The 461,373-nt window shown below is 45.1% G+C and carries 437 protein-coding genes, 10 tRNA genes and 2 riboswitches; of the genes, 170 read left to right on the forward strand and 277 right to left on the reverse strand.

Going from position 1 to position 461,373, the window contains the following annotated elements; translation table 11 throughout:
- Positions 1–149: 149 nt before the first annotated feature.
- The 4 genes from BKB51_RS06050 to BKB51_RS06065 form a co-directional block, all read right to left on the reverse strand.
- Positions 150–2,801, reverse strand: coding sequence for a valine--tRNA ligase (locus BKB51_RS06050; RefSeq protein WP_085900249.1), 2,652 nt, complete (start codon positions 2,799–2,801; stop codon positions 150–152).
- 87 nt (positions 2,802–2,888) lie between these two features.
- The gene (locus BKB51_RS06055) at positions 2,889–3,629 is read right to left on the reverse strand and encodes a DUF2497 domain-containing protein (RefSeq protein WP_085900250.1); all 741 of its coding nucleotides are present in this window, start codon (positions 3,627–3,629) and stop codon (positions 2,889–2,891) included.
- A gap of 105 nt (positions 3,630–3,734) precedes the next feature.
- Positions 3,735–5,180, reverse strand: coding sequence for a TolC family outer membrane protein (locus tag BKB51_RS06060; protein WP_085900251.1), 1,446 nt, complete (start codon positions 5,178–5,180; stop codon positions 3,735–3,737).
- 240 nt (positions 5,181–5,420) lie between these two features.
- A complete protein-coding gene (locus BKB51_RS06065; RefSeq protein ID WP_085900252.1) occupies positions 5,421–6,092 on the reverse strand; it encodes a protein-L-isoaspartate O-methyltransferase family protein in 672 nt (223 codons plus the stop codon).
- 313 nt (positions 6,093–6,405) lie between these two features.
- Here BKB51_RS06065 and BKB51_RS06070 point away from each other — a divergent pair.
- Both BKB51_RS06070 and BKB51_RS06075 read left to right on the forward strand, forming a co-directional pair.
- Positions 6,406–6,479: transfer RNA gene (locus tag BKB51_RS06070), tRNA-Cys, on the forward strand.
- A 451-nt stretch (positions 6,480–6,930) separates the two neighbouring features.
- Positions 6,931–7,006, forward strand: a tRNA-Asn gene (locus tag BKB51_RS06075).
- A 132-nt stretch (positions 7,007–7,138) separates the two neighbouring features.
- Here the strand turns inward: BKB51_RS06075 and BKB51_RS21290 are convergent.
- Positions 7,139–7,225 carry a DUF4113 domain-containing protein gene (locus BKB51_RS21290; RefSeq protein ID WP_085900253.1) on the reverse strand — a complete coding sequence of 29 codons (87 nt, stop codon included), beginning with the start codon at positions 7,223–7,225 and terminating at the stop codon, positions 7,139–7,141.
- Positions 7,226–7,644: 419 nt separating this feature from the next.
- Positions 7,645–8,265, reverse strand: coding sequence for a hypothetical protein (locus BKB51_RS06090; protein ID WP_085900255.1), 621 nt, complete (start codon positions 8,263–8,265; stop codon positions 7,645–7,647).
- A gap of 270 nt (positions 8,266–8,535) precedes the next feature.
- Between BKB51_RS06090 and BKB51_RS06095 the strand changes: the two genes are divergently transcribed.
- Positions 8,536–9,507 (forward strand): tetratricopeptide repeat protein, encoded by a 972-nt coding sequence (locus BKB51_RS06095; protein WP_085900256.1) that lies wholly within the window; start codon positions 8,536–8,538, stop codon positions 9,505–9,507.
- A 34-nt stretch (positions 9,508–9,541) separates the two neighbouring features.
- Here BKB51_RS06095 and BKB51_RS06100 read toward each other — a convergent pair whose 3' ends face one another.
- Positions 9,542–10,141 carry a hypothetical protein gene (locus BKB51_RS06100; RefSeq protein WP_125911801.1) on the reverse strand — a complete coding sequence of 200 codons (600 nt, stop codon included), beginning with the start codon at positions 10,139–10,141 and terminating at the stop codon, positions 9,542–9,544.
- A 208-nt stretch (positions 10,142–10,349) separates the two neighbouring features.
- Between BKB51_RS06100 and BKB51_RS06105 the strand changes: the two genes are divergently transcribed.
- The 7 genes from BKB51_RS06105 (at position 10,350) to BKB51_RS06135 (ending at position 17,479) form a co-directional block, all read left to right on the forward strand.
- Positions 10,350–11,684: a pentapeptide repeat-containing protein gene (locus tag BKB51_RS06105; protein WP_085900258.1), complete on the forward strand. Its 1,335-nt coding sequence runs from the start codon at positions 10,350–10,352 to the stop codon at positions 11,682–11,684.
- A gap of 77 nt (positions 11,685–11,761) precedes the next feature.
- A complete protein-coding gene (locus BKB51_RS06110; RefSeq protein WP_085900259.1) occupies positions 11,762–12,412 on the forward strand; it encodes an NUDIX domain-containing protein in 651 nt (216 codons plus the stop codon).
- Positions 12,413–12,469: 57 nt separating this feature from the next.
- Entirely contained in the window at positions 12,470–13,471 is a 1,002-nt protein-coding gene (locus BKB51_RS06115; protein WP_047763540.1) for a cysteine synthase A, read from the forward strand.
- A gap of 168 nt (positions 13,472–13,639) precedes the next feature.
- The gene (locus BKB51_RS06120) at positions 13,640–14,350 is read left to right on the forward strand and encodes an alanyl-tRNA editing protein (RefSeq protein ID WP_085900260.1); all 711 of its coding nucleotides are present in this window, start codon (positions 13,640–13,642) and stop codon (positions 14,348–14,350) included.
- Between the two features lie 34 nt (positions 14,351–14,384).
- Positions 14,385–15,233, forward strand: coding sequence for a 3-mercaptopyruvate sulfurtransferase (gene sseA, locus BKB51_RS06125; RefSeq protein ID WP_085900261.1), 849 nt, complete (start codon positions 14,385–14,387; stop codon positions 15,231–15,233).
- A 117-nt stretch (positions 15,234–15,350) separates the two neighbouring features.
- Positions 15,351–16,853 carry an MATE family efflux transporter gene (locus BKB51_RS06130; RefSeq protein WP_085900262.1) on the forward strand — a complete coding sequence of 501 codons (1,503 nt, stop codon included), beginning with the start codon at positions 15,351–15,353 and terminating at the stop codon, positions 16,851–16,853.
- A gap of 86 nt (positions 16,854–16,939) precedes the next feature.
- Positions 16,940–17,479: a GNAT family N-acetyltransferase gene (locus BKB51_RS06135; protein ID WP_085900263.1), complete on the forward strand. Its 540-nt coding sequence runs from the start codon at positions 16,940–16,942 to the stop codon at positions 17,477–17,479.
- Between the two features lie 21 nt (positions 17,480–17,500).
- Here the strand turns inward: BKB51_RS06135 and BKB51_RS06140 are convergent, their stop codons facing one another.
- From BKB51_RS06140 to BKB51_RS06375, 48 genes are all read right to left on the reverse strand, one after another.
- A complete protein-coding gene (locus BKB51_RS06140) occupies positions 17,501–18,508 on the reverse strand; it encodes a type 2 periplasmic-binding domain-containing protein (RefSeq protein WP_085900264.1) in 1,008 nt (335 codons plus the stop codon).
- Between the two features lie 58 nt (positions 18,509–18,566).
- Positions 18,567–18,971, reverse strand: a complete 405-nt coding sequence (gene gloA, locus BKB51_RS06145) for a lactoylglutathione lyase (protein ID WP_085900265.1) — start codon at positions 18,969–18,971, stop codon at positions 18,567–18,569.
- 38 nt (positions 18,972–19,009) lie between these two features.
- Positions 19,010–20,188, reverse strand: a complete 1,179-nt coding sequence (gene lpxB / locus BKB51_RS06150; protein ID WP_085900266.1) for a lipid-A-disaccharide synthase — start codon at positions 20,186–20,188, stop codon at positions 19,010–19,012.
- Positions 20,181–21,008 carry an LpxI family protein gene (locus BKB51_RS06155; protein WP_085900267.1) on the reverse strand — a complete coding sequence of 276 codons (828 nt, stop codon included), beginning with the start codon at positions 21,006–21,008 and terminating at the stop codon, positions 20,181–20,183. Before BKB51_RS06155 ends, lpxB begins: the two co-directional genes overlap by 8 nt.
- The gene (gene lpxA, locus BKB51_RS06160; protein WP_198946686.1) at positions 21,009–21,797 is read right to left on the reverse strand and encodes an acyl-ACP--UDP-N-acetylglucosamine O-acyltransferase; all 789 of its coding nucleotides are present in this window, start codon (positions 21,795–21,797) and stop codon (positions 21,009–21,011) included.
- Complete coding sequence (gene fabZ, locus BKB51_RS06165) at positions 21,794–22,264, reverse strand: 3-hydroxyacyl-ACP dehydratase FabZ (protein ID WP_085900269.1); 471 nt, start codon at positions 22,262–22,264, stop codon at positions 21,794–21,796. Before fabZ ends, lpxA begins: the two co-directional genes overlap by 4 nt.
- Complete coding sequence (lpxD, locus tag BKB51_RS06170; RefSeq protein WP_085900270.1) at positions 22,265–23,293, reverse strand: UDP-3-O-(3-hydroxymyristoyl)glucosamine N-acyltransferase; 1,029 nt, start codon at positions 23,291–23,293, stop codon at positions 22,265–22,267. It lies immediately after the preceding gene.
- A 19-nt stretch (positions 23,294–23,312) separates the two neighbouring features.
- Positions 23,313–23,858, reverse strand: coding sequence for an OmpH/Skp family outer membrane protein (locus tag BKB51_RS06175; protein ID WP_158090163.1), 546 nt, complete (start codon positions 23,856–23,858; stop codon positions 23,313–23,315).
- A 12-nt stretch (positions 23,859–23,870) separates the two neighbouring features.
- Positions 23,871–26,159 carry an outer membrane protein assembly factor BamA gene (bamA, locus tag BKB51_RS06180; RefSeq protein WP_085900272.1) on the reverse strand — a complete coding sequence of 763 codons (2,289 nt, stop codon included), beginning with the start codon at positions 26,157–26,159 and terminating at the stop codon, positions 23,871–23,873.
- 55 nt (positions 26,160–26,214) lie between these two features.
- A complete protein-coding gene (gene rseP, locus BKB51_RS06185; RefSeq protein WP_085900837.1) occupies positions 26,215–27,303 on the reverse strand; it encodes an RIP metalloprotease RseP in 1,089 nt (362 codons plus the stop codon).
- Between the two features lie 114 nt (positions 27,304–27,417).
- Positions 27,418–28,539, reverse strand: a complete 1,122-nt coding sequence (locus tag BKB51_RS06190) for a 1-deoxy-D-xylulose-5-phosphate reductoisomerase (protein ID WP_085900838.1) — start codon at positions 28,537–28,539, stop codon at positions 27,418–27,420.
- 80 nt (positions 28,540–28,619) lie between these two features.
- Positions 28,620–29,444 (reverse strand): phosphatidate cytidylyltransferase, encoded by an 825-nt coding sequence (locus tag BKB51_RS06195; RefSeq protein WP_198946663.1) that lies wholly within the window; start codon positions 29,442–29,444, stop codon positions 28,620–28,622.
- Complete coding sequence (locus BKB51_RS06200) at positions 29,407–30,123, reverse strand: isoprenyl transferase (protein ID WP_085900274.1); 717 nt, start codon at positions 30,121–30,123, stop codon at positions 29,407–29,409. Before BKB51_RS06200 ends, BKB51_RS06195 begins: the two co-directional genes overlap by 38 nt.
- 26 nt (positions 30,124–30,149) lie before the next feature.
- Positions 30,150–30,671, reverse strand: a complete 522-nt coding sequence (frr, locus tag BKB51_RS06205) for a ribosome recycling factor (RefSeq protein ID WP_218043992.1) — start codon at positions 30,669–30,671, stop codon at positions 30,150–30,152.
- A gap of 53 nt (positions 30,672–30,724) precedes the next feature.
- Positions 30,725–31,441 (reverse strand): UMP kinase, encoded by a 717-nt coding sequence (gene pyrH / locus BKB51_RS06210; protein WP_198946664.1) that lies wholly within the window; start codon positions 31,439–31,441, stop codon positions 30,725–30,727.
- Between the two features lie 177 nt (positions 31,442–31,618).
- Entirely contained in the window at positions 31,619–32,545 is a 927-nt protein-coding gene (gene tsf, locus BKB51_RS06215; protein ID WP_085900275.1) for a translation elongation factor Ts, read from the reverse strand.
- Between the two features lie 96 nt (positions 32,546–32,641).
- A complete protein-coding gene (gene rpsB / locus BKB51_RS06220; RefSeq protein WP_085900841.1) occupies positions 32,642–33,475 on the reverse strand; it encodes a 30S ribosomal protein S2 in 834 nt (277 codons plus the stop codon).
- A gap of 218 nt (positions 33,476–33,693) precedes the next feature.
- Entirely contained in the window at positions 33,694–37,179 is a 3,486-nt protein-coding gene (dnaE, locus tag BKB51_RS06225) for a DNA polymerase III subunit alpha (RefSeq protein ID WP_085900276.1), read from the reverse strand.
- A gap of 190 nt (positions 37,180–37,369) precedes the next feature.
- Positions 37,370–38,050 (reverse strand): ABC transporter ATP-binding protein, encoded by a 681-nt coding sequence (locus BKB51_RS06230; RefSeq protein WP_085900277.1) that lies wholly within the window; start codon positions 38,048–38,050, stop codon positions 37,370–37,372.
- Positions 38,043–39,287: a lipoprotein-releasing ABC transporter permease subunit gene (locus BKB51_RS06235; RefSeq protein ID WP_085900278.1), complete on the reverse strand. Its 1,245-nt coding sequence runs from the start codon at positions 39,285–39,287 to the stop codon at positions 38,043–38,045. The genes BKB51_RS06230 and BKB51_RS06235 overlap by 8 nt, the downstream gene beginning before the upstream one ends.
- 25 nt (positions 39,288–39,312) lie before the next feature.
- Positions 39,313–40,632 (reverse strand): proline--tRNA ligase, encoded by a 1,320-nt coding sequence (gene proS, locus BKB51_RS06240; protein ID WP_085900279.1) that lies wholly within the window; start codon positions 40,630–40,632, stop codon positions 39,313–39,315.
- A 173-nt stretch (positions 40,633–40,805) separates the two neighbouring features.
- Positions 40,806–41,216 (reverse strand): hypothetical protein, encoded by a 411-nt coding sequence (locus BKB51_RS06245; RefSeq protein ID WP_125911803.1) that lies wholly within the window; start codon positions 41,214–41,216, stop codon positions 40,806–40,808.
- 260 nt (positions 41,217–41,476) lie between these two features.
- Positions 41,477–41,719: a DUF1467 family protein gene (locus tag BKB51_RS06250; protein WP_085900281.1), complete on the reverse strand. Its 243-nt coding sequence runs from the start codon at positions 41,717–41,719 to the stop codon at positions 41,477–41,479.
- Between the two features lie 18 nt (positions 41,720–41,737).
- Positions 41,738–42,142 (reverse strand): methylmalonyl-CoA epimerase, encoded by a 405-nt coding sequence (gene mce, locus BKB51_RS06255; RefSeq protein WP_085900282.1) that lies wholly within the window; start codon positions 42,140–42,142, stop codon positions 41,738–41,740.
- A gap of 13 nt (positions 42,143–42,155) precedes the next feature.
- Positions 42,156–43,841 (reverse strand): ribonuclease J, encoded by a 1,686-nt coding sequence (locus BKB51_RS06260; RefSeq protein WP_085900283.1) that lies wholly within the window; start codon positions 43,839–43,841, stop codon positions 42,156–42,158.
- 12 nt (positions 43,842–43,853) lie between these two features.
- Entirely contained in the window at positions 43,854–44,630 is a 777-nt protein-coding gene (locus BKB51_RS06265) for a type III pantothenate kinase (protein ID WP_085900284.1), read from the reverse strand.
- Between the two features lie 14 nt (positions 44,631–44,644).
- The gene (locus BKB51_RS06270; RefSeq protein ID WP_085900285.1) at positions 44,645–45,412 is read right to left on the reverse strand and encodes a biotin--[acetyl-CoA-carboxylase] ligase; all 768 of its coding nucleotides are present in this window, start codon (positions 45,410–45,412) and stop codon (positions 44,645–44,647) included.
- Between the two features lie 4 nt (positions 45,413–45,416).
- Positions 45,417–46,871 (reverse strand): NADH-quinone oxidoreductase subunit NuoN, encoded by a 1,455-nt coding sequence (gene nuoN, locus BKB51_RS06275; protein WP_085900286.1) that lies wholly within the window; start codon positions 46,869–46,871, stop codon positions 45,417–45,419.
- A 13-nt stretch (positions 46,872–46,884) separates the two neighbouring features.
- The gene (locus BKB51_RS06280; RefSeq protein WP_085900287.1) at positions 46,885–48,411 is read right to left on the reverse strand and encodes an NADH-quinone oxidoreductase subunit M; all 1,527 of its coding nucleotides are present in this window, start codon (positions 48,409–48,411) and stop codon (positions 46,885–46,887) included.
- Between the two features lie 5 nt (positions 48,412–48,416).
- Positions 48,417–50,348, reverse strand: coding sequence for an NADH-quinone oxidoreductase subunit L (gene nuoL, locus BKB51_RS06285; protein WP_085900288.1), 1,932 nt, complete (start codon positions 50,346–50,348; stop codon positions 48,417–48,419).
- A 7-nt stretch (positions 50,349–50,355) separates the two neighbouring features.
- A complete protein-coding gene (gene nuoK, locus BKB51_RS06290) occupies positions 50,356–50,667 on the reverse strand; it encodes an NADH-quinone oxidoreductase subunit NuoK (protein ID WP_046505092.1) in 312 nt (103 codons plus the stop codon).
- A 2-nt stretch (positions 50,668–50,669) separates the two neighbouring features.
- A complete protein-coding gene (locus BKB51_RS06295) occupies positions 50,670–51,284 on the reverse strand; it encodes an NADH-quinone oxidoreductase subunit J (protein WP_085900289.1) in 615 nt (204 codons plus the stop codon).
- Positions 51,285–51,357: 73 nt separating this feature from the next.
- Positions 51,358–51,846 carry an NADH-quinone oxidoreductase subunit NuoI gene (gene nuoI / locus BKB51_RS06300; protein WP_046505088.1) on the reverse strand — a complete coding sequence of 163 codons (489 nt, stop codon included), beginning with the start codon at positions 51,844–51,846 and terminating at the stop codon, positions 51,358–51,360.
- A 56-nt stretch (positions 51,847–51,902) separates the two neighbouring features.
- Entirely contained in the window at positions 51,903–52,934 is a 1,032-nt protein-coding gene (nuoH, locus tag BKB51_RS06305; protein WP_085900290.1) for an NADH-quinone oxidoreductase subunit NuoH, read from the reverse strand.
- Positions 52,927–54,993 carry an NADH-quinone oxidoreductase subunit NuoG gene (gene nuoG, locus BKB51_RS06310; RefSeq protein ID WP_085900291.1) on the reverse strand — a complete coding sequence of 689 codons (2,067 nt, stop codon included), beginning with the start codon at positions 54,991–54,993 and terminating at the stop codon, positions 52,927–52,929. Before nuoG ends, nuoH begins: the two co-directional genes overlap by 8 nt.
- Before the next feature lie 9 nt (positions 54,994–55,002).
- Entirely contained in the window at positions 55,003–56,295 is a 1,293-nt protein-coding gene (nuoF, locus tag BKB51_RS06315; RefSeq protein WP_085900292.1) for an NADH-quinone oxidoreductase subunit NuoF, read from the reverse strand.
- Positions 56,295–56,900, reverse strand: coding sequence for an NADH-quinone oxidoreductase subunit NuoE (gene nuoE, locus BKB51_RS06320; RefSeq protein ID WP_047763578.1), 606 nt, complete (start codon positions 56,898–56,900; stop codon positions 56,295–56,297). The genes nuoF and nuoE overlap by 1 nt, the downstream gene beginning before the upstream one ends.
- On the reverse strand, positions 56,897–58,075 hold the full coding sequence (locus tag BKB51_RS06325; RefSeq protein WP_085900293.1) for an NADH-quinone oxidoreductase subunit D: 1,179 nt from the start codon (positions 58,073–58,075) through the stop codon (positions 56,897–56,899). The genes nuoE and BKB51_RS06325 overlap by 4 nt, the downstream gene beginning before the upstream one ends.
- Positions 58,075–58,695 (reverse strand): NADH-quinone oxidoreductase subunit C, encoded by a 621-nt coding sequence (locus tag BKB51_RS06330; protein WP_085900294.1) that lies wholly within the window; start codon positions 58,693–58,695, stop codon positions 58,075–58,077. Before BKB51_RS06330 ends, BKB51_RS06325 begins: the two co-directional genes overlap by 1 nt.
- 35 nt (positions 58,696–58,730) lie before the next feature.
- Positions 58,731–59,285: a NuoB/complex I 20 kDa subunit family protein gene (locus tag BKB51_RS06335; RefSeq protein WP_046505071.1), complete on the reverse strand. Its 555-nt coding sequence runs from the start codon at positions 59,283–59,285 to the stop codon at positions 58,731–58,733.
- Positions 59,276–59,647, reverse strand: coding sequence for an NADH-quinone oxidoreductase subunit A (locus tag BKB51_RS06340; protein ID WP_047763619.1), 372 nt, complete (start codon positions 59,645–59,647; stop codon positions 59,276–59,278). Before BKB51_RS06340 ends, BKB51_RS06335 begins: the two co-directional genes overlap by 10 nt.
- A gap of 290 nt (positions 59,648–59,937) precedes the next feature.
- Positions 59,938–60,014, reverse strand: a tRNA-Asp gene (locus BKB51_RS06345).
- 431 nt (positions 60,015–60,445) lie between these two features.
- Positions 60,446–61,669, reverse strand: a complete 1,224-nt coding sequence (nqrF, locus tag BKB51_RS06350) for an NADH:ubiquinone reductase (Na(+)-transporting) subunit F (RefSeq protein ID WP_085900295.1) — start codon at positions 61,667–61,669, stop codon at positions 60,446–60,448.
- A gap of 13 nt (positions 61,670–61,682) precedes the next feature.
- Positions 61,683–62,291: an NADH:ubiquinone reductase (Na(+)-transporting) subunit E gene (nqrE, locus tag BKB51_RS06355; protein ID WP_046505065.1), complete on the reverse strand. Its 609-nt coding sequence runs from the start codon at positions 62,289–62,291 to the stop codon at positions 61,683–61,685.
- Positions 62,291–62,944, reverse strand: a complete 654-nt coding sequence (locus BKB51_RS06360; RefSeq protein ID WP_085900296.1) for an NADH:ubiquinone reductase (Na(+)-transporting) subunit D — start codon at positions 62,942–62,944, stop codon at positions 62,291–62,293. Before BKB51_RS06360 ends, nqrE begins: the two co-directional genes overlap by 1 nt.
- Positions 62,944–63,750 carry a Na(+)-translocating NADH-quinone reductase subunit C gene (locus BKB51_RS06365; RefSeq protein WP_085900297.1) on the reverse strand — a complete coding sequence of 269 codons (807 nt, stop codon included), beginning with the start codon at positions 63,748–63,750 and terminating at the stop codon, positions 62,944–62,946. The genes BKB51_RS06360 and BKB51_RS06365 overlap by 1 nt, the downstream gene beginning before the upstream one ends.
- Positions 63,743–64,942 (reverse strand): NADH:ubiquinone reductase (Na(+)-transporting) subunit B, encoded by a 1,200-nt coding sequence (locus BKB51_RS06370; RefSeq protein WP_085900298.1) that lies wholly within the window; start codon positions 64,940–64,942, stop codon positions 63,743–63,745. Before BKB51_RS06370 ends, BKB51_RS06365 begins: the two co-directional genes overlap by 8 nt.
- Before the next feature lie 4 nt (positions 64,943–64,946).
- The gene (locus BKB51_RS06375; RefSeq protein ID WP_198946666.1) at positions 64,947–66,296 is read right to left on the reverse strand and encodes a Na(+)-translocating NADH-quinone reductase subunit A; all 1,350 of its coding nucleotides are present in this window, start codon (positions 66,294–66,296) and stop codon (positions 64,947–64,949) included.
- A 252-nt stretch (positions 66,297–66,548) separates the two neighbouring features.
- On the opposite strand from BKB51_RS06375, the gene BKB51_RS06380 reads away from it, so the two are divergent.
- Together BKB51_RS06380 and nqrM are read left to right on the forward strand one after the other, a co-directional pair.
- Positions 66,549–67,499 (forward strand): FAD:protein FMN transferase, encoded by a 951-nt coding sequence (locus tag BKB51_RS06380; RefSeq protein ID WP_198946667.1) that lies wholly within the window; start codon positions 66,549–66,551, stop codon positions 67,497–67,499.
- Between the two features lie 87 nt (positions 67,500–67,586).
- Positions 67,587–67,736 carry a (Na+)-NQR maturation NqrM gene (nqrM, locus tag BKB51_RS21295; protein ID WP_198946668.1) on the forward strand — a complete coding sequence of 50 codons (150 nt, stop codon included), beginning with the start codon at positions 67,587–67,589 and terminating at the stop codon, positions 67,734–67,736.
- Between the two features lie 150 nt (positions 67,737–67,886).
- Here nqrM and BKB51_RS20960 read toward each other — a convergent pair whose 3' ends face one another.
- The gene (locus BKB51_RS20960; protein ID WP_085900301.1) at positions 67,887–68,072 is read right to left on the reverse strand and encodes a hypothetical protein; all 186 of its coding nucleotides are present in this window, start codon (positions 68,070–68,072) and stop codon (positions 67,887–67,889) included.
- 83 nt (positions 68,073–68,155) lie between these two features.
- On the opposite strand from BKB51_RS20960, the gene BKB51_RS06395 reads away from it, so the two are divergent.
- Positions 68,156–68,677, forward strand: coding sequence for a CBS domain-containing protein (locus BKB51_RS06395; protein ID WP_085900302.1), 522 nt, complete (start codon positions 68,156–68,158; stop codon positions 68,675–68,677).
- Between the two features lie 299 nt (positions 68,678–68,976).
- On the opposite strand, the gene BKB51_RS06400 is transcribed toward BKB51_RS06395, so the two are convergent.
- From BKB51_RS06400 to BKB51_RS06460, 13 genes are all read right to left on the reverse strand, one after another.
- Positions 68,977–69,052: transfer RNA gene (locus BKB51_RS06400), tRNA-Val, on the reverse strand.
- 144 nt (positions 69,053–69,196) lie between these two features.
- Positions 69,197–69,472, reverse strand: a complete 276-nt coding sequence (locus BKB51_RS06405; RefSeq protein WP_046505047.1) for an HU family DNA-binding protein — start codon at positions 69,470–69,472, stop codon at positions 69,197–69,199.
- Positions 69,473–69,640: 168 nt separating this feature from the next.
- Complete coding sequence (lon, locus tag BKB51_RS06410) at positions 69,641–72,040, reverse strand: endopeptidase La (protein ID WP_085900303.1); 2,400 nt, start codon at positions 72,038–72,040, stop codon at positions 69,641–69,643.
- A gap of 134 nt (positions 72,041–72,174) precedes the next feature.
- Complete coding sequence (gene clpX / locus BKB51_RS06415; RefSeq protein ID WP_085900304.1) at positions 72,175–73,440, reverse strand: ATP-dependent Clp protease ATP-binding subunit ClpX; 1,266 nt, start codon at positions 73,438–73,440, stop codon at positions 72,175–72,177.
- 187 nt (positions 73,441–73,627) lie between these two features.
- A complete protein-coding gene (clpP, locus tag BKB51_RS06420; RefSeq protein WP_085900305.1) occupies positions 73,628–74,272 on the reverse strand; it encodes an ATP-dependent Clp endopeptidase proteolytic subunit ClpP in 645 nt (214 codons plus the stop codon).
- A 145-nt stretch (positions 74,273–74,417) separates the two neighbouring features.
- Entirely contained in the window at positions 74,418–75,845 is a 1,428-nt protein-coding gene (gene tig / locus BKB51_RS06425) for a trigger factor (protein WP_085900306.1), read from the reverse strand.
- 105 nt (positions 75,846–75,950) lie between these two features.
- Positions 75,951–76,035: transfer RNA gene (locus tag BKB51_RS06430), tRNA-Leu, on the reverse strand.
- Positions 76,036–76,184: 149 nt separating this feature from the next.
- Positions 76,185–76,928, reverse strand: coding sequence for a DUF4197 domain-containing protein (locus BKB51_RS06435; protein ID WP_085900307.1), 744 nt, complete (start codon positions 76,926–76,928; stop codon positions 76,185–76,187).
- Between the two features lie 300 nt (positions 76,929–77,228).
- On the reverse strand, positions 77,229–77,480 hold the full coding sequence (locus tag BKB51_RS06440; protein ID WP_085900308.1) for a hypothetical protein: 252 nt from the start codon (positions 77,478–77,480) through the stop codon (positions 77,229–77,231).
- A gap of 127 nt (positions 77,481–77,607) precedes the next feature.
- The gene (locus tag BKB51_RS06445; RefSeq protein ID WP_085900309.1) at positions 77,608–79,089 is read right to left on the reverse strand and encodes an NAD(P)H-hydrate dehydratase; all 1,482 of its coding nucleotides are present in this window, start codon (positions 79,087–79,089) and stop codon (positions 77,608–77,610) included.
- A 135-nt stretch (positions 79,090–79,224) separates the two neighbouring features.
- A complete protein-coding gene (locus tag BKB51_RS06450; RefSeq protein ID WP_085900310.1) occupies positions 79,225–80,211 on the reverse strand; it encodes a tetratricopeptide repeat protein in 987 nt (328 codons plus the stop codon).
- Positions 80,212–80,319: 108 nt separating this feature from the next.
- The gene (locus BKB51_RS06455) at positions 80,320–80,673 is read right to left on the reverse strand and encodes a PilZ domain-containing protein (protein WP_158090164.1); all 354 of its coding nucleotides are present in this window, start codon (positions 80,671–80,673) and stop codon (positions 80,320–80,322) included.
- A 172-nt stretch (positions 80,674–80,845) separates the two neighbouring features.
- Positions 80,846–80,922, reverse strand: a tRNA-His gene (locus BKB51_RS06460).
- 537 nt (positions 80,923–81,459) lie between these two features.
- Here BKB51_RS06460 and BKB51_RS06465 point away from each other — a divergent pair.
- Positions 81,460–81,798, forward strand: coding sequence for a P-II family nitrogen regulator (locus BKB51_RS06465; protein WP_085900312.1), 339 nt, complete (start codon positions 81,460–81,462; stop codon positions 81,796–81,798).
- A gap of 53 nt (positions 81,799–81,851) precedes the next feature.
- Positions 81,852–83,261 carry a type I glutamate--ammonia ligase gene (gene glnA / locus BKB51_RS06470; RefSeq protein WP_085900313.1) on the forward strand — a complete coding sequence of 470 codons (1,410 nt, stop codon included), beginning with the start codon at positions 81,852–81,854 and terminating at the stop codon, positions 83,259–83,261.
- 330 nt (positions 83,262–83,591) lie between these two features.
- On the opposite strand, the gene BKB51_RS06475 is transcribed toward glnA, so the two are convergent.
- Positions 83,592–84,218 (reverse strand): response regulator transcription factor, encoded by a 627-nt coding sequence (locus tag BKB51_RS06475; RefSeq protein ID WP_158090165.1) that lies wholly within the window; start codon positions 84,216–84,218, stop codon positions 83,592–83,594.
- A gap of 216 nt (positions 84,219–84,434) precedes the next feature.
- On the opposite strand from BKB51_RS06475, the gene BKB51_RS06480 reads away from it, so the two are divergent.
- Complete coding sequence (locus BKB51_RS06480) at positions 84,435–86,495, forward strand: CHASE2 domain-containing protein (RefSeq protein ID WP_085900315.1); 2,061 nt, start codon at positions 84,435–84,437, stop codon at positions 86,493–86,495.
- 18 nt (positions 86,496–86,513) lie between these two features.
- On the opposite strand, the gene BKB51_RS06485 is transcribed toward BKB51_RS06480, so the two are convergent.
- Positions 86,514–87,119 (reverse strand): OmpA family protein, encoded by a 606-nt coding sequence (locus BKB51_RS06485; protein ID WP_085900316.1) that lies wholly within the window; start codon positions 87,117–87,119, stop codon positions 86,514–86,516.
- A gap of 26 nt (positions 87,120–87,145) precedes the next feature.
- Positions 87,146–87,619 (reverse strand): FecR family protein, encoded by a 474-nt coding sequence (locus tag BKB51_RS06490; RefSeq protein ID WP_085900317.1) that lies wholly within the window; start codon positions 87,617–87,619, stop codon positions 87,146–87,148.
- Between the two features lie 507 nt (positions 87,620–88,126).
- On the opposite strand from BKB51_RS06490, the gene BKB51_RS06495 reads away from it, so the two are divergent.
- Complete coding sequence (locus BKB51_RS06495) at positions 88,127–89,404, forward strand: PAS domain-containing protein (protein ID WP_085900318.1); 1,278 nt, start codon at positions 88,127–88,129, stop codon at positions 89,402–89,404.
- A gap of 182 nt (positions 89,405–89,586) precedes the next feature.
- A complete protein-coding gene (locus BKB51_RS06500) occupies positions 89,587–89,793 on the forward strand; it encodes a hypothetical protein (protein WP_085900319.1) in 207 nt (68 codons plus the stop codon).
- Between the two features lie 168 nt (positions 89,794–89,961).
- On the opposite strand, the gene BKB51_RS20730 is transcribed toward BKB51_RS06500, so the two are convergent.
- Positions 89,962–90,126, reverse strand: a complete 165-nt coding sequence (locus BKB51_RS20730; protein WP_020593633.1) for a hypothetical protein — start codon at positions 90,124–90,126, stop codon at positions 89,962–89,964.
- 411 nt (positions 90,127–90,537) lie between these two features.
- Positions 90,538–90,921, reverse strand: coding sequence for a hypothetical protein (locus BKB51_RS06505; RefSeq protein WP_198946669.1), 384 nt, complete (start codon positions 90,919–90,921; stop codon positions 90,538–90,540).
- Between the two features lie 313 nt (positions 90,922–91,234).
- Here BKB51_RS06505 and parE point away from each other — a divergent pair, with 313 nt between their 5' ends.
- The 3 genes from parE to BKB51_RS06520 all read left to right on the forward strand — a co-directional run bounded on the left by parE (position 91,235) and on the right by BKB51_RS06520 (position 96,347).
- The gene (parE, locus tag BKB51_RS06510; RefSeq protein ID WP_085900320.1) at positions 91,235–93,226 is read left to right on the forward strand and encodes a DNA topoisomerase IV subunit B; all 1,992 of its coding nucleotides are present in this window, start codon (positions 91,235–91,237) and stop codon (positions 93,224–93,226) included.
- A 203-nt stretch (positions 93,227–93,429) separates the two neighbouring features.
- Entirely contained in the window at positions 93,430–95,700 is a 2,271-nt protein-coding gene (locus tag BKB51_RS06515; RefSeq protein WP_085900321.1) for a marine proteobacterial sortase target protein, read from the forward strand.
- Positions 95,701–95,702: 2 nt separating this feature from the next.
- Complete coding sequence (locus BKB51_RS06520) at positions 95,703–96,347, forward strand: class GN sortase (RefSeq protein ID WP_085900322.1); 645 nt, start codon at positions 95,703–95,705, stop codon at positions 96,345–96,347.
- 25 nt (positions 96,348–96,372) lie between these two features.
- On the opposite strand, the gene BKB51_RS06525 is transcribed toward BKB51_RS06520, so the two are convergent.
- Entirely contained in the window at positions 96,373–97,092 is a 720-nt protein-coding gene (locus BKB51_RS06525) for an alpha/beta fold hydrolase (RefSeq protein WP_085900323.1), read from the reverse strand.
- 4 nt (positions 97,093–97,096) lie between these two features.
- Positions 97,097–97,642 carry a hydrolase gene (locus BKB51_RS06530; protein WP_158090166.1) on the reverse strand — a complete coding sequence of 182 codons (546 nt, stop codon included), beginning with the start codon at positions 97,640–97,642 and terminating at the stop codon, positions 97,097–97,099.
- A gap of 245 nt (positions 97,643–97,887) precedes the next feature.
- On the opposite strand from BKB51_RS06530, the gene BKB51_RS06535 reads away from it, so the two are divergent.
- The 3 genes from BKB51_RS06535 to BKB51_RS06545 all read left to right on the forward strand — a co-directional run bounded on the left by BKB51_RS06535 (position 97,888) and on the right by BKB51_RS06545 (position 101,638).
- Positions 97,888–99,366, forward strand: a complete 1,479-nt coding sequence (locus BKB51_RS06535) for a DEAD/DEAH box helicase (protein WP_085900325.1) — start codon at positions 97,888–97,890, stop codon at positions 99,364–99,366.
- Between the two features lie 191 nt (positions 99,367–99,557).
- Complete coding sequence (locus BKB51_RS06540) at positions 99,558–100,751, forward strand: MFS transporter (protein ID WP_085900326.1); 1,194 nt, start codon at positions 99,558–99,560, stop codon at positions 100,749–100,751.
- A 236-nt stretch (positions 100,752–100,987) separates the two neighbouring features.
- Complete coding sequence (locus tag BKB51_RS06545) at positions 100,988–101,638, forward strand: substrate-binding periplasmic protein (RefSeq protein ID WP_158090167.1); 651 nt, start codon at positions 100,988–100,990, stop codon at positions 101,636–101,638.
- Between the two features lie 50 nt (positions 101,639–101,688).
- Here the strand turns inward: BKB51_RS06545 and upp are convergent, their stop codons facing one another.
- On the reverse strand, positions 101,689–102,321 hold the full coding sequence (gene upp / locus BKB51_RS06550) for a uracil phosphoribosyltransferase (RefSeq protein ID WP_085900328.1): 633 nt from the start codon (positions 102,319–102,321) through the stop codon (positions 101,689–101,691).
- Positions 102,322–102,683: 362 nt separating this feature from the next.
- Here upp and BKB51_RS06560 point away from each other — a divergent pair, with 362 nt between their 5' ends.
- The 8 genes from BKB51_RS06560 (at position 102,684) to BKB51_RS06595 (ending at position 109,689) form a co-directional block, all read left to right on the forward strand.
- A complete protein-coding gene (locus tag BKB51_RS06560; RefSeq protein WP_085900330.1) occupies positions 102,684–103,145 on the forward strand; it encodes an SUF system Fe-S cluster assembly regulator in 462 nt (153 codons plus the stop codon).
- 35 nt (positions 103,146–103,180) lie between these two features.
- Positions 103,181–104,638, forward strand: a complete 1,458-nt coding sequence (gene sufB / locus BKB51_RS06565) for a Fe-S cluster assembly protein SufB (protein WP_085900331.1) — start codon at positions 103,181–103,183, stop codon at positions 104,636–104,638.
- Between the two features lie 52 nt (positions 104,639–104,690).
- Positions 104,691–105,440 carry a Fe-S cluster assembly ATPase SufC gene (gene sufC, locus BKB51_RS06570; RefSeq protein WP_085900332.1) on the forward strand — a complete coding sequence of 250 codons (750 nt, stop codon included), beginning with the start codon at positions 104,691–104,693 and terminating at the stop codon, positions 105,438–105,440.
- Entirely contained in the window at positions 105,440–106,765 is a 1,326-nt protein-coding gene (gene sufD / locus BKB51_RS06575; RefSeq protein ID WP_085900333.1) for a Fe-S cluster assembly protein SufD, read from the forward strand. The genes sufC and sufD overlap by 1 nt, the downstream gene beginning before the upstream one ends.
- Before the next feature lie 28 nt (positions 106,766–106,793).
- The gene (locus BKB51_RS06580) at positions 106,794–108,077 is read left to right on the forward strand and encodes an aminotransferase class V-fold PLP-dependent enzyme (RefSeq protein ID WP_420843492.1); all 1,284 of its coding nucleotides are present in this window, start codon (positions 106,794–106,796) and stop codon (positions 108,075–108,077) included.
- A complete protein-coding gene (locus BKB51_RS06585; RefSeq protein WP_085900334.1) occupies positions 108,077–108,478 on the forward strand; it encodes a DUF59 domain-containing protein in 402 nt (133 codons plus the stop codon). Before BKB51_RS06580 ends, BKB51_RS06585 begins: the two co-directional genes overlap by 1 nt.
- Before the next feature lie 90 nt (positions 108,479–108,568).
- Positions 108,569–108,940: a HesB/IscA family protein gene (locus tag BKB51_RS06590; protein ID WP_085900335.1), complete on the forward strand. Its 372-nt coding sequence runs from the start codon at positions 108,569–108,571 to the stop codon at positions 108,938–108,940.
- Between the two features lie 62 nt (positions 108,941–109,002).
- Positions 109,003–109,689, forward strand: coding sequence for a fumarylacetoacetate hydrolase family protein (locus BKB51_RS06595; protein WP_085900336.1), 687 nt, complete (start codon positions 109,003–109,005; stop codon positions 109,687–109,689).
- 27 nt (positions 109,690–109,716) lie between these two features.
- Here BKB51_RS06595 and BKB51_RS06600 read toward each other — a convergent pair whose 3' ends face one another.
- A complete protein-coding gene (locus BKB51_RS06600) occupies positions 109,717–111,207 on the reverse strand; it encodes a cobyric acid synthase (RefSeq protein WP_218043978.1) in 1,491 nt (496 codons plus the stop codon).
- 297 nt (positions 111,208–111,504) lie between these two features.
- Between BKB51_RS06600 and BKB51_RS06605 the strand changes: the two genes are divergently transcribed.
- The 8 genes from BKB51_RS06605 to BKB51_RS06640 all read left to right on the forward strand — a co-directional run bounded on the left by BKB51_RS06605 (position 111,505) and on the right by BKB51_RS06640 (position 119,708).
- Complete coding sequence (locus BKB51_RS06605) at positions 111,505–111,696, forward strand: Flp family type IVb pilin (protein WP_085900337.1); 192 nt, start codon at positions 111,505–111,507, stop codon at positions 111,694–111,696.
- A gap of 159 nt (positions 111,697–111,855) precedes the next feature.
- On the forward strand, positions 111,856–112,743 hold the full coding sequence (cpaB, locus tag BKB51_RS06610; RefSeq protein WP_085900338.1) for a Flp pilus assembly protein CpaB: 888 nt from the start codon (positions 111,856–111,858) through the stop codon (positions 112,741–112,743).
- Positions 112,743–114,116 carry a type II and III secretion system protein family protein gene (locus BKB51_RS06615; protein WP_085900339.1) on the forward strand — a complete coding sequence of 458 codons (1,374 nt, stop codon included), beginning with the start codon at positions 112,743–112,745 and terminating at the stop codon, positions 114,114–114,116. Before cpaB ends, BKB51_RS06615 begins: the two co-directional genes overlap by 1 nt.
- 3 nt (positions 114,117–114,119) lie before the next feature.
- Positions 114,120–114,848 (forward strand): CpaD family pilus assembly lipoprotein, encoded by a 729-nt coding sequence (locus tag BKB51_RS06620; protein ID WP_085900340.1) that lies wholly within the window; start codon positions 114,120–114,122, stop codon positions 114,846–114,848.
- A gap of 5 nt (positions 114,849–114,853) precedes the next feature.
- Positions 114,854–116,098: a CpaE/TadZ family protein gene (locus BKB51_RS06625; RefSeq protein ID WP_085900341.1), complete on the forward strand. Its 1,245-nt coding sequence runs from the start codon at positions 114,854–114,856 to the stop codon at positions 116,096–116,098.
- Positions 116,099–117,721 (forward strand): TadA family conjugal transfer-associated ATPase, encoded by a 1,623-nt coding sequence (locus tag BKB51_RS06630; RefSeq protein ID WP_085900342.1) that lies wholly within the window; start codon positions 116,099–116,101, stop codon positions 117,719–117,721. It begins immediately after the preceding gene.
- Positions 117,718–118,734, forward strand: a complete 1,017-nt coding sequence (locus tag BKB51_RS06635) for a type II secretion system F family protein (protein ID WP_085900343.1) — start codon at positions 117,718–117,720, stop codon at positions 118,732–118,734. The genes BKB51_RS06630 and BKB51_RS06635 overlap by 4 nt, the downstream gene beginning before the upstream one ends.
- Positions 118,731–119,708, forward strand: a complete 978-nt coding sequence (locus BKB51_RS06640; protein WP_198946670.1) for a type II secretion system F family protein — start codon at positions 118,731–118,733, stop codon at positions 119,706–119,708. Before BKB51_RS06635 ends, BKB51_RS06640 begins: the two co-directional genes overlap by 4 nt.
- Positions 119,709–119,737: 29 nt before the next feature.
- Here BKB51_RS06640 and BKB51_RS06645 read toward each other — a convergent pair whose 3' ends face one another.
- The 3 genes from BKB51_RS06645 to BKB51_RS06655 all read right to left on the reverse strand — a co-directional run bounded on the left by BKB51_RS06645 (position 119,738) and on the right by BKB51_RS06655 (position 122,344).
- A complete protein-coding gene (locus BKB51_RS06645; protein WP_085900344.1) occupies positions 119,738–120,649 on the reverse strand; it encodes a tetratricopeptide repeat protein in 912 nt (303 codons plus the stop codon).
- A gap of 119 nt (positions 120,650–120,768) precedes the next feature.
- Positions 120,769–121,590, reverse strand: coding sequence for a hypothetical protein (locus BKB51_RS06650; RefSeq protein WP_085900345.1), 822 nt, complete (start codon positions 121,588–121,590; stop codon positions 120,769–120,771).
- 25 nt (positions 121,591–121,615) lie between these two features.
- On the reverse strand, positions 121,616–122,344 hold the full coding sequence (locus BKB51_RS06655) for a hypothetical protein (protein ID WP_085900346.1): 729 nt from the start codon (positions 122,342–122,344) through the stop codon (positions 121,616–121,618).
- 281 nt (positions 122,345–122,625) lie between these two features.
- On the opposite strand from BKB51_RS06655, the gene BKB51_RS06660 reads away from it, so the two are divergent.
- Together BKB51_RS06660 and BKB51_RS06665 are read left to right on the forward strand one after the other, a co-directional pair.
- Entirely contained in the window at positions 122,626–122,865 is a 240-nt protein-coding gene (locus BKB51_RS06660) for a hypothetical protein (protein ID WP_085900347.1), read from the forward strand.
- 107 nt (positions 122,866–122,972) lie between these two features.
- A complete protein-coding gene (locus BKB51_RS06665) occupies positions 122,973–124,199 on the forward strand; it encodes a TIGR03862 family flavoprotein (protein WP_198946671.1) in 1,227 nt (408 codons plus the stop codon).
- Between the two features lie 99 nt (positions 124,200–124,298).
- Here the strand turns inward: BKB51_RS06665 and BKB51_RS06670 are convergent, their stop codons facing one another.
- From BKB51_RS06670 to BKB51_RS06750, 17 genes are all read right to left on the reverse strand, one after another.
- Positions 124,299–125,477 (reverse strand): iron-containing alcohol dehydrogenase, encoded by a 1,179-nt coding sequence (locus BKB51_RS06670; protein WP_198946672.1) that lies wholly within the window; start codon positions 125,475–125,477, stop codon positions 124,299–124,301.
- Positions 125,478–125,679: 202 nt separating this feature from the next.
- Entirely contained in the window at positions 125,680–128,136 is a 2,457-nt protein-coding gene (locus tag BKB51_RS06675; protein WP_085900348.1) for a GcvT family protein, read from the reverse strand.
- Positions 128,133–129,020 carry a phosphotransferase gene (locus tag BKB51_RS06680; RefSeq protein ID WP_085900349.1) on the reverse strand — a complete coding sequence of 296 codons (888 nt, stop codon included), beginning with the start codon at positions 129,018–129,020 and terminating at the stop codon, positions 128,133–128,135. The genes BKB51_RS06675 and BKB51_RS06680 overlap by 4 nt, the downstream gene beginning before the upstream one ends.
- A 20-nt stretch (positions 129,021–129,040) precedes the next feature.
- Positions 129,041–131,038: an ABC transporter permease gene (locus BKB51_RS06685; RefSeq protein ID WP_085900849.1), complete on the reverse strand. Its 1,998-nt coding sequence runs from the start codon at positions 131,036–131,038 to the stop codon at positions 129,041–129,043.
- Between the two features lie 8 nt (positions 131,039–131,046).
- Positions 131,047–132,078 carry a quaternary amine ABC transporter ATP-binding protein gene (locus BKB51_RS06690; RefSeq protein WP_085900350.1) on the reverse strand — a complete coding sequence of 344 codons (1,032 nt, stop codon included), beginning with the start codon at positions 132,076–132,078 and terminating at the stop codon, positions 131,047–131,049.
- Positions 132,079–132,213: 135 nt separating this feature from the next.
- A complete protein-coding gene (locus BKB51_RS06695; RefSeq protein ID WP_085900351.1) occupies positions 132,214–133,170 on the reverse strand; it encodes an ABC transporter substrate-binding protein in 957 nt (318 codons plus the stop codon).
- Positions 133,171–133,452: 282 nt separating this feature from the next.
- Positions 133,453–134,214 (reverse strand): DeoR/GlpR family DNA-binding transcription regulator, encoded by a 762-nt coding sequence (locus BKB51_RS06700; RefSeq protein ID WP_085900352.1) that lies wholly within the window; start codon positions 134,212–134,214, stop codon positions 133,453–133,455.
- A 117-nt stretch (positions 134,215–134,331) separates the two neighbouring features.
- Entirely contained in the window at positions 134,332–136,848 is a 2,517-nt protein-coding gene (hrpB, locus tag BKB51_RS06705) for an ATP-dependent helicase HrpB (RefSeq protein ID WP_085900353.1), read from the reverse strand.
- 71 nt (positions 136,849–136,919) lie between these two features.
- A complete protein-coding gene (locus tag BKB51_RS06710; protein ID WP_085900354.1) occupies positions 136,920–137,231 on the reverse strand; it encodes a hypothetical protein in 312 nt (103 codons plus the stop codon).
- Positions 137,232–137,412: 181 nt separating this feature from the next.
- Positions 137,413–137,769: a ferredoxin FdxA gene (fdxA, locus tag BKB51_RS06715; RefSeq protein WP_085900355.1), complete on the reverse strand. Its 357-nt coding sequence runs from the start codon at positions 137,767–137,769 to the stop codon at positions 137,413–137,415.
- 48 nt (positions 137,770–137,817) lie between these two features.
- A complete protein-coding gene (locus tag BKB51_RS06720) occupies positions 137,818–138,351 on the reverse strand; it encodes a DUF934 domain-containing protein (RefSeq protein ID WP_085900356.1) in 534 nt (177 codons plus the stop codon).
- A 112-nt stretch (positions 138,352–138,463) separates the two neighbouring features.
- A complete protein-coding gene (locus BKB51_RS06725; RefSeq protein ID WP_085900357.1) occupies positions 138,464–139,234 on the reverse strand; it encodes a phosphoadenylyl-sulfate reductase in 771 nt (256 codons plus the stop codon).
- Positions 139,227–140,879 carry a nitrite/sulfite reductase gene (locus BKB51_RS06730; protein ID WP_085900358.1) on the reverse strand — a complete coding sequence of 551 codons (1,653 nt, stop codon included), beginning with the start codon at positions 140,877–140,879 and terminating at the stop codon, positions 139,227–139,229. Before BKB51_RS06730 ends, BKB51_RS06725 begins: the two co-directional genes overlap by 8 nt.
- A 4-nt stretch (positions 140,880–140,883) precedes the next feature.
- A complete protein-coding gene (locus tag BKB51_RS06735) occupies positions 140,884–141,213 on the reverse strand; it encodes a DUF2849 domain-containing protein (RefSeq protein WP_158090168.1) in 330 nt (109 codons plus the stop codon).
- A 28-nt stretch (positions 141,214–141,241) separates the two neighbouring features.
- Positions 141,242–142,693, reverse strand: a complete 1,452-nt coding sequence (cysG, locus tag BKB51_RS06740) for a siroheme synthase CysG (protein WP_085900360.1) — start codon at positions 142,691–142,693, stop codon at positions 141,242–141,244.
- A gap of 337 nt (positions 142,694–143,030) precedes the next feature.
- The gene (gene pdxY, locus BKB51_RS06745) at positions 143,031–143,894 is read right to left on the reverse strand and encodes a pyridoxal kinase (RefSeq protein WP_158090169.1); all 864 of its coding nucleotides are present in this window, start codon (positions 143,892–143,894) and stop codon (positions 143,031–143,033) included.
- 82 nt (positions 143,895–143,976) lie between these two features.
- On the reverse strand, positions 143,977–145,065 hold the full coding sequence (locus BKB51_RS06750; RefSeq protein ID WP_158090170.1) for an aminoglycoside phosphotransferase family protein: 1,089 nt from the start codon (positions 145,063–145,065) through the stop codon (positions 143,977–143,979).
- A 160-nt stretch (positions 145,066–145,225) separates the two neighbouring features.
- On the opposite strand from BKB51_RS06750, the gene hutU reads away from it, so the two are divergent.
- The 3 genes from hutU to hutC all read left to right on the forward strand — a co-directional run bounded on the left by hutU (position 145,226) and on the right by hutC (position 149,333).
- Positions 145,226–146,890, forward strand: coding sequence for a urocanate hydratase (gene hutU / locus BKB51_RS06755; RefSeq protein ID WP_085900363.1), 1,665 nt, complete (start codon positions 145,226–145,228; stop codon positions 146,888–146,890).
- Entirely contained in the window at positions 146,887–148,431 is a 1,545-nt protein-coding gene (gene hutH / locus BKB51_RS06760; protein WP_085900364.1) for a histidine ammonia-lyase, read from the forward strand. The genes hutU and hutH overlap by 4 nt, the downstream gene beginning before the upstream one ends.
- 179 nt (positions 148,432–148,610) lie before the next feature.
- Positions 148,611–149,333 carry a histidine utilization repressor gene (gene hutC / locus BKB51_RS06765; protein ID WP_085900365.1) on the forward strand — a complete coding sequence of 241 codons (723 nt, stop codon included), beginning with the start codon at positions 148,611–148,613 and terminating at the stop codon, positions 149,331–149,333.
- Between the two features lie 38 nt (positions 149,334–149,371).
- On the opposite strand, the gene mnmC is transcribed toward hutC, so the two are convergent.
- The 3 genes from mnmC to BKB51_RS06780 form a co-directional block, all read right to left on the reverse strand.
- Positions 149,372–151,381 (reverse strand): bifunctional tRNA (5-methylaminomethyl-2-thiouridine)(34)-methyltransferase MnmC2/FAD-dependent 5-carboxymethylaminomethyl-2-thiouridine(34) oxidoreductase MnmC1, encoded by a 2,010-nt coding sequence (mnmC, locus tag BKB51_RS06770; RefSeq protein ID WP_158090171.1) that lies wholly within the window; start codon positions 151,379–151,381, stop codon positions 149,372–149,374.
- A 125-nt stretch (positions 151,382–151,506) separates the two neighbouring features.
- A complete protein-coding gene (locus BKB51_RS06775; protein WP_158090172.1) occupies positions 151,507–153,549 on the reverse strand; it encodes an AsmA family protein in 2,043 nt (680 codons plus the stop codon).
- Between the two features lie 142 nt (positions 153,550–153,691).
- Positions 153,692–154,549: an OmpA family protein gene (locus BKB51_RS06780; protein ID WP_085900368.1), complete on the reverse strand. Its 858-nt coding sequence runs from the start codon at positions 154,547–154,549 to the stop codon at positions 153,692–153,694.
- A 609-nt stretch (positions 154,550–155,158) separates the two neighbouring features.
- Here BKB51_RS06780 and BKB51_RS06785 point away from each other — a divergent pair.
- Positions 155,159–155,401, forward strand: coding sequence for a CDGSH iron-sulfur domain-containing protein (locus BKB51_RS06785; RefSeq protein WP_085900369.1), 243 nt, complete (start codon positions 155,159–155,161; stop codon positions 155,399–155,401).
- A 36-nt stretch (positions 155,402–155,437) separates the two neighbouring features.
- On the opposite strand, the gene BKB51_RS06790 is transcribed toward BKB51_RS06785, so the two are convergent.
- The 7 genes from BKB51_RS06790 to BKB51_RS06820 are packed head-to-tail and all read right to left on the reverse strand — an operon-like array spanning position 155,438 to position 162,650.
- Complete coding sequence (locus BKB51_RS06790; RefSeq protein ID WP_085900370.1) at positions 155,438–156,547, reverse strand: carbohydrate kinase family protein; 1,110 nt, start codon at positions 156,545–156,547, stop codon at positions 155,438–155,440.
- A 13-nt stretch (positions 156,548–156,560) separates the two neighbouring features.
- Complete coding sequence (fbaA, locus tag BKB51_RS06795) at positions 156,561–157,634, reverse strand: class II fructose-bisphosphate aldolase (RefSeq protein ID WP_085900371.1); 1,074 nt, start codon at positions 157,632–157,634, stop codon at positions 156,561–156,563.
- Between the two features lie 39 nt (positions 157,635–157,673).
- Positions 157,674–158,765: a Gfo/Idh/MocA family protein gene (locus tag BKB51_RS06800; RefSeq protein ID WP_085900372.1), complete on the reverse strand. Its 1,092-nt coding sequence runs from the start codon at positions 158,763–158,765 to the stop codon at positions 157,674–157,676.
- Between the two features lie 24 nt (positions 158,766–158,789).
- Positions 158,790–159,950, reverse strand: a complete 1,161-nt coding sequence (gene nagA / locus BKB51_RS06805; protein WP_085900373.1) for an N-acetylglucosamine-6-phosphate deacetylase — start codon at positions 159,948–159,950, stop codon at positions 158,790–158,792.
- Complete coding sequence (locus BKB51_RS06810) at positions 159,950–160,981, reverse strand: SIS domain-containing protein (RefSeq protein ID WP_085900374.1); 1,032 nt, start codon at positions 160,979–160,981, stop codon at positions 159,950–159,952. The genes nagA and BKB51_RS06810 overlap by 1 nt, the downstream gene beginning before the upstream one ends.
- Before the next feature lie 17 nt (positions 160,982–160,998).
- A complete protein-coding gene (locus BKB51_RS06815; protein WP_085900375.1) occupies positions 160,999–161,760 on the reverse strand; it encodes a GntR family transcriptional regulator in 762 nt (253 codons plus the stop codon).
- Positions 161,757–162,650, reverse strand: a complete 894-nt coding sequence (locus tag BKB51_RS06820; RefSeq protein ID WP_218043980.1) for a glucosamine kinase nucleotide-binding domain-containing protein — start codon at positions 162,648–162,650, stop codon at positions 161,757–161,759. The genes BKB51_RS06815 and BKB51_RS06820 overlap by 4 nt, the downstream gene beginning before the upstream one ends.
- A gap of 280 nt (positions 162,651–162,930) precedes the next feature.
- Here BKB51_RS06820 and BKB51_RS06825 point away from each other — a divergent pair, with 280 nt between their 5' ends.
- The 9 genes from BKB51_RS06825 to BKB51_RS06865 all read left to right on the forward strand — a co-directional run bounded on the left by BKB51_RS06825 (position 162,931) and on the right by BKB51_RS06865 (position 172,417).
- Positions 162,931–163,827, forward strand: a complete 897-nt coding sequence (locus BKB51_RS06825) for an N-acetylmuramic acid 6-phosphate etherase (RefSeq protein ID WP_125911805.1) — start codon at positions 162,931–162,933, stop codon at positions 163,825–163,827.
- A 63-nt stretch (positions 163,828–163,890) separates the two neighbouring features.
- Positions 163,891–165,162: an ABC transporter substrate-binding protein gene (locus BKB51_RS06830; RefSeq protein WP_085900377.1), complete on the forward strand. Its 1,272-nt coding sequence runs from the start codon at positions 163,891–163,893 to the stop codon at positions 165,160–165,162.
- An 87-nt stretch (positions 165,163–165,249) separates the two neighbouring features.
- A complete protein-coding gene (locus BKB51_RS06835; protein ID WP_085900378.1) occupies positions 165,250–166,182 on the forward strand; it encodes a carbohydrate ABC transporter permease in 933 nt (310 codons plus the stop codon).
- A gap of 12 nt (positions 166,183–166,194) precedes the next feature.
- Entirely contained in the window at positions 166,195–167,028 is an 834-nt protein-coding gene (locus BKB51_RS06840) for a carbohydrate ABC transporter permease (RefSeq protein WP_085900379.1), read from the forward strand.
- A gap of 78 nt (positions 167,029–167,106) precedes the next feature.
- On the forward strand, positions 167,107–168,270 hold the full coding sequence (locus BKB51_RS06845; RefSeq protein ID WP_085900380.1) for an ABC transporter ATP-binding protein: 1,164 nt from the start codon (positions 167,107–167,109) through the stop codon (positions 168,268–168,270).
- 185 nt (positions 168,271–168,455) lie between these two features.
- Positions 168,456–168,794, forward strand: a complete 339-nt coding sequence (locus BKB51_RS06850) for a chaperone NapD (RefSeq protein WP_085900381.1) — start codon at positions 168,456–168,458, stop codon at positions 168,792–168,794.
- A 44-nt stretch (positions 168,795–168,838) separates the two neighbouring features.
- Positions 168,839–171,343: a nitrate reductase catalytic subunit NapA gene (gene napA / locus BKB51_RS06855; RefSeq protein ID WP_085900382.1), complete on the forward strand. Its 2,505-nt coding sequence runs from the start codon at positions 168,839–168,841 to the stop codon at positions 171,341–171,343.
- Position 171,344: 1 nt separating this feature from the next.
- On the forward strand, positions 171,345–171,797 hold the full coding sequence (locus BKB51_RS06860; protein WP_085900383.1) for a nitrate reductase cytochrome c-type subunit: 453 nt from the start codon (positions 171,345–171,347) through the stop codon (positions 171,795–171,797).
- 8 nt (positions 171,798–171,805) lie between these two features.
- Entirely contained in the window at positions 171,806–172,417 is a 612-nt protein-coding gene (locus BKB51_RS06865; RefSeq protein WP_085900384.1) for a NapC/NirT family cytochrome c, read from the forward strand.
- 131 nt (positions 172,418–172,548) lie between these two features.
- On the opposite strand, the gene BKB51_RS06870 is transcribed toward BKB51_RS06865, so the two are convergent.
- Entirely contained in the window at positions 172,549–172,719 is a 171-nt protein-coding gene (locus BKB51_RS06870) for a periplasmic nitrate reductase, NapE protein (protein WP_085900385.1), read from the reverse strand.
- Positions 172,720–172,985: 266 nt separating this feature from the next.
- A riboswitch (TPP riboswitch) is annotated at positions 172,986–173,097 on the forward strand.
- A gap of 93 nt (positions 173,098–173,190) precedes the next feature.
- On the opposite strand from BKB51_RS06870, the gene thiC reads away from it, so the two are divergent.
- From thiC to BKB51_RS06895, 5 genes are read left to right on the forward strand one after another with little or no spacing between them, the layout of a single operon-like run.
- Positions 173,191–175,044, forward strand: coding sequence for a phosphomethylpyrimidine synthase ThiC (gene thiC / locus BKB51_RS06875; RefSeq protein WP_085900386.1), 1,854 nt, complete (start codon positions 173,191–173,193; stop codon positions 175,042–175,044).
- On the forward strand, positions 175,044–176,066 hold the full coding sequence (locus BKB51_RS06880; RefSeq protein WP_085900387.1) for an FAD-dependent oxidoreductase: 1,023 nt from the start codon (positions 175,044–175,046) through the stop codon (positions 176,064–176,066). The genes thiC and BKB51_RS06880 overlap by 1 nt, the downstream gene beginning before the upstream one ends.
- The gene (gene thiS, locus BKB51_RS06885) at positions 176,066–176,263 is read left to right on the forward strand and encodes a sulfur carrier protein ThiS (protein WP_085900388.1); all 198 of its coding nucleotides are present in this window, start codon (positions 176,066–176,068) and stop codon (positions 176,261–176,263) included. Before BKB51_RS06880 ends, thiS begins: the two co-directional genes overlap by 1 nt.
- Before the next feature lie 2 nt (positions 176,264–176,265).
- A complete protein-coding gene (locus BKB51_RS06890) occupies positions 176,266–177,054 on the forward strand; it encodes a thiazole synthase (protein WP_085900389.1) in 789 nt (262 codons plus the stop codon).
- Positions 177,047–177,658, forward strand: coding sequence for a thiamine phosphate synthase (locus BKB51_RS06895; RefSeq protein ID WP_198946673.1), 612 nt, complete (start codon positions 177,047–177,049; stop codon positions 177,656–177,658). Before BKB51_RS06890 ends, BKB51_RS06895 begins: the two co-directional genes overlap by 8 nt.
- A 45-nt stretch (positions 177,659–177,703) precedes the next feature.
- Here BKB51_RS06895 and pyc read toward each other — a convergent pair whose 3' ends face one another.
- The 3 genes from pyc to BKB51_RS06910 all read right to left on the reverse strand — a co-directional run bounded on the left by pyc (position 177,704) and on the right by BKB51_RS06910 (position 182,695).
- A complete protein-coding gene (gene pyc / locus BKB51_RS06900; protein ID WP_198946674.1) occupies positions 177,704–181,162 on the reverse strand; it encodes a pyruvate carboxylase in 3,459 nt (1,152 codons plus the stop codon).
- A 366-nt stretch (positions 181,163–181,528) separates the two neighbouring features.
- Complete coding sequence (locus BKB51_RS06905) at positions 181,529–182,044, reverse strand: PAS domain-containing protein (protein ID WP_085900391.1); 516 nt, start codon at positions 182,042–182,044, stop codon at positions 181,529–181,531.
- A gap of 147 nt (positions 182,045–182,191) precedes the next feature.
- Positions 182,192–182,695 (reverse strand): A24 family peptidase, encoded by a 504-nt coding sequence (locus BKB51_RS06910; RefSeq protein WP_085900392.1) that lies wholly within the window; start codon positions 182,693–182,695, stop codon positions 182,192–182,194.
- Positions 182,696–182,903: 208 nt separating this feature from the next.
- Here BKB51_RS06910 and betI (BKB51_RS06915) point away from each other — a divergent pair, with 208 nt between their 5' ends.
- Together betI (BKB51_RS06915) and betA are read left to right on the forward strand one after the other, a co-directional pair.
- Entirely contained in the window at positions 182,904–183,491 is a 588-nt protein-coding gene (gene betI, locus BKB51_RS06915; protein ID WP_085900393.1) for a transcriptional regulator BetI, read from the forward strand.
- Between the two features lie 87 nt (positions 183,492–183,578).
- On the forward strand, positions 183,579–185,243 hold the full coding sequence (gene betA, locus BKB51_RS06920; RefSeq protein WP_085900394.1) for a choline dehydrogenase: 1,665 nt from the start codon (positions 183,579–183,581) through the stop codon (positions 185,241–185,243).
- A gap of 91 nt (positions 185,244–185,334) precedes the next feature.
- On the opposite strand, the gene bioB is transcribed toward betA, so the two are convergent.
- The 8 genes from bioB to BKB51_RS06960 form a co-directional block, all read right to left on the reverse strand.
- Entirely contained in the window at positions 185,335–186,549 is a 1,215-nt protein-coding gene (gene bioB / locus BKB51_RS06925; RefSeq protein WP_420843494.1) for a biotin synthase BioB, read from the reverse strand.
- Between the two features lie 98 nt (positions 186,550–186,647).
- Positions 186,648–187,967, reverse strand: coding sequence for an adenosylmethionine--8-amino-7-oxononanoate transaminase (gene bioA / locus BKB51_RS06930; protein ID WP_085900395.1), 1,320 nt, complete (start codon positions 187,965–187,967; stop codon positions 186,648–186,650).
- Between the two features lie 51 nt (positions 187,968–188,018).
- The gene (gene bioD / locus BKB51_RS06935; RefSeq protein ID WP_085900396.1) at positions 188,019–188,687 is read right to left on the reverse strand and encodes a dethiobiotin synthase; all 669 of its coding nucleotides are present in this window, start codon (positions 188,685–188,687) and stop codon (positions 188,019–188,021) included.
- Positions 188,688–188,729: 42 nt separating this feature from the next.
- The gene (locus tag BKB51_RS06940; RefSeq protein ID WP_085900397.1) at positions 188,730–189,584 is read right to left on the reverse strand and encodes a methyltransferase; all 855 of its coding nucleotides are present in this window, start codon (positions 189,582–189,584) and stop codon (positions 188,730–188,732) included.
- A complete protein-coding gene (locus BKB51_RS06945; protein ID WP_085900398.1) occupies positions 189,581–190,213 on the reverse strand; it encodes an alpha/beta hydrolase in 633 nt (210 codons plus the stop codon). Before BKB51_RS06945 ends, BKB51_RS06940 begins: the two co-directional genes overlap by 4 nt.
- Complete coding sequence (locus tag BKB51_RS06950) at positions 190,213–191,424, reverse strand: aminotransferase class I/II-fold pyridoxal phosphate-dependent enzyme (protein WP_218043982.1); 1,212 nt, start codon at positions 191,422–191,424, stop codon at positions 190,213–190,215. The genes BKB51_RS06945 and BKB51_RS06950 overlap by 1 nt, the downstream gene beginning before the upstream one ends.
- 227 nt (positions 191,425–191,651) lie before the next feature.
- The gene (gene xsc, locus BKB51_RS06955; RefSeq protein ID WP_085900399.1) at positions 191,652–193,427 is read right to left on the reverse strand and encodes a sulfoacetaldehyde acetyltransferase; all 1,776 of its coding nucleotides are present in this window, start codon (positions 193,425–193,427) and stop codon (positions 191,652–191,654) included.
- A gap of 451 nt (positions 193,428–193,878) precedes the next feature.
- The gene (locus BKB51_RS06960; RefSeq protein ID WP_085900400.1) at positions 193,879–195,261 is read right to left on the reverse strand and encodes an aminotransferase family protein; all 1,383 of its coding nucleotides are present in this window, start codon (positions 195,259–195,261) and stop codon (positions 193,879–193,881) included.
- Between the two features lie 348 nt (positions 195,262–195,609).
- Between BKB51_RS06960 and BKB51_RS06965 the strand changes: the two genes are divergently transcribed.
- Entirely contained in the window at positions 195,610–195,987 is a 378-nt protein-coding gene (locus BKB51_RS06965) for a hypothetical protein (protein WP_047763717.1), read from the forward strand.
- 109 nt (positions 195,988–196,096) lie between these two features.
- Here BKB51_RS06965 and BKB51_RS06970 read toward each other — a convergent pair whose 3' ends face one another.
- The 5 genes from BKB51_RS06970 to BKB51_RS06990 all read right to left on the reverse strand — a co-directional run bounded on the left by BKB51_RS06970 (position 196,097) and on the right by BKB51_RS06990 (position 203,460).
- Positions 196,097–196,984, reverse strand: coding sequence for an ABC transporter permease (locus tag BKB51_RS06970; RefSeq protein WP_085900401.1), 888 nt, complete (start codon positions 196,982–196,984; stop codon positions 196,097–196,099).
- Positions 196,981–197,979, reverse strand: coding sequence for an ABC transporter permease (locus tag BKB51_RS06975; RefSeq protein ID WP_179187926.1), 999 nt, complete (start codon positions 197,977–197,979; stop codon positions 196,981–196,983). The genes BKB51_RS06970 and BKB51_RS06975 overlap by 4 nt, the downstream gene beginning before the upstream one ends.
- Entirely contained in the window at positions 197,972–199,069 is a 1,098-nt protein-coding gene (locus tag BKB51_RS06980) for an ABC transporter ATP-binding protein (RefSeq protein WP_085900402.1), read from the reverse strand. Before BKB51_RS06980 ends, BKB51_RS06975 begins: the two co-directional genes overlap by 8 nt.
- Positions 199,070–199,180: 111 nt before the next feature.
- Positions 199,181–200,320, reverse strand: coding sequence for an extracellular solute-binding protein (locus BKB51_RS06985; RefSeq protein ID WP_179187924.1), 1,140 nt, complete (start codon positions 200,318–200,320; stop codon positions 199,181–199,183).
- Positions 200,321–201,243: 923 nt separating this feature from the next.
- The gene (locus BKB51_RS06990) at positions 201,244–203,460 is read right to left on the reverse strand and encodes a methyl-accepting chemotaxis protein (protein ID WP_085900403.1); all 2,217 of its coding nucleotides are present in this window, start codon (positions 203,458–203,460) and stop codon (positions 201,244–201,246) included.
- A 196-nt stretch (positions 203,461–203,656) separates the two neighbouring features.
- On the opposite strand from BKB51_RS06990, the gene pdxR (BKB51_RS06995) reads away from it, so the two are divergent.
- From pdxR (BKB51_RS06995) to BKB51_RS07015, 5 genes are all read left to right on the forward strand, one after another.
- The gene (pdxR, locus tag BKB51_RS06995) at positions 203,657–205,180 is read left to right on the forward strand and encodes a MocR-like pyridoxine biosynthesis transcription factor PdxR (RefSeq protein ID WP_085900404.1); all 1,524 of its coding nucleotides are present in this window, start codon (positions 203,657–203,659) and stop codon (positions 205,178–205,180) included.
- 197 nt (positions 205,181–205,377) lie between these two features.
- Positions 205,378–206,295: a bifunctional enoyl-CoA hydratase/phosphate acetyltransferase gene (locus BKB51_RS07000; RefSeq protein ID WP_085900405.1), complete on the forward strand. Its 918-nt coding sequence runs from the start codon at positions 205,378–205,380 to the stop codon at positions 206,293–206,295.
- Positions 206,296–206,396: 101 nt separating this feature from the next.
- Complete coding sequence (locus tag BKB51_RS07005) at positions 206,397–209,345, forward strand: molybdopterin oxidoreductase family protein (protein ID WP_085900406.1); 2,949 nt, start codon at positions 206,397–206,399, stop codon at positions 209,343–209,345.
- A complete protein-coding gene (locus tag BKB51_RS07010) occupies positions 209,342–210,091 on the forward strand; it encodes a 4Fe-4S dicluster domain-containing protein (RefSeq protein ID WP_085900407.1) in 750 nt (249 codons plus the stop codon). The genes BKB51_RS07005 and BKB51_RS07010 overlap by 4 nt, the downstream gene beginning before the upstream one ends.
- Positions 210,092–210,109: 18 nt before the next feature.
- On the forward strand, positions 210,110–211,063 hold the full coding sequence (locus BKB51_RS07015) for a dimethyl sulfoxide reductase anchor subunit family protein (protein WP_085900408.1): 954 nt from the start codon (positions 210,110–210,112) through the stop codon (positions 211,061–211,063).
- Positions 211,064–211,129: 66 nt separating this feature from the next.
- On the opposite strand, the gene BKB51_RS07020 is transcribed toward BKB51_RS07015, so the two are convergent.
- Complete coding sequence (locus BKB51_RS07020; protein WP_245813248.1) at positions 211,130–212,254, reverse strand: Glu/Leu/Phe/Val family dehydrogenase; 1,125 nt, start codon at positions 212,252–212,254, stop codon at positions 211,130–211,132.
- Between the two features lie 452 nt (positions 212,255–212,706).
- On the opposite strand from BKB51_RS07020, the gene BKB51_RS07025 reads away from it, so the two are divergent.
- Together BKB51_RS07025 and BKB51_RS07030 are read left to right on the forward strand one after the other, a co-directional pair.
- On the forward strand, positions 212,707–213,195 hold the full coding sequence (locus tag BKB51_RS07025) for an Lrp/AsnC family transcriptional regulator (RefSeq protein ID WP_085900409.1): 489 nt from the start codon (positions 212,707–212,709) through the stop codon (positions 213,193–213,195).
- A gap of 193 nt (positions 213,196–213,388) precedes the next feature.
- Complete coding sequence (locus BKB51_RS07030; protein ID WP_085900410.1) at positions 213,389–213,946, forward strand: hypothetical protein; 558 nt, start codon at positions 213,389–213,391, stop codon at positions 213,944–213,946.
- 89 nt (positions 213,947–214,035) lie between these two features.
- On the opposite strand, the gene BKB51_RS07035 is transcribed toward BKB51_RS07030, so the two are convergent.
- The 6 genes from BKB51_RS07035 to BKB51_RS07060 form a co-directional block, all read right to left on the reverse strand.
- Complete coding sequence (locus tag BKB51_RS07035) at positions 214,036–214,359, reverse strand: hypothetical protein (protein WP_085900411.1); 324 nt, start codon at positions 214,357–214,359, stop codon at positions 214,036–214,038.
- Positions 214,360–214,464: 105 nt separating this feature from the next.
- Positions 214,465–216,081, reverse strand: coding sequence for an acyl-CoA synthetase (locus BKB51_RS07040; RefSeq protein WP_085900412.1), 1,617 nt, complete (start codon positions 216,079–216,081; stop codon positions 214,465–214,467).
- A gap of 52 nt (positions 216,082–216,133) precedes the next feature.
- Positions 216,134–217,015: a 3-hydroxyisobutyrate dehydrogenase gene (gene mmsB, locus BKB51_RS07045; protein ID WP_085900413.1), complete on the reverse strand. Its 882-nt coding sequence runs from the start codon at positions 217,013–217,015 to the stop codon at positions 216,134–216,136.
- 19 nt (positions 217,016–217,034) lie between these two features.
- Positions 217,035–218,108, reverse strand: coding sequence for an enoyl-CoA hydratase/isomerase family protein (locus tag BKB51_RS07050; protein WP_085900414.1), 1,074 nt, complete (start codon positions 218,106–218,108; stop codon positions 217,035–217,037).
- A complete protein-coding gene (locus BKB51_RS07055; protein ID WP_085900415.1) occupies positions 218,105–219,256 on the reverse strand; it encodes an isobutyryl-CoA dehydrogenase in 1,152 nt (383 codons plus the stop codon). Before BKB51_RS07055 ends, BKB51_RS07050 begins: the two co-directional genes overlap by 4 nt.
- A gap of 102 nt (positions 219,257–219,358) precedes the next feature.
- Positions 219,359–220,858 (reverse strand): CoA-acylating methylmalonate-semialdehyde dehydrogenase, encoded by a 1,500-nt coding sequence (locus tag BKB51_RS07060; protein ID WP_085900416.1) that lies wholly within the window; start codon positions 220,856–220,858, stop codon positions 219,359–219,361.
- A 225-nt stretch (positions 220,859–221,083) separates the two neighbouring features.
- Here BKB51_RS07060 and BKB51_RS07065 point away from each other — a divergent pair, with 225 nt between their 5' ends.
- From BKB51_RS07065 to BKB51_RS07075, 3 genes are all read left to right on the forward strand, one after another.
- Complete coding sequence (locus BKB51_RS07065) at positions 221,084–221,989, forward strand: LysR family transcriptional regulator (RefSeq protein ID WP_085900417.1); 906 nt, start codon at positions 221,084–221,086, stop codon at positions 221,987–221,989.
- Between the two features lie 258 nt (positions 221,990–222,247).
- The gene (locus BKB51_RS07070; RefSeq protein WP_085900418.1) at positions 222,248–222,577 is read left to right on the forward strand and encodes a hypothetical protein; all 330 of its coding nucleotides are present in this window, start codon (positions 222,248–222,250) and stop codon (positions 222,575–222,577) included.
- A gap of 47 nt (positions 222,578–222,624) precedes the next feature.
- Positions 222,625–224,091 carry a methyl-accepting chemotaxis protein gene (locus BKB51_RS07075; protein ID WP_085900419.1) on the forward strand — a complete coding sequence of 489 codons (1,467 nt, stop codon included), beginning with the start codon at positions 222,625–222,627 and terminating at the stop codon, positions 224,089–224,091.
- 62 nt (positions 224,092–224,153) lie between these two features.
- Here the strand turns inward: BKB51_RS07075 and BKB51_RS07080 are convergent, their stop codons facing one another.
- A complete protein-coding gene (locus tag BKB51_RS07080) occupies positions 224,154–226,382 on the reverse strand; it encodes an esterase-like activity of phytase family protein (RefSeq protein WP_085900420.1) in 2,229 nt (742 codons plus the stop codon).
- Positions 226,383–226,514: 132 nt separating this feature from the next.
- The gene (locus tag BKB51_RS07085; RefSeq protein ID WP_085900421.1) at positions 226,515–227,150 is read right to left on the reverse strand and encodes a GNAT family N-acetyltransferase; all 636 of its coding nucleotides are present in this window, start codon (positions 227,148–227,150) and stop codon (positions 226,515–226,517) included.
- Between the two features lie 177 nt (positions 227,151–227,327).
- On the opposite strand from BKB51_RS07085, the gene BKB51_RS07090 reads away from it, so the two are divergent.
- The 10 genes from BKB51_RS07090 to BKB51_RS07135 all read left to right on the forward strand — a co-directional run bounded on the left by BKB51_RS07090 (position 227,328) and on the right by BKB51_RS07135 (position 239,357).
- On the forward strand, positions 227,328–227,711 hold the full coding sequence (locus tag BKB51_RS07090; protein ID WP_085900422.1) for a MerR family transcriptional regulator: 384 nt from the start codon (positions 227,328–227,330) through the stop codon (positions 227,709–227,711).
- A gap of 25 nt (positions 227,712–227,736) precedes the next feature.
- Complete coding sequence (locus BKB51_RS07095) at positions 227,737–228,237, forward strand: PaaI family thioesterase (protein ID WP_085900423.1); 501 nt, start codon at positions 227,737–227,739, stop codon at positions 228,235–228,237.
- A gap of 24 nt (positions 228,238–228,261) precedes the next feature.
- Positions 228,262–229,437 (forward strand): isovaleryl-CoA dehydrogenase, encoded by a 1,176-nt coding sequence (locus BKB51_RS07100; protein ID WP_085900424.1) that lies wholly within the window; start codon positions 228,262–228,264, stop codon positions 229,435–229,437.
- On the forward strand, positions 229,437–231,044 hold the full coding sequence (locus BKB51_RS07105; protein WP_085900425.1) for a carboxyl transferase domain-containing protein: 1,608 nt from the start codon (positions 229,437–229,439) through the stop codon (positions 231,042–231,044). Before BKB51_RS07100 ends, BKB51_RS07105 begins: the two co-directional genes overlap by 1 nt.
- A gap of 4 nt (positions 231,045–231,048) precedes the next feature.
- Complete coding sequence (locus BKB51_RS07110) at positions 231,049–231,834, forward strand: enoyl-CoA hydratase/isomerase family protein (protein ID WP_085900426.1); 786 nt, start codon at positions 231,049–231,051, stop codon at positions 231,832–231,834.
- A gap of 26 nt (positions 231,835–231,860) precedes the next feature.
- A complete protein-coding gene (locus BKB51_RS07115) occupies positions 231,861–233,843 on the forward strand; it encodes an acetyl/propionyl/methylcrotonyl-CoA carboxylase subunit alpha (protein WP_085900427.1) in 1,983 nt (660 codons plus the stop codon).
- A gap of 1 nt (position 233,844) precedes the next feature.
- Positions 233,845–234,750, forward strand: a complete 906-nt coding sequence (locus BKB51_RS07120) for a hydroxymethylglutaryl-CoA lyase (RefSeq protein ID WP_085900428.1) — start codon at positions 233,845–233,847, stop codon at positions 234,748–234,750.
- Positions 234,751–234,819: 69 nt separating this feature from the next.
- Positions 234,820–235,587 (forward strand): SDR family NAD(P)-dependent oxidoreductase, encoded by a 768-nt coding sequence (locus tag BKB51_RS07125; RefSeq protein ID WP_085900429.1) that lies wholly within the window; start codon positions 234,820–234,822, stop codon positions 235,585–235,587.
- A 61-nt stretch (positions 235,588–235,648) separates the two neighbouring features.
- Complete coding sequence (locus BKB51_RS07130; protein ID WP_085900430.1) at positions 235,649–236,833, forward strand: acetyl-CoA C-acyltransferase; 1,185 nt, start codon at positions 235,649–235,651, stop codon at positions 236,831–236,833.
- 319 nt (positions 236,834–237,152) lie between these two features.
- Complete coding sequence (locus tag BKB51_RS07135) at positions 237,153–239,357, forward strand: ATP-binding protein (RefSeq protein ID WP_158090173.1); 2,205 nt, start codon at positions 237,153–237,155, stop codon at positions 239,355–239,357.
- A 6-nt stretch (positions 239,358–239,363) separates the two neighbouring features.
- On the opposite strand, the gene BKB51_RS07140 is transcribed toward BKB51_RS07135, so the two are convergent.
- The 10 genes from BKB51_RS07140 to BKB51_RS21075 all read right to left on the reverse strand — a co-directional run bounded on the left by BKB51_RS07140 (position 239,364) and on the right by BKB51_RS21075 (position 250,522).
- Complete coding sequence (locus tag BKB51_RS07140) at positions 239,364–240,611, reverse strand: phenylacetate--CoA ligase family protein (protein WP_085900432.1); 1,248 nt, start codon at positions 240,609–240,611, stop codon at positions 239,364–239,366.
- Positions 240,612–240,668: 57 nt separating this feature from the next.
- Entirely contained in the window at positions 240,669–241,496 is an 828-nt protein-coding gene (locus BKB51_RS07145) for an ABC transporter ATP-binding protein (protein WP_085900433.1), read from the reverse strand.
- 92 nt (positions 241,497–241,588) lie between these two features.
- Complete coding sequence (locus BKB51_RS07150) at positions 241,589–242,815, reverse strand: ABC transporter substrate-binding protein (RefSeq protein WP_085900434.1); 1,227 nt, start codon at positions 242,813–242,815, stop codon at positions 241,589–241,591.
- A 70-nt stretch (positions 242,816–242,885) separates the two neighbouring features.
- Positions 242,886–243,950, reverse strand: coding sequence for a branched-chain amino acid ABC transporter permease (locus BKB51_RS07155; RefSeq protein WP_085900435.1), 1,065 nt, complete (start codon positions 243,948–243,950; stop codon positions 242,886–242,888).
- A 19-nt stretch (positions 243,951–243,969) separates the two neighbouring features.
- Positions 243,970–244,863 (reverse strand): branched-chain amino acid ABC transporter permease, encoded by an 894-nt coding sequence (locus tag BKB51_RS07160; RefSeq protein ID WP_085900436.1) that lies wholly within the window; start codon positions 244,861–244,863, stop codon positions 243,970–243,972.
- 1 nt (position 244,864) lies between these two features.
- Positions 244,865–246,898: a long-chain fatty acid--CoA ligase gene (locus BKB51_RS07165; protein ID WP_085900437.1), complete on the reverse strand. Its 2,034-nt coding sequence runs from the start codon at positions 246,896–246,898 to the stop codon at positions 244,865–244,867.
- On the reverse strand, positions 246,895–247,698 hold the full coding sequence (locus tag BKB51_RS07170; RefSeq protein ID WP_085900438.1) for an ABC transporter ATP-binding protein: 804 nt from the start codon (positions 247,696–247,698) through the stop codon (positions 246,895–246,897). Before BKB51_RS07170 ends, BKB51_RS07165 begins: the two co-directional genes overlap by 4 nt.
- A 133-nt stretch (positions 247,699–247,831) precedes the next feature.
- Entirely contained in the window at positions 247,832–248,242 is a 411-nt protein-coding gene (locus tag BKB51_RS07175) for a MerR family transcriptional regulator (RefSeq protein WP_085900439.1), read from the reverse strand.
- A 467-nt stretch (positions 248,243–248,709) separates the two neighbouring features.
- The gene (locus tag BKB51_RS20735; RefSeq protein WP_158090174.1) at positions 248,710–248,874 is read right to left on the reverse strand and encodes a hypothetical protein; all 165 of its coding nucleotides are present in this window, start codon (positions 248,872–248,874) and stop codon (positions 248,710–248,712) included.
- A gap of 613 nt (positions 248,875–249,487) precedes the next feature.
- The gene (locus tag BKB51_RS21075) at positions 249,488–250,522 is read right to left on the reverse strand and encodes a helix-turn-helix domain-containing protein (RefSeq protein ID WP_085900440.1); all 1,035 of its coding nucleotides are present in this window, start codon (positions 250,520–250,522) and stop codon (positions 249,488–249,490) included.
- A 192-nt stretch (positions 250,523–250,714) separates the two neighbouring features.
- Here BKB51_RS21075 and BKB51_RS07185 point away from each other — a divergent pair, with 192 nt between their 5' ends.
- From BKB51_RS07185 to BKB51_RS07200, 4 genes are all read left to right on the forward strand, one after another.
- Positions 250,715–251,719, forward strand: coding sequence for an alpha/beta hydrolase family protein (locus BKB51_RS07185; protein WP_085900441.1), 1,005 nt, complete (start codon positions 250,715–250,717; stop codon positions 251,717–251,719).
- A gap of 83 nt (positions 251,720–251,802) precedes the next feature.
- The gene (locus BKB51_RS07190; protein ID WP_085900442.1) at positions 251,803–252,696 is read left to right on the forward strand and encodes an alpha/beta fold hydrolase; all 894 of its coding nucleotides are present in this window, start codon (positions 251,803–251,805) and stop codon (positions 252,694–252,696) included.
- Between the two features lie 159 nt (positions 252,697–252,855).
- On the forward strand, positions 252,856–253,623 hold the full coding sequence (locus BKB51_RS07195) for an SDR family NAD(P)-dependent oxidoreductase (protein ID WP_085900443.1): 768 nt from the start codon (positions 252,856–252,858) through the stop codon (positions 253,621–253,623).
- A 139-nt stretch (positions 253,624–253,762) separates the two neighbouring features.
- Positions 253,763–254,827 (forward strand): flavin monoamine oxidase family protein, encoded by a 1,065-nt coding sequence (locus BKB51_RS07200; RefSeq protein ID WP_085900444.1) that lies wholly within the window; start codon positions 253,763–253,765, stop codon positions 254,825–254,827.
- Between the two features lie 89 nt (positions 254,828–254,916).
- Here BKB51_RS07200 and trhO read toward each other — a convergent pair whose 3' ends face one another.
- The 4 genes from trhO to BKB51_RS07220 all read right to left on the reverse strand — a co-directional run bounded on the left by trhO (position 254,917) and on the right by BKB51_RS07220 (position 257,539).
- On the reverse strand, positions 254,917–255,909 hold the full coding sequence (gene trhO, locus BKB51_RS07205) for an oxygen-dependent tRNA uridine(34) hydroxylase TrhO (RefSeq protein ID WP_085900445.1): 993 nt from the start codon (positions 255,907–255,909) through the stop codon (positions 254,917–254,919).
- Positions 255,910–256,069: 160 nt separating this feature from the next.
- Positions 256,070–256,480 (reverse strand): GNAT family N-acetyltransferase, encoded by a 411-nt coding sequence (locus BKB51_RS07210; protein ID WP_085900857.1) that lies wholly within the window; start codon positions 256,478–256,480, stop codon positions 256,070–256,072.
- Between the two features lie 221 nt (positions 256,481–256,701).
- Positions 256,702–257,085: a hypothetical protein gene (locus BKB51_RS07215; protein ID WP_085900446.1), complete on the reverse strand. Its 384-nt coding sequence runs from the start codon at positions 257,083–257,085 to the stop codon at positions 256,702–256,704.
- A 100-nt stretch (positions 257,086–257,185) separates the two neighbouring features.
- The gene (locus BKB51_RS07220) at positions 257,186–257,539 is read right to left on the reverse strand and encodes a hypothetical protein (RefSeq protein ID WP_085900447.1); all 354 of its coding nucleotides are present in this window, start codon (positions 257,537–257,539) and stop codon (positions 257,186–257,188) included.
- A gap of 167 nt (positions 257,540–257,706) precedes the next feature.
- Here BKB51_RS07220 and BKB51_RS07225 point away from each other — a divergent pair, with 167 nt between their 5' ends.
- Positions 257,707–258,138: a GNAT family N-acetyltransferase gene (locus BKB51_RS07225; RefSeq protein ID WP_085900448.1), complete on the forward strand. Its 432-nt coding sequence runs from the start codon at positions 257,707–257,709 to the stop codon at positions 258,136–258,138.
- A 12-nt stretch (positions 258,139–258,150) separates the two neighbouring features.
- On the opposite strand, the gene BKB51_RS07230 is transcribed toward BKB51_RS07225, so the two are convergent.
- Positions 258,151–258,975, reverse strand: a complete 825-nt coding sequence (locus BKB51_RS07230) for a substrate-binding periplasmic protein (protein WP_085900449.1) — start codon at positions 258,973–258,975, stop codon at positions 258,151–258,153.
- Positions 258,976–259,156: 181 nt separating this feature from the next.
- Entirely contained in the window at positions 259,157–260,404 is a 1,248-nt protein-coding gene (locus BKB51_RS07235) for a threonine synthase (protein WP_085900450.1), read from the reverse strand.
- 346 nt (positions 260,405–260,750) lie between these two features.
- Here BKB51_RS07235 and tcyJ point away from each other — a divergent pair, with 346 nt between their 5' ends.
- The 3 genes from tcyJ to tcyN all read left to right on the forward strand — a co-directional run bounded on the left by tcyJ (position 260,751) and on the right by tcyN (position 263,079).
- Positions 260,751–261,557: a cystine ABC transporter substrate-binding protein gene (tcyJ, locus tag BKB51_RS07240; protein WP_085900451.1), complete on the forward strand. Its 807-nt coding sequence runs from the start codon at positions 260,751–260,753 to the stop codon at positions 261,555–261,557.
- A gap of 81 nt (positions 261,558–261,638) precedes the next feature.
- On the forward strand, positions 261,639–262,304 hold the full coding sequence (gene tcyL / locus BKB51_RS07245; RefSeq protein ID WP_085900452.1) for a cystine ABC transporter permease: 666 nt from the start codon (positions 261,639–261,641) through the stop codon (positions 262,302–262,304).
- A gap of 1 nt (position 262,305) precedes the next feature.
- On the forward strand, positions 262,306–263,079 hold the full coding sequence (gene tcyN / locus BKB51_RS07250; RefSeq protein ID WP_276327915.1) for an L-cystine ABC transporter ATP-binding protein TcyN: 774 nt from the start codon (positions 262,306–262,308) through the stop codon (positions 263,077–263,079).
- 9 nt (positions 263,080–263,088) lie between these two features.
- Here tcyN and BKB51_RS07255 read toward each other — a convergent pair whose 3' ends face one another.
- Both BKB51_RS07255 and BKB51_RS07260 read right to left on the reverse strand, forming a co-directional pair.
- Complete coding sequence (locus BKB51_RS07255; protein ID WP_085900453.1) at positions 263,089–263,646, reverse strand: GNAT family N-acetyltransferase; 558 nt, start codon at positions 263,644–263,646, stop codon at positions 263,089–263,091.
- Positions 263,647–263,727: 81 nt separating this feature from the next.
- Complete coding sequence (locus tag BKB51_RS07260) at positions 263,728–265,092, reverse strand: MFS transporter (protein WP_085900454.1); 1,365 nt, start codon at positions 265,090–265,092, stop codon at positions 263,728–263,730.
- Here BKB51_RS07260 and BKB51_RS07265 point away from each other — a divergent pair.
- Both BKB51_RS07265 and cysE read left to right on the forward strand, forming a co-directional pair.
- On the forward strand, positions 265,073–265,972 hold the full coding sequence (locus tag BKB51_RS07265; RefSeq protein ID WP_085900455.1) for a LysR family transcriptional regulator: 900 nt from the start codon (positions 265,073–265,075) through the stop codon (positions 265,970–265,972). The genes BKB51_RS07260 and BKB51_RS07265 overlap by 20 nt on opposite strands.
- Positions 265,973–266,183: 211 nt before the next feature.
- Positions 266,184–266,990 (forward strand): serine O-acetyltransferase, encoded by an 807-nt coding sequence (gene cysE, locus BKB51_RS07270; RefSeq protein ID WP_085900456.1) that lies wholly within the window; start codon positions 266,184–266,186, stop codon positions 266,988–266,990.
- Positions 266,991–267,034: 44 nt separating this feature from the next.
- Here the strand turns inward: cysE and BKB51_RS07275 are convergent, their stop codons facing one another.
- A complete protein-coding gene (locus BKB51_RS07275) occupies positions 267,035–267,910 on the reverse strand; it encodes a MurR/RpiR family transcriptional regulator (protein ID WP_085900457.1) in 876 nt (291 codons plus the stop codon).
- Between the two features lie 226 nt (positions 267,911–268,136).
- Here BKB51_RS07275 and BKB51_RS07280 point away from each other — a divergent pair, with 226 nt between their 5' ends.
- The 5 genes from BKB51_RS07280 (at position 268,137) to BKB51_RS07300 (ending at position 273,449) form a co-directional block, all read left to right on the forward strand.
- Positions 268,137–268,970 carry an N-formylglutamate amidohydrolase gene (locus BKB51_RS07280; protein ID WP_085900458.1) on the forward strand — a complete coding sequence of 278 codons (834 nt, stop codon included), beginning with the start codon at positions 268,137–268,139 and terminating at the stop codon, positions 268,968–268,970.
- Position 268,971: 1 nt separating this feature from the next.
- Positions 268,972–269,481, forward strand: coding sequence for a TRAP transporter small permease subunit (locus BKB51_RS07285; RefSeq protein WP_085900459.1), 510 nt, complete (start codon positions 268,972–268,974; stop codon positions 269,479–269,481).
- The gene (locus BKB51_RS07290) at positions 269,481–270,800 is read left to right on the forward strand and encodes a TRAP transporter large permease (RefSeq protein WP_085900460.1); all 1,320 of its coding nucleotides are present in this window, start codon (positions 269,481–269,483) and stop codon (positions 270,798–270,800) included. The genes BKB51_RS07285 and BKB51_RS07290 overlap by 1 nt, the downstream gene beginning before the upstream one ends.
- 148 nt (positions 270,801–270,948) lie before the next feature.
- On the forward strand, positions 270,949–272,001 hold the full coding sequence (locus tag BKB51_RS07295; protein WP_085900461.1) for a TRAP transporter substrate-binding protein: 1,053 nt from the start codon (positions 270,949–270,951) through the stop codon (positions 271,999–272,001).
- Positions 272,002–272,078: 77 nt separating this feature from the next.
- On the forward strand, positions 272,079–273,449 hold the full coding sequence (locus BKB51_RS07300) for a glutamine synthetase family protein (RefSeq protein ID WP_085900462.1): 1,371 nt from the start codon (positions 272,079–272,081) through the stop codon (positions 273,447–273,449).
- A gap of 190 nt (positions 273,450–273,639) precedes the next feature.
- Here BKB51_RS07300 and BKB51_RS07305 read toward each other — a convergent pair whose 3' ends face one another.
- From BKB51_RS07305 to BKB51_RS21235, 54 genes are all read right to left on the reverse strand, one after another.
- Positions 273,640–274,059, reverse strand: coding sequence for a hypothetical protein (locus BKB51_RS07305; RefSeq protein WP_085900463.1), 420 nt, complete (start codon positions 274,057–274,059; stop codon positions 273,640–273,642).
- Positions 274,060–274,207: 148 nt separating this feature from the next.
- Entirely contained in the window at positions 274,208–276,211 is a 2,004-nt protein-coding gene (locus BKB51_RS07310) for an acetyl-CoA carboxylase biotin carboxylase subunit (protein ID WP_179188005.1), read from the reverse strand.
- 79 nt (positions 276,212–276,290) lie between these two features.
- Positions 276,291–277,823, reverse strand: coding sequence for an acyl-CoA carboxylase subunit beta (locus BKB51_RS07315; protein WP_085900465.1), 1,533 nt, complete (start codon positions 277,821–277,823; stop codon positions 276,291–276,293).
- Positions 277,824–277,938: 115 nt separating this feature from the next.
- Entirely contained in the window at positions 277,939–278,652 is a 714-nt protein-coding gene (locus BKB51_RS07320; RefSeq protein WP_085900466.1) for an ATP12 family chaperone protein, read from the reverse strand.
- A 50-nt stretch (positions 278,653–278,702) separates the two neighbouring features.
- Entirely contained in the window at positions 278,703–279,380 is a 678-nt protein-coding gene (locus BKB51_RS07325; protein ID WP_085900467.1) for an HAD-IA family hydrolase, read from the reverse strand.
- Between the two features lie 53 nt (positions 279,381–279,433).
- Positions 279,434–280,492, reverse strand: coding sequence for an RluA family pseudouridine synthase (locus BKB51_RS07330; RefSeq protein WP_085900468.1), 1,059 nt, complete (start codon positions 280,490–280,492; stop codon positions 279,434–279,436).
- The gene (crcB, locus tag BKB51_RS07335; RefSeq protein ID WP_085900469.1) at positions 280,489–280,869 is read right to left on the reverse strand and encodes a fluoride efflux transporter CrcB; all 381 of its coding nucleotides are present in this window, start codon (positions 280,867–280,869) and stop codon (positions 280,489–280,491) included. Before crcB ends, BKB51_RS07330 begins: the two co-directional genes overlap by 4 nt.
- Positions 280,870–281,041: 172 nt before the next feature.
- Positions 281,042–281,719, reverse strand: a complete 678-nt coding sequence (locus BKB51_RS07340; RefSeq protein ID WP_085900470.1) for a cysteine hydrolase family protein — start codon at positions 281,717–281,719, stop codon at positions 281,042–281,044.
- Positions 281,720–281,872: 153 nt separating this feature from the next.
- On the reverse strand, positions 281,873–283,165 hold the full coding sequence (locus BKB51_RS07345) for a replication-associated recombination protein A (protein WP_085900471.1): 1,293 nt from the start codon (positions 283,163–283,165) through the stop codon (positions 281,873–281,875).
- Positions 283,166–283,215: 50 nt separating this feature from the next.
- Positions 283,216–284,652: a DegQ family serine endoprotease gene (locus tag BKB51_RS07350; protein WP_085900472.1), complete on the reverse strand. Its 1,437-nt coding sequence runs from the start codon at positions 284,650–284,652 to the stop codon at positions 283,216–283,218.
- A gap of 195 nt (positions 284,653–284,847) precedes the next feature.
- Entirely contained in the window at positions 284,848–285,267 is a 420-nt protein-coding gene (gene rplQ, locus BKB51_RS07355) for a 50S ribosomal protein L17 (RefSeq protein ID WP_047763780.1), read from the reverse strand.
- A 129-nt stretch (positions 285,268–285,396) separates the two neighbouring features.
- Positions 285,397–286,413, reverse strand: a complete 1,017-nt coding sequence (locus tag BKB51_RS07360; protein ID WP_047763781.1) for a DNA-directed RNA polymerase subunit alpha — start codon at positions 286,411–286,413, stop codon at positions 285,397–285,399.
- A gap of 160 nt (positions 286,414–286,573) precedes the next feature.
- Positions 286,574–286,966 (reverse strand): 30S ribosomal protein S11, encoded by a 393-nt coding sequence (gene rpsK, locus BKB51_RS07365; protein WP_047763782.1) that lies wholly within the window; start codon positions 286,964–286,966, stop codon positions 286,574–286,576.
- Between the two features lie 14 nt (positions 286,967–286,980).
- On the reverse strand, positions 286,981–287,349 hold the full coding sequence (gene rpsM, locus BKB51_RS07370; RefSeq protein WP_046510040.1) for a 30S ribosomal protein S13: 369 nt from the start codon (positions 287,347–287,349) through the stop codon (positions 286,981–286,983).
- A 263-nt stretch (positions 287,350–287,612) separates the two neighbouring features.
- Entirely contained in the window at positions 287,613–288,185 is a 573-nt protein-coding gene (locus BKB51_RS07375) for an adenylate kinase (protein WP_085900473.1), read from the reverse strand.
- Entirely contained in the window at positions 288,182–289,507 is a 1,326-nt protein-coding gene (gene secY / locus BKB51_RS07380; protein WP_046510038.1) for a preprotein translocase subunit SecY, read from the reverse strand. The genes BKB51_RS07375 and secY overlap by 4 nt, the downstream gene beginning before the upstream one ends.
- Positions 289,508–289,596: 89 nt before the next feature.
- Positions 289,597–290,061 (reverse strand): 50S ribosomal protein L15, encoded by a 465-nt coding sequence (gene rplO / locus BKB51_RS07385; protein WP_052742166.1) that lies wholly within the window; start codon positions 290,059–290,061, stop codon positions 289,597–289,599.
- Positions 290,062–290,106: 45 nt separating this feature from the next.
- A complete protein-coding gene (rpmD, locus tag BKB51_RS07390) occupies positions 290,107–290,295 on the reverse strand; it encodes a 50S ribosomal protein L30 (RefSeq protein WP_046510036.1) in 189 nt (62 codons plus the stop codon).
- Positions 290,296–290,300: 5 nt separating this feature from the next.
- Positions 290,301–290,867: a 30S ribosomal protein S5 gene (gene rpsE, locus BKB51_RS07395; RefSeq protein ID WP_047763786.1), complete on the reverse strand. Its 567-nt coding sequence runs from the start codon at positions 290,865–290,867 to the stop codon at positions 290,301–290,303.
- 13 nt (positions 290,868–290,880) lie between these two features.
- A complete protein-coding gene (gene rplR / locus BKB51_RS07400) occupies positions 290,881–291,243 on the reverse strand; it encodes a 50S ribosomal protein L18 (RefSeq protein ID WP_085900474.1) in 363 nt (120 codons plus the stop codon).
- 3 nt (positions 291,244–291,246) lie between these two features.
- On the reverse strand, positions 291,247–291,780 hold the full coding sequence (rplF, locus tag BKB51_RS07405; protein WP_085900475.1) for a 50S ribosomal protein L6: 534 nt from the start codon (positions 291,778–291,780) through the stop codon (positions 291,247–291,249).
- Between the two features lie 11 nt (positions 291,781–291,791).
- Positions 291,792–292,190 (reverse strand): 30S ribosomal protein S8, encoded by a 399-nt coding sequence (rpsH, locus tag BKB51_RS07410; protein WP_047763789.1) that lies wholly within the window; start codon positions 292,188–292,190, stop codon positions 291,792–291,794.
- 15 nt (positions 292,191–292,205) lie between these two features.
- Positions 292,206–292,511 carry a 30S ribosomal protein S14 gene (gene rpsN, locus BKB51_RS07415; protein WP_046510031.1) on the reverse strand — a complete coding sequence of 102 codons (306 nt, stop codon included), beginning with the start codon at positions 292,509–292,511 and terminating at the stop codon, positions 292,206–292,208.
- Positions 292,512–292,533: 22 nt separating this feature from the next.
- Positions 292,534–293,079 carry a 50S ribosomal protein L5 gene (gene rplE / locus BKB51_RS07420; protein WP_047763791.1) on the reverse strand — a complete coding sequence of 182 codons (546 nt, stop codon included), beginning with the start codon at positions 293,077–293,079 and terminating at the stop codon, positions 292,534–292,536.
- Between the two features lie 13 nt (positions 293,080–293,092).
- Positions 293,093–293,413, reverse strand: coding sequence for a 50S ribosomal protein L24 (gene rplX, locus BKB51_RS07425; RefSeq protein ID WP_046510030.1), 321 nt, complete (start codon positions 293,411–293,413; stop codon positions 293,093–293,095).
- Positions 293,413–293,781, reverse strand: coding sequence for a 50S ribosomal protein L14 (rplN, locus tag BKB51_RS07430; RefSeq protein WP_047763793.1), 369 nt, complete (start codon positions 293,779–293,781; stop codon positions 293,413–293,415). The genes rplX and rplN overlap by 1 nt, the downstream gene beginning before the upstream one ends.
- A gap of 16 nt (positions 293,782–293,797) precedes the next feature.
- A complete protein-coding gene (gene rpsQ / locus BKB51_RS07435) occupies positions 293,798–294,043 on the reverse strand; it encodes a 30S ribosomal protein S17 (protein ID WP_046510028.1) in 246 nt (81 codons plus the stop codon).
- A gap of 12 nt (positions 294,044–294,055) precedes the next feature.
- Positions 294,056–294,250 (reverse strand): 50S ribosomal protein L29, encoded by a 195-nt coding sequence (rpmC, locus tag BKB51_RS07440; protein WP_046510027.1) that lies wholly within the window; start codon positions 294,248–294,250, stop codon positions 294,056–294,058.
- The gene (rplP, locus tag BKB51_RS07445; protein ID WP_085900476.1) at positions 294,250–294,672 is read right to left on the reverse strand and encodes a 50S ribosomal protein L16; all 423 of its coding nucleotides are present in this window, start codon (positions 294,670–294,672) and stop codon (positions 294,250–294,252) included. The genes rpmC and rplP overlap by 1 nt, the downstream gene beginning before the upstream one ends.
- A gap of 26 nt (positions 294,673–294,698) precedes the next feature.
- The gene (gene rpsC / locus BKB51_RS07450; RefSeq protein ID WP_085900477.1) at positions 294,699–295,379 is read right to left on the reverse strand and encodes a 30S ribosomal protein S3; all 681 of its coding nucleotides are present in this window, start codon (positions 295,377–295,379) and stop codon (positions 294,699–294,701) included.
- Complete coding sequence (rplV, locus tag BKB51_RS07455) at positions 295,379–295,759, reverse strand: 50S ribosomal protein L22 (protein WP_046510024.1); 381 nt, start codon at positions 295,757–295,759, stop codon at positions 295,379–295,381. Before rplV ends, rpsC begins: the two co-directional genes overlap by 1 nt.
- Entirely contained in the window at positions 295,756–296,040 is a 285-nt protein-coding gene (gene rpsS / locus BKB51_RS07460) for a 30S ribosomal protein S19 (protein WP_046510023.1), read from the reverse strand. The genes rplV and rpsS overlap by 4 nt, the downstream gene beginning before the upstream one ends.
- Positions 296,041–296,056: 16 nt before the next feature.
- On the reverse strand, positions 296,057–296,887 hold the full coding sequence (rplB, locus tag BKB51_RS07465) for a 50S ribosomal protein L2 (protein WP_046510022.1): 831 nt from the start codon (positions 296,885–296,887) through the stop codon (positions 296,057–296,059).
- Between the two features lie 4 nt (positions 296,888–296,891).
- Positions 296,892–297,224: a 50S ribosomal protein L23 gene (locus tag BKB51_RS07470; protein WP_047763796.1), complete on the reverse strand. Its 333-nt coding sequence runs from the start codon at positions 297,222–297,224 to the stop codon at positions 296,892–296,894.
- Positions 297,221–297,838, reverse strand: coding sequence for a 50S ribosomal protein L4 (rplD, locus tag BKB51_RS07475; RefSeq protein WP_085900478.1), 618 nt, complete (start codon positions 297,836–297,838; stop codon positions 297,221–297,223). Before rplD ends, BKB51_RS07470 begins: the two co-directional genes overlap by 4 nt.
- Before the next feature lie 2 nt (positions 297,839–297,840).
- Complete coding sequence (gene rplC / locus BKB51_RS07480) at positions 297,841–298,554, reverse strand: 50S ribosomal protein L3 (RefSeq protein ID WP_085900479.1); 714 nt, start codon at positions 298,552–298,554, stop codon at positions 297,841–297,843.
- 3 nt (positions 298,555–298,557) lie between these two features.
- Positions 298,558–298,872, reverse strand: a complete 315-nt coding sequence (rpsJ, locus tag BKB51_RS07485; RefSeq protein ID WP_046510018.1) for a 30S ribosomal protein S10 — start codon at positions 298,870–298,872, stop codon at positions 298,558–298,560.
- Positions 298,873–299,029: 157 nt separating this feature from the next.
- Positions 299,030–300,220, reverse strand: coding sequence for an elongation factor Tu (gene tuf, locus BKB51_RS07490; RefSeq protein WP_085900480.1), 1,191 nt, complete (start codon positions 300,218–300,220; stop codon positions 299,030–299,032).
- A 36-nt stretch (positions 300,221–300,256) separates the two neighbouring features.
- Positions 300,257–302,332 (reverse strand): elongation factor G, encoded by a 2,076-nt coding sequence (fusA, locus tag BKB51_RS07495; protein WP_085900481.1) that lies wholly within the window; start codon positions 302,330–302,332, stop codon positions 300,257–300,259.
- An 18-nt stretch (positions 302,333–302,350) separates the two neighbouring features.
- Positions 302,351–302,824 carry a 30S ribosomal protein S7 gene (gene rpsG / locus BKB51_RS07500; protein WP_085900482.1) on the reverse strand — a complete coding sequence of 158 codons (474 nt, stop codon included), beginning with the start codon at positions 302,822–302,824 and terminating at the stop codon, positions 302,351–302,353.
- Between the two features lie 15 nt (positions 302,825–302,839).
- Positions 302,840–303,211 (reverse strand): 30S ribosomal protein S12, encoded by a 372-nt coding sequence (rpsL, locus tag BKB51_RS07505; protein ID WP_085900483.1) that lies wholly within the window; start codon positions 303,209–303,211, stop codon positions 302,840–302,842.
- A 291-nt stretch (positions 303,212–303,502) separates the two neighbouring features.
- Positions 303,503–307,681 carry a DNA-directed RNA polymerase subunit beta' gene (gene rpoC / locus BKB51_RS07510; RefSeq protein WP_085900484.1) on the reverse strand — a complete coding sequence of 1,393 codons (4,179 nt, stop codon included), beginning with the start codon at positions 307,679–307,681 and terminating at the stop codon, positions 303,503–303,505.
- A 71-nt stretch (positions 307,682–307,752) separates the two neighbouring features.
- Positions 307,753–311,922, reverse strand: coding sequence for a DNA-directed RNA polymerase subunit beta (rpoB, locus tag BKB51_RS07515; protein ID WP_085900485.1), 4,170 nt, complete (start codon positions 311,920–311,922; stop codon positions 307,753–307,755).
- 230 nt (positions 311,923–312,152) lie between these two features.
- The gene (gene rplL / locus BKB51_RS07520; RefSeq protein ID WP_047766117.1) at positions 312,153–312,527 is read right to left on the reverse strand and encodes a 50S ribosomal protein L7/L12; all 375 of its coding nucleotides are present in this window, start codon (positions 312,525–312,527) and stop codon (positions 312,153–312,155) included.
- A 50-nt stretch (positions 312,528–312,577) separates the two neighbouring features.
- Positions 312,578–313,096, reverse strand: a complete 519-nt coding sequence (gene rplJ, locus BKB51_RS07525; protein ID WP_085900486.1) for a 50S ribosomal protein L10 — start codon at positions 313,094–313,096, stop codon at positions 312,578–312,580.
- A 328-nt stretch (positions 313,097–313,424) separates the two neighbouring features.
- The gene (gene rplA, locus BKB51_RS07530) at positions 313,425–314,123 is read right to left on the reverse strand and encodes a 50S ribosomal protein L1 (protein WP_085900487.1); all 699 of its coding nucleotides are present in this window, start codon (positions 314,121–314,123) and stop codon (positions 313,425–313,427) included.
- Positions 314,124–314,127: 4 nt separating this feature from the next.
- The gene (gene rplK, locus BKB51_RS07535; protein ID WP_047766115.1) at positions 314,128–314,556 is read right to left on the reverse strand and encodes a 50S ribosomal protein L11; all 429 of its coding nucleotides are present in this window, start codon (positions 314,554–314,556) and stop codon (positions 314,128–314,130) included.
- A 104-nt stretch (positions 314,557–314,660) separates the two neighbouring features.
- The gene (gene nusG / locus BKB51_RS07540) at positions 314,661–315,191 is read right to left on the reverse strand and encodes a transcription termination/antitermination protein NusG (RefSeq protein ID WP_046510122.1); all 531 of its coding nucleotides are present in this window, start codon (positions 315,189–315,191) and stop codon (positions 314,661–314,663) included.
- Between the two features lie 4 nt (positions 315,192–315,195).
- The gene (gene secE, locus BKB51_RS07545) at positions 315,196–315,393 is read right to left on the reverse strand and encodes a preprotein translocase subunit SecE (protein ID WP_046510121.1); all 198 of its coding nucleotides are present in this window, start codon (positions 315,391–315,393) and stop codon (positions 315,196–315,198) included.
- Between the two features lie 132 nt (positions 315,394–315,525).
- A tRNA-Trp gene (locus BKB51_RS07550) sits at positions 315,526–315,601 on the reverse strand.
- A 95-nt stretch (positions 315,602–315,696) separates the two neighbouring features.
- Entirely contained in the window at positions 315,697–316,887 is a 1,191-nt protein-coding gene (tuf, locus tag BKB51_RS07555; protein WP_085900480.1) for an elongation factor Tu, read from the reverse strand.
- A gap of 98 nt (positions 316,888–316,985) precedes the next feature.
- Positions 316,986–317,059: transfer RNA gene (locus BKB51_RS07560), tRNA-Gly, on the reverse strand.
- A 39-nt stretch (positions 317,060–317,098) separates the two neighbouring features.
- A tRNA-Tyr gene (locus tag BKB51_RS07565) sits at positions 317,099–317,184 on the reverse strand.
- A 35-nt stretch (positions 317,185–317,219) separates the two neighbouring features.
- On the reverse strand, positions 317,220–317,348 hold the full coding sequence (locus tag BKB51_RS21235; RefSeq protein ID WP_255312373.1) for a hypothetical protein: 129 nt from the start codon (positions 317,346–317,348) through the stop codon (positions 317,220–317,222).
- Positions 317,349–317,378: 30 nt separating this feature from the next.
- On the opposite strand from BKB51_RS21235, the gene rlmB reads away from it, so the two are divergent.
- Positions 317,379–318,242 (forward strand): 23S rRNA (guanosine(2251)-2'-O)-methyltransferase RlmB, encoded by an 864-nt coding sequence (rlmB, locus tag BKB51_RS07570; protein WP_085900488.1) that lies wholly within the window; start codon positions 317,379–317,381, stop codon positions 318,240–318,242.
- A 285-nt stretch (positions 318,243–318,527) separates the two neighbouring features.
- Positions 318,528–319,160 (forward strand): TetR/AcrR family transcriptional regulator, encoded by a 633-nt coding sequence (locus BKB51_RS07575; RefSeq protein ID WP_085900489.1) that lies wholly within the window; start codon positions 318,528–318,530, stop codon positions 319,158–319,160.
- Between the two features lie 143 nt (positions 319,161–319,303).
- On the opposite strand, the gene BKB51_RS07580 is transcribed toward BKB51_RS07575, so the two are convergent.
- Complete coding sequence (locus BKB51_RS07580; RefSeq protein WP_085900490.1) at positions 319,304–319,699, reverse strand: nuclear transport factor 2 family protein; 396 nt, start codon at positions 319,697–319,699, stop codon at positions 319,304–319,306.
- A 271-nt stretch (positions 319,700–319,970) separates the two neighbouring features.
- Here BKB51_RS07580 and BKB51_RS07585 point away from each other — a divergent pair, with 271 nt between their 5' ends.
- Positions 319,971–320,846 carry a TIGR01459 family HAD-type hydrolase gene (locus BKB51_RS07585; protein WP_085900491.1) on the forward strand — a complete coding sequence of 292 codons (876 nt, stop codon included), beginning with the start codon at positions 319,971–319,973 and terminating at the stop codon, positions 320,844–320,846.
- 138 nt (positions 320,847–320,984) lie between these two features.
- Here the strand turns inward: BKB51_RS07585 and BKB51_RS07590 are convergent, their stop codons facing one another.
- Positions 320,985–321,542 carry a cupin domain-containing protein gene (locus tag BKB51_RS07590; RefSeq protein WP_179187912.1) on the reverse strand — a complete coding sequence of 186 codons (558 nt, stop codon included), beginning with the start codon at positions 321,540–321,542 and terminating at the stop codon, positions 320,985–320,987.
- 211 nt (positions 321,543–321,753) lie between these two features.
- On the opposite strand from BKB51_RS07590, the gene aptA reads away from it, so the two are divergent.
- Both aptA and ald read left to right on the forward strand, forming a co-directional pair.
- A complete protein-coding gene (aptA, locus tag BKB51_RS07595; RefSeq protein WP_085900493.1) occupies positions 321,754–323,106 on the forward strand; it encodes an omega-aminotransferase AptA in 1,353 nt (450 codons plus the stop codon).
- A gap of 146 nt (positions 323,107–323,252) precedes the next feature.
- Positions 323,253–324,371 (forward strand): alanine dehydrogenase, encoded by a 1,119-nt coding sequence (gene ald, locus BKB51_RS07600; protein ID WP_085900494.1) that lies wholly within the window; start codon positions 323,253–323,255, stop codon positions 324,369–324,371.
- A gap of 203 nt (positions 324,372–324,574) precedes the next feature.
- Here the strand turns inward: ald and BKB51_RS07605 are convergent, their stop codons facing one another.
- Positions 324,575–324,808, reverse strand: a complete 234-nt coding sequence (locus BKB51_RS07605) for a hypothetical protein (protein WP_085900495.1) — start codon at positions 324,806–324,808, stop codon at positions 324,575–324,577.
- A 511-nt stretch (positions 324,809–325,319) separates the two neighbouring features.
- Between BKB51_RS07605 and BKB51_RS07610 the strand changes: the two genes are divergently transcribed.
- Together BKB51_RS07610 and BKB51_RS07615 are read left to right on the forward strand one after the other, a co-directional pair.
- Positions 325,320–325,395, forward strand: a tRNA-Thr gene (locus BKB51_RS07610).
- 241 nt (positions 325,396–325,636) lie between these two features.
- A complete protein-coding gene (locus BKB51_RS07615; RefSeq protein ID WP_158090175.1) occupies positions 325,637–326,446 on the forward strand; it encodes a heparin lyase I family protein in 810 nt (269 codons plus the stop codon).
- Between the two features lie 42 nt (positions 326,447–326,488).
- On the opposite strand, the gene BKB51_RS07620 is transcribed toward BKB51_RS07615, so the two are convergent.
- From BKB51_RS07620 to BKB51_RS07635, 4 genes are all read right to left on the reverse strand, one after another.
- Positions 326,489–326,728, reverse strand: a complete 240-nt coding sequence (locus BKB51_RS07620; RefSeq protein ID WP_085900497.1) for a hypothetical protein — start codon at positions 326,726–326,728, stop codon at positions 326,489–326,491.
- Positions 326,729–326,873: 145 nt separating this feature from the next.
- On the reverse strand, positions 326,874–327,398 hold the full coding sequence (locus tag BKB51_RS07625) for a hypothetical protein (RefSeq protein WP_085900498.1): 525 nt from the start codon (positions 327,396–327,398) through the stop codon (positions 326,874–326,876).
- Positions 327,399–327,630: 232 nt separating this feature from the next.
- The gene (locus BKB51_RS07630; protein ID WP_085900499.1) at positions 327,631–328,956 is read right to left on the reverse strand and encodes a Y-family DNA polymerase; all 1,326 of its coding nucleotides are present in this window, start codon (positions 328,954–328,956) and stop codon (positions 327,631–327,633) included.
- A gap of 6 nt (positions 328,957–328,962) precedes the next feature.
- Complete coding sequence (locus BKB51_RS07635; RefSeq protein ID WP_085900859.1) at positions 328,963–329,355, reverse strand: LexA family protein; 393 nt, start codon at positions 329,353–329,355, stop codon at positions 328,963–328,965.
- Between the two features lie 271 nt (positions 329,356–329,626).
- Between BKB51_RS07635 and BKB51_RS07640 the strand changes: the two genes are divergently transcribed.
- Positions 329,627–329,989 (forward strand): DHCW motif cupin fold protein, encoded by a 363-nt coding sequence (locus tag BKB51_RS07640; protein ID WP_085900500.1) that lies wholly within the window; start codon positions 329,627–329,629, stop codon positions 329,987–329,989.
- Between the two features lie 78 nt (positions 329,990–330,067).
- Here the strand turns inward: BKB51_RS07640 and BKB51_RS07645 are convergent, their stop codons facing one another.
- The 6 genes from BKB51_RS07645 to BKB51_RS07670 all read right to left on the reverse strand — a co-directional run bounded on the left by BKB51_RS07645 (position 330,068) and on the right by BKB51_RS07670 (position 336,462).
- Complete coding sequence (locus BKB51_RS07645; protein ID WP_085900501.1) at positions 330,068–331,084, reverse strand: ABC transporter ATP-binding protein; 1,017 nt, start codon at positions 331,082–331,084, stop codon at positions 330,068–330,070.
- A complete protein-coding gene (locus BKB51_RS07650) occupies positions 331,072–332,496 on the reverse strand; it encodes a mannitol dehydrogenase family protein (protein ID WP_085900502.1) in 1,425 nt (474 codons plus the stop codon). The genes BKB51_RS07645 and BKB51_RS07650 overlap by 13 nt, the downstream gene beginning before the upstream one ends.
- A complete protein-coding gene (locus BKB51_RS07655) occupies positions 332,493–333,437 on the reverse strand; it encodes a helix-turn-helix domain-containing protein (protein WP_245813250.1) in 945 nt (314 codons plus the stop codon). Before BKB51_RS07655 ends, BKB51_RS07650 begins: the two co-directional genes overlap by 4 nt.
- On the reverse strand, positions 333,389–334,219 hold the full coding sequence (locus BKB51_RS07660; protein ID WP_085900504.1) for a carbohydrate ABC transporter permease: 831 nt from the start codon (positions 334,217–334,219) through the stop codon (positions 333,389–333,391). Before BKB51_RS07660 ends, BKB51_RS07655 begins: the two co-directional genes overlap by 49 nt.
- A 2-nt stretch (positions 334,220–334,221) precedes the next feature.
- Positions 334,222–335,082, reverse strand: a complete 861-nt coding sequence (locus BKB51_RS07665; RefSeq protein WP_085900505.1) for a carbohydrate ABC transporter permease — start codon at positions 335,080–335,082, stop codon at positions 334,222–334,224.
- Positions 335,083–335,154: 72 nt separating this feature from the next.
- A complete protein-coding gene (locus BKB51_RS07670) occupies positions 335,155–336,462 on the reverse strand; it encodes an ABC transporter substrate-binding protein (RefSeq protein WP_085900860.1) in 1,308 nt (435 codons plus the stop codon).
- A 383-nt stretch (positions 336,463–336,845) separates the two neighbouring features.
- Between BKB51_RS07670 and BKB51_RS07675 the strand changes: the two genes are divergently transcribed.
- Positions 336,846–337,451 (forward strand): GNAT family N-acetyltransferase, encoded by a 606-nt coding sequence (locus BKB51_RS07675; protein ID WP_085900506.1) that lies wholly within the window; start codon positions 336,846–336,848, stop codon positions 337,449–337,451.
- A gap of 18 nt (positions 337,452–337,469) precedes the next feature.
- Here the strand turns inward: BKB51_RS07675 and BKB51_RS07680 are convergent, their stop codons facing one another.
- Complete coding sequence (locus tag BKB51_RS07680; protein WP_085900861.1) at positions 337,470–338,048, reverse strand: carboxymuconolactone decarboxylase family protein; 579 nt, start codon at positions 338,046–338,048, stop codon at positions 337,470–337,472.
- A 123-nt stretch (positions 338,049–338,171) separates the two neighbouring features.
- On the opposite strand from BKB51_RS07680, the gene BKB51_RS07685 reads away from it, so the two are divergent.
- Positions 338,172–338,561, forward strand: a complete 390-nt coding sequence (locus BKB51_RS07685; protein ID WP_085900507.1) for a winged helix-turn-helix transcriptional regulator — start codon at positions 338,172–338,174, stop codon at positions 338,559–338,561.
- Positions 338,562–338,681: 120 nt separating this feature from the next.
- Positions 338,682–339,020: a hypothetical protein gene (locus tag BKB51_RS07690; protein ID WP_085900508.1), complete on the forward strand. Its 339-nt coding sequence runs from the start codon at positions 338,682–338,684 to the stop codon at positions 339,018–339,020.
- Positions 339,021–339,074: 54 nt separating this feature from the next.
- On the opposite strand, the gene BKB51_RS07695 is transcribed toward BKB51_RS07690, so the two are convergent.
- Both BKB51_RS07695 and BKB51_RS07700 read right to left on the reverse strand, forming a co-directional pair.
- On the reverse strand, positions 339,075–339,296 hold the full coding sequence (locus tag BKB51_RS07695; protein ID WP_085900509.1) for a hypothetical protein: 222 nt from the start codon (positions 339,294–339,296) through the stop codon (positions 339,075–339,077).
- Positions 339,297–339,433: 137 nt separating this feature from the next.
- Positions 339,434–339,763, reverse strand: coding sequence for a DOPA 4,5-dioxygenase family protein (locus BKB51_RS07700; RefSeq protein WP_085900510.1), 330 nt, complete (start codon positions 339,761–339,763; stop codon positions 339,434–339,436).
- Positions 339,764–340,028: 265 nt separating this feature from the next.
- Between BKB51_RS07700 and BKB51_RS07705 the strand changes: the two genes are divergently transcribed.
- Entirely contained in the window at positions 340,029–340,670 is a 642-nt protein-coding gene (locus BKB51_RS07705; RefSeq protein WP_218043983.1) for a MarC family protein, read from the forward strand.
- 51 nt (positions 340,671–340,721) lie between these two features.
- The gene (locus BKB51_RS07710) at positions 340,722–341,540 is read left to right on the forward strand and encodes a phosphodiesterase (RefSeq protein ID WP_085900511.1); all 819 of its coding nucleotides are present in this window, start codon (positions 340,722–340,724) and stop codon (positions 341,538–341,540) included.
- Here the strand turns inward: BKB51_RS07710 and BKB51_RS07715 are convergent.
- Entirely contained in the window at positions 341,537–342,241 is a 705-nt protein-coding gene (locus tag BKB51_RS07715; RefSeq protein WP_085900512.1) for a DUF4126 domain-containing protein, read from the reverse strand. The two genes, BKB51_RS07710 and BKB51_RS07715, sit on opposite strands and share 4 nt — an antisense overlap.
- 407 nt (positions 342,242–342,648) lie before the next feature.
- Between BKB51_RS07715 and BKB51_RS07720 the strand changes: the two genes are divergently transcribed.
- Positions 342,649–343,239, forward strand: coding sequence for a sigma-70 family RNA polymerase sigma factor (locus BKB51_RS07720; protein WP_085900513.1), 591 nt, complete (start codon positions 342,649–342,651; stop codon positions 343,237–343,239).
- Between the two features lie 57 nt (positions 343,240–343,296).
- On the opposite strand, the gene BKB51_RS07725 is transcribed toward BKB51_RS07720, so the two are convergent.
- Positions 343,297–343,977 carry a cupin domain-containing protein gene (locus BKB51_RS07725; protein ID WP_085900514.1) on the reverse strand — a complete coding sequence of 227 codons (681 nt, stop codon included), beginning with the start codon at positions 343,975–343,977 and terminating at the stop codon, positions 343,297–343,299.
- 253 nt (positions 343,978–344,230) lie between these two features.
- Here BKB51_RS07725 and BKB51_RS07730 point away from each other — a divergent pair, with 253 nt between their 5' ends.
- Complete coding sequence (locus BKB51_RS07730; protein WP_085900515.1) at positions 344,231–345,022, forward strand: amino acid ABC transporter permease; 792 nt, start codon at positions 344,231–344,233, stop codon at positions 345,020–345,022.
- A gap of 66 nt (positions 345,023–345,088) precedes the next feature.
- On the opposite strand, the gene BKB51_RS07735 is transcribed toward BKB51_RS07730, so the two are convergent.
- A complete protein-coding gene (locus BKB51_RS07735) occupies positions 345,089–345,394 on the reverse strand; it encodes a PilZ domain-containing protein (RefSeq protein ID WP_085900516.1) in 306 nt (101 codons plus the stop codon).
- 67 nt (positions 345,395–345,461) lie between these two features.
- Positions 345,462–345,887 (reverse strand): response regulator, encoded by a 426-nt coding sequence (locus BKB51_RS07740; RefSeq protein WP_085900517.1) that lies wholly within the window; start codon positions 345,885–345,887, stop codon positions 345,462–345,464.
- 398 nt (positions 345,888–346,285) lie between these two features.
- On the opposite strand from BKB51_RS07740, the gene BKB51_RS07745 reads away from it, so the two are divergent.
- Both BKB51_RS07745 and BKB51_RS07750 read left to right on the forward strand, forming a co-directional pair.
- Positions 346,286–346,879 (forward strand): pentapeptide repeat-containing protein, encoded by a 594-nt coding sequence (locus BKB51_RS07745; protein WP_085900518.1) that lies wholly within the window; start codon positions 346,286–346,288, stop codon positions 346,877–346,879.
- Between the two features lie 45 nt (positions 346,880–346,924).
- Positions 346,925–347,353, forward strand: a complete 429-nt coding sequence (locus tag BKB51_RS07750) for a DUF983 domain-containing protein (RefSeq protein WP_085900519.1) — start codon at positions 346,925–346,927, stop codon at positions 347,351–347,353.
- Between the two features lie 102 nt (positions 347,354–347,455).
- Here BKB51_RS07750 and BKB51_RS07755 read toward each other — a convergent pair whose 3' ends face one another.
- Together BKB51_RS07755 and BKB51_RS07760 are read right to left on the reverse strand one after the other, a co-directional pair.
- A complete protein-coding gene (locus BKB51_RS07755) occupies positions 347,456–349,480 on the reverse strand; it encodes an MBL fold metallo-hydrolase (protein ID WP_158090176.1) in 2,025 nt (674 codons plus the stop codon).
- Positions 349,481–349,525: 45 nt separating this feature from the next.
- Positions 349,526–349,957, reverse strand: a complete 432-nt coding sequence (locus BKB51_RS07760; protein ID WP_085900521.1) for a MarR family winged helix-turn-helix transcriptional regulator — start codon at positions 349,955–349,957, stop codon at positions 349,526–349,528.
- Between the two features lie 171 nt (positions 349,958–350,128).
- Here BKB51_RS07760 and hutI point away from each other — a divergent pair, with 171 nt between their 5' ends.
- Together hutI and BKB51_RS07770 are read left to right on the forward strand one after the other, a co-directional pair.
- Positions 350,129–351,346: an imidazolonepropionase gene (gene hutI, locus BKB51_RS07765; protein ID WP_085900522.1), complete on the forward strand. Its 1,218-nt coding sequence runs from the start codon at positions 350,129–350,131 to the stop codon at positions 351,344–351,346.
- 63 nt (positions 351,347–351,409) lie between these two features.
- Positions 351,410–352,273, forward strand: coding sequence for a dienelactone hydrolase family protein (locus BKB51_RS07770; RefSeq protein WP_085900523.1), 864 nt, complete (start codon positions 351,410–351,412; stop codon positions 352,271–352,273).
- On the opposite strand, the gene BKB51_RS07775 is transcribed toward BKB51_RS07770, so the two are convergent.
- Positions 352,270–352,656, reverse strand: a complete 387-nt coding sequence (locus BKB51_RS07775) for a fosfomycin resistance glutathione transferase (protein WP_085900524.1) — start codon at positions 352,654–352,656, stop codon at positions 352,270–352,272. The genes BKB51_RS07770 and BKB51_RS07775 overlap by 4 nt on opposite strands.
- A gap of 24 nt (positions 352,657–352,680) precedes the next feature.
- Positions 352,681–353,139, reverse strand: a complete 459-nt coding sequence (locus tag BKB51_RS07780; RefSeq protein WP_085900525.1) for a deoxycytidylate deaminase — start codon at positions 353,137–353,139, stop codon at positions 352,681–352,683.
- Positions 353,140–353,347: 208 nt separating this feature from the next.
- Here BKB51_RS07780 and BKB51_RS07785 point away from each other — a divergent pair, with 208 nt between their 5' ends.
- From BKB51_RS07785 to BKB51_RS07795, 3 genes are all read left to right on the forward strand, one after another.
- Positions 353,348–354,592 (forward strand): glycosyltransferase family 87 protein, encoded by a 1,245-nt coding sequence (locus tag BKB51_RS07785; RefSeq protein ID WP_125911807.1) that lies wholly within the window; start codon positions 353,348–353,350, stop codon positions 354,590–354,592.
- An 84-nt stretch (positions 354,593–354,676) separates the two neighbouring features.
- Positions 354,677–355,969 (forward strand): glycosyltransferase family 87 protein, encoded by a 1,293-nt coding sequence (locus BKB51_RS07790; RefSeq protein WP_085900527.1) that lies wholly within the window; start codon positions 354,677–354,679, stop codon positions 355,967–355,969.
- Between the two features lie 64 nt (positions 355,970–356,033).
- Entirely contained in the window at positions 356,034–357,809 is a 1,776-nt protein-coding gene (locus tag BKB51_RS07795; RefSeq protein ID WP_085900528.1) for an SLC13 family permease, read from the forward strand.
- Between the two features lie 4 nt (positions 357,810–357,813).
- Here BKB51_RS07795 and BKB51_RS07800 read toward each other — a convergent pair whose 3' ends face one another.
- The 4 genes from BKB51_RS07800 to BKB51_RS07815 all read right to left on the reverse strand — a co-directional run bounded on the left by BKB51_RS07800 (position 357,814) and on the right by BKB51_RS07815 (position 361,694).
- Entirely contained in the window at positions 357,814–358,407 is a 594-nt protein-coding gene (locus tag BKB51_RS07800) for a DUF1415 domain-containing protein (RefSeq protein WP_085900529.1), read from the reverse strand.
- A gap of 129 nt (positions 358,408–358,536) precedes the next feature.
- Complete coding sequence (locus tag BKB51_RS07805; RefSeq protein WP_085900530.1) at positions 358,537–360,207, reverse strand: formate--tetrahydrofolate ligase; 1,671 nt, start codon at positions 360,205–360,207, stop codon at positions 358,537–358,539.
- 268 nt (positions 360,208–360,475) lie between these two features.
- Positions 360,476–361,123, reverse strand: a complete 648-nt coding sequence (locus BKB51_RS07810) for a 4Fe-4S dicluster domain-containing protein (RefSeq protein ID WP_085900531.1) — start codon at positions 361,121–361,123, stop codon at positions 360,476–360,478.
- 73 nt (positions 361,124–361,196) lie between these two features.
- A complete protein-coding gene (locus BKB51_RS07815; protein WP_085900863.1) occupies positions 361,197–361,694 on the reverse strand; it encodes a YcgN family cysteine cluster protein in 498 nt (165 codons plus the stop codon).
- Between the two features lie 427 nt (positions 361,695–362,121).
- Here BKB51_RS07815 and BKB51_RS07820 point away from each other — a divergent pair, with 427 nt between their 5' ends.
- Complete coding sequence (locus BKB51_RS07820; protein ID WP_125911808.1) at positions 362,122–362,727, forward strand: hypothetical protein; 606 nt, start codon at positions 362,122–362,124, stop codon at positions 362,725–362,727.
- Between the two features lie 144 nt (positions 362,728–362,871).
- Positions 362,872–363,579: a DUF899 domain-containing protein gene (locus BKB51_RS07825; RefSeq protein WP_085900533.1), complete on the forward strand. Its 708-nt coding sequence runs from the start codon at positions 362,872–362,874 to the stop codon at positions 363,577–363,579.
- 26 nt (positions 363,580–363,605) lie between these two features.
- Here BKB51_RS07825 and BKB51_RS07830 read toward each other — a convergent pair whose 3' ends face one another.
- Entirely contained in the window at positions 363,606–364,511 is a 906-nt protein-coding gene (locus tag BKB51_RS07830) for a LysR substrate-binding domain-containing protein (protein ID WP_085900534.1), read from the reverse strand.
- Positions 364,512–364,672: 161 nt separating this feature from the next.
- On the opposite strand from BKB51_RS07830, the gene BKB51_RS07835 reads away from it, so the two are divergent.
- The 3 genes from BKB51_RS07835 to BKB51_RS07845 all read left to right on the forward strand — a co-directional run bounded on the left by BKB51_RS07835 (position 364,673) and on the right by BKB51_RS07845 (position 367,749).
- Complete coding sequence (locus tag BKB51_RS07835; protein ID WP_085900535.1) at positions 364,673–365,638, forward strand: glutathione S-transferase C-terminal domain-containing protein; 966 nt, start codon at positions 364,673–364,675, stop codon at positions 365,636–365,638.
- Positions 365,639–366,087: 449 nt separating this feature from the next.
- On the forward strand, positions 366,088–366,930 hold the full coding sequence (locus BKB51_RS07840; RefSeq protein WP_276327686.1) for a ferredoxin--NADP reductase: 843 nt from the start codon (positions 366,088–366,090) through the stop codon (positions 366,928–366,930).
- A gap of 138 nt (positions 366,931–367,068) precedes the next feature.
- Complete coding sequence (locus BKB51_RS07845) at positions 367,069–367,749, forward strand: DUF4328 domain-containing protein (RefSeq protein WP_085900536.1); 681 nt, start codon at positions 367,069–367,071, stop codon at positions 367,747–367,749.
- Positions 367,750–367,958: 209 nt separating this feature from the next.
- Here the strand turns inward: BKB51_RS07845 and BKB51_RS07850 are convergent, their stop codons facing one another.
- On the reverse strand, positions 367,959–368,525 hold the full coding sequence (locus BKB51_RS07850) for a LysR family transcriptional regulator (RefSeq protein ID WP_085900537.1): 567 nt from the start codon (positions 368,523–368,525) through the stop codon (positions 367,959–367,961).
- Positions 368,526–368,640: 115 nt separating this feature from the next.
- Here BKB51_RS07850 and BKB51_RS07855 point away from each other — a divergent pair, with 115 nt between their 5' ends.
- Positions 368,641–369,615, forward strand: a complete 975-nt coding sequence (locus BKB51_RS07855) for a DMT family transporter (RefSeq protein ID WP_085900538.1) — start codon at positions 368,641–368,643, stop codon at positions 369,613–369,615.
- 12 nt (positions 369,616–369,627) lie between these two features.
- Here the strand turns inward: BKB51_RS07855 and BKB51_RS07860 are convergent, their stop codons facing one another.
- Positions 369,628–372,441, reverse strand: a complete 2,814-nt coding sequence (locus BKB51_RS07860; protein WP_085900539.1) for an ATP-binding protein — start codon at positions 372,439–372,441, stop codon at positions 369,628–369,630.
- A gap of 379 nt (positions 372,442–372,820) precedes the next feature.
- On the opposite strand from BKB51_RS07860, the gene BKB51_RS07865 reads away from it, so the two are divergent.
- The 7 genes from BKB51_RS07865 (at position 372,821) to BKB51_RS07895 (ending at position 379,204) form a co-directional block, all read left to right on the forward strand.
- Positions 372,821–373,513, forward strand: a complete 693-nt coding sequence (locus tag BKB51_RS07865) for a corrinoid protein (protein WP_085900540.1) — start codon at positions 372,821–372,823, stop codon at positions 373,511–373,513.
- Positions 373,514–373,534: 21 nt separating this feature from the next.
- A complete protein-coding gene (locus BKB51_RS07870; RefSeq protein ID WP_085900541.1) occupies positions 373,535–374,152 on the forward strand; it encodes a DUF1638 domain-containing protein in 618 nt (205 codons plus the stop codon).
- A 10-nt stretch (positions 374,153–374,162) separates the two neighbouring features.
- Positions 374,163–374,468, forward strand: a complete 306-nt coding sequence (locus BKB51_RS07875) for a virulence factor (RefSeq protein ID WP_085900542.1) — start codon at positions 374,163–374,165, stop codon at positions 374,466–374,468.
- 45 nt (positions 374,469–374,513) lie between these two features.
- Entirely contained in the window at positions 374,514–375,440 is a 927-nt protein-coding gene (locus BKB51_RS07880) for a methylenetetrahydrofolate reductase (protein ID WP_085900543.1), read from the forward strand.
- Between the two features lie 151 nt (positions 375,441–375,591).
- On the forward strand, positions 375,592–376,494 hold the full coding sequence (locus tag BKB51_RS07885) for a dihydropteroate synthase (protein WP_085899188.1): 903 nt from the start codon (positions 375,592–375,594) through the stop codon (positions 376,492–376,494).
- 211 nt (positions 376,495–376,705) lie between these two features.
- Positions 376,706–378,721, forward strand: coding sequence for an ASKHA domain-containing protein (locus BKB51_RS07890; RefSeq protein WP_085900544.1), 2,016 nt, complete (start codon positions 376,706–376,708; stop codon positions 378,719–378,721).
- Positions 378,722–379,024: 303 nt separating this feature from the next.
- Positions 379,025–379,204 (forward strand): hypothetical protein, encoded by a 180-nt coding sequence (locus tag BKB51_RS07895; RefSeq protein WP_085900545.1) that lies wholly within the window; start codon positions 379,025–379,027, stop codon positions 379,202–379,204.
- A 49-nt stretch (positions 379,205–379,253) separates the two neighbouring features.
- On the opposite strand, the gene yaaA is transcribed toward BKB51_RS07895, so the two are convergent.
- Positions 379,254–380,033: a peroxide stress protein YaaA gene (gene yaaA / locus BKB51_RS07900; RefSeq protein WP_085900546.1), complete on the reverse strand. Its 780-nt coding sequence runs from the start codon at positions 380,031–380,033 to the stop codon at positions 379,254–379,256.
- Between the two features lie 228 nt (positions 380,034–380,261).
- Between yaaA and BKB51_RS07905 the strand changes: the two genes are divergently transcribed.
- From BKB51_RS07905 to map, 4 genes are all read left to right on the forward strand, one after another.
- Complete coding sequence (locus BKB51_RS07905; protein ID WP_085900547.1) at positions 380,262–381,491, forward strand: bifunctional alpha/beta hydrolase/OsmC family protein; 1,230 nt, start codon at positions 380,262–380,264, stop codon at positions 381,489–381,491.
- 35 nt (positions 381,492–381,526) lie between these two features.
- Positions 381,527–381,916 carry a RidA family protein gene (locus BKB51_RS07910; protein ID WP_085900548.1) on the forward strand — a complete coding sequence of 130 codons (390 nt, stop codon included), beginning with the start codon at positions 381,527–381,529 and terminating at the stop codon, positions 381,914–381,916.
- A 72-nt stretch (positions 381,917–381,988) separates the two neighbouring features.
- Entirely contained in the window at positions 381,989–382,246 is a 258-nt protein-coding gene (locus tag BKB51_RS07915) for a ParD-like family protein (protein ID WP_085900549.1), read from the forward strand.
- Positions 382,246–383,040: a type I methionyl aminopeptidase gene (gene map / locus BKB51_RS07920; RefSeq protein ID WP_085900550.1), complete on the forward strand. Its 795-nt coding sequence runs from the start codon at positions 382,246–382,248 to the stop codon at positions 383,038–383,040. Before BKB51_RS07915 ends, map begins: the two co-directional genes overlap by 1 nt.
- Positions 383,041–383,066: 26 nt before the next feature.
- Here map and BKB51_RS07925 read toward each other — a convergent pair whose 3' ends face one another.
- On the reverse strand, positions 383,067–383,486 hold the full coding sequence (locus tag BKB51_RS07925; RefSeq protein WP_218043984.1) for a GNAT family acetyltransferase: 420 nt from the start codon (positions 383,484–383,486) through the stop codon (positions 383,067–383,069).
- Positions 383,487–383,638: 152 nt separating this feature from the next.
- Positions 383,639–383,820: riboswitch (FMN riboswitch) on the forward strand.
- A 130-nt stretch (positions 383,821–383,950) separates the two neighbouring features.
- On the opposite strand from BKB51_RS07925, the gene ribB reads away from it, so the two are divergent.
- Entirely contained in the window at positions 383,951–384,640 is a 690-nt protein-coding gene (gene ribB, locus BKB51_RS07930) for a 3,4-dihydroxy-2-butanone-4-phosphate synthase (RefSeq protein ID WP_085900551.1), read from the forward strand.
- Positions 384,641–384,816: 176 nt separating this feature from the next.
- Entirely contained in the window at positions 384,817–385,302 is a 486-nt protein-coding gene (locus BKB51_RS07935; RefSeq protein WP_085900552.1) for a DUF1203 domain-containing protein, read from the forward strand.
- Positions 385,303–385,383: 81 nt separating this feature from the next.
- On the opposite strand, the gene BKB51_RS07940 is transcribed toward BKB51_RS07935, so the two are convergent.
- The 3 genes from BKB51_RS07940 to BKB51_RS07950 form a co-directional block, all read right to left on the reverse strand.
- Positions 385,384–385,959, reverse strand: a complete 576-nt coding sequence (locus BKB51_RS07940; RefSeq protein WP_085900553.1) for a FlgO family outer membrane protein — start codon at positions 385,957–385,959, stop codon at positions 385,384–385,386.
- A gap of 12 nt (positions 385,960–385,971) precedes the next feature.
- Positions 385,972–386,760 (reverse strand): hypothetical protein, encoded by a 789-nt coding sequence (locus tag BKB51_RS07945; protein WP_085900554.1) that lies wholly within the window; start codon positions 386,758–386,760, stop codon positions 385,972–385,974.
- A 169-nt stretch (positions 386,761–386,929) separates the two neighbouring features.
- Positions 386,930–387,562 carry a hypothetical protein gene (locus tag BKB51_RS07950; RefSeq protein WP_085900555.1) on the reverse strand — a complete coding sequence of 211 codons (633 nt, stop codon included), beginning with the start codon at positions 387,560–387,562 and terminating at the stop codon, positions 386,930–386,932.
- A gap of 247 nt (positions 387,563–387,809) precedes the next feature.
- Here BKB51_RS07950 and cysQ point away from each other — a divergent pair, with 247 nt between their 5' ends.
- The gene (gene cysQ, locus BKB51_RS07955; RefSeq protein WP_085900556.1) at positions 387,810–388,667 is read left to right on the forward strand and encodes a 3'(2'),5'-bisphosphate nucleotidase CysQ; all 858 of its coding nucleotides are present in this window, start codon (positions 387,810–387,812) and stop codon (positions 388,665–388,667) included.
- A gap of 14 nt (positions 388,668–388,681) precedes the next feature.
- Complete coding sequence (locus BKB51_RS07960) at positions 388,682–389,728, forward strand: L-threonylcarbamoyladenylate synthase (protein WP_085900557.1); 1,047 nt, start codon at positions 388,682–388,684, stop codon at positions 389,726–389,728.
- A gap of 15 nt (positions 389,729–389,743) precedes the next feature.
- Here the strand turns inward: BKB51_RS07960 and BKB51_RS07965 are convergent, their stop codons facing one another.
- Positions 389,744–390,352, reverse strand: coding sequence for an HAD family hydrolase (locus BKB51_RS07965; RefSeq protein ID WP_085900558.1), 609 nt, complete (start codon positions 390,350–390,352; stop codon positions 389,744–389,746).
- Positions 390,353–390,478: 126 nt separating this feature from the next.
- Between BKB51_RS07965 and BKB51_RS07970 the strand changes: the two genes are divergently transcribed.
- From BKB51_RS07970 to BKB51_RS07980, 3 genes are all read left to right on the forward strand, one after another.
- Positions 390,479–391,924 (forward strand): FAD-binding oxidoreductase, encoded by a 1,446-nt coding sequence (locus tag BKB51_RS07970; RefSeq protein WP_085900559.1) that lies wholly within the window; start codon positions 390,479–390,481, stop codon positions 391,922–391,924.
- A gap of 54 nt (positions 391,925–391,978) precedes the next feature.
- Positions 391,979–392,452 (forward strand): GNAT family N-acetyltransferase, encoded by a 474-nt coding sequence (locus tag BKB51_RS07975; protein ID WP_085900560.1) that lies wholly within the window; start codon positions 391,979–391,981, stop codon positions 392,450–392,452.
- A 158-nt stretch (positions 392,453–392,610) separates the two neighbouring features.
- Positions 392,611–394,671: a methyl-accepting chemotaxis protein gene (locus BKB51_RS07980; protein WP_085900561.1), complete on the forward strand. Its 2,061-nt coding sequence runs from the start codon at positions 392,611–392,613 to the stop codon at positions 394,669–394,671.
- Between the two features lie 76 nt (positions 394,672–394,747).
- Here the strand turns inward: BKB51_RS07980 and BKB51_RS07985 are convergent, their stop codons facing one another.
- Positions 394,748–396,247, reverse strand: coding sequence for a CoA-acylating methylmalonate-semialdehyde dehydrogenase (locus BKB51_RS07985; RefSeq protein WP_085900562.1), 1,500 nt, complete (start codon positions 396,245–396,247; stop codon positions 394,748–394,750).
- 387 nt (positions 396,248–396,634) lie between these two features.
- Here BKB51_RS07985 and pdxR (BKB51_RS07990) point away from each other — a divergent pair, with 387 nt between their 5' ends.
- Positions 396,635–398,095, forward strand: a complete 1,461-nt coding sequence (gene pdxR, locus BKB51_RS07990) for a MocR-like pyridoxine biosynthesis transcription factor PdxR (protein ID WP_085900563.1) — start codon at positions 396,635–396,637, stop codon at positions 398,093–398,095.
- A 2-nt stretch (positions 398,096–398,097) separates the two neighbouring features.
- On the opposite strand, the gene BKB51_RS07995 is transcribed toward pdxR (BKB51_RS07990), so the two are convergent.
- The gene (locus BKB51_RS07995; RefSeq protein WP_085900564.1) at positions 398,098–398,550 is read right to left on the reverse strand and encodes a hypothetical protein; all 453 of its coding nucleotides are present in this window, start codon (positions 398,548–398,550) and stop codon (positions 398,098–398,100) included.
- Positions 398,551–398,742: 192 nt separating this feature from the next.
- Here BKB51_RS07995 and BKB51_RS08000 point away from each other — a divergent pair, with 192 nt between their 5' ends.
- On the forward strand, positions 398,743–399,069 hold the full coding sequence (locus BKB51_RS08000) for a PilZ domain-containing protein (protein WP_085900565.1): 327 nt from the start codon (positions 398,743–398,745) through the stop codon (positions 399,067–399,069).
- Between the two features lie 84 nt (positions 399,070–399,153).
- Here the strand turns inward: BKB51_RS08000 and BKB51_RS08005 are convergent, their stop codons facing one another.
- Together BKB51_RS08005 and BKB51_RS08010 are read right to left on the reverse strand one after the other, a co-directional pair.
- On the reverse strand, positions 399,154–400,146 hold the full coding sequence (locus tag BKB51_RS08005) for a GlxA family transcriptional regulator (RefSeq protein WP_085900566.1): 993 nt from the start codon (positions 400,144–400,146) through the stop codon (positions 399,154–399,156).
- A 287-nt stretch (positions 400,147–400,433) separates the two neighbouring features.
- A complete protein-coding gene (locus BKB51_RS08010) occupies positions 400,434–402,002 on the reverse strand; it encodes a trimethylamine methyltransferase family protein (RefSeq protein ID WP_218043985.1) in 1,569 nt (522 codons plus the stop codon).
- 514 nt (positions 402,003–402,516) lie between these two features.
- Between BKB51_RS08010 and BKB51_RS08015 the strand changes: the two genes are divergently transcribed.
- Both BKB51_RS08015 and BKB51_RS08020 read left to right on the forward strand, forming a co-directional pair.
- Positions 402,517–405,036, forward strand: a complete 2,520-nt coding sequence (locus BKB51_RS08015) for a GcvT family protein (RefSeq protein ID WP_085900568.1) — start codon at positions 402,517–402,519, stop codon at positions 405,034–405,036.
- A 263-nt stretch (positions 405,037–405,299) separates the two neighbouring features.
- Positions 405,300–406,079 carry a substrate-binding periplasmic protein gene (locus tag BKB51_RS08020; RefSeq protein ID WP_158090177.1) on the forward strand — a complete coding sequence of 260 codons (780 nt, stop codon included), beginning with the start codon at positions 405,300–405,302 and terminating at the stop codon, positions 406,077–406,079.
- A 30-nt stretch (positions 406,080–406,109) separates the two neighbouring features.
- Here the strand turns inward: BKB51_RS08020 and BKB51_RS08025 are convergent, their stop codons facing one another.
- Positions 406,110–407,921, reverse strand: a complete 1,812-nt coding sequence (locus BKB51_RS08025; RefSeq protein WP_085900570.1) for a gamma-glutamyltransferase family protein — start codon at positions 407,919–407,921, stop codon at positions 406,110–406,112.
- A gap of 218 nt (positions 407,922–408,139) precedes the next feature.
- On the opposite strand from BKB51_RS08025, the gene BKB51_RS08030 reads away from it, so the two are divergent.
- The 5 genes from BKB51_RS08030 to BKB51_RS08050 all read left to right on the forward strand — a co-directional run bounded on the left by BKB51_RS08030 (position 408,140) and on the right by BKB51_RS08050 (position 413,102).
- Positions 408,140–409,126, forward strand: coding sequence for a Bug family tripartite tricarboxylate transporter substrate binding protein (locus BKB51_RS08030; RefSeq protein WP_198946677.1), 987 nt, complete (start codon positions 408,140–408,142; stop codon positions 409,124–409,126).
- A 115-nt stretch (positions 409,127–409,241) separates the two neighbouring features.
- Positions 409,242–409,742 (forward strand): tripartite tricarboxylate transporter TctB family protein, encoded by a 501-nt coding sequence (locus tag BKB51_RS08035; protein ID WP_198946678.1) that lies wholly within the window; start codon positions 409,242–409,244, stop codon positions 409,740–409,742.
- A gap of 3 nt (positions 409,743–409,745) precedes the next feature.
- Complete coding sequence (locus tag BKB51_RS08040) at positions 409,746–411,440, forward strand: tripartite tricarboxylate transporter permease (RefSeq protein ID WP_085900571.1); 1,695 nt, start codon at positions 409,746–409,748, stop codon at positions 411,438–411,440.
- Between the two features lie 59 nt (positions 411,441–411,499).
- A complete protein-coding gene (locus tag BKB51_RS08045) occupies positions 411,500–412,327 on the forward strand; it encodes a sulfite exporter TauE/SafE family protein (RefSeq protein ID WP_085900572.1) in 828 nt (275 codons plus the stop codon).
- A gap of 37 nt (positions 412,328–412,364) precedes the next feature.
- The gene (locus BKB51_RS08050) at positions 412,365–413,102 is read left to right on the forward strand and encodes a FadR/GntR family transcriptional regulator (RefSeq protein WP_085900573.1); all 738 of its coding nucleotides are present in this window, start codon (positions 412,365–412,367) and stop codon (positions 413,100–413,102) included.
- Positions 413,103–413,106: 4 nt separating this feature from the next.
- Here the strand turns inward: BKB51_RS08050 and BKB51_RS08055 are convergent, their stop codons facing one another.
- The 5 genes from BKB51_RS08055 to BKB51_RS08075 all read right to left on the reverse strand — a co-directional run bounded on the left by BKB51_RS08055 (position 413,107) and on the right by BKB51_RS08075 (position 419,800).
- The gene (locus tag BKB51_RS08055; RefSeq protein WP_085900574.1) at positions 413,107–414,612 is read right to left on the reverse strand and encodes an FMN-binding glutamate synthase family protein; all 1,506 of its coding nucleotides are present in this window, start codon (positions 414,610–414,612) and stop codon (positions 413,107–413,109) included.
- A gap of 226 nt (positions 414,613–414,838) precedes the next feature.
- Positions 414,839–416,233 (reverse strand): dihydrolipoyl dehydrogenase, encoded by a 1,395-nt coding sequence (gene lpdA, locus BKB51_RS08060; protein ID WP_085900575.1) that lies wholly within the window; start codon positions 416,231–416,233, stop codon positions 414,839–414,841.
- Positions 416,234–416,236: 3 nt separating this feature from the next.
- A complete protein-coding gene (locus tag BKB51_RS08065; protein WP_085900576.1) occupies positions 416,237–417,547 on the reverse strand; it encodes a dihydrolipoamide acetyltransferase family protein in 1,311 nt (436 codons plus the stop codon).
- A 3-nt stretch (positions 417,548–417,550) separates the two neighbouring features.
- Complete coding sequence (locus BKB51_RS08070; protein ID WP_085900577.1) at positions 417,551–418,564, reverse strand: alpha-ketoacid dehydrogenase subunit beta; 1,014 nt, start codon at positions 418,562–418,564, stop codon at positions 417,551–417,553.
- Positions 418,565–418,567: 3 nt separating this feature from the next.
- Positions 418,568–419,800 carry a 3-methyl-2-oxobutanoate dehydrogenase (2-methylpropanoyl-transferring) subunit alpha gene (locus BKB51_RS08075; RefSeq protein ID WP_085900578.1) on the reverse strand — a complete coding sequence of 411 codons (1,233 nt, stop codon included), beginning with the start codon at positions 419,798–419,800 and terminating at the stop codon, positions 418,568–418,570.
- 232 nt (positions 419,801–420,032) lie between these two features.
- Here BKB51_RS08075 and BKB51_RS08080 point away from each other — a divergent pair, with 232 nt between their 5' ends.
- Positions 420,033–420,506 carry an Lrp/AsnC family transcriptional regulator gene (locus BKB51_RS08080; RefSeq protein ID WP_085900579.1) on the forward strand — a complete coding sequence of 158 codons (474 nt, stop codon included), beginning with the start codon at positions 420,033–420,035 and terminating at the stop codon, positions 420,504–420,506.
- Positions 420,507–420,724: 218 nt separating this feature from the next.
- On the opposite strand, the gene BKB51_RS08085 is transcribed toward BKB51_RS08080, so the two are convergent.
- Positions 420,725–422,302 carry a hypothetical protein gene (locus tag BKB51_RS08085; RefSeq protein ID WP_085900580.1) on the reverse strand — a complete coding sequence of 526 codons (1,578 nt, stop codon included), beginning with the start codon at positions 422,300–422,302 and terminating at the stop codon, positions 420,725–420,727.
- A gap of 319 nt (positions 422,303–422,621) precedes the next feature.
- On the opposite strand from BKB51_RS08085, the gene bmt reads away from it, so the two are divergent.
- On the forward strand, positions 422,622–423,707 hold the full coding sequence (gene bmt, locus BKB51_RS08090; RefSeq protein WP_085900581.1) for a betaine--homocysteine S-methyltransferase: 1,086 nt from the start codon (positions 422,622–422,624) through the stop codon (positions 423,705–423,707).
- Between the two features lie 130 nt (positions 423,708–423,837).
- Here bmt and BKB51_RS08095 read toward each other — a convergent pair whose 3' ends face one another.
- The 4 genes from BKB51_RS08095 to BKB51_RS08110 all read right to left on the reverse strand — a co-directional run bounded on the left by BKB51_RS08095 (position 423,838) and on the right by BKB51_RS08110 (position 427,769).
- On the reverse strand, positions 423,838–424,533 hold the full coding sequence (locus BKB51_RS08095; RefSeq protein WP_085900582.1) for an HAD family hydrolase: 696 nt from the start codon (positions 424,531–424,533) through the stop codon (positions 423,838–423,840).
- Positions 424,534–424,547: 14 nt separating this feature from the next.
- Positions 424,548–425,747 (reverse strand): choline ABC transporter ATP-binding protein, encoded by a 1,200-nt coding sequence (choV, locus tag BKB51_RS08100; RefSeq protein ID WP_085900583.1) that lies wholly within the window; start codon positions 425,745–425,747, stop codon positions 424,548–424,550.
- 20 nt (positions 425,748–425,767) lie between these two features.
- Positions 425,768–426,628, reverse strand: coding sequence for a choline ABC transporter permease subunit (choW, locus tag BKB51_RS08105; RefSeq protein WP_085900584.1), 861 nt, complete (start codon positions 426,626–426,628; stop codon positions 425,768–425,770).
- 190 nt (positions 426,629–426,818) lie between these two features.
- Positions 426,819–427,769: a choline ABC transporter substrate-binding protein gene (locus BKB51_RS08110; RefSeq protein WP_085900585.1), complete on the reverse strand. Its 951-nt coding sequence runs from the start codon at positions 427,767–427,769 to the stop codon at positions 426,819–426,821.
- A gap of 359 nt (positions 427,770–428,128) precedes the next feature.
- Here BKB51_RS08110 and betI (BKB51_RS08115) point away from each other — a divergent pair, with 359 nt between their 5' ends.
- The 3 genes from betI (BKB51_RS08115) to BKB51_RS08125 all read left to right on the forward strand — a co-directional run bounded on the left by betI (BKB51_RS08115) (position 428,129) and on the right by BKB51_RS08125 (position 430,722).
- Positions 428,129–428,716 carry a transcriptional regulator BetI gene (gene betI / locus BKB51_RS08115; protein WP_158090178.1) on the forward strand — a complete coding sequence of 196 codons (588 nt, stop codon included), beginning with the start codon at positions 428,129–428,131 and terminating at the stop codon, positions 428,714–428,716.
- Between the two features lie 69 nt (positions 428,717–428,785).
- Positions 428,786–430,252, forward strand: a complete 1,467-nt coding sequence (gene betB / locus BKB51_RS08120; protein WP_085900587.1) for a betaine-aldehyde dehydrogenase — start codon at positions 428,786–428,788, stop codon at positions 430,250–430,252.
- 44 nt (positions 430,253–430,296) lie between these two features.
- Positions 430,297–430,722 carry an HIT domain-containing protein gene (locus BKB51_RS08125; RefSeq protein WP_085900588.1) on the forward strand — a complete coding sequence of 142 codons (426 nt, stop codon included), beginning with the start codon at positions 430,297–430,299 and terminating at the stop codon, positions 430,720–430,722.
- A gap of 166 nt (positions 430,723–430,888) precedes the next feature.
- On the opposite strand, the gene BKB51_RS08130 is transcribed toward BKB51_RS08125, so the two are convergent.
- Complete coding sequence (locus BKB51_RS08130) at positions 430,889–432,016, reverse strand: zinc ABC transporter substrate-binding protein (RefSeq protein ID WP_085900589.1); 1,128 nt, start codon at positions 432,014–432,016, stop codon at positions 430,889–430,891.
- 129 nt (positions 432,017–432,145) lie between these two features.
- Between BKB51_RS08130 and BKB51_RS08135 the strand changes: the two genes are divergently transcribed.
- From BKB51_RS08135 to BKB51_RS08145, 3 genes are all read left to right on the forward strand, one after another.
- Entirely contained in the window at positions 432,146–432,637 is a 492-nt protein-coding gene (locus tag BKB51_RS08135; protein WP_085900590.1) for a Fur family transcriptional regulator, read from the forward strand.
- 99 nt (positions 432,638–432,736) lie between these two features.
- Complete coding sequence (locus BKB51_RS08140; RefSeq protein WP_085900591.1) at positions 432,737–433,573, forward strand: ATP-binding cassette domain-containing protein; 837 nt, start codon at positions 432,737–432,739, stop codon at positions 433,571–433,573.
- Positions 433,570–434,391 (forward strand): iron chelate uptake ABC transporter family permease subunit, encoded by an 822-nt coding sequence (locus tag BKB51_RS08145; RefSeq protein ID WP_179187900.1) that lies wholly within the window; start codon positions 433,570–433,572, stop codon positions 434,389–434,391. Before BKB51_RS08140 ends, BKB51_RS08145 begins: the two co-directional genes overlap by 4 nt.
- Here the strand turns inward: BKB51_RS08145 and BKB51_RS08150 are convergent.
- Positions 434,378–435,328, reverse strand: a complete 951-nt coding sequence (locus BKB51_RS08150; RefSeq protein ID WP_085900592.1) for a LysR family transcriptional regulator — start codon at positions 435,326–435,328, stop codon at positions 434,378–434,380. The two genes, BKB51_RS08145 and BKB51_RS08150, sit on opposite strands and share 14 nt — an antisense overlap.
- A gap of 110 nt (positions 435,329–435,438) precedes the next feature.
- Here BKB51_RS08150 and BKB51_RS08155 point away from each other — a divergent pair, with 110 nt between their 5' ends.
- Positions 435,439–435,669, forward strand: coding sequence for a hypothetical protein (locus BKB51_RS08155; protein ID WP_085900593.1), 231 nt, complete (start codon positions 435,439–435,441; stop codon positions 435,667–435,669).
- 8 nt (positions 435,670–435,677) lie between these two features.
- On the opposite strand, the gene BKB51_RS08160 is transcribed toward BKB51_RS08155, so the two are convergent.
- On the reverse strand, positions 435,678–437,057 hold the full coding sequence (locus tag BKB51_RS08160) for an aminotransferase-like domain-containing protein (RefSeq protein WP_218043986.1): 1,380 nt from the start codon (positions 437,055–437,057) through the stop codon (positions 435,678–435,680).
- Positions 437,058–437,207: 150 nt separating this feature from the next.
- Between BKB51_RS08160 and BKB51_RS08165 the strand changes: the two genes are divergently transcribed.
- Positions 437,208–438,176 (forward strand): threonine dehydratase, encoded by a 969-nt coding sequence (locus BKB51_RS08165; protein WP_198946679.1) that lies wholly within the window; start codon positions 437,208–437,210, stop codon positions 438,174–438,176.
- 20 nt (positions 438,177–438,196) lie between these two features.
- Here the strand turns inward: BKB51_RS08165 and BKB51_RS08170 are convergent, their stop codons facing one another.
- The 5 genes from BKB51_RS08170 to BKB51_RS08190 all read right to left on the reverse strand — a co-directional run bounded on the left by BKB51_RS08170 (position 438,197) and on the right by BKB51_RS08190 (position 446,495).
- Positions 438,197–438,889 (reverse strand): hypothetical protein, encoded by a 693-nt coding sequence (locus BKB51_RS08170; protein ID WP_085900596.1) that lies wholly within the window; start codon positions 438,887–438,889, stop codon positions 438,197–438,199.
- A 432-nt stretch (positions 438,890–439,321) separates the two neighbouring features.
- Entirely contained in the window at positions 439,322–442,252 is a 2,931-nt protein-coding gene (locus BKB51_RS08175) for a CHASE domain-containing protein (protein ID WP_085900597.1), read from the reverse strand.
- 317 nt (positions 442,253–442,569) lie between these two features.
- The gene (gene phnY, locus BKB51_RS08180) at positions 442,570–444,003 is read right to left on the reverse strand and encodes a phosphonoacetaldehyde dehydrogenase (RefSeq protein ID WP_085900598.1); all 1,434 of its coding nucleotides are present in this window, start codon (positions 444,001–444,003) and stop codon (positions 442,570–442,572) included.
- A gap of 37 nt (positions 444,004–444,040) precedes the next feature.
- On the reverse strand, positions 444,041–445,291 hold the full coding sequence (gene phnA / locus BKB51_RS08185) for a phosphonoacetate hydrolase (protein ID WP_085900599.1): 1,251 nt from the start codon (positions 445,289–445,291) through the stop codon (positions 444,041–444,043).
- 49 nt (positions 445,292–445,340) lie between these two features.
- A complete protein-coding gene (locus BKB51_RS08190; protein ID WP_085900600.1) occupies positions 445,341–446,495 on the reverse strand; it encodes a 2-aminoethylphosphonate--pyruvate transaminase in 1,155 nt (384 codons plus the stop codon).
- Positions 446,496–446,685: 190 nt separating this feature from the next.
- Here BKB51_RS08190 and BKB51_RS08195 point away from each other — a divergent pair, with 190 nt between their 5' ends.
- The 4 genes from BKB51_RS08195 (at position 446,686) to BKB51_RS08210 (ending at position 449,875) form a co-directional block, all read left to right on the forward strand.
- Positions 446,686–447,564, forward strand: coding sequence for a LysR substrate-binding domain-containing protein (locus BKB51_RS08195; protein ID WP_085900601.1), 879 nt, complete (start codon positions 446,686–446,688; stop codon positions 447,562–447,564).
- Positions 447,565–447,661: 97 nt separating this feature from the next.
- Positions 447,662–448,450 carry a substrate-binding periplasmic protein gene (locus tag BKB51_RS08200; RefSeq protein ID WP_085900602.1) on the forward strand — a complete coding sequence of 263 codons (789 nt, stop codon included), beginning with the start codon at positions 447,662–447,664 and terminating at the stop codon, positions 448,448–448,450.
- Positions 448,451–448,652: 202 nt separating this feature from the next.
- Entirely contained in the window at positions 448,653–448,943 is a 291-nt protein-coding gene (locus BKB51_RS08205) for a chorismate mutase (RefSeq protein ID WP_046509581.1), read from the forward strand.
- 248 nt (positions 448,944–449,191) lie between these two features.
- Positions 449,192–449,875 (forward strand): cytochrome c oxidase subunit 3 family protein, encoded by a 684-nt coding sequence (locus BKB51_RS08210; protein ID WP_085900603.1) that lies wholly within the window; start codon positions 449,192–449,194, stop codon positions 449,873–449,875.
- A gap of 17 nt (positions 449,876–449,892) precedes the next feature.
- Here the strand turns inward: BKB51_RS08210 and BKB51_RS21080 are convergent, their stop codons facing one another.
- Positions 449,893–450,033 (reverse strand): hypothetical protein, encoded by a 141-nt coding sequence (locus BKB51_RS21080; protein ID WP_245813251.1) that lies wholly within the window; start codon positions 450,031–450,033, stop codon positions 449,893–449,895.
- Between BKB51_RS21080 and BKB51_RS21300 the strand changes: the two genes are divergently transcribed.
- Entirely contained in the window at positions 449,966–450,190 is a 225-nt protein-coding gene (locus BKB51_RS21300; RefSeq protein ID WP_368651263.1) for a cytochrome C oxidase subunit IV family protein, read from the forward strand. The two genes, BKB51_RS21080 and BKB51_RS21300, sit on opposite strands and share 68 nt — an antisense overlap.
- A 75-nt stretch (positions 450,191–450,265) precedes the next feature.
- Here BKB51_RS21300 and BKB51_RS08220 read toward each other — a convergent pair whose 3' ends face one another.
- The 9 genes from BKB51_RS08220 to BKB51_RS08260 all read right to left on the reverse strand — a co-directional run bounded on the left by BKB51_RS08220 (position 450,266) and on the right by BKB51_RS08260 (position 459,830).
- Complete coding sequence (locus BKB51_RS08220) at positions 450,266–450,664, reverse strand: YchJ family protein (protein ID WP_085900605.1); 399 nt, start codon at positions 450,662–450,664, stop codon at positions 450,266–450,268.
- A 22-nt stretch (positions 450,665–450,686) separates the two neighbouring features.
- Entirely contained in the window at positions 450,687–451,211 is a 525-nt protein-coding gene (locus BKB51_RS08225; protein ID WP_085900606.1) for a tellurite resistance TerB family protein, read from the reverse strand.
- Between the two features lie 149 nt (positions 451,212–451,360).
- Entirely contained in the window at positions 451,361–451,708 is a 348-nt protein-coding gene (locus BKB51_RS08230) for a nuclear transport factor 2 family protein (protein ID WP_085900607.1), read from the reverse strand.
- A gap of 102 nt (positions 451,709–451,810) precedes the next feature.
- On the reverse strand, positions 451,811–453,514 hold the full coding sequence (locus BKB51_RS08235) for a putative 2-aminoethylphosphonate ABC transporter permease subunit (RefSeq protein WP_085900608.1): 1,704 nt from the start codon (positions 453,512–453,514) through the stop codon (positions 451,811–451,813).
- 1 nt (position 453,515) lies between these two features.
- Positions 453,516–454,637, reverse strand: a complete 1,122-nt coding sequence (locus tag BKB51_RS08240) for a putative 2-aminoethylphosphonate ABC transporter ATP-binding protein (protein ID WP_085900609.1) — start codon at positions 454,635–454,637, stop codon at positions 453,516–453,518.
- Between the two features lie 319 nt (positions 454,638–454,956).
- Positions 454,957–455,994 carry a putative 2-aminoethylphosphonate ABC transporter substrate-binding protein gene (locus BKB51_RS08245; RefSeq protein ID WP_085900610.1) on the reverse strand — a complete coding sequence of 346 codons (1,038 nt, stop codon included), beginning with the start codon at positions 455,992–455,994 and terminating at the stop codon, positions 454,957–454,959.
- 237 nt (positions 455,995–456,231) lie between these two features.
- Positions 456,232–457,920, reverse strand: a complete 1,689-nt coding sequence (locus BKB51_RS08250) for a Na/Pi cotransporter family protein (RefSeq protein WP_085900611.1) — start codon at positions 457,918–457,920, stop codon at positions 456,232–456,234.
- A 500-nt stretch (positions 457,921–458,420) separates the two neighbouring features.
- Positions 458,421–459,236, reverse strand: coding sequence for an LOG family protein (locus BKB51_RS08255; RefSeq protein WP_085900612.1), 816 nt, complete (start codon positions 459,234–459,236; stop codon positions 458,421–458,423).
- A gap of 159 nt (positions 459,237–459,395) precedes the next feature.
- On the reverse strand, positions 459,396–459,830 hold the full coding sequence (locus BKB51_RS08260; protein WP_125911809.1) for a hypothetical protein: 435 nt from the start codon (positions 459,828–459,830) through the stop codon (positions 459,396–459,398).
- Between the two features lie 373 nt (positions 459,831–460,203).
- Between BKB51_RS08260 and BKB51_RS08265 the strand changes: the two genes are divergently transcribed.
- Together BKB51_RS08265 and BKB51_RS08270 are read left to right on the forward strand one after the other, a co-directional pair.
- Positions 460,204–460,563 (forward strand): hypothetical protein, encoded by a 360-nt coding sequence (locus BKB51_RS08265; RefSeq protein WP_085900614.1) that lies wholly within the window; start codon positions 460,204–460,206, stop codon positions 460,561–460,563.
- 108 nt (positions 460,564–460,671) lie between these two features.
- Positions 460,672–461,310, forward strand: coding sequence for a ribbon-helix-helix domain-containing protein (locus BKB51_RS08270; RefSeq protein ID WP_085900615.1), 639 nt, complete (start codon positions 460,672–460,674; stop codon positions 461,308–461,310).
- Positions 461,311–461,373: the final 63 nt, after the last annotated feature.

Below are 461,373 nucleotides of genomic sequence, written 5' to 3' on the forward strand. Positions count from 1 at the left end.
GACTACGCTTTACTCGCTCTTTCTTTGAAGGTCCCATCATAAGTCTCCAATATGTAAACTTATTTCAGGACGCGACAATTAGAATACAAAAAAAGCCGCTCGAATGAGCGGCTTTCTTATAAACCTATCAAACGCAATAAATGTTGCTTCTAGAGATTGGCAATCCGCGCCAGAGCTTCATCCAGTTTTGTTTTGACTGACATGAACTCTTCCCGGCGGGCTTTCTTTTCCTCAACAACATGTTCAGGTGCCCTGGAAACAAAATTTTCGTTTGAGAGTTGCTTGTCAATTTTAGCAATCTCTTCGAGCGTTTTTTCCATTTCTTTATTCAGGCGAGCTGTTTCCTGCTCAGCGTCAATAATACCTTCCAAGGGCAATGCAAAAGTCGCATCATCAAGAACAATTTGAATAGCCCCTTGCGGCAGATCTTCATCTGTAAAATCAACAGAGGAAAGACCAGCAAGCCACTTCACAACATCTTTGTATTGATCAACTTTGGCTTTAACTACATCAGAACCATCTTTGAGCAGAAGCGGCGCCTTTAGTTTTGGCGGTGTATTCAACTCAGCACGTGTCGCCCGGATATCAGAGATAAGCTTGATAACCCAATCCATCTCTTTATCAACGTTAGCATCCGTATGACGCTCGTCGAACTTTGGCCACGACGAAGAAATAAGCGGTGTTGCACCTTCGTTGCCAAGGTTTTCCCATAATTCCTCGGTAATATAAGGCATGATTGGATGTAAAAGATGAAGTGTCTGTGCCAAGACCCATGCAATTGTTGCTTTGGTCTCACTATTCGTTGCTTCATTCCCTGCTGCCAGTACGGGCTTTGTGAATTCTACATACCAGTCACAATATTCATTCCAAAAGAAACGATAAAGCGCATTAGCAGCATCGTTAAAACGGTAGTCATCCAGCGCTTTGTCAACGGCAGCCGTCGCTGCTGCAACACGTCCGACAATCCATTTATTAATCGGCTCGTTACAGCTCAGAGGGTCAAAACCTGGATCATACACAGCACCGTTCATCTGACTATAGATCGACGCATTCCAAAGCTTGGTTCCGAAGTTGCGATAGCCTTCAACACGAGAAGATGCCAACTTGATATCGCGCCCCGGTGCCGCCATCGCCGCCAGAGTGAAACGCAAAGCATCACAGCTGTATTCAGAGATAACTTCAAGCGGATCAATAACATTGCCCTTCGACTTGGACATTTTCTGACCATTTTCATCGCGGACAAGAGCATGGATATAGACGGTTTTGAACGGCACTTCTTTCATAAAGTGCATGCCCATCATCATCATTCTGGCAACCCAGAAGAAGATAATGTCAAAACCGGTAACCAACACATCGCCAGGATAATACCGTTCCAGCTCTTTCGTTGTTTCTGGCCATCCAATGGTAGAGAAAGGCCAAAGAGCAGATGAGAACCATGTATCCAGAACATCCGGGTCACGTATTAGCTCAACTTCTTTGCCGAAATGTGCAAGGGCAGCAGCTTTAGCTTCTTCTTCTGTCTCTTCAACAAAGATTTCGCCATCAGGACCATACCATGCCGGGATCTGATGTCCCCACCACAGCTGACGAGAAACACACCATGGCTGGATATTACGCATCCAATCGTAGTAAGTATTTTCCCACTGTTTCGGAACAATTTCAGTCTTGCCAGTTTCAACAGCTTCCAAAGCTGGTTTGGCAAGTGTCGCCGCGTCAACATACCATTGATCAGTCAACCAAGGTTCAACTGGAACATTCGATCTGTCGCCATAAGGAACAGAATTCAGGTGATCGTCGATCTTATCCAAAAGACCAAGTTCTTCAAACTTGGCAACAATCTTCTTACGGGCAACAAAACGATCCAGCCCTTGATAGTCATCCGGCGCATTTTCATTAATATGCGCGAACTTATCAAAAACATTAATCATTTCCAGATTACAGCGACGCCCGACTTCAAAGTCATTGAAATCGTGAGCCGGGGTAATCTTAACGGCACCAGAGCCCGTTTCAGGATCAGCATACTCATCAGCAACAATAGGGATAAGACGCCCGACGATTGGCAGTTTTACATTTTTGCCAATAAGATCTTTGTAGCGATCATCATCCGGATGTACTGCAACACCCGTATCACCCAGCATTGTCTCCGGACGCGTGGTGGCAACAACAATGTATTTACCGTCTTCACCATCAATCGGATAGCGGAAATGCCAGAGCTTGCCGTTACTTTCTTTTTGAACAACTTCAAGATCAGAAATCGCGGTCAGAAGCTTTGGATCCCAGTTTACAAGACGCTTGTCTTTATAGATCAAACCTTCTTTATGAAGCTGAACAAAAACCTTACGAACCGCTTCTGAAAGCCCTTCATCCATTGTAAAGCGTTCACGGGGCCAATCAGCAGACGCACCGAGATGACGAAGCTGTTTAACAATCGCCCCACCGGACTCTTCTTTCCATTCCCAAACAGAATTCAGGAACTTTTCACGACCAAGATCATGTCTGGAAATTCCCTTTTCAGCCAATTGACGCTCAACAACCATCTGGGTCGCAATACCCGCATGGTCGGTTCCCGGCTGCCAGAGGACATCATGCCCCTTCATGCGTTTATACCGAACAAGAACGTCTTGCAGAGTAAAGGTCAAAGCATGTCCCATGTGCAGATTCCCCGTGACATTCGGCGGGGGCATCATAATGGTATAAGGGTCAGACGGGGAATTAGGATCTGCGGAGAAAGCTCCGGATTTTTCCCAACGCTCGTAATGCTTTGCCTCAACTTTTTCAGGGCAATAGGTTTTGTCCAGCATTACTGGGTTCCTCTTAACTAAAATATTCTATGTGAAATAATGCTAGCATTTGCTAGCAGTTTCGGAAGAAAAAAGAAAGTCCGGGCCTTATAAATCTTCGGCCCGGCGCACCATCTTTTTAATTTCCTCGCGAACGATTCGTTCAACCATAGGGCCCAAGCGGACATCAAGCCATGCTTTAAGCTCAGGAACCAGTGCTTCACGAACGATATCTTCCAGTGTTTTCCCTGTACCAATGGCCAGGGAACGTTGGACAACAGCAGCACGTGCTATTTCAGACAGCGCCGAAGAAGTTGAATCCTGCGTCTCTTCTTGAAGAATGCTCTCTGCATCAGGCGCATCCAGGTCAATATCATCACCGACATTAATATCGTCATCAGGAATATCGTCTTCAGGCGTTTCAGCAACTGCAGCAATTTCTATTTCATCTTCATCAAATGAAATATCACCAATGTCATCTTCTTCAACGGCTTCTAAATCAGCCTCAGGTTCTTCGGCCGGTTCTTCTATTTCAATCTCGTCTTCTTCAGGCTCACCCATTGATGATCTGAAGTCATCTTCAATCGAATCCTCATCAGAATCCGCCTCAACAGGCTCCTCTTCCGCGTCAGGTTCTTCAGCGACAACCTCTTCCTCTTCGGCAACCTCTTCGGTTAGCTCGAGAACGTCATCATCGTCTGCTTCAGGTTCTTCCGCAGCAGGCTCCTCTGCCTGTGCCTCCGCCCCTTCTGGCGTCTCACCTTCTGGATCGTCTTCAGAAATAATCCGGCGAATTGACGCCAGAATTTCTTCCATTGATGGTTCACCCTGGGCTTCTTGATCACTCATTGAAATGCTGTCCCACCGCTTCCTTAACTGCGAACATTACCTGTTACCAATACAATTTCGGTAATATAAGTTAGATATTATTGAAAAAGAAGGGCTTTTGCACGTCTAATTTTCAATACCCAACCCAAACCACTTATCTCTCACATTATTATAGTCTTCTGCCGGATCAAAGACATTAACAGGTAACCCGATGTACTGCGCTGTCATCTGGCCCATTGTGCTCAGTACCTGATAAGTCGCAACAACTTCATCTCTTTGCGCTCGCACAAGGTTCACCTGTGCATCGAGTAATTCCTGTTCGGCATCAAGTACATCCAACACTGTTCTCTCACCAACTTCTTCTTCTTGACGTACGCCGTCTAGGGCTATTTCTGCGGCATTTACAGAAGAGGTAAAGGATTTGATCTGTGCCTGAGAGCTGACAAGGTTTTCCCAAGATGATGTTCCTTGCTGCTCAACAGCACGCATCTGTTCAACAATTTGGATTCTACGCTGGTTAGCAACCTGTTTTGCCTGGCGAACGCGGCTACTCACCAATCCCTGTTGATAGAGAGGCACAACAAGTTGCGCAATAATTTCACCGGATGTGCTGTCGATATCTTCACCTGATGTTTCATCAGAACGACTGACGCGCCCCACCAGCGACAAATCCGGGTATAGTTCACCTGTTATTTCTCTGACTTCGTTCTTGGAAGCCATTTCGTTGTACTTGGCAGCAAGAAGAGCCGGATTATTTTCCAGTGCAACGCCCAACAACTCATCTTCACTGCTTGGTAAAACCGCAAAGGGAGCAGGACGCGCCAATACTTCATCAGGATATTCACCAACGACTTCTTCAAACACGGCTTTTGATGAATTCAGCGTTCCTTCCGAAGCAATGCGCTGGGCTGTCGATGTTGAATATCTGGATTCTGCCTGTGCAACATCCGTTCTTGTTAACTCACCAACATCAAAACGATCACGCGTTGCTTCAAACTGTCTGGTCAAAACTTTTTCATTGTTGATGTTAAGATCCAGAATAGCCTGATCCCGCCAAACATCAGCATAGGCCGTTACGGCCCGCAACAGAACATCCTGCTCAACAGACGTCACGGATGCACGTTCTGCCAGGACCAGATTTTCAGCCTGCTCCGTCGCGGCCTCTGTCTGTCCCCCCTGATAAAGAGATTGCGTCACCTGCAACGTTGCATTCAAAGGCTGCGTTGTATCTGTTGAATCCCCCGTGGGCGTATCTGTATCGGTTCGGCGAACACCTGCCGAGGACGTAATACGAACATCCGGACGCCACTCAGACAGCGCCTGAGGAACACCTTCGTTAACTGATTTCAAGCCTGTTTGAGCACTGGATAGTGATGGATTGGTTTCATAGGCTTTAACCAAAGACTCATTCAGCGTCTGGGCCATTACACCACCAGAAAAACCAGTGTAAACTGCAACACTGACAATGGCACATCGACTTAAAAGCGCTTTTTTCGTGTTTCCGATAGATTTGATCATCACGTTGTCCAAAATTAATCCAATGCCAAACTTAATTTGATAACGGTCCCGCATTGCGCGGTTACCTATAGAATGAAATGAAACCGTAAATGTGGTTTATATCTGTGTCTTTTAAAGAGCATACAAAAAGTTCTTAAACAGGTCACAGGCTATTTACAACTTTTTGTATATAAAAAAGAACTGGCACAAACTGCGCCAGTCTTCATACAAACTTTGACGTTCTATCCTAGCCCGATCTGTCGCTAATATTTTAAGATCCAATATTAAATCGAAAGCACACTTAAAGATAGCGTATCAAAATGAAAATGTTTCTTTGGCTTCAAAGCCGGGTAGCAAAGGTGTATTAGCGTCAAAAACCACACGACCGGAACAGTTGCCTGCGTGCTTTTCAATCAATGTCGCATGCCCCAATGTCTGTTTATCCTTGGCATTTGCATCCTGAACAACGGCGATCAATCGGCCCTTCTCTGCCAACTGCTCTAAAAGCGCGTCAGGTACTTCAGAAACAGCACCGCCAAATACGATCAAATCATAAGGGGCCTGTTTTGGATACCCCTCAGTTAAGTCAGCCTTAACAGCGACCGCGTTTTCTGTACCATGAGATGTAAAGCGCTCGTTCATCGAGTCAACCAGATCATCTGTATCTTCGATTGCCACAACGACACTAACAAGCTTGGCCAATACAGACGCCGTATAACCGGTGCCTGCGCCAACAACCAACGCCGTATCATCTTCTTGTGGGTCGATGGTCTGAAGCATACGCGCAAGAACCATTGGCTCCATCAAATAGCGGCCATGGTCCAGCGCCAAATCTTCATCCACATAGGCAATAGCTTTTGAAGATTCCGGTACGTATTCTTCCCGTGCCACATTTTCAAACGCGGACAATACACCATCATGCGTCACCTTATTGGTACGCAACTGGCAATTAATCATGTTCATGCGGGCTTGTTCAAAGTTGTTCATCGTTAGAAACGCCGATTATCTGTAAAAATTTTGTGGGATAATAACCAAGTGACCCCAACCTTTCCAGACAAAGTATCCGTTTTTATTATTTTTATCTGGTTAATAAAGACTCTGGCAGGTCATCAATTTAACAACAAGATCCCCTTCCCCACCTTATTATACTTAAACTATTTGGTAAACTTTCCTGTAAATTATCCGACCAAAACAAGACCCGTCACATAAATGAAACTGGAATCGAGATTGATCTCTTGACCTAATCGATAACCACTACTATACACTGCGGCACTGCCAACGAATGAATGTTCGTCAGGATGGCCCGGTGGCAGAGTGGTGATGCAGAGGACTGCAAATCCTTGTACGTCGGTTCGATTCCGGCCCGGGCCTCCAAAATCCTCATTTCTATGATTTCCCCGATCCTCAAAAAGATCCGGATAGATAATCTAGTCTAGCCTATACTCGGTTTCTTCAATAAATATCAATAATATCCCGACAGCATTAAAGACTAACACCGAATCAATTATACAAGCTTTCAATCAAAACATTTTGTGTAAAAAGATTCTTACCGAATCAGAGTACTGTCTTGATTCGCCCTCAATTCTCTTTCTGATATAATTACAAATATCTCGCCAGCTTAACCTCGCGCTTTTTGTTAAAAGCAAGAAAACAGGATTGAGAATCTATTTTTCGCTCACCACAAAACCAAAGGAGTCATAAGCACCACAAGCCTTTGATTTAAAAGGAACAAAAAAAATTAAAAAAAATGCATAAAAGTTATTGCCAGCATGTAACACCACTGTTATAACCCAACCCGTCGCCAACGAGGCGGCACAAACATTGATCCGCGATAGCTCAGTTGGTAGAGCAGGTGACTGTTAATCACCCTGTCGCAGGTTCGAGTCCTGCTCGCGGAGCCATTACAAAAACCCTAGATCATTGAATATCAATGACCTAGGGTTTTTTGTTGAGAATTTACTGCGATTTTTCTTGAAATACGGGGCACAAAACGGGGCACAATTCCCGCTTTTAATCAAAACACATCCGGCATATCAGCCCAATCTGATCGTGTATTTTGGTGACACCATTCTCTGGCGCATCTTCCAATCGGCATCGACACCAAACTTGGCGAATCTCACAACATCGCGTCATGGTCTTTGTTGAATTTATCCATAACAGACATCAACTTTATCAAGCCTGTAATGTAGAAAAAAGGTATGATACTCTCATATGAGCAGTTTGTGATACTCTTGAATACAGAGCTAATGTGTCCACCCGACAACATCACAAACCAAGAAGTTCAAAACATTATTGTACAAGAATTCCAAAAAAACACACACACCCGATACAAGGCATCAATTGTGCTAATGATAACAATGCTCATAGATATACAGGATTGAGGCAAAGTATCCTTAGCTTTTTATCTTAAATAAGATCGCATTCCAGCCCTGACAAAAAAGAGACAGAAAAATAATAAAAAATCTTTCTGTCTCTCATTGAATAAGAACTCTGAGAATAAGACCCGGGAGAGCCTTCTATCACAAAAGGAAACTAGCCTCTATTTCTCAGCGGTTACATTATCATTTATCGCGTACAACACACACTTATTATCAGAAGATTTGGCCTTACAAATTTCTAGGACTGTTAACTTCAAATTGTTGTAAGGGGCCACTTCTTGCGATCTGGCTCTTGCCGTTGTTCCGTCTTTGCCAATTGCAAAGGCAAGATTAACATCATCATTCTTAATACTAACCAAGTCTAGATATCTTCCGAATGCAGTTTTTTGCCCAGAAGTAATTTCAAACTTTTTGGGATCATATAGATCTACCTTGATTTCTTTTTCTGGTTTGGTCTTTTTTTTCCAAACGATTTTTCCACCAACGTCATAAATCTTACAAGGCTTACCTTTTGAATAGTCCTCACAGATTTTAATTGCTTTCGGCATAGATTGGAGCTTAGATCCGCGACATTGAATATCACGGCAATAGTACCACCCCCAACTCGTGTTTCCGTCTTTTGTCACAGCAAAAGCTCGCGGGTTAGATCTAAGGTATTTTTCATACGATTTTTGCGCGCTTGCACTCAAAGTAATTGGTCCGGAACCAACGAGTTCAGATGTAGTAGCCCCCTTACACCCGACAGTAAACAGCACCAAACACAATACAATTAATCTTTTCACAGATTATTCCCCTTAAATTCACCGATAAATATCATACCAAAAGTCAATAAACCAAAGTAAGAAAACTTCTCGTTTTAGCTCCCCATTCCACTACACGTAAGCCACAGATCAAACAACCTAAAAGAGAATAATTGGTTTTTAAAATACCTTTGTTGATATAATAATTACCCGCCAAACGATATTTAACGCTGATTACAACAATTTCAATTTTGCAATCTTCCTATAGAGTTATATAAAGATAAAAATTTATTAACTATATTTTCAGGGGCTATGATCAGCGACAGACACATGATGCCTAAACTCTTCAAAAGTTCTGCCTTGGTATTATCCATTATTACTGCCCTCGCCCCTGTGGTGACGTTTGCTGACGGCATCCTCTTTGCCAGGGCTGCGCAGGAAGCACAGGATAATGGTAACCTTGAACTCGCAATAGAATATTATACAGACGCCCTGAACGAAGGCGATTTATCAAAAAAGCATCAGGCTTACGTACTCAACAATCGCGGTACGCTCTTTTTGGATTTGAATATCCCGCAAAAGGCCGAGCAAGACTTCATACAGTCTGTTGAACTGCTTCCGACCTATGGAGATGCTTATTTTAACCTGACTTCGCTCTATGTTGAACAGGACAGAAATGACACGGCGTTGTCGTGGTTGAACAAGGCACTAATTGAAATCCCTGAAGATGCCGAGCTTTTGCTTAAAAGAGGCGTTCTCTACCGAGAGCAAAACGAAATTGAGGCCGCCCTTCAGGATGTATCACAAGCTATTTTGATAAAGCCTGAACTGGGTAAAATCCTGATCAATGAAAGTAACCCCTACCTGGGCAATTACATCGAATATGCGACCATTGATCATTTTATCACTATCTTGTCCGAAGAGCCGCCGTCACTTGATGCCTATATAAAACGGGCAAAAGCCTATCTCAGCACAGGTTTTATCGACCAAGCTTTGGTTGATGCGGAATATGTAATCGAATTAGAGCCTAAATCTTTTGATGCTTACGAAGCCAAGGCGATCATTCTCTTTTCCCAAGGCGCCTACGACAAAGCCATTCGCGCCTTTGATCTCGCTTTGCATTACGCGCCTAATAACCCGGAAATTTTTTATAATCGGGGACAGCTATACAAAAGTCTTGGTGACAACAACAACGCCTCATTTGATTTTCAAATGGCGTACAGCATCAACAGGCAAGAGAAAAAGTATCGGAAAGAATTGAAAGAACTGGGCCTCGTCAGATAGTTCTCTTATTTGAAAACTGTTCGGCCAGATTCAGTTAGCGGCTATTGTTCTGATCGAAAAGTTTGGCAATACGTCTTTGTTGCGTCACGCTGAGTGACGGCCAAATTTTGTCCATATTTTCCTTGGCCTCTTTGGCCCCTGCCAAATAGGCACGTCCGTACCAGATATAAGCGGCTTCATTTGGATCAAGATCTTTATTGGTTTTTGGCATCATGCCCTGAACATACATCCAGGCCAGTAATTCCATGGCTTCTTTATCGCCCGTCTTGGCTTGTTTGCTGATAGTGATCAAATCTTGTTTATAGAGCTTCCCGCTTTGAACATTCCTTGCAGCACCTACCCTACTTTCAAGTATTTTAGCTGCCTTCAGCATTCTTTCAGCTTCGGCTTTTTTATTATTTGCTAGCGTATCTCGATAGTTGGTATAGGACTTATCCAGGTCAATTTCTTCCGGCAATTCGGAACACCATTCCGGTGGCGTATAGTCTGCACCGCATTGATCCCAGTTCTGTAACAGGGATGATTTTTCCCAGTTCTGAGAATTAGATGGTTCAGACGCACTGACACCCCCTGCAAACGCCGAGAAGACAAGCGCGAAGGACATCGAGCACAAAGTACTGGTAAGAAATTTCATCACATCTAACATAATTGTTAATACTATCAGAACCAAAGCTAAGATATTGTAAACGAGAAAACTGTTTATACCCAAGCGATAATGGAACAAAAAAAACAATAAGTCTTCATCCCGGTTCTATGATACTTCTTGATGATAGACAGCTTTTGATAAGATCCACTCTGATCTTCTGAGGTTTATTATAGTTTGTAAGGATGTGGAAGCTTGAATGAAAGAAGATAACAATCACAAGCTGGACCGTGTAAATCAGATTTGGGTTGATGAAGCTGCGGTTTCTCATCGCAATTATCTGGATGGACGTGTTGGTGGTGCACGATTGTTCCTTTCTTTCAAAGATGCCCGAAAACTCAAATTTTCTGACCTTGTGCTCGATGCTGCTGAAATGGTTGGGGCAGACCTTGTTGACAGTGATTTCAATAAATCCAAGCTAGAACGGGTCAACCTTTTTGGGGCCGATTTGTCCGGGGCAGATATGAAAGGTTGCTCCCTACGGAAAAGTGATCTGCGGGGTGTCTGCCTTGAAAATGCAGACTTGGAAAACGCAACACTATCCGGGGCAGATATTCGGAATGGCTTTATCCTTATCAGAAAACCGGATGGCACTTACGTTCCCGTAAAGCATGATGAAGAATCCAATTTTGATGGCATTAACCTGAAAGATGCAGACCTAAGCGATGCCAAGCTTGGGCGTGTCATTGGGCGCAGAACAAACCTGACCAATGTAAATTTCAAGAACGCAGATTTGTCCGGGGCCGTAATGGCCAATTCTGACGTCAGTGGATCTATCTTTACCGGCGCAGATTTAACCGATGCAGATTTTAGCGGTTGCGTATTCCACGGTGCAAATTTAAGCGGTGCCCTATTGAATAACACTAATATGGAAGGTGCAGACCTGACTGCTGCGCATTTCAGTAACAGTGATATGACCTATGCCAATACGAATCAGGCCAGTTTGCCAAGAAGCATAGAAGATCTGGATCGATCAATACGAGATATCCTCGAAGATCATCTCGCATGGATTAATTCACTCGGCAGAAAAGGAAAACAAGCCGTCTTGACTGAATACGATCTACAGGCCAACGATCTGGCAGGGATCAATCTTCAAGCCGCTGAGTTATCCTTAACAAACCTGTCTAACTGTACTTTCCTCGCCAGTCGTCTCAACATGGCAAATATGTCTGGTGTCATGGCCTTGAACTCTGATTTTAGTGATGCCGACCTGCGCGGAGTAAAGCTGGAGAAAGCAAACCTTACCGGAGCAAGCCTGCGGCACTGTCGCCTCTCTCCCATGATGATTTTAGGGACACAAGGCAGTTCCGTTTCTGCCAACCTTAAAAGCTGCTGTTTTGACCAAACTGACCTAGAGAGTGCCGACCTACGTCATGCAGATTTAACAGGTGCCCGGGTTCGCTTTGCCAATCTGGCCAATGCAGATCTTTCACATGCAACATGTGTCGATGTTGATTTTACCGGGGCGGATCTACGAAGTGCTAATTTGGATAATGCCGACTTACGTGGTTGCAAAGGCTTAATATTGGAATAAATACACTTAATTTTTGTATTATAAAATAAACCACATTTTCTATTGTAATTTATAAATAAGGCCCCTAATTTCTGATCATGAATAGAGCATTACAAAAAATCGGCGAATTAAACGAAACCGGTCATGTTGAAGTGATTGAAAAAACGACCGCATTTAAAGGTTATTTTCAAGTTGATTCCTACCGCTTTCGCCACACCCTGTTCGCAGGAGGACTCTCACAGGTAGTTCCGCGTGAAATTTTTGAACGTGGTCACGCCGCAGCTGTGCTTCCCTTTGATCATAAGACTGGTGAGATTATTCTGATCGAACAATTTCGCCCCGGGGCCTACGCTGCATCACAAGACCCGTGGCTTTTAGAAGTTGTTGCTGGCATTATTGAAGAAAATGAGAACCCGGAAGAACTAAGCCACCGGGAAGCCATGGAAGAAGCCGGCTGCACATTAGGACGATTGAAAAAAATCGGGACCTTCCTGATGACACCCGGGGGAAGTTCAGAAACAATTACTTTATTCTGCGGTGAAATTCTGGATCACAAGAAGCAGGATTCTTATGGGCTGGATCATGAAGGCGAAGATATTCGCACCCATACAATGAAAGCCGAGCAAGGCTTTAAGCTTATGTCTGAAGGAAAAATTACCAATGCCATCACAGCAATTGCACTTCAATGGTTGGAATTAAACCAGACAGCGCTTACATCAGTATGGTCTAATGAAACGAAAAATGACTAACCTCTGAAGTAAACAACAGAAATATACGAATTCAACCTATACCTACGGACGACACAAATGGATATTCGCGACGGATTTATTGACAGCATTGGAAACACGCCTCTCATTCGCCTGAAACGGGCATCAGAGGAAACAGGTTGTGAAATCCTTGGAAAGGCCGAGTTCCTGAACCCCGGCGGATCAATCAAGGACAGAGCCGCGTGGGCCATTGTTAAAGATGCCGAAGAAAAAGGCATCCTGAAACCCGGTGGTGTAATTGTTGAAGGCACAGCCGGGAATACGGGTATTGGCCTTGCCCTTGTTGCCCGTGCTCGCGGATATCGCTGTGCTATTGTCATTCCTGAAACCCAGTCACAAGAAAAGAAAGACATGCTCCGCCTCAGCGGTGCAGAGCTTTATGAAGTGCCTGCGGCACCTTACAAAGACCCGAACAACTACGTTCACTACTCGCAAAGACTTGCACAGGAACTCGCTGGACAGGAACCAAACGGTGTAATCTGGGCAAATCAGTTTGATAATGTGGCCAACCGTCAGGGACATATCGAAACCACTGCCCAGGAAATCTGGAAGCAAACCGATGGTAAAGTCGATGGTTATGTCAGCGCAGTTGGTACCGGCGGCACACTCGCTGGTGTTTCAATGGGACTAAAAGAGCACAATAAAAATATTCAAATCGCTTTGGCTGACCCTCATGGTGCAGCCCTCTATAGCTACTACAAACATGGCGAGCTGAAATCCGAAGGATCTTCCATTACAGAAGGTATCGGCCAAGGACGTATTACTGCCAACCTGAAAGGCGCCGTGATTGACGAAGCCTTCCGTATCAGTGATGAAACGGCTATTCCTTTAGTCTTCAACCTTTTTGAAGAAGAAGCTCTTTGCCTTGGCGGTTCCAGCGGCGTAAACATTGCCGGCGCAATAGAACTCGCCAAGAAAATGGGCCCGGGCCATACCATCGTCACCATGCTTTGTGATCTAGGAACACGTTATACCAGCAAACTCTATAATGCAGAATTTCTGAAAGAACGCGGTCTCCCAGTACCAAAGTGGGTTGCATAAAGTTTTCAAAGTTTCCACGATTAAAGGCCGCTCCTAGAAGCGGCCTTTAATGTATCGGGACAATATTTTCCTAAAAATAGCCGCTTAAAGCTACACCTTCGCGTAAGCGCATGATAACTTTGTACGAAATAAAGAAGACAACCTGCCAAATTCCTTCGAGGTACCCCAATGGACTTGCTCTTTTACAAAGATTCCTATCAGAAATCCTGCGATGCAACAGTAACCTATTCTGAAAATGGTCAAGTCCGTTTAGATCAAACATTGTTTTATCCAACGGGCGGTGGACAGCCTGGGGACAGTGGTTGGCTAGAGCTTTCTGACGGCACAAAAAGCAACGTGATCGAAGCCAGAAAAGGCGAAAATCACGAAGATGTCGTTCTGCATCTTGAAGAAGGTGCCGATGTTCCACAGATTGGCGATAAGGTAACCGCCTTTTTGGATTGGGATCGCCGTTATGCTCACATGAAAATACATTCCTGCCTGCATCTACTCTGTGCCTCTGTCATTGGTGACGTGACAGGCGGACAAATCAGTGATGTTAAAGGTCGCTTGGATTTTAATCTCCCGGACACGGCAATTGACAAAATCGCACTTGAAGAGAAAATCAATCAACTAATTGCGGAAAACCATCCCATAACGCAGGACTGGATTTCAGACGAAGAACTGGATAACAATCCTTCTATGGTTCGGACAATGTCCGTCAAACCACCGCGTGGATCAGGCAAAATACGCTTGGTGAAAATTGGTGAAGATGTTGACCTGCAGCCTTGTGGTGGAACACATGTTAAGTCAACAGGTGAAATTGGCCCAATAAAAATTGGCAAGGTAGAAAACAAAGGTAAACAAAACCGTCGTATCAACCTAACATTTGCATCATAATACAGAGGGAATACTACTTTGGGGAGATACCACCTTGTCTGAAAAATTTAATTCTGTCGTATCAACCGAATGGCTTGCTGATCATCTTGACGCCCCTGACGTAAGGATTGTTGATGGCACCTATTACCTGCCCAATGAAAATAAAGATGCGCGCGCTTTATACCAAGAAGCACACATTCGTAACGCAATTTTCTTTGATATTGATGATATTTCAGACACTGATAATCCCCTCCCCCATATGATTCCCAGCGATATTAAATTCGCGTCCAAAGTCAGGAAACTTGGCCTGGGTGATGGCAACCGAATAGTTGTATACGATCAACGAGGGTTGTTTTCAGCTGCCCGTGTCTGGTGGATGTTCCGACTGTTTGGGCACAAAGATGTCGCTGTATTGGATGGCGGCCTTCCGAAGTGGCTCTCAGAACATCGTCCGGTTGACGACAACACGGTTCATCCCGGGGAACGACACTTTACGCCGCGCTTCAACAGCTTTCTCATTCGCGATAAGGAACAACTCCTGCGTAATGTAGAAACTGGAAAAGAACAGATTCTTGATGCACGGGCAAGTGGGCGATTCAAGGGGGAAGTACCAGAGCCGCGCACAGGTATTCGCTCGGGTCATATCCCAGATTCGTACAATCTCCCCTTCACAGATCTCTTTAAAGAAGACGGCACCCTGAAAGAAACTCAAGATCTTAAAAACGCATTTGAGAAATCGGGAATTGATTACAACAAACCTGTCGTTACATCTTGTGGTTCCGGAGTTACCGCCGCTGTATTGAGCCTTGGCCTGGAACTAATAGGGCACAAAAAAACATCGCTTTACGATGGATCCTGGTCGGAATGGGGACAGGAAGGTGACACGCCTGTTGTAACCGGATAACTATTCTTATTTTTGAAACACTTATCACCTATATCTTATTCTTGGAATATAGGTGCCCTAACCATTGAGCATTACGAGTATTCGACAATAAAACCATAATCAGTACAAAACTATAAAATGAACTCAAGCACCCCAGAAAAACAAATCGATTCTGAAAAGCAGGAAACAATTAATGCCCGCTTTGTAACAGGAAGTATTCTTCGGCATGTCATAAATATGACAGCAACAACCTCTGTTGGTTTGATGTCGATCTTTTTTGTTGAACTGGTTGATATGTATTTCATCAGTCTTCTCGGTGAAGAGTCTCTGGCAGCTGCTATTGGGTTTTCCGGCGCGATAACATTTTTTATTTTTTCAATCAGTATTGGACTGTCGATTGGACTAGCCGCCGTTGTCGCCAGAGTAATCGGTGCAGGCCAAGGTGATCAGGCAAAAAGGGTTATCTTCAACGGCCTTCTCACCTCATTCGTTATGATGTCCTTTATTGCGATCCCGGTATATCTCTACACCGAACAGCTACTCTCGCTTGTTGGTGCCGAAGGAAAAACGCTAGAATTCGCAGTAAAGTATATGAAGATCACCGTGATCTCGTTGCCTGTTATATCCATTGGTATGTCGATGGGCGCCGTACTGCGTGCCGTCGGGGCTGCCAAAGCATCTATGATCTCAACTGTATTGGCTGGTATTGTTAACATTGTACTTGATCCCCTCTTCATTTTTACGCTGGATCTCCATATCGAAGGCGCGGCCTATGCAACCTTGGTTGCCCGTCTCACGATGGCAATCGTCGCCGCATGGGTATTGGCACGTCAGCTTGGTCTATCTGTGTTCAAGTTCCAGGGCGGATTAAGCGGCGATATCACCTCAATTTCAAAAATCGCCATCCCAGCAGCCCTGACAAGCTTGGCAACCCCTTTTGCCAACTCTTATGTCACAACATCTGTTGCTGGATTTGGTGCAGATGCGGTTGCTGGTTTGGCAATTATCGGACGTATCACTCCCTTTGCGTTTGCCGCCGTCTTTGCTCTATCAGCTGCGATTGGCCCCATAGTTGGCCAAAACATTGGCGCCGCACAAACAGCACGGGTTAAATCTGCACTTAACAGTTCACTTCTTGTCATTTTTGTCGTCGTTTGCGCTACGTCGCTCATCATGTCAATCTTTGCAGACACCATTGCAGCTATCTTTAATGCCTCTGGTCTAAGCGCAGAGTTGGTGGTCTTCTTTTGTATATTTACATCGTGGAGCTTTGTCTTTAGTGGCGCACAATTCATTGCAAATGCCGCTTTTAACAACATGAACAAAGCAACCTGGTCAACCTTTGCCAACTGGGCGAAAGCAACAGTTGGAACCATTCCATTCATCTGGATTGGTGGTGAGCTCGCAGGTGCAAAAGGTATAATTGCAGGACAGGCTACAGGCTCTGTTATTTTTGGTATCATCACCATTATCGTTGCCTATAAAATTGTAAACAGCCCAATCAAACCGACAGAAAAACGCGATGATAGAACACGTTATTTCGGAGCGTGGTTACCAGCAATTTTACCTCAGTTTGGTTGGCAAAGATTTATGGAAGAAAGATGGAACGCAGATCAGCGTGACGAGAAAAGGCGTGATTAATTTCCTGTGATCGCCTTATATATGGCCATCCCAACATAGACAAAAGCCCAGCTAGCAAAAAATAGTGTACGAGAAAGTTTAAAGAAATGACGACAGTTCCACAGATGGAGGTCACGATCTCTTATCTAGAAATGCTTGAGAGACCGAACAACTTACTTCTTCATTCTCCACAGGGTAAAAAAACGTCACTCATTCGTGCTTATAAACCAACCGTGTCATTCTATCGCTATCTCTATAATACAATTGGTGAACCCTGGTTATGGTGGGAAAGACGTACTTTATCTGATGATGAATTATCTCAAATAATTCAAGATGAGAATGTCGAAATTTACGTGCTCTATTATGACGGTGTACCCGCCGGTTATGCAGAGCTTGATCGCCGCAAACAGAGTGAGATCGATCTTGCCTACATGGGATTGATACCGGATTTTATCGGCCAAAAATTAGGGCCTTATCTTCTATCATCCATCATCGATATTGCGTGGTCATACGAACCCACACGTTTAACGGTTAACACCTGTAGTCTTGATCACCCAAAAGCACTAAGCGTATATCAAAAATGTGGATTTAATATATATGACAGAAACGTAAAAATGATCGACGATCCAAAACACAACGACCTATAGCGTAGAAAGTCTAAAGCGTAGCTAACGCAAATCATTAACGACCAAAGCTCCACCTTTTGCCGTCAATTGATTGGGGCCTCTTTCCAGCGTAATTTTACGATTGTTAAAATGACGGCTATAGATTTCCTGATAGTTGCCATGGTTCTGTAACACGCGATAAAACCAATTATGATCAAGTCCCAGATTTTGACCAAAAGAGCTTTTCACACCCAGTAATTTCTGAAGCTCAGGGTTTATTGTCGATGAAGCAACATAATCAACATTTTGAGAGGAAACCTCTCTACGCTCACTTTCCAGCAAGGCCCGACGATACAGCCCTACAATCGCTTTCCATTCTTCATCTTTCGATGAAACAAGCATCCCCAAACTATTTTTAAATGACGATGAACTCAAAATTAGTGGCGCAGGAAAAATGCCCGATACCTGTTTCAGAAAAATAGCCTGCTCAACTCTGGGCAAGGCCACTGCTCTGCATCCATGGCTTTTCACAGCGTTCAAGAGCTCTTCTTCGGTCCGATAACTCAAGACACCAAAGCTGATTTGGTGCTTTTGGCCAAATATCGCAAGAGCCGTTTTATCAACCCAATCCAGAGAGCAGATTTTCTTACCCCCCAGATCTCGAACTTTGTAGCCCTTGAACAAAATAGCAATATCGAGATTATTTACAAAAAGAGGGCCAGTGTTAGCGTGATTTGCCTGATGCGATAGCCGTTTTTGATTAGCCAAGGCAATGACATCCACGCGACCGTCTACCAGAGCCTGACCAGCCTCTTGCTCTGTCAAAGAAACGAGTTTAACAGCACTCGGGTCAGGGAATAGCGCTAGTGCTAGACCTCGACAGAGATCCTCGCTCATCTCCTTGATGGGTGACTTCTTAAGAAAAGCGGTTTGAAAAACACCGCACCGGAGATACCCTCGATCCTCAATATTATCCCGAACCTCACCTGCATTTGCATAGCTAATAAAGCCGAGAAATCCGCTAAATGCCAGTATAACAGTCCTGATATATTCAAAAAATTTCCGGGGCATGTTAGTTAACAACTCATCATGAGTTTGCTGGAAGGCGCGTTAGAAGTTATCGCCCAAACTATTTCTTCTCAATCAACTCAATTTTATATCCATCGGGATCTTCGATAAAGGCGATAACGGTTGAGCCGTGTGCCATTGGACCGGGCTTGCGAGGAATATTTACACCTTCTTTTTCAAGCAATCCACACGTTTTATAGATGTCAGGTACGCCAAGGGCTAAATGTCCAAACCCACTCCCAAGTTCATAAGCATCCGATTGGTCCCAATTATGGGTCAGTTCAATAACAGTATTATTGTCTTCATCGCCGTACCCCAAAAATGCGAGGGTAAACTTTCCAGATGGATAATCGTTTTTCCGGAGAAGTTTCATTCCGAGATGGCGGGTATAAAAATCAATAGACTTTTCAAGGTCCAAAACTCTGATCATCGTATGCAAGAAACGAAAAGACGTATTTTCTGACATTTTGCTTCCTCAAAAATAAAGGCAATAAACTTAAATAACTAATGATTAGCTTTCGCTATAATGGATAAAACAGTCTTTGCTGCTTTGGTACTCGGCATATCATCCCCTGCTTTTAACATAGTAACCGCCTCTAAGTAGCCATTAATTTGTTCTTCCCTTTTCCCCTTATCATGAAAGAGAGAAGACAGATGCGCCACCAGATTAGGGACATTACATTTTTCCTGTATCAATTCAGGTTGGACTTCTCGATCCAACAGAATATTAGCAAGACTGGCATATTTTATTTTCAAAAGAAACTTCGCCAGAAAAGCCGTAACCGGGGCAACTTTGTAAGCAACGACCGTAGGTACATGATCAACCGCCAGTTCCAAGGCGACTGTTCCTGAAGCAGCCAAAGCAACATCAGAACATTTAAATGCCTTGTGTTTACCTGCTACTCCTTCAATGACACGAACAGGTGTTGGCCAGCTTTCCGTCAATTCATCAATGACAGGGCGAACATTTTTAACCGTGGGGATAACACACTGTAAATTTGGGAGTGTCTTCACTAACTCAGTAACAGTGTCTTTAAAAACAGGTCCGAGCCTTGAGACCTCTCCCCGGCGACTACCAGGCAATACAGTCATAATCGGTGCAGATGCATCAAGGGAAAGCTCTGCACATATTTGATCTCTATGTACCTCGGCCAACTGCTGCCCTTCAAGAACAGGATGCCCAACAAAAGTTGTTTCTAGCCCATGTTTCTCAAAATACAGAGGTTCAAAAGGAAGCAGTGTCAGCAAATGATCCAGGTATTTGGAGATTTTCTCCGCCCTTTTCGGTTTCCAGGCCCATACTGATGGCGCGACATAGTGGACAAGAGGAATTGATTTCCCTTTAAGACCTTTGCTTACTTTCAAGCTAAAGCCCGGCGCATCAATTGTGACAAGTGCGGACGGCTTTGTTTTTAGAACATGGTCTTTTGTCTGCTTGATACGCTTAAGGATATTAGGAATATGTGGCAGCACTTCTGCCAAGCCCATCACAGATATCTCAGAAATAGGAAACAGACTTTCCAGCCCTTCAGCGGACATACGCTCCCCGCCAATGCCGGCAAACCTTATATTACCATCTGTTTCTGCTTTTAAGGCAGCCATAAGACGCGCCCCCAGTTGATCGCCCGAAGGTTCTCCGGCAATCAGGTAGATTAAAGGAACGTCTCTTTTAATCTCAGTCATAATCAGCTGGTTCAATACCAATAAGGAAGAGCCCGGATTCATCGGCGAGCTCAACAACAGCATCCCGGTCAACAACCAGTGCGCCGCCAGCTTCAATCGCAATACCTCTTAATCCCGCTTTGATGGCTCTCTTTACCGTTTCAACACCAATCGTTGGAAGGTCAGCGCGTCTTTCCTGTTGTGGCTTTTTTAATTTAACCAATACACCACCTGCCGCATCTCGTTTAAGATCAGCACAACGATCTATAAGAGCGTCTGTTCCCTCAATTGCTTCCACCCCAAGAACAAGCCCCTGTTGTACAACAACCGACTGTCCAACATCGGCCAAGCCCATCATACGACCAACTTCAACCCCACGCATTATATCTGCCTGAGCCTGATCATCAGGAGAAAACTTGCCATAGGTTTCTTTTGTAGCCAAAAGGTCATGCAAAATATCGTCCACTCCCAGAAGGTTAAAACCTTCAGTTTCAAGGGCAGATACAACGGACGTTAAGAGGCTATCATCCCCAAGACTTTTCGCGCCGATCTTTGCAAAGAATTGCAAGGCACGCCAGTCAGGGCGTAGTTCTGCCATCGATGGCCTTTTGACGGGACCAATCATGACAAGATCTGTAACCTGTTCTTCTTTTAACCTGGAAATGATTTCACCTGCAGCACCCAATCTGGACCAAAGGTGATCAACGCCTGCTATCGTTTTAGAATCTGTCTGCCCCTTAAAGGCAATGACATAAAAATCTCGTCCCGTATCTTGGCATAGTTTAATCAGACGCCGAGGAAGTTCTCCTCCCCCGGCTAGAATTCCAAGCTTCCCGGACATTTATTTTGGTTGGCAAATAGCACGCGAAGAGTCAGTACCAATAAAGTCTAGAACTTCTTTCGCTGTTGGATTGTCAGAATAGGTTTCTTTTGCCTTTTTAAGGCGTTCGGAAAGTGTTCCCTCATCAGAGAAAAGCATTTTGAAAACAGATTGTAAGCTGGAAATGTCATCCCGTGGTAATCCGTGGCGTTTCATACCAACCAGATTAAGACCGCTTAATCTCGCCCGCTCCCCCATTACCATGCCAAAGGGAATAACATCATTTTCTACGCCAGACATACCGCCAATCATAGCGTTACGTCCGATACGCACAAACTGATGCACAGCCGAAAGTCCACCGATGATGGCAAAGTCATCAACTTCAACATGCCCACCTAATGTCGCATTGTTTACCAAGATCACGTTGTCACCAATGATACAGTCATGTGCAACATGGGCAGACATCATAAGAAGACAGTTATCACCAATCTTCGTAACCAATCCACCACCAGTCGTGCCGGGGTTAATTGTTACGTGCTCACGAATGCGATTATTTTTTCCAATAACCAGTTCTGATTTTTCACCATCAAATTTAAGATCTTGAGGTTGATGCCCAATTGAAGCAAAAGGAAAAATAACGGTTCCCTCGCCAATAGAGGTATTCCCCGCAATAACAACATGGCTGTGCAAGACAACATTTGCATCAAGTTTTACATTTGAACCAACAATACAATATGGTCCGATTTCAGCTGTCTCATGAACTGTTGCACCATCTTCAATAATAGCGGTGGAATGAATAGTCACAATCAGTCGTCCATAATCATTGCTGCAAATTTGGCTTCGGCGACAAGTTTCCCATCAACCATCGCCTTACCTTCAAACTTCCAAACCGCGCCGCGGCTACGTGTTTTGGTTACATGGATTTTAAGTTGATCACCAGGCGTAACCGGCTTACGGAAGCGTGCTTCATCAACCGTCATAAAATAGACCAGTTTACCAGCAGCTTCTCCGTCAAGAGTTTCGACAACAAGTACTGCTGCGGTTTGGGCCATGGCTTCAACGATAAGAACACCAGGCATAATAGGTTGACGCGGAAAGTGCCCTTCGAAAAAAGGCTCATTAATGGTCACATTTTTTAAGCCTACAGCACCCTCGTCCTTGATAATATTATCAACACGATCAATGAGTAGGAAAGGGTAACGATGGGGAATCATTTCCTTGATTTCAAGGATGCCTACTGAGCGTCCCTCACCCGTTGTTACAGCTTCTTCACTCATTTAACTACCTTTCTTCGTATTCAACTGTTTTTTCCACATTGCAACCAAACGGAAAAATTCTTTAATTGGCATCGCGGGCGTACCAGCAACAGCCTGCCCGGCTTCAACATCTTTAATAACAGCAGCACGTCCAGCAATCTGAACACCTGTGCCCATCGTAATGTGCCCGCTAACACCCGATTGTGCGCCCATTACAACATAATCACCAAGAACACTACTGCCAGCAACACCCGATTGTGCAACGATTACACACTGTTTGCCAATTTGAACGTTATGACCAATTTGTACAAGATTATCAATTTTAGTACCATCGCCAATAACAGTATCTGGCCCAGCCCCTCTATCGATTGTCGAGTTCGCACCAATTTCGACATTGTCACCAATGATAACGCGCCCGAGCTGGGGAACGTTAACATAGCCATCCGGTTCCATAGCAAAACCAAATCCGCGATTACCTATGCGAACTCCAGAATGGATTTCACAGCTGTTCCCCATAAAGGAATATTCAACAGTCGCATTTGCCCCAATACTAGTATTCTCACCAATCTTACAACCATCATGAATTACAACGTTAGGAGCCAACTGGCACCCACTACCGATCTCAACATTCTCACCAACAACAACACCAGCGGAAATAACGCAATTGTCACCGACAGATGCTGTTTCAGCAATAACAGCTGTTGAATGGATAGAATTTGATGAAACAGAAAGCGATAGATAGAACCTTTGAGCAATCAAAGCATAAGCTTTATAAGGCTTGTTCGTCAGGATAAGCGAAACTCCTTCAGGAGCCTTGCCGGCAAACTTTTTATCTAAAATACAGGCTCCGGCTGATGTATCTGTCAAGGCAGGAACATATTTTTTATTATCTAAGAAGCTGATTTCATCACTTTTTGCATCTTCAAGAGACCCGACATCTTTGATAACCAGGTCTGGATTTGAACCATCAGAAAGCTCTGCCCCAACATGGTCGCAAAGTTCTCGCAAAGTAAAAGGACCCGCATTAAGAAAAAACCGAGAATCAGCCATAGTGCTATCTACTCAAATATTATTTCAAAGTTAATGCTGGTAGAGAAGCATTCAGCTTTTTGATTACTTCATCAGTGATATCCAATGTACTTTCCGTGTACACAAGAGAAGATTTTGCAAAAATCAAATTCAATCCTCGTGCATCTACAATTTGCTTAATGATAGCATCAAGGTGCTTTTTAATTTCATTCAATCCAGAATTTCTAAGCTGAGTAAGACTTTTATTACGCTCTTTGGCTTCACTACGAATCATTGCAGCTTGCTTATCCAAATCAGCCTTCTGTTGAGCGAAAACTTCAGGCGCAAGAATAGATTTTTGCCTAACCAATTCCTGATGCTTTGCTAATAGTCCCTGTTCTTTTTGGCGGAACTCTTGTTGGAACTGATTTTTACGCCCTACTATTGTTTGATTTACTTGTTGCATTGCCTGAGAAGCTTGAAAAACCCTCTTTGTATCAACGACGGCTATCTTGAGAGACAAATCTTGCGCGTTAGCAATAACTTGTCCTCCCGCACCACCAGTAATAACAAACAAGAAAGTAAGGAGAGTTACTATTTTTTTCATATAATTCATCACTTAAAAATTAGCACCAAAGCTAAAGCTGAAAATTTCAGTCTCATCATAATCTTCTTTTAATGCGGCGAAACCAAGATCCATAGCCAAAGGACCAAATGGGGAAGACCATGTCAAACCAGTACCAAAACTAACACGTGGATTGGAGGCATCATCAACACTAGAATCATTACCATCAATATCCCAAGTAGCACCAAAATCAGAGAAAACACGTCCCTTGACACCAAATTCTTCAGGCAAGCCAAGTGGGAAGGTTAATTCAACACTTCCGTTATAAAAATGTTTCCCGCCAAGTGCATCATCACTTGCCTGATCTCGAGGTCCAACACCGCCAGTCTTAAAGCCACGCAGTTTATCTCCGCCAAGGAAGAACCTATCAACAATGCGAGTATCTTCCCCAAGCCCGATAATATTACCGACTTCAGCACGAGACTTTAGAATCCAATCATCAGTGAAGGAATAATAATTCGTCCCGCCGAGCGTTACTTTAAGATGTTGAACATCACCACCCAACCCTGCAACCTCATTTTCAAGTGTCAACAGGTATCCATCCGACGGGCTAATACGAGAATCGAGTTTATCATATGTCAAAGTTGAAGAAATAGCCGACTTGATCGAAGTACCTTCTTGCTCTTTAACAAGAGCAGCAGCATCAGAATCAATATTCTCGATCTCAATATGTTCAAAGCGATATCGCAAAACCTGACGTAGCTCTTCAGAAAGATCGTACCCAATTCTTAGAGCGCCACCTGTTTTCTTTTCATCAAAAGCAAGACTGTCTTCTTCTCTGGTAATTCTGAAGATATCAAAACCTGCGGCTATTTCTTTATCTAAGAAATAAGGTTCAGTGAAACTAACATCAGCCTCAGAACCCGACCCAGCCAACGCGATATTAAATCGAAGATCCTGCCCTTTACCAAGAAGGTTACGTTCACGAATACCAATTGATCCCAAAGGACCTGAAGAAGAGGAAAATCCAGCGCCAAAAACCAATTCACCAGTCGATTGTTCTTCAACATCGACTTTAATAACGGTCCTGTCTGGCGTACTACCAGGTTCATTATCTACGTTGACGGATTGGAAAAATCCCAATTGCTGTATTCTGGATCTAGATCTACGTAGCTTAGAGCTATTAAACGCATCACCTTCAACCAACCTGAATTCACGCCGAATAACTTTATCAAGAGTTCTGCTATTACCCTGAATATCAATACGTTCGACATAAACTTTAGCACCTTCAGAAATACTAAAGACCAAGTCGATTATCTTATTTTCCGTATCTTTTTCCGGCAAAGGTCTAACATCAACAAAAGCGTATCCAAGATCACCAACAGCATCTGTTAGATTATCAACCGTTTTATCGATGAGATCGGCATTATACCAATCGCCTTCTTCTGGTAAAATTTTATCAACGACAGTTGTTGGATCGAAATCTTTTAATCCACTTTCTACATCGACAGTACCAAAAGTGTAACGTTCACCTTCGGAAATAGTAAATGTAACAACAAAAGATTCTCTATTAGATGTTAACTCTGCAACAACAGATTGAACTTCAAAATCAGCATAACCTTCTTTTAAATAAAACCGTCTCAATAACTCCCTATCGAACGTTAATCGGTCAGGATCGTAGGTGTCACTGTCGGTAAGGAAGTTCCAAAAAACTGTTTCAGAAGTTGAAACAATCCCTTTTAAAGATCCATCTGAAAATTCTCTATTACCAATGAAGTTGACAGTTGTCACATAACTGCGATCGCCTTCACTGATTTCAAAGGCTAAATCAACCCTGTTTTGAGGTAGTTGAATAACTTTAGGTTCAACAGTTGCTGCAAAACGACCAGATCTACGATAAAGCTCTAGTATTTTTTGCGCGTCAGCCTGCGCTTTTGTACGTGTAAACACCACTCTTTCGCGCAGAGACGTTTCAGATGAAAGTATGTCATCTTTGATACGTTGATTTCCCTCAAAAGCGATCCTGTTGATAATAGGATTCTCAACAACGACGACAATAAGATCCCCGCCTTGACGTTTCAAAGATACATCAGCAAAGAGTCCTGTCGCAAAGATACTTTTTAGGGATCTGTTTAAAAGGATTGGGTCGAAAGTATCGCCGGGGTTAACTTCCATATAAGAACGGACAGATTCAGGCTCGATACGCTGTGTTCCCTCGACAATAATGTTGTCGATAGTACCACCAGACATAAGCGCCTGAGCAAAAACTCTTTGGCTATTTCCAGCTTCTACGGCCAGAAATAGTCCCCCAATTAATAGCGAAAAAAGCGTCTTACGAAACACATTTACCCCCGGGTAACCCGCATGAACTTGATTTCACAAGCAGATTTAGAACGATTTATATAATCCATAAATCGTTCCAGGTCACAAATAACATTAAGCTCAATACCAGAGCCAGTCCAATTCGGAAACAATATTCTTGAGCACGTTCATTTAACGGCTTTCCAGAAACTGCTTCAATCATATAAAAAAGGAGATGCCCGCCATCCAACATCGGAACTGGTAGTAAGTTTAAGAGCCCCAAATTAATAGACAACATTGCCATCAAACCAATGTAGTACTCTATTCCCGCTTCAGCGGCCATACCTGACATTTTTGCGATTTGAATCGGCCCTCCAAGCTCTTCAACAGAGCGATGGCCACTGAACATTTGCCCGATAGCTTTAAACGTTCCAACAGAAACATCGTAGGTTTCAACTACGGCGGCACCAACTGCAGATATAAACCCATGGGTCTTCAACGAAGATCGATCACTTAAGATCCCAATCAACCAGCGCTTAGCTTCCCGACCATTGTGATCTGTATAGATATCAACCTTTGGCTGAACAGTCAGATGAACGAGTTCATTATGTCTCTCAACAACAACATTGATTGGATCCCCAGACCCTAATTGTACAAGTCGCTGTAGCTGTTCGAAACGATCTATCTCTGTGCCCGCAGCTTCTACAATCTTATCATTCGCCTGAAAACCAGCAGCTTCAGCAGCACTATTTTCCATAACCTTTGCAACAATTGCTGCGGAATAAGGTTGTCCGACAAAACTGTATAATCCTGTCAAAAGAACAATCGCCAGAATGAAATTAGCTATTGGCCCTGCAGCAACAATCGCAGCGCGCTGACCAACAGATTTAGCTTTGAAAGTTGTTGCAAGTTCTTCAGGCGATAAATCGGAATTTCCGGCAGATGTTGAGCTGCTAACATCCGCATCCCCATACATCTTCACGTATCCGCCCAAGGGAATAATGCTGAATTTCCAGCGTGTCTGGTTTTTATCATAAAACCCGAACAGTTCGGGGCCAAAACCAACAGAAAAAACGTCAACCTTTACACCGTTCTTTCGCGCGACCCAGTAATGCCCGAGCTCATGAAAGAAAACAAGGATGGTTAGAAGCACTAAAAATGCGAGAAGCGGTGTAATAAATCCCATTAGATAAATCTTGTAACCATTGTCATTATAATCATATTGCTCAAGAAGCACGGCATATTAGCCGTTTGTTCTCCTATTCAAAAGCTTTTTTGCAGAACAAATCACGCAAAAGAATTAATTTATCTGTGCCTTACTCCAATTACGAACTTCTTTGTCCAGCATTTTAACAGTTTCCAGCGTGATAGTGTTGATTGGATCAAAAGTATGAACAGCTTTTTCGACAAGCTCTGAGATACCCAAGAATGGTATTCTTGTCTGCAAGAAAGCTTCTACAGCAACTTCATTTGCAGCATTGAAAACAATTGTTTTATGTTCGCGCAATGCTTCTCTGGCAATTTCAAGGGCTGGAAATCTATCGTTATCTGGCGCTTCAAATGTAAGTTCGGATATCTCTGCCAGATCAAGTTGCTTAACCGGTGCCTCCATTCTTTCGGGCCAGGAAAGCGCATAAGCAATGGGAGTTCTCATATCTGGATCCCCCAACTGTGCAAGAACCGACCCATCAATATAGCTTACTGTAGAATGAATAATTGATTGAGGATGAATAAGAACTTTTATCTTATCCTCAGGCAAACCAAACAAATAAGCTGCTTCAATCAGCTCCAACCCCTTGTTCATCATCGTCGCTGAGTCAATTGAGATTTTCGATCCCATATCCCAGTTCGGATGAGCAAGAGCTTGCTGTGGTGTAACCCTTTCCATCTCCTGCTTTGAAAAGCATCGAAAAGGTCCACCAGAAGCCGTCAGGGTTATGTGATCAATACCAGATTTATTTTTAAAATCAAAAACTTGAAATATGGCGCTATGTTCTGAATCCACAGGTAAAAGTGTTGCGTTATTTTTGCGAACCTCCTCAACCATCAAGTCCCCGGCACAAACAAGTGCCTCCTTGTTTGCCAGTAAAACGGTCGCCCCGCGTTTAATTGCTTCTAAAGTCGGCGCCAGCCCGGCAAAGCCAACAATTGCAGCCATCACTTGATCAGCAGGGCGTGTTGCTGCTTCCAACAAAGCATCTTCACCGGCAGCAACTTCTATATTTTTACCAGATAAGGCAGACTTGAGATCCTTATATGCTTTCTCATCTGCAACTACAGCCATTTTGGCATTCAGTTCAATAGCTTGCTGCGCAAGTAAATCAACGTTTCTATTTGCTGTTAAAGCCTCAACAGCAAACCGTTCTGGTGATCGCTTTAATAAATCAATCGTACTAGTTCCAACCGACCCTGTAGAGCCCATAACAGTTATGGATTTTTTCACTGTAGCACCCTTACTTTACGACGGCTTGTGTTTGATGAACGTACATAATCACAGCTGCTTTAATACACAACGTGAATAAGAAAGACCAAAAGCGAGCATGCCAAAAGTCCATCTACCCGATCAAACAAACCACCATGCCCCGGTATAAGATTACTTGAATCTTTTGCGTCAAATCTACGCTTGATATGAGATTCGAAAAAATCACCCATTTGAGAAACAACAGCCAAACCAGCCCCGGAAACACCAAGAACAAGAGGATCATAAAGCTCTGTAAATTCTGCAAATATATAACTGATAACAGCCGCGGCAATCATCCCGCCAATTAAACCTGCCCATGTTTTTTTAGGGCTTATACTTGGCGCAATCTTGGGGCCACCAATCGACTTACCAGAAAAATAGGCCCCTATATCCGTAGACCAAACAACAAGTAAGATCCAAAGAACAATCTCAAAACCATTCTCATAGCTATTGCGAAGCCACAGCAAAGAATATGTTGTGATCGATAAATACCCTAACCCTAACGTTAGCCAAAGAGCCAAATCAGAGTTCTTATCAACATACCGGGTATACAAATAGAGAACAACTGCGCAAGACAAAAGCACTGGAACAAAAAAGCCCGTGTACCCAAAAGCACTGAACGTCAGCAACCCCGTAATAGCGACGACAAGAAACCATCCAGGTACTTTAATCTTGCGTCGATAGCACAGAGAAGCCCATTCCCACGCTAAAATAAGACCGGACAAAACAATAAGTTCATCGCTATAGGGAGAACCCAGATAAACCGCAGCAAGAACAGGCGGGCCAAGAACAATAGACGAAAGCGACCGTACAAGTAGGTCGCTTTTTTTAGGCCGTTTCTGCTGCGGATCCATAACGTCGTTCACGTTTCTGGTACTCCTCAATAGCCAGTATCAAATCTTCTTCAGAAAAGTCCGGCCAGTATTTTTCAATAAAAACCATCTCGCTATAAGCAAGCTGCCAAAGCAAGAAGTTACTTATACGCATTTCACCGCTGGTACGAATAAGAAGATCAGGGTCAGGAATGTCCGATGTATACAGCTCCTGACTGAAGCAGGTTTCTGTAATTTCGTCGCTATTTAAATCGCCATCTTTAACTTTACGAGCAATAGCCTTAGTCGCCTCAACAATCTCTTGACGCCCGCCATAACTCAAAGCCATGACGACAGTCATTTTTGTATTATCACGAGTTTGCATCTCAGCATCTTCAATCAGCCGGACGATATCGGCGGCGAGTTTAGAGCGATCTCCAATGACCTTTAGACGAATACCAGCTTTATGAAATGTTGCCAGCTCACTTTGCAGGTACCTGCGCAACAATCCCATAATATCATTGATTTCACTTTCAGGACGATTCCAGTTCTCTGACGAGAAGCTGTAAAAAGTCATGTAAGGAATACCAATCTTTATTGCCGACTTAAGTAACTCCCGCAAGGCTTCTGCGCCTTTACGGTGCCCGAATGCTCTGGGTAAATGTCTCGCATTAGCCCAGCGTCCATTCCCATCCATTATGACGGCAATATGCTTTGGTATTCCTTGTGTCATCGCGAAATCAGAACAATCATGCAGACTTAAACCTGCATGATTTCCTCTTCTTTTTGCGCAGTTGCTTCATCAATCTTCTTGATATGAGCATCTGTTACTTTCTGGATTTCATCGCCCCAGTTATGCATTTCGTCCTGAGAGATTTCACCATCTTTTTCCATCTTCTTCAGGGCTTCCATACCATCACGACGAACATTCCGTACAGCAACTTTACCCTGTTCGGAATACTTGCCTGCGATTTTCGTCAGCTCTTTACGACGCTCTTCAGAAAGTGGCGGGATTGGAACACGAACAAGCTGTCCATCAGGGGATGGGTTCAAGCCTAGACCAGATTCTCTAATCGCCTTTTCAACAGCACCAACCATTGATTTGTCCCATACCTGCACAGCAAGCATACGGGATTCAGGTACAGTTACAGTACCAACCTGATTAAGAGGCATAGAAGCGCCATAGGCATCAACCATAATCGGGTCAAGAAGTGCAATAGAGGCACGTCCAGTCCGCAATCCGGTGAATTCCTTGTTCAGTGCTTCTAAAGCACCATCCATACGACGTGATAAATCTTTAATGAGGGCATCTTGCGACACAGCCTATCCCCTTCTTATTTAATAATAGTAAAACAGCCTTCGCCGCCAACAGCTTTGGCGAAAGAACCGGTTTCATAAATAGAAAACACAATAATCGGTATATTATTTTCCCGCGTCAGTGCAATAGCAGAATGATCCATAACACCTAAATCATCTGTAAAGACACGTTTATAGGAAAGAGTTTCAAAGCGCTCGGCAGTTGGATCTTTCACTGGATCAGCAGAATAAACACCATCAACCTTTGTACCTTTGAGCAAAACCTCACACCCCATTTCCGAGGCGCGCAACGCGGCAGCCGTATCGGTCGTGAAATAGGGGTTACCTGTACCAGCACCAAAAATAACAACACGCCCCTTGTCCAAGTGGCGTTCAGCACGTCTGCGAATATAAGGTTCAGCAACGGTATCCATCGGAATGGCAGTTTGAACGCGGGTTTCAACCCCGATCTGTTCAAGAGCATTCTGCATCGCCAAGGAGTTCATGACAGTCGCTAGCATCCCCATATAGTCAGCCGTTGAGCGCTCCATACCAGCAGCAGCCCCGGAAAGGCCACGGAAGATATTTCCGCCGCCAACAACAACACAGACCTCAACGCCCATCTTCACGACTTCTTTAATATCGTGCGCGATCTGATTTACTGTTTCAGGATCCAGCCCAAACTGGCCATTCCCCATAAGTGCTTCACCAGAAAGCTTCAAAAGAACACGTTTATATTTGGGTGCGTCTGTCACAGAGATCTCCTTTGTCCACTGCGATACCAAATCATCCTGTTATCTGAGCATTCTTTTTATCGTAAAAATGTGCTCGAAAAAAGACAATCCTGGTGGAAGCAAGTGATTTTGAATACAAAAATGGCCCCGACCTCTCTCCCAATGGGCAGAAAGATCGCGGCCAAATTCGTGATTTACTTAGTTACCGAGTGTCGCAGCAACTTCAGCAGCAAAGTCTTCTTCTTTTTTCTCGATGCCTTCACCAAGCTGGAAACGTACGAAGCCAGTTAGTTTTACAGGTGCACCAAGTTCTTTAGCGAAAAGCTCAACAGCTTTACCGACAGAATTCTCACCATCGATAACATAGCCCTGCTCTAGCAAGCATACTTCTTCGTAGTACTTGCGAAGGCGACCAACGAGCATTTTCTCGATGATTTCTTCAGGCTTACCAGAAGCACGCGCCTGATCAGAAAGAACCTCTTTCTCACGCTCAAGAGCAGTAACATCAACAGAATCACGATCAAGTGCCTGTGGGTTAGCAGCAGCAACATGCATTGCAACTTGCTTACCAAATGCTTCAAGCTTTGCAACATCGCCAGATGATTCAAGCGCAACCAACACACCAATTTTACCAAGACCAGGAGCAGTCTGGTTGTGGATGTAAGAAGCAACAACACCTTCACTAACTTCCAAAGAAGCGGTGCGACGCAAGCTCATATTCTCACCGATAGTCGCGATGTTTTTCGTCAATACGTCAGCAACTGTACCTTCACCACCTGGATAAGCAGAGTTTGCAAGAGCATCGACATCACCGTTAGCAGTCAGAGCTTGCTGAGCAACAGCTTTAACAAAAGACTGGAACTGTTCGTTACGAGAAACAAAGTCTGTTTCAGCGTTAACTTCTACAACAGCGCCTTTGGCACCATCAGTAGAAACAGCAACAAGACCTTCTGAAGCTACGCGACCAGCTTTTTTAGCAGCAGCAGCAAGACCTTTTTTACGAAGCCAATCAACAGCTCCTTCTAAGTTACCATCAGTTTCGGCAAGGGCTTTTTTACAATCCATCATGCCGGCACCGGACTGATCCCGGAGTTCTTTAACCAGAGCAGCAGTAATCTGGGCCATTTTCTATCTCTTTTCAGAAATTAAATATCAACATAGACACAAGTACGAGAACGGCGGCATAGGAGCCGCCGTTCCAATCGTTCATTTGCGAACAGCTTAAGCTTCGGCAGCAGCAGCTTCAGCAGCAGGCTTCTCTTCAGAAGCAGCTTCAGCAACAGGCGCTTCTTCAGCAGCTTTTTCTTCAGGCAGCTGCTCAGCAGGAGCTTCTTCAGAAGCACCAACATCGACACCAGAAGCAGTCAGCTCTTGCTGCAGACCATCGATAACCGCATCGGCGAAGAGATCACAGTAAAGGCTGATCGCACGGATCGCATCGTCGTTACCAGGAATTGGGAACGTGATGTCAGCTGGATCAGAATTTGAATCAAGGATACCAACAACAGGAATTTTCAATTTCGCTGCTTCAGCAATTGCAAGATGTTCCTTGTTTGTGTCGATAACAACGATCACATCAGGAATGCCACCCATTTCCTTAATTCCGCCAAGAGCGCGCTCTAGCTTATCGCGCTGACGTGTAAGATTAAGAAGTTCTTTTTTAGTCAGGCCACCCTGATCGTTCTCAAGACGCTCATCAAGCTCTTTCAGACGACGGATAGAGTTAGAAACTGTTTTCCAGTTAGTGAGCATTCCGCCCAACCAACGGTGGTTAACATAGTACTGACCACAGCGTTTTGCTGCTTCAGCCATTTTCTCACTTGCCTGACGCTTTGTTCCAACGAACAGAACGCGACCGCCACCGGCAACAACTTCACGTGTAAAGGCAAGACCTTTGTGGAGCATTGGTACGCTCTGCTCAAGATCAAGAATGTGGATGCCGTTACGTGCACCAAAAATGTACTGAGACATTTTCGGATTCCAACGACGAGTTGTGTGACCGAAGTGAACACCAGCTTCTAGAAGCTGACGCATTGTAAATGTAGGAAGCGCCATAGAATAAACCTTTTCTCTTCCGGTTAAACTTCCGCAGGCCGTAATCTCCATCCAGAATGGAAACACCAGAAACGACGAACAAATTGCTCTCGTTAGACCTACGTGTTGTCTTAGTGATGTTGCGGGTGATACTCCCCTAGAGCACAGGATGCAAGTCTTTTCTCACCCATAAATGTATTCATCATACTTATATCATGAAAAGCAACTGATTTCAGGAATTAAACCTCTTCCAGATCGATGCCTTCAATTGCTTTGATTGCCTGACGAATTGAAGGGGATACCGTGTAGCCTTTTGGGAGTTCCAACTCCAGTTCTTGACCATCTTTTAGACCCAAAACAACCGAAATACGCCCACGTCCCTTTACGGCGTGATTATCCAGTATCGTTTTCAATGGTTCCAACGGTTTATCAGAATTAATATAAAGCTTAAGGCCTGTATCAGTTAACGAAGCAGCATCATCGAGAGGTGTAACCGCCTGAAGAAGAAAACGAGGCTCGTCATCATCGGGCTTAACTTCTCCTGTAAGGGTTGCCAAAATAGGAACGTTGCTCTCCAAGACTTCGCGACTGGCTAACAACACATTCGAAAAGACCATGGCCTCAATCGTACCATGCGCATCAGAAATCTGCACAAAGGCAAATTTAGAACCCTTTTTGGAAATGCGCTCCTGTTTTCCAACGACAATGGCACCAATCTTAAGGGGGCCACCCTGCCCTTTATACTTCTTGGTTTGCTCAATAGCGTCGGCAACATTGACGGCACGCAAGCGCTTTAAAATCTGAGTGTAGGTATCAATTGGATGCGCAGAGAGATAAAAGCCAATCGCGTCAAACTCATGCTTCAACTTTTCCAGTTCAGGCCAGTCCGGCACCTTTGGTAAAGCCAAGTCAATCATAGTTGTATTATCATCACCACCAAAGAGGTTAACCTGGTCGCTCTCTCGCTCCTGTGCCGCTGCAGAAATATTCCGAACAATGTTCTCCGCACCCAAAAAGACCTTCTGCCTGTTGGGTGACAGACTATCAAAAGCTCCTGCCTTGGAGAGATTCTCCACCAGGCGTTTGTTAATTGTTTTCGAATCAACCCGCCCGACAAAATCAGTCAAATCCTTGAAGGGGCCATTTTCATTGCGCTCGTTCGTGATGTTTTCAATAGCTTGCTCACCAACATTTTTAACAGCAGCCATTGCGTATCGAACCGCCTTGTTGCCGTCCTCCATGGTTTCAACCATGAACTCCGCATATGACTTGTTGATATCCGGCACGAGCAAAGGGATCTCAAGACGAGATAACTCTTGTCTGAAAATATTTAACTTATCAGTATTTGAAATATCATAAGTCATGGTCGCTGCCATGAACTCCACTGGATAATTCGCTTTCAGATAAGCGGTATGATAGGCAACCAATGCATAGGCTGCCGCGTGACTTTTGTTAAAGCCATAACCGGCGAACTTATTGACCTGATCAAAAATCTCATCCGCCTTCGCGGCTTTAACGTCGTTTTTAACAGCGCCCTCAACAAAGATCTTACGCTGCGCATCCATCTCGGCCTGAATTTTTTTACCCATAGCACGACGGAGCAGATCCGCACCTCCCAATGAGTAACCGGAAAGTTGCTGCGCGATCTGCATCACCTGTTCCTGATAGATCATAATCCCGTAGGTTTCTTTCAGGATATCTTCGATCAAAGGATGCATATAATCAGGTGTCTCTTCGCCTTTTTTACGAAGAATATAACTTGGAATATTCTCCATAGGTCCAGGTCGATAAAGCGCCACGACCGCGATAATATCTTCGAATCTATCGGGTTTCATACGCTTGAGAACATCGCGCATACCGGTAGATTCCAACTGGAAAACACCGACGGTATCTCCACGTCCGAGCAAATCAAACGAAGCTTTGTCATCCAGCGGAACTTCGCTCAGGTTAATCGATGTTCCCGCAGATCGAATAAATTCGCAAGCTCTCTCGAGAACAGTCAGTGTTTTCAAACCAAGAAAGTCGAACTTTACCAAACCAGCCTGCTCAACAAACTTCATGTTGAACTGGGTAACCGGCATATCTGAACGCGGATCACGGTAAAGCGGTACCAACTGATCAAGCGGCCGATCACCAATCACAACACCGGCAGCATGGGTTGACGCGTGACGGAACAACCCTTCGATCTTTTGCGCAATATTCAAAAGATTATCGACGGTTTCATCCGTTCTGGCCATTTCCCTCAGCTGAGGCTCCTGTGCAATGGCTTCCGGTAATGATGTTGGTTTGGCCGGGTTATTAGGCACAAGCTTGCATAAGCGATCTACTTGTGGGTAAGGCATCTGCAAAACACGCCCGACATCACGCAACGCTGCCCGTGCTTGTAACTTACCAAAGGTGATAATCTGCGCGACCTTATCCCGTCCGTATTTATCCTGTACGTAGGTAATCACCTTATCGCGCTTGTCCTGACAGAAATCCACATCAAAATCAGGCATGGAAACACGTTCCGGGTTCAAGAACCTCTCGAACAGCAAGCCCCAGCGCAAGGGATCAAGATCGGTAATAGTCAAAACCCAGGCGACCACAGACCCCGCACCAGATCCACGCCCAGGTCCAACCGGAATATTTTGCTCCTTTGCCCACATAATAAAATCGGCAACAATCAGGAAGTAACCGGGGAAACCCATCTGTTTGATGATCCCCAGTTCATAATCAAGGCGTTCGCGATAAGGCTTGGCAACCTCTTCACGCTCTGCTTCGTCCATATCCGCCGTAAAAACGTGCTTTTCCAGACGATCTTCCAACCCTACTTCGGATTGATGGCGCAATTCTTCGGTTTCAGATCGACCATCTCCGGTGTCAAATGGCGGCAAGATCGGCGCAATTGGCTCTACAAACCAAGAGCAACGTTGCGCGATGACCAAGGTATTCTGAATAGCTTCTGGTATATCAGCAAAAAGCCGCTTCATCTCATCGGCAGATTTGAAGCGATGCTCAGATGTTAAGCGACGACGCTCACTTTGAGAAACATATGCGCCTTCCGCAATACAAATCAGAGCATCGTGCGGGAGGTACATATCATCTGCAGCAAAAAAGGCTTCGTTTGTCGCGACCAGCGGCACGTTATGTTTATAGGCAAGATCAATCAAACGATCTTCAATTTCTTGCTCTTCGGCTAAACCGTGGCGCATCAACTCGGCATAAAACCGATCCTGAAAAATACCCGCCAGTTGTGTAAAAATAGCTTCGGCGTCAGCAGTTCTGTTTTCAAGTAATAAACGCCCAACAGCTCCCTTTGGTCCAGCACTCAGAGCGATCAAACCTTCATTGCTACGCTTGAGATCGGCAAGTGTTACCTGTGGCGTCAGTCCTGTTTCCGTCTCCATAAAGGCATGAGAAATCAGGTGCATCAAATTCATATAGCCCTTTTGATTTTGGGCTATGAGAACCAACTGATCTGGTTCAGGAACAATGGCGCCGGTTCGTTTATCAGCATCGGGACGCGCAATCATTAACTGCGTTCCCAAAATTGGCTGAACACCAGCCCCTTTGGCCGTCAGCGAAAATTCAAGAGCCCCGAACATGTTACTGCTGTCCGTAATTGCAGCAGCGGGCATATCATGTTTTTTGCACAGCTCGACAAGTTCTTTGGCCTTAATAGCCCCTTCAGACAAGGAATAAGCTGTATGAACTCGAAGGTGAACAAAATCGGCATACGCCATAAAGAAACTCTCAAACTAAATAAAACTGTAACGTAGAAATTCCAGAACCAGCTATACTCTAAATAGCTTGGAAAAGGCAAAATAAAAACCCGACACCATTAAGCATCGAGTTTCTACATTTTTTCTAAAACTACCGTTTTAAAACAGGATACTAAGCCGTAGACTTACAGTATAACATCAAAAAATTAACTTAACGAACCTTACCATTCTCAAAATGAAGAACCCGATCCATACGACCAGCCAATTCGTGATTGTGGGTTGCGATCAAAGCTGTAAGCCCTACAGAGCGAACAAGCTTTAGTAACAGTTCAAAAACTCTATTAGCTGTTTCCGGATCAAGATTACCCGTCGGTTCATCAGCCAAAAGGACAGATGGTGCATTTGCAAGCGCCCGCGCGATGGCAACACGCTGTTGCTCTCCACCAGATAATTCCGCAGGACGATGAGAAATACGTTCCGAAAGTCCGACGGTATCCAGAAGTTCACTCGCTCGTTTATGTGCCTTTTTACGAGATAGTCCTGTGATCATCTGCGGCAAGATAACATTTTCTACAGCCGAAAATTCAGGAAGGAGATGATGATACTGATAGACAAAGCCAATCGTATCGCGGCGCAACGCGGTTCTGTTTTTGTCATTCAAGGAAGCAGATGGCGTTCCATTAACCAGAATGTCACCACTATCAGGCTTTTCCAAAAGCCCTGCGCTGTGCAACAGAGTTGACTTCCCCGCCCCGGAAGGGCCGATCAGCGCAACCAGTTCGCCCGGCTTAATATCAAAGCTGACATCATTGAGAACATGAAGTTCTTTCGCGCCTTGCTTATAGGTCTTATTTACACCCGCAAGAGATAGGCCTTTCATTTCCTTATTCATAGCGAATTGCCTCCACAGGGTCTAACCGCGCGGCACGCCATGCCGGAAAAATCGGGGCGAGAAATGAAAAGAACAAAGCCATACCAACGACCTGCAGGACTTCCGACGTTTCAACAACTGCTGGCAACTTGGAAAGGAAATAGATCTCGGCATCAAAGAGATTGGTTCCGGACAAACCTTCCAGCCACTGCCGGATCGTTTCGATATTTTCAGCGAACGACAGACCAAGAACAAAGCCGGCCAGCGTCCCGATAACGCCAATGGATGCCCCGCTAAGGAAGAAGACCCTGAGGATCATTCCACGGGTTGCCCCCATCGTTCTCAGAATTGCGATATCGCGACCCTTGTCTTTAACCAGCATAATCTGGCCAGAAACAATATTGAAAACCGCAACCAGAATAATAAGCGACAGGATCAGGAACATAACATTACGTTCTACCTGAATGGCATTAAAGAAGCTGGCGTTACTTTGCTGCCAATCCCTCGTGACAATCCCTGTACCTATAGCGTTGTGAATATCCCGACGCACTACATTGGTCAGATCTGGATTATCCACAAAGACCTCAATCGTATTTACCATCTCAGGCAATTCAAAGAAGATTTGCGCGGCATCAAGTGTCATGTAGATAAAACTACTGTCGTATTCATACATGCCAATATCAAAAAGCGCAGCAATGGTGTAGGCTTTAAGACGGGGGATAGAACCGAATACAGTGACGGAGCTATTCGGCGACACCAGGGTAATTTTATCACCGACACCAAGACGCAAGCTTCTCGCCAGACGTTCGCCAATAACAACATTATCACCAGTGAAATCATCCAATGATCCGGCGACAATCTTTTCCGCGATCAACTTACGTGCTTTGAGGTCTTCAGGTGCCATGCCGCGAACCAAGCCGCCTGTGGCTGTACCACTGGCCGTCACCATGACCTGTCCCTGTACCTGTGGGGTCGCACTTGTCACACCGGATAGGGCGCTAACACGTTCGGCGATCGTTTTATAATCAACCAGATCACCCTGTACCCCGACAACGGCCAAATGACCATTAACCCCGAGTATCCGGCCAAGAAGCTCTTGGCGGAACCCGTTCATGACGGACATCACAATGATCAAGGTCGCAACGCCCAAGGCAATACCAACAAGGGAAAAGCCTGCAATGACAGAAATAAACCCTTCTTTACGACGGGAACGGAGGTAGCGTAAGGCCACCATGCGCTCAAAAGCACCAAAAACCATCAACTATCTCTCTTCCCGCTAAATCCTATAGGCCTAATTTAGAAAGCGCAGCTTCCAATGTTAGTTCTTCTTTCTCACCAGTCTTGCGATTTTTCAACTCAACTACGCCATTTTTAAGGCCGCGTGGTCCGATAACCATCTGCCATGGCAAACCGATCAGATCCATGTCTTTGAATTTAGCCCCAGCAGAAGTATCGCGATCATCATAAAGACAATCAACACCAGCAGCATTGAACTTCTGGTAGAGATCATCACAAGCCTTGGCACAGGCTTCATCTTTGGCTTTCAGATTAATCAATCCAACCTGATAAGGCGCCACTGCTTCTGGCCAGATAATACCGTTTTCATCATGACTGGCTTCGATGATTGCGCCCAAGAGACGAGAAACACCGATACCGTAAGACCCCATAAAGACAGGAACGTTTTCACCTTCGCTGTTAAGAACATAAGCGCCCATTGGCTCAGAGTATTTTGTACCGAAGTGGAAGATATGGCCGACTTCAATACCGCGGCACTGCATTCTCTTATCTTCAGGAACTGATCCTTCGAAGTCTTCTTTAACATACATTTCATCCGTTGCCGCATAGATGCTGGTCCAGTCATCAACAATCGGCTGAAGATCTCCGCTGTAATCAACATCAGCAGAAGGAGATGCTTTTTCCAAGAAGTCAGAGTGACAGAACACTTCGGACTCACCCGTATCAGCAAGAATAATAAACTCATGGCTGAGGTCACCACCAATCGGCCCTGTATCAGCAGCCATTGGGATCGCCCGTAGCCCCAAACGCTCAAAGGTGCGCAGGTAGGACACAAACATACGATTGTACGCGGCTTTGGATGCTTCGAAATCAATATCGAAAGAATAGGCATCTTTCATAAAGAATTCACGACCACGCATCACACCAAAACGCGGGCGAACTTCATCCCGGAATTTCCATTGGATGTGATACAGGTTTTTCGGAAGATCTTTATAGCTCTTTACCGCATTGGCAAAGATTTCTGTAACCATCTCTTCGTTGGTTGGCCCATAAAGCATATCCCGACCATGACGATCTTCGATGCGCAGCATTTCTTTGCCGTAATCATCATAACGACCAGACTTGCGCCACAAATCAGCAGGCTGAATAGTCGGCATCAGAATTTCCTGTGCCCCTGCCCGGTTTTGCTCTTCACGGATAATCTGCTCTACCTTACGAAGGACTTTCAAACCCATCGGCAGCCAAGAATAGATTCCAGATGTTGCCTGACGGATCATGCCCGCACGCAGCATATAACGGTGAGAGACAATCTGTGCCTCGGTTGGGTTTTCCTTCAGTGTTGGAAGGAAATAAGCAGAAAGGCGCATCTGGATATCCTGGAATGCTATGAGATCAATAATAAATAAGGAACAATTCAGTTATAGGACTGAAAAGTATGCGGTCATATATATGGGATGAAATGACACTTGTCCATGACAGAAAAACAAGCTTTTCCTAAGAAATTTTAGCCTGTTTAGGATATAAGGTCATAACCACGAAACTACTCGCGGTCTAATATTTTCTGACACTTCAGAGATAACTCTCTCTGTTCTTCACTTTGAAGCCGCTGGCCATTGAAAAAGGCGTCGCCATTTTTGTGTACTTCAACGACACCAATCTCGGCATTCGCTTCAAAATTGGCTTTATTCGCGGGAATATTATAGCGCTCAAACATATCGACAGTAATTGGAATCCGAATAATTTCCGGCAGAACGATTGGCTGTGCGTTCAAATCCGCTGGCACAACTTTTTTCCCTCTTTTGGTGACCCCCGGCGTATAAGCGACATCATCACTTGGATGATGTACCATCAAACGGCGGCAATCTTCTTCCTCAATCGTTACAATCCCATCTTCCGTTGACTTAACTTCCGCATGTACACCAGCAGCCATGCCCAAGGAAAACATTGACATTATTACGAATAAACAGAAAAATTTCCGCAGAGAAAAATAATGATAACAAAGCATTATCACACCATATTAAGAAAATAAGTCAAAAAAACGGCTTGCCAATAATAATATCAACAGGCCGTTTATAAATCTATAACGCTTATCACTTACTAGTAATATAGTTGTTTAACTTAATTTTTCTCAAGGCGTGAAGAGAGACGTGTAGATGTCTCTACATGAACGATGAAACAACGAAGAGAAAGAATTAAGATAAGCGACTATAACTAGTAGGCGAGTTCACCAATTGAGATTAATTTATTGGTAATGACGTAATAGGCGACGCCCCACAAAACACCCGCGATAGCGCTGGTGATCAGTGCCTTACGCAAAAGCATCGGATTTTTTGGAGCTGAAGGTTCGTGACCAACTTCAGGGTTCTCTTCGGCCCGGACACCAAAGGGAAGCGCCATGAAAAATATCAGCCACCAAATAATAACGTAAACAAGAATACCTGTAACCCAGTTCATCTTTACTACTCTCTCGACCTAAGCCTGTTCCAGCTCAACAAGGGTTCCACAAAAATCTTTTGGATGCAGGAAGAGCACTGGCTTGTTATGTGCGCCGATTTTCGGTTCACCATCCCCAAGCACTCTTGCGCCTTCTGCTTTAAGCTTATCCCGTGCAACAATAATGTCATCAACCTCATAACAGATATGATGAATGCCACCCGCAGGGTTCTTTTCCAGAAAATTACCAATCGGTGAGTTCTCACCCAAGGGATAAAGGAACTCAATTTTGGTGTTGGGAAGATTGACAAAGACCACTGTTACACCGTGATCGGGTTGATCAACGGCTTCTGTGACTTCCGCCCCCAATATATCACGGTATTGAGCAACCGCTGCATTCAAATCGGGTACCGCAATCGCAACATGATTTAAACGACCAATCATTATAAAATCCCTTTTAATTCAGATAGGAAGCTAGTCGGACAATATGTACATCCGTGACAGGCTTTTTGCTGTAGAGCTTGTTAAAATGACGTCGGACAGCGCGAATGGCAACTTCGCGTACGATCACATCATTCTTCATCTCAGATTTTTTGAGCGTACCTATGATATCTTTCAGATAGTCAATTGCGTCTTCAAAATCCTCAAACTCTTCATCAAGATCAAGAACGCCTTGAACGGTCAGCTGAGGCGTATCTGCCAGCTTGTTTGCTTCATCAATAACCAGCGAAACAACCGCAGATCCGTTATACATCATTTTCTGACGCGCTTTGATAATCGGGCTATCAATTGGAATAAGACGACGGTCTTCTATCGCCAAGAGGCCAGAGGTTATTTCAGCAATCTTCTCTGCCTTACCCGGTGCCAAACGAATGAGATCGCCATTCTTTGCCACGATCTGGGTTTTAACACCACACTCTGCCGCTAATTTAGCATGGGCACGCAAGTGTCGCGCTTCACCATGAACAGGCACAGAAACTTTGGGTTGCACCCATTCATAAAGCTTGCGGACCTCTTCTTTCCCGGGGTGACCGGATACATGGACATGTTCGTCCCGATCAGTAATCACCCGAACACCCAGTTCAGCCAGATTGTTTTGCAATCTGAAAATTGATGTCTCATTTCCCGGAATTATTCTGGACGAGAAGATAATCGTATCGTCCTCTTCCAGATATACATGTTTGAAGCCATCCTTTGATAAACGTGACAGCGCAGAGCGAGGTTCGCCCTGACTACCCGTACAAAGAACAAGAACCTCGCTCTTTGGCATATAGGAAAACTCGTCCTCTGAAAGCAAAGGAGCAACTGTTTTTAGATAGCCATTTTCACGGGCCGCAGCATATATCCGGTGCATGGAGCGCCCAAGCAAAACAACACGACGACCACAAATCTCTGCCGCCTTCATAACGGATTCAACCCTTGCAACGTTACTCGCAAAACACGTTACAGCAACCCGGCCTGTACATTTTGCAATAACATCGACAAGCCCGTTGCGAACAGACGCTTCAGATCCGGATTCACTGTTAGACATGACATTGGTCGAATCACTGATCATCGCCAGAATATCTTCGTCAGCCAACGCCTGAAGACGTTTCTTGTCATAGTGCGGCCCAACCAGAGGTTCAGGGTCAAACTTCCAGTCACCGGAATGGAAAACCGTACCACATGCCGTTCTGATCAACAGAGAAGCCGGTTCCGGAATAGAGTGGGTCATGGAAACCAATTCAATTTCAAATGGCCCCGCCGTAAACGTACCTGCAACTGGAATAACCGTAATCTCGGCTTCGTCTTCGATACCTGCTTCAACCAACTTGGAATAAACCATCGACTTGGTAAAAGGCGTACAATAGATCGGGCAGCGCAGTTCAGACCATAAATGTGGAACGGCGCCAATGTGATCTTCGTGCGCATGGGTTAGAACCAAACCGACGAGGTTTTCCCTCTGCTCCTCGATAAAAGTCGGATCCGGCATGATGACATCAATACCCGGGTAGCGAGCCCCATCGGCAAAGGAAATTCCTAAATCCACCATCAGCCATTTACCATTATGGCCATAGAGGTTCAGGTTCATTCCAATTTCACCTGTACCACCAAGGGGCAGGAAAAAGAGTTCGTCTTTTTTAGCGACAACCGCTTTACGCATTTCTTACCTAACTTAAGTCTTTTGACTATTTAATTCATAGATGGCGATCAAGCCACGTAGCGTTACATCTTTATCAATATGATCAATGACATCTGTCGCCGTATCAAACAACTGCGCCAAGCCACCGGTTGCAATAACCTTCATCGGGGAGCCATACTCGTCTCGGATGCGTTGTACCATGCCTTCGACCATAGATATATAGCCCCAGAAGATACCGGATTCCATGGCAGGGACTGTTGCTTTACCGATTACCTGCGAAGGGGCTTTGATATCTATTCGGGGTAATTTTGCAGATGCCATATAAAGCGCCTCAATAGATAGATTAACGCCGGGCGCAATAACGCCCCCTTCATAGGCACCATCGGCACCAACAATATCAAAGGTCGTGGCTGTCCCAAAGTCAATCAGGATCAGGTTGCCACCATAACGTTGGTACCCGGCCACAGCATTCACAAGGCGGTCGGCCCCCGCTTGTTCCGGTTGATCAATATTTACTTTCAACCCCAGGTCAATTTTACCTAACTCGACCATTAGGGGCGTACAGGAAAAATAACTCTGGCACAGTGTCTTGAGGTTGTAGTTTGACGCAGGAACGACATTAGCAAGGATCGCGCCCGTTATGTCTTTTGGCTCCAGGCCTTTCAACGCCATTAGCTGCGTTAACCAGACGGCGTATTCATCAGCCGTTTTTTTACTGTCGCTGGTCGCGCGCCAATAGCCCTTTTGATCATGCCCGTCATAAACGGCAAAAACCACATTTGTATTACCTGAATCAATAACAAGCAGCATTGTCTGTCTCGGTTTCAAGAAGCAAAGAAGACGTCCCCTGCAGTAACCAAACGCTGTTTGCCATTTTCCAGATCCAAATCCAGGGCACCATCTCTGTCGATGGTCACAAAGCGTCCGGAAAGTGTTTCGCCGGGAAGCCTGACGTAAATTTTTTCACCTAAACCATGTGCCTGATCCAGCCAAGCTGACCGCACACTATCGAAGCCTTCTTTTTTCCATAGTTTGTATCTGGCGTCAAAACTATTGATAAAGCTTTCCAATAATTTATCAGCTTTAACATCAGCTGAAAGCCCCTGCTCACGCAAACTGCTCGCAGGATAGCGGGCGTCATCCGGATAGTGCTCCAGATTAACCCCGACCCCCATGATCAGATAATCAAGTTTACCTGCACGATCCGCCTTACTCTCGAGCAGGACACCAGACACCTTTTTCCCGGAAAGCAAAACATCGTTTGGCCACTTTAACCCGGGGACAAGTTTTATATCTAATTTGCGAATGGCATCTGACAAAGCCAAAGAGGCGACAAAACTCAGATTGGCAGCTTCGGCAATAGATTTTTCGGGACGCAAAAGTGTCGAAAAATAGAGATTACCGACAGGACTAACCCATGTGCGCCCTTGTCGTCCCCGCCCTGCAGATTGACGAAGGGCCCAGACGATTGTTCCGTCTTGGGCCCCTTGTTCAGCAAGAAGGCGAACCTCATCATTTGTACTGCCAACCTCTTCTTTACAGATCACTGAAAAAGAAGACGGGATTACAAGGGATGAAGTTCCCTCTGTCATATCGTTACCCGGCAAAGAGAGCCGAAGCAGCAACTGCTGCACCATCCATAATTGGTGATGAGAACAGAATAAAGAACACGACAAAGGCAGTTGTCACTGTCAGTACCAGTGTCATTTCGGCACCAATGGGCTTGTCGAAAGATCCGCTTGGCTCATCAAAGTACATGACTTTAATAATACGGAGATAATAAAACGCCCCGATTACAGACGTCAGAATACCAATCACAGCCAAGGTTGTCAGTCCGGCATCCACAGCAGCAGCAAAGACCACATACTTGGCAAAGAAGCCAGCCAATGGCGGAATACCTGCCATAGAGAACATGAAGATGGTCAAGGCCAGTGCCATCGCCGGACTTGTTTTACTTAAGCCTTTGAGATCATCGATGCCTTCGACCATATTGCCTTTCTGGCGCATGCTCAGAATGCAGGCGAAAGTCCCCATATTCATAAAGATGTAAATGGTCATGTAGATAACAAGACCTTCAACACCCGCCTGCGTTCCAGCAGCCAACCCAACCAAGGCATACCCAATATTACCAATGGAACTATAGGCCATAAGACGTTTGATATTGGTCTGCTTGATTGCAGCAAGAGAACCCAAAATCATGGACGCAAGCGCCACAAACACAATAATCTGTTGCCATTCGGCAACCAACGATCCAAATGGATCGCTTAGCAATCTGGCAAACAGAGCGATGGCCGCAACTTTTGGGGCTGATGCGAAAAAGGCTGTCACAGGTGTTGGTGCACCTTCGTAAACATCCGGTGTCCACATGTGGAATGGTACTGCAGAAATCTTGAACGCGATAGCAGCACAAACAAAGACCAAGCCAACAACAAGACCAACCTGTGGAGATTGATCGCCAGCCACAAGACCGGAAATAACAGTTCCCAGCGTGTCAAAGTCTGTAGTACCGGTAAAGCCATAGATCATGGAACAACCGTAGAGCAACATACCGGAAGACAAGGCACCAAGTACAAAGTACTTCAAGCCTGCTTCTGAAGATCGCAAATTCTCACGACGAATGGCAGCAATGACATAAAGTGCCAAGCTCTGAAGTTCCAGACCAACATACAGTGACATCAAGTCATTTGATGAAATCATCATCATCATGCCAAGCGTCGCCAGTACCATCAGCACAGGAATTTCAAATCTGGCCATGCCTTCGCGTTCAACAAAACGCTGGGTCATCAAAATACCAAAGCCGGATGCAGTCAAAGCAACAAGCTTCATATAATTTGCATAGGCATCAACAACAAAGAGACCGCCAAATGCCAGCCCTTGCTTTTGATCTCCGAAGAAAATCAACCCAAAAGCGACGGCAATGACAGCAACTGACAAAGCGGAAACAAAACCAGCCGTTTTATTGCCAGCATAAGCACCGTACATCAGCAGCACCGTTGCAGAACATGCCAGGAAAATCTCGGGCAATGCCATTGATAGATCTGTTGTGATCATCTTGATAGCCCCTCTATTGACCAAAGACCTGCGCAAACATCGGCGCGGCATTCGAGGCTGCGATTGCAGTCTCATAGTTAGTGATAAGATTACTTACTGATGCAGACATGATATCCAGGAAGCTTGGTGGATAAATACCCATCCATAGTGTCAGAATAATCAAAGGTGCAAAGACTGCCTTCTCTCTCCAGTTCAGATCCAGAAGCGCTTTCACATCGTCCTTTTCCAGTTTCCCGAAAATAACCTTGCGATAGAGATACAACATGTAAGCAGCGCCCAACACCATCCCTGTCGCAGCCAGAGCAGCAACCCAGGTATTCGCCTTGAAAGCACCAACAAGAACAAGGAACTCACCGACAAAACCACCTGTTCCCGGCAAGCCGACTGACGCCAGCATAAAGACCATGAACATCAGGGCATAGACAGGCATCTTATCCACTACGCCACCATAGGCCGCGATCATACGTGTATGCATGCGGTCATAGACAACGCCAACACAAAGGAAGAGTGCAGCAGAGACAACACCGTGTGACAGCATCTGATAGATAGCGCCTTCGATACCTTGCTGGTTCGCCGCAAAAATACCAATGGTCACATAGCCCATATGTGCAACAGAAGAATAAGCGATCAGCTTTTTCATATCTTCCTGTGCCAAGGCGACAAGTGATGTATAGATCACCGCAATAATAGAAAGCGTATAGACCAACGGTGTAAAGTACACAGAGGCTTCAGGCATCATAGGAAGCGAGAAACGCAGGAAGCCATAAGCCCCCATTTTCAAGAGAACGCCCGCAAGGATCACTGAGCCAGCTGTTGGTGCTTCCACGTGTGCATCAGGCAACCACGTATGAACAGGCCACATCGGAACTTTCACCGCGAAGGATGCAAAGAAAGCAATCCATAACCACTTTTGCATTTCAGACGGAAAAGTCGTTGTCATCAACGTCGTGATATCGGTTGTACCTGCAAAGGAATACATTGCCAGAATGGCAACCAGCATAAGTACAGATCCAGCCAGCGTGTAGAGGAACAGTTTGAAAGCCGCATAAACACGACGCGCCCCGCCCCAGACACCAATGATCAGGAACATCGGGATCAACACACCTTCGAAGAAGATGTAGAAGACAACAATATCAAGCGCACAGAACATGCCGACCATCATGGTTTCAAGGATAAGGAAAGAAACCATGTATTCCTTCACACGCTTGTTCACAGCAGCCCATGAAGAGATAATGCAAATAGGCGTCAGAAGTGTTGAAAGCAGAACAAACAGAACAGAGATACCATCGACACCCATCCGATAGGACAGGCCAAGTGATGGCATCCATTCAACTTCTTCTACAAACTGGAATTCGGCAGTCCCGCGTTCAAAATTAGTCCAGAGAAGAAGAGAGACTGCAAAAGTCACCCCGGATACCCAGAGAGCAACCCAGCGTGAGTTTTTGGCAACAGCCTCTTCACTATCCCCCCGGATAAGAAGAATAATCAGCGCACCCAGCAAGGGAGCAAAGGTCACAATTGAGAGAATATGATCTTGCATAGCCCTTAACCTGCGTTGGAAACGATGTACCAGGTAACCAGGGCAACGACCCCGATCAACATGGCAAATGCGTAGTGATAGACATATCCGCTTTGCAGACGGCTCGCTTTACCCGCAAGTATGCGTGTAAGAGAACTCACCCCATCAGGTCCGTAAGCATCAATTACAGCACCATCCCCAGATTTCCAGAGGAAGCGACCAATCTTGATGGCGGGACGAACAAAGAGGAAGTCATAGAGTTCGTCAAACATCCATTTTCTGTAAACAAAAGTATGGATTGGTTTGATGATCGACACGAAAGTCGCCGGAAGGCTTGGCACAAACATATAGAACACATATGCCAGTACAATTCCACTGATCGCAGCGACAAGTGGTACGAGCTTAACCCATGTCGGAACATGATGTGCCGCTTCAACCGTATCATTACCGGCGAGAACAAAGATAGCATCGCCCCAGAACTCAGCTTTCACATCGCCGACGAAATAATTGTACCCCAACCATCCTGCAAAGAGAGCACCAACACCGAGAACAAGAAGCGGGATCATCATCACCATTGGTGATTCGTGAACGCCCTTCATGGTGTGTTCGTCAGCCCGTGGATTGCCATGGAAAGTCATGATCAGCAAACGCCAGGAATAGAACGCTGTCATAAAGGCAGCAGCTGTCCCCGCCCAGAAGGCAAACATGCCCTGCGGTGAATGATCAGCATAAGCAGCTTCAAGGATAAGATCTTTCGAGAAGTATCCTGAAAGCGGTGGAATACCCGCCAAGGCAATTGACCCGATCCACATCAGAAGATAGGTCGCCGGGATCATTTTCCAGATACCACCCATCTTGCGCATGTCCTGTTCGTGATGCATGGCGTGAATGACAGAGCCAGCACCTAAGAACAACAGCGCTTTAAAGAAAGCGTGTGTCATCAGGTGGAAAATCGCACCACCGTAAGCCGATACACCAATCGCAAAGAACATATAGCCAAGCTGAGAACAGGTTGAATAGGCAATTACCCGCTTGATATCAAATTGTGTCAGGCCAATTGTCGCCGCAAAGAAGGCTGTTCCCGCACCAACATAGGTCACAACTTCAAGCGCAGCAGGTGCATATTCAAACACAGGCGAGAAACGGCAAAGCATGAAGATGCCCGCTGTCACCATCGTCGCCGCATGAATAAGCGCAGAAACAGGTGTTGGACCTTCCATCGCATCTGGCAACCATGTGTGAAGACCAAGCTGAGCTGATTTCCCCATCGCGCCAACAAAGAGCAACAGACAAATAATCGTCAGGGCATGTCCTTCATAACCAAGGAATGTGAACTGAGCTGTTGATAGTCCCTCCGCCTGAGGAAAGATTTCAGCAAAATTGACAGAACCAAAGAGGACAAAAACACCCATAATGCCAAGGGCAAAGCCAATGTCAGCAACACGGTTAACCAAAAACGCTTTCATCGCTGCCGAACAAGCCGAAGCCTTTTCATACCAGAAACCGATCAACAGGTATGATGCCAGACCAACACCTTCCCAACCAAAGAACATCTGAACCAGATTATCAGAGGTAACCAGCATCAGCATGAAGAAGGTGAAAAGGGACAGGTACGAGAAGAAACGCGTAATTGACTTGTCTTCGGACATATAGCCGATTGAATAAAGATGCACCATTGACGAAACAACAGTAACAACAATCAACATTACGGCAGTAAGAGTGTCAACTTTCAACGCCCAGGATAGCTGGAAATCACCAGAATTAATCCATGTAAACAAAAGCGTTGTTCTCGCGTTTCCATCGATGGCGACATCAAAGAAAACAACGAATGATAAAACAGCTGATACAAGCAATAGACCAGTGGTTACCACTTGTGCTCCGCGATCGCCAATCCACTTACCAAAAAGGCCAGCAATAAACGAACCTAACAGAGGGAGAAAGACTATAAAGTTTTCCATCGTCGGATTAGCCCTTCATCATGTTGATATCTTCAACCGCGATTGACCCGCGATTACGGAAGTAGATAACCAGGATCGCCAGACCGATCGCCGCTTCAGCAGCAGCAACCGTCAAAATAAATACGGCGAAGACCTGACCAACCAGATCACCCATATGGGTAGAGAAAGCCACAAAATTGATGTTCACGGCCAAGAGCATAAGCTCAATGGACATCATAATAACAATGACGTTTTTTCTGTTCAGAAAGATACCAAAGATGCCCAGGGTAAACAGAACAGCCGCGACAACCAGGTAATGGGCTAGACCAATTTCTAACATGGTTAGATTCCACTCCCGCTGGATACTTTTTTGATTTCAACGGACTCTTCACGGCTACGATTGATTTGATCAGAAATAACCTGTTTACGAACACCGTCTCGCTGACGGAGTGTCAGAACAATAGCTCCGACCATCGCAACCAACAGGATCAAACCACACGCCTGGAAGAGATATGCGTATTTAGTATAAAGCACCTGCCCCAAAGCCCGCGTATTATGGACGCTGTCCATATCCGGAATTGGCACAGCCGCCGTAGCAACAACATCAGGTGCTGTGAATGATGAAGACAGGATCAGGACAAGTTCCAAAAAGAGAACCAGACCAATAGAACCGCCAATCAGCAGATATTGCTTAAAGCCCTGTCGTGCGCGTTCGATATTGATATCGAGCATCATAACAACAAACAGGAAGAGAACGGCTACAGCCCCGACATAGACAACCACCAGGATCATCGCGAGGAACTCAGCCCCCATCAGGACAAAAAGACCAGCCGCATTAAAGAAGCAGAGAATAAGGAACAGAACCGAATGAACCGGGTTCTTCGAAGAAATCACCATAACTGCCGAAGCAATGGCAACTGCTGCAAATAGATAGAAGACGAGAGCCTGAATAATCATTTGGCTACCCTTTCTTTATAGGCCTGGTGTTGGCATATGATTTTTTTCATAAACACTTTTTTATCCCAAGCTCTTAGCGGTAAGGAGTATCCAACGCGATGTTCTGCGCAATTTCGGTTTCCCAACGGTCGCCATTCTCGAGCAGCTTGTCTTTGTTATAGAAAAGCTCCTCACGTGTCTCAGTCGCAAACTCAAAGTTTGGTCCCTCGACAATAGCGTCCACCGGGCAAGCCTCTTGGCAAAATCCGCAATAGATACACTTCGTCATATCAATGTCATAGCGTGTTGTACGGCGGCTGCCGTCATCACGCGGCTCAGCTTCGATTGTAATCGCCTGTGCCGGGCAAATAGCTTCACACAGTTTACAAGCGATACAACGCTCTTCCCCATTCGGGTAGCGGCGCAAAGCATGCTCTCCACGAAAACGCGGGCTAATCGGCCCTTTTTCGTAGGGGTAGTTAAGGGTAACCTTTGGCTTAAAGAAGTACTTAAGCGTCAAGGCCATACCGGAAAGCAGTTCGGTCAAAAGAAGACTGCGGACTGGGTTTTTCATAAAAGCCATCGTCCTCTATCTCTCCATATTTCTTTTTATTATTTTCTTTTCCATCACCAGATCCCCTATTGAGCAACTGGTAAAAGATCAAAGCTAATCAGTACACCAGCCGTCAGGAATACCCATAACAGGGAGAACGGCAGGAAGACTTTCCACCCCAAACGCATCAGTTGGTCATAACGGAAGCGCGGGAATGTGGCTCGAACCCAAAGGAAACAGAAAAGAACCATTGCAATCTTTAATGAGAACCACACCGGACCAGGTATCCAGTTCAGCGGCGCAATATCCAACGGCGGCAACCAGCCTCCAAGGAATAGAATTGCAGCCATCGCACTCATCAGGATCATGTTTGCGTATTCCCCAAGGAAGAACAGCGCGAAGCTCATGGAAGAATACTCAACCATGAAACCAGCCACGATTTCAGACTCACCTTCCGGCAAATCGAATGGGGAACGGTTTGTTTCAGCCAGAATGGAAATGAAGAAGATCACAAACATCGGCAGCAACGGGAATGCATACCAATTCAGAAGACCGTAATCGCCCTTTTGCGCCATCACGATATCCGACAGATTCAATGATCCTACGCATAAAAGAACGGTAATGATCACCAAGCCCATGGAAACTTCGTATGACACCATCTGAGCTGCAGAACGAAGGGCACCAATAAAAGGGTACTTCGAGTTAGAAGCCCAGCCCGCCATGATCACACCGTAAACACCCAGTGATGAAATCGCGAAAAGGTAGAGTATACCGACGTTGATATCACTAACCACCAGACCTTCACCAAAAGGAATAACGGCCCAGGCAACAAGGCTAAGGATAAAGGTTAGCATTGGTGCCATGATGAAGATGATCTTGTTCGATCCCGAAGGAAGAATGGTTTCCTTCATCATCAATTTGACTGCATCCGCAAAAGGTTGCAATGCACCGAAAGGTCCGACAACGTTTGGCCCTTTACGGAGTTGCATCGCACCGATTACTTTACGTTCCGCCAGCGTAAGATAGGCAACGGCGATCAGCAAAGGACCGACGATTACCATAATTTGCGCAACGATCATGATCGTTGGCAGAGCGTATCCTTCCCAGAATTCAACCATTTGTTCCAGTAGCTCCCTGCTCTTTACCCAGTACAAATTGCTCTGTACAGGCAGACATCGTTTCAGATGAACGGCTGATCGGATCAGTCATATAGAAATTCTTGATGTTACTTGTGAAAGGATCGGAAGACAGCTTTTTCTTACTCTTCGCAACGTCACCCAAACCAGTTGTTGAGACCTGATCAATTGCCGCAAAGACAGGATTAACGTCAATCATTCTCTGACGAAGTTGCCCGAGGTTATCATAAGGCAAAGCCTCACCAACCTGTTCTGACAATGCACGAAGAATTGTCCAGTCTTCCCTTGCTTCACCCGGCGGGAAAGTCGCTAAGCGCCCCAATTGAACACGGCCTTCGGTATTTACATAGGTACCGTTCTTCTCGGTATAGGCCGCACCCGGTAGAATCACATCCGCAGCAGATGCACCGGCATCGCCATGGTGCCCCTGATAAATCACGAAAGCATTCTTTAGTCTGGAAGTATCAATCTCGTCTGCACCCAAGAGGTAAACAGCTTTGATCGATCCTTTTTCAGCACCATCCAGAATACCTGCAACATCCACACCCTTCTTACCCGGTACTAAGCCAAGGTCCAGGCCAGCAACTCGAGAAGCCGCTGCGTGCAGAATGTTGAAACCATTCCAGTCGTCCTGAACAAGACCGTATTTATCAGCAATCGCTTTTGCTTCAGCCAGAACCGCAGCACCGTCATCACGGGTCAACGCCCCCATGCCAACAATAATCATTGGCTTTTTGGCATCCTTCAGCACATCAGCAAAAGAGTTTTTACCAGATGTAACTTCTTTTAAGGTATCTGGGCCTGCGCCCAAATACTCATACTCATAGGTCAGGTCAGCAGCTTCACCAATCATGCCGACTTTAAAGCCACCTTCCAGGAAGCGTTTACGAAGACGTGCATTGATAAGCGCAGCTTCCCAACGTGGATTTGTTCCTACAAGAAGAACAGCGTCAGCGTCTTCGATCCCGGCAATAGAACTGTTAAAGAGGTACGTCGAGCGATCATCAGCACTCAGCTTGGCGCCGTCTTGACGACAATCGATGTTTTCAGACCCCAAGTTAGCCATGAAATCTTTCAGAGCCAACATTGATTCAGCGTCGTTCAAGTCACCGGAAATCGCCGCAATTTCACTCCCTTTAAGAGAAGACAACTGCCCTTTGATTGCGGCAAAAGCTTCATCCCAGGATGCTACTTTCAACTTGCCATCAACACGGACATAGGGGCGATCAATACGCTGACGGCTCAATCCATCAGTAATGTAACGGGTTTTATCTGTGATCCATTCTTCGTTCACATCTTCATGGATACGTGGAAGAACACGAAGAACTTCACGACCACGAACATCGATACGAATGTTGGATCCAACAGCATCCATCACATCAATGGAATTTACCTTTTTCAATTCCCATGGACGGGCATTGAACGCATAAGGCTTGGATGTCAGTGCACCGACAGGACACACATCAACCAGATTACCCGACAGTTCAGTGTTAACTGCCTTTTCCAATGTCGTGATCTCAACATGACCACCACGATTTAAAAGGCCAACTTCTTCAATACCCGCAACTTCGGTCGAGAAACGCACGCAACGTGTACACTGAATACAGCGGGTCATGATCGTCTTGATCAACGGTCCCATGTATTTTTCAGTAACCGCGCGTTTGCTTTCTTTATAACGTCCATGATCAAGACCAAAAGCCATGGCCTGATCCTGAAGATCACATTCACCACCCTGATCGCAAATAGGGCAATCAAGCGGATGGTTGATCAAAAGGAATTCCATCACCCCTTTTCGGGCTTTTTGAACAACCTCGGTATCGGTCTTGATAACCATGCCCTCACCCACCGGCATCGCACAGGATGCAATCGGTTTTGGCGCACGTTCCATTTCGACCAGACACATCCGGCAATTACCGGCAACGGAAAGACGTTCGTGGTAACAGAAACGTGGAATTTCTGCCCCCGCAAGTTCACAAGCCTGAAGAACTGTCAGGCCGTCTGCGACTTCAATCTCTTTACCGTCAATCGTCAACTTTGGCATCAGTCTCTCCTACTCCGCTGCCTGGCGCGATTGCTTGTATTCGTTAATCCGACGCTCGAGTTCCGGACGGAAATTCCGGATCAAGCCCTGGATCGGCCAAGCTGCAGCATCGCCAAGCGCACAAATCGTGTGACCTTCTACCTGCTTGGTAACATCCCAAAGCATATCGATTTCTTCAACATCAGCTTCGCCGCGAACCATGCGCTGCATAAGACGGAACATCCAGCCCGTTCCTTCGCGACATGGCGTACACTGACCACAGCTTTCGTGTTGATAAAAATGTGAAAGTCGGCAGATCGCTTCGACAACATCGGTAGATTTATCCATGACGATAACCGCCGCGGTTCCCAAACCGGATCCCGCTTCGCGTAAAGCGTCAAAATCCATGGTCATGGTATCGCATACATGCTTTGGCAGCATAGGAACCGATGATCCACCGGGAATAACTGCAAGTAGATTATCCCAACCACCACGAACACCACCAGCATGCTTTTCAATAAGCTCACGCAAAGGAATGCTCATCGCTTCCTCGACGTTACACGGCTTGTTCACATGACCAGAGATAGAGAAAATCTTTGTACCCGTATTATTTTCACGGCCAAACTGCTTCCACCAATCAGGACCTCTGCGCAAAATGGTCGGCGACACAGCAACTGTTTCCACATTGGTCACAGTCGTTGGACATCCATACAGACCACAGGCCGCCGGGAATGGAGGCTTAAGACGAGGTTGGCCTTTTTTACCTTCCAGACTTTCCAGAAGGGCTGTTTCCTCGCCACAGATATACGCACCAGCACCGCGGTGAACATGAACATCAAATGCCCATCCTGAACCACAGGCATCGTCACCCAGCAATCCATCAGTTCTAGCCTGCTCAATAGCAGCTTCGAGCCGTGTGGATTCCAAGTAGTACTCACCGCGAATATAAATGTAGGCCGTATGTGCACCCATTGCGAAGCCAGCAATCAAACAGCCTTCGATAAGTGTATGTGGATCATTACGCATGATCTCACGGTCTTTACAGGACCCCGGTTCGGATTCATCGGCATTAACGACCAGATAGCTTGGACGACTTGGATCTTCTTTCGGCATGAAAGACCATTTAATGCCAGCCGGGAAACCCGCGCCACCACGACCACGCAGGCCAGAGTCTTTCATACGATTGACAATCTCTTCGCGCCCAAGAGCAACCAGATCCTTAGTATCTATCCAAATGCCACGTTTCTTGGCACCTTCAAGGCCCCAATCATCCTGTCCGTAAAGGTTTTGGAAAATACGATCTTTATCTTCTAGAAGTGGCATCATTCACCCCCTTTTAGGGTTGTACGCTCACCCTCTGGTGCAGAAGTAAGACGGCCAATTTGAGATCCGATCGGAACGTCTTTACCTGCGCGAAGTTCTTCAACGATTTCCATCATGCGTTCTGGCGAAAGATCTTCATAATACCAATCATTGATCTGAACCATTGGCGCATTACAACAAGCGCCCATACATTCAACTTCAACAACCGAGAAAAGACCATCTTCACTGACGTCACCAACTTTACTAACGCCAATTTTATCCATTGCCGCTTTCAGAATGTTGTCTGATCCGTTCAACCAGCACGGTGTTGTCCGGCAAACCTGGATAAAGTACTTACCAACAGGCTTGAGGTTAAACATCGTATAGAAGGTTGCAACTTCATGTGCTCGAATTGGCGCTATTTCAAGATATTCAGCAACGTATTCAATTGCTTCGGGCGGTAGCCAGCCGTCGTTCTGTTTTTGCGCGATATAGAATAGACTGATGATCGCACTGGCCTGACGGCCTTCAGGGTACTTGGCAACAATCTTTTCTGCTTCACGAAGGTTTTCTTCGGTAAACTTAAAGTCGCCTGTTTTGGCTTTTGGAAAACTACTGGTTTTCATCGGTCAACCTCGCCGAAGACGATATCCATTGAACCCAGAATAGCGACACTATCAGCCAACATGTGCCCGCGGCACATATAATCCATGGCAGCTAGATGCGCAAATCCCGGTGCTTTGATTTTACAGCGGTATGGTTTGTTTGATCCGTCTGCGACAAGATAAACACCGAACTCTCCCTTGGGAGCTTCGACCGCGATGTAAGTTTCACCAGCAGGAACGTGGAAACCTTCTGTATAAAGTTTGAAGTGATGGATCAACGCTTCCATAGAGCGTTTCATATCATCACGACGCGGAGGGGTTACTTTATGATTTGGCGCAAGAACAGGCCCTTCAGGCATCTTCTCAATACACTGCTTCATAATATGCAGGGACTGACGCATCTCTTCGACACGAACAAGATATCTGTCGAAACAATCACCGTTTTTCCCAACTGGAATATCAAAATCCAGTTCATCATAACAATCGTAAGGTTGTGATTTACGCAGATCCCATGCGATACCGGAACCACGGATCATAGGACCGGAAAGACCCCAATCCATCGCTTCGTCAAAATTCATAACACCGATATCAACTGTTCTTTGACGGAAAATTCTGTTTTCAGTCAGCAAACCTTCGAGGTCATCAATAAAGGCCGGGAAGTTATCACAGAATTCTGAAATATCTGGCAGCAATCCGGCCGGAAGATCCTGATGCACACCACCCGGACGGAAGTAGGCAGCGTGTAGTCTGGCACCACAAGCACGCTCGTAGAATTCCATCAGGATTTCACGTTGCTCAAAGCCCCAAAGGATCGGTGTCATCGCACCAACGTCAATCGCAAAGGTCGTGATATTCAATAGGTGATTTAGAATACGTCCGATTTCGCAATAGAGAACACGGATATACTGACCACGCTTTGGCACTTCGATATCAAGCAGCTTTTCAACAGCAAGAGCAAAAACATGCTCCTGGTTCATCGGCGCAACATAATCAAGGCGGTCAAAATAAGGAATTGCCTGTAAGTAGGTCTTATATTCAATCAACTTTTCTGTGCCACGGTGCAGCAGACCAATATGCGGATCTGCCCGTTCGATAATCTCGCCATCCATTTCCATAACGAGACGAAGAACACCGTGCGCAGCCGGATGCTGAGGACCAAAGTTCAGCGTAAGCGGCTTAATCGTTGCTTCAGCCATTAAGCAGCCCCCTCTTCATTTTCCTGTTCGGCTTTCTCATCACCCGGCAGGTTCACAATACCTTCCCACGGGCTAGAGAAATCGAAGTTCCGGAATTCCTGCGTCAGTTTCACAGGTTCATAGACAACACGCTTTTGCGTTTCGTCGTACCTGACTTCAACATAACCAGTAAGCGGGAAGTCTTTGCGCAGCGGATGACCTTCGAAACCATAATCGGTAAGCATGCGGCGCAAATCCGGATGGTTGGCAAAGAAGATACCGTACATATCCCATACTTCACGCTCGTACCAAATCGCAGAACTGAACAGCCCTGTTACAGATTCAACAGGCGTTTCATCGCTTGTTGAAAACTTAATCTTAATACGCTGATTGTGAGTAAGAGATAAAAGACAGTAAACAAGCTCAAAACGGTCTTCTCTGCTAGGGTAATCGACTGCCGTCAATTCTACCAGCTGTCTGAACTGACAGTTTTGATTGTCTCTTAGGAACTTTATAACCTCAAGAAGGGTATCTGACTTTGCCCAAATGACAAGTTCGTCATTTATAAGCTCAGATCCAGTTACCGCCTCTCCCAAGGTAGTGGCGATATAATCGCCCAAGTCCAGTAAAGCCTGATTCATATAGTTCACCAGTATTTAGGAATGCCTGAAATAGGCTACCTGCGGAATTTCGCGGTTCGTTTGATTTTCTTCTGAAGCTGAAGAATACCGTAAATAAGTGCCTCAGCAGTCGGCGGGCACCCCGGTACGTAGATATCTACTGGAACAACCCGGTCACAACCGCGAACAACAGAATAGGAATAGTGATAATAGCCACCACCATTAGCACAAGACCCCATCGAGATAACCCAACGAGGTTCTGGCATCTGGTCATAAACCTTACGCAAGGCTGGCGCCATTTTGTTGGTAAGCGTGCCTGCAACGATCATCACATCGGACTGACGGGGGGATGGACGGAAAACCATTCCAAAACGGTCCATGTCATAACGGCTACATGCCGCATGCATCATTTCAACCGCACAACAGGCCAGACCAAAAGTCATAGGCCATAGTGACCCTGACTGCGCCCAACCTGTCAGTTGATCCATACGCGCCAACACAAAGCCACGTTCGGCGAGTTCTTCGCCTACGTTTTGCAGAACAAGATCTTGTTCCGGACCTGGCGGCAGCGGTGCCCCTTGCTTGAGAGCTGGATTAGAGATTACTCCCATTCCAATGCCCCTTTCTTCCATTCGTATGCAAAGCCAATCGTCAAAATGACCAGAAAGATCACCATCGACCAGAAACCAAAAAGACCGATATCACCAAGTGATACAGCCCAAGGGAACAGGAAGGCTACTTCAAGGTCGAAAATAATGAAGAGGATTGCCACTAGGTAGAAGCGCACATCAAAACGGCCACGCGCATCATCAAACGCTTCGAAGCCACACTCATAAGTACTGATTTTCTCTGAATCAGGGTGCTGTTTAGCCATGATCACAGAAGCTAGCATCATTGCGATAGCCAGACCCACTGCAATTCCGAGAAAGATCAGAATTGGCAGGTATTCCGCCAACATCCCATCTAAGCCCATCTCTCCATACAATCTGCACGAGGGTTACCGCACAAATCGCCTTTCATGTCGAATATGACAAGAGGCCTTTTATGGCCCTATTTTTTAAGTATGTACTAAATATCGCCCAAAGGCGACATAAGCAAACATAGAATCGCCACAATCTAGAAAAAAATCATGATGTCCTAGTAGCAGAATCAAGTATTAACCGAAGAACAAAAGAAAACACATTCCGTTCTACAGGATAAATATTTGCAATGTATTAAAGGTGTGAGGGTATTGAAGGATACGAGGAGTATCATAAAAAATGATGGCGAGGATGACGAGACTTGAACTCGCGACCTCTGGCGTGACAGGCCAGCGCTCTAACCAACTGAGCTACACCCCCACATAACCATCCCTGCGGACGAGGGTTTATTTAGTGTAGTACCCTCCCCCTGTCAAGCGACGGAATAGATTTTTGACAGTTTTTTTTTAGTTTTTTGAATAAAGGCTGAAATAAGAAGAAAATCCTTTAGCTTCAATGATCTAACGAATCGATTTTCGCCCGGTTATAGTTGAAAATCTAGCTCTATCTTCACGACAGAATCATATAAAGCAGCAATCTATTTTGCAGGGAATCTAAAAGAAGTCCTTATTAAATATGAAATAAGACTATCTTTTGCACTCAAAGTCCAAATTAACGAATCAAAATATAAGGTATACAACTTGGCCTTCATGGCTTTTGCCCGTATTAGCGGCAAACATTTCTACAAATAAGAAATAAAGCTCCATAAAAAAATGGCCAGAGTATCTCTCTGGCCATTTGTAACTTCGATTTTAACCACCGAAATCATCTAACATAATATCTTCTCGGTCGACTCCGAGCTCAAGGAGCATGTTAATCACCGAAGAATTCATAATCGGCGGCCCACACATATAATATTCGCAATCTTCTGGTGCTGTATGGTTCTTAAGGTATTCATCATAAAGAACATTATGGATAAAGCCCGTATAACCATCCCAGTCATCTTCAGGCAAGGCATCAGACAGCGCTACATGCCAGGTAAAGTTCGGGAACTCGGCAGCCAGCTGGTCAAAGTCCTCAACAAAGAACATTTCCCGCTTTGAACGCGCGCCGTACCAGAATGTAATCTTGCGATCTTTATTCTTTAGGCGCTTAAGTTGATCAAAAATATGACTGCGCATTGGTGCCATACCAGCACCACCACCGATAAAGACCATTTCCTTATCTGTATCACGGGCAAAGAACTCACCGAAAGGTCCTGAGATCGTCACCTTATCACCTGGCTTCAGGTTAAAGATATAAGATGACATCTGCCCCGGAGGAATACCTTGTGTGCCCGGTGGCGGCGATGCCACACGCACATTAAGCATGATCATTCCGCGTTCTTCCGGGTAATTCGCCATTGAATAAGCGCGCTCAACCGGCTCAACAACAGTTGACTCGAACTGCCAAAGATTGAACTTATCCCAATCTTCCCGATACTCTTCCTCAACATCGAAATCTTTATATGTCAGTTGGTGCGCAGGGGCTTCAATCTGAATATAACCACCAGCGCGGAAATTCACATCCTCGCCTTCGGGTAAATCAAGTATCAAAGACTTAATAAAGGTCGCCACGTTCTCGTTTGAACGAACGGTACACTCCCACTTCTTGACACCAAAGACTTCTTCAGGAACTTCGATTTCCATATCCTGCTTGACCGCGACCTGACATGACAGTCGGTCGCCACAAGAGGCTTCACGTTTTGTGATATGGCTTTCCTCGGTAGGTAGAATAGAGCCACCACCTGAAAAAATCTTCACCCGGCATTGTGCACAGGTACCACCACCACCACAGGCGGAAGGAACAAACAACTTCTGCTCAGCCAGTGTTTGCAACAGCTTTCCGCCAGCGGGTACAGAAATCGTTTTCTCACCGTTAATGGTAATATCAACGTTTCCGGTAGAAACCAGTTTAGAGCGTGCAGCGAGAATGATCGTGACAAGTGCCAGAACGATCAATGTAAAAAGCAGGATGCCTAATCCAAATGTGATCAATTGAGCCTCCCCTTTACAGTTTCACGCCACTAAAGGACATGAAGGCCATCGCCATAAGGCCGGCAGTGATGAAGGTAATACCAAGGCCCTGAAGACCGTCAGGTATATCTGAATATTTTAGTTTTTCCCGAACACCAGCCATCGCCGTGATTGCCAAAGCCCAGCCAAAACCGGAAGAAATGCCGTAGGTTGTCGCCTCTGCAAAATTATAGTCACGTTCGACCATAAAGAGCGAACCACCAAGAATGGCACAGTTCACCGTAATCAGCGGCAGAAATACCCCCAAAGCGTTGTAGAGCGGTGGGAAATATTTATCCAAAACCATTTCAAGGATCTGAACCAGCGCAGCAATAACGCCGATGTAGGAAATCAGACCAAGGAAAGTCAGATCAACATTATCGAACCCCGCCCAGGAAAGAGCGCCCGGCGCCAGCAGATAAGTCAGGATCAGATTGTTTGCCGGCACAGTAATGGCCTGCACAATCATCACGGAAATACCGAGACCGATAGCAGTCGCGATCTTTTTCGACACGGCAATAAAGGTGCACATACCCAGGAAAAATGAAAGCGCCAGATTTTCAACGAAAATCGCCTTTACGGCTAGAGAGATCAGCTCTTCCATTAGTGTTCCTCAACCACTTGAATTTTATAATCACGCTCTTCAACCTGCTCTGGCTTCCAGGCACGGAACGCCCAGATAAGCAAACCAATGACAAAGAAGGCAGAAGGCGGCAGTAACAAGAGACCGTTCGGTACATACCAACCACCGTTATTCACAGTCTCAAGTATAGTCACACCAAAGAGCGAGCCGGAACCAAACAGTTCACGGATCACACCGACAAGCATCAAAATCAAGCCATAGCCCAAACCATTACCAATCCCATCGATAAAAGATGCAACTGGTGGGTTCTTCATCGCAAAGGCTTCTGCGCGGCCCATAACAATACAGTTGGTGATGATCAAACCAACAAAAACAGACAGCGTTTTGGAAATCTCGAAAGCATAGGCTTTAAGAACCTGATCAACGACAATTACCAGTGACGCAATAATGACCATCTGAACAATAATCCGGATGGAACCGGGAATCTGATTTCGGATCATGGAAATGAACATCGATGCAAATGCTGTAACCGCCGTCACGGCAAGGGCCATGACAAACGCCACCTGCAAAGAAGATGTTACCGCAAGCGCCGAACAGATACCAAGAACCTGTAGCGTAATCGGATTATTATCGACCATCGGGTCAAGAATAAGTTCTTTAGGAGTCTGCGCCATTAGATCTCTCCCGCTTTAACGGATTCTAGGAAGGGAGCATATCCCGCCTTGCCCATCCAGAAACGTACCAGATTATCCACACCATTGGACGTCAGTGTTGCACCTGCCAATGCGTCGACATGGAATTCCTGTCCTGCAGGCGGCGCCGTTTTGGCAACTGTAATCTGCAATACGTCATTCTCATCATAAAGCTTTTTACCACGCCACAGTGACTTCCAACGCGGGTTATCAACCTCAGCCCCCAGACCCGGTGTTTCCGCGTGACTGTAAAACTGTAGCCCAAAGATATCATTAGCGTTTTCTTCTACGGCGATAAAACCATAGAGCGTCGACCAAAGTCCATACCCATGCAGAGGCAGGATTACCTTGTCGAGGCTACCGTCTTCATTACGGAGAAGATAAACAGTGACAAACTTGGCTTGTCGACCAATAGACGCAGGATCGTCCGTTAACTCAACTGACAGCTCTGGGTCATCCGCAGCTGCGCGATCATCAAACGTGCTTGCATCGAATTGCTCCGTAAATTCACCTGTTTCGATCTCGAGCACATGCGGTTCGAAAACCTTGAACGCCTCGGTCACATCCGTGTCAGGGCTATAAAGTCCAGCTACCTGCAGGATATTGATTTGCTTATCTTTAAGTTTATTGATCTCCTGTACAGGTCTTAAAGACACCGCAACAGCCGACACAATCATCGAAGCCACAAGGCAGAGTGTTACAGCAACAAATACCGTCTTGCCCACAGAATCCGGTGGTGTATCAAGAAAACGGCGTAACAATCCAGGTTTTTTATTTTCGTCAGGCATTACGCTTTGCCCTCCGCTTAATATTAGCCTGCACCACGAAATAATCGATCAGCGGCGCAAAGACATTTCCGAATAGTATGGCGAGCATCATGCCCTCGGGGAAAGCAGGATTTATCACACGGATCATCACCACCATAAAGCCAATCAATGCACCATAGATATAGCGTCCGACATTGGTATGACTGGCAGAAACAGGCTCCGTAACCATAAAGGCCAGGCCAAAAGCAAAACCACCCGTTACAAGATGCCAGTACCAAGGCATAGCAAACATCGGGTTACTGTCAGATCCAACCCAGTTGAGAAGCAAAGAAAAGCCTATCATCCCGCCCAAGCAACCGACAACCAAGCGCCAATTAGCAATCTTGGTGATCAGTAAAAAGCTCAACCCGATTAAACAAGCCAGTGTAGAGGTCTCACCAATAGATCCCTGGATCGTACCGATAAAGGCACTAGTCCAATCGATCCCGCGTGCTGCTAACTCCGAAAAACCATCAGAAGCACTTACAGAAAGTGCGGTCGCACCAGAGAAACCATCAACAGGCGTCCAGATGGTTTCACCTGACATTTGCGCGGGATAGGCAAAATAGAGGAAGGCACGCCCGGTAAGCGCAGGATTAAGAAAGTTCTTACCCGTTCCACCAAATACCTCTTTACCAATGACCACACCAAAAGAGATACCGAGAGCCACCTGCCACAAGGGAGCACTTGGTGGTAAGATCAACGCATAAAGCATTGAGGTAACGAGGAAACCTTCGTTAACTTCGTGCCCTCGTACCGTCGCAAAGATAACTTCCCAAATACCGCCAACAACGAGTGTTACAATGTAGATCGGAAGGAAATAAAGCAGCCCATGCAGGAAATTGGCTATGGGATTATCCGGGTTAAAACCAACCCCCAACAAATCGAGAAGCCATATCCGCCAACCGGACGAGCTGTGAACTTCCATTGCCGTATTAGTCTGAAACCCAACATTATACAGGCCGATCAAAATGCAAGGGATCGTCGCAATGACCACATAGGTCATGATGCGCTTCATATCCACATAAGATCTTGCATGCGGCGCGACTTTAGTTACCGTTTTTGGTGTATAGAGAAAACTCTCAACCATTTCATAGATTGGGAAGAACTTCTCGTATTTACCACCATTGATGAAATGAGGCTCTATGCGATCGAAAAAGTTGCGAATACCCACGTGATCAGCCCTCCTTTTCGATCTTGTTAAGGCAGTCGCGCAGCGCCATGCCATATTCGTATTTGGCCGGACAAGCAAAGCCGACTAGGCCCAGGTCTTCTTCGTCCAGTTCCATCGCGCCAAGCGCCTGTGCCTGATCTGTATCCATCACCAAAAGCGCACGTAATAGCTGCGTCGGTAAATAATCCTGCGGCATCAGTTCTTCAAAAGTACCAAGCGGCACCATGGCCCTACGTCCACCGTTAAGGTTTGACGTCAAAGCGTAAAGCTTCTTTGAAAAAGCAGATCCTAACACTGGCTGTACAGAATATTTCGACGGCATTGGTAGGATCCAGCCCATCGTAATTTGTTTCTGATCTTCTTCGATCAATGTGATCTGACGCGCATAGCGACCAAGATAGCCATCTTCGCCCTCGCCCATACGACCACTAAGGATTGATCCAGATATCATGCGAACAGGTGTGTCCCCCGGAATATCTTGGGCGACCAGATCTGTCATCGATGCACCAGCTACCGTACGAACCAAACGAGGCTTGGCACAAAGCGGGCCGGTCAAAGCAACAACGCGGCTAGCATCATAACGGCCAGTGGATAGAAGCTTGCCAATAGAGATCACATCAGAATATCCGATTGTCCAGACAGCCTGATCACCTTTTGGCGGCGCGAGAAAATGCACATGCGTGCCAGCCAGACCTGCCGGATGCGGACCAGAGAAATTTGCAACCGTTACTGCAGAATTATCTGAACCGGGAATATCAGCATCGGGCGCTTGGCAGAGGTAGGTCTTACCTTCTGTAAGCGAGCTAACTGCCTCAAGCCCTTTGCGGAAAGCATCCGCTTCATCAGCGATAATTTCTGCCGGATCAGCCGAGAGCGGTTCTGAATCCATAGCGGTGACGAAAATAGCAGATGGTTTGCTTTCAGGCGCAGGCACCTTGGAATAAGGTCTGGTGCGAAACGATGTCCAGAGCCCTGACGCGCACAGACGCTTGGTTAAGCCCTCTGCAGTAGAGACATCACCGACATTTGAAAAATCAACCGGCTCAGCAGCTTTCTCGTCAATGTCAATAACGACACTAACCAACACACGCCGCGCGCCGCGATTAATTGCCAGAACCCGACCAGAAACTGGTGAAGTAACCATAACTTCGGGTGTATCTTTATGAGAAAGAATGGGGGTACCTGCCCCAACAACGTCCCCTTCCTGAACCGCAAGTCGCGGCTTCAGGCCGATATAGTCCGCGCCTAATATAGCAACGGAGCCAACAGTAGCAGGATCTTTGATTCCAGGCTCGGGTGCCCCCAGCACAGGAACATCAAGACCTTTTCGTAACGAGAATTTCGGCACGTTCATGCAGTCCTGTAAAAATTTTTAGCCCTTATGCGACAATTATGCTGCCTCTTAAAGTACTTTTTTGACCACAAAGACTTAATTTTTTGTTGAATCTGCTATAAAACTCGCCCATAAGCCAATGAAACTCGCTTTTATATTAGCACGGAGGCCATAATAGTGCCGGATAATTTCCTCATTTCGCGCCGGAATTTCATGATAATGCCAGCTTGCCTAGCCGCTCTAAGCGCTTGCAAATTGGGATCATCAGCGTCGGTGTTAAAAGTCGCCGGTTTCACCATGGGCACCAACTACTCTATTGTAGCGGTCGATCACACACAGTCTTTATCAGAAGAAGAACTGCGTACAGATATTGATAAGGCTTTGTTGCAGGTAAATGCACAGCTATCAAACTGGGATGCGACATCAGAAATTTCACGCTTCAATGCATCGACATCAACCGACTCGATTGCCGTTTCCCCTGCTCTGGCAGAGGTTATGAATGCAGCTGATACGGTACATGCCGCCAGTGACGGTCAATTCGATGTGACAGTTGGTCCCCTCATTGATCTTTGGGGGTTCGGCGCGGCAGACAACACCGCGCAAACACCAACAGCCGAAGCAATCGAAGCAACTCTGCGTACATCAGGCCAAAACAGAACGTTGCGCGTTTCTGAGCAATCTCTCCAGAAACAGACACCTGGAACAGAGATTTATCTCTCTGCTATCGGTAAAGGCTATGGTGTTGATGTCATCGCCCGCAAACTCGAAAGCTATGGAATTAAGGATTTCATGGTCGAGATCGGCGGCGATCTTTACACAGCCGGCCTCAACCCGGATGGTACACCATGGCAGATAGGTATAGAAACACCCGATGCACACGACCGCACAATGCACGAAGTTGTCGGCCTCTCAAATATGGGTATGGCGACATCTGGTGATTACCGTAACTACTTTGAGCAAGACGGTGTACGTTACTCGCATATCATTGACACCAAAACAGGTCGTCCAATCACGCACACAACGGCATCCGTTACTGTGCTGACAGAAAATGCCATGCTGGCTGATGCCTGGGCGACTGCAATGCTGGTGCTCGGTAAAGAACGCGGTCTGGAAATTGCAAATAATCGTGAGATGGCTGTATTGTTCATTGAACGTGACAGCAATGCTACCCATACTAAGTTTATCACAACGCCAAGCGCGCGTTTTAGTGAAATGCAAGCTTAGAGATCGGATAACAGACCAGTGGCTACCTTCTTTTTAGCATTCGGCATCTTAGCCCTACTCGTCCTCGGCATGGCAATTGGCGTCATTATGCAAGGCAAGACGATCAAAGGTAGCTGTGGTGGCTTGAATGCTATCAGTGATGCTGATCATTGCTTGGTATGTAATAAGGAAGTCGATCCGAACAGCCCGCTACGGGACAGGCTGAATTGTCCACGCGCGAAGGTAAAACAAAGTTAAGGCCAGCTCAATAAAGAGCAATTCATTCATTGAAAAATCCTCTCTAGCCAAAGAGTTAGAGAGGTTTTTTTTATTCTATAAAAATTAGGAACAGCTAGCTTAACAAAATATCCAGCTACTCAGGGTTTCCTCTTATAAAAATCGAATGAGTTAAGATCCGGTCGACAGAGGTACAAAGCCCAATACTAACAGGCAACTTGCTGCTATAAGGCCGGAAATCCATAATTGCCATGTTGGTCCCTCCGCCTTCCAGACCCGGCGATATTTATAGCCAGCCAGACAGGCGATTACGAAAATTAACGTCGCGCTCCAGGGAGCCAGAGTTATCGTGATCAAAAAGCAAGACTTCCCTAAGTAAATGATTTGTCTTATAGTTATTAAGCACAGTCCATTATGACAATCAAGTCAGGATGCTTCTTATGCCTACAACCTATCAAGCACCACGAAAAAGCGATAACCAGCAGAAAAAAACCGTTAGTCAGTCAACACAATCTAACTTTGCTGCCGGCACAGCCACAGTGCAAAATATTATCGCAAATAAAGGCGATGATGTTTTTTCTATTAGTCCTCTAGACAACTTGGGAAAAGCAGTTGAACTGCTCAGCGAAAAACGGATCGGGGCTTTAGTCGTCACAGACTCCGACAATACCTTACTCGGTATCCTCTCTGAGCGCGATATAGTCCGTAAACTAGCCGAAACACCGGGGCGCACCCTGCCTCATAAAGTCGAACAAGTCATGACAAGCAATGTTGAGGTTTGTACTCGGGACGAAGCGCTTGTATCCGTTCTTCGGCGTATGACGGATGGTCGCTTTCGGCATATGCCCGTTATGGAGGGCAAAAAGCTTGTTGGTGTCGTTACCATCGGGGATGTTGTGAACTACCGCCTCAATGAGCTTGAGTACGAGACATTACAACTAAAACAGCTTGTAGTGGGTTAGCATATTCAAGATTCATTGCGGGATAGTTTTTAAGATCAGCATCTGTAGCGTTCTCTCAGGCTATCCTTATACTCTTCTCTTAACTGACGTTAAGACTAAAACGACAGACCTTGCCCACGCTATATGCCATTTAAAAACGCTTACAAGCATCATAGAGATTGATCGAAAAAAACGGTACCTGACAGCGTAAGCAGATTCTTATTCTTAAATTACTGTTCCAGAATAGAATCGTAACATATTGATTTATAGAAACAAAAACGGCGCTTCAAAAAATGAAGCGCCGTTTTTATTAAGACGTCTGGTGGGCGATGACAGGCTCGAACTGCCGACCCTCTCGGTGTAAACGAGATGCTCTACCAACTGAGCTAATCGCCCACCAGACGTCTCGTCTGATGAAGGAGCTTTTAAGGTGATTCGCCGCCCTTGGCAAGAGTAAAATTACACAAAATTGACAATAAACAAAAAAAAACCGGCTAGCCAAAGGCTAACCGGTTTTTCATTAACAACTACAAACAGTTATTACTTGTTTACAGCGTCTTTCAAGCCTTTACCGGCTTTAAACTTAGGCTGCTTAGAAGCAGGAATCTGGATAACCTCACCAGTACGTGGGTTACGACCCTGAGAAGCAGCACGTGCAGCTACGCTGAAAGTACCGAAACCAACGAGACGAACTTCGTCACCACCGGTTAGAGCATCTGTTACAGCTTCGAACACACCGTCGATAGCTTTACCTGCATCGGCCTTGGATAGACCAGTTTTGTCAGCTACAGCTGCGACCAAATCATTTTTATTCATGGTTGACCCCCCCTCTAATTATACGGGTAAGATTGAAAAAAGTGTCTAACGACTTCTTGATTGTGGGGTGATTGTAGATCGCTAATGGCAGCGACGTCAATGCAAGAAACGACCGAATCCCAAGGGTTTTGGTAGCATTTTATCTATCTTGCCCCACAAATAGCACAACTAGTGCGTAATTACCCCCTCACGATCACTTTCATGATGCTTTTCTGCATCACTTCCTTCGTTCCAATCCTCAATAGGCGTCAGATTCTCTGAAAGCGCCTCTTTAAGGACCTCATCGACCGTAGAGCAAGGTATTACCTTGAGTCCCTGAAGAACATTATCAGGAATATCAGCTAAATCTTTTTCGTTTTCCTTCGGAATAATGACCGTTTTTATGTTTCCACGAAGCGCAGCCATCATTTTTTCTTTTAAACCGCCAATCGGAAGCACCCGACCACGCAAAGTGACCTCACCAGTCATTGCTACGTCATGTCGAATCGGTGTTCCTGTCAAAACAGAGACAATAGAGGTCACCATTGCCACACCAGCCGAAGGTCCATCTTTAGGAGTCGCTCCCTCTGGTACGTGTACGTGAATGTCTTTTTTATCGAACAGGGACGGCTTGATACCAAATTCCAGGCTACGGCTCTTCACAAAATATTCTGCAGCCTGGATGGATTCTTTCATCACATCCCCAAGTTTACCTGTCGCAGAAACTTTGCCTTTCCCAGAAACGGTAACTGATTCGATTGTCAGCAACTCACCACCAACCTCTGTCCAGGCTAGACCGGTAACGACACCAACCAGATCTTTCTGCTCAGCTTCGCCATAACGGTAACGCTGAATGCCAGCAAATTCGCCAAGATTATCGATGGTCACATGAACGGTATCCGTTGTGCCCATCTCAATCTCTTTCACAGCCTTACGCAATAGCTTTGCAACTTCACGTTCCAGACTACGAACACCTGCTTCACGCGTATAGTGCTGTATCAGTTTACGAAGGGCTTCATCATCAATAGACCACTCTTCTTTTTTGACACCATGATCTTTCATCTGCTTTGGCAACAAATGACGTATCGCAATCTGGAGTTTCTCATCTTCGGTATAACCCGGGATTCGAATGATCTCCATACGATCAAGCAAAGGTTGCGGCATACGTAATGAGTTTGCAGTGGTCACAAACATCACATCAGAAAGATCATAATCAACTTCGAGATAGTGATCGTTAAATGTGTTGTTCTGCTCTGGATCCAGCACTTCTAGCAACGCCGAAGATGGATCACCACGCCAGTCATTACCAAGCTTATCAATCTCATCCAACAGGAATAGCGGGTTAGAAGATTTGGCTTTCTTCATTCCCTGAATAACTTTACCCGGCATAGATCCGATATAGGTACGACGATGGCCGCGTACTTCGGATTCATCGCGTACGCCACCCAGGCTCATGCGGACAAAATTACGCCCCGTCGCTCGTGCAATCGACTTACCCAAAGATGTTTTACCAACCCCCGGAGGACCAACGAGACAAAGAATCGGGCCTTTGACTTTACGCATCCGCTGCTGAACAGCCAAATATTCCAAAATACGTTCTTTGACCTTCTCCAGACCGAAATGTTCTTCATCAAGAACTTTTCCGGCATTGGGAATATCTTTTTTGATTTTGCTGCGCTTCTTCCAGGGAATAGAAAGCATCCAATCGAGATAGTTGCGAACAACTGTTGCTTCGGCAGACATGGGGCTCATGTTGCGCAGCTTTTTCAGTTCCGTCGTGGACTTTTCTCTGGCTTCTTTGGTCAGCTTGGTTTTTGCGATCTTGTCTTCAAGTTCGGCAAGCTCATCCCTACCATCTTCCCCTTCGCCAAGTTCTTTTTGGATAGCTTTTAACTGCTCATTCAAATAGTACTCGCGCTGAGTTTTTTCCATTTGGCGCTTAACGCGATTCCGAATTCTTTTTTCGACTTGAAGAACGCCAATTTCGCCTTCCATAAAGCCGTAAATTTTTTCCAGACGCTCCGCAATTGTCTCACACTCCAGAAGCTCTTGCTTCTCGGAAATTTTCAACGACAGATGCGACGCAACAGTGTCTGCAAGTTTACTAGATTCGTCGATCTGGTTAATAGAAACCAGAACTTCCGGTGGAATCTTTTTGTTCAGCTTAATATATTGCTCGAACTGGGAAACAACGCTTCTTGAAAGAGCATCAAGTTCTCTTTCATCTCCGTCATCATCGTCCAGTGGCTCCGCTTCAGCCTGGAAGAAATCTTCGTTATCAGAAAACTTCGTAATCTTCGCACGACGTGCACCTTCAACCAGAACCTTAACGGTACCGTCAGGTAACTTCAGCAACTGAAGAACCGTACCGATAGTACCTACAGTGTAGATATCAGAAGGACTCGGATCATCCTGGGACGCATTTTTCTGTGTCACAAGCAGGATCTGCTTGTCTTCCTTCATCACATCTTCAAGCGCACGAACAGATTTATCACGTCCGACGAATAGGGGAACAATCATATGCGGGAAGACAACTATGTCACGTAAAGGGAGTACGGGATAAACATCACCGTGAGAAATTTCCAACATATATCCTCACAAGCTCGCTGGCTTAAAAACAGAGTCTAGGGGGTGATCGCTCACCCCCCATAAAATAAACAACTATATAGATAAGAACAGGTACGTAACCTTCAAGCCATTAACAAACGAATGGCCCTCAAAAGTTACGCGTCCGTGCCGGTCTCTTCCTTGCTATCACCATAGATATAGAGAGGTTGTGCCTTACCATTTACAACTTCACTATTAATAACAATCTCTTCGACACCTTTAAGACCTGGCAGTTCATACATTGTATCAAGAAGAATACCTTCCATGATAGAACGCAAACCACGTGCACCGGTTTTCCGTTCAATTGCCTTTTCAGCAATTCCCAAAAGAGCACCATCAGTAAAGGTCAGCGAAACATCTTCCATATCGAACAGACGTCTATACTGCTTTACCAAGGCATTCTTTGGCTGGGACAGAATTTCTACCAATGCATCAGCATCGAGATCTTCCAGAGTAGCAACAACTGGCAGACGACCAACAAATTCAGGGATCAAACCGAATTTCAACAGATCTTCCGGCTCAACTTCACGCAGAATGTCACCCATTCTTCGCTCGTCAGGCCCGACAACATCTGCCCCAAACCCAATGGACGATCCTTTGCCTCGACCAGAGATAATTTTATCCAGTCCCGCAAAAGCCCCACCGACGATGAAGAGAATGTTCGTCGTGTCGACCTGAAGGAATTCCTGTTGCGGATGTTTCCGTCCACCTTGTGGCGGAACAGAAGCAACAGTGCCTTCCATAATTTTCAACAGCGCCTGCTGAACCCCCTCACCAGACACATCGCGTGTGATGGATGGGTTATCAGACTTCCGGCTGATTTTATCGACCTCGTCAATATAGACGATACCACGTTGAGCGCGTTCAACATTGTAATCAGCAGACTGCAGAAGCTTGAGAATGATATTCTCAACATCTTCACCAACATACCCTGCTTCAGTCAGTGTCGTCGCATCAGCCATGGTAAAGGGAACATCCAGAATTCTCGCCAGAGTTTGCGCCAGAAGTGTTTTACCACAACCGGTTGGCCCAACGAGCATAATGTTGGATTTGGCAAGTTCTACATCGCCAGATTTGTTCCCATGTGCCAGACGTTTGTAATGATTATGCACAGCCACAGAGAGAACTTTTTTAGCGTGTCCCTGTCCGATGACATAATCGTTTAACACATCACAGATATCCTGAGGCGAAGGTACCCCGTCACCAGATTTTACCAATGATGATTTATGTTCTTCACGAATGATATCCATACATAGTTCGACACACTCGTCACAAATAAAGACGGTGGGTCCCGCAATCAGCTTGCGAACTTCATGCTGGCTCTTGCCACAGAAGGAACAGTAGAGAGTATTTTTCGAGTCGTTATCGCTCGATTTTGACATTACGTATGAGCCTCGAAATCAATTCCCAATATAGGTCATGTTGACAGACAGACCCGACCCGCACAATGGGAAAAATCCATGTAATAAGCAAAATACCTCGACAATTACCAATAAAGTACCTGCCATTTATGATGAGGATAACAAAGCTTCGTTAATGAACTCTTCCCAGTGCTGATCAAATTACTAATTATTTAGATGCATCGTCCTTATCGCCTGCATCCGCTTCACGATGAGAAATCACCTCATCAATCAAACCAAATTTCTTGGCTTCATCAGGCGTCATAAAGTTATCACGCTCCATTCCCTGCTCGATAACCTCAATCGGCTGACCACAATGGTCGGCATAGAGGCCGTTCAGGCGAGATCTGGTATCGATGATATCTTTTGCGTGAATTTCAATATCTGTGACCTGCCCCTGGAATCCGCCAGAAGGCTGATGGATCATGACCTTTGAATTCGGGAGAGCAAAGCGTTTACCCTTTGCGCCGGACATCAACAATAAAGATCCTGCAGACATAGCCTGTCCCACACACACGGTGGAAACTTCCGGTTTTATGTATTGCATGGTGTCATACATTGCCAAACCAGACGTCACCACACCGCCAGGTGAGTTGATGTAGAAAGAAATATCTTTCTTTGGATTATCAGATTCAAGGAACAGCAATTGAGCGCATATAAGGCTAGCTACCTGATCGTTAACCTGACCAGTTAGAAAGATAATTCGCTCTTTTAGAAGCCTTGAGTAGATATCATAAGATCGTTCACCGCGGCTTGTTTGCTCAACAACCATAGGAACGAGAGTATTCATATATATATCGCGTGGATCACTCATAGCTTCCCCTCAACGTAATTCGCGTGTCGCATATTAATTAACAAATTAAGCTCGTTAACTATATCTCACTAGAAAGTAATATGGGTTGCGCGAGAGATTCGCACAACCCATACAACACGTTTAGTTTTATTAAGGTGATCAGACCTTAAGCATCTGCCTTTTTAGCAGCAGCTTTTTTAGCTGGCTTCTTGGCCGGTGCCTTCTTTGCAGCAGCCTTTTTAGCTGGTTTCTTTTTAGAAACAGCAGCATTTTCAGCTTCAATCTGCTTGCGCAGGTCATCAGGAGAAATTGATTTCTCTGTAACCTTTGCAAGATCAACGATGAAATCAACAACTTTATCTTCAAACACTGGCGCACGAAGGTTAGCAAGGGCTTGCGGGTTCTTTTGATAGAACTCGAAAACAGCCTGTTCTTGACCAGGATAGTTACGTGCTTCTTGAAGAAGAGCAGCGTTCAATTCTTCTTGAGTAACATCAATCTCGTTCTTTCCACCAACTTCGGAAAGAAGCAGACCAAGACGAACACGACGTACAGCGATATCCTGATACTCGGCTTTTAGCTCGTCTTCTGACTTAGCAGCATCTTCTTCATCAAGCTTGCCTTGCTCTTTGTCGGCTTCGATCTGTTTCCAGATACCGTCAAATTCAGCTTCAACCATTGCTTCTGGAACATCAAAGTCATGGTTATCAGCAAGCTGATCAAGAACTTCACGTTTCAGGTGAGAATGTGCAATGCGGTCATATTCAGCTTTAACTTGCTCAGCAACGCGCTCTTTAAGCTTTTCGAGGCTCTCTTCACCAAGCTTCTCAGCAAGAGCGTCATCAATTTCAGCAGCAACAGTCTCTTCGATGTCTTTTACTTTTACTTCAAAGACAGCATCTTGACCGGACAGCTTTTCGTTGCCGTAACCTTCAGGGAAAGTAACGTTTACAGTTACATCATCATCAATGTTCGCACCAACAACCTGCTCTTCAAAGCCCGGGATGAACTGACCAGAACCAAGTTCCAGTTTGAAATCATCACCAGCCATACCAGGAAGCGCTTCACCACCAACAGTACCTTTGAAGTCGATTGTTACAACATCGCCTTCTTTAGCTTTACGCTTACGTTTCAGCGGCTGAGTTGTTTTGTGGTTTTCAGCAATACGACCAAGTGAATCGTCAACTTCTTCTGCAGGAACATCAACAGAAAGCTTTTCAAGATTCAGTTTAGCGAAATCCATTGGCTCGATATCAGGGATGATTTCGAAAGCGATGGAATATTCGAGGTCTTTACCGTCATCAAAAGAAGTAACTTCGATTTTAGGCTGCATCGCAGGACGGAGACTACGCTCTGAAATCACTTCCTGAGAAGTTTCGTTCACCAATGCTTCAAGAACTTCACCCATCACGGATTTACCGTAACGTTGCTTCATCAATTTCATTGGAACTTTGCCAGGACGGAAGCCTGGGAGCTTGACTTGAGAACTCAGCTCAACCAGACGACTATCGATTTTTGCGTCGATGTCATTGGCGGGAACGACCACCGTAAATTCGCGTTTCAGATTGTCCGCGTTTGTCTCAGTTACCTGCATTTGCCGGCGACGCCTTTCATTTTCACGTAAAAAAGACCTGGGAGGACAAAAGCAAGCTGCCCGGGCAGCGCTGGCCTTCCAGGGTCAAACAAATTAGTTTCGAAATGGTGCGGGTGAGAGGACTTGAACCTCCACGCCTCTCGGCGCCAGAACCTAAATCTGGTGCGTCTACCAATTCCGCCACACCCGCATTTCGTCTCGATTTGGAGGGGTTTAATACATCATTACGGAGTACGCAACTAAGACTTTTCAATTTTGTTATTTTTTTTTGATTTTCTCATCACGTTTTTCACTAATCCGTCAAAAAACCCCGGAATACTGCCAATCACGATTTTTCCATCAGGAACCAAAAACATTTTTTAGAATCTCTGTTGTTCGAGCTACCGGATTCTGACGAATCTGCTCTTCTTCCTTTGCCAGATAGTAAAACAGCCCTTCCAGCGCCTTTGAAACAGTATAATCGGTCAAATCAGCCTTTACGTCAGGTACAAAAGGAATCGCATTGTAGCTGGAAATCATTTCTTCGTAACTGTTCACTGCACCAACCTCTGAAAGCGTACGATCAATAATCGGTTTAAATCTCTCTTTTAATTCAGGGCTCATTTTTTCCTGAAAATACCTTGTCGCCTCGTCATTGCGTCCGTCATAAATTCGGCGTGCATCTTCCAGCGTCATTTTTGAAATCGTATCAAGGAAAAGTTCACGCGCTTCAACAGATGCTTTTTCCGCACCGCGATTGAGCTTAAGCTCCAGATCATCTGCCATGGAAGACAAGCCAACACGACGCAATGCCCCCTGAACTCGCTTCAGGTTTTCAGGCAGGGGAATATGGATGTTGTTATCCCCATTGAAACCATCTCTCAAACTGACCTGATCAACCACACGAGACGACCCGACCCGCAAAGCTTCTTTCAAGCCCGTTGAGATTTCTCCTACGCTCAAATCCCCTTGGCTTTGCCCTTCCTGCGTGGCTTCCCCGCCATTGAGTATTTTAAGACCCTCACTAAACAAATCTGCCTGTGCTGGTACGGTGAGAAGCGTAAATGATAAAACAGCAGAAACTGTAATGGACTTTTTGAACATAGAGATATTCCGAACCTGATGTAAAAATTACCTAACCGAAGCTAGCTCTTATCGTTGTTTAGCATAATTCTTGCTCTAGACGTGAAGAGAGAAGTATAGGCTTCCCTACACGAACGATAAAACAACCACGAAGAAGAGCTGGGCTAAACATCTACACATATAACAGATTCGGAAAGCGCGTATATATACGTAAATCATTGAACGCAAAGAAATCACACGCACCAAAAGATTCACAAAAACACAAAAGGCCCTGAACATTTAGCCCAAGGCCCTATAGAGGATTTTTATTTTATTTGGTGCTTAAACAGCTTGGCAATAACGCTCGGAAAAGCTTGAAAGACCTAGCGTTCTAAAGTCTTCAAACCCGGTACTTGTGTCGCCATCAACAGAGATAGAAAAATGTACATGCGGGATGCCAAAGGTATCCTTCTTTACATTAATAACCTTAGCCGTCTCTACAACCCGATGGGGGTTCACATAACGATATTTGTGACCAACTTTGACTTCATCAGAGTCGCGCTTGAACTTATATAGACTATCAACGAATGACATAATTAAACCCTAAATACGAACACTTGCTTTACATGACAGTACCAATAATCGCCGATAGCTATTAAATAAAAGTAAATAAATAGATCAAAAACCATATATTTTTTTGTAACTCTAAGGGGTTACAGATTTACGCCAATCCACCTTCGCCTCTGAAAGGAACCATGGCCCCACCAATAGCAGTTAGAAGATCATCAGCAATCATGCTACTTCCAGCCCCTTGCGCAGCATCACCATGTAACCAAGCTCCCGCACAGGCCGCCTCAAATACAGATACCCCTTGCGCAAGTAATCCCGTAATAATACCCGCAAGAACATCACCTGTCCCACCACGCGCCAACCAATAAGGCGCGTTTGTATTGATAACAGTCCGCCCATCAGGTGCTGCTATGATCGTATCAGCCCCCTTCAAGACAACGATGCACCCCGCCTGTACCGCAGCTAGACGCGCCCTCTCCAGCCGACTTCCATAAAGTCTGGGGAAAAGCCTCTTAAACTCCCCCTCATGCGGCGTGATAATTACTTGATCACTTAATAAAGAGAGTAACTGTTCCGGTTGCCCATCAAAAACACTAATAGCATCAGCATCAAGCACCGTAGGTATTGGACAGGCCCTCAAAACAGTAGAAACAAAAGATCTGAAGGCATCATCTCGCCCTCCTCCCGGCCCCAGAACAAAGGAACTAACTTTTCTATCTCTCAGAAATGCGGCTAACGCCAAGGGATCTTTGTGTTCTTCCACAATGAGACTCGGAGATGTTAGCTCATAAACCAATCTGTCAGCATCAGAACAAAGAACCGTTACAAGGCCAGAACCAACCCGGAGTGTAGACATGGCGACCAAACGGCCTGCACCTGTCATTTCGCCACCCCATACAAGACTATGCCCAAAATGATATTTGTGCTGATCATACCTGTAACGAGGAATTTTCTCAGACCAGAGATCAGGATGGTTTTCTTTAGATTTTAGGAATAACTTTGCTGTGACCTTTTTTGGAATACCAATATCAGCAACAACAACATCACCGCACAAATCAGCACCGGGATAGAGACAATGTCCGGTCTTTTTTATAAAAAAAGTCACTGTTTTTTCTGCGCGAAAGGCAACATCCCCGACAATCTCCCCCGTGTCACCAGATACGCCGCTTGGCATATCGACGGACACAACACGCTTTTCTCGCGACCATTCAGCATAATTACAGCAAGTACGATCTAGAGATCGTGTCAGACCAGCCCCAAAAAGCGCATCAATAACAACATCAGCCTGCTCAAAGTCTGCCTCTCTCAATTCATGAAGAACACCTCCCTGCCATTTCTTCGCAAAATGAAGTGCATCTCCTTTCAGCTCAGATATCGGTATCATAGAATAGAGCTGAACTTCGTAGGCCAACTCACTCAACACTGCAGCCGCAACAAAACCATCCCCACCATTATTCCCGGGACCACAGAGTATAAGCACTCTCCCCTCTGGCACGATATCGTATACAGCCTTTGCGACGGCCTGTCCGGCCTTATCCATCAGTGAAATTCCGGTCACACCAGATTTCACCGCCAGACTATCAGCTCGATACATGTCGCGCACACTAAGAAGAGAATGATCAATCTCAGACATGAGTAGAAACCAAAATAGTTAGAAAAACACTTCCAACTATTATTATATCACGAGAGCACCTCTTAGCATTGACATAGATGCGCAAAGAAGCGTTGCTGGCAGAGCAGCTTCCAACATCAAAACCAGTCTGAAATACTATCTTCTCGGATTAGATTTAGGCTTTGGCACCAACAAACTACCCACCCCAGCATAGCCCCTGGGGTTTTTCTTAGGCCTAAAGTTACGGTCATCCTTAAGGGGACCAACTAACGCCACCACTTCAGCCGAAGATTCAACAGCTTCCATCGGCTCTGGTTTTAACACTGGCTTTGGCATGGGTTTCGGGACCGTAACTTCTACATTAGCAACTGACATATCCTCAGAGGGTCCAGTTCCGGTTTCACTGGTACTCTCAACTTTCGGGGCAATCGCCGTATCTGTTTTTTCATCTGTTTTTTCTGGTGCAAGCTCCTCAGTAACAAGCTTTTTCACCTCTGCTTCAGTTTTCGCCCGAGCAAGTTCGGCAAGCCTATCCGATGCAGAGGGGTTACCATTTTTTGCGGCTGCCTGATACCATTTTTCAGCCACTTGATTATCAACCGGAACAGACAGGCCCAGACGATAGACTTCACCAAGGGCGTATTGGGCACCTGATACATTGTTATTTGCTGATTGGTGGAACCAGAAAACGGCTCGTTCAAAGTTTTGCGCAACGCCTTCACCCCGAAAAAGAGCAAGGCCCAGATTATACTGTGCCATTGGATGGTTTGATTCCGAAGCCATGCGCCAATAGCCAACAGCCTTTGTCCTATCTGCCTTAACGCCCTTCCCCTGTGCATACAAGCGTCCAAGGTTGTTTTGAGCAGCCGCAACACCTTGATTCGCAGCAGATTCATACCACTTTATGGCTTCAAGATATTTAGGTTCATCACCATACTCTGGCGTTTCGTAAAGTTTCCCCAGACTGTACTGGGCTTTTCCGTGTCCATTCTCAGCTAACGGCAACCAGAACGACAAGGCAAGCGCATGATCCCCCTGTTCGAAAGCAGTAACACCGTTCAAATAATCATCTGCCTTTACAATCTGCAAAGGTGAGAGTGTCACGGCACTGGCAAGAAGGACACAACAAAGGGTCTTACGCATACTATTGAAACCTACGAATCTAAACTACAGGTGTGAACCTACATATTAGATCAATATGGCTCAACAATGACCTTCATATAATGAACATTTATTTATGTAGATATTTATTCAGGACCTTATTTGCTCTGGAACGTCCTTATCCGGATACAGCGCTAAACAGGTGTATTGAAGCAGTTTTTCACGATTCCCGGAAGACATTATAACGCGAACACCTATCTGGTTTTCCCGCTGCCACATAACTTCGCCTTGGAACTCGCCAGCAATGGAATGCGTTAGCGTAACTTCCTCGCCAACATCAGCCCCAAGATTCCCTTTGAGACAAAAGCCGCCAAATGACAAATCAGCAATGGTTGTCATAACCGCCTGACCATCTCTATCAACAACTTTTAGGGAAATCGGTTCAGAAGCCGGAAATCTGGGAGCCTGGCGTCTATCTTCACCAGCGATCGCGTTATTTTCCATTACACATGCCTTCATTAATGAAACAATTATGTCAAATTAATGATAAATCAAAACAACCTAATCAGTCGTTAAGAAAATAAAGACTGGCGATAACTTAACTGTGATCAAAATGAATACAAAAAAAGCGGTTAACCAACCGGTTACCGCATTACTAAAATATTCAACATTGACATGGGGTGGCTGAGGGGACTTGAACCCCCGACCCCCGGTACCACAAACCGGTGCTCTAACCAACTGAGCTACAGCCACCACAAGGTCAACGAGGTAACGTATATTCGTTACCGATGAGCGAGCTTTTATACACATAGATCGAAGCCGTCAAGCGCAACTATACACACAAATAAAATTGTTTTCACTCACCACCCTATAACGTTGATCGCAACCAAGCAAAAAGATATGCGAAAACCTAACAAAATGGTTTTATTTTTATACTCCCATAAGGACATCAAGAGCATTGAAGTTACCAGCTATAGAATAAAACCAAATCAGACTTTAGATTCGACATGCAAAGAAGAAGTACTAGAGCATATAAACCGATACGAGGCTTGACCTCCATTCATTTCGGATAAAGCTAACTCTCTGTCCGTGACGCGAATATAATCAAACAACAAGCCACCAGCTAAATATTGGGCACGCTGTGATTAAAAATTAGGCAACACCATATAAATCAGATGCTGAATATCGCTAAATTATGCCGTTACAGAGTTGGCACGCATCATGCAAATCAGGGGCATAACAATATGGACGAAAGAGCCGCCCCCTACTGATGCTGGAGCATTCGGACAAATGAAAAAGATCGAAGCGATCATTAAACCTTTTAAACTCGACGAAGTGAAAGAAGCCCTTCATGAAGTCGGTATCAATGGCATCACCGTTACTGAAGCAAAAGGTTTTGGCCGTCAGAAAGGCCATACAGAGCTTTATCGCGGTGCTGAATATGTTGTCGATTTTCTACCCAAAGTGAAGGTTGAGATCGTTCTAGAAGACGAGTTGGCAGAACGCGCCACAGAAGCAATACAACAAGCAGCCCAAACTGGGCGCATCGGCGATGGCAAAATCTTTGTCAGCCACATCGAAGAAGTTATTCGAATCAGAACAGGCGAACGCGGCGGCGACGCTATCTAATCAAAACAAGACCCAATTCCATAAAGAATACTTTAGTACAAAGGAAAGAGCTTATGGCTGACGTACAGAGCGTCCTTGATATGATCAAGGAAAATGAAGTTGAATTCGTTGATTACCGCTTCACTGATCCACGCGGAAAATGGCACCACATGACAATGTGTGCTTCTGCTGTTGGCGAAGATGAACTGGAAGACGGTATCCTGTTTGATGGTTCCTCTATCGAAGGCTGGAGAGCAATCAACGAATCAGACATGATCATCAAACCAGATCTTACATCTGCTGTTATGGACCCATTCTCTGCGCAAGCACAAATGATCCTTACCTGCACAGTGTACGAGCCAGATTCAGGCCAGCTTTACAATCGCGACCCACGTGCAACTGCTGAACGTGCAGAAGCTTATCTTCAATCCACGGGCATCGGTGATACCGTTTATTTCGGCCCTGAAGCTGAATTCTTCGTGTTTGATAATGTTCAGTTCGACACAAACAGCCACAGCACATTCTTCCAGCTGGATGATGAAGAATCTCCGCACATGACACGCGCTGAGATTGATGGCGGTAACTCTGGTCACCGTCCTCGCGTTAAAGGTGGTTATGTTCCTGTTGGCCCTGTTGATACTGGTATCAACCTTCGCGCTGAAATGACCACTGTCCTTAAAGCAATGGGCGTTGAAGCTGAAAAGCATCACCACGAAGTTGCCCCGTCACAGCATGAGCTTGGCGTGAAGTTCAATACACTCGTACGTGCTGCTGACGAACTGCAGATTTATAAATACGTCGTACAAAACGTTGCACATGCTTACGGTAAAACAGCAACCTTTATGCCAAAGCCTGTTGCTGGCGATAATGGTTCCGGCATGCACTGCCACCAGTCAATCTGGAAAGATGGCAAGGCAACGTTTGCTGGCGAAAACTATGCAGGCCTTTCCGAAACCTGCCTGCATTACATCGGCGGCGTTATCAAACACGCAAAAGCCCTTAACGCCTTCACAAATCCATCAACAAACAGCTACAAGCGTCTTGTTCCTGGTTTTGAAGCACCTGTACTGCTTGCATACTCTGCACGTAACCGTTCTGCATCTTGCCGTATCCCACACGGCTCAAACCCGAAAGCAAAACGCGTAGAAGTTCGTTTCCCGGATCCTGTTGCAAACCCGTACCTGGCCTTCTCAGCCCTTCTGATGGCTGGCCTTGACGGTATTCGTAATAAAATCCACCCTGGTGATGCGATGGACAAAGATCTTTACGATCTACCAGCAGAAGAGCTCAAAGACATCCCAACAGTTTGTGGATCTCTGAGAGAAGCACTGGAAGCACTGGAAGCAGACAACGAGTTCCTGCTTGCTGGTGATGTGTTCTCTAAAGATCAGATTGAAGCATACATCAACCTGAAATGGGAAGAAGTACAGCGCTTTGAAATGACACCTCACCCTGTTGAGTTCGATATGTATTACAGCGCTTAAGACTGTTATCAGAAGTGACTATCCCGATGCCCCCCTTCACCGGGGGCGTCCCTGCAAACAGGGATAGCACCTCAAACTAAAAGAGCCCCCATTTTTGGGGGCTTTTCTTCTTTTATAGGTAGTTTTATCTACGTAAATCACTCAATTACAAGAGAGCCCCGTTCTTCTTATTTCTTAAAGAGCTAGGTATACTCTTGCCGCACATCACTGTGCACGATCACTTCACATCCCCCGAAGTGACACCCCCTTGCACAGGGATATCCGGGCACGGGGTATATCTAGCACCCCAAGAAAACGAGACGATGGAAACGAGACGATGGATATCAAAGCTTACGTTGCTGCAAGAGCGTTATCTTTTCCATCAGCCAACAGACAAAGGCGTACCATTTCAGGCAAACTTCTCACATCCAGCTTTTCCATAATTCTGGCGCGATGTACCTCAACAGTTCTGGTGCTGATACCCAGTTCATAGGCAATAACCTTGTTCAACAACCCCAGAACAAGCTTATCGAGAACCTCTTTCTCTCGTGGTGTTAACTTTTCGATGGCAGCTATTGCATGGGTTCTGAGTTCAGCTTCTTCCTGCTGCGCTTCACTTTGCTGAAGGGCCGAGGTCACAACCTCAGTAATTGCAGTGTCAGAAAAAGGTTTTTCGACGAAACTAAAAGCCCCGGCCTTCATTGTCTCCACAGCTTTTGGAATATCCCCATGCCCAGAGATCATGACAACAACAAGATTGCTATCTGACGCCGTGATTTTCTTAAGCGCCTCAACGCCATCCATTCCCGGCATTCTGATATCCAGCAATACGCAGCCGGAATGCCCGAGCAGGTCTTCAGAAAAAAAGTCTTCAGCCGATGCGAAGGTTTGAATAGAAGCATCAAAAGAAGATGTGCTTAACAGTAATTCAGTAGATTCACGTACAGCATCGTCGTCATCAATAATGTATATATACATATCGTCTCTCAGCAAAACCCTTTGAACCTGTGAACTCAACAACGACCCACATAAAAGGTATCTAAATATTACAAAGCCTTCGGACATTATTTACAACAAATAGAAAGACAACAAGTTCTAGTTTGCTTTCCTGACCACAAGCAGAATAGATTTGATCTCAACAAACTCCTTACAGCTCGCCCTAAATTCTACTAATATGGTTATCGATCACACCAAATGCTGACATTTGCGACCAAGGCCTTTTCAAAAACAACCACAATACTCGTGGCTGTTTTGTTTTGTGTGATCATCTTGAAAATATCAGATCCCTGGGCTGTAAGGATTCTGCGCCACAACACTTTTGATACCTTTCAAAAGATAAGTCCGAACCAGAAAGAAACACAGCAAATTGTTCTGGTTGAAATTGATGAGAAGAGCCTCAAAGCAAAAGGACAATGGCCTTGGCAAAGGAATATTCTCGCGGATTTAGCCGACAAAATTTTACGACAATCCCCTCGTGCACTGGCAATTGATATCGTTTTCCCGGAACCAGATAGAACATCCCCCAGCCTTATTCTCGAAAATAATCCTACCCTGGCTCAACAGCTGAAAACCCATGAGCATGATTTCCCTTCATACGATGATACGCTCGCAAATGTACTCAACGGCCATCCGGTTATCTTAGGTATGGCCACTGGTTACGGCACAGATCAACGCGCCCCGATTGAGACAACAACGAGCATAAGAATGTACGGAGGCGATGTCAGACCAACCTTGCCACGGTTTAACTATGTCCTCAGAAACATAGAACAGCTTGAAAGGGTAACAACACAAGGCGTCAACAATCTCGCAGCAGAACGGGATGGTATTATTCGCCAACTTCCTCTGTTGTATAATGTAAATGGCGCTATCATTCCGTCTTTTGAGATCGAAACACTGCGTATTGCCAATAATGCAAATGAAATTGAATTAACCACAGAAAATAATAAACTCGAAAGTATCCGGTTAAATTCTTTTGATTTGACCATGAGCAATCGTGGCAAGCCCTGGATCTATTTCAGTAAAAGCTCTGACTACACAAAAGTATCCGCAAACGATACCCTTACAGGCGCCATAGACGATACTCTCTTTAAGGACAAAATTGTCATCCTGGGTGTAACTGCTCTTGGTATCGCCGACTACACACTGACACCGGTTGGATCAAGTTTGTCCGGCTTGGCAATACACGCCCAAGCGCTGGATAATATGCTAACAGATACCCTTCTAACGCGCCCCTCTTCCTTTTTCTGGCTGGAACTAGGCTATCTGCTCTTGATCGGCATTCTTTTTCTTGTTGTTCACAAGCGGCACGGCGCTTTGGAGGTCACAGTTACATTTGCGATCCTGTGCTGGACAACTGTGCTTTTATCATCCGGTATATTCGCCTTTAGAACAGAACTGTTTGATCCCTCTCTTCCACTAATCCTCACATTAATCATGTTTATGATTTCTGTCTCTACCGGTTTTGTCATGGAACAGGCACGAAGACGGGAAGAAGCCCGCATTGCGGCACAAAAAGAACGTGAAAAAGAAGCACGAATCAGAAAACTACAAAATGAGCTACTGCACACCATTGGCAAAAGCTCGGTACAAAAACTATCCTCATCCATCGCACACGAGCTAAATCAACCTCTTGCCGCCATATATAACTTTACAAACGCGGCCAAGAAAATTTTGGACAGAGACAACATAGATCTGGAAACGGTTAAACCCGTTTTAGAAAAAATCCTGAAACAAGCCGATCGCGGAAATGAAATTCTACGCACAATCAGGGATGCAGCAGAAACGGGTAAAACCAACCTCACGCCACTCGACATCAACAAAATAATTATTGAAGAAATCGAGTTGCTTAATGATTCCGGCTTAGGAAAAGAGGTTCGCATTAATACAAATCTCTCCCCAGAGATCACAGACGGCACAGCAAACGAAATTCAGCTGCACCAAGTCCTCCTTAATCTCATTCGCAACGCCAAGCAGGCTACCGAGGAAATCGATAGAACGGATCACGAAATACTCATTTCTACCTGCGAAAACCCCAAAGGAATGATTGAAGTCGCTGTAAGTGATACAGGCCCAGGACTAACAGAAGATCAGAAAAAAGACCTCTTCAAGCCCTTCTTTACCACAAAAGAACAGGGCACTGGGCTGGGTCTCGCAATTAGCCGCTCCATCATTGAAGCATGGGGTGGGAACTTATGGGTAGAGGATAATAATAAAGGGGGAGCAACCTTTAAGTTCACTCTCCCCCTTAATAACTAAAACGTATGAGTGCGCTTGTTAACGCAACACCATATCAACTCGACGGTTAAAGGCATTGGTACCCTGCCCCTCGTCTCCGCCCAATGGATTTTCTTCGCCAAGAGATTTGATATCAATTGAGCTCGCATTGATCCCGCTCTCAATAAGCTTGTCGCGCAAGTTGCCCGCTCTACGAAGGCCCAGCTCTTTATTATAGTCAGATGCACCGATGGTGTCTGTATGACCGATGAGACTGATATCCACTGTTTCTCTGGTTTGAATTTCAGTCAGGACAGCTTCAAAAATAGTGTTGGATTCTTCTGTTAGCTCAGCGCTATCAAAGCCAAAGAAAAAGAAAAATGAAAGAGGCTTGGGCGGTTGAGCTGCTTCTGTTTCCGCAACCAGTTTAGCCACGAGATCATCCGACAGTTCCCTTGGTTTTTTAGGCGCCTTGTCACTCGGAATTTCAACAACCGTATTAACGGATGAAATTGTCTGGACACCGGCATCATTTCGCACGCTAACTTCACCGACACTACCATCGTCTTCGGGCAAAAGAATAACATAGTTACCACGTGGTGCCGAACAGCCAGCCAGAACCAAGAAAAGTAATGAAAGTAGGATTTTAGACGTAAATTTAGGCATTAAACTATCCCCCTTGTTCACTGATATTATTCAGCACGGACAAACATCTTGGTGCCACGAACAGAAATTGTTCCAGCAGGTGTTGTTATTTGCAGATCTTCATCAGGGTTCTTTGTCAGCTTTGCAATGATGCCCGAAATATACAAAAGCGTCCCTTCAAAAAGCTGAACCGCAAATGCCAGCTTCTTGTTATCAGGATCAAATTCAAAATTATTCAGTTTCAGGGACGAATTACTTCCCAAAGAAACCAACGTATTATCCCTAAACGACACCCCAAGAGAAGACTCATTACGAGTTTTAACAATATCATCTTTGTAAAGAGGATCCCCGATTTGAAGAATACGCTCAGCCCCACCACTTTCCACGTAACAAGCGCCGTTCAGCACCTTCACATAAGCAATTGCATTTTCATCTGCCTGCGTGACAGAACTAAACGCCAAAAGAAGTGACAAAAAAGTCAGCTTAAAAAGAGACGTGCTCAATTTTCTGATCAGAAACATAGTTTCACAACCTTTAATCTACAGAGAGTATGCGTATGTGTTATTGCAATTTGGTGCCGATCTATGACCACAAATATCAGCACAACAGCCTCGCCATAACCATACCGCTTAGCCCAACTTACATCAGTAACAATTATCAATCTAGTAGTATAAAAACACTCTGTTGTTTTCGAACAACAAAACACCCTTAAAAATAAACAATAATTTACATAAATATATTAAAAGACGCTCAGCTCAAAAACAGTATTTAGAGAAAATACGAAAACAATACTCTCAAATTTCTTTATAAAAGCTATCATCAAATTCCTCAGAATTAAGTCAATTTACAAAGAAGCTAATAAAACAAATATCCACAAAAATTATCTGGTTTTAATGATTTATTATGAAATAAGCAGCTAGTTTTTCAACAAAGAATGGCAAATCTGCAATTGGGTTCAGGTATGTATTTGGGTCATCTTAAGGCTTTTAGTTAAATACGTATCATTAACAACCAGACCGTATAATCTCATGAATACATATACTGAAGATTCCGATACAGAGCTTACCCTTAATCCAGAATTTTCAAGCCCCGCCATCACAGAACCTCCTCCATCCCAATCATCGAATGAAGTTCCCTTCTCATTCGATGAATTGTTTTTTTCCAGAACGGATGAAAAAGGCATCATTCTGTCTGGTAATAGCGTGTTTCAACGTGTCAGCATTTATGCGTGGGACGAGCTGCTCAATAAACCGCACAAAATTATTCGCCATCCAGACATGCCAAAAGCCGTGTTCTGGTTGTTATGGGATACAATCAAAAGCGGGCATCCCGTTGGTGCCTATGTAAAAAACAGAGCAAAAGACGGACGCCACTATTGGGTTTTTGCAATCGTCACCCCGATTGACGGGGGCTTTCTTTCCGTTCGCTTAAAACCTAGCAGTTCTCTTTTCAGAACAGTAAAAAATGAATACATTGCACTTCGGAAAATAGAAAATAGTGACCATCCCACCCCCGAAAAAAGCGCAAAGATTTTACTCTCACGTCTCCAGAATCTCGGCTATCGGGATTATAACGCCTTCATGGCATCTGCACTGAGCCATGAAATAATCGCAAGAGACAGACAGTTAAAGAAACCAGAAGATCCTTCAGTGGCCAATTTCAACAAACTGGTAGAATCAGCCCAACATCTTCTGGACCATACAAAACAGATATTTAGTGCCTATGAAGGGCACAGACACGTTCCCCTTAATTTACGTGTCCATGCTGCACAACTTGGAGAAACCGGTGCTGCGATCGGTGTTATTTCAAGCAACTATACAACAATCGCTGCAGAACTTCAGGACAAAATGACACAATTCATGGAATCAGGAACTCATGTAGCGCAAACTATTGATAATGGCCTTTTTCTAGCCTCAACTGCGCGAATACAGGGGGAAGTCGCGTCTATTTTCAAACAGGAAGCACCCAATAAAGGCGCTTCTCAAGAAAAGGAAATGATCAATCTCGAACAGCAACAGCAAGCCTATTCTCATAAAGCTGCTCAGGGCCTAAAGGAAATTTCCGTTAAAATATCTCAGTTCAAAGAAACTTGCCTGGAAATGCGCAAACTGACAGCAAGCCTGGAAGTGACCAGGGTTATGGGAAAAATACAGTGCGCATCACTCGATGCTTCCAATTCCAGCTTACCAAACCTAATCAATGATTTAGGACAATTTCAAGACGCGATCGCTGATGGCTTGAAGCTGATTGATCAGGCGAACAAAGCGATAGAATACAATATAGATTACATACTTGAATGCTCATAACGACCAAATTTTTTAAAGGAGTAACCTGCTTTAAAAAATGGACATTCATATAGAATGGTGGATTTAGCAAACACAAAAAAACAACCATTAGTATAAAAACATCGACTTTATTAAAGACATTAGAAAAATTACATGGTATTTTAATTAAAATTTAATAACTAAAATTTTGTTCGCAGGTTTCAATGTATATTCCGCCTCTCTACACACGGACGGGAACAATCATTACCCCTGAACCTCAAGCTAACCGAGGCCCAGCCTTTAAGCCTGCAACACAGTCCACTGATGAAGTGACGACGATCAAAACTATAAATTCAGAGGATACGACAGGAAAAAAATTACTCGCTCCTCCTACCGATGGGCGAGGTAGTCGTGTTGATATTTTGGTTTAAGAAGAATAATTGAATTTAACGATATCCTGATTTGATAAGCTATTTAGGATATTGAATGCAGAAAGTATAAGAAATTCTGGTACATACTCGAAAAAAAGCTGATCCCACATACAACAAAAGCGCGATCAACTGAACGCGCTTTTGTTGTATGTCATCTTTTGCAATACCTTAGGCTGCAATGCCTTCCCGCCAAGCGGTAGAAGACTTGCATGTCTTGCAAATACGTTCACCAGGCCATTCGCTTACGAATTTTTCCCGGCACTTCAGACAATTACGTTTTTTCTTTTCATACACCCGGTCAGAAACCGGCTTTGTATTGGACTGATCGCTCATTAATCCCTCCGTAGGATCCGGCAACTTAATAACCTCAAGAACCGAAGTCCTAGGTAAATAGATAATTATTTAACTTCTTCCGCAGAAAAAAGCAGAAGAAAAAGGTCTCCAAAGCTCGTCAAGAGCCATCACAACCTGACACCCTTTGTGGGCAAATGCATAAGAAGCAGCTCTATTTTAAATCATAAAATAGCTCAGTATCTAAACATTTTTTAAAGCGTCTCAAATTGTGGCGATTCCGACAGTCGACTACATAGAGACTTATGTAGTAAGAAACGGAAACGGAGACTCAACAAAGGCACTTTGTGCATTGCACAAGTATTAAATAATGTAAGTGAGAAAAAAAATCAACTGCCGTTGTGTGAAATTTGGCAATGTCAACGTATTTTTCCGTCGTTTTTCTGTAATATATTATTCCACAACGAAAGGTTTTACCTGACCTCCATAGCCATGGACACTATCATGAGCACGTATAAAAACTTTTTTTACGCCCTTGGGAATATCGACGCCGGATAACGATCTGGTAAAGGGTTGCTCATTTTCATGGGGGTGATGAAGCACCCGCGTAGCCAAAATCGTCTCGTCTTCCGTAATAATCTCCCAGCGGTTAGCATAATGATCCCACCCTGTGTCATCATGACGCACTGTCACATTAAAACGCCAGCCGCGATCTCCGTCTTTATAGCCCTCGACTTTAATGACATCCGCCTCGCCTGCAACCACAGGATTCAAAAAAGAAAAAAGCAAGGCCAGTGTTAACAACGCACAACGCATAGCGGTCGCCAATATTTGCATAATTTTTCCTTCAGAAGATTCTCTATAATCTAAAACAATCAGCTATCTATAACAGAGACAATCTAACATTACTGCTCACAACCCGGTGAAGTACCTACTGAGCAAGTACACAAATTTACTTATGAGCAACGGTGCTAACTGCGGAGAAATAAGAATCCAAACGCAACACTAAGTAATTTCAGCTAAATCTTTAATCTCTATTAAGTCAGACAAATATCCCTCAGGAATAAAAAACACTCCTGGGGGAAACAAAAGGTGAATTTAGCTTCATCTGGAACTTGCCTTAGCCCAATCATCAACACATAATGTTCCCATGTCAGATCTATTTCACTCAGCCCCCACAAATGAAACCACGGTTGATTATTCAGCCAAGGACATTCAAGTTCTCGAAGGCTTAGAACCTGTTCGCCATCGCCCCGGAATGTATATTGGCGGTAACGATGAACGCGCCATGCATCACCTTGTTGCGGAGGTTCTTGATAATGCCATGGATGAGGCTGTTGCAGGACATGCAACACGAATCGATATTGAGCTTGGTCTGGATAACCAGATAACAATCAAAGACAATGGGCGCGGCATTCCCGTCGATGCACACCCGAAATATACAGACAAGTCTGCGCTGGAAGTTATCCTGACGACCCTGCACTCAGGCGCAAAGTTTACACAAGATGCCTATGCAACATCCGGAGGTCTTCATGGTGTTGGTGTTTCTGTTGTAAATGCTCTGTCTGATTCTATGTACGTTGAAGTAGCAAGGGATAGACAACTATACAGACAGGAATACAGTAAAGGTCATCCTCAGACCAAACTGGAACTGATCGGCAAAACCAATAACAGACGTGGAACGACAATTTCCTTCCATCCGGACGCCGAAATTTTTGAGCCCGGCTGTAAATTCCAACCCGCTCGTCTCTATAAGATGACGCGCTCAAAGGCTTATCTTTACAAAGGTGTCCAGATCCGGTGGACGTGTGAGCCTTCTCTTGTCGAGGGGAGCAATATCCCTTCAAGCGAAATCATCCACTTCCCAAACGGCTTGAAGGACTTTATTGACTCGCAGCTCGGCGAACGCCCTGCCCTAACATCTGAATCCTTCGCTGGTGAAGCCGAATTCTCCGATGGCCAAGGACGCGCTGAGTGGGCGATCTGTTGGCCTCGTGACGAACAGGGATTCGTCAATTCTTATTGTAATACAATCCCGACACCTGATGGCGGCAGCCATGAAAGTGGTATGCGAGCAGGCCTTTTAAAAGGTCTCAAAGCCTACGGTGAACTCACGGGCATAAAAAAAGCCGCCCAGATTACGGGCGATGATCTTTTGAACGGGAGCATTTCTGTCCTTTCTGTCTTTATCAGAGATCCACAATTTCAGGGCCAAACCAAGGATAGACTTGCCACTCCGCTTGCTGCAAAATTAACAGAAGCAACAATTAAAGATCATTTTGATCTCTGGTTGGCCAGTAATCCTGAAAGTTCCAGACTTTTGCTGGAGCGTATTATCGAGCGCAGTGAAGACCGCTTAAGAAGACGACAAGATAAAGAAACCAGCCGTAAAACAGCGACCCGTAAAGTTCGCTTACCCGGAAAACTTGCCGACTGCAGCAGTAACAAATCAAACGATACTGAAATCTTTCTGGTAGAAGGCGATTCAGCTGGTGGCTCTGCCAAGCAAGCACGCGACAGAAAAACACAAGCGATCCTTCCTCTTCGCGGAAAAATTCTGAACGTTGCCTCGGCAACGGCGGATAAAATTAAAGCAAACCAAGAGATCGCAGATATCAGCTTGGCGCTTGGCTGTGGCACCAAAGGACAGTTCGATAAAGACAAGCTTCGTTACGAACGCATCATTATCATGACTGATGCTGATGTTGACGGTGCCCATATCGCCTCTTTGCTAATGACTTTCTTTTATCAGGAAATGCCAGGTCTCATCGAAAGCGGCCACCTCTATCTTGCCATGCCACCGCTTTATCGACTGACGCAAGGCAGTAAAACGGTCTATGCCATGGATGATGAACATCGTCTTGAGTTGGAAAAGACAGAACTGACCGGGCGCGCGAAAATTGAAGTCAGCCGCTTTAAAGGTCTGGGTGAAATGCCCCCTCGACAGCTTAAAGAAACAACAATGGACCCGTCCAAGAGAGTACTTTTGCGCGTTACCGTTCACCACAACGACGATTTTGATCCTGCCGAAAGCCAACGGGCCGCAGCGGACAGAGTGAATTGCCTGATGGGAAAAAAACCAGAACTACGGTTTAACTTTATTCAGGACAACGCAAAGTTTGTTTCAGACATAGATATCTAAATAAAACAAATATTCTTTGATACAGAGTACTGCCATTCCATTAGATGGCAGTACTCTTTTCATTTGAATTATGGTCGGTTGAATGAACCATAACCTCAACTTTGCCCCTTTTTAGTCACAAAGCCTCTCCCTTTCGGCATAAAGCCACGAGATAAGAATACAAAGAAACAAACAACTCTATTCTTAGATGGCAGGGCAGCGGCATGCTGAAAACAATCACAACCAAACAATTCAACTTTTCTATCAAAACACTATTTATTGCAGTCCTATTGATCTCTTTTATCATTGTTGTGGGTGGGAGTCCCTCGGTGGCAAACGGGTTGGTCAGCCCTAACGATATGAAAAGAGGCTCGTTGTTATTGAAAACAACAGAAGCCGGTAAAATGGTCGAAGCCATACAACTGGCGACAAATGTAGAAATTGATATCAACGGACCAATCGCCCGGACGAAAGTGACCCAACGCTTTAGAAACCCTTCGAATGGTTGGGTTGAAGGAACTTACGTTTTCCCCCTGCCAGAAACGTCCGCCGTCGATACCCTAAAAATGCAAATTGGTGATCGTTTTATAGAAGGTGTTATCAAACCGAAAGAAGAAGCCCGCAAAATATATGATGACGCCAAAAGAGAAGGCAAAAAAGCCAGCTTGGTCGAACAGTTACGCCCTAATCTCTTTACCAACTCAGTCGCAAATATAGGACCGCAAGAGATCGTGGTTGTGCAGATTGAATATCAAGAGACCGTCAGGCAATCCAATGGCCTTTTCTCGCTCCGTTTTCCAATGGTCGCGGCCCCACGCTACAATCCCAAGCCACGCATAGTCGAAAGTGTAAACTTTGAGAATGATGAACAGTGGGGAACTGTAAAAGATCCCGTTCCGGATCGTGAAGAAATAACCTCGCCAGTTATAAATCCGGCAAAACAGGCTAAAAGTAATCCCGTATCCCTGAATGTCAGTTTGGCTTCCGGCTTTCCCATTGGTGAAATCAAAAGCCCGTTCCACGAGATTATTACAGACTACAAATCCAAGGATCAGGTTCAAGTATCTCTCAGTGATCAAGTCGTACCTGCGGATCGTGATTTTGAACTCAACTGGAAAGCAGAACCAAAGAAATCTCCGCGCGTAGCCTTGTTTAAGGAAACGATTGGTCAGGATGATTATTTCCTTGCCTTTGTTACTCCACCCAAACTGGCTCAACTTGCTCAGGATGAAATAACAACACCAAACAGGGAAGTCATCTTTGTTATTGATAACTCTGGCTCTATGGCTGGCCCATCCATGAGACAGGCAAAAGAAAGTTTGCTTTTGGCACTGGCAAAGCTACGCAGCCGGGACCGCTTTAACGTTATAAGGTTCGACGATACCTACGAAGTCCTTTTCCCTTCTGCTCTTGAAGCCAATACCGGCAACCTTGATATCGCCAAAAGATTTGTCTCGTCACTCGAAGCTGATGGCGGAACAGAAATGTTACCTGCGCTGGAAGCTGCACTGGAAGATCAGACACCAAATGACAAGTCAAGTTTGCGTCAGATTGTTTTCTTGACGGATGGTGCCATTGGTAATGAAAAACAGATGTTTGATGCCATTGTTAAAAAACGTGGTCGATCCAGAATTTTTACCGTCGGTATTGGTTCTGCCCCCAACAGTCACTTTATGAACCGTGCATCCAGCTACGGCAAAGGAACTTTTACCCACATCGGATCAGAACAACAAGTCAGATCCCGTATGAACGAACTTTTTACAAAGCTTGAAACCCCGGTACTCACCAATCTTCAAGCAATCTGGCCAGAGAGCAACCAGCCAGAAAAAACCAATGTTGAAATGAGCCCTCGTCAGCTCCCTGATCTCTATAGCGGTGAACCCGTCGTTATCCTCGCCAAAGCTAAAAACACAATTCGATCAACCAAAGAAACGCTGGATGTTTCCGGTCAATTCTCTAACCAACCCTGGACAATCAAACTGCCCCTTCACAAAGCGCAATCGGGGACAGGCATTGGCAAACTCTGGGGAAGAAGGAAAATTTCAGAAATAGAAGGACAGTATTTCCAGGCCGACAACTGGAATGTACTTGATCAGGACATACTCAATACAGCTATGAAATATGGCCTAATCAGTAAAATGACCAGCCTTGTCGCTGTTGATATCACCCCGACAAGGCCAACTGGTAAAGATTATAACAGTCAGGAAATCGCTTTAAACCTCCCTGCGGGATGGGATTTTGAGAAGGTTTTTGGAGCAGATTATTCCTCTGCGCCAGCCCCGCTCGAAGATGCCAGCATTTCGTCTCTGCATCGCTTGGCAGCAACTGACGCCCCCCTCATAAGATCAGTATCAGCTAAAGCAAAGTCCATTCCCTTACCTGCAACAGCAACCACTGCGGAATTAAAAATAATTCTTGGAATGCTTCTCCTGCTCGCCACGATATTATTCATGTTGGTATCGCGTAAAATGCTTCCAAATGGGCAGCGTCCATAGCCATGAAAATCCTAAGTAGAATAAAGCCTGCTTTACAAATTCAATTGCTCGTTCAATTCATGGCAAGAGGAGCTAGAAAGTTCCTCTTGCTGGCTTTGTTTATGGCAAGCTTTGCATTAGTCGGAGATGGTCTCTACATCAAACTGAAAGCAGTTCTGGCGCAACATCTGTTACAACAGGCCTGGCAAGAGACTTTAACCACCCAAAAACCACAAAAAGCATGGTCATGGGCCGATACCTACCCAGTTGCAGAGATCAGCCTACCTAATCTGGCTATCGAACCCGTTATCGCCTTACGCGGCAGCAGTGGAGAAGCCTTGGCATTTGCGCCGGGACATCTGGAAAACACAGCCCTCCCCGGACAACAAGGGACAGCCGTCTATGCCGCACACAGAGATACTCATTTTGCTTTTTTAGAAAACATAAAAGCGACTGACATTGTCAAAGTAAAAGATCCCAAAGGACAGGATCATCTATATAAGGTGGACAACATCCGAATTACCAAATGGGATCAATCGGGCATTACCAACCAAAATACTTCTAAACGCATAGCACTCGTAACTTGTTGGCCCTTCGATGCTCAGACGCCTGGCCCCCTACGATATATTGTAGAAGGTCATCTGATTGAAGATTTCTCCGTAGATTGAAAAACTCGTTCACAAGAAAACGAAACTAACCTTTTGGTCCTATGTTTCGTTCCAACCATCCCTGTAGAGATTCATTCACCTTATCCGGCAACTCAATATTAGATAGGTGACCACAGTCTTCCAGAACCAATAGTTCGGCGTTTGGCGTCAAAGAGGCAATTTCTTCAGAACAGTCCAAGGGAGTAATCAGGTCATCCTGACCACAGATTACTTGGACCGGACATTTTATGTTCGGTAAAATATCCAAGTGACTTTCACGATCCAGGATCGCAGTTTGCTGTCGCACAAAAGCTTCCTGCCCAACCTCTTCCGCCATTTTGTATATTTCAGACGTCAAGGAGGTATCTTCCATTCGGTCAGGATGAATAAGAAGTGGCATCAAGTGTGGCGTCACCCCTTTAAACTTTCCTCGTCCAGCCAAAGAAAGTAGACCACGTCTACGTCGTTTTTGTTCAGGACTATCCGCACGCGCTTTTGTGTCAATTAATGCCAAACGCTTCACGCGTTCGGGTGCAATCCGCATAATCTCGAGTGCGACATACCCACCCATCGATAATCCAACGAGATTGAATTTCCCGCGTACCTGTTTCAAAGCCTGTAAAGCCAGTTCATTTATGGAACTGGCCCGGGTAAGATCTGACACTTCACAGAGATACGTGTCTTTAAAAAGATCCAGTTGTGGTGCCCACAATCGTTCATTACACAAAAGGCCCGGCAAAAAAACCAGACGTTCTTTTTCGTTCATAAAATTAATCGTTTTCTTTAAGTAGGTTCGATAGCTTTTTAAATTCTGGCGTCCCTGCCTTTTTCAACATTTCAAACATAACCATCTCGCTTGAAACCACCTCGGCACCAGACCTGATCATGCGTTCCAGCGCCAGTTTTCTGTTTTCGTCAGCGCGCGACCCAATCGCATCAGCCACGACAAAAACATCAAATCTGTCAGACAGTAGTTCTAAAACAGTTTGTTGAACACAAACATGCGCCTCAATACCCATCACAATAACCTGGCGCCGCCCTGTTTCTTTTAACGCAGACATAAACGGCTTACAGCCAGCTGAACTGAAGGAAATTTTTTCGAACACATCTTTTTCAGCATACAAGCCGTGTAGTTGCTCGACAGTATGTCCAAGTCCCTTGGGATATTGTTCGGTTACCAAAACGGGTACAGATAGCTCGGCCGCAGTTTTCAAAACCAGTTCATTGGCTTTCAGAATTGAGTCGAGTTCCGGGATCGCAGGTGCAAGTCTCTCTTGTATATCTATGACAACAACGACCGAATCTTCCGCAGACATCAACATCTTAAAAACGCCTCTAGCAAGTTAACTGACCTGTATTGACTTAAACATCACAGGATTAAAATTAAACAATAATATCACGTTATGACGTAATTTATCGATTTTTGGCACCTAAAACACAGTACAAATTGACTTTTTCAAAGCTTTCCGTATTATGCGCACGTCTCTTCTGGAAAGCACGCGTAAGTTTTTACGCATTTCTGCTTTTTTTTGACTAACGCTCAAGCGTAACTAAGGAATACATGAGCTTTTCTGATCTTGGATTAAATCCAAAACTCCTGCAGGCTGTCGAGGATGTTGGCTATACAACACCTACGCCTATTCAGGAACAAGCAATCCCCTACGTGTTAATGGGTCGTGATGTAATGGGCTGTGCTCAAACCGGGACAGGTAAAACTGCCTCGTTTACGCTGCCTATGATCGAAATGCTGTCCAGTGGTCGGGCGCGTGCAAGAATGCCGCGTTCTTTGATCCTGACACCAACACGTGAACTTGCCCATCAGATTTCGGAGAACTTCGAAAGCTATGGAAAATACAGCAAGCTTAGCAAAGCTCTCCTCATCGGAGGCTCTTCCTTTGCGGAGCAAATAAAGCTCCTCGAACGTGGCGTTGATGTTCTAATTGCAACACCTGGTCGCCTTCTCGATCTATTCGAGAGAGGCAAGATCATGCTTGTTGATACCAAGCTTTTGGTTATCGATGAAGCTGACCGGATGTTGGATATGGGTTTCATCCCGGATGTAGAAAAGATTGTCTCTTTGCTTCCACCGCTCAGACAGACGCTCTTTTTCTCTGCGACAATGGCCCCGGAAATCAGGAAACTTTCTGATAAATTCCTGAGCAACCCAAAAGAAATCTCTGTAACCAAGCAGGCATCTACTGCTGAAACGGTCGAACAGACGATTATCAAAATTGATGGTGGCCCGAAAGAAAAACGCGAAGCCCTACGCCAGGTCATGACCGGCGAAGGTGAAATTCAATCCGCGATTTTGTTCTGCAATAGAAAAAAAGACGTCGACATTCTAAATAAATCCTTGAATGTACATGGCTTCTCTGCTGCTGCGCTCCATGGTGATATGGCTCAATCGTCCCGTATGGAAACACTGAGCGACTTTAAAGAAGGCAAAGTTAAGCTTTTAGTCTGTTCGGATGTTGCCGCACGTGGCTTGGATATTCCGGCTGTATCACATGTCTTTAACTTTGACGTTCCCGTTAACCCCGAAGACTATGTTCACCGTATTGGTCGAACCGGGCGTGCCGGACGTGAAGGCAAGGCATTCACAATCGCGACAATTGAAGATTACAAGGGCTTACGCAACGTGCTAACAACAATCAATAGCGGCATACCTGTTGTTTCTCTTGAAGGCTTTGAAACCTGGACAGATGAAGAAGCTGCGTCACTTAAAGGACGCAGACGTCGTCGCCCAGCAAAAGCAACGGCGAAAAGCAGTGATGCTAAAGAAGCAAAACCTAGCCGTCGTCGCAAGAAATCCGATGACGTAGCAGAGGATGATTCAACGGACACTGCAGCATCTAGTGATGCAGGTAACGGCGCGGACGAAAAACGTAGTGCTAAGAAACCAACAAGAACAGCCCGCCGCAAAACCAAGCCGACAGCTGTTATTGGCGAAAGAGAACCATCATCAGAGCCGAGTAACCCAACCAGCTCTTTTGGTGATCACACACCCGCTTTTATTCTTCGTGAAGCAAAAGTCGCGTAAAATACACTCACTCTGGTGATACGAAAAAGGCGTTCATAATGAACGCCTTTTTTATTTTCACATACAACGACGAAACTAACACCATCAAACATAATGATTGATGCCTAACCATAAAATGGTATTTATAAATCTAAATCCCGCCTGCATCGCTTATAATTCCTCATAAAGCGATTCTAAGTTAGAGCATCAATATGAACAAAGATTCCACCACCCGTTTAGGTGTACCCTACTCCCTCTTTTATATCTTTGTCTTCATGACGATGGGCATCATTCTTGTATTCTGGCCCCTCTGGCTATCTGAAAGAGGCCTGAGTAAATCCGAAATTGGAAATATACTTTCAATCCCGCCGTTCCTCATGGTGCTTGTTTCTCCGGCCATCGCTCTCATATCGGAAAAGAGCGGCTATAGCAGGACAGTTCTCTTTACGACGGCATTGGTATCCTGCGGTTTCTTTCTTGCTTTTTATTTCGCAGAAGATTTTTACCTTTATCTCCTGCTTCAAGCGGGGGCATCCTGCTGTTTCCTCTCACTCATTCCTTTAGGTGACAATCAGACACTTAAGGCAGTTCGACTGTATGATTTAAATTACGGGCGGATAAGGCTTTGGGGCTCGCTCTCATTTATTGTAACAAGCTTTGGTGTCGGGTATCTGCTTGATATGATTGATATCAACTGGACGCTTTGGCTCATTCTATGCGCTCTTATTATAGTTGCTTTTTTCAGTTTAACTCTGCCCCAGCTTCCAAATGAGCAGGAAAAAACAACGGGTAATCCGAGAATATTTCTCAGAAAACCAAGTTTCCTGTTTTTTATTCTTGGGGCTGGTATGATTATCGGTAGTCACGCCGCTTACTACGCCTTTGGTTCTCTCTATCTGACATCGCTGGGCTACAGCAAAAGCCTGGTTGGCTTCATCTGGGCATTCGGGGTTATGGCCGAAGTCATTTTATTTGCATTCAGTAACAGACTGTTTAAAAGTGCGCGCTCATTACATCTGATCATCATCGGTAGTATTGCTGGCATCATCAGATGGGGAACACTCGGCTTTAGTGACAGCATGGTTTTAATTATTGGCATACAGATATTGCACGCCCTGACATTCGGCCTAACTCATTTGGGTTCCATGTCATTCATAACAAAGCATGCGCCCAAAGACGTCTCTGCCTCGGCACAAAGCCTTTATTCCAGTATAGCTAACGGCTTAATGATGGGGTTAGCCATTTTCGTATCTGGCATATTATTTGATATTGATCCATCTTATGCTTTTCTTGCCATGGTCGGAATGGCCTTTACGGGCGGCTTGATAATATGGGTACTCACAAAAGTAGTACCGCCGAGCAGCGCGCCCCCTGCAAAAGAGTATACACATCAGGAATTACCTTAGACGGTAAAGAATTATTAGCATTTAGATAGTTTAAATAAGAGACATTCATCCCTTCAACATTAAAATACTTGATTGCGATGTTTTGTTATTAAATTTGATCAGTGTTAATAATGCGTAACGTGTAAGGACAATAAAGTTTGAAGATGCACCCTAAACATATCCTAGGTATAGTGCCCTTCTTACTTACTCTGTTTCCAGCAGAGAATGTTATTGCAGACACTGATAGGCCCATCACAATGGCTTGCAGTTCTTTCCCGCCATATAAGATAGAAAACCCGGGGTCGGGTCCCAAAGGCATTGATGTTGATATCATGCTGGAGGTTTTTGCCCTTACAGAACGAAAAGTTGATTATAAATTTTACCCTTGGAAACGGGCGGTAAAGCTCGTAGAGCAGGGAAAAGTCGACGGACTTTGTGGCTGCTCTTATCACCCAGATCGAGATCAGAATTTCATTTTCTCTGATATCCTAGGGCAGTTAAGCCAAGGTGTCTTTTTATCAGACAAGGTAAGCCTCAATGAGTTTAACTCTGTTGCCGACCTGAAAGACCTCTCTGTCGCCAGCGTCAGAGGCTATGCAGTTCATAAAGAGCTCATTGAACATGGCATCAATGCTTATGAAGCCACAAATGACGATGAACTCTTGACCTTGCTTGAAAACGATCGCGTTGATGCCGTTTATTCCTATCGGGATACGGTCCTCTTTGCCTTGGCCAATCGCGGTAAAAGTGGCCACGTCACCTACAGGGAACTCGTCAGCAATCCCTATTATTTCTGCTTTTCCAAAAAATCTGATCAGGCCCAGAGTATCCTGAGTGACATAAACCATGCCCTTCGTACTCTTAGACATAATGGCACCTACGAAAAGATCAGAAAAAAATACCAATAAAAAAGGCCCCAATAACGGAGCCTTTTTTCATTCTGACGAAAATGAAGAGATTATTTCGTACCGTAAATACGGTCGCCTGCATCCCCTAAGCCAGGAACAATATAACCGTGCTCGTTTAGCTTCTGATCAACAGATGCCGTGTAGACGGGAACATCAGGATGTCCTTTTTGGAATTCTTCAATTCCTTCAGGTGCCGCAAGCAGGCAAAGGAACTTAATGTTCTTGGCGCCATCTTTTTTCAACCGATCAATTGCAGCAACAGCCGTATGCCCGGTCGCCAACATTGGATCCACGACGATAACTTCACGATCAGCCATATCCGTGGGTACTTTATAATAATATTCAATTGCTTCTAGCGTTTCATGATCACGGTACAATCCAACATGACCAACACGTGCTGAGGGTAATAGATCCATCATGCCATCCAGAATACCATTTCCGGCACGCAGGATTGAAATGAAGCATGGTTCCAGATCCCGAAGAACAGGACACATTGCTCGTTCAACCGGTGTCTCAACTTCACGCTCGGTAAGCACAAGATCCCGTGTTACCTCGTACGCCAGCAAATGAGAAATCTCTTTTAACAACCGACGAAAATCAGGGGTCGCGGTTTCTTTCGAACGCATCTGAGTAAGTTTCACTTGAACCAAAGGGTGCTCAACGATGGTTACATTTGCGCTCATGTTTATAGCCTTTATTTCTGATGTTTCATTTTCAACAAATTACCCCGTTATTTACCCTTTTAAGCCGTTTCTGTCGACCCCCTGTATCTGGGACACAGCAAGACGAAAAACGAAGAGCTATCTTATGACCATTTTTCAAAAGATGCATTTCAAAGGTGACATTTAGTCGCGACCAGACAGACATCCTTTTCCTAACAGTCTGGCTTTATTATATTTTCTGGGTATTAAAACGTAAATTCAGTAATTACTGCATCTTACAACATAAATTGGAACTGTAAAAAACTGTTAAAAAGAGGTTGCAATTTCGTTTTTTTGAGCTATTTAAAAAATCGGACTGTTTTAGTCCGGTATGGAGAAAAGCTATGTTCCGCCTAACAAGGTTAACAGATTACGCAGTTGTCGTTCTTGGACAGATGTCTTCGCAAAAAGAGCAGGTTATTACAGCCCCTCAGATTGCGGAAGAAACAGGTCTGCCCTTACCAACTGTTGCCAAGATCCTTGGACTGTTATCCCGGCAAGGCTTAATCACATCCCTGCGCGGCGCTGGTGGCGGCTACATAAGTCATCAAGATGCCTCCTCTATTACAGTCGCAGATATCATTCAATCCATCGAAGGCCCTATTGCCTTAACGGCCTGTGTCGAAGGTGCTGTTGATAACTGTTCAGTAGAAACCATGTGCCCCATGCGCGGGAACTGGAACAAAGTAAATCAAGTCGTCGCAAATGCCCTGAAAACGGTAACACTCGCCGACATGATTGATTTTCAAGACAGTTTCATTATAGACAAACAAAAATCGGACACGAGCTCGGCAGAGCTTACCTGATCAATTCAAATAAAGTCCGATAGGAGAGTAAGAGAATGGCTGCCACACAAGAAACAGTCGAACAGGTCCAATCCCTTGAGATGGACAAATATAAATATGGTTTTGTTACAGAGATAGAATCTGAAAAGGCCCCTAAAGGTTTAAGTGAAGATACTGTCCGTTTTATTTCAGCCAAGAAAAATGAGCCTGAGTGGCTTCTGGAATGGCGCCTGAAGGCCTATCGCCTTTGGCTGACGATGCCAGAGCCCAAATGGGGCAAGTTGGAGATTCCTGAAATTGATTATCAGGATTCATATTACTATTCTTCCCCTAAAAGCATGGAAGATCGTCCACAGAGCTTGGACGAAGTCGATCCTGAGCTACTTCGGACGTATGAAAAGCTGGGTATTCCAATCAAGGAGCAGGAAGTATTAGCGGGTGTGGCCGTTGATTATGTTTTTGACTCTGTATCTGTTGCCACCACTTTCCGCGAACAGCTTAAAGAAGTCGGTGTTATCTTCTGCCCGATTTCCGAAGCGATTCAGGAATACCCGGAGTTGGTCAAAAAATACCTTGGTTCCGTTGTTCCCGCCGGTGACAACAAGCATGCCTGTTTGAATTCAGCTGTCTTTACCGACGGTTCATTTGTATACATCCCCAAGGGCGTTCGCTGCCCGATGGAACTATCTACCTATTTCAGAATTAATGAACTGAACACGGGACAGTTTGAACGCACATTGATCGTGGCGGATGAAGGTTCTTATGTAAGTTATCTGGAAGGCTGTACAGCGCCTCAACGCGATGAGAACCAGCTTCATGCTGCTGTTGTCGAGCTGGTGACAATGGATGATGCTGAAATCAAATACTCCACTGTTCAAAATTGGTATCCCGGTGATGAAGACGGCAAAGGCGGTATTTATAACTTCGTGACCAAACGCGGCATCTGTAAGGGTAAAAACTCCAAGATCAGCTGGACGCAGGTTGAAACCGGTTCAGCAATCACTTGGAAGTATCCAAGCTGCATCTTGCAAGGTGATAATTCGGTTGGAGAATTCTACTCCGTTGCTATTACCAATGGCCGCCAACAGGCCGATACCGGCACCAAGATGATCCACCTGGGTAAAAATACGACCTCACGTATTATTTCCAAGGGTATTTCAGCTGGTAAATCCCAAAACACCTATCGTGGATTGGTAAGAGTTGCCGCCAAAGCCGAAGGTGCACGTAACTTTACACAGTGTGATTCGCTTCTGGTGGGTGAGACTTGTGGTGCACACACGGTTCCTTACATCGAAAGTAAAAACAGGTCGGCAAGACTGGAACACGAAGCGACAACATCCAAGATCAGTGAAGATCAACTCTTTTACTGTCGTCAGCGCGGCATATCCGAAGAAGATGCCGTCGGCCTTGTTGTAAACGGCTTCTGCCGCGAAGTGCTTCAGGAATTGCCAATGGAATTTGCTGTTGAAGCGCAGCAGCTTGTCAAAATCAGTCTGGAAGGCAGCGTCGGATAACGAAGCGCCCTATTCCAATTAGACACATAGATAAAGAGAACAGAGTAAAAAGATGTTAGAAATTAAAAACCTTCACGCAGAAGTCGATGGAAAAGCCATTCTTAAGGGCATAGACCTGAATATCAACAAAGGCGAAGTACACGCAATCATGGGCCCGAACGGTTCAGGTAAATCAACGCTTGCGAACGTACTTGCCGGTCGTGATGACTATGAAGTAACCGAAGGCGGCATTCTTTTCGACGGGAAAGATATTTCAGAACTGGAGCCTGAAGAACGTGCCGGCGAAGGCATCTTTCTGGCATTTCAGTATCCTGTGGAAATTCCGGGTGTTACCAATACAACATTCCTGAAAGAAGCTCTTAATGCCCAGCGTCGTTATCGCGGAGAAGAAGAGTTAGATGGCATGGAATTCGTCAAAATGATCCGTGGAAAAACCAAAGAACTTGGCATTAAGGACGACATGTTAAAACGTGCCGTTAATGTTGGCTTCTCTGGCGGTGAGAAAAAACGTAACGACATTCTACAAATGGCTGTTCTCAATCCAAAGCTAGCTGTTTTGGATGAAACAGATTCCGGTCTGGATATTGATGCACTTAAAGTCGTTGCCGAAGGTGTGAACAAACTACGTGCCGAAAACAATGCCATTTTGGTTATTACGCACTATCAGCGCCTCCTTAACTACATTGTGCCAGATCAGGTTCATGTGCTGTCCAATGGTAAAATACGCCGTTCCGGTGGTAAAGAGCTGGCACTTGAGTTGGAAGAAAAGGGTTATGCAGACTATTCAGGTGAGGCAGCCTAATGGTAACGCTTCCATCAGATAAAGAGGCGTTCATCGCCCACTACGACCAAAGTAAAGACCATCTACCCGGTTATAATCTTGCATGGCTTAATGAAACCAGAGCGAAAAACATCGCGCTGTTCAATGACATCGGATTACCGTCGGCAAAAACAGAGCTTTGGAAGTTCACCAGCCTTAACCCGCTAAAAAAGCAAGCTTTCTCTGCACCAGAAACATCTGAATTGGCAGCAAACGACGAGCTACCAAGACTTTTTGATGCAGCAATCTCCATTCGCCTTGTTTTCATTGACGGTAAATATTCCGAGACTCTCTCAGATAGCTCTCTGCCAACTGGCGTGACCATGGCAAGCCTGGCGGCAGTACTTGATAGTGGGAACTGTGATCTCGATCAAACACGCTTGTCACGCCCAAGAGCTGAAGAGCAACCACTTGTTGCTTTGAATACAGCCCTTATGGCTGACGGATATATTCTGTCCATCGCCAAGGATGTTTCTGTAGAAAAGACAATCGAAATACTTCATCTCGGGAGTGGGAAAGCCGAAAGTACGCACCACACGAGAAATATCATCTCTGTTGGATCAGGTAGTAAGGCTACTATTGTCGAGCACAATACAGAGCATGGTGAGAACGTATATTTCTCTAATGCTGCCACAGATATCAGCATTAATGAAAATGCCACCTTGCACCACTACCGTGTTCAGGAAAGCAATAAGTCTGCATTTCTGATATCTTCAACAGAAGTAGAAGTTGGCAAAGGCGCAACATACGACAGCTTCTTGTTGAATACAGGGGCGCGGCTTGCCCGTTCGGACATTAATGTCAGCCTCGCAGCAGAGAATTCTGCCTGTCATTTGAACGGCACCTATATGGGCACCGACGATCAACACTGTGATATCACAACACGCGTTGATCACAAGACCCCTCATACAACTTGTGACGAAGTGATCAAAGGTGTTTTGAGCGGTAATGCCAGAGGTGTTTTTCAGGGCAAGATTATTGTTCATGAACAGGCACAGAAGACAGTGGGTAACCAATCTCACCGCGCCATGCTTCTTTCTGATCGTGCCGAAGTTGACGCAAAACCTGAATTGGAAATCTTTGCTGACGACGTTATTTGTAGCCACGGTTGCACATCGGGTCAGATAGACGAAGATGCCCTGTTCTACCTACGTTCACGCGGTCTCTCGCAGGAACAGGCACAAGCTCTTCTCGTAAACGCTTTTCTGGCTGATGCTGTTGAAGCGGTTCAAAATGAAGATCTAAAGGATCTCTTTCTGGTTAGAATATCTGACTGGCTTGAAAACAATCCAAACAAACCAGCCTGATTTGAAGTAAGGGCATAAGGACAACACAATGAGCATAGGTACAGCAAAGAACGTTGATATGGGAACCATCAAAGCTGGTGATAACTCACTACAGGCATTTGATGTTCATCGCATTCGCGATGATTTCCCTATCCTTCAACGTGAGATCTATGGCCGTCCCCTCGTCTATCTGGACAGTGCTGCGTCGGCACAAAAACCCCGTCAGGTTTTGGATCGGATGCAAGAGGCCTATGAAACTTACTATTCCAATGTTCATCGTGGTGTCCATAGCCTGAGCCAAGCTTGTACCGAAGCTTTTGAATCCGGTCGCAATGCTGCGGCAAGGTTTATTAATGCAGAAAGCCCGGATCAATGTATCCTGACTAAAGGCGCTACAGAGGCGATCAATCTGGTCGCACAAAGTTATGGCCGAAATTTCCTGAAAGCGGGTGATGAGATCATCATTTCCCATATGGAACATCATTCCAATATTGTTCCCTGGCAAATACTCAGAGATCAAATTGGCATTGAAATAAAAGTCGTGCCAATTGATGGTGATGCAAACTTCTTGTTTGAGGAATATGAAAGCCTTTTCAGTTCAAAAACCAAGCTGGTTGCCATTACCCATATCTCAAATGCTGTTGGAACGATAACGCCGATTAAAGACATCATCCGCGTTGCTCACGCCCACGGCGCCAAGGTTCTGGTTGATGGCTGTCAGGCGGCACCGCATGCTCATATTGATGTGCAGGATCTCAATCCGGATTTTTACTGTTTTTCAGGCCACAAGGTTTATGGTCCAAGCGGCGTTGGTATCCTTTATGGTAAAGCCGACCTTTTGAATTCAATGCCGCCCTATCAAGGTGGCGGTGAAATGATAGATCTCGTTACCTTTGAGAAAACAACCTACAAAGAAATCCCCCATCGCTTTGAAGCCGGAACCCCCGCAATTGTCGAGGCCATTGGCCTTGGTGCTGCTATTGAATATATCGAAGCATTAGGCAAAGATAATATTGCTGCTCATGAAAACGGCATTCTAGCCTATGCAACTGAACGCCTGAGCAGGATACCCGGATTGAATATTATCGGTCGAGCTAAGGAAAAGGCGAGTATTCTCTCCTTTACCATGGAAGAAGCTCATGCCCATGACATCGGCACGATCCTTGATCGTAGGGGGGTTGCCGTCAGGGCTGGTCATCACTGTGCTCAACCTCTGATGCAACGCTTTGACCTACCAGCAACAGCACGCGCTTCCTTTGGCATCTACAACACCCGCGAAGAAGTTGATGCGCTCGCTGACGCTCTCGAGAAAGTACGGGAACTCTTTAGCTAATGTTTGATGATGGAAAAAGCTTAAGCGATTTTCTTCCCAAGGCAGAAGAAGGCTTTAAAGCGACAGCAGGCAAGTCACTGGCCGAGGGAACAGCCTTTGCAGGCAAAGATGACATTATTGATGCCTTCCAAAGCGTTCATGACCCTGAGATCCCGGTAAACATTTATGACCTGGGCCTCATCTATGGTCATGAAATGAATGAAAAAGGCGATGTTAATGTCAGCATGACGCTAACGGCCCCAAATTGTCCCGTCGCAGGGGAACTCCCTATGCAGGTGGCTGAAGCCGTTGCCGCTGTGGAAGGTGTTGGGGAAGTAACTGTTATTCTGACCTGGTCACCGCCCTGGAATCAGAACATGATGAGCGAAGATGCACAACTGGCGCTTGGCCTGTTTATGTAAGCTTTTCTCATATAACCTTTTTATCTGGGGCATAGCCCCCATATAGTGATATAGTACGATCAGAAACTGGAAATTAAGAGACATGATCCGATGATGCCAAAACTCATCACCCTTACAGATGCTGCCGCAAATCGCGTCAAAACGCTTATGGACCAAAGCCAGGACGAAGCTGTTCTTGGCCTGCGTGTCGGCATCAGTACCAAGGGCTGTTCCGGTCTCAGTTATGTCGTGGAGTATGCAAAAGAACAAAAGAAGTTTGAAGATATTGTCGAAGACAAAGGCGTCAAAATCTTTATCGAACCAACTGCCGTCATGTACTTGATTGGTAGCGAAATGGACTTTGTTCAGGATAAATTCCAAAGCTCTTTTGTTTTCAACAATCCAAATGAAGAAGGACGTTGTGGTTGCGGTGAAAGTTTTCACGTTGCGCCCGAAAGCAACAAAGCTGAATTAATCACCTAGAACTATTTCTATAGACACAGCAAAAAGCACTCCAATCTCCGTCAGAGCGATAACAAGAAAAAATGCGTTATACATTTGATCCTGCTCCTGTCGTAACTCTTCCTGTTGTGGGATCAGAGCTATTGTTTCCTGTCCGGCGTATATTCTGTGTTGGCAGAAATTATGCCGAACACACAAAAGAAATGGGCGGCGATCCTGAAGTTGAAACCCCGATGTTCTTTATGAAGCCCACTGAAGCTTTAGTCCCAAAAGGTGGACCAATCCCCTACCCAAACGCAACAACAGATCTCCATCATGAAGTAGAACTTGTCGTCACATTAAAAAGCGGGGGCAGTAACATTTCCCCAGAGCAAGCTGGTACTCATATTTTTGGTTACGCAACAGGCGTCGACTTAACCAGAAGGGATTTACAGAAAATCTGCAAAGATAAACGTCACCCTTGGGATGTCGCAAAAGGTTTTGATAACTCTGCCCCCTGTAGTGCGATCACGCCACAGACAAAAAATTTACTTACAGGATCTTCCTCTATCTCGCTTAGTGTTGATAAAGAAGTCAGACAACAGGCAACGCTTGGGGATATGATCTGGTCGGTTGAACACATTATTTATCACCTGAGCCGCCTGTTTGACCTACGTGCAGGTGATATTATCATGACAGGTACACCCGCGGGCGTCGGCGCGATAAAATCCGGTGATGAAATTACCTGTTCAATAGAAGGTCTCTCGGATCTCTCTTTCCAACTGACCTAAGATCAGTTGCTTACCCCCACTGAGCCTTTATTTATACCCCGCGATCAATAACAATTTATCCAAATTGACATTCTCTTCCATATGCTGTGCTAAGGCATCAAGGGTTACATCAACCTCTTTTTCAAACGACAAAGCACTGGCTTCTCTTTTTTTAATCCGATTTAAAAAGGCTGCCCTGTAGTTATCAGATACAAAAAGACCGTGTAGGTAACAGCCAGATACCTGCCCTGTACTAAGTTGAACACCCTCTTCCCTCTGACCGATAGAGAGCATCGGTGAAATATCATTAGCTTGAGTTTCATCAACTTCGGTCACGCCAACATGCATTTCATAGCCCGTTATTGTTTCACCGCTTGTGATGTCATGCCCCTTAACTTCCGTAAGTTTCTTGTTTCCGGTTAAAACAGTTGTCACAGGCAATAGTCCCAAACCTGATATCGATGCGACTTCCCCTTCGATACCTTGCGGGTCAGAGATTAAAGTTCCCAGCATTTGATACCCCCCGCAGATGCCGAGAACCTGACCACCTCTTCTCACATGCGCGAGCAGATCAATGTCCCATCCTTGCGCTCTGAAGAACTCCAAATCACCGATTGTTGCTTTTGATCCCGGTAATATAACCAGATCCGTCTCAGCAGGAATAACATCACCGGGATGAATAAACGTCAGCTCAACATCCTCTTCTGCAATTAAAGGATCAAAATCATCAAAGTTAGAGATACGCGAAATCAAGGGAACCGCAACACGAATGGTATCTTTTTCACCAGCACTATTACCAATCGAAACACCAGACTGCACAGAAACCGCATCTTCATCGGGTAATTTACGCGCGTCCTTAAAATAAGGCACAACACCCAGAGAAGAAAAACCACTCTTTTCTTCTATAATACTTACGCCGGATTTAAAAAGACTGAGATCACCACGGAACTTATTAATAATAACGCCTCTAACCAGATCTTTTTCTTCCTGTTGTAAAAGCTCACCTGTTCCGACAATAGATGCAATCACCCCTCCCCGGTCAATATCGCCAATAAGAATTACCGGTACCTGTGCAGCAATCGCAAAACCCATATTTGCGATATCACCAGATCTCAGATTAACTTCCGCAGGACTGCCCGCGCCCTCCACGAGGACAATATCCGCCTCATCAGCCAAGCGATGAAAGCTTTCAAACACAGTTGGCATCAGTTCATGCCTCCGCGTCCAATAATTGCCCGTGTTGGTATTTCCCCAAATTTTCCCCTGCACAATAACCTGAGAGCCCATGTCCGTTTGTGGCTTGAGTAAAACCGGGTTCATATCAGTGGACGTTTCGACACGACAAGCTTTGGCCTGAAGCGCCTGAGCGCGACCTATCTCTCCACCACAGGGGGTAACAGCAGCATTGTTTGACATGTTCTGTGGCTTAAAGGGGCGGACTTTAAGGCCGCGATTAGATAAAGCCCTGGCAATCCCTGCAACCAAAAGGGACTTGCCAACATCAGATCCCGTACCCTGAAACATGATTGCGACAGTCATAAAGCTTCCTGCTCGTCATAAATGTGTGTAGAAGAATTCAATATTTTTTTACAGAGAAACCCTGAGACAACCAAGTTTAAAATGGCCACAAAAATTTCAAGTAAAAATTATATAAAATTTTAAATTTATTAAAGAAAAATAAAATATCAATTCATCATTACTTTAAAACTAAACAGTATAAATTAAATAAAAAAAATCTATTCTTATCTTTTCTATAATTAATATTTTTATTTACTTTTTATTAATAGATGAGTGGCATTATCGTACCAAGTTTTCGAGGAATAGGAGCCCTGAGCAATGACAAACTTTGTAAAAACTTTTCTAACTGATGAATCCGGTGCAACAGCGATTGAGTACGGCCTTATCGCCGCACTGGTTTCTGTTGCCGCTATTGGCACACTAACAACACTTGGTACCTCACTAGATACCATTTTTGGTGTTGCAAACACATCTTTGAAAAAAGCAGCCGACGCAGCAAAAACACCTTAATACATGAATATATATGTATTAATGAAGCTGGTTCTAAATGGACCAGCTTTTTTTTGGGGGAAACCCGAAAGAAATTTATTATTTTAACAACACTTCATCCAACTCCAGTTTTATTATTATTTTTACAAAGCGTTTACCATATCCACATAGAATGTTCCTATGATGGTACGTAAAATAATATTGATCCTTATCGCCTTACTATTAAGTGGCGGAACAGCATTCTTAACCAAATCATGGTTAGATGCCAATAAGAGACCTCTCCAATCAACTCAAAACATCGCTATTGAACCAGAGCAAGCGGTTGAAATATTAATCGCCAAAAAAAATATCCCACTTGGTAAGTTTGTTGAAGAAAATGATTTTGCCTGGCAGGGGTGGCCGGAAGATTACGTATCAGATCACCATTTAGTTAAGGATCAATTCAACTCAGACGACTTAACCGGACAAGTTTCAAGAACAGGGATTTCTGCTGGCGAACCTATTAATAAAGCTAAATTTATTCGCCCCGGAGAACGTGGTTTTCTTTCTGCGGTTCTAAAGCCTGGACACCGCGCACTCTCTATACCCATTTCGGGAGAAACTGGTGTTAGTGGTCTTGTGTTCCCTGGAGACAGGGTCGATTTAATTGTATCTATGACCCTTAAAAGTAATGAAGAAGAAGGTACTACAAGAAAAGCCAGTGAAACAGTAATGACAAATGTAAGAGTTCTTGCACTGGGTACTGCTTTAAACACTCCACAAGGAGCAACAAATGCTGGTGCAAAAACTGTCACTGTTGAATTAAAGCCTGAGCAGGTTGAGATCGTAGCCGTTGCTAAAATTGTTGGCAAAATATCTCTTTCACTTCGTCCTTTAGCTAAAGATGAAGAAGAACTACAAGAGCTCTTAGAAACAGGAAACATTTCTGCCGATCATAGTCCATTAGAAGGTGATAGCTATACTTGGGATTATGAAGCGACTAAAGCCTTACTCCCTAGAAGCGGACCATCTGGCAACTCTTTAACCATATCCCGAGGGAATACTGATGTGAAAACGGGCGGAAATTGATGTTATTTTACAAAAAATTTTTATACCTATTATGCGGGACAATATTTTTTCTGAATAATAATCTTGCATACTCTCAATCATTTCAAACTATTTCTCCAGAATCAGCCCCTGTTGAAATAGAAATTGGGGAAGGTAAATTATTAAAGCTTCCACGTTCCGCATCAAATATATTTATTGCAAACCCAGAGATCGCTGATCTGAACGTTAAATCAGCTAGATTAGTTTATGTTTTTGGAAAGAAATCAGGCACAACAAGTGTTTTTGCCATAGATACAAACGAACAGGTAATGGCAAGTATTCCTGTAAAAGTTATACACAACTTGAAGCAGTTAAAAGAAACATTTGATACAGCCTTACCTGGACATGAAATACAAGCAAGCTCTATCAACAATGGTATTCTTTTAACAGGAGCAGTCAGTCATCTCACAGATGCCGATAACGCAAGAAGAATTGCAGAACGCTTTATTGATCCAGCTGTAGAACAGGTCATATCTCAACTATCTGTAGCTGCATCAGATCAAATACATCTACGTGTCCGCATTGCAGAAGTTCGTAACGATGTTATTGAACAGTTTGGCTTTAACTGGACAGGATCATCATTTAATGATGGACAAACAAATATTGGCTTAGGAACCACAACCTCAACAATACTGGCAACAAGTCCACCTAATTTACTTGGCTTGACATCATCAGTTGGGAGATATTTCAATCTTAATGTGTTGCTTGACGCTTTAGCTCAGGATGAATTGGTTACTATTCTTGCAGAGCCAAACTTAACTGCTGTATCCGGAGAAACAGCATTCTTTCTCGCTGGCGGAGAATTCCCTGTACCTGTTGGGTCAGGGTTAGTTGATGGTACCCGCACTATTAAAATAGAGTTTAAACAGTTCGGTGTCAGTCTGGCTTTTACCCCCACAATTATATCTGAAAATAGAATTTCTTTGCGAGTAAGACCGGAAGTCAGCCAACTTTCGGCCGAAGGTGCTGTCATCCTATCAGGTATTGAAATCCCTGCTCTGTCAACTCGGCGCGTAGAAACAACTGTAGATTTAGGTTCGGGACAAAGCTTTGCTATTGCGGGCTTAATCTTAAATAACCAGACACAAGTCGCAAGCCAAGTTCCTGGCCTGGGGGACATCCCAATACTTGGCAGACTTTTTAAAAGTGAACGGTTTCAAAACAATGAAAGTGAGCTGGTTATTGTTGTTACTCCTTACCTTGTAACACCTTCAAACGCTCCTGTTGTTCTTCCAACAGATCCATATCTCAACAGAACAAACAATATTACAGCTCCAAAAATCCCTTCTACGACTAATGAAGACACCACGAGCGTTCTTCATTCCAATAGTGAGCCAACTTTTATTGTGGAATAAATAATGAAAGCTTTATCAAAATTCATAAAAAAATTCATGACAGGAATACTCGTCGCCTCAGCAGTTTTAATAGGAGCATGCGCGCAACAAAAAGGGCATCAAACATCCGATCCCATACAACAAACAACACAAGCTGTGCATAATTTTCTTGATACAGGAAGATGGCAACAGATACCATCAAGTAAAAGAACAAAAACAGTCAGCTACATAGCATCCGAAGGTTTCTTTATTCCAGTAAATCTAGCTGAAATAAACTCACTAGGATCCGAGTTACAAGATTTCATAAAAAGTTACAACATAACTTCTACCGATGTTTTGCTAATCGATGGCTTAAGAAATTCACAAGGGAATACAACCGAGATCTCGTCACAAGCCATTCGTCACCTGCAATTCACACTTCGTGATCTTGGTTATAAAAGCAAAAAATCAACTCAAGCTATCGCTATTTTAGACCCATCAAAACACAATGCCGCATTGTTAATTCATCGAAAAATAATCATCGCTCCAGAATGTATTATAAAACCTTACCCGAGAGGAGCAAGACCACACAAAAGAACCTTTGGATGCGTTCAGGAGGTCAACCTTGCGAACATGGTTGCTTCTCCAGAAAAACTTGATGGAAGCCAGCCAATGACTTCTGCAGACTCAACAACTTTAGCTTCAGGCGTTGACCGCTATCGAAGAGGTGAAATCACCCCTTTAATTACTAATTTAAGCACTAGTGGTATTTAATTATTATGGCTGTAAGTGATATTGACGATATCTTTGGTGATTTAGAAAACAATCATGATACAATGCCTGAAGTTGTTGCATTTGTTAGTGATGGCCAAACTCACGATGTCGCGCTTTCTGTCTCAAAACAACTGGGATATAGCGCAGAGGTACGTGACGGGCAAAGCCAAGACGTAATGAACTATCTAAACGACAATCCTGCACCTAAATATTTGATAATTGATCTTGGAAATGATGAAGTATCAGCGGTAACCTCTATATTTTCCTTAATCACAATATTACCAGAAAACACTAAAACTATCGCAGTTGGATCTGTTAATGATATAAGTTTTTACAGAGAAATGCTGGAAGTAGGTGTTTCTGATTACGTACTCAAGCCTTTAACAGAGAAAGCGCTGTTGACTGCAATCCACAACGCAGACAAAGAAGATATTATATACGCTAATCATCAAGAAGATATACCCCATTCAGATAATAACAAATCTGTTGTTATGGGGGTTCGAGGTGGAATTGGCGCCAGCACTATTGCTGTAAATCTATCCTGGTATTTATCAGAAGAATTAAAAACTAAAACAGCTTTACTCGATATGGATATCGAGTTTGGAACGGTAGCCCTTGCGCTTGACGTTGAACCAACTCGCGGCCTTAGAGAAGCTCTTGAAAATCCAGAGCGGTTGGATAGTTTATTTATCTCAAGCACAACAGCCAAATTATCAGAAAATTTAGCTGTAATGGCAACAGAAGAAAACTTAACAGAAGATGTCACTTTCACTCACGATGGAATTGCTATTTTAATGGAAGCTTTATCCCGTGAATACGGGCAGTTAATTATAGATACCCCTCGTTCCGCAGTAAAACTCAGAAAAAGTATTATATCAGAGGCTGGCACAGTAATATTGGTAACAGATTACAGTTTAACCAGTTTGAGAGATACAATCAGAACACAAAGTACTATCAAGTCGATTAATCATGAATGTAAAATAATTCTAGTCGCGAACAAAACAAATACCAATCATCCAGCTATGCCCGTAACAGAATTTGAAAAAGCTCTCGGAGTAAAGGTTGACATTGAAATACCTGAAGACATTAAATTATGTATAAAAGCTGCAAACAATGGCAAGCCGGCAATTGCAATTGAACCCCAATCAAAGGTATCAAAAGCAATTAAATTACTCGCGAATAAGATAGCTCCTCAGCAATCAACTCAAGCTTCAAAAGCGTCTTGGTTTAAATTTATTGGTCTTAAATAAATGCAGCAAAATCAAATAGGCAACAAAGCTGATGTAAGCGAAAGCGATAAATTCAAGACACTACTAAAGTCCAATCTAATAGATAGGCCGGCTTCAATGATGTCACGCCCTGAACTTAGCCTTAAGATTGGTCAGATAGTCACAGAAGAATTAGAACGTCAAAATAGCCCGCTAAACTTGTTACAACGACGAACACTTATAACAGACTTAATAAACTGGTACGTAGAAGATACTATTAAACAAACATCAAGTGAAGTACCTGCTGTACCAGTACCTTCTTTGGAAAAATTCGAAAGCAGACCTTACCCACATCCCAAAGCTTCACAAAAGCCATCAACAATTGAAAAATTAGCTAGTTCAGCCTCCGGAACAATTGAAGAAGCTAAATCATTAATTCAACCAAAAGTAATGGATCGTCTTGATATCTCAGCAGCCTCAAAACTTCCGAAAGAGGAACTTTCAAGTCAATTGGGTGAAATTGTTGGGGAAATTCTTTTTGAGGACAAACTACGCTTAAACGCCCCAGAAAAAGCGGCCGTCATCGAATTAATCTTGGCAGATATGCTTGGTCTTGGTCCCTTAGAACCTTTACTAGCAGATGAAGCCGTAACTGACATTATGGTTAATGGACCTAATCAAGTTTATATAGAAAAAGGAGGAAAATTACAACTCACTGAAGTTATTTTCAGGGACAATGAACATGTTATGAACGTAGCAAGGAGAATTGTTGCTCACGTTGGCAGAAGAGTAGATGAAACCACACCACTTTGTGACGCTCGTCTTGCAGATGGTAGCCGTGTAAACATAATTATTCCACCTCTTGCAATCGATGGGTCTTCGATTTCAATAAGGAAATTTGCAAAACAAAGCATTACCCTCGATATAATGAAAAAACAAAAGAATATATCCCCTGAAATGGCAACAGTCATGAAAATTGCCTCGAGAAGTCGACTAAACATATTGATTTCAGGTGGAACAGGCTCGGGGAAAACAACCCTTCTCAACGCACTATCTCAAATGATCGACCATGGCGAACGCATTGTAACAATTGAAGACGCAGCAGAATTGCAATTACAACAGCCCCATGTTGTTCGGCTGGAAACACGACCTCCCAACCTTGAAGGCGAAGGAGCAATTACAATGAGAGATTTGGTAAAAAACTCTCTTCGTATGCGCCCTGATCGAATCATATTAGGAGAAATTCGAGGTTCAGAAGCTGTTGATATGCTTCAGGCGATGAATACAGGGCACGATGGATCATTAGGTACTGTACACGCCAACAGACCAAGAGAAGCACTTACTCGCCTGGAAAACATGGTCGGCATGGCGGGGATTAATCTACCGGCAAAAGCTGTTCGCACTCAAATAGCTGACGCATTGGATATGATTATTCAGGTTTCTCGTATGCGTGATGGAATGAGACGTATTACACATATTACCGAAATAATTGGAATGGAAGATGATATTGTAACAACTCAAGATCTTTTTACCTTCAACTTTAAAGGCGAAGACGAACAAGGCAACTTAACAGGAGAGTTTAAATCTTCTGGCCTCAGGCCTTTCTTCCTTCCTAAAGCAGAATATTTTAGCTTAGGAAAACATTTGATGGATGCAATGGGATGATATCTCTCATTCAGGATATATCAAACGGAAGAGCGACAGATATACAAATTATGACTGTTGCAGCCATCATTTTATTCTCATTCCTGATATTACTCTATTTCATTATAAAGCCCGATAACAAAAAGGCTAAAGAAAGAATTAATCGTATTGTTTACAAAGCAAGAGGTACATCACAAACAAACACGGAACGTGTCAGTATCAGGCGGCAATCAGAAGGAAGCGGTAATGTTAAGCTAGATAGTCTTGTCAAAAAGCTAACACCAAAACCTGATTTATTAAGAGATAAGATGCAAAAAGCAGGCTTACACCCTAACCTTGGTCGACTTTTTATTATATCAATAATTGTTGGAATTCTCTCTTTTGTTGGCTTCCATTTTTCAACAAATTACCCCCCCTTACTTGGCGTATTATATGGAATCGCTTCTGGTTTGGCTTCGCCACACATTGGCCTATTTATTTTAAAAAAAAGACGCCAGAAAAAATTCATATCTCTTTTCCCCGATGCAATTGACCTTATGGTCCGAGCACTTAAAGCTGGCTTACCCATTACCGAAGCAATTAAAAATGCAGGAGAAGAAATTGCAGACCCTGTTGGAACAGAGCTCGCGAAAGTTACAAACGGTGTAAAGATCGGTGGAAAGCTTCCTGATGAACTAGCAAAAGCACAAGATAGGTTAGGGCTTCAAGAATTCCAATTTTTTACCGTTGCTCTATCCATACAAACAGAAACAGGTGGGAATCTGGCGGAAACTCTCGCCAATCTTTCAGACATTTTGAGAAAACGGAAACAAATGAAACTGAAAATAAAAGCCATGTCTTCAGAAGCTAAAGCTTCCGCTTATATTATCGGTTCACTTCCTTTTATTATGTATATGCTAATTTATCTCGTTAACCCAAATTATGCAACACAGCTCTTCACTGATCCGAGAGGACAGTTTGCTGTTGGAGTTGGTTTATTCATGATCGCATTAGGATGTGGCGTGATGTATAAAATGGTTAAATTTGAAATATGAACCTTTCGGATATATTACCATCAGGCTTTTCTGAAGAGTCTTTTCTAATACTAAGCGCCAGTTTAACCATATTGGCGATATTCTTTGCCATTTGGTATTCATTATTAGCTAAAGATCCAAGTTCAAGAAAAGCTTTGGAGATGGCAAAGCTTAGAGAAGGTATGCGAGAAAGTTACCTGTCTCCTAAACAACGCAGAAGTTTAACTCCAAACTCTGAAAATTTGATGCGTCAAGTTGTTGATTATTTTAAATTAATGAAAAATGATCAAGCTGAGAAGTATGCATTTCTCCTATCTAAAGCAGGAAAACGTACTCCAGATGCTCTTTATAGGTATCTTTTTTTCAAGCTGATTTCTCCGATTACCGGAGCTACAATTGCATACATTTATATATATACCCTAAAGGCAATTGAGTTACCGCCTTTGGGACAAGCATTCGCAACAATTGGAACAACATTACTGAGCGCAAAACTCCCCGATATACTTTTGAAGAATTCGATTTTAAAACGGCACGAATTAATTAATAAATCTCTACCTGATGGGCTTGATTTAATGGTTATTTGTACCGAAGCTGGGCTTAGTTTAGACGCAGCCTTTTCAAGAGTATCAAAAGAAATGCTTTACGCGGCACCTGAACTTTCTGATGAATTGTCATTGACGTCATTGGAGCTTGGTTATTTACCAGATCGTAAAAAAGCACTTATGAATCTGGCAAAAAGAGTCGATATACCCATGATGAGAAGCTTGGTGAATGCACTCATTCAATCTGAAAAATTTGGTACCCCACTATCACAATCATTAAGGGTCATGAGTTCTGAGCTTAGGCATGAACGCTTAATGAAAGCAGAAGAAAAAGCTGCAAAATTACCCGCAATTATGACAGTTCCAATGATTATATTTATCCTGCCTCCACTTTTTATTGTGCTACTTGGTCCAGCAGTAATACGAGTGATCGATAACTTCATAAACAGGTAGATAAATTAATTGCTGAGTTTTTTTATTGCTCAGTCTAGAGGATAAATATCTACCTTTTCAACTGGGCTACTAGAGATTATTTCGCCATTTCCATTCGCTTTTTGGGAAGTTCCCCCAGTCGATTTGGCTTGTACAAGAGAATTAAAATATCTCATTCTCTTTGCCACATCTGCATCATCCATATCTATGCGGGACGTTTGTTCTGCCGCATCTAGATCTCCGGAAAGAGTATAGGCCATAGCCAATATTTGACGATGCTGAACTGTCGCTTTTGGATTTTTCGACAAGGGGTACAAAACAGCTAGAGCTTGGTCATGTCGTCCTTCATAGGACATTGATAAGCCATAATTACTTTGAAGAGTAAGATTGCTCTTATCAATCTTAAGCCCTTCTTTATAGTATTTCTGCGCAGTTTGTCGTTCACCTTTTTTATCGTAGGCAACCCCCATTGCATTTAGTAACTTGGGAGTCTTCTCAATTGCCAAGCCTTCAGAAAACTGCTCAATTGCAAGATCTATTTGGCCTCTGGCCAGAAAAGAAAGCCCCAATCCGCGTTTTCCTTCAAGATTAGCCGGGTTCACAGCTAACACTTGACGATAGGCTTGTCCTGCAGCCAAAGGCTCACCCTTTTTATTGAGTATAGCCCCAATTCGAAGCATTGGTTCCGGATTATCAGGATTAAGCTCAAAGACACGCTGATAAAGTCCAATAGCGGTTCGATAATCGCCTCTGTTATACGTTGCTTCAGCAATATCAAAAACCTGTTGAGTTTCGTCATTAAACCCCTGATTTTTATTTGGTTCTACACTACCTTGTGCAACTTCTTTTTTGGGTAATTTGATACCAACTGCAGATGAAATGTTATGCATGACAGAGCAGCCAGACAATACAAAAGATATCCCCCCAAGGATCACAATCCTTTTGGCAAACAATAAGGACATATCAATTCTCCGTTCAGAAGCACAAAACCAGACTCGTGCTAAAATAGCGGAGATCTACTTAAACTTTCGTTAAGTATTCCCCTTAAGACATTAATCACAGTCGTAAAGTTGAATAGAATTTAATAAGAAATATCAAAAGATTCTTCAGGTTTCAGATACACAGAGCCAACAAGGTGTTTCAGGTTATAGTTTTTATCTATTTCCGGACTTGGCGCGATATTCCAAATCCAGGTCTTATCAAGTTTATTGAATTCCAGGCCATAAAGTGCGTTATCTCTGACACCCTTTTCTTCCGGGTCTTTAACTGCACTTAGCTGGCGTTCAAGATCTGTAATCAAAAGCACAGGGACGTTACTACATTCCAACCACTTGAGGTGGTCAATAATGATTGTGCGGCAACAGCTTTTCAGCTCATCATCGTCTTCATGAACACCTGCCTTTATCAGCCAGTTCTGAATATTTATCGGTAGCTGAGATAGAACATTACAGGAAATAACAAGATCGGCGTCTTTGAGCAGATTAACAGGCAGGATTGATTGGATTTTTTTGACATCAAAATCGGGCTTTAAGTGTTCTAAAGAAGCAACAAGACCAGTTAAATCCAACTCAACCAAAGATATACTGGAGCTACGTTCCGCCTTTTTTCGTATCGATTTTAAAAATACAACATCGACTAAAACAACGGTTTCAAACAAACGCTCCAGATCATCCAGAGGAATATCGTACCCGGCCCCGGCCCCAAGAATGATTACCTTCTTGCGTTCAGAGACCTTATTGATTGCGGAAGAGATCTCAGAGCGGGTATTTTCAAGATGAGAGCCCCATGAAGGCCCGCACCTCTTAAACCTTGCATCTATTGCAATGGCTTCATGTAAATATCCGAAGCGTCTGAATTTACTCTCGCACTTAGCAAAAAGAAAACTGAACGCTTCGGATAGCATTTATAAACTCTTACAACTGAGCAAATCAGGGGTAGTCACAACGGTCACCAATGACCTGTACAAAACCCTTTGCCCCAGTTTTCAGGGTAAACTTATATTCTGAGCCGTTTACAACAATGGATTTGTGCAATGGTAACTTACCTGAAAGCTTGACAGCTTTTCCACCAAGCGCCGTAAAGACGAAATCCAACGGCTTGGCCGGGTCATACCATGCTTCAATTTTATTTTCAGCATTGTATGCAGACTCACCTTTGGCCGTAATTGTCACACTACCACGCGCAAAACTGACATTGTCATTAACACCGGTATAGATCGGCGTGTTCACATAGAATCGTTTTTCAACAGGACTGTTATCACAAACACGCTTGTTTTCAGCACTCGCAATCAAGAATTTTAGACGATCAAGAGAAACACCGTTCTCAATCTTTTCTTGTAGATCCGTGACAATAACCTTCAACTCCCCAGTCGGGACATCTTTTTGATAACGATTTTCCCAACCTGCAGCGGTTTCTTTCGTCGCCTCCAGATTACTATTAAGCTCGTCTCTTAATTCCATAAGTTCCTGAACAGTTTGTTCCAACTCTTTATTTTTATCGTTCAGGGTTATGACCTTGCGATTGGCCAGTTCAAGTCCAGCCCGATAAGAATACCAGCCTGCTGCACCAATAAGAATTAACGCTATTGCCCATTTAAAAATCGCCCAACGAAAATTGTTTGAACGACGGCGACGGGTTTCACGAAGACCGAGAGACATCGAAATTTTTATCCATACTTAATTGTGTTAAGGTCAAGCTGCGCCTCTACTACGCGCCTAACCGTTGATATACAACAAACTTACTGAATGGCAACTCTAAATTACAGCTTTTGCCTTGTTGAGCAAAGTAAAAGGCGACAATCGAGAATACCAACAGAATAAGACTGTGATTTACCTACCATAATAGATATTTCGAAAAATATACCCTAGTTGTGTCCATTCCATGGCAAAATGGTGTAGTATGAGATTAAACCCATAACCGCAGTTTAAGGGAACCGCCAATGGCAGAAGATGATATCAAGGAAAAAGTCCTCAATGATTTAAGGTCTCTCCGTGGCAAACTTGACCCCGAAATTTTACGCGAAGTCGAGCTTCGAATGAACGGACAGGTCCCCTACGACAAGGAATCTGCGCGGAAAACTGTAGAGCTTTTCCTACACGCTCGTCACGATCAGGGAGCTTTTGCAGAAAAGGTTCTCAAGGCCCTTAAAGATAAAGATCAAGAAAAAGACAGTAAATAGTCCGAATTTCTGAACTCCTTTATCAATTTACCAAACAGCAATTTATCCAGAAACGGATGACAGGCCTTTGCCAATTGCCTATATAACTCTTTCTTCAGGAGAGTTATGTGAACGATACATCAAAATTTATTGCTATTATTGGGGGCGGCCCTGCTGGCCTTATGGCTGCGCATAAACTGCTGGAAATGGGGTATAGAGTCCATTTGTACGATGCAAAGCCCTCTGTTGCCAGAAAGTTTCAACTTGCGGGCCGTGGCGGCCTTAACCTGACGCACAGCGAACCTATCGATGTATTTGCCACTCGTTATTACGAAAATGAAGCCCGCTTTGCCCCTCTTCTAAAAAAATTTAGCCCAAATGACTTAAGAGATTTCTGTCATGCTCTTGGACAGGAAACATTTATCGGATCCAGTGGGCGAATTTTCCCAACCAAGTTTAAAGCTACTGAACTTTTACGGGCATGGTTATCCAACTTATCTCTTAAAGGATTAAAGCTCTTTACGCGTCATAAATGGGTCGGCTTTGATGGAGAGAAAAATCTACTCATCAAAGGAAATGACAACCGTATTACAAGCATATCACCGCAGGCCGCTATTCTGGCACTTGGGGGCGCAAGTTGGGGGAAACTGGGCTCGGATGCTGCATGGGTTCCGATCCTAACCCAACAAGCAATCGAAATAGAACCTTTGGAAGCCGCAAATTGCGGATACGAAACACATTGGCCGCAATCTTTACCCGAAAGCTGTTTTGGACACCCCCTCAAGAATATCTCCCTCTCTCATGCAGACAAAACAACAAAGGGGGAAATCATGCTTTCCTCATATGGTCTGGAGGGAGGTGCGGTCTATGCCCTCAGTAAATCAATCCGTGAAACAATAAACAAAGATCACTCAACAACCGTCCTGATTGATTTGAAACCCAAACACAGCAAAGAAAAGTTGGCAAAAATTCTTGAAGAAAGAGGAACGCATCTGCCACTTGGGAAGTTCCTCAAACAACAACTGCGCTTATCATCGGTCAGCCTAAGCCTTCTCAAAGCCCTTACCAGTAAAGAAGAATTTAACTGCCCACAAACTCTTTCCCAAAAGATAAAGTCTCTGCCTGTTACTCTTCATAAAGCAAGACCCATTGATCGGGCTATTTCTACAGCAGGCGGCATTAAATTTGACGCTTGCACCGACGACTTAATGTTAAAGCGTCTGCCTGGAATTTTTGTTGCCGGGGAAATGCTGGACTGGGAAGCACCGACTGGTGGATATTTACTTCAGGGGTGTTTTTCCATGGCAGTGCATGTCGCCCAAGGTGTTGATCATTATCTCCGAGAACAGTCGTAAGAAATCAAAGATCAGCCCTTCTGCAACAAAAAACCGGGAATGCGTTACATCCCCGGTTTCCAATACCGCTAAATCTTTGGGTACCTTTTCTCTCAGGCCTTATCCAAGATCACCCCGGATAGCCTTTAGAAGAATGGCCGAATATTCTTCAGGTGAGAACTGAATAGGGTTCCCGCCAGCAGATGGATCCTGTGTCGCAAGAACACCAATCTCATCGACTTTGTCTTCATCGATACCAATCGCAGACAGAGCATTTGGAATATCCAGTGTTGTGCGAAGGTCCATCACCCACTGCAGTAATCCGTCAAAAGACGCGTCTTTCAGATCGAGACAACGCGCCAGATAAGCTGTACGGTCTTCGATAACAGAACGGTTGGCAATCAACACATATGGCATCAGGATAGCGTTCAGCATACCGTGGTGCGCATCATAGATCCCCCCAAGCGGGTGAGCCAATGCATGCATGCCTCCAAGACCTTTTTGGAAGGCAGTCGCCCCCATGCTTGACGCAATCATCATATCAGAACGCGCAACCAGATCAGTACCATCTTCAACAGTTTTGACCAAAGATTTCTGGATCAGGCGAATACCTTCAACAGCAATACCATCAGCCATTGGGTGATAGCCTGGCGCACAAAATGCTTCCAGATTATGTGAAAGAGCGTCCATACCTGTCGCTGCCGTCAACTTTGCAGGAAGACCAACGGTCAACTCTGGATCGTCAATGACAACAGATGGCATCATCTTCGCGTGGAAAATGATTTTTTTAACGTGTGTTTCTTCATGTGTAATTACAGAAGCACGACCAACTTCTGAACCAGTGCCAGATGTGGTTGGTACAGCAACGATTGGTGCAATCTTATCTGCATTGGCGCGTGTCCAGTTATCACCAACATCTTCAAAGTCCCAAAGCGGACGATCCTGTCCAACCATCAGGGCCACAGCTTTGGCCGCATCCAGACCTGAACCACCGCCAAAAGCAATAACACCGTCGTGTTTGCCTTTATGATAGAAAGCAACACCGTCCATGATGTTTTGACCAATCGGATTGGGCTTGATGTCACTGAAAACATCACATCCAAGACCCGCTGCTTTACAAGTTGCCACAACATCAGCAACCATTGGCAAGGCAGCAAGGCCAGCATCTGTAATAAGAAGCGGGTTGTTCATTCCAAGACCACTGCAGACATCTGCAATTTCCTTGATGCGACCAACACCAAAACGAACAGTCGTCGGGTAATTCCAATTACCCTGCATATTTTCAATTTTATCGTTCACGGTTTTTTCTCCGTATGAAGTGGAAGGCGTTACGTTTTTCACGTATTTGCTTATTTACCGAACCCAAAGGGTTCGAACGAAGATATCTAAGACAAAAATTGAAGAATTACCAATAAATAAATCTTCAAGCATTTTCTCTCATCACAATGGACACATCATGATGAGAGAAAACACTTGAAGATCACAAAATAACGCACGGTTATTACTTTATTTTTTTCATCTTGGGATCAAACAATGCACCAAAGTGAATTTCGCATTTGTGGCGCACTGTCCCCACTTCCAATTCATACGCACCAGATTCTAGATAAGCCCGATCTACACCATCCTGATTACGTACATAACCGTAACCAATGTTCTTGTTAACGCTAAAACCAAAGCCCGCAGATGTTAACCAACCGACCCGTTCACCATTACGATAGATCGTTTCACGCCCCAAGAGGATGACATCAGCATCGTCAATTGTGAAACAACACAAACTCTTTTTGATACCCTCTTCCTGTTGTACCTCCAAAGCTTTTCGACCTTTAAAATCAATATCCTTTTTGAGCTTACAGGCCCAGGCCATACCCGCTTCTAGCGGCGTATGATCGGGACCAATATCAGAAGCCCAGGCACGATATCCTTTTTCAAGACGCAAGCTCTCAATTGCCCGATAACCAGCATTGCCAATGCCGTACTCCTCCCCGGCGGTCATCAAGGCTTGGTAAACATTGATGGCAAATTCTGTTGGAATATGAAGCTCCCAGCCTAGTTCACCAACATAAGTGACCCTGAGCGCCATAACCGGCGCACCAGAAACACCGATTGTTTGCATAGTGCCAAAGGCAAAGCTTTCATTTGACAACTCATCAGAAGAAATCTTCTGCAATACTTTTCTTGCATCAGGTCCCATCACAGAAAGAACGGAATAACCAGACGTTACATCAACAAGCTGAGCATTTAATCCTGAGGGTATATTTTTCCTGATCCAGTCAAAATCATGCGTGGCATAACCTGTGCCCGTCACAATATAAAACTCGTTTTCGGACACACGTGCCACCGTCAAATCACACTCGATACCACCGCGATCATTCAACATTTGCGTATAGATCAAAGCGCCTGTTTCTTTAGAAACATCATTGGCGCATATCCAACTCAGGGCTTTTTCAGCATCCGGGCCAATCAATTTAAATTTTGCAAATGAAGATTGATCAAAAACAGTTACATTAGAACGAGTTAAATGATGTTCCTGACCAACGTTCTCAAACCAGTTTTGACGCTCAAACGAATAAATATCCTTGGCTTCCTGTCCTTCTTTGGCAAACCAGTTTGGTCTTTCCCATCCCAGCTTCTCGCCAAAACAAGCCCCTTGTTTTTTCAGAACATCATAAAGCGGCGACCTACGATTTGGACGTCCAGATGAATGCTCTTCAAAAGGCCATGCCATTGTATAGTGCTTGCCATAAGCTTCCAACGTACGTTTACGCACCCAGTCGGTATCAAAATGAGCACGACCAAACCTTCTGATATCCACAGGCCACAAATCGTATGGTGGTTCGCCATTGACGACCCATTCGGCCAAAGCCATGCCTGCACCACCACCACCAGCAATACCAAAGGCGTTAAAGCCGGCGCCGACAAAGTAGTTCTTTAGCTCTGGCGCCTCCCCCAGAATGAAGTTTCCATCCGGCGTAAAGCTTTCAGGCCCATTGATAAGCTCGCGAACACCTGCGGTTTCCAAAGCAGGAACACGCCCCAAAGCAAGCTCAATGAGCTGTTCGAAATGATCCCAATTTGAATCCAGCAAGGAGAAATGAAATTTTTCAGGGAAGCCTTTTGTTGCCCAAGGGATACCATTGGGCTCATAACCTCCCATAACCAAACCACCAACATCTTCTTTGTAGTAAGTCAGGCGATCCGGGTCCCGTAATGTCGGTAAATCCGGGGTAATTCCCTCGATTTTCTCAGTAATCATAAACTGATGTTCAACTGATACCAGCGGGACATTCACACCAACTTTCTTGGCTTCCTGACGCGCCCATTGTCCGCAGCAGTTTACAACCTTGTCACAAGCAATACGCCCCTTTGAGGTCACAACGGCAACAACCTTGCCATCTTCCACCTCAACATCAAGAACTTCGGTATCCTCGAAAATTGAGACGCCGTTCATCCGTGCGCCCTTAGCCAAGGAAAGCGTAATATCTGAAGGATTGGCCTGACCGTCTGTCGGTAAAAAGGCAGCACCAACCACATCATCAGTTGTCATCATAGGCCACAGTTCCTGTGCCTCTTTGGGCGTAAGCAACTGCATATCCAAACCAAAGGAATGTGCTGTTGTCGCCTGTCGCTTTACTTCGGTCCAGCGCTCTTGATTACAAGCCAGACGCAACCCGCCATTCATTTTCCAACCGGTTGCCTGCTCCGTTTCTTTTTCCAGATTTTTGTAGAGATCAACAGAATACCCCAATAACTGGGTAATATTGGCATTGGAACGCAACTGTCCCACCAGTCCAGCGGCATGAAAGGTCGTGCCAGATGTTAGCTTGCCGCGCTCGATAAGAACCGTGTCACTATACCCCATCTTTCCCAGATGGTAGGCTGTGGATGTCCCGACTATCCCCCCACCAATGATCACGATACGTGCATCTTTAGGCAAGGCATCAGAGTTTAAATCGGTCATTTTAATATCTCACTTTTTTGGAAGGCCTGAAGCTGTGCTTTAAACTTGTCGAGGTTTTCCTCGGTGTATTTTTGATAATCAAAATCAATGTCGGAATGTATTTCCGACACCATACTCCACATGGTTTCTCGCAAGAGAGAGGCACATTTCATTGCCTCGTATCTATAGAGAAGTTCATCGGTAACTGGACTGTCGAAATAGCTTTCGAGCACCCACTGTTCAGACGGCTTATCCAGTGCTGAATTTGAAACAAGCCCCCCAAGATCAAAGAGCGGGGAATTAAAACCGGCATAGTCCCAATCGAAAAGCCAGATACGGTTACCATCATCGATGAAATTCGCTGCCAGAAGGTCATTGTGCCCAAAAACCAGATCCACCTTACCGACGGCACCCTCCAAGTGCTCAGCGCTATCCAACAACCAGGATAACTCATTGATCATTCGGCTCCGCCCCTCTTTGAGAGTTGCTGCATAGTCCCGAATGACATGGAAAACCCAGAACACGAGGGAAGGCCCACGCAGATATTTCGGTATTTCAGTATGTGCCCGTCGGATCAACGGAATGATCTTTTTCAAGTTATCTGAATCACGAACCATACTCTCATCGAAACAGATCCCTTCGATAAAGCGTAAAACCATGATCCCGTTTTCAGCAAAAACCACTTCCGGTGAAATACCAGCCTGATAAGCCGCCTGGCTCGCGGCCAGCTCGTTAAAGCGCATAACATGGTGCACAGGAATATCTTCCCCAAAACGAACGACGTATTTACCCCGGTTATCCTTTACCGTGTAGTTATGATTGGTGATTCCACCATCCAATGGTTTAAGGCTAATCTTACCGTCCCAACAGGGAAGCTGCCTTATAATATCTTCTTTGTTTGTCATCGGGTTTCCTATCCCAATTCCTAGTTCAATCCCAGGCGTTGCTTTGCTTTACGAGAGCCTGCGGCAATCATGCGATCCGCAATAATGGCTATGAAGGCAATGGAAAGGCCTGCAACAAGTCCACGCCCGGTATCTGCCTTGGTCAGCGCGATATAAACTTCCTGTCCCAGGTCTCGTGTTCCAACCAATGCGGTAATAACCAACATGGAAAGGGCCAGCATTATCGTTTGATTAAGTCCTAATAGAATTTCAGGAAGAGCCAGTGGTAGCTTAACCTTCCAAAGTAGTTGGCGACGTGTGCACCCAGATGTTATCCCAGCCTCTATCAAAGCCGACGGAATATGTTGTATCCCATGGATCGTGTAGCGAATAGCTGGCGCAATTGCATAGAGAACAACCGCCACCATCGCCGAAAAATCACCAACACGAAAAAGCATCACAACAGGGATCAAATAAACAAAACTTGGTAATGTTTGAAGCGTATCAATCATCACCTGCACAACACGCCCCAAGCGATGATTTTCTGCTGCAGCAATTCCGATTGGAATACCTATCAAACAGGCGATCACGACCGACACACCGCACAGGTACACAGTGATCATCGCTTTTTCCCACATACCTGTCGCGACAATAAACAAACTTAGCAGTAGTGTGAGAAGAAACAGTTTCTTGCCCCCTAATTGCCAGGCACCAACACATAGCAAAAGTATCGTCCAAGCCCAGGGCATTTTTAACAAAACAAGCTTCACAGGCACCATAAAGTAAACCAGAACAAAGGTTTTATATGTTTCCAGCGCATCAAAGAAGTTGATATTAATCCATGCGACCAATTCGGCAAGCGATGTACCTACCCCTAATTCTAAAGATTGCGGATAACTTTGAATAGCCGGAACAAAGAGGCCCAAGACCAGTGATAACAAGACGATAAGCGAAACAGATATAAACCACGGATGCCGTTTAACAATATTTAGGTGACCATCCAGATGAATTGGTTCAGATCTGGCGGCAAAAGCTTGGCTTAAACGATCAAGTGCAATAGCGAGAACAACAATACCAACCCCAGCTTCCAGTCCGCCCCCGATGTCCAGTCGGCGTAGTGATGACAACACATCATAACCAAGTCCCCCTGCCCCGATCATTGATGCAATAATCACCATATTCAGTGACAGCATAATCACCTGATTAACACCGACCATAAGCCCGGGAGCAGCAGAAGGAACAAGAACTTTCCACATTAACTGGCGCTTGGTACATCCCGCCATATTTCCAAAATCAACAATTTCGCTCGGCACGCCTTTTAATGACATAATAGCGATACGTGTCATTGGCGGCATGGCATAAATGATCGTTGCAATCATGGCCGCCACAGGACCAAACCCAAACAAAAACAATATGGGTACCAGATAAGCAAAAACAGGTATTGTTTGCATCAAGTCCAGAACGGGCGAGATCGTTTTCTCAAACCAAGGGGAGCGATAAGCTCCGATAGCCAATAACAAACCGCCGACGACACCAAAAGGAACAGCAATGACGATGGATGCCAAAGTCACCATCGCACTATCCCACTGACCGAACATAGCCAAATAAAGGAAGCACCCCCCGATAAACCCTGCGAGCTTCCAATCGCGGGCATAGTGCCCCATTGCAACAACGGCTGCGATCACGGCAATCCAGGATAAAGGAGGAAGAATTTGAAGGGCCTGAGATCCCTGACCTTCCATAAATCCGGTTGAAAAAAGACTTGTGGCAAAAGACAGGGGGATATCCAGCAAACCCGATATCCCACGGGTCAATTCTTTGAAAGTAAAGAAGCCAAAGTTAGCCTCTTCAACCAACCAATCCATAAAGTTGGAAATATATTTTTTAACAGGTATCTGTGATTTTCGCGGAACTTTAAACATCCACTTGGGAAATAACCCTTTGCCTTCAAGATACAAAAAGACAGTGACAAAGAGTGCTATCAACCAAAACAACTTTGCAGAGTTAAGAGGCTGGATATCCAGAATTCTGTTCTTCATTGAGGCAATCACAACGATACCTCGCGCCCCACAAGAACATCCATAACTCTTTTCCGGCTCAAAAGTCCAACAGGTGTGCCCTCAGCCGATATAACAGCAAAAGGCTTATCAGCCTGCTCGATATCATCCGCAATATCGGCAATTACAGTATCTTGAAAAACGGATCCGGCTGTGGCGATTGATGCATCAAAGTCATCTTTCAGCAAACCGGCCGTCAGGACTTTGGCACGCGGTATATGCTGTGTAAATTCGGCAACATAATCTGTCGCCGGGTTCATAACCAAATCCTCAGGCGTCCCAATTTGTATCACCTTGCCGTCTTTCATAATCGCAATTCTGTCGGCGAGACGAATAGCTTCATCAAAATCGTGCGTTATGAAAACAATTGTCTTTTTAAGTACATTTTGTAAGCGGATAAATTCATCCTGCATTTCCCGGCGAATAAGAGGATCCAACGCAGAAAAGGGTTCATCCAAAAACCATATTTCGGGCTCAACGGCCAAAGAGCGCGCAATACCAACACGCTGTTGCTGTCCACCCGACAATTCGCGCGGGTAATAGTTTTCCCGCCCCGACAAGCCAACGAGTTCAATAATTTCTCTAGCAACTTTCTCTCGCTTCTCTCTGGACACTCCCTGTATTTCCAATGGAAAAGCGACGTTCCTCAAAACAGTCAAATGCGGCAGCAGAGCGAAGTGTTGAAACACCATTCCCATCTTGTGACGGCGGATCTCAATCATCTCCTCATCGCTGGCTTTTAATAGATCCTCTCCGTCGAACAGTATCTCACCATCTGTTGGTTCAATAAGGCGGGACAGACATCGCACAAGTGTCGATTTACCAGATCCGGACAACCCCATAATGACGAAGATTTCACCTGAATGAATATCTATATTCACATCCCGGGCACCACCAACAAGGTTGGCTGCCTTCAAATCACGTGATTTCGGCTTATGATTATGTTTGGCAAGAAAGTTCTTTGCATCGGGGCCAAAAATCTTCCAGACACCACGGCACGACAATTTAACTGATGAGTTCATACCCACAGGACCTACACTTAAATAGTTTCACGTTCGGATCTTAAGATCGCAAGTTTACAGATTAAACTGTTAAAGATTACTCAGGGCAGAGTAGTGCAGGAAAGAACCACCTACTCCCCCCGAGTAATTGACATCTTACTTAACCCAAGATGCCCAACGATCTTTATTTGCATCAACCCAGTTACTCACGACAGCATCCATATCTTTACCGTCAAGGTCGACCTCAATAATCATCTGTGACATTTCATCGTTGGAAATGTTAAAGCCTTCAATGGCCTTATGAGCACCAGGCCATTTGTCCTTTACGCCAGACCATGCAACTTTCCAGATTGGTCCTGTTGGCTTGCCACAGTCATAAGCAGCATCTTCGTTAGATCCCCAAGACGGATCACTATAGCATTCAGCAGTATATTTAGGGAACTCAACCCACTCGCCTTCGAACTTAGCAGGTGCCCAGTGAGGGGCATAAACCCACAACAAAACAGGTGCTTTTCTTTGATAAGCAGATTCAAGCTCAGCAAAGAGAGCAGCATCTGTCCCTGCGTGAATAACCTCGAAATCCATTTCAAGTGCTTCAACACGTTCATCATCAAAGCCGCCCCACGTTACAGGCGCACCGAGATAACGTCCTTTCGGGGCCGTTTCAGGTGTGGCGAAAGCTTCTGCACATTCATTCAAAGCTTCCCAATTCGGCAGACCGGGACATACTTCTTTCATATATGAAGGATACCACCACTCTTCGATAGCCTGCATACCTGTTTCACCCAGATTTTCGACTTTGCCAGTCCCGACAGCATCGTCCATTGCCTCGCGACCTGTGGTTTCCCATATCTCCATGGCCACATGAAGATCGCCTTCTTTAAGGCCTGCAAACTGCGCGATATAATCAGCCTGAACATATTCAATATTATAACCAGCTTTTTGAAGCACCGACCCCATGATTTTGGTGGTCAGGAGCTGCCCCGTCCAATCATGCAATGTCAGTTTAATAGGGTCATTTGACTCAACATCAGCAAAAGAAGCTGTTGTTGACATGTTTGATAGCGCCAGACTTCCCAATAAAGCCAATGCAAACCGTGATGTTTTAATCATAAACCTACTCCCTGTAAGGATTTCGAGTTCTTTTTTATTGATTTTTATGTATCAAGATTTTTAATATCCAAAAATATCAACATATATCATCAAAAGTCAACACAAAAACAACATCACGAGCAGGAACATTCGTTCTTGTAGGCTCTCTTGTGGATTTTAAGCGGCTGAATCAACGTCATACAAAAAAAGGCCGCTCGAAAAAATCCAAGCTGCCTTTAAATATAAAATTGATAATTTCCTTAAGTAACCTGAACACTTTCGCTCAGATACTATTTAACCTCATTACCGAGTTACAATGACTTCGACCTCAGCATCCCTGAGGCAAGCAGCTAATTCCGGATCAGGTTCTCCATCAGTAATCAGGATATCAATAACCTTTAGTGGCGCAACTTTGACCAGACGAGATCGATTAAACTTGCTCTGATCGACCACAACAATCGTTTTTTGTGCCTGTTCCATTACGGTACGTGAAAACTCTGCTTCTTCCAAATGGTCAACCATCAATCCCTTGACCGGGTCCAACCCACCCAGCGATAGAACAGCATATTTCACATCAAACTGCTTAATAAAGGCAATGGCCGAAGGACCAAAGGCAGCGGCATCATCGGCGCGCAACTCTCCCCCGGCAATATAAACCCTGTTCCCGTTACGGGTTGCCAGCGCTCTGGCCGTTTCCACAGAATTAGTGACAACAAGCAGGTTTGAATGCTCCTGCAGCGCGTGCGCCGCAATAGCCGTCGTACTTCCGGTATCCAGTATTAATGAATCACTGCTCTGAATTATTTTAGAGAGCTCAAAACCAATGCGCTGTTTAGCCTCGTGGTTCTCAACCATCCTGTATTGAAAAGGAGGTTCATGTCCTTCATCAGGAACAATAATGCCGCCATGCACCTTTTCAACTAACCCAGCACTAACCATCGGCTTTACATCCCGTCGAATGGTCTCGTCAGATACTGAAAATTGATCGGCAAGCTCGAGGATTGTACAAAGCCCCTTGTGCCGAACCGCCCTCAAGATCTCTTTTTGTCTTGTTGTTGAATGCATGAAACTGATTACCCTCTCTCAACTATCTAAGAGATAAGGTAATTCACATCAAAAATCAAATTTTTGAACCGCGAGACATTCAGCGCAACAAGCCACTTAATTCTAGAACAATGCCAGTTAACGCCGAGCCTTATTCATATTCTTTTTCGTTTTGGATGTTGGTTCAGCAATCAAGGGATCATCAGGCCAATAATGACGGGGATATCGCCCCTTCATATCTTTTTTTACTTCATGATAGGTATTCGCCCAGAAACCAGCTAAATCACTGGTTACTTGTAGTGGACGCCGCGCGGGTGATAGTAAATGAAGACGTAGAGGAATACGCCCCCCAAAAATTGACGGCGTTACCGATAACCCAAAAAGTTCCTGAAGCCTGACTTCAAGAATGGGCAGCTTGGGATCAACATAATTAATCCTTGCTGTATTTCCGGTCGGAAGCTCAATCCGGCTTGGAAAATTTTCATCCAAAAATTGACGCTTATCCCATCCCAGAAATGAAAGCAAAATGCTCTTAAAATCCAACGCCTGCAATGCTTTAAATGTCGTGACACTATCCAGATAAGGCAATAACCAGCTCTCAAGGCTTGAAATTAACCCAGCTTCAGAAAAATCAAGCCAATCAGTCTTCTGTGCAAGCGCGCCAGCAGAAATAACCCGATGGCACAAATGTTCAAAGTCAGCATCCGGCTCAAGAATTGTTAGGCCTCTGCCCCTTACTAACGTCAGGATTTCCTGTTTGATTGCCTCCTGATCAGGCTCTTTAACGCGCGTCGCTTTGAGAATGACTTCGCCGCAACGTTCAACCTCTTCCCCCAGAAAAACACCCTTCAAGTCGTCCAGTCGTACTCGATCTTCCAATACGATGCTTTCAGCATGAAACTTGCGGATTTGACTTTCAGACACCTCAATAGCCTGGTACACGCGCGCTGAAGCCCCTGCGCCACCTATATTTGTCATCACAAGATAAGGCCTTGATGCCAAGGGGTCCAACTCATCCAGCTCTGCCCCTTTACCGCCAGATAGTTTAAAGCGTCCCACGGCATTTTTGCGGAGCTTTCCAATGCGATCAGGATAGGCAAGAGACGCCAAACCACCAACATGCTCTGTATTAAAAGTTGTATCCGGCCTTACACCCAACGCTCTGGCATATTGCTCTGCTGTGCGTTTGACCTGTTTCAAACGATAGGAATCAAATTTGAACCCTCTTTCCTTCGACTTACTTGTAAAAGCATCAATCCGGACCAGAAGATTGGTCTGTGTCTTCGCCGATCCCTCTTGTAGGATATCTCTTTCGGTTAGCAACGCCGCAATCAAACAGGCAAGCCAACCTGCGTTCTCCTCCCTTCCCCGAACAAGCATATGAGCAAGCCTGGGATGAACAGGAAGTCGGGACATGTTTTTACCGTGATCTGTAATGTGATCACTTTGATCAATAGCCCCCAAAGACCTGAGCAACTCTATTGCCTGTTTCCAGGATGACTTGGGGGGAACGGTGCACCAACTGAGCTCTTCAGGACCTGTTGCCCCCCAATTTAAAAGCTCAAGCACAAGGGAACAAAGATCAGCCTCCTGAATCTCTGGTCGATCCTGTAATGCCAACGCCCCATTCTGGGATTCCGGCCACAAACGATAACAGATCCCGGGTTCCAGACGGCCGGCCCGACCAGCTCTTTGATCTGCTGACGCCCGTGAGACACGAATAGTTTCCAGCCTTGTCAAACCTGACGAAGGATCAAATCGCGGGCTACGCCGAAAGCCACAGTCAATAATTATTCTGATGCCATCAATAGTCAAACTTGTCTCGGCAATAGAGGTCGCCAAAACAACTTTGCGTCTACCATCCCCGACAGGCTCAATTGCTTTTCGTTGTTTTGCCATAGGCAAATCACCATAGAGAGGATAAACCTCAATGTCTGTCGTCGTTTTCTTAGACAATAAGAGATTCTCTACTCGCTTTATTTCTCCAACGCCCGGCAAGAAAGCAAGGATACTTCCACCCTCTTCCGCAAGAGCCTCTTCTATCTTATCAGCCATATCAAAAGGAATATTCCGACGTTCAGTTTCTTTCCCGTATTTTATCTCAACAGGAAAGCTGCGTCCTTCGCTTGTAATAACGGGTGCATCATCCATCAAACGAGAAACTGCCTGCCCATCCAAGGTCGCCGACATAACCAAAATTCGAAGATCATCTCGAAGTGCGGCCTGAACCTCTAAACAAAGAGCAAGTCCCAAGTCTGCCTGTAAACTGCGTTCGTGAAACTCATCAAAAATAACCAATCCGACACCGGATAATTCAGGATCGTTTTGCAGCATTCGGGTTAAAATACCCTCAGTAACAACCTCAACCCTTGTTCGGGCACTCACCTTCTTTTCCAGACGGATACGATAACCGACGGTTTCACCAAGATCTTCGCCTAAAAGCTCAGCCATTCGTGTGGCTGCAGCTCGCGCGGCGAGACGTCTTGGCTCAAGCATGATTATTTTATTATCGCCAAGCCAATCTGATTGTAGAAGATGTAAAGGCACACCGGTTGTCTTACCCGCACCCGGCGGAGCCTGAAGCACTAACGAGGTATTTTCTACAAGTTTTTGTGCGATTTGCGGAAGAACGGAATCTATAGGTAAGCCAGTCATAACAGGCTTATATCATTACTAACTCTGAGATATCTAGGATTTAGAAGCGAAAAGAAACACGTGATTATTCTTTAGCCAGAATTCTCTAAGCAATTGCTCGTTCCATTGACCTTACAATTAAAGAGCTTTATAGCCTCATCGCCCTTTAACCGAGCCTCATCAGCAATACATTTCGACCAGATATCCAGGCTTTCAAGAAAGTAAGTCACTTCTTTTTTACAACGCTCAAAATCCTTGGCATCCAAAAACTGAATTTCGATATACTGGTTCGTACATTGAGGTGGCTCATAATTTGGCTTTTGACACTCAGCCAGAACTGGCCCTGTCCATATTATTCCCCCAACAATCAAAGGAATAGAAGCTCGTTTTATAGTACTCGGCATATCAATATTTCCGTGACGTAAAGATGACAGGCACCCCACAAGGTTCGTACGACTATCCTCTTCTTGATATCTCAGAATGGTAAAGGAAGCTATAATGCCTTATTCAACAAATCAGCTTACACTTTAATCAAAAACAAAAGGGCACCCAAATGGATGCCCTTTAAAATCGTCAGTGCTGATCTTAACCAGCTTTTTTCTCAGCTTCCTGCCCACCAGGGTTCGGGCTAAAAAATTTCTCATATTTGCCAGACACCCCATTGAATTCATCGGCATCAGCAGGAGGTTGCCCTTGCTCTGTAATATTGGGCCAGATCTCTGCATACTTAGTGTTCATTTCCAGCCACTTTTCTGCTTCCGGATCAGTATCCGGCAAGATCGCTTCCGCAGGACATTCCGGTTCACAAACACCACAGTCAATACATTCATCAGGATGGATAACGAGAGTGTTTTCCCCTTCATAGAAGCAATCTACGGGGCAAACCTCAACACAATCCATGTACTTGCATTTAATGCAATTATCCGCAACGACATAAGTCATAACGCACTCCAGTGATCAGCCAACCATCAAAATGACTGACAAATAAAATCAAGACGCTTTGTTATAGCCGAGTTCTTTATGGCTTTCGATCAAACGCTTACGCAAAGAAGATGCCGTAGCCTCACCATCACCTGTAGGCTGGTAAAACACATTCACATCCGCAGATTTATTCCGGTTCAAGGAACGAAGCGTTGCATCACTTTCTATTTCAAGCGTATCAAAGCCACAGCGTTGCATAAGCTGAATCTGATCATATAAGACATCACCTACAGCCCTGACTTCCCCCTCAAACTCATAGCGCTCTTTTAGAATACGCGCATAGGAATAGGCTCTGCCATCACCAAACGCCGGAAAATTCAAGGCGATCAAAGAGAGTTTATTTAAATCATCTTCGATCAATTCAGGCGACTCATTACTCTCGAGCAAAACACCAAGTTCCAGACCAAGACCAGTCAAAGTCTCTTTTTCACTGTTCCAGCGATCAAGCGATACAATGATCGAAGCCCCGGTAGAAACCTCGGCTTCATTATCCAGTTTGGTCCATTTATCAGCAATCTGACGTCCATCTTTTATGAGCGGCATTTTACTTCTCTTTTCTCTTCTATCTGCCTGACTAGCACGTCCTAAAAAGTTCCACCGGACATATGCTAGCTTTGGCTAGGTTAAACTTTCATCAAACAAAAAGCCCGACGGCTTATGCTGTTTTGTTTCTTGCGGCACCTGTATCAAGAAAGTGAATACCGCACTCAGTCTTGTCTTGATTTTTCCAGCGTCCACTACGTGGATCGTCACCCGGTTCAACCCTGTCTGTACAAGGCATACATCCCACAGATGGGTACCCTTCTGCTTCTAACGGATGACGCGGCAGGTTGTGCTTATTGAAATAAGCCGCGATCTCATCGCGCTCCCAATAGGCAAGCGGATTGATTTTGATCCGGGAACCCTCTGCCTCAACAAGCTCTAATTTGGCACGTGTTACAGACTGAAATCTTTTACGTCCTGAAATCCAGGCATCAAGATCATCAAGCGCACGGTTCATAGGCTCAACCTTACGCACCCAACAACACATATCGGTGTCTTGGTTCCAGAGGATACCTTTGGGATCTTTCTCGGAAAGCTTTGCTTCCTCGGGCAGGATCTGACGCACATCAGTAAGCCCCAAAAACTCCGTCAACTGACGTCGATACCGATGGGTTTCACCAAATAACTTACCCGTATCCATAAAGATGACAGGTGTGTTTGGATTAACCTGAGCAACGAGATGCAAAAGGATTGCTGACTCTGTCCCAAAAGAAGAGACAAGAGCAACCCGTCCTTTAAATTCATCTTCAATTAGCCGGACAAGAGCATCATGGGTCGACAAATTCCGTACACTGTTCAGCAATTCTGCGGCACGGGATTTTGTCGTTTCCAAGCGCTCTCGTGCGCTTCCTTCTTTTGGTAACAAGGTCGATGCCTTAAGCATAAAGTCTTTCCTTGAACGGAGCCATGCCAACCCGGTTATAAGCATCAAGGAAACTTTCCTCGGCACCGTCGCGGATCTCTAGGTAGGTGTTCACCACAGTTTCAACCGCATCGACAATTTTATCATAGGCAAATGAAGGCCCGATAATCTTGCCGATCGCAGCATTTTCGTTGGCATTTCCACCCAATGTAATCTGGTAATATTCTTCACCTTTACGGTCCACACCCAAAATACCGATATGACCCACATGGTGATGACCACACGCATTGATACACCCTGAAATCTTTAGCTTCAGCTCACCGATATCATATTGACGCTCAATATCAGCAAAACGCTTGCTAATGGCCTGAGCAACCGGGATCGAACGCGCATTTGCAAGAGCACAATAATCCAGCCCCGGGCAGACGATCATATCCGAAATCAAGCCAAGATTTCCAGTTGCCAATCCTGCTTCCTGTAAACCAAGGAAAACATCATACAGATCATCAAGCTTCACATGTGGCAAAACGAGATTTTGTTCATGTGTCGCCCGAATTTCATCAAAACTGTATTTCTCAGCCAGATCCGCAACAACTTCCATCTGATCATCAGTGATATCACCCGGCGCCTCGCCTTCGGGCTTCAAAGAGATATTCGCAATGGCGTAGCCTGGCTTTTTATGCGCAACAACGTTCGCACGCACCCAGGTTGCAAAACCACGATCTTCGAAGCGTTTTACTTCGAACGACCGGGATGTTGCATCAAGTGTTTCAAAAGTTGGCGGCGCAAAGTAATCGTTAATGCGATCAACTTCTTCCAACGGCAGATTCAACGCTGTATCTTTGATCCGGTTCCATTCTTCCTCGACCAGACGACGGATTTCATCAATGCCTGTTTCATGCACCAGAATTTTGATACGCGCTTTGTATTTGTTATCACGACGACCGATCTGGTTATACACACGCAGAATGGCTTCAAGGTAAGATAACAGGTGTTCCTTAGGCAGGAATTCACGAACGACTTTACCAATCATAGGTGTACGTCCCTGACCACCACCAACGTGAACTTCAAAGCCAACTTCACCATCATCATTTTTAACAATTGCCAAGCCAATATCGTGGACACGAATGGCAGCACGGTCAGTTGTCGCCCCGGTCACAGCAACCTTGAACTTACGAGGCAAGAAAGTGAATTCCGGGTGCAGAGAAGACCACTGGCGAATGATTTCGCAATAAACGCGCGGATCTTCAATCTCGTCAGCAGCAGCACCTGCATACTGATCAGATGTGGTGTTTCTTATGCAGTTACCACTGGTCTGAATCGCATGCATCTCAACTTCTGCAAGTTCCTTGAGAATAGCGGGAACATCCTTCAGCACAGGCCAGTTGTATTGAATATTCTGACGCGTCGTAAAGTGACCATAGCCCCGGTCATATTTGCGGGCAATATGGGCCAGTTTACGCATCTGCACTGAATTGAAAGTCCCATAGGGAATAGCAACACGGAGCATATAGGCATGCAATTGCAGATAAAGACCGTTCATCAAACGCAATGGTTTAAATTGATCTTCGGTCAAATCGCCTTCAATACGGCGCTCTACCTGATCCCCGAATTGTGCAACACGTTGTTGAACAAAATCATAGTCAAATTCGTCATAGCGATACATTGCGTTATTCCTTAACTAGCCCAGATGAAACCGACCCCGATGAATTGGCCGGAGTACCGTGACCGTAGTGTACGGTTGGGCCTTTCGCCCGAATGCCTTCCTTGACTGAAAGCGGCTGCAGACCAGCTTCATTACGCTCTACTTTAATCAGGTAAGGACCAACAATAAGCTGGTTCGCTTCGGCCTTTTCGGCTTCAGCCAACAACGCTGCTGCGCCATCGTTATCTTCAACAGCCTTTGCTGAGGCAAAATGATCTGTCCATTCTTCATTTTCACCGAAATAGACAACACCACCACCAAGCAGCCTGTTCGCAGTCATAATTTGCAATGACATGTTCTTTACTCTCTCCAAACCGTGCCGGTTATAGACCGGCAACTGCGACTTCATTCAAAAAGGAAGCCGTATTTTTATTTTCCAACGCAGCAGAAGTAATCTGCTGTAGATCAGATGTACTGGCATAGGCTGCGACTGATCCAACAACGATCAGTGAAGGGCCTGTTACCTGATGTCGCTTAACCATCTCAGCAGCATCAAAAAGCTGTCCGGGAAGAACTCTCTGATCAATACGCGTACCATTCTCAATGATCGCAATTGGTGTCTTTGGATCCTGGCCGTGTTCGATCAACCGATCGGATATCTGTCCGGCATTCTTAAGTCCCATGTAAAAGACCAATGTTTGGCGACTGTTAATCAAGCTCGACCAATCAGCTGCGGTCATATCATCACCCGTCTGCCCGGTAACAAAAGTGACCATCGATGCGTGTTCGCGATGAGTTAACGGTATGCCAGATGCCGCCGCACAACCAACCGCAGCCGTAATCCCTGGAACGATATCAACTTCAATCCCGGCAGATTGCAGTACATCCATTTCTTCACCACCACGGCCAAAGACAAATGGATCACCACCTTTGAGGCGAACAACACGCAGTCCCTTACGTGCTTCACGAACAAGGATGTCATTAATCTCGTCTTGAGTATGACTATGATGTCCCGGTGCTTTACCAACATAAATACGATCCGCATCACGGCGCACATAATCCAGAATTTCATCACTGATCAATCGGTCATATACAACGACATCAGCTTGCTGCATAAATCTCATGGCGCGAAAAGTAAGAAGATCAGGATCACCCGGGCCTGCACCAACGATGGCAACATGACCGTCTGCATTTTCCTGCTTCCAGTTCCGGTTAATCAGCCCTAACATACTCTCGCGGGCAGAAACTTCACGCCCGGAAAGAACAGACTCTGCAATGGGACCATCAAAGAAATTTTCCCAAAACTTTCTACGGTCGTTACCGTTAGAAATGGTTCCCTTCACCGCGCCACGAAAACTGTCCGCGAACGAAGCAAGACGTCCGAGCGCAGGGGGTAACATCCCTTCAATTTTCTCGCGAAGATTACGCGCAAGAATTGGTGCAGAACCACCACTGGAAATACCAATAACAATCGGTGATCGATCAACAATCGCAGGCATAATGAAGTCTGACAGTTCAGGGCGATCAACCGCATTAACCTTGATCCCCTGTGTTCGCGCAGCTTTCGCAACCGAGGCATCAATCTCTTCAATATCAGTTGCCGCAAAAACAAGACTTGCGCCTGTAACGTCTTCATTCAGGAATTTACGACCTAAGTGATCAACTTCAGCCTGCGCAACCAGTTCTTCAATCTCGGTACAGAGTGAAGGTGCGATCACAGTTACCGCGGCATCAGCTTTACGAAGCAAACGCAGTTTCCTTGCAGCTAAGTCGCCGCCGCCAACCAAAACAACTTTCTGCCCCTTAAGAGACAGGAAAATCGGAAAGTGATCCATGACACCCTCACACCTATTTCACACATAATTATGAGAAATTATTTTCTCAATTACATTAACTCACAGTGAATAGATGACATGTTTTGAAAAAATTACAAGTAAAAATGAAATTTTTTAGAATTTAACACCAAAAACATGTTTAATTTAATTACAACAATAAACACCAACTATTAAATATAAAATCCACTTTAAAAGATATTTAAATTTTTACAACAAATACAAAGAACTAGAAAGAATAAATAATTTCAAAAAAGAATAAATCTACCATACAAAAAAAGAATTTTTCACATTTTTCGCCAAGAAAAATATAAATACAGGAGAAAAATAAATTTTATATCTACATTTTATTTTGTGTAATTATTCGCGTTGAATCAATAATACACTCTTGGTGTGTGATTATATCTAGCTCTCTTAGATTAGATGTCACAGTGTGCTTTATTATGGAATATACAGCATTCAAAGATGAGTCAGCGGCCTCCATTTCATCTTGCCCCATGAGTATTCTTGCTATGAACATCCCTGTAAACAGATCACCCGTTCCCGAAGGGCCATTTTGTAAAAATGGTGTGGTGTATAACGTTGCATCTTCTCGACGAACGACAAGTGTATGTGTTGTTTCTTTCTCACCAAAATCGGCAGACGTAATCACCACACAACGTAAATTGAAATCCCCCATGAGCTTGCGTGCAGCGGCAACCATATCATTATGGCTTTGACAAATCGAGCTTTGGCAACTTGTTGCAGTAAGTGCATCAAACTCAAATTTATTGGGAGTGATAATATCAGCAAGAGGCAACAATTTTTGTGCAATTAATTCTGGTATTCCCGCCTGGACAAAAAAACCTTTTCCGACATCCCCCATAACAGGGTCAAGGCAATATATTCCCTGAGGATTACAAGCTTTAAAACGCTTTACAGCTTTCTCAATAACATGCCCATTGTCCAGTGTTGCAAGATAACCGCTCTGAAATCCTGCACTTTCATGAAAAGCGCCACGTTCTTCCAGTCCGGAGAATAGATCCCGCAAAAGGTCACTCTCTATCGCCTGCCCATAAAAGCTAGAGTGCGCAGGATGATTGGATAAAATTGTCGTTGGAACTGAATGCACAGAAACCCCAAGTTTCTGCATCGGAAATGCCGCCGCAGAATTCCCAACATGCCCATAACAAACATGGGATTGGGCAGAGATAATTGATGGCATAACTTTTTCCTTACACGAATTCCTCAGGCATGACATGCCTCGCCAAAAGATCTTCTCCAAAAGTTCTTAAGACAAAAATTATTCAAGATAGCGAAACAGGAAAGTCTTCCGTTAGAATAGCTAATTTCATAACCTTTTGTTCATCAATAGTTTCAGCCTCTAACTCAACGACATAATCCGGAAAGTATTTATCGAACCAGCTCTTTACAGGCCCCAAAATACTATTCTGCAAAGAAATGCTCATTAAACCACTAACACGCTTTACATGCTTTAGATAAGCATCCTTTTGATCTCGCGAATAGAGACGCGTAAACAATCCAAGTACCTTGGCATGGCGCTGCGCAGAAAGAGCGTAGTACCACGACATAAAAGCCTCTCCCGCGTCACTATCCCGGTCAATTTCCATCGACTTGAGATAACGATTGATCATCCTTGTTCTTAACCCGTCATCAATATCACGGCGGGCATCTTCAACCAGAGACATCAGATCATATGGTGCAACACCTAGCACAGCAGTCTGAAAATCCAACAAACCGCATGATGCAATACCTTCACGTCCATCCAAAATCATAAGATTATCGATATGGAAATCCCGTAAAACCAAAGTCGTTGGTAGCAAGGGAAGCGACTGAAAAACCTGGCACCAAGCCGACACATAGGCTTGTCGCGCCCCAGCTGGCAAAGCTGCTCCCGTTATGCTCGGCATATACCAATCCGCCATGATAAGTGCTTCTTTTATCAAAAAGGCCAGGTCATAAGGCGGCATATCAATTTGGGCCAACTTGTCAGATGAATGCATTGTAACCAAAACATCAACAGCAAGTTTATAGAGTTTTTCTTCATCCCAGCCAGCATTCAAGAGTTTTGCGTAGGTATTATCGCCAAAATCTTCCAGCAACAGAAAACCGTTTTCAATATCTTCATGATGGATAACAGGGGTCGAAACACCACAGGATAATAAATGTCGCCCAACCTTTGCGAACACGGCGACAGGTTCGGCAATACCCGGCGGCGCATCCATAACGATCTTTGTCTCACGTCCCTTTGTCAGCCTGAAATAACACCGGGCCGAGGCATCAACAGGTAAAGCTTCAACAACAGCGTCTTCCCAACCTGCATTATTTATAAAAGCGATTCTCTGCTGTTCTCTTTGATCGGGGGTAATGCTCACCAATGGCTCCACTTAACAAAACACACGTATTCTCAATAGCTTTTCACCTTATATCCGAAAGAGAAAAGGAAAAACAGCAGATGTCATATTCAAGATATTGACAAGATGTATAGACAAGTTATTTTGTATATACATATTCCTGAGTTGGAAAGTTGAACAAATGAAAAAGAACACACGCACAATCCGCGCGCCACATGGCCCAGAACTTTCATGCGAAAGCTGGTTGAGTGAAGCCCCGCTTAGAATGTTGATGAATAACCTGGATCCGGATGTCGCCGAACATCCGGAAGAACTGGTCGTTTATGGCGGGATTGGCCGCGCGGCCCGAAACTGGGAATGTTACGATAAAATTGTCGAGAGCTTAAAGAAGCTCAAAGACGATCAAACACTTCTCGTACAATCAGGAAAGCCCGTTGGCATTTTCCCAACGCATTCAGATGCCCCTCGTGTTCTCATTGCCAACTCCAACCTTGTTCCAAACTGGGCTAACTGGGAACATTTCAACAAGCTCGATAAAGCTGGGCTGATGATGTATGGCCAGATGACCGCAGGATCATGGATCTATATCGGCAGCCAGGGTATTGTTCAAGGCACCTACGAAACCTTTGTTGAAGCAGGGCGTCAGCATTATAACGGCGACCTTTCTGGCCGTTGGATCTTAACAGGTGGCCTCGGTGGCATGGGCGGTGCTCAACCTCTTTCAGCAACGATGGCCGGTGCTTCTATGTTGGCGATTGAATGTCAGGAAGACCGCATTGATATGCGTATCCGCACAGGTTATCTGGACAAAAAATGCAATGATCTTGATGACGCACTCAACATTATCAATGATGCTGTTGCCAACAAAAAAGCAATCTCTGTCGGTTTACTTGGCAATGCTGCAGATATCTTCCCAGAACTCGTCAAACGTGGTGTACGCCCTGATATCGTAACGGACCAAACCTCGGCACATGATCCCCTTAACGGATACCTTCCACAAGGTTGGACCTGGGGTGAATATGTTGAACGATCTGAAAAAGATCCAAAAGGCACAACAACTGCGGCAAAAAAATCCATGGCTGTCCAAGTACAGGCCATGCTCGATTTCCATGCACAGGGCATACCAACAGTTGACTACGGTAATAATATCCGTCAGATGGCTTTGGAAGAAGGTGTTGAAAATGCCTTTGATTTTCCGGGTTTTGTTCCAGCCTATATTCGCCCCCTCTTTTGCCGAGGTATTGGCCCCTTCCGTTGGGCTGCACTTTCCGGTGATCCAGAAGATATTTATAAAACGGATCAAAAGGTCAAAGAACTTATTCCAGATGATCCACATCTGCACAACTGGCTGGACATGGCGCGTGAACGTATTCACTTCCAAGGCCTTCCATCCCGCATTTGCTGGGTTGGACTGGGACAACGCCATAAGCTTGGCCTTGCCTTTAACGAAATGGTTCGCAATGGCGAGCTTAAAGCACCAGTTGTCATTGGCCGTGACCACCTGGATTCAGGGTCAGTTGCCAGTCCGAACCGCGAAACCGAGAGCATGATGGACGGTTCTGATGCTGTGTCAGACTGGCCTTTGCTGAATGCACTATTGAACACAGCCGGTGGCGCAACCTGGGTATCCCTTCACCACGGTGGTGGTGTCGGCATGGGCTTCTCGCAACATTCTGGCGTCGTTATTTGCGCTGACGGTACAGAAGCTGCTGATAAACGATTAGGGCGTGTTCTCTGGAATGATCCCGCAACAGGTGTTATGCGTCATGCAGATGCCGGATACGAAATTGCTAAAAAATGTGCTCGGGATAACAATCTCGACCTTCCTATGGAGTCAGATAAATGAAATCACTAGTCCTGACACCTCGTCAATTAACACTCTCAACACTTCGCGCTCTTACATTTGATGATGTAAAGATCGAACTGGATCCAGCATGCAAAGCGCAAATCGCAGCTTCGACTGAAACAGTTCGCGATGTACTTAGAGATGGCAGAACCGTTTATGGTATCAATACCGGTTTCGGGCGCCTTGCCTCTACACGTATTGATGATGAACAGCTAGAAGAGTTACAGAGCAACCTAGTATTGTCCCACGCAACAGGTATGGGGCCGCTACTTGATGATGAAGTTGTTCGCCTTATTCTTGCTCTTAAGGTTACGTCGCTAGCCCAAGGCTTCTCTGGCATCAGACAGGAAGTTCTTGATTACCTGATCACCTTCTACAATGAAGGTCTTTACCCTTGTATTCCATCAAAAGGATCCGTAGGTGCCTCTGGCGATCTGGCTCCCCTCGCCCATATGTCCGCTTTGATAATAGGTGCTGGAAAAGCCCGTTATAAAGGCGAGATTATGCCCGCCAAGGAAGGTTTGGAGCGCATTGGATTAAAGCCTATGGTTCTTGGTCCAAAAGAAGGCCTAGCTCTGTTAAATGGAACTCAGGTCTCTACAGCCCTGGCACTTGTTGGGCTGTTCAGGGCTGAAAACCTGATGAATGCCAGCACACTTGTAGGCGCCATGAGTGTTGAAGCCGCCAAAGGGTCACATGTTCCCTTTGACCCCCGCATTCAAGAAGCCCGGGGTCAAATTGGACAAGCTGATATCGCATCTGTTTTCAGAACCGTTTTGGATGGCAGTCCGATCAATGAAAGCCACACAGACTGCTCAAAAGTTCAGGACCCCTATTCCCTTCGTTGCCAACCTCAAGTTCTCGGTGCCTGTCTGGATCATATGCGTTTTGCAGCAAGCATCTTCGAACGTGAAGCCAATGCCGTATCTGATAATCCATTGGTTTTCACAAAAGAAGGGGACATTCTATCAGGCGGCAACTTCCATGCAGAGCCGGTGGCGATGGCGTCTGACGTCCTCGCCCTTGCCATTTCGGAAATGGGCGCTCTTGCTGAACGTCGCATTGCACTCCTGATGGATAGCTCAATGTCAGGTCTGCCACCCTTCCTTGTTGCCGGAAGTGGCCTTAACTCTGGCTTCATGATCGCACAGGTTACCGCCGCAGCTTTGGCATCCGAAAACAAATCTCTTGCACACCCTGCCTGTGTTGATAGCTTGCCAACATCTGCTAATCAGGAAGACCATGTTTCCATGGCAACCTTTGCGGCAAGGCGTCTTTCTGACATGGCAAAAAATACAGCTGGCGTTTTAGCTGTAGAGCTTTTATCCGCAGCTCAAGGTATTGACTTCCTCAAACCGTTGAAGACATCACCAACACTGGAAACAGTTATGGAAAGATTGCGCAAAGATGTCGCCTTTTTCGAACAGGATCGATATTTTGCCGACGATTTGGAAGCTGCAGAAGATTTGGTTTGGGAGGGAACTTTCAATGCGATTTCCATCCCTGATTTCTTGCCAAGTTTTGACGAAACAGCCAGCTAAGCAACTTACAGGTCTTTCGTAATAAAGCTCGTTTCAAGATTTCATTGACACAAATACAGTGTATTTCCAAGTGATTTATAAATTTCCACTGGAAATACACTGTAAAACCATGCATCTATTAGTCCATTACAAATAATAACAAGAAACGATAAAGCGCCTTGGGCGTGTGGGGATTTATAATGGATGCTGGGAGCTTCGATAAAAAAGTACCTCTTTACCAAAAGGTAAAAGAGCACATTATTGGTCACATTCAATCTGGCCAATGGAAACCCGGGTTTCAAATTCCGTCAGAAAATGAACTAACCCAAAGTCAGAATATGTCACGCATGACTATTCATAGAGCCTTGCGAGAACTAACCGCCGACGGATGGTTGATGCGTGTTCAAGGTGCCGGAACTTTTGTCGCGGAACCGCGTCCTCAATCTGCCGTACTTTCAATTAAAAGTATTGCCGAAGAAGTCAGATCCCGAAATAGCCAATATAGTAACGACGTTATACTTCTCGAAGAAGAACAAGCGTCAGCCTATATCGCAGGCGTTATGGAGCTTGAATTAAACGCACCTGTTTACCATTCGATTATCGTTCACAAGGAAAACGGTACGCCAATTCAACTTGAGGATCGTTTTATAAACCCCGCCTCTGCCCCAGATTATCTCAAGCAGGATTTTAGGGATATCACCCCTTATGATTACCTGGTGAAAGTCGCCCCATTAGATAATGCAGAACATACCATCTTTGCTATTGCGCCAGAAGAAAATCAGGCTGAGTTACTGCAAATCCCAGAAATAACGCCTTGCCTCTTATTAAGGCGGCGTACGTGGTCGGAAGGACAAACGGTTACCTATGCCAAGCTTATCCATCCCGGTGATCGATATAGTTTGGGTGGAACATTTCAGGGCTAAGAAGCACTATGAAATAATCATTTCGAAGTGGCGATAAGTTACAAACCCTTTTTGAGATCTCTCATCAAAAATCGGGCAGGATGTATTGCGTCTCTTATTTGGTCCGGAATTGGCAAAGCATCACAACCGCTTATCAATTTGACGAGGTAGTTTGCCATCAGAGGTGCTGTCAAAAATCCGCGAGAACCAAAGCCTACAGCACAAAACAAATTTTCGTAATACTCTCCCGGTGGCCATGAAGGCTTACTTTTCAATCCATTTTTCAGGCCAGCATAATCATGACGATATTGCTGTTCCTGGTAGACAGGACCGACAAGAGGAAGACGATCAAAAGTTGTTCCCCGAACAGATGTCCGTCCATCCAAATCATCCGGATTTATTTGCCCAGAAATATTCGGCACAATTTCATTTAAAAGTGACAAATTATGATCATGACGTTCTGCTGTAACAGATCTGTTTTCAGCTTCATCATAGCAATAAAGCCGCTCAAAAGTAGCTCCAAAGACGTGTTGTCCATTGATAGCAGGCGTTATATATCCGCTGCCATTAACAATGGTTTTTAGACTTCTGCTGATCTTGTTAGATGGGCAAGTACTGACCTGTCCCCTGTTCATAATCACAGATAAGTTTTCAGATTGAGTAAACTTCCTGACATTAAATGCATTCGCAAGAACCACGCTATCAAATTTCAGGTCCTCACTGGTTCCTGAAATTGAGAGTTTCCATTTACGCAGTCCTTGATCTGTAAACTGCTCTAGCGATGCAACCTCGCAATTGAGCCGAACATCAATTTCACGGGTCAAGGCCACAGCAAGAGCCGTCGTATTAAGACACCCGGCGTTCGGATACCAAACACCCTGTGAGGTCAAATCAATACCTGCGATTTCAGAAGCCCGATTAGCATCAACAATAGAGAAATGATCTTGCGGGAGAACATTAGAAGCCACAAAGGACTGCCGACGCTGAAGTTCTTTGTCATCACCAATAAGATCCAAAGATCCGCACTGATGATGCCAAATTTCCTGCCCCGTTTGTTCTTCTAGTTTCCCGTAGAACCTCAAAGCAAAGAGATAACAAGATGCCAAATACTGTCCCAGTATCGTAGCATTACGCATCAACTTTGGTTCAAATACCGCAGCCGGATTTCCTGACGCCCCTTCGGCAACAGAAGGAGCCTTATCAATCAAAGTAACATCGACACCTGCACGTGACAGGCTATAGGCCAGGCAATTCCCGACAATTCCAGCGCCAACAACGGCTACTTTTTTAGGTTTGTTTTGTACTTTTGGGATATCAAACCAAGGTAGAGATCCCGGATAAAATTTTCTTTTATCTTCATTAGCTTTATCAGGAGAAAACACCCCAACAATGCGTTCACGTTTAAAAGCGTAACCTTTGCACCTTTCAATCTTAAAGCCAGCATCTTCTAGTCCACGACGAACATGTCCAGCCGCTGTAAAGCTGGCCAACTTTGTACCGGATTTGGATTTCGTCGCCAGCAGTTCATAAATCTCTGCATTCCACATGTCGGGATTTTTCTTAGGAGCAAAGCCATCTAAAAACCAGGCATCAGCCTGTCCCGAAAAACGCGTTAGAACTTCCTTAACGTCGCCAAAGAGAAGAATAAGCGTCACATTATCCTGCTCAAACTCTAGCGTGTGAAAACCTGAACTTAGATCTGGATAAGCCTTAATGAGCGCATCACGGATTTCTCCAAGCTCATCCCAAGGCTTCAACGATTTTTGCAGCTGAGTACGGCTGAGAGGAAAACCTTCAACGGAAACAAAGGTTAACTGTTGACCTGGCCGAGATGTTTTTTTCCACTCTTGCCAAGTAACTAAGAAATTTAATCCCGTTCCGAACCCTGTTTCACCGATAACTGTACTCTGTTGATCTTTCCAAAGTTCACTGCCTCCAACAGCGTTTAGAAAAACAAACGCGCTTTCCGCTAATCCATTAGAAAGGGAATAATACACATCATCATATTTGCGAGATACCGGAACAAGATTATCCCGCCATTCAAGCTCGGCTTTATGAAATTCAGTCATACAAAAACTCATCAAAGGAGATTATGACTTTTAACTTTTTGAGATATTAAAGAAAAGCGTTGTGAACAGAAAATAAAAAAGCCAGCTACCCTTAAGGTAGCTGGCTTTCAAAAATAAATGTTATCCTAGTTACCAAAGAGTTTTTGCAAAGCCTCTTTTGGCTTTTCAATTACTTCTTCAACCCCACCGGCATCATCACCATCGCCAAGAGGTAACTTTACGCCACCTTCGCCACTGGTAACTCCCTCGATAAGAGCTGATGGATCTTTCAGCTGATCAGTCAAGGCTCCGGCTAGATCAGGAGCAACTTTAGGATCACTCCAAGAGCCCGTAATCAGTAATGGCACTGCAAGCCCCTTGGCACCACTATCTCCACCTTGGCCTTCAAGATCACCGACAAGCTTTGGCTCTAAACGGTAATCCAAGGTTTTAGGTGGCATTGGAACAGTTCCTTTGCCAGACAGTCTGAACAAAGGTGCAATCATGCTCAAATCCTGATTATTCACAACGCCCTGCTGGATTGTATAGGTACCAGATAGCTCTGCAAAATCAGTAGATTGAGCTTCATCAAAAGAATTCTGCAAAGCATCCAAAGACACATTGCGGATCAAACCAGGGATATTGACGCCTTTGACAGCACCGTCCTGAAAAATGAAATCTCCGGTTCCGTTTAGATTAGAAACCATAGCTTTCTGAGAAGCCCCTTGTGTCGTCAGGTTTGCTTTGGAGCTGAGAGTTCCCAAAAGTTTTTCAAAGTCCGCGCTATCTGACAGCAATGGTTCAGCCTGAACACCGGAAAGGTCAAAATTAATCGCAGTTGTCGGAGTTGCTTTTGAACTATCCAGAACCACTTTACCACGGGCTTGACCGTCATATAAGGCAAGCTGTTTCAAATCTGCAGTTAACTTTCCACCCTGGAGTAGAATACCAAGCTCACTAACACCAATCGTAATCTTGCGAATTTTGACGCCTTCTGATTTCAGAGCCAAATCCGCATTCACAGATTTCAGTCCAGAAAAATCAATTGCCTCATCGCTCCAACCTTGATCAGCGCCAGCATTCTGTACCGCGCCTCCCCCATCTGATGTACTTTCAGAGGATGCGTCTTGACCACCAGATGTTTCGGGCGGCAAGTATGGCGTAATATCAAGAACACCTGTAGAAAGTGCCGCAACGATATTTGGAACACTTCCTGAGCTATCAATCTTTAAAGCGCCCTGAGCAGTCAAAGCGTCAAATGCAAGAGATACATCATCAAACGCAACCACAGAACCGTTGAGATCAAGTTGCCCTTTCACGGACAATGGACCAAAGGTCTCTTCACTTTGGCGCTCAATCGGAGCTCCAACCCAATCGGTCAAACCTTTTACAGATGGAACATCAAGATCGAGAGCGCCGGCAAGAGCAAAAGCACTTGCCTGTTGAGCAGTGCCATTGAAACTAAAGTTTACAGGTGATGAATTAACAGATGCTTCAAGCGCTGTGCTGCCGCCATTCATCAAGCTTTCAAGATTAGCAACATCCGCTTTCAGGTTAATCGTCTCTGCCTTCCAGTCCAATCGACCATCTAAAGACAAAGGCTCATTCAGAGCTTCGAGAGAGATTTCAAGGTTAAGTGCTTCAATATCTTCTTTTGCACCAGAGGCCAAATCAATGAAATGAAGCTCTCCATTTTCAATACGAACATCCCCTAGGGATAGCCCACTAAGACCGGCACCGCTTCCGCCATCAGAAGATTCAGAGTTTTCAGTAGTAGCCGTTTCATTTGCTGGCGCTTGCGTTCCCTCAAGCTCCCAGTTTGGCTTGCCTGTTTTATCAATCTCAAGATTAATAATTGGCTTCACGAGAACAAAACGATCAATAACAACTTCACTTGATAACAAAGGCATAACCTGTAACTCCAGCGCCATCTGCTCAAGAGTTACCATGTCTTTATTTTGTCCCTGCTCATAGTTTGCTAAAGCAACGTCATTGACCTCAATAGCAACAGTCGGAAATAGACTGAGAGAAATTTTCCCTCCAATTTCCAAATCGCGTCCCGTCGCCTCTTTCGCTTTTGCCGCGATTTCAGGCTTGTAATCTTCAAGAGAAATAAAGAGGGGAGCAACCAATAGAACAGCAATGACCAGAAGAACTAAGCCGCCGATTGATAAGAGTATTTTTTTCATTTTTAAGTCTCCATTACACGATTTGATGAAAATCATGCAAATGACACGATTATTGAAGGTTTAGACGAATAACAATAAGGCGGTACTCGCGTGAAGCCAGTACCGCCTTTTCATTCTGGCATTGATTAGCCAGACATGTGAATTACTTCACGAGTGTCACAATAACGCGACGGTTTCTGAATTCAGAGATACCATCACCTGTGTCAACCGCAGGAGCATTCTCACCAACGCCCTGACTTTGAACGATAGAAGCGGAAACCCCGTGACTTTCGAGCGCAGTTACAACTGCAGCAGCACGTCTGTTAGCCAAGTTCTGGTTGTATGCAGATGAACCCGCTGTATCAGTATGGCCAGCAACAATCACTTTAGATGGTGAGTGTTTCTTCACAGCCGCAACAATCACAGAAACTTCTGCCTGTGCATCAACAGTCAACACATCGGAATCGAAGTCGAAGTAGATCGCATATGGCGCTGGTGCAGCAGCAGGAGCTGGTGCAGGAGCTGGTGCTTTTGCCTTCGGTGCCATCGCAGCATCAACCTTGGCCATCGCAGCAAGGAAACCATCACGACATGCAGCGATGTCATCTGGTTGAATATTTTCTTCCTGTTCCTGGATCCAGCAGTCAAACATGACCTGTGCATTCGCAGCAGATGTCGGCGCAATGTCCGCAGCGCCATTTGCAAGAGCGGCAGCAAGACGATCGTGAGCAGAAGACAGATCATTTACGAACTCTGCGTCCAGATCCCAATTCGCGACGTCCTCAGGAGCAACAACTTTACCATCAGCAGAGGCCAATGCTTTGTCCGCGAACAGATCAGAATCACCCCAGTCCTGTTCAGATTTTTCATCGCCAGACAGACCGACATAACCTTTATAGAGTTCTCTTGTGAATGAAGAGCCTGTTGGTTCTGCATCACTGGCCATCTGATAACGATCAGCACAAGCAGACAAAGTTATAGCCGCAACACCGGCTACCAAAGCAAATTTTAAACCCCGCATGATATTCTCCCTTGAAGGTTTAGATATTCATTGAAAACGAGACAAACTACAAACAGATCCAGGTCCTAAATAATTAAGATCAATTCACACTCAATTGTAAAATATAACCACAAATAAGAATGAACAGACTACTGGTTCTTTCTCTAAAATACTAGGGACCACATTCCCAGCCCTATTATTTACACAGAGAAAATAACACAAAATCAGATAGATACCAAAAGGAATCAATACTTGTTGCTGTCAGATGTTCTCCCAAAGTTTGGTTGACACTAGAATATAACAAACAAAATATCAACCTGAAGTAATTAAAGCCTTTGTTTGTTTAACGTCTTGTTAAGAAGAATATAGATTTAGCTTAAAAACACATCTTGGTAAAATTACGTACCTGTATAACATTGTTTTAATTATATCTTTCCAAACCAGATATAGCCAAAGCTCTAAAGAGATTTTTTCGCAAAAAAGTCGCCTAAATCACAGGCAAGATGATGATAACTCTGGTTTCTGTAGGTATCTTCAGTAATTCGGATTACTAAACCGATAAGAGATAAAGGTGACAACAAAAACAATCAAATATGATAATATAAAGAAAAAAAGGTGAGGAGAAAATAAATGGAAACCCCTGAAATTGCAGATACTACCCCTGCAATAATAGAGCTTGAAGAAGGAAAAACATATTTTTGGTGTGCTTGTGGAAGATCGAAGAAGCAGCCCTTTTGCGATGGTAGTCACAAGGGAACCGGCTTTCAGCCTCTATCATTCTCAGCAGAAAAATCTAAGAAGTACTTTCTGTGCCAATGTAAACACAGCTCAAAAAAGCCCTTTTGCGATGGCAATCACAAGCACTTGCTGTAAAGATTAATTCTCTGAGTATCCAAACTCTTTAATATATCAGGACTGTTTCAGGCTATAACATTCATACTTTTGCCAATCGGCCTTCCCGATACCTGACAAGAGTTGCTCCTGTGTAAGCAGGCCTGATTGCGTATCCATGACCGAAACCACAGAAGCTGAGTTGATAGAGGCGGCTTTCAGTGCTAGCTCTTCCCCCTTACCAAGACCGATAAATGATGCAAATGTAGAGGCAAAAGAATCTCCGGCACCTGCAGTTCCCATAACTTTTGCTTTTTGTGCCGGGCAAAAGATAATTTGTTCATTAGTCCCCAAATAAGCACCTTCTTTGCCGTTAGTTACCAACAAACGTTGCGGTCCCAGGCTGCTAATTATTTGAGTAAACTCACGCAGCCCCATCATGGTACCAGAAACGCCAACGCCTTTTTTCAAGAGCTCCGGGAGCTTTTTGTTATCTGAATAGGCACAAGGTTGGACCGCATCGATTTCCGACTTTGCCGAGACAAAAGGCACCAGTTGCCCGGCCTCAACCTCGTTCATCACCAAAACGTCAATATACTGAAGAGAATTCCAGAAAGATTGTGTTCGAGAAGAAAGCTGGCGGATTCCAGGGTTAGCAACAACAAGACTACCCGCAGCCTTCGCCAGCTTCACGATCTTTGGAAAACAATCCGCGGATGCACCACTCAACCCGGTGACGTATGTAAGCTCAACGCCTTCGAACATCTCTGGCTTGATTTCATCCGGGGTAAGAAGGGTGTTCGCCCCACGGGCAACAAAGATAGTCGGGTTTCTGACATGTGATGAAACCATAACTGCACAGCCTGTGGGCAAATCTGCATTTGATAAAACCCATTGTTTACCAATGGACTTTTCGTCCAAACGCTTCAGAACCATCTGGCCTTCTATATCCTCCGCCAGCTTCACAACACAGGAAACATTTATCCCCAATTGTGCCATAGATACAGATGCGTTGATGGCACCGCCACCAGTGTGAGTTTCAATGTTTTCTGCCTCCACTTTTTTACCTTCTTCCAAAAGAAGAAAGTTTGTGATTGCATTATGCATTGTCATACGTTCGATCTCATCGTCAGATACTGAAGCGATAATATCGACAGTAGCCCCACCCAGTGTCAGTGCCTTCATCATACCGTCCTATTTATTAGTCTTGCGCCAGAGATTTGCCTACAGAACCGAGGACAGAGAAAATTTCGTCCAGTTTAGTTCCCAAACCTTGCTCAGCCTGACGCACCCATTTACGTGGGTCGTATTTGCTCTTTAGTGGCTTACCTGTTTCAGGATCAATCTGCGCCACAAATGCATTCTGGTTTGCATTAACATAGGCCCCAACAGGCTCGGAATAAGCGTACTGAAGGTCAGTATCGACGTTCATTTTAAAGACACCGTATGATACAGCCTCTTTAATATCTGATTCTGAAGAACCGGACCCACCATGGAAGACAAGATCAAGTGACTTTTCTTCCAGACCATAACGCTCTGCCATTAGTTTTTGAGAGTCTTTAAGAATTACAGGACGCAGTTTAACGTTTCCAGGCTTGTAAACACCGTGAACATTACCAAATGATGCAGCGACAGAAAAATCACCCAAAGGATTTAGCTGCTCATAAGCATAAGCGACATCTTCTGGTTGGGTATAAAGTTTTGGGTTATCCGCCCCTGTGTGCTCGGACCCGACGCCATCTTCTTCCCCACCAGTAACACCCAGCTCGATTTCCAGACTCATATCAAGGGGTGCCATTTTCTTGAGATAGTCAGCACATGTACCAACGTTATCTTCCAAAGACTCTTCTGAAAGATCGATCATATGGGATGTGTAGAGAGGTTTTCCGTTCTTTTCACGGAACTTTGCACCCTCTGCCAACAGGCCATCAATCCAAGGCAGGAGGCCGCGATTGGCATGATCCGTGTGCAAAACAACACAAACGCCATAGCCTTCAGCCAAAAGATGGACGTGTTGTGCCAAAGCAACCGCGCCCTTTACTTTACCTTCTAGGCCATCCGGGTAAGCTGCACCAGCGTAGAAGCCAGCGCCACCGTTTGATACCTGAACAATCACATCCGATTTGTTACGCGCTGCGGCTTCCAAAACGGCGTTAACTGTACTGCTGCTGGTAACGTTGACCGCTGGCAGTGCATAGTTTCCAGCCTTACATGCTTTTACGAGTTTCTCATAGTCCTTACCGGTAACAACACCCGGGCGAAGTTTTTCAGACACCGCCGATCCTCCCTGTTTTTCTATGTCACAAAACGCATCTTAGCGTTTCAAATGTACAACTTGACCACTTCGAACCGATTCATCCGCAGCCAAAACAATTTTCATACTGTTCACAGCATCCTGCATGTGAGATGTCAAATCTAAATCGTCCATAATGGCTTTTAACAGAAACTCCTGTTCTCTTTGACAGAGAGCATCATGATCTGGTTCATCATCCATTCGAATTAAATTATCTTTATGTGTGAAAGACTTATCGTCATTTAATTTTGATGAATGACACAATAAGGCCGATGTTTTGGTATGCGCATCAATATCATCAGATTCCATTGCCTTGTCTTCTGCCTTGTTTTGATCTTCAGCAACAATAGACACACATCCGTTAGGCCCAATGACATCCTTAACAAAAAATGCCGTTTCACTCATCATGGGCCCCCACCCCGCTTCATACCACCCCACAGATCCATCATCATATGTAACCTGTAGCTGACCGTAGTTATACATGTCAGGGTCGACTTCATCACTTAGACGAACACCGATAGCATGAACTTTAACTGGTTCAGCCTGTGTCATCAGACACATCATATCTACATAATGAACACCGCAGTCTACGATCGGGGAAATGCTTTTCATAAGCTGTTTATGAACTTGCCAAGTTTCGCCACTGCTTTGTTGATTGAGGTTCATCCGCATCACCAAAGGCTTTCCCAATTTTTGTGCTTGAGCAACAAATTCCTGCCATGAAGGATGATGACGAAGAATATAGCCTATAACGAGCTTAAGACCCTTTTTTTGCGCTGCTTCAATTACCCGTTCGGCTCCCGCAACCGTATCTGCAATTGGCTTTTCCAGAAAAACATGTGCACCTACCTCAAAGGCCTTCAAAGCATAGGCCTCATGAGTATCTGGCCAGGTGTTAATCGAGACAACATCAGGTTTTAACTGTTTAAGAGCTGCATCATAATCTGAAAATCGGTCATAACCGGAAAGTTCAACAGGTAACGGCGTGTTGTTATTCAGACTTCGGCTACAAAGTCCGACAATCTCAAACCCATCAAGATGGTGGTAGGCTTTGGCATGAGATTGCCCCATGTTCCCCAAACCAACAACAAGAACCTTTTGTTTATTACCCATTACCAATTCCCTCTGCCGATACCTCTAGGTTTTCAGACCATCCATTTCTGTATCTCGTCCATCGATCCAGGTCTCAAGGACAAGTCCAGAATCATCCAATGAAGCCATGGATGCTCTATAGCCCTTTTCAATACGCCCGAGTTCATTCCCCAAGCCAAGGAATTCAGCAGGATACAAAGATGCCATACGCAAAGCTTCGTCATGGGAAAGATTTAACATCTCAACGGAATTGCGAACTGCCGTTGCCATATCTAGATGTGCGCCCGCCAAAACACCTTCGGCCGTAGTACAACGCCCCTCTCGGCTATAGATTTTTTGCCCATAGAGTTCGAAGAAACCCTGATCACTGCCCACCGTTGCCATAGCATCTGTGACCAACATCATCTTCCCGTGTTTTTTGGCCTTAATGGCATTTCGTAACGTAGCAGGGTGAACATGATACCCATCAACAATCAAGCCACACCAACTGTCGTCATGATCCAGAGCGGCACCAACCGCACCCGGTTCACGACTGTCCATTGGTGTCATGGCATTAAATAAATGTGTAAAGCAGCTAAGTCCTTCGGAAAAAGCAGCTTGGTAATCATCGTAAACGCCTGCGGTATGCCCAGCGGCCACCAAGACACCACGTTCAACCAATTGTTGAATAGTTCCTGGTGTATTTTTTTCCGGGGCAAGCGTGACCAATGTTTTACCCCCCGTAAGACCAGATAGAAGATCCAATGCATCAGATTCCATAGGTCTTATTTTATCTTCCTGATGCACCCCTTTTCTAACTTGATTTAGATAAGGACCTTCCAAATGGATACCCAGTATGCCGGGCTCATTGTTATCAACAGTTTCCTGGACGGCAGAAATAGCAGATTCCATGATTGGCCGATCATCGGTAATCAAGGTTGGTAGCATACCCGTTGTACCATAGCGTCTATGTGCCTGAGCAATACATCGCAAACCGACTGGTGATGTATCCTGATTAAACATGACACCGCCACCGCCATTGACCTGCACATCAATAAATCCGGGGACCAATTTTGCGCCATTTAAATCCTGAATACGATCCACATCATCAGGAATTTTGATAGAAACCCCAACAGCATCAATAACTGCACCGTCTATAATGACTGTAGCACCATCTAACCACTCTTCCCCAGTGAAGACATGCGCATTGGTCAAGGCAGTTTTCATCAAACAGTCTCCGTTACTTTTTTCAAATGACGGGGATTATCAGGATCAAGACCACGCATCTGTGTAATTTTCTCAGCCAACACATAGAAACTCTGAATCATCACAGGCAACTGGCAAAAGGGATGAATATTCGTTTCAATTGGCAGAATACCTTTACTCAGGCTTCCTTCCTGAACAGTAAAGACCGCTCCACCCTTTTCGCGGAAATTCTCGGCAAGTTCACCAACCGAATCCCAAGACTGATCACGCTGCCTGAACAACAGGACGGGATAGCCATCTGCAACAAGTGACATTGGCCCGTGCTTGACCTCAGCGGCGCTGAAAGCTTCGGCATGAATATAGGATGTTTCCTTGAACTTCAGCGCAGATTCCAATGCGATACCAAATCCGGGTCCACGCCCGACTGTAAACAGATTGGACGATGCCGCCAACAACTCAACAGGTTCAGACCAATCTGCTGACAAGCCCCGATCCAGTTGATCAGGAAGCTTATCTAAAGCGGGTAACAAACCACTGTCAAAATTCCAGATTGCACTAAGTTGAAGTAGGGCTGTCAGAGACGCGATATAGCTTTTTGTCGCCGCAACAGAGTTTTCAGGTCCTGCATGAAGAGGCAAGAAACAATCAGCCAAAGCCACTAATGGGGATGTTGCATCATTACAGATACAAAGAACAAAAGCGCCTTGGTCTTTCGCCTGTTGCGTCGCCTGTACCAAATCGGGACTACGTCCGGATTGAGACACGGCAATAAACAAACTGTCTTGAAGCTTTAGGGTTCCCCCGTAAAGAGTGGACACAGACGGTGCGAAAGAAACCACCGGAAGACCCGTACCAATTTCCAATACATACTTTGCAAAGGCGCACGCATGGTCTGAACTGCCCCGTGCACAGGTGGCGATAAAACGGAACTTCTTCTCTCGTATTCGTCGAGAGAGATCCTCAAGAACGTCTCTGTTGGCTCTGAGTTGTCTTGATATAACAGCCGGAGTTTCGGCTGTTTCTTTTGCCATAAGGCTCACTGTATTAATCATTCTTCATTTCATTCGTATTAATCACGGCTATCCAAATAGAGTTCAGCGATGAAATCATAGCTGTCTCCACGATAATGAGAGCGGGTAAATTCAATGGGACGCATGTCGGGCAGGAAAGAACGTCTTTCGATATAAAGAGTTGGCCCGCCGACAGGAACGCCTAACAGATCGGCTTGTGTCGGTTGGAGCAATTCAGCCCTTAGCCTCTGCAAAGCTCTTAGAGGGCGCAATCCGGATTTATCCAACACGCTGTAAAGAGAGTCATCAACGACCAACGGGTCTGGCAAAAATTCCTGCGGAACCGTGGCCAATTCAATTGCAAGCGCTTTACCATCTGCACACCGTATTCTGTGCAAACGAGATACTCCAACGCCTGGTGAGAGATTAAGTGCCATGGCCTCTTCGGGTGTCGCAAGTCCAGTTGCGCGTTCAACCCAAACCACGGAAGGTTGCATTCCTCTGGCTGTAATATCTTCGGTAAAGCTGGTCAATTTAGAAAGCGGCTGTTCCATTCGAGAAGCAACAAAAGTCCCTGCCCCGTGCCGCTGGACAAGCAAGCCATCCCGAACCAGCCCCTGTACAGCTTTGCGCACAGTCACACGGGATACCTCTAGCTCTGAAGCGATATCACGTTCACTGGGTAAAGCGTCTTCAACTTTAAACGCCCCGCTTTCGATTGCCTGTCTGATTAAGGTCTGCAGTTGTTTATAGAGCGGCGTCGGATTACTACCGTCCAGTCGTGATTTTACTTTAAGAGCGCGAAAGGTACTTACTTTCATTTTGAAGCCTCCTGACCACCAGAGGCCGACTTCCTGACCATTCTTATGGCACCATCCATCGCATCGCCGCGCGGTTTACTTAGAATTTTCTGATATTTTTCTGGTAGCTTAGGGGAGATACGTCTTGAAACACCCCCCATAAGACAGACAGCCTCAACACCTCTATCAAGCAAGGCCTGTATCATACAACCTGCTTCATGAACCGATTTGGCGACGATCCGGCCCGCCAGTTCATCACCGTCATCCGCATGATCAAAAATAAGCGGGGCAAAAGAGCCGTAGTGATGAGGCTCTGCCTCTTCTGCCCATTTAACCATCACTTGGCGATCATTTTTAAAGTGTGCCATAATTGCTTTGGTTAATGGCGTTTCCGGTCGACATCCTTCAGCAGCAAAAAGCGCACTGCGAACAGCCGTTAGACCGAGAACAGCTCCACTGGCATGATCCGAAATTTCAAATCCCCAACCGCCGACATTAATAACATCGTCCTTAACAATACCAAGCCCGCACGAACCCGTTCCCAAAATGAGGATGCCTCCATCCTCACCAGCGTGAGCACCTAAACATGCTGTATAGGCATCAGTCGCCCCAGAAACAGATGCAAAAGAATGCGGGAAAGAAAGCATCGCCTGAAGCTCACTTTCCAATCCAAGACCCGCGAGCCCTAAACCAACATGAAGGGAAGCAAAGTCTTCCCGACCTCTACCGGATTGATGAAGTGCTTCAAGACAGGCTTTCTCAATTTCGTAGTAAACACGAACAGCCCCAAGCCTAGAATTTGATGGTCCGGCAAATCCCTCGCCAAGAATGTCACGATTCGCATTCTCTATTCGAACACGACAGCTCGTTCCACCACCATCAACACCTGCATAGAGCATCTCGTTTGCCACTTGCCACTCCAGAACCAATAAAAGACCAATACATAAAACCAATTAAATACCAATTTAAAGTATTTTTGCGAAAAGGTAAATTCAAAAGATTTTATTTTTTTATAAATTGTAGCTTAAATTTAATTTTACATAATAAATTCAACATATTAACTTAAAATAAAAATAAACATTTTATTAATTTATCAATTTACAAATTAGAAAAATAGAAAAAATTGATTTCAAATTGGTTTCTTTTTGGTATTATGAAATCAATTATTCACAAATTTATGGATTCAGAAGCTTGTCGAAAGAGATGCAGGGTACAGAAAAACACAGCCCCCGTTACCATAGCCTGGATACTTGGCCTGCCGATGATATCCTTGAAACACTATGGGCGTCTCAATTGCGTGCTATTTCCTGCATACAACACGCCATTCCAGAAATCTCGGCAAGCGCCGAGGCAATTGCCAAGCGCTTAACGGACGGCGGACGTCTTTTCTATATTGGCGCAGGATCTTCCGGGCACCTTGCCATCCAAGACTGTGTTGAACTCAATCCGACTTACGGCTGGCCCCTGGATAAAATGGTTCCGTTGATCGCAGGCGGCAAAGACGCTCTTCTCGCCCCTATGGGTGGCGCAGAAGACAATGAACACATTGCCACTGATGCTCTGAACAAACATGCGATAAATGCACAGGATGTGATCATCGCCGTCGCAGCAAGCGGCTCTACCCCATACACACTGGCCGCTGTAAAGCATGCACGATCACAGGGCTGTCTGGTTATAAGTATCGCCAATAATCGACATGCCCCCACCTTTGAACATGCAGATCATTCTATCTTTCTGGATAGTGGCAGTGAAGTCATTGCCGGGTCGACCAGAATGGCCGCCGGCACAGCCCAAAAAGCAGCTTTGAACATGCTATCCACCTTGACGATGACAAAGCTTGGTCACGTTCATGATGGCTTGATGGTCTCTATGGTGATCAACAATGAAAAGCTGGAAAAGCGCGGTGCCGCGATCATTCAGGAAATCACCGGAACTGACAGCGAGACATCAAAAAATTGTCTCAAAGCTGCTGACAAAAACATAAAGCTCGCCGTTCTTCTGGCGATGAAATACACCAAATCTGATGCAGAAAAAGCCCTCGCCAATAATCAGGGGCATCTGCGTCAGGCAATGGAACAACTAAAGTAGCCAATTAATAATTTAAACAAAAACCGGGAAAAACCCGGATACTTTCTTAACTCGGAGGATAAGATGAAAAAAAGTAATCTAACATTAGGCACCAGTGTTGCTGCGATAGCTTTGGCAGCTGCCTCACTAACGCCAACGGCATCTGCTTTTGCAGACGAACTGGTTATTGAAAGCTGGCGTACAGATGATTTGGACATTTGGGAGAGTCAGATCATTCCGGCATTCAACAAATCACACCCAGACATCAAAGTTCGCTTTGCCCCATCACCGCCCACAGAATACAACGCCAACATGAATGCCAAGCTAACGGCTGGCACAGCTGGTGATTTGATTACCTGTAAGCCATTTGACGCATCACTTGATCTATACAACAAAGGTCATCTGACAAAAGTTGATGATATTCCTGGCATGGAAAACTTCTCTGGCGTTGCAAAATCAGCATGGCAAACAGATGATGGCTCGACAACATTCTGCTTACCAATGGCATCTGTAATCCACGGCTTCATCTATAATAAAGAAGCCTTTAAAGAGCTTGGTCTGGAAATTCCAAAAACCATTCCCGAGTTCATGGCAACACTAGAAAAGATCAAGGAAGACGGCACCTATATTCCTATGTCAATGGGGACCTCTGATCAGTGGGAAGCTGCGACCATGGGTTTCCAGAATGTTGGTCCTAACTTCTGGGCTGGCGAAAAAGGACGTAAAGGCCTGATCGACGGCACAGAAAAACTAACCGATCCCCAATATGTAAAAGTATACGAGCATCTTGCTGAATGGGGACCATATCTGGGTAAAGGCTACAAAGGTCAGTCTTATCCTGATAGCCAGAACCTCTTTAGCCTGGGTCGTGCAGCAATCTATCCTGCAGGATCATGGGATATTTCGACCTTTAATGGTCAGGCTGATTTCGAATTTGGCGCATTCCCGCCACCCGTTCCGGCTGGACAAGACACTTGCTATATTTCTGATCACACAGACATTGGCCTTGGTATCAATGCCGCATCCAAGAATGTGAAAGCAGCCGAGACCTTCCTCAGCTGGATGGCATCCGCTGAAGCTGGATCCATTTTCTCAAATGCGCTGCCTGGTTTCTATGCTCTGTCAAAGCACGAACTCACCATCAGCGACCCTGTTGCACAGGAATTCGTGAGCTGGCGCGGCAAGTGTGAGTCATCAATTCGTAATTCCTATCAGATCCTGTCACGTGGCACACCAAACCTCGAGAACGATCTCTGGAATACTTCTGTTGGCGTTATCAACGGTAGCATGACAGCCGAAGAAGCAGCCAAAAAGGCACAGGACGGACTTGCTAGCTGGTACAAACCACAGCAATAAAGTCTGGTATAATAAAACGCCGGTACCTGATCGGTACCGGCGTTTTGCATATAAATTACGTCCCAATCGAAGTGAGTACCTATCCATATGGCCTTAAAAAACCAAAGGGGATCGTTCTTTCGAACACATATCTTAGTGTTCCTTTTGCCCGCGGCCCTGATCTATACCCTGTTTATGATCATACCGTTGATCGATACAGTCAGATACAGCTTTTATGACGAAACAGCCGAAGGCATTACGTCCTTTGTCGGTTGGGATAATTACATTCTCATTCTCACTGACGAACGTTGGTGGACAGACTTTAGCAATGCGCTAGAGAACAACTTTATCTTCTTTGTCATTCATATGTTTGTTCAAAACCCAATCGGCCTTCTGCTTGCTGCTTTATTAAGCCTGCCAAGATTAAAGATGGCGAACAGTTATCGTACCCTGATCTTTATGCCGACCATGCTATCGGTTGTGATCATTGGCTTTATCTGGAAGCTGATCCTCAGCCCATTATGGGGTGTAGGTGATACTTTGGTTGGTTTTGTCGGAATGACGGATGGGCTCCCCGCTCTGCTCGGGGAAGAGTCCACAGCTCTGATCACCCTATCGTTTATATCCGTATGGCAATTTGTCGGCATCCCAATGATGCTGATCTATGCCGCCCTGCTCAACGTCCCGGACGATTTGGTCGACGCAGCTATTGTTGATGGCGCGAACCAATGGACAGCCTTTTGGCGCATTAAACTACCCTTGATTTTACCAACGATTGCAATGGTTTCCGTTTTAACCTTCGTTGCAAACTTTAATGCCTTTGATTTGATTTATGCGGTCAAAGGGGCACTTGCTGGCCCAAACTTTGAAACAGATATCATGGGCACAATGTTCTATCGCACGTTCTTTGGTTATCAACTTCAACCCGGTAGCGCCACCTTGGGCGCAACAGTTGCCAGCTTGATGTTCCTGGTCATTCTTTGCGGTGTCATGCTCTATCTTTTTGTTATTCAACGCCGCTTACAGCGCTACCAACTTTAGGAGGACGGACAGATGAAACTCTCAAAACGCGTTGGCCCGTTAGGCGTTCATGCCGTCCTTATGTGCTATACAGTTATCGCGCTGTTCCCGATCTATCTTGTGATCATGAATTCCTTCAAAAGTAAAAAAGGAATATTCAGAGATCCGCTTGCCTTCCCGACAGGGACGACTTTTGACCTCGTTGGCTTCGAAAAGGTTATCGCCAGATCATCCTTTGACGTCTATTTCACCAATTCCATCTCGGTCACAGTCATCAGCCTTGTTTTTGTCTTGTTGCTGGGTGCGATGGCCGCATGGGCCTTGGCCGAATACGACTTCCCCGGCAGTGACATGATGGCGCTTTACCTAGCCATCGGCATTATGATCCCTATCCGCTTGGGCAGTGTCAGCCTGTTGAAGATGATTGTCGGTATGGGCCTTGTGAACACACTCACCGCTCTTGTCCTTGTCTATACGGCCCAAGGGTTACCCTTGGCGATATTCATACTCAGGGAATTTATCGCGCAAATACCCAATGATCTAAAAGAAGCCGCGCGTTGCGATGGCGTCTCTGAATACAGGATTTTCTGGTCTATTATACTGCCGCTTATCCGTCCAGCTCTGGCAACGGTTGCAGTCTTTACAATGATACCAATCTGGAATGATCTCTGGTTCCCGCTTATTCTTGCACCTAGTCAGGAAACAGCAACCGTAACACTCGGTATCCAGCAATTCATCGGACAGTATGTTACAGACTGGAATGCAGTATTGGCATCACTGACACTTGCAATTGTGCCTATTCTGATCCTCTACGTGATCTTCTCTCGACAGTTGATACGTGGACTGACATCGGGGGCTGTCAAATGACCTTGCATAAACAACAAACAAAAATCTTAAAAATACTCATGACGACATGCACAGCTGTGCATCAGGAGAGGTAGATTCATGGCTGATATCAAGCTTTCAGGTATCAAGAAATCCTATGGCAAAGCCGAAGTGCTGCACGGAATAGATATCGACATCAAAGATGGTGAATTCGTGGTTTTTGTCGGCCCGTCAGGGTGCGGAAAATCAACGCTTTTGCGGTTAATCGCTGGCCTTGAAACCATTTCAGATGGCGACCTCCAGATTGACGGCGAAACCGTCAACGACATGACGCCATCCCAGCGAAAGATCGCCATGGTTTTTCAGTCCTATGCGCTTTACCCCCATATGACTGTGTACAAAAATATGGCCTTTGGTTTGACCCTCGGCAAAAAAGGGCCTCTTGGTGGACTGCTCGGTGGTGGGGAAAACAAAAAGCTGATTGATGAAAAAGTTCAAAAAGCAGCTAAAAGCCTGAAGCTGGAAGATTATCTTCATAGATACCCTCGCGAACTTTCCGGCGGCCAACGCCAACGGGTTGCCATTGGTCGCGCGATTGTTCGTGATCCAAATGTTTTCCTTTTTGATGAACCACTAAGTAACCTTGATGCCGCATTACGGGTAAACACACGGTTGGAAATAGCCAAACTTCATCAAGATCTGGAGGCAACAATTATTTATGTTACCCATGATCAGGTTGAAGCCATGACATTGGCCGATAAAATCGTTGTCGTAAATGGTGGTCACGTTGCTCAATGCGGTTCCCCACTAGAACTGTACCACCATCCAGCTAATAAATTTGTGGCTGGCTTTATCGGCTCGCCATCTATGAACTTCCTGGAAGGCACCACTACAGCCGTTCATGCCGGAAGTCTTGATGTGCTTCTTGATTATGACAACAGTACAGCCAGCATTCCCGTTCACCCTGATGAAACCCAAATTGGTGACAAAGTCACCATAGGTATTCGCCCAGAGCATATGAAGGAAGGTAATGACCAGTCCTTCAAACTCTCGGCCAAGGTAAACGTTGTTGAAAGGCTTGGTGAAGCCAGCTATCTCTACCTCGAAAATGGAGAGAACGATCCTCTTTGCGTGAAAACCGATGGGCACAGTATAACGAAAGCAGGAGACAAAGTAGAACTTTGCGCTGACTTTTCTGCTGTCCACGTTTTTAATGCCGAAGGCAATGCGTTGGCACGCACCACGAGCGATCAGAAATATATTGCGCCCAAGCTAAGCGCATAAACGCACAACTAAAAGAGTATATTTTTTTCAGCCCTGAAACTCATACGAGTTTCAGGGCTATTTTTGTGGTATCATCACAAGAATAACAAGCACGCCAGATGCTTCTTCATTGATCCATATCAAAGATAGTTTTTGCCCGATCTATAAGATGTACAAAAATAATATCTATAGAGACGACGAGAGAGATGAGACAGTTAACTGAAAACCACCCAAAAACCGGACAAGATCCGGCGATACACGCGACAGTTAACAACGGCCTTGGGAAGTACGATAACATGACAGATGATGCTCAGTTATTTATTTCAAGCCACATCGCACAGACACCGCCAGAACACCTTGAAGAAACTCTTCGCGCAATCATGGAACATCCTCATGCAGATGTCCCCATGGTCGATGACAAGGGAAAACTGGTTGTTCTGATAGACGCCCCCACAAGCAAGGATGCCATTAAAACGATTGAAAGCATTCAGTCTTTGGCAAACGTCTATTCTTTTACCCCCGTCTACCAACACGAAGAAGTTTGAAAATTAAATCTGAAGTTTAACAGATTAACTGAGGAACCTATGTCATGAAGTTATCAAGACGTGACTATATCAAGGCTAATGCCGTCGCAGTTGCAGCAGGTGTTGCGGGAATGACCGCACCAAGTACCGCAAGCAATCTGCTTACTGAAAGCTCAAAAACGGCCCTAACCTGGTCCAAAGCTCCCTGCCGTTTCTGCGGCACAGGCTGTAGTGTTATGGTTGGCACAAAAGAAGGTAAGGTTGTTGCCACGCATGGCGATGTCAAGGCTGAAGTCAACCGCGGTTTGAACTGTGTAAAAGGATACTTCCTGTCCAAAATCATGTACGGGAAAGATCGCCTGAAGACACCGCTGCTGCGGATGAAAGATGGCAAATACCACAAAGAAGGTGAATTCACACCCGTATCCTGGGATGTTGCTTTTGATACAATGGCTGACAAGTTCAAATCAGCGATAAAAGCAAAAGGACCAACCTCTGTTGGTATGTTCGGATCTGGCCAATGGACAGTTTGGGAAGGCTATGCCGCATCCAAATTGATGAAAGCTGGTTTTGCATCAAACAACATCGATCCAAACGCGCGCCACTGTATGGCCTCTGCGGTTGGCGGCTTCATGCGTACCTTTGGTATTGATGAGCCAATGGGTTGCTATGATGATATCGAAGCAACAGATGCTTTTGTACTTTGGGGCTCCAACATGGCAGAGATGCACCCCATCCTCTGGACACGCGTTGCTGATCGTCGCCTGAGCGCACCGAACACCAAGGTCGCGGTTCTTTCTACCTATGAACACCGCTGTTTTGATCTTGCAGATATCCCTATGGTCTTCACACCACAGACAGATCTGGCCATTCTCAACTTCATCGCGAACTACATCATACAAAACGATAAAGTAAATCAGGATTTTGTCTCAAAGCATGTGAATTTCCGCCGCGGCAATGATGATATTGGGTATGGCTTGCGCCCAGAACATGAACTTCAGAAAAAAGCGAAAAACGTCGATAAAGCGGGCGGCTCTTCTGAAATGAGCTTTGAAGAATTCAAAGCATTTGTTGCAGATTACACAGTAGAAAAGGTATCAAAACTTTCTGGCGTTCCTGAAAATCGCTTGATCGAGTTGGCTGAACTTTACGCCGATCCTAACCGTAAAGTCGTATCCTTCTGGACAATGGGTTTCAATCAACACACTCGCGGTGTTTGGTGTAACAATCTGATTTACAATATCCACTTGCTTGTTGGAAAAATCTCTACCCCAGGCAACTCCCCCTTCTCTCTTACCGGACAGCCATCCGCTTGTGGTACAGCGCGTGAAGTCGGAACATTCTCACATCGTCTTCCTGCTGATATGGTTGTAAAAAACCCAAAACACCGGGCCATAGCCGAGAAGATCTGGAAAATTCCTGCTGGCGTTATTCCACCAAAACCCGGTTTTCATGCTGTATTGCAAAACCGTATGCTCAAAGATGGTAAACTCAACGCCTATTGGGTGATGTGTAACAACAACATGCAAGCCGCACCAAACTTCAATGAAGAAGGCTATCCCGGCTACCGTAACCCGGAAAACTTCATTGTTGTTTCTGACCCTTATCCAACAGTAACTGCCGAAGCTGCTGATCTTATTTTACCAACAGCCATGTGGGTTGAAAAAGAAGGTGCTTATGGTAATGCAGAGCGTAGAACTCAATTTTGGCACCAGCTTGTTGATGCGCCCGGCGAGGCTCGTTCTGATTTGTGGCAGCTAATGGAATTCTCCAAACGCTTCACAACGGACGAAGTATGGCCTGCTGACGTTCTAAAAGAGAACCCTGAATACAAAGGTAAAACTCTCTTTGAGGTGCTTTATCAAAACGGTAATGTAGATAAGTTCCCATTAGAGCAAACTCATAAAGACTATGCCAATCAAGAATCAAATGATTTTGGTTTCTATGTGCAAAAAGGTCTCTTCGAGGAATACGCAACATTTGGCCGAGGTCATGCACATGATCTCGCACCATTTGAAACTTATCATAAAGAACGTGGCCTAAGATGGCCTGTTGTTGACGGTAAAGAAACCAAATGGCGCTTCAAAGAAGGATCTGATCCTTACGCGAAACCCGGTAGCGACTATGACTTTTATGGCAAGCCGGATGGGCGTGCCGTTATCTTCGCCCTTCCTTACGAGCCTGCAGCTGAAAGCCCTGATGAAGAGTATGATCTATGGTTATCAACCGGTCGTGTTCTTGAGCACTGGCATTCAGGGTCTATGACACAACGTGTGCCTGAGCTTTATAAAGCATTCCCGGATGCCGTTGTCTTTATGCACCCGGATGATGCAAATCAGCGTGGTCTGAGGCGCGGTCAAGAGGTAAAAGTTGTTTCCCGACGTGGTGAAATAGTTACTCGTGTGGAAACGCGTGGCCGTAATAAACCACCAAAAGGACTAGTGTTTGTCCCTTGGTTCGATGCAAGCCAATTGATCAACAAGGTTACATTGGATGCAACCGATCCACTGTCCAAACAAACAGACTTTAAAAAATGTGCCATTAAAGTAGTTGCAACGGGGAGAGCATAAAATGAAACGCTTTCTTGTACATATCACGACAGCTGTCGGCCTTTTAGCGCTAGCAAGCACAACTGCACTTTCAGACGGTGCAGCAACCTTAAGACAGGGCGAACCTATTGCTTCAGAAGCAGAGGCCCCGAAAATGAACAAGGTAGAGAACAACGATGTGAAGCGCGTTCGGAACTATCCAGAGCAGCCGCCGACCATCCCGCACCAAACCCGGGATTATGAAATTTCTCTCAATGCAAACAAGTGCCTGTCTTGCCACGCGAGAACACGTACAGGAGAATCCCAAGCACCTATGGTAAGCGTTACTCACTATATGGACAGAGATAATCAAGTACTGGCAACTGTTTCACCACGCAGATATTTCTGTAATCAATGTCACGTCACTCAGGTTACAGCACCACCGCTTGTAGAGAACGAGTTCATTGACGTTGAACACATCATAAAAGGTGAATAGGCAAAGCCATGTTGACACCTTTCAAAAAAATATGGGAATTGGTTTGCCGGATCTGGTCCAGCGCCAATCGCCCAGCCAAGCATCTTTCTATTGGTTTTCTGACAATTGGCGGCTTTGTTGCCGGTGTCATGTTCTGGGGTGGTTTTAACACCGCCCTTGAATATACCAATACGGAAGAATTCTGTGTCAGCTGTCACGAGATGGGTGACAACGTTTTTGTTGAACTGAAACCAACCATTCACTACAGCAATAGATCTGGCGTGAGGGCAACGTGCCCGGACTGTCACGTGCCGCATAACTGGACGGACAAAATTTCTCGCAAAATGCAGGCATCCAAAGAAGTCTGGGGCAAGCTGTTTGGGACAATCAACACCCGTGAAAAGTTCCAGGCAGAACGAAGACGCCTTGCCGGGCACGAATGGGATCGCCTAAAGGCGAACAATTCATTGGAATGTCGGAACTGTCACTCTACGGAATCAATGGATATAACCGTTCAGTCCACCCGGGCAGCCGAAGCACACCAGGCCTTCCTCTTTACCGGCGAAAAAACCTGTATTGATTGCCACAAAGGTATCGCACACGAGCTACCGGACATGACAGGTGTTGAAGGTTGGGAATAGGAAATAACTTTCTTGTACATACCTTATGATAAAACGGGCCTTTTATGGGCCCGTTTTTTTGAGCAAATTAGCCACAAAAAAACTCAGATGTTTCCATCTGAGTTTTTTTACTTACACAAACCAGTTTGTCTTTATTGTGTTGGTGGGCCTGAGATAAAAATCTGATACATCCAGATTGAAAAGCCATAGGCACCTACCAAGGCAATTGTTAGCGCAGGAATGAGACCTGCAGCCAGGAACATGAACAATGACACTTCTTGTGTCTTGGTTCTCTCATGTGTTGCAGTTGGAGCTTCTTGCACGTTACATCCCTCTGGTTAACATCGTTTGAGAAAACGTCTTTGCAGACGCATGAAAACTTTAAATCAGTCTCCGATAATACACTCACAGGTAAAAACTGTTTTGATTCATATCAATTATGAACCAATAAATCTATTTTGGGTAAAGTTTTGCTCCAAGAATAGTGTTTCTTTTATATCGACCTTTCGTATATCAGATACCACCTTATAAAATATCTTGAGTCCAACCGTTAGTTACTTGTCTCTTGAAGCTCTATATTTTATAAACTTAAGTTTCCTAGGGGTGCCGCATAAATGCGGCTGAGATTGTAATCATAAGTACAGGACCCTTCGAACCTGATCCGGGTAATGCCGGCGAAGGGATTGGAACATAGACAATTTCTACTCTCGAATTAGGGCAGTATGAACTTGTCAAAACCTCCCCAAGCTTCCCCGGATCTCCATTGTGGCTTAAACACAGGAGATCTATATAATATGTCGAAACAAAACGTTATACATGAAATTACAACCGGACCTCTAACAGCTTCGCGTAAAGTATTTACGGTACCACAGCATGATACCGATTTACGCGTTCCATTTCGTGAAATACAGACAAACGATCAAAAAGAACCCTTTGTACGAGTGTATGATGCTTCTGGCCCCTACACAGATCCTACCCAAATAATTGATCTAAATAAAGGTTTGCCCCGCCATCGAACACCTTGGATTAAAGAGCGTTCTGTTGAACAATATTCAGGCCGAAATCTACGACCAGAAGACAATGGCCAGGCACAGGGTGCCTATCTTGCAGATGCTTTCCCCCTCAAACATGCCCCTTATCGTGGCACCGGCGAACACCCCCTAACCCAATATGAAATGGCTCGTGCGGGTATCATTAGCAAAGAAATGATTTATGTTGCCGAGCGCGAGAACCTTGGCAGGAAAAAAGCACACCAAACAGCTCGGCAATCTCTCAATCAAGGGGAGAGTTTTGGCGCAGCGCTCCCCAAGTTTGTGACACCAGAATTTGTCCGTTGTGAAATTGCACAAGGCAGAGCAATCATCCCTGCCAATATCAACCATCCCGAATTAGAACCCATGATTATAGGGCGAAATTTTCTTGTCAAAATTAACGCCAATATCGGTAATTCTGCTGTTAGCTCTTCCATAGAAGAAGAGATTGAGAAGATGGTCTGGGCCACGCGTTGGGGGGCAGATACCGTGATGGACCTTTCTACAGGCAAGAACATTCATCACACTCGTGAATGTATTATTCGAAATAGCCCGGTACCCATCGGCACAGTTCCAATGTACCAGGCATTGGAAAAGGTGAACGGGATTGCGGAAAACCTTAGCTGGGAAGTATTTAAAGACACATTGATTGAACAGTGTGAACAGGGTGTAGATTACTTCACCATTCATGCCGGAGTTCGACTTGCTTATATTCATCTTACAGTAGATCGGGTAACAGGCATCGTATCTCGCGGTGGATCGATTATGGCCAAGTGGTGCTTACACCATCACAAGGAAAGTTTCATTTATGAAAATTTCGAAGAGATTTGCAACATCATGCGTCAATACGATGTATCATTTTCTCTCGGCGACGGATTTCGGCCAGGGTCCATCGCTGATGCAAATGATCGCGCACAATTTGCCGAACTCGAAACCCTTGGCGAACTTACCCAAGTAGCCTGGACAAAAGGATGTCAGGTCATCATAGAGGGGCCAGGACATGTTCCGATGCACAAAATCAAAGAAAACATGGATAAACAGCTTGAAGTGTGTAAAGAAGCACCTTTCTATACGTTGGGTCCATTGACCACAGATATCGCTCCGGGTTACGACCACATAACCTCTGGCATTGGGGCCGCAATGATTGGTTGGTATGGAACATCAATGCTCTGCTATGTAACACCGAAAGAGCATCTAGGCTTACCAAACAGAGATGATGTAAAAACAGGTGTTATAACCTATAAAATTGCCGCACATGCTGCCGATTTGGCAAAGGGACATCCCGCAGCACAAATCAGGGATAATGCCCTGTCAAAAGCACGATTTGATTTTCGTTGGGAAGATCAGTTCAATCTTTCTCTTGATCCTGACACGGCGCGCTCGTTTCACGATGAAACACTTCCCAAAGAAGCACATAAAGTTGCACACTTCTGTTCTATGTGTGGCCCGAAATTTTGTTCTATGAAAATCTCTCAAGAAGTCAAAGACTATGCAAATAAGCTCAATGACAAAAGTCAGGGCATGGCGCAAATGAGTGAAAAATATAAAGAGATGGGTAGTCAACTCTATGTTGATATAAATCAACAAAGTGAAAATACCAAGGAGCCTGTTTCATAATGAAAATTGAAATTATCGGCTCAGGTATTGTCGGCCTTTCCTGTGCATCATTTTTCGCAGAGAAAAATTGTGGTGTTACCATTATTTCATCAAGTAACGGACCCGACGAAAATTGTTGCTCCTGGTGGGCCGGTGGCATGCTGGCCCCTTGGTGTGAGATGGAAAGTGCAGAACCACTTATCGGTGAGCTTGGTCAGGAATCCATGAGGTTTTGGCAGAAATTCACATCTTCATATCAAAATAAAGGGACACTCGTTGTCGCCACATCCCGCGATTTACCAGATCTGAAACGCTTTGGACGTAGGACAAAAAACTGGCAACAGGTCAAACAGGATCAAATAGCAACCTTGGAACCTGATCTTGCAGACCGCTTTACCACAGGTCTTTATTACCCCGAAGAAGCGCATTTTGATCCCAGACAAGTATTGCCCGAGCTGGTAAACCACCTCAAAAATAAAGGCGTTAAATTCTGCCCTAATACCTCATTTTCAAAACAAGTACTTGATGCCCCGACAAAAGCAGATCATAGAATTGACTGTCGCGGGTTGGCCGCACAAGATCACTTGAAAGAACTACGTGGCGTAAAGGGCGAAATGCTGCTGATCAAGAGCAATGAAATAAACCTCTCTCGGCCTGTTCGCCTGTTGCATCCCAGAATTCCTCTCTATATCGTCCCTCGGGACAACGGTCTTTTTATGGTAGGCGCAACAATGATCGAAAATGAAAGCCGGTCCGGTGCAACTGTTCGTTCAGTTCTGGAACTTCTATCAGCCGCCTATGCCCTGCATCCGGCCTTCGGCGAAGCAGAAATTATAGAAATCGGCGTTGATGCCCGCCCCGCCTTTCCCGACAATCTGCCACGCATTATTCACAAAGAAAAAACCACTTATCTAAATGGCATGTATAGACACGGATATCTGGCAGCACCAGCAATGGCAAAGCGTCTGGTAGAACAAGTCCTCGGCCTTAGCACCACCACCAAACAATCTAATGAACCTGCTGTATCTACAGGAAATATTTGATGAATATTCTACTAAACGGGCAATCTCTAGAAACACAGGCTGGTTCGCTTTCCGAGCTTCTGACAGAACAGGGATATGGATCGGCAAAAGTAGCGACAGCCGTTAACGGCACTCTAGCTCCGGCAAGTATGCGTAATGAGCATAAAATTACAGACGGTGATCAAATTGAAATCGTCGCACCAATGCAAGGTGGCTAAGAATGACTATTAAACTTTATGACGACGAAATAACTTCACGATTTCTGATCGGCACTGCTCTCTACCCGTCACCAGCAATTATGCTCGAAGCCATCAAGGCTTCCCGCGCTGAAATCGTTACGGTGTCATTGCGTAGAGAGTCTGGATCAGAACAGGCCGGACAAAACTTCTGGTCCTTTATCAAGGATAGCGGGGCAAAGGTACTGCCCAATACAGCCGGATGCAAAAGTGTAAAAGAAGCAGTTACCACTGCACACATGGCGCGTGAGATTTTTGAAACACCCTGGGTTAAGCTAGAGGTTATCGGCGAAGACGACAGCCTGCAACCCGATGTTTTTGGCTTGGTCGAAGCGGCGCGAATTTTGACCGAAGATGGCTTTCAGGTTTTCCCCTATACAACAGAAGATCTTGTTGTCGCTGAAAAACTGATCACTGCCGGTTGTGAGATCTTAATGCCATGGGGAGCCCCAATCGGCAGCGGGCGGGGCCTCAACAATATCTATGGTCTTCGATCGTTACGGGCACACTTTCCTGACATTCCTCTAATTGTTGATGCCGGGATTGGCTTGCCATCACACGCTGCTGCAGCAATGGAGCTTGGGTATGATGCTGTCCTGTTAAATACAGCTGTGGCAAAAGCGGGCGATCCTGTTCTCATGGCCAAGGCTTTTGCCCTCGCAATTCAAAGTGGCCAGCAGTGCTATCAGGCTGACCCAATTGAAAAACGAGATATGGCAGCTCCCTCAACCCCCGTTGCAGGACTACCTTTTTGGAATCAAGATCATGCTTAATCCTTTTTATCAAATCGTTGACGATGCTAATTGGTTACCAAGATTTTTACCTTTGGGACTTAAGCTCGTCCAACTCCGTATAAAAGATACTTCAGAGGATCAACTCAGAGAACAAATCACCTATGCTCAGGAACAGTGCCATGAATATGGCGCACAGCTGATTATCAATGACTATTGGGAGCTGGCGATTGAACTTGGCTGTGATTTCATCCACTTGGGTCAGGAAGATTTGGATGATGCAGATATCGGCGCTATTCGAAACGCAGGGCTAAAACTGGGCATCAGTACTCATGACGAGGGTGAACTGGAACGCGCACTGGATCTGGAGCCTGAATATGTTGCCCTCGGCCCTGTCTACCCGACCATTTTAAAAAAAATGCATTGGGCACCCCAGGGCGTTGAAAATGTTCGTCGTTGGAAAGAGATGGTTGACGATACACCTCTTGTTGCAATCGGTGGCCTATCCGTCGAACGGGCGCCCGACATTTATGCCGCAGGTGCCGACATTATCTGTGTGGTAACAGATGTTCTCTATAACGACAGTCCCGAAGAACGTATTCAGGAATGGCTTGAACTTGGCGCATCACAACTCGGAATAGATTAGCTTTGTAAAATAGCCTCACTCACAAACATGAGTGAGGCTATGCTTTTAATCTTCTATAATTGCCAATAAATCTTTGGTTTCGACTTTTGATCCCGGTGCAACAAGGATCTTGCTGACCGTACCCGATTTTTCCGCAAGTACAGAGGTTTGCATTTTCATCGCCTCAATGGACATAAGAACATCCCCCTGCTCAACCTGATCACCCTCACCAACTGATACCGTCACAATCAAACCGGGCATTGGCGCGCCAAGGTGATCCGGATTACCTGAATCTGCCTTTGGATGAGCCTCTTTTGCAGAAGCTCTGCTACGGTCCAGAACCTTCACGTTCCTGGGCTGGCCATTAAGCTCGAAGAAAACAGTACGAACACCCTCATCATCGGGATCACTGATAGCTCGGAACCGTATGATTAATGTTTTCCCCTGATCAATATGAACAGAGAGCTCTTCACCAACGTCCATCCCATAGAAAAATACAGGTGTCGGCAAAACAGAAACCCGTCCGAAGTTCCGTTGATGCATGGCAAAATCTATAAAGACCTGGGGATACATCAAATAGGACGCGAACTCATTATCGCTAATTGCACGTTCTACTTTTTTCTCAACCTCAGCCCTTTCAACATCAAGATCAGCTTCAGGCATCAAAGACCCCGGGCGTGCTGTAATCGGGGTATCACCTTTGAGCACTTTGCCTTGTAATGAAGCCGGGAAACCACCAACTGGCTGTCCCAGATCCCCTCTGAAGAAAGAAACAACTGATTCAGGAAAAGCAATTTCCTTATCCGGGTTCTCGACATCCGCACGGGAAAGATCGCTTGTTACCATCATCAATGCCATATCGCCCACGACCTTTGAGGATGGTGTTACTTTGACAATATCCCCAAACATATCATTGACATTGGCATAGGCTTTGGACACTTCCGGCCACCGCTCTTCAATGCCAAGAGATCGGGCTTGCTGGCGAAGGTTGGTATATTGTCCACCCGGCATTTCGTGATGATAAACATCCGACGTACCGCTTTTGATATCGCTTTCAAAGCCAATATAATTTGCCCGCACCTGTTCCCAATAGCTGGAAAGTTCCTGCAGGGAAGCATCGTCCAAACCAGTATCCCGCTCTGTATTACGAAGCGCAGCAGCAATAGACCCCAGACTTGGCTGAGATGTCAGGCCACTCATCGAATCAATACAGGCATCAACCGCATCTACCCCTGCTTCGGCAGCCGCAATCACAGTGGCAGCAGAAATACCGCTGGTATCATGCGTGTGAAAATGGATAGGTAAGCCAACTTCGTCCTTAAGGGCTTTGATCAGAATTTTGGCTGCTGCTGGTTTCAATAACCCCGCCATATCCTTGATGCACAGAATATGCGCACCAGCAGATTCCAGCTCTTTAGCCATATTTACATAGTATTTCAGGTCGTATTTCGGTCTCGTAGGGTCCAAAATATCCCCTGTATAACAGATCGCAGCTTCACAGATCTTCCCTGTTTCACAAACGGCATCCATAGCGACACGCATATTCTCAACCCAGTTCAGGCTGTCAAAAACACGGAATACATCCATTCCCGCATCTGCGGATTGCTTTACGAAATACTTAACGACATTATCAGGGTAGTTGGTATAGCCAACACCATTAGAGGCCCGGAGCAACATTTGTGTCAGCAGATTAGGCATCGTCGCCCTCAACTTCTCCAAACGTTCCCAAGGGCATTCCTTCAAGAACCGCATTGATACATCAAAGGTCGCACCACCCCAGCATTCCATGGAAAAGAGATTGCTGAGATTTTCGGCGTAATAGGGTGCAATAGAAGTTAAATCGCTGGTCCGCACTCTGGTTGCGAGTAAAGATTGGTGCGCATCCCGGAAAGTTGTATCGGTTACCAGTAAACGCTTTTCTTCCTTCATCCATTTAGCAACAGCCTCTGGCCCTTGTTGATCCAAGATCTGCTTTGCGCCATTGGGCAAATCACTACCTGACATGGTGGGAAGACGCGCAACATGCGGGTTTTCTGGACGAACACGTCCGGCAACCTCATCGTTACCGTTCACCATCACATCACCAACAAACCGCAACAATCTAGATGCCCTGTCCCGTCGTTTTGGCATATGGAAAAGTTCGGGAGTGTCATCAATAAACTTAGTCGTATACTCCCCACCCCGGAACTTTGGATGAGACAAAACATTCTCCAGGAACGTCAGGTTAGTCGAAACACCCCTAATCCGGAATTCCCGAAGCGCTCGGTCCATACGCGAAATAGCCTCATCAGGTGTCCCGCCCCAGGCTGTGACCTTTTCAAGCAAGGAGTCATAGTGGCGGGTGACAACTGCGCCGGAAAAGGCTGTGCCCCCATCCAAACGAATGCCGAACCCTGTTGCCCCTCTGTAAGCCAGGATTTTACCATAGTCGGGGATAAAGTTATTTTCTGGATCTTCCGTAGTCACACGACATTGAATAGCATTGCCATTAAGCTTGATGTCTTGTTGTGCAGGAACCCCGGAAGAGACATCTCCGATTTTGCCCCCAGCCGCAATTTTTATCTGCGATTGGACAATATCAATACCTGTGACAGTTTCTGTTACCGTGTGTTCAACCTGAACCCTTGGATTGACCTCTATGAAATAGAATTTATCCGTATCCATATCCATCAAGAATTCAACGGTTCCCGCATTGCCATAATCTGCCGTTCTGGCAATGGCCAATGCCGCGTCACAAAACGCTTTACGCTGTTCATCACTCAAATAGGGCGCAGGCGCACGTTCAACGACTTTTTGATTGCGGCGTTGTACAGAGCAATCCCGTTCAAAAAGATGAACAGCATTTCCATGACTATCGCCGATAATCTGAACCTCAACGTGACGCGCGCGCCGCACCAGCTTCTCAAGATAAACTTCGTCACTGCCAAAAGCAGCCAGAGACTCTCTTCGCGCTGCACCAACTTGCTCTAACAGTTCTTCTGCCGTTTCAATAACCCGCATGCCACGGCCACCACCACCCCAGCTTGCCTTGGTCATCAGGGGGTACCCAACAGCAGCGGCCATTTTTGTTATTTCATCATCATCGAGAGGAAGAGCATCTGTGGCAGGCATCACAGGCGCCCCCGCCTTCACAGCGAGGTTTCGCGCCGATACCTTATTTCCCAGACTGCGCATTGTATCACCGGTAGGACCGACAAAAATAATGCCTGCAGCTTTACAAGCATCAGCAAATTCAGGATTTTCAGATAAGAACCCATACCCAGGGTGAATAGCATCAACACCGGCTTCTTTGGCAACTCTCAAAATATCGTCAATGCCCAGATAGGCCTGAACAGGCCCCTGCCCTTCGCCGACAAGATAGCTTTCATCTGCTTTGAACCGATGCAGGGCAAAGCGATCTTCATTTGAATAGATCGCAACCGTTTCAATACCAAGTTCAGTTGCAGCCCTGAATATGCGAATAGCAATCTCACTGCGGTTTGCGACCAGCAATTTCTTAATTTTTTTGTTTTCAAGATCACGCACAACTTTTCCCCTTGATTGGTTACTTTTCATTCAAGCTATTTATCTTTTTTTTTGTCATCAATGATTTTCAGAAACGGTTCATATCTGCTGTCTCGGATGCGACACTGTTGCAGGCAATTTCAAGCACAACAGTCGCCATTAAAATCAATCACAAATATTTAATTACAGAAACGCTCTGTTGTTAATATTTGCGATGTACATAACACAATAAAAGAAAGGTATCATTTAGAATTAATGACTTTTCAGATAACAAGAAGTTGTACCAATACAATACAAATTGTACAGACAACCAAGAAAAACATACTTTATACAATATAGAAAAAGTACTTCGAAAAAAAATAACTTTTACAGTGATTTATTTTCTACTCAAAGAACATATCTTGAGAGAGAGGACGGTTCTATAACAAGGTCGACTTCTACAATTGACCCAAGGATCATATTTACATTCTTGCCGTCAGCAGCCAGAGGCAAAAGTAAGCGCTTGTATCTTCGATAGTCCCTGTCTTCTATTCCCCAGGTTACCTCGCTAAAGTGTGGGCTTTTCGCCTCGACCACAGCTTCAAACGCCTGCTGAACAATTTCCAACTGTTTATCTTTGAAGAGATCATGAATGAATTTTCCGGTACAATCCTTGCCGATTATTTCAGTCATAATGGACCCCCATAACCTGTATTGGAATTGTTTTTCGCCTCCAACTGAGTGGACATCAACTAAGGCAATCCGTCCCAAAAGGTCCGTTATATCAGCAGGGTTAATATGCTGACGACCGGGGAGCAATCTGTTGCTGGGGGTAACAGAATGCCAATAATCATAAAGACGGCAAAAGCTTTCTTCCACCGCCGCTTTTTGGGGGAGTTTTTTTCCCCTGATTATATCTATCAACTATCTCATCCAATAAGACAGAAGTAACCCCGCCACCTATATAGCATAATAAACACTAATAATAACTTACTTTTTATATGGACTTGTTAGGCCACACAGATTTGTGATTTTGAATAGCCAAAATTTAGAAGAAGAAATCTAAGTTATCTATGTACTCCAGAATGGTAGCTGGTCAAAAATGATCAAAACCCCAGCGCCAATAGAAACACCATAAGGTACGCCGCCGTTTCGTTGCAGCCATTCCGGTAAAATAATGTTAAATTTTGCCAACAAGAATTCTATTTGAGGCGCAATTTTCCGGAGCCCCAAAATAAGCAAAACCTGCAGCCCGCCAACCAAAGACATGGTCAAGACAAAAGCAGGCAAGAGATCCAGCCCCGTCCAAAGTGCCAGACTGGCCATAAACTTCACATCCCCGCCCCCTAAAATTCTAAAGGCAAAAAGAAGTATTCCTGCAGCAAGAACCACCCCGAAAGAAATGAGATGATCAAAAAATGGGGTCGGCATGTTACTGCCGAGATATGCAACAGGGAAAAGCAAAATTACTGCTAAAGACAAAATATTAGGGATCCGCATTTGAATAAGATCCATCAAAATTGCCAAAGCAACAAATGCCACAAACACAAGCTTGGTTATAAACAGTGGATCCATAAATGCCCCAAAAAAAAATACATAAACTTGTTGGATCAATAAAAAACTGTTCCGCCAATAAGCCTTATATAATCAACACAGGAGAGTAAAATCATAGTTAAGATTACAATATTTCCCTAGCTCACAAGGATTTATTTTTATTGATTGAACGTCCAATTAAAATAAAATAGACTTATCGGAGAAATTTAACAAAGCGAGATCCAAAACAATGCCCAAAGTGGGAATGGAAGCCATACGAAAAAAGCAACTTATCGAGGCAACCATCTCCTCTATCCATGAGCGTGGTTACTCGGATACTACCATAAGATTGATTAGCCAAAAAGCTGGTGTTTCAACAGGCATTGTTCATCACTACTTCAAAGATAAAGACGACCTGCTCAGAGCAACCATGCAAAGCATGCTGTCTGACCTGAGATTTTCCGTATTACAATATTTGGAACGGGCAAATACCCCGAAAGAGAAAATTGAAGCCCTCATCTCTGCTTATCTTGATCCTCATTTATTTGAACCAGAGACTGTTTCAGCCTGGCTTGCATTCTGGGCGCATGTACCTCATTCAGAAGATCTATCTCGCCTACAAAACATCTATGAAAAGCGCCAGATCAGTACCTTCACACATATTTTCAAGAAGCTTCTTCGCCCCGAAAATGCTGAAAGTGCATCACTGGGACTGGTTGCATTAATTGACGGCCTGTGGGTCAGAACTTCTTTGCAAGATAATACGACGGGACGAGAAACAGCCCGAACAGTTGCGCTCGATTACGTTGAAATGCTGCTGCAAAAAGAAAACAAATAACGATCCTTTTGGGGATAAAACCCATTGGATAGAAAACGACAACAGAAGGGGAGCAAAAATCCCCTTGATTGACTGGAGTTACTTACAATGTCGAACGATATCTTTGACTATATCATTGTTGGCGCAGGATCAGCAGGTTGCGTCCTTGCCAACCGTTTAAGCATAGATCCCGACAACTCTGTGTTGCTGATTGAAGCTGGTGGAAGTGATAGCTCTATCTTCATTCAAATGCCTACGGCACTGTCTATCCCAATGAATATGCAAAGGTATAACTGGGATTTTGAGTCCGAACCAGAACCCTACATGGATAACAGGCGCCTTCACTGCCCACGGGGTAAAGTGCTTGGCGGTTCATCCTCAATTAACGGCATGGTATATGTTCGTGGTCATGCCTGTGATTTTGATGAATGGGAAGAGCAAGGCGCAACAGGTTGGGGATATAAAAACTGCCTCCCCTACTTCCAACGCGCTGAGACATGGAAGGGTAATAGAGACGAATATCGGGGCAACGACGGTCCGCTAGCTACCTGTAATGGTAACGAAATGCAAAATCCGCTTTACGAAGCCTTTACTAAAGCGGGTGAAGAGGCAGGTTACGGTCCGACGGAAGATTATAACGGCTACCGCCAAGAAGGTTTCGGCCCTATGCATATGACAGTGAAAGATGGCGTACGCTGGTCAACCGCAAACGCCTATCTCAAGCCTGTCATAAAACGTCCTAACCTGAAGGTAATATCAAACGCGCTCACTAAACGCATTATTATGGATGGCAAAAAAGCGACTGGTATTGAAATAGAAGTCGGCGGTGTCACCCAAACGGTTAAAGCTTCGACCGAAGTTATTCTCTCATCAGGTTCTGTTGGCACCCCTCAGCTTCTACAGGTTTCAGGCATTGGACCATCAGATGTCCTGAAGAAAGCGGGTGTTGATGTTGTTCATGATCTACCCGGTGTTGGTGAAAACCTGCAAGACCATCTGGAAGTATATTTCCAGTTCCGGTGTAAAGAGCCCATCACCCTGAATGGGAAACTGGATCTTTGGAACAAGTTTTTGATCGGTGCCCGTTGGATGCTGTTCAAAGACGGGTTAGGAGCAACAAACCACTTTGAATCCTGTGCTTTTATCCGATCAAAGGCTGGTTTAAAATGGCCTGATATCCAGTATCATTTTTTGCCTGCAGCAATGAGATATGACGGACAGGCTGCTTTTGAAGGACATGGCATCCAAGTTCATGTCGGCCCGAACAAACCCAAAAGCCGAGGACACATTCGCATTAAGTCAGGCGATGTAAACGATAAACCTGAAATTCTGTTCAATTACAACGAACACGCAGATGATCGCGAAGCTTTCAGAGCATGTATCCGCCTGAGCCGTGAAATCATGGAACAGCCGTCAATGGCACCTTATTGCGAAGATGAAATCCAGCCCGGTGCAGCAATACAATCGGATGAAGATCTCGACGCCTGGATCAGACAGAATGCAGAGAGCGCCTATCACCCTTCCTGTACGTGTAAAATTGGGGCCGATAACGATCCAATGGCTGTTCTGGATAACGAGTGTAAAGTACGCGGCATTGAAAATCTACGCGTTGTGGATAGCTCTGTCTTCCCGACGATTACCAACGGAAACCTCAATGCGCCAACCATCATGGTCGCAGAGAAAGCAGCTGACATAATTTTAGGTAACAACCCTCTGCCAGCATCAAATGCGCCGACTTGGATTCATCCAGAGTGGGAAACAAAACAGAGATAAGTATCCCACAAAACCAAATAAAAAGGCGGCACGTGCCGCCTTTTTCATACGCTATTCATTTAGGGTTATTTAACTGGACTATTTTGATGCTTTAAACACAGCCACAATCAGGTGAGCCACAGCCTCGCGGTGCTTCGTGATTGCGCTCAACAACAGCACCCTTTTGCTCAGTTTCCAAACCTAACCGGGCAAACAAAGCCATGTCTTCGTTTTCTTCCGGATTGGCAGTGGTCAAAAGCTTGTCACCATAAAAGATTGAGTTCGCGCCAGCCATAAAGCACATAGCTTGCCCTTCGTCCCCTAGCGAGCGACGTCCAGCAGACAAACGTACGTAGGATTTTGGCATCATAAGACGTGCAACTGCAACCGTCCGGATCATCTCAAAGCTATCAATACGCTGCATGTCACCAAACGGTGTTCCCTTCACAGGCACCAGCATGTTAATCGGCACAGATCCCGGGTGTTTTGGTAAATTGGCCAAGGCCATCAACAAACCAACGCGATCTTTTCGCTCTTCCCCCATGCCAATAATCCCACCGGAACAAACGTTCAGCCCGGCATCACGTACATTACCCAGAGTTTCAATACGATCTTCAAAAGACCGTGTCGTAATAACTTCGGGATAATATTCCGGGGACGTATCAATGTTATGGTTGTAGTAATCCAGACCTGCTTCTTTCAGATTGTCTGCCTGATCTTTATTCAGCATACCCAGCGTCATACAGGTTTCCATACCCAGGTCTTTAACAGCCGTTACAATCTCGGATATCTTATCAATATCGCGGTCTTTTACATTGCGCCAAGCAGCGCCCATGCAAAACCGCCCAGATCCATTTGCTTTGGCTTTTTTTGCATATTCAACAACTGTATCTTTATCCATCAGCTTGCTGGCGCCGACATCAGTTTTGTAGCGCGAGGATTGCGAACAGTATTTACAATCTTCTGCACAGCCCCCTTCTTTGATATTCAAAAGCGTCGAGAGCTGTACTTTGTTTGGATCAAAATACTTCCGATGCATAGTCTGCGAACGGAATAACAAATCCATCATCGGCAAATCATAAAGCGCTTCGATTTCTTCACGTGTCCAATTGTATCGAACATCGGTAGATTTCATATCAGCATCATTACTTGTTTTTGCTTCATCAGAAGAGACCTCAACTGAAGAAATCGTCACTGAATGTGGCGTCGCTTCGGAGGTCATAATATCAACTTCGTTTTCCATGATGGATTTCACTTCCATATTTTTCTCTGACGCTGTTCTAGCCTGAGCCCGTCGTCTCGGCAAGTATCCAAGTCTTTTGTTCACATATTTTATCGTATAATCAGTTTTAGAGTATTGTCGAAAAGCGCCAACAAGATCTGCAAAAATCTCTATAAAGCTTATTCACCTCTACATACTGACTATCAAGATAATGAGTTAAGCTCTTCCATTGCCAAGGCCATGGCTTTCCATGCATCATCAATCTGCTGATCGGAAATGACATAAGGTGGTAAAAGATAAAGCACATTACCAAGCGGGCGAATTAACATATTGCGATCCCAGAACCATTTCTTTAATTCCCCACCAAGGGAAGAAGTATACCCACCATCATCCACAATCGCGTCAAAGGCAGCGATCGTGCCCATTATTCGATGATGGCGTGTTTGAGGTAACGCACGAATATAGTCCATACCCTTTTGATGAGCCGCTTCAATACGTTTAAAGTTATTTTGGGTTTCTGTACTTTGTAAAAGTTCAATCGATGCCAAAGCTGCCGCACATCCCAGGGGATTAGCGGTGAAAGAGTGTCCATGGCAAAAAGCCTTATCAAAGGTTTCGCCTAAAAAAGAGTCATAAAGATGATCCGTGGCTACGGTCACGGATAATGGCAAGAACCCACCTGTTAACCCTTTTGAGATACAAATAAGGTCCGGCGTTACACCAACTTTCTCACAGGCAAAATTAGCCCCTGTACGGCCAAATCCGGTCATGACCTCATCAAAGATCACCAGTATCCCTTGGGATTGGAGCTTTTCGACAACAGTCTTGATAAGCTTGGGACGTACCATACGCATCCCCCCTGCCCCTTGGACCAAGGGCTCAAGGATCATTGCGCAAATTTCCTTGCCATACTTTTCCAGATGAAGATCAATAGCCTCAAGTGCCGTCGCTTCTTTAGCCTCGATAGCATCATCATTTTCCCATGTGTGCGGATAGGGCATGATATCTACGGAAAACAGTAAATCTTTCCACGCATCAAACATCTGCGAAGAAATACCAGCTGACATAGCCCCGACGGTATCCCCGTGGTAAGCACCATCAAACGTCATAAAGCGTGTGCGCTGTTCCTGCCCTGTATTACGACAATGCTGGTAAGCAATTTTCATCGCCACTTCGACTGCTGTCGATCCATTATCTGAAAAGAAAACCCTATTCAGATCGCCAGGTAAAAGAGTGCTGAGTTGTTGTGCTAGCTTAACCGCTGGTTCATGTGTAAAGCCGGCAAAAATAACTTGCTCCAGCTTGTTAGCCTGCTCTGAAATCGCATTGGCAATCTTGGGATTTGCGTGCCCAAAAACATTCACCCACCAAGACGAGATATAATCAACAATCTCCCGCCCGTCTTTTGTTCGTAAAAGAACACCGTTGGCAGAGTCAATAACTACAGGATCAGGCGCAGTTTGAGCTTGTGTGAAAGGATGCCAGACATGACGCTTATCCAGTTCAAGAAAGTTGTCAGTCATTATTTTTACCCTTCACACTATTTTTATTATCATTTTTCATTACAGATGATCTTAGCTACGGCCCAAACTCGCTGAAAAACGCTCCAATCGAGGCATTAGCCCGATGATGGTTTCAGGTGTTACAAGCTCACATCTGGGCAACTCAGCAACGACAGGTATTTTGCCGTACTCCTCAATTGCTTCTCGATTGCCCTTGTTTTCAGGCCCGTTCATAATAACACCCGCCAAGGTAACTCCTCGACGTTGTAGGGCCTCAATTGTCAATAAAGTATGGTTGATTGTTCCCAATCCCGAACGCGCCACAATGACCACAGGCAAATTAACTTTCACCATCAAATCAGTCATCATAAACTGATCATTCAGAGGAACCAAAGCTCCCCCCGCTCCTTCGACAATCAGAAATTCATTCTCGGAAATCGAAGGCAACTCGATCTTATCCAGATCAATTGTCTCTCTTACACGTCGAGCCGCTTCATGAGGAGATAAAGGGTCTGGAAAGCTGTAGGAACAAGGGTAGATTTTGCGATCCGTTCCGCCGGTTAATCGCAGAATTTCAGGTGTATCATGATCCAGATCAGGTCCGGTTTGTACAGGCTTCCAATAGGATGCTCTTAAACTTTCAACCAAAGCTGCAGAAACAAAAGTCTTACCAACTTCGGTATCCGTACCAGTGACAAATAAACCATTTATACTAGATTTTTTAATCGGACTATCCTGCATGTCTCACCCGGTAAATAAACACCTGTCGCAATAGATGTTATATCAGTTCTCGATATTTTTGCTGCACAGCACAAAAACTACACCATAATCAGCTTCAATGTCGGCGTCTGTAAAGTAACTTTCATATTTTTTTAGTAGAGTACGTAACTGTCTCACACTAAGAGGAGACCTTCCAACGCGACTTGAGTGTGCCCCGATCTCACGTAGTGTTCTCAGGAAATCCAACCCATCCTTATGGCACTGCACAAATTTTTGTTGTCGCATATCAACATGTAAGCCGCCCAGACAGTCGTGATAAAAAGCTGCGTCGGGGAACTCAGGAGCAAGTCTTTCAATACCCAATTCACTTTGGCACTTGTGCCACAATCCAAACGTTTCTTGCGAAAGCGTGCTAAAAGCAAGCGTCCCATCAGCAGCCAAAAGATCACTTAGCTTTCCTAAAGTTCCTTCGAGATCATGAAACCATTGAAAAGCCATATTAGAACAAATCAAATCAAACGGACCCTCCAAATCAACAGCTTCCCCATCCATGGTATGGAAATGAATTTTAGAAAGATCAACCGCGTGTGTAGTTTCAGGGGAACTTAAATTTGGATTACATTCAGGATTTGTAATTTTATCTGATAAAGAGCTCTGACATTTGGTCAACATGTCAGCAGAGATATCGGTAACCCACCAATGCGCATCAGGGTAGAGCTTGAGAAGTTCGCGAGTTAAATACCCTGTCCCACAGCCAATTTCCAATATACGCAAAGGTTTCTTGTTTTGAATTTTAGCTGCAATATGACCCGCTAAAACTTTCGCGGATGTTTGTTGCACTTCAGATTGCATTTCATAACTTTGAGCCGCCGCACCAAAACGTCTGGCTAAATCTTTTTTCCAGGTAACTTCTATCATAGATCTGTAATTGCCCGCTTAATAACAGAACAACATGCCCCGGTATCAGTCAAAGGCAATAGATGTCCTTTGCCTTCAGTCCACTCTGAATTACCTTTAAACAATTTAACCGTCATTGCCTCTGTAACAACCTGATCATCTTTATCCGCCAAGATATATGAACTCTTCTCGGCACAATTCAAGCGTTGATCCTGATCACGCAGAAAATTAAGCCCCCAGGTAAGTTTGGATAGATCTGGCGTTTCCATTACTGGATAGTCCGTTATAGCCTGCGGATCACATAGCTTATGGAAAGATCTCAAAACATCCGCAGGTGCCTTGGGCAATTTGCGCAGCATACGTTCAATAACTCTGGGATGCACACCTTCTGGAAAATCATCACAAGCAGAAAAACGGCTAAAGCCATTTATAAAGACGGACTTTTCCCACGTTATTTTATCCTGAGACAACAGCCACTGACAGCCCATAGAATGTCCGACAGCAACATCATAATGCCCCAGAGGAATACGCACATTTCCAGAAAAGCCCAAGTCAACCTGATCACATGTAATATTAGATCCCAGTAATTTTATAACGGACTGCCATATATCAGGGCCATAGCCCCACCCATGCACGAATATAACCCGCATTATACTGTGCCCTTTGCGTCAATAATCTTTGCTATGCTTTTAATGATTACGCTGGCCAAATCCTCTATCTGCTTTTCCGTATGGACAGCGCTTAGTGTAACTCGTAATCGCCCAGAACCCTCGGGTACTGTCGGTGGGCGAATAGCACCCACCAAAAAACCCTCTTCTTCTAGTTCATGAGCAACTGCAAGAGTTTCTTTGTCATTGCCAATGATTACAGGAATAATTTGTGTCGATGACAGGGCCGTGTCTATGCCCTTATCGTTAAGCATGTTCCGAAAATTATAGCTACAATGTGCCAAATGCCTGCGTTCAGAATCCATTGCCGGGACAAGATCTAGGGCCGCATCAATGGCCCCCAACACTTGCGGGGGAAGTGCTGTCGCATAAATGAGACCACTACAGCAATTTACCAGATACTTTTTCATACTTTGCGAACAGGCGATATAAGCTCCATAGCTTCCCAAAGCTTTGCCACAGGTCCCCATAATCAGTTCATTATCAGAAATACCGCCAGCGCAAAGTCCCATGCCCTTCGCGCCTAAAACACCTGTAGCATGCGCTTCATCTATATACAGAAAAGCATCATAGCGTTTTGCAAGCGACCTTATTTCAGGAACATCCAGTTGATCACCATCCATGGAAAACACACTCTCCGTGACAATGATTTTGGCCTGTTCACTATTCTTGTGTTTTTCCAACAGTTGCGCGAGATGCCCAAGGTCATTGTGGCGGAAACGTATTTGTTTTGCATTTGCAGCCTGAACACCAAAATGGAGACTGGCATGATTAAGTTTATCGCAGAAGAGTAATACTTCCGGCTTCCCCACCCCACCATGCAACCGTGTATTTAACAAAGCAGCTAAAACAGAAGAATTTGCCTGAAACCCGGAATTCAAAAGCAAGGCAGCTTCTGCTCCCTTCAGTTCCGCGAGCTTTTTTTCGATGAGCTCATAGGTAAAATGATTACCCGTAATCAACCGAGATGCACCAGCTCCAGAGCCATAGGCCTTTGCCCACTCTGCAGCACGCTCTCGAACAACTCTACTTTGTGTTAATCCAAGATAATCGTTAGATGCGAAGTTAAGAAGTTTACGTCCGGTATGTTCGACATACCCCCCTTCCAAAAGATTAGAGTATTTAAGCTTCCGTAACCTCTCGTCAGGCATGGCCTGAAGATATGTATCAATTCTTTTGGAAAGGTTTGTCACCTTGAGTTACCTCAACAGGGAATACTCTACCTGGAGGACGACAATCAAAGTGACAATCCAACCAGCAATGCTTTAGTGCTGGTTTTAATATCAAACGCCTTCAAGAGCAACTCTTGTCTTACTATAGCGTTGCCTAACTTTGTCTTTTCTGGCCCTGAAATCACAAGCTGTTATCAATTTGATATCAACGTATTCTCAGGGCCAGATTAAAAGTCAAAGCAAGGCGATTAAACGCCTTGTTGTGGTCGCATATCGTCCGGATCAATACCCGCGACTTCAACTGGTTTAGTCATGGCATCGCGGCGGAAAGGTTCTCCGAGTTCTTGGTTGAGGATGACCTCAACAAAAGTTGTCACCCCATCCTTCTGTGCTTCGGTGGCTTCTTTCAATGTCGCGGTAAGTTCACTTTGCGTGCGAACAGTAACACCTTTCAAACCACAGCCTTCCGCCACTTTTGCATAACTTAGGTGCGGATCCAGTTCCGTACCAACAAAGTTGTTGTCATACCAAAGGGTCGTATTCCGCTTCTCAGCGCCCCATTGATAATTGCGGAAAATGACCATTGTAATCGCGGGCCATTCTTCGCGACCGACAGAGGTCATTTCATTCATGCTGATCCCAAAGGCACCATCCCCGGCAAAACCAACAACAGGTGTATCAGGACAGCCGATTTTAGCACCGATAATTGACGGAAAACCGTAGCCACAAGGACCGAAGAGACCCGGGGCCAAATATTTACGTCCCTGTTCAAAAGTCGGATAAGCATTACCGATTGCACAGTTATTTCCGATATCACTGGAAATAATAGCATCCTGTGGCAACCCTTCTTGAATAGCACGCCACGCCATACGTGGAGACATCCGATCCGCATCACGGCGACGAGAATCTTCGTTCCATGTCGTTCCCGGATCATCATCTTCGTGATCCATGCTGCTAAGAGCCTGTAGCCATGATGATTTTGTGTGATGGATAAGCGCTTTGCGTTCTTCCCGCCCATTATCACCAGCAGCGGGACTCAGCTGAGACAGAATTTGCTGTGCAACCTGTTTCGCATCACCGCAAATACCAACTGTTACCTTCTTGGTTAGGCCAATACGATCAGAGTTGATATCTACCTGAATGATACTCGCATCTTTTGGCCAGTAATCAATGCCATAGCCCGGTAGTGTAGAAAACGGATTAAGGCGTGTTCCCAGAGCCAAAACAACATCCGCTTTTGCAATGAGTTCCATTGCAGCTTTGGAGCCATTATATCCAAGAGGCCCAGCGGCCAAAGGATGACTGCCCGGGAAGCTATCGTTGTGCTGATAACCACTACATACAGGCGCATCAAGACGCTCAGCAAGAGCCTGACAATCAGAAATAGCATTCCCGATAACAACGCCAGCACCTGATAGAATAACAGGGAACTTGGCACTTGATAAAAGCTCTGCTGCTTTGCTGATTGCTGTCGCACCCCCAGATGGGAGCTCAATGTCAACCATCTGTGGTAGTTCGATATCAATAACCTGTGTCCAGAGATCACGTGGCACATTGATCTGTGCCGGCGCGGAGCCCCGTTTAGCTTTCTGAATAACGCGGTTAAGAACTTCTGCCATACGGGATGCGTCACGCACTTCTTCCTGATAGCAAACCATATCTTTGAAAAGCGCCATCTGCTCAACTTCCTGGAAACCACCCTGCCCGATTGTTTTATTGGCAGCCTGCGGTGTAACCAGAAGCATTGGTGTATGGTTCCAGTAGGCAGTTTTGATTGGTGTTACAAACCCCGTAATACCCGGGCCGTTCTGCGCAATACACATACCGATTTTCCCGGTTGTACGTGTATAGCCATCACAGATCATACCGCCATTCGTTTCATGAGCAACATCCCAAAACTTGATGCCCGCCTTCGGGAACAAGTCAGAGATTGGCATAAAAGCAGAGCCGATGATTCCAAAACCATGTTCAATACCGTGCATTTGCAAAACTTTTACAAAGGCTTCTTCTGTCGTCATCTTCATTGTTATCTATTCCTTATTTCAAAAATTTTTCTCATCATTTAAGAGAAAATTCTCAAAGGTACTGACCAAAGTTTTGATCAATTCCAGCCGTTTATTTGTTTCGACTTTTGCTTTTAAAGTTCTGCCTTATCTTCAAGTCCAGCAAACTGAAGTCGCGGGCAAAACGCAGGCTCGTCCTGACATCAGAAAAGCAACTATTTTCTGTTTCACATAGGTCCAGATTTACCCATCAATGATACCAGATTTGAACGAATCTTTTTACAACAAAACAACGCAGGAAAAATATAAGGAAAACCCCTGCAATCTTGTAATCAAAGTTCAACGGCCAAAGGCAATTATTTCTAAAACATCCCGGAGAAGTTAATAACGAAGCCACAAGAGCTATAAACAAAAAAAGGGACTGATCCAAAGATCAGCCCCGATACAGTTTCATTTAGGAGACGTGTTAAATCTATCCACAGATTTTGGATAAAGCATAATCAATTGCTGTGACAATTTCATCCAATTCTTCTGTTGTACAAATCAGCGCAGGACTTAGACAAAGCGTATTGTTAAACTCTCTAAAGCTGCGATTGGTTGCCCCAATGATAACCCCTTGAGCCATACACTCACCAACAACAGCTTGGGTAATACTTTCATCAACGGGTTGTTTTGTCTCACGATCAACGACCAGTTCCAGACCACAGAAAAGTCCCTTTCCGCGAACATCTCCGATAACTTCATGCTTGTCCTTAAGCTCATGAAGCTTTCCAAGAAGGTAATCCCCCATATTCGTGACATTATCGAGCAGGTTTTCTTCTTCGATGATCCGCATGTTTTCAAGTGCAGCCGCAGGACCAGCAGTACATCCACCAAAGGTGGAGATATCTCTGAAAAAGCTCATGGGGTCAGAAGGGTTGTTCTTGAATTGATCAAAGACCTCTTCTGTTGTCACCGTACAGGAAATCGCAGCATAGCCAGAGGCAACACCTTTTGCCATGGTAACAATATCCGGTTTGATACCATAATGCTGATAACCAAACCACTTACCTGTCCGTCCCAGACCACAGACAACTTCATCAATATGAAGCAGGATATCGTACTTCTTACAGATTTCCTGTACCTTTTCCCAATAGCCCTCTGGTGGCGTAATCACGCCGCCCCCAGCTGTAATTGGTTCCAGAACCAGGGCACCGACCGTATCAGGGCCTTCGCGCAAAATGACTTCTTCAATGGCAAGAGCTGCCTTTACGCCATAATTGCCATCACCCCCGTATTGGGAACGATATTCGCAACAATGAGGAACCTCGACAAACCCGGGTGTAAAAGGACCATATTGGTCTTTTCTCTGTAACTGACCAGTAGAGCTTAAAGCTGTAATGGTTGTGCCATGGTAATCACGATCCCGGTAAAGGATTTTATGTTTCTTCCCACCGTATTTGTTATGCGCGATCTGTCGAACGATCTTATAGGCTTTTTCGTTTGCTTCAGACCCAGAGTTTGAAAAGTAAACTCGACTCATACCCGGCATCTTATCAATAAGGGCCTTGGCAAAATTTGCTCCGGGAATAGAACCAGCAGAGTTTGCAAAATAATTAAGTTTCACAAGCTGTTCACGCACAGCATCCGCAATCGTTTCCCGGCCATAACCAACGTTTACAGTCCATACACCACCAGAGACAGCATCAAGATACTTTTTACCCTTCGCATCCCAAACGTTCATCCCCTTACCTTCGATGATCACAAGGGGATCAACAGTTTCATAGCGTTTGTGCTGGCTGATATGATGCCATACATGAGCCCGGTCATTTTCAATGACCTCGCTAAAATCGTTCATTTGTTCTGTTAATGTCATGGTTCACTTCCAACACTAAAAGGCCTTAGCTGTTCCGACAGATTGAGCCAACCCGATTAATCTGGTTGGGCCACTATGTAGATGCTTTTCTTAATGGAAGTGTCACACGCGTTTTCATCAAGGCGATAGCTCCAGTTGAGCCAAATTGATAAAACCACTTGAACCAGAAATGACAATTTGGTGAGTCCAGATTCTACGATCCATAGAGCCTTAAGTGGTAACATGATAGGATGTGGCATAAATCGCTGTGATTCTTCCACGGCTTACCTTAGAATTTTAAGCCATAGAATTTAAAGATAGTTCACAAGCATAAAATTCTTGATATGAATGACTGCAGGGGAAAGGCCGATGATGCCAACAACCGTACATAGCATTTCGAAATATACAGTGCAGATTCTGAACACCAAATCTACTGCTGACAAACCCAAGTCTCAGATAATTATCAGACTATTGAACGAAAAAGGTAAAGACTGCGGACTTGCTGTATTCAAAGACTATGGCGATCAAAACGCCCAAAACCCCTATGGTGACCATAAAAAAGGAACAGCCACAGCCTATTTCGATATCAAGCATTATCAGGCATTCATTGAAATTCTCAGAATGGAAAAAGAACTCTATTGGAAAATTGCCTGGCAGCAAACAGGGCCAACCAAGTCTGTATCAGATGTTTCACTCGATACAAAAGAAGAAATTATCGGCGAACACTTTGGGAATGGTGGCGCATAGATAGCTATAAAATCTAATTCTGTTCAAGATTAAATATGACACCAGAAATGGCGGTAAAGTTTAAACTTTACCGCCATTAATTTTTGCTGAATTTTCTAATTAAGGCTGACTACACAGGCGCCATACCTTTATCAGCTATATCAGCCGCCCTTTTTGCGGCTTCTGCAGCAAGAGCTTCGCGCCTCATTTCTCTACGGCGGTAGATTTCATGCATAACAGCCCCCACCAGCGTAATACCAACAATCACCACAGCCAAAGCACTTAACGACGGGTTGGTCCCCAGTCTTACTTTACCAGCAAGAACAGTTGTCAAAGTACTTTCTGCCTGAATAGTAAACAGGGTTGTATTGTAGTTTTCGAAACTGGTCAGGAAAGCCAGAAAGGCAGCCGAGCCAATCGCAGGTCTCAGGAAGGGAATAAGGATCTTCCAGAACACCTGAACATTTGTCGCCCCGAGATCAAGCGCAGCTTCTTCTTGGGTGCGATCAAAGCGTTGCAGTCTGGACAGGAAAATCAACATGCAATAAGCAGAAATAAACGTTGATTGACCAATAACCGACAGGAAAATACCGCTGTAAAAAACAGAGTTATAATCCGCATCGACCCAAACACCCAGACGATCCCAGAAAACCAGCGTTGAAATCCCCAAAATAACACCAGGTGTCAGTAGCGGAGACACAACAATCATGTAATAGATAGACTGAGCTTTCTTGTGAACCTGTGACATCAACAAAGCTGCTGCCAAACCGATCGGAACAGCCAAGCAAACAACACCCAAACCAATCCAAAGCGAGTTTTTGATTCCCTTTATCATGTCCTTGTCATTGGCGAGAACCGAGAACCATTTCATGGTTAATTCATCTATCGGTATCGCTGTCGGGAAGGTCGGCGTGTTAAAAGCAGTTACCCCCATCAAGATCAACGGGCCAAAAAGATATAGGAAGAACATCGCGATATAAAAACGCACCATGTACTTCTGAATAAGATCAGAGGTCATTTCGCAAGCTCCCCTAAATTAACTTTGAAGAACTTCATCACTGCCAATACAAAGATAATACAGGAGAAGAGCAAAACAAATGCATAGGCAGAACCACGAGACCAGTCACCGCCGGTAAAGAACCAGTCATAAATGATCTGTGTAAACCAGAGACTGCTTGGTCCTCCCAAAATTTGGGGAACAGCCAACGCACCTGCCGAAAGCATGAAAACCATCGTACAGCCAGAAGCGATACCCGGTTTTGCATAGGGAATAACCACACGATAGTGAATACGCCACCACGGTGACCCTAAATCTCTGGCTGCTTCAATCTGGTTGTGATCCAGACTTTCAATCGCATTGTAAATCGGGAAGACCATGAGCAGGATATAGGCATAGCTCAAGCCCGCATACATCGCGACATCGGCCTTGATGAAATCAATAGGTTCGTCCAGAATTCCCATCCCCATCAAAGTGACGTTGATCACACCGCTTGATCCAAAAAGAATTCGGAAGGCAAAGGCCCTTAGAATTTCATTAACCCAAAACGGCAAAATCAAAGCGATCAGAAACAAACGAGTTGTCCCGCCTTTTGTGCTTTGAGCAAGGTAATAAGCAATTGGGTAACAGAGCAAGAATGCCAATAAGGTTACACCAACAGATGCCAGAATGGTTTTCAGGAAGATTTGCAAATGGAGCAAATTAAAGAGATTTTCATCACTATCGCGCCCAAAAATCAAATAGGAATAATTTTTGAGTGTATAGGCATCGGGATTCCCCCCAATCGCACCATCTCTAAATGAAAAATCCACCATATAAAGTTGGGGGGCAACAATCATTAAGCCAACCCAAATAAATACAGCACCAAGTAGATAGGTAGAAACCAACACGCCGTTCTTTTTGACGAAAGTGATCTGTCGCAAATTTGCCCAAACTGTATCGGTATTCTTTTGCAGCATTGGCGCGACAAGAAGAGCCAGAACAACGGCGAGAAATACGGACAGGAAATCACTCATCAGCTAAATCTCCTTCTGGTAACACAATAGCTCGGTCGACATTAAAGCAAATTTTTGCTGTATCGCCGACCTTCAAGTGCGTTCCCTTGCCTTCATTACTCACAGAGAAGGATATGCGTTTTTCCGTGTCCCCTTCCATATGAATATGGATCGATGGTCCTTCGAACTCTTCGGCAAGAATTGTGCTTTCGATAATATTTTCAGCAGGTGTTGTATCGTTACCTTCGACAAGAGAAAGTGCTTCTGGTCGAACAAAGAGAATGGCCGCATCCCCCACATTCATATCTTGTGTATTACGCCCTCTGAGCAAACCAAACTTATTTTGGATTTGCGCATACTCACCTTCAACCTTAACAACTTTCCCATAGAAAGGGTTATTTTCGCCGACAAATGAAGCAACAAATGCTGTTTCAGGCTCATTATAAATTGTACTGCCATCACCAACCTGCTCGATAACACCCGCAGACATCACAGCAATACGATCCGACATGGTCAGGGCTTCGCCTTGATCATGTGTAATATAAATAAAGGTAATACCGACACGCTGCTGAATATTTCTCAATTCACTGCGCATATGCTGACGCAGCTTCAAATCCAGTGCTGATAACGGCTCATCAAGAAGCAAAACTTCTGGTTCAACAGCTAACGCACGGGCAATAGCAACACGTTGTTTTTGCCCCCCCGACAGTTCAGAGACCATTTTGTCTCCCTGTCCAGAAAGAGCAATAAGGTCGAGAAGTTCCTCGGCTCGCCGGCGACGTTCAACGTACTTTACACCTTCGACTTCCAGGCCAAAGGCAATGTTATCTGCCACTGACATCAATGGGAAAAGGGCCAAATTTTGAAAGATTAATGCTGTCGGACGCTTGTTCGGTCCAATACCTCGCATATCGCTTCCGTTAATGCGAATCGTTCCTTCAGTCGGCTCGTTAAATCCTGACACTGCCCGCAGGATCGTTGTTTTCCCGCAACCGGATGGGCCAAGAAAACTGAAAAACTCACCCTTTCGAATTGCTAAATTAGCATCGTCTACGGCTGTAAAATCACCGAAACGAATTGTTACATGTTCTAAATCTACACCTGAGCTCATGAGGACCCCACGACCACTCTCTCGGAAAAGATAAAATCCCGAAATTTATTATTTTAAGGATGAAGGGGAGCACAGAGAATTCTGTGCTCCCTTACCGAACTCAATTACAGATTAAGCTGCGACGAATTTATCGCGGAATTCTGTACGAAGCTGTGCATACCAAGTTGGCTCTGCAGGCCAAGCAAAGAGATTATCCAAAGCATCGCCTGGATAAGCTTCCGCAAAATTCTTCTTGGATGCATCAGACAGATGAGCATCAGCACCGATCACAGCAGAATTATACCCTGTCAGGTTCGCGGTAAGTCCGCCATTTTCAGGGCGATATGAGAATTCCAGGAAGGCATAGATTTGGTCAATATTCTTGGCGCCTTTAGGCATTGCAAGACCATCAACCCAAGCCAAAGCTCCTTCTTTCGGTGCCTGATACTGAACAGGGTTTCCTTCACCTTTCAGCGCAAGGATTGGACCATCCCAAGTTTGCCCCATAATAACGTCTTCCTGCATCAGACCGTTTTTCTGACCATCAGCATCATTCCAGAATTTTTTGACGTTTGCTTTGCGATCAATACAGAATTTGGTGATTTTGGACCACACATCCTTCATGTCGTCTTCGCTATTGTAAGCGCGTTTCACATCGCCCGGCGCAAGCTCACCGATGGTTTCCATGTAAAGGCCAGCCCCCAACATCATTGAATGCGGACGACCCATCATGGTGTTTTCGCCACCATCTTTCCAAAGATCACCATAGCTAGGAACACCGCCTTCAGGTGTCCATTTATCGGTACGCCACGCAACAGCTTCTGTTCCCCAGAGCTGCGGTAGCCAATGAGATCCCTTACCTGCAAAATTCCAGTCCGTTTCACCAACTTTGGCCATTGCTGCGTTAACACGATCAATTTTAACTTTGTTCATGTCAAAAGGCTGAAGCAGGTTTAAAGGCTCCCACTGTTGCGCACGCATATTTGTCGGCGAGATGACATCAAAGCCACGACCACGTGTCGCACGAAGCTTGTTGATAATCTCTTCATTGGAACCAATGCCAGTGTGATTGATTGTGATCCCGGTTTCTTTTTTGAACGCTTCCTTGAATTCTTCAGGAAGATAATCAGACCACATCATCACATTTAGCTCTCCGGAAGAGGAAAGCGCGTTTTTGATGAATGCGGGCGCAGCCAATGTTGAAGCACCAGCAATCGCAGCACCTTTTAGAACTTTACGACGGCTTACTGTAGTTTTCTTAAGTATTGTCATTTTTTTCTCCCATACTCCTTCATTTTATCAACGAGGAGGGTCCCTGTTCACAGACCAGAACTTGCGATATTAGGCAATTCATGGCTGCTCTTAATGTTTATGACTTTGACTTCAGTTAAGATTGATTTTAAAGGACAAGCTTTCCTCGGCACCTCCCTGATATAGAATGTGTAAATGTGCAAATAATCGGCTTTTTACAAAGCCATAAAAATTGACCATATATTTGGGAAGGCAAGCGCCGCATAGACGCTGAGAAGAAGCGGGTAAACCTTAAATCAGGATAACTATTTTTCTTGATTAAAGCGACTGCCTTCATCAAGAACGTCCCCGAATGATATTTTGCGCTTGGGCAAAACCCATTTTTCGCTCCCCATACATAATCATTCACTTAAAACCGGAATGATTAGTTGTACTTATCAATCAAAGAATTGATTTCAGAAATATTATCAAAATCAATTCAAACGTTGACCATTATTATTATCATTCTACGAGCCAGCATTCCGTATTTAAGTTTAGAGATCCTGGCATCAACAACGACAAAACAGTTAAAGTACTCATTCTATTTCCGTTCACAGAAGAAACAGAAATAAAACATAAAAAGAAGTAATCTTATTCAGAGCCACGAGAACTAAAATACACTATTATGGTGATTATTCCTAAATTTATTTACAAAACAGATATATTTTTACGTAAACAAATTTTGGAAACTACTTGATAATTATATCTAAAATTGTTTTTTAGATTAAATACTTCACCAATTCTTTTGTACTTCGTTCCTCCGTCCTAAACCAAAATCACGCTTCGATATTTCCTGATAATACGGTAAATGAATTAGCCGTGGTTTATAGTACCAACAGGAAAAACTATATGAGTCCAACTTTTAGAGTTTCGGACATAGCCAAATAATAACAAGGCCCCTGAATCTACTTCCGGATCTCAAGCATAAAATCATCAACTTCTTTGGACAGTGACAAAAGTTCTGCCGTTAATTGCTCGGAAGAATTAAGAACAACACCAGCTGCCTGCCCGGTTTCTTCTGAAGCCCGCATAACATCACCAATGTTTTTAGAAACTTTGCTGGTTCCATCCGCTGCCAATCTCACATTGCGAGACATTTCACCTGTGGCCGAAGTTTGTTCGGTCACAGCAGCCGCAATGCCAGCCGTAATTTCATCAACATTACCAACGGCCTTGGTAACCTTCGTTATTGCGTTCGCGGCAACACTCACTGTGTCTCTGATTGTCGTAACCTGAGAAGAAATATCGTCTGTGGCAGTTCCCGTTTGTGTCGCAAGATTTTTAACTTCTGATGCAACAACTGCAAAGCCTTTACCCGCATCCCCTGCGCGTGCTGCTTCAATCGTTGCGTTCAAGGCCAATAAATTAGTTTGATCGGCAATTTCACTGATCAAATCAACAACCGCACCAATTTTTTCTGCCGCTTCAGAAAGGCTGTCTACTGCTCGGTTCGTTGCCTGTGCGTCTGTGCTCACCTCTCTGGAAGCTGTTGCAGCCATTGATGTCTGACGGCTAATTTCTTCGATAGAAGCCGTTAATTCTTCGGAAGCTGCTGCCACAGATTCCACATTTACAGAAACATCCGAAGATGCTTCAGAAGCTTGAGAGGATTGCTGTTGCGCCTGACTAGCTGTTGCATTCATTTCCTGTGCTGTCTGGCCAAGTTGGGAAACGGATGTTTGAACGCTGGAAACAATTCCTTTAACCCGGATATTAAACTGATCAGCAAGCGCATCCATTTCTTCTTTGCGTTTTTGTTCTGCAATCGCTTTTGCTTCTTCACGTTCTTTTCGTAAGCGCTCAACATGTTGCGCGTTTTCTTTAAAAACATTCAACGCACTAGCCATTTCACCAATTTCGTCGTGCTGACCTGTCGGAACTTCTATGGATAGATCCCCTTCGGAAATTTCTTTCATAGCCTCTGACAAGGAGACCAAGCGAGAAATAATCATTTTGCTGACAACAAAATACATAACTGCAGCAGCAAGCGCGATTGAGATACCCAAAATGACCAGAAGCCATATCTTTCCGTCCGTAATCGCATTGTTAGACAAAGAAACAGAGCCAATCGCCCCTTCTTCCGCAGAACTCGCAATTTTGTCCACGAGATCTTTCAATTTTTGGGAAAGCTCGGCATTGTTCCCTAACAGTTGGCTCGAATTATTATTTTCAGCTATTTGAGCAATTCTAAGGGAAAAAACATTTTCTTCACCCAACAAAAGGGCGTCCAGCTTCTTGGTTAATTCTCTGATCTTAATTGCTTCTTGAGAAATATCATCATTGATAAGAGAAATATTATCTTTGTTACGTCTGGCGGCCTCTTTGACTTTCTTTTGTGCCGCTTCAATAAGTTCTTGTTCTTGATACGTAGCAACTTCAGCCAAGAGAGAAAAAATCTGGTTCGTATCAACCTGCAACGAAGAAGAAACCTGACTTCTCGTGACCGATATCAAAATTTCAATAAGTTGGTTGGTAACATCTGTACTTCCAAAGGAAGCATCAATTGTATCTTCGACAGTTTTTCGTGCCGCCTCTTGATAGGGTCCAACAAGACCATCGAACTCTCGCTTGGTAGCCAGAAGTTCAGTCATTAAGGCCAAGCTTCGGGAGTTAAGATCTAGTTGTTGAGCAACTGAAGAATTCAACCCGGACAAATTATTCTTCAATTCTTTTGATGTTTTTTCTAGAAGTTTACTCGTTTCCTGGTCAAATCCACTTTCATTCAGGGCAATAATTAAACTATCAAGGGATGCTTCTTTTTGCTGTAGAGACGTAAAAACATCGTTTTTTTCCTGTTGTGATTTGACTGTGATCAGTGCAGGTGCAGAGGAAGCGATGTTGGTTGCTGTTTCTGACAGTTCCAGTGCAATCGACATTTGCGGAATACTTTTCCTGGATATTTGATCAAAAGCACTACTTACACCATCAAAAGACAGCCATCCCACCAAGCTGGCTAGCAACGTGGTGGAAACGATACTGCCAACGGCCAGCATCAGTTTGGTTTTTACTTTTAATGCCCGTTTGTCGTCTGATCTTTGCTCATTATCGCCTGACGCTTCTTCTGACGTTTCTTCGACAATATCGTCCTCTTCGATCTGCGTATTAACATCCGTATCAGACACATCTCTCTCCTGTCAGGCTTTATAAACCACTAAAGGGCAACATTATTTGGGGACGACCACACTCTAAATAGGACCAATTCAATATATTAATGAGTCCAGTCCAGAAGCATGCTATGCTTTAGGAAAAGATAGCCTAGATTAGCACCCAATAATTTAAAGATGTTTAATTCGATGTGAAACCACGGGGGAATAAGAATTGGCGAGCGATATCCTTTTCCATTTAGAAAAGAAGAGCAGAGAGTCTCTTCAAAGTCAGCTTCGCCGCGCTATTCTAAACGCTATCCTGAATAGCACTTTGCCTGCAGGGTTCAAGTTACCTTCCAGTAGAAAGCTAGCCAATGATTTAGGGGTTTCTCGCAACACAGCCATTCTGGTTTATCAAGGATTGACAGATGATGGCTATCTCGTCACCCGAGAACGCAGTGGCATCTTTGTAAACGAAGAGTTTGTAGAAAGTTTAGAACAGTCCAAACTCTCACAAAAAGAAACCAGAGTCACAGAACAGGTCGAACAGGAAAAGCCGGATTGGACCAATCGCTTTTTCATGCGCCCCTCAGAACGTCATTACCTCAACCTCCCAAAGGATTGGCGGGATAAACCTTTTCCCTTTGTCTATGGACAGCCGGACAAACGCCTCTTTCCCCTAACAGCATGGCGTGAATGTAGCAGGCTAGCCCTGAGCACACGGGACATGGCTGACTGGATCCATGACGATAAAATTTATGACGATCCTCAACTTATCGAACAAATAAGAACCCGATTGCTCCCCGCCCGAGGCATCCATGTTTCTAGCGACCAGATCCTTGTCACACTTGGGGGGCAGAACGCGCTCTACCTTTTGGCGGGACTGTTGGTTCGACAACACACACGCGTTGGCATAGAAAACCCGGGATATCCCGATGCAAAAAATATCATGCAGCTATTCACCAACAATATTGCCCCGATCCCCGTAGATGAAAAAGGAATGGTCGTCGATGATCATTTAAATGACTGTAATTATGTTTTTGTAACCCCAAGTCATCAATGCCCGACGACGATCACAATGCCTCTTTCCAGACGAAACCGCCTTTTGGAAAAGGCCACCGAACAGGACTTTCTTATCATCGAAGACGATTATGAGAACGAGATCAACTATTTCAAATCGGCAAGCCCGGCTCTAAAGGCTTTGGATACAAGTGATCGGGTTATCTATACCAGTAGTCTCTCCAAAACACTTTTTCCAGGCTTGCGTATTGGGTACATCGTCGCAGCACCTGAGCTTATTGAAGAACTAAAGTTTTACCGTAGACTGGTTGTCCGTTATACCCCGAGTAACAATCAGCGCACCGTAGCACTTTTCTTATCGCTTGGATATTACGATAGCCTTATCTATAGCCTGCGTCGGAAATGGCATAACAGATGGAATTCTGTTCACAAAGCATTGAAAACCTATATCCCGGAATGTAGCTATTCCCATTCTTCCGGAGGGACATCATACTGGATTAAAATCCCCGAAGGCATAAGTGCAAATCAACTCGTAAAAGAAGCTTATAAAGATGGGGTGTTAATAGAATCAGGCATGCCATTCTTTCTGGAATCACCTGCGCCGGATACTCATATTCGCATAGGTTTTACCTCTATCGAAAACGCAAAAATCGAACCCGGGATCAAGCGACTGGGTAAAACCATTGACCGAATGCTCAGAGAGAAAAATACATCCCTCGGCAATACAACTAGATAACAGATAAAAGAAACCAGATTCTTGGACTCCTGCTGGACTCATCGAATGGGTCCAAATGGAGCTATCCCCAACCTCTAAGACTGGAAAGAATTACCTCGGAACCTATTCCGTTCAATTACCCAAATCCAGCCCTGAAAATCAATTAGGGAATTCTTTGGTTAATTAACTGGAATTATTTAACAAACGAGGAACAGTTCATGTTGAGTCAGCAACCAATAGAATGCCCCAATGCATTGCTACATAATGCTGCTCAATATGCACCCGCACGAACAGCTATTGTTAATGCGACCAGCGCCATAGCCATGGAAAGTGCTTACCTTGCTCAAAAAGCAGGGCTGGTAGAGCCTGTACTTGTTGGTGATAAATCGATTATCTCCCGCTTATCAAAAGATATGGGGTGGGATCTGTCAAAAGTCGAAATTCACCACACAGCTAATGAAGAAGAAGCTGCGAAAATATCTGTCCTGCTCGCCCGATCAGGAAAAGTAAACGCGATCATGAAAGGGCAAATTCACACAGACATCTTCATGAAGGCCATTGTAAACCGTGAAACTGGGCTTAGGACCGGTCGGCGTCTATCGCATGCTTTTTACATGTCAGTTCCGGGTTCTGACCGAACCATGATTATTACAGATGCGGCCGTTAACATTGCGCCGGACCTCGAAACAAAAAAAGCGATCATTCAGAACTCGGTTGAGATGATGCATGCACTTGGCAACAGCAAGCCAAAAGTCGCGATCCTATCCGCAACAGAAGAAGTAAATCCGCAGATGCCGTCCAGTACAGACGCTGCAACATTGACAGAATGGGCCAGAGAAGAAGTTCTTGATGCTTTTGTTTTTGGCCCTATGGCATTGGATAATGCGATCTCTCCTGAAGCAGCACATATTAAGGGGATCAAAAATCCTGTCGCCGGAAAAGCCGACATTTTGGTGGTACCAAACATTGAAACCGGAAACGCCATGTTCAAGCAACTAGTTTACTGTGACAGTGCCTGCGCTGCCGGAATTGTATTAGGCGCAAGCGTTCCGATTGTATTGACCAGTCGCGCCGATCCCCCCGCAGCACGCCTTGCTTCTATGGCACTCGCAGCAATTGTTGCTCATATTACTTAAAAAAATTGTAGATTTAATAAAATATAACAATCTATAGTAAGCCTTAAAAAACTCAAAAAAACAAAAATCACAACAGGATAGCGTCAAATTGGAGATGATTTATGGGTTTCTTTCCCACGTCCAAACAAGAGGAAGTTGATACTTCCCCGCACGTATCGGACGAAGTTAAGACCACGACATGTTACATGTGTGCGTGCCGCTGTGGCATCAAGGTACACCTGCGTGGCGATCAGATCCGCTATATCGAAGGCAACCCAGATCATCCGGTAAACAAAGGCGTGCTCTGTGCAAAGGGCTCAGCCGGGATTATGCAGCATAATTCCCCTGCCCGTTTGCAAAAACCGCTTCTCAGAACAGGAGAACGTGGATCTGGTGAATTCAAAGAAATTGAATGGGATGAAGCCCTTGAACTCGCTAGAGGATGGCTTGGCGAGATCAGAGCAAAAGACCCGTCAAAACTTGCTTTCTTTACAGGTCGCGATCAGTCGCAAAGCTTGACCGGATGGTGGGCAGGGAAATTTGGCACAAGAAATTTTGCCGCCCATGGTGGATTTTGTTCCGTCAACATGGCCGCTGCTGGTTTATATAGCGCTGGCGGATCTTTCTGGGAATTTGGAGAACCCGATTGGGATCATACGAAGTACCTCCTGATGTTCGGGGTCGCCGAAGACCATGATTCTAACCCGATTAAAATTGGGCTGGGTAAATTAAAGTCCCGCAAGGGAACCAAGTTTGTGTCTGTAAATCCTGTTCGCACAGGTTATTCCGGTATTGCCGATGAATGGATTGGCATCCGCCCCGGGACAGATGGTCTCTTTGTCTTTGCCCTCATTCACGAGCTTCTCAAGGCCGAGAAGATCGACTGGACTTACATAACCCGCTACACAAATGCCCCCTGGCTTGTCATACAAGACCCCGGCGCGGCAGATGACGGTCTTTTTGCCCGCGATGCCGAGGGAAATCCGCTTTGTTATGATGCTGAGGCAAAAAAACTCGTCTCATCAACTAACCTCGAAGCCAAACCAGCATTGGCAGGTGAATTCACCCTTCCGGATGGGCGTAAGGCTGTTCCGGCATTTCATTTGATGGCTGATCGTTATCTTGATCCTCAATATGCACCAGAAGCCGTTGCCGATCAGATTGGCTATAGCGCAGCAAATATTCGCCGTATTGCAGCAGAAATTGCCCATGTTGCCTTCGAAGAAACAATCGAACTGGATGTAGCCTGGACAGACTGGGCTGGGCGTAAGCAGGATAAAATGATCGGGCGACCGGTTTCCATGCACGCGATGCGCGGGATCTCTGCCCATTCAAATGGTTTTCATACCTGCCGTGCCATTCACGTCTTGCAAATGCTATTGGGTTCTATTGATGTTCCCGGTGGTTTTAGGCACAAGCCACCCTTCCCACGCCCCTGTCCTCCGGGTCCAAAACCTGCGGGACATGAATCCATCGCCAACACGCCGCTACCCGGCATGCCGCTTGGCTTCCCTACTGGTCCTGAAGACTTGCTGGTTGAACCGGATGGCACACCCAAACGCATAGACAAAGCCTACAGCTGGGAATACCCACTGGCCTCTCACGGCTTGATGCACATGGTCATTCACAATGCCTGGAAAGGTGATCCCTATCCAGTAGATTTGCTTTTCATGTATATGGCGAATATGAGCTGGAACAGCTCTATGAATGTTCCCGGTACAATTAAATATCTCACCGATAAAAATGAAGACGGTAGCTACAAGATCCCCAAGATCATCTATTCAGATGCATATCATTCTGAAATGGTTCCCTATGCCGATCTTGTGCTGCCGGATACAACCTATCTTGAACGATGGGATGCGATTTCTCTGCTTGATCGCCCGATCTGCAGCGCACATGGCCCTGCTGATTCGATCAGGCAGCCCGTCATAAAACCAGACAGAGATGTACGCCCCTTTCAGGATGTTCTGTTGGATCTGGGTGCACGGGTTGGCTTGCCCGGCATGACCAAGGAAGATGGCAGTGCCATGTACCCTGGCGGCTATTCTGATTACATTACAAACCACGAACGAACACCGGGCGTTGGACCACTCGCGGGCTGGCGAGGACAAGACGGAGACAGTCACGGCAAAGGAGATCCCAACCCGGATCAGTTGCAAAAGTACATCGATAACGGATGCTTCTGGTCAGATGAGTTCACCCCGGAACAGTCTTACTATAAATTTGCCAACCGCTCTTATCTTGATCGATCTCATGAAATGGGATGGATACCCAATGCAGAACGTATTGTGATGCACATCTATTCTGAACACATGCAAAAGTTCCGCCTAGCAGCTCAGGGACATGGCGACATACAACCACCTGATGATCTCCGCAGTCGAATAGACGAGACATTTGATCCTCTTCCGATCTGGTACATGCCTTTGGAAGAAAAAGCTGTGGATGGCAAAGAGTATCCTCTGCACGCGGTGACCCAACGGCCAATGCATATGTATCACAGCTGGGGCTCTCAAAATGCCTGGTTGAGGCAGATCACAGCTCAAAACCGTCTGTTCATCAACGAAGAAACTGCCCGAAAACACGGCATTGACAACGAAGACTGGATTTGGGTTATCTCACCACATGGACGGGTAAAGACCCAAGTCAAGTTGATGAGCGGTGTTAATCCCCACACAATCTGGACGTGGAATGCTATCGGCAAACGTAAAGGCGCCTGGGGTCTGGATGATAAAGCGCCGGAATCTAACCGTGGCTTTTTGCTAAACCATATTATCTCGGAACTGCTACCGCCAAGAAAAGACGGCTATCGTTATTCCAATTCTGATCCCGTCACAGGTCAGGCAGCCTGGTATGATCTCAGGGTGCGGATAGAAAAGTGCGACGCGCTGGAAGAAGGTGCGACAGAGCCAATGTTTGAGGCTTTTGCCCCTCTCCCCAATGCACCGGAACAAATGGCTGTATTGCGTTATGGTGCCGATTTTGGCGAAGAAAAGCCAAGGTCAAAAAGTTCAACGCCTAAAGTACAAGAAGCACCATTATCTGATGATACCCTGGCAGGAGAGAAACCATGACCTGTCTTCCGCAAAACGGTCCACAAAAAAAGCTGGGGCTGGTTATTGACTTGGATATCTGTGTTGGCTGTCATGCTTGTGCCGTGAACTGTAAAGAATGGAATACTGGCGGCCACTCTGCGCCGCTAACAGATATGGATCCTTACGGTGCCGATCCCAACGGTGTCTGGTTTAACCGCATTCACAGCTTCGAAGTCGTTGATGACGATAGCGACAGCCGCACCGTTCACTTTCCCAAAAGCTGCCTTCATTGTGATGATGCGCCCTGCGTTACCGTTTGTCCGACAGGTGCATCCTATAAACGCGAAGAAGACGGTATCGTTCTTGTAGATGCGGATAAATGCATCGGCTGTAAATTATGTTCATGGGCCTGCGCCTATGGCGCTAGAGAATATGATGAAGACGCAGGCATCATGAAAAAATGTACCCTCTGCGTTGATCGGATTTACAACGAAAACTTGCCCGAAGCATCCAGAGTACCGGCCTGTGTTTCCACCTGTCCAGTTGGCGCAAGATCCTTTGGTGATTTGGGAGACCCAAACTCTGATGTTAGCAAGCTTGTTGCGGAGCGTGAAGGTTTTGATCTAATGGCAGAGCTTGATTACAAACCGACAAATAAATATTTGCCGCCTCGCCCCAAACAAAATGAGAATGCTGTTTCGGATAAACCCGTTAGCCTCTCCCCAGTTGAAACTGAAAAAGCTGGCCTGTTAGCGCGATGGGCTGACAAAGTCTTATCGCTCTAGAAAGAAAGGAGTTTTCACATGCATCCAGCAAAGTCAGTTATTCTTTTCACAACCGCTTCAGGCGTAGGTTACGGACTTCTTTTCCTTCTTATCCTAGGGCATATGCTTGGCGTTATTCCAACGGATCAAACGCTAGCTCTCAGTGGGTTTTGCACAGCCTTCATCCTTATTGTTTTGGGGCTTCTGTCTTCGACATTTCACCTTGGCCGGCCAGAACGGGCCTGGCGCGCCCTGACACAATGGCGGTCATCCTGGTTAAGTCGCGAAGGTATTCTGGCGATTGTTACTTTCCTGCCTACTGGTATCTATGGGCTCTGGTGGGCTTTTTTCTCAAGTAACCACTTCGCTTTTCTACCAGTAATCGGCATCGCTGCGTTATTGCTGTGCTGTGCAACTGTCTATTGCACATCAATGATTTACGCCTGTCTGAAGCCTGTTGCAGCGTGGCATAACAAGTTTGTGCCCGCTGGCTACCTGATCTTATCCTTGTCGACGGGTGCCTTGTTGCTGAATGCGATTTTGCATTTACAGGGCAAAAACGATCAGCTGTTTGATATGATCACCATCGTATTGATTATTATCGCTGTTGTGCACAAGTTCTATTACTGGCAATACATCAATGAAAATGCGGGTCAAAGCACTGTTGGAAGTGCAACGGGCCTTGGATCAATGGGTAAGGTTCGCCTTTTGGAAGCAGCTCATACCGAAGCAAACTATTTGATGAAAGAAATGGGGTTTAAAATTGCCAGAAAGCACAGACAAAAGCTGAGAAATATCACCTTTATCTTTGGCTTTATTTTCCCAATCTTTCTGATTTCACTTTCAGGCATGATTTCAAATGCCACCCTAAGTAACCTTGCAATCATACTCTCAATATTGTCTGGCGCATTGGGCATTATCACCGAAAGATGGCTGTTTTTTGCAGAGGCCAAACATACTGTAAGCCTCTATTACGGTGCAGAGAAAGTATAGAACGCATTAACCCTGGATCGTGTTAAAGATCCAGGGTTAATTGCCTTATCAATTAGGTCTATTTTTTTAAGCAACGATATCTTTTTTCGAACCAGCACTTCCTGATCGACCTATTTTCGATGCCTCTGCAATTTTCATGGCTATTTTCTCTTGGGCAATTAGATCAGAGATCGCGCTTGTTGCGCCCTGTTCCTGATCCGCACGCTTAAAGATATCCAACAAAACGTCGTAGATAGCAGCGACTTTTTCATCGACCCATTTACGATCATACTTTCCGTCAATTTCTGCAGCCACATTGATGATACCACCAGCATTAATGACATAGTCCGGTGCGTAGAGAATATTATGCTCTCGTAACAACATACCATCTATATCTTTGGCAAGTTGATTATTCGCAGCACCTGCAATGATCTTCGTTTTCAGCTTGGGAATAGATGTTTCATTCAAGACTGCGCCCAATGCACATGGGGCAACCACATCAACATCAGCAAAGAGTATTTCATCACAAGATACTGCTGTGGCACCGAATTCTTTAACTGCATGTTTAACTGCATCTTCGTTGATGTCTGCTACGATTAACTTGGCCCCGGCAGTATGTAGTTCCTTACACAAATGCCATCCGACATGGCCGAGCCCCTGCACAGCGACAGTTAAGTCGGCAACATTGTCTTTACCCAGTTTGTGTTTAACCGCAGCTCTAATGCCGTTAAAAGTACCGCGAGCAGTGAAGGGAGAAGGATCACCACTCGCGGCAAGTCCAGAATTTAAACCCGCAACATATGGGGTTTCCTGGGAGACAACTTCCATATCTGAAACAGATATTCCAACATCTTCGGCTGTAATGTATTGACCACCGAGACCATTAACAAAACGCCCAAACGAACGAAAAAGCTCTTCGGATTTATCGGTCTTGGCATCCCCGATAATAACGGCTTTCCCTCCGCCCAAATTTAATCCTGCCATTGCGTTTTTATAGCTCATACCCTTGGAAAGTCTGAGAGCATCGTTTAACGCCGAACCGTTGTCCCGATAATGCCACATGCGACATCCACCAGCCGCTGGCCCCAGCGCTGTTGAATGGATGGCGATAATCGCCTTGAGACCTGTGGTTTCATCCTGACAGAACACCACCTGTTCATGGCCAGAAAAGGCCTCATGATTAAAGACATCCATGTTAGATGCATCAGACATATTCAGTTCCCCAATTCGTCTTTTCTGGTGCGTTCTACCGCGCCTAAAATCTGTAAGCTCACGTAAAATGGGGCGGTAATGCATATCAGATAATCACGTCTTTTATTGGATCAAAGCCAATAGAATGACGGTTGAAGACCAAATCATTAATCAGTGCCAATCATCACCTGAAACTCAATTAACCAGCTTCCCGTAACCAGTTTGGCAGTATCAAAGTGATCAAAAACACAAACTAATATGCAGCTCTCTCCCAGAAAACATATACTTAAACATATGCTTAAACATGTTCTTGAAGCATGTTTCTCAAGCTCTGTTTATTTCTGCCAATTATTATTATCTTTTTGGCTTCTATTATTCTGCTTCAAGAAGAAAGAAATGTTCTTTCTATTTTCGTAATTAATTCGCTACAATAGCAATCTGATTTCGCTTATTCGAAAATATGAGAAATATTTATGCTGCCAAAGATCGATAATACGGATAAAAAAATCCTAAAAGTTCTTCAGAAGGATTCTGATATCAGTAATGCAGAACTTGCGAATAAAGTTGGCCTTTCCCCCGCGCCCTGCTGGCGACGGATAAAACGCCTGGAAGAAAAAGGAATCATAAAACGCCGTGTGGCCATTATTGATTCAGATAGCCTTGGTTTAGAGATCGTGGTCTTTACCACTGTAAAAATCTCAGCACAGGCGCAACACGGCCTTGAGGACTTCGAACGTCGGGTTAGCCGCTTTGACGAGATTACCGAATGCTATACTGTCAGCGGTGGCATGGATTATATTCTACGCGTTGTCACAACCGACATGCGTGCTTACGAACGTTTCCTTCGGGATCATCTGTTACAACTCCCTAACATAGCCGAAGTACATTCCAGATTTGCCGTATCACAGGTTAAATATACCACAGGCCTTCCCCTTGATTTGGTTGAAACCAAAGCGTCATGAGCACCATGTCTCTTGCACTCAAGGCTATTGCCATATCGTTATTTTTATTTTAGTGTCCGGCGCAAGGTACACAGGGGTGCCTCACCGCCAAAAGTCAAAACACCCTGTTATTGTCGATGAATACGATGAGTAATCACCCAAAGAATTCTCTGGATCGCGAGGAGCGGATAGATCCGGTACAAGGAGAAACTCTATGGCTGATAGTATCCATGAGCTAAAACATAACGCCCGCATTCTTCACCGTAATATCACAACGGGGAAACAAACGAGCCTTGATTTCATAAAAAAGAACCCGGATTTAAAAAATCTGTCTGATCTTGATATTATCGAGACAGTTAAGCGCAAACATTGTTTATCTCAAATAGCAAAAGCGCTTGGGTTTAAGGGTTGGTCACATCTATCTCAAATTATCCAGATGGAAACGGCCCCCGTCCCGACCAGAGAAAGATCAGAACTTGATTATGGCAAACTTCTCTGTCCATCCAGATGTATGCCCTATACAAATTTTTGGACCGTATTCTACCCTGAAGCCAAAGAACACAGGAACCAGACCAACGGGTATCTGCTAGTCTATGGCACCCAGTTTTTGGTCACGGAACAAGATTTTATCAAGACTCTGGGACTGGATCCTAAAGATTCAGATTGGGATCTCATAGAACAGGATTGGGCTAATCCTAAGAGTATTAAGGCAAGAGACCGCCTCTATCAAAAGCTGATTACCCATAACCTGAAAGATCAGACTTGGTTGTAAATTAATGTGCCGCATTGCCTTGACTTTCTTTTCAAGGCAATGCGTTTAATACGGGTTATATTCGATATGAATTTACCCGATGCAAAATATTAGCACTGAATTACTTCGCCGTGCTTTCGATGCCATTCTTCATTTTCATGATAAATGCCTTTTTCATTAATGCGGCAACACCACTTTACATAGGGAAAGAATTCCCCGCTGTTTTTTTCAACAACACCACTAGCGATTAAATTACATTTGATCCAAAGATCACCACGAGAAATACAATCTACTTCAAATACAATAACTTCCATACCTTCATATAAGGTAATCAAGTTTCCAGAAAAATTTTCTCGAACATCTGTTTTTGATAACAGTATAAAGTCACTCTCAATCAGTTCGTTAAAATCTACCACTAGGCGAGGAACGTCCATTACCAAGAACCTTAAATCATTTCCTGAAAACCGAGATAAGATAAAATAACATTTTGTTCAGTTTACAGAAAGTAGCATTCTTGCAGTAAATAATATGATTGAGGTTCACCCCAACTCTCTTAATTCACGCCGAATAATCTTACCCGTTGTCGTCATGGGCAATGCATCGACAAAAGCAACTTCGCGCGGGTATTCATGCGCCGCGAGCTGTTTTTTAACAAAGAGTTGGATTTCTGATGCCAGATTATCATCCCCAAGAAAATTATCATTGAGCACGATAAAGGCTTTTACAATTTCGGTTCGTTGAGGATCTGGCTTGCCAATCACCCCTGCCATGCGCACAGCCGGATGCCCCATCAGGCAGTCTTCGATCTCGCCAGGACCAATGCGATAACCGGATGACGTAATAACGTCATCATCCCGACCGACAAACTGTATCCAACCCTGCGTATCAAGAATGCCTGTGTCACCTGTTAACAACCAGTCACCCGCAAACTTGGCCTTAGTTGCATCCGGATTGTTCCAGTACTTTAGGAACATGACAGGATCAGGCGATTTAACAGCGATATTACCCAAGGTACCCTGTGGGAGAACCTCTCCCTTGTCATCAACAATTGCCAGATTGTGCCCGGGAACGGCGCGGCCCATTACGCCCGGCCTTGCATCCATAATTTTGGCGCAGGACGACACAATCATATTGCATTCTGTTTGTCCGTAAAATTCATTGATTGTTAAGCCGAATGTTTTCTGTCCCCAGTCCAGAAGCTCTGTCCCCAAAGACTCCCCGCCTGAAGCAATAGAGCGCATGTTTAAATCCCAGCGAATTTCAGGGTCAGCAACTGACCGCATCATTTTCAGGGCCGTTGGCGGAATAAAAGCATTCCTGATCCCCTGTTCCGCGAGCAGATCAAACGCTGCTTCGGCTGTGAACTTTTCAAACCGTCGGGCAACAACAGTTACGCCGTGATGTAACGCAGGTAACAAGACATCCAGAAGCCCGCCGATCCAAGCCCAATCTGCGGGTGTCCAGATTTTATCGCCCGGTTGCGGAAAGAAATCATGTGACATCTCAACACCCGGCAGATGCCCAAGCAGGACACGGTGCGCGTGAAGTGCGCCCTTAGGCTGCCCCGTTGTTCCAGAAGTATAGATAATCAAAGCCGGATCATCCGGCTTTGTCTGCACAGGTATGAAATCAGGAGATTGCGACAACAGATCCCGATGTAAATCCTTTGCTCCAGCAGAAGCACCGTCAATGGAATAAACGTGTTTCAGATCAGGCAGTCGACCTTTGATTTCATTAATCTTCTCAACACCGGCCTGATTGGTAATAACCGCGCGTGCACCCGAGTTTGACAGTCGATATTCCAGCGCCTCCACACCAAAGAGCATGAAAAGAGGCACAGCAATACAGCCCATTTTATAGGCTGCAATATGAGAGAATGCCGTCTCCAATGATTGCGGTAGTAAAATAGCAACTCTGTCACCCCGGTTGATCCCTGATGACGACAGAAGATTAGCCATACGATTAGAGTAATCTTTCAGATCACCAAAGCTGTAGTCAGCGACATTTCCATCTATATCAACAAAGCTAAGCGCCAAACGAACCGGTGCTCGTTGAGCCCATTTATCACAGACATCAACACCGATATTATAGTTATCCGGTATATCCCACTCAAAGGCCTCTTTAACCGCGTGATAATCAGACCCGTGGCTTAACATGGTTACCCCTAATTTGTATCGTCGCCGGAAGATTACCGACCGAAACCGAATGTTATTTATCGCTCTTTAAATGATTGATAATACCGGAAAAATCAATCCCGCTTCCACCTGCATCATTAAAACTTTGATAAAGTTCTTCTGCATGAGATCCCAGCGGTGTTGGCACACCCGCTGATTTGGCAGCATCCTGAGAGAGCTTTAGATCCTTTAGCATCAAAGCGGCGGCAAAGCCCGGCGCATAGTCATTGTTTGCAGGACTGGTCGGCACTGGCCCGGGAACAGGGCAATAGGTGTTGATTGACCAACACTGGCCCGAAGACGTGGAAGCAACATCAAACAGTGCCTGATGATCAAGTCCAAGTTTTTCAGCCAAATTAAAAGCTTCTGACGAAGCAATCATCGAAATACCAAGGATCATGTTGTTACAGATCTTAGCTGCTTGTCCGTTCCCTGCACCACCACAGTGAACAATCTTTCCGCCCATAACATCCAGAAGCTCATGCGCTTTATCAAAGGCTTCTTTCGTGCCACCAGCCATAAAGGTCAAGGTACCAGCTGTTGCCCCACCAACACCCCCGGAGACCGGAGCATCGAGGGATAACATACCCGCTTTTTCAGCCGCGTCATGGGCCGTGCGTGAGCTATCAACATCTACGGTTGAACAGTCAATAAAAAGTGATCCTCGCTTGGCAACTTTTAGCGTGACTTCATAGACACTGAGAAGGTGTTTTCCCGCTGGAAGCATCGTGATAATTGCATCAGAAGCCGCAACCGCTTTGTCAACATTCTCCACAATTTCAATACCACCTTTTCTGGCCTGATCTTTTGCTTCTTCGGACAGGTCGAAACCTTTAACCACATAATTGGCTTTCACCAGGTTAGCCGCCATCGGGCCGCCCATGTTACCCAACCCGATAAATGCTATAGTTTTCATGTTCTTTTCCTCTTCCGATTTACCGGATTATCCCAGATGACAGACCAAGTTCATTTGATCCCAGACTTGCAAAACAATCGCTCACCATTGCCTCTGGCACAGATTCCAATGTCGCAGGGGACCACTTGGGATTTCCGGTTTTATCGATAACAACCGCGCGAACGCCTTCGAAAAAATCTTTCTGTTCAAACATCCGACACGCGAGACGGTATTCCATATCCAGATCTTCTTCGATCCCGCCCAATGTGCTTGCTTTACGAATAGCTGCCAGTGTTACCTTCATTGAATGCGGCGCGCGACCAGCAAGATCTTTGACTATTTTCTGTCCCAAATCGCTATCTGCTTTTTCAGCAGCAGTCACAATTTCCTCGACAGCATCATGAGAGAAGATTTGATCTATTTGACCTCGAATTTCAGCAAGTTGAGATTGTCCGGAACTCACAGTGAAACTTCTGAGCAAACTATCAACATCTGCCCGCGCATCAGAACCGTAATCGGCCTGAGACAGGACTTCGATCAAATTGGGTAGCTTGTCACTCTGGATTTCAATATCTGCCAATCCCGCATAAATAGCATCTTGCGCCCCGATACGATGTCCGGTTAATCCCAGGAATGTACCAACTTCGCCCGGCGCATTTGCCAAAAGCCACGTACCGCCGACATCAGGGAAAAGACCAATCGCCGTTTCAGGCATGGCAATCATGGAACGTTCCGTCACCAGACGATTGCTGCCGTGTGCAGAAATACCAACGCCACCGCCCATGACAATGCCATCCATAATAGCAACATAGGGCTTGGGATAATTGGCAATAAGCGCATTGAGCTTGTACTCATCTGCCCAGAATTTTTGGGCAACACCGTCCTGTTCCTGTCCGGATTTATAAAGGGCGCGAATATCGCCCCCGGCACACAAACCGCGCTCACCAGCACCATCGACGATAACAACCCGAACCGTTTCATCTGTTTGCCAGCTTTCCAAAGCAGCCAGCATTCCATGAACCATATCCAGCGACAAAGCATTCAAGGCTTTTGGACGGTTAAGCGTAATACGTCCGGCACTACCTTCCTGTCGAACGATCAACTCATCTGTCATGCTCTGTCTCCTTTCAACAGGTCACGAGATATAATCAGTCGCATAATCTCGTTGGTTCCTTCCAGAATTTGATGAACTCTGAGGTCTCTGACAATCTTTTCGATGCCGTAATCCGCCAAGTATCCATACCCGCCATGAATTTGTAGGGCTTCGTTTGCCACCGTAAAACCGGTATCTGTCGCAAAACGTTTTGCCATCGCACACCAGCGCGTTGCATCATGAGTTTTCGCATCCAGCTTGGTTGCCGCTGTATATAACAGTGTGCGGGCCGCTGTCAGTTCTGTTTCCATATCGGCAACCTTGAACTGCAATCCCTGAAACTGGGCAAGCGATTTTCCAAAGGCTTTACGTTCGCCCATATAGCCAATGGCTTTATCCAACGCAGATTGTGCGCCACCAAGGGAACAGGCACCGATATTCAAACGACCACCATCAAGCCCCATCATGGCGATCTTGAACCCCTGCCCTTCTTCACCGATCATATTCGCAGCAGGAATGCGTACATCTTCCATCACGACCGTTCTTGTCGGCTGTGCTTTCCATCCCATTTTCTTTTCATTGGCCCCAAAAGAAACGCCCTCGGCATCTTTCGGTACCAGGAAACAGGAAACACCACCCGCGCCATCCCCGCCTGAACGGGCCATAACCAAATAAAGATCAGATGTCCCCGCGCCAGAAATAAACTGTTTCGCACCATTGAGAATAAAATCATCCCCATCACGAACTGCTTTGGTTTTCAAAGCCGCGGCGTCTGATCCTGCGGATGGTTCGGTCAGACAATAGCTGGCAATCAAATCCATCGTCATCATTTGCGGCAACCACTTTTGGCGCTGTTCTTCTGTGCCAAAGCGATCAATCATCCACGATGCCATATTGTGAATAGAAATAAAGGCAGATACAGCCGGACATCCAGCAGAAAGCGCTTCAAAAATCAACGCAGCATCCAAACGTCCCAAGCCAGAGCCACCGACATCATCCCGAACATAGATCCCCCCCATACCAAGAGCGGCCGCTTCACGCATTACATCAACAGGAAAATGTTCTTTTTCATCCCACTCCAACGCGAAAGGTGCAATTTTGTCACGGGCGAAATCCTGTGCCATTTCTTGAATAGCACACTGTTCTTCATTCAGTTCAAATTGGCTCATCAGCTTATCTTTTATTCAGAAAAAAGAGAGCGGGATGCTTCCTCTAATTACCGTTACAGCGATTATCGAAACAGCAATCTGGAAACATCCCGTATTCTAAACTCAATCCATTGTTGGAATTGAGAACTCGGCACCTTCTTTTACACCGGAAGGCCAACGCTGGGTCACAGTTTTAGTCTTGGTGTAGAAACGAATAGCATCTGGTCCGTGCTGGTTCAGATCACCAAAACCGGAACGCTTCCAACCACCAAATGTGTAGTAGGCAAGCGGCACAGGAATAGGAACATTCACACCAACCATACCAACATTCACCTTGGTCATGAAGTCACGGGCTGTATCACCGTCACGGGTATAGATCGCAACGCCATTACCATATTCATGCTCACTAGGAAGACGCAGTGCTTCTTCATAGTCCTTGGCACGTACAACTGAAAGAACCGGGCCAAAAATCTCTTCTTTGTAGATGCGCATATCAGGTGTCACGTTATCAAACAGACACCCGCCCATGTAAAAACCTTCTTCATAGCCCTGCATGACAAAGTCACGGCCATCAACAACGAGCTTTGCGCCTTCTTCAATACCAAGGCCAACATATCCCTTGGTGCGTTCGACCGCTTCTGCGGTGACCATCGGACCGAAATCTGCATCCGGATCAGTCGACAGACCAATTTTCAACGCCTCAACACGTGGCGTCAATTTTTCAACCAGACGATCCGCAGTCTCTTCACCAACAGGAACAGCCACAGAAATTGCCATACAGCGTTCCCCGGCAGATCCATAACCAGCACCGATCAAGGCATCAGCAACCTGATCCAGATCCGCATCCGGCATAATGATCATGTGGTTCTTAGCACCACCAAAACACTGTGCTCGCTTGCCCTGCGCTGTTGCACGTGTATAGACATACTCTGCAATAGGCGTTGAGCCAACAAAACCAACGGCTTTGATATCCGGGTCATCCAAAATGGCATCCACAGAGACTTTATCGCCGTTTACAACATTCAAGATGCCTGCCGGAAGGCCAGCCTCTAGCATCAGCTCACCCAAGCGTAAGGGTAATGAAGGATCACGCTCGGAAGGTTTAAGAATAAAGGCATTACCGGAAACGATTGCAGGTGCAAATTTCCACATCGGGATCATGGCAGGGAAGTTAAAAGGTGTAATGCCCGCAACAACGCCCAAGGGTTGGCGCATAGAGAACATATCAATGCCCGGACCTGCACCTTCGGTAAACTCACCCTTTTGCAAATGCGGAATACCACACGCAAACTCAACAACCTCTAACCCGCGCTGGATGTCACCTTTGGCATCCGGGATAGTTTTGCCATGTTCGCGCGAAAGCATATCAGCAAGTTCATCATAGTTTTCCTGGCAAAGATGAAGGAACTTGAGCATCACACGTGCACGTTTTTGCGGATTGGTCGCCGCCCATGCTGGTTGAGCCGCCTTGGCATTTTCTACGGCAGCTCTCAATTCATCTTCAGAAGCCAGAGGCACCTTCGCGGCAATCTCTCCGGTCATTGGCCAGAAAACATCGCTAAAACGTCCCGAAGTACCTTTTACTTTTTCGCCACCAATCAGGTGATAGAGTTCAGCGGTCATACCGCATCTCCTTCAAATAGTGATCGCGCCTGAGCGTATGTCAAAACAACACAGGACACAGAACGCGGCAAATTGTTTAAAAGAGCATCTGCCTGTAAATCCAGAAACCCAATAAGAATCGTCTGAACAAAAGATGCCAGCTTTTCGATCTTGTCACATAGACTTGCATTGTTTTTTTTGCACAGCTATAGGTAATAGTAACAAACCAGTGTGCGAAAATACATCATGAACCCTACTTTTGACTGGAATGACCTCCGCCCATTCCTCGCCGTTGCGAGAACAGGAAAACTGACAATTGCAGCAAAACGCCTGAAAGTGGATCATACCACAGTCAGTCGACGCATTCAGGCCCTTGAAACCGCGTTGAACGCGACCTTGTTCGAACGCGGTCCCCAAGGCTATGCCCTGACAGAAATCGGACAGCGACTGCTTGGCGCGGCAGAGTCCATGGAAACCATGGCAATGGGCGTTCAAAACGAGATTGCCGGGGCCGATCTGGATTTGACCGGAGCGGTCAGAATTGGCGCGCCGGATGGTTTTGGCAGTTACTTTCTAGCTCCAAGAATTTGTGATCTTTGTCGATCACACCCCGGGTTGGAAATTGATCTCGTCGCAATGCCGCGCATGTTTAGCCTTTCAAAGCGCGAGGCAGACATCGCGATTGGCCTAAGCCGCCCCACAGAAGGCCGCTTGAGATCCCGCAAGCTCACCGATTACCGCTTGGGACTTTACGCATCGCCGGAATACCTGGAACGCCGAGGACCAATAACCCATAAAGATCAACTTAAAGAACATCGTTTGGTAGGTTATATCGAAGATCTGATCTTCTCACCCGAATTAAATTACGTCCCTCAAATCGGGAAGGAGCTACGCCCTCAACTCCGCAGCACAAACCTGATCGCCCAGATGCACGCGACATCAACAGGGGCCGGTATCTGTATACTGCCCTGCTTTATGGCGGATAATCAGGAAAATCTGGTCCCGGTACTGCGTGAAGAAGTTAACTTTATGCGTACCTTCTGGCTTATCTATCATGCAGATCTTCAGGGATTTGCCCGAATAAGAGCCGCTGTTGATTTTATTGTTGAAAAAGTCACCCGAGAAAGAAAAGTATTTTTACCAGAAACTTAAGAGACTTTACTAACAAACTAATCCATTGTTATTTAATATTCACTCACCTCATAACTAAACAACAACATATCCAAGTAATATAATACCTTAGGAAATTCCGTCACTACTTCCCAAACAGGCTTCAATTAGCAAGGTATTAACTTGTAAGTGCTTAGTATAGCATCATTACTTATGAACTACGAACCCTTACAGTTGAGCTATTTAGAAAAAACACAGAGCTAAGGTTGTCGCAAGCAATCAGTCTAATGGGAACATCTTATGGAGTTAGAGGATAATTTTTCTCTTAAAAATCTGGCGCCAGCACTATTACTGATTTTATTCAGCAGTATCTATTTAGCGTATATGTATTTTCGCCCAGCAGAAAACGCCCAACAGATTGCCGTATTGTTTCCCCCTACCCAAACTTTCCAAGAAAACATTAACTCACTCGATAGCATGAATGCCAGATTAGTCAGAATAGGCTATTGGGATAACTTGTTGATTGTTGATTTTGGAAAAAACATTCCCGTCGCCGATATCAAGATTCCCTCAGCATTCCTGCTGCTTGATGCAATCGCAACAGGAAGCTGCTTTTTCACCAAAACATGACATACCTGAATTGATCCGCTTAAACATAAACATAAGAGTTTAAAGCCATGAATGACCTACAAACAATAAGAACACGTGCAGCGAAAATGTTCATTCTATTCATATTTGCTCACATAGTTTTAACGCCAGTTATTGCACTAATTCTGGGCGTAGCGTTTATAGATGTAACAATCATGGCAATAGCCGTATCAATTGCTGTTGGCTTAACCTGGAAAACTACAGGCATAAACTCTGCAGCAACACATTATGTGATCGCTGTTGGCTTGAGCTTAATGCCAGCTATTATCACCTACCTCTTCAAAGGCCATCCGTGGCAAATTGACATACATATGTACTTTTTTGCCAGCCTCGCAATGGTAACGGCCCTATGTAACTGGCGGGCAATTGTTATCGCAGCAGCTACAGTTGCGGTTCACCATTTAGTTTTAAATTTCTTACTACCAGTAGCTATCTTCCCCTCAGGAGCTGATCTTTTCCGAGTAATATTACATGCCGTAATTGTCATTGCCGAAACTGTTGTCCTTTTATGGCTCGCCATTAAACTTGAAGCTGCATTCAGCCAAGCATCCAAGGCCCTATCCGAAGCAACTTTCGCTCAAGAAGAAATTGAGAGAGCCAGACAAGAGCAGTTAAAAACCGAGCACAATGCAAAAGAAAAAAACAATGAAGCTCGCTTGCAAATGGCAAATGATTTTGAGGCTTCAATTGGTCGAATTATTTCGTCTCTTTCCGGGTCTGCAGATGGAATGAAAACGGTTGCCCAAGATATGTCCAGCGCCGCAACTCAATCATCCAGTCAAACATCTGTTGTAGCGAATGCAGCGGAAGAAGCATCCACGAATGTCCAATCTGTTGCTGCTGCTACAGAGGAACTCTCCGCTTCAATTAACGAAATTTCATCACAAGTACAACGGTCCGCAGATATTGCAAATAGTGCTGTAGAAGAAGCTTCACATACCAATAATAAAGTAGAAGGCTTAGCCATTGCAGCTGATAAAATTGGTGAAGTTGTAAAGCTTATCAATGATATTGCGGAGCAAACCAACCTTTTAGCGCTCAATGCAACTATCGAGGCCGCAAGAGCAGGTGAGGCTGGCAAAGGTTTTGCGGTTGTTGCATCCGAGGTTAAATCACTCGCAAACCAGACAGCTAAAGCCACGGAAGATATCTCATCACAGATAAACGCAATACAATCAGAAACAAAAGATGCCGTTTCTGCGATTAAAAGTATATCGGGAACGATAAAATCAATTCATGAAGTCGCGACCGCTATCGCTTCCGCAGTTGAAGAGCAAGGTGCCGCAACGTCTGAGATAACAATGTCGGTACAACAAGCTGCGAACGGTACAGACCAGGTAACGTCGAATATCCGCCAAGTAAGAGAAACAGCAAACTCAACAGGCGACGCAGCTCATCAAGTGCACAGTTCAGCATCAAGCCTTGCGGATGAAGCGGGACAACTTGAACAACAAGTAAAAGAATTCATAGGACAGCTCAGAAGAGCTGATGCCTAAAAAAGCAAAAAGCCCCGCCCTAAAAAAGGGACGGGGCTTTTTATGAAGTGTTTACCGCGAAACTACTGGCTCGCAAGAACCTTATCAATTGGTCCCAGATTCAAGAACAGAGTTTCACCCGTTGAATCATCAACACCGTCGTTATCTGTCACAGCATAAACGGTACCATCTGCAGCAACAGTCAAGCCTTCAAGCTTGTCAGGAGTCCAACCGTTTGCACGATTCAGATCAACAAGAACATCTCTGATCAGGGTTTTACGTAAAACCGGAACTTCCTTTGCCCCAAGCTCGGCAGCGGCCGTGTGCTTCACAGATACGCGATAGATCCGCTTGATTGCCGCATCCGGACCGCCCTTGTTATCCCGCTCAACAATCGCGAGATCACCATTGCCCAGGCTTGTGATTTCGCTCAAACCAACCCAACCGCCAGCAGGGCTTTCAGGTTCATCCAAACGATAGGCATTTACACCCCAGGTTCCGGCTTTCAGATCGTGAGAAATGATTTTCGTATAGCCTTTTGCATCATCTTTCCAGGCTCTTTGTACCGCAATATAAAGTGTATCGTTGTAAAGCGTCACCCCTTCGAGACCATGCTTCTTCATCTGGCTTTCAAGTGCTACTGGCAAGGCAACTTCACGGGCAACCTGCCCCGTTGGCAATACATGTAAAAGCTTGCTCTCACGCTTTTCCGGCTTTCCTTCGGAAACAACCCAGAAGCTACCATCCGGTGCAGCAACGATACCCTCAAGATCAAGGTTCTCGACAGGCTTCCCGGCTTTGGTAATACGGCGCGAAGAAACGATACGGGCCGGACGAGACGCCACATCAATTGTGAAAATATCCGCTGTGGAATAGAAGCTGTCATTCACAGCATAGAGGATTGATGGATCTGTCGCATTTGCGGTCAGGCCTGATAGTGCCCCCCAACCGATCGGCGAACCATTGGCCCCATCAACAGACACAATCTGCGGCAGACTTACACCCTCATTACCCTGTTTGTAGATCGCCAGGTTTGAACGATATCCGTCTTTGATATCATCTTTTTCGTTAGCGATAACAACAAGCCCACGGGATGGAATGGTAACAATTCCCTCGGGACCAACACCACCAGATGGCAGAGCTTGCACAAAATCAAAGCGATTGTTCAGGCCGTCGCCTGTTTTCACGTCTTGATAGACGCCGATCAGATTGGCACGTTCCAGTCCGACAAAGACAAGGCGATCATCACCATAAGTTCCAACAGTCACACCTTCTGGCTCTGTTCCCTTTTTGTGAGATCTTTTTTCCGGATAGTGCCCCATTGAAACCGCAAGACGTTCTGTCTGAGAACCACTGTCAAACAACACAGAACCTGACTTGGAGAAAACGGTAAAGCCACGTGATCCACCTTCGTAATCACCTTCGTTTGCAGTTACAAAACGATTGTCATCAATCCAGGAAACCGCATCTGGCTCCCGCTTAAGATCAGCCAGGCTTTCCGTTAGTGATATTGCTTTATCTTTTGTGTTATCAACGCCTGTAATTGACGATGTTCCTGCAGAATAGTGATTGACGACTTTGTTATTTTCCAGATCAACAATAACGATATGATTGTTTTCCTGAAGCGTCACAACAGCCTGATTAAGCGCGTTAATAGAAACGAACTCGGGCTCGGGATCAGTTGGCGCAATGTCCGCCAGGCCTGTTAAGTCGGTGACAACAGCATTATCACAGTTTGAAAGCAACCCCTTATCATTCAAACGGAATGTTGCAAGATGCCCAGCCGGGTTTTGCGGAATGACACCATCATTCAAGTCTTCATCCCGCTCATTCTCAATGGCAATCGCAAGATATTTTCCGTTTGGACTAAGCGCAACACTATCAGGCTGTCCAGACACATCACATTTTGCGATAACCTTATTCGCTTTCAGATCAACAATCGCCATATAACCGGAAGGCTTTACATAACTCTTAGAGGTATTAACCCCAACATAAGCGTAGTTATCTTTAACTGTCACAGATGTCGGCTCACCACCAACATTTACAACCCCAGCAGGTTTGGGATTGGCAGGATCAAAGATATCAACTTTACCAATCGCTTCCAATTCAGAGTCCGTGTAAACAAGCATCGTCCCCTTCATCGCCGACGCAACAATCTCAGCTACAGTCTCAGTTGCTTTCTCTTTGCCTTTGGGCAGATTTTCATAAATTGGAAAAGAAGACAGGCGGCTAAAAGGTTCAACGGCAAACGCCGATGTTGCAAGACACATAGCCACAACGGCCAGACTTGCGGACTTACCAATATTTTTCATTACGTGGACTCCCGATGGGTGGTATTTATTCTCCCCCTGCTATGCAGTGTTCTGATTTCAAAGGCATGACAAATTCATGTCAGTTTTTGGAAGTTCCAGTATTTTTGATACTTAAACTTTCATCCTGTCAGATCATATTTCAGCCCATTCCGAATGACGTATGGCAAAAACAAACTCGCTGGTCCATTCACCTTTTGCCCATACGTTTTCGACAAAATGTGCTTCCTGATTCATACCAAGTTTACGTAATAATCCTGCTGATGCTTTGTTTCTGGGATCACAGCGCCCGATAATCCGGTGTAAACCTATATGATCAAAACCAAACTGGATCAGTTTTCGTGTGGCTTCATAACCATAGCCTTTACCGTGGTGATGAGGATTAAACACAAAACCGACTTCCCCCTGACACGAAGCTTTATCCTTTAGAATAAGAACAAGGTCCCCAACAAAAGACCCCGTTGCTTTTTCTTCAACCGCCAGAATAATTTTGTCGCCATCCTGCTCAAAGCTTTTCATAGCCAAACGTTGATCAAGTTCAGTCTGTGTCATCTCAGGCGTATGAGCTCCGCCATATAAATACTTCACGACCTCGCTCTGACTACGCATATCATAAAGCGCTTGATAATCATCAGAGGTAAAGCGGCGTAATATTAACCGCTCAGTCTCAAAGCTCACCCGAACGACATCTACCGCCGATAACTTTGGCGGTGCCCCCGCTGAGGATACGTTCTTGGCCTTAGATAAGATCTTTTCCCCTGAAGGTGTCATTTGAATTTTCCAAGTATATAGAATGAAAGTGCAGTCTTACGACAAGCCTAAAGGATCTCATTATGAATAGTACAGGAAAACCATTAGATTCTTGACATCACTAATAATATTCAATTGTTTTAATTGATAAAATTAAACAATGTTGACGTTTACGTAAAATGCGTAAATACTATCACAATGACAAAAAGACGCTACTACACCATTACGGAACTCACTGCAGAATTTGGGATTACAACCCGTACGCTCAGGTTTTATGAGGATGAGAAGCTTCTTAATCCTGAACGGCAAGCTCGTAAGCGTCTGTACACACCAAGGGACAGAACCCGACTAAAACTTATTTTAAGGGGAAAGCGGCTGGGGTTCAGTCTGGCAGAAGTCAGGGAGATCATTGAAATGTATGATCACGCCCCGGGAGAACGCGGGCAACTTGAAAAGCTACAAGATCGCATTGCTGAACGACAGGCAGAGCTGGAACAAAAACAAAAAGACATTCTGGAAACTCTGGAAGAACTTAATCAGGTAAATAGCTCCGTTCAACAACGCCTTAATGAACTAAAATAAAGATATAAAACACAGGGAACAACCGATGGCCAAAACACACTTTGAACCCCGAAATCCTGCCTACGCAGATCTTATTCGCGATAGCTATAACAATACAGGTTTCGGGAAAACACTGGGTGCAGAGTTAACCGTCATTGAACCTGGGTATGTGGAAATGGAGCTACCATTTCGCCCAGAACTATCCCAACATCATGGTTTTTTTCAAGGTGGGGTTATCGGTGCCCTTGCTGATTATGTGGGGGGCTATGCCACCTACACATTGATTGAAGAAAATGATTCAATTCTGACGGTTGAATACAAAATCAATATGATGGCACCGGGCGCAGGGAAAAAATTAATCGGCAAAGGCACCGTCCTGAGAGCAGGTAGACGTGTTACAATCGCCCGCATGGATGTTTACGCCCTGCAAAACGATAATTCAGAAGTTCATATTGCCGCGGCTCAAGGCACCTTTATGCGGATGGAAAACAAACCTGACGTCGCCGCGACAATCGCAAAGATTCAAAAAACAAGAATAGAAAACTAAGTTTCCTCACTGGAGATAAAAATCATGAGTACAGGCCATAACTTCCCTAGCTTAAACTTCAACCTCGGTGAAGAAATCGACATGCTGCGAGACAGCGTCAAAGCCTTTGCCGATGCAGAAATCGCTCCTCGTGCTGCTGAGATTGATGAAACCAACGAATTTCCGATGGATCTGTGGCGCAAAATGGGGGACATGGGACTACTGGGAATCACAGCTGATGAAAGCTATGGCGGCAGCGGTATGGGATATCTCGCCCATATTGTCACAATGGAAGAACTCAGCCGGGCTTCCGCATCTGTTGCTCTCTCCTATGGCGCCCATTCCAATCTCTGCGTTAATCAGATTAAGCGCAACGGAACGGATGCACAAAAATCCAAGTACCTGCCAAAGCTAATCACCGGAGAACACGTTGGTGCCTTGGCTATGTCGGAACCCGGGGCTGGTTCCGACGTTGTTTCCATGCGTCTTAAGGCAGAAAAAAAGGGTGATCACTATGTTCTGAACGGAAACAAAATGTGGATCACCAACGGACCAGATGCCGATACCTTAGTTGTTTATGCAAAAACAGATCCTGAAGCAGGCCCCAAAGGTATCACCGCATTTATTATCGAAAAAGATTTCCCCGGTTTTTCAGTAGCACAAAAACTGGATAAGCTTGGGATGCGCGGCTCAAACACTGGCGAGCTCGTCTTTCAGGACTGTGAAGTTCCGGAAGAAAATATTCTTGGCGACCTAAATGGTGGTGTCCGTGTTCTCATGTCTGGTCTGGACTATGAGCGTGCTGTTCTGTCTGGTGGCCCCTTGGGCATTATGTCATCCTGTCTGGACATCATTGTCCCTTACATTCACGAGCGTAAGCAGTTTGGCAAAGCCATTGGTGAGTTCCAATTGATGCAGGGAAAAATGGCGGATATCTATGCAACCTGGAACGCCTGCCGATCCTATGTATATGCCGTTGGGCAAGCCTGTGATCGCGGCGAAACGACCCGAAAAGATGCTGCCGGTGCGATCCTCTATTCCGCGGAAAAAGCCACATGGATGGCTGGCGAATCAATTCAGGTTCTGGGCGGAAATGGATATATCAACGAATTCCCGACAGGTCGGTTATGGCGCGATGCCAAGCTCTATGAAATTGGCGCAGGTACCAGCGAAATCCGTAGATACCTCATCGGTCGGGAACTCTTTGGGGAGACAGCATAATGTCTGTCATACGTTCTAAAATCTCTCCTCGATCAGATGAATTCAAGGCCAATGCAGCTCATATGCAAGGGCTGGTAGATAACCTGAACAACATTCTGGCGGAAACGGCAAAAGGTGGCCCGGAAAAGGCACGTGAAAAGCACCTTTCTCGCGGAAAGATGCTCCCAAGAGAACGCGTTGAGGCTTTGCTAGATCCCGGATCTCCTTTCCTAGAGATATCTCCGATAGCTGCCCACAATATGTATGATGCCAACATTGCCGCCGCCGGCGTTATAGCAGGTATCGGCTTGGTATCCGGCGTCGAGTGCATGATTTTGGCAAACGATGCAACGGTCAAAGGCGGTACTTACTACCCAATGACGGTTAAAAAGCATCTCCGGGCACAGGAAATTGCACAGGAGAACAGGCTCCCTTGTATTTATTTGGTCGATTCAGGTGGCGCAAACCTTCCGAACCAAGACGAAGTTTTCCCTGATAGAGATCACTTTGGCCGGATATTCTATAATCAGGCCCAGATGTCTTCCATGGGCATTCCCCAAATCGCGGTGGTCATGGGGTCTTGTACTGCTGGCGGCGCTTATGTACCGGCCATGTCTGACGAGACTATTATCGTCAAGGAACAAGGCACAATTTTCTTGGGCGGCCCTCCCCTTGTAAAAGCAGCAACGGGTGAAATTGTCTCTGCTGAAGATTTGGGTGGGGCAGATGTTCATACCCGCCTGTCCGGTGTCGCGGACCATTTAGCAGAAAATGATGCCCATGCCCTAACCATCGCCCGTCATGTGGTTGACAATTTGAATTGGCAAAAACCCAATCAACTCAATCTGTCCAAACCAGAGGAACCGCTCTATGATCCCAAGGAAATTTATGGTGTTGTCCCCAGTGACCTAAAAACACCCTATGATGTGCGCGAAGTCATTGCCCGCATTGTTGATGGATCTCGCTTTGATGAATTCAAAGCCCGTTACGGTACCAGTATCGTCTGTGGCTTTTCGCGCATATGGGGCTATCCTGTCGGTATTGTTGCAAACAACGGTATTCTCTTTTCAGAAAGCGCCCAAAAAGCAGCACACTTTATCGAACTTTGTGCGCAACGAGGCATTCCGCTTGTTTTCCTACAAAACATTTCAGGCTTTATGATTGGTCGTAAATACGAAACAGGCGGTATCGCAAAAGATGGTGCCAAGATGGTCACCGCGGTAGCGACAGCGAATGTCCCTAAGTTCACCGTTCTGATTGGGGGAAGTTTTGGGGCTGGTAACTACGGCATGTGCGGCAGAGCCTATCAACCTCGCTTCTTGTGGATGTGGCCGAATTCACGCATTTCGGTCATGGGCGGCGAACAGGCTGCCTCTGTTATGTCCACACTTCGCCGGGATAATATCGAAGCAAAAGGTGGTACCTGGTCAGCAGAGGAAGAAAAAGAATTCAAACAACCAATGCTGGATATGTTCGAAGAACAGAGCTCGCCTTATTACGCCTCAGCACGTCTTTGGGACGATGGCGTATTTGATCCCGCTCGAACGCGACGGGTGCTGGCCCTAGGCTTATCTGCCTCTCTTAATGCACCAATAGAAGACACCAGGTTCGGTGTCTTCAGGATGTAATGATATGACTTATCAAACGCTTGAAATAGAAATTAGATCATCGAATGCATGGGTTTGGATGAACCGCCCGGAAGTTCACAATGCCCTTGATGAAGTGATGATCGCGGAATTAACCCAGGCCTTTAACGAACTGGGTAAAAATTCTGACATCCGGACAATTGTGCTCGGCGGCAGAGGCAAAAGTTTCAGTGCGGGTGCAGACCTCGGCTGGATGAAACGCGCAGCAAGTTTTACCGAAGAAGAGAACCGGGTCGACGCGCTCAAACTCGCCCATATGCTCAATACCATAGCTGAATGCCCTAAACCTGTTATCGCACGTGTACAGGGGGCCGCCTTTGGGGGCGGCGTTGGTCTGACAGCAGTGGCAGACATCGCAATTGCTGGAGAATACGCCAAGTTCTGCCTGTCTGAAGTAAAACTTGGTTTGGTTCCTGCGACCATTGCACCTTATGTGGTTGCCGCGATGGGCGAAAGGCAAGCCCGACGGTACTTCCTGACTGCTGAGATATTCCGATCAGAAAAAGCAGCCGATATCGGCTTTGTTCATGAAAGCTGTCTTGATGAACAACTGGATCAGACAATAGAAGATCTTTTGTCTTCCTTAAATCTTGCTGCCCCTGATGCCCTTCATGTGGCAAAGGAACTTATTAAAACAGTTAGTCATCGACAACTCGATGATAACTTGATGAATGAGACCGCTGAGCTCATCGCTCAACAACGGTTAAAGCCTGAAGGTCGCGAAGGTCTCAGCGCCTTCTTCGAAAAACGCAAAGCTTATTGGGTCGCCTAAATCGGACTTGGATCAGGAAGAATTGAATGTTTAATAAAATCCTTATTGCAAACCGTGGTGAAATCGCCAGACGCATAATCAGGACCGCCCATTTAATGGGTGTGAAAACCGTTGCCGTCTATTCAGACGCCGATCGGGATGCGCCTTTTGTGCAAGAAGCCGATGAAGCCATCCATATAGGCCCACCACCTCCTGCGGAAAGCTATCTCCTCGCAGATCGAATACTCGATGTTGCTAAAGCAACAGGGGCTCAGGCGATTCACCCCGGCTACGGGTTTCTTTCTGAGAATGCCAACTTTGCAAACAACTGCGCCCAGAATGATATTGTCTTTATCGGCCCACCAGCCTCGTCAATTATCGACATGGGGGATAAATCAGCCTCTAAACGTCTAATGCGTGAAGCAGGAGTGCCCCTATCACCGGGATACGAAGAAGAAAACCAGGATACCGCTCATCTTGTGGAACAAGCCAATAAAATTGGCTATCCCGTGATGATCAAAGCCTCTGCCGGTGGTGGAGGCAAAGGCATGCGGATCGTGCAAAAAGCCGAGCAATTTGAAGAAGCGCTTGCGTCCTGTCAGCGAGAATCAAAAGCAGCTTTCGGCGATGACCGTGTTCTTATAGAGAAGTTCATCGAAAACCCTCGTCATGTAGAAATACAAGTTTTTGCTGATAACCATGGCAACACAATACATCTGTTCGAGCGTGATTGTTCCTCGCAACGTCGCCATCAAAAGGTTATCGAAGAGGCGCCTGCCCCCGGATTAAGTGATGAAACCCGCGATGCCATGCACAAAGCTGCGATCGCAGCCGCTGAGGCTGTTGGATATCGCGGCGCGGGTACCGTCGAATTCCTTCTTGCCCCAAATGGCGAATTCTATTTCATGGAAATGAATACACGCCTTCAGGTCGAACACCCTGTAACCGAGCTTATTACAGGTCTCGACCTTGTTGAATGGCAACTACGTATCGCAGCCGGAGAGCCTCTTCCCGCACAACAAAATGAGATTTCTCTCTCTGGCCATGCTTTTGAAGCCCGGATCTATGCAGAAGATCCTGACAATGGTTTCCTACCCGCCACAGGAAAGTTGGTTCGCCTGACATTTCCTACTGCTTCCGAGCATATCCGTATTGATGCTGGCGTCGAACAAGGCGGCGTTGTCTCCCCACATTATGACCCCATGATTGCCAAGTTGATTACCTGGGATGAAACACGGGAAAAAGCACTGGACAGACTAAGTTCAGCTCTTAACGACACGCATATCGTCGGGCTTGAAACCAACGTTGCTTTCCTTAATCGACTTGCCAATGTTCCACCCTTTAAAGCTGCACAACTGGATACCGGCTTGATAGAAAGAGAACAGGAAAGTCTGTTCTCCGAGAAATCAACAGCTTCAGATCTCGCCTTAATCCTCGCATCTCTAGTAGAGCTACAAGGACATACACCAAACATTCCACAATCAGAGCCTCACTCACCTTGGGGTTCCCAAGACGGGTGGCGTTTGGGGGGCAGAGCACAAAAAAGATTACTCTTCACCGAGAACGATCAGGAACATAACGTCGTTGCAATATATCACGCAGATGGTTACAGCCTCTTGATCAACAAAAAGGAATACACCGTTTCCGGTCAGGTTAAAGATGACCACGTGACCGTTACAGTGGATGGGAAAATAACCAAGGCGTCCGTTATCTGCCACGGATTGGAACGCCACATATTCCTTGATAATCAGCACCACCAGATCCACCTTTTTGATCCTCTAATTGCCGCCGAAAATCTGGAAGAAGACACAGGTGGCCTTCGTGCACCAATGCCAGGAAAAATTATCAAGATATTTGCATCCATCAACAACAAGGTTTCAGCAGGAGATCCCTTGATGGTGCTAGAAGCTATGAAAATGGAACACACCATTGTGGCCCCGACCAAGGGCATCGTGAAAGCTTTTCTGGGCCAGGTAAATGATCAGGTCAACGAAGGTGATGTCCTTGTTGAATTGGATAGCGAGGAATAAAATGCACTCTACTCCTCCCCAGAAAGTAAAGCTCGTCGAAGTCGGTCCTCGCGATGGACTGCAGAATGAAAAAACACTTGTACCTGCCGCTGAAAAAATCGAGCTCATAAATAGATTATCAGACACAGGTTTAACTGCTATTGAAGCATCAGCTTTTGTATCGCCCAAATGGGTACCGCAGATGGCTGATGCCAATGAAGTGCTCTCTGGGATTACGCGCAAGCCCGGTCTTAGCTATCCAGTATTAACGCCAAACCTCAAGGGGTTTGAGCGGGCAGTTGAAGCAGGTGTGGAAGAAGTCGCTATATTTGGCGCTGCTTCCGAGAGCTTCTCTCAGAAAAACATCAACTGCTCTATTCGGGAAAGTCTAGAGAGATTCCAGCCCGTTGTTCAGGCAGCCCAGGAAAAGAATATCAAAGTACGCGGATATGTATCCTGTGTATTGGGCTGTCCCTACGAAGGTAAAATTGCGCCACAAAAAGTAGCCGAGGTTGCAAAAGCCCTTCTAGATATGGGCTGCTATGAAATCAGCCTTGGCGATACCATTGGCACCGGAACACCCCTTGCAACTCAAGAACTGATCCGGACGGTTTCAAAGTCTGTTCCCATAGAAAACCTTGCCGGACACTTTCATGATACCTATGGGCAGGCGTTAGCGAACATTTTTGCTGCCTGGCAGTGCGGTGTTTCAGTTTTTGACACCTCTATTGCTGGCCTTGGTGGATGTCCCTATGCCCGTGGTGCGTCCGGCAACGTCGCGACTGAAGATGTCGTTTATATGTTTAATGGCATGTCCGTAGAGACCGGTATCAACATCGGTAAGCTGGTCGAAACGGCGTGGTTTATTGCCGGTAAATTACAACGTAACCCAAATTCCAAAATATCTTTAGCGATGAGAAATGAATAATCTCCCCCCCTGCCCTACATAATAAGTATTACATAATAAAATTTGATCTTTGATAAGAGGAAACAAGTTATGAAATTATCTGGTCTTACAGCGCTGATCACAGGCGCAGGTTCCGGATTAGGCGAAGCTGTTGCAAGACATTTAGCCTCTCAAGGTGTGCGGTGTGGCCTCATGGACCTGAACGACGAAGGGGTAAACCGCGTTGCAGCTGACATGGATGCCCAAAACCTTGATGTTGCGGCTGTCACAGCCGATGTCACTGCCCCAGACGCCGTTAAATCAGCAATCAAAATTATAGAAGACACACTTGGCCCTATACGTATTGTTGTGAACTGTGCAGGCATTGCCCCCGGCGCAAAGCTTGTAGGCCGAGACGGAGCCCATGATCTGGATCTTTTTCGCAAGACCATCGACATCAATCTGGTTGGTGCATTCAATGTAATGCGACTGGCTGCTGAACGCATGGTGCAATACGAAGAAATTGACGGCGAACGCGGTGTTATTATCAACACGGCGTCTATTGCAGCTTGGGAAGGCCAGATTGGTCAGGCAGCATATGCCGCTTCCAAAGGTGGAGTTGCCTCTTTGACCTTGCCTCTATCAAGAGAACTCGCCCGAAGCGCAATACGCGTCATGGCAATCGCACCGGGTATCATGGAAACGCCAATGATCGCTGGTATGTCCGACAAGGTAAAAGATGCTCTGGTCGAAAAAAGCCTTCATCCGAAAAGACTAGGGCAGCCGGAAGAATTTGCAGGTCTAGTAGCACACATTTGTAAAAATGCTTTCCTCAATGGCTCTACAATTCGCCTTGATGGTGCTGTCCGCCTTTCCTAAATCAAGAACACCAACAACTTTAGCTGGGTAATACCCAGATCACAGTACTGGGAACAAAATCATGTCTGATCCAATCGTTATCGTTTCTGCAGCTCGCACCCCGATGGGGTCCTTTCAGGGCGCCTTATCCCCGCTCTCAACCACAGATCTGGGTGCAGAGGCAATTAAAGCCGCTGTGTCCAGATCCGGTATTTCCGCTGAAGACATTCAGGAAGTAATGATGGGGTGTGTTCTTCCAGCTGGTCTGGGCCAAGCCCCGGCAAGGCAGGCTGCAATCAAAGGCGGTCTTCCCCTGTCCGCTGGCTGTACAACCATCAATAAAGTCTGTGGGTCTGGCATGAAGACCGTTATGCTGGCACACGATGCCATTGCATCCTCTAGCGTCGATATTGTCCTTGCTGGCGGTATGGAAAGCATGACAAATGCACCTTATATACTTCCCAAAGCACGCAGCGGTATGCGGATGGGTCATGGTACTGTTCTTGACCATATGTTCATGGATGGTCTGGAAGATGCTTATTTTGACAAAGGTGGACTGATGGGCACCTTTGCAGAAGCAACTGCAGATAAATACAAAGCTACGCGTGAAGAGCAGGATGCTTTTGCCATAGAAAGCCTTAATCGCGCCAAACAGGCAACCGAAGCTGGTTACTTCAAAGACGAAATCGAACCGCTAACCGTCAAAAATCGTAAAAGCGAAACGCTTGTTGAGAGTGACGAACAACCTTTTAAAGTTGATACCAACAAGATTCCAAATCTTCGCCCCGCATTCCGCCCTGATGGTACAGTTACAGCCGCATCTTCATCTTCTATTTCCGATGGCGCAGCAGCCTTGATACTAATGCGTAAATCCGAGGCCAATAAAAGAGGTTTAAAACCTCTGGCGTCAATAAAAGCTCATGCCACCCATTCTCAGGAACCTTGCTGGTTTACCACAGCACCAGTTGGCGCAATTGAAAAGGTACAGGACAAAGCAGGCTGGTCTACGAATGACGTGGATCTGTATGAAATTAACGAAGCTTTTGCCATTGTAACCCTCGCTGCGATTAAAGATCTAAATCTCGACCCCGCAAAGGTAAATGTTAACGGTGGTGCCTGTGCTTTGGGGCACCCTATTGGTGCTTCGGGAACCAGATTAATTGTTACCTTACTACATGCCCTGAAACGCACAGGTGGATCAAAAGGCATCGCAAGCCTTTGTATTGGTGGTGGTGAAGCCACTGCCTTGGCTGTTGAGCTATATTAAGCCAGCAAAGGTTTAGTTTGCGCAGGTAAAAGAAAAAACATCTGATGCACCAGATAACAGAACCCGGTACTGATAAGGCAATTAATCAGTACCGGACTTCTTATATTTGCCAAAGTTCCAAAGCAGAATTCCAACGACTCTTAAACGCTTTACGAATAATTAAATTTTATCCACGACCATAGATAGCATCATGTCATAATTACTACCTCATGAGTTAATATGGCCCGCTGTCTAAATACACATAAATACTTTGCAGGACTTCTGTATAAAAAACCTGCAGGTAAATGCTTCCCTCTCTCACCAAAGAATGAGGGCAAAAATGGGTAAGGCACTTCTTAAAACCATCGCCATTATATTCGGGCTAAGCCTCTGCACTGTTTTAATTTTTACCTACATTGAGACACAAAGAAAACATCCTGTTCACATGCAACAGTTAAGTTTGATGTTGCAGGAGCTAAAAACCAATGAAACCAATATTAATGAAGAAATTTTAAAGCAACGTCTTGGCACCAGGTTAAACTACGAAGCATATGATCAAGCTGATGCAACGATCGACCAAATCCTTGTAAATTTAGAGACGAACCTTGATGACAATGAAATAAGCAGTCCTGAATTTCAAACGCTTTATAAAGCCTATAAGCGTAATCACATTAAACGAAAAAACCTTATCAAAACTTTTAAAAATCAAAATGCCTTATACAAAGATATTGAAATCTTTTTCCCGCAGGCATTGATTACTTTTTCAGAAAATTATCGAAGTAATGAAACAACTCAGGCCGTTCTCAAAAACCTCATCAACTTGATAGCATTAGTGAATAATGACAGGTCTTTTAATCCTGTAGAAATTAGGGTCGGTCTCTCTACGCTCGTGGATAATCTAAAAGCTTTATCAAAAAGCTCTGATAACGTTGAAAACAACGAACTCAAAACAATTATAGACTATTCAGAGCAGCTTATTTCGTTGGATCGTGAGCTTTCAATACTCACCAGAGAACTCATAGATTCAGAAAGCTTATCTATTTTAAACATCCTGATCGAAACACAGGATAATCAGTTCAAAATTTATTATCAGGAAGCAGAAAACAATACCCGTATCATGCTTGCGGGAACATGTATCCTTGCATTGGGTATTGCAATCGCCTTTATGGTTCTTTTCAAAACAACAAAGTCCCTTAATAAAGCCAAAGAAAACCTGGAAGCCAGAGTAAAAGAGCGCACGACAGAACTGGAAAACGCCAAACATCAAGCCGAAGCAGCAAACCTCGCCAAATCCAGATTTCTTGCATCCATGAGCCACGAAATTCGCACCCCCATGAACGGGGTTCTTGGTATGGTAAGTTCCTTGCTTGGTAGTAATTTGACCAACGAACAACACAGTAGTGTCTTCACCATTAAAGAATCTGGGGAAGCCCTCCTGTCGCTCCTCAATGACATCCTCGATTTGTCTAAAATTGAAGCGGAGAAAATCGAACTTGAGAATATTGATTTCTCACTGAAAAGATTACTTGAAACAACCGAAGCCCTATGGGAATCAAGAGCCAGAGCCAAGAATTTGAGGTTTCAAGTTCTTAACTCTCCTAAAAATACAGACATTATCAAAGGCGACCCCGGCAGGATTAGACAAATACTGTATAACCTTATCGGAAATGCCCTCAAGTTCACCCAAACAGGCAAGATCTCAATTATCATTGAACAGCTTGAAACCACGGATAATAAAATCAGGTTTCGGTTTGAAATTGAGGACACTGGGTCAGGCATTTCACTGGACAAGCAAGACAACCTATTCAAAGCTTTTTCCCAAGCAGACTCTTCAACAACCCGAAGATATGGCGGCACAGGGCTCGGACTTGCAATATGTAAACAGCTTACACATCTGATGGGTGGTGATATTGGCGTCGAGAGTGTTGACGGTATGGGCTCCACGTTCTGGTTTACCATTCTTGTCGAAAAGGGCGACGAAAAGAAAGTTCGTGCAGAAGAAGAGGCTGAACGCACCAGAGATCAGATACCTGACTATATAGGCAAAACCATCAAAATACTGGTGGCCGAAGATAACCTTATAAACCAGAAAGTTATTCAATCTCTCTTAAGACCACTGAACTGCAAACTTCATATCGTGAACAATGGTCTCGAAGCCTATATGATTGCTCAAAAGCAAGAGTTCGATATCGTTCTGATGGATGTCCAGATGCCCCAAATGGATGGTCCAACAGCAACTAAACGTATTCGCAGCCTTCCTCCGCCCACCTCAGACATTCCGATCATTGCTTTGACGGCCAATGCGATGAAGGGTGATCGTGAATTTTATCTCGCTTCGGGTATGGATGACTATGTCTCGAAACCAATCGATCAAAAAGCTCTTATTGGTGCAATATCCAGATGGATAAGTGCTTCGCATATCGATAAACCAAGCCCTTCGGGCTCACCGGATTTGAAAGTTGTCAAAAAACCCGACGCCCTTAGCAAAGAAGCCGAAGAGGAAATGAAAAAACTACAAAGTGATTTGGGCGATATATTACCCTAAGGACATCTATGAACCAACTACCGGGCGAGTATCATGAATAACCTTGCCATCGTTAGGTAGTGTTCCAATTTCAACAAAGGCAACTTCCCCGCGTAAACGGCATTCTGATCGTATCGTCTCTTCCAGCCGCTCTTCCAATTCATCCCGACTACAGTCAGCGATAATTTCGCACTGTAACGACATGTTATCGCGTCCGGCATTCTCACTTACTTCGAGACGAGCTTTGACAACTTCCTCATGCTTCTCGACAATGCGAGCGATCTGTTCGGGGTGTATAAACATGCCACGTACTTTTGTTGTTTGATCTGCACGGCCCATCCATCCTTTAATTCGGCGGTTTGTTCGACCACAAGAACTCTGCCCGGGCATAAATGCAGACAGATCACCCGTTGCAAAACGTATCAACGGATAGTTGGGATTAAAAGAAGTCACCACAATTTCTCCGACCTCACCCTCGGCTACAAGATCGCCAGTCCCGGGGCGTACGATCTCAACAATAACATCTTCGTCCAGAATCATCCCCTCAAGGCTTTCACTTTCATAAGCTATTAGCCCAACATCTGCCGTTGCATAACATTGCCTGACATGAATATCCCGATCTTGATAATACCGCCTTAGATCCGGAAATAAGGGTCCACCAGTTACCAGAGCACGCTTAATAGAGGTTATCGGCGTTTCCAATGCATCAGCTTTTTCAAGTATGATTTTCAAAAAATCAGGCGTCCCCATATAGGTATCGGCTTGGAAACGATTTATTGCCTGAACCTGACTTTCGGTCTGTCCGACACCGCCTGGGAAAACTGCGCACTCTAATGTACGTGCCGCAAAATCAAACATGATTCCTGCTGGCGTAAAATGATACGCAAAACAATTATGCGCAACACCGCCTTTTCGCAAACCAACCGCATGTAAAGCACGTGCAACACGCCAGATATCACCGTCAATTCCCTGTGGCTCGACAATTGGCCCCGGCGAAAGGAACAAACGCGCCATTTCGCCTGTTGATACCTGTCCCAATCCACCAAAGGGAGAACTTGAACTTTGCATCTCTATCAAATTAGATTTCCGCACCACAGGTAGCGCAGCAAGATCTGTTATAGAGGTAATTTTTGTGGGATCGATATTAGCAAGAGTTTCGCTATAAAAAGGTGCTTTTTCCTTGGCATCAGAAAGGCAACTTTGAAGTTTTTGCAACTGATCATTCTCTCGTTCGTACTGACTACGAGTTTCCTTATGATCAAAATAATCAGTCATAAAAAGCAATCCAATTCAAAATTCGGTTAATCAAATTAGCGAAAAAAAGTAATAATTCTAGAGCCAGCGCTTGCGTCTTTTAAACGACTTAATATTTTTAAACGACTTGCGCTCATTCCCCCCGCCGCCGAGATAAAACTCTTTGACGTCTTCGTTATTCATCAGTTCTTCTGCGGTTCCATCGAGAACAATTTTACCATTTTCCATTATATAACCGTAATCTGCGGCACGAAGGGCCATATTAGCATTCTGCTCAACAAGAAGAACACTAATGCCAAGCTCTTCGTTCATACGCTTGATAATCCCAAAAACTTCTTTTACCAGAAGTGGCGAAAGTCCCATTGACGGCTCATCCATCATGATAAGATTCGGACGGGCCATAAGCGCACGACCAATCGCCAACATTTGCTGCTCACCACCAGAAAGATATCCGGCCAACCCTGTTCTTTCTCTCAACCGTGGGAAATAATTGAAGACCTTTTCCATATCTTCAGCGACATTTTTCTGTGGCTGAGTAAAAGCACCAAGTCGAAGATTTTCAATTACCGTCATATCCTGAACAATGCCGCGACCTTCCATAACCAGAAAGGTGCCGTTACGAACACGTTGTTCAGGCGACATCTGCGTAATATTCATCCCATTATAGACGATATCACCACGGCTGACCTCTCCGTCCTCGGATCCCAACAAACCAGCAATAGCCTTAAGCGTTGTTGACTTTCCTGCACCATTTGCCCCCAACAAGGCAGTAATTTTTCCACGTTCAGCCGTCAGGTTCAAACCTCTGAGGACGAGAATAACGTCATTAAAGACCACTTCAATGTTATTGACGGCCAGAATAGTTCCATCCTGCGTTGGGTTTTGAAGTTGAGATACAGAACTCATATTGGAGATCCTTAGATTAAGGCCAAATTTTAATATTTATGTTTGTACTGAAAAACCAGGCCTGCCCTGAGACAGGCCTGACAAACTTACGATTAGTAACCAACCCAATCGTCACGACGTGGAAGCGTCATTTCAGCAATACGCTCAATATTCACGGCGCCATCTTCGAAAGATCCTTTGTTAATAGAAACAACAGTACTTCCGCGATGATCCTCTGGTGACCAGCTTGACGGCAGACACACACCTTCAAGGCCCTTAGGCGTCCAGTTCTGGTTCACATACATCCCTTTTTTGATGTTTTCCCCAGTAATGCCACCATTGGCTTTTGCCCACTCCATCGCCTCTTTCATGTAGTATGCTGAGCAAACTCCACGAATATAATGATGTGTTGGCTTTGCGTCTTTTGAGAAGCCACTATCGTCTGCAATTTTATAAACCAGTGCCATACCATCCGCAGCCGCATCCCAGAAAGGCGTTGCTGTCGGGAAGACATAGTCTTTTGCTTCTGCGGCTTGAATAGTTAGATAATCACCAGCCCAGACATTGCCCATATAGGTAACATCAGCGCCAACCGTGTTACAGGATTTCAAAAGAGAGATCACAGAACCACCCAAGTTTCCAACATACGCATAGTTTGCACCGGACTCTTTAATGGTCAGGCACTGCGCTTTGAAATCACCGGGGCCAAGCGGCACAACAACCGGAGGCAGAACCTCTAGACCAAGTTCAGTCGCATACTCAGCACACCCTTCCTTAGGGGCGTTCGGGAAAGGATGATTATCCCCAGTGTGCACAAACTTAGGGTTGGAAAGCCCCTTTTCCTTGGCATCACCCGCTGCCCACTGAACTAAAGCACGGCAAGCATCTGTATAGGATGGGCCATAAAAGAAATTGTATGGAGCAGGCTTCTTGGTTTTAGGGTTCTTACCTGTTGGATCGGTCAGGTGTCCTGAATAGGATGCAGACCAAACAGGAACCTGATCTTTTGCTACGAACGAAATCAAGGCTTCCGTATCACCAGTTCCCCAACCTTGCAGCGCAATCATTCCTTTTGATTTCCACTTTTTATAGTTCGCAATCGCTTGCGGCACTTTGTAAGCGTAATCAATTGTCTCCATTTCGATTTTAGTACCATCAATTCCCCCAGTCGAATTGATGTAATCAACGGCATCACGAACACCTGGACCGTAGAATTTACTAACAAACGATGTCGGACCTGTGTAATCAACAAGATGGCCAACAAATACAGAATCTTCTGCCAAGGCTGGGCTACTAGCTGCCGCCAGGGCAAGTGTTGCGGCGAGAATACGCTGCTTCATATCTTCCTCCCTTTTGGCGGCATCATTATTATACCTCCATCCCGGCCGCCACGGAATGGACTGCTCTCTCTTAATGAGAGAATGGATAGAGTTTCCAACTTGCCCGGATAAGACGCCAGCGATGAATAAGACCTTCTGGTTCAAAAATAAGGAACAGAATAATCACGGCACCAACGGACATTTCTTTGATATAGGCTTTGCTTTGCTCAATACCTTCAAAAACCACGGCTGCACTACTCGCGATCTCTTCCATGAATTGCGGTAGCAGCAGAATGAAAATCGCCCCCAGCAAAGAGCCGGAAACAGACCCCAAACCACCAATAATGATCATCGCCAAAAATTGGATGGACAACAGGATAGTAAAGCCTTCGACCGAAACATATTGCAGATAGTGTGCATAAAGAGCACCACCAAGACCAGCAAAGAAACTGGAAACACCAAAAGACATAATACGGTAGCGGGTCAGGTTGATCCCCATAATTTCAGCTGAAAGATAGTGATCACGAACAGCAACCAGTGCCCGTCCATCTCTGGAACGACGCAGATTGCTTACCGCCAGAAAAGAAACCACAACCCAAAACAGAACTAGGTAGAAATACTTTTGATCCGTGTCCAGATCTATCCCCAAAAAGTTCACGACTTCTGCAGCAGAGCCATAGGCACCACCAGAAAACCAGTCAGCACGGGAAAAGAAATCCTGCAAAATAAACTGGGATGCCAGTGTTGCAATCGCAAGATAAAGTCCCTTGAGACGCGCTGCCGGAATACCAAAGATCATACCAATCGCTGTGGTCATCAAACCGGCAAGTGGTATGCAGATAAAGACAGGTATGCCGGTCGTATTGTTTAACCAAGCGGATGCAAAGGCACCAAAACCAAAAAAGGCAGAATGCCCAAGTGAAATTTGCCCGGTAAAGCCGACCAGAACATTCAAACCAAGAGCAGCAATCGCGTAAATTCCGATGAGGATCATCTGACTAATATAAAAATCGTTGAAAACCAGCGGCGCAAACAACAATGCAAAAATACCTAGGTATACAGTCCAGCCTTCAACTTTTGTGCGAAACAACGACGTATCTGCGTTGTAACTGGTTCTAAAGTCGCCACAAGGGCGCGGATGAGGAACATGAGACATAACTTAACCGCTCCCTTTCTTAGATGCGTTCAATATCTTTGGTGCCAAAAAGACCATAGGGCCTTATCATCAGAATAATGATCAGCACATAAAACGGAGCAACGGTATACATGTTGCCGATGTGGAAGAACTGGCCATCAAAGAATTCCGCCAGATTTTCCAGTAGTCCGATAATGACACCGCCGATCACCGCGCCAACGATTGAATCAAGTCCGCCAACAATAACAGCAGGGAAAACTTTAATTCCGATAATCGCTAACGAGTTAGAAACAGCGTTCACAAGCCCCAGCACAACGCCCGCGATACAAGACACCAGCGCGGAAATAGCCCAAGCCATTGCAAAGACCTGCTTCACCGAAATTCCAAGTGACTGCGCGACCTGCTGGTTAAAGGCTGTCGCACGCATCGCAAGACCATAGCGCGAGAACTTGAAGAAGTAATAGAAAAGCCCCATCACGACCAGAGAAAGTACCAGCGACATCAGGTAAGCGGTTTCGACCTGAAGCCCTCCGATAGATATAGTCTCATCGCCGAAAACCGATGGAAATCTCTCTGCCGAGTTTCCAAAAACCCAGTTCATCAGAGCTTGCATAAAGATCGAAAGCCCAATGGTCACCATAATAACAGAAATAATAGGTTCACCGATCAATGGTCTTAAGATAACCATCTGAACCAAAATGCCAAAAATGGTCATAAAGGCCATGGCAAATATAAAGGCCAGAACAAAGGGTAATTGCCATTTCATGACAAAAAACCAGCACACCCAAGCTCCGAGGACAAGAAACTCACCCTGTGCAAAGTTAACCACCTGCGTTGATTTATAAATCAACACAAAGCACATGGCGACAACACCATAGAGCAAACCAACAATGATACCATTGATCATAAGTTGGAACAGAAGATCCCAGTTCATCTTAACGTCCCCCAGCCAGCTGTTTTTCCGGGCGTGGGCTTGCACCATCAGACCCTAGGTTTTCGATGTTAAGCGTGGTAACAATTCGTTGTTTTGACCCATCCTGAAAATGAATAACAGTATCAATATCAACATGATCATCATCTGAATAAAGTCGGTCGATAATATCCCCGTATTTATCAGCGATGACACCACGACGTACTTTTCTTGTCCGTGTCAGCTCACCATCGTCAGCATCCAGTTCTTTGTACAACAACAAGAATTTTTTAATTTGTTGCGCTGGTGGCAAGGTCGCATTAACAGTTTCAACCTCACTGCGGATCTGCTCATAAACAGCAGACTGCGCCGATAAATCAGTATAGGTTGTAAAACGAAGTCGACGCTTTTCCGCCCACTTGGAGACGATTGGATAGCGAATACATATCATTGCTGTCAGATAAGGTTTATCTGCCCCCAAGATAACGGCTTCAGCAACATAGGTTGAAAACTTTAGTTTATTTTCAATATATTGCGGAGAAAACTTCACACCAGAAGTCGTACTTGCCAAGTCTTTGATACGATCAATAACAACCAAATGCCCGTCATCATTAAAATAACCAGCATCCCCGGTCAGGAACCAACCATCATCCCCAAAAGTTTCTTTGCTGGCCTCTTCATTTTTGTAATACCCGCGCATCATGTTGCCGTGATTAACGCAGATTTCCCCTAACCCTTCTTTGTCAGGGTTATCTATCCGTAGCTCTACCCCTGGCATAGGGGAACCAACCGTTTCATGATTAACGTCATCGGCTTTGTGGATTGTATGCGCCCCCAATGCTTCGGTTTGACCGTAGAGTTGGCGCAACGGAATCCCCATGGAGAGGAAAAACTTAAAAGTATCCGGCCCCATAGCGGCACCGCCAGTGGCAGCCGATTTCAGGTTTTTAAAGCCCAGTCGATCGCGTAGTGCGCGCATCAACAACCATTCCGCTGCAGAGGAATCTTGGCCATTGTCCAGTGCTTCCAGTGCTTTTTTAGCTCCCCAGTCGTACATTTTTTGCTTCCAGGGGCTTGAGTCCATCATTCGGGCTCTGACATCAGCGGCAATTGTCTCCCACACCCTAGGAGCCAAAAGCACAAAACTTGGACCGATTTCCCGCAGATCAGCCATAACAGTCGACTGTTCTTCCGGAAAATTGACCTTCATGCGTGCGATTAAATTCCACGCCACTGAATACATCTGCTCCATCACCCAGCTCAGCGGTAAAACAGCAAGGTATTCATCATCCGGGGTCTTTGGGTCCGCACGAAGGTAAGACGCTGCATGCCCCAGAAATGCCCGATGTGGCCACATGGAAAGTTTTGGGTTTGATGTCGTTCCCGATGTTGTACAAAGCACAGCAACATCATCAGTGTCTGTTGCACTAATCAAAAGATCATAGGCATTCGCATCTTTATCCAGAGCAGCCTGACCAACTTTCTCGAGGTCTTCCAGAGACATTAACCGGGGATCGTCATACTTACGCATTCCCCTGGGATCAGTATAAATAATGTGTTTGATAGAAGGAATTCGATCTTCGAGATTGAGGAATTTATCAACCTGTTCCTCATCTTCAGCGATAACAACCTTTGGTTCCGTATAGTCGGTCAAATAGGCAATTTCATCTTCCAGCGCATCTCGGTAAATGCCCATGCTCATCGCACGACAGGCATGAGCAGCCACTTCACCCCAGACCCACTCGACCCGATTGTCGCCAATCAAGACAACGGTGTCTCCTTGACCAACCCCCAACGAAGCCATGCCAAGCGCCATCCGGCCGACATGATCGTTAAAGTCTTTCCAGGTAAAGCGATTCCAGATCCCGAATTCTTTTTCGCGTTGCGCAACAGTGTCCGGAAAATGCGCCGCATTATACGCCAGAATTTTGGGTAATGTATCATATAGCTCAACATCAACCTGATCATTCGCCTTCGTATCCCAGGCGATGTTATCTCCGGCAATGATATGAGCATTTTCAACAACGCTTAGATTTGGTTTCTTATCAACATCACTCATAGCGCAATCGCCTCTGCTTCTTCATCGTGAAGTAAGTCATCCTCTTCCCCAAGGTAAGCATGCTTAACGTGTTCGTTCTCCATGACCTCATCGGGCAGACCCTCTGCGATTTTTTTACCAAAATCCAAAACCATGACACGGTTTGAAATATCCATAACAACACCCATGTCATGCTCAATCATGACAACAGTCACACCCAATTCTTCATTAAGATCAAGAATATAGCGTGCCATATCCTCTTTCTCTTCCAGGTTCATGCCAGCCATTGGCTCATCAAGCAAAATGAGATCCGGATTAATAGCAATTGCACGTGCTAACTCGACACGTTTACGCAAGCCATAAGACAATGTACCCGCAGGCTCATTCCGAACATGCTGAATTTCAAGGAAATCAATAATGTCTTCGACGTCGCGTCGATGTTTCAGTTCTTCTTTTCGTGCGCCACCAACCCAATAGAGCATTCCGGTAAAGAAGTTGTTTTTAAGCAGGTGATGACGTCCAACCATAATATTGTCCAAAACGGACATATGGCTAAAAAGTGCCAAATTCTGAAAGGTTCTACCAATTCCCATGGCCGCACGATCATTGATTGATCGTCCGATCAAGTTTTTACCATTATAGACAATTTCACCTTCCTGCGGCTTGTACCGACCGGAAATGCAATTGAGCATAGAGGTTTTACCGGCCCCGTTAGGCCCAATAATAGAGAAAACTTCACCTTTACGGACGGAAAAACTCACATCCGTTAAGGCTCTAATTCCGCCAAAGCGAAGGTTGATACCTTTCGCCTCGAGCAACATGTCGCCCGATTGAACCAAACAACTTCTCCCTGTCCGCGACAAACCTTGCCACTATCCTGTTGGTGTTGGACAAATCTTATCATCAAAACTATAGAATATCGATTTGTTACACACCGCTAATTGATCTCAAAGATCATGTCTCATCCGATTGAACAGTTTTATTTTTTATTTCGTCCAAACGTTGCGATGCCACAGCTGTTACCCGTGCCATTTCTGAAAGGATTTCATCAATATCCTCTCTTTTCTCTACAAGCTTGGAACGATGTCTAGCAATACATTCGAGCAAACGTTGAATTTGACCACTCTCCCCCGGTTCCAAATCATACATTTCGATGATTTCTCGGATCTCTGCCAAAGAAAAACCCAAACGTTTCCCACGCAAGATCAAAACCAATCTCGCGCGATCTCGTGATGAGTACAGTCTCTTACGGCCTTCCCGATGCGGGTTGAGTAGCTTTTCGCCCTCATAAAACCTCAAGGTTCGGGTTGTAATCCCAAACTCATGTGTAAGTTCTGTGATGCTATACAAGCCCTGTCCATTCATACTTTATCTTTGTAACATCTTACGTAAAGGTCAATTAAATTATTTATCTATCAAGCAAAGCTTCGAAGAGAGAAATGAAAAAACTAACTGTTTCATTTCTTAGAAACTCAATCTAACTACATGACAATAAACAATACTTAAATCGACAAGCTACAATTTCGTGTTACTGTAACAGGATAATGACATCTGCTTATTTGCAGATAAACACATAATTTCGCATCCAAGATCTGCAAAATAGCAGATCAAATTATCGATTACGTATCAAAATTCGGCATAAACCTATTAAATTCAACGAAAAACCACCCCAATCAGCTTCGCAAATTTAATCATATTTGTAATTTTATTACCTGAAATTCCGTATTGAAATATCCCATTCAAGCAAAATGGACAGAAGGCAGATTACAGATGCAATCTACTTTCTATCCACTCCCAATCGTCTAGGGTTCTATTTTTTCAACTCAAAGCTTCTACCAAAAATGCTCTTGCCGAAATGGCCATTTTGGTGGATCGGGGTCTGCTGGTAATCCGATGTCTTCACGAATTGACTCAGGAATATCCTTAATATCTACAGCAGTAATTTCCGCCTTGAAGCGAGAAAAAATAAGATTGAACAGCTTGATAAATCTAGCCATGACTTACTCCATAATTGTAAGCACGACTGTCTGTTGTTAATAGTTACTCGCGTAACACTCAAAATTTGAACGTGACTCTACTAGCAAAAGGGCACCCTGAAATCATCACTATTCATATCTTCACCAAAAATTGGAAAAGCTATGAAAAGCAGTCAGGCAAACAGCACAAAGATCATGGCTGTGAAAACACAAATCCCAAGCCCGAAAGTCCAGACATCAATAAATATAAAATTATGAGTGAATAGGTGAAATACTATTTTCAGACAGTCAGTGCCGAAAAGGTGAGGCACTTAGTGGAGTTTTATTTAGTTACATCCACGAAATGCTGATCCGAAAACACGAGTAACATAAGCTCGGAGAGAACGATTCCCGAACACGCTCGTGCGGACATATGCAGAGACGAAATTACGGGTCATAAAACGTTCCTTGTTAAAGCTTAAAGTAGTTCACAAAAGACAAATACCCGCTTTGGTTTTTTTTGCCAAGTACCAAAATTGTACGCAAAAACAATTCCCTGACACGCGTGACATAAAAGCAACACCTACTGTTGCCGTAATTACACACGACAGGAATTCGCCCTATACACCTCTGATCCCTTAACCAACCATAAAGCTTAAGGCCTGTATCGAACGTCTGGATATTCTTGTCTCCAGTCTTTAGGGCTTTGCCCTGTAACCCTTTTAAACTCACGATTAAAATTCGACTTTGTCTGGAACCCGGCTTCGAACATAATACTTGTTATGGTCTCATCTGTTTCTACGAGACGGCGACAGACCTCCGCAACTCTATACTCATTAACAAATTGAGACACATTTTGTCCCTTTAATCGGTTAATCGCTCCGGATATTCGCCGAGAAGTAATGCCGCTTTTCCGGGCAAGTCGGTTCAAGCTTAAATCACAGTCCTGATAGATAGATTTTTCTTCAATCAACTTTTCTATTCTAGCCAAAACTTCACGATCTTCAGGTTCCATATTGTGCTCAGAATTAATATCTTCAAGCTCACTGCCCTGTTCCGTAACAGTCTGCCCGATTACAGAAGCAGCAATGCCCAGAATTAACAAGGCAGGTACATTCGCCAACGAAACAACCATTCCCGAGAGCTCGCCATCCATAAAGCGAAAGTCATAAGAGATAAAAATATCAACACCGGCAAAGGCAATCAGGATAATAGCAGTCACCCACAGAGCCAGATGAGTACGCGGTGCTTCAGACAATCGAACCGCATTCAGGCGATCAGGCCCGGATAACGCCAACCGCAAAAGGGCAAGACCGTAAAATAAATAGATTGCAATTAAAGTGATATCAATCGGGTCAGGCCATACTTCAACCAAGGCAACAACGAGAACTGTTGGAGAAAGGTGATACCAATCTTTTGAGAATGAAATGCTCCCCCCTTCACGAACAAAGCTCCGAAAGCTCAACCAAGCCAAAGATGCCCAACTGGCAGCTAAAATTGACTGTAGCGGGAGAAAGGCAAGTACGCCGTATCCCCACCGTATCCCTATCAACACGGAAAGAACCGCGTAGAGAATTATCAGAATTTGAAAAAGACGACTTTTCTGTAAAGCGCCACCGCTCAGAATTCCTTGAGCAAGGAAAACGAGTAATAACAAAGCCACAACAAAAGAGAGAGGAATGAAAAGCATAAAGGCCTGATGAAAAGGATTTACCGGACAGGAAAAACATAAACATGAATGAAAGGAAAGTCATACCGATTATAACTAAATCGCGATTAAGAACGACCTAAATCACGTTTCAGGTCTTAATATTCAGCACAGTCAGTCAAAAAAGAGCAACTCTTCATTCCCCTTAACCAAGTTGATAAAAGGTATAAAACATTGAAAGCTCTTATAGTCCTGACAAGCATTCTATTGATATTGATCACACAGCACACACACGCAGCAGGTTTTCAACGAATATTTGTCACTGACCCAGATGATAAAACCATAGAGGTTGGTGTTTGGTACCCAAGTGACAGCGCTCCTCCCAATGAAGCCAACACCCCCTTTCGCCAGGCCCTCGCACTAGATAGCCCTATAAAACCCGGCTCCCACCCTCTTATCCTGCTCTCTCACGGTTATGGCGGCTGGATGGGTGGTCACGCCAACACGGCAAAGGCTCTTGCTGAAGCAGGTTATGTTGCCGCAGCACCAACTCATACCGGAAATAACTATGAGGACGAGAGCTATCCTCCGCAACGCTGGATGCTGGATCGCCCACGCCATATAAAACTTACAATTGATCACCTCCTTAACAACTGGATCGGCAAGACCAATATCGATCCAGTAAGAATTGGCATTTTCGGTTTTTCTGCCGGGGGCTACACAGCACTGGTTTCAAGTGGCGGCGTACCAAACATTGATAAGCTTCTCACTCATTGTGAAAAAAGTCCGTCAGAGATTGCCTGTAAACTTGGTAATCACAACGAAGCTGCGATTTCTGACCTTTCACAACGGCCCGAGACTGGCTGGAGCCATGATCCCAGAATATCAGCAGCCGTTGTAATCGCTCCGGGGTTTGGCTTTGCCTTTGACCAATCCGCATTGAAAAAGGTCACGCTTCCCATACAACTATGGTCCGGGACAAATGATTTAAATGTTCCAACAAAAACCAATGCGGATCAGATATTTAAATCCCTTCCCAAAGCGGCAGAGTATCATCTGGTTGAAGATGCCGGGCATTTTGCATTTCTCTCCCCCTGTAATCCTTTACTGGAAAAACATAACCCAAGAGTTTGGAATATGGTATGTGTCGATGCTCCCACCTTTAATAGAGAAGAGTTTCAAGAAAAGTTTAATGAAAAAGTGATCAAATTTTTCAACAAAAACCTGCCCGCAAGATAAAGGTGTCATTGCATTTTACAAGAAATGCCTCTTATCTAGACGACCATCCGTTCAAGACGAATTAAAAATAAGAGTAAGAGCAAATGCAGTCCAAAACCTTATCCGGATTCACTCAGTCCTTTGTACAAGTAAATGGAGTAACGTTAAGCGTTCACACCGCGGGTACAGGTAAGCCTTTGCTCTTACTCCACGGTTATCCGCAAACCCATGCAACTTGGGGGAAAGTCGCCCCGGTCTTTGCACAAAAATTCCAGTGCATCATACCCGATATGCGAGGCTATGGAGAGAGCAGTACTCCCGTTACTGATAGCGAGCACGCTCCCTATTCAAAACGCACTATGGCCCATGATATGATCGAACTCATGAACCATTTTGGCCACAAACGCTTTTCAGTCATTGGGCACGACAGAGGAGCAAGGGTTTCATATCGCATGGCCTTGGATCATCCTGAGAAGATTGAAAAGATGGCAATTATCGAAGTGGTCCCGACAGCCGAGATGTGGGATCGTTTCAGTGCTGAAATAGCGATTAAGGCTTACCATTGGACTTTCCTGGCGCAACCGACACCGCTGCCAGAAAACATGATAAAAGCAGATCCTATCAGCTATCTCGAGTGGACCCTCAAAAGCTGGACCCGGGAAAAGTCGCTCGATGTGTTCACCCCGGAAGCTCTGGAGAGCTACAGGGAACAATTCAAAGATCCTGAGCACGTACATGCTCTCTGTGAGGATTACCGCGCAGGCGCTACTCTCGACCGACAACACGACGACGCGGATAGGGAAAAAGGCAACAAGATAAAGGCCCCTCTCTTCTTCCTTTGGGCACACAAGGGCTTTCCTGCTAAAACGGGTAACCCTCTTGGTTTGTGGCAAAGCTGGGCTGAGAATGTCCAGGGTCACGCTATCGATTGCGGGCATTTTGCCCAAGAAGAAAACCCAAAATCAGTTACAGAACACCTCATTCCTTTTTTCAGCTAAACATTCCTCAAGCCTTTAAATTTAAATCATTATGAGTGAGGTTTTATTGATAATTCTATCAACTACCTATTAATAGGTAAAATAATTGATTGACAAAGTATTCAATCTCTCCATCTTATAGAAACAAGATACCTACCTACTGATAGATTGGATAAATTGATGACTGATACTGTTGCTATAATTATTGGCGGTTCAAGCGGCATGGGAAAAGAGACGGCACAGTCTCTGCGAAACAGAGGGCAAAACCTGGTTCTTGTTGGTCGAGACCATACAAAACTTGAAGCCGTGAAATCCGAATTACATAAAAGAGGATCTGGCCAAATCGAAATACATGCCATTGATCTTCAAAATAACGACCAAGTAAAACAGTTCATTTCAGCAATCGAAACAGAGAAGCGCCATATTTCCAAGCTAGTCAATGCTGCAGGAACGTTCAAACCTGTCGCTTTTCTGGATCATAATCATGATGATTTCGATAGCTATCACGACTTAAACAAAAGTCTGTTTTTCATAACACAAGCCGTTGCAAACAACATGAAAAAACATAAAGGCGGTTCTATTGTAAACATCGGATCAATGTGGGCAAAACAGGCTATCAAAGCCACACCTTCGTCAGCTTATTCTATGGCAAAGGCAGGACTACATTCTTTAACACAGCATCTGGCCATGGAGCTTGCCGAGTTCAATATCCGGGTAAATGCTGTTTCGCCAGCTGTTGTTGTGACCCCGATCTTTGGCTCTTTCATCGAACCAGATCAAATTGAAAATACACTCACCGGCGGTTTTAACGATTTTCATCCTATTGGCCGTGTAGGCAGACCAAACGATATTGCTGAAGTAATCAGTTTTTTACTCTCGGATGCTGCATCCTGGGTTACTGGTGCCATCTGGGATACTGACGGTGGCGTGATGGCAGGCCGCAATTAATCTACGAAGCAGTTGTACTGGAACAGGTTTTAATTAATCCTTCAGATGATACCTAAAGCCTGTTCCACACATCTGATCTATATTTTGAATATCGACATACATTTTTTATCCTAAAAAAAGTCAAAGCCGAAAGCTGCTCATGAATAAAATTCCCCTTATAATTATTGGTGGAGGTTTAAGCGGGTTATACCTTGCCTATCGCTTGGCACAGGAGGGGAAAGATTTTTTGCTTCTTGAAGCACGTAATCGTTTGGGAGGGCGTATCAAAACAGCAAGCGCTCACGATCTTGGGCCAACATGGTTCTGGCCCGGGCAACAGCACATGATAAAGCTTGTTCAAGAATTGGATCTACAGATATTCGAGCAACAAAATACTGATGCTATAGGCGATATACTCTACGAAGATCCAAACACGCTATCACAACGCTTGCCCGGAAATCAGTATCACATGACGTCATATCGAATTCAGGGGGGCATATCCAGCTTGATCGATAAACTAGAAGCTCTGCTTCCTTCCTCTAATATTCTCTTAAATCACAAGGTAACCTCTGTTGAAAATCAGGCCGATGCTATCAAAATAACAACACAAGATAACGACATAGTCAGAAACTTTATCTGTGAAAATGTTATTTTTGCACTGCCGCCCCGTCTAATTGAAAGCACAATCCAGTTTGTACCAAACCTGAATGATGGTATCCGCAACGACATGCGCGCCATTCCAACATGGATGGCAGGTCATGCCAAAGTCCTCATTCGTTTCCAGCGCCCATTTTGGAAGGATTATAATCTCTCTGGACAGGCTTTTAGCCGCATCGGTCCCATGATGGAAATCCACGACGCTTCTTCCCCAGACCAGAACTACGCGCTTTTTGGTTTTCTTGGCGGATCAGGATTACAAAGAAAAAACGTGGGCAAAGCACAGCTAAAACGCCTGATAGAGGAACAAATCCAGCGTCTGTTTGGTCCCGAAGCACCAACGCCTCTTGAAATTATTATCAAAGACTGGTCGCAAGATCCCTTAACCGCGACAGAAAAAGACTTGGAACCGCTTCAGACTCATCCCCGTTACCGGCATCCAGAAAGCATGAAGAATATTTGGCAGGGACAGATGAGATTCATAGGAAGTGAGTTGGCATCATCCGAGGGCGGATACCTTGAAGGTGCTTTAATTGCCGCCGCGGAAACCATGGAGGAAATTTCGTAAAAATGAATAGAGCCAGTAAGAATTTAGGCGAGATGAAAATTCACCTCGCCTAAATATTCAAATCCAATAATCGGTAGCCGATAACAGAGTCACTCTTGACCTAGAGTAATCTTCTTCTGTTGCTCTCTGACCTGTTGTTTCTCTTCACGACGCTTTTCAATAATGGAAGCAACCTCACCACCGATATGATCAATACCACGTTGTTCCGAAAGTTCGATCTGCTTCTCGCGCTCTTCGAAACGCTTTAACTGTTCGTCAGTCAAATTCTCATAACAATGATGACAGGAAACACCTTTGCGATAGTGCTCACTTTGTTTATCTTCTTCCGTAATCGGCATACGACAGGCAAAACACTGATCGTATACACCCTTTTCCAAGTTGTGTTTCACCGCAACACGGCTATCGAAGACAAAGCACTCACCTTCCCACAAAGACTCTTCTTCCGGCACTTCTTCCAGATATTTCAGAATGCCGCCTTCAAGATGGTAAACATCCTTAAACCCTTGTTCTTTCAGGTAGGCCGTTGATTTTTCACACCGAATACCACCCGTACAGAACATAGCAACTTTTTTGTCTTTTGCATCGGCGAGATTTTCTTCAACGTAGGCCGGAAACTCTCTAAAAGTTGCCGTATTGGGATCGATGGCGTTTTTGAAAGTCCCGATACCAACCTCATAATCATTGCGAGTATCGACCAAAACCACATCAGAATCTGAAATCAACGCATTCCAATCCTGTGGTTTGACATAGGTTCCCACGATCTGATTGGGATCAATCCCCTCTACACCCATGGTAACAATCTCTTTCTTGAGCTTTACCTTGGTACGGTGAAACGGCATCTCATCGTGATAAGACTCTTTGGTCACCACATTCTTTAAACGCTCATCAGCGCGAATATAAGCATGAAGGGCATCAATTCCTTCTTGGGATGACGCGACAGTGCCGTTAATACCTTCGCGTGCAAGCAACAATGTCCCTTTGACATCGTGTTGCACCATAAAGTTATGAAGTGGTTCGCGAAGACTCTCAAAGTCTTCTAAAACGGCAAAGTGATACAGTGCCGAAACAACAATCTTTGACATTCTCTTTCCTTGTGCGGGCTGGAACGTAAAACCAGAGCTACAATATGTGGCGGCTATATATCAAAGGTATAAAAAAACATCAAGAACATGAGACATCATAGCAGAGTTGCATCTCTCCGCGAATTTCCTCTTTAGCAAGACATATCAGGGTACATGTTGGTCAGACTGTATTGAGTTTATATTTCTTGAAAACAGCGCCCTCAAATTCAATCTCTTCAATGAATTCGGCGCCAAGCCTCTTAAGGCCAGCCGTTTTTGTTCGCGATAATGGCAGTAGAAACGTTACAAAGGGGATGCGGCTGTCAGCTTTTGCAAACGCAAGCGCTTTTCTGGTTATTCTTTGCCCAAGCCCAAAACATTCAGGCTTTAAAACCAATCCGAAATCCCACTCATTGCCTTCTTTTTGGAATCCACCCCATCCGACGTAGGTTCCTTCATACAGTATTGCCCAATGACCAAGTCCATCCCGATGCCAACACTCTTCTTTGGCCTCAATGAACTTAACAAGAGCATCTTGATCCCATTTGAACGTCAGTAAGGGCATATGCTCAGCTACACGCGGATCAGACATGTGAGATATAATTTCGCCTTCAGACACATCACGTAGTTGCCCAAAGCTAATTTGATTCTGGGGCCGATTTTCTGGCTGATCTTCGAATTTTCGATACATTACAGTCTGAACTACTCCTTGAATTCGAACGCAAATTCAAACAATTAATATTTAAAAGATCAAGTAATCAGCAACGTGCATTTCTCACAATTTAGTGAAAATTTTGATTTCAGAAACAACGCCTATTTAAGGAAGCCACCGAAACTCTCATTTGTTTCGAAAACAACCGCAGTTCCAGAAGGCTGCGTACAATTCACAGCTATCTTCGTGATACTATCAACTTGATAGTTAAACTGGCGTTTTGTCGAGGTGAAAAAACGGGATAAGACAAAGGAACGACTCTGCCCCTTTTTAAAAGCTACGCGTTCAGGTTCATACCAAAAACCGCCGGCCCCGTTAATAAGAACAACACAATCAGAGAGTAATGCATTATTCGTGCTTTTAATAACAACGTTCGTACGACTAAGTGATACCAGTTCCATATCAAAATCATCTGACCCATCATCGCACCCTACAAGCGAAAACAAAGCCAAGGTAAAACCACATAATAATTGAAACGAAGACATCTTCATTCTTCAATACCACAAGCATACAAAACGCTTACAGTATAAGACAACAAAGCTAATCTTCGATTAACTTCAAAGGCAGCTTATATGTTCCCGAGAATCATTCCAGAAAACCTAACGAACCTTGGTTTGTTTCAAAAACCAATGCAGTGCCTTGCGGTTTCTTACAGTTCACTGAAATACGAGAAATAGAATCAACACTGTAGTCAAACTGACGTTTACTGACACTGTAGAACCGGGCAAGAGAAAAGATACGGCTTTCTCCTTTGTTAAATTCGGATCGCTCTGGCTCATGCCAAAAACCACCCGCACCATTCAAAAGAACAACACAGCCTTCAAGCTTTCGGGTATCAAGATTTTTCACCCCCACACTTGTTTTGCTCAAGCGCGTCATCTTCATATCAAAAGCATCACCATTTTCCTCGCACCCCCAAAGAAACAAAAAGACAAACAACGTTGCTCCTATTTTTACAACTCCCCTCAATTTACTCCCCCACCTACGCAACCAATACTCGACAAACTAAATATAGAAAAAACCTAAAAAGTGTCTATTCTAATAAGATTAATAAAATGAAAACTCTTAAAGATTTTCTATAACTTTTTGAAATAAAAAGAATTGCTATGAATTTACGCCCAATGTTACCTACGGATCACACTGACCTCATAAGGCTTTTCAAAACAACCCCAGGCGTTGCCTTACGCGATGCAGACTCTTATGAAGCAACAGTACGATATATTGAGCGTAACCCCGGGCTTAATTTTATCATAGAAGATGAAAAAGAGATTATTGCCTGCGTTATGTGTGGACACGATGGCCGCAGAGGATATCTGCAACATCTCATTGTGAAGCCGGATTATAGAAAGAAAGGACTTGGCGAAAAGCTTTTTGCCGTATGCCTTTCAAGCCTTCGTCAACTAGGAATTGATAAAACCCATATTTTTGTGTTCAAGGACAATGGGATTGCCAATTCGTTCTGGCAATCAAAAGGCTGGGCATTAAGAGACGACGTAAACCTCTATTCCTACACCTCATCAAACTCTGCAAATGCCTAACTTCATTCGACTTCATAAAATCGGCTCATAATTCAGTGCCATGCTGCCAAATAACTGGTGAGAAGTCTCATCTTCCAATAAAATTTTAATCTGTTCATTAACTTGGTCAATAAAAGCAGGCTCAATTGTTTTTTTGCTAAACATAAAATGAACAGGCTCTCTATGAATAATTATAGGATGTTCTTCGAGAAGATCACGAACCCCTAGCTGTCTGGCTTCCCTGAAAACCGTCGCGGGCATTTCCACATAGATATCAATCCTGTTACCGAGTAACATTCTGATCCCCTGTTTCGTGTGGTTCACATTTAAAAAGTAATTTTTAGTACCTTCATCCCTGACGAGTTCCTCAAAAGCCTCTCCCCTGTAAGTACCTCTAATATTACCAATACGTATTTTCTGTCCGGAATAATCGGGGGCTTCCATATCGCGGATCAAATCTGTAAGGCTTTTAAAACGAAATCTATCGAGCTCACCCTTTCGAACCACCAGTCCAACGGTTTCATTGCGATAAGGAATTGAAAATCGCGCAAATCTTTTCCGCTCTTTTAAGACAGACGCAATTGGAATCATATCAAGACGCCCTTCCTCTAGCTCAATTAACGCGCGCTTCCAAGGCAAGTAAATAAATTCATATCCACAGCCAATGCCGTCGAAAACCTTACGCATAAACTGAACGTCTAGTCCGGATAATTGGCCATCACTCTCTTTGTATATAAATGGAAAAAATTCCTCGACGACCAAAATCTTTACATCGTCTCGGCAAAAGCTTTTTGCATATGACGGGGAAACCATCAGATTAAATACGACCACAAGATAAACAATGGCACAGAAACGCATCTTGAAACCTCCGGTACATCATTCAGAGTTTAAGAACGATGTGCCGGGCAACACTCTCATCATCTATCTTTTAAATCTCTGAGCTCATCTACGTAACCCCTTCAAGCCATTTACTGTACCACAGCACCTAAACTCCACCTAATGACACCTAAATTGAAGATTAAGAGTCCAAAGGTTCTCGTTAGATTTTTGAATAATCTATAGGCAGGTTTTTATCCAAGGTGCGGGAAATGGGGGGCATTGGATATTTTAACCCTGTAGCACAGTTATATAAGACAGCTCGATCGCTTTCCTTGATGCGACCATCTGCCAACGATTGTTTATAGGCCGCATAGGTTGCTGCTCCTTCGGGACAAAGCAAAACACCTTCCTTTTGAGCAACCTCTGCCTGGGATTCAGTAATCGCCTCGTCTGTAACAGCAATGGCAAACCCGCCACTTGCACGTACCGCTCTTAAGATTAGAAAATCTCCTACGGCCACGGGCACACGTATGCCAGATGCATGAGTATAGGCACCTTCCCACAGAGGCGCATGCTCCTCCCCCTCTTCATAAGCTTTGACAATCGGAGCACAGCCGGTGGATTGAACTGCCACCATCTTTGGACGCTTAGATCCAATCCAGCCAATTGCTTCCAACTCATCAAAAGCTTTCCACATACCAATAAGACCAGTACCGCCGCCAGTGGGATAAAAGATAACATCAGGAACATCCCAACCGAGCTGTTCAGCAAGCTCCAGTCCCATCGTCTTTTTGCCTTCAATACGGTAAGGTTCTTTCAAGGTTGAGCAGTCAAACCAGCCGCTCGCCTCCTTACCTTCACCAACAATTTTACCACAGTCATTGATCAACCCATTAACACGATAAACTTTACCGCCTTGATACTCGATCTCGGACACATTTACTTCCGGGGTATCATCCGGGCAAAAAATTGTCGTTTCCATCCCGGCCCGGGTCGCATAGGCCGCCATGGCTGCACCTGCATTTCCATTTGTGGGCATTGCAAGTCGGCTTACCCCAAGCTCCTTTGCCATTGAAACAGCCAGCGCCAATCCCCGAGCTTTGAAAGATCCCGTCGGCAAACGTCCTTCATCCTTAACGATAAGCTCCCCGCCCTTGCCTGCCAAACTTGGTAAAGAAAGTAAGGGAGTCGTAACTTCGCCAAGACTGACAATATTTCGCGCCTGACGCACAGGCAAGAATTCACGGTAACGCCAAAATCCACCAGGCCTCTGTGCCAAATCCCTTTTGGAGAGAGCGTTACTCAAAGCCTTGAGGTCATAACGGACCAGAATAGGTTTTCCTGCCGGTGAAAGCCCATGCAACTTACCTGCTTCGAGCTTCCCCCCCGTATAAGAGCACTCAAGGTGTGTTACAAAATTTGGGAACTCATCGGTAATAGCGGGATCGAAAGACGGTTTTGGCTGCATCAAATTTCTCCTGGCAGAAAGTAAGCGGATGAAATCAAAGACATGAAATCATGGAAGGCGTCTGCTAGACTATACTAAGACTGTGACTGATCATACTGAGGGATAAAGAAAAAATTCTCGGACATTTAAAGGTCTATTTTCTATAGCAACGTCCAAGGAAAGAATATTAACGAAAGAAGCTCTATAAATTTTGCTTTATCAACAAATAATTAGAAAAAATTACACACTAAAATTAAGTGAATATCTGATATTCACATTTCGAAGTGTTAAATAACTTGAAACACACTTTCGCATAGTACATATCAACATCAAACGAACCCTATTAGTCAAAAATAAGCGAATCATCATGAGCTATATAAACATTAAAAAAATTCTTTCTGCCGCGACTTTTGCTGCAACGGCCTTTGGCCTCTCCATGACTTCTGCTAATGCAGAAAGTGACGAAAAACTGTTATCCGTAATCAAAGATCGTGGAACAATCCTGATCGGTTTGGAAGCCACTTACCCCCCTTTCAACTATCAAGATGAAAATGGTGAACTTGTTGGTTTTGAAGTTGATGTTGCAAAAGCTGTCGCAGAACGTATTGGCGTAAATGCCGAGTTTGTCCCGACCAAATGGGATGGTATGCTTACAGGGCTAGAAACCAAGCGCTTTGATATCATCACCAATCAGGTGACAATCACCGAAGAACGCCAAAAGAAATATGACTTCACACATCCTTATACCGTGTCAGGCATTCAGGTTATCACTCGTGAAGACAAAGAAGCCGATTTCAACAGCCCGGCAGATCTTTCAGGTAAAGCCGTTGGGGTAGGTTTGGGCAGTAACTACGAAGAGTGGTTAACCCAAAATGTACCAGAGGCAGATGTTTCCACCTATGACGATAACGCAACAAAACTGCAGGATCTTCTTGTCGGACGTCTGGATGCGTTCCTGAATGATCGTTTGGCAGCAACCTACCTTCTTGAAAACTCTGGTGGTCGAATTGTTGCCGCAGGTGAGCCATTTGACAAACAACGCATGGGTATTGCGCTTCGCAAAGGCAACACCGATCTTCTTGATGCTTTGAATAAAGCATTAGATGAATTGCGTGCAGATGGTACACTCGCAAAAATTTCCCAGAAATGGTTCAAACTAGACGCGACTAAATAAACTCAAAAGTTACCCCGGACTTAACCCGATACCGCTGACACATCAGCTCAATAACGCTGAATAAATAACAATGGTAAATTCATGGATGCAATAATCGACCTTATCCTGAAATCAGTGCCCTTCTTGATGAAAGGAACTGCCTTTACCGTTGGCCTCAGCGCTGGGTCGATGATCCTCGGGTTAAGTCTGGGATTTCTTATCGCGTTTATGCACCTCTCCCCAACGCGGTTAATTCGTTGGCCAGCAATGTTTTTTGTTTCCTTTATCCGGGGAACGCCGCTTATCGTACAGCTGTTTCTCATCTATTACGGGCTACCAGAGTTTGGGATCAGACTGGACCCAATTCCCGCTGCTCTCCTTGGCCTTAGCCTGAACGTTGGCGGTTACACCGGTGAGATTTTACGGGGTGCAATTCAGTCCGTGGATAAAAGCCACTGGGAAGCAGCCTATTCCATTGGCATGACCCCGGCACAGGCAATGAGGCGGTCCATCTTGCCGCAAGCTATCCGTGTTGCTTTACCAGCCCTCGGGAATACTTTCCTTAGCCTCATAAAAGATACCGCAATTGCGGCAACAATTCAGGTACCAGAACTCTTCCGTCAGGCGCAGCTCATTTCAGCAAGGACCTATGAAGTGTTTGCTATGTACCTAAGTGCGGCTGCCATCTACTGGATCCTCTGCATCATACTCTCCAGACTGCAAAGCAAAATGGAACAACGATCAAACCGTCATATGAGAGCAAACTAAGATGGATAGTAATACCAAAGAGACAATGATCAATGTCAAAGGCCTCAAGAAATCCTTTGATAACAACCATGTCCTCTCTGACATTGATCTGAATGTGCATAAGGGAGAAGTTCTGGCCATTATTGGACCTAGTGGTTCAGGCAAAACAACTTTGTTACGCTGCCTCAATTTTCTGGAGGCTCCAAATGGTGGTAACATCCGGGTTGCGAACACTACAGTTGATGCATCACAGGATTTGAAGAAACAAAAAAAGGCCATCCGAGCACTAAGGAAATCGGCTGGTTTTGTCTTTCAGAATTTTAATCTTTTTCCTCACAGAACAGTTCTGGAAAACATTACCGAAGGTCCCGTCATTGTGAAGGGAGAAGAACCAACTTCTGCAGCAAAAAAAGCCCGTAAGCTTCTGAAAAAAGTTGGTCTGGCAAATAAAGAAGACGCCTATCCTTCTGCGCTATCTGGCGGACAACAACAGAGAGTCGCCATTGCCCGTGCGCTTGCCATGGAACCTGACGTAATCCTTTTCGATGAACCAACATCAGCTTTGGATCCCGAACTAGTTGGAGAGGTTCTAAACGTCATGAAAGAACTCGCGAGCGAAGAGAGAACAATGGTCATCGTTACTCATGAAATGGCCTTTGCCCGTGATGTTGCAGACCGCGTCATCTTCATGGCCGATGGCCAAATTGTAGAAGAGGCCCCAGCTGAAGAGCTTTTTTCAGCACCAAAGCGTGAAAGAACCAAGAAATTCCTTAAAAAGATACTCGAAAAACAGTAGCTCCTGCGTTTATTGATATTTCGCTTGAGCTTTGTACTCACTGGCTAGAATGGCATAGGAAACACCATCCCACCAAGTTCCATCATCTTTTGGAGTACTCTGTAAATAAGTGCCTTCTTTGCGCATTCCAATTTTTTCCATCACGCGCCAAGATGCTGAATTTTCCGGGTGAGCCATTGCAACAATCCTGTGAAGTCGCATTTTTTCAAATCCGATTTTCAACAGTGCTTTTGCAGCTTCACTCGCATACCCCTTCCCCTGAAACTCAGGCAAAATTAACCATCCCATCTCCCAGGTTTTCTTAACTTCCCAGAGATGAAAGGTCATTTCTCCCACAACCCGCTTCGTCGTTTTTTCCTCAACGACAAAGTCTTTTGTATCTGCAGCAGAGCTAACCCGCACATACTCTTCATGTTCTTTATCACTATATACACCAGATAGAAGCCATTTTCTCAGTTCAGGATCCTGGCTCATCTGTCTCGTTGATTCCAGATCTGTACTGCAATACTGACGAATACGTAACCTTGGTGTTTCAAGGGGTAAAAAATCTAAAAAACAAGAAGCCATGAAATCTGTTACTTAAACAGTTGAGAAGAAAAAGAAGGTATTACATAACAAACTCTTACATCCTTCTCCAGAACATTCCAGTTAGGCCTCTTGCGGAAAATTTTGTGAAACAGCATTTTGCTGTAATCCCGTGCGATAGGACCACCAAGCGATGCAGTGAGACAGAAGCTGAAAAGCACACAAAGTCCCAATCCCAGCATGAGGCCCCCAGTTATTAACAACCCAGACAACAATACCAATTAAGGCAGCTTTCATTCCTAAAAACAGGCTCGGAATTGTTGTCATCATCCGCCCAAACACAAAAGGATCAACAACAGCCATAAGCCAGTTATTACGGGCAATACGAATAGAACTATTTGCTACTCCAAGAAATAGCGCCAACCAAACCACTGTAAACAGGTTGGGTGAAAAGGTTTGAGCCACGAGAACGACTGAAAAAATACACATATTGAACAGGATAACCTGTATCGGCGATCGCGTGCTAAAAAGAATAGAATAGACAAGCCCAGCGACAACAGCACCCAGACCAAAGATTATTTCATAAAGAGCAAGCGTTTCAGCGCCTTCGGACAAGAGAACAATTAAAATAATCGGGATCAGGTAGTTGCCTGTTTGTACACAATTATAAGGGGTTGCACTACTAATTACAAAAATCGTCAACCTTGGATACTTAAGCAAGTATCTCAATCCAACCATAAACTCGGTAATAAATGACGTCTCATTGTTACAGGCATCTGGTTTTCTTTGATGTGATACGACAGAAATTGCAACAAGAGAGACAAAAATCGTTACCAGATTAAGCAAGATAATCTCTTGAAGTGACCAATGGCGCAACATAACCGCAGCAATAGCCCCAGTCACCACAGCAGCAGCCTGTCCCTCTACCTCCATAATCGCGTTGACCTTGGTATAGTCCACCGGTTCAAAAGCCTCCTGAATAAAGGCAGAACGAGCAGACTGGTTTAAAATAAAAAATAAACTCCCCAATGCAAAATACCCCGCCATCAGAAAAGATTTATTTTGCTCAAGTTCTGACAATCCGAACAAAACCAGTAGCAGAAAAACCAGTATGATACGTATTGTAATCATCATACCTTTTCGCGAATGACGATCGATAAAGACCCCAAACCATGGTGCCGTAAAAAAGATAAAAAGGTTTACGACAAAAGCGACGCCTCCAAATACCGCCGAGCCATTATCAGCATTGATCAAAAACCAGGGCGTGGCGATTAACGCAACCCCCTGACCAATTGATGTCATAAAGTTTGACAGAACCAATAGATATAAATTTCGTGAGCGGGAAAGAGACTGCATCTCAAGATATTCCTGTTGTGCTTTTCTATAAACACCGCCAAGAATATAATTTCCATTAAAGCTTGATAAACACCCCAAAACTTGACTTAATAGTTCTTTTAAGGAACCAATAATGCGGCGTCCTTCTGACAAATTTCATCTAATGTCAGTTTTCCATACTGTTGTGCAAACCGGTGCCTTTAATAAAGCAGCGGAGCAAATGGATATGAAGCCCTCGTCTGTCAGCAAAGCAATTTCACAACTGGAACAATTACTTGATGCAAAGCTTTTATATCGAACAACACGAAACCTGAGTCTGACAGATATTGGTAATTACTACTACGATCAGTGCAGTCACATCTTAAAAGATGTTGTGACACTTGAAGATACAATCGGCGCCCTTCAGAACGAACCTTCGGGCACACTGCGAATTACCGCCCCCACCGCATTTGGACAGTATTTTTTGGGTCCGCGCCTGTCTATTTTTTTAGAGAAATATCCAAACATAAACATCGATCTGGATTTAACAGAAAAGCTGAGGGATATCACTAAAGAAGGATACGATCTTGCTATACGATCCAGCGAGAGTTTACCGGACTCTTCGCTTTTTGCTATGAAACTGATTGCCCAAAAACGCGTTCTCGTAGCCTCCCCTCACTACCTAGAGCAATACGGACAGCCAAGAACACCAGATGATCTTTCCAAGCACCTAACACTTGTGTATTCCGCGATGACACAGTCGCAACGATGGTCGATGAGCAATAAAACAGATCAGCATCATGTCAGCATCACACCGAGGCTCAAAACGAATAGCTACTATACACTCCGTGACGCAGCAAGATCGGGACTTGGCATCGCCAACCTGAACGATTACATGGTGGTTGACGACATTAAATCCGGCAGACTGGTTCCGATACTACCCGGCTATGCACAAAGCCAGCGCGACCGCTTTGCTGTCTACCAACAAAAACGGGATCTATCCCCAAAGCTGGATGCCTTTCTTACCTTTCTGGCAAAAGCACTACGCCAATGACCAAAAGCAAGTTCAGTCTAAATGTCTCTCCCATTACAGAACAGAACACTGCGGAAGAGATACTCGCGAAATAAATATGGCTAATGGCTGTCATCATAAATTTTCATTTAAAAAATCACACCTCTTGATTATATGATTGTATAGTATGAATTCTGGATAGACACATTCCCCATTACTGTCCTCGGCAGCTATCCAAGAAAAGGAAGAAAAAATGGCCTATGTAGCAGAGCAAGCTGAAACAACGGATCTCATCTGGTCTTATATTCGAAAAGAAGCCAATGAAATGCTTGTCAAAGAGCCTGTATTAGCTGGGTTTCTGCAATCTTCCATGCTCAATCATAAAAGTCTGGAAGCAGCAATAGGTTACATGTTGTCTGAAAAGTTAGGCAATAACGCTGTTCCGGCTCGGCTTCTTGGGCAAGTATTTGAAGACGCTTTTTCAGCAGATCCAAGTATCGCTCAATCTATTCGATCAGACATCATTGCCGTTTTTGAAAGAGACCCTGCCTGCACATCACATCTGGAACCGTTACTTTATTTCAAAGGTTTTCACGCCCTGCAATGTTATCGACTAAGCCATTGGCTATGGAACAATGACCGACAGGCACTCGCGCTCTTTTTGCAAAACCGGATCTCTGAAGTGTTCGGGCTGGATATCCACCCCGCCGCCAAAATTGGCAAAGGCATCATGATTGACCACGGGACAGGCGTTGTTATTGGCGAAACCACTGTCGTAGAAGATAACGTTTCTCTGCTGCAAAATGTAACACTTGGCGGCACAGGAAAGGGTACAGGCGATCGCCATCCAAAAATTCGTCAGGGCGCGCTTATTTGTGCCGGAGCCAAGATTTTAGGTAACATTGAAATCGGCGAATGCGCAAAAGTCGGTGCAACATCTGTTGTTCTGGAAGATGTCCCCGCGCACTGCACAGCTGTTGGAGTTCCAGCAAAAATCGTAGGAAGTTGTTGTCCACAGCCTGCCCGAGAAATGGACCAGAGCTTACCAAAAATTGATTGATATTTTCCGGGATTAAAACTTTCCGGGATTGAAACTTTAGCAGGTCAGATAAACTTCTTAAACATCTTGGTTTGATCAAAAAGCTCTTCCAAGGTTTTCATTCTGCTCTTTGTTTCATTCCAGGTTTGGGTTTGCACCCCTGCAATTACAGCTTCCACCAGAAAAAGCGTAACCACGAGCGAATCCCAAGCCGATGGTACTTCAATGCGCGAATTCAAGCTATAGGTCGCCAGCTTCGCCGCCGGAGATCCCCATTGATCGGTAAAGAGTATCAACGTCACACCGCGAGATTTTGCAACCTCGGCCAAACGTAGAATATCGTGCTCGTAACGCCTGATATCAAAGGCAACCAACACGTCACCTTTGTTCATATTCAGGACATAGTGTGCCCAAGTATTAGAATTCGGGGCAACAAGGGTAACGCCAGAGCGCATCACCTGCATATGGGTAAAGAAGTTATCCGCCATAGAGCGCGTAATCCGCCCGCCGACCACATGGATTTCACGTTTTAGATCTGACAGCAAATCGACAACGGCGTTAAACTCTTCCGGATCGATCTGCTTTAATGTTTGCCGCATATTCTCGGAAACAGCATCCGCAAAGCGGTTAAGAATATGAGTATCCGGCGCGCTTTCAGACCACAGATCATGCTTTGCAATCGGACTGGATATTGTGGCTTTTAGTTCCGTATGCAATTGCGCCTGCATTTGCGGGAAGCCACCAAAGCCAAGCTTCTTTGCCATTCGGGCCACTGTCGGTGTTGAAACACCAGAATTTTCAGAAACTGTGGTAATACTACCCAGACCTGTAACAGGATAGTCTTCCAATATGGCGTTAGCCAACTGTCTTTCTGCGCGGGTCAAATGATCGAACTTTTGCTTAATTCGTTCCGCAACGGTCAGATTCTGATTTGTACCCATTTGTCGTTTCTATTCCACCCGTAACTTTTATCAGTACCCTATTAATTATACCAATAGATTGATAATCAATACCTACTTTAAACACAAATGAAGAAAATTCTCCACATGTAAATTTTCTGAAACAATATTTTCAGAAAATATCTTGACTTATTTCTCAATTCTGAAAATATAATTTCAAAAATAAGCATTAAAAATAAAACAATAAAAAATACCTGGGGTAAGGTTCTTGTCGAACGAGTTATTAAATTCCGTTGATAATTCTTCACCTGAAAGCGTGGTTAAAACGACCAACCTTTCAGGCCGTGGAGAGTATGTAATTATCTGCGAGCACGCCTCTAACCATATACCTGCTGAATACAACAAGCTTGGCCTTAGCGATGATGCAATAAACCAACATATTGCATGGGATCCTGGTGCACTCGCTGTTGCACAACAGCTTTCAAAACAACTGGATGCCCCTCTGGTCGAACAATGTGTGTCCAGATTGGTATACGACTGTAATCGCCCGCCTGATGCATGGAATGCGATGCCCTTTCAAAGTGAAATCTTTGAGATTCCTGGTAACGTAAACCTTAGTCAGGAAGAGCGCGACAACAGAATAAACAAAGTTTACATCCCCTTTAAAGACGCTGTAACAGCATGTCTCGATCACAAAACGACTGATACACATAAACCTGTTGTCATAACCGTTCATTCGTTCACGCCTGTTTACAAGGGGCAAAAAAGAGACGTTGAAATTGGTTTTTTACATGACAAAGACGATCGTTTTGCGGGCCAGCTTATAAAATCCTTCGCGTCGGAAACAACAGAGTATGACTTAAGGCTGAATGAACCTTATGCACCTATTGATGGCGTCACGCACACCTTGACAGAGCATGCGCTCCCAAGGGGCTTGATGAATGTCATGCTGGAAATCAGAAATGATCTGATTTCTGATTTCGATGCACAAAAAAATATGGCATCCCTGCTGGTTAAAGCCATCGGGAAAGCAAAAGAAGCTTTGGATAAACAACAAAACCAACCAGCTTCAGCAACCAAACAAACGAGCCTGGGAAACTGAAATGCCCAATATAATAAAATCCTACGTCAAAGGGGTCGATACATTGAACCGGTTTACAGGGCTGGTTACGATGCATCTCATCTTCGTCATGATCGGGTTACTTCTCTATTCCTCTATTTCTCGAACACTGTTTGACACACCAATCAATTCGGTGGTGACGATTTCTCAGTTCCTTATGTCCGCCTATTACCTTCTAGGTGGTGGGTTTTCCATGCAGGAAGATGCTCACGTACGGATGGACCTCTTCTACAGCAGCTGGTCAAAAAAGGGAAAAGCGAGGGCAGATGCCTTTACCTCTATCTTCCTGATTTTTTATCTCGTCGTTCTTCTAATTGGTGCCATATCCAGTACGATGTACACAATCGAAGTTGGGCAAAAGACCCGAACACTGATTCAATACCCTCTCGCGCCAATTAAAATCCTCATGACCTTGGGCGTTTTTCTTATGCTTTTACAAGCAACTGCAACTTTCTTTAAAGATCTGGCCAAGGCCAGAGGAGTGACACTGTAATGAGTTATGAAATGATCGCATTACTGATGTTCTCAACCATGATGGTCATGATGTTAACTGGCCAGCGTGTTTTTGGAGCTATCGGTTTTGTTGCCGCAGTTGCAGCGCTTTTCCTATGGGGCGAAGGCGGCGTGGAAATGCCGTTTACAGCTGCCTCAAAACTAATGAGTTGGTATCCGCTTCTCACACTCCCTCTCTTTGTATTCATGGGCTATATGCTCTCTGAGTCAGGGATCGCGAGTGATCTTTATAAAATGTTCCATGTCTGGATGGGGCCACTTCATGGTGGTCTCGCTATTGGTACGATCTGCCTTATGGTCCTCATTTCAGCAATGAACGGCCTGTCTGTTGCGGGTATGGCAATTGGGGCAACCATTGCCCTGCCAGAAATGCTACGGCGCGGTTATGACAAGGTAATGGTGACAGGCGTCATTCAGGCAGGAAGTTCACTTGGTATTCTGGTGCCACCAAGTGTTGTTCTTGTTCTTTATGGTATGATTGCCCGTCAACCTGTCAGCGATCTGTGGCTTGCGGGTGCTATTCCGGGCCTGATGCTGGCGACTATGTTTGTTATCTACATCGTTGTCAGATGTCGCTTACAGCCTGAACTTGGTCCTGTGTTACCCAAAGAAGAACGTCAGATGCCGTTGGGCGAAAAGATTGCATTGCTGAAAGCTGGTATTTTACCGCTCTTGATCTTTGTATTTATGACAGGCTTCTTTGTCGCAGGTATCACCAGTCTTGTTGAAAGTTCTGCAGTTGGCGCAACAGCAGCAATGCTTGCGGCGCTATTTAGAAAGCGACTGACATTTAAAGTTCTGGAAACCACAATAAGACAAACGCTGGGTATCAGCTGTATGTTTATGTGGATCATTCTTGCAGCGCTTGCTTTTGGTGCAGTCTTTGACGGACTTGGCGCAGTAAAGGCAATCGAAAGCCTCTTCCTTGAAAAATGGGGCCTAAGCCCTTGGGAAATTCTTATCCTGATGCAACTTTCCTACATCGTTATGGGAATGTTCCTGGATGATACCGCCATGTTGGTGATTGTAGCGCCACTTTATATTCCGCTCGTTATCAGCCTTGGCTTTAACCCGATTTGGTATGGCGTACTCTATACCATCACAGTTCAGGTTGCCTATATGACACCGCCTTTCGGTTACAACCTCTTCTTGATGAAGGCCATGGCGCCACCTGAAATTTCACTAGTCGATATCTATCGCTCGGTGATCCCTTTTGTCCTGATCATGATTTTCGCATTAGTGATTGTTATGTCATTCCCTGAAATCGCTCTTTGGCTACCTCAGTACTTCAAAGGCTAACAACACGGGATGATGGATGTATGATTTTTGACAGGAGGTTAAATAAGTAAAAAGTGAAGACTAAACTACACGAATATAAGTGAAAGAGCTTAAACCGCCCGAGCCTTTCTCGGGATATTAATAAGTTTAAACAGGGAGTATCTATACGATGACGAATAGACGCGATTTTCTTAAAAAAGCTGGTATGGCAACCGTTGGTGCCGCTGGCGCATCCGCTTTGGCAGCACCAGCTGTTCACGCTCAATCCACAATCAAATGGCGCCTGCAAACCTATGCTGGCCCTGCATTGGGTGAGCACGTAATCAAACCAGCCATTGATGCTTTTAACAAAGCAGCAAACGGCGAAATGGTTATTGAACTGTTCTATGCGGATCAGTTGGTTCCAACTGGTGAGCTGTTCCGTGCCATGCAAAAAGGTACAATTGATGCCGTTCAAAGTGATGACGATTCAATTGCAGCCCCTGTAGATGTATCTGTCTTTGGTGGATACTTCCCATTCGGCACACGTTACAGCCTTGATGTACCAGTTCTCTTCAACCAGTACGGTTTGAATGAGATTTGGGAAGAAGCTTATAACGAAGTTGACGGCGTTAAGTGGTTGTCTGCTGGTGCATGGGATCCATGTCACTTCGCAACCAAAGACCCAATCCGTAGTCTTGCAGACCTGAAAGGCAAGCGTGTCTTTACATTCCCGACAGCTGGTCGCTTCCTCTCCCGTTTTGGTGTTGTTCCTGTAACTCTGCCTTGGGAAGATATCGAAGTTGCCATGCAGACTGGTGAGCTGGATGGTATTGCTTGGTCCGGTATTACCGAAGATTACACTGTTGGTTGGGCAGACGTAACAAACTACTTCCTCACCAATAATATCTCTGGCGCATGGTGTGGTTCTTTCTTTGCGAACGAAGACCGTTGGAATGAAGTGCCTGAGCACCTCAAAACACTCTTCAAACTTTGCATGGATAGCTCACACTACTATCGCCAGCACTGGTATTGGGGTGGCGAAGCGCAGCTACGTACTGAAGGTACGAAGCTTGAGCTTACAACTATTCCTGACGAAGAGTGGGCAACTGTTGAAGCAGAAGCTTACAAGTTCTGGGACGAAATTGCAGAACAGAGCGACCGTTCAAAGCGTGTTGTTGACATTCTCAAGAAGTACGCAAAAACAATGGAAAAAGCTGGCAAACCTTACCGTTACGGCTAATTCTATATTTAGTATGTCACAGCCCGACAATCGGGCTGTGACACCTTTATACAACATCTAAAAATAAGAGTGTAACTATGTCCGGCAATCTTTCCTTTGAAGATCTAAAAAAAGCCGTCTCCAGCGGCGAGATTGATACCGTCCTTGTCTGTCAGGTCGACATGCAGGGCCGCCTTATGGGCAAAAGGTTCCATGCTGATTACTTCGTCAATGGTGGTCACAAAGAAACCCATAGCTGTAACTATCTTCTGGCAACAGATATGGAGATGGAAACGGTAGAGGGTTATAAATCCACCAGCTGGGAATCAGGTTATGGCGACTACACCATGAAACCGGATCTGAGCACTCTACGTCGCGTACCATGGCTCGAAGGCACTGCCTTTGTCATGTGCGATATGCTAGATCATCACACTCATGAAGAAGTTCCTCATTCTCCGCGCGCCGTTCTCAAAAAACAGGTCGCCCGCTTGGAAACGATGGGGATGAAGGCCTATATGGCCTCTGAACTTGAATTTTTCCTCTTTGAAAACTCTTTCGAAGACGCCCATAAAAGTGGTTACCACTCTTTGGAAACTCTTGGAAAATATAATGAAGATTATCATATCTTCCAAACCACCAAAGAAGAAGACGTCATGCGCGCCATTCGTAACGGATTGCATGATGCCGGTATCGTCGTTGAATGTTCCAAAGGTGAAGCTTCTGCCGGTCAGGAAGAGATCAACGTTAAGTATGATGATGCCCTGATTTCAGCAGATAATCATGTTTTCATCAAAAATGGTTGTAAGGAAATTGCCTGGCAAAAAGGCAAGGCCCTCACCTTCCTCGCCAAATGGCATAACGATGCCGCTGGAAGCTCTTCCCACGTTCACCAGTCACTCTGGTCTGCGGACGGGAAGGAAGCACTGTTCCACGATCCTAACGGTGAATACGGTATGTCAGAACTGATGCGCCAGTACGTTGCAGGTCTTCTGCACAACGCCAGCGACCTGACCTACTTCCTTGCCCCTTACATAAACTCCTATAAACGTTTTGCCGAAGGCACCTTCGCGCCGACCAAAGCCATCTGGAGTAAAGACAACCGTACCGCAGGTTATCGCCTATGCGGTGAAGCGACCAAAGCCATTCGTATTGAATGTCGTGTCGGCGGTTCTGACCTAAATCCGTACCTCGCCATGGCAGCCCTTTTAGCCGCAGGCATTGATGGTATTGAAAACAAGCGTGAACTTGAAGCTGAATTCAAAGGCGATGCCTACGCATCCGAAAGCGCACGGTCTATCCCCAACACTCTTCGTGGTGCCGCTGTCGCCCTGAAAGAATCAAAGATGCTCCGCGCTGCAATGGGTGATGATGTCATTGACCATTACACCCGTGCCGCAGAATGGGAACAGGAAGAGTTTGATCGCCGCGTCACCGACTGGGAAGTCGCCCGCGGTTTCGAACGCGCATAAGAAAATAAAACACGAACACCTTTTAAGCGTCTGAGTAAGCCGTCTTCCCAAACAAATAAGCAAACCAGACGCAAAGCCCTCACTTTAATGGTGAGGGCTTTTTTTTAGGTAATTAATATCAATTTCCTAAATCCAATTATCAGTTTGAGCATATTTCTTTGTCGGTAATACTCGGAAAGAAATATAAAAATTAATCAGAAACAGCTTCGACTGGGTATAAAGATTTAAATGTTAACTCCACGGCTTTTCTGGCGCGTTGTTCCCAGTCTTCGCGCCTTGTCCATTGGTCTTGAATGGTGATACCCGGTTTTCTTTTGTCCCCATGGACAATCCGGTTCCTGAGTTTATTCATCCAGGAAAGTTCTTTGGGATCAATCCACGACAACTGTGTACCGTGCTCTTTGACTTGAGCCTGAATAATTGAAGAGCAGAGGATAATTGTCGCCGCCCAGGCCCCAACGCAGAAAGTAGCCTGCAGATCAATCATCAGCGCACAAGCTTGCTCGCTTGGGGCTTGTGAACCTGATTGACTGTATTCAGCCTCAAGATCTTCAAACCAAAATCGGCGGTCTGACCAAATCACATCCTTGGGAAGATCAAGTTGATCCATGTCTCATTCCTAATAAATACCAAGCACAAAATTATTCTATCTAACAGCAGCTTATCATCAATACGCCGATATCAACACAACAAGATAACACCCAATAAAAAGGGCCGTATAAAACGGCCCTTTTCTGTTCTAAAATCGAGAAGACGTTTTACTCGAATTCAATAATGACCTGATCAACGACAAGGCTTTCACCAGCCGAAGCAGAAACCTTGCTCACAACGAGATCTTTTTCGGCCCGAAGGATGTTTTCCATTTTCATGGCCTCGATGACTGCAAGCTCTTCACCAGCCTTTACGCTCTGCCCTTCTTCAACCGCAACAGAGACCAGAAGTCCCGGCATTGGCGACATAAGGAACTTGGACATATCAGGTGGAAGCTTTTCTGGCATCAGTTCGTTATAGGCAGCCAGACGGCTTTCAACGACCATGGCCTCAACAGTCAAGCCCGATAGAGTTAACTTAAGCGCAGGCCCTCTGCGATCAATCTGGATAACTGTCTCTTTACCATTCACTTCCCCTACGAAAACTGGTTCATGCGCAAGCCAATCACCACGGATTAAGGTTTCAAAACCATCCCCTGAGACCAAATATCCGTCATCCTGTAAATCAATAAGCACAGGATGTGCTTTACGATCAATAAAGACCGTAAGCTCAACCGGGATATCAACGCCGGCGATACCGTTCAGATGCGCGGCAAGTGCAGTTTGTTCCGTCAGATTGGTTTGTAAAACTGCTGCAACAGAAACCAGCGTTTTGGTCTGCTCATCCGTTGCTTCAAGACCCAGGAAACCATCCGGGAATTCTTCGACAATGTAATTTGTTGTCAACCGACCTTCGACAAAGCGATCTTGAGACATAACGGCAGACAGGAAACCCATGTTATGGTTGATACCACGGATATAGTATGAATCCAGCGCTGTTCGCATTGACTCAATAGCTGATAACCTGTCTGGGCCGTAAGTACACAGCTTGGCGATCATCGGATCATAGAACATAGAGATCTCTGATCCTTCTTCAACACCTGTATCCACACGGATCACTGGGCGGCCATTGTACTCTTCGTCTGATTCCGGTGCTTCATAACGCACAAGACGTCCGATAGAAGGCAGGAAATTCCTCAGCGGATCTTCGGCATAAACGCGGGATTCAACCGCCCAACCTTCCAGTTTGACTTCATCCTGTTTCAGGCCAAGCTTCTCACCCGCAGCAACCCTGATCATCCACTCAACAATATCAATCCCGGTGATCAACTCTGTAACAGGATGCTCAACCTGAATACGTGTGTTCATTTCCAGGAAATAAAAATTCTTGTCTTTATCAACAATGAATTCCACCGTACCGGCAGAGTGATAATTCACGGCGTGGCCAAGGGCGACGGCTTCAGATCCCATCGCCGCACGTGTTGTTTCATCCAAAAACGGGGATGGCGCTTCTTCAATAACCTTTTGGTGACGACGTTGAATAGAACATTCCCGCTCACCAAGGTGGATGATGTTGCCGTGCTTATCGCCGATCACTTGAATTTCAATATGACGTGGCTCTTCGATGAACTTTTCAATGAAGATTCTATCGTCCCCAAAGCTGGAACGCGCTTCGTTCTGTGCAGAACGATAGCCTTCACGCGCTTCTTCGTCATTATAGGCAACACGCATTCCCTTACCACCACCACCGGCAGAGGCTTTGATCATAACGGGATAACCGATATCACTGGAAATCTTGACGGCTTCGTCAGCGTCTTCAATCAAATCCATGTGCCCGGGAACGGTGCTCACGTTTGACTTCTTTGCGAGATGCTTGGACTCGATCTTGTCACCCATAGCACCAATTGCATTGGTTGGCGGGCCGATAAAGACAATATCAGCATCATCCAAAGCTTTCACAAATGACGCATTTTCAGACAGAAACCCAAAGCCGGGATGAACAGCCTGCGCACCTGTTTGTTTACAAGCAGCGATGATTTTCTCAATAACGAGATAACTTTCAGCAGATGCAGCAGGACCAATGTGAACAGCTTCATCGGCCATTTCCACATGGAGGGACGCCGCATCAGCATCGGAATAGACAGCAACCGTTTTGATACCCATTCTTTGGGCTGTACGGATGACGCGGCAAGCGATTTCGCCACGGTTTGCAATAAGTATTTTTTCAAACAAGGCCACGATTTCAAGCCCCCTGATTTATGATGACACTATAAAGTCGAGATCTGTTCTTCATTGGAAACAGCTCCATCATTTACAGCGGCAGATTGCTGTGTTTTTTCCAAGGATTCTGCTGCTGCTTGTTTTTAAGCATTCGCAGGGCTTTTGAAACACGACGTCTTGTGCCGTGCGGCATAATCACATCGTCAATAAAACCACGAGACGCAGCGACAAAGGGGTTCGCAAATTTTTCGCGATACTCTTCTGTACGCTCTTCGATTTTTTCTGCGTCGCCAATATCCTGCCGGAAGATAATCTCAACAGCGCCTTTCGGCCCCATCACAGCAATTTCCGAAGTCGGCCATGCATAGTTCACATCACCGCGTAGATGTTTAGATGACATCACATCATAAGCACCACCATAAGCTTTACGGGTAATAACCGTTACCTTAGGTACCGTTGCTTCAGCATAGGCATAAAGAAGCTTCGCGCCGTGCTTGATAATACCGTTGTATTCCTGTGATGTACCGGGCAAGAAACCGGGAACGTCAACCAGCGTCACAAGCGGAATATTAAAACAATCACAGAAACGTACAAAGCGGGCAGCCTTGATTGACGATGCGATATCCAGACACCCGGCAAGAACCATCGGCTGGTTCGCAACGACGCCGACAGTCTCACCATCAACGCGTGCCAAACCGACCAGAATATTTCCGGCATAGTCAGGTTGAATTTCAAAAAATTCACCGTCATCGACAATTTTGCTAATAAGTTCCTGCATATCATAAGGCTTATTAGGATTATCCGGGATCAGCGTATCCAGAGAAAACTCATCGCGATCCGCAGGATCTGCTGATGGTTTCGCCGGTGCTTTTTCTCTGTTGGATGATGGCAGAAAGCTCATAAATCGACGAAGCTCTAACAAGGCTTCGACATCGTTTTCAAATGCGAGATCTGCAACGCCTGATTTACTGCTATGAGTGATGGCACCGCCCAGTTCTTCTGCAGTGACTTCTTCGTGGGTCACTGTTTTAACAACGTCAGGCCCCGTCACAAACATATAAGAGCTGTCTTTCACCATAAAGATGAAATCAGTCAAAGCCGGAGAATAAACTGCCCCACCTGCGCAAGGTCCCATGATCATGGAAATCTGGGGAATAACACCGGAAGCCATCGCATTGCGTTGGAAGATTTCTGCGTAGCCCGCAAGGGAATCAACGCCTTCCTGAATTCGTGCGCCACCTGAATCATTGAGACCAATAACCGGGGCCCCAACCTCCATGGCTTTATCCATGATTTTTATGATCTTTTGCGCATGAGAAGCAGAGAGCGATCCTCCAAAAACGGTAAAATCCTGGCTGTAAACAAAAACGAGACGTCCGTTAATTGTTCCACTGCCAGTGACGACACCGTCACCAGGGACACTTTGTTGTTCCATACCGAAGTCGACGCAACGGTGTTCTACAAACATATCCCATTCTTCAAAAGAACCTTCGTCGAGTAAGACGTCAATGCGTTCACGCGCAGTAAGTTTACCCTTACCATGCTGCGCATCAACCCGACGCTCTCCTCCACCGCTTCTGGCCGCCTGTCGCTTTGCTTCCAGCTTTTGTATGATATCCTGCACGTGTTCCCCCACGTTGTTATGTCATCAATTTCGAGGCGCAGTTTTGCACTGCGATATTTAACAGGACGTAATTGATAGCACGTAGGGTTTAACGATACTAGTACTCTGTAACTAGTCAGTCATGAATTAGACTTAAAAATTTCATTGCAGTGCGAAATTCAGTTAAAATATTTACATGACGCTGCTCGGCTTCTTCATCAGCCCCCCAGCGTTCGATTTGAAATTTTTCATGTAAAAGTACGGCTTCTATAGCCTTTTCAACATCTATATGATTTTTCAACAACGCCAAACCAACAATCAAAGAACCGCCCGTTCTGACTATGGTTGATAAGGCTGCCAACTCCATATTGGGAAAACTGCACACAGCTTTTTTAAGCGCAGATACGGCACTTTCGGGCTGTTCAACACTCAAAAGACCACTGGTCGTTGCTAAAGGCGCATCAAATGTCAGTGCGGCCCAATCGAGTAACGGTTGCCATACCTCTTTTTGTCGATCCTGAAGTTCAGGCATGCTGTCATCCCAATAACAAAGCAAATCGTGCCCGGCATACTCACCAATGCCTTCTTCAGCCTGTAATCTTTCCTTACCAACCCAATCAATGGCCGTACAGGCAAGCGTCATCATCGGCATTGTCGCCGCATCAATTTCCTTTTCCTGCGCGTCCCATTCCGCAGCAACGGCTTCGGCTAGCTGTAAAGTTGGAAATAATAACGGAAGCTGTTCTGGCGTTTTAACAACACGTCCATCAAGAAGAACAACAAAGCCCTCGTCCGAAGCTTCGGCTGTCGCCTGTTTATAAAATCGTTTTAAAGCAAGTGTAGAAGACATCAGTTCAGTCTATTCATTAGTTAAGATTAAACAGCTGGTTTTCACAATTTCTATTGTACCAGATCAACAAAGCGTTCGGGAAGTTCTTCGCAGGAATTCACAACGATATGGGCGCCCGCATCAAACAATGCCTGTGTTTCATGATACCCCCAGGAAACGCCAACAGCAGATACACCCGCCGCACGTGCCATTTCAATATCATACGTTGTATCACCAATCATGACTGTATCTTTTGGATCAACACCATTTTCCGCCATAGCCTGATAGAGAATTTCTGGATGTGGTTTACTTGGCCCATCATCCGCCGTTTTCAAAGTCACAAAGTGATCCTGAAATCCGTGATGATCGAGACTCTTTTTAAGTCCCCGCAAATTTTTACCCGTCGCGATAGCCAATAGCGTTTCTGGTTGATCCAGACGTTGCAACATTTCACGCACACCGTCAAAAACTGGCTCTTCAAAACAGGGCTTTTGCCGGGCCTCAACAAAAGATTCCCGATAGGAATCCGAAACCTTGCAAGCCAACTCCCAGCTAGCATCCCTGGGCAACATCTCGGCCACTGCATATTCCAACTTCAGTCCAACAATACGGCGAACATCTTCCAGAGTAGGTTCAGAAAGACCATTTACTGTGAAAGCTTCGATCATGTTTTTATGAATATTGAACTGACTATCAACAAGCGTGCCGTCAAAATCAAAAATAACCAGTTTAAAAGGTTGCCTTGGCACCTCTACCTCACTTTAAATTCGCCACGAACTAATCAGGATTAACACTGTTGGGGTTAGTGTTCTTTGGATTTATAAAAATCTCTCAATTCACGTGGTGGGCAGTGGGCAAGATCCCCGGCATAGCCTTCGAGCAAATCAACGGCATCATCACCATGTCCTTGTTTGAAGCCCAATGTCTTCCAAGCATCAACCATATGCGGGGAAAGGTCTGCTTTTACCCTCAACGTTGTACCATCTTCAGGATGAGGAACAGCAATTTCCCGGGCATGGAGCATCATGTCTTTTGAAATTTTGTTTCCCAATGGATAAGCATCTTTGCCTCCGTACTTGCCATCCCCTAGGATTGGGGCCTCAAGTGCGCCACAATGCGCACGCAGTTGGTGTGTACGACCAGTCAAAGGCATCAGCGCAACCCAGGCTGCTTTACGTCCGACCTTATCAATCATGCTATAAAGAGTCAGTGCTTCTTTCCCGGTATCATAATCGATCACCATCTTTTCGCCCTGCGCGCCAGCCTGTTTTTCCAATGGCAGATAAATCCACCCCTTCTTCTGCGGCGGGACAGCAGCAACAAGCGCCCAATAGACTTTCTTAGCTGTTTTGCCTTTAAACGATTTGGTCAGAATACGGGCAGAATTTGCATTACGCGCAAGGAGTAGAACACCACTGGTATCTTTATCCAGCCGATGCACCAAACGCGGCTTTTCCTGTTTGTCATAACAGAGAGCTTCGAGCATGCCATCCAGGTGTTTGCTTTGTCCCGTTCCACCTTGTACAGCCAAACCAGCAGGCTTATTCAATGCAATAACAGAATCATCTCTGTAGATCACCATATCCCTGACATACTGAATTTCTTCGGGGCTCATGGTCGGTTCATTTCTGCGTGGGCGATTATCAGTGGAACGATCTGGAACTGGTGGAACCCGAATTTCCTGCCCCGGTTCTAGCCGAGATGAGGCTTTTGCACGCTTGCCATCAATACGGATCTGGCCTTTACGCAACATTTTCTCGACCTGGATATAACTAAAAGCCGGGTAGTGCTTTTTGAACCAACGATCAAGACGTACGCCGCCATCATCTGTTCCAACTTTAACCATGGTAACGGCACTCATACGACAAAAGACCTCATTAGATAATATCCAGCAACAAAGGCTGCTATAGAGAGAAAGACAGATAAAGACAAGTACAAGGCTGCCAATCCAATGGCATCACGCTGGAAAAGAACAACAACATCCATCGAAAAGGTCGAAAAAGTTGTAAATGCGCCCAACAGGCCAACGGTCAAAAAAGCCCTCAGTTCCTGCGATACAAGATCACCAACACCAATCAAGGGAACAAGTATGCCCATCGCAAACGAGCCAACGATATTCACTGTCAAAGTACCAACAGGGATCATGGTTCCCACCATAGTACCCATCGTAATAATGACCAGATATCGTCCCATTGCCCCGATCGCACCACCAAGGGCAACTGCTGCCAGCATTTTCATTACGTACCTGCCAAAATGATCAAATAGGAATAATCAAACCAGAATGACCCAAGAACAAATCTTTGCAAAAGTGACTGCTCAATCCAGCCGCACCTGTGCATCCAGTTCTAACTAACAAATATGAGGCAGCTTGGCAAAATAAGAGAAATGGCTTTTCTATTTGTGTAACAGCCTAGGCTGCCTTTTCACTTTCGCCATTTTCGCGGGGATCACGCAACCAGGACAACAGTTCGTCTGTTTCCATCATGTATACGCCCATACGCCCGAGTTCGTGAAGACCTTGTTCCGTCGCATTACACAAAGCGTCCGGAACAACAATAACCCGGAAATCACGTGCACTTGCTTCGTAAATCGTTGCCCGTGTTGCAGTGGTAAATGAGAACCCGCAAAGAACCAGTGTGTTTACACCACGCGCTTTAAGCTCATTTTCCAATGGCGTGTCATGAAACGCTCCCCAACGCGGACGATAGAAAATTGATTCGTTCTCGCCAATTTCCTGGAACTTGCCATCAAAAAGGAGATCCGGGTTAATGCGAACTTCTTTGCCTTCAGGCTGGATTTCATCAACCAGTTCCGCACCAAGGCTTCCCGGCATAAAGATACGCAACCCTTCTTCTACTGCCGTACGACGACAGAGATCAACATTTGACCCATCCGTTTTATAAAGACGGATAGAATGATAAACCGGGGCTAGACGGTCACGAAAGCCCTGAACCAATTTTTCCATTGCAGGAATGGCGCGGGAAAGACCGGATGCTCGGATAGGAGAACTTGGGAGGATATAATCTCGCTGCGCAGATAGAGAAATGAGTGCCACATGATCTTTTTGCGGACGAATATAATCTGGCATTGCTGGCTTTACCCTCTTGGAACGCGGTCTGTGTTTTTCGACACAAGAACTAGTTTTAGGATTTCTGCCTACAAATAACACCAAAATGTCGCACCTTTGCAATCATCAGATATACATGGCAGGCACGCAGTTTTTGCATTCCTTGGTTAATTCTCAGGGTTTCTGCCGCTCTTGGCGCAACTTGTCCCAGTAAAGAAGCCGTTTTTTTACGTCTCGTTCAAAGCCTCTTTCCACGGGTTGGTAGAAATTATGACGGGGCATATTATCCGGAAAGTAGTTTTGCCCGGAAAAACCATCCTGTGCATCATGATCATAAGCATAGTTTTTTCCGTAACCGAGATCTTTCATCATTTTGGTCGGTGCATTTAGAATATGCATCGGCGGAGAAAGAGATCCGGTTTCTTTTGCAGATCGAACACTACTTTTATAAGCAGCATAAGCCGCATTGGATTTCGGCGCTGTACCAAGATAGATTACGGCTTGAGCCAGAGCCAATTCTCCCTCTGGAGATCCTAAACGCTCGAAAGATTGCCATGCATGCAGCGCCTGCGACATTGCATTGGGATCTGCAAGACCGATATCTTCAACAGCAAACCTTAAAAGTCTTCGCGCGATATAATTGGGATCTTCTCCGCCTGCCAGCATTCGTGCCAACCAATAAAGCGCTGCGTCACAATCAGATCCACGAAGCGATTTATGCAGGGCTGATATTAGATTATAATGCCCTTCCTGGCCTTTATCATAAATCGGCGCACGTTTTTGAATAACCGTTGCCAGATCTCCGGTATCCAAAGCATCACCCGGTGGCAGTGTAAAGAGTTCTTCTGCCATGTTCAAAAGGTAACGGCCGTCACCATCTGCCATGGCAATAACCGATTGCCGAGCTTCACCTGTAAGGGGTAATTCAAACCCCATTTCCTGTTCTGCTCGTATTAAAAGACCATCCATCCCCTCCTCATCTATGCGCTTGAGCACCATGACTTGAGAGCGAGATAAGAGCGCCGCATTTAGCTCAAAAGAAGGATTTTCAGTCGTCGCCCCAACGAGAACAATGGTGCCATCTTCCATGTAGGGAAGGAAACTATCCTGCTGCGCCCTGTTAAAGCGATGGATTTCATCAATAAATAGCAGCGTGCCTTGCCCCATCGCCTTTCGTTCGCGTGCTTTTTCAAAGATCTTGCGCAGGTCAGCAACGCCGGAAAAAATGGCCGATAGTGGCTCAAAGTGAAGATCAGTAACATCAGCCAGCAATCGCGCAATTGTGGTTTTTCCACACCCCGGCGTTCCCCATAAAATCATGGAGGCCAAACGTTGTGCCCGAACCATACGCCCAATTGGACCGTTTTCACCAACAAGGTGATCTTGCCCGACAACCTGATCCAGTGTCTGCGGACGCAAGCGGTCCGCCAGTGGCCTTGATGTTGGATCTTCGAATAAACCAACCACTTAATATGTTCCTTGTGGCATCATCATTCCCATAACGTTAGGAATAGACACTAGCGTTTTAATTCGAGCGTTCTCTTACGCCCTTCTCGACTGATAACCAACGTCCAGCTCTTTGTTTTTTTATTTAAAGCCTTTTTAACGTCGGCAACTCTGTTGATTTGAACACCGTTTACATTCAGCAGAATATCTTGTGGCTGCAGACTTATTTGATGAGCGGGGCTTCTTCGCGCAACATTTTTCACCATGACCCCTTCCCACAAGCTTCCAAGATGTAACTCTTCTGCAACTGCAGGCGAGAGATTGGTAAGAATAGAACCAGCCAAGGGGTTTGAACCTCGAATTTCTTGTTCATTCCTTTTTGGCGTTTCAGGGGCCGGACTTGCCAGATAAGTAACCGTTTTTGCTTTACGCCCTCTCCAAAGCTCTAGTTCAACTTTTTCACCGACAGGGATTGTCGCAATGCGGAACCGAAGAGATTCAACATTGATCACTTCTTTCCCCCCAACAGATAAAATAACATCCCCCCCACGAATACCTGCCTTGTCAGCGGGTCCGCCGGGGTAAACATTACTCACAACAACACCACCGGGGCGATTCAGACCAAAACCAAGAGCCAGATCAGCATTCAAATCCTGCCCTGCAATACCGGGCCAGGCACGAACCAGCTCTCTCCCCTGTTCTGCAGAATGTATAACGGTGCGAACCATATTAGCCGGAATGGCAAAACCAATACCAATCGAACCGCCATTCCTTGAGGAAGAGAAGATCGCCGTGTTAATTCCCAAAAGCTTACCATCCAATGTAACCAAGGCACCCCCAGAGTTCCCGGGATTAATGGCTGCATCTGTCTGGATAAAGAACTGAAAGTCCGCCACCCCGACCTGTGTCCGTGCCAGTGCAGAAACAATCCCGCTGGTGACGGTTTGGCCCACACCAAAAGGATTACCAATCGCGAGGACAAGATCACCAACATCAATTGTGTCAGAATCCATCAACTCCAGAGTTGGTAGCTTTTCGCCCTGAGTATCAATTTTCAGTATTGCCAGATCTGTATCTTTATCACTAAGAACCAATTCAGCAGAGAACTCCCGGCGATCTGCCAGAACAACCTGAATTTCAGTTGCAGAGTCGATGACATGGTGATTCGTAACAATCAACCCATTTTCGCGAACGATCACACCCGATCCCAAGGATTTCCCCATCCGCTTTCTTTCACGACCCGGTAAGTTGTTACCAAAGAACTTACGAAAAAAAGGATCGTTGAATAGTGATGGAACTGCACGTTCTTTGACCAACGTTTTGGTGAAGATATTGACCACGGCTGGTGACGTCTGTTTCACAACGGGTGAGAAGCTCAAATTTATCTGCGCCTGACTAGTTGGCACCGTTTGTGCGGAAACAGAAGAAACAGACAGGTTATTCTGAATCAAAAATAACGCCATGATTGACAGGAAAACTGGCAATAGATTTGTAGGCAGAATACGCATCAGTATTTCGTTCCTTATGAAATAAACAGTTCGCAGTTTGTTCACCCTCAGATTTAACACAGTTATCCCTGTGTCAAAATATCTCTTTGTAAAAATCTTTATGCCCTCATCCACTGCCAAAACAAAAGGGACAAAAACAAAAGGCAGCCCCAAGGACTGCCTTTTGATAGTACTTAAATGTGAAGAAAAAGAGGCTTACTCTTCTCCTTCATCCTCATCACCAACTACAGGACCAGAATCCTGGCCTTTGGCATCAAGGTCGCGATCAACGAATTCGATGAACGCCATTGGCGCCATATCACCATGACGGAAGCCAGCTTTAAGAACGCGAGTGTATCCACCCTGACGGTCTTTGTAACGCTCGGCAAGTACGTCAAAAAGTTTAGCAGTTAGTTTTGTATCACGAAGAACAGCTAGAGCCTGACGACGAGCGTGCAGGTCACCGCGCTTACCAAGTGTAACCAATTTCTCAACGATTGGACGAAGGTCTTTGGCTTTTGGAAGCGTTGTTTTGATCTGTTCGTGTTTGATCAACGCGTGAGCCATGTTTGCAAACATAGCCTTACGGTGGCTGGAAGTACGGTTTAGTTTACGACCACTCATTCCGTGACGCATATCTGTTCTCCTAATATCTAGTGTCTCGCGCACGAGACGGATTAAATTCCCTAACGCCGCCTGATTTAAAAATCAGATGAAATCGCCAGGGTTTGGGGATGCATTCCCCTTTGGTAACTCAGAACCTTCTTAGAAAGGTTCGTCGAGACGCTTTGCCAACTCTTCGATGTTCTCTGGCGGCCATTCGGCAATTTCCATACCGAGGTGTAGGCCCATACCGGAAAGAACTTCTTTGATCTCATTAAGAGATTTACGACCGAAGTTAGGTGTACGTAGCATCTCTGCTTCGGTTTTCTGAACCAGATCACCGATGTAAACGATGTTATCGTTTTTGAGGCAGTTAGCTGAACGAACAGACAGTTCAAGCTCATCAACCTTGCGAAGAAGGTTACGGTTGAACGGAGGTTCACTTGGACGATCGTCAACTTCTTCAACTTTCGGCTCATCGAAGTTAACGAAGAGAGAAAGCTGATCCTGAAGAATACGAGACGCAACAGCGATCGCATCTTCTGGTGTGATAGAACCATCAGTTTCGATTTCAAGTGTCAGCTTGTCATAGTCAGTTACCTGACCAACACGAGTGTTGTCGACTTTGTAGGACACCTTACGAACTGGCGAGAAGATTGAATCAACAGGTACAAGACCGATTGGCGCATCTTCAACACGGTTCTGAGAAGCAGCAACATAGCCTTTACCGGTATCAACGGTAAGTTCCATGTCCAGATGAGCACCATCATCCAGAGTACAGATCACAAGATCCGGGTTCATCACTTCGATGTCACCAGTTGTTTCGATTTGACCGGCAGTAACAGAACCAGGACCTTCTGCGCGAAGACGCATGCGCTTTGGCTCTTCACCTTCCATACGCAGAGCGATGGTTTTGATGTTAAGAATAACGTCAGTAACGTCTTCACGAACACCAGGAATAGATGAGAACTCGTGCAGTACACCATCAATGTGGATGGATGTAACAGCAGCACCTTGCAAAGATGACAGAAGAACGCGACGCAGCGCGTTACCAAGTGTAAGACCGAAACCACGCTCTAGCGGCTCAGCAACAACTTTAGCAATACGATTGCTATCAATGCCTGGCTCAACAACGAGACTTTCAGGCTTAATCAAAGCATTCCAGTTAGTCTGAATCACAGTAAAACCTCTTTTTTGACGTGCAAGCTATCGATCACGAACGGGACGTAACAATGGTTCTTGCAGTGTCATGTATATGCCAAAAGCCGGAAACAAAATCCGGCTTTAGACGAGTTAGATACAGGCAGGCTACCCGTTAAACAGCCTGCCCTAAATCCACTTATACGCGACGGCGTTTAGGTGGACGACATCCGTTGTGCGGAATTGGTGTTACATCACGGATACCAGTGATGGTAAAACCAACTGCCTGCAGAGCACGAAGAGCGGACTCACGTCCTGACCCTGGGCCCTTAACGTTGACTTCGAGAGTCTTCATTCCATGATCCTGAGCTTTTTTGCCTGCATCTTCTGCAGCAAGCTGAGCAGCATATGGAGTGGACTTACGAGAACCTTTAAAACCTAGACCACCAGCTGATGCCCAAGAAATAGCATTTCCCTGTACGTCAGTGATCGTGATGATCGTGTTGTTAAAAGTTGCACTGATGTGAGCGATACCAGAAGAAATATTCTTCCGCTCGCGACGCTTAACGCGCCCCTGCTGAGCTTTAGCCATTTTCTACTGCCCTCTTATTTCTTCTTACCAGCGATAGCAACAGCAGGACCTTTACGCGTACGTGCGTTAGTCCGAGTACGCTGCCCGCGAACTGGAAGGCGTTTACGATGACGAAGGCCGCGCAGGCAACCTAGATCCATCAGACGTTTGATGTTCATAGCAACTTCACGGCGAAGGTCACCTTCAACAGTGCAGTTGTTATCAATTGTTTCACGAATGCGAAGTACTTCATCTTCTGTCAATTCGTTAACACGGCGTTCAGCCGGAATGCCAACTTCTTCACAGATTTTCTTAGAAATCGCAGGACCAATACCATGGATATAGGTCAATGCGATCAGTACCCGCTTTTGCGTCGGGATGTTGACGCCAGCAATACGAGCCACTACGCTCTCCTCACAAACACAGATCGGGCTCCAACTATTTGGAAACCCTGGTTAAATTAATCCGCGACATTCTCTAGAGGTGAAATGAGAGACGTCGTGTAGTTCTTGTTTTCAGGCCGAAACCCGAAATTGTATTGGGTGGTAGATAAAGTCACCCGAAATACGTTTTATTGAAAATCGGCAAAAAAGCTTAGATTCCCAACAAAAATGTCCATTCGGCGGCGGATTATATGCCAATCCGTCCGCCTGTCAATGGGTAAGTCTTACTTAAGGAAATTAGCGATCTGACTCGCCACTTCCTCAATTGATTGCATACCGTCCACTTTGTGCAAATTGCCTTTCTTTTCATAGTAAGGCAGCACAGGGGCAGTTTGCTCGTGATAAACCGCGAGGCGCTTTTTAAGCGTTTCAGCATTGTCATCCGCGCGACGCTCTGCTTCAGGTGTCTCGCTGGCACGTTGTTCGATACGGCTGAAAAGAATTTGCTCATCAACAACAATCTCGATTGTGCTGTCGAGCTTCAGACCTTTTTCTTCCAACATCGCATCCAGGCCTTCGGCCTGCGCAACTGTCCGGGGGAAGCCGTCCAGAATAAAACCGTTTTTACAATCAGCTTCATCAATACGGTCAGAGATGATGCCAATGATCAAATCATCAGCAACCAACTGTCCGGCATCCATAACAGACTTGGCTTGTTTACCAAGCTCTGTCCCCGCAGCAACAGCTGCTCTTAACATGTCACCTGTTGAAAGTTGCACAATGTTGTGCTGTTCAACCAGAATTGCTGCCTGTGTACCCTTCCCCGCTCCCGGAGGGCCAAACAATACTATGTTCATCCACGCCTACCCTTTAATTTTGATTTTTTAATTAGGCCTTCATACTGATGAGCCACCAGATGAGAATGGATCTGTCCAACCGTATCCATTGTTACGGAAACGACAATCAACAAACTTGTCCCGCCAAAATAGAATGGAACAGCATATTGAGAGATCAAAATCTCAGGTAGCAAACATACAGCTACAAGATATGCAGCCCCAGCAATTGTTAGCCGATTGATGATATAGTCAAGATGTGCAGCTGTGTTTTTTCCAGGGCGAATGCCAGGAACAAAACCGCCATTTTTCTTAAGGTTGTCAGCCGTCTCTTCTGTATTGAAGACAATTGTCTTATAGAAGAAGGCAAAGAAAGCGATCAGCGTACTGAAAAGAAGCATGTATCCAACAGTGCCACGACCAAGGTTTGCAGTAACCCATGTCAGCCACTCGGAACTACCGGCAGAGAATTGAGCCGCGGTAATTGGCATCAGCAGCAAAGAAGATGCAAAAATCGGTGGGATCACACCAGATACGTTCAGCTTGATTGGCAGGTGAGAAGAATCACCACCGAACATTTTGTTACCAACCTGACGCTTTGGATACTGTACAATAACTTTGCGGTGTGCACGTTCGAAGCAAACGATACCTGCAATAACAAGTGGAACCAACAGAATGATCAAGGCAACAAAACCATTGCTTTGACTTAGCTGGAATGTTTGCGCAAGCGCAGAAGGCAAGCCTGCAACGATACCAGAGAAGATAATAAGAGAGATACCGTTACCGATACCGCGCTGCGTAATCTGCTCACCCAACCACATCAGGAAGATTGTACCACCTGTCAGGGTAATGACTGTTGTTAGTTCAAAGAAAAGTCCCGGATTAATCACGGCAGCCCCAAAATCCTGAGCCCCCTGTAAACCACGAGCAATACCATAAGCCTGAACAGCAGCTAAGACCACTGTACCGTAGCGTGTGTATTGGTTGATTTTTTTACGACCGGCTTCACCTTCTTTTTTGAGAGCTTCAATCTGAGGAGAGATTGCGGTCATCAACTGCATGATAATAGATGCAGAAATATATGGCATGATGTTCAAGGCGAGAATTGTCATTCTCTCAAGAGCACCACCGGAAAAGAGGTTAAACATTCCAAGCACACCACCCGCCTGCGCGTTGAAGGCTTGCTGGAATACAATAGGATCAATTCCGGGAAGAGGAATATAAGTTCCTAGACGATACACAATAAGCGCACCCAGAGTGAACCAGATACGCTTTTTCAAATCTGTGGCTTTAGAAAACGCACTAAGATTAATATTCGCGGCTAATTGCTCAGCAGCAGATGCCATATGCCTATTCCCGGTAATATAAAAATTGACTAAAAAATACTAAAGGCAGAAACCCCCATCAAAAGAAAGGGATTTCTGCCTTTACAAAATTACTTGCTCGCAGGAACGGTGACAGAGCCACCTGATTTCTCTACGGCTGCAATAGCAGCGGCGGAAGCGCCAGCAACAGTGATTTCCACTTTTGCTTTCAATTCGCCGTTCGCCAACAGGCGAATGCCGTCACGAGCATTGGTAATGATACCAGAAGTAACAAGAACTTCTTGATCGATCGGCTTTTTAGCATCGATTTTCTTAGCGTCAATCGCTGCCTGAAGACGACCAATGTTCAAAGGAACATAGTTCTTCCGGAAGATGTTGTTAAATCCACGTTTCGGCAGACGACGATGCAATGGCATCTGACCGCCTTCGAAGCCTTTAATGCTTACGCCGGAACGAGACTTTTGACCCTTGTGTCCGCCACCGGCATTTTTGCCGTAGCCGGAACCAGTACCACGACCGACGCGTTTGCGATCTTTCGTAGCACCTGGGTTATCGGAAAGCTGATTTAGCTTCATCGTAATGGTCCCAGTTTCTCCTTCTTGTCAGGATAGTGAAAGCCCTTAGGCTTCCACCACCTTAACAAGATGGCTAACCTTGTTGATCATGCCACGTACGGAAGGTGTATCTTCCAATGTACGACGGCGGTTCATTTTATTGAGGCCCAGACCAACAAGTGTTGCGCGCTGATCTTTAGTCCGTCCGATTGGACTTCCTACCTGTACCACAGTAATCGTTTTTTTAGCTGCCATGGTATTTATCCTTGAGCTTCTGTGCCTGCAGCACGGTTGCCTAGAATATCAGAAACCTTCTTACCGCGACGCTGAGCAACCATACGAGGGCTACGCGAACGCGTCAGGCCATCGATAGCAGCTTTAATCAGGTTATGCGGGTTCGAAGTACCTGTGGACTTAGAGACCACATCCTGAACACCAAGAGCTTCAAAAACGGCACGGAGAGGACCACCGGCGATAATACCGGTACCCACTGGTGCGCTGCGCATTACAACATGGCCTGCACCGTAATGACCTTTGATGTCATGGTGCAAAGTACGGCCCTCACGAAGAGGAACACGAACCATGTTCTGTTTTGCAGCTTCCGTAGCCTTACGAATTGCTTCAGGAACTTCACGGGCTTTACCAGTGCCATGACCTACGCGACCACGACCGTCACCAACGACGACAATAGCAGCGAAGCCAAAACGACGGCCACCTTTGACCACCTTGGCAACACGGTTAATACCAACCAGTTTTTCGATCAGTTCCGGTTCATCGCGGTTGCGATCGTCTCTACGACCGCGATTTTCTTTTTGAGAACGTGCCATAAAACTAGTCCCCTTAGAACTTTAAGCCAGCTTCACGAGCCGCATCAGCCAAAGCTTTGACACGACCATGATAAATGTATCCACCACGGTCGAAAACGACGTCCGTGATACCGGCGGCGACGGCGCGCTCTGCAACGAGTTTTCCAACTTTAACGGCAGCATCTTTATCTGCACCAGTTTTCAAATCGCTCTTCAGAGCTCCGTCCAGGGTTGACGCAGCGGCAACAGTGACACCCTGCTTGTCATCAATCACTTGAGCATAGATATTCTTGCTCGAACGAAATACTGACAGGCGAGGACGACCATTACCCGTGCGCCGTAGCTGTGTACGAACGCGACTTTTGCGGCGATCGTGCAATGAGATAAGCTTACGCATGGGTTACTTCTTCTTGCCTTCTTTGCGCAGAATGACTTCATCGGAGTACTTAACACCTTTGCCTTTGTAAGGCTCTGGTGGGCGGTACCCACGGATGACAGCAGCCACCTGGCCGACTTTCTGCTTGTCGATCCCCGAAACGGCAACAGCCGTTGGCTTTTCACATTTGATAGTAATGCCTTCCGGAATTGGGAAGAGAACATCATGTGAATAACCAAGCTGCAGGTTCAAAGTATTACCTTGAACAGCCGCGCGATAACCAACACCGTTAATCTCAAGGTTCTTGGTGTAACCTTCGGAAACACCAGTAACCAGATTCTGGACACGACTGCGAGCAGTACCCCACATAGAGCGAGCACGCTTGCTGTCATTAGCTGGAGTTACTGTAACTTTTCCATCATCGAGAGAGAAAGTTACATCATCCGTAGCTGCGAAGCTGAGTTCACCCAGCTTCCCTTTTGCAGAGACGACATTGCCGTCAATCTTTAGTTCGACCCCACTTGGTACTTCTACGGGGTTCTTGCCTACACGAGACATATCAAACTCCCTTAGAATACCTGGCAGAGAACCTCACCACCAACATTGGCGGTACGGGCTTCTTGATCGGACATTACGCCGCTAGGCGTAGAAAGAATGGTGACACCAAGTCCGTTGTAGTAACGTGGTAGCTCTTTAATTTTAGAGTACACGCGACGACCAGGACGTGACACACGGCTGATTTCAGAAATCGCCGGATCACCATCTGCATATTTCAGTTCGATAGCTAGTTCACTAATACCAGCACGAACGTCAACTTTACTAAAGCCGCGAATAAAACCTTCGCGTTTTAGAACTTCGAGTACATTGGCGCGCAGCTTAGAAGCTGGCGCGCGAACGACGCTTTTACCAACCCGTTGTCCGTTACGGATGCGGGTTAGCATATCCCCTAAAGGATCGCTCATCGCCATATCGTCGGTCCTTCCTTACCAGCTCGACTTAACGACACCAGGTGCCTGGCCAACAGAGGCCAGATCACGAAGCGCGATACGAGAGAGCTTGAACTTACGATAGAATCCACGAGGACGTCCTGTGACGCCACAACGGTTACGTACGCGGATCTTTGCACCGTCACGAGGCAACTGAGCCAATTTCATGCTAGCCTGGAAGACTTCTTCCGGGGAAGCAGAACGGTCTGTTGCAATCGCCTTAAGCGCAGCACGCTTTTCAGCTTGCTTTGCTACCATACGGCGGCGTTTTTCGTTCTTAGCAATGGCACTTTTCTTAGCCATTTTACTATTCCTTTCTGCCCGTTCAGTTAGCGAACGGCATGTCGAACCTGGCAAGGAGAGCTTTCGCTTCCTCATCGGTTTTCGCCGTGGTGCAGATGGTAATATTCATCCCGCGGATTTCGTCTACGCGATCGTATTCGATTTCCGGGAAAACAATCTGCTCCTTGAGTCCCATGTTATAGTTTCCAAGGCCGTCAAATGCATTGCCTTTCACGCCGCGAAAATCACGAACACGTGGAAGAGCAATCGTCACAAGACGATCAAGGAATTCATACATGCGATCGCCGCGCAGTGTCACCTTACAGCCTAGTGGCATATCTTCACGAACTTTGAAACCCGCAATGGATTTCTTGGCACGTGTGATAACAGGTTTTTGCGCTGCAATTGCTTCTAGTTCAGAAGCTGCATGCTTAACCTTTTTGGTGTCCTGTACGGCTTTACCAACACCGATATTAAGCACGATTTTCTCAAGCTTAGGAATCTGCATCGGGTTAGTGTAGTTAAATTCGCCTTTAAGAGCGTCTCTAACTTCACTGTTATAATGTGCCTTCAAGCGTGGCTGTGTCATGGTCAACCTCGCCCTATACATCAACTACTTCGCCAGATTTCTTGGCGAAGCGCACTTTGCGATCCCCTTCTGTACGGAAACCAACGCGTGTGGCATCCCCAGATTTAGGGTCAACTAGTGCAATATTAGAAATATGAACGGAAGCTTCTTGCTCGATGATTCCGCCCTGTGATGTCTGGGAAGCAGACTGATGCTTCTTCACGACGTTTACGCCTTGTACAACAACGCGATCTTCGTCGCGAAGTACTCGAAGCACTTCGCCTTTTTTACCCTTGTCACGACCGGTTGTAAGAACAACCTGGTCGCCTTTTTTGATCTTAAACTTTTTGCTCATTACAGCACCTCAGGCGCCAATGACACGATTTTCATGAAGCTGCGCGCACGCAGTTCACGGGTAACCGGGCCGAAAATACGAGTACCAATAGGCTCATTTGATTTGTTAATCAAAACAGCCGCATTAGTATCAAAGCGGATCGAGGTGCCGTCTTGACGACGGATTTCTTTTGCCGTGCGTACAATCACGGCACGGTGTACATCACCTTTTTTGACTTTGCCACGTGGAATTGCTTCCTTGACAGAGACTTTGATGACGTCACCGATACTGGCGGTTTTACGTTTGGAACCACCAAGCACCTTGATGCACTGTACTCTACGAGCACCGGAGTTGTCAGCTACTTCAAGCTGAGACTGCATCTGGATCATGGCTATATCCTAAATACTATGCTTCGGTAGAAGCGTCACTGACCACTTCCCAAGACTTGGTCTTGGAAATTGGACTGCATTCACGAATCTTGACGACATCTCCCGCTTTTACTGCGTTGGTCTCGTCATGAGCGTGATACTTCTTCGAACGCTTAATGAACTTCTTGTAGATCGGGTGCATAACGCGACGTTCTACAAGAACAGTAATAGTCTTGTCGGTCTTATCGCTAACTACGACACCCTGCAACACACGCCGTGGCATTGTGTAAACTCCTTAAGAAGCTGCCTGCAGAGACTGCAGGACAGTTTTAACTCGTGCAATGTCGCGGCGAACCTGACGACAACGAGCCGTGTTTTCAAGCTGACCGCTGGCTTGTTGGAAGCGGAGGTTAAACTGCTCTTTACGCAACTTTACCATCTCTTCTTTAAGCTCATCAGCCGTTTTAGTACGGAGATCACTTGATTTCATTAGTTCACTCCCTCACCCGGACGAACAATAAATTTCGTCTGAATTGGTAATTTAGCAGCTGCCAACGAGAAAGCCTCGCGAGCAACGTCCAAAGGAACACCATCGAGTTCAAAGATGACACGACCAGGTTTAACCCTAGCTGCCCACCATTCGATGTTACCTTTACCTTTACCCTGACGCACTTCTGCAGGTTTAGATGTAACCGGCACGTCTGGGAAGATGCGGATCCACAACTTACCGACACGTTTCATATGACGTGTAACGGTACGACGGGCCGCTTCGATTTGTCGGGCAGATACACGACCAGGGGTTACGGCTTTAAGACCGTAGGCACCAAAATTCAATTGGGTACCACCCTTAGCATTACCGTGGATCCGGCCTTTATGTGCTTTGCGGAACTTAGTCCGCTTTGGCTGCAACATATTACTATTTCCTCAAGCTAAGCCCGTTACGAACGAGCGGCCTGTGAATCCTGAGATCGCTTATCCATGGCCATTGGGTCATGTTCCAAGATCTCGCCTTTAAAGATCCATACCTTCACACCACAAATACCGAAAGTGGTGGATGCACGGGACTCAGCGTAATCAACTTCCGCACGAAGAGTGTGGAGTGGAACACGTCCTTCACGATACCATTCAGTACGAGCAATCTCAGCACCACCCAAACGGCCGGCGCAGTTAATACGAATGCCCTGTGCGCCGAGACGCATAGCTGACTGAACAGATCGTTTCATAGCACGACGGAAAGCCACACGACGTTCTAACTGACTACAGATGTTGTCTGCAACCAATTTCGCATCAATTTCTGGTTTCCGGATTTCTACGATATTCAGATGTACTTCGCTAGAAGTAAGTTTCTGAAGCTCACGACGCAGTTTTTCAATATCCGATCCCTTTTTACCGATCACAACACCCGGACGGGCAGTGTAAATGGTAACACGGGCTTTCTTCGCTGGACGCTCGATGATGATCCGAGAAACACCAGCTTGTTTCAAGCGCTCGCGCAGAAACTCACGGATGCCAAGATCTTCATGAAGCAGATCAGCATAGTCACCATCTGCAAACCAACGAGAATCCCAGGTCCGGATGATACCGACACGAAGGCCGATAGGATTAATCTTCTGACCCATTACGCTGTCTCCTCGCGTTCACGGACAACAACTGTCAATTGGCTCCAAGGCTTGAGCAAACGGCCAACACGACCGCGAGCACGTGCCCGGAAACGCTTCATGACAAAGCTTTTACCGACGAAAGCCTCAGATACAAAGAGACGATCTACATCAAGCTGATGGTTGTTTTCAGCATTAGCAATTGCAGACTGAAGTGCTTTTTTCACTTCAATAGCAATACGACGCTTGGAGAAAGTCAGTTCTGCCAAAGCAGACTCTGCAGATTTCCCACGAATGCTTGCCGCAACCAGGTTTAGTTTGCGCGGTGAAGTGCGAAGGTTAACAGCAATAGCACGAGCTTCGTTGTCAGCTAACGCACGATCACGTTTTGACTTACTCATTTTCTGCCTTTCTTCGCTTTCTTATCCACAGCGTGACCCCAATAGGTACGCGATGGAGCGAATTCACCGAATTTATGGCCAACCATATTCTCAGTTACAAGAACCGGGATGTGCTTACGGCCGTTGTACACACCAAAAGTCAAACCAACAAACTGTGGCATGATGGTGGAACGACGGGACCATGTCTTAATAATTTCGTTACGACCCGCGCTACGCACGGTCTCAGCCTTCTTTAACAGACAGGCATCAACAAACGGGCCTTTCCAAACGGAACGAGCCATATGGCCATCCCCTCACTTAGCGTTTCTGATGACGACGACGGATAATCAACCCATCGGTCTTCTTGTTGGAGCGAGTACGAGCACCCTTTGTAGGTTTCCCCCAAGGAGTGACCGGGTGACGACCACCCGATGTACGACCTTCACCACCACCGTGCGGGTGGTCCACCGGGTTCATAGCAACACCACGAACAGACGGACGCTTGCCAAGCCAGCGATTACGGCCAGCTTTACCAAGCTTCTGGTTCGAATTGTCCGGGTTGGACACGGATCCAACCGTCGCCATGCATTCGGCGCGTACCATACGTAACTCGCCTGAGTTCAAGCGAATTTGGGCATATCCTGCATCGCGACCAACCAACTGTACATACGTACCGGCTGAACGAGCAATCTGCCCACCCTTGCCAGCCTTTAGCTCGACATTGTGGACAATAGTACCCACAGGAATCGCGCTAAGTGGCATAGCATTACCAGGTTTAACATCGGTTTTAGCACCAGAGATGACACTATCACCGACCTGCAGGCGCTGAGGAGCCAAGATATAGGCTTGCTCACCATCTGCATATTCGATTAAGGCGATAAACGCCGTACGGTTCGGATCGTACTCAATGCGTTGTACAGTAGCAGCAACATCAAACTTTGTACGCTTGAAGTCGATGATACGGTAAGAACGCTTATGACCACCGCCACGACGGCGCATGGTGATCCGACCATTATTATTACGTCCACCTGACTTTGTAAGGCCTTCAGTTAATTTCTTAACTGGCTTGCCTTTGTAAAGATCAGAGCGATCGATCAACACCAGGTTTCTTTGACTTGGTGTGACTGGATTAAAAGTTTTCAACGCCATCGGATTAAATTCCCGTCGTCACGTCGATGCTTTCCCCGTCTGGCAGGGAAATAATTGCCTTTTTAACGTCTGAACGACGACCAGGACGACCTTTGAAACGTTTTGTTTTACCTTTAACGCGAAGGGTATTAACCGCTTCAACCTTAACGCCAAACAAACCTTCAATAGCCAAACTGATTTCAGGCTTAGAAGCATCAAGCGGAACTTGGAAGGTAACCTGGTTGTTTTCTGAACCAAGAGTAGCCTTCTCGGTGATGACCGGACGACGGATGATTTCATACATCCGTTCTTTAGAAATGGTCACCGGCTTGGTGTTACGTGCGCGTGCTCTGCTCATTTTAGACGCGCCTCCAGCGCTTCAACAGCATCCTTGGTCAAAACCAATGTGTCGCGACGCAGAATATCAAATACGTTTGCGCCCTGCTGTGGCAGAACATCAACGCATGGGATATTGCGAGAAGCACGAGCAAAACCTTCGTTCACTGATGCGCCGTCGATAACAAGAGCTGAAGACCAGCCCAATGCTGCCAACTGCTTAACCAATGCAGAGGTTTTTGGTTCTTTGACTTCGGTGTTATCAAGAACAACCAACTTACCTTCAGCAGCTTTTGCTGAAAGTGCAGTTTTAAGAGCAAGAAGGCGAACTTTCTTCGGAAGATCGTGTGAATGATCCTGAACGCGAGGTCCATGAACAATACCACCACCACGGAAGAGGTTTGCACGAATAGAACCGTGACGAGCGCCGCCACCTTTCTGATTCTTGATCTTACGGGTTGAACCGCGAACTTCGCCGCGTTCTTTAACCTTGTGTGTGCCAGCACGACGCTTGGCAAGCTGATAGTTGACCATACGCGCGAGTAAATCAGCACGAACCGGAAGACCGAACACAGATTCGTTCAGTTCAACTTCACCAGCTTTTTTATTTTCGAGGGATGTAACCGCGATCTTCATGGTTATTGATCCTTCTCTTCAGCAGCAGGAGCTTCAGCAGCAGCAGCTTTTAGACCAGCAGGGAACGGAACACCTTCAGGAAGTGCACGCTTCACAGCATCGCTAATGTAAACCCAACCGCCTTTTGAGCCAGGAATAGCACCCTTAACAAGGATCAAGCCATTGTCACCATCGGTAGCAACGATTTCCAGATTCTGGGTAGTCACACGACGATCACCCATGTGACCAGCCATCTTCTTACCCTTGAACACCTTACCAGGATCCTGACTGTTACCAGTAGAACCGTGACTACGGTGAGAAACGGAAACACCGTGCGACGCACGTAGACCACCAAAATTATGACGCTTCATCGCACCAGCGAAACCTTTACCGATAGAAGTACCGGTAACGTCTACATACTGACCTGCAACAAAGTGACCCGCATCCAGCTCAACACCGACGTCCAATAGGGCGTCTGCTGATACACGAAATTCTGCTGTATGTTTCTTCGGAGCAACCTTAGCTTTGGCATAATGACCACGCTCAGCTTTACTCACATTTTTCACCTTGGCTACACCAGAGCCAAGCTGAATCGCATTATAGCCGTCCGTCTCTTGATTACGGACCGCAACAACCTGACAGCTCTCTAGCTTCAAAACAGTTACTGGAACATGATTCCCAGCTTCTGTGAAGACGCGAGACATACCAAGTTTCTGCGCAATAAGACCCGTACGCATTGCTTAGCCTTTCAGTTTAATCTCAACATCAACACCAGCCGCAAGATCAAGCTTCATAAGCGCGTCTACGGTTTGTGGTGTTGGCTCAACGATGTCAATAAGACGCTTGTGAGTTCTGATTTCGAACTGCTCACGACTCTTCTTATCGATGTGAGGACCACGAAGGACTGTAAATTTCTCAATGCGAGTCGGTAGTGGAATAGGACCTTGAACCTGCGCACCTGTGCGCTTGGCAGTCCCAACGATCTCAGATGTAGATTGGTCTAGGACCCTGTGATCGTACGCCTTTAGGCGAATTCTAATATTCTGGCTGGACATTCTCAGCCACCCTTGATTAACCCGTTCGTACCATTCGCGGCATTGGAACGCAGTTAACCCCTTTCAGAGTTAATATAAACAATTTCGTCACAAAAAGAAGCGACGGTGCGTTCTTTACCAAAACGCACCGTCGCTATCAACAACTATTTTACTTTTTTTATTTTGAGATGCTTGAAACGACACCAGCACCAACGGTACGGCCGCCTTCACGGATCGCAAAACGCAGACCATCAGTCATCGCGATTGGTGCGATAAGCTCAACGTCCATAGCAATGTTATCACCAGGCATTACCATCTCTGTACCTTCTGGCAGAGAAACAACACCCGTAACATCTGTTGTACGGAAGTAGAACTGTGGACGATAGTTAGAGAAGAATGGTGTGTGACGACCACCCTCTTCTTTCGTCAGAATGTAAGCTTCTGCTTTGAAGTTTGTGTGAGGCGTAATGGAACCTGGCTTCGCAAGAACCTGACCACGCTCAACATCTTCACGGCCAACGCCACGTAGAAGTGCACCAACGTTATCACCAGCTTCACCCTGATCGAGAAGCTTGCGGAACATTTCAACACCAGTACAAGTCGTTTTCTGAGTATCGCGGATACCAACGATCTCGATCTCTTCACCAACCTTAAGAACACCTGTCTCAATACGGCCAGTTACAACTGTACCACGACCTGAGATAGAGAACACGTCTTCGATAGGCATCAGGAAGTCTTGATCAACCGGACGATCTGGCTGTGGAATGTAGTCATCAACAGCTTTCATCAGCTCAAGAATCTTCTCGGAACCGATATTCGCATCACGACCTTCTAGTGCTGCCAAAGCAGAACCGGATACGATCGGAATATCGTCGCCCGGGAAGTCGTAAGAAGATAGAAGCTCACGGATTTCCATTTCAACGAGCTCTAGAAGCTCTTCATCGTCAACCTGGTCAACTTTGTTCATGAAAACAACAAGAGCAGGAACACCAACCTGACGCGCAAGAAGGATGTGCTCACGTGTCTGTGGCATTGGACCATCAGCTGCGTTAACAACCAGGATAGCACCATCCATCTGAGCAGCACCAGTGATCATGTTCTTCACATAGTCAGCGTGACCCGGGCAGTCAACGTGAGCATAGTGACGACCTTCTGTCTCATACTCAACGTGTGCTGTAGAAATGGTGATACCACGTGCACGCTCTTCTGGTGCCTTATCGATATCTGCAAAATCTGTAGCTTCACCGCCACTTGCTTCTGCCAATACTTTCGTGATCGCAGCAGTAAGAGTTGTCTTACCATGGTCAACGTGACCAATTGTACCTACGTTACAGTGCGGTTTCGTCCGCTCAAACTTTTCCTTAGCCATCGGCTATAACTCCTATTAAGTCTTTATTAGAGGCTGTTAAGCCAGTTTCGCAACCACTTCGTCAGCAACTGCCTTAGGCACCTGCTCGTAGTGATCAAAGACCATTGAATATTGTGCACGACCCTGACTCATAGAGCGCAGGTTGTTTACGTAACCAAACATGTTTGCCAAAGGCACCATTGCATTAATGACCTGAGCGTTACCGCGTGCATCCATGCCCTGAACCTGACCGCGACGGCTGTTCAGATCACCAATGATATCACCCATGTATTCGTCAGGCGTTACAACTTCGACCTTCATGACAGGTTCTAGAAGAACGGAACCGCCCTTCGGAATACCTTCACGGAATGCTGCTTTAGCAGCGATCTCAAAGGCAAGCACAGAAGAATCGACATCATGGCTAGCACCATCAATCAGCGTAGCCTTGTAGTCGATCATCGGGAAGCCCGCGACAACACCGGCGTCATTGGACTGCGTAAGTCCTTTTTCAACACCAGGGATGTATTCACGAGGAACAGAACCACCGACAATCTTGCTTTCAAATTCAAACCCTGAGCCTGGCTCCAATGGTTCAAATTCAACTTTGATACGCGCGAACTGACCTGAACCACCAGACTGTTTCTTATGCGTGTAATCAATTTCACACTTACGTGTGATTGTTTCACGATAAGCAACCTGTGGCGCACCAACGTTCGCATCAACTTTAAATTCACGACGCATACGGTCAACAAGGATATCAAGGTGAAGCTCACCCATACCTTTGATGACAGTCTGACCGCTTTCGTTATCAGAAGATACGCGGAAAGAAGGATCTTCCTGAGCCAAACGATTCAGAGCGATACCCATTTTTTCCTGGTCAGCTTTAGTCTTAGGCTCAACAGCAACCTCGATAACAGGCTCTGGGAATTCCATACGCTCAAGAATAATTGGCTTGAGGTTATCGCAGAGTGTATCACCAGTTGTTGTATCTTTAAGACCCGCAATAGCAACAATGTCACCAGCGCGTGCCTGTTTAACATCTTCACGACTGTTCGCGTGCATCTGAAGCATACGGCCAATACGCTCGCGCTTACCCTTAACGGAGTTCGTGATCTGTGTACCAGTTTCAAGAACACCAGAATAAACACGTACGAATGTCAACGAACCTACAAATGGGTCAGTCATGATCTTGAAAGCAAGACCAGAAGCTGGCGCATCATCAGAAGTTGGACGTGAATCTTCAGCTTCCGTATCAGGGTGAACACCCTGAACATCGTCGATGTCTAGCGGAGACGGCATATAATCGATAACAGCATCAAGCAAAGGCTGAACACCTTTGTTCTTAAATGCTGTACCGTTCAGAACAGGAACAAAAGAAAGGTTCATTGTACCAGTACGGATACAACGCTTAAGCGTTTCCATATCTGGCTCTTGACCTTCAAGATAAGCTTCCATAACGGCTTCGTCTTGCTCAACAGCAAGTTCGATAAGCTGCTCACGATATTCGTTCGCTTTATCTACGAGATCCGCAGGAATTTCTTCTTCGTCGTAGTTCGCACCCATGCTTTCGTCATTCCAGACGATCGCCTTCATTTTCAGAAGATCTACAACACCTTTATACTCGGCTTCTGCGCCGATTGGAATTTGTAGAACGAGAGGAACAGCGCTCAGACGCTTAACCATCATATCGACGCAGCGATAGAAATCAGCACCCGTACGATCCATCTTGTTGACGAAACACATACGAGGAACACTGTATTTATCAGCCTGACGCCAAACTGTTTCAGATTGAGGCTCAACACCAGCAACCGAATCAAAGACAGCTACCGCACCATCGAGAACACGCAAGGAACGCTCAACTTCAATCGTGAAGTCAACGTGGCCTGGTGTATCAATGATGTTAATACGGTGATCATTCCAGAAACAGGTTGTTGCAGCAGAGGTAATGGTAATACCTCGCTCTTGCTCCTGCTCCATCCAGTCCATAGTCGCATTACCGTCGTGTACTTCACCAATTTTGTGAGACACGCCAGTATAATACAGAATACGTTCTGTGGTTGTTGTTTTACCAGCATCAATGTGTGCCATGATACCGATGTTACGATACCGCTCAAGCGGGGTCGTCCGTGACATAACGATGACCTCTTTAAATTACCAGCGGTAGTGTGAGAAGGCTTTGTTAGCCTCTGCCATTTTATGCGTGTCTTCACGCTTCTTAACAGCAGCACCGCGGTTGTTAGCAGCATCCATCAGCTCATTAGCTAGACGGTCAACCATTGTATTTTCAGAACGCTTACGCGCAGCACCAATCAACCAACGAATGGCGAGGGCTTGGGCACGTGTAGAGCGAACTTCAACTGGAACCTGGTAAGTTGCACCACCAACACGGCGGGAGCGAACTTCCAAATCCGGACGAACATTACCTAGTGCTTCATGAAAAACAGAAACTGTATCTTCTGTTTTATTACGCTCTTCGATACGCTCAAGCGCACCGTAAACGATCTTTTCAGCAACTGCTTTTTTACCGTCAAGCATCAGGCAGTTCATAAATTTACTTAGCGTGATATCACCAAACTTTGGGTCTGGCAGGATTTCACGCTTCTCAGCTCTATGGCGACGAGACATGGTAGATCCTTTGCCTTACTTCGGACGCTTCGCGCCGTATTTTGAACGACGTTGGCGACGATCTTTGACACCCTGAGTATCCAGAGTACCACGAATTACATGATAACGAACACCAGGCAAATCCTTCACACGACCGCCGCGAATCATCACGACAGAGTGTTCTTGAAGGTTATGACCTTCGCCTGGAATATAGCTAGTAACTTCAAACCCGTTCGTCAGACGCACACGTGCAACTTTACGAAGAGCAGAGTTAGGTTTTTTCGGCGTCGTGGTATAAACACGAGTACATACACCACGTTTTTGTGGGCATGATTCTAGCGCCGGTACTTTGGTCCGCTGAAACGGCGCTTTACGCGGTTTACGGATCAATTGGTTAATTGTAGGCATCAGGCAATCCTTAAAGCCAGTATTACAGTACTAATTGTCACGCGTTCGGATAACAACGTCCGCGGACATCTCAATCCTGTGTAACAGTTAGAAAGCTTGGGTATCGAGTCCACACCCCACGCCTCACGGCAGGAGATGACTTCCCGAAAGTGGGCGCATACTATTGTTGCGTCCCTCACCCGTCAAGTCTTGCAAGCAATTTTTGACGGTTCCAACAAAATCTTTAACCAGAAGCGCAGTTTCCTGCGCTTCTGGCCAAGATTAAACTTTTTTACCTAACAGAATAATTTCTTACTCAGCAGGAGTCTGTTCACCAGGGAGGCTAGAGTCGATAGCCTCAATCGCTGCGGCATCCTGAGATGCTGCGATGATCTGATCCTGTTCTTCAGCAAGTTTCTTAACCCGCTTCATAACAGCACCAGTACCCGCAGGTATCAGGCGACCAACAATAACGTTTTCTTTCAGCCCGATCAGCGTATCCATTTTACCATGGGTCGCAGCCTCGGTCAGAACGCGTGTCGTTTCCTGGAACGAAGCAGCAGAGATAAATGAACGGGTTTGCAAGCTGGCTTTCGTAATCCCTTGCAGGATTGGACGACCAGTCGCAACTCGACCACCTTCTTTAATTGCTTTTTCGTTTTCTTCAACAAACTCTTCGCGGTCCGCAGTTTCACCAACCAAGAAGGTTGTGTCACCACCGTCAAGAATTTCAATTTTCTGCAGCATTTGGCGAATGATGACTTCGATATGCTTATCGTTAATCTTCACGCCTTGCAGACGGTAAACACTCTGGATTTCGTTAACGAGATAATCAGCCAAAGCCTCAACCCCAAGAACATCCAGAATATCGTGTAGAACCAAGCTACCATCCATAAGCAGATCACCAATTTCAACGAGGTCACCCTCTTGAACAGCTAGGTGTCTACCTTTTGGAAGTAGATATTCGCGTGGCTCGATGCTCTCGTCTTCGGAACGAACAACAATCCGACGCTTGGCTTTGTAATCTTTACCATACTCAACACGACCAGCGATTTCGGACATAACTGCGAAATCTTTAGGTTTACGTGCTTCGAAAAGCTCAGCAACACGTGGCAGACCACCGGTAATATCACGTGTTTTCGACCCTTCGCGCGGGATACGCGCAAGAACGTCACCAGCTTTAATTTCAGTACCAGGTTCAACAGAAAGGATCGCACCAACTGATAAGAAGTAACGAGCTTCCATATCATTATCAAGCAAGATAACTTCACCGTTTTCATCACGTAGAGTAATACGTGGCTTCAGATCAGAACCTTTTGATGCTGTTTTCCATTCCACGACTTCGCGGTTGGAAATACCAGTTGTCTCGTCAGTTACTTCACGCATAGAAACGCCGTCAACCAAGTCAACAAAATTGGCAATACCTTCTCTTTCAGAGATGATCGGGGTCGTATACGGATCCCATTCAGCCAGTTTTTGACCTTTTTTACAGGCAACGCCTTCGTCAACAAGCAACTTGGCACCATACTGCAAACGGTGACGTGCACGTTCACGGTTATTTTCGTCACGGATAATCAATTCCTGACTACGGCCCATCACAATTGGCAAGCCGTCGGAATTAACAACCACGTTACGGTTTTTAATGTGAACAGTACCATCAAGAGACGCTTCGATAGATGATTGTTCTGAACCACCCTGCGCAGCACCACCAATGTGGAAAGTACGCATTGTTAGCTGCGTACCCGGCTCACCAATGGACTGAGCTGCGATAACACCAACAGCTTCACCAGAATAAACCTTCGTACCACGAGACAAGTCACGTCCATAACACTGTGCACAAACACCGCTTTTGGATTCACACATCAGCGGCGAACGTACAATAACAGAATCCAGACCAGAACGGTCGATTTCGTCCAGGTGTTCCTCTGAAATGATCTGTCCAGCAGGAACAATGACCTCTTTGGTTAACGGGCTAACCATATCTGACATTGTCGTACGCCCAAGCAAGCGCTCACTCAAGGAAGCGATCACCTCACCACCGTCAATAACAGCGGCAATGTTCATACCAGTCTCTGTGCCACAATCTTCTTCGGTGATAATTGCATCCTGTGCAACATCAACAAGACGACGTGTCAAATAACCAGAGTTCGCAGTTTTAAGCGCTGTATCCGCAAGACCTTTACGTGCACCGTGCGTTGAGTTGAAGTACTCAAGAACGGTTAGGCCTTCTTTAAAGTTTGAAATAATCGGCGTCTCAATAATAGAGCCATCCGGTTTAGCCATCAAACCACGCATACCCGCAAGCTGCTTAATCTGAGCTGCAGAACCACGCGCACCAGAGTGCGCCATCATGTAAACAGAGTTTACCTTATCGCCTTTACCTGATCCGATAACTTCCATCATCTCATCAGCAACACGATCAGAACACTGAGCCCAGATATCAACGACCTTGTTGTACTTCTCACCACGTGTGATCAGACCATCAAGATACTGCTGTTCAAACTCTTTCACCTGTGCCTGAGCTTCTTCGATCAATGCTTCTTTCGCAGCAGGAATCTGCATATCGTCCTTACCGAACGAGATACCAGCCTTACAAGCATGGCTGAAACCAAGTTTCATGATCTGGTCACAGAAAATCACTGTCTCTTTCTGACCACAGTGACGATAAACCATATCAATCACATCAGATACTTCACGCTTTGGAAGTAAACGGTTCAGCATAGAGAACGGCAACTTAGGGTGACGCGGATAAAGCTCAGCAAGCTTCATACGACCAGCAGTAGTCTCTTCGATCGTTGACGTCGGATTACCTTCTGCATCAACAGAATGGTAACGCGCTTTGATTTTGGTATGAAGAGTGATCACTTTGTTGTTCAAAGCATGATCAATCTCTGCCATATCACCAAAGGCCATCCCTTCGCCAGGAGCACCTTCGTTCATCATGGAAAGATAATAGATACCAAGAACAATATCCTGTGAAGGAACGATAATCGGCTTACCATTCGCAGGGGACAAGATGTTATTCGTGGACATCATCAGAACACGTGCTTCCAACTGCGCTTCCAGAGAAAGCGGCACGTGGACAGCCATTTGGTCACCGTCAAAGTCAGCGTTAAACGCAGTACAGACCAATGGATGGAGCTGGATAGCCTTACCTTCGATCAATGTAGGCTCAAACGCCTGGATACCGAGTCTGTGAAGTGTTGGCGCACGGTTAAGCATAACCGGGTGCTCACGGATAACTTCTTCTAGGATATCCCAAACTTCCGGGCGCGCTTTTTCAACCATACGCTTTGCAGCCTTAATGGTTGTCGCCAAACCGTAAAGTTCAAGTTTGGAGTAAATAAACGGCTTGAAGAGTTCAAGCGCCATTTTCTTCGGCAAGCCACACTGATGGAGTTTCAGTTCTGGACCAACAACGATAACCGAACGACCGGAATAGTCGACACGTTTACCAAGAAGGTTTTGACGGAAACGACCCTGTTTACCTTTCAGCATATCTGAAAGTGATTTCAGAGGACGCTTGTTGGCACCCGTAATCACACGACCACGACGACCGTTATCGAAGAGCGCATCAACAGATTCCTGAAGCATACGTTTTTCGTTACGTACGATGATATCAGGCGCACGAAGTTCAATCAGACGCTTCAGACGGTTGTTACGGTTAATAACACGACGGTAAAGATCGTTTAGATCTGATGTCGCGAAACGACCACCATCCAAAGGAACAAGCGGGCGAAGTTCGGGCGGAATTACGGGAACAACATCCAGAATCATCCACTCTGGACGAGAACCTGATTCCAAGAAAGCTTCGACGATTTTAAGACGCTTAACAAGCTTCTTACGCTTCGCTTCGGAATTGGTGTCACGAAGTTCCTGGCGGATATCATCTTTTTCTTCTTCAAGATCAAGATTACTCAGGATGTCTTTGATCGCTTCAGCACCGATTTTCGCCGTAAAAGCATCATCGCCGTATTCGTCCTGCGCATCCATGAACTCTTCTTCAGAAAGCAGCTGGTGCTGCTTCATCGGTGTCAATCCAGGCTCAACAACAACGAAGTTCTCAAAATAGAGAATACGTTCGAGATCTTTCAGCGGCATATCAACCAAAAGGCCAATACGGCTAGGAAGGGATTTCAAGAACCAGATATGTGCAACCGGACTCGCCAGTTCAATATGGCCCATGCGCTCGCGACGTACCTTAGAAAGTGTGACTTCAACACCACATTTTTCACAGATAATACCACGATATTTCATACGCTTGTATTTACCACACAAGCATTCGTAGTCTTTAATAGGACCAAAAATTCGCGCACAGAAAAGGCCGTCGCGTTCTGGTTTAAAAGTACGATAGTTGATGGTTTCTGGCTTTTTGATTTCGCCAAATGACCATGAACGGATCCGTTCAGGGCTCGCAATAGAGATCCTGATCTGATCGAACGTCGCTGGCCCAGAAGTTTGGCCGAAAATATTCATCAACTCATTGGACATCGGTGTCTCCCGACAAAATTTTATTCACTAAATCTTTAACGTTAATTACAGGGGCCCGAAGGCCCCTGTTATCAAGCATCACTTTGTGTCAATTCCACATTCAGACCAAGAGAACGAAGCTCTTTGACCAAAACGTTAAAGGACTCAGGAATACCTGCTTCGAAGTTCTCATCACCTTTGACGATAGCTTCGTAAACTTTGGTACGTCCGGACACGTCATCAGATTTAACTGTCAACATTTCCTGCAAGGTATAGGCAGCACCATAAGCTTCGAGTGCCCAAACCTCCATCTCACCGAAACGCTGTCCACCAAACTGAGCTTTACCGCCCAATGGCTGCTGCGTAACAAGAGAGTAAGGTCCGATAGAACGCGCATGGATCTTGTCGTCAACAAGGTGATGCAGTTTCAGCATGTAGATATAACCAACGGTTACACTACGATCGAACTGTTCACCTGTACGACCGTCGATGAGACGAACCTGACCAGAACTATCAAGCCCGGCTTTTTCAAGCATCTCAACAACGTCTTTTTCCTTGGCACCATCGAATACAGGGGTCGCGATCGGAACACCGTTACGTAGGTTGTAACCCAGTTCGTCAAGCTCATCAGTATTCATATCTATGATGTCGTCGTTATAGTCTTTTTCACCATAAACATCGAGCAACTTAGATTTAAGATCATCGTAATCGCCTGTGCGACGTGCATCCACAGCCATATCACCAATCTGGTGACCAAGACCGCGACATGCCCAACCCAAGTGAGTTTCAAGAATCTGACCAACGTTCATACGTGATGGAACACCAAGCGGGTTCAACACGATATCAACAGGTGTGCCATCTTCGGTATAAGGCATATCTTCCACAGGCATAATGCGAGAGATAACACCTTTGTTTCCGTGACGACCAGCCATCTTATCACCAGGCTGAAGCTTACGCTTCACAGCAACAAAGACCTTAACCATCTTCATTACACCAGGAAGAAGTTCATCACCACGCTGTAGCTTCTGGACTTTGTCGTCAAAGCGTTTCGTCAGTTCGTCAATTGACTCTTCAAACTGCTTGTTAAGCGCTTCGATTTCAGTCTGAGCAGCATCGTCTTCAACAGCAATCTGGCGCCACTGCCCAGGCGTGTAGTCAGCAAGAAGAGCTTCGTCAACCTTAATACCGGTAGACATACCCTTTGGACCGCTAACAACAACATTACCAAGAACGAATTCTTTCAGACGGTCATAGAAGGAGCGTTCCAGAATACCACGTTCATCATCACGGTCTTTTGCGAGATGTTCGATTTCCAGACGCTCAATAGCAAGTTCACGCTCATCTTTCTCAACACCACGGCGAGAGAAGACACGTACGTCAACAACAGTACCAACGCCCCCAGGAGGAACGCGCAGAGATGTATCTCGAACGTCAGATGCTTTTTCACCAAAGATTGCACGAAGAAGTTTTTCTTCCGGCGTCATTGGGGATTCACCTTTTGGTGTCACCTTACCAACAAGAATATCACCAGGCTGTACTTCAGCACCGATGTAAACCATACCAGCTTCATCAAGGTTGCGAAGTGCGTCTTCACCAACGTTTGGAATATCACGTGTGATTTCTTCCTGACCAAGCTTTGTGTCACGTGCCATCACTTCATAAGCTTCGATATGAATTGAAGTAAAGACATCGTCACGTACAATACGCTCAGAGATCAGGATTGAATCCTCGTAGTTGTAACCATTCCAAGGCATAAATGCCACGAGAACGTTACGACCAAGAGCCAACTCGCCAAGATCAGTAGAAGGACCATCGGCCATGATGTCGCCGCGAGAAACACGGTCACCAACCTTAACCAATGGACGTTGGTTAATACACGTGCCTTGGTTAGAGCGCTGGAACTTCGACAGGTTATAAATGTCTACCGCACCCTCGCCTGTGGACATGTCATCACGAACACGAACAACAATACGCGTCGCATCCACCTGATCTACGATACCACCACGACGAGCGGAAATAGATACACCTGAATCCTGTGCAACACGCGGCTCCATACCTGTTCCAACAAACGGCGCCTCTGCTTTGAGCAGTGGAACCGCCTGACGCTGCATGTTCGAGCCCATAAGAGCACGGTTCGCATCATCGTTTTCAAGGAACGGGATCAAAGCAGCAGCAACAGAAACGAGCTGCTTCGGAGACACATCAATCAGATTGATATCTTCACTACGTGAAACGAAGTAGTCACCACTCTTACGGCAAGAAATCAATTCTTCCACAAAAGTATTGTCTTCATTCAGCGCTGCGTTTGCTTCCGCAATTGTGTAACGTCCCTCTTCAATCGCACTCAGGTAAATAACATCATCTGTTACTTTACCATCAACGATTTTACGATACGGGCTTTCGATGAAACCATAAGGGTTCACACGCGCAAAAGTCGCAAGGGAGTTGATCAAACCAATGTTTGGTCCCTCAGGCGTTTCAATCGGGCAAATACGTCCGTAGTGCGTTGCATGCACGTCACGAACCTCAAAACCAGCACGCTCACGTGTCAGACCGCCAGGGCCCAACGCAGAAACACGGCGCTTGTGCGTAATTTCTGAAAGTGGGTTTGTTTGGTCCATAAACTGTGAAAGCTGAGAAGATCCGAAGAATTCGCGGATAGCAGCAGCAACAGGTTTCGCGTTGATCAGGTCATGCGGCATAACCGTATCGATCTCAACAGAACTCATACGCTCCTTGATCGCACGTTCCATACGCAGGAGACCTACGCGGAACTGGTTTTCCATCAACTCACCAACGGAACGAACACGACGGTTACCGAGGTGATCGATATCATCAATCTCACCTTTACCATCTTTCAACTCACAGAGAATCTTGACGATCTCCATAATGTCTTCGCGACGTAAGGTACGAAGCTGATCATCCGTCTCAAAATCAAGACGTGCGTTCATTTTCACACGACCAACAGAAGAAAGATCATAACGCTCTGAATCAAAGAACAGACCGTTGAACATTTTCTCAGCAGCTTCAAGGGTCGGTGGCTCACCCGGGCGCATCACACGATAGATGTCCAGAAGAGCATCTTCACGTGTCGCATTCTTATCCGCAGCAAGTGTATTACGGATATACGGGCCAACCTTCACATTATCAATACCGAGAACTTCAATTTCAGAAAGTCCTGTACCGGCGAGTTCTTCCAGAAGCTCTTCGGTGATTTCCTCACCAGCTTCACAAATAACTTCACCAGTGGATGCATTGATGTGATCGTTCGCAATGTAAGACCCGAAAAGGTCATCACCAGGAACAAAGATATCAGTCAGGCCACCATCAACAAGCTTACGAATTTGACGAGGAGTCAGTTTTGTGCCTGCTTCCGCAGCAACATCACCTGTCTTTGCATCAATAAGATCGTTGTTAAGCTTAACACCCTTCAAGGCTTCAGCATCAAAAGGACGCTTCCAACCGTTGCCGGATTTTTCATAAGTCACAGTGTCATAGAAGAAGTTCAACAGATCTTCTGGAGACATTCCCTGTGCTTCTTGAGGATCAAGAACTTCGTTTGCTTCTTCAAGCTCAGCGCGACGAAGTGCAGTCTCTGCATTGTCAAGCGCGAGCAATAGCGTTGTCGCAGGAAGCTTACGGCGGCGATCGATACGAACATAGACAAGGTCTTTCGCATCAAATTCAAGGTCAAGCCAAGAACCACGGTAAGGGATAACGCGAGCAGCAAACAGGAATTTACCTGATGAATGGGTTTTGCCACGATCATGGTCAAAGAACACACCAGGGCTACGGTGCATCTGAGAAACGATTACACGCTCAGTACCATTAACAACAAATGTACCGTAACGTGTCATCATCGGCAGATCACCCATGTAAACATCTTGCTCTTTGATGTCACGGATTGATCTTGCGCCGGTATCTTCGTCTACGTCCCAAACGACCAGTCTCAAGGTAACCTTGAGAGGTGCAGCATAGGTAATGCCACGCTGTTGGCATTCTTCTACGTCAAACTTAGGTTGTTCCAGCTCGTAACGCAGAAACTGCAGTTCAGACTTTTCAGCAAAATCCTTGATCGAAAAAATCGATTCAAATACTTCTTGAAGTCCGGTAGTTTTGCGCTCAGCAGCAGGAACGCCTACCTGTAGGAACTGATCGTAAGATGCCTTCTGAACTTCAATCAAATTAGGCATAGTGCTCACTTCCGTGATACGCCCGAAGTCCTTGCGAATGCGCTTGCGACCCGTAAACGATCTCGCCATGTCAGTAACGTCCTCGTCCCATTGGGTGTTGACGAAAGGAAGGTTCCCCAACGTCAATAAATTTCTAAACAATCGCCGGCTACTGTGCCTGTGTTAACCCAGACAAAAAGCACCAGCTTCAGGGTAATTTTACGCCTTACCCCTGAAAGGCGCAGAAAACCGGCGCGACACACAGCTATCGCTGTGTACCGGCCGGGTTTTCTATACTGGTAGTGACGCGAGAGCCAAGATTACTTGACTTCTACAGTTGCGCCAGCTGCTTCCAGTTTACCTTTGATGTCTTCAGCTTCCGCTTTATCAACACCTTCTTTGATCGCTTTTGGAGCAGATTCAACTAGCTCTTTAGCTTCTTTCAGACCGAGACCTGTAATGCCGCGAACTTCTTTAATCACGTTGATTTTCTTTTCACCAACAGACGCAAGAACAACATCAAACTCAGTTTGTTCAGCAGCAGCACCACCAGCGTCACCGCCAGCAGCAGCAGCAACAGCTACAGGAGCAGCAGCAGATACGCCCCAGTGCTCTTCCAATTTCTTGGAAAGTTCAGCAGCTTCAAGAACTGTCAGTTTAGACAGTTCGTCAACCAATTTATCAAGATCAGCCATAATAATTCATATCCTCTAAAGGCTTGAACAGAGAAAATTTAACAAAACCGTTAAGCAGTTTCGCCTTGAGACCCGTAGGCACCAAATACGCGTGCTAGCTGACCAGCTGGGGCTTGCGTAACACCTGCAACTTTTGTAGCAGGCGCCTGCAATAGGCCAACCAGTTTGCCGCGCAATTCGTCGAGTGAAGGTAGGCTAGCAAGAGCCTTAACGCCATCAGCATCAAGGATTGTGTTACCCATCGCACCACCGACAACAGTCAGCTTCTCGTTCTTCTTGGCGAACTCGACGCAGACTTTAGCCGCTGCAATTGGGTCAACAGATGTCGTAACAGCTGTTGGACCAGAAAACAGTGGCTTCAGTGCCTCAAATTTCGTGCCGTCAAGAGCAATCTTCGCCAGCCGGTTTTTCGCAACTTTGTAGCTAGCGCCGTTATCCCTTGCGTCTGAACGCAATTCGGAAACTTCTGAAACTGTCAGACCAGATTGTTGAGTAACAACAACAAGGCCGGAGTCGTCGAAGACTTCCTTAAGGAAAGCGACGAGCTGTTCTTTCTGTGTACGATCCACGGTAGCTCCGCTCGTTTTTTTGACCTAACTCAAATGGACTCAACCAAATGAATTCAGATCGATTTGCACGAGAACCCCTCATCACTAGAAGGATTCGGTTCGCCTGTCCTGGAAGTTCAAGCCTTACACAACCGGAGGACCCGGCGTGCTATAACTCGCTTCCCGTCTATGTAGGCCCCACAAGGACTTAAGCTCCGCCGAAGCGCAACACCCACAGTCTCGGACAGGTCGCAACAGAATTAAAAATTCTGCTGCAGGAACAGCGGAAGAACGAATTCTCCCGCTGAGTGATGCCCTAATACACCAAAAATTTCTCTACGTACAGAGATTACTCTGCAGAAAGTGAAGAAACTTCCAGTTTAACGCCTGGACCCATCGTGGATGAGATCGCAACGCGCTTTACATATGTACCTTTAGCGCCAGCTGGCTTCGCTTTGTTGATCGCGGCTACGAACGCGCGAACGTTCTCAACCAGCTGATCTTCACCAAAGCTCATCTTGCCAATACCAGCGTGAACAATACCGGCTTTCTCGGCACGGAATTCAACCTGACCGGATTTAGCAGCTTCAACAGCGCCCTTCACGTCAGGAGTAACAGTACCAAGTTTCGGGTTTGGCATAAGACCGCGAGGACCAAGAACCTTACCAAGACGACCAACGATAGCCATCATGTCAGGAGTCGCAATCACACGATCAAAATCCATTTCGCCGCCCTGGATCTTTTCCATAAGATCTTCAGCACCAACGATTTCCGCACCAGCTTCTTTCGCTTCTTCAGCTTTAGCATCACGAGCAAAAACAGCAACACGAACAGATTTACCAGTACCGTGCGGCAATGGAACAACGCCACGAACGTTCTGATCAGCGTGACGCGGGTCAACACCCAGGTTCATCGCGATTTCCAGAGTTTCGTCGAACTTTGTTTTTGCATGAGCTTTGATGTGCTTTACAGCGTCACCAAGATCATAATGCTTTTCGCGGTCAAGACCTTCATAGGCGCTTGCAATACGCTTACCTTTTTTCGCCATGATCTTATCCCTTCACTTCCAAGCCCATGGAACGCGCTGTGCCCATGATGATTTGGCTAGCGGCATCCAGATCGTTTGCGTTCAGATCTACAAGTTTAGTCTGAGCAATTTCACGAACCTGATCCATTGATACAGAACCAACATACCCCTTACCGGTTTCAGAAGAACCCTTAGCAAGGCCAGCAGCTTTTTTCAGATAGAAACTGGCTGGTGGTGTTTTTGTAACAAATGTGAAAGAACGGTCACTGTAAGCCGTAATGATAACAGGAACAGGAGTATTTTTCTCCATGTCGCCTGTAGCAGCATTAAACGCTTTACAGAATTCCATGATGTTAAGACCACGCTGACCAAGCGCAGGACCCACAGGTGGTGATGGATTAGCAGCACCAGCAGGGATCTCAAGCTTGATATAGCCTTCGATTTTCTTTGCCATTGATTTACCCTCATTTAGTTTGGGTGCGCGGTATGGCTATGGCAGGCCCACCGCACTAAGAGCAATCACACATGTGATCGCTTAACGAAAAACTTGAAACGATTTTACTGCTTCTCGACCTGATCGTATTCCAGCTCAACCGGCGTTGAACGACCAAAGATAGAGACAGCAACCTTGAGACGGGCTTTTTCTTCGTCGACCTCTTCAACAACACCGTTGAACGAAGCAAACGGACCATCGCTAACACGAATAGTTTCACCGACTTCAAATGTAACAGATGGACGTGGACGATCGACACCTTCCTGGACTTGCTGCAGCATTGCCTGCGCTTCCCGCTCGGATATCGGTAAAGGACGCCCTTTTCCACCAAGAAAACCTGTAACTTTTGGCGTATCTTTCACCAAGTGCCAGCTCTCATCCGTCAGGTCCATCTTGACCATCACATAACCCGGAAAGAACTTACGCTCAGCATTAATACGTTGACCGCGGCGCATCTCAACTACTTCTTCAGTAGGAACCAGCACTTCTTCAAAACGATCTTCCATACCTTTTTTGGCAGCCTGCTCACGAATAGATTCAGCTACCTTCTTTTCAAATCCGGAATAGACATGGATTACATACCAACGTGCAGCCATGATTTTACCCTCCCAGACCTAAGACAAGTTTCACACCCTGATTAAGAACCAAGTCGACGAGAAAAAAGAATGTTGCCGTCAGAGTAACCATCACGAATACCATACCAGTGGTAACGAGAGTCTCTTTACGGGTTGGCCAGGTAACTTTACTCAGTTCCTGACGGAATTCCTTCATGAGCTGACCGGGGTTGGTCTTTGCCATTCTCAAACGCCTTTGACTTAATGCTCATACAGAGCGGATCGATACAAACTTATTTAGTTATACACCGTTTATTTACAAGAAATAAGATCTGGTGCCAACTATGCCAAAACCCAGCACATGCTGGGTTCTAAGTGGCAGGAGAGGAGGGACTCGAACCCACAACCCCCGGTTTTGGAGACCGGTGCTCTACCAATTGAGCTACTCTCCTACATTTTGTCGTTGTATCCAAGTGAATCGGAGAAGATCAACTTGGCGACGGGGCGTTCTAGCAGGACGCCCCGTCCCTATCAACGTTTTTTTATTTTATTTTGAGATGCTTGAAACGACACCAGCACCAACGGTACGGCCGCCTTCACGGATCGCAAAACGCAGACCATCAGTCATCGCGATTGGTGCGATAAGCTCAACGTCCATAGCAATGTTATCACCAGGCATTACCATCTCTGTACCTTCTGGCAGAGAAACAACACCCGTAACATCTGTTGTACGGAAGTAGAACTGTGGACGATAGTTAGAGAAGAATGGTGTGTGACGACCACCCTCTTCTTTCGTCAGAATGTAAGCTTCTGCTTTGAAGTTTGTGTGAGGCGTAATGGAACCTGGCTTCGCAAGAACCTGACCACGCTCAACATCTTCACGGCCAACGCCACGTAGAAGTGCACCAACGTTATCACCAGCTTCACCCTGATCGAGAAGCTTGCGGAACATTTCAACACCAGTACAAGTCGTTTTCTGAGTATCGCGGATACCAACGATCTCGATCTCTTCACCAACCTTAAGAACACCTGTCTCAATACGGCCAGTTACAACTGTACCACGACCTGAGATAGAGAACACGTCTTCGATAGGCATCAGGAAGTCTTGATCAACCGGACGATCTGGCTGTGGAATGTAGTCATCAACAGCTTTCATCAGCTCAAGAATCTTCTCGGAACCGATATTCGCATCACGACCTTCTAGTGCTGCCAAAGCAGAACCGGATACGATCGGAATATCGTCGCCCGGGAAGTCGTAAGAAGATAGAAGCTCACGGATTTCCATTTCAACGAGCTCTAGAAGCTCTTCATCGTCAACCTGGTCAACTTTGTTCATGAAAACAACAAGAGCAGGAACACCAACCTGACGCGCAAGAAGGATGTGCTCACGTGTCTGTGGCATTGGACCATCAGCTGCGTTAACAACCAGGATAGCACCATCCATCTGAGCAGCACCAGTGATCATGTTCTTCACATAGTCAGCGTGACCCGGGCAGTCAACGTGAGCATAGTGACGACCTTCTGTCTCATACTCAACGTGTGCTGTAGAAATGGTGATACCACGTGCACGCTCTTCTGGTGCCTTATCGATATCTGCAAAATCTGTAGCTTCACCGCCACTTGCTTCTGCCAATACTTTCGTGATCGCAGCAGTAAGAGTTGTCTTACCATGGTCAACGTGACCAATTGTACCTACGTTACAGTGCGGTTTCGTCCGCTCAAACTTTTCCTTAGCCATCTCGCCTAATTCCAGTTCTGATGGACGACCACGCGTCCTCAAGCTCAAATACATTAAAAGCCCGCACTTGAAAGCATGCGAGCTTCAGGGATAAATTTTGGAGCGGGTGGGGGGAATCGAACCCCCATAACTAGCTTGGAAGGCTAGGGCTTTACCACTAAGCTACACCCGCATACATCACACGACCTAACTTGATTAACTGAAATGTGGATGGTGGAGGGAGTTGGATTCGAACCAACGTAGGCAGACGCCAGCGGATTTACAGTCCGCCCCCTTTAGCCACTCGGGCATCCCTCCATGTTATCCACGCAACCTCTAGGGAGAGGCTTCAGCTACCGAGCATTTCGGTGTGCGTTGATGATGCGAAATATGTTCATTTCCAGACGCATGTCAACTGGAAGATCCATAAAAATATCATCATTCCTGTTTTTTTCTTCGCGACGAACTGTCATATAGACCATGAAACTAAAACTCCGGAGCAAACGACTGTCATGGCAAAGCCCAAAAAACTGCGAAAAAAGAACTCTTCACAACGCTCAGGTAAAAAAGAAAATCCCGGAGCAGGAAATTTATGGCTCTATGGTATTCATGCCGTCCTTGCAGCACTTGGGAATCCAAATCGACAGATAAAACGATTCGCAATCACGCCGGACACGAAGTCCAAACTAGAATCGGAACTGGCTGAAATCGAATACGAAACGGAACGCAAACTTGTTCCCGATCATGTTGCCAATACTGATCTGAACGAACTACTTCCCCCCGGCGCAGTTCACCAGGGAATTGCCTGTCTCGCATCGGCTTTGGAAGAGACCTATATAGAAGACGTCCTGACCGAAGTTAAATTGGCGGAACGTGCCGCCGGCAAAAAAGGTGATGAAGATTGGGAGTTTCAGGCAGAAGGCCGAACAGTTCTCTTAATCCTCGACCAAGTCACAGACCCACAGAACGTCGGGGCGATTTTACGTTCTGCCGCTGCATTTGGTGCCAAGGCCGTTATTACTACCGACAGGAATTCAGCACAGCCAACCGGATCACTTGCCAAAGCTGCTTCGGGGGCACTTGAACACATCCCTTATGTTGGCGTCACCAATCTGGTTCGTGCTGTAGAACAAATTAAAGAAGCTGGTTTCTGGTGTTACGGGCTTGCCGGCGAAGGAGAGAAGGTACTGTCAGACGCTCTGCCAGCAAACGGCAAAATCGCTCTTATTATGGGAGCAGAAGGCACAGGCCTTAGACGCCTCACTCGCGAACACTGTGATATGCTGGTCAATCTGCCAACCTCTGATGCCTTTGGCGTGCTGAATGTTTCCAGCGCTGCCGCGGTTGCTCTTTATGAAACAGCTCGAAGTAAATAAGGGACGAAGGAAGCGCCATCTGTATTCAGTTTTACCTGACGACATCACCTACTTATGTCGTTAGGTAAAATTGTTGCGATTTGCCTATTTGTTTTTTTTCGCCTAAGACTGCCTACCGCAAATTGATTACGTAAACATTTGTCCAGTTTGCAAAATACACCTAACTAAGTTAGGGTGAAATAATAACGAGCGAAAAATATCGCCAATAAAAACAATAAAAATGCACCATAAATTAAGTGCACAAAACAATACGACTTTCGATAATAGCGCCAGCAGAATCAGACAATGCCTCCACCAAAGCGTAATAAATACCTCTCCAGCTCTTTAAGTACACGTGACCTGATTGTCGATGTCGCAGAGCAACTCATCGCCCAACACGGGGTTGAAGGCCTAAAGCTTAAAGATATTACAAAAGAAATCGGTATTCAGCTCCCTTCCCTTTATGCACACTTTGCGGGCCGAAGTGCAGTGCTTATTGAGATTGGCAAGCGCATACTCGAAGGCATTGTACAAGATTTTGACGAAATCGAAAATCTTCCGCCACGTGAAGCTCTGAGAGAACATACACGTTTAATGGTGCGTCGCTGTACAACAAATAGAGCCCATGTTCTTGTCTTGCTTGCTGATTTTGCAGCCCCTCAAGGTATTGATGCCCTTAATGCAAACGAAGCTATTCTTTATCCCTATTACGAACGTCTCACCGCCGTTCTGGAAAAGGGACGGGAAGAAGGTCTGTTCAACAAGGTCGAAACAGAAGAGTTCATCGCTAATCGCCTCGGCATTATTTTGGTCAACATCGCCTTTGCTTCGCTTAAAACAGGTGTTTTCACAGAAAAACAAGCTGCCCGCCTGGAAATCAACGCCCTTGCCCAGATTGATTCGATGCTAACGGATGGCGACAATAGACCAAATACATAAAGCCCAATACATAAAATTAAGAAGCCGTGATGCCAAAAGATATCATTTCCAATAGCTTTTGGGCATCACGCAACCTGTAATATGTATGAAGAAAGATTGTAGAGATCGTAAGATAGAAGCTATCAAAACTTCGAAGTTTCCTCCTAAGATTGCTTCACGTCGGCCAGATGCCATAGCTTGGCAACAATGCGCCACCCTTCCCTGCCCCTGACAAAACACAAATGATCGACGAATATATTTTCATGTATCCGCAGGCGAACCTTCACTGTCGCACATTTACTTGAGAGCCAATCAATCATAATGATTTCATCTTCTCTGTCCTGCCCTTTACTCGCGGGCGAAACACGTTTTGAGATAACATCACGATAATCGGCAATAGGATCAACTGTTGTATCTCCTTCGTCTGCGTCAAATAGACTGGATGCAGGGTGAAACACCTGATCAAAAAGATGAAGGTCACAATAGTAGAGAGCTTTGAAATAAACCTCGATCGCATCAAGTAAATCGGTATTAGATAATAGCGTTTTATTATTTGGCATAACGTACCCTTTTGAAAAAAGAAATGATCTTCAAAAGAATATTGCCTGATAAAATCCCTGCCAGATCCAATACTGCCAAATACCGTAAAGGTCGTGCCAAAGGCGTTCAGGATTAATGAGAAAGAGAATTTATTCTGCTTTTATATGTTCCAAAAACTTCAAAACAGATATTCAAAACAGATAAATGTCAGAACGAGCTCAAGCATATCTGTTAAAAGATTGATGATGGTGTATAATTCTGATGATATCACTCTTTCCCTGAAAGTTTTTCATGAACATCAAGCTTCTGAAAGGGTTGTCTGAAGTTGTTGACGACTACGACCTTTTCATCTTCGACCTTTGGGGCGTCATACATAACGGCATTACACCATATTCCGATGCAGTTGAATGCCTGATACTTCTTCGCGCGCAAAAGAGCTGTGAGATTATTTTTTTGTCTAATGCCGCGAGGCTTAGTCGTTCCATCTCTGCACACCTAACCAGCCTTGGTATTAAAGAGAACATATATGACAAACTGCTGACCTCTGGCGATGTAACCGCCAATATAATTTCCAGTAGAGCAAAAGAAGAAAATCCCCTCACCAGACCAAAGTACTTTCATATCGGCCCGGAGCGTGCGCAACCAACACTGGATGCCTGTGGTGGTAAAGAGGTTGCATTGGAAGATGCCGAACTGGTTATTTGCACCGGCTTCTTTCGGGAAGAAGAAGAAAAGGTCGACGATTATACGGAACTGCTAAAGACCGTATTGGCCCATAAGTTGCCAATGATCTGTGCCAACCCGGATATCATTATAAATCGCGGAGGCAAAACTATCCCTTGCCCGGGGGGCATAGCCGCTCTTTATGAAAAAATGGGCGGAACCGTTGAACGATTTGGCAAGCCCTATCCAGCTATTTATGACTGCGTGTTCGCCCAACATACAACAATCGCCAGATCCCGCGCTGTTATGATTGGCGACAGCCTGAGTACAGATATCCGTGGCGCCAGACAGGCAAACATTGACAGCATATGGATTGGCGGCGGCATTCATGCCAAAGACTTAAATATGGGACAGAATGGTCAGTTAGATCCCGATAAAGTACAGGAAGTTGCAAAGCAAGCCGGCGAATGCCCGAAAGCCATTTTACCCTGGTTACACTGGTAGGTGCTCACTATAGAAGCAGGTTCCCCTTCTCCTCTCCGCATTCCCCCCAGAATAATTAGCACCCCGGACTAATTAGTTTCTTTTTCCAATTTATCCCAACTGTAACCTTTTGAGTGTTAGTCGTTAAAAGCTTAGGGGTTAAAATGTGGGTGGCGTACAGGCCGAAATAATAACCGCCTCTTCAGTACCCGGATTACGCCAACGATGCGGGATACGGCTATCAAAATAAAAAGCATCCCCTGCCTTGAGAATCTTCCGCTGATCACCAACTGTCAATTCAATCTCGCCACTGACAATAATTCCGGATTCTTCAGATTCATGGCGCAAGAGTGTCTCGCCGGTGTCGGCACCCGGTTGAAGTTTTTCATGCAGAATCTGTAATGCTCTGTCACTAAGATCACGCCCGACCTGTCGATAAGAAATATTACCACTTCCGATTTCGGTCAAATCCTCTGCCCGGTAAAAAACCTTTTGCCTAGGCGTCAGATCTTCTGAGAAAAAAGCAGAAACCGAGATCGGAATGCCTGCCAGCACTTTCTTCAGAACTCCGACTGAAGGGCTGCTCTTATTTTGCTCGATCAACGAAATTACCGCGTTAGAGACTCCGGCCCTTTTTGCCAACTCACGCTGCGATAAACCATTCAGCTGTCGTAATGCCCGCAAGCGCAGACCAAGGTCAAAATCATCATCTTCCATCAATTTCACCCATATGCTTATTATTTTTAACACTATTAACAAAAAAACTACTATATGGGTATAAAAAAGGGGGTGTTGCCTATTTTTTTAATCATGTATGGTTATTTCAAAAGCGATGCCAAAAACGATTACGCGTCAAAAAGAATTACGTAACGACAGAGCATCAAACAGAAAGACTGAACCCGAAACACTGAACATGGGAGGCAGGTAAATGAGCAACCTACCTTTGAATAACGAATTCGATAGATCACCAAACAATCTCGACGCATTCTGGATGCCCTACACATGGAACCGTAAGTTCAAGAAAGAACCTTTGCTCCTAACAAGTGCCAAGGGCATGCACTACACAACAATTGAAGGCAATCAAGTTCTTGATGGTACGGCCGGTCTTTGGTGCTGCAACGCTGGGCACGGCTGTGATCGTATTACTCGCGCGGTACAAGAAACTGTTGCCAAACTGGACTTTGCACCAACCTTTCAACTTGGTCACCCGCTAGCCTTCGAGCTTGCATCCCGCGTGACATCCATGCTGGACGGCTATGATCACATGTTCTTTACCAACTCTGGTTCTGAAGCTGTGGATTCCGCCCTTAAAATAGCCCTCGCCTATCACAGAGCGCGCGGCGAAGGTCATCGTACACGACTAATTGGTCGTGAACGTGGCTATCACGGCACAGGTTTTGGGGGGATTTCCGTCGGTGGTATTGTCAAAAACCGTAATGTTTTTGGCACAATGTTGGCTGGTGTCGATCATATGCGGCACACCCACGATTTGGAGAAACAGGCTTATACCGTTGGACAGCCCGAATGGGGTGCCCACCTTGCTGAAGATTTAGAACGCATTTGTGCTCTGCATGATCCGTCAACGATTGCTGCTGTTATTGTCGAACCAATGGCAGGATCTACGGGTGTGCTAATGCCACCAAAAGGCTACCTGGAAAAACTGAGAGAAATCAGTGAAAAGCACGGTATTTTGCTAATCTTTGATGAAGTCATCACAGGTTTCGGTCGCCTCGGAACGCCATTTGCCGTTGATAAGTTCGGTGTAAAACCTGACTTGATCACCTGCGCCAAAGGCTTGACCAACGGTACGATTCCTATGGGCGGTGTCATTTGCCGCGAAGGTATCTACGAAGCCTTTGAAGCAGCTGCAGATAACGACCCAAGCAGCTCAATAGAACTGTTCCACGGATATACTTACTCTGGCCACCCTGTAGCAGCAGCAGCCGGCCTTGCGACCCTTGAGACCTACAAAGAAGAAGGGCTGTTTGAACGTGCACAAGGGCTAGAAGATTATTGGGGCAATGCTGCGCATAATCTCAAAGGCACGCGCCATGTTATTGATATTCGTAACATGGGCCTTATTGGTGCCATTGAATTGGAATCACGCCCCGGGGAAGTCGGAAAGCGTGCTTACGAAGCCTTTAGAAAGTGCTTTGAAAAAGGTGTCCTTATTCGTGTCACAGGCGACATTATTGCCCTGTCACCACCGTTGATTATCGAAAAAGGACAGATTGATCAGATATTTGAAACAATCCAAACCGTTCTGAATGATTTGGACTAAACCGTCTGTAAAAACAGGACGGGTTAACCGGTGTGGACCCATCAAAAAGATTGGTCTGCACCTATTAAGAACCTGCTGCTAAAATAAACTAAGAGCATAATTAGAAAAATAGCAGTTTGTGCGACATATTAAGGAAAGAGAAAAACATGTTGATTGGTGTTCCAAAGGAAATCAAGAACCACGAGTATCGTGTTGGCTTGGTTCCAAGCTCTGTCAGAGAGCTCGTTCACAACGGTCATCAAGTTATTGTAGAAACCAGTGCCGGGGGTGGTATTGGCTTTACAGATGCTGATTATGAAACTGCGGGTGCATCAATCGTTGCAACAGCCGCAGAAGTTTTCGCAAAAGCTGAAATGGTTGTGAAGGTGAAAGAACCTCAGGAAGTTGAATACAAACAACTTCGTGAAGGACAATTGCTTTTCACTTACCTGCACCTGGCACCGGATGCACCACAAACACATGGCTTGCTCGAATCAGGCTGTGTTGCTGTCGCCTACGAAACTGTTACCGACAAAAAGGGTACTCTCCCTCTATTGCGCCCAATGTCAGAAGTAGCAGGTCGCATGTCAGTTCACGTTGGCGCCAATTGCCTGCACAAAGCAGCAAATGGTTCCGGCGTTCTCCTTGGCGGCGTTCCCGGTGTTGCACCCGGTAAAGTGGTTATCATCGGCGGTGGTGTTTCCGGAACACATGCTGCGCGTATGGCAATGGGTCTTGAAGCAGAAGTCACAATTCTCGACCGCTCTTTGCCACGCATTGACGAACTGAACAGTCTCTATGGCAACAAACTCAAAGTTGTTTACTCCACAGTTGATGCTATTGAGAAATATGTATCCGAAGCTGATCTGGTTATCGGCGCTGTTCTTGTTCCCGGTGCTTCAGCACCGAAACTTGTCAGCCGCGAATTGCTGGGCAAAATGCGACCGGGCTCCGTTCTTGTTGATATCGCGATTGATCAAGGCGGTTGCTTTGAAACATCACACGCAACAACGCATCAGGATCCAACTTACGAAGTTGATGGCATTATCCACTACTGTGTTGCCAACATGCCTGGCGCTGTTGCCCGCACATCAACCATTGCCCTGAACAACGCTACACTGCCGTTTGCACTCGCACTGGCAAACAAAGGCTACAAAAAAGCACTGGCCGACGATCCGCACCTGATGGAAGGTCTGAACGTTGCCTTTGGTAAAGTGACCTGTGAGCCAGTTGCTGAAGCACACGGTCTGGAATATGTGTCCGGCGCAAAAGTCCTGGGTCTATAAAAGGCTGTTCTTTAAAGATCACATAGCTTGATCCCCGAATAAGGATCAAATGAGGTAAGGCGAGCTCTCATTATGAGGCCCGCCTTATTATTTGGGAAATTGCCCAATAAAAAGCCTTCTCGGTCCTGAACCGAGAAGGCTTTTTATAAAACAGATGCGGTTATGTCAGCGACTGTTAATCAGATGTCATTATATCGCTTAGATCAGGATGCCAGAAGCGAGAGATCTCCACTCAGCATATCGCATAAACCTGTCGCATCCAGAACGGGAACAGAACATAGATCATTATCCAACAGATCTCCGGGAGCCAAACGAGCAAGATCCGCCTGATCAGATGATACTCGTCGTGCTGCCGTTGACAGATCTACCCCCTCAGAGGAAATCACAGCTTCGAAGTCAGCAACCTTGAAGTCAAAGTTTCGAGTATCATAATCCATTGCAAGCATCCTTAACTATCGCACCATTTGTTAAAGACAGTATAGAAGGCCATAAGTAATAGTGGTGTAGCATGATGGGGGCAAAGCTAGGGCATTCCTGTGACGGAAAACTTTACAAAAAATTAACCATATCTTAGCGATACCAAATTTCTCAATGTAACCAATTGCATAGGTTCAATATCAAGAAATCAGACAAAGGTTAACACGGGATCTCTATCCCTTTTGAAACTCAGTACAGCAAAAATGAATCACAACGCTCTATCTTCCCAATATAAATCACCATAAAATAGTGAAAAAATCAGAGTCCTTCATCATCTCGGGTAACCAGCGTAGCGAAGAAAAAACAAGCATCAAAAATAGCCTTTTAACTTCAATACCTTATGCACGATTCAAAAAAAATATTTTTTTTGTCATTTTCCGCTTGAGTAATTTAAGCGAATCACCTAAATTCCGCCTCGTCGCCACGATGACTTCCCAACGAAGTCGCAAAGAATAAGTGGCTGACCACTGTGCCTCTATAGCTCAACTGGTAGAGCACCTGATTTGTAATCAGGGGGTTCCGGGTTCAAGTCCTGGTGGAGGCACCACTTCTTTCCTTTATATTTCAATACCTTAATAGACATTTTACGGCCTCCTATTTTTAAAAATCAGTGGGTTGTGTGCCAGAGTTATAGTTCGTTAAACGTTATCCTGTTAATAACAATCAATCCCTCCTCTTAGTGCCAAGGTAAAATATTTAATTTTGCCCCTCAGAAAGCACATTTAAAAAAGAGATATACTGCTCAAAACAAACTCTTATTAATCTTAATGAAACTATGCGTTAAACACATGTCCACAGATCCAAACGATATTAAACGAGGAAATTTTGGCGATTTTTCTCGCTCACTCATTAAGAATGACGATGGTTATCAGATACTTAATGACTCGAAATTACCCGACCGACGAATATTTACTCAAAAAGGTAATTCTCCCGTCGTAGAATACTTTGAAATTAATCCAGGCGATTGCGGTAAAGTTGATGGGTGGGATGATTGTAAAGAAGGTAGAGAAAGAGCCGAAATAAAAGAGAAAGAAAGTGATATCAAATTATCAAAAGAATACTGGTACAGTTGGGATTTTTTTATCCCTAAAGACATTGATCTAAAAGTATGGCCAACCAAAGTATGTATTGGTCAATTTCACCAAGACAAATCCAACGACTTTCCTTGTCGAAAAGCATCAGTAATTTGGATGTTTCAAATAGCAGAGCATGGCGGTCTTTATCTAGATGAGCAAATCACTGGTAAAACCAGAGGTTATACACAATTAATTACTCACGAAAATCTTCAAAAAGAATGGCATAACATTATTGTTCATGCCAAATGGTCCACAGAAAATACCGGGAAATTTAGTGTCTGGGTAAACGGCATTCCTAAAGCTAACTACGAAGGCATCACCACAACCACAGGCAAGCCATACTTCAAATACGGCCTCTACAGAACAAAGGTGAATCAATATGCAGATGAAAACGGAATAAAGGGTGGAACACCAAAGCAAAGTATTTATTATGCAAACGTTATCAGAAGCAGTAACTTAGATGGAATTTTAAGCTTCAACAAAAATTTAGAAGGTTATAAAGAACTTAAAGTCTTTCCTTAGCAACAGTAAAGACATAACAATTTTTTGAAGAAAGAGTATATATCACTCTACATCCTTTTCCTTCAAACTCTTCTCGTATTCTTCCCAGTAATGCGGCACACTTTTCAGACGCTCTTTTTTGTTCGAGCCTTCGACATGTTTATCAAGATAAACTTTAAGCTCAGCATAACTTGAAATTTCAGGTACATTAAGGTCAGCAAGGAAGTGATCAATCCACCCTATAGCGTCCTTTGGCAAAACTGTTTTTTCTTTCAAGAACGTCTTGAAGTCACATGTACTCATACCGAATTCTCCTAACTCATATCACAGTTTACCAAATCCGGTCGCGCATTACTCATGAATTATTCTCTACCGCCTAAGCGTTGGAAACAAGAATTTACAAACTGGATTTTTAACTGTCTCACTCCCTCTTCTAACCGAACTTCTTTTACATTAGCTTAAGCACCAGACTCTGTGCCTGCTTTTGCGTTAAATCGGCCAAAGACTGTGGCATTTCAAACCCCATCGCCTTTGCTTGAGCAGAAAGAGCAGCAGGCCCAATCTGCCTTAGATACTCCATAGGATATTCAAGCATATCCTTGACCTTGGCTTCTTCGACCTGCTTGGCCACATCAGAACTGCTATCAACGGTCGCCGACTTGGCAGCGTCCATCCAGTTAAGCCCTCCTGTCATGGATTGAACACTACTTGGCATTAACTTAACAAGGTTAGCGGCCCTTTGCCGATCGGTCCGTGGATTATCCAGTTGTTGTTGGTAAATCAACTTTTGTGCCTCGGGAGAGATGGAAATTTGATCCTGATTTTTAGCTGTGTCAGACTGGGTATCAGCTGCATTGCCTTTGGCCTTACTTGCCAAAAGCGTCTGCTCACGCGATTGCTGAACATAAGGATTATTCGAAGAATTCGCCGCGGAGCTGCGATCAAACCAGGAAGAGTTCAGAAGATTGATCATGTTTTCTTTTCCATCATTAGTTTAGAAAACATGAAGCAAGATAAGTGCCAGTTTAACTTTCGCAGAATTAGGTAAATTCAGCCCTTAACAAACGATAAAACAAGCAAAAATACCGCATAAAAATTCCACCTCGGCAAACTTTACCCTAAGAGATCAATCTAAACAGGAAGCTTTTACACCCTTTGTAATTTTACCCCATAGCGTGTGAACAGGAACAAAGATAAATCTATATTCACTTCACAACAGGTAAATCACCCCACCGCGTGGTATAACGTGGGGAAATCATCTTTTGCCTCATCTTCCAGTCATCATTCATACCCGATGCGGCAAAACGAACAGTATCACGACCATGGGAACGATTGAGATCATCCAGAAGATTCATCAGAGCCTTTGATTTCTTTACATCATTTTTAGCAAAGATATTCTGTTGTACCCCTTGAGCACCAACCAATCCACCGAGAAAAATTCCGACCTTCTGGTACAGTAACCCTTCTCGGTACACTTTTTTAAGGCAATGTTCCGCCGCCTTGATCAACAAGGGCGTTTCATCCGTTGCCTCGGCAAAGGTAATGCTAAAGGAGTTTTTATAATAGGTCTGATCTTTACCATGCGGACTGGTGCGCAGGGAAACACTCAGCTTATTTGCGGCAAGCTTTTGCCCCCGCAGTTTTTCTCCGGCTCGGGTAGCATGTGCTGCAACAGCCTGCTGGATTAGAGAAAGGTCACTTAGATATCGACCAAATCCACGAGAAACAATAATACTTTTCCGGGGTGGCACCACTTCCTCCACAGTAAGGCATGAAATACCGTTAAGCTCATGCACCATACGTTCAAGTACGACATTAAAACCGGATCGAATACGCTTGGGATCGGCAGACGCGAGATCGAGTGCACTATAAATACCCAGCGCCTGTAGCTTTGGCGTTAACCGACGTGAAATCCCCCAAACATCTCCAATAGATATTTGTTGAAGTTGAGCTTTATTATCTGGTGCAAATACAAATACACCATCATATTGGCCATTCTTCTTGGCAACGCGGTTCGCTACTTTAGCCAAGGTTTTTGTTGTCGAAATCCCAACACAGACTGGTAACCCCGTATACTTGCGCACCGTTTTTCGAATATGGTGACCCAGTTCAGTCAAAGCCTCCAAATTATCAACAGCACCGCCCCCCGCGAAACGCAGAAAGCTCTCATCAATCGAATAAACTTCTATACTTGGCGTAAAGCGCTGATAGATCTCATTGACCCTGTCAGACATATTTCCATAAAGCGCATAATTTGACGAGAAAACCCGTGTGCCTGTCTGACGTAACTTTGGCTTAATAACGTGAAACAGATCCCCAATTTTATAGCCAAGCTTTTTGGCTTCTTCCGAGCGGGCAATCACGCAACCATCATTATTGGACAGAACAACAATGGGAACACCTTCCAGATCAGGGCGAAAAACCCGTTCGCAAGAGGCGTAAAAGTTATTCACGTCAACCAGCGCAATCCATTGACTATTACGAGAGGAGTTAGCATGAGAAAGAAGATTATCAGGGCTGTTATTCGTCACGACCGGTCAATCCAATCTGGTGATCACATTTGTCACAACGCCCCAAATCTGTAGATCCTGCTCTTTTGAAATTTTGATTGGCTGATATTTAGGGTTTTCCGGACGCAACTGAATGTGCCCACCACGATCAAACAGACGTTTCACCGTCAACTGACCATCAAGAACAGCAATAACAATTTGACCGTGTCGTGCCTCTAAAGATCGATCAACAACAAGCATTCCCCCTGGCATAATGCCAGCATCAATCATGGAATCCCCTGACACCTTCATAAAGAAAGTCGCCTCGGCACAATCGACCAACTCTTCGTTTAAATCGAGTTCTCCTTCCATATAGTCTTCAGCCGGAGAGGGAAAGCCTGCGGGAATTCTGAAAGCATAGAGAGGAAGCGGGAGAAACATTCCCTTCTTCGCCTGCCCTATATACGTAAGAGCTTCATTTTTCATGGGTGTGTTCTCATGTGCTACTTTTAACATCGCAACCAAGAACAAATAGAGAACAAAATGCTATTTAAGTCAAGAAATACTCGGCTTCTAAAACTGCCGATGATCAATAAGCAACTTATAGGCACAAAAGATATGTAATCTATTCGCAAACACATCACATACTGGTTCCCTATATTACGTAACAATACAAACAACTTCACAAAAACATCTTCAACAGGAATAAACGATGGCAACACAGGATATCCCCTTCCAAACAATCGATTGGGCACAGATAGCAGTAACAGAGCATCCTGGTGATGAGGGCACGGCCTACTGGCAAACTTTACAATATGAAGGTTTACGTATTCGAATTGTTCAATATTCCGCCGGTTATATTGCAGATCATTGGTGTGAAAAAGGGCATATTGTGCAGTGCCTAGAGGGTAATTTCACTAGTGAGTTAAGTGATGGAACAAACTTTTCACTTTCAGTAGGCATGACCTATGTTGTCTCGGATGATCTAAGCTCACACAGATCCGTAACAAAAAATGGCGTAAAACTACTCATAATTGACGGAGATTTTCTCAAATCCCAAAAAGAGCTTAATTGAACAAGCCTTTTTCTCTTCTATCGGCAAGGAAAGAGGTACAGAGGATATTATGCAAAAAAACAATACAAAATCCAAAGACTAGCTTAAAACTCGCACAGATGTTTCTGTATCAAAATGATGTGTCGTCTTGGGTTTTGCTGAAAAATACAACATTTCACCGATAGAAGTACTCGGAGGAACTTCCATCTTTACCGTAAATTCAGTTCCCGTATCGGAAATCAAATAAGCCAGAGCATATTCACCCAGCTGCTCTATCAATTCCAGTTTTCCAGATACAACGGCTTTGTCTTCTGCCGAAAGGATCAAATGTTCAGGACGGATGCCTGTAATATGTACCGTAGGCACATTTGTTAATAAATCATCAGGCGTAAAAAAATTCATCTTTGGGCTTCCAATAAAAGATGCAACAAACTGGTTCGCTGGATTGGTGTAGAGTTCAATCGGCGATCCAACCTGCTCAATAACCCCTGCCCGTAAAACGACAATCTTATCAGCTAGGGTCATCGCCTCTACCTGATCGTGTGTCACGTAAATCATTGTCGTGCCAAGACGTTCATGTAAACGCGCGATTTCTAATCGTGTTTGTACCCGTAACGAGGCATCAAGATTAGATAAAGGTTCATCAAACAAAAATACTTCCGGGTCGCGAACAATTGCACGGCCTATGGCAACACGCTGACGTTGACCGCCAGAGAGATTTTTAGGGCTACGATCTAAATAATCTGTAATTTGTAAAATCTCTGCAGCTGCACGAACCCGTTCATCAATTTCAGCCTTAGGCGTCTTTTGTTGCTTTAACCCAAAGCCCATATTTTTATAAACGCTCATGTGTGGGTATAAGGCGTATGTTTGAAATACCATCGCCACCCCTCTCTTTGAGGGGGCAACATGATTTACGACTTGCTCTCCAATAGAAACAGTTCCAGAAGTAACCTCTTCCAGACCAGCAATCATACGTAATAACGTAGATTTACCACAACCCGATGGACCAACAAAGACAACAAACTCACCATCGTTTATTTGTAAATCTATACCGTGCATAACCTCAACATCGGTATATGATTTACGTACACTATTAATCGTTACGCCAGCCATGCTCGCTCCATCTCATGTATTTTATTTTTAAGTGTTACTACAAACTCAGGATGATCACTTGGAATATCCCCCCAGAGTATGCGGGATGTTGCAAAATCATCGATTGCACCGGGTTTGATAAGCGACTCAAGCTTATGCCAATTAGGTTCATTGTAATTAAGGCAAAGCTTACCTTCTAAGTTCAGACGACAAAAAATGTACCAACTCGCAATTGAGGCAATTCCAAAGTGAGGTAATCGACGAGCAGCCAACGTCCCTTGCAAAGTAGGGTGTATAAAAATTGGAAACTTCAAAAACCCATCAGCACATATTCGTTCAATCGTATCACTAATAGATGCGTTTCTAAAACGTGCGATAATCTCTTGCAGATATTCATCTTTATCGAAAGGTGTATTTACTTTCAACGCAGGTAAAACTTCATGTTGTTCATATCCATCAAAATGGGCGAAAATTTCTGGATCAGCCATCGCTTGATCAAAAGTTTTAAGCCCCTTCAAGGCAGCAAAATAAGCGATACAGGTATGCCCTCCGTTCAGAATACGTATTTTTGTTTCTTCAAAATGGTCAATGTCAGATTCCAGTTGAACACCTACACGAGCAAGATCAGGCACTGTGTTCGCAAAACGATCTTCCAAAGCCCACTGCATGAACTCTTCTGCCATAACAGGCACATTAGATTGTTCTCCAAATAAAGAGATGGTTTCAGAGATCAGGTCTTCCGTGTTACGCGGAGTAATCCGATCGACCATTGAACATGGGAACGTTACATTTTTCTGAACCCATCGCGCTAGATCAAGTCGGTCCATAAAATGCAAATAGCTCAAAAAATTACGTTCTAATACTTTACCATTTTGTCGTATATTATCGCAGCACAGAATGCTCAAGCCGCCCAAGTCTGCATAACGGCGGCGTTCCAATGCGTTCATCAAATAATTATATACTGATGAACCACCGGACTGATTTTCTATTTCCCCCGCAATAACAGGATCTGCAAGATTTAAATGACCTTCGTCATCCAAATAATAGCCACTTTCGGTCACTGTAATCGTAATCATTGTCACGCTTGGCTGGGTCAGTAATTGTTCAGCCTCTTCAACGGATCGTGCCCAGTCGCAAAACTTGATATGAGACCGCACGCGGCGGAACTTAACATCACCAGCAGGAGATATAGATTTAAGAATGTACCCTGATCCATCAAAACTGTACTTAGCAAAGCTTTCACTGTCTTCACTTCGAATATTTATTGCAGCAATTCCCCAGCGCAAATCATCCGTCGCCTGCATGTAGTCATCAATGTATTGCGCTTGGTGTGATCGATGAAAGGCCCCAAATCCAAGATGCACAATACCCACATCGCAAAATTTTGGGTTATAAGTCGTTTCATAAAGAGATTGAGAGGGAAATGCGTTCATTGCATTTCCTTTGATTGAGGTGCCAGTTCTGTTTGCGCTATTTGACGATATTCAGAAGGTGTCATGTTCTTCATTCTAAGAAAATGTCGATTGAAGTTTGCAAGGTTCTGAAAACCAACGTCAAAACATATACTTGAAACCTGATCGTTGGTTGCGTAAAGCATGCTGCAAGCTTGGCCAATACGAATACGATTTACAAATTCGACAAACGTATGTCCTGTGACAGATTGAAAATTACGGGAGAATGTCGTTGGCGACATCGACGTCATAGCTGCCGCTTTTTTCACAGAAATTTCGTCGGCAAAATTATTAACAATATAATCAATGACCTTGCCAATACGCGCTTTCTTACCTCCTTCCGGTTGCATCAACTTAGAAACAGATAATGTGGTTTTCGTACTATTTTTGTTAATCAAAACCAGAAAGTGCAGCAAAGCCACGACACGCTCGACACCTCGGAGCTCCCGTATCTTTTCCATTTGCAGAACCGCTGTCTTTGGGTCAAAACCGACAAATTCAATACCGGATTGTGCAAGATCTAACATGGGCTTCAGTTCTGTGAACTCGGGAAAGGCAGTCATGATCGCATCCATACTTGACTGCCTGAACTGGACCAGCATATCCCGGATTGGGACTTCTTGTGCCCACACTTCATCTGTAATCCAGTTATGCGGCAAATTCGGACCCGTGAGATACAATGCCCCAGGTTTGAAGTCGCCAATATAATCGCCAACAAACGCTTTGCCCCGGGTTTCTATAATGAGATGTAGTTCGTATTCACGATGGCTGTGCCAACGACACAATTCGCTGGGCCATCCATGCTGCAAGTAGCGAATACTTTCGCGGCTACGATCAACAATTTCGATTTCAGGCTGGATAATAGACATAGACGTTACTTCACCGCCCCAAAAGTTAGCCCTTGGACTAATTGTTTCTGGCAAAGCCATCCAAAGGCAACAATCGGCGCGCATGCCAATGTGGCAACAGCTGAAAGTTTCGACCAGAACAAGCCTTCCGGACTAGAAAAACTTGCAACTAATGCCGCCAGAGTTCCCGCTTCTGATGAGGTGAGATTGATTGCCCAAAACGCTTCGTTCCAGCACAACACAACGGATAAAAGCGCCGTAGAAGCAATCCCCCCCCATGCCAAAGGCATCACAATCTGGGTGATTTCATTCCAGGTGGATGTACCATCCATCCTCGAAGCCTCTAATATTTCCTTTGGAATTTCTCGGAAATAATTAAACAAGATCATCATAATAATCGGCAGATTTATCAGAGCATAAATAACAACCAAAACGATCTTTGTATCAAGTAACCCCAGTTTTTGTGACAGCAGATAAATTGGCAGGAGAACGCCAACCGCAGGTAACATTTTAGTGGAAAGCATCCACAATAAAATATCCTTGGTACGTCTGGTTGGACTAAAGGCCATTGCGTAAGCTGAGGGGATCGCAATCAACATAGCCAAAGCTGTTCCACCGAGACTGGTCACAACACTCGACCAAGCATATTGCGTATAATCCGTTCGCTCTTGGATCAAAGTATAGTTATCCAATGTTGGTTCAAAAACCAATAATGGCGGAATTGCAATCGCCTGAAGTTCTGTTTTAAAGCTCGTCAAAACCATCCAGAAAATTGGAAAAAAGAACAAGATTGCAACCAACCATGCCCCTATTACTGCAAAGCGGTTTTTCCATTCAAGAATTTGTTTATCTGTCATCACTACACCATCAAATTCTTGCCAACAGCACGGATCAAAAAGATCGCGACAATATTGGCTAATATCACGGCGAAAACACCCCCGGCTGATGCAACGCCGACATCAAATTGCAATAGAGCTTGTGCGTATATCAAATAGGCAATGTTTGTACTTGCCGTACCTGGGCCACCAGATGTGGTTACAAAAATCTCTGCAAAAATCGATAAATGAAAAATCATCTGTATCATCAGGACAATCGCAATCGGGCGCGCGAGGTGTGGTAAAGTCAAATTCCAAAATTGTGCCCAAAAACCTGCCCCATCTAATGTTGCAGCTTCTTTTTGCTCTTGATCCTGAGATTGCAAGGAAGTCATGAAAATCAGAATGGCAAAAGGTGTCCATTGCCAACTCACAATGATAATGACAGATAGCAACGGATATACGGTCAACCAGTCAATAGGTTCTGCCCCTATGGCATGTGCGACAACGGCAAACAAACCATAAATCGGGTTCATCATCATATTTTTCCACACCAAAGCGTTGACCGTTGGCATGATGAAAAAAGGAGAGATAAGCATGACCCGGACAATGCCACGTCCTAGAAATGGACGATCAATCAAAATTGCAATCGCAAGTCCCAAAACAACGGAAATACACAGGACAGAGCCAACCAATATTAATGTATTCCAAACAGCTGGTGGAAAAGCTGCATCGGTAACAAAGAACTCGTAATTTGAAAGTCCAACAAATCCGGTACGCTCAGGGTATAAAAGATTATAGCGAATGAGCGAAAAATAGATCGTCATCGACAGCGGCACGATCATCCACATTAAAAGAACTATAATGCTCGGTGCCTGTAGTAATCGTACCAGAGTTCTATTCATGGAAATGATCCTGAAGAAGGGTTAAAAAAAGGGTAGATTTCTCTACCCCGATTTAATGCGGATACCTTGGTACTAGTAGTAACCCGCTTTTCTCATTTCACGGTCTGCCGCCGCTTGCGCATTCTCCAAAGCCTCTTCCACAGAGATGTCGCCAGCTAATGCAGCAGTCATTTGTTGGCCAACGGCTGTACCAATTGCCTGAAACTCTGGAATAGCAGCAAACTGAACACCGATATATGGTGTTTTGTCTTGCGTAGAATTCGATGGATCTGCAGATAAAATCGCTTTTAATTCTGCTTCATCAAAGGTTGCTGCTTCTTTGAATTTAGGATTGTCATAGGTTGATTGGCGCGTCCCCGTTGGGACAGCGGCCCATCCGTTAGTTTCCGCAACCAGTTCAATGTATTCTTTAGATGTCGCCCATTCCATAAACTTCATAGCATCAGCCTTTTTCTGCGTTCCTGACGGAACAGCCAAAGCCCATGCCCATAACCAATTCGCACCACGCGTGGTGATCGCTTGTGGTGACTGCGCGAATGCCATTTTATCCGCAACTTTAGACTGACTTGGGTTTGTCACGAAAGACGCCGCAATTGTTGCATCAATCCACATCCCGCATTTGCCTTCGTTCATCAACGCAAGAATTTCATTAAACGAATTACCCGCGGATCCCGGAGGTCCGTATTTTGTCAGCAAATCTACATAAAAATTAACCGCGTGGTTCCATGCCGGACTATCCAGATCAGGTGTCCAATCTTCGTTGAACCACTTTCCACCAAAACTATTTGCCATGGTTGTCAGGAACGCCATGTTATCACCCCAACCTGGCTTGCCGCGCAAACAAATACCGTATTGACCCGCATCACGATCCGTCATTGCTGCCGCAGCGTCTTTGACATGCCCCCACGAAGGATTATCAGGCATCGTCATACCCGCAGCATCTAAAAGATCCTTACGGTACATAATCATTGATGACTCACCATAAAATGGTGCAGCATATAAATTACCGTCATGTGATAGGCCGTCACGCATTGCTGGCAAAATATCATCGACATCATACTCAGCGCCAAATTCCAATGCTTCCAGCCAGCCACGGGAACCCCAGATTGGGGCTTCGTACATACCGATTGTCATCACATCAAACTGGCCGCCCTTTGTCGTGATATCTGTCGTAACACGCGACCGAAGAGTACCTTCGTCCAATGTGACCCATTTCACAGTGATACCAGGATTGGCTTCTTCAAACTTAGGGGTTAGTTTTTGCATTTCGATCATGTGACCATTATTTACCGTTGCGATAGTAATCTCATCTGCAACGGTAAAAGAGATCGCTGACATACTAAGCATCATACCCAATGCCGTAGTGCGTAAATACTTCATGTGTTCCTCCCAGAAATCACGCTTGAAGATAAAAGCTGTAATTTCATACTGCAAAGGATGCGCTAAAGCCGCCAATAGCATTTTACCAAGAAAAGATACTATTAATACATATTTTACTATAAAATTTGATTTTACAGTCTTAAAAGTACATTCGAAAAGCTCTATCTAACCATGAATAGTATAAAATGAAGATTTCCGAATTCTAATCTCCCTGTATCAGCAGATTATATTTCTGACCATTGTAGTCGTAATAACATATTGTTCATGAGAGGAGAGTTTTTCTTAAAACAAACGCAACCTAATCAAATTAGGTATTTCAATTCGCAGCCCAAATATCTATTCTAAGTGACGCACATCATCCACCAACCAGTTGAGCCTCAATAATGTCAGAGATTTTTGTAAACTGCCGGATTGAAACAGAGCGGATGATTCTACGTCCTTACACAATGGAAGACGCCCCTGCTCTTCAAAGAATCGCATCGGATCCACAAGTACTACAATATTTGCCTGATGATCCACTCTCTCTGGAAGAGGTAAAAGATATTATCGCTTGGTCAATTGGTTGCCACAAGAAAAATACCAAAGAAAAGTTGTATAAACTCAACTTAACTATGCTCGATAAAAAGACAAACGAACTCATCGGCTGGTGTGGACTTGGCCCTGCAGATTGGGACTTAGAACAAATTGAAATTTACTACGCGGTCGCTCCTGAACGCTGGAGACAAGGTCTGACAAGCGAGGCTACATTAGCACTTCGGGATTATGCATTCGACATCATAGAATTAAAGAACCTTGTCGGCATTACCATGTCAAACAACATTGCCTCAAACAAAGTTTTGCAAAAGCTTGGTATGAGCTATCAGGGAACACTTGACCGCGCACCAAAAGATTGCGACCCCTATTTTTTGGGGCAAAACCTTTATGTCTTGGCCAATACAGGCAATCGACAAGACGTCCTCTACAGAGAGGAGAATGAATCCCCTCTCTGATCACGACACCGTAATGACCTACCCACGTAAAGAAGGCTTAATCCACTCTTTGTGACTTGCTTCTTTATCCAGAGGCGTCTGAGCAATGGCATTAGTGAAATTACTCATGGTCTTAACACTTATCCCCAAAATTACTTCCAGCGCCTGTCGTTCCGTATAACCACTTTCAAGAAAGCTTTTCAAGGCATGAGGGGCAATGCTCCCATTGGTACGAACCAAATCTTGTGTGAAAAGGCGCAGGGCTTCATGCTTCCTATTCGAAAGCGCCCCCCCTAGACGCAAGGCTTCGACATCTTCAACATCCATTTTCGCCATTTCAGATAAGATCGTGTGCCAAGGCATACAATATTGGCAGTTGTTTTCGAAGTTCACTGTTTGATAAACAATCTGCCGCTCAACTTCAGACAAAGAACTTTCATTAAACTCGCCCCAAGCAGTCATATAAGATGCCAATAAACTCGGGGCTTGCGACATAACCTTCTCGACATTGGGGATCAGGCCAAAAGCAGCTTTTGCCTGAGCAAGAAATGGAACAGACTTAGCTGGTGCAGTTTCTTCATCTAACAAGGAAAATGGCGTTGGATTTCCGTTACTCATATCAATTAACCTTTGCATTAACTTTAATATTTCAGGGTATTGAAAGCTTTCGGATGGAAAGGTAGTATTGCAGAAACCAGATTAACAGTACGCACCTTTTGGTAACTATAAGATTTTTTTAAGATGTATGAAATTCCCCAGGACTTAAACAAAGTAAAACCCAACGTTTTCCACAAATCTTGCCCCGCTCGCTACCTACTCAACAAAGTCGCTGGGAAGTGGAGCCTACTCATCATCGATGCCCTCAAAAATGATAATCTACGGAATGGAGAACTCATGAGGCGCGTGGGGGGAATTTCCCAAAAAATGCTCACTCAAACACTACGAGAACTTGAAGAAATTAAAATTGTCCAGCGGCACGATATGGAAACCATTCCACCCCATGTCGAATACTCCCTCACACACCTTGGGATTTCCCTTCAGGAAAAAGTTTGCGCCATGGACCGCTGGATAGAGGAAAATATGATCGAACTTATTTCGGACAATCCTTCAATAGAGTTGAAAGTTATCTGAAGAAAAGATACTCAGCTCATTAACTCTTGCGCTTTATATAGAGCTCACCATGAGAAGCAGGAAACAAGATACATAACAAAGATAACACATATAGTTATCTTCCTAAAAAGGAACCGACCAGTGCCCACAAAAAAAAATCCGTTAAAGCTGAACAAGTTACAGCTACGCACACTTGTTCTGGCCCAAGTAATTGGTCGCGATGAAAGGCAAGCTGTACATCACCCCAACGGAGACGTCACTCTGTCTCAACTCCCCCACGCACACGGAGATCATGTGCACGTCGGTGAGTTTGTCGTATCCGCCAAGGATGCCAGCGGCTTCAATAACCCAGCCGTCTGGATTGCCTTGGCACGCAAAGGGCTTGTGAAAGAAGGCGGACAGCCAATCACTTTGACTGCAGAAGGTGTTACCTATGAAACCGGTCTTGGAGATAAGTTCCTGGAAAAATCAGACCACTAATCTTAACCTGATCTCGATCTTCTAATTTTATAGGATAAAACTCAGCTGCTGGCCTTATTCCCGATTGGCAGCCGTGCCACGAACATGGCTACAGCCGAGACATACATGTAACGTCAGATCAACAGAGACGTGGCCGGCTTCAACGTCTTTTACGTCCTCGGGCTGGTATTTGTTCATATCATTGTCCAGATACCAGCTACCGGATGCTTCAACATCCTTGCGACTGAGTTCATAACGGACAACGCGTTCGGAAAAGCATTTGTTACATTTTTTCATACCATCCCCTCCCATAACTTTATCAAACAGTAAATGATCTCATGACTAAAGCATAGCCTGTAAAATATGGATCATATGTTAACACATTTAGAACATTACAAAAAATCTTAATGCGCTATAATCCTAACATCCATCATCTAATGAAAAGATGATAAATCCAATTCCAGCATTTCGCCCATCCATATCGCATGTTCTTGATGATCTTTTAAATCATCGCCAGTATTCGGATGAATGAAAACGGTCAACCCGGTACGATTCAGGGCAACCCAACTAACTACCTCGCCAAATTTTTCAGGGCTAACTGTCAACTGACAACTCCACTTGGGATGTGGCCCCACATTCTTTTCATGAACCCGCCCCATAGAAATAGAAAATCCATCCCGGACCTGTTCACAAATTTGCCGTGCCAAATCAAGCGTATTTTGATCGAAATAAAAATGAACGTGGTAATCACGCGGGGAAATCATCGGCGTATCTTTCTGTTTTACTGTTATCAGAAAGCTTAACCATTCAGCGAGAAAAGAGTAAAGCGTCTTACAAAAATGATTTAGTGATCCGATATCGTTGAAGTACAAATCCGCTAGCGATATTTACATGTCGTTCATATATCACCTTTTGCTATTTGCCCCTCTATTCGTCGAAAAGCCCATCGCTTAAAGATTTGTTATAGGATATAAGGCTATTGAGAAATTGAAATCATTATAACAAACACCGAAAATTTGAGACTATTCTATGCTGACACCCGCTATCTTTGACATTGCACTCACCGCTTTTGTTTCCCTGTTTGTCATCATAGATCCCCTTGGTCTATTACCGATTTTTATCGGCTTAACCCAAGGCGCAAGTGCTGCCCACAAAAAGAAGATGGCTTTTAAAGGTGTTCTGATTGGCGGCGTTATTCTTGTATTTTTCGCCCTTCTTGGCGACCATTTTCTTGAACTGCTTGGTGTTGGTCTTCCCGCGTTCAGAATTGCGGGCGGCGTTATGTTATTCCTGATCGCACTGGAAATGGTGTTCGATAAACGCGCCAAACGACGGGAAGTTAACGCAGAAGAAGTCAAAGGATCAGATTTCCATGAAGATATCGCCGTCTTTCCACTTGCGATTCCGCTGATTTCCGGCCCTGGTGCCATTGCTTCTATCATGCTGCTAATGAGTGCTAACAAAGAAAATATTGTTGCCCAATCCGCCGTGTTAATGGTTCTGGCCGGGGTTTTGCTTCTTTGTCTTACGCTTTTTTTATTGGCAGAGAAGCTGGAACGATTTGTTGGAGATACAATAACGCACATTATCTCTCGCGTTCTTGGCATTGTTCTGGCCGCTCTCGCCATTCAATACATACTTGATGGCCTGAAAAGAGGCCTTCTAAGCTAACAGCTAAATCCGGAAGAGCCCCCCCCCCCAACAAAAACACAGTATCTTATCATGCTGATTGCCCAGATTACCGATTTTCACATAGGCCGCATTATTGAAACCGACACCGGGCCGATTGATCTGTTTGATCGCCTCAAGGAAACGGTAGAACATCTAACCACCCTCAATCCTCAACCAGATCTTGTCGTTGTATCCGGGGATATTTCAAACCATGGCAACATGGAAGATTACGAACGCGCAAAAAACCTTCTGGATACGATGCAGCTTCCCTATTTTGTAATGCCGGGAAATCATGACAGTCGAGAACGTTTACGTACGCTCTTTCAAGCTGATGGATACCTGCCCAATGACGGAGAGTTCTTGCAATACACCATTGAGCAATATCCCTTACGCCTGATAATGCTGGACTCTCTCGAAGTGGGAAAACATCACGGCATGATTTGTGATGAACGGCTACATTGGCTCAATGAAAAACTAACCCAAGCTCCTGAACGCCCAACGTTAATCGTCATGCACCACCCACCCTCAAAACTACAGCTACCTTATCAAGATAGCATGCGCTGTTTTAATGGTGAAAAATTGGCCAAAGTCATCTCAAGCCATGATCAGGTACTTGGTATTGCCTGTGGTCATACGCATCGGGATAGCGTTGCCAACTGGGCCAAGACCGTCTTATTTGTTACACCAAGTGCTACTTTTTCTTATGGGCTGGAGATGCATCCTGCTGATGACATTAACCCCAGATTTGAGCCCACTTGTGTTCGGCTGTTTCACTGGAGTGATGACACAGGACTGGTATCTCACCTCAGTTTTGTCGGGACCTATCCAACCGGTTTGACCGAAGGCGTTCCCACACCCGCCGCTAATTAGTTTTCGTCAGTATGATGACCAAGCTTTTTGGAGTTTCCTTCAAAACATTCATCTTCTACTTTCTTTATGGATTGTGATGATTGCCCAACTGATTGATCCTCACCTTCTTCAACATCGGCCTTCCCGAATATAAATCGAAAAACTTTACGAATACCACGAAAGATCTTTGGTACAATCCAGATTGCCAAAATCAAGAACAGAGCAAGAAACGCAGCAAAAACTGTGGGACTTAACAATGCCATCGCCAAACCGGCAATAACCAAAACATCTTCGCCCAAAGATGCTGCTATATTGGTAAAGGGTTCAGGCGAAGTATTAATAAAAGCACGAGTCCCCGCCTTCATTGAATGGCTTATAGTCGCAAGTCCGCCACCACCGACAAAAGCCAAGGCCTGTGCTTCCGTACTAACATCCCCCATGATACCAGCAGCCATCAATGCGCCAGCAGGAATACGTATAAAGGTATGTAGGCCATCCCAGACGGAATCTACGGCCGGAATTTTATCGGCAATAAATTCAATAACATAAAAGGCCACAGCAATTACAATAACCGCCGGATGTTCAACGAACATCATCCCATCAGGCAAATCGAGCTGCCCACTTGCTCCAAGGATTCCCAAAATAGCTGAAGTCGCATAAAGATTAATTCCCCCTGCCCACGCCACGCCCATTGCAAGGATTGCTATTTCAAAAAGCGACATTGTAACTCCGGTAGTAAAATTAAATTCAGATTGTTGTTATTTTCCTGAACATCTTAACGAACTATATTTATATTAGGTCATATTATATAGCGGCACAGTCAGTGAATTTACCAAGAGATTTCTGACCCGAAATATTTTATAATCACTGTTAGTATCCAGGAATATCTATTTCTGACCTCAATTCCGCCACAGTACAAAATTAAAAATATAAGAGTACAAAAAGTGTCGATAAATCGATAGGAGAGAGTTTAACGGAACAAAATGTTCCAACCCTAATTACAGAATTCTATGGGGCGTATTTCAACTTGTTGGGTAATGTAAAGAAAACATGCACCACAGGATGAATAGATACTCCAAAGATTTCGATCCAGTCCGAGTAATCGGCCACGCTATGGGAGTTTTCAGCGTTGGATGATGGTGTTACAGATAGCCTAAGCGCTCAGCAACAGGCAGATTTGATGGCTCTGGTAGCCCATTCCAGAGACCGTGAGGCCTTTGTCAAACTTTTCAGACATTTTGCACCCCGCCTCATGTCCTACATGCGGAAACTGGGTACAGATAATAACATTACAGAAGGCTTGGTTCAGGACGTCATGCTCACCCTGTGGCGTCAGGCAGAATCCTACGATCCCGAAAAAAGCTACGTCTCAAGTTGGGTCTTTGCCATTGCACGCAATCGGCGCATTGATCGCTATCGCAGACAGAGATTGGTTCCTGTTGATCAAGACTATTTACAAGGACAATTGCATCTGCACAGCCAGATAGATGAATCTCCTAGCCAAGACCAAGACATTGAGCATCAAGAAGTAGAATCCCTCCTTAAAGAAGCGATCGAAAGCCTTCCCCATGATCAGGCAAGTTTACTTGAGCTCGCCTTCTATCAAGACATGACGCACATGGAGATCGCAAAACATGAGGGCCTGCCTTTGGGAACTGTGAAGTCCAGGTTGAGATTAGCGATTAGTAAATTAAGGCGTATACTGGGATCCAGTATCTAACAGAAGCAAAGCAGACTTTAATCTGAGAGGAATAGAATTAGTTTTTAGGGAAACACTCTATTCTGTTTCTTTGGTCAGTAACAAAAGGCAATAGGTCAGCGATAGGTCGTCAACAGCATAATGTTTTCCGCGAACCTGATCCAACCCTGTTATGTCACCAACAGAAAGATCTCCTTCGTCACATAAGAAACCACCATCAAGAACAAGCAAATAACCAAACTCGGCGACTTCACCATTTACAAAAATGCGCTCCCCAGCTGGTATTCTGAGTAAAAATAAATAGCTCGCGCCAGTCGTATCCTCGTTTTCAGCGACAGATCCAAGACACAAAGCCTCGCCCCCGGCCAGAACATCGTTGTCCCATGAAAGCTTCGTCGGATCACTTGGCAAAAACGCTGTCACAGTTTCAGGTAAATCAGGCAACACGGTGTGTTTGGGTCCGGGAAAGCTTGTAATTTCAGCAGAGTCCAGAAGATCAAGAACCCTCTCTTCCATTCCCTCAGGAAGATCATCATGGGGTATTTTCTCTAACAAAGCGCCCCCCAATGCTCGCAACTTTGCAACCTGATCTCGACACTCCGCACAAAGAGAAAGGTGTGCATCAATAAAGAGTTCCCAACTATAGCTGCTACTACCAGCGACATAGTCCACCAAATGTGCTTCAGAGGGATGATTCTGCGGCTTATGTACTGCCGTTATATCATCCCTGGATACTGATCCGGAATTGATGCCTGTCATTGTTCTTATTCTCTATGCTTAAAATCAACCAAGCCATTTATATATTGTTTTAAGGCTTGAGTTATTATTACGCCGCGTCCATGCTTTTGGATCACAATAATGTGTCTGTATTTGAAAGAGACAGTAAATATTATGCCACAAAGGCAGATTATGGCAAATCTGCCGCCCTTTGATACGCATCGTCACGTGGTATCAGTCGTTAATCTGTCTCACAGCAACCAGTCTTAACGCCGCAGAGGCCCTTTCCTTTCAAATGAATATTTCATCAAAGCTCTTCAGCAAACATATTATCTCTCTACCTCTAATATTACTGCTTTCCAGCTGTGGTGGCGATTACACTTGGGGCTGGCATGTCGTTGACCCGACAAAACTTGCCGGACAAAATAATATTCAGTTCCTCATAGGCGGCCTTTTGGGCACGATCGAGATGTCGATTGTTGCAATCTTGCTTTCTATGACAGCGGGCTTGCTTGTTAGTCTTCCAGGTATTTCCAACAATAAATATCTACGAGCAATCAACCTGTTTTACGTCGCAGTCTTCCGGTCAATACCCGTACTGGTTATGATTTTGTGGACCTACTACGGTTTGCCCGTTGTTCTGGGAATAGACCTAGGGTTATTTGCGGCGGGTGTATTGGCTCTCGCAATTTGCGATAGTCCTTTTCAAGCAGAAATATTCCGGGCAGGTATTCAATCTATTGATGTTGGTCAGCACGAGGCGGCAGAAAGTATGGGGTTAACATACTTTCAAAAAATGCGGCTGATCATACTACCCCAGGCAATAAGAAAAATTATTCCTCCGCTGGGAAACCAGTTTGTTTACATGCTGAAAATGTCCTCACTTGCCTCTGTCATTGGCTACAGCGAGCTCACCCGACGTGCGACAGAACTCGTTGTTAACGAATACCGTCCGCTTGAAATATATACATTTCTTATTTTGGAGTATCTGGCTCTGATATTGGTCGTGACCTACTTCGTGCGTAAGCTGGAAAATTACCTAAAAAGAAACGAACGTATCCAAAACCCGAAAGCTGCTCGTGTTTAAGAACAGATTCTAAAAACAGGTATCAACCAGATATTCAGAAGAAAAATAAATTTTTGATACTTATACTTAACTACTCTGTTGAGTATAAGCTGTGTGTGCTGTGTCACAGCGCGTTAACAAGCGCCCCACACCTGGCCCTAATTCCAAACCGATTTCTTGGGGCGAATTCCATTTCACTGTACCCAAAACCTGACCACAGTGACTATGAGATAAAATAACTTCACTACCTATGGGTAACTTTGTATCAAACAAGAGGCGCGCACCACAAAAAGAAAGATCCAGGACTTCGCAATCATAGCTATTATCAAAGGCCGTTAACCGTACTTTTGTACCGGGAGAAATCATATGGCGAGGTGCGTGACGCCTGTTCATTAACCTCTGCAAAGAAAGGGACGGAACTTCTTGATACAACTTACAAAACCTTAAAATAAAACGCTATTCAAGCGCGACCAAACTTACTTTCTTTATCAGACCTGTCAACACAGGCCGTCATAATATGATGTTTAACTAAATCAGCGGTAACCGGTTTAGGCATATAGCCTGAAATTTCGTTCGATAGCGACGTGTCAGCTTTTTCGTAACCGCTCATCATCAAAAAGGGAAGAGCCCGCGTGAGCTCTTCGGTTGATTGACGCAGACGTTTAAGCAAATCAAGCCCTGTTTCCGGCACCATATAGTAGTCGGAAATCACAAGATCAGGCTTTTTCTTTTCAATGCCATCCATCGCTTCACTAACGTTTTCATAGAGTAAAACTTCACCAACACCCAATGATAAAAGCATAAGCCTCATCATTGACCGTACAGCCTTACTATCATCAACGACGGCCACACTTAATTTCGTCCAATCGTCCGCTGTCCAAGACAAAACCTGACCTCCAATATGCTGAACAGGGGAACGTAAAAATGAAAGAATCCAAATGTTCCCATCGAGACTTAAACTTATGCCCCGAGAATATTAAAAATGTCCTACCGAATAGCTCACATTCCAGATAAATTGTATCCAAACCCAGAAAAACAACTCAAGATAAAATTAGCTTATATTTATGTTTTTCAATATATTAGAAAGCATGAATTGAAAAATAATATCGATTAAAAATAATTTTCTTTACCGAAAATCATTTCACAAAACCTTCATCTCAAAACCAGAATCCAATAACTTAATTTAAGACTTTTTTATTCTGTCCATAATTTGTTTAGGAAATTGTCGTAAGTTCATTCCGTTTCCGATAAGATCTTAAAAATAAAATTCGCAGGGAGTGGTAAATGAGCCTAAGAAGATATACTTACCAGATTCAAGCTGACCCTATGTCACGTGTTGAAACTGGTGAAATTGAGGCCAAAGATCTTGAAGACGCCAAGCGTCAACTCAGAGTCCAATTCATGATGGCTCAATTGCCAGATGATACAAGTATCATTGATCAATCCGAAGTCGATGAAAACATGGCACGAGAAAAGTCAGCGAAGGCCAGAGATCTCTTAAGAGTCCTTGCAGACCATCACGCCTGGATTCAAGATTCAAATCAAGGTGCCAGGGCTAATCTTAACAATTTGAATCTTTCTGACATGGTTATGCCCGGGTCAAAACTGCAAAATGCTGATATGGCTGGAGCAGATTTTTCAGGGGCTGATCTCAGCGGTTCTGACCTTACAAATGCGAACCTTGTGCGAGCCAGTTTACACGGCACAAACCTTAGGGATGCAGATTTATCCGGAGCAGATTTAAGCGACGCAGATTTACGCGGTGCCATCCTAACGGGCGCAAAGCTTGATGGTGCAGACCTATGGAGAGCAAATCTGATGGGGTGCGTCATTTCGCCATCTGCCCTTCATAAGGCACTTTCTTGTAAATCTAAATAGTCTGCGCCCGCTGATGCGGGCGTTTTATAGTTTACAACGGTTGTAATGAGCGAAAACAATAAAGACCTTGGGGAATTCGCCGCACAAGAACCGGAGGAAAGATCTGTATTCCAAGCTTTAAAGCGTGGATTGCGGAAAAAGTGCCCCCATTGTGGCACCGGAAAAGTCTTTCGGAAATATGTGACTGTTATTGATGAGTGCGCGCACTGTCATGAAGAACTTAGTCACATTCGGGCTGATGATATTCCCCCCTATTTCACCATCACAATCGTGGGGCATATTGTTGTGCCCGGTGTCATGTGGACCGAACAGCTTTATTCGCCTTCCCTTCTTACACATGTTGCAATCTGGCCCGCGCTGACCCTTGCCCTGACAATGGCTATCCTCCCCTTTATAAAAGGCGGAGTTCTTGGGGTGTTATGGGCTTTACGCATGTTTGAAGATGAAAAGCGCTTTCCCTCTGCGGCAGAATAATCATCATCACCCCATAGATACGCACATTTCAGGTCGCCATTTAGCTGCCTGAAATGTGCCGTATTAAAATTATGTACCTTCTACTCAACTGTAATCTCGGGCCTACTCAACTGTGATCTGGGGCATGTTTTTTTCAATCATTTCGGTATAGGTGACAAAACCAAAAGGATCAAAGAACTGAAGGGCTCCTCGCGCACGATCTGCGGCCTCTTCTTTTAGGAGAATAATACCAGCGTTTTCCTCATAACGCCCTTCAGCAGCAACCGCTAACTTTAAAGCCAGCTCATTATCACCACCATCGATGATCGCTCGCAACGCCCCCTCAACGTCATCAACAGATAGCCCTAAATAAAGCTCTAAAAGCCTGCCGTACTCAATTGATGTCAAATTATCTAAACCGCTTGGCTCTTTCCCTGTAATGCCTTCTTGCCAGATCCCAAGCATATGATCCCCGAGGCGGGCGATAATGTGATTACGCGGGGCTTGAAAACCAATAATTGCTTCAGGATTGTTTCTCAAACTTGGCGGTATTAGATTTAATCGAACAATGTCTTTAACGGAATACCCCGCTTCTAGATGCCGGGTAGCCTCTTCTACCAACCAACTATATGCATTTCGATAAGCAATAATAACTTCAGCGCTATTATAGAGAACATTAATTCCATAATGACCATGGAGAATATGTTTTGGCTTAACGGCAATGATGGCATCCATCGTATCAATTGCTTCAGGAATGAAGCCTTCTTCTACCCATGGCTCACCGTAAAAAGGCATTAAGACATCGCCAACAAACACAACCTGTTCGGCAGGCATGTTTATTAACATTGCGTCTTCTGTTTCCCCACCAGTAACCGGTATCAACTCAAATTCTGTTCCACCAATTTGCACACTCGTTCTTTCGGATATTGCACGATCAGGATGATAGCTGTTTATCCAATCGTGTGAATAACTTTCGGAACGAAATTGTTCATAGGTGTGGTTCCTTAAAGCACGATCCACTGTGCCATGATAATTTTCACGCCCATAGAAGGTAATTTCAGAGTTCAGAGTTTTTAGAAAGCTGTGACCACCGATATGATCCCAATGAGCATGTGTAAAAAAAGCTGTCGTTAAAGGAGGAAGGTTTGGGAAATTCTCCAGTAAATACTCATACCCAGCTTCCATGCTAAAGGGCTGTGTACCTGCATCAATAGAAATCAGTTCTTGTCCATCCTCACTTACGATAAAATGCAATTCTGAAAACCCAAAACCGCGAACCGCAAATACCTTCCCGGGAACAACCTCTTCTATCCAGGGCGTAGGAGAGAATAAAAGCCCCGTCTCCTTTGATGAAGAAAACCACCCCATGATAAGCGTTTGAGGTACATAATCTTTATACCCACTTTTAATCAGAAAGTTACGCGCCTTTTCTTCATCTCCACTATTCTCATAGATTTTTGCCAGGTGATGATAGACTTCCCGATAGAAACCTGGCTCAGGCTCTGTCTTAGGATGATCCGCCAACCAGGTCAGCTCTCTTAACGCCTCTTCTTCCTTGCCAAAGAACCAAGGAACTTGAGCATAAATCAGCCCTGATGCCCATTTCACCAAAGGGTTAGCCCCGCCAGAAAGAACCGATGCTTCTTCCAAAATATCAAAAGTATCGTTAACCCAGCCAATTCTGTTCAATAAAAAAACATTATCCGCATACGTTGCTCTTAAAATAGCATATGCAGCCAAGTAGTTAGCCTTCACGTCTGCTGAAAAATGGTTCTCATATCGCTTTAACAACTTCTCAAAAAAAGCAATCCCGTATTTTTGTTGATTAGATACGATATAAGAATTAGCCAACAAAAATACCGGTCGCGGATCTTCAACAGGTCCATAAGACAGTACAATCTCTCCGTACAGCATGTCAGAATGAAAGCTTCTATCCCCTTCTGCCTTACCAAATTCCTCAAAACCTTCTGCTGGGCTCAAGCTCTGAGACAAACCTGCTTTTATTAAATTTGCCTTAGCTATTGAACCATCTGATGCTGTTATGATGTTGTTAGAGCTGGAAACAGGTGCTTTTACAACCGTAATAGCCCCCATACCTATAAATGTCAGAACCGCACCAGCCCCTATGATCTTTGTAAGATATTTCATTGCTTTCTCCATTACGTGCATATACACTCTTTTTATTAAAAAAATTTACTCTTCTTCAGACGAAATTTTATTAATTACGAGCATTAACGAATTCCAGTTTTTCTGCCCCAAAACTTCAATCGCCCTATTTTGAGCAACTTGCCAAAGTGGTGTCGCCTCATGCAGAGCGCGGGCCCCTTCTTTTGTTATACGCACCAACCTAATCCTTTGATCTGTATCCGCCTCATTCTGAATAAAACCTTTATGAATCATTGGCTTCAGATTACGAGTTAAGGTCGTACGATCCATCCCAAGAACAGATGCAAGTTGCTTCATTGGTAAAGCACCAGTTTTATGTACTGTTGCCAATAAAGTGTACTGTGTCGCCTTTAAACCTGACGGTTTTAAAGTCGCATCATAGTTTTGGCTTATCAAACGCGTTGCCTTGCGTAAACCAGCACAAGTACAGGATGTTACATCAGTCGGATTTAAAGGCATTTAAGTACTCCCCTCACATTAAGTGTATATACACTTTAAATATAAAATATCAAGTCCTCCCTATTCTGAATTTATTAAAATCAAAAAATTCTTTATAAACAATATGCTTTACCACAACGAACAAAGTTGTATATACAATATGCTATAAATTTCAAAACTTCGGAGCTGGTTATGTGGGATAGTCTTTGGATCAACTGCAATCTGTGTACTTTGAATGACGCCGGGTTGGGAATAATCAATAACGGAGCTATCGCGAGCACTGCCGGAAATATTGCCTGGGTGGGTGAAATCTCAAAGTTGCCAGATGCACCGGAAAAATTAGCCAAAGAAATTAATGACCTCAATGGATCGTGGATCACACCCGGCCTGATAGATTGTCACACTCACATCGTACACGGTGGTGAACGTATCAATGAATTTAACATGCGCCTAGAAGGTGCCAGCTATGAAGAGATTGCTCGTGCAGGCGGTGGTATAAGATCCACAGTAAAAGCAACCAGAGCAGCTAGCGAGCAAGAGCTTTTTAATAAGGCAATCAAACGGGCACAGTCTCTCCAGTCTGAAGGCGTCACAACGCTCGAGATAAAATCCGGCTATGGTCTGGACTGGGAAAATGAAACAAAACAACTATGTGTCGCTCGGAAAATTGGTGAAACGTTACCACTCAATGTTGTCACAACTTATCTCGCAGCTCACACCGTCCCCGAAGAATACCAGAATAATGGTGATGGTTATATTGACAGCATAATTGAGAAACTACCCGAGCTAAAAAAATCTGGACTAGCCGATGCCATTGACGGTTTCTGTGAAGGCATTGCCTTCTCCCCACCTCAAATAGAGAAGCTGTTTAAAGCAGCAAAAGATCTTGGCTTTAACCTGAAGCTTCACGCAGAACAGCTAAGCGATCTAGGTGGTGCAGCACTTGCTGCAAAATACGGCGCAAAATCTGCAGATCATTTAGAATACGTATCGGAAAAATCTGCAAAAGCAATGGCTGAAGTAAACTCGGTAGCCGTTATCCTTCCCTGTGCTTTTTACTTTCTCAATGAAACAAAGAAACCGCCAATTGATCTTTTTAGAGAACATGCGGTCCCTATGGCCGTTGCGACAGACATGAACCCCGGATCATCCCCCTGTTGCTCGCTTTTGCTCGCAATGAATATGGCCTGTACATTTTTTAAAATGACACCAACGGAAACCATGCGCGGCGTCACCTTGCATGCAGCACAAGCCCTTGGCCTGGAAAAGACACATGGTAGTTTGGAGGTCGGAAAGGTCGCTGATCTGGCGATATGGGATATTACCCATCCTGCCGAGCTTTCCTATCATATGGGGTTCAATCCTTTGCAAGAATTGATTAAAAATGGAAAACAGGTTATTCAAAACTAATAGCAATGGAACATATAGAAATCTGCTACTCTTGCTATGTGCTAAATACCCTAAGAGGTCATAATGAGGACAGAAAATATAATAATCAGTGCAGCACTCTTGTTCTTCTTATTGTCAGTAATTAGTACAGCACAAGCACAAGAAAAAGTCATTTTCCCCTCTGCGCCAATACCTCCTTCAGCCTTTAAGATAAAGCAGGCCAAGGCTAAAGGGATAACTTTGCAACCAACCCCAGGGATAGATATCACCGGATACATGTTTCGTCCGGATCATAAATCACCTCGACCAGCAATTATTACTCTTGTCAGCAGCGAAGGTCTGCAAAATTCGCACAGGCTATGGGGGCAAAAACTTGCCGATTGGGGCTATGTCAATTTACTGATCGATAGTTATGGTTCCAGAGGTGGAACAAGCTTACGAGATACCCCAAATGCAAATTTATTTAACGATGCCTATAACGCTTATCATTTTTTACAAACTCAAAAGTATGTAAAAAATGATCAAATTGCCCTTCTAGGTTTTTCAATTGGTGGCAGTAGTTTGTTCTCGATCTTGAATGCGGCTAATCCTCGCCGTCCCGAAGGTATTACTTTCAAAGCAGGTATTGCACTCTATCCCAATTGCGATACCAGCATAAAATTAATAGCCCCAATGCTAATCTTACAAGGCGACAAGGACCCCATAAATTCTTCGCATTCTTGTAAGGCTGTAGCAAAAGAGGCAAATCAATGGGAAAACGATATTACCTATCACTTGTATTCTGGTGTCACACATTTCTACGACGATAAAAATTACAGTAAAATTGAAGGAGATAGAAGTAAAGCACAGTCTCTCCCCTATCAATTTGAGAAAAACCATTATGACGAGAAAGCCCATGAACATAGCTTAATATTAATCAAAAGCTTCTTGGGCCAACATTTAAATTAATCTTCCATACCCGCAAGACGACTTTGTAAATCTCCAACGTGTAGTTCCATTTTGTGATGGTCTGGATCGAGAAAATAAAAAGAAGCACCTTCACTTTTATTCTCTTTCCAGATTTCAACACCAAATTCATTGAGTTGCTCGCAAAAAGAGGCGAAAGCTTCTTCCTCAACACTAAAGGCTATATGTGTGTAATCCGGGTGCGGTATATCCCTTACAGCAGGGTCGGGCGAGAGACAAATCCAGAAAGATCCAGCTTCAAGATAGGCCCCTCCGGGCCAAACTTTTCTTAAATCAAGCCCGAGAACATCCCGATAGAACGTAACTGATCGGTCCAAATCCTTAACCGCCAGTGTGATGTGGTTTAGTCCGGTTACTTTTTGCATTTCTTGTCTGATCTGATTTATTCGTTAATCACTAACAACAGCAAACCGCCATGTCACAGATGCTTCCTTCAGCATGATTTCCTGGGTTTGAATTTCTCCCCAGCGCTTGGCAAAATCCGGATCATCTTTACTTTTGGCATCGACAACAATTTCCTTAATACCGCTTTGGATAATTGCTCTGGAACAATCAGAACAAGGAAAATGAGTCACATAAATAGAGGCACCACTTAATCTGACACCGACACGCGCCGCATGAAAAATGGCATTGCGTTCCGCATGCTCTGTCCAATCATACTTTAATGGACGCACATGACGTTCATCAGCGTCATCATCTACGGCGCGAGGAAAACCATTAAACCCATACGGTCCAGGTGTATTATCCTCAAGAATAATAACAGCACCAACCTGCGTTGAACGATCTTTCGACCAGGTCGCGACTTCCCGCGCCAATTTTAAGTAACGCGTATCCCACTTTTCTGACATACCCCCTCCTAAGATTTTTCACCAGAATGTGAAACAAAAATTTACTTTATAAACTCACAATACATGAAGTAATCGTAATTTATTCTAAATTAACTAAATAGATCTAATAACAAAACCCTATGATCATCATACAAATAGGATAATTGTGTTTTTCCAATACCCTCTAACTCAAGATTTTAAAAAAAGAGCACTTGGATACAGTATAATTATGGCTGTTTTGACAATTTCTTTGTATCTTTTGAATCTTATAATGGGAACTGGCCTTGAGTCATATTTCGGTGTTCCCCTGGGGGTTGATTTTCTTGCCTTTTATACTGGAGGCAGTTTTTATTTAAATGACACATTAAGCATCATATATAACCATGTTTTTATAGAACAACCCGATGCTAACGTCTCCCAAATATTCTTTACAGATCAATTAGAATTTCAAAAAAACATTATCGGCCCAGAATTCACAAAACTTAGCCCTTTTATAAACCCTCCATTTGCTGCGCTTCTATATGCTCCATTTGCAAATTTTGACTATGCAACGGCCTATATATTCTGGACGCTATTGAACCTAGCTCTTCTTTTGGTATCCGTCTTGATCATGAGGAAAGAGTTACCAAAACTAAGAGAGGTATCTCCTTACAAACTATATTTTTGCTGCTTTCTCTTTTTCCCAACAATTGCTTGCTTTATGTACGGTCAGGCCGCGTCTATAATTCTTCTTATTTACTGTTTGTGTTTTAAAGCATTACGTAACGACAGAGACTTTAGTGCAGGTTTTTATCTAGGCCTACTTTTATTAAAACCTCAACTCGCAGTCGGCGTTGCGTTTATAATTATCATTAAGTGGCGTTGGCAAGCTATACTGGGGGGGATAACATCAGTCATTCTGATCGGCCTCTTTTCGATCATATTCATGCCCAATGAACTACTGGCATATCTCGAGATAACGCCTCATCTACTTGATTTATTAAGAGCCGATTACTACCCGACTTGGGGTATTAATTCTTTCTTCGGGTTTGCCGCACTTTTGTTCGATCACACAAACGTTGCATTAACAAATGCTTTAACGCTCACACTCACAGTAAGCACGCTATTTCTTTTAATTCTTTTATGGCGAGAACAAATTTGGCTAAATGAGCGAACTAAGTGGGACTTAAGTATGGCTGTCACATTCTGTTGGGGGCTGCTCATCAGTCCTCATCTCTATTATTATGACTTAATGCTTTTGCTACTCCCTACAGCTATTATCATACAGTACCTACCTTGGCTTTACGCAAGAAATTCAAGAATAATATTATGGATCACAATTGCATGGATTTCCTGTTATCTAGGAAGCCAACTGTCAGTACTACAACTCGGTATTTTCAATACATTGGGTTTCCCCGAAATAAGCTTTCAATTTATTACACCTATCCTTTTTTATTTAGGCTATACTTTATATAAATCCGTGAGGTCTGCATAAAGACTGGTCCTTTTAAATTCTAGAATTCGCCTCAACCTTTCGCATCACAAGACCTTCAACTCCAACAAACTAGAGACCAGGATAATGTTTTGCTTTCCTATCCAAGACAAATATATCAAAGCACATGCCCTTTGGTGCGCAATTACCATGCTTTCTTTAACAAGTGGCTATTATCTCTATACGCACTTAAATCTAACAGGATTAATTACAAGTTCAGGCAGTGTCCTTGGGGGTGATTTTCTTGCTTTCTATACTGGCGGAAATTTCTTCAACCAAGGAATTCTTCAACAAATATATATAATGGATTCCAGCTCATTATTCCCAAAACAAATAGAATTTCAAACTTCCCTCATAAGTAAAAACCTAACAAGCTATGCCCCTTTTATAAACCCACCGTTCATGGCACTAGTTTATAGCCCCTTTGCCAAACTGCCCTATATACACGCTCTTATTACCTGGCAAATTTTTAACTTTGTTATTTTGATATATTCAATACATTTATTACGCCAGGAATTAGAAACATTACAGTATTTTCCTCTGTATAAACTTATTGCCTGTTGCTTCTTGTTCTATCCAACGCTTGGATGGTTCCTACACGCACAAGCCACCCCAATAATTCTATTACTTTACACTCTTTGTTATAAATCTTTACGGACGAATAATGATTTTAAAGCAGGGATTTATTTAGGATTACTTGCCTTTAAACCTCAGTTAGCAATTGCACTTGCATTAATACTAATTTTTAATCGGCGTTGGCGAGCTTTGCTTGGCGGCACTCTATCACTCGCCTGTTGCATAGGTATTGGCTTTATATTCGTACCAGATGCCATGATAGCATACATAAAAATCAGCCCACAATTACCGGACCTTCTAAGGTCATCAAATTACCCGACTTGGGGTATTCATTCTTTTTTTGGGTTTTCCGTGCTTTTGTTTGACCATGAGAATTCTCAGATCGCAAACACATTAATCTACCTTTGTTCTTGTATTACTATATTTCTATTATACAAGCTTTGGCGCAATCTTGATTGGAAACAAGATCTCAAAAAATGGGATCTAGCTATTGCCTTAACCCTTATATGGGGAATACTCATTAGCCCCCATCTTTATTATTATGACCTGATGCTTCTTTTACTGCCCGCAACAATTATCATAAATAGTATAGATGCATTCAAAACAGAAAACTCAAAAGAATTATCTTGGGTTGCTATAACCTGGTTAGTCTGCTTTTTAAGTGGCTTCATCTCAATTATCCAAATTTTATTGTTTGAAAAGTATAGAATTTCTGCACCGATAATACAACTTTCAACACCTGTTATCTTCTTCTGGGGACTGTCAATTTTCAATTCTATTGTCAAGCAACCTTCATCTAATTAAAGCTTGCATATAATGCAATTCTATCGATTTTACTGATATCGAGATAACTTAAGTAGTAAAATATATGACAACAGATCAAATCTTTCTTTTCGCCCTTTTTGGATCAGTATTCATTCTCTTGATTTGGGGAAAAATCAGATATGATCTCGTCGCCTTTGGTGCACTTGTTATTTCTGTTGTCGCGGGCTTTGTAACACCCGATCAAGCATTTTCAGGATTTGGCCATCCTGCCGTGGTCATCATCGCGCTTGTGCTTATCGTCTCACGCGGATTAATAAACTCCGGTGCTGTGGAATTAATCTCAGGCGCCGTTTTATCCTCAAACCGTCCTCTTCCCCTTCACATCGGGATCATGTCGGTTATAGGAGCTGCCTTGTCTGCTATCATCAATAATGTTGCCGCTCTCGCTCTTTTGATGTCATTGGATATGGAAGCCGCTCAAAAAGCCAAGCGGGCAGTTGCTCTTAGCCTCATGCCTTTATCTTTTGCGACAATTTTAGGCGGCATGATCACCTTAATAGGAACACCACCGAATATTGTCATTGCACAGTACCGGGAAAGAGTCCTTGGCGAAGGCTATGGTATGTTCGACTTTGCGCCCGTTGGTCTATGCGTTGCCTTTGCCGGTATTATTTTCGTTGCATTAATAGGCTGGCGTCTGATCCCTCGAAGAGAACCCCTCGGAAGTATCCGCAGCGACGAAGACACAGATTTATTTGTTGCCGAAGCTCAAGTTCCCGAAGAGTCAAAATCTATCGGCATCCCGATGAACCAACTCTATCCCCTGGCCAACGAGCACGACATTACTGTGTTAGGATTGGTAAGACGCGGAAGACGTTTACCGGGATTTGCCCGTTACGAAGAAATTCGAAAAGATGATCATCTCGTGCTTGAAGGCGACCCAAAATCTATCGAAGCATTTTTGGGGAGTGCGCAACTAGACTTCGCAGGAAAAGAAAAGCACGAACAAGGTTTGACGAGTTCTTCATTAAAACTTGCTGAAGCCATTGTTCCCGAAGGAGCAAGAATAGAAGGAAGATCCAGTAACAGCCTGAGGCTTCTTTCCCGACACGGCGTCACACTTTTAGGGGTTTCCAGGCAAGGTAAGCGCTTTCGCGAACGTGTTCGAAAGTTAAGGGTAGAAAGTGGTGATATGCTCCTTCTACTTGGCCCCGAAGATCGACTGACAGAAGTCATGAGCTGGCTAGGCGTCCTCCCGCTAGCCGAAAAACAGCACTCCGTCATTCAACGCAAGAAAGCTTCTCTGGCGATTGGCCTGTTTCTCGGAGCTATTGCTCTATCGGTCGCTGGCTTGGTTTACCTTCCTGTTGCATTGGCTGGCTGTGTCATTGCCTTTGCAGCGCTGGGTGTTATCTCTGGGCGAGAAGTTTATGAAAGTGTCGAATGGAAAGTTATTGTACTTCTTGCCTCGCTTATTCCCCTTGGCATCGCCCTTGAGAATTCTGGTGGCACAAAACTTATTGCAGAATTAATCGTCGCCCAAACAGCAGGTTGGCCGCATTGGGCTATTCTGACCGTTTTGATTGTTGTCACGATGACACTGTCTGATTTTCTCAACAATGTCGCAACGGCTCTGATTGCAGCCCCTATAGGATTGGATGTTGCCAACGCAATCGGTGCTTCACCAGATCCTTTTCTGATGGGTGTCGCCGTCGCAGCTTCTTGCGCCTTTCTGACACCTATCGGACACAAGAACAATACAATCATCATGGGACCTGGCGGGTACCGTTTCGGTGACTACTGGCGGATGGGATTACCACTGGAAATACTTGTCGTCACGATCTCTGTCCCGGCAATTCTATTCTTCTGGCCATTGTAAGGTATTAATCTTTAGAAGCTGATTTGATATAATCCTGAAATGGCGGAAAACATTGTACAAGCCCCTTCACACCTAGCTTCTTCATCAAATCTATGTTTCTTTCAGGAATTTCATCCGGTGATTTATAGCTATCAAGCACACGCCCCATTTGCCCCTCCCGAATGATGTGAAGAACCGGAAAAGGAGATCTGTTTGTCCAGTTCGTAATATCATCCCGGGAAAGGCCAGTAAACTGGTAGTCAGGATGAAAACTTGCGAGCTGGAATAAACCTTCAACACCTGATTGAACCAAGGCATCCTCAGCTACTTCCAGTAAGTCTAGAAAGATTTCAAAATCCTCAAAACCTTCAGGAAAAATCACAAGCGATGTAGAAACCTCATCCTCAGAGCTTTGCTGTAAAAATAAAAGCTCGTTTAGAAACCCGCCCATTGCGGTTGAGACCTCTTGCGCGTCAACAATGACATAACGAATAGCCCCACGGTTTCGCTCTGATGCCGCAAAGGGGCACAGGTTCTGCCCGATCACCATTGCATCGACCCACAACTTGGTAAGATCCGATGCATTAACAACAGTATAAGATGGATATAGCTGAGACATATCGGAAGTTATAGAACCAATTCTATACGTTGCCCAGCGAGATCTGAAAACATTCTGACCAGAAACGAACGACAGCAACAAAAAAGGCGACCATAAAGGCCGCCTTTTTCAATGGATATTTCAGATACCTTAGAACAGACCTTCGATCTGTCCGTCATCATTCAGATAGATGTTGTTCGCAGCAGGCTGACGTGGCAGCCCCGGCATTGTCATGATCGCACCAGTGACAACGACGATGAAGCCAGCACCTGCAGAAAGACGAACTTCACGTACAGGAACAGCATGACCTGATGGCGCACCAAGAAGTGCAGGGTCAGTCGAGAAGCTGTACTGCGTTTTAGCCATACAAACTGGATAATGACCGTAGTTTTCCTGAAGCTCTGCGATTTGTTTACGTACAGTCGCATCAGCAATAACTTCACTTGCACCATAGATTTCTGTCGCAATGGTTTCGATTTTTTCCCATAGCGGCATTTCATCAGGGTAAAGCGGTGTAAAGTCAGCAACACCAGAATCTGCAAGCTCAACAACGTGATGAGCCAATTCTTCCGTGCCTGCACCACCGTTTGCCCAGTGACTGGCTACGATTGCTTTTGCACCCAGAGCTTCACAAGCGGCAGAAACAGCCGCAATTTCAGCATCTGTATCTGTGATGAACTGGTTGATTGCAACAACAGCCGGAACGTTGAATTTTTTGATGTTGGCAATATGACGAGCAAGGTTCTCAGAACCTTTAGTTACCGCATCAACATTTTCATTGCCCAAGTCAGCCTTCGCAACACCACCGTGCATTTTCAATGCACGAACAGTTGCAACGATAACAACAGCATCAGGTTTCAGACCAGCTTTACGACACTTGATGTCGAAGAACTTCTCAGCACCAAGGTCAGCACCAAAACCGGCTTCGGTAACAACATAATCAGCAAGTTTAAGAGCTGTTTTTGTTGCGATTACAGAGTTACAACCATGCGCGATGTTCGCGAAAGGACCACCGTGAATAAAGGCAGCATTGTTTTCCAGTGTCTGAACCAAGTTCGGTGAAATCGCGTCTTTCAACAGAACAGCCATAGCACCTGGACCTTTAAGATCGCGTGCGTAGATTGGCTTTTTCTCACGTGTGTAAGCAACGATGATATCACCGAGACGGTTGGAAAGGTCATTCAGATCTTTGGAAAGACAGAAGATCGCCATGATCTCGGAAGCAACCACGATGTCATAACCATCCTGACGTGGATAGCCATTGGCAACGCCGCCCATGGAGTTGGTAATCGCACGCAGTGCACGGTCGTTCATGTCAACAACACGTTTCCACTGTACGCGGCGGGAATCAATACCCAGCTCGTTACCCCAATAGATGTGATTGTCCAAAAGAGCAGACAGGAGGTTGTGAGCTACGCCAATTGCGTGGAAATCACCTGTGAAGTGAAGATTAATATCTTCCATTGGAACAACCTGGGCGTAACCACCACCAGCAGCACCACCTTTAACACCAAAACACGGACCCAGCGATGGCTCACGAAGTGCCATAATTGCTTTTTTACCAATGCGGTTCAGGCCATCACCCAGACCAACAGTTGTTGTCGTCTTACCTTCGCCAGCTGGTGTCGGGTTGATCGCTGTCACCAGGATCAACTTACCATCTTTGTTGCCTTGGATGGAGTTAATGAAATCAAAAGACAGTTTTGCTTTATTTGGACCATACTGAAGCAACTGGTCAGCAGGAATTCCAATTTTCTCAGCAACCTGAGTAATTGGTTGCATTTTTGCCTCGCGGGCAATTTCAATATCACTCTTGGCCATGGGGCTTAGCCCTCCCTACGTATCGGTAACAAAATTTCAAGAGACATTAACTGGGGTTTTCTTTTGGGGATATCGTAAGAGCGTCACTCCGTCACCAAGAAACACCGAAATTAGGCCGTTTTAGCATTCGTAATATACTATCATAGCATATGGATTTCAAATCACGTCTGTGATCTCAACATCAACCTCTATTCCAAAAACCAATATAAGAAACTGAAATAAAACAACTATTTCTATTACTGAACAGATTGATTTCAATAGACAATGCCTAAATTTCGCCCATAAGCTTTCGTGCGTTGATAAACGCAGACATATGAAACTCGGCATGCTCTGAATTAAGCACATATTCTAGCCCAACCGGGCAAGCTCTGCGTGCCAAACACCCCTTTGAGGCACATGATATTCCAGCATCTGATGCGACATAGCGAGCACAAGCCAGATAGTCATACTCCTGCTCAACACCAAAAGCATCAACGGGACAAATTTTCAAGCAGGGCTGATCTTCACAACTCAAACAAGGATTGGAAACTTCTGATACGGTATTAGATATCTCTATTTTGACAGGAAGCAAAATAGCCGCACGAAGCGCGTGCCACGTACCCCACTCTGAACTGATAAAGAGGCCGATCGGGCTTGGGAATAAGGTTTCAGCACGGGAAGCCCACCTTTGAAAAGGATGGTAAGGCGGACCATCAGAAGGAAAAAGCGCCTCCCCGCCAGCTTTTCCGGCTATTGGCTCAACAATTCGCTTCGTCCAACGGTCCATGGGATCTGGATCAGAGTTCAAATATTCATGAGATCGTTTAAAAGATTCCCAAAAATCACCGGAACCAACATTCCCAACCATAATAACAGATAAAACAGACTGTCCTGATGATAGATCTGGTACATTATCTTCCCAGTCGGGATGAAACACCCCCCTGAGCGCAAACCCATTCTTCGAAAGATTGTCCGTAAGATCATCAAGTTTCAGCGTACTATTCCTCGTGTTAACTCTTTGAATATCGTACCCACGGTTCAGGTGGGCTGGGATCTTGAGGCCACTTTACAATATGATCTTCCAGATCCGCATCCTCTACGTCTGTTTCGGATACGACTTTATCCAAAGCTGATATCCCTGCATCGTGAACCGAGTTAGGATTTCCAGTAATCAAAGGGTGCCACCAAGGAAGGTCCCCCCCTTCGTGTAATAAGCGATAAGCGCACGTTGGCGGCATGAAGCTTAATGTTTCAATATTATCTGCGGTAACTTTGATACAGTCCGGCACATACTGATGACGTGTTTCGTATAAACTGCATTGGCACGTTCCAAGATCCAGTAATTTACATACGACGTCTGTATCGACAATCTCTTCCGTATCAGCATCTTCCAGCTTCACAAGACAGCACTTGCCACACCCATCACAGAGGCTTTCCCACTCTGCAGGTGTCATCTCGTGCAGCTTTTTTGTTTTCCAAAAAGGCTGCTCTTCTTTTTCTCTCACCATCGGACGCAACATGCTTTTTATAATTATCGAATGTTACTATCTTATACCCCACTTAAGGCATAGACTTTTTTGCATACTTAGATAATTAAATTTAAAGTAACAAATCTTATATAAATTAAAAATGTTTTGGGCCTGCCCCCCATGACACTAGCTTATGTTTGTTTCATGCTCGCATATAAGGATCTCAGATAAGATGAGACAATTGATTGCGTTGCGCTTGATATTCAAAACCCTATTCTTCTTTGGCTTTTTTCTTCTCATTTCACCTCTAACAGCCAATGCGGACACCTTTGCTCTTAGGATGAATGATCGACAAGAAGGGACATCCAAATACTACCACGAACTCCTGACCTCAGCTTTGGCCCTAAACGGTCATACCCTAAAAATTATCAATAAGGGTGATCTTCCTCCAAAGCGATTGGTTATCATGTTTGAAAAAGGCGGCCTCGATATTGTCTGGCTCCTGAAGTCCAAAGAACGAAATAAGAAATATATAGATATCAATGTTGATTTAACAAACGGGCTCATGGGAAAAAGGGTCTTGTTTATTCCTCCTGATTCCACAGAGGATTACGCTCATATAAAAACCGTCGACGATTTCAGACAATCTCAAAAAGTTGGCGCTTTTGGCGCAAACTGGTTTGATGAAGAAGTTTGGAGGGCAAATAACCTGCCATATCGCGTCATAGATGGACACTGGCGGTCAATTTATGATCGGTTACTTCTCAGCAGGCCAGAAACAACTGATCGCCCATTCCATTATTTTTCCCGTAGCGTCACAGAAATAGTCCAAGAAGCAAAACATTACCCTAAATTGGCAATAGAGCCTAACCTGCTATTTAAATACGACAGAGATTTTCACTTTTATATTAACGAGGAAAATCGACATCTGAAGTTTATTTTGGAACAAGCACTCCGCAAGGCAAAAAAAACAGGGTTAATGGATAAGCTCATCCAGAAACATTTTGCCGAACAGCTCAAGTCTTTAAAGCTTGAAAGTAGAATACTCTTGCAGCTAACCACACCACAATAACATCAGTTCCACTCATAATAAACTACAGTGGTGCCACGTTACTAAAACTAGAAATTTAACCAATAAGTTAAATACAACTTGACGACAAAAAATTAATTTCTAATAATTAACCAATAAGTTAAATAGCAATTCAGGAACAAATCCATGTTACATAACAAAATTGTTTCAAGAGAAGATTGGTTGGTTGAGCGTAAGAAACTTCTCAAAGAAGAAAAAGCGCTTACACAGGCAAGAGACCGATTAAACGAAAAGCGCAGGGAACTCCCCTGGGTCGAGGTCCCCCAAAACTACACTTTCACCTCTGAAAACGGCCCCGTGAGCCTCTCAGAGCTTTTTGGCAATTCAACTCAGCTAATCGTCTACCACTTTATGTTTGACCCGGAATGGGAAAATGGTTGCGTAAGCTGCTCCCTATGGGCCGATAACTTTGAAGGTATTGATTGCCACCTAGAAGCCAGAGATATCGCCTTCGTATCCATTGCAAGGGCACCAATAGAGAAGCTCACAAAATTCAAATCCCGACTGAACTGGTCTTTCAATTTCGTATCCTCCTATGGAAATTCCTTTAGCGAAGACTTTGGTGTCAGCTTTGGAGATAATCACAAACCTGATGACGAAATTACCTACAACTACCGACAAACAACCTTTCCCATTAACGACGCCCCTGGAATTAGCGTGTTTGTCAAAGGGGAAAACGGAAAGGTATACCACAGCTATTCGACCTACAGCCGTGGACTGGACATGCTCAATGGCACTTACCATTACATTGATCTAACACCCTACGGACGTAATGAAACACCAGAAGGTGGAAGCATGTCGTGGGTCCGGCACCATGATCGCTATGAGCAATAAAAATGGAACACGGATTCAGAGCTCCCTCAGGATCCGTGCAATTCCTGCTCAGACATCATGTTCAACCATTCGATAACCTTTGAAATAGCAATCGACTTCTTCTTCCCCTTTGGGTGAAGCAGCCAATAAGCTTGGGAAAGCATTGCTTCTTTTCCTTCAAACGGTTTTATCAGCAAGCCTGTCGCCAAATCATCCTCGACCAGACGTCCCCGAGCCAACGCAACACCCAGACCTTGTACTGCCGCCCGCAACACCAGATCAGAAGAGGCAAATCGCGGACCTGATCGCGTATCAAAATCCAAACCATTCTGCTCAGAAATCCAGCGCTGCCAACTTGCTTGAGGATCACGATCATGTAGCAAAGGCAACTCCTTCAAAGCAGCCAACTCGGTAGGGCGACCAACCTTCAGCCAAAACGATGTACTCATAACCGGGAAAAGCTGTTCATCCATTAACGGCGAACAGTCCAATCCTTCCCATGGCCCCTGCCCCATTCGAATGGCGAGGTCAGCCCCGTGGTCTGCAGCAAAGTTCAACTTCTGATCAACAACAATAGACAATTCTATCCACGGGAAGGTGGCATTAAGATCCTGCAATCTAGGGAGTAGCCACCGCGCTGCAAAAGATGGCGTCGTTGAAATCGTAACTGCATTTCCCTGTTTGCTTTCTCGAACGGCTTCTACTGCGCTTGCTATATCGTTCAGATTTTCGAGCGCAACACGCCCAATATCTTCACCCTGAGGACTAAACTTAATCGTCCTTACCCCTTGCTCACGATCAATCAAGGGAACACCAATCCAGGCCTCCAATTCCTGAACATGTTTGCTGATTGACGAATGTGTAATTTCAAGTAACCGCGCGGCTGGTCTGATACCACCTGTTTCATACACAGCAGCAAAAGCCCGTAAAGCATTTAAAGGTAAATTTTTCATGGATTATTTTATAGACCAAAACAAGATATTTTGTGAACAGTAAAAATTTCAAAACTCCGATAAAAGAATAACATCGAAATAAACACGCGACATCATAATCAGAAATATACTCATTAATATCAAATAGATAAAACAAACTCTTTAGAAAAAAGACAAATCATATGGGCATGCTATATAAAGGCCAATGGACAGACAAAGATGACATCATTCATGACGGAGCATATATTCGCCCCACTAGTAAATATAATGGCGAAATTCCAGTTCATGTCATTGACAATATAGCCACTTCACCAGGTCGTTACTGGCTTATTGGATCAAACAGTTGCCAGTGGTCCCAAAGACCGATGCTTATGCGGCGTTTGAAAAAACTGGACGATCTTATTCCCCTTCATATCGCCCATGGTCCTCGCCTGGAAGGTTATGCAATAAACGGGGGAAAGACATGGAAGGTTCCAGGCTCAAACCATTCAATAATTCATCTGCATCAACTCTATACGTTAAGTAATCCTAACTATACAGGCCGATCAACGGTTCCTGTTTTATGGGATAGTCAAACTCAACAAATCATTTCTAACGAATCATCCCAAATCATGCTCGCGCTCGATAAGGTTCAAACAGAAGAGCAGCTTCCGCTAACTTACTACCCGCCCACTCTTAATGAAGAAATGTCCGACATAGATGGTTTGATATATAGCGGGCTGAGTAATGGCGTTTACAAAGCAGGCTTTGCTCAAAGCCAAAATGCTTATGACCAAGCTGTCTCACTTGTTTTTGACACTTTGGACAGCCTGGAACAGAGATTAAGAGAAAAACGGTATCTTTTTGGCACCAAACAAACTGCATCGGACTGGAAACTATTCACAACCCTACTCAGATTTGATTTGGTATATTATACCCTGCACAGATGTTTAAAAAAAAGGTTGGTCGACTACCCCAATCTATGGGCCTATACGAGGGATCTCTACCAAACTAAATCAATCGCGGGTACAGTTGACATTCCAACAATCGTTGCAGCCAGTTTTCAAAATGATACAGGAAATAATCCGCATAACATCATTCCAGTGACGCCCGACCTCGATTGGGAAGCCCCCCATAACAGAGATATTTTGGACCCAAGTCATAGCTAACGAATCACGGATCAACCCAAATGACCACACAAGTGCTACGATTTACCGCACCAAATATCCACAAAATAACATTAAATACACTGTTGTTTTATTTTTAATATATATCAATGACTTAAAATAATATATTGAAATATAACACAAATTTTTAGGATATTACTCTTGATATTACTGTCAGCTATGTTAAATCAAACTTAAATGTAATATGCAAAACACTATATGTATGGTACATACTCGTCCAAAATTACATGACACCTCAGGCGAGATTATAGGTTGTGATCGGTAACACATTGTCGACACACCAATAAGCACCAAATAAATGCCTCAATTATATGGCAATTATTAAAATGCTTGTTCACGGATGGACATAAGTCGTCCAACCACTGATGAATGAATTTGTAGCAAAGGCTTTCAGAAGCCATGCTGTCATAGTAAGGAAGCAGGAGCAGTTAATGACTGTTGAGCAATTGGCAATCGCGGATCCAACACCGGGCGATATCATGGCGACCACTGAAAAGCCATTACCAAAATCGGTAACTGGCGAAACTGTACTGTCCGTTACCCACCACACAGACTCGCTGTTTTCTTTCAGGATCACACGTCCTGCTGCATTCCGCTTTCGTACAGGTGAATTTGTAATGATCGGCCTCATGGTAGATGGCAAACCACTTTTACGTGCCTATTCTATTGCCAGCCCCGCCTGGGACGAAACGATTGAACTTTATTCTATTAAAGTTCCCAACGGCCCCCTCACATCTCGCCTACAGAATATCAAACCTGGTGATATGGTGCTCTTGGGCAAAAAACCAACAGGAACGCTGGTCCTTGACGCGCTGGTTCCCGGTAAACGTCTCTACATGATGTCAACCGGCACAGGGCTTGCTCCCTTTGCCAGCGTCATCCGTGATCCGGAAACTTACGAGAAATTTGAAGAAGTCATTCTGATCCACAGCTGTCGTTACAAAGAAGAATTGAAATACGGCGAGGAACTCGTTTCCAGCCTGTATCAGCACGAATTCCTCGGCGAAATGGTTTCTGAAAAACTCAGATACTATAACTCTGTGACGCGCGAAGATTTCATTCGCCGTGGCAGAATACCAGAACTCTTCCGCTCTGGTAAAATCACAACAGATCTGGAAACCCCGGCTCTTAACCCTGAAACAGATCGCGTTATGATCTGCGGCTCTATGGAAATGCTAAAATCTTGTGCCGAGCTTTGTGAAGAAGCAGGCCTAAGCGAAGGAGCCAACAGCAAACCTGGCGAATACGTTGTTGAGAAAGCTTTTGTAGGCTAGTCAAAATCATCAAGATAGCATAAAAAAACGGCGCCCAAGTGGCGCCGTCTTTGTTTCTTATATCTATATTAAATGTTGTTGTACCCTACCATACCAAGTGGTAAATTTACCCTTAATCATTGATATAAAGACGTTCCTATGCCTACCAACGTTAAATTCAAAAATATTTCTAAACGCTCAAATCAAGTCTTACTGGCAAGCTACATTGCAATTGCATCTCTTGTAGCAGTGCAAATAGCTACACTTTTTGAGTTATCCTTATTAGAAGACATAAACCTTGGTAATTACAATTCACCAGAACAGCTCGATTCACGTATAGCTAATAATGAGTTATGGGTTGAAATCATAAATCTTGCATCTGCCTTAGCATTCATTTCTTACATAATTTTATTTTTCATGTGGATCTATCGCACCAATTCTAATAGTCACACTTTCACCCAAGGAAAAATTAAACATACCCCAGGTTGGTCTGTTGGTTGGTTTTTTATTCCAATCGCAAATCTCTGGAAGTCTTATCAAATTCCAGCAGAGATTTGGAAGGCCAGTAAATCAGGACCAGATTACAATCACACACACACAACCCCTTTAATTTTGAAATTATGGTGGGTCGCTTGGATTGTAGATAATTTATTCTCCCAAATCAGCCTAAGAATAACCGACTCAGCAGTTGAAACACACGAATTGATTAACGCAGACCGCATACTCTTTTCCAGCAATGTCGTTTCGATTATCTCTATCATACTTACCATTAAAATGGTTAAAGAGATCAATCTTTTACAGGAAAATCAAAGTAGCCACATAAGCGAAGTGTTCGCCTAGCTAAAACATTACTTTTCAGAAAAAATACTCGCACTTTCAACTCTTGGCCACTTGAGATACCAACCACTTTTTAAGTAAGGACACATGCGGATTTCCCAAGGCACCTGCCCCCTCATAAATATAATACCCCACGCCTCTATTGATCACAACATCAATTGGACAAACTAATCTTCCTGAATACATTGCATCCATAACCATTGGCCAATGTCCTATTGCAACACCCACCCACGTGGTTGGAGATTACCTATAGAAGCTTCTATACACCATTTTTGCCAGTCCTGATCTCTCGGAACCTCATCCACCTTTATTAAAAAATGCTGATCAAGATCATCCACAGACAAAATCGGTTTTCGTTTTTGGAGTTCAGGCGACATAACAATTTGCGCTTCATCCCCCATTAGAAAGAGAGCCGTTTTTGAAGCTAAACCTCTTTGCTCCGGCTTAATTATAAGATCCACACCACCCTTATCCAAATCTTCCAATTTAGATCTAGTCTGCCCCTGTGACATCGCTGCTTCCATACCATCGCGCATAATCCCAAATGCGGTATGCAACGAAAGGGCAAGCTTTTCTCCTTCGGGCGATAACCTAATCGTATTGGAAACTCTCTCGATCAATCTTACTCTCAAGTGAGCTTCAAGCTTCTTCACCTGCTGACTAATAGCTGGTTGCGTTACACCGAGATCTATTGCCGCCGAAGAAATACTTCGTAACCGAGCGACAGCTTCAAAGGCACGTACTGCAGAAAGGGGGTGCAATAAATCACGCGTTTTCATATTAGATATTCTTATGTTGGTAAAATTATTTTGAAATTGATTTTATGAAATTAAAGGTGTTTTTTTAAAGTATTAAACCAATACTCATAAGTATTCTTACTCAAGATCGAAATTTATGGAACTCTGGATCCCGATCACTGTCGCCGCAGCGCTCTTTCAAAATATTCGAACGGCCCTGCAAAAACATCTTAAAGGACGCCTAGATACAACAGGCGCGACCTATGCACGCTTTCTTTATGCCGTTCCTTTTACATGGGTATATTTGGCAATTTTATTGCAACTTCAAAGCACAGACACAACTAACACCAATGCACTCCCAGCAATCAACACAGTTTTTTTAAGCTACGGTGCGGTGGGCGGCATTGCACAAATACTGGCAACCTTTGTTCTTGTCTGGTTATTTGGGCAAAGGAATTTTGCCGTAGGTACCAGCCTAACCAAAACGGAAGCTATCCAGACTGCCCTGTTTGGTTTCGTCCTCTTGGGCGACAGCCTAACCATTCAAGCTATTGCTGGTATCATAATAAGTTTGGTTGGCGTACTCGCACTCTACAAGAAAAAACAAGCAAATTCCGGCACAAATTTAACCACAAGTCTTACCCAAAACTCGATACAAGCAACACTGGCAAGCAGGATAATCCAAACGATTACAACTGACAGAAGTATTTTGCCCGGGCTTGTTGCCGGTGGCCTGTTTGCGATATCCGCCGTTTCTTATCGCGCTGCGTCCCTCTCCTTGGAAGAGAGTGGATTTGCCATCCAATCTGCCTACACTCTGGTTTGGGTCACAGGATTTCAAACACTGATAATGGGTGCCTATATACTGGGTACAGTTCCGAAAGTATTTCTCAGAGTTCTTCAAAGTTGGAAAGCAGCTATTTGGATCGGCTTAACCGGTATGCTTGGTTCAGCAGGATGGTTTGCTGCAATGACGTTAGAAAATGCAGCTCACGTCAGAACCCTTGGGCAGGTAGAACTTATATTCACCCTTTTGATCGGCTATCTTTTTTTCAAAGAACGCCTTACCCGTCAAGAGCTTGCGGGGATTGCCCTAATAACAACGGGCATCATCACACTGGTACTAGAATAATAAGTGTAAGACTTACGCAGTTAATCTCTGTGCTTCAATGGGGAAAACCAGGGTCACAGACGTGCCCACGTTAGGTTCACTTTCGATCAAAAACTGGGCTCCGTGCAATTCTGTCAATCGCTTGGATAGAGGCAACCCCAAACCAGTCCCCTCATGTTTGCGACTTAGACTGGAATCAACCTGCCCAAAGGGCGCCAAAGCTTTTGGAATTTCACTTGATGACATGCCAATCCCAGTATCTATGACCGATAGCTCTAACCCACGGTCAGAGATATGAGTTGCAATGGTAATACTCCCACCCGGCAGGGTAAACTTGATCGCGTTGGATATTAGATTAATCAACACCTGCTTGATACGACGTTCGTCCCCACAAAGACTGGGAAGTCCTGCCTCAAGCTGCAACAGAACGCTCAAGCTTGCTTGCTCGGCACGACCTGACAGCATTTTATTACAGCGCTGAACAACGTTGTTGATTTCAAAGTGTTCTTCGTGAAGCTCAATCTTGCCCGCTTCTGCCTTCGATAGATCCAGAATGTCATTAATAAGCTCAAGCAAATGCGTGCCTGACTCATTCACATCCCGCGCATAATCTTTATATCGCGGACTACCAAGTGGCCCGAACATCTCATCTGCCAAAATTTCAGAGAAACCCAAAATCGCATTCAACGGCGTACGCAGCTCATGGCTCATCAAGGCCATGAATTCCGATTTGGCCCTATTGGCTAATTCAGCACTTTCCTTGAGAACCGTGAGCTCTTTTTCGACTTCCTTTTGCTCGGTAATGTCTTGCATCACACAAACGAAATACTGAATATTTCCCTCGTCATCAAAAATAGGACTAAGGTCAATTTGGTTCCAAAGTGTATGCCCATCCCGATGATAGTTCAGCATATCAACACGGGCATGACGATTTTCAATCAAACTCTTTTCCAGAACATCCCGGACATGAGGATCAGTACCATCGCCCTGTAAAAAGCCTGAATGCAAATACGGTATTTCTTTATTTGTATAACCCGTTAGCTTTGTAAAAGCTGGGTTTGCGTAGATAATAGGACGACTTTCTTCCTGTGCATCTGCGATAATTACCCCGGCATCCGTGGAACTTACCGCCGCAGCCAAACGATGATTCTCACGGCTAAGGTCCATGAGTTCTGCTTCGCGGGCTTTATAGTCACTTATATCAGTATAAACGGTAAAAAGGTCATTTTCCGGCGTTTTATGATCGGTAATTTTCAACCAGGAATCTTCAGCAAACTGAAATTCTCTATTTCTTTTTCCACGACGCAACATCATGGCTTTAATATAACTCTCGCGCTTTTCAACACTCAGCGGATCTTGCCCGGTATTCACATAGGAAATGGACACATCTTCATAGGTCATGCCTACACGAATTGCCATGGGGCGTCCGGGGAAGAAAATTTCCTGGAAACGGCGATTAAATGCAACCAACTTGTCATTCTCATCATAGAGAGTGACAGCCCCGGAAAAGCTTTCAAACGCACGGAATAAACGTGCATGAGCCGTTGCCATCTTTTGCTGCTCTTTTCTGCGTTCGGTAATATCGCTTCCTGCTCCCCTGTAACCTCTGAATTCCCCCTTCTTATCAAAGACCGGCACACCACTTAACCGCAGTATGCGGGATACCCCGGCAAGATCAGGCACCACAAGCTCCAGATCCCGAAAAGAAGAACGAGACTTGAGAACCTTCAGAAAACTTTCATCGGTTAGACCATCGCCCTTCACATCGCTAAAAGATTTCCCCAACAGGTTCCACTCCTGAAGCTGAGACACAAAGGTAAAACGCAGATCAGGCCCCATTTCCCAAAACCAGTCTGTCGCAGCACCTGCGATATCACGAAATCTGCGCTCGCTATCTTTCAACGCCAACACAGCACCATCCCGACGCTGCGCTGTGGTGACAAAAATTCGCCCACCTAAATACAAAGCAATAATCAAGACCAAACTAGCCCCGAGTGCAAAGCCAACTGATGCAGAATAACGGTCACGCCAGACAACCTCGATATAGTCCGCAGGAATGCCAATCACGACAGACAGGCCAAAATGGCCGATCTCTTGCCCCATCACAATCCGTTTGACCCCGTCAAGATCCCAAACCGAAACATTTCCTTGCTCTGCAAGGCTGGACAGTAAATAGGGTGTTTCCCGTCCGATTAAATCTTCGGAAAAATTATCATCCAACCATAGCCGACCATCATCTACCTGGATTGAGACCATAGATCTTTTGGGTAATCCCAGCACCGCCCATCGCGTCATAAAATCATGCACACGGAATGTCGATGCCACATAAGATGTCCCATCAGCACCAGAACTCTTAATTGAGCGCAGAACCGTTGCGTACCATTCATCCTGCGCCAAAAAGGGTAAACTTATTGACGACGCATTCTGTGCTTCAACCTTCTCAATCAATTTCTTTAGATTATATGCTGGCGGCAAAGGAATAGCCTGATCCCCAAGAATAACCTCCCCATTTGCATCCAGAACAGACAAAAGCTGCACATTGTTAAATCCCGAACGCCTACTGTGCAGAGGGATTTCATCATCAATATTTTTGAGGAAAAGCGTTAAAGGCGAAGCAATTCGATTTAAAGCTGTATGAACCTGCTCATCAATTTCGTCCGAAACATCCTGATAGGTACTGTTTACCCATAAACCAATTAAAAGGGCCGAGAAGATACAGGCGGCAACGTTCAGCTGAATTGCCCGAATACGCAACCTGCGGACAGAAAGAGTTCTGGAAAGCCCCTGATGCTTTGCGCCTCCAAGATCATCTCCCCTTCCGGACAGCCCCCTGTCGCCCTTTATCACAATAAATCCCTCACTCTAATCTGCAACCATCCTATGACGACCGCTTGAAAACGGCACGTGTGACATCGATGATTGTACTGCGATATACGCACGCATTTAGCACTTCTAAATACGCGGTCTTTTTTCGGCTGGACCACATGTACAGATCAAGGCTTATTAAATAGTTAAAAATGTAATGATTTGAGTTACAATATCATGACGTTTCAAACAATTGTTTGTCATTATTTCGTCAAAGGAAAAATGAGCGTCGCATATCGAACATGCAAAGCGGAATTTTTACCGTTATATAAATGTTATACATGGGGTCCTGCGAATGAAATATGTGGCGTCGCATAATCGCTCCCCAATAAATATAACCTTGGTATGAGAGTATACGGACATGTCTGAAGAAGATGATCTAGATCTGCGCACGCTTGATGATGACGAACTTGTCTTGCAAATGCATGATGACCTCTATGATGGTCTGAAAGACGAAATTCTGGAAGCTGTTAATATTCTTCTGGAACGCGGCTGGGCCCCATATGATGTTTTGACCAAAGCTTTGGTTGAAGGCATGCGTATTGTCGGCGTTGACTTCCGTGATGGTATCCTTTTCGTACCAGAAGTTCTGCTTGCTGCTGGCGCCATGAAAGGCGGCATGGGCATTCTGCGTCCTCTTCTGGCTGAAACAGGCGCACCAAAACTTGGCAAGATGGTTATTGGTACTGTTAAAGGCGACATCCATGACATCGGGAAAAATCTTGTTTCCATGATGATGGAAGGTGCTGGTTTCGAAGTTATTGATCTGGGCATTAACAACCCGGTCGAAAACTATCTGGAAGCACTTGAAGAGCACAAGCCAGACATTCTGGGTATGTCCGCGCTTTTGACAACCACAATGCCTTACATGAAGGTCGTTATCGACACCATGAAAGAAAAAGGTATTCGTGACGACTATGTTGTTATGGTTGGTGGCGCCCCTCTTAACGAAGCGTTTGGTGAAGCCATTGGTGCAGACCACTACTGCCGAGACGCTGCTGTCGCCGTTGAAATGGCAAAAGAAGCCATGCAACGCCGCCACAACCAAGCTTAAGAAGCTGAATAGTTCAGGACAATGTCCGATATAAACGCCCACATCAACGATAAGGAGAGCAAGACTCTCCTTATCGCCTGTGGTGCGGTTGCCAGAGAAATCATCGCCCTTAATAAACTAAATAGCTGGAATCATCTCGATATCACATGCCTTCCAGCAATCTGGCACAACACGCCAGATAAAATCCCACAGGGCGTCCGCAGTAAAATCCAAGAAAACAAAGATGTTTATGGAAACATTGTTGTCGTTTATGGCGACTGCGGTACTGGTGGAGAACTGGACAGAGTTCTGGAAGAAGAAGGCGTCAAACGCATTGATGGCGTTCACTGTTATGCTTTTTTTACTGGCCTTAGTGCCTTTGATCAGATGCATGAAGATGACATCACATGCTTTTACCTAACAGATTATCTCGTTAGACATTTTGATACCTTGATCATGGAAGGAATGGGCATTGCAAAGCACCCTGAACTTCTTCCAATGTATTTCGGCAACTACACAAAACTTGTGTATCTGGCTCAGACAGAAGATCGGGAACTTCAAGATCTAGCACAACAAGCAGCCGAAAAGATTGGCTTGGAATATCACTACAAATTCACGGGATACGGCGAGTTGAGCAGCTTTATGTCTGCCATCAACTAGGAGATTTACATTGGCCAAGTTAACACTTGTTTATTGGCGGGACATTCCTGCCCAGGTTATCGTTAAAGCAGGTCGTAAGAATGCAAAGATTCAACTGCACGAACGCTTTGAAAAAGCAATCGACCGCGCTGCGATGAAAGCCAAGCTAAAAGACAGTGATTCTTATCTGGAACACTGGCGCAGAAGCGATCCTACAGACTGTGGGGATGATCTGGAGGCCGAAGCTCAAGCTATGGCAACAAAGATCGAAAATGAATACACCGACGAAAAATTAAATGCCCTCGTTCAAAACGGTGGCCTTTCCAACGATAGTTAAGTCGCCAGTTAAGCTAAAGACTAACGCCCATTTAGGTTTAATGAGATGAGTACAGAGTTCAATCCAGAAGTCGTAAAACAACAAATCATCGACTTCATGACTGGTTTTACAATTGAAACAACACCGGGATCGGCGTTGAAGACACCCGATTATCGTGTGCACCTTCGCCCAGGAACAGAAATTGCTGTGACCTTCCTGCCCGGCTCTGATTTTGCTGATACGGTTTCAACATCGAAACGCCTCAAAGACGAAGGTTTTATTCCCCTTCCACACTTTGCCGCACGCTCAATTCGCTCTCATAATGATTTTGAAGAATACCTAAAATCCCTGCAGGGCGAAGTTGGCATTGAACACGCTGTTGCCCTTGGCGGTGCCGTTGACAAACCACTTGGCGAGTTCGAAAGCTCCATGCAGTTAATGGAAACGGGCCTATTTGACAAATACGGCATCAAGTCTATTGGTGTTGCTGGTCATCCTGAAGGAAGTCCCGACATCAACGAAGCTGGTCTACGCGAAGCCATTGCATGGAAAAATGCCTTCAAAGAGCAAACCGATGCTTACATGTACATCGCAACACAGTTCTGCTTTGAAGCAGAACCTATTATTGCCTGGGACAAAAAAATTCAAGCCGAAGGCAACAAGCTTCCAATACATCTTGGCGTCCCCGGCTTAGCGACCCTGAAAACACTTATGAACCATGCGAAAGCTTGTGGTATTGGCTCTTCAATGCGTGTTCTGACCCGGCAAGCCAAAAACATAGCAAAGCTGATGACAGTCAATGCCCCGGACAAACTGGTTATGGATCTTGCCCGCTATCACGCAGAAGACCCTAATTGCGGCATTAAAAAAGTTCATATGTATCCATTGGGTGGTATGAAAAAATCCGCAGCCTGGAGTTACGCTGTTACTGACGGAGACTTCACTGTTGATCCAAAGGGCAAAGGCTTCAAAGTAAACCGTGATATCGGGTAATATTGTCAAAATTTGTCATTTTGTCGCTTCTATAGCCGAATAGTTACCTGAAAGGACTATTCGGCAGAGGCAATTCTGATATAAGTCCTATACATAATTAAGAACATATGGCTTAGCTCATAAGCCCCTACTTTACCGGAGACGCACCGATATGACCCGTACGATCGTTAGTTCAGCGACCAAAGAGATCGCAATTGGTTTTGATGATCCCTTCTGTATTATTGGTGAGCGGATCAACCCGACAGGCCGTAAGAAGCTTGCGGAAGAAATGGCCAATGGCGATTACAGCCGTGTTGAAGCCGATTGTCTGGCACAGGTTGCAGCAGGCGCACACATGCTGGACGTCAACGCAGGCATTCCCCTGGCGGATGAGCCGAAAATCCTTGCAGAAACCATTCAACTGGTTCAGGGCCTGACAGATCTTCCCCTTTGCATTGACTCTTCCATCATTGATGCGCTGGAAGCTGGTCTGAAAGTATATAAAGGTCGTGCGCTTGTTAATTCGGTAACTGGTGAAGATGAATCTCTTGAGCGCGTTCTACCGCTTGTTAAAAAGTATGACGCTGCTGTAGTTGCTATTTCCAACGATGAGACCGGTATCTCTGAAGATCCGAACGTACGGTACGAAGTAGCCAAGAAAATTGTTGAGCGTGCTGCTGATCACGGTATTTCTCACGATCGCGTTGTTGTTGATCCCCTCGTGATGCCAATTGGTGCCATGGGCACAGCCGGGAAACAGGTCTTTGCCCTGCTCCACCGTCTAAAAACAGAACTTGGTGTCAACACCACCTGTGGCGCATCCAACATTTCATTCGGCCTACCGAACCGTCACGCCATGAACGCACACTTCCTCGCCATGGCAGCTGCTGCTGGTATGACATCTGCAATCATGAACCCATTGCACGAAGAAGAACTGGCCGGTATCCGTGCCTCTGACGTTCTACTTGCAAAAGATCAGGATTGCCTGAAGTGGATTGCAAAATACCGTGAGCCTGTACCTGAAGGTCAGGTCAGCGCACGTGGCGAGCGTCGCAACAGACGTAAACGAGCCTAAGTAGCTCCACCGAATAGTTGGTAGTTATACAAAGGCTCTCTTCTTGTGATTTACGAAGAGGGCCTTTTTTATCTTAGTAAGACAATTCTCTTTGATAACGGATATAGTTTTATCCCAAACAAAGATCCTAAAAGCAAAAGCATAGCCCCACGTGTCATATGCCAACACGTATAATAACGCTAACAAGGGGCAAAGGTACAAGGAGAGATCCGTGGCTAAGAATGCACATATCGTATTTACCCCTTCTGGTCGTCGTGGCGATTTTCCAGTCGGAACGTCTGTCTTAACAGCTGCCCGTAGCCTAGGTGTTGATATTGATTCAGTCTGTGGTGGTCGCGGCATTTGTGGACGTTGTCAGGTTGAAGCCGGCGAAGGTGAGTTCGCGAAACACAAAATTGTCAGCTCTTGCTCTAACATGACTGGCTTTTCCAGTGTAGAAGAGCGCTATGCCAGTAAAAAGGGCATGAAAGAAGGACGGCGTTTATCCTGCCAAGCCATGATCGAAGGCGATCTTCTGATTGATGTTCCTGCCGAGAGTCAGGTCCACAAACAAGTTGTGCGCAAGCGTGCTGATGTTCGTGAAATCGAAATCGACCCACCTATTCGACTGCATTATGTCGAAGTTGCTGAACCAGATATGCATCATCCCTCCGGTGACTTGGAGCGACTGGAAGATGCCCTTGAAGCACAATGGGGTCTCAAGAACTTACATTGTGATCTGAGGACGTTACAGACGCTACAACCCGTTCTGAGAAAAGGAAAATGGCAGGTAACGGTTGCAGTTGAAAATGAGAAAACTATTATCGCCGTTTGGCCCGGTTATAAAGAAAACGCTTTTGGTATTGCCGTCGATTTGGGCTCAACCACAGTTGCTGCACATCTGTGTGACCTTCAAACAGGTGAAGTCACCGCATCATCCGGGATCATGAACCCCCAAATTCGTTTTGGCGAAGACCTTATGAGCCGTGTTTCATATGTCATGATGAACCCAGGTGGCGATAAGGAAATGACCGTAGCCGTTCGGGAAGCGCTGGATATCGTCATCGGGGTGGTCGCAGACGAAGGCAATATTGAACGCACAGATATTCTGAGCATGACCTTTGTTGGTAACCCTGTTATGCATCATCTCTTGCTAGGTATTGACCCCACAGAGCTTGGCGGCGCACCTTTTGCCCTTACACTGAATTCATCCATCGATCTCTATGCCAGCGAGCTTGGTCTCAACATAAGTCCGGATGGGCGCGTTTATATTCTTCCCTGTATCGCAGGTCATGTTGGTGCGGATACAGCTGGTGTCATTCTCTCCGAAGGTCCTCATCTTCAGGACGAAGTAACGCTTATCTGTGATGTCGGCACCAATGCAGAGATTGTTCTTGGCAACAAAGACAGATTGCTAGCCTGTTCATCCCCGACAGGACCAGCTTTTGAAGGCGCGCAAATTACAAGCGGACAACGGGCTGCACCCGGTGCCATCGAGCGTATTAGAATTGACCCGGAAACGCTGGAGCCAAGATATAGAGTGATCGGTTGTGATCTCTGGTCAGATGAAGACGGCTTTGCTGAGCAAACCAAATCTACTGGTGTTACTGGTATTTGTGGCTCGGGCATCATTGAAGCTATCGGCGAAATGTTCCTGGCGGGCATTATTCAAACAGATGGCATCATTGATGGTTCTCTCTCAGAAAAATCACCCCGTGTTAAGTTTAACGGGAAAACCTACGACTATGTAATCAGTGAGAACGAACCCTTGATCACTGTAACTCAAACAGATGTCAGAGCCATTCAATTGGCAAAGGCTGCTCTTTATGCCGGGGTAAAATTACTCATGGAAAAGCTGGGTGTGGAAACTATCGACCGCATTCAACTTGCCGGCGCTTTTGGCAGCCATATTGACGTTAAGTACGCCATGGTAATTGGCCTGATACCTGATTGTGATCTAGAGCGTGTAAAGTCAGCCGGGAATGCAGCTGGCACAGGGGCGCGTATCGCCCTGCTTAACAAGGCTGCCCGCAAAGAGATTGAAGATGTCGTTGGCCGTGTTGAAAAAATTGAAACGGCCGTTGAACCAAAATTCCAGGAACACTTTGTCAATGCTATGGGCATGCCCAATACCGTTGACGAATTTGTTAATCTGGCAAAGGTGGTCAACCTTCCCGAGCGCAAAGTAGGTGCGCCTGCAGCGGAAGGATCAGCCGAAGGTGGTCGTAGACGTCGTCGCAGACGTTAAGGCCAAACCACCTAAAAACGACAAGTAAAACATGTAAGGGGCGGATTTAATTCGCCCCTTTTTTATTCACACCATCATGTTTCAAAAAACCATCACCAAAAATCAATCTTACTTTAAAATTAATCCTTCAGATTGATTTTTCAGACACATTTCAAACATAAACATTAACAAAAGTTAATAAATTAACTTTTCATTAACTATTTGGTACTGTATAATCCCAATATGAACAGAAAAATGTCACAGGCAAGGCATCAATGTTTTCGTCTCGAACTACAAGAGACGAAGTAAAGGAGGCAAAAGGAAATGCCGACAACAGAACAACTGGAAACCCGTCTTGCTGAGGATAACATCACGCACCAAACTTTTGGTATAAGCAAAAGAGCCTATGGTGGTGTTGTTGCCTACCAGCTTGAGAAGCACGGTTTTAACGGCGCCCTAAAGGTAATTAAACAGCAAGTACAAGCTCTACAGACAACACACTGAGTCCCACGGATCAAAGAACTATGTTAGCTTCGGCTAAAACGACAGATCTTTAAGCTTTGCCGTGCTCACGGGTAAATACAAACTCTGATGCATTTGAAAGATCAGATCGGTAAGAATACCCCCCGGCAGTAAAATCTTTTAGCCCCACAGCCTTATCAATTCGCCCTTGAATAATAAATCGTGCCATCATACCGCGTGCGCGTTTTGCTGGGAAACTGATGATTTTAGCGACCCCATCTTTAACTTCCTTAAAGACAGGTGTAATGACCGTGGCCTCTAATTTATCTTTCTTCACAGCTTTAAAATACTCATTCGAAGCCACATTGACCAATATTCTATCACGATGACCTGCAAGCTGAGTGTTCAATTCTTTGCTGATTTGATCGCCCCAGAAATCATAAAGATCTTCGCCATGGGGATTTCGAAGCTTTGTTCCCATCTCCAAACGGTATGGCTGCATTAAATCAAGAGGACGAAGCACCCCGTAAAGCCCAGAGAGAATACGAAGATGGTCTTGAGCATATCTTAATTCATCTTCACTCAGGCTTTCAGCATCAAGACCGACATATGTATCTCCCTTGAAGGTATCAACAGCGACCTTGGCGTTATCCTGAGTAAAAGGGAAAGAAAAATTCCGATAACGCTGATAATTTAAATCAGCCAGGTTTTCACTGATACTCATCAAATTACGAAGATCTGCACGGGTTAGATCTTTCGCTACAGAAAGAAGGTCCTGTATTTGGTTCTCGAACACGGGTTGAGACGTCAGGAAATCAATTTTAGCAGCACTCTCATCTAGTTTTTTTGCAGGAGAAACGACAGCTAACATAAGGACCTCAAAATTTTAGATTTAAAGAATTTCTATTTCCTCCATAAGGTAAGAACTAAAACCTGATCAAACAAGAACCATAATAACGTTACAGATGTTTTTTCGGTTATTACAACAATCACACCATCAATCACAGGCGATCACTAAAACCTTACATCCCAAATTTCTTTACACGTGCTAGTATTCACCTCCCAACCCCCGTCTCCACACAATCCAGCGGATACATTCATGCAGCGCATCAAGCTTACTTTTGAAAATACTCAAGGAAATGAACTCTCAGGGGCCCTAGAACTGCCCAACCAGAAACCTTTGGGATATGCCCTTTTTGCCCACTGTTTTTCCTGCGGTAAAGATATCCCCGCAGCAACACGGATCAGCCGTAGTCTCGTGGAAAAGGGATTTGCAGTATTGCGCTTTGACTTTACCGGACTTGGGGGAAGTAACGGTGATTTTGGTAACACTAACTTCTCATCCAATGTTGCAGACTTAGTCGCGGCATCAAAATTACTTAAAGAACAGTATCAAGCACCCAGCCTGCTAATTGGTCATAGCCTTGGCGGTGCCGCAGTCCTCGCCGCTGCAAAGGACATTCCCGAAGCCGAAGCCGTAATCACGATTGGCGCACCAAGTGATCCAGAACATGTAAGTCATCTTTTCTCAGATCAGGTAGAAACAATTGAGAACGAAGGCGTCGCCCCTGTTCAACTGGGCAGCAGAACTTTTAATATAACCAAACAATTCCTGACCGATATCTCTAACCACAATATGAAAGAACACATCGGTAATCTGAGAAAAGCATTGTTAGTGTTTCACTCACCACGCGATACCACTGTCAGCATTGACGAAGCGAGCAAGATTTTTACAGCTGCCAAACATCCCAGAAGTTTCATCTCGTTGGATCAGGCTGATCACCTACTAACTAATGCAGCCGATGCAGCCTATGTTGGACATACAATTGCAGCTTGGGTAGAACGCTATCTATCGTCCTCCTCTTCTCCTCATGAAAGTACGCCCGAACCAGAAAAAGGGCATGTCATCGTCAAGGAAGAGAACAAAGCCTTCTTAAGACATATAAAAACAGATCATCACAACTGGCTTGCGGATGAACCCTTGACGATGGGTGGCGGCAATCAGGGACCAGATCCTTACGAAATGTTACTGGCGGCACTGGGTGCTTGTACATCAATGACAATCCGAATGTACGCCAATCATAAACAATGGCCGCTTGAAGATCTGGATGTTGAATTAGCCCACACAAGAGAACATTGTCAGGATAGCGCAGATTGCGAACAATCAGGACGACAAATCGACGTCATTTCCCGCAACATCACCCTCGTCGGTGAAAAGCTTACAGACGAACAACGCCAACGCTTGCTAGAAATTGCCGGAAAATGTCCAGTTCATAAGACGCTGGAAAACAAAATTGTTGTGCAGGACAAATTGGTAGATAATTCTTAGCCTATCTTTTCCCCTTCAACAAAGAGTAGCTTTTTATGACAAAAACCCCAGTGGTTCCTAAAGACTTGCAAGAAAATTACACCTCTTGGCACTTTTCTCCCGCAATAATCAGCGGAGACTTCCTTTTTTGTGCTGGCTGTACCGGACGTCGTCTTGATGGGACGATCTCTCCAGATATTGCAGGCCAAGCCGAGCAATCTTTTCTCACCATAGAAAAATCGCTTAAAGAGGCAGGACTTACCTTTGATAATATTGTGGAGATGACCACCTATCATGTAGGCTTACAAGAACATCTGTCTGATTTCATGACTGTTAAAGATAAATTTATTAGACAACCTTATCCGGCTTGGACAGCAATAGGTGTATCTGAACTCGCTGTATCAGGGGCAATTATCGAAATAAAGGTAATCGCAAACCGTAACTAATAAATATAAGCTTGAACCTCCATCAATCAAATTATATATAATCCATATACAAAACATATACGGATTCGTTAAATGGGAATTGTAAAGGTATCCAGCGAAACACATGAAAATATTCGTATCGCAAGCAAAGCCATGACCAGATCAATTAATGCCCAGGCAGAACATTGGATGAAGGTTGGTATGCTTGCGGAAAGAAACCCGGGGTTTAATTATGGCGAGATCCTCTCTCTACTTCTAAAAGAAGCAGAACAATCCAGCCAACCGGAAAATCAAAATACGCGAGTGAATAAAACCCCCAAGAACCAAGTCAATACAAACACTGGCAACTAATGCAACAACCCGTCATTAAAACAGTCGCAGAGATTGAGAAGATGCGTCTTGCTGGCGCACTTACCGCCCAAGTTCTCGATCAGGTCAAAGGTATTATTACGCCCGGGATCTCAACAATGGAGATCAATGATTTTTGCGATGACTTCATTCAATACCAGTTGAGTGCTGTACCGGGAAGCAAAGGCCAGTACAACTATCCCTTTGCAGTCAATACATCAGTTAATCATGTTATATGCCACGGCATACCATCGAAATCTGCAAAACTTAAAAAAGGCGATATCATCAATGTCGATTTAACCGTTTTAAAAGATGGCTATTACGGTGATAGCAGCAAGATGTTTACAGTTGGCAAAACCCAACCACATGCACTAAAGCTAATCGACATCACACGGGAATGTTTGTATCAGGCTATAAAAATCGTAAAACCCGGCAATACCTTTGGGGATATTGGTTTTACCATCCAATCTCTCGCTGAAAAAAACGGGTACTCCGTTGTTCGGGAGTTTTGTGGCCATGGTATTGGCTCAAAAATGCATGAGCCCCCAGAGGTCAGACACTACGGAAAGCCTGGAGAAGGCATCGTTCTCAAAGAAGGTATGACCTTTACAATTGAGCCCATGATCAATCAGGGAAAGGCAGCAATAAGGCAGCATCCTGATGGTTGGACAGTATCAACAAAAGACAGACGCTTATCAGCCCAATGTGAGCACACAATACTGGTAACAGCCACAGGATATGAAATCTTGACCTATCGCGATGAAGAGAAAGAGTTTATACCGAGGACAACGTCGTAAATTGTGACAATGGCATAAGTGGCAATTTAGCCACCTAACCGCTTGCCCATACTAACGCGAGGTTCAACGCAGTAGCCAAGGCTTTCATATAGCTTCACAGCCCCTTCATTGCCATCGCGTACTTGTAAATTCAATTTCGTACAGCCAAGAGAAACAAGCTCCTTTTCGGCAAGAGCAAGTAGCTTACTGGCAATTCCTTTGCGTCTATGTGTCGGTGTAACAACAACACTATATATCCAGCCACGACGACCATCATAGCCCGCCATGACGGTTCCCACAATTGCCCCGCTGTCCTCAACAACAAAGATTAGCCCCGGTTGATAACTCTGCTTGTTATCCAGAATATCAGCCGCTTTATTCCAAGGTGCTGGATTGGGATCATCTTCTTGCCATAAACGAATTACACCTCCCCTGTCTTCTGGTTTATAAGACCTGATATCCATCATTTCCTCTTTATCACACTATCGTTGCCTGATGCTTCCTTGAACAAGTCGCATATTTTGTCAAAATTGGCGGTTTCCGACTTGCCTAGCTCAAAGATATTGGTCTAGGGTTAGCACACTTGAAAGAAGTTTCTTTTGAGTATGTGCAATTAGGCGCTTGTTCTCAGGGCAGGGTGAAATTCCCGACCGGCGGTAACTTTTAGATACAGTATGTAGAAAAAAGAAGCCCGCGAGCGCCCTTGGTTTTAAGATCTTTCAAGATCGAAGAATCAAGGGGTCAGCAGATCTGGTGAAACTCCAGAGCCGACGGTAACAGTCCGGATGGGAGAGGATAGGCAGGAATAAGCATCGCGATAAGCCTGTTTGTTCTGCGTGTGCGGATGAGCTGTATCTTTGACAGATGTCGTCATTCGCCCTTTCTGAACACGCCCTGATTCTGGTTACGCCGCTTATTAGGAGTGACAACCATGAATCAGATCGCAAACGATCATAGTAATACTCACCAGTCTCTGCTGGCGCAGTTCGGCACGCCATACGAAAGAGTAGAAAAAGCTCTTTCTTCTATGCGTGCAGGCAAGGGAGTCCTCGTCGTTGATGACGAAGACCGTGAAAATGAAGGCGATCTTATTTTCGCTGCAGAGACTCTCACCAATGAACAAATGGCAATGCTCATCCGCGAATGCAGCGGCATTGTCTGTCTCTGCATGACGGATGAAAAACTTCGCAGTCTAGATTTGCCGCAGATGGTGCAGGACAACAACTCATCAATGGGAACAGGTTTTACCGTCACCATCGAAGCTAAGGTTGGCGTCACCACCGGCGTATCTGCAGCAGACCGCGTGACAACAGTTAAAACTGCAATTGCTGATGACTGTAAACCCGATGATTTGGCTCGCCCGGGTCATGTATTCCCTTTACGGGCCATGGCTGGCGGGGTTCTAACCCGTCAAGGACACACAGAAGCAACCTGTGATCTGTCAGCAATGGCTGGATGGAAACCTGCTGGTGTTTTATGCGAAGTGACCAACCCGGATGGCACAATGGCTCGTCTGCCCGAAATCATTGAATTCGGACAAAAACACGATCTGCCTGTTGTATCCATTGACGATATTATCTTGTACCGCAAGAAAACAGAAACGGCTGCAATCGCCGTGTAAAATAGACGGTAATTTCTTTGCTCACTATCCTAAAAAGGCCTCTTACACCTAAGGGGCCTTTTTCTTTTTGCCCCTTTTTTTGAATTTCCCCTTTTTTGAATTACAGGGCAAGAATCAGATGTTCTAGAAAATTATTCTTTGGTTATCTCTTATAAACATTAAGTATGGAGGTATCTATGTCAGCACAAAAACCCAATGTAAAATTTATTGCAATTCCGACAGAGCATGCACGTCACATTCAAGCCGGTGGTAAAGATGAGAACGGCTTAGTTCCTGAGAAGTTAATCTCTGACGGGAATGGTTTTCCCTGTCGCCATTGCCTGAAAGGAATTGAAAAGGATGAAGAAGTGCTGGTAATTTCCTATCGCCCTTTTCCACAGAAGCAACCCTATGCTGAATCCGGCCCTATTTTCCTCCACAGCAAAACTTGTGAAGTTCACCACAGTAACGGAAATATTCCAGATAACATTCAATCCCAGGGAATAACGCTAATCCGCGGCTACAATAGTGATAACAAGATCGTTTACGGCACCGGTAAAACGATCAAATCATCTGATATTAAGGCAGAAGCTCTAAAAATGTTCGAAGCAGATAACATTGCCTATGTACACGCAAGATCCGCTACGAATAATTGCTTTACCTGCCGTATTGAACGTGCTTGATTTTAGACTAACTAGATCGTAGCAAAATATAAAAGCCCTGTGTTTAAACAGGGCTTTTGTTTCTTTAACGAACGCTCCTAGTTACTGAACAAGAACCCATCCGCCATTCGTTTTCTTGGGTAACATAGAAGCAATATCTGCATCTTTTTCAATTCGAAAATCTGTGGCTGAGAGAATGCGGCCATCCCCAGCGCGGAGTAGGCGCAGATTAACAAAAACACTATGCTCACTGATAGAATAGGTTCCAGTTAAAACAGCCTGAGCATTCTGTCGTCCCGCCAAAAAGGCAAGATCTCTGGAAAGCATCAATTCGCCTTGCCTTGGGCGAACAGCGAGTGAATCACGCATTTTAACCTCTGAAACACTGTATCCCAGTTGAGCAATACGACCTGAAAGCTGTTCACTGACTGTACGTCCAAATGTCGAGCTGGTCTCCAGCGCATCGATATCAACAATCGAAGCAACAAGAACGGATGCATTTTGATCCAAGACTTGGTTAGAAGTCATCACAAGGGTATCAGCAGCACGATAAACTTCCGGTAATAGCTCTACAGTTACTTCTGATTTTTCAACAGGCTCACTATAGATGTTAAGAGATTCAGGCGAACAGCCGGCTAATCCGATGAACAACACAGTTGAAAGAAAAAGACGTTTCATTATCGTAACTCCCTACTGCGTCACAATGGCGATGGTTTGAACAGGTAGCTTCTCTTCCGTCCCTGTCGCAGTTGCGCGTACAGGGCGGTCAGCAGGTAAACTGGTCATATAAAGAGAAAGCTCTTCAGGGCGTACGTAAAGGACTTCTGATTTTTGATGAACGAGCTCTGCACCATGAGCGATTGATGTCGTCAAAACCATTTCAGCGTCTGTCACAGCGCCAAAATCAATAAGTCCTCTGACAAGTTCTGTTGCCACCAGTCCAGCACCAATTGTGCTTAACGTCCCCCAGTTACCGTACTCTTTAATACCGATAGCCGTTGCCAAGCCAAAAACTGATTCAGGTGACGCTGGTAAGCGATACCCCTCATCATCATAAAAAAAGCTTTGCACTTGATAGTTCACAATAATCGCCCCTTTGGGCGATGAAACAACCGGTACTCCCGTTGCCAGGAGTTCGTTTTCTAAAATGCGTTTAAAGGCCCTGCTAAAAGGCATATCAAACGGACCAGGTTGAACATAAAAGGGTTTGGGGGAAGAATAGCTAACAATCTCTTTCGTTTTGCTGTCAGTGGAAGAAGCCTCGACAACAGGCGAAACCCCAAAGTCCGGCATAGCTGCCAAATCAGAAACGATACGGGCAGAAGATCGCTGTCCGAGAAGATTCCAATCATTCCATGTGAGAACTTTATATTGGCTATGAGTCGTTTGTGGTTGCTGATCTCGTTTTACCCAAGGCTTTCCACAAGCAGAAAGGGTAAAACTGGCAACGGCCAGAAGTATCACGGCTGGCTTCAACATGAAGCATCTCCAATACAGATTCAACACACAGTAAACTTTGGCACTAGCATTAATGCCTAATACCTGTTTACTGATAAACTCTTTCTGTACCGTTAATTTTTGGCTGTACCGCTATTTTTTCAAATGACGCTTAACTCAAACGTCGGTCAATTTGAACAACCAGTATGAATTAATTCACGCCACCTTCAGGAACCCAGCCTGTCTGCCACTGATCAAGAGGAGACACCGTGGCATTTTCACCGTTCTTGAAGAAAGAGCTGTCAACTGACCACATAGAAGTCTTGTTATTCTCTTTTCCGGAAACCTGTTCTAAAACTGCTGTTGCATGCAGAATATTGCCACTAACCCAACTTCTTAGCTGTGGTTCTTGCAATGCATGATGTTTCAGCAAACCGTCTCTTTCCATAAGTGAGATAAAGTTAGACGCATTTACTGCTTCATCGATGCAATCAAGCTGTCGATCGCCAACATCCCCCAGGAAGGTACCCGCCTTATCTTTATCTGTTCCATTTTGTTGGCCCGCAATCCGTTCAATATACCCGATAGCAACCGTTATTGCCTGACGTTCTTCTGCAGCGGAAAGATCTCTGGCTTTAAATAGTTTTTGAATTTCATGCCACTGCCCCTCATTCAATGAAACCTGGCCTTTGTGCTGACAACCATGACCATAACAGTAGCCAATTTCATCAACAGCATAAGACGTAGATAAATGAGACAAAGCTTTCTCTGATGGTTTTGTAACATTGCAGCCAGAAACAGCCAGTGACAAGAACACGCCAGAAATTAATAAGCCTTTGGACACAAGCCAACTCCATACCAATAGAAAATAATCAACAGCACAAATGCCATTAGGCAACATCCATTGCAATAAGATATCGCCACCTCAACATTGAAAGAGATAACATTTCTGTGTTTATACCGTCAGAGATGAACGGTTATGCATGTAAAATTCTAGACAGCACAAGATAGATAAGCTACCAGCTTCATCCTGGAGATACTGATAACAACATATCAGAGCTATGATAGACAGCTCACCCAAGGAGACATCAATGAGCCATCTGCAAATTCCAACAGAAATTCCTGTTCACGATGACAACCGTGATTTGATGAATGCGCTGCTCATGATTGCTCAACGGGCAGGTGACATCATCATGGAAATCTACAACAGACCTTCCGGTATTGAGGTAGAGAAAAAAGATGACTCATCTCCTGTAACAGAAGCCGATAAAGCAGCAGAAGCATTCATACTTGGAGCACTAAATACTGTTACGCCCGATATTCCCGTGGTTTCAGAAGAAGCCGCTTCAGCAGGCGAAACGCCTGAAATTGATAATGGATTATTCTGGCTGGTTGATCCTGTTGATGGCACAAAAGAATTTATCAACAAAAATGGAGAATTCACCGTTAACATTGGCCTGATTGAAAATGGTATTCCCGTCGCAGGCGTTGTCCATGCTCCCGCAAAAGGATTAACCTGGGTTTCTGCAGATATCTGTGTTTTCTTTGAAGAAGGTTACGAACCAATTGTTGCTCAAGTTCGACCTATTCCCGCCGAAGGCGCTACAGTTGTTGCCAGCCGACGCCACGGCGATAACGACGACTTAAACGCTTTTCTAAAAACCCGTAAAATCAATGAACAAATCGGGGCAGGTTCTTCCCTGAAGATTTGCCTGATCGCGGCAGGTAGAGCAGATCTTTACCCGCGCTTTGGCCCAACCATGGAATGGGATACAGCGGCAGCCCACGCAGTTCTTCTTGCTGCCGGAGGACATCTTAGCGATGCGGATGGAGATCCTTTGACTTATGGGAAGTTTAATTTCCGAAATCCATATTTTGTTGCCGAAGGCGAACATCTGGATGCCGGATTTGATTTGTCAGATGAAGACCTTCCCGCAGAAGAGAAATAAACCGAAATTATCCGATGGTATCAGCCCCCAAAAACAGATATCCAAATATCTTTGATGCAAATCAAGCAGGATTGGAACATGCTTGTAACTTGCTACGTTCAGGCAAGCTGGTCGCATTTCCAACGGAAACCGTTTATGGGCTTGGCGCTAATGCAACAAATGCAAAAGCCTGTGCATCAATCTATGAAGCGAAAGGAAGACCTAGCTTCAACCCCTTGATCGTGCACTTCCCAGATATTACAGAAGCTGAGAAACGGGTAAGCTTCAATGCAAAAGCTCAAAAGCTAGCCCATGCCTTCTGGCCTGGCCCTTTAACGTTAGTACTTCCGCGAACTGAAAACTGTGATATTGCCGAGCTTTGTTCTGCTGGTCTTCCAAGTCTCGCAGTACGTGTTCCAGGGCACCCGATCGCCCATGCTTTACTCCAACAGTCCGGCCTTCCACTCGCAGCCCCCAGCGCCAATGCTTCAGGAAAAATAAGCCCAACTAAATCAGAGCACGTCGCCTACTCGCTTGGAGGAAAAGTATCCTGTATCCTCGACGGCAAGGATAAAGCCTGCACAGTTGGCCTTGAATCAACAGTCATTGACTTAACAGGGGAAGTTCCCGTCTTGCTTCGGCCGGGAAATATCACCAGGGAAGAGATAGAAGACGTTATTGGTTCCATCCAACTTGGCAAGTCGTTGATGGAACGCAAAGCAGAATCTTCATCCGGGGATGAAACAACAGAAGATACATTACAGCCCTCTGATCCGCTTAAATCTCCGGGATTATTGAAAAGCCATTATGCTCCCACACTGCCACTGCGGTTGAACGCAGTAGACGTTGCAGCAGATGAAGCACTACTCGCCTTTGGCAATAAACCACTTACAGGATCAGGGTACTACCTCAATCTAAGTGAAAAAGGTGACCTGTTGGAGGCAGCAGCAAATCTTTTTGCAGCACTTCACGCACTGGATCAAAAACCGAATGTCCGGGGCATTGCCGTTATGCCAATCCCGGACACTGGTTTGGGCCTTGCAATTAATGATCGACTAAAACGCGCTGCTGCCCCCAGATAAAAACAGCATTTCAATCTAGTCTTTTAGCATTCCAAACTCTAGCAACGCTTTGTTCATGAGTACCGGATCCGTGAAATGGATAACTTTGAAACCCAAATCCTTGGCGACCATAATATTATCTTCACGATCATCAATAAAAACGCACTCTTGTGCTTCCAAAGAGAAATCAGATAACAGGCGATGATAAATTCTCGGGTCCGGCTTTGCCAGCTTCACCGTGCCGGAAACAGTTATACCCTTGAAATACTGTAAAAATGGAAAGCGTGCTTCCGCGTGAGGAAATGTCTCTTCCGACCAATTTGTTAAGCCATAAAGTGGTGTCTGTTGGGCATGGAGCTTTTCAAGCGTTTCAACCGTTCCCGTGATTTCATCCCCAAGTGTATCAGGCCATCTTGTCAATAACAGAGCGAGCACCTCTTTATATTCCGGAAACTTTTCCTGAAGCTCACCAATAACACTGGAAAAGCTTTCCCCGGCATCCAGTCTGTGATTGGCGTCAAAGGTAAAGACGTCCCGTAAGAAACGCTCCATCTCTTCTGTCGTGGAAAATTCTGATTGATAAAGATATCGCAAATTCCAATCAATCAGCACGCCACCAAAATCAAAAACAACATTTTTTATCATGAATCTCTCAAGAAAAATCTGTTAGAACAAATGGGTAATAGAATAATTCTGGCCCCCCAGAGAAAAGAGATTTAGGCTAAGAGCATCCCTTTACCAATCAACCTTGCAAGAAATCCTGTCAAAATAATGACCGACAAAAATATTTCTCCAAAGCTGCCGCAAAAGTTCTTGTCTGATTTGGAAACAGCTATTGGCATCAAGGCAATAATTACCAACCATGATGACATCGCGCCTTATATGGTTGAGCAACGGGGGCGTTTTGTCGGGGAAACATCTTTGGTTGTTACCCCCCAAACAACGCAAGAAGTATCAGATGTTGTCAAACTATGTGCAGAACATAGTATCGGAATAGTTCCTCAAGGCGGCCATACCGGACTTGTAAGCGGCGGAATTCCCTTTGCTGGTGATAATGCAATTGTACTTAATACAAGCCGGTTGAACAAAATACGGGCTATTGATCCCGTAAATAACACCATGATTGTGGAAGCGGGGTGTATTCTACAGACAATACAAGAGCATGCTGATAACCACGATCGTTTATTCCCTCTGTCACTGGGCGCAGAAGGCAGTTGTCAGATCGGCGGCAATATTGCGACGAATGCCGGTGGTATTAATGTCATCCGCTATGGAAACACACGACAATTGGTATTGGGATTGGAAGTCGTGACACCTACGGGGGAAATATGGAATGGCCTTAGAGCTTTGCAAAAAGACAATACAGGTTACGACCTGAAGCAACTCTACATTGGGTCAGAGGGAACACTCGGGATTATTACCGCAGCAGTTCTTCAACTGTTTCCCAAACCGAAAGAACAGCAAACTGCCATATTGGCTCTTACAGATCTCGATGCCGCCCTACCCTTACTTAATCAGGCGCAAGAGATGCTCGGTGATGCTCTCACATCTTTTGAACTTTTACCACGGATCGGTGTAGATTTTTCTTTAAAACATGGCCAGGGTGTGGTTGATCCGATTGAGGGACGATACGACTGGTACATCCTGATGGAAGCTTCAGTTTCTCTTACAGATTCTAACCTTAAAGCTCTTTTTCAGAACTACCTGGAAACAGCCTTTGAAAAAAACTGGGTACAGGACGGCGTTTTGGCACAAAGCAAGGCACAGTCAGATAGCTTTTGGTTACTCCGGGAAAACATAACGCTGTGCCAAAAAGCAGAGGGCGGTTCTATAAAACATGATATTTCAGTGCCAGTCTCGTCGGTACCCGCTTTTATCAAGGCAGCGAATGAAGCCGTTCGGAAAATGATCCCCGGCATCAGACCTCACCCCTTTGGGCATTTAGGGGATGGCAACATTCACTACAACCTCTCCCAACCTCTGGATATGGATAAACAGGATTACCTGGATCGCTGGGAAGAAGTAAATAGAGTTGTGCACGACATCGTACATAACTTTAACGGATCAATTTCAGCGGAACATGGCATAGGTCGTGTAAAACGAGATGAAAACCAACATTACAAATCGCCTGTGGAAATGCAGCTAATGAAAAACATAAAAAAATCTTTGGACCCCAAAGGCATCATGAACCCCGGCAAGCTCATCAGACCAAACTAATAGCGGTAAACACCTCCTGCTAATGAATCCCGCACCAAAACAAGTGTTACAGTTATGATTATCAGACCCCATAAACCAGAAGACGCCGCTACTCTGTTTCAACTGTTCTATGATACTATTCACAAAGTAAATATTCAGGATTACTCTCAAGAACAGGTAAATGCCTGGGCGCCGGAAAACTTCGATATAAAGCGATGGCAGGAAAGAACAAAGAGTTATTTTATTTTCGTTGCCGAGGATGCGAGTGGCATTTCAGGATTTGCCGAACTTGAACAAAATGGACACATCGATTGTTTTTATGTTCATCATGAGAAACAGGGACTTGGTATCGGACATAAGTTAATGTCAGAGCTCGAGCAAAAAGCACACACCCTCAAACTGGATGAAATCTATGCCGAAGTAAGTATTACTGCGCGACCATTCTTTGAAAGGAAAGGGTTTCAAGTTCGGCAAAAGCAGGATGTTTTATTGCGCGGACAGTATTTAACAAACTATAAAATGGGTAAATCATTAAATAATATTTCATAGGATTTTATACCCAATTCATCATTCGATGACAAAAAGTTGATCATTAAAACTGATTTGTTGGTACAACGTTAATCACTTCATTCTAACTTATAGAAAAGTCGCAAGACAGCTCGCTATAAGGGTAGTGCAATGCTACCAAAATTTCCTGGATGTGAAGTATGCTACGTTACATAAGTGATCAAAAAATTAGAACACGGATACTTTTTTGTCTCCTTCTCCCTATTTTAGCCCTACTTACTCTTTCCAGTTATAATCTGGTCAAAGAACAAAAAGCTTTGGGCACATCTCAAAAACTTGAAGATCTTGCTATTCTGGCACCGAGTTTGGGCAACTTCGTCCATGAATTACAGACTGAACGTGATCTCTCAGCAAGCTTTTTGAGCAATAGTGGAAAGACTTTCAGTTCTGCATTAAAAAAACAAATCAAGAAGACTGATACTGTTTTATCTGCATATACAAAAAACTTAGCAGCATTCGACGTAAACGCTTACGAAACTTCTTTCATGAAGAAAATTGATCGTGTTCAGGAATCATTGAACGAGCTCAAAAACAACCGACAATCTGTCTTGAACCAAACCCTGAAAAGGGGCCATGCTATACGTTACTATCAGCGTACAATTGCTCGGCTTTTATCAACAATCGAAGTTATGGCCGTCATCAGTGATGACGCAAATATTACCCGAGTGATTGCCGCGTACACTTCTTTCTTACAGGGTAAAGAACGCGCAAGCAGAGAACGACACATTGGAGCACAAGGCTTTCAAAGTGGTAGCTTTTCCCCCAGCTCCTACAGAAGTTTTTCTCAGATGATTGCATCACAATCAGCCTATTTGAATGATGCTGGTAAATTCGCAAGTCCGGATGAATTCGCATACTTCAACAAAACAATTAGCGGGCCAGTCATTAAAGATGTCAACCAAATGCGACAAGCTGCATTCAAAAGTTTCTCATCTGGTGATACCGGTGGCATACAAGAATCTCGATGGATAGAACAAGCTACTGCCCGGTTAGAGCTTTTCAAATTGATGGAGGATTATTTTGCACGTGATCTCATAGATTTAGCGAGCGCCACCAAAACAGATCAACAGACACGTTTTCTGATTGTATCTATATCGCTTGTCGTCCTTCTCTCACTCACAGCTTTTATTGTCCTTACAACCGTGCGCAGCATTGTAAGACCTGTTGCCCACCTGACCGAAGTTATGCAAAAGCTCGCAAAGGGAGATAACGGCGTTGAGGTTTCCGGGCTAGAAAAACAACGCTGTGAAATTTCCGATATGTCCAGAGCCGTGCTGGTGTTCAAGGAAAACGCAATCAGGAATACAGAGCTGGAAAAGGCTGATCGTATCAGCCGTGAAAAGCGCGAAAAAAGAACCGCTGAAATCGAAACGCTGGTTGGCGTTTTTGATAATACGATCAATGAAACGCTTAAGGACCTTTCTAGCCTATCAGGCGAGCTGGAGGGATCTGCCAAGACTATGTCTTCAACGGCCAACACAGCGCGAGATGAGTCAACCTCAGCAGAGGTATCCACTGAAAATGCTGCTTCCAATGTAGAGACCATGTCATCAGCAGCTCAAGAACTTGTAAGCTCCATAAATGAAATTTCGAACCAGGTATCCCAGGCCAAACAGTCTGCGCTAGATGCCGTTGGTGCCGCCGAAAAATCTACAACCACTTTAAGAGGACTATCCGACTCAGCCCAAAGTATTGGCGAAGTCATTCAACTCATTCAAGAGATCGCAGAACAGACCAATCTGTTGGCCTTGAACGCAACTATCGAGGCCGCAAGAGCCGGAGAAGCAGGTAAAGGTTTCGCTGTGGTTGCTAATGAAGTGAAAAATCTGGCCAACCAAACGGCAAAAGCTACAGAAGATATTTCAACACAGATCAATGCCATTCAAAGTACCACGGAAACTGCGGTTCAAACCAATGAATCAGTTTCTCAACAAATCGATCAAATATCCGAAGTATCCACAGCCATTGCCGCTGCTGTAGAACAGCAATCAGCAGCTACGACCGAGATTACACGCAATGCCCAACTTGCCGCCGATGGCACATCCGTCGTCAGTGACAACATAAAACGTGTGAAGAATTCTACAGAAGAAACCGGAAGTGCTGCCGAGAAGGTTTTGGAACTTGCAAGCATTTTGCAATCTAAAGCCGACAATCTGGAAAAAGACGTTGATCAATTCCTCGACGGTGTACGCTCCGCCTAATTTAGAGAGTCTCCTATAACAAAAAAGCCTCAGAGTTAAGAAAACTCCGAGGCTTTTTTAATGACAATAATCAATGTTATTTCATAGTCGGCATCATAAATTCAGCACCACTACGAATGCCCGTTGGCCAACGGGTCGTTACAGTCTTCAGACGGGTGTAGAAACGAATACCTTCCGGGCCATGCATGGAATGATCACCAAACAGAGATCTTTTCCAACCACCAAAAGAATGGAAGGCCATCGGTACAGGAATTGGCACATTTACACCAACCATGCCGATTTGAATCTTGTGCGAGAATTCACGCGCAGAATCTCCGTCGCGGGTAAAAATCGCAGTACCATTTCCATATTCGTGATCGTTAATCAGCTTAACAGCCTCATCAAAGGTATTTACACGAACAACGGCGAGTACCGGGCCGAAAATTTCTTCTTTGTAGATCGTCATATCCGACGTTACGTTATCAAACAGACATCCGCCGATGAAATAACCGTTTTCAAGGCCTTCCGGTTTTTTACCACGACCATCAACAACCAGCTTTGCGCCTTCATTCACACCAGCATCGACAAAGCCAGTAACCTTAGCTAGATGCTCTGCAGAGATCAAAGCACCCATTTCTGCATCAGAAACTTCATAGTGCGCAATTTTAAGGGCTTCAACTTTTGGTGCGAGCTTCTCAATAAGAGTATCAGCAGCTTCATCACCAACAGCAACCGCAACAGAAATCGCCATGCAACGCTCACCAGCCGACCCATAGGCTGCACCCATCAGGGCATCTACAGCCTGATCCATATCAGCATCCGGCATCACAACCATATGGTTCTTTGCACCGCCAAGTGCCTGAACACGCTTCCCGTTTGCTGTACCCGTTTTATATACATACTCGGCAATCGGAGTTGACCCAACAAAGCTGACGGCTTTGACGCGCTCATCTTCCAACAAGGTATCAACCGCTTCTTTATCACCGTTTACAACGTTAAGTACGCCATCCGGTAATCCTGCCTCTTTCAAAAGTTCAGCGAGACGCAAAGGGCAAGACGGATCTTTTTCAGAAGGCTTCAGGATAAAGGTATTACCGCAGGCAATTGCGATAGGGAACATCCACATGGGAACCATCGCCGGAAAGTTGAACGGTGTAATCCCTGCGCAAACACCAACAGGCTGACGCGCAGAGTGACTATCGACGCCTGTGCCAACATTTTCGCTATGTTCGCCTTTCAGAAGGTGCGGGATACCACAAGCAAACTCGACAACTTCCAAACCACGGGTAATTGACCCAATGGCATCGCTGATAACTTTACCATGTTCGGCACTGACCATTGCCGCCAACTCATCCATGTTCTGTTCGATAAGCTCTTTGAACTTGAACATAACCCGTGCACGTCTTAGAGGCGGAGTTGCTGCCCAACCTGGTAACGCAGCTTCAGCGACAGCAATCGCGTCACGAACTTCGTCAGCAGAAGCCAATGCCACTTCACCAGAAACCTGCCCCAAAGCAGGATTGTGAATCTTGGCAGACCGACCGCTGTTTCCAACAACTTTTTGCCCGTTAATAAAATGTCCGATTTGTTGGCTCATTAGCCTGCTCCCACATTGCTAGTTGCAGCTGTTTTCTGGCTGTAACAAGGTTTTTAGTTTCATATTTGTCATTTTGAGTTTTTGGCATTTCCGCTTTATAGCTTTCGCAAAAATGACTTTTATTCTTCGAGAGCATTTAAGAGTTTGAGCTCTCTTGTTCATATATCCAGTTTTATCTATTCTCTATATCCAGATATATCTTTACTCCCTAAATCGTATATATTTCTGTGAATGATTATTACACCTGCGCACGAAAAGATGACTTAGAGATCAGTAGTAAACACAAATGCAACATCATTTATTCTACAAAATAATTATTTGGAATAAATATTCTAAATTAAACAAATGTCAAGCTGAATCCAAGAGACGGACAAAGGACTCCATGTAATGTCAGAAAGTCTTTTTATTCTGGACAAAGGAAGTACTGAATCTCTTCAACTTCAAATCAGGAGACAGTTTGTCTCTGCTATACTCGGCGGGAGCTTACCAGCCGGGAAACCCGTTCCTTCCAGCAGAAAGTTGGCTGAACAGCTTGGCGTATCCCGTATTACAGTTACTCAAGCATACAACTCTCTAATCGACGATGGATACCTGACCTCTAAAGAACGGAGTGGTATCTACGTCAGTGATCGCCTGACGCTTCCTTTAATACCGGAACAGCCCCCCAAGCGAAAAAAAACGTCTCCACCGGATCCTGTTTTTCGACAAATGAAGCACCGGCCCAGTCACCAGCAAAATATTGAGAAGCCACAAAACTGGCGTGATTACCCCTACCCCTTTGTGACAGCACAGGTCGATAAATCTCTTTTCCCGATAGCCGCCTGGAGAGAATGTTCCCGACAAGCATTAAGCGTAAATGCGATGGCAGATTGGACCGAGGATCGTTTGGGAATAGATGACCCATTTCTAATCGAACAAATAAGAACCAGACTACTACCCACACGGGGTATTCATGCAAGTGAAGAGGAAATTCTGGTAACAGCAGGTGCTCAAAACAGCCTCTATATCCTTTCCCGACTTTTCCTTAACAACAACACCCTGTTTGGTATGGAGAACCCGGGTTATCCGGATCTACGGAACATTATTCAATTAATCGGTTCACGTATTCAGTACCTGAAACTCGACAATCATGGCTTAATTCCTGATCAGCAAATAGATAATTGTAACGTCCTTGCGGTCACGCCAAGCCACCAGTTCCCCACAACCGTCACAATGCCTTTGCTAAGAAGAAAGGAACTACTCGAACGTGCTGCGACCAACAATACGCTGATCATTGAAGATGATTATGAGCCTGAATTGAATTTTGAAAGTTCTCCAACCCCTGCCCTGAAATCACTGGATAACACTGGACGTGTTGTTTATGTCGGAAGTCTCTCGAAGTCTTTCTTTCCGGGATTACGGCTTGGCTATCTCGTCGCCTCAAAAGAAATTATTCATGAAGCAAGAGCACTTGGTCGTCTCATGCATCGGCACACTCCGACCAACAATCAGCGAACCATGGCGTTGTTCCTCGCACTTGGACACCATGATGCCTTGCGGAAAAAATTAAGACGAATATATAAAAATAGATGGCTAGAAATGAAAAACGGGCTGGAAAAAATTGGGCTCAATTTCCAGAAATCATCAGGTGGATCCAGTTTTTGGGTAGAGGGCTCTCAAGATTTGGACAGTAAAGAGCTTTTGCAGAGGGCACTCAAAAAAGGAGTGGTGCTGGAACCTGGTGCAATTTACTACTTTGACGCTATTCCCCCAAAACATTATTTTCGCCTTGGTTACACAGCAATTGAACGCGCTTCAATTGATCATGGCTTGAAGCAGCTTTGCTCATCTCTGAATGAGCTTAATTAAACTTAATGAAGTGTCAGCCCTACTGTTGGAACCAAATCATACTCTTCATCTTCAACCAATTCCGGCATCGGGATCATATCTTCATCCTGTGCTGTTTCAACAGAATGCATATAAAAAGAAAGCATTCCCTGATTAAGAAATGGCGTTGGACGATAAGCATCACTTTCAGTCGATGTCACGTCAATCTCGGCAAGACCATCATTAGCATCGTCCAGAAAAAGGTCAGACATTTTCGATGAAGCAGTTTCAATTGATCGTAGAGACTGGTTCAAATCATCTGAACCGGGCTGTACTGTATTTTCAAAAGCAACAGAATTAGCTAGCATTTCCTGCAAAGCATGAACTCCTTGCCCGGACCCAGCCGGTATACTCAAAAGACCATCATTAGCCTTTACCAAACTTTCTTCCCTGAACGTCTCAGAGAAGCTTTCCCCCAATTGTGCGACAGCAACCATAAAAGCCTCCTACAAGCAGGCCTATTTTAGAAAATTAAATCTAAAATTTACGTTAAATATTTCTTGACAAAAATTAACCATAAATTGCGAATGAAATTATTTTGTTGTTGAGATACAATAAGTTTAAAGTTTTTTTAATCACAATCAGTTACCCATGATTAAAAATTATTTGCTGTAAGGGAGATCCAGCCAATGAGTGAATCAGTTGAAGATCGCAGGATATTTCCTAGAGCAGAGGTAGTTCTGGCTGGGCGAGTTGACGGTAATCTACGCAAAAAAGACTGTGCCGTTATGGATATCTCTTTAACAGGGGCAAAGCTTGAGTTTGATAACCCGATAACAGGCGAAATAATCGAAACCCTCCGCTTCTCACAATCAGCAGCCCTCAATGTTTCCGTTGCCTGGGATCACGGCACAAGTGTCGGGATAAACTTCACCGATGCGCCCCATGACATTGCTAATGTTCTTGAACCTCTGTTACCAAAAAGTTGTTTTGAGCCTTTTGATAATAAAAGTTAAGTGCGCAAATATTAATGAAATGAATGCATAAAAAAATCCTGCGAAAAACTTCGCAGGATTTTTTTATGCATGTTTTTTACAGAACTAAACGTCCTCTTCTTCACCGGGAAGTCCAGGCAATCCACGTTCTTTCCTTGGTGTTCGGCCAAAGAAATCCCTATAACATTTTGAAAAGTGGGACGCCGATACAAAGCCACATGCCAAGGCCACATCGATAACAGACATATTTGTCTGCAATAGAAGAAGGCGTGCTTTGTTTAATCTCAGTTCAAGATAATAGCGTGCAGGAGAGCGGCTCAGATATTTACGAAATAGTCTTTCGAGCTGTCGGGTTGAAAGCCCTGCATCTTTGGCAAGCTGAATACGTGTCAGAGGCTCTTCCAAGTTCTCTTCCATCAGCTTGATAACCGCCAATAGCTTCGGATGCCTAACACCTAATCGAACCGGCATCGACATACGTTGTTGATCATGCTCATCACGAATACGATCATGCATAAACTGGTTCGCAACCACCCCAGCCAATTCGTGTCCATGTTGCGCAGAGATAACATTGAGCATCATGTCCAGCGACGCGGTTCCACCAGCACAGGTAAAACGGTTGCGATCAATCTCGAACAATTCAGGCGTGACCTCAATTTCCGGGAAATCTTCTAGAAATCCAGCCAAGTTTTCCCAGTGGATCGTGCAGCTATAGTCATCAAGCAATCCAGCTTTTGCCAGAATATGCGCCCCAGTACAAAGCGCACCGATATCAACGCCTTTGCGTTCTATACGGCGTAACCAAGAATGAATGCGCCTGTCTTCAATCTTGTGCGCGTCTTCACCACTGCAAATGACAGCAGCATGAAAACTATCGAGTTCATCAAGATTAATGTCGGGTGAAATCGGGATACCACAGGACGATATAACGGGTTGATCATCAACGCTGACGAGGTTCCAACTATAAAGCTTTTTCCCTGCCTGCCTATTCGCAAGTCTTAACGGCTCTATCGCAGACGTAAAAGCAATAAGAGAGAATTTTGGCACAAGGAAAAAAACAATGCGCTGCGGCAATTCTTGCGGGGCTTTTCTAATCATCTCTAAACTTTCACCTGACACGCATGTTCGCAATATGGAGATACAATTTATTAGTTAGTGCGTTTAAGTACCACCAGAACGCAGAATACCATTATTCATAACATTATTCTCTTGCGCGAACCTTAAAATGTACACCCATTTCATTCTGAGCTTATTTTACTCTTTAAAACGCCAATTATCAGAAAGTTTTGAAGTAAACAAGAACCTAATATTACTTTTGTCTTCCAAACAAAGGAAAAGGCGGCAAAAGCCGCCTTTTCATAACAGATAAGATCTATTCAGATTTCTTACGTAAAGGCATCCGGCATAGAATCTTTTTTCTTAATGATGAACTCATTCAGGGCTTCATCAATTGATACATCAAGATCCGGTGCTACATATTGCTCTAATGTCTTCTTCACAACAGCATTCGCACGTTGATAGGCATCAAGAGAACCTTCGGATTCCCACTGCTCAAAAGAATTGTTATCAGCAATGTTTGAACGATAGAACGCAGTCTCAAAATTTGCCTGAGTATGGGCACATCCAAGGAAGTGGTTACCTGGACCTACTTCGCGTAGAGCATCCATTGCCTGGCCGTTCTCGGTCATATCATAACCTTCAAGCATACGCTGCATCATGCCAAGCTGGTCAGCATCCATCACAAGCTTCTCGTAGGATGAAATCAAACCACCCTCGAGCCAACCTGCGGCATGAAGGGTAAAGTTCACACCAGCCAGAGAGGTAGGAATAATTGTATTCGCAGACTCGTAAGCAGCCTGTGCATCGGGAACTTTGGATCCACAAAGCGATCCACCAGAACGGAACGGCACCCCAAGACGGCGTGCAAGCTGTGCCATACCATAAAGAACCAATGCAGGCTCAGGTGTTCCAAATGTCGGGGCACCGGACTGCATTGAAATGGAGCTGGCGAATGAGCCCATAACAACGGGGGCACCTTTGCGAACCATCTGCGCGAAAGCAATTCCGGCCATTCCTTCGGCAAGGGATTGTGCCATCACACCAGCTGCGGTTACAGGCGCCATCGCACCAGCAAGAATGAAAGGTGTGATAATACAGGCCTGCATATGGCGGGCATAAACTTTCAACGCCCCCAGCATCGTATCATCAAAGGTCATCGGTGAGTTCGCGTTGATCAAGCTGATCATAACTGTATTATTTTCAACGAAATCATCGCCAAAAACCAGTTTAGACATCGCAATAGAGTCTTCCGCGCGTTCCGGTGCTGTTACAGACCCCATATAAGGTTTGTCTGAAAAACGCATGTGGGTATACAACATATCCAGATGACGTTTATTTACAGGGATATCAACTGGCTCACAGACTGTCCCACCAGAATGGTGCAGAGCAGGCATAGAATATGTCAGCTTCACAAAGTTCCGGAAATCTTCGATCGTTGCATACCGACGACCACCGTCGAGATCACGGACAAAGGGAGGACCATATACAGGAGCAAAAACAGTATTCTTACCACCAATAACCACAGATCTTTCTGTGTTACGGGCGTGCTGGGTAAACTCGCTTGGTGCATGTGCACACCATTGGCGGGCCAGACCACGAGGGAAACGTACACGTTCGCCCTGAACATCACAGCCATTGTCTTTCAGAATTTGAAGGGCTTCGGGATCATCCCGGAATTCAATCCCGATTTCTTCCAGAACTGTTTCCGCATTGTATTCGATTATTTCAAGCGCTTCTTCATTCAGCGTCTCAAAATAAGGAATGTTGCGTGTAATATATTTCAGCTGCTCTGAAGAACCACCTGATCTGGCGGCACGTCGTGAAGCGGCACCACCGCCACTACGACCTCGACCGGCGCGCCCGGCGCGACCTGATCTTTTTTCTGTATCACTCATTAATTGCCCTCCCATAGAGACCTCGAATATTCCCTTCTGGCTTATCTGGCTCTGTCTAGATTGCGACAGACAAAAAACCAAATGCGGCAAGGAGGGGTAACAAGCTTATTTCCCTAATAAAAACCTTGAGAACAGACTTAAGTTTTCCCCCTATTAAATCACACTTTTGAAAAATAACTAAACAGAGTGCCTCTATTAAGATGTCAAGACAGGCGAGTCGGATTTATCGACCTTGAGACAAAACGACTTTCTTTGTCCCAAAAGGGTCAAGTTCTGTTAAAGTTAAAAGTGTCGTAAAAGATCATTAATGTCGTAAACTGCGAGTGTGGTGACGCAAACCGATAGGACGTTTAACGGACTGTTCCTCATCATCATGTTCAGATGTAATCGGTCGCTTTTACGCTACATGAAGTAATAAAGCACTTTGCCATATCGCAAAGAAATGCCGAGACATAACAAACAACTTTGACCCTGTGCATAAGCACATTTAGTCGCATTAATTTGGAGTCAGGCGATGAAATCTCACTACAAAGCCGTCGTTATCGGTGGTGGTGCTGTTGGTGTTGGTACACTTTACCACTTGGCAAAAAAAGGTTGGTCAGATGTTGCGCTGCTAGAGCGTCACGATCTGACATCTGGTTCCACTTGGCACGCTGCCGGTCTGCTGCCTCTGTTCAACATGAGTTACTCGGTCGGTAAGATCCACCAGTACTCTGTAGATCTCTATTCGCGCCTGGAAGAAGAAACCGGCCTGAACTCTGGCCTAAAACAGGTTTCAAACATTCGTCTGGCCCGTACACAGGATCGTATGGACGAATACAGATACTACGTTGGTGTGGCTAAAACTCTTGGTGTTGATGTTAAATGGCTTTCCATTGAAGAACTCAAGGAAATTTGGCCTCTTTGTAACACCGACGGTGTTCTTGGTGCGATACAGCACGTAGAAGACGGATACGTACAGCCAGCTGAACTGACACAGGCTCTTGCAAAGGGTGCCCGTAACAACGGCGCTGAAATTCACCAGCACACAACCGTTCTGGGCATGGAACAGCAAGATGATGACAGCTGGATTGTTCAAACTGACAAGGGCGATATCTCTTGTGAACACGTGATTTCATGTACCGGTAACTTTGCCCGCAAGACAGGTGAAATGGTTGGACTGGACATTCCGGTCATTCCAGTTGAACACCAGTTTATCGTGACTGAGCCTCACCCGGATATTAAAGCACGTCACGCTGCTGGCCTTCCAGAAATGGGTGTTCTTCGTGAATCAGATTCTTCATGGTACATGCGTGAAGAAGCTGGTGGTCTGTTGCTTGGCCCATACGAAGTTGGCGCACCTTGCTGCTACGTTGATGGTCCAGCGCCTGATGCCAAGTACGAACTGTTCAACGGTGAGCTCGAGCGTCTGATGCCATACATCGAGACCGCTTTTGAGCGTGTACCTGCCTTTGCTGAAGTTGGCATAAAAGAAGTTTACAACGGCGCGATTGCTTACACACCTGACGGATCTCCAATTATTGGTCCGGCATGGGGCCTAAAGAACTTCTGGCTTAACGAAGGTCACTCCTTCGGTATTACAGCAACCGGTGGTGCTGGCTGGCAGTTGGCAGAATGGATCGTAGACGGCGAGCCAACAATTGATATGTCAGGCGTTGACCCACGTCGTTTCGGCCCTTACGCGGGTCGTGGTTTCTTGAAAGAGAAAAACGAAGAAGCCTACGCAAATGTTTTCACTGTTCACTATCCAGACGAATCTCGTCCAGCAGCCCGTGGTTTAAAGCGCTCCCCTTCTTATGACCGCATGAAAGAACACGGCGCCGTTATGGGAACAATCTTTGGCTGGGAACGTCCAAACTGGTTCGCACCAGAAGGTTATGGCCTGACCGAAGAAGACCTGAACCAGGATGACACAATCACACGTGAAAACCACGCTCCTGCTGATGAAGGAAAACTTCCCGTAGAGAAATGGTCTTTCCGTCGCTCCAACTACTTCGAGCACGTTGGAAACGAATGTAAAAACGTTATGGAAAACGTTGGCCTTCTTGACATGTCAGCTTTCTCCAAGTTCATCGTTAAAGGTCGTGGTGCGGAAGCTTGGTTAAGCAGCCTGGTTGCCAACAAAATCCCTAAAAAGATCGGCCGTATGGCGTTAACACACATGTTGACCCTCCACGGCGGTGTTCGCGCTGAGTTCACGATCCTGAAAACAGGCAAGCAGAGCTACTACCTCGTATCTGCAGGTGCTCAGGAGCGTCACGATTGGGATTATCTAACTAAACTTAAGCCAACTGATGGTTCTGTTGAACTAGAGAAGATCACAACTCAGCAAGGTGTTTTCATTATTGCCGGACCAAAATCCCGCCTCTTGATGGAAAAACTATCTGACGCAGACTTCTCTAACAAAGCTTTCCCATGGCTGACCGCTCAGCAGATCTCAGTTGGCATTGCGCCAGTGACTGCTGCACGTGTTAACTTTGTTGGGGAGTACGGCTGGGAGCTTCACCACCCAATTGAAATGCAGAACTATCTCTTTGATGTTCTCATGGAAGCTGGTGCAGAATTTGGCCTGAAACCATTTGGTATCCGTGCAATGGATTCCATGCGTCTGGAAAAATCCTACCGCTTGATCCCGACAGAAATGTCCATCGAATACTCAGCGCTTGAGACCGGTCTTGATCGTTTTGTTCGTCTAGACAAAGAAGATGATTTCATCGGTAAACAGGCACTGGCAGATTGGAAAGAGCGCGGTTTTGAAAACCAGTTCGTCACCATGGAAGTTCATGGTGTAACTGACTGTGATGCCCGCGGTTCTGAACCAATTTACCTCAACGATGAAATGGTTGGTCGTGTGACATCTGGTGGTTTTGGTTTCCGTACAGGCAAATCAATTGCTCTAGCAATGGTTCGTCCAGACCTGGCTGAAATTGGCACCGAACTGGAAGTCTATATTCTCGGTAACCTCTTCAAAGCGACTGTTGTTGAAGAATCACCATACGATCCAGAAAACAAAATCTTGCGTAATGTCGAATAGTACCGGCTGACGCTTAAATAAAAAAAGCCGCAGAGATATCTCAACTCTGCGGCTTTTTTGTGCCTTGCCATAAACACAGATTAAAAGATCATCTTCAAAATGGATTAATAATAATCCAACTGATGCTCAACTCCTAAAATTAGTAATAATTTAACATGAGCAACCTAAGATTGTTACACCTTATCAAGTAGTGCTGTTCCTCCCAAATGAGTGGAATTTCAATATTGCTTCAACTGAAAATCTTAATTTTATGCTGCGTCTTATTGATCTCTTTTCCGAGTGCCGCAGAGAATATCACATTAGCTCAGGACCCCTGGCCACCGATTACATCTGAAAACCTTGAAGGTGAAGCCCTAGCCACGGTCATCGTCAGTACGGCACTCCGCAACGCAAACTACAATCCTGTTGTTAAGACAATTCCCTGGAAAAGGGCCTTATTCGAGGTCGAAACAGTCAAAAGCGATGCAATCGTTGCAGCTTATTACAATGACAAACGCGCCCAAATATACGACTACAGTACACCTTATCTCATTACCCCTGTCTTGTTCTTGAAGCGCAAAGATGCGGATATAAACTTTCAATCCCTAAAGGATCTTGAGGGCTATCGCATTGGTTATGTACGCGGGACATCAAGCGGGAATGAATTTGATAACGCTGACTACTTGAATAAAGTTGAACTCAACAATCCAAGTACTGTTATCCGGATGCTTTATAACAAGCGCATTGATATCGCGCCCTTTACCAGTATTGTTGGCACACATCTTATCAATACCGAATTTCCTGCTTGGCGACAGGAGCTGGAGTATTTTGGTCCGCCGATCCAGACTCTGCATTACTATTTAATGGTTGGGAAAAAACACCCTAAAGGATTGGAAATTCTCACCAGGTTTAATACCGAAGTCACCAAGATGATAAAAGCAGGAACAATCAGGAGGATTATTGAACAGAACAATCTTCAAGATGCCTTCCCTGAAAAGGGAGCAAGATCCCGAACAGAACCAGAACTAGACGTTCCTCCGGGACCTGCTGGCGATTCATCCTGAAATAAATCAGCCGTCCTTTATCAAAATTAATTACCGCCCGGCGGCATAACCTTGCATAAACCGGGGGTTAGCCGCAGCTTTTAACAACCCTTTTTCTTTCGAAGCCGCAGCCATACGTCCCAAGGACCAGTCCGGTTCGATGACAACCTTGTGTCCTCGACGTTTCAATTCATCGATTGTTTCAGCCGGAAAGCGCCCCTCAAGAGCTAAGTTTCCGGGATCACACTCACGTGGGTAGAAGGAACTTGGGAAATGTGCCGTCTGAAAAGCAGGCGCATCAATCGCTTCTTGCAGATTCAACCCGAAATGAACATGACGCAGAAAAAAATGTAGAGACCATTGATCCTGCTGATCTCCCCCTGGTGTCCCAAAGGCCATGTAGGGCACACCATCTTTCAAAGCGAGAGATGGCGTTAAAGTTGTTCTCGGTAGCTTTCCTGGTGCGATACAGGCCGGAGATCTTTCATCCAGCCAGAACATCTGTGCCCGGTTTGTCAGGCAGAATCCCAACCCCGGAACGATAGGAGAAGATTGTAACCAGCCACCACTTGGTGTCGCAGAAACCATATTCCCCCAGCGATCAATAATATCAAGATGGCAGGTATCCCCCTTTGCGCCACCTTTATCATCCGGTGTCGGTTCGTCATCAAAACGTGCGACAGTCGGTTCGCCAATATCTTTATTGTCTTTGCCTTCGTCTGTGGTTCCCTTGATCCGGACAACCACATTTCCTCCCTTGCCCGGAATAGCTCCCGGCCTGATTTCTAGAGAGGCCTGATCCGTGATAAGTTTTCGACGCTCATCGTTATAAACATCCGAAAGCAGGACATCCATAGGAACATCAACAAAATCAGGATCACCATAAAAAGCTTCCCGATCTGCAAAAGCCAGTTTTGCACTCTCTGTAACCAGATGCACAAACTCTGGTGATTTTTCATCCAGAGCATCCAAATCAAAGCCTTTTAACAAAGCCAGTTGTTGCAAGAAAACTGGCCCCTGTCCCCACGCTGCAGTCTTACAGACCGTATAACCCTGATAATCAAACGTGAGCGGCTCTTCATAAGAGGCTGCCCAACCTGTCAAATCATCTTTGCTCAGCAAAGCTTTGTGACGACGTCCCGTTGTATCCATAACCTCTGCCGTCTCACAGAAATCCGAAATTGCCTGTGCAACAAAACCCTCTGACCAGATTTTTCGAGCCGCCTCGATTTGTCCTTCCCGGTTATCCGAAACTGTTTCAGCCTCAGAAACAATACGGTCATACATATCAGCCATTTCAGGGTTCTTAAAAAGCTTCCCTGCTTCCGGCACTTTTCCATCTTTAAGATAGATATCAGCCGACGATGTCCATTCGTCCTCAAAAAGCGTTTTCACTCGATTTATTGTATGAGCAATATTTGGAACGATGGAATAGCCATCACGTGCATAATTGATTGCGTAGGACAGAACATCACGCAACGACATGGTTCCGTAATCGAGCAACATCAGCATCCAGGCATCAAAAGCCCCTGGCACAACCGCAGAAAGCATCCCCGACCCGGGCACAATAGATAAATCCAAGGCTTTGTATGCTTCCAATGTTGCCTTTTGAGGTGCAGGTCCCTGACCGTTTATCACTTTCACTGGCCCATTTTCCGGGGCGACAATAATCGGAACTTCCCCCCCCGGCCCGTTCAAATGTGGCTCAACCACTTGTAAAGCAAAGCCTGTCGCAACGGCAGCATCATAAGCGTTCCCACCTCGTTCCAGTATTCCCATACCCGCCGCGGTTGCCAGCCAATGGGTAGATGTAACAACACCAAAGGTTCCCACAATTTCAGGGCGCGTGGTGAATTCGCTCATAACCTAATCTCCTAAATCAAATAGATTCCCCTAATACAGATATCTAGCAAAAACAAATCACTAGATCCCGCACCAAGGTATCAAAACAACATAACTTGACAGTGAACATAGATCATGCCGATAATTGGTACAACCAATATAATTTGGTTAAACCAGTTAATTTTACTCAGGTATCAAAAATTTTCTTATCTAAAATCTTTCTCTGGGGAGGGAACTTCATGTTCAAGATTTCATTAAAATCAGGGGCTGCCGCTTTGTTGGCAACCGCGGCAATAGGGTTGGCATCACAATCTCTTACAGCATCAGCAAATGCGGCCGAGATTTCCTGCGACACAGCGAAGCTTATTGTACCGTGGAAAGCCGGCGGTGGCACAGATGTTGTTTTTCGTAAATTTGCCGAAGCTGCCAACAAATCCGGAGCCAAACCACAGCTACAAGTAATCAACATTCCGGGTCAGGGCGGCAACAAGGGTACCAAAGAAGCTCACCGTGCCAAAGCAGACGGTTGTACTTTGATTGCCATCCATCAATCCGCAATTACCAGCTACTTCACAGGTCGCATAGACTTCACGTGGGATGCTTTTGAACCTGTTAGCTTGTTGACCAGAACGGCTTCCTTCGTCGGTGCGGCTTCAGACACGTCTTATAACAACCTTGAAGAGCTGATTGCCGATGCAAAAAAACGCCCGGAAGAAATCACTGCGGGCGGTACCTTTGGATCAGTCAGTCAATTTCTTTTCCTTCTGATCGAAGATGCGGCAGGGGTAAAGTTCAGACACGTTTCTTATGATGGTACAAAAGAACGTATCACCGCCCTTTTAGCAAAGAATATCGAAATTGGTGAAATCAACCTGACAGCGGCGACTAAATATCTTGAAGCAGGTGATATGAAAGCTCTGGCTGTCATGGGTGATAAGGAAATGACAGAGACCCCCGGCGTAAAAACAGCCAAGGATCAAGGCATCAATGTTGTCTTTGGCGTAGAGCGTGGTGTTATGCTCCCAAAAGGCACATCACCTGACATCATTGCCCATTACCAAGCTATTTTTGAGAAAGCGGCACAAGATCCTTCCTTGAATGAGTCACTGAACAAAACAGGGACCGATATTGTGTACAAAAACGCAGCTACTTACACCGATCATATGCAAACGACGTATGACAAATGGTTGGATATTGCCAAGAAAATTGGTGCTTACAAACGTTAAGTCTTGTTGTTTTAAGACCATTTGAGCTTCCGGTCTTAATCAACTTACTCGCGCTGACCTTCTCCCGTTTCGTAAAATGTCAGAGGTCAGCGCGCTTTTTATTCTGGAGTTTCCGATGATCAGAGCCAGACAAGATCTCTGTGTAGCTATCTTTTTGCTCATGTTCTGTAGTGTTATGTTATGGGCCAGCTATGATATTCGAGACCTGGGATATCCTGGCTTGAAGCCTGAAACCTGGCCTCGCTTTTTACTTATTCTTCTCAGTGGATTAAGTGCACTTTACTTAATCAGGTCTCTGAAATCCCTGAAAAATCCAGAAGCACCTTCTGAAGATGCAGCTGCTCACTTAGGTTTCTGGTCAAAGTATAAAAATGCAGTTTGGTGCTTTGCGCTCTTTTTCCTGTTTCTATTCAGCCTTGATTACATTGGGATGCTCATTGGCGGCATGCTTTTTGTGTTTTCACAGCTAACAGTTCTTGGCGAGTTCACCAGAAAAAACATCATTCTGCATTCAATTGTCGCCATTATTTCGGTTGGCCTGATGTGGTTGATCTTTACCTACAGTCTTCGGGTTCATCTGCCCGCAGGTGAAATTTTTGCGGCATGGCAGGTGTAAACTATGTGGGACATTATTCTTCAAGCCAGTAACAATATTTTATTCGACCCCAACACTCTTCTTCTCATGGGCATCGGCGTCATTGCAGGCCTGTTAACGGGCGCAATACCAGGCTTCACCATTGCGATGGGCGTTGTACTCACCCTTCCCTTTACCTTTGGCATGTCTGCTACTCAGGGTGTCGCGACAATGATCGGCGTTTTTGTCGGTGGGCTCTCTGGTGGCTTGATGTCCGGTATGTTAACGGGCATTCCTGGAACACCGTCATCTGTTGCCACGACCTTTGATGGTTTTCCCATGGCACGCAACGGAAAACCCGGTCTCGCCCTTGGCCTTGGTGTCTGGTCTTCCTTTTTTGGAGGCATCATCAGCGCCATATTGCTCGTTGCCCTAGCCCCACAGCTTGCTGTTCTTGGGTTGGAATTTGGTCCCTGGGATTATTTCTCACTCATTCTCTTCTCGCTGACAATCACTGCCAGCCTCTCGGGCAAAGCGCTTTTAAAAGGTATGATTGCAGGCATTCTCGGTCTGTTTTTTGCCACCGCGGGCGAAGACCCCATCAATGGCATGGCACGTTTTGATTTCGGATGGGATCCTTTGTTACAGGGTTTTGCCTTTCTTCCTGTCCTCATCGGCCTTTTTGCCTTTAGCCAACTACTCAGTGATATCGAAGACAGCAAACAAGCCCGGCGTCCGCTGCTAGAAAAATCCATGTCCGCAGCCCGCATAGAACATCGACAAGCCATCAAAATGATTTTTGCCCGTTGGGGAAACCTTATTCGATCCAGCTTAATCGGTGTATTTACCGGGGTCTTACCCGCAGCTGGCAGCTCAATTTCAAACATTCTTGCCTATGATCAAGCCAAGAAAGCAGCCCCGGATGACAATACATTTGGCAGTGGTGATCCCGACGGGATTATTGCCCCCGAAGCCGCAAACAATGCAACCGCTGGGGGATCACTTATTACTATGATGGCCCTCGGGATACCCGGAGATGTCGTGACTGCTGTCATGATTGGGGCCTTGATGATCCATGATATTGTTCCCGGACCTTCTTTTATCTCAGACCAACCGGTTCTCGCCTACTCTGTTTTCATCGCTTTTTTCCTCGCCCATTTCATGATGGTTGGCACTCAGGCCCTGACCTTACGATTATTTTTATTCGCGACAAGATCACCCATGTACATTCTGGCCGCCATTATTTTGGCCTATTGCTCCATCGGTGTTTTTTCTCTTCATAATGTACAGTTTGATATGTGGGTTATGCTTGGTTTTGGTGTTGTCGGATATACGCTTCGTAAACTCGGCTTTCCACTTGCCCCGATGATCCTTGGTGTTGTCCTTGGGCAAATTGCCGAACTCAATCTGTCCAGAGCCCTTTCCATCAGCGATGATATGACCCTGTTCCTCAGCAGACCATGGTCCCTCTTCTTTCTAATTCTGGCTATATTTTCCTTCAGCTTTCCCTGGTATCAAGAGGCGATCAAATTAAAACGACAATGGGCATCTTATTTCATACCTTTTGCGATGACTGGTTTGGCTTTACCTTTGTTCCTGATGCAAGGTTCTATTCGCCCCATCCTTGCCGTGGGATTGATATTCGCAGCATTATTCATTTTTTGGAAAACCTGGAAGAAAAATAAGCTGGAAAAAATAAGGTCAAAAAAAGATAAAAACCTTAATGAAAAGAAAACCTAAGCTGAGATAACACTCATTCACTAACTTTTACCAAATCTTTGTAGTCAGGCTTTATATAAATGGATGCACTCCTATCAACAGATCTGCTTGTATTGGCAGTTGTCTTATTGGCAACAGGTGTCGTTGCCGGGCTTATCGCCGGTCTGTTAGGCGTTGGCGGCGGAATTGTTATTGTCCCGGTCCTATATCACCTCTTCAGCCTTATTGGCGTTGATGAATCTGTCCGAATGCATACCGCAGTTGGAACGTCCTTAGCGACTATTCTTATTACGGGCTTTGCCTCTGCCCGATCTCACTATAATAAAGGTGCTGTTGATACAGACTTGCTTAAAAGCTGGGGCCCCGCCATCGCAATCGGTGTTTTGATTGGCGTTGTCGTTGGTGGAAATATCGGGTCCGAAGCCTTGATCGCTGTCTTTGCGGTTATCGCCTTAATCGTAGCCTTGAATATGGCTTTCCGTCCTGATGGTACACATATTTCTGATCAACTACCCGGCTCTCCCTTTAAACAGCTTATAGGGGTTTTCATCGGCGGTATTTCTGTCCTGATGGGTATTGGCGGCGGAACCTTGTCAGTGCCTATTCTCACCCTTTTCAATTACCCCATTCGCAAAGCTGTTGCGACGGCTTCTGCTATCGGACTTATCATCGCGGTTCCAGGTTTTCTTGGGTATATCTACTTCGGTTTGGGACTACCAGGCAGACCGGATTTCTCTCTTGGTTATGTCAACCTGATTGGTTTCGCCCTGATCATTCCAACGTCTGGTTTCTTCGCCCCTATCGGCGCAAAAATTGCCCATGCAATTCCGCCAAAGTTACTTCGCCTGTCCTTTGCTTTTTTCCTCTTCATCACAAGCTTGCGCATGATACATGACTTGCTAACATAAGAAGGCTGCCTTAGAAGGCAGTAATGGGAGAGCAAGCATGATAGACCAAAGTCAGTCCGCGACGTTAGAGCAAGAAACTGAAACGAACGATAATTCAGCTTCAACGGTACGGGCCTATGAAGATGTTATTGCCAAGATCAAAAAACTGATCAACGATGAAGACATGGGCCCCGGTGATGCTCTTCCTTCCGAACGACGTCTATCTGACTTGTTTGCAGTCTCACGCCATTCCGTCCGTGAAGCCATCCGTGTCCTACAGGAACAAGGTGTCCTGGCCCCAAAGCGTGGAAGCGGCAACTACATAAGATCTTCCTCACGAGAAGAGTTAACCCGCGCACTATCTTCACTGGTATCTGGCGACGCCCGTCGTCTATTCGAAGTCTTTCAGCTTCGCGAGTTAATGGAACCTCAGATAGCTGCTCTTGCAGCAGAGATGATCCTGCCGGAACAATTAGAGGAAATGGATCAGCTTCTCCGGACGCAGATGACAACAGAAGATCTAAGTGAACTGCAAAAAATTGATCGAAATTTTCATGCGCTCATCGCCAAGGCAACGGGCAATGCACTGCTATCTGATTTGATGGACAAGATCAGTGCATCAATGGACCCATCCCGAACCGAAGGTCATCAAAGCGATGAGCGACGCGTTGCCTCCATCACTGGCCATTGCCGCATCCTAAAGGCTTTGCAAGCACACGATCCCGTTGCAGCAGCAGAAGCAATGCGAGATCATATCAACGATATAAAACACGCTGTTTCCCCCGATACTCCATAGACTTTTATTCTGCAGCTTCTTTTTGTGGATCAGGATAAAGCTCGTCCATTGATACACTTCGACCTGTATCAAGAACAATACGGGCATGATAGCGTTTTAATGCACGCGCATCTGCCGCACCACAGCTATGGGCGATAGTTCCGACTTCTTTGCGCATGTTCTTTGCATAACTGGCAACACGAACTGATTTCGTTTCCGGGTCCAGGCCAAACTGTAGTTTCTTGTTATGGGTGGTCACACCGGTCGGACAGGTGTTCTTGTTGCACTGCAACGCCTGAATACACCCAAGCGCAAACATAAACCCACGTGCTGAATTTACAAAATCGGCCCCGGCACAATAGGCCCATGCCACATCAGACGGGTTAATCATCTTGCCACTGGCACAGACTTTAATACGATCACGCAGCCCATGCTTGATCAGGGTATCGACCACATGAGGTAAGCTTTCCCGCAGAGGAACACCCATATTGTCGATCAAACTCATTGGGGCTGCGCCTGTTCCCCCATCAGCACTATCAATTGTGATAAAATCAGGGGCGCTTTCAATGCCTCGTTTTTTAATTTCTTCACACAGGTTATCAAAAAACCCATAAGCGCCGACGACCATCTTGAAACCAACCGGTTTGCCCGTGGTATCGCGGATATAGGCAAGCATATCCAAAAGATCACTCTCGCATTTAACCTCTGGATGACGATTTGGACTGATGGCAGATTGACCGATTGGAATACCACGAATTTTGGAAATTTCTTCGGTAACCTTTTCCCCCGGCAAAATACCTCCCTTACCTGGTTTGGCCCCTTGAGAAAGTTTTAGCTCAAACATTTTAACCTGATCATGCGCCGCAATTTCCCGGAGTTTGTCTTCATCAAAACCGCCTTCGGGTTTGCGAACACCGAACTTGGCGGTTCCAATCTGAAAGACAATATCGGCCCCACCTTCCAGGTGATAAGGCGACAAGCCGCCCTCACCTGTATTCAACCAGATACCAGCCTTCTTGGCCCCTTTTGATAAAGCCTGCACAGCCGGAATAGAAATCGCCCCATAGCTCATCCCAGAAATGTTAAAAATACTATCTGTTTCATATGGTTGCTGACAGTAAGGGCCAATGATCACGTTACCGGGTTCGATAGCGTCCTCTTCCTGGGTTGGGAAAGGGCAATTCACAAAGAAAACCGTTCCCGCAGGTCTGAGATCACGGGTAGATCCAAACGCCACGGTGGAATCAACATTTTTAGCCGCGCGATAGACCCAGGATCTTTCAGCACGGTTAAAGGGCATTTCTTCACGGTCCAAGGCAAAGAAATACTGGCGAAAGAATTCCCCCAAATGCTCAAAGAAATAGCGAAAACGTGCAATAACCGGATAGTTTCGGCGCAGCGTACTCTCAGTCTGCGTTACATCAGTGATGTAGGCGTAAATCAGCCACAGAAACCCGGCCCCGACAGCCGTTATAAAAAGAAAAGAGAGAAGTTCCAGAAAAGTAACAACAAAATCAGGTATCTGTTCCATTAAAATCTCTCCCCATTATCATTTTCATTTAACAAACTATAATAGGAAAACTCTCTTAAAAGCCAGTCACAAGAAAAGTAGCTGTTTGTGACTGTATAGATTTTGTCTTCATCCTTCCCCCTGCTCGACGGGTTCTGACAAAAAATAAAAGCGCTGGAAAACCAACGCTTTTATTTCGAGTATTTCTTATAACTCCTCTTTTAACATAGAGATGTTCAAATCATGACTAAATATGCAATGCATGCCCCAAGGTTTTAAGGGCAGCCTCTTGAAAGGCTTCGCTTTGTGTTGGATGGGCGTGGATTGTTCCGGCGATGTCTTCCAGACGCGCCCCCATTTCAAGGGCGAGCGCAAAACCTGCGGACATTTCGGATACACCGGCGCCAACCGCCTGAATACCAAGGACCAGATGATTATCGGCCCGGGCAACAATACGTACAAATCCTTCTTCACGTTCCGCAGACATGGCACGACCATTGGCCTGAAACGGGAAGAGGTCCGTTTTAATCTCATGCCCCAATTTTTTGGCTTCTGTCGGGGAAAGCCCAGCCGTTACGATTTCCGGATCGGTAAAGCAAACCGCAGGAATACAAACTTTATCCCAAACGCGCTTTTCCCCGGCAATGATTTCAGCAACCATTTCCCCCTGTGCCATGGCACGGTGGGCAAGCATTGGTTCTCCCGTAACATCACCTATCGCATAGGTTCGCCGCATAGAGGTTTCGCATTTATCGTTGATATGAATGAAAGGTCCATCCATACGCAAATCGATCTCTTCCAGACCCCAACCTTCAGTTACAGGTTTACGACCGACAGTAACCAGAATTTTATCTGCTGTAACCTTTACGTCTGTGCCCGCACTATTCTCAACAAGCAAGGAATTGCCTTTTGTCGAAAGCCCTTTGGCTTTGGCATTGGTCATGACCTTGATACCAAGACTGCTTAACCGCTTGACAACCGGACGTACCAGATCCTTGTCATACTGTGGCAAAATAGATTTTGCGGCCTCAACAACTGTAACTTTCGCCCCAAGTTTTGCATAGGCAATCCCGAGCTCCAACCCGATATACCCGCCGCCAACAACAGCCAGTTTTTCAGGTACTTCGGTTAGCGACAGGGCCTCCGTCGATGAAATAACCTTATCGCCGAAAGGCAAGAAAGGCAGTTCTACTGGCTTGGAACCTGTTGCAATTACGACGTATTCAGCGCGAATGATCTGTGGACCAGTCGGTGTGGCGACCTCAACAGTTTTCCCATCCCGAAATTTGGCCCAACCTTCAACAGTCTTAACCCCGTGCTTTTTCAGAAGCCCGGCAACGCCTGAATTCAGACGGCTAACAATGCCATCTTTCCATTCCATTGTCTGAGCAAGATCAATAGAGGGTTTTGTCGTCGAAATTCCGAGCGCATTCTCCCCGGACAAATGAGCAACTTTATCGAACTCTTCGGCTGCATGGATCAGAGCTTTTGACGGAATACAGCCCACATTCAAACAGGTTCCACCGGGTTTTCCCGCTTCAATAACAACAGTATCTATCCCCAGTTGTCCCGCACGAATGGCACAGATATATCCACCAGGACCAGCGCCGATAACCAGAAGCTTTGTTTTAATTTCCTTCACGGCTTAGCCCTCCATAAAAATCATTGCCGGGGTTTCAAGAAGGGATTTAATCCGCTGTACAAAAACGGCAGCATCCCAACCATCAATTACCCTGTGGTCAAAGCTGGAAGAAATATTCATCATTTTACGTGGCACAAAATCAGTCCCATCCCACATCGGACGTATAGCCATTTTATTGACCCCAAGAATGGCGACTTCCGGGTGATTAATAACTGGCGTCGTTGCAATCGCCCCCAACGGCCCAAGCGATGTAATGGTAATGGTAGAACCACTCAACTCTTCGCGTGTTGCGGTCCCCGCTTTGGATGCAGCTGCTAGACGATTGACTTCTGCCGCACAGCCCCAGACATCCCTTGCTTCCGCATGTTTTATAACTGGCACCACCAATCCGTTCGGTGTTTGTGCAGCCATGCCAATATGGACACCACCGTATTGATGAACAACACCCGCCTCGTCATCGAAAATTGCATTGAGGTTGGGTTGTTCAGCTACAGCCTTAACCAATGCCCGCATCAAGAACGGCAACAGAGTCAGTTTAGGATGATCTTCGGATCTGTTCTTATTCAACGACGCGCGCAGCTCTTCCAAGGCTGTCATATCGACTTCTTCAACGATCGTGATATGCGGGATACGCGATTTGGAAATCGACATCTTTTCCGCGATTTTACGCCTCAAGCCAACAATCTTAACCTCGGAAACCGAGGTATTGGGGACGAGCCCCCCTTTTGGATGAACAGCAACACTGCTGCCATCAAAATAGGCATCCAGATCTTCGTGAGTAATGCGTCCTGCTGGACCTGTTCCCGTGACTTGTCGAAGATCAACACCACCATCCTGTGCACGTTTACGAACGGCAGGAGATGCAATGGGCTTTTCTCCTTCTGCCCTGGCCGGGCCAATCGGCTGTTTACGAACTTGAGATGCTGATGGCTTTTCTATCTCCACCTTTGTCTTTGGTGGTTCAACAACAAAAGTTTGCTCTTGCTTTTGAGTTGCCTTTTTTTCTGATTTTCCCGCCTCAGGCTCAGCTACCTGAGGTTTTGATGTGCTTTCCTCTGTACTGTTCCCCTCACCATCAACTTCGAGTTTGATGATGGGGGCACCGACAGACATCACGTCCCCAGGCTCGGCCCCAAGCCAGATAATGCGCCCCTCTACAGGGGATGGAATTTCAACTGTTGCCTTGTCTGTCATCACAGCAGCAAGGACAGCATCTTCCTGAACCACATCACCAACAGATACTTCCCATTCAACGATTTCGGCTTCGGCAACACCTTCGCCCACATCCGGAAGCTTGATTACATATTCACCCATTGATCAGGCCTCCATCACTTGTTCTAACGCACGACTAACTCTTTCCGGTCCGGGAAAATATGCCCATTCCTGTGCATGAGGATAGGGCGTATCCCATCCCGTCACCCGTTGAATTGGTGCTTCGAGATGATAGAAACAGGTTTCCTGAACGCGAGAGAGGAGTTCGCCGCCAAAACCAGATGTCAAAGTTGCTTCGTGAACCACAACACAACGCCCCGTCTTTTTAACCGACGCGATGATTGTTTCTTCATCCAGAGGCAACAAACACCGAAGGTCAATGATCTCGGCATCAATCCCGGTTTCTTTAACCGCAGCTTCCGCAACATAAACCATCGTGCCATAGGCAATAATCGTAACATCAGCCCCCTCGCGGGTCACTTTGGCTTTGCCCAATGGAACGTTATAGTAACCGTCAGGCACCTCACCCAACTCATGTTTTGACCAAGGTGTTACAGGTTGGTCGTGATGACCATCAAACGGCCCATTATAAAGACGTTTTGGTTCCAGATAGATCACGGGATCATCATCTTCAATCGCAGAGATCAACAACCCTTTGGCATCTGCAGGATTGGATGGCACAACGACTTTCAGGCCGGAAACCTGGGTAAAGACCGCTTCGGGGCTTTGACTGTGTGTTTGCCCACCAAAGATACCACCGCCTGTCGGCATTCTGATGGTTATCGGTGCGGTAAAATCCCCCGCAGAGCGATACCGCAACCGTGCAGCTTCTGAAACGATCTGGTCATAAGCAGGGTAAACATAATCAGCAAACTGGACTTCGACACAAGGTCGTAAACCATAGGCCGCCATACCAATCGCCGCACCTACAATCCCGGATTCATTAATCGGTGCATCAAAGCAGCGATTCTTGCCGTATTTCTCTTGCAAGCCATGGGTACAGCGGAAGACACCCCCGAAATAACCGACGTCCTCCCCAAAGACAACTACGTCATCATTTTTCCCCATCATGACATCCATTGCATCACGGATGGCTTCAATCATCGTCATTCTGCTCATGAATTAAATCCCCGCTTCCTGACGTTGACGCCGTAAGTGTGGCGGCATTTCTTTATAGACATCTTCAAACATATCACGCGTTGATGGTGATCCCCCGGAGTGGAGCGTGCCATGACTTTCAGCTTCTTTCTGTGCGGCAAGCACTGTGTCTTTAATTTCAGCTTCCGTCTGCAATTGACGTTCTTCCGACCAGATCCCTTTGCTAATCAGATGAAGCTTAAGACGCTCAATAGGATCACCTAATGGCCAAGCATCAGACTCCTCTTTGGGACGATAGGCAGCAGGGTCATCGGAAGTTGAATGCCCACCAGCACGATAGGTCACGTACTCGATCATAGTCGGACCAAGGTTCAAGCGGGCTCGCTCAGCAGCCCACTTTGCAACCGCATAAACAGCAAGGTAATCATTACCATCAACCCGAAGCGCTGGAATGCCAAAACCATGGCCCCGCGCGGCAAAAGTTCCCGATCCACCTTTTGCAATTCCCTGAAAGGTAGAGATCGCCCACTGGTTATTTACCACATTGAGAATAACAGGCGCTTTGTAAGTCGATGCAAAAACCAATGCTGCATGAAAATCTGATTCTGCGGTTGATCCATCACCGATCCAGCCAGCAGCAATCTTGGTATCGTTTTTAATGGCCGAGGCCATCGCCCAGCCAACAGCCTGAATATATTGCGTACCCAAGTTACCGGAAATAGAGAAGAAACCGTACTCTTTTTCAGAGTACATAATCGGGAGCTGACGCCCCTTAAGCGGATCTTCTTCGTTGGAATAGATCTGGTTCATCATCTTGACCATTGGGTAATCTTGCGCCAGCAAGAGACCAGCCTGACGATAGGTCGGGAAATTCATATCCCCTTTTTCCAGCGCACACTGGAAAGCAGTCGAGACAGCTTCTTCACCTAGATGTTGCATATAGAAGGATGTTTTTCCCTGTCTTTGTGCCATCATCATACGCGCATCAAAGGCCCGTAACGTCATCATATGACGCAAGCCTCTGATCAATTCATCATCACTCAACAGATCAGCCCAAGGACCAACGGCATCCCCGTCTCTGTTCAGGACACGAATAATAGAATAGGCGAGATCTCTGATCTCTTCTGGCGAAACATCAACATCAGGACGCCTTACTGAACCTGCTTTGGGTATCGTTACATTGGAGAAATCCGGTGTATCTCCGGGACGAAACTCTGGCTCTGGTACATGAAGATGAAGCCGTTTCTTTTCACTCATCTATTTTTCTCCACCAAGATATTTTTCTCTGGCACTTGTCGCTCCCTAGGTTCAGCCCCTTTTGCCGATTTCGGTTTGTTTTTAAGTACACTTTTAATCTCAAGTGTAATCCGGGACATAATCTCTGACAGTAATTATGACATATTATCGCTGGTGATTATTCCCAAAATGGTTACTATAAAGAACAAATTGAGCTATTTTTCTCTAACAAATACACCATGAGTAGTGATTTATGGAACTTGATGCGATTGATATAAAGATTTTGCGAATCCTTCAAACCGAAGGGCGTATTCGCTCCATTGAGCTGGCCGAACGTGTGGGCTTGTCGCCCACCCCCTGTGCCCGTCGCGTAAAAATGCTTGAAGATGAAGGTGTTATCACCGGCTATGCCGCACGGGTAGATCAAACCAAGCTTGGATATATGATCAATATCTTTGTCTCGGTTGAACTGGAAAAACAGGCGTCGGAGAACCTGAAGCAGTTTGAAGAGGAAATAGATAAGTTTGAAGAAGTTGTGGAATGTTACCTGATGACAGGTAGCCAAGATTTCTTGCTTAAGGTTGTTGCGACAGATCTTATGGCCTTCGAAAAATTTCTTCAGGAAAAGCTGACCCGCATTCCTACAATCCGGGCCGTAAGATCCCGTTTTGCCCTGCGCAGCATTGTAGAAAGAAATGCGCTGCCCAGTCCACAAAGACCATCCTAGTAATGCAAGAACCCAATTAAAGCTAAGCACCCTGAACATTATTGCTCCTGTTGCGTTGCCCCAAGAACCTACCGATCAACTACGACACATCATTACCGCATAAGTTGAACATAATATTTATAGTACCATCGCCCAAGCAAAAGAGATACGAAAATGGCCACCACAATAATGTGATGACCATTTTCATAAAACTATTCGACTATTTTTAGTGGTGTTTTTTATTCGGCAGCTTCCGGTAAAGCATTACGATGGCGGATTAACAAATCGCCAATACTATTGGCTTTGTGCTCTACCAATGTGTCAGGACCACCCCAGATCGGAACGGCACGGCCAAGTCTAGCCATAATGTCATAGATAATAAACTTGGCGACACCATTCCCCCCACGTGTGCCTTCATACAATAGCTGTAGAGGATAAGCTGCATTCCCGAGAACCGGGACGAAACCCAAAAGCAATGCAAACCAAGGGCGGCTTGTTCCCCGAGCGGTAGAGGCAATAATACGACAGCTCGTATAGATCGTACGCACGATTACACCACCACTGAAATAACCAATAATACCGCCTAAAAGGCCGATAACATCAAAAGCCCCCAACCCAAAGACAATAGCCAGAGTTGCAACCTTCACAAATGGTTTCAGCGCCATCAGCACGCCAAAGTCTGTAATATAAAGGCTGCTTTCGCTGTTTTCCATTTCATGCTTCAAAACATCGGCTTCACGCTCGGTAAGCTGACGACGTTTTTGCCAGTCTTCGATACTGCGCCCAACCAATAGCCTGCTCAACTGCGTTCTATAAGAAGGCAGGAACATAAAGGCTTTAATTTTTGGCATCAGGTTGCCAAGTTGCTTGATCAGTTTGCTCTCAGTTAGCAAAGATTTGGCTTTCCCGATAACTTTGCCCAAACCTTCTTTGACTTGCCGCCCATACCAGCGCAACGGATGTTTTTTATAATAATGCGTTTCTTCTTCTGAAATTTTACCACGAGCAAACTTCGACTGAATACTCCGCTGCAGACGCGACATGAAACGCCAGTCATCAGGCTTATGAATAAGACCGGATACATCAACACAAAGTGCCTCGTATTCCTGTTCACTCATCACCCCAAGAAGCGCATTTTTGTTTACCGCGATATAATCCCGAAGTTTTGCAACATCCACATCATCATAAAGGGGACGGCCATTAACAACAGTACGCTGTAGGTAGTACGTAAATAGAAGTTTAGGGTTCGCCGGGAATAGCGCAGGTACACCGGATTCCAGATCAACCCAGACCCAACGTTTTTCACCAGCATCTGTCGTTTCCAGCAAGAAGTTACTGGTCGCGACGGGATTACCATATCCGGCTTGCCAGGCAAGACCGTCAAACCCTGCGTCAAGAAGCAATCCCTGTAAGGGCTTCATGACATTCTCAACGAGATCCTGAATTTCAGTTTCTTTCAAAAAAGAATAAGGATGGTGCAATGATGGTGCCCGGCCATCAATGAATTCCATAGTAATTTCATTGGCACGGAATTCTTCATTCCAGGATACGGAAATAATCTCTGCTATACGAAGTTTACCGGGAAGCCAAAGCTTCATAAGAGCGGAAAGAACACGACGGCGACAGGCTGCTTCCAGGATTGATCCCTGATGCCAGATATAAGGGTTGTTCGCGCCAAAGATCACATTGTGAACCAGGCCAGCCAACGTGGAGCCTACAAATATCTTACGCGCTGTCGCACGGCCATCAGGAAGATGATCCAGATAAACAGTAGCCGATCGGCCGGCGCCAATCTTACGATCTTTTAAAGTCGACATTTAGTTATTTTCCAACCCTTGTACGGTGCCCGTATTCGCCCCTTCGATGAGTAAAACACCGAAAATAGAAATCAAAGCTGCGGGGAAATTTTTCGCGAGCAGCATATATCTATACTTTTTTTGTGGAAAAAACCACCCATAGCGAAATAAAAATGTCACTTTTATGCCTCAAATGCTTCACGAGCCTGTATCTCCTTGTGAAAACATCATGAAAACACAAAAATCTATATAAAGAAATCCTGATATAGCTTGCGTTGCACAAAAAAAGAGCATAGTTTCCTCAATAGATACTAATATCAATTTTGTGCGGCGAGTAACCATGGCCAATAAATTTCTAGACCTCTTAAAAACACGCGACTGGCTTCTTGCCGATGGCGCAACAGGCACCAACCTTTTCGAAGTAGGTCTGGAAACTGGCGATGCACCCGAACTTTGGAACGTTGATGAGCCAGAAAAAATCTACAATCTGCAAAAATCGTTTGTTGATGCTGGCTCGGACATTATTCTCACCAACACCTTTGGTGGCACACGAAACCGTATGAAGCTTCACAAAGCAGAAAATCGCGTCGCAGAAATAAACGCAGCTGCAGTTAAAATTACTAAACGAGTCGCTGATGAAGCGGGCCGACCAGTGGTTGTAGCCGGGTCAATGGGCCCCACAGGCGATATCTTTGAACCCGTTGGATCACTGACACGCGAAGAAGGAATAGCTGCATTTCGCGAACAAGCAGTGGCCCTTGCCGAGGCCGGCGCAGATGTTCTTTGGCTGGAAACAATCTCTGCACCGGAAGAGTTGGAAGCAGCCGTGACCGCATGTAGCGAAACCGGCTTACCGATTGTCACCACACTAAGCTTTGATACCAACGGCCGCACAATGATGGGCCTCACCCCCGGTGACTTTGCCGGACGCGTCAAGGAACTCTCAACTGTGCCTGTCGCCTATGGTGCCAACTGTGGCGTTGGGGCCTCCGAAATGGTGACAGCACTCCAAAATATGGCAATGTGCGCCCAGGAAGGCGATGTTCTGGTCTCAAAAAGCAACTGTGGTATCCCTGAATACGTTGATGGTGCTATTCGTTACACAGGCACTCCTGAACTGATGGCTGACTATGCCAGAATTGCCGTGGATTCTGGTATCAAGATTATCGGTGGTTGCTGTGGCACATCCCCAAATCACGTCAGACACATGCGTGAAGCTTTGGATAATCATACGCGAGGCCCCAAACCAAGTCTGGACGAAATCGTCGCCCGACTTGGTGAAATTTCAAATGGCGCACGCGAGATGAATGAAGCTGGCCCCTTAGGCGCAAAACCAACGGAACAAACCGGTGGTGGACGTCGACGTCGCGGTCGCGATCCTAAACGCAAAGCAGCAGATAATGGTAAGTTCCCGGGCCAAGAGTAACCAAGTTCATTCAAGAACTTCTTGAACACACACATCATACAGAACAAGGGGCCTCAATTTGAGGCCCCCTTTCTTATTCTCACGACAAGGTCGCGCAAAGTCTTTAATTAGAAAAGCGAGGTAACTAGTATTACAACAGGCTCTCTAACTCTTCGATCGACGTCAGCACGTGATCAGCAAGTGTTGACAACTCTTCCCGTCCGGTTGTGCCAGTCAGAACACCGACCTTCAAACCAACCCCGGCGTTCGTCCCCATTTCCATGTCATGTAAATTGTCACCAACAACAATAACATTTTCCGGGGTCACATCCATTGCCTTGCAAAAGCCTAAGACCATACCGGCAGTTGGCTTCAGACCATGACCAGAATCATAGCCGGCGATAAAGTCGAGTTTATCGATACAATCAAACCGCGATAAAGAACGTCTCGCCCCTTGCTCACTATCGCTTGTGGCTACGCCAAGTTTAAGACCACGTCCTTTCAAGCGGACAAATAACGCTGATAGATCCGTTACCGCTACAGCGGCAGATTCCCCATCTTCCTGAAAAATCGTTTCAACCTTGCGAATTAAGACATCATAATCTGCATGGGGTAGAAATTCGCACCACTTCGCAACAATTTCACCATTGCTACTCGCTGCCAACATGGAACCCGGTAAAACCCGACCTTGTTCCGCATCGTACCCAGTCGCAGTTAAAAGCTGCGCAGCAAGCTCTTCATCTCCCTCAGCAGCCACCAAAGCCGCTTTTTTGTTGAGGGGCATCCAGCTTTGTTCGTAATCAAGAAGGGTTCCATCCTTGTCGAACAAGATTGCCTTAATCGCCATAAGATCAGAGCCCTTTATTCAGCCGCATCGGCAATCGAACTTTGACGAAGAATTCCTTGATAGATTTCTTCATCGCCAACAACACCTACAAGCACGCCCTCTTCTGACAGTAAGACAGGATTACCTGTTGATTGACGAAGTTCAATCGCGCGCTTCATCGTTATTTCCGGGGAAGCGGTCACGATATTGCAATCGGGAATATCATCCAGTGAATGATCCGCTCCAAAACTAAAGACAGGGAGTTCTTCTTTGTCTTCAAAAGTTACTTTCTGCACTGCACCTTTGCTATCCAGAGCCACTTTAAAGGCATCGTATTTATCCAGGATAATACGCTCTCCGTCTTTGCGAAGATCACTAACAGGTGTCATCAATGACGCACAACGCAGAACATTCAATGGGTTCATATGTGCAACAAACTCGGCAACATATTCGTTGGCAGGGTTCAGAACAATTTCTTCTGGCTCACCATATTGAACAATACGGCCCCCTTCCATGATTGCGATATGCGTGCCAATTTTCAACGCTTCATCCAAATCATGGCTTACAAAGACAATCGTCTTTTTGAGGTTTCTCTGTAGTTCAAGCAGTTCATCCTGCAGATGATCGCGGATCAAAGGATCCAAGGCCGAAAAAGGCTCATCCATCAGCAGAATATCTGCATCCGTTGCGAATGCACGTGCAAGTCCCACACGCTGTTGCATCCCGCCAGACAGTTCATGAGCGTACTTGTCTTTCCACTGATCAAGACTAACCATCTTGAGCTTTTGTTCGACGATGGCTTCTCGTTCGGCTTTGGGCATACCTTTAAGCTCCAACCCCAAACCAACGTTCTCGGACACAGTCCGCCATGGCAACAGAGCAAACTGTTGAAAGACCATGGAAACTCGTTCCATACGCATATGACGTAGTGTTTTGGCATCACACGATGCAACATCAACGAGGTCATCACCATCACGAACAAGAACTTCACCACGTGTAACTTTGTTCAGACCGTTAACGGCGCGTAGTAGTGTTGATTTACCTGAGCCGGAAAGCCCCATCAGAACACAGATTTCGCCTTCTTCAATTTTAATAGACCCATCAGCGACACCAAGAACACATCCGGTTTTCTCAAGAATTTCTTCTCGTGTTTTGCCTGCATCAACCATTGGGATGGCTTCTTGCTGATTATCGCCAAAAACAATATCGACGTTTTTAAATTCTACAGCTGTCATTTTATTGTTCCATCCCTACCTTAAGCACCATCAACCGGCGCATTACGCTGTTTACACAGACGATCTAACAAAATCGCAACAACAACAATCGCAAGACCTGCTTCAATCCCCATGTCAATCTGACGGGAATTCAACGCGCGAACAACAGGTTTACCAAGACCACTTGCCCCTACGAGAGCACCAATCACGACCATAGAGAGCGAGAGCATAATACACTGTGTTACACCAGCCATAATCGTGGGCAGAGCGTATGGGATCTCGACCTTCCACAGTAGTTGCTTCTTAGTGGCGCCGAACGATTCAGCAGCCTCAATCAAAGGCTTAGGCACAGAAGAGACACCAAGGTGCGTCAAACGCACGGGCGCGGCAACCGCAAAAATCACCGTCGCAACAAGCGCAGGCACCATCCCGAGGCCAAAGAGTGTCATTGCAGGAATGAGATAAACAAACGTTGGAATTGTCTGTAAAAGATCAAGAACAGGTCGCAAGAGAGAATACAACCAAGGGCGATGAGCTGCTGCGATACCAATTGGAACGCCCGTAATCATACAGACAACGGTGGCATAAACGACAAGAACAAGAGATTCAATTGTCTCTGTCCAGTAACCGAGGTTTACAATGAACAGTAATGACAAGAAGACAAACAGGGAAAGTTTCCATGTCCGCTGTAGGTACTGCGCAAGCCCAGTAATCATGATAATCAACACAATCGATGGTACGAACAAAAGCATGTCCACTGTGCCATCAATCAGGAAAGTACCGCCATCAGTTATTGCGTCAAAAAATCCCGCAAAGTTATCGATAAGAAAGTCAAAAAAGCTTTCACCCCATTTTCCTACAGGAATTTTATGGTCAACTAACCACTGCTCGATGCCGGACATTGCTAATCCCTCTGCTCCAAAGCGAACCCATAAATGATTTCTTATGTGTTCTTTTTTCGTTATTACCAGCTTTCAAGGTAAAAAAGCTTTATCTATTTACCTACATTTCCATCACTGGTTTTATTTTTATATAACATACAAGAGGGCCGACAGAATGCCAGCCCTCAGTAAAACTTATTTGGCGTAAAGCTTAAAGGCCAAGGTGACCTTTTACTGCGGCAAGACCGTCGCCACCATCAAATGTGGTAACACCATCAAGCCATGCATCCAATGCACCTGGATTTTCTTTTAGCCATTCTGTCGCGGCAACAGGACCTTCTTTACCATCGTCAAGAATGGCACCCATGATTTCATTTTCCATGGCAAGTGTGAAGCCCAGGTTACCCAGAAGCTTACCCATGTTCGGGCAGTCACTTGCGTAACCTTTTCTAACGTTTGTATGAACATTTGCGCCACCAAAGTTAGGACCGAAAACGTCATCGCCACCCGTAAGATAGGTCAACTCGAAGTTTGCGTTCATTGGGTGTGGAGCCCAACCGAGAAAAACAACGCCTTTTTCACGACGTGTTGAACGCGCAACCTGCGACAACATACCGGCTTCGGATGATTCAACAACTTCAAAATCTTTGAGACCAAAGGTATCTTTGTCAATCATCCCCTGAATAAGGCGGTTACCATCATTACCAGGCTCGATACCATAGATTTTGCCATCAAGGTCATCTTTGAACTTTGCAATGTCAGCAAAATCTTTCAAACCTTTGTCAGCAAGATACGTTGGAACGGCAAGTGTATATTTGGCCCCTTCGAGATTAACACGAACGGTCTCAACAGAACCTTCATCACGATAAGGTGCGATATCGGCTTCCATCGTTGGCATCCAGTTACCTAGGAAAACATCAACGTCACCGTTCTTTAGACCAGCATATGTCACAGGAACAGAAAGAATTTGAGTTTCCGGCTGATAGCCAAGGCCTTCCAGAACAACAGATGCTACTGCAGTTGTTGCTGTGATATCAGTCCATCCAACATCGGAAAAAGTAACAGATTGACAGCTAGCTGGGTCAGCAGCATGCGCCCCAGTTGTAAAACCAGCTGCAGCGATGGCCAGTGTACTAGCCGAAATCAAGTGTTTGAGGTTCATTCACTTGTCTCCATTTTTTATGCCACAAGAGGACCCCGTGGCTCTAATTGATTTTAGCAAGATACCCGCAAGTTCATTATTATTCTAGCAGGATCTTTGCCTGATTAACTCCCTAGTACGATCGAAACTATCGTCGTAACTCCACTATCAATAATTTATTTTGATTGAACGTTCAATCAAAATAAATTATTGATAGATATAACGCAGTCACCAAGCCATGAGCAAATGCTGTGATTTTATAAATCAAATCAAAAGCTAAGTTCAAAAAAATGCGTAACAAAAACAGGAAATAAACACACAAATTTTTTGTTTCAATGTCTCCCCAAGAACTGAAACATTGGATAAAAGGATACAAGATCTTGCCAAAAGTCGGAATGGAAGAGATTCGGAAAACCCAGTTGATCGAAGCAACAATTGCGATGATCCACGAGGAAGGGTTTACCAATGCCAGCATTTCGAAAATAAGCAAACGTGCAGGGCTGTCTTCCGGAATTGTTGCTCATTACTTTGATGATAAATCAGGCTTGTTAACGGCAACACTCCAATATCTAATGCGCAAGTTAGGCGAAGAAACAAAAAAGCAACTGGAACACGCCAATACACCAATTGAACGGCTACTTGCTGTTGTGAATTCAAACTTCTCAGATGAGCAGTTCAAGTCAGGCGTAGTTGATGTCTGGCTGGCATTTTGGGCTTTGGTCCCAACTTCGGAAAAATTGGGACGCCTGCACAAAATCAATGAACGACGCATGCAAAGCAATTTTCAACACGCGTTAAAACCTTTGCTTCCCGAACATATGGTTGCCAGCACTGCAACGGGCTTAGCCGCCATGGTCGAAGGGCTTTGGATACGCTGTGCCCTGACAGAAGGCGGGGTCACCCCAAAAGAGGCCATCACGATTATGGAAAGTTACATCAGCAGTCAGATATTGGCTCATCAGAAGTAACTCAAGGCACTAAATTTAAACAATTCAGATACATTAGAACAATACGTTACGATTTCGAGGATTAAAACAATGGCAAAGCTTCCTACTCAACAGCTTTACATAAACGGTAAGTATACAGACGCCACATCCGGTGAAACATTTGAGACCATAAACCCAGCGACTGGTGATGTAATTTGTAACGTCCAGATTGCTTCAGCAGCAGATGTTGATAAAGCTGTTGAAGCCGCCAAGGCCGGTTTCAAGATTTGGTCCAAAATGAGCGGCACCGAAAGAAGCCGTATTCTCTTAAAAGCCGTTGCTCTACTCCGTGAACGCAATGACGAGCTTGCGGCTCTTGAAGTTGCTGACACAGGGAAACCAATGCAGGAAGCAAACTGCGTCGATGTTGAATCAGGTGCAGAATGTATCGAATACTTTGCTGGCCTCGCTGCCTCAATCAATGGTGAACATATCCAACTCGCGAACGGCAACTTTGCCTATACTCGTAAAGAACCATTGGGTGTCTGTGCTGCCATCGGCGCATGGAACTATCCAATCCAGATCGCATGCTGGAAATCCGCCCCTGCCCTCGCATGCGGCAATACAGTTATTTACAAGGCATCTGAGGTTACCCCGCTTACTGCACTGAAATTAGCAGAAATCTATACAGAAGCGGGCCTGCCTGACGGAGTTTTCAATGTTGTGTCCGGTTTGGGCCCCGTTGGTCAAATGCTGTCCGAGCATGAAGGCATCGAGAAAATTTCCCTGACCGGTTCAGTTCCGACCGGGAAGCGCGTGATGGAATCAGCCTCAAAAACCCTCAAGCATGTGACGCTTGAACTTGGTGGAAAATCACCTCTTATCGTGTTTGATGATGCAAATCTGGACAACGCCGTGTCAGCCGCCATGCTTGCAAACTTTTATACTCAGGGGGAGATCTGTTCCAACGGAACTCGTGTATATGTCCACAAAGACATCAAAGAAGCCTTTTTGAAGAAGCTCATTGAGCGCACATCCAAGATGATTATTGGCGATCCCATGGATCTGGAAACACATGTCGGTTCGCTCATCCATAAAGAACATATGGAAAAGGTGCTAAACTACATCGAAATCGGCAAAAAAGAAGGCGCAACCCTGGCCTATGGCGGAAACCAAATCACCGTCGAAGGTTTCGGAAAAGGCAGCTTTGTCGAACCAGCCATCTTCACAGATGTAAAGGCTGACATGCGTATCGCAAAGGAAGAAATCTTTGGTGCAGTTATGTCCGTTATAACTTTCGATACAGAAGATGAAGTCGTCGCTGCTGCCAACGATACACAATTTGGCTTGGCTGCTGGTGTCTTTACACAGGATATCAATCGTGCACATCGCGTGATTGAAAACCTGGAAGCCGGAACTTGCTGGATCAACAATTATAACATAACGCCAATCGAAATGCCTTTTGGCGGATACAAACAATCTGGTATTGGTCGTGAAAATGGCACCGCAGCAATCAATCACTTTACTCAACTGAAATCAGTTTATGTTGAGATGGGGGATGTGGATTGCCCTTACTAGAATACTCTTCTGCGATACCCTTCTGGGATAAAGGCTAAATCATCATGGAATTTGCACTTCACGAACGCCTTCAAGCCGATACGGTGACCATAACAGAACTCGCACATTGTCGGGTTCTGCTTATGAATGACAGCCAATATCCTTGGCTGATCCTCGTACCTCGCTACAACGACCTTCGTGATTTGCATGACCTGCCAAAAGATCTCTTTTCTGCCGTAATGAAAGAAATCAGGTATGTCTCAGAAGTACTTACTGAAGAATGCAATGCCTTTAAGATCAATGTTGCGGCACTGGGAAATATGGTTCCACAGCTCCACATCCATGTCATTGCGCGCTTTGAAAGTGACGCGGCCTGGCCCGGTCCGGTCTGGGGCATAAAAGAACCACGCCCTTATACACCAGATGATCTAAAGGATATCAAAGTTAAACTTGAAACCGCAATCGAAGGTGGGCGCAAATCACCTGAGTAAAACTGCCTCCCTGAGCTCAGCTCAAGTTGTTTTCCTCAGGCTTCCTGCCTTACCATACCCACCAACCGATTGCGGTTTCCTTTTTCGAACTAAACAACTGCATCCAAATGAGCTCCCATCAGATGCACATTGTTAGCTGAGGCTTTGAGCTAACAAATAAACGCGCTTACTTCTTAGCCAAACAAGACACCAAATTGTCCCCTAGGCTCGACATCAAGTTTTTATAAGCTTCCGGTCCTGCTTCCAGTTTGGCTCCTAACGGATCTAACTCACCAATTTTGACCTCTAGATTCTCAGCAAGAACCTCGACCACAACAGGCTTAAATTGAGGCTCTTGATAAATGCATTCTGCTTTTCTGTCCCGGATAACATCCCTGAGTTCAGAAATACGCTTTGCCCCTGGTTTACGCTCTGCATCAATCGTCACCGACCCCACAGCTGACAGAGAGAATTCATTTTCAAAATACTGATAAGCGTCATGAAAAACCAAATAAGGCTTTTTCTCATACCCGGAAATCTGTCCCTTAAGATCTTGTTTCAAAACATCCAGATCAGCGAGCGTCTTTTCGACGTTGCTTTGATAAGTAGATGCATTATCAGGGTCAATTTCCGTTAGCTCGCCCCCAACACGACTTACAATGGCCTTGGCATTCTCAATTGAAAGCCAAATATGCGGATCGAACTTTCCATGATCATGTTCGTGATCATCGTGATGAACATGCTCTTCCCCATGTTCATGCTCTTCTTCGTGTTCATGTTCACCTTCGTGCTCGTGCTCATCTTTGTGTTCATGTTCATTATCATGCGCATGATCATCATGGCCTTCGTCGTGGTCACTATGTTCCTCATGCTCTTCATGTTCACCGTCATGATGCTCATCATGATCGTGAGCGCCTTCGGACCATTGTCCGGAATGACGGTTTTCCAAAAGGGTAACCCCTTTAATCTCCATCAATTCCAGCGCTTTCGCGTTTTCTTTTCTTGCTGCAATCGGCTTCTCAAGAAAAGTTTCCAATCCTTCCCCAACCCAAACAATAAGATCAGCATTATTCAGCGCCTTGACTTGCGACGGACGCAAACTGTAGCCGTGTGGGGAAGATCCTTGATCCATCAAGAGTTCAGCTTCTCCCACACCTTCCATTACGGATTGAACCAGTGAATGAACCGGTAAGATAGACACCGCAACCTTGGGCGGCTCGCCAGCAAAACTAGAAAGCGCAGTACCGCAAGTGATCGATCCGACAACAGTCCCAAAGATGGCACCATTTCGCAATTTGTTATGAAGTCTCGACATAGAGAATAATATTCCTCAGGTATTGCTTGCGATTAAAAAACCACAAGTCAAAGAAAGTTTAGGTGATAAATTTTAATTTTGTTATGTTATAACATTTACAACATTGTCAAGACAAGATAAGAAAAGAGTATGGAAAACTTTGATACAGTCTCACTTTCGTTTTGTGGTGGAACCCACGACCACAAGAACTGTGTAACCACGGCTCTGGATGAAGCGGAACAACTCTGCATTTCGCGTGGAGTACGCCTGACAGACGCAAGAAAGCGTGTACTAGAACTTGTTTGGGAAAGTCACCACCCTATCGGGGCTTATGACGTTCTCTCAAAGCTATCGCAAGAAAGCGGGAAGACAGCCCCCCCGACAGTATATAGAGCACTCGATTTTTTGTTAGAACAAGGTCTTATCCATAGAATAGAATCTCTAAACGCTTTTGTTGGTTGTTCTCACCCCGCAGAAGAGCATTCAGGTCTGTTTCTTATTTGCAAAGATTGCGGCTGCGCTGCAGAAGTGCATGACGCAACGATTGATAAAGCAATTCTGGAAAAAACGGACACGCTCGGCTTTAAAGCAGAGCAACGAATGCTTGAAGTTCGAGGTCTGTGCCCCGATTGCACAGCGTAACAGAGAAAATTAAACACCCTTTTAAAGCACCAACAATTTTCCACGAACACATGAGATCATGCTTAAGACCCAAAACGATAACACCCCAAAAATAACACCATGACATCCAGTATCGCGAAACCAGCAAGTGAAAGTGATCTGAACTGTGGCTGTGGGCACGACCACCTAGCCCCTTCGCCCAGTGGAGAACCTCTAATTCATGCTGAAAACCTGACCATTAAATTTGGTGGGAAAACGGCTATCCATGATGTCAGTTTAACAGTTCACAAAAACGAAATCGTTACCCTGATCGGACCAAACGGTGCTGGAAAATCCACACTACTCCGCGCTTTATTAAAGGCAATAAAACCTACAGATGGTGAAATTTGGCGTAAACACGGCCTTGTAATCGGCTATGTTCCCCAGAAGCTTAATATTGATCCAATTATGCCCATGACTGTGGAACGTTTTTTGTCCATACCAGATAAACGCCCCCTTTCCGAGCGTGAGGCAGCCTTGAAAGATGTCGGAGCTCATCACACCCTGAAACAAGCCGTGCAAAGCCTATCAGGCGGAGAATTTCAACGTGTTCTGCTTGCGCGCGCAATTCTTAGGAAACCCGATCTTCTGGTTTTGGATGAACCCGTTCAAGGTGTCGATTTTCAAGGCCAGACAGAACTCTACAAGCTCATCTCTCGACTGAAAGAACAATCAGGCTTTGGCATTTTAATGGTTTCTCACGATCTGCATATCGTTATGGCGGAAACCGATCGTGTGGTTTGCATTAACGGCCATGTCTGTTGCTCTGGCGCACCGACCCAGGTTAGTGACAGCCCGGAATATCTGGCCCTGTTCGGTGGACAGACAAAACCTGGCCTCGCGGTTTACCATCACCTTCATGATCATTCTCATGAGTGTAACCATGACCACTCCTCTACAATGTCGGACGAAGCATGATATTGGAAGATTTTTTTCTACGCGCACTTGTTGCGGGTATTGGTGTTGCCTTGATTTCCGGGCCTCTGGGATGCTTTGTAGTCTGGCGCAGAATGGCTTATTTTGGGGACACGCTTGCGCACTCTGCCCTGCTAGGTGTCGCGCTTGGGTTGTTACTCGGCTTTAACCTAACTGTTGGTATTATTGGCACAGCTATCGTAATTGCCTTAACCGTTACGCTTTTCCAACATCAAAAAAGAATTGCAAGCGATACATTACTAGGAATCATGGCTCATTCCAGCCTTGCGATCAGCCTCGTCGTTCTTGGCCTTTTACAAGGATATCGGGTTGATTTGCTATCCTATCTTTTTGGGGATGTTCTCGCCGTAAATTATGAAGATATTTATTGGATTTATGGTGGGGGTGTTGTTGCCCTGTCTCTCCTTGCCTATATCTGGAAAGATCTCCTTGCCCTGACACTTCATGAAGAACTCGCACGGGCTGAGGGTATAAATGTCACTCTTATTCAGACACTCTTTATGATAACAGTCGCAATCGTCATCGCCATTGCGATGAAGGTAGTTGGCGTTCTTCTCATCACCTCTTTACTTATTATTCCTGCCGCTGCAGCAAGGCGCTTTGCCAAAACGCCTGAACAGATGGCAGTTATTGCATCACTGATCGGCAGTCTCTCAATTATCATAGGTCTCTTTGGCTCTTTGGAATGGGATACACCATCAGGTCCATCCATTGTTGTTGCCGAAGTTATACTTTTTCTGAGCAGTTTAATTTTTGGTGGTTTAATCCTAAGCCAAACATCAAAAGCTAGAGGGAAATAAGCTGCCCGGAGTCACGCATTTCCTGAATAATAACTTCTTCACGTGCATTAAACTCTTTGATTTCAGCTAATAGCCACTCGCGGAATTTTTTTATCTTAGGGACATTTCTACGAGCTTTAGGATAGGCTAGCCAATAGCCATAACCCTCATCACGACAAAGTTTATCAAAGGGTTGCATCAACGTACCGCGCTTTAAAGAATCACGAAAGAATGCGGGCGTTAAAATCGCCACACCCTGGCCAGCTTCAGCAGCCCTTGCCTCTAGCAATTGCAACATCATACCACTTTTTTGACGACACTTTAGATCATCAGTAGGTAGGCCAACCGCCTCAAACCAACTTCTCCACCAAGGATCTGAAATACCAACAAGCGGTAGTTTCAAAAGATCGGATGGCTGATGGATACCACCAATAGATTCAGCAAGTTCCGGGTTCACTAGAGGCGTAAAATCACATGGGATCAAAAAATGAGATTCCAAACCATCCCAGCTACCACCACCCGAACGTATCCCAACATCAAATTCCTCACGGGTAAAATCAACAAGAGGTAAAGAAGTATCAAGACGGACAGCAAGGTCGTCGTGCTTTATTTGAAAGCTCCCCATTCGCTCAGCCAAAAAGCTCGCGGCAAAAGTTGTCACAGCAGTAATGGATAATAGTCTTTGGCTACTATCCTCAGCCATAACAAATGCGCTACGCAGAAGCTCAAAAGCTTCGGTTATAACCGGGGCAATCCGACGGCCAGTTTCGGTTAAACTTACCTGTCTTGGCTTACGTAAAAAGAGGGCGGTTCCAACCCTCTCCTCAAGAATTTTCATCTGATAACTGACAGCAGCCTGCGTCATCCCAAGTTCTTCGGATGCTCGGGTAAAACTTCCATGACGCGCCGCAGCTTCAAAAACACGTAACGATGAAAGCGGGGGTAATTTTGAAGTCATAATGCATAAAATCTCCTTATGTATAGTAATCAGAATTTAGTTGGATATTCAAGCAGACATTACGCACATTAGAAACAAGAGGAAATGAAGCCACAAGGAGATATGACAAAATGGCTATCGCAAATAATCCATGCAATTCACATTACGTTGCAACACCAATCAAAAATAGAACCAGCTTATGGACTATCCGTAACCTATTAAAAAAAATATTTAAATTTAATAAGAAGAGAAACATCACAACTCTTAAAGACATGCATGACCTTCCAATGCATATCAAAAAAGATATCGGTTTTTGGGACGTAAAACCTGAAGAACGCCCCCGTTTACCAACCTACCATTAAGAGTTTATCTAGATTGAGCGCAATGAACTTGACAGTACATTGCACTCAATCACCTTATCAATTGCCTGACTAAGCAGTGATCGACTTTCAGGGGCTGTCAAGCAGATACGAATGTGATGTGTTGGCTGAGGTGTCGTCGCAAACAACTCCCCCGAAACCACATCGATTCCAGCGTCATGAAGCTTATTAGCAGCATCATTAGCCGTACCAGAAACCGCGAGCCAAAGATGGGGGCAAGGTGTTTTCTCCCAGTTCACAGCTCCCATTTTTTTAAATCGCGATTTCGCGAGGCTCCAACGAGCCTCAACCTCGTGCCTTTGCCAGTCAGCCCTGGCGAAGGCACGCCCTTCTAATATCCATAAGTTTGCCAGTTCAACAATAAAAGGGCTCATGGCCCAATTCGTTGCATGAACCTCTGCATCAATAGGCCCAATAAGACGCTGACACCCGCTAACAAACCCATATCTCAGTCCGGGAGCAACCGACTTTGAAAGGCTTGAAATCAAAACTGCGTGGTCGGGTAAATGAACAGACAATGGTCTATTCCCACTCAAAGGCCCGTAGACATCATCCTCAATAACAACAATGTCGTGACGCTTGATGATTTTAACAATATCAGAGCACCTTTGCTCTGAAGTTGTAAAGCCTGTGGGGTTGTTCAAATTAGGGTTAAGGACAAGAATTTTCGCACCACTTGTTATCAGGGCTTTTTCCAATCCTTCTGGATTGATGCCATCTTCATCACATTCAATTCCAACGAGCTTAAGCCTTAACTGACGAGCAACGGCTTTCATCCCCGGAAAGGTAAATTTTTCAACGAGGACTTTATCTCCAGGCTCGCACAGAGCGAGTAATGACGCCAAGAGTGCCTGCTGTCCCCCGGCACAGGGAACAATGTCGCTCGGTTTCACTTCATAACCACGCCAAGATAACCACTGACTCGCCGCAAATCTGGTCCGCATAAGTAAATCAGATGAATGGTATGAAAAAGCCTGAGTTCCGGCTCCTCTCTCAAGTGCTTCAAACAGTAAATTTTGCGCGTTCCTATCGTCTGGATGTACCGCAGGAATATTGGTAGATAGGTCAAAACTCCCGTTCGCAACTGAATCTTTCCCAGAATCCTTAAGGGCAAAAAGCTCTGCTTCCCGGCTTGTCGCCAGGACATAGGTTCCCCGACCAACTTCCCCCCCAATCAGATGTCGTTTTGTTGCTTCTTTATAGGCCTGACTAACGGTACTAACGTTTAGCTTCAGCTCCCAAGCTAGATCACGATGGGTTGGCAAGCGTTCTCCGGCCAAAAGATCACCTTTTTGGATTGCCTTTGAAATGGCGTCAACAATTGCCAGGTACTTGGTTTTTGTTTCCGGATTTAATTCAGGTTTCCACATAGCTTCCATTTTATTGTATGCCATACAATATTAATATTGAACCACACAATCAAGTTGCTACTCTTTTAAAAGCCGTAATGACAGACAATCAGTTCTCATCACCGACCACAGAAACTCGATTGCTGACCCAATATTAAGAAAGAGATGATCATGTTTACAAAGCAACAGCTTGAAAGCGCTGCACAATACATCTACCAGCATATGTCTGCGACCCCGCAGTACAGCTGGCCACAGATAAACACTAAAGCAGGCTGTACAGTCGTTGTTAAGCATGAAAATCACACGCCAATCGGTGCCTTCAAAGCACGTGGTGGACTGACATTTATGAGCTGGTTACGTACCAACCACCCTGATATCCAGGGTATCATTACAGCAACACGCGGTAATCACGGCCAGGCCCAGTCTTTTGCCGCCTCAATGGCAGGGATCAAACCTGTGATCGTCGTTCCCCACGGGAACTCTCGAGAAAAAAATAATGCTATGCGCGCTTTTGGGGCAGAACTCATCGAACACGGGGCCGACTTTAACGAAGCACTTCTTGAAGTGACACGATTGGCAAAAGAGAGAAATCTTTTTGTTGTTCCCCCTTTCCATGAACAGATCATGCTCGGCGTTGCCACTTATGGATTAGAGCTAATGACAGCCCATCCGGATCTGGATAGCATCTATGTTCCCATTGGCTGTGGATCAGGTATATGTGGCACCATAACAGCACGGAATGCTCTGGGGACCAAAACCAAAATTATCGGTGTGGTTTCTGACCAATTTCCTGCGGCAAAGAAATCTTTTGAAAGTGGCAAAATCATCAATACAGGAGCAGCTAGTTCATTTGCTGACGGCATGGCAGTGCGCACGCCGATACCAGATGCCTATAGCATCTATTCTAAGGGTGCCGAGCGAATTGTTGAGGTTAGCGATAATGAAATCGCCGAAGCAACCAGAATATATTTCAGCGATACACATAACGCGGTAGAAGGCGCAGGAGCAGCTTCACTTGCTGCTGTATTAAAAGAAAGAGATCAGTTAAAAAACAAAAAAGTTGGTGTCGTTCTGACTGGTGGCAACATCGATACAAGTATGTTCAAAACTATATTAGAAGGAAACACACCAGTCGGCTGATTGACACGACACAATCTAGGCTAGTTAACAAACTCTCCGTCCATGGGAATTTCCAGCTCAGAAAACGAAGAATGTGCCGAAATAAACATGGAGAAGCGCTTCATAAAGGGGGAAAATTCAGCCCCCAGATAGTGATAGAGGGAGGCGGTGTTAATTTTTTCAAATCTTACAGGTGTAATCTGAAACCCTTTTTCCGCTTGATAAGAAGCAACTGAAAAATCAGTTGATAGAAATGCACCGACCTCTCCATGATCAAAGGCGAGAAAAACATCTTCAACACTGTTAAATATCTTGCCACGGCGCCCATCCATATACTTTTCCTGCCATAAAATCCCTCGCACGTAACCAATTGGTAATTGAGCGGCTAGATCTTTATTTGGGTGAGCCCATAACGAGTTGTTAATTGTAAAAATCGGGATTTCTGAGCGCACAAACGACCGCTTGTATTTACTCTCTGCTATCCGCAGTCTGTAAAGTTCACCATCAACAGAAGAATTGTTAAAAGCAGCAAGAGCTCTCCGACCAGGTAAAGCTTGAACAACGATCTCACAACCAAGCGCTTTATAGACACTCTTGAGAATACGCTCCCCGGTATCCGCCAAGACACTTTCCCCGATACTGGCAATCTTCCGAGGGCAATCGTCTTTTTTCTCTTCAGCAAACGTCACTGAAGAAATAGAAAGCATTGAGATAACGAATACCCAGCGCATCATGAAAAACATCACCGTAATCAATTGCCACCAACGCGGTGCCACCACTTTACTGCAAGGATCTTAATTTTAGATTACTCGCCGCTAAGCCATTATAAATAAATATAAAATACATCTAAGTATAAAAAAAAAGACCGAGAGAAAATCATCTAAAAGAAAAATGGGCTGTAGCAAATGCCACAGCCCAAGTTTAGCTAACCTGACACAAACACCTAAAATGTCAAGCCGCCTTCCAATTCCTGTAATACCTCAATTTATAGCCTTATGGCAACGGGTATGTTGTTTTATTATATGAAGAAATAATGGATGGTTTGTTCTTGGAAATAAAAGCTGTTCGCGCTTCGAATGATTACATTCCCCAACATCGATGCATAAAACATACGACTTTCTTTGCCAGCATTATGTCTAATTCTCTCATACCAAACAGCTACAAACTTAGGCTTTCAACACTTTCTTCTCTTCTGCTGGGCGATGTATCTCTTCACCCATTACATGGTTGATCGCCTCGACAAGCTCACCTCGATTAATCGGCTTGGCAACACACGCATCCATGCCTGCATCCCGATATTCTTCTTGGTGTTCTTTCATTGCATCAGCGGTCAAGGCCACAATAGGTATTGCTGATTTCTCTGTATCAAATTTTCGAATTTCCCGGGTCGCATCCGGACCGCTCATTTCCGGCATACGTACATCCATGAGAATAAGATCAAAATCATTTTCCTTAACAGCATCCAAAGCTTCAAGACCGTTTACAGCCAGCTCTGAAGTGTGCCCCAATGCCTCGATAGTAAATTCAATAATACGTTGGTTGATCCTGTTATCTTCAACAATAAGAAGATGTAGCGATCTCACCGTTTCAAAATCATCCGTATTCTTTTTAATTTGATCTGTACGAACAGACGATGTCGCGGCAATGTTTGGCAAAGTAAACCAAAAAGTACTCCCTTGCCCAAACGTACTTTCGACACCAATTTCCCCACCCATAAGTTTAGCCAGACGCTTACAGATAACGAGTCCGAGGCCAGTTCCCTCATACTTCCTAGAAATAGAAGCATCAGCCTGCTTGAATTCTGAAAATAGCTCGGGCAACACATCTTCACGAATGCCAATGCCAGTATCTATAACAGAGATTTTAAACATTTCTTGCCCTGTTGCAGATTGATATCTCTCGCCAACAACAGTCAAAGTACCTTTGTGGGTAAACTTGAAAGCATTACCAATTAAATTCAACAGAATTTGTCTTATTCGAGTAGGGTCCGAATTAACTTCATTTGGGAAGTCATCGGAAAGCCGCAGCTCAAGCTTAAGTTCATCACCTTCTCTTTTACCACGATTAAAAAGTGAAAAAACATCCCTTATAAGCTCTGGCAAAGAGAAATCAACACGCTCTATTTCCAGTTTTCCAGCGTCCAGCTTAGAAATATCCAAAATATCATTAATCACCCTGAGCAAAGAATTTGTACAATCTTTAATGCGTTCAACTTTATCCAGGCTCTCAGGTTTCAGCCTGTCTTCCAACAACATATCCGCAAAACCAATGACGCCTGTCATCGGGGTTCTTATTTCATGGCTCATTGTTGCCAAGAACTCTGATTTCGCCAGGTTAGCACTTTCCGCTTCCTTCCTGGCAGCGATCAATGCTTTCTCAGCAATTTTCCGCTCTGCAATTTCACCACGAAGCTCTTTAGTTCTTTCCTCAACATTCGTTTCCAGCTCCAAATGCCTGCCTGTTCCCAAAAGCGCCAGAAACCCGATAAGAGAAGTAATGAGTAATCCGGGAATAAGGATTTCCCAGCCACTTTTTTGTAACCTCTCTTTAAAATAGCTATCAAGAATTCTGAGGTTCACCTCCCAATTACGACCAGGCATATTAACAGCATAGGTCCAGCTTTGAGCAGTTTGCTCATTTTTTACTCCGGTATCATCTAATAACGAAGAGTATAAAATGCTTGCTTCTTCACTTTTCGCAGATCGATCAAACAGAGAAAGGTGGAAACCACTTGTTTCCATATTGGGAAAGAGTGTTTTTATAATATCCCCCACACGAAAAACACCTGTGTGATACCCCAACAGGGCTTGTTGTCGATCATCTACGGTATCAAGTACACTATTTTTTCGATAGTGCGGTCGAAAAACCAATACACCAGCCTGACTTGCCCCTTCCTGTACTAACGTAATTTTCCCCGTTGTAACCGGCTCGCCCGTATCTCTCGCCAGATCCAAGGCCTCTCGGCGAACAGGATTGGAAAGAACGTTAAAGCCAAGTGCCTTTCTGTTAGCCTCTAAAGGTTCAATCATCAATACAGGAACATATTCATCACGGGGCAATGCTGAAATAAGATTTCCCTGGTCATCACGCTCTTTAATACCTGCCCCTTCCCCGTAATATGTCTCAAACCTGTTTTCTGTTCTTGCACGTTGGATATCCGTAATACGCGGGTTCCATGAAACGGCTTGTAAAGCAGGAAAATCAGTTAAAGTAGAGTTAGAAAAAATTTGGAACTGTTCAGGGGTGACATCTTGAACGGCATGAAACACCCCTTCTTGTACATGTAAAATATTTATATGGCCTTTGAGTGTCAGGTTTAACTCCTTTGCCATATCTGCAGCACTTTGTTCCAGCTCAAACATGACATTGGATTTATCGATAGATCTTACATAACCATAGGACACAATCGTTAAAGCAAAGGTTGAAAGCAAAATTCCGGAAACGATTGCCCGGCGCTTGTATCCAGCCTTTTCATGATCAAGGCGCCAGACCAAAATCAAAGGCGTAAAAATCAATACACCTAATGTATCCCCACCCCACCACGTAAGGGTCGTAGCAAACCAATCACCCGCACCGATAATCCCGCTTAACACTAAAACAGTGACACCAATCATCGCACTGACAATACAGCTCAGAGGGCCAGCAAAAACAAAAAAGCGGATAATCTTATCAAAGGAAATCAGTCTATTGGGATACTCGCCAAAACGATAAACAAGATACCGTCCCGCCAAAGCTTGAAGCGTTGCCCCGACAGCAATACCGATCGCAACTAAAAATGAGCCCAAAGAAACGTTGGCAAGTAATTCGAGTGAATTTACTGATAAAATATTAGCGCAAAAGCTTCCCAGAAAAATACCGGGCCACACCCTGTTTCCAAAAAGCAAAACCGCAGCTAAAGCAATTCCTGAAGGAGGCCATATAGCCGTAGCATACCCGGTTTCAATCGCCCAGCTTAGTCCCAGCCACCCAGTGCCACCATACGCAACGGCCAACAAGAGTATTATAATTAAACCGGGTATCATGGGCGTATCACCTGTCCCATCGGGGAAATCACCGGAAACAGGATTGTCTGTATTCACGCCATACGTTTCACTCATTTTAAGCGAGAAATTTCCCAAGCAAGGGTTTAAGAATGAACCACACTATCTACCTTGGATGGTAACCCTCTAAAACTTAAGAAATACTTAGTCGTGAATTCGCCTCTAAATTTTTGATGAATCTGAAAAAAAGATATACGCGAGTACAATGGAAGACTTAAAAAAGGGAGAGCTATTGCTCTCCCCGTCAGTGATTTTATCAGGCTTTTATCAAACCTCCCATTACTTTTATAATGGACCGCAAGTAAACCAACCAAGGACTTACGGGATAGCCTTTCAGCAAGGTCTCTTATTTAAACAGTCGAGCGATGACTGGTTTAAAGCCAAGGCAACGAGTAAGTTTTAACATTTGTATAGCTCTTCATCGCTTCGATAACGCCTTCTTTATAACCAAGTCCGGAATCTTTAATGCCGCCAAATGGTGACATTTCAATGCGATACCCAGGTACTTCCCAAACATTTACCGTTCCGGTACGTAGCTCTTTGATGAAGCGCTGAATGTATTTGAAGTTATCCGTACAAACACCAGATGAAAGACCAAAGGCTGTAGAGTTCGACACACGGATCGCATCATCAATATCCTTAACGCGGATAATCGGAATAGCGGGTCCAAAGGTCTCTTCACGTACCAATTCACAATCGAATGGAACATGATCAACAACGGTAGGCGGATAAAGCGCGCCATCGCGATTATTACCATAAAGCAGCTTTGCTCCAACTTCGACGGCATCATTCACACGACGTTCAAACATTGACGCAGATTCAGCATCAATAACACAACCAAGATCTGTTTCCGGATCCATCGGGTCGCCGTATTTGATTTTCTGTGCTTTTTCGAGAACCAGTTTTGAAAATTCATCGGCAATTTCTTCAACCACAAGAATACGCTTCACAGCAGTACAGCGCTGTCCCGAATTCTTTGTTGCCCCAGAAACAGCAAGTTCCGCAGCTTTATCAAGATCGGCATCTTCCATCACGATAAGCGGAGCATTACCACCAAGTTCCAAAACAGTACGACGATATCCTGCGTTTTCGGCAATGTATTTGCCCACAGGAACGCCACCCGTGAAAGTCACAAGCTCAATATTCTCATTTCGGATGAACTCGTTACCAAGATCTTCTGGAAGACCTGTGATAATGGTCAGCATTTCTTTTGGCAAGCCAGCTTCATAAATGATGTCAGCCAAGATCAATGCCGTAAGGGGTGTTTTTTCGGTTGGCTTACAAACGATACAGTTGTTTGTTGCAATCGCGGGTGCAATCTTGTGCGAAATCATGTTCAAAGGATGATTGAACGGGGTGATCGCAGAAATTGCTTTCAACGGTTCACGCTCGGTGAAGATTTTACGTGACTTACCCTGAGGGGTGATATCACAAGAGAAAATCTCGCCATCATCCAAAATACACATCTGGCCAGCCAGCGTATAAACATCATAGGCGCGACCAACTTCATACAGAGAATCTTTCTTACAAAGGCCTGATTCAGCCGTGATGATATCAGAAATCTCTTCTTTACGATCGTTCAAAATCTCTGCCACACGGAAGAGAATTTGCTGACGCTCGTATCGCGTCAGCTTTGATTCGTAGTTTGCCGCGATTTCAAAAGCTTCTTTTGCATGCACGGCTGTTCCGCGAGGAACTGTCCCGATCACTTCGTTTGTGTAGGGATAATATACATCAATACGGCCTTCGGTATCGACTTTCTTACCGGCGATACGCATTGGTTCATGACCAACAATCTTTACAGACATTTTACTATCCTTATTTCCTGCCCTTATTTAAGGCCAATTACTCAGCGTAGTTTACAGAGCAATAGAACGCGTCGAAATTACGAAGACGCATATCTGATGGAATACCCGGCATTGGGCGGTTACTGATAAACGGTACTTTCTGCTCGGTGATACCACCGTGGGTCCGCAAGGGGCGATCCAACGCTGAAAGATCATGACGCTCTTCAGAGGTTCCCAAAGCCAAATGACGTTCGGAAATAATGATAATGTCACCCATGCGATCTTCAGGTAGTTCCAACATAGCACAACCAGCAGGGCCAGATATCGCCAGTTCAACGCCATCAACATCTGACAGGCGTTTGATTGCTTCATCCACACTCTGCCCCTTCGGCAAATAAGCGGTAGCAAACGATCCTAGTGCACCATGGTGAACAACATATGGATCTGTAATTGGCAGAATAACGCGGGCTTCATTTTTGCCGTACCATTCATCAAACAAATCCTGAAGGTACAGAACATTCGGTTTGCCGTCAGCATCATGCTTAGGATTCATACCATGATCAGCTGTCAGGGTCAGGACAGCACCCAACTCATCAAGCTGCGCCCAGTATTTATCCATCATTTCATAAAACGCTAATGCGCCCTCTTCTTCAGGGGCATATTTGTGTTGGATGAAATCAGTTGTGGAAAGATACATGATTTCCGGGCGAACAGTTGCCAACAACTTGACGCCAGCGGCAAAAACAAATTCTGAAAGATCTGCACTATATACAGAAGGCACAGGCATTCCCACAAAATCATTAACATTCTCAATGCCATTATCCGCCATGTTGGCGAGATCAGATTTTTCCGCAGAGAAGCAAATTGCATTGCCTTTACTGTAATCCAGACCATGCCCGAGAAGTAAACGAAGCTTGTCTTTCGCGGTAACAACAGCAACCTTTGCACCAGCATCCTGATAAGAAGAGAAGATTGTTTTTGCGCGGTAATAGCTTGGCGCATTCATCAATTCTTCTTCACCAGTTTCCTGATTGTAGAAGTAGTTACCACAAATACCATGATAGCGAGGCGGACAACCACTCACGATGGAAAGGTTATTCGGGTTCGTAAATGAAGGCACAACAGATTCTGCAATACGGTTTGTATTCACACCACTATCAAGCAGACTTTTCAGCCATGGCATACGCCCGGCCTTCATCGCAACTTCCATATAATCCGGTTCGCTGCCATCAACACAGACCACCACAATCGGGCGATCAGATCTTTTATACAAACGGCCATTGGCCTGAACGAGTTTACCAGTACTCATAGGGTATCTCCCACTATAACAAATGCCCAATCAAGGAACGAATATCGGGTTAGGCAGCAGCCGGTGCGCAGTTTTCCACGCCCATTTCATTTAACGTTTCTTCGATGACAATCAATGCATTGCGAATATCATCATTGCCCATGCGACCAATACAGCCAACACGGAACGAGTCTGCAACAGTCAATTTGCCCGGATAGATTAAATAGCCACGCTCCGCAAGGCGATCATAAAAGCTCTGGAAATCAAACTTCGGATCTGTCGGCTTGTGGAAAGTGACAATAATCGGCGCCTGCAGGTGATCAGGCAACAGAGTTTCAAAGCCCAGTGCACGCATACCATCGACAAGAATTTTGCAGTTGGAGGCATAGCGCCCACCGCGACCATCGACACCACCTTCGGCTTCGTATTCACGGATAGCCTGCTCAAATGCAACAATGCAGTGTGTCGGCGGCGTAAACCGCCATTGATCGGTTTTTTCCATCTGCACCCACTGATCATAAAGATCGAGAACCAGTGAAGGCGCATTGCCTTTTGCTTTTTCCAAAACAGTTCTGCGGATGAGAACAAAGCCCATCCCGGGAACCCCCTCAAGGCATTTGTTTGAAGAAGCAGCAACTGCATCATATCTAATTTTTGACGCATCAACAGGAAGCGCCCCAAAAGCAGACATAGAATCAATCAGAAGTGAACGGCTATGTTTTTCAACAACTTCAGCAACACCTGCAATCGGATTGAGGACACCAGAAGTTGTCTCACAATGGATAACAGCGACATGAGTAATGGCTTTATCTTCACTCAAGCGAGTATCAAGGTCTGAAATACTTACGGGTTGATCTTCAGGATATTCCATAACGTCGTGCGCACGTCCGTAGTAACTACAGATCTTCGCCATACGATGACCGTAAGCGCCGTTCACAAGAATAAGCAGCTTTCCGTCCTGAGGTACAAGTGTTCCCAACATGGCTTCGACGGAAAAAGTTCCACTACCTTGCAAGGGAACACAGACAAAATCGTCCTGCCCATTAATTATGCTCAAGAGACTACTGCGAACACGTCGGTTAATTTCGATAAATTTCTTATCCCGGGAACCGAAATCATGAAGCATTGCTTCCTTAGTAGCGACAGAAGTAGTCAGGGGACCTGGCGTTAGAAGCCAAGGATCGCCAGACGGGGAAGCAGCAACTTCAGATGTCTTATCAGACATATGGGATCTCCTCATTTGATCCAAGAACAAGAGCAATGGATTAACACCACATCACCCGGTTAATTTCCGTTGTTTATTCACTTAATTGAATGCTTTTCATTTTAAATGTTTTCAACGTCTTGCTCTATATGCATCGAATCTTTATCATAAATCAAATCGATACTTTTTATATTACAGATTGATTTTATCTATGAACCATGCCCAAATCCGCGCATTCCATGCTGTTGCCAGCGAAGGAAGCTTTACCAAGGCTGCTGATGTTCTCAACGTAACCCAGCCTACCCTGTCCGGTCAGGTCGCAGCTTTGGAAGAAATTTACGGGGTGAAACTGTTTGAACGCCGGGGGCGTGGTATCGAAATCACAGAAATTGGACGGCGTCTTCATGCCGTGACACTCAGGCAATTTGCGGTTGAGCTAGAAGCTGAACAAGTCTTACTTTCTGCCCGCGGGTTAATGTCTGGTCAGCTTCGTGTAGCAGCAGATGCCCCCTATCATGTTGTACCTTTGCTCGCAACTTTCAGCCGATTATATCCTGGGATCAACTTCTCAATGAGCTTCGGAAACTCGCAACAAGTCTTGCAAGGACTTTTCGAGCGGAAATCCGACGTCGTTGTTATGCCCAATATTCACGAGGATCGGCGACTACATGCCGCGCCACTGAAACGCGAACCCTTGATTGTCTTTGTAGACCGTAACCACCCGTGGTCAGCCAGACGTAGCATTAGCATTACAGAGCTTCCTCATCACCGTATTATTCTCAGGGAAAAAGGGTCCGTAACCCGTAAAATCTTTGAAACAGCCCTTGAAAGTGCTGGCGTAAAATTAACCGATGTTCTTGAAATAGGAAGCCGGGAAGCCGTCAGAGAAGCTGTCGCTTCCGGCCTGGGGATTGGTGTGGTTTTTGAAAGTGAATTTGGTAATGACACCCGCCTTCACGGATTGACCGTCAAGGATGTCCAGCTCGAGGGCCTTGAGTATGTTGCCTGCTTAAAAGAGCAAAAAGATTCTCCAGTAATACGGGCATTCTTTGACCAAATTCAGAGTTCAACCTCTAGCAACCTGACTTAAATATCAGTCATGGTAAAAATACATTAACCAATTTGCGAACCTGTTTGTGATATAATCATACCAACCTTTTCTTATTCACACATAGAGAGGCCAAGTGATGCTGATCAGAATATCTATTATATTTCTAGCTCTTGTCGGTTTCTTTATTGTTAGTTTCACCACCCCCTCCCAAGTAAAAGCATCTGATAACTGCACGTCATTCAGCGGCAATGGCATTAATAATTGGTATCCTTTTGTCTATCGAAAAGACGATGGGCAATTGACAGGCATCGTTGTTGATGGAACCCATGAAGCCCTCAAAAGAATTGGGCTCAAACTTAATATCGTCAACGATAAACCATGGAAACGTATCCTCTATGACCTGGAACAGGGAAATGTTGATATGGTTCTGGGGGCCTATTGGAATAAGGAACGAGCTGCGCAATACCTTTATTCGGAGCAACTCGGTACCGATGAATTAAGAGTATTTGTGAAAGATGGCAACCAATTCTCTCTAACCTCTCCTCAGGACCTGATAGGTCGTTCAGGCATGCGCCTTCTGGGCGGTTCATTAGGTGACGAATTTGATAATTTTGCAAACAGACATTTGGATTTTATCGAAGTTCCTAAAAGCGACAGCATTGTTATTATGCTTCAAAACAACAGGGCCGATTATGGCATTCTTGGGTATGTCGAAGGCCTGCAACACACACATGCTCTCGACCTTGAAGAAACGGTTGTTCCCCTCGAGATGCCTATTTTATCAAACGCCATGCATGTCATGATCAATAAAAATGCCAATTGCGCCCATCGCGTTGACGAGATGAACAGGGCAATTCAGGACATGAGGGATGACGGCACCCTGCAAAAAATTATTGATGATCATCTTAGCCTAATCAAACAATAAATAGGCTAACTGTTTATAATTGTGCGCCTATAGTCCTATGATAATACACCTAAGAAAATGTCTGCCGTCTGCGTATTCTAATTTACTCACCGCGTCTGCACATCTATAAGATTTCTAGGTAAATACTCTGATTGTCCTTTGCGCCGATTTGATCACAATAATCAGCAAAGGCATTATCTAATAGTTTGAAGGTACAGCGCGCATGACAGATGATATTAAAGCAAAGCTTGGTGAATATCGGGATAGTATCGATAATATTGATGCCGCTTTAATTTATATGTTATCTGAACGCTTTAAAATTACAGAGAAAGTCGGCCTGTTCAAAAAAGAGTACGACTTGCCCCCTGCTGATCCTTCAAGAGAACAAAAGCAAATTGAGCGCCTGCGCGAGCTTGCAAAATCAGCCAAGCTTGATCCTGATTTCTCAGAAAAATTTATCAATTTTGTTATTGAAGAAGTTATTCGTAATCATAAAAAAATCCGTAAAGGATAATCTCAGACGATATCTTCTTCTTTTTAATCTCCTACAGTATTTGATTATCACGATGTCAAATCAGCACAATACAGGAAGATCAAAGCTAGATTTGTCACAAAACAGTTCTGCGATGTAGTTGTCGTTTGGCTTTCTGAATTTACCTGTCTCTCAAAAACCTTACTTTCCGTGAGGCATTATGTCGTATTGCCAACTTAGCCTCACCTCTAAAGGATCAATCATCTGTAAAAGAGACCCAAGGCAATTCCATGCGTCCACCAGACAAAGATAGTGACTTCTATGAGGCATACTTAAGGGAAACTGCATCAGATTCAAATCCGAATGATGAAGGACAACCAGCACCCATTAATTGTAACCAAGCCATTGGCACTATCGATACAAATCAAAATGCTTGGGGACCTTTAGATGCACTTCCAGGCAATCCAATGATGTGGATACTGATCATCAGTGAGCTGATGGTCTTTGGTCTCTTACTTGCCGGGTATTGTGTAAAACTTCTTGATAACCCGGATCTCTTTATCAATTCCCAAGCCAAACTCAACCGCCTGATTGGCGGTCTCAATACACTTGTTCTTATAACCAGCGGTTTATTTGCTGCTCTTGCAAACAAAGCAAGTAAGAAAAACAAAATATCTTTGGCCCGGGCTTTCCTATCAGTAACAGCGGCTTTTGGATTACTTTTTTTAGTATTGAAGTTTTACGAGTACAGTGAGAAGAGCGCGATTGGAATTTCGATAGAAACCAATAGTTTTTTTACCCTGTTCTATCTCATGACAGGCTTTCATGCCGCACATGTAATATTTGGCTTATTACTCTTGGGATTGGTCAGTTGTTACAAAAAACATGAAAACATTCAAACAGCCTGTGCCTTTTGGCACATGGTGGACCTTATCTGGCTAATCCTATATCCAATTCTCTATTTGGTGAGATAACGAATGCCCCATACATCTTATATAAGACCAACAGCCATATCGCGTCTTTTGATTACATGGCTTCTCATGTCCGGATTAACAATAATCAGTATGCTCAGTGGTGACGTATTTGAAACAGACGAAATAGCCGCACCCATTGGTTTGATTTCTGTCGTCATATTAATGCTCACAACCCTATTTAAATGCAGATTGCTTTTGCTTGATTTCCTGGAACTCCGTCACGAAGCACCTCAATGGAGACGTGGATTTTTTTTCGCGATCTTCATGATAATCACGATGGTTATAGCAACTTATTCTTTAGCATTCGGTATTTAAATACATTTCCAGATAATGCCCCAAGAAACAAGCTTACGATTATAAATTTAGCTTAACCTGGAATTATGCCTCTAATTAAGATAGGGCTTTGACGTAAAACCAACGCACGCCCTTCTTACGGAAAAGGCTTTTTTCACGTTGTTGATCAGCAACACCACTTACAACAGATCGCGCGATAAACTCAACGGATCCCTCTTTATCAGTTGGCTGCCCTTTGAAGGTGTCAATAATCTCCAAACCAAGCCATCGGCTGTCCTGTGCTCTGAGTAATGTACCGATTTCATTGAACGACTTTTGATACTGCGGCCACAGAGTTTCTTTTAGGTAACTGACATTCTGTTTAACATAAGCTGAATAGCGAGACCTCATTAGCTGTTCTGCGGTTTCCGGCAACGCCAAACCAGAATGAAAACTGCCACAACAGCTTTCATATATTTCTTCCGAGCCACAGGGACACATTTCATTATCAGTCATATACGTCTAAGCGCCTTAGAATTTACGCGAGCTGACGGCTTAACTGACTCAGGCTCTGTTCCTGTGCTTCACTCATTTGGCCACCTTCAATCGTTGAAATATGGGTAACCATTGTTAAGAGTTGCTTTTTTTCTTCAACATCCAAAGCCCGTCTTAGAACTCTGCTTAACCGTCTGATGGCTTCATCAACGTTTGCAGTCTGTTCCATCAGCCAACGGCTTTGTCCTGTAATTTCTACCGCCTCTGCTTCCGATGTATTAAAGACCCGTTTGCATTCTTCCTTGATTGCAACCAGTTGCTCTCGGGTATAGTCGCCATCCATTCGGGCAAAAGCCGCAAGGATTGTCGCCGCGGCAACGCGATTGTCTTCTATATTCTCAAGTGGATTGGCCTTGGTTTTGCGACTGTGATTATAGCGACGCGCCGTCGCCCTGATATCATCGACAGCTTCAACAACATCTTTGGCCGCTTGCGCGGTCGAACGCACACGCCAAATGAAAAAGGCAATTCCGCCCAGAACAGCAACAACAGCTAATAGAATATGCATAGTTTATATCCGAACCCCCATGATCATAGATTAAACTATTTCAAATAATAACGTATTACCTTTCTTTTAATATAGCGTTACCACACTACACAAGAACGATTAAATTGCATTTATCATAAAACCATGGGGTGTGGGATCGACAATATCTATTACCCCTCAGCCCGTTCAAAGCGAACCTTACTAATAAGCCCGTGCTCGATTTCGTAAATAGCCAAGACATGTAAAGACGAGCCATTGCCCAGTCCCGTTACCTCTTCTTCATCGATAACAACACGCCCCACGGCAATACGGTTGAGCAGCCTTGCATGTAACTTGGGATGACTGAAGCGTTCCGCATAGGTCACCCTCAAAGCTGATTTTCCTCGAAAAAGGACCTCATCATCCAGAAGAAGCTGAACCTCCACATCTTCGCTAAAACAATCGCAGAAGCTCTCAAGGTCATGATTGTTGTAGGCTACAAGTTGTTTTTCGGCGATTTCAACAGCTGACGAAGTCATGAGGTATTCCTCTTACTCAACGGAGTTAGATCAGACACAAAGAGGGGCGGATATTTCCGCCCCTCTTTCTACTAAACATTTGTTATGGATTAAAGACAACTCTTATCGCTGTCGCCAAGCTTGGGTTTTCTTTTCCATATACTTCGATACCACGGCGTGAAGAAGTCGCGCAGCTGCATTGGTATAGAAAATCATCATTCCCATAGCCGCCGCCGGGGCAATATCCCCCGCATCATCCATATTCAAAACAGCAACTGATGCCAGTTGTGTGTGATAGGAATAGATAAAGACCACAGCCGATACCGTCGTCATTGCATTCACAAAGAGGTAGATTGCAATTTCCAAAATAGCCGGAGAACAAACTGGTACCGTCACCTTCAGGAACATTTTATAAAAAGGTTGCTGGAGAGACTGCGAGACGGACTCAAACTCTTTATCCATCTGCTTCAATGCTGTCATCGCCGTCAGATGAGCCACCGTATAAAAGTGAGTCACCGTCGAAACAACAAGAATTGCCATTGTGCCATAGATAAAGTTGAAAGGATTATCCGGATTGTTGAAGAAGAAGATATAGGACAAGCCCAAAACCATCCCCGGCACAGCCATCGGCATCATAGCAAGGAACTGAAACAGTGTTCTTCCCTGTTGAAAGCCACGTCCTTTTTCCACCATGTATGCACCAGTGAACACAACTGTTGTCCCCACAGCCGCTGTCCAAAGAGCCATTTTGATGGAATTATAATAGGCATCCCAACCGCCGCCATCCATCAGATCAAAGTTATAGTGCTGCAATCCCAGAGTAAGATTATAGGGCCAGAACTTAACCAAAGCCGCAAACTGACAGGTTGCCAGAATTGTGACAATAATCACCACGATCAAGCTGGAATAGCTCATCATAATGGCATCAAAAGATTTATTAGGTTTTGGTTCGAAAGGAACCGCACGGGCCGACAACTGTGCAACCTGTTTCTTTTGTACCTGACGATCAATGAAGAAAGCAAAAATAGCAGGAACAAGAAGAACAACAGAAACCACAGCACCCATGGAAAAATTTTGCTGTCCGATAACCTGTTTATAAATATCTACGGCAAGAACATTATATTGCCCCCCGATCACTTTTGGCACACCAAAGTCAGTAATCACCAAAGTGAATACAACAAAAGCGGCTGAAATCAAGCCATACCGTGCACTAGGCAGTGTAACTGTCCAGAAAATTTTCCACTTTGGCGCTCGTAAAACTGTTGCCGCTTCATATAGACGCGCATCAGAAATAGACAAAGCGGTCATTATGATCAGTAGTGCATGAGGGAAGGTAAAGAAAACTTCGGCAATCACGATCCCCAACGGGCCATAAATTGATTCACCAAACAAAAGCCATTTCATGTAGCCCTGTTTTCCAAACATATAGATAAGCCCAATTCCCGGCAACAAAGATGGAACCAGGATAGGGATCATCGCCATGATCTTGAAAAAACCCTTGAACCGCATACAGGATCGGGTCAAAGCATAGGCATATATAAACGCCAGTGTGACTGTAATCACCATCGTGATGATCGAAATCGTCACTGAGTTTTCAATGGAATTGAAAAGTGCTGGCGTCGAGAAATATTTCAGATAGTTGTCAATGCCGATGAAAACGCCATCTTTATTCTCAAAAGACTTGGAAAGCATCGTGTATAGCGGAAAGGCCAGTGCGATAAGCAGATAGGCCCCGATCATCACCATAAAGGCACGCATGGTCCAATCATCACGGCTTGCCTTTGGTTTTACCATTTTTAATGGCGTAGAATTTGTTATCTCCGCCATATCAATTTACTCCGGGAAATACCGTCAAACGGTCCTGAGGAATAGAAACGGTAATAGTATCGCCTTCTTTAACACCAGTACGTCGGACCATGTTAATAGAGAAATCACCTTTGATGTGCGCTTCACTATTGGTCTGCTTGCTTAACAGGTCAACGCGGAAAAAAGACCCCATAAATTCCATATATTTGACTTCAGCTTCAAAGGCGTTTGGAAGTTTGTCTCCGCCTTCTTGAACCAAAAGATTCTCGGGACGGAATGCAACAGTAACGTTGCCCTGCTCTGTAATATTCTCAGGATTGCACTTGAGCTCAACATTACCCATTTTAAGAATATTCCCGCCATTCGCTTGACCTGGAACAAAGTTCATTGTGCCAATAAAATCGGCGACGAAAGCAGAAGCCGGGTGACGATAGATTTCAAGTGGCGTTCCCACCTGCTCAATAACACCGTCATTCATCACCACAATACGATCAGCCATTGTCAGCGCTTCTTCCTGATCGTGGGTAACCATTACGGTTGTCACGCCAAGTGTGCGTTGCAATTCTTTGATTTCATGACGAAGATGTGCGCGTACCTTTGCATCCAACGCGGATAGAGGCTCATCAAGCAATAGTAACCCTGGATTGGTCGCAATCGCCCTGGCCAACGCAATACGTTGCTGCTGTCCGCCGGATAACTGTGCCGGATACTTGTCTGCTTGCGATGTGAGGCCAACAAGTTCGAGAAGTTCGTTCACCCGATTATTAATATCAGCTTTTGGCAATTTTCTATTTTCCAAGCCAAAAGCAATATTCTTATGGATCGTCAAGTTTGGAAACAGTGCATAGGACTGAAATACAATTCCAAAATCGCGTTCACTCGGAGGTAAGGATGAAACATCATTCCCCGCCTGTGTTACGGTACCAAAAGTCTGAATGTCCAACCCGGCAATAGCTCGTAACAGTGTTGTTTTCCCACAACCGGATGGGCCTAGGAAGCAAACAAATTCACCTTCGTAAATCTCCAGCGAAATATCAGATAGCGCCGTAAAGTTACCAAACTGTTTTGTTAAATTAGATGTTGTCAGATAGGGCTTTTGCCCATTCCCTGTCTCGGCCCGGGTATCAGCAGTATTTGCGCTCATTGCCATTCCTCTCAAGCGGCAAAACGGCACAGTTTGCTCTGTGCTCTTTTGCAACAGCTTAATTGCATCAGTGTCGACAATTCCATTGTGTTACCGTCGGGTAAAATTCGGGTTCTAACCAGAACATATAATACCCAGATAACATTTTTGATTATCGTATTATATTCTTATCACTGATGGTTCTTTTTAACTGTAAATCATCGTGCGAGTTTCAGATCCCAAAGTATCGTAACTCAAAACACTTATTTGATTGTTGAAACCCCGCCCTTTGGTCTACCAAAGGGCGGAATTGTCATCTTACTTTATAACTATAATCTGATTAGTTCTTAGGCTCAGATTTAGAGTCATAACGATCAGTCCATTCAGCAAGGATTGCATCGCGGTTATTAGCTGACCATTCAAAGTCCATTGCAATCATGCTGTCTGTAATATTCGCAGGATAGTTTTCAATTGGCTGAGAAATGCCTGGCATCGCAACAACAGCATAACCTTGGTTGTAGTGCTCCATAGCTGGCTTTGAAACAATGAAATCCATTAGTTTCTTAGCTGAATCCAGCTTGTCAGTACCTTTGACAATTGCCGCTGCTTCCATTTCCCAACCAACGCCTTCGGATGGAATTACGATTTCCAAAGGAGCTCCCTGGTTTTTGGATTTAGCAGCACGGAAGGCAAAAGAGATGCCAATTGGCACTTCACCCGCAGCTGCTTGCTTACATGGCTTAGAGCCAGAGTGCGTGTAGTGGCTGATATTTTCATGAAGATCATCCATGAATGCCCAACCATCTTCTTCGCCAAACATCTGAAGCCAGCTAGCAACATCCAGGAAGCCAGTACCTGATGATCCAGGGTTTGGCATCGCAATATGGCCCTTGTACTCAGGCTTTGTCAGATCCGCCCAAGATGTTGGCATCGGAAGGTTATTAGCTTCCGCTTCATATGTATTTACACAAACAGCAGCAACCCAAGCATCCATGCCAGCCCAAACCGGGTTGTCGGAATTATCGCGGAAACGGCTATCTAATTGATCAACACCAGCAGGAGCATAAGTTTCAAACATACCCTCTTTTTTCATCAAAAGAAGGCTAGAACCAGCAAGACCCCAAACAATATCAGCTTGCGGATTGTCTTTTTCAGCTAAAAGCTTGGCAGTAACAACACCGGTAGAATCACGCACCCAATTGACCGTAATGTCAGGGTGAACTTCGTTAAATGCCGCTGCATAGCGTTTTAGATCTTCAGCTTCTACAGCAGTATAAACTGTCAACTCTTCAGCAGATACACTGCCTGTTAAAAAGCCAATAGCGGCCAAAGTAGTGGCAACGCCACCCAGCAATTTTGTTGAAAATGCTTTTTTCATTACTTTCATGCTCCTCAATGTGATCGTCAAAAGGCTTTTCCCTTCGACATCCCTATTCAGTTTTATGTACCGCGCCGTCTATAGCGACACTTTGTTACATTTTTGCTAAGTCTTTGTTACTCAAAAACTTTAAATTGAACATCCGTCCAAACTCAATTTCCCTGGCAGAGAAATCAAGGCTCTTTCAAACAGAGGACATCCAGCTAATAGTGCCCTCAGTTCACCGGCTACGCCGGATTACTTACTCACCTTTGTAGAGCGCCTCTCGGAATGAGGCCGCACACGAAGACGACTTTCGTGTAGTTCACCACTGGCATCCAAAATCGGATAAGCAACGGATGTCAGGTGTGAATTTATACGTTTTAAATCTCTGATCATATCGATATGCAGTGCAGAGGATTCGATAGATTCAACACGACCTTCCCTAAGTCGGTCGAGATGCTTATCCCCCCCGCTTTGTTCCATATCCCGGAATTTTTCTTTATCTGCAATAAGTTGACGTGCAATATCGACATCGCCGGATACAAACGCAGTCATCGCCAGTTGCATCTGGTCTAACGCCATGCGATGTAATTCGACGAGTTCAGCCCAGCCCTGTTCAGAGAATTCAATTCTCTTTTTGATTTTCTTGTTAGCGATTTCCAAGAGATTTTTGTCGATGATATCACCGATATGCTCGAGATTGGTTGTGAATGAAATCAATTCGACACACCTTGCACTCGTGTCTTCATCCAATTCACTTATACTCACTTGGGTAAGGTATAACTTGATCGCCTCGTGAAGCTCATCAACCTGATCATCTGCTTTGCTTACTTCTTGCAAAAGAACCGGATCATTTGTTTCGAAAACATCGATACATTTACGAAGCATTTCTTCGACAACGTCAGCCAGCCGCAACACTTCACGTGTTGCACAAGCCACAGCCACCGTTGGGGTGTTAATGACACTCTCATCAAGATATTTTGGCTTGAGGTCATCTTCTGTACCAGCACCTTCAGGCAAAGCACGCTCCATCAAACGTGACATCACCCCCACAAGCGGAAGAAAAACAATGGCAAGTCCAATATTAAATATTGTATGGAAATTAGCGACTTGGCGCCCAGCATCAGCCCCACTCAACTCCGCAATATAAGGCGTTATTATTTCCATCAATGGTAACAGAATCAATACACCTATAAATCGGAACAACATGTTCCCCATAGGAATGCGTCTGGCAGTCGGCGTCTCTGACATCGTCAAAGCCATAGGCACAATACCTGCGCCGACATTAGCACCTAACACCAAGATCAATGCCAAATCAGTGGATACAACGCCCGCCACACTCAATGACATAATTAACAAAACCATCGCAACTGACGAATGAGTGATCCAGGTAATCAATGCGGCTAAAATGACGGCAAACAAAGGTGCTTCTGACAAAGCAGCCAGGATATTTTGCAGAACGAGACTATCTCTCATAGGTTCAGAAGCTGCGACAACAAGCTTAAGAGATAGCAACATTAATCCAAGACCAATAAAGACACGCCCTAAATGCCGTAATGTCATCGTTGGTCTGGTCGTAAAACAAAAAAAGCCTGTTAAGATCAATACTGGTGAAAGCCACGAAATATCCAGAGAAAGTATTTGCACAACCAGCGTTGATCCAACATCAGCACCTAGCATCACAGCCAAGGCAGGTGCAATTGCAATAAGGCCCTTACCTGCAAAAGCTACTGCAAGCAAAGCCGTTGCCGTAGAACTTTGCAGGATACCGGCCATGCCGATCCCCATGCCGAATGAAGACAGCGTGTTTTTTGTCGCCGATCCCAAGAAGCGGCGTAGCTGACTACCATATGCACGCAACACACCTGTGCGCACCATTCTTGTCGCCCACAACAAAAGGGCAACACCACCAGCTATTTTTAACAAAAGGTCAAAACCAGACACGCTTATACTTACCTCATTCAATGAATTATATTTCGTTTACAGAATGCTAATCGCCAATACGATCCTGCCCATATACAGGTATCGACAGATATTTTATTCCGGAACTAGCACTTGTAACTTTAAGCCCCTCCATCAGACAAGTTCAATTTCATAAAAGTGTCATATTAAAGAAATATTTTCATAACAAAGATTTGTGGTATTCACAACAAAATAACAACACACTTTGACAATTATACTGCATTTTTCTAACATAAATACATCTATAATCGTAACAACATCCTTAATGACACCAAAATTCAAATTCGTTTACTATTGTGGCGCGTCCAATGATATTCATCAAATCGATATTACAAATGATTGATATTATTTTTATCTATGAATATACTATTTAATAGTCCAAATCATTCCTTAAGACTTACTAAGCCCACATAACAAACAAAAACGAGCCTCCTGCGTAACAAGAGGCTCGTGATTATAATGAAATGCTATTTGCAACAAACCTAAAGCATCGGTCCAGGTGATTCCAATGCGTGCTCCAATAGGCCTTTGGTTACATACTCAAAGGCCTCATCCATAGAATCCGTCACCAGATAAAGATCCAGATCTTCCTCGCTAATTGTTCCAAATTCGCAAAGAGCTTCAAAATTAACCACTTTGTTCCAATAGTCAGATCCATAGAGAACAATCGGCATTTTCTTTTTGATTTTTTGCGTCTGAATAAGCGTCAACAACTCACAGAACTCGTCAAGTGTACCAAAGCCACCAGGCATCACCAGCACAGCTTTCGCCAGATAGATGAACCAGAATTTCCGCATAAAGAAGTAATGAAACTCCAGAGCTAACTCACGTGTAATATATGGATTTTCGCTCTGTTCAAAGGGTAGGGAAATATTCAACCCAACATTAATCCCCTTCCCTTCAGAAGCTCCCCGGTTTGCAGCCTCCATAATACCAGGACCACCACCAGTACAGACAACAAAGCGACGTTCGTCGTCGGTCAAGGTTTTGGACCATTCAGTAAACCGCCGCGCAAGCTCCCGAGTTTCCTCGTAATAGCGAGACACCTTCATCATCTGTTCGGCCTTACGCAAACCATCTCCCGTGCGCTTGGCCTCTACCATTGCAGCTTCTGCTTCTTCCTTTGATTTAATGCGAGCGGATCCAAAAAAGACAATTGTGTCCTCGACATTAAATTTCTCAAATCGGTTCTGGGGACCAAAATATTCGGATAAAATTCTTAGGGGTCTTGCATCCCCTGAGTCCATAAAGTCGTCGTCGTGATAAAACTTTGGAATATCATACGGATTATCGTCCATGTAGTACCTTTCAATAACACTGATAAATATAAATCTTCCTCATAAATACATGAGAACAAAGTCATTTTTATATAAACAACATCACTATTTTATAGATCAGCTTATTAAGTAAAAATTTAAATTCAGAATATTTTACGAAAGAAATTGTAATTTAAGCGCTTACAGCTGATCTTTTTCCCACGCAGCATACAGCTTGCGCCCCAGTTTTCGCAGCGCACTGTTAACCTGTACTTGATGGCTATCATTAACAGAGCTATATAACCCTCCACCGCGCCACAACTCAACACGACCAGAAAGCTCTTGCTGAGTCGCCGGATTATAATAACGCGTGTTGGCGTAAAGAGTGACCTCGACATTACTGACGCAATTTGTCTCCTCGAACACAACAGTGGTTACACGTGTATGTAACCAATAGGACGAAGAGTTACTCAAGCGAATATCGCCCTCGGGAATACTCCCCAATAACGCGCGCTCAAAGGCCTCTCTCGTCAAACCACACTGCTTGCTATAGTGTCCCAAAGGGGAAACATTCAGCTTTATTTCCTGAACACCCGTTAAAGGCCTCGCAGAGGCCGATACAATCAAAGTGGACAAACATAATCCCAAAAACAAAACAGCTTTGCACACTGACTTTATCATCCTTACCCCCTACTCGTAATTCACTTGATACCAAACATATCACACTAAACAGGATATACTGACTGTATCATTTTACTATCGTTGGCAAATATGTCCCCATCAAGACAAATTCCGTATGGAAACATTCAGGCGTTCACAAAAACATCACGGTAATTCAGAAATTTAATGTATTTTTCCCTTATGAACACAATTACTTACCTGTCATTAACCATTTATCTTTACCTTGAAATACACACACAGATCTATATTAGGCCTATCTATGATAGAAGGCCGTATATCGACAATATCAGATGAGGGTCGTGATTATCACTCACCCACAGGAGAATTTATGCCATACGTATCACGATCAGATGATGGAAAAATTGCAGGTATCCATCAGGAACAAACCGACACCGCAAACGAGTTTTTAGAATCAGATAATCCCGAACTTGTTTCCTTTCTCACGCAAATCGGACAACAACAAGACGGCAAACAGGGAGAGATACATCAAGAGCTCGCAGCCTCTGACCTCGAGATGATACGCGTACTTGAAGATCTGATTACGACTCTGATTGACAAAAGAGTCCTCATGATGACTGATTTGCCAAAAGCAGCCCAAAGAAAACTATCAAAGCGCTATGCATTGCGAAGTAAATTAACCGACCTCGGTGGCATTGTCGGGCAAAATGAAGAAATCATGCTACCATAGGCTTACTCCAACCAACTATTCGCTCGGATCAAATACGACGCACTATACTAGCAACCACTTGGCTTCCTCTTATTGAGGTTTACGAAAGACTAATATAATAAGAGAAATATGCCTAAACCCATTTTTCCAGTGAACTTTGCAGACCAAGCCCCTAAAGCTCGGATCGTGCAGTACAACAAAAAGCGCTATTCCATACGATTAGAGCCTGTTTTCTGGCGTGCCCTGGAAATGGTTGCAAGCGATCATGACCTAAAGGTTGGAAAGTTTATTGGCAAACTGGAAACGATCTATCAAGGTCCAAATTTCTCTTCGTTCCTGCGAGTTTTTTGCATGATATCTGCAGAGCGTCATTTAGCGGCAGCAGAAGCAGATACAAACAAAGACACACTCTTATCCATCATCAATGCAAGCCCCAGCCCTGCCGCCCTCATCGCACAGGATATGACGATAATATCAAGCAACAATGCTTTTTATAATTGGATTGGCGAAGACAAATACGCCCTGGAAGGCTCAAGCATCAACAAACTTTTTCAGTTACGAACAAGAGGGCTGCTTCAGGACAATCTGAAAGAACTCCTAACGGCACAGATAGAACACATCGATGCGCGCATAATAAGAATGATACCCGGAAAAGTAATCACCGCCCAAGCCAGAATGGTGCGCGCAAATCTTTTTAATCAAAAAAAGCAACATCTCGTTATCTGGATTGCAAGCGCCCCACGCGTAGCCTCACCCAGACCAAGCTAGACCATGTGCTCGATAATCTTCAGTATTAATTTAAGAGTAAAAAAATTGGCGCCCGTATTTAGA

The sequence above is a fragment of the Kiloniella majae genome (assembly GCF_002118315.1).
In the GTDB taxonomy this organism is placed as follows: Bacteria; Pseudomonadota; Alphaproteobacteria; order Kiloniellales; family Kiloniellaceae; genus Kiloniella; species Kiloniella majae.

Coding starts and splice junctions, on each gene's coding strand:
- BKB51_RS06690 (WP_085900350.1), bottom strand. CDS start 132,078: ATGAACTCATCAGTTAAATTGTCGTGCCGTGGTGTCTGGAAGATTTTT.
- BKB51_RS07760 (WP_085900521.1), bottom strand. CDS start 349,957: ATGCCTTTAAATCCGACTGATGTAACATCCTGTACTTGTGCTGGTTTA.
- rplC (WP_085900479.1), bottom strand. CDS start 298,554: ATGCGTACGGGTCTTATTGCGCAGAAACTTGGTATGTCTCGCGTCTTC.
- BKB51_RS06850 (WP_085900381.1), top strand. CDS start 168,456: ATGAGACAGTTAACTGAAAACCACCCAAAAACCGGACAAGATCCGGCG.
- BKB51_RS07300 (WP_085900462.1), top strand. CDS start 272,079: ATGTCCGGCAATCTTTCCTTTGAAGATCTAAAAAAAGCCGTCTCCAGC.
- BKB51_RS07295 (WP_085900461.1), top strand. CDS start 270,949: ATGACGAATAGACGCGATTTTCTTAAAAAAGCTGGTATGGCAACCGTT.
- BKB51_RS07625 (WP_085900498.1), bottom strand. CDS start 327,398: ATGATCAATCTTCTGAACTCTTCCTGGTTTGATCGCAGCTCCGCGGCG.
- rpsC (WP_085900477.1), bottom strand. CDS start 295,379: ATGGGTCAGAAGATTAATCCTATCGGCCTTCGTGTCGGTATCATCCGG.
- BKB51_RS07785 (WP_125911807.1), top strand. CDS start 353,348: ATGGCTGTTTTGACAATTTCTTTGTATCTTTTGAATCTTATAATGGGA.
- BKB51_RS07170 (WP_085900438.1), bottom strand. CDS start 247,698: ATGTTGCTCGAGGCGAAAGGTATCAACCTTCGCTTTGGCGGAATTAGA.
- rpsE (WP_047763786.1), bottom strand. CDS start 290,867: ATGGCACGTTCTCAAAAAGAAAATCGCGGTCGTAGAGACGATCGCAAC.
- rplN (WP_047763793.1), bottom strand. CDS start 293,781: ATGATCCAGATGCAGTCTCAGCTTGAAGTAGCTGACAACTCCGGTGCT.
- BKB51_RS06250 (WP_085900281.1), bottom strand. CDS start 41,719: ATGAACTGGGTTACAGGTATTCTTGTTTACGTTATTATTTGGTGGCTG.
- BKB51_RS08050 (WP_085900573.1), top strand. CDS start 412,365: ATGATAGACCAAAGTCAGTCCGCGACGTTAGAGCAAGAAACTGAAACG.
- BKB51_RS07210 (WP_085900857.1), bottom strand. CDS start 256,480: ATGTCTGATCCGCGTGTAGCTGAGCATATGCCCTTACTGACGTTCAAA.
- rpsB (WP_085900841.1), bottom strand. CDS start 33,475: ATGGCGCTTCCTACATTTACAATGCGTCAGCTTCTAGAAGCTGGTGTT.
- BKB51_RS08040 (WP_085900571.1), top strand. CDS start 409,746: ATGTGGGACATTATTCTTCAAGCCAGTAACAATATTTTATTCGACCCC.
- BKB51_RS08095 (WP_085900582.1), bottom strand. CDS start 424,533: ATGGCGATTAAGGCAATCTTGTTCGACAAGGATGGAACCCTTCTTGAT.
- BKB51_RS07960 (WP_085900557.1), top strand. CDS start 388,682: ATGGTATCAGCCCCCAAAAACAGATATCCAAATATCTTTGATGCAAAT.
- rplE (WP_047763791.1), bottom strand. CDS start 293,079: ATGACACAGCCACGCTTGAAGGCACATTATAACAGTGAAGTTAGAGAC.
- BKB51_RS07070 (WP_085900418.1), top strand. CDS start 222,248: ATGGAGTTAGAGGATAATTTTTCTCTTAAAAATCTGGCGCCAGCACTA.
- nuoL (WP_085900288.1), bottom strand. CDS start 50,348: ATGGAAAACTTTATAGTCTTTCTCCCTCTGTTAGGTTCGTTTATTGCT.
- BKB51_RS06780 (WP_085900368.1), bottom strand. CDS start 154,549: ATGCGGGGTTTAAAATTTGCTTTGGTAGCCGGTGTTGCGGCTATAACT.
- BKB51_RS06660 (WP_085900347.1), top strand. CDS start 122,626: ATGGCAGAAGATGATATCAAGGAAAAAGTCCTCAATGATTTAAGGTCT.
- BKB51_RS07915 (WP_085900549.1), top strand. CDS start 381,989: ATGGGAATTGTAAAGGTATCCAGCGAAACACATGAAAATATTCGTATC.
- cysG (WP_085900360.1), bottom strand. CDS start 142,693: ATGGATCACTTTCCGATTTTCCTGTCTCTTAAGGGGCAGAAAGTTGTT.
- phnY (WP_085900598.1), bottom strand. CDS start 444,003: ATGTCTGTAAAGATTGTTGGTCATGAACCAATGCGTATCGCCGGTAAG.
- rplK (WP_047766115.1), bottom strand. CDS start 314,556: ATGGCAAAGAAAATCGAAGGCTATATCAAGCTTGAGATCCCTGCTGGT.
- BKB51_RS21235 (WP_255312373.1), bottom strand. CDS start 317,348: ATGGTCTATATGACAGTTCGTCGCGAAGAAAAAAACAGGAATGATGAT.
- BKB51_RS08155 (WP_085900593.1), top strand. CDS start 435,439: ATGGCTATCGCAAATAATCCATGCAATTCACATTACGTTGCAACACCA.
- BKB51_RS08085 (WP_085900580.1), bottom strand. CDS start 422,302: ATGTCGACTTTAAAAGATCGTAAGATTGGCGCCGGCCGATCGGCTACT.
- BKB51_RS07730 (WP_085900515.1), top strand. CDS start 344,231: ATGAATATTTCATCAAAGCTCTTCAGCAAACATATTATCTCTCTACCT.
- BKB51_RS07085 (WP_085900421.1), bottom strand. CDS start 227,150: ATGACACCTTCAGGGGAAAAGATCTTATCTAAGGCCAAGAACGTATCC.
- BKB51_RS07265 (WP_085900455.1), top strand. CDS start 265,073: ATGCGGCGTCCTTCTGACAAATTTCATCTAATGTCAGTTTTCCATACT.
- BKB51_RS07695 (WP_085900509.1), bottom strand. CDS start 339,296: ATGAAAAAATGTAACAAATGCTTTTCCGAACGCGTTGTCCGTTATGAA.
- cysE (WP_085900456.1), top strand. CDS start 266,184: ATGGCCTATGTAGCAGAGCAAGCTGAAACAACGGATCTCATCTGGTCT.
- BKB51_RS06105 (WP_085900258.1), top strand. CDS start 10,350: ATGAAAGAAGATAACAATCACAAGCTGGACCGTGTAAATCAGATTTGG.
- tsf (WP_085900275.1), bottom strand. CDS start 32,545: ATGGCCCAGATTACTGCTGCTCTGGTTAAAGAACTCCGGGATCAGTCC.
- BKB51_RS08175 (WP_085900597.1), bottom strand. CDS start 442,252: ATGAGTGAAACGTATGGCGTGAATACAGACAATCCTGTTTCCGGTGAT.
- BKB51_RS07815 (WP_085900863.1), bottom strand. CDS start 361,694: ATGGTGAGAGAAAAAGAAGAGCAGCCTTTTTGGAAAACAAAAAAGCTG.
- BKB51_RS07715 (WP_085900512.1), bottom strand. CDS start 342,241: ATGTCGCTTTTTGAAATAGCAATCCTTGCAATGGGCGTGGCGTGGGCA.
- rpsK (WP_047763782.1), bottom strand. CDS start 286,966: ATGGCTAAAGCTCAGCAGGGGCGCGTTAAGCGTCGCGAGCGGAAGAAT.
- BKB51_RS08075 (WP_085900578.1), bottom strand. CDS start 419,800: ATGAGTGAAAAGAAACGGCTTCATCTTCATGTACCAGAGCCAGAGTTT.
- BKB51_RS21075 (WP_085900440.1), bottom strand. CDS start 250,522: ATGCTTTTCATTCCTCTCTCTTTTGTTGTGGCTTTGTTATTACTCGTT.
- BKB51_RS06475 (WP_158090165.1), bottom strand. CDS start 84,218: ATGTATATATACATTATTGATGACGACGATGCTGTACGTGAATCTACT.
- BKB51_RS07080 (WP_085900420.1), bottom strand. CDS start 226,382: ATGAAAAATATTGGTAAGTCCGCAAGTCTGGCCGTTGTGGCTATGTGT.
- BKB51_RS06895 (WP_198946673.1), top strand. CDS start 177,047: ATGCTTAATCCTTTTTATCAAATCGTTGACGATGCTAATTGGTTACCA.
- BKB51_RS08035 (WP_198946678.1), top strand. CDS start 409,242: ATGATCAGAGCCAGACAAGATCTCTGTGTAGCTATCTTTTTGCTCATG.
- BKB51_RS06680 (WP_085900349.1), bottom strand. CDS start 129,020: ATGACAAACAAAGAAGATATTATAAGGCAGCTTCCCTGTTGGGACGGT.
- secY (WP_046510038.1), bottom strand. CDS start 289,507: ATGGCATCTGCTGCTGAGCAATTAGCCGCGAATATTAATCTTAGTGCG.
- BKB51_RS08200 (WP_085900602.1), top strand. CDS start 447,662: ATGCTGATCAGAATATCTATTATATTTCTAGCTCTTGTCGGTTTCTTT.
- yaaA (WP_085900546.1), bottom strand. CDS start 380,033: ATGTTAGCTGTCGTTTCTCCTGCAAAAAAACTAGATGAGAGTGCTGCT.
- BKB51_RS06375 (WP_198946666.1), bottom strand. CDS start 66,296: ATGAACGTGCCGAAATTCTCGTTACGAAAAGGTCTTGATGTTCCTGTG.
- rpsL (WP_085900483.1), bottom strand. CDS start 303,211: ATGCCTACAATTAACCAATTGATCCGTAAACCGCGTAAAGCGCCGTTT.
- napA (WP_085900382.1), top strand. CDS start 168,839: ATGAAGTTATCAAGACGTGACTATATCAAGGCTAATGCCGTCGCAGTT.
- BKB51_RS07885 (WP_085899188.1), top strand. CDS start 375,592: ATGACCCGTACGATCGTTAGTTCAGCGACCAAAGAGATCGCAATTGGT.
- BKB51_RS07035 (WP_085900411.1), bottom strand. CDS start 214,359: ATGGACGTTCCTCGCCTAGTGGTAGATTTTAACGAACTGATTGAGAGT.
- BKB51_RS08225 (WP_085900606.1), bottom strand. CDS start 451,211: ATGCATATTCTATTAGCTGTTGTTGCTGTTCTGGGCGGAATTGCCTTT.
- cysQ (WP_085900556.1), top strand. CDS start 387,810: ATGAGCCATCTGCAAATTCCAACAGAAATTCCTGTTCACGATGACAAC.
- BKB51_RS07985 (WP_085900562.1), bottom strand. CDS start 396,247: ATGAGCCAACAAATCGGACATTTTATTAACGGGCAAAAAGTTGTTGGA.
- BKB51_RS07050 (WP_085900414.1), bottom strand. CDS start 218,108: ATGACAGATGAGTTGATCGTTCGACAGGAAGGTAGTGCCGGACGTATT.
- BKB51_RS08265 (WP_085900614.1), top strand. CDS start 460,204: ATGCCATACGTATCACGATCAGATGATGGAAAAATTGCAGGTATCCAT.
- BKB51_RS07585 (WP_085900491.1), top strand. CDS start 319,971: ATGAACATCAAGCTTCTGAAAGGGTTGTCTGAAGTTGTTGACGACTAC.
- rpsG (WP_085900482.1), bottom strand. CDS start 302,824: ATGTCTCGTCGCCATAGAGCTGAGAAGCGTGAAATCCTGCCAGACCCA.
- BKB51_RS08025 (WP_085900570.1), bottom strand. CDS start 407,921: ATGAGCGAATTCACCACGCGCCCTGAAATTGTGGGAACCTTTGGTGTT.
- BKB51_RS08255 (WP_085900612.1), bottom strand. CDS start 459,236: ATGGACGATAATCCGTATGATATTCCAAAGTTTTATCACGACGACGAC.
- BKB51_RS07940 (WP_085900553.1), bottom strand. CDS start 385,959: ATGAAACGTCTTTTTCTTTCAACTGTGTTGTTCATCGGATTAGCCGGC.
- BKB51_RS07055 (WP_085900415.1), bottom strand. CDS start 219,256: ATGAGCCAATTTGAACTGAATGAAGAACAGTGTGCTATTCAAGAAATG.
- BKB51_RS07980 (WP_085900561.1), top strand. CDS start 392,611: ATGCTACGTTACATAAGTGATCAAAAAATTAGAACACGGATACTTTTT.
- BKB51_RS07855 (WP_085900538.1), top strand. CDS start 368,641: ATGGAACTCTGGATCCCGATCACTGTCGCCGCAGCGCTCTTTCAAAAT.
- BKB51_RS07470 (WP_047763796.1), bottom strand. CDS start 297,224: ATGAGCAGAGCACGCGCACGTAACACCAAGCCGGTGACCATTTCTAAA.
- BKB51_RS07165 (WP_085900437.1), bottom strand. CDS start 246,898: ATGAGTGATGTTGATAAGAAACCAAATCTAAGCGTTGTTGAAAATGCT.
- BKB51_RS07620 (WP_085900497.1), bottom strand. CDS start 326,728: ATGAGTACATGTGACTTCAAGACGTTCTTGAAAGAAAAAACAGTTTTG.
- BKB51_RS06945 (WP_085900398.1), bottom strand. CDS start 190,213: ATGCGGGTTATATTCGTGCATGGGTGGGGCTATGGCCCTGATATATGG.
- nagA (WP_085900373.1), bottom strand. CDS start 159,950: ATGAAAACTGCCTTGACCAATGCGCATGTCTTCACTGGGGAAGAGTGG.
- BKB51_RS07305 (WP_085900463.1), bottom strand. CDS start 274,059: ATGGATCAACTTGATCTTCCCAAGGATGTGATTTGGTCAGACCGCCGA.
- sufC (WP_085900332.1), top strand. CDS start 104,691: ATGTTAGAAATTAAAAACCTTCACGCAGAAGTCGATGGAAAAGCCATT.
- rplR (WP_085900474.1), bottom strand. CDS start 291,243: ATGCGTAAGCTTATCTCATTGCACGATCGCCGCAAAAGTCGCGTTCGT.
- rplO (WP_052742166.1), bottom strand. CDS start 290,061: ATGAAGCTAAATCAGCTTTCCGATAACCCAGGTGCTACGAAAGATCGC.
- BKB51_RS06200 (WP_085900274.1), bottom strand. CDS start 30,123: ATGACACAAGGAATACCAAAGCATATTGCCGTCATAATGGATGGGAAT.
- BKB51_RS06405 (WP_046505047.1), bottom strand. CDS start 69,472: ATGAATAAAAATGATTTGGTCGCAGCTGTAGCTGACAAAACTGGTCTA.
- cpaB (WP_085900338.1), top strand. CDS start 111,856: ATGATGGTACGTAAAATAATATTGATCCTTATCGCCTTACTATTAAGT.
- nqrM (WP_198946668.1), top strand. CDS start 67,587: ATGCAAGGCAAGACGATCAAAGGTAGCTGTGGTGGCTTGAATGCTATC.
- upp (WP_085900328.1), bottom strand. CDS start 102,321: ATGAGCGCAAATGTAACCATCGTTGAGCACCCTTTGGTTCAAGTGAAA.
- BKB51_RS07835 (WP_085900535.1), top strand. CDS start 364,673: ATGGGCATGCTATATAAAGGCCAATGGACAGACAAAGATGACATCATT.
- BKB51_RS06615 (WP_085900339.1), top strand. CDS start 112,743: ATGTTATTTTACAAAAAATTTTTATACCTATTATGCGGGACAATATTT.
- BKB51_RS06605 (WP_085900337.1), top strand. CDS start 111,505: ATGACAAACTTTGTAAAAACTTTTCTAACTGATGAATCCGGTGCAACA.
- BKB51_RS06095 (WP_085900256.1), top strand. CDS start 8,536: ATGATCAGCGACAGACACATGATGCCTAAACTCTTCAAAAGTTCTGCC.
- BKB51_RS06365 (WP_085900297.1), bottom strand. CDS start 63,750: ATGCCTGACGAAAATAAAAAACCTGGATTGTTACGCCGTTTTCTTGAT.
- BKB51_RS07195 (WP_085900443.1), top strand. CDS start 252,856: ATGACTGATACTGTTGCTATAATTATTGGCGGTTCAAGCGGCATGGGA.
- BKB51_RS06865 (WP_085900384.1), top strand. CDS start 171,806: ATGTTGACACCTTTCAAAAAAATATGGGAATTGGTTTGCCGGATCTGG.
- BKB51_RS08220 (WP_085900605.1), bottom strand. CDS start 450,664: ATGACTGATAATGAAATGTGTCCCTGTGGCTCGGAAGAAATATATGAA.
- BKB51_RS06975 (WP_179187926.1), bottom strand. CDS start 197,979: ATGAGTGATTTCCTGTCCGTATTTCTCGCCGTTGTTCTGGCTCTTCTT.
- BKB51_RS06140 (WP_085900264.1), bottom strand. CDS start 18,508: ATGCCCCGGAAATTTTTTGAATATATCAGGACTGTTATACTGGCATTT.
- BKB51_RS07700 (WP_085900510.1), bottom strand. CDS start 339,763: ATGATTTCCCCGCGTGATTACCACGTTCATTTTTATTTCGATCAAAAT.
- BKB51_RS08210 (WP_085900603.1), top strand. CDS start 449,192: ATGCGTCCACCAGACAAAGATAGTGACTTCTATGAGGCATACTTAAGG.
- BKB51_RS06260 (WP_085900283.1), bottom strand. CDS start 43,841: ATGCGTAAAGCGGTTGTCGCTAAAAAAGACGAACTCTTTTTCCTGCCC.
- BKB51_RS06155 (WP_085900267.1), bottom strand. CDS start 21,008: ATGTCCGGGAAGCTTGGAATTCTAGCCGGGGGAGGAGAACTTCCTCGG.
- BKB51_RS07640 (WP_085900500.1), top strand. CDS start 329,627: ATGGCAACACAGGATATCCCCTTCCAAACAATCGATTGGGCACAGATA.
- clpX (WP_085900304.1), bottom strand. CDS start 73,440: ATGTCAAAATCGAGCGATAACGACTCGAAAAATACTCTCTACTGTTCC.
- BKB51_RS08065 (WP_085900576.1), bottom strand. CDS start 417,547: ATGGGTGAATATGTAATCAAGCTTCCGGATGTGGGCGAAGGTGTTGCC.
- BKB51_RS08245 (WP_085900610.1), bottom strand. CDS start 455,994: ATGAAAAAAGCATTTTCAACAAAATTGCTGGGTGGCGTTGCCACTACT.
- BKB51_RS08080 (WP_085900579.1), top strand. CDS start 420,033: ATGGAACTTGATGCGATTGATATAAAGATTTTGCGAATCCTTCAAACC.
- BKB51_RS07970 (WP_085900559.1), top strand. CDS start 390,479: ATGACCGACAAAAATATTTCTCCAAAGCTGCCGCAAAAGTTCTTGTCT.
- BKB51_RS06265 (WP_085900284.1), bottom strand. CDS start 44,630: ATGCTGCTTGTTATTGATTCAGGTAATACAAATGTGGTTTTTGCCGTT.
- BKB51_RS07350 (WP_085900472.1), bottom strand. CDS start 284,652: ATGCGTATTCTGCCTACAAATCTATTGCCAGTTTTCCTGTCAATCATG.
- BKB51_RS08160 (WP_218043986.1), bottom strand. CDS start 437,057: ATGTGGAAACCTGAATTAAATCCGGAAACAAAAACCAAGTACCTGGCA.
- BKB51_RS06520 (WP_085900322.1), top strand. CDS start 95,703: ATGAAAATCCTAAGTAGAATAAAGCCTGCTTTACAAATTCAATTGCTC.
- BKB51_RS08055 (WP_085900574.1), bottom strand. CDS start 414,612: ATGGAACAGATACCTGATTTTGTTGTTACTTTTCTGGAACTTCTCTCT.
- tuf (WP_085900480.1), bottom strand. CDS start 300,220: ATGGCTAAGGAAAAGTTTGAGCGGACGAAACCGCACTGTAACGTAGGT.
- BKB51_RS06360 (WP_085900296.1), bottom strand. CDS start 62,944: ATGGCGCAGACTCCTAAAGAACTTATTCTTGACCCGATGGTCGATAAT.
- BKB51_RS07275 (WP_085900457.1), bottom strand. CDS start 267,910: ATGGGTACAAATCAGAATCTGACCGTTGCGGAACGAATTAAGCAAAAG.
- BKB51_RS07795 (WP_085900528.1), top strand. CDS start 356,034: ATGACAACAGATCAAATCTTTCTTTTCGCCCTTTTTGGATCAGTATTC.
- BKB51_RS07965 (WP_085900558.1), bottom strand. CDS start 390,352: ATGATAAAAAATGTTGTTTTTGATTTTGGTGGCGTGCTGATTGATTGG.
- rplF (WP_085900475.1), bottom strand. CDS start 291,780: ATGTCTCGTGTAGGCAAGAACCCCGTAGAAGTACCAAGTGGGGTCGAA.
- rplQ (WP_047763780.1), bottom strand. CDS start 285,267: ATGCGTCACGGAATGAGTGGTCGTAAACTAAACCGTACTTCCAGCCAC.
- BKB51_RS06465 (WP_085900312.1), top strand. CDS start 81,460: ATGAAAAAGATCGAAGCGATCATTAAACCTTTTAAACTCGACGAAGTG.
- BKB51_RS08110 (WP_085900585.1), bottom strand. CDS start 427,769: ATGAACCTCAAACACTTGATTTCGGCTAGTACACTGGCCATCGCTGCA.
- BKB51_RS07090 (WP_085900422.1), top strand. CDS start 227,328: ATGACAAAAAGACGCTACTACACCATTACGGAACTCACTGCAGAATTT.
- fusA (WP_085900481.1), bottom strand. CDS start 302,332: ATGTCACGGACGACCCCGCTTGAGCGGTATCGTAACATCGGTATCATG.
- BKB51_RS07030 (WP_085900410.1), top strand. CDS start 213,389: ATGGCTGATAGTATCCATGAGCTAAAACATAACGCCCGCATTCTTCAC.
- BKB51_RS06055 (WP_085900250.1), bottom strand. CDS start 3,629: ATGAGTGATCAAGAAGCCCAGGGTGAACCATCAATGGAAGAAATTCTG.
- rplD (WP_085900478.1), bottom strand. CDS start 297,838: ATGAAGATCGCGGTTACATCCCTCGAAAATAAAAAAGCTGGTGAAGTT.
- nuoN (WP_085900286.1), bottom strand. CDS start 46,871: ATGATCACAACAGATCTATCAATGGCATTGCCCGAGATTTTCCTGGCA.
- fabZ (WP_085900269.1), bottom strand. CDS start 22,264: ATGAGTGAAGAAGCTGTAACAACGGGTGAGGGACGCTCAGTAGGCATC.
- rpsN (WP_046510031.1), bottom strand. CDS start 292,511: ATGGCTAAGAAAAGTGCCATTGCTAAGAACGAAAAACGCCGCCGTATG.
- BKB51_RS07590 (WP_179187912.1), bottom strand. CDS start 321,542: ATGGAAGATGATGATTTTGACCTTGGTCTGCGCTTGCGGGCATTACGA.
- BKB51_RS06455 (WP_158090164.1), bottom strand. CDS start 80,673: ATGGAAAATAACGCGATCGCTGGTGAAGATAGACGCCAGGCTCCCAGA.
- lpxD (WP_085900270.1), bottom strand. CDS start 23,293: ATGGCTGATTCTCGGTTTTTTCTTAATGCGGGTCCTTTTACTTTGCGA.
- BKB51_RS07230 (WP_085900449.1), bottom strand. CDS start 258,975: ATGCGTTTCTGTGCCATTGTTTATCTTGTGGTCGTATTTAATCTGATG.
- nuoI (WP_046505088.1), bottom strand. CDS start 51,846: ATGGCTTTTATGAAAAACCCAGTCCGCAGTCTTCTTTTGACCGAACTG.
- BKB51_RS06485 (WP_085900316.1), bottom strand. CDS start 87,119: ATGCCTAAATTTACGTCTAAAATCCTACTTTCATTACTTTTCTTGGTT.
- BKB51_RS08230 (WP_085900607.1), bottom strand. CDS start 451,708: ATGACTTCGTCAGCTGTTGAAATCGCCGAAAAACAACTTGTAGCCTAC.
- BKB51_RS07135 (WP_158090173.1), top strand. CDS start 237,153: ATGGGTAAGGCACTTCTTAAAACCATCGCCATTATATTCGGGCTAAGC.
- BKB51_RS07075 (WP_085900419.1), top strand. CDS start 222,625: ATGAATGACCTACAAACAATAAGAACACGTGCAGCGAAAATGTTCATT.
- BKB51_RS07120 (WP_085900428.1), top strand. CDS start 233,845: ATGCACTCTACTCCTCCCCAGAAAGTAAAGCTCGTCGAAGTCGGTCCT.
- rseP (WP_085900837.1), bottom strand. CDS start 27,303: ATGGGATTTATTACACCGCTTCTCGCATTTTTAGTGCTTCTAACCATC.
- BKB51_RS06625 (WP_085900341.1), top strand. CDS start 114,854: ATGGCTGTAAGTGATATTGACGATATCTTTGGTGATTTAGAAAACAAT.
- BKB51_RS06775 (WP_158090172.1), bottom strand. CDS start 153,549: ATGAAAAAAATACTCTTATCAATCGGCGGCTTAGTTCTTCTGGTCATT.
- BKB51_RS06710 (WP_085900354.1), bottom strand. CDS start 137,231: ATGCCGAGTACTATAAAACGAGCTTCTATTCCTTTGATTGTTGGGGGA.
- BKB51_RS06535 (WP_085900325.1), top strand. CDS start 97,888: ATGAGCTTTTCTGATCTTGGATTAAATCCAAAACTCCTGCAGGCTGTC.
- rplP (WP_085900476.1), bottom strand. CDS start 294,672: ATGTTGCAGCCAAAGCGGACTAAGTTCCGCAAAGCACATAAAGGCCGG.
- BKB51_RS06845 (WP_085900380.1), top strand. CDS start 167,107: ATGGCTGATATCAAGCTTTCAGGTATCAAGAAATCCTATGGCAAAGCC.
- BKB51_RS06440 (WP_085900308.1), bottom strand. CDS start 77,480: ATGTCATTCGTTGATAGTCTATATAAGTTCAAGCGCGACTCTGATGAA.
- BKB51_RS06595 (WP_085900336.1), top strand. CDS start 109,003: ATGCGTTATACATTTGATCCTGCTCCTGTCGTAACTCTTCCTGTTGTG.
- pdxY (WP_158090169.1), bottom strand. CDS start 143,894: ATGCCATCAATTATCTCTGCCCAATCCCATGTTTGTTATGGGCATGTT.
- BKB51_RS07850 (WP_085900537.1), bottom strand. CDS start 368,525: ATGAAAACGCGTGATTTATTGCACCCCCTTTCTGCAGTACGTGCCTTT.
- BKB51_RS07665 (WP_085900505.1), bottom strand. CDS start 335,082: ATGAATAGAACTCTGGTACGATTACTACAGGCACCGAGCATTATAGTT.
- BKB51_RS06135 (WP_085900263.1), top strand. CDS start 16,940: ATGACGACAGTTCCACAGATGGAGGTCACGATCTCTTATCTAGAAATG.
- BKB51_RS06720 (WP_085900356.1), bottom strand. CDS start 138,351: ATGCCGCTCATAAAAGATGGACGTCAGATTGCTGATAAATGGACCAAA.
- BKB51_RS06695 (WP_085900351.1), bottom strand. CDS start 133,170: ATGATTAAAACATCACGGTTTGCATTGGCTTTATTGGGAAGTCTGGCG.
- lpxB (WP_085900266.1), bottom strand. CDS start 20,188: ATGACTGAGATTAAAAGAGACGTTCCTTTAATCTACCTGATTGCCGGA.
- BKB51_RS20735 (WP_158090174.1), bottom strand. CDS start 248,874: ATGGCTAGATTTATCAAGCTGTTCAATCTTATTTTTTCTCGCTTCAAG.
- BKB51_RS08130 (WP_085900589.1), bottom strand. CDS start 432,016: ATGTCGAGACTTCATAACAAATTGCGAAATGGTGCCATCTTTGGGACT.
- BKB51_RS06120 (WP_085900260.1), top strand. CDS start 13,640: ATGGACTTGCTCTTTTACAAAGATTCCTATCAGAAATCCTGCGATGCA.
- BKB51_RS07255 (WP_085900453.1), bottom strand. CDS start 263,646: ATGGCTTCTTGTTTTTTAGATTTTTTACCCCTTGAAACACCAAGGTTA.
- BKB51_RS07225 (WP_085900448.1), top strand. CDS start 257,707: ATGAATTTACGCCCAATGTTACCTACGGATCACACTGACCTCATAAGG.
- BKB51_RS08015 (WP_085900568.1), top strand. CDS start 402,517: ATGAAATCTCACTACAAAGCCGTCGTTATCGGTGGTGGTGCTGTTGGT.
- BKB51_RS07615 (WP_158090175.1), top strand. CDS start 325,637: ATGTCCACAGATCCAAACGATATTAAACGAGGAAATTTTGGCGATTTT.
- BKB51_RS07680 (WP_085900861.1), bottom strand. CDS start 338,048: ATGAGTAACGGAAATCCAACGCCATTTTCCTTGTTAGATGAAGAAACT.
- BKB51_RS08150 (WP_085900592.1), bottom strand. CDS start 435,328: ATGACTTCAAAATTACCCCCGCTTTCATCGTTACGTGTTTTTGAAGCT.
- BKB51_RS06585 (WP_085900334.1), top strand. CDS start 108,077: ATGTTTGATGATGGAAAAAGCTTAAGCGATTTTCTTCCCAAGGCAGAA.
- BKB51_RS06280 (WP_085900287.1), bottom strand. CDS start 48,411: ATGCAAGATCATATTCTCTCAATTGTGACCTTTGCTCCCTTGCTGGGT.
- frr (WP_218043992.1), bottom strand. CDS start 30,671: ATGGATGGTGCTTTAGAAGCACTGAACAAGGAATTCACCGGATTGCGG.
- BKB51_RS06235 (WP_085900278.1), bottom strand. CDS start 39,287: ATGGTTTTTGGTGCTTTTGAGCGCATGGTGGCCTTACGCTACCTCCGT.
- BKB51_RS08125 (WP_085900588.1), top strand. CDS start 430,297: ATGGAATTTGCACTTCACGAACGCCTTCAAGCCGATACGGTGACCATA.
- BKB51_RS07175 (WP_085900439.1), bottom strand. CDS start 248,242: ATGAATGGACAGGGCTTGTATAGCATCACAGAACTTACACATGAGTTT.
- BKB51_RS06100 (WP_125911801.1), bottom strand. CDS start 10,141: ATGAAATTTCTTACCAGTACTTTGTGCTCGATGTCCTTCGCGCTTGTC.
- BKB51_RS07100 (WP_085900424.1), top strand. CDS start 228,262: ATGAGTACAGGCCATAACTTCCCTAGCTTAAACTTCAACCTCGGTGAA.
- BKB51_RS06230 (WP_085900277.1), bottom strand. CDS start 38,050: ATGAATAAGGAAATGAAAGGCCTATCTCTTGCGGGTGTAAATAAGACC.
- BKB51_RS07650 (WP_085900502.1), bottom strand. CDS start 332,496: ATGAACGCATTTCCCTCTCAATCTCTTTATGAAACGACTTATAACCCA.
- trhO (WP_085900445.1), bottom strand. CDS start 255,909: ATGTCAAAGATTGTTGTTTCGGCACTGTATCACTTTGCCGTTTTAGAA.
- BKB51_RS06985 (WP_179187924.1), bottom strand. CDS start 200,320: ATGACAATACTTAAGAAAACTACAGTAAGCCGTCGTAAAGTTCTAAAA.
- BKB51_RS06190 (WP_085900838.1), bottom strand. CDS start 28,539: ATGGGCTCTACAGGGTCGGTTGGAACTAGTACGATTGATTTATTAAAG.
- tcyL (WP_085900452.1), top strand. CDS start 261,639: ATGGATGCAATAATCGACCTTATCCTGAAATCAGTGCCCTTCTTGATG.
- BKB51_RS07880 (WP_085900543.1), top strand. CDS start 374,514: ATGAGTACAGAGTTCAATCCAGAAGTCGTAAAACAACAAATCATCGAC.
- secE (WP_046510121.1), bottom strand. CDS start 315,393: ATGGCAAAGACCAACCCCGGTCAGCTCATGAAGGAATTCCGTCAGGAA.
- aptA (WP_085900493.1), top strand. CDS start 321,754: ATGAGCAACCTACCTTTGAATAACGAATTCGATAGATCACCAAACAAT.
- ribB (WP_085900551.1), top strand. CDS start 383,951: ATGAATCAGATCGCAAACGATCATAGTAATACTCACCAGTCTCTGCTG.
- BKB51_RS06490 (WP_085900317.1), bottom strand. CDS start 87,619: ATGTTTCTGATCAGAAAATTGAGCACGTCTCTTTTTAAGCTGACTTTT.
- BKB51_RS07870 (WP_085900541.1), top strand. CDS start 373,535: ATGTCCGATATAAACGCCCACATCAACGATAAGGAGAGCAAGACTCTC.
- BKB51_RS08135 (WP_085900590.1), top strand. CDS start 432,146: ATGGAAAACTTTGATACAGTCTCACTTTCGTTTTGTGGTGGAACCCAC.
- BKB51_RS07235 (WP_085900450.1), bottom strand. CDS start 260,404: ATGCAGCCAAAACCGTCTTTCGATCCCGCTATTACCGATGAGTTCCCA.
- mce (WP_085900282.1), bottom strand. CDS start 42,142: ATGATTGGTCGTTTAAATCATGTTGCGATTGCGGTACCCGATTTGAAT.
- BKB51_RS07015 (WP_085900408.1), top strand. CDS start 210,110: ATGCATCCAGCAAAGTCAGTTATTCTTTTCACAACCGCTTCAGGCGTA.
- BKB51_RS06525 (WP_085900323.1), bottom strand. CDS start 97,092: ATGAACGAAAAAGAACGTCTGGTTTTTTTGCCGGGCCTTTTGTGTAAT.
- BKB51_RS06735 (WP_158090168.1), bottom strand. CDS start 141,213: ATGTCATTGCAAATTATGACTGCGAACAGGCTGCTTGGTGGTGGTGTT.
- tcyJ (WP_085900451.1), top strand. CDS start 260,751: ATGAGCTATATAAACATTAAAAAAATTCTTTCTGCCGCGACTTTTGCT.
- BKB51_RS08030 (WP_198946677.1), top strand. CDS start 408,140: ATGTTCAAGATTTCATTAAAATCAGGGGCTGCCGCTTTGTTGGCAACC.
- choV (WP_085900583.1), bottom strand. CDS start 425,747: ATGACAGCTGTAGAATTTAAAAACGTCGATATTGTTTTTGGCGATAAT.
- nuoH (WP_085900290.1), bottom strand. CDS start 52,934: ATGGTTGAATTCTGGGAAGGATACGCTCTGCCAACGATCATGATCGTT.
- BKB51_RS06880 (WP_085900387.1), top strand. CDS start 175,044: ATGAAAATTGAAATTATCGGCTCAGGTATTGTCGGCCTTTCCTGTGCA.
- BKB51_RS08145 (WP_179187900.1), top strand. CDS start 433,570: ATGATATTGGAAGATTTTTTTCTACGCGCACTTGTTGCGGGTATTGGT.
- BKB51_RS07995 (WP_085900564.1), bottom strand. CDS start 398,550: ATGGTTGCTGTCGCACAATTGGGGGAAAGCTTCTCTGAGACGTTCAGG.
- BKB51_RS07840 (WP_276327686.1), top strand. CDS start 366,088: ATGACTGTTGAGCAATTGGCAATCGCGGATCCAACACCGGGCGATATC.
- BKB51_RS06050 (WP_085900249.1), bottom strand. CDS start 2,801: ATGCTGGACAAAACCTATTGCCCTGAAAAAGTTGAGGCAAAGCATTAC.
- rplB (WP_046510022.1), bottom strand. CDS start 296,887: ATGGCGTTGAAAACTTTTAATCCAGTCACACCAAGTCAAAGAAACCTG.
- BKB51_RS06960 (WP_085900400.1), bottom strand. CDS start 195,261: ATGACATTAACAGAACAAATGAACGATTTTAGCGAGGTCATTGAAAAT.
- parE (WP_085900320.1), top strand. CDS start 91,235: ATGTCAGATCTATTTCACTCAGCCCCCACAAATGAAACCACGGTTGAT.
- BKB51_RS07095 (WP_085900423.1), top strand. CDS start 227,737: ATGGCCAAAACACACTTTGAACCCCGAAATCCTGCCTACGCAGATCTT.
- rpoB (WP_085900485.1), bottom strand. CDS start 311,922: ATGGCGAGATCGTTTACGGGTCGCAAGCGCATTCGCAAGGACTTCGGG.
- BKB51_RS06540 (WP_085900326.1), top strand. CDS start 99,558: ATGAACAAAGATTCCACCACCCGTTTAGGTGTACCCTACTCCCTCTTT.
- BKB51_RS21080 (WP_245813251.1), bottom strand. CDS start 450,033: ATGACGACAGAAATCAAACCAATGGGTGCGGCTATTTCGTCTGTTTCA.
- sufB (WP_085900331.1), top strand. CDS start 103,181: ATGGCTGCCACACAAGAAACAGTCGAACAGGTCCAATCCCTTGAGATG.
- nuoG (WP_085900291.1), bottom strand. CDS start 54,993: ATGCCAAAGTTGACGATTGACGGTAAAGAGATTGAAGTCGCAGACGGC.
- BKB51_RS08005 (WP_085900566.1), bottom strand. CDS start 400,146: ATGATTAGAAAAGCCCCGCAAGAATTGCCGCAGCGCATTGTTTTTTTC.
- BKB51_RS07575 (WP_085900489.1), top strand. CDS start 318,528: ATGCCTCCACCAAAGCGTAATAAATACCTCTCCAGCTCTTTAAGTACA.
- BKB51_RS07685 (WP_085900507.1), top strand. CDS start 338,172: ATGTATGAAATTCCCCAGGACTTAAACAAAGTAAAACCCAACGTTTTC.
- BKB51_RS07710 (WP_085900511.1), top strand. CDS start 340,722: ATGCTGATTGCCCAGATTACCGATTTTCACATAGGCCGCATTATTGAA.
- BKB51_RS07865 (WP_085900540.1), top strand. CDS start 372,821: ATGTCTGAAGAAGATGATCTAGATCTGCGCACGCTTGATGATGACGAA.
- BKB51_RS07340 (WP_085900470.1), bottom strand. CDS start 281,719: ATGCCAGATTATATTCGTCCGCAAAAAGATCATGTGGCACTCATTTCT.
- BKB51_RS07660 (WP_085900504.1), bottom strand. CDS start 334,219: ATGACAGATAAACAAATTCTTGAATGGAAAAACCGCTTTGCAGTAATA.
- BKB51_RS07830 (WP_085900534.1), bottom strand. CDS start 364,511: ATGAAAAATTTACCTTTAAATGCTTTACGGGCTTTTGCTGCTGTGTAT.
- BKB51_RS07000 (WP_085900405.1), top strand. CDS start 205,378: ATGTTGAGTCAGCAACCAATAGAATGCCCCAATGCATTGCTACATAAT.
- BKB51_RS06445 (WP_085900309.1), bottom strand. CDS start 79,089: ATGTCTGAGATTGATCATTCTCTTCTTAGTGTGCGCGACATGTATCGA.
- ald (WP_085900494.1), top strand. CDS start 323,253: ATGTTGATTGGTGTTCCAAAGGAAATCAAGAACCACGAGTATCGTGTT.
- BKB51_RS07200 (WP_085900444.1), top strand. CDS start 253,763: ATGAATAAAATTCCCCTTATAATTATTGGTGGAGGTTTAAGCGGGTTA.
- BKB51_RS07040 (WP_085900412.1), bottom strand. CDS start 216,081: ATGTTAAGCCACGGGTCTGATTATCACGCGGTTAAAGAGGCCTTTGAG.
- BKB51_RS07320 (WP_085900466.1), bottom strand. CDS start 278,652: ATGTCTTCTACACTTGCTTTAAAACGATTTTATAAACAGGCGACAGCC.
- BKB51_RS07140 (WP_085900432.1), bottom strand. CDS start 240,611: ATGACTGATTATTTTGATCATAAGGAAACTCGTAGTCAGTACGAACGA.
- BKB51_RS07755 (WP_158090176.1), bottom strand. CDS start 349,480: ATGAAATATCTTACAAAGATCATAGGGGCTGGTGCGGTTCTGACATTT.
- BKB51_RS07190 (WP_085900442.1), top strand. CDS start 251,803: ATGCAGTCCAAAACCTTATCCGGATTCACTCAGTCCTTTGTACAAGTA.
- tig (WP_085900306.1), bottom strand. CDS start 75,845: ATGCAGGTAACTGAGACAAACGCGGACAATCTGAAACGCGAATTTACG.
- BKB51_RS07020 (WP_245813248.1), bottom strand. CDS start 212,254: ATGTCTGATGCATCTAACATGGATGTCTTTAATCATGAGGCCTTTTCT.
- BKB51_RS06115 (WP_047763540.1), top strand. CDS start 12,470: ATGGATATTCGCGACGGATTTATTGACAGCATTGGAAACACGCCTCTC.
- BKB51_RS07110 (WP_085900426.1), top strand. CDS start 231,049: ATGACTTATCAAACGCTTGAAATAGAAATTAGATCATCGAATGCATGG.
- BKB51_RS06655 (WP_085900346.1), bottom strand. CDS start 122,344: ATGTCTCTCGGTCTTCGTGAAACCCGTCGCCGTCGTTCAAACAATTTT.
- BKB51_RS06340 (WP_047763619.1), bottom strand. CDS start 59,647: ATGGGCTTAGATGGGATGTTGGCGGAATACCTGCCAATTCTGATCTTT.
- BKB51_RS06500 (WP_085900319.1), top strand. CDS start 89,587: ATGTATATTCCGCCTCTCTACACACGGACGGGAACAATCATTACCCCT.
- mmsB (WP_085900413.1), bottom strand. CDS start 217,015: ATGAAAACTATAGCATTTATCGGGTTGGGTAACATGGGCGGCCCGATG.
- rpsQ (WP_046510028.1), bottom strand. CDS start 294,043: ATGCCACGGCGTGTGTTGCAGGGTGTCGTAGTTAGCGATAAGACCGAC.
- BKB51_RS06970 (WP_085900401.1), bottom strand. CDS start 196,984: ATGACCTCTGATCTTATTCAGAAGTACATGGTGCGTTTTTATATCGCG.
- hrpB (WP_085900353.1), bottom strand. CDS start 136,848: ATGACTGGCTTACCTATAGATTCCGTTCTTCCGCAAATCGCACAAAAA.
- BKB51_RS08195 (WP_085900601.1), top strand. CDS start 446,686: ATGAACCATGCCCAAATCCGCGCATTCCATGCTGTTGCCAGCGAAGGA.
- BKB51_RS06295 (WP_085900289.1), bottom strand. CDS start 51,284: ATGATTATTCAGGCTCTCGTCTTCTATCTATTTGCAGCAGTTGCCATT.
- map (WP_085900550.1), top strand. CDS start 382,246: ATGCAACAACCCGTCATTAAAACAGTCGCAGAGATTGAGAAGATGCGT.
- nuoE (WP_047763578.1), bottom strand. CDS start 56,900: ATGAAAACCAGTAGTTTTCCAAAAGCCAAAACAGGCGACTTTAAGTTT.
- rpsH (WP_047763789.1), bottom strand. CDS start 292,190: ATGGCGATGAGCGATCCTTTAGGGGATATGCTAACCCGCATCCGTAAC.
- nqrE (WP_046505065.1), bottom strand. CDS start 62,291: ATGGAAGAGCTGATCTCTCTAGCCGTAAAGGCGATTTTCGTTGAAAAT.
- rpsJ (WP_046510018.1), bottom strand. CDS start 298,872: ATGTCCAGCCAGAATATTAGAATTCGCCTAAAGGCGTACGATCACAGG.
- BKB51_RS08270 (WP_085900615.1), top strand. CDS start 460,672: ATGCCTAAACCCATTTTTCCAGTGAACTTTGCAGACCAAGCCCCTAAA.
- BKB51_RS06505 (WP_198946669.1), bottom strand. CDS start 90,921: ATGCAAATATTGGCGACCGCTATGCGTTGTGCGTTGTTAACACTGGCC.
- BKB51_RS06730 (WP_085900358.1), bottom strand. CDS start 140,879: ATGTATCGCTATGACGAATTTGACTATGATTTTGTTCAACAACGTGTT.
- rplV (WP_046510024.1), bottom strand. CDS start 295,759: ATGAGTAAGTCAAAACGTGATCGTGCGTTAGCTGACAACGAAGCTCGT.
- BKB51_RS07145 (WP_085900433.1), bottom strand. CDS start 241,496: ATGAGTTCTGTATCTCAACTTCAAAACCCAACGCAGGATGGAACTATT.
- BKB51_RS06790 (WP_085900370.1), bottom strand. CDS start 156,547: ATGATGAAGGCACTGACACTGGGTGGGGCTACTGTCGATATTATCGCT.
- betB (WP_085900587.1), top strand. CDS start 428,786: ATGGCAAAGCTTCCTACTCAACAGCTTTACATAAACGGTAAGTATACA.
- BKB51_RS07155 (WP_085900435.1), bottom strand. CDS start 243,950: ATGTCTCATGTTCCTCATCCGCGCCCTTGTGGCGACTTTAGAACCAGT.
- BKB51_RS07745 (WP_085900518.1), top strand. CDS start 346,286: ATGAGCCTAAGAAGATATACTTACCAGATTCAAGCTGACCCTATGTCA.
- BKB51_RS07105 (WP_085900425.1), top strand. CDS start 229,437: ATGTCTGTCATACGTTCTAAAATCTCTCCTCGATCAGATGAATTCAAG.
- BKB51_RS06330 (WP_085900294.1), bottom strand. CDS start 58,695: ATGAATCAGGCTTTACTGGACTTGGGCGATTATATCGCCACTACCTTG.
- BKB51_RS07845 (WP_085900536.1), top strand. CDS start 367,069: ATGCCTACCAACGTTAAATTCAAAAATATTTCTAAACGCTCAAATCAA.
- BKB51_RS07605 (WP_085900495.1), bottom strand. CDS start 324,808: ATGGATTATGATACTCGAAACTTTGACTTCAAGGTTGCTGACTTCGAA.
- lon (WP_085900303.1), bottom strand. CDS start 72,040: ATGTTGGAAATTTCTCACGGTGATGTTTATCCCGTACTCCCTTTACGT.
- betI (WP_085900393.1), top strand. CDS start 182,904: ATGCCCAAAGTGGGAATGGAAGCCATACGAAAAAAGCAACTTATCGAG.
- BKB51_RS06830 (WP_085900377.1), top strand. CDS start 163,891: ATGAAAAAAAGTAATCTAACATTAGGCACCAGTGTTGCTGCGATAGCT.
- hutH (WP_085900364.1), top strand. CDS start 146,887: ATGAAATCACTAGTCCTGACACCTCGTCAATTAACACTCTCAACACTT.
- BKB51_RS07775 (WP_085900524.1), bottom strand. CDS start 352,656: ATGCAAAAAGTAACCGGACTAAACCACATCACACTGGCGGTTAAGGAT.
- rplL (WP_047766117.1), bottom strand. CDS start 312,527: ATGGCTGATCTTGATAAATTGGTTGACGAACTGTCTAAACTGACAGTT.
- BKB51_RS07290 (WP_085900460.1), top strand. CDS start 269,481: ATGAGTTATGAAATGATCGCATTACTGATGTTCTCAACCATGATGGTC.
- BKB51_RS07150 (WP_085900434.1), bottom strand. CDS start 242,815: ATGAAGCAGCGTATTCTCGCCGCAACACTTGCCCTGGCGGCAGCTAGT.
- rplA (WP_085900487.1), bottom strand. CDS start 314,123: ATGGCGAAAAAAGGTAAGCGTATTGCAAGCGCCTATGAAGGTCTTGAC.
- glnA (WP_085900313.1), top strand. CDS start 81,852: ATGGCTGACGTACAGAGCGTCCTTGATATGATCAAGGAAAATGAAGTT.
- BKB51_RS06785 (WP_085900369.1), top strand. CDS start 155,159: ATGGAAACCCCTGAAATTGCAGATACTACCCCTGCAATAATAGAGCTT.
- BKB51_RS06835 (WP_085900378.1), top strand. CDS start 165,250: ATGGCCTTAAAAAACCAAAGGGGATCGTTCTTTCGAACACATATCTTA.
- BKB51_RS07160 (WP_085900436.1), bottom strand. CDS start 244,863: ATGAACTGGGATCTTCTGTTCCAACTTATGATCAATGGTATCATTGTT.
- hutU (WP_085900363.1), top strand. CDS start 145,226: ATGAAAAAGAACACACGCACAATCCGCGCGCCACATGGCCCAGAACTT.
- BKB51_RS07805 (WP_085900530.1), bottom strand. CDS start 360,207: ATGGCCAAGAGTGATATTGAAATTGCCCGCGAGGCAAAAATGCAACCA.
- BKB51_RS08165 (WP_198946679.1), top strand. CDS start 437,208: ATGTTTACAAAGCAACAGCTTGAAAGCGCTGCACAATACATCTACCAG.
- rlmB (WP_085900488.1), top strand. CDS start 317,379: ATGGCAAAGCCCAAAAAACTGCGAAAAAAGAACTCTTCACAACGCTCA.
- BKB51_RS06810 (WP_085900374.1), bottom strand. CDS start 160,981: ATGATTAATACAGTGAGCCTTATGGCAAAAGAAACAGCCGAAACTCCG.
- BKB51_RS07975 (WP_085900560.1), top strand. CDS start 391,979: ATGATTATCAGACCCCATAAACCAGAAGACGCCGCTACTCTGTTTCAA.
- BKB51_RS06060 (WP_085900251.1), bottom strand. CDS start 5,180: ATGCGGGACCGTTATCAAATTAAGTTTGGCATTGGATTAATTTTGGAC.
- rpmD (WP_046510036.1), bottom strand. CDS start 290,295: ATGGCAGCTAAAAAAACGATTACTGTGGTACAGGTAGGAAGTCCAATC.
- mnmC (WP_158090171.1), bottom strand. CDS start 151,381: ATGACTGAATTTCATAAAGCCGAGCTTGAATGGCGGGATAATCTTGTT.
- BKB51_RS06725 (WP_085900357.1), bottom strand. CDS start 139,234: ATGCTTAAGGCATCGACCTTGTTACCAAAAGAAGGAAGCGCACGAGAG.
- BKB51_RS07065 (WP_085900417.1), top strand. CDS start 221,084: ATGAACCCTACTTTTGACTGGAATGACCTCCGCCCATTCCTCGCCGTT.
- BKB51_RS07010 (WP_085900407.1), top strand. CDS start 209,342: ATGACCTGTCTTCCGCAAAACGGTCCACAAAAAAAGCTGGGGCTGGTT.
- BKB51_RS08010 (WP_218043985.1), bottom strand. CDS start 402,002: ATGAGTGATACAGAAAAAAGATCAGGTCGCGCCGGGCGCGCCGGTCGA.
- BKB51_RS08045 (WP_085900572.1), top strand. CDS start 411,500: ATGGATGCACTCCTATCAACAGATCTGCTTGTATTGGCAGTTGTCTTA.
- BKB51_RS06435 (WP_085900307.1), bottom strand. CDS start 76,928: ATGTTCAAAAAGTCCATTACAGTTTCTGCTGTTTTATCATTTACGCTT.
- BKB51_RS06480 (WP_085900315.1), top strand. CDS start 84,435: ATGCTGACATTTGCGACCAAGGCCTTTTCAAAAACAACCACAATACTC.
- rpoC (WP_085900484.1), bottom strand. CDS start 307,681: ATGTCCAATGAGTTGATGAATATTTTCGGCCAAACTTCTGGGCCAGCG.
- BKB51_RS07705 (WP_218043983.1), top strand. CDS start 340,029: ATGCTGACACCCGCTATCTTTGACATTGCACTCACCGCTTTTGTTTCC.
- bioA (WP_085900395.1), bottom strand. CDS start 187,967: ATGACTGACAACTTTCTTGAACTGGATAAGCGTCATGTCTGGCATCCT.
- choW (WP_085900584.1), bottom strand. CDS start 426,628: ATGTCCGGCATCGAGCAGTGGTTAGTTGACCATAAAATTCCTGTAGGA.
- BKB51_RS07910 (WP_085900548.1), top strand. CDS start 381,527: ATGACAAAAACCCCAGTGGTTCCTAAAGACTTGCAAGAAAATTACACC.
- hutI (WP_085900522.1), top strand. CDS start 350,129: ATGTGGGATAGTCTTTGGATCAACTGCAATCTGTGTACTTTGAATGAC.
- BKB51_RS06965 (WP_047763717.1), top strand. CDS start 195,610: ATGATGCCAACAACCGTACATAGCATTTCGAAATATACAGTGCAGATT.
- rpmC (WP_046510027.1), bottom strand. CDS start 294,250: ATGAAATCAAGTGATCTCCGTACTAAAACGGCTGATGAGCTTAAAGAA.
- thiC (WP_085900386.1), top strand. CDS start 173,191: ATGTCGAAACAAAACGTTATACATGAAATTACAACCGGACCTCTAACA.
- BKB51_RS06335 (WP_046505071.1), bottom strand. CDS start 59,285: ATGGGAGTAATCTCTAATCCAGCTCTCAAGCAAGGGGCACCGCTGCCG.
- BKB51_RS07800 (WP_085900529.1), bottom strand. CDS start 358,407: ATGTCTCAGCTATATCCATCTTATACTGTTGTTAATGCATCGGATCTT.
- rplX (WP_046510030.1), bottom strand. CDS start 293,413: ATGAGCAAAAAGTTTAAGATCAAAAAAGGCGACCAGGTTGTTCTTACA.
- proS (WP_085900279.1), bottom strand. CDS start 40,632: ATGCGCCTTTCTGCTTATTTCCTTCCAACACTGAAGGAAAACCCAACC.
- BKB51_RS06860 (WP_085900383.1), top strand. CDS start 171,345: ATGAAACGCTTTCTTGTACATATCACGACAGCTGTCGGCCTTTTAGCG.
- BKB51_RS07330 (WP_085900468.1), bottom strand. CDS start 280,492: ATGAGTGCCGTTACCATGGTTAAAGTTGGAACAGATGATGGCGGCGTA.
- BKB51_RS06980 (WP_085900402.1), bottom strand. CDS start 199,069: ATGAGCTCAGGTGTAGATTTAGAACATGTAACAATTCGTTTCGGTGAT.
- tuf (WP_085900480.1), bottom strand. CDS start 316,887: ATGGCTAAGGAAAAGTTTGAGCGGACGAAACCGCACTGTAACGTAGGT.
- BKB51_RS06495 (WP_085900318.1), top strand. CDS start 88,127: ATGAATACATATACTGAAGATTCCGATACAGAGCTTACCCTTAATCCA.
- BKB51_RS06530 (WP_158090166.1), bottom strand. CDS start 97,642: ATGTCTGCGGAAGATTCGGTCGTTGTTGTCATAGATATACAAGAGAGA.
- BKB51_RS07060 (WP_085900416.1), bottom strand. CDS start 220,858: ATGACCGCTGAACTCTATCACCTGATTGGTGGCGAAAAAGTAAAAGGT.
- BKB51_RS06675 (WP_085900348.1), bottom strand. CDS start 128,136: ATGACCGATTTAAACTCTGATGCCTTGCCTAAAGATGCACGTATCGTG.
- BKB51_RS07780 (WP_085900525.1), bottom strand. CDS start 353,139: ATGTCAGAAAAGTGGGATACGCGTTACTTAAAATTGGCGCGGGAAGTC.
- gloA (WP_085900265.1), bottom strand. CDS start 18,971: ATGTCAGAAAATACGTCTTTTCGTTTCTTGCATACGATGATCAGAGTT.
- BKB51_RS06270 (WP_085900285.1), bottom strand. CDS start 45,412: ATGACAGAGGGAACTTCATCCCTTGTAATCCCGTCTTCTTTTTCAGTG.
- BKB51_RS06545 (WP_158090167.1), top strand. CDS start 100,988: ATGGCTTGCAGTTCTTTCCCGCCATATAAGATAGAAAACCCGGGGTCG.
- BKB51_RS06580 (WP_420843492.1), top strand. CDS start 106,794: ATGAGCATAGGTACAGCAAAGAACGTTGATATGGGAACCATCAAAGCT.
- BKB51_RS06245 (WP_125911803.1), bottom strand. CDS start 41,216: ATGTCAATGTTTTCCTTGGGCATGGCTGCTGGTGTACATGCGGAAGTT.
- fdxA (WP_085900355.1), bottom strand. CDS start 137,769: ATGACTTATGTCGTTGCGGATAATTGCATTAAATGCAAGTACATGGAT.
- BKB51_RS06630 (WP_085900342.1), top strand. CDS start 116,099: ATGCAGCAAAATCAAATAGGCAACAAAGCTGATGTAAGCGAAAGCGAT.
- BKB51_RS07125 (WP_085900429.1), top strand. CDS start 234,820: ATGAAATTATCTGGTCTTACAGCGCTGATCACAGGCGCAGGTTCCGGA.
- BKB51_RS06620 (WP_085900340.1), top strand. CDS start 114,120: ATGAAAGCTTTATCAAAATTCATAAAAAAATTCATGACAGGAATACTC.
- BKB51_RS07285 (WP_085900459.1), top strand. CDS start 268,972: ATGCCCAATATAATAAAATCCTACGTCAAAGGGGTCGATACATTGAAC.
- BKB51_RS07005 (WP_085900406.1), top strand. CDS start 206,397: ATGGGTTTCTTTCCCACGTCCAAACAAGAGGAAGTTGATACTTCCCCG.
- BKB51_RS07375 (WP_085900473.1), bottom strand. CDS start 288,185: ATGAACATAGTATTGTTTGGCCCTCCGGGAGCGGGGAAGGGTACACAG.
- BKB51_RS07945 (WP_085900554.1), bottom strand. CDS start 386,760: ATGTTGAAGCCAGCCGTGATACTTCTGGCCGTTGCCAGTTTTACCCTT.
- BKB51_RS07905 (WP_085900547.1), top strand. CDS start 380,262: ATGCAGCGCATCAAGCTTACTTTTGAAAATACTCAAGGAAATGAACTC.
- BKB51_RS06650 (WP_085900345.1), bottom strand. CDS start 121,590: ATGCTATCCGAAGCGTTCAGTTTTCTTTTTGCTAAGTGCGAGAGTAAA.
- BKB51_RS07790 (WP_085900527.1), top strand. CDS start 354,677: ATGTTTTGCTTTCCTATCCAAGACAAATATATCAAAGCACATGCCCTT.
- BKB51_RS06645 (WP_085900344.1), bottom strand. CDS start 120,649: ATGTCCTTATTGTTTGCCAAAAGGATTGTGATCCTTGGGGGGATATCT.
- nuoF (WP_085900292.1), bottom strand. CDS start 56,295: ATGCCACTTCTAGAAGATAAAGATCGTATTTTCCAAAACCTTTACGGA.
- BKB51_RS07645 (WP_085900501.1), bottom strand. CDS start 331,084: ATGGCTGGCGTAACGATTAATAGTGTACGTAAATCATATACCGATGTT.
- BKB51_RS06325 (WP_085900293.1), bottom strand. CDS start 58,075: ATGGCTGAAGCAACGATTAAGCCGCTTACGCTGAACTTTGGTCCTCAG.
- BKB51_RS06700 (WP_085900352.1), bottom strand. CDS start 134,214: ATGCATTCAACAACAAGACAAAAAGAGATCTTGAGGGCGGTTCGGCAC.
- BKB51_RS06130 (WP_085900262.1), top strand. CDS start 15,351: ATGAACTCAAGCACCCCAGAAAAACAAATCGATTCTGAAAAGCAGGAA.
- BKB51_RS08170 (WP_085900596.1), bottom strand. CDS start 438,889: ATGATGCGCTGGGTATTCGTTATCTCAATGCTTTCTATTTCTTCAGTG.
- phnA (WP_085900599.1), bottom strand. CDS start 445,291: ATGAGTACTGGTAAACTCGTTCAGGCCAATGGCCGTTTGTATAAAAGA.
- BKB51_RS06800 (WP_085900372.1), bottom strand. CDS start 158,765: ATGGGTAATAAACAAAAGGTTCTTGTTGTTGGTTTGGGGAACATGGGG.
- BKB51_RS07670 (WP_085900860.1), bottom strand. CDS start 336,462: ATGAAGTATTTACGCACTACGGCATTGGGTATGATGCTTAGTATGTCA.
- BKB51_RS06560 (WP_085900330.1), top strand. CDS start 102,684: ATGTTCCGCCTAACAAGGTTAACAGATTACGCAGTTGTCGTTCTTGGA.
- clpP (WP_085900305.1), bottom strand. CDS start 74,272: ATGAGTGATCCACGCGATATATATATGAATACTCTCGTTCCTATGGTT.
- BKB51_RS06395 (WP_085900302.1), top strand. CDS start 68,156: ATGCCTACAACCTATCAAGCACCACGAAAAAGCGATAACCAGCAGAAA.
- BKB51_RS06175 (WP_158090163.1), bottom strand. CDS start 23,858: ATGAAAAAAATAGTAACTCTCCTTACTTTCTTGTTTGTTATTACTGGT.
- nuoK (WP_046505092.1), bottom strand. CDS start 50,667: ATGTTAGAAATTGGTCTAGCCCATTACCTGGTTGTCGCGGCTGTTCTG.
- BKB51_RS06600 (WP_218043978.1), bottom strand. CDS start 111,207: ATGACTGTCGCAATCATGTTTCAGGGTACGGGATCTGATGTTGGCAAG.
- BKB51_RS20730 (WP_020593633.1), bottom strand. CDS start 90,126: ATGAGCGATCAGTCCAATACAAAGCCGGTTTCTGACCGGGTGTATGAA.
- BKB51_RS07635 (WP_085900859.1), bottom strand. CDS start 329,355: ATGTTTCTCCCGCTTCCTCTCTATGCTTTCAGAATTCCCGCAGGCTTT.
- BKB51_RS07750 (WP_085900519.1), top strand. CDS start 346,925: ATGAGCGAAAACAATAAAGACCTTGGGGAATTCGCCGCACAAGAACCG.
- BKB51_RS08240 (WP_085900609.1), bottom strand. CDS start 454,637: ATGAGCGCAAATACTGCTGATACCCGGGCCGAGACAGGGAATGGGCAA.
- BKB51_RS06110 (WP_085900259.1), top strand. CDS start 11,762: ATGAATAGAGCATTACAAAAAATCGGCGAATTAAACGAAACCGGTCAT.
- BKB51_RS21300 (WP_368651263.1), top strand. CDS start 449,966: ATGCTCAGTGGTGACGTATTTGAAACAGACGAAATAGCCGCACCCATT.
- BKB51_RS08235 (WP_085900608.1), bottom strand. CDS start 453,514: ATGGCGGAGATAACAAATTCTACGCCATTAAAAATGGTAAAACCAAAG.
- BKB51_RS08140 (WP_085900591.1), top strand. CDS start 432,737: ATGACATCCAGTATCGCGAAACCAGCAAGTGAAAGTGATCTGAACTGT.
- BKB51_RS06840 (WP_085900379.1), top strand. CDS start 166,195: ATGAAACTCTCAAAACGCGTTGGCCCGTTAGGCGTTCATGCCGTCCTT.
- BKB51_RS07935 (WP_085900552.1), top strand. CDS start 384,817: ATGTCAGCACAAAAACCCAATGTAAAATTTATTGCAATTCCGACAGAG.
- BKB51_RS07725 (WP_085900514.1), bottom strand. CDS start 343,977: ATGACAGGCATCAATTCCGGATCAGTATCCAGGGATGATATAACGGCA.
- BKB51_RS06815 (WP_085900375.1), bottom strand. CDS start 161,760: ATGAAAGTAAGTACCTTTCGCGCTCTTAAAGTAAAATCACGACTGGAC.
- BKB51_RS07770 (WP_085900523.1), top strand. CDS start 351,410: ATGAGGACAGAAAATATAATAATCAGTGCAGCACTCTTGTTCTTCTTA.
- sufD (WP_085900333.1), top strand. CDS start 105,440: ATGGTAACGCTTCCATCAGATAAAGAGGCGTTCATCGCCCACTACGAC.
- BKB51_RS07825 (WP_085900533.1), top strand. CDS start 362,872: ATGTTACATAACAAAATTGTTTCAAGAGAAGATTGGTTGGTTGAGCGT.
- BKB51_RS06515 (WP_085900321.1), top strand. CDS start 93,430: ATGCTGAAAACAATCACAACCAAACAATTCAACTTTTCTATCAAAACA.
- BKB51_RS06450 (WP_085900310.1), bottom strand. CDS start 80,211: ATGCGTAAGACCCTTTGTTGTGTCCTTCTTGCCAGTGCCGTGACACTC.
- BKB51_RS08000 (WP_085900565.1), top strand. CDS start 398,743: ATGAGTGAATCAGTTGAAGATCGCAGGATATTTCCTAGAGCAGAGGTA.
- BKB51_RS08070 (WP_085900577.1), bottom strand. CDS start 418,564: ATGAGCAGAATGACGATGATTGAAGCCATCCGTGATGCAATGGATGTC.
- BKB51_RS06635 (WP_085900343.1), top strand. CDS start 117,718: ATGATATCTCTCATTCAGGATATATCAAACGGAAGAGCGACAGATATA.
- bioD (WP_085900396.1), bottom strand. CDS start 188,687: ATGCAGGATAGTCCGATTAAAAAATCTAGTATAAATGGTTTATTTGTC.
- thiS (WP_085900388.1), top strand. CDS start 176,066: ATGAATATTCTACTAAACGGGCAATCTCTAGAAACACAGGCTGGTTCG.
- BKB51_RS06910 (WP_085900392.1), bottom strand. CDS start 182,695: ATGGATCCACTGTTTATAACCAAGCTTGTGTTTGTGGCATTTGTTGCT.
- BKB51_RS06685 (WP_085900849.1), bottom strand. CDS start 131,038: ATGAAGAACAGAATTCTGGATATCCAGCCTCTTAACTCTGCAAAGTTG.
- betA (WP_085900394.1), top strand. CDS start 183,579: ATGTCGAACGATATCTTTGACTATATCATTGTTGGCGCAGGATCAGCA.
- BKB51_RS07580 (WP_085900490.1), bottom strand. CDS start 319,699: ATGCCAAATAATAAAACGCTATTATCTAATACCGATTTACTTGATGCG.
- dnaE (WP_085900276.1), bottom strand. CDS start 37,179: ATGGCGTATGCCGATTTTGTTCACCTTCGAGTTCATACAGCTTATTCC.
- BKB51_RS07130 (WP_085900430.1), top strand. CDS start 235,649: ATGTCTGATCCAATCGTTATCGTTTCTGCAGCTCGCACCCCGATGGGG.
- BKB51_RS08205 (WP_046509581.1), top strand. CDS start 448,653: ATGACAGATGATATTAAAGCAAAGCTTGGTGAATATCGGGATAGTATC.
- BKB51_RS07215 (WP_085900446.1), bottom strand. CDS start 257,085: ATGTCTTCGTTTCAATTATTATGTGGTTTTACCTTGGCTTTGTTTTCG.
- BKB51_RS06890 (WP_085900389.1), top strand. CDS start 176,266: ATGACTATTAAACTTTATGACGACGAAATAACTTCACGATTTCTGATC.
- BKB51_RS07925 (WP_218043984.1), bottom strand. CDS start 383,486: ATGATGGATATCAGGTCTTATAAACCAGAAGACAGGGGAGGTGTAATT.
- crcB (WP_085900469.1), bottom strand. CDS start 280,869: ATGAAAATGCTGGCAGCAGTTGCCCTTGGTGGTGCGATCGGGGCAATG.
- BKB51_RS08190 (WP_085900600.1), bottom strand. CDS start 446,495: ATGTCTGATAAGACATCTGAAGTTGCTGCTTCCCCGTCTGGCGATCCT.
- BKB51_RS06940 (WP_085900397.1), bottom strand. CDS start 189,584: ATGATAGAAGTTACCTGGAAAAAAGATTTAGCCAGACGTTTTGGTGCG.
- BKB51_RS07025 (WP_085900409.1), top strand. CDS start 212,707: ATGCTGCCAAAGATCGATAATACGGATAAAAAAATCCTAAAAGTTCTT.
- pdxR (WP_085900563.1), top strand. CDS start 396,635: ATGTCAGAAAGTCTTTTTATTCTGGACAAAGGAAGTACTGAATCTCTT.
- bmt (WP_085900581.1), top strand. CDS start 422,622: ATGGCCAATAAATTTCTAGACCTCTTAAAAACACGCGACTGGCTTCTT.
- BKB51_RS06065 (WP_085900252.1), bottom strand. CDS start 6,092: ATGAACAACTTTGAACAAGCCCGCATGAACATGATTAATTGCCAGTTG.
- rpsS (WP_046510023.1), bottom strand. CDS start 296,040: ATGGCTCGTTCCGTTTGGAAAGGCCCGTTTGTTGATGCCTGTCTGTTA.
- BKB51_RS07675 (WP_085900506.1), top strand. CDS start 336,846: ATGTCAGAGATTTTTGTAAACTGCCGGATTGAAACAGAGCGGATGATT.
- nusG (WP_046510122.1), bottom strand. CDS start 315,191: ATGGCTGCACGTTGGTATGTAATCCATGTCTATTCCGGATTTGAAAAG.
- BKB51_RS07115 (WP_085900427.1), top strand. CDS start 231,861: ATGTTTAATAAAATCCTTATTGCAAACCGTGGTGAAATCGCCAGACGC.
- BKB51_RS07895 (WP_085900545.1), top strand. CDS start 379,025: ATGCCGACAACAGAACAACTGGAAACCCGTCTTGCTGAGGATAACATC.
- BKB51_RS06640 (WP_198946670.1), top strand. CDS start 118,731: ATGAACCTTTCGGATATATTACCATCAGGCTTTTCTGAAGAGTCTTTT.
- xsc (WP_085900399.1), bottom strand. CDS start 193,427: ATGAAGATGACGACAGAAGAAGCCTTTGTAAAAGTTTTGCAAATGCAC.
- BKB51_RS07735 (WP_085900516.1), bottom strand. CDS start 345,394: ATGAACAGGCGTCACGCACCTCGCCATATGATTTCTCCCGGTACAAAA.
- BKB51_RS07820 (WP_125911808.1), top strand. CDS start 362,122: ATGTTTGAAAAAGGCGGCCTCGATATTGTCTGGCTCCTGAAGTCCAAA.
- hutC (WP_085900365.1), top strand. CDS start 148,611: ATGGATGCTGGGAGCTTCGATAAAAAAGTACCTCTTTACCAAAAGGTA.
- tcyN (WP_276327915.1), top strand. CDS start 262,306: ATGGATAGTAATACCAAAGAGACAATGATCAATGTCAAAGGCCTCAAG.
- BKB51_RS06590 (WP_085900335.1), top strand. CDS start 108,569: ATGATGCCAAAACTCATCACCCTTACAGATGCTGCCGCAAATCGCGTC.